Here is a 461373-nt window from a genome sequence, read left to right as displayed (position 1 = left end):
TCGCCGAGAGCTGCGGTTTCGGCGGCGCGGGCGGAGCCGATGGAAGGGTGGGTGCCGGGCTCGACAAAATCGCCGTCGGCGCGGCATCGGATGCGGCGAGCACGGGCTTCTGCGGACGCTCGTCGGCCGCGGTGCCATCCGCATCCTGACGGACGGCGGGCTCCGATGTCGCCTCCTGATCGGCCGCGCCGGCACGGGGCGCCGAAACGCTCGGGGTGGATTCGGCGGAGGAAGCTGCCGACTCATCGGGGGTTTCCGGCGCCGCGGAGCTCTGCGCGCGAGTACTGGTCGACCGCGACGTCGTCGCGCGAACGGTGGCGGGCGCATCCGTTTGCGTGCTGCCCTCGGCACCGTCAGTCGGCGTGTCGGCCGATTGTGCGGCAGCACGCCGCGCCGCAGCCGTCTTCGCGGCAGTCGTCTTCGCAGCAGTCGTCTTGGCGGCCGGTGTCTTGGCGGCCGTCGTCTTGGTGGTCGGCGTTTTGGCGGTTGCCGTCGTGGAGGCTGTCGCCCGGGGCTTTGTCGTGCGGGGGGTCGTCGTCTTGGACGCCGTGCGCTTGGGGGTCGTCGACGGTGTGCCCGTCGCTTCGTCGACCGACGTCGTCGAGTCGACGGTCGGCGCTGAGTCAGCCGCCGGCGTGCCCTCACCGGCCGGGGATGCTTTCGACGCGGCAGTCTTCGCGCCCGAGGTCTTGGTGGCGGAACTCTTGGCCGCCGTCGATCGCGTTCCCGCCGTGCGGGCGGTCGTCGTGCGGGCGGTGCTCGTCCGAGCAGCGGGCTTTCGCGCGGGCTTAGGGGCATCCGCGGTCGACTCGGCCTCCGGCGTGGCACCAGCGGGCGGAGATGCATCGTCCCCCGACGTCGAGGCATCGTCGGATGCGGCACTCGCGGGCGCCTTCTTGGCCGTCGTGCGCCGTGCCGCCGGCTTTTTCACCGCGGGCGCTGAGGGAGAGGAGGTCGATCCCGTCGACTCGCCCTCGCTCTGCCCGTCGGCAGCGGTGTCGGTGGCGGCGGCCTTCGACGCCGTGGCCTTCGTTGTCGCCCCCGCGGCCCGGGCGGGCGTCTTGCGCGGCGGTGTCTTCTTCGCCTCACCGGCACCAAACTCGCCATCGACACCTGTCGAACTAGCGGGGCGAGGGTCGATCGGCTCGTCGGGCACGGTTTCGGTGGGGTCTGGCTCGGCGGAAGTCACCGGTCAAACCTACCAAGAACGGGGGGCAACGGCGAGGTAACGCCTGTCGACGGAAGCGCCTGACTGGCTGGGAGAAACCCGAGTGCCGCATAACGAAATGAGCACGACTCGTCAAGACCCGTGACCCCCAAGAGGGTGCACCGCTATCGTGGAGCCTGGCATAACGAGGTGTCGTATCACTGACTTTCGGGTGAACAGCGAGAAATTCATCGCTCAGATTCCCCCGACGAAGAGTATTTTCGCCAGAGTCGTACCTCCGGGTCGCGGCTCACCCCCGATGTTGAGGAGTTCACCCGTGACCACCCAAGTAGTCATTCTCGCCGCAGGAATGGGCAGTCGTCTCGGCCGCTCGCTCCCCAAGCCGCTCACGCAGCTGAGCGACGGCCGCTCGATCATGCAGCAGCAGTTCGATAACATCCGTCACGCTTTCGGCAACGACGCCAAAGTGACGATCGTTGTCGGTTACAAGCTCGACCACATCATCGAGGCTTTCCCCGATGCGTCCTACGTCTTCAACGAGCAGTACGACCAAACGAACACGTCGAAGAGCCTCCTGCGCGCTCTCGCGGCTTCGGCTCCCGGCGGCGTGTTGTGGATGAACGGCGACGTCGTTTTCGACCCGACCGCCCTCGACCGTGCGGCCGCCATGATCAAGCGCGACCAGTCGTTCGTCACGGTCAACACCGCCAAGGTGTCCGACGAAGAGGTCAAGTACACGACGAGCGCCGAAGGCTACATCCGCGAGCTGTCGAAGACCGTCGTCGGCGGACTCGGCGAGGCCGTGGGCATCAACTACGTTTCGCGCGACGACAAGGCCAAGCTGCAGCGTCAGCTGGCCCGCGTCGACGACCAGGACTACTTCGAGCGCGGCATCGAGCTTGCCATCGAGCAGGACTCCATGCTCGTCGAGCCCGTCGACATCTCCGACCTGTACGCCGTCGAGGTCGACTTCGCCGAAGACCTCGAGCGCGCCAACCTCTTCGTCTGATCCACCGACCGCAGCCTCGCTGACCGCACAGATCACCGAGCCCCACCTTTCGACCAGCCCCGGTCGTGTCGGCCCAAACGCGTCGTCCTCTTCGGAGGCGGCGCGTTCGGCATTGGTCACGGCGCGCAGGCCACGGCGCACGTTGGGGCATACGTTTACGGATATGTTTGAGGCGTGAGTTCTCTGGCACCAGCGCGCCCCGCACGCTCCTCCTGGGGCCGATACCGTCATGCCCTGTGGCTGCTGGCGTCGCGCGACCTGAAGGTGCGCTACTCGACCAGCTTCCTCGGATACTTCTGGTCGATCCTCGACCCTCTGGTCATGGCTGCCATCTACTGGTTCGTCTTCACCCAGGTGTTCGATCGGCCGGTCGGCAGCACGCCCTACATCGTGTTCCTCCTCACGGCCCTGTTGCCGTGGACGTGGTTCAACACCACCATCAGCGAATGCACGCGCGCCTTCACCAAAGAGGCGAAGCTCATCCGCTCGACCACGATCCCGCGCACGATCTGGGTCAACCGCCTCGTGCTCTCCAAGGGCATCGAGTTCCTCGCATCCATCCCCGTCGTCGCTGCCTTCGCGATCTTCTCGGGCGCGCACCTCTCGATCAACGCGCTGCTCATCCCCGTGGCGATCGTGTTGCAGGCCATCCTCACCATGGGTGTCGGGCTCATCATCGCGCCGCTCGTCGTGTTCTTCCGTGATCTCGAGCGGGCCACCAAGCTCGCGCTGCGCTTCCTGTTCTACGCCTCCCCCATCATCTATGGCGTCACCGATCTGCCCGAGCAGCTGCATACGCTCGCGTACTTCAACCCGCTCAGCGGCATCTTCAGCCTGTACCGCTCGGCCTTCTTCCCCGATCAGCTCGACCTCGTCGGCGTCGCCATCGCCGCGGGCATGTCGCTCGTGATCTTCGGCATCGGCCTGTTCGTCTTCAAGCGGTCCGAGCGTTCCGTCCTGAAGGAGATCTGATGGTCGAGGCAATCGCGGTCACGGATGTCGGCATCCGGTTCCGTCGCAACCGGGGCGGGCGTCGCAGCTTCAAGGACCTCTTCGGCCGCAGCGAGCGTCGCGTGCGCCCCGGCGAGTTCTGGCCCCTGCGGGACGTCTCGTTCTCTGTGCAGGCGGGCGAGGCCATCGGCGTCGTCGGCCGCAACGGTCAGGGCAAGTCCACTCTGCTGAAGCTCGTCGCCGGCGTCGTTCTGCCCGACGAGGGCCGGGTGCAGGTCAACGGCGGCGTCGCCCCGCTCATCGAGATCACGGGTGGGTTCGTCAACGACCTTACGGTGCGTGACAACGTCTACCTCACGGCCGGGCTGCACGGCATGTCGAAGGCCGAGATCGATCGCCGGTTCAGCGACATCATCGACTTCGCCGAGATCGGTGACTTCATCCACACGCCCTACAAGCACCTCTCGAGCGGCATGAAGGTGCGCATCGCGTTCGCGGTCATCTCGCAGCTCGAGGAGCCCATCATCCTCGTCGACGAGGTGTTGGCGGTGGGCGACAAGTCATTCAAAGAGAAGTGTTACCGCCGCATCGACGAACTGCTCGCGGGCGGGCGCACCCTCTTCTTCGTGTCGCACAATGAGAAGGACCTGCGCCGCTTCTGCACACGCGGCCTCTACCTCGACCGAGGAAAGCTCGTTTTGGATGCTCCCATCACCGAGGTTCTCGACCGTTACAACGCCGACTACAACAGTCGCTGACCCGCGTCAACGGGCGTCCGCATCCGGCGCCCGCTCAGCGCCGAAGCGTAAGCTGAAGGCCGACGTGGAGGTTCACATGAGCAACGACCGTTTTTCCGATCAGCCCCTGATCATGGGCGGCCCGAACGATCAGGTCCAGCCCTCTCGCGACCCGGCCTGGGTGCGCAGCATCGACCGCGTCCTGGCCGTGCAGCGCCCCCTCATCGTGGCGTACATCCGCTCGCTGCGCCGCCGCTACCCGAGTGCCACGCCCGAGCAGCTGATCCGCGTGCTCGAGCGTCGCTACCTCACGGCCGTCACCTCCGGCGGGGCGGCCGTCGGCGCGACCGCCGTCGTCCCCGGCATCGGCACGAGCGTCACTCTCGCGCTCTCCGGCGTCGAGACCGCGGGATTCCTCGAGTCGACGGCGATCTTCGCGCAGTCGGTGGCCGAGGTGCACGGCATCGCCGTGAGCGACCCCGAGCGTGCGCGCGCCCTCGTTATGACCCTCATGCTGGGCAAAGCCGGCACCGACCTGCTGCAACAGTTCACCGGCCAGGCGTTCCACAACGGCCCGGCGCGCAAGGTCTACTGGGGCGAGATGATCACCTCGAGCATGCCGCAGATGGTCATGGGGCCCGTGACCGATCGTCTCAAGCGCACCTTCCTCAAACGCTTCGCCGTCAATCAGGGCACGTCCTTCGTGGGCAAAGCGCTGCCGTTCGGCATCGGGGCCGCGATCGGCGGCGTCGGCAACCACATGATGGGCCGGCAGGTGGTTCAGGCCGCGCGCACGAACTTCGGGCCGCCGCCCGTGGTGGTGCCGCTCGAGCTCGAGCCGATCCCCCGGGCCGAGGGTGAGCGCAAGCAGGGGGCGCTTGCCCGCCTCACGCGCAAGCGCTCGTCGGGCACGCACGAAGACTAGCCACGAGGCCGCTATGTCGTCACGACACCACTGCCTGGTCACGAGATCGCTGCCTCGCCGCGAGGCCGCTGGCTAGAGGCGAGCACGAGGACAGGTAGCGAGCCGAGGGCACGTAGCGAGGCCGAGGGCAAGTAGCGAGGCCGAGAACTAGCAGCGAGCCCGAGGGCTAGTCGTCGGAGTCGTCGCCGTCGCCTGAGCGATCGCTCGCCGCGCCGCGCGCTCCCGTCGACGCACCCAGCTGCCCGTCGCCGGCGTGCAGCGCGGCGTGCTCATCCCAGCGGTCCATGAGCTGCTGGATGGCCGCGTGGAAACGGTCCGTGGTGGCGCCGGGAGTGGTGTCGCCGAAGTAGCGCTCGACCCAGAACGCGAGTCGCTCGGCCGATGCCGGGTCAGCGCGCACCGTTTCGATGCGCGAGACGATCTGCGAAGCATCCGTCGCGGTCAGCCACTCGCAGGCCGACAGATAGCCGCCCTCGTCGATCTCGGCCTCGGGCGCCACGGGCCGGGTGATGAGCAGAGGTTTGCCGCTCGCCAGCCGGTCATAGACCATGGCCGAGATATCGACGATCGCGACGTCGGCCGCCGACAGCTGCCAGCCGAGCTCTGCGCCCTGATCGAAGATGTGCTGGGCCCGGGGGTCGCGCTGGTTGGCGGCGACGAGCAGGTCCTGGATCTCGCGATTGGCCTGACCGTAGGCGCGATCGACCACGCCACTGCGCGGGTGCGGACGGTAGATCACGCGGTGCGTTCCGGTCTCGAGCAGGCGGCGCACGAGCGTCACACCGTGCGACGCGATGGAGCCGTAGGCGGCAGCCGCCCGATCACCCTCCCAGGTGGGCGCATAGAGAACGACCGTGCGCTCATCGGGGGTGTAGGGCAGCGTGCCGGAGTAGTGGTCGGCCTGCGGGCGCCCGATCGGAATAGCGCGTCGGTCGAAGTCGTAATCCCACAGCACCTTCTTCAGACGCGCGATCGCGGCGTCACCGGCGACGAGGCTGTAATCGTAGGCCTTGAACTGGTTCGTGGTCATGTACATCTTGTCGCTTTCACCGTGGTTGATGAAAACGTGCCAGCGCTGCCCGTAACGGAACATCTGGAAGTTCTTCGCGTTCTGATTGACATACAAAACGATGCGGATGTCCTGATCCGCCAGCGTCTGCTCGAGGTCGACCACGCGGCGCACGTAGGCGACCGGCAGCGGCGACTCCTCGTAGAGCGCCGTCGCGGCCGTGGGAGCCCGGCTGAGCACGACGACGGGCCACGTCTTCGCCAGCTCGGCAAGCGGTTTGTACCACTGGCGAATCTGATAGAGATTGACGGCGCTATCGGCGAAGTAGACGGCGATCTTATAGCGGCCGGGCTCGAGCGGCGTCAGCTGCGACAAGCGTTGGGAGAGTTCTGCGCGGGCACGTCGGTTGGCCAACACGTCTCTCGCGAGGGCCACCGCACGTCGAGCGTCGTTCAGCAATGGCATCTCTCCAGGGTACCGAAGTTGCGCCGGGCCCGCCCCGAAAGAGGCGGCAGCGAGGTCACACCTAGATAACGGGTGGACGACCCGCCCGGGTCATCCGCAGCACCGTGCGCCACGAGAGGGCGCGGCGACCGCCGGGGTTCTGCCGCCAGCCCTCGGCCCAGCCACGGAACCACGCCCGCAGGTCGCCCGGCTTGCGCCACCAACGCAGAATCTGGATGCCCGTCCACACGCCCACATAGACGAGCGCGAGCGGCACCGGCAGGTTGCGCTTCGCGAGCCACACGCGGTTGCGGGCGTTGAGGCGGAAGTACTCGGTGTGCCGGGTCGGCTGCACGACGGGGTGGTTGGCCTCGAGGTCGCCCGCATACCAGGCGATCAAGCCCTGGTCCCACACGCGCCAGGCCAACTCGATGCCCTCGTGCGCGTAGAAGAACGGTGCGGCCCATCCCCCGGTGCGGTCGAAAACCGCACGCGGCAGGAACACGGCCGCTTCGAGGCACGAGAACATGACGCTCGGGTCGTGGGCGTCACCCTTGCGGGAGCGGGGAATCCAGCGCAACGGCGCGGGGATGCCCGTGGGATCGTCGAGGCGCGGCTGCACGAGCCCGATCTCGGGCCGCTCGGTGACGAGCCGCACGCAGGCGAGCAGGAAATCGTCGTCGGGCAGCGACGCGTCGTCGTCGAGGAAGAAGATGAAGTCGCCCGAGACGGCCCGGGCCCCCGCGTTGCGCCCGGCCGGGATGCCGACGTTCGAGGGCAGAGCGAGGGGTTGGGCACCCGCCGGCAGATCGGTCGGCGTCCACCCGTTGCCCACGACGACGATGTCGACCTCGACGTCACGCTGGCGTTGCACCGACAGGATGCCGCGGCGCAGGTCATCCGGCCGCGTGCCCTGCGTGAGCACGACCACGCCGATGCGCGGCAGCCGGCCGGCGGGTTGCGCGGCCCCATCGGAGGCCTGGTTGCGCGGCACCGTCAGGCCCGCACGCGGTTCGACGTGATGATGGCGAGGAAGTGCCCGAACAGCGTCAGGATTCCGAGACCGAGCAACAGCACGAGCACGCCGCGCATGGCCTGCAGATCGCCGATGAACAGGCCCACGACGGCGGCCGCGAAAATGACGAAGCTCAGCTCGACCGAGTGGAACAGGCGGTGGAACGGCACGAAACGGGCAACCCTGCGCGCCGTGGCGAGCAACCCGGTTCGCGGCGCGGATTCGGCACTCGTGTAGGTGAGCTTGGCGGCACCGTAATTGGCGCGGGCCACGCGCACCATGTCGTTGAGCGCCTTGTTCAAGATGATGACGAGCGCGAGCAGGGCTCCGAGCGTCGTCCAGAGGTAGCCCTCGGGAGCATCGAACGGGTAGCCGGCGGCCCGGATGGCGAGAGCCAGGGGAATCAGCGCCTCGGTCGAGTAGTGCCCCACGGCGTCGAGAAATGCTCCGGCGGGCGACGACGTCTTGCGCCACCGCGCGACCTCGCCGTCGCAGCAGTCGATGAGCATCTGCAGCTGGCCGAACAGCAGCGCGAGCAGGGGGCCGGCGAAACCGGGCACGAGCAGCGACGCCGCGACACACCACCCGGTGATGATCATGAGGCCCGTGACGCCGTTGGCCGAGATGCTCGTGCGCAGCAGCATCCAGGTGACGTAGGGCGAGAGGTTGCGCAGGTAGAGCGACGCCGTCCAGTGCTCGGCGTTGCGGCGGCCGCGCACCTCGGGCGGCTGCGCGACGGACTTCAGCTCGGCGATGGAACGCGGGCGGGCGCCCAGGTCAACCGGTCTCTCGGTCACGCGCGGCACCGCCTCTCTCGTTCGCTCGATCGGAGATGTTGCTGGCCAACGACAGATAGCCGAGCAGGAAGCCGATCCCCCAGCAGAAGTGTATACAGGGCAGCACGGCGAGGAACCACAGCATCGAGCGCGCGCCGTCGGGCCGGGCATAGACGAGGGCCGCCAGCACGACGAACGCGAGGTAGAGAGCCGGGATGGCGAAACCGAGTGTGGGCCACCAGACATCCGCCATGGCGCCCGTGACGAGCCCGACGAGGCCCAGGACGAGGCCGAGGAGGACACCCAGCACCATGACGGGCGGGGCGAAGTAGCGCAGGGAGCGACCGCCCGGGAAGCGCCGCGTGAGCTCGCCGCGCCACAGGCCCGTCGAGAGGAATTGGCGCGCCAGGCGCGAGAAGCTCGGCCGGGGGCGATAGGTGACGCGCAGAGCCGGGGTGAACCAGACGGTGCCGCCCGCCGCGCGCAGGCGGTGGTTGAGCTCCCAGTCCTGGCCGCGTTTGATGCGTTCGTCGAACATGCCGACGGCTTCGAGGGGCTCGCGCTGGAAGACCCCCAGGTAGACCGTGTCGGCCGGGCCTTCTGCTCCGCCCACGTGGTGGGGCGTTCCGCCGAGGCCGACCTTGGTGCCATAGGCGCGGGCGACGGCGCGTTCGAAAGCCGAGATGCCGCGTGCATCCATGATTCCGCCGACGTTGGCGGCCCCCGTGCGGGCGAGCGCCTCGACGGCGATGCGCGCGTAGTCGGGCGGCAGGACCGAGTGGGCGTCGACGCGGATGACCACAGGATAGGTGGTCGCACGGATGGCGATGTTCAGCCCGGCGGGTGTCGAACCCACTGGGTTGGGGATGACGCGCACGCGGGGATCGGTGCGCGACAGCTCTTCGACGAGCTCCGTCGTGCCGTCGATGCTGGGCCCGAGGGCGATGGCTACCTCGAAGGGCCCCTCATAATCTTGCGTGAGGAGCGAATCGACCGCCGCCCGCACGTGCGTGACGTCGTTGAGCACCGGCATCACATAGGAGACGCCCGTGGCAGGCGTCGGAGCGCCCGCTGCAGAACTGTGACTCATGCTCTCCCACTACTCGGCAGACGTCATCGGTTTGAGCCTAGCAGCCGTCTCCGCGCGAATGCCCGCACGCGTGGTGCGGGCATTCGGGCGGTCGAACGACGGAAGGGTCAGCCGATGGCCGGGACGTGAGAACTCGCGATCGCCTAGAGAACCAGCTCGCCGAGCGTGACGTCGACGGTGAAGTTCTTGCCGTCGCGCACGTAGGTGACCTCGGCCTTGCTGTTCGCGGCGAGGGCACGCACCTGAGCTGTCAGATCGTTGGCATCGGTGACGGGGTGACCGTTGAAGTTCGTGACGATATCGCCCGTCTTGAGGCCGCCCTTTTCGGCGGCGCCACCGGAGCTGATGTCGCCGAGCAGCGCACCCGCGACCGTGCTGCCGGACACCTGTGCCGCGTCGCGCACCGAAGCGCCGAGCAGGCCGTGGGTGGCCTTGCCGTCCTTGATGATCTCGTTGGCGATGCGCTCGGCCGTGTCGGACGGGATCGCGAAGCCGACGCCGATGCTGCCGGACTGGCTGTCGGACGATCCCGAGCCGGCCGAGGCGATGGCCACGTTGATGCCGATGAGCTTGCCGTCGCTGTCGAGCAGCGCACCACCCGAGTTGCCGGGGTTGATCGACGCGTCGGTCTGAATGACGGCGAGCGAGATGGATGACTGAGCCTGCGTCTGCGACTGCTCCTGGCCGGGCAGCTGGAAGCCGAACGGGTTGCTGGGCTTGTCGGTGTTGCTGTCGGAATCGCTGCCCGACTTGTCGGGCACGGCCGACGAGGCCACCGTGATGCTGCGGTTCAGCGCCGAGACGATGCCGTCGGTGACGGTTCCGGCCAGGCCGAGCGGTGCGCCGATGGCGATGGCCACGTCGCCGACATTCAGCTTGTTCGGGTCGCCGAACTCCATGGGCTCGAGACCCGAGGCATCGTCGAGCTTGATCACCGCGAGGTCGTAGACGGGGTCGGTGCCGACGATCTTTGCCGTGTAGATCTTGCCGTCGTTCGCCGTGACCTGGATGGTGGGCTTGGCGTTCTGGCCGTCGAGCGTGATGACGTGGTTGTTGGTGAGGACGTAGCCATCCTTGCTGAGGATGACTCCCGACCCCGTTCCCGCGCCGTCATCGCCCTGCACCGCGATGGTCACGACGCTGGGCGAGGCCTTCGCGGCGACGGCCGATGTGCGGGTAACGCTCGTGGTGTCGTTGATGGTGACCGACTGCGAGCCGTTCGACGAGCTGGCGACGGGTGTGCCCGGGCCGTCGATCAGGGCATAGGCACCGGCGCCGGCCGCGCCGCCGATGAGCGCGCCGATCGCGAGGGTCGCGACGAGGAGAGCGGCCGCGGGGCGACGCTTCGGGGTGGAGGACGGCTGCTGCTGCGAGGCGGCCGCCGGGCCGAAGGCACCACCGTTGCCGTTGCCGTTACCGTTACCGGCGTTGTGCGGGCCGTGACCGGCGGGGCCGCCGGCGTGCTGCGCGTGCGCACCGTGCTGGCCGGTGTCGCTCGTGGCCGGGTAGGCCGACGTCTGGGCGAAGGGGTTGGACGCACCCTGGCGGGGGGCACCATAGGCGGGGTACGGCGTCGTGGGCTGATTGGGCTGGCCGTTCTGCGGGGCACCGTATGCCGCGTTCGCACCATAGGCCGCCGTGGCACCCGTCGGGAACGAGGTCGGTCGCTCGGGGATGGGACCGTAGGCGCCCTGGCCGTGCTGCGGCTGCTGCGGCTGCGGCTGCTGTGCCGCGTAGCCGTGCTCGGTCGGGCGGTAGCCGTCGCGCGAGTCGTGCGAGTCGTGCGAGGACAGGGGGCCGGCCCCGAAGTTCTCGGTGGGAGTCGTGTTCGGGTTCGGCGAAGTCTGAGGCTGCTCGGCGTCGTTCGAGCGGTTGTCGTTCTCGGCTCCTGTGGCGCCGGTGGGGTTTTCGGTCATCGGTTGCTCCTTCCAAGCAGGATCAGGCTCTCGCTCGAACCTGTGCTTATTCAATGGACCGACTGGGAACTGCCCAACGTCTGGCTGGGATATCGCTTCAAGGCCGAATCCGGTTTCCCTCGGGCTCCAGTTTAGCGATGCCGTAGGTTTGCACCAGGATCGCGCGCGGGGCTTGACCGCTCGCGAGAGACGGATGAAAGGAAGAATCCTCGGCATGGATGCTTCAGCCCCCTGGCAGCGGACCGCTCGCGCAGCCGGCCTCCTCGGGCCCACCGGCCAGCTGTCTCCGACGATCTTCGCTGAGATGAGCGCGCTCGCCTCGGCCACCGGGGCGATCAACCTGGGGCAGGGCTTCCCCGACGAAGACGGCCCCGCCGACGTGCTCGAGGCGGCGCGTCGCGCGATCGCCGAGGGCGCGAACCAGTACCCGCCGGGCCGCGGCATCCCCGATCTGCGCGCGGCGATCGCCGAGCACCAGCAGCGGTTCTACGGCCTGACCGTCGACCCCGAGCGCGAGATCTGCGTCACGGCGGGCGCCACCGAGGCGTTGGCTGCGTCCATCCTCGCGTATTGCGGCCCCGGCGACGAGATCGTCGTGATCGAGCCTTATTACGATGCGTATGCCGCGCTGGCCGGGTTGTCGGGAGCACAGCTCGTTCCCGTTCCGCTGAGGTTCCCCGACTTCCAGCCGGATGAGGCCGACATCCGCGCCGCCGTCACCGACCGCACGCGACTGATCCTCGTGAACACGCCGCACAACCCGACCGGCACGGTGTTCGGGCCCGAGACCCTCGCCGTGATCCTCGAGGCGGCCGAGCGGGCTGACGCTCTCGTCGTGACGGACGAAGTGTATGAACACCTCACGTTCGGCTCGGCTCATGTCCCGCTCTCGACGCTCCCCGGCGCCGCCGAACGTGTCATCACGATCTCGTCAGCGGGCAAGACGTTCAGCACCACGGGGTGGAAGATCGGCTGGGTCACGGCGTCGGCCGGGCTGCTCGATCCGATCGTCACGGTGAAACAATTCCTCACCTATGTGAACGGGGCACCGTTCCAGCCCGCGATCGCGGCCGGGCTGCGGCTGCCCGGCACGTTCTTCGAGGGGGCCGCCGACGCGCTCGGCGAGAAACGCGACATCCTGTCGGCGGGACTCCGGGCGGCGGGTTTCGCCGTCTCGAATCCGGCCGGCTCCTATTTCGTCATCGCCGATGCCGCGCCGCTCGGTGTGACCGATGCGGCCGACCTGTGCCGCCGCCTGCCCGAGCTGGTCGGCGTCGTCGGCATCCCGGTCTCGGCGTTCGTGTCGGCCGATCATGCGGGCGACTACCGCTCCCTCATCCGCTTCGCGTTCTGCAAGAAACGGGATGTCCTCACCCAGGCTTCGGCACGCCTGGCGCAGCTCGGCACCGCGCTCGAGACGTGACCACGCCACACCGCTGACCGCGGCACCTACTCCCCCGGCACGACCCGGTAGCGACGCAGCTCGAGAGCAGGGTTGCGGCCGCGAACGGCTTCGAGTTCCGGGCGATCCAGCGTCGCGTCGGTGACACCCGCGTCATCGCCCGCTTGGGCCAGCACGACGCCCGCCGGGTCGACGAGCACGCTCAGCCCGACACCGGTGGGACGCGGGTGGTCGGCAGCCACCACGAAAGCCGTGTTCTCGATCGCCCGAGCGCGCAGCAGCGTCATCCACTGATCTTCTTTGCCCGGCCCCGGCACCCACTCGGCCGGGACGACGAGAACATCGACCCCGGCATCGATGAGACGGCGCGACACCTCGGGAAAGCGGATGTCGTAACAGGTCTGCAGCCCGACGCGAAAAGGCCCGACGCCGAAGGTCTGGGGGGCATCGAGGACCCCGGGTTCGACCCAGTCCGACTCTCGCTGCCCGAAGGCGTCATAGAGGTGCTGCTTGCGGTAGGTCGCGACGATATCGCCCGACGGATCGACGGCGACGAGCGTGTTCGAGAACCGCGCGCCATCTTCCCGCGCTTCCACGAGTCCCACGACGACGTGCACGCCCGAGCGCGCGGCGGCGGCCCGGACATCCCGCAGGAAGGGGCCGTCGAGGTCCTGCGCGGCCGCCACCATGCGCCCGTCGACGGGGTTGGCGAAGAAGCTGGAGTACTCGGGGAAGATCACGAGCTGAATTCCGGATGCCGCGGCCTCGGCGATCTGGGCACTCACCGCATCGGCGTTCCGCGCGGCATCGGCCGTCGGAGCGAACTGCACGGCTCGCACGCGGATGCTGGCACCAGCCGAGTCGCCGGCACCGGATGAAGCAGCCTCGGATGTCGGTGTCACGCGCGCGCTCTCGGTCATGCGCCCAGCCTAGTGAGCGGCCCGCGTGCAACCAATGATGAGTCGGTCGCGCTTCCCGGGCGGCTATTGCCGCAGGCCCGGTCGGCGATCAGGACGGGGCCGGGCCTCAGGCAGAAGGCTTCGGGATAGACAAACGGGCGAAGCCTGAACGCCCCGGGGACGACAAACGGGCGAGGCCCGAAGGCCCCGCCCGTGTGAAAGCGTGTCTCGCTGCGAGGCGCCGGAACTAGTCCCTGCGCTTCACGCTGTTGTCGTTGGACTGCATGTTCGTCTCGCGCGCCCCCGGCTCGGGGACGATCTGCAAACCCTGGCCGCTGTTGGCAGAGGCGGTCAGCAGCTCGAGCCACTCGCGATTGATCGTGGGCTGGCGGCCTCCCGAGTACTTGAAGTACAGCGGGATGCTCGGCTCGACCCAGATGGCACTGCGGCCATCGCCCACGCTCGGGTCGTCGCGCCAGGTGAAGAAGAAACTCTCACCCCGGCGGAGCTTAGCCCCCATCACGAGTTGCACGTGCGTGAGAAGACGGTCATCGAATTCGATCTCTATGCCCGCATTCGCGTAGATCAACGAGCCCAACGGTCCTCCTAGCGTGATTCCCAGCTAGGACAGGATACTAGACGCTCTTCTTGCCGGTGATGAAGCGCAGGAGGAAGACGATGAGCGCGATGATGAGGAGCGCGAGGCCGACCCAGATCAGGAAGTTGAGCGACGACGTGACGCCACCCGTGATCAGAAGGATGACGGCGACGATGGCGATGATGATAACCAGCAGGTTCATGGGGTTCTCCCTAGTTCGGCGGATGATGCTGTAGTAAGAGCCTAACGAGGCGGCGCGACATCCGAGCCAACCTCACAACGCATATTCGCGCGCTCGCGCGAAACGCGCGTGTTGCACGGCGCGGAAGCCACTGCAACCCCCTTGATGGGCCACTGGGCGCAGTCGTAACGTCGATGACGTCCAGTTCCACAAAGCTAGGAGGCCTCACTATGAGCGCAGGAGACAAGATCGGTAACGCCGCAGAAAACCTCGTCGGCAAGGCGAAGGAAGCTGCCGGCAAGGCCACCGACAACGAACGACTCGAAGCTGAAGGACACACCGACCAGGCCAAGGCCAACGCCAAAAAGGTCGGCGAAGACGTCAAGGACACCTTCAAGAGCTAGAACGAAGGATGTTGCGTCTCTGACGCCCGAGGAGGTTCCGCAGTGCGGGGCCTCCTCTGTCCGTTAACGACCAGTGACAGAACCCGCGGAGTTCGGCGCCATACCGACCTCCGCGATGCGTCAGCGGTTGTTGCGCGTGCGACCGAGGGCGCCGACCCGCGCGTCGAGCAGACGCAACGCCGCGAGAGTGACGGCGTCCCCGAAATCCGCGCTCGTGCGGTTGAGGGTCCTCTCGGCCACATGGTCGCTCCCGTTCGGCGAGTGCAGGGCGAAATAGACGATGACGCCCGCCTGACTCTCGGGCGGAACCGTGTCGTTGATCACCTGGAGCACATCGGTCGTCGTGTCGCCGAACTCGGTGATCGAAACAGGGGCCGTGACCGTTCGCGGCTCGGACGCGACGGCCGCGGGCTCGTCAGCGCGGGCGACGACCACGGCGAGCGTGAGGTTGGCGCCCGTGACCCGAGCCGTGGCACGGGCCATCTCCTGGGCCAACTGGGCATCGGCCGGTCGATCGGCGTCGAGCTGCAGCACGCGCATCGACTCATGTCCGGGTCGAGCGACGATATTGCCCGCGAACCACGCGCCTGTGGTGTCGGACTTCGCCAACTCATCCGAGATCGCGCCGCCATCTTCGGGCTCGGTGACCGCGATGCTGACCCGGCAACCGCGCGCGCGCTCAGAGATCGAGGCGGCGAGGGCGGCAACGGTGCGCCTCGCACTGTCCCCGTGGCGGTCGGGCACGGTATCGGCGAGCATGTTCTCATTGTCGCGCGGTGTCCCCCGAACGGGTAGGGATTGACAGGGATGCTCAGCTTCGCATCGCCGGGGCGGGCGGGGTTTTGCCCATGTCCGAGCCGACCGGTCGGCCGTAAACTCGGTGCAGACACCGCCGAGCATGAGGGGGCGCGACATGGCGCGACGCAAGGACTCCGGGCAGCCCGGCGAGGGCGCGAACGACCGCCCGGCCAACCCGTCGCGGAGATCGTTCCTGCGCGGGGCCGGCATCGCCGCAGCATCCACGGCCGCAGCGGGGGCGGCCGTCGGTGTCGGGGCCGCCGCCGTGAACGGGGTGCCCGCGACATCCGACCCACGATCATCGGTGAACCGCCCCGCATCCACGCCCGCGCCGACCCTGCCCCCGCGGCCAGGTGGCCCCGGCTTCGACCACCTCGTCGTCGTCATGTTCGAGAACCGCTCGTTCGACAACATCTTCGGGTATCTCTACGACGACCAGACGCTGCCGGAAGGACAGAAGTTCGACGGCCTCCACGGCGGCGACCACGCGAACACGGCGCCCGACGGCACGCGGGTGCCCGCGCATCCGTATACGGGCTCGACCGACCAGATCATGTCGAGCCCTCAGCCCGACCCGGGTGAGGAATACCCGCACGTCAACACGCAGTTGTTCGGCACCGTTGCCCCCGAGAGCAACCGCTCCCTCAAAGCGCAGCGGATGACGAAGCCCTTCAACGCTCCCGCCGACACGTCGCGGCCCACCATGTCGGGGTTCGTCGACGACTACGTCAACAACTACCTGTCCGATCACCAGGGCGAGCTCCCCTCCCCCGACCAGTACGGCGTCGTCATGGGCTCGTTCACGCCCGACATGCTGCCCGTCTTCTCGACCCTGGCGCGCGAATTCGCCGTCTACGACAATTGGCACTGCGCCGTGCCCTCGCAGACGTTCTGCAACCGATCGTTCTTCCATGCCTCCACCTCGCACGGCTTCGTCACGAACCACGGGGATGGCGGCTACGGCAAGTGGCTGCGCGAGGAGAACGCCGCGCCCACGATCTTCAACCGTCTGGGCGAAGCGGCCCTCACGTGGCGCGTCTACTACGACCGCCGCCAGGTGGTCTCGATGACGGGGCTCATCCACGGCCGCGCGCTCGAACCGTTCTGGAAGAGCAACTTCCGCACCATGGAGCAGTTCTACCGCGACGTCGAGACCGGCAACCTGCCCGACTACGCCTTCATCGAACCGCGCATGGTCTACGACCACAACGATATGCATCCGCCGGTGGGGCCGTTCACCGAGACCGACTACGACGGCCGCGTCGTCACGGGCGGGGCGATATCGGATGTCCGGGCCGGCGAGCGTCTGCTGCACCAGGTCTACTCGGCCGTGCGTGCCAGCGCGAGCGAAACGGGCTCGAACGCCCTCAATACGCTGCTGCTCGCCACCTTCGACGAACACGGCGGAACCTACGATCATGTTCCGCCTCCCGCTGCGACGCCGCCCGGCGGCGGCAAAGATGGCGACGCAGATGGCGGCACAGATGGCGACACAGTCGACCGCAGCGGCAGCGAGCGGGAACGTCGCCGCCCGAACGAGATGGACTTCACGTTCGACCGCCTGGGCGTGCGTGTGCCCGCCGTCGCCATCTCGGCCTACACGAAGAAAGGCAGCGTGATCAACGACCTCATGCATCACGGCTCGGTCATCAGCACGCTCGCGGGCGCGCACGGCCTCGAGCCGCTGACCGCGCGGGATGCCGGGGCGCCCACGTTGCAGAACGCCGTCATGCTCGAGGAGCCGCGCCAGGTGACGGACTGGCCACAGACGCACCCGCAATACGTTCCCGCCAATCCCGAGGCCGATCTGCCCGACGACTCGCCGTTCCCCTTCGGTCAGGAGGAACGGCCCCTCAGCGCGCCCGGTGTGGGTCTCGTCGGGATGCTGACCGCTCGGTTCGCGCCGGGCGAGAAGATTCCCGAAACGTACGCCGAGGCGCGCGCGACGCTCGACCGCCACGGGCGCGCCCTGTTCGGCACGACCGACTAGACGCGAGCGTTTCGGCGGCACCGGATGAGAAGACGCCGGGGCAAAGAAAAAGGCCCGGAATCCGGTGAAACTCACCGTGATTCCGGGCCTATCTGTTGCGGGGGCAGGATTTGAACCTACGACCTCTGGGTTATGAGCCCAGCGAGCTACCGAACTGCTCCACCCCGCGGCACAAGAATTGACTCTAGCACGGATATTGGAGCGCCGCCAATCCTGGGCGGTTCGGCATCCGAATTCGGGGGTGAATTCTGCCTCAGTTCTCGCGGCCGCTGCCCGGACGCGTCTGCCCCACCATGGGCTTCACGGCCGTGAGCGAGTGCGCGAGCGGCAGCCACCGGGTGTCGTCGGGCCAGCCGTACATGCCGTCGCCCTGCGCCTGCAGCCCCGGGTAAGCCTGCCACGGGACCTGGTAGTGCTCCTCATAGTGGTCGAGACGCAGCGTGGCGCCCGTGATGGCCTTCCAGAGGGCCGAAACGGGGTGCGACCACTCCCAGGTTCGCCCGTGCTCGATGCGGGCCTCCTGGTCGGCATAGTCGGACGGGTCGTCGATCACGAACGGCTCGGTCGCCCCATAGGGGTAGGCGAACCGGGGGAACCCGTTCTCGAGCCCCTCGAAAACGCCCGACACGGGATGTCCGTCGGCGAAGTAGAACAGCGCCCCGGGTTTGAGGAACCACTCGATGATGCTCGCCCACTCGGTGAGGTTGGGCAGCCACGTGATAGTGCCCCAGCTCGTGAAGACCAGGTCGAACGAGTCGGGTTCGGGCAGGGCGTGCCGCAGGTCGTAGACATCGGTGACGATGAAGCGTGCGCGGTCGGCGAGGCCGAGCTCGGCGGCCAGCTTGCGCGCCTCCTTGATGGCGGGGCGCGAGAAGTCGATGCCCACCACCTCGGCGCCGGCTTGGGCCAGCCGCAGCGTATCGGCCCCGAAGTGGCACTGCAGGTGCAGCACGCGCAAACCCGTGAGGTCGAACGTTCCGTCCTCTCCCCCGGGGAAGAGCTGCGCGAGTTCGGATTCCTCGATGGGCGTCAGCCGGCCGCGGCCCGCGCGGAGGGCTGTCAGATCGTAGAAGTCGCTGTCGAGGTGAACGGGAACGCGGTCATCCCAGTTGGCGCGGTTGTCGTCGAGCCAGGATGACGCGCCATCCTGTTGATCATGCTCGTGCTCGTCTGTGGTGTGTGACATCTGGCGGTTCCCTTCTTCGACGGTGCGAAGCCTCGGTGCGAGCCGGTGGTGGCCGGCCGTGTAGTGCGTGGTGCGTTAACGCACACGCACCGCCCCCAATGTACAAGCGGGGCGGTGCGGATGCGCGGGGTGTTTCACCGAGTGCGACTCGTGGTATTACTTGCCGCCGGTGAGCTCCAGCGCGCGGGCCACGGCCTCGGCGAGCTTGGCGTCAGCGGCGCCATAGGCGGTGAAGTCGCCCTTCGCGAGTGCGGCCTGCTTGTCGGCGATGGCCTGCTTGGCCTCGTTCAAGGCCTGCTGCAGCTGGGCGTCGGTGGCGGGATCACCCGTCGTGACACCCGTGCCACCGTCGGTGCCGGTGTCGGTGCCCGTATCCGTTCCGCCGTCGGTGCCCGTGTTCGGGTCGACGCTGGGCGTCTCGGGCGCGACGGTCGAGTCCGTGCCGGTATCACCGGCCTGCGCCCCCGAGTCTCCGCCGAAGAGCACGTCGAGTGCCTCGTCGAGCGTGTTCTCGAACGCGATCTGGTCACCGAAGGCGACGAGCACCTTCTGCAACAGCGGGTAGGCCGTCTCGGCCGTGGACTGCACGTAGACCGGTTGCACGTAGAGCAGACCGCCACCGACCGGCACCGTGAGCAGGTTGCCGTTGATGACCTTGGTCTGACCCTGCTTCAACAGGTTGATGGCCGACGAGACGCTCGGGTCGGAGTTGAAGTTGTTCTGCACCTGGCCGGGGCCGGGCACCGTGTCTTCCTTCGGCAACGTCAGCAGCCTGAGCTTGCCGTAGTCGTCGCCCTTCACACCCTTCTCGGCTCCCGCATCGGCGTCGGCCGCGAGGTAGCCCGTGAGGATCGAGCGCGAGGAGTCGCTCGTGCCTCGAGGGATGAACGAGGAGTACAGCGAGAACGCCGGAGCGTCTTGGCCGGGCATCTGCATCGTCAGGTAGTACGGCGGCTGCAGCGTGGTGTCGTTGGCCGTGGCCTGCGGGTCGGCCGGTGTGGCCCACGCGTCGGACCGCGAGTAGAACGGGCCGGCGTCGGTCACGTGGTACTGGCCGAGGATCTGGCGCTGCACCTTGAACAGGTCGGCCGGGTAACGCACGTGGCTCATCAGGTCTCCGGACATCTCGGAGATCGGCTTCACCGTGGACGGGTAGATCTTCTGCCAGGTGGCGAGCACCGGGTCTTTGTCGTCCCACGCGTAGAGCGTGACCTTACCGCTGTAGGCGTCGACCGTGGCCTTGACCGAGTTGCGGATGTAGTTGATGTTGTCGAGCGCGTACTGCTGCGTCTGCGTGGCCGAGTCGGCGATGGCGTTCGACAGCGACTGCGTCTTGGCGTAGGGGAAGTTCGCCGAGGTGGTGTAGCCGTCGACGATCCAGACGACCTTGCCGTCGACGACCGACGGGTAGGGGTCGGAGTCGAGCGTCAGGTAGGGAGCCGCCTTCTGCACGCGGTCCTTCGGGTTGCGGTCATAGAGAATCTGCGACTGGTTGTTCACGGCATCCGAGAGGAAGATCTGCTCGGACTGGAACTTGAGCGCGTAGATGAGCTTCTTGAACGCGTTGTCGAGCTTGGGGCCGCCGTCGCCGTCGAACGTGTTGTACGTCTCCTGCGCGTCGTCGGTGGCCGACGGGTAGTCGAGCTCGACCGGTTTGGTGGATGCCGGCGAACCGACGATCGAGTACTCGGGCGATTTCTCGCCGAAGTAGATGCGCGGCTGGAAGTCGCCCAGCTCACCCGAGGTGGGCACGCCCGACTCGAGGAACACGGGGAAACCGTCCGACGAGCGCTGGTTGCCGTAGGCGGCGACGAGGCCGTAGCCGTGCGTGTAGACGACCGTGTTGTTGTACCAGCTCTGGGCGTCTTCGAGGCCGGACTGGCTGAGCTCGCGCACGGCCACCACGGCATCTTGGGTCTTGCCGTCGATCGTGTAACGGTCGACGTCGAGCGCCTTGTTGAACTGGTAGTAGTTCTTGAACTGCTCGAGCTGCGAGACCGTCGGGCTGACGACCGCGGGGTCGATGATGCGGATGTTCGCGGTGGTCTCGGCGTCGGCGCGCAGGGCGCCGGGCTCGGCATCGGTCGTGGCGTTGTAGGGGATCTCTTCGACCGTGTCGACGCCGTAGGCCTCACGCGTGAGGTCGATGTTGCGCTGGATGTAGGGCGTCTCGAGCACACGCGCGTTCGGGTCGACCTGGAAGCGCTGCACGACCCACGGGTAGGCGGTGCCGATGAGCAGGCCCGAGATGAGCAGCAGCACGAGGCCGACGACGGGGAAGCGCCAGCGGCCGATGAAGGCCGTGACGAAGAAGAGCAGGGCGACGAGGATGGCGATGCCGGCCAGGATGATGCGGCCCGGGATCGTGGCGTTGACGTCGGTGTAGCTGGCACCCGTGATCAGGTCACCGGTCTGCGTGAGCGTGACGTACTGGTCGAGCCAGATGCTGACGGCCTGCAGGAGCAGGTAGACGCCCGCGAGGATGGCGATCTGGATGCGGGCGCTCTTCGAGATGCGCAACTCGCGACCGGCCACCCGGATGGAACCGTAGAGGTAGCTGACGGCCACGGTGGCGAGAACGGCGAGCAGGATGACGGCCGAGGCGAACGCGACGACGCCGCGGTAGAACGGCAGCTCGAACAGGTAGAACGAGGTGTCGAGGCCGAACTGCGGGTCGGTGGTGCCCGACGGCGTGCGGTTGAACCACATGAGCACGACCTGCCAGCGCGTGGCGGTGGCGAAGCCGGCGAAGAGGCCCAGGATGACCGGGATTCCCCAGGTGGCGAGGCGACGCAGCGGCTCGACGAGCTCCTGGTAGCGGTCGAGCTGGCTCGAGAGCTTGGCATACACCGGGCGCAGGCGGTAAGCCAGCTGGATCGAGATCCAGACGGGGACGGCCATGGCGATGAAACCCACCAGGAACATGCCCAGGGTGGCGAGCCATCCGGTGGTCAGGACGGTTGCGTAACCGAGCTGGTCATACCAGAGGAAGTCGGTGTATAAACCGGAGAAGATGAAGAAGGCGACCACGAGCGCGCCGACCACCGCGAGGGTGATGGCGAGGGGTGCTCGGGAGCGCTTCGGTTGGGTCGGCTGTGCTGCTGTCGTGGATGTCACGGTGTCGGCCTCTTTGCTGTCGGGGTCACCGAATCAGTCTACGTTCCGATCCTGGGAAGAGAGCCGCGCTCAGGGCGAACAGCCGAGGCTACTCGGTCGGGGCCGCTGCCGCCGTTTCACACGTCGGCAGGGCGTCGAGATCGCCCTTCTCGCGCACCGCATCGAGCACGGCCATCGAATCCTTGAGCGTCGAGACACTGAAGACGCGGATGCCGTCGGGCACATGTCCGACGACCTCGTCGCAATTGGCCGAGGGCGCCAGGAAGATCGTCGCGCCGTCGTCGCGCGCCGCGAACAGCTTCTGCCGGATGCCGCCGATGGCGCCGACCTCACCCGATTCGGTGATAGTGCCGGTGCCCGCGACATCCGCACCGCCGTTGAGCTCGCCCGGGGTGAGCTTGTCGATGATGCCGAGTGCGAACATCATGCCGGCACTCGGGCCGCCCACGTTGTCGAGCTGGATGGTGACATCGATCGGGAAATCGTAGACCATGCGCGTGCCGATGCCGATGACCGTCTGCGTGTCGCCCGCGGCATCCTTCTGCTCGATGGGCGTCACCTCGACCGTCATCGGGACTCCCCCGCGCACGATGTCGATGGAGGCCGCCTTGTCGGCGCCGTTGGCCGAGATGGCCGTGCGCACGGACTCGAGGTCGTCGACCGTCTCGCCGTTGACCGACACGAGATCGTCATCGACCTTCAACACGTTCTCGGCGGGCGAGCCCGTGGCGACCGAACCGACGGCCAGATGTTGGGGATAGGTGTAGCCGAGCTCGGAGAGGGCCGCAGCCACCGCATCCTGCTGCGAGTCGACCATGAGCGTGGCGTTCTGTTCGGAACGCTGTTCAGTGGTGACGCCGGGCGGGTAGACGGCCTCGAGGGGCACGACGGCGCGGCTCGGGTCGAACCACGACATGGCCACCTCGAACCAGCTCGGGCGCTGATCGGGCGTGCCGTTGACCTGCACCGTGAGCATGTCGAGGCTGCCGGCCGTGTCGTAGGTCTCGGCGCCCTGGATGTCGATCATGGGCACGTCTTTTTTGTCGTGCTGCACGGTGCCCAGGGTGTTGAAAACGGGGCCCGGCTGCTCGATCACCCACGGGCTCGGCCAGAGGGCCAGAACGCCCAAGAGGACGAAAGCGATGGCGAGCGACAGCCACCCCGCACTGCGGCGCCGCGACTGCGCGCTCCTCGCCGGGGAAACGGGGGAAGCGGGCTGGTCGTCGAAGAGCGTCACAGCGAGCAATCCTAGATGACGGCCCGATGGCCACCCCGGGAAACAGCCGTACGGCCGGATGTCGGCACACCCGTTGCCGACGCCCGACCTGTTCGCGGCGGGCGGACAGTGAGAGCGCCCATCCCACGGTCTGCACGCGGCGGCACGGGTTAACGTTGAGAACAGAGCAAACGTTGCCCTGCGGAAAGGTGGCCATCGTGTCAGACGACGAGTCCAAGAAGCCCGAAGACGAATTTCAGGAGATGCTTCGCGAACTCCTGTCCGGCAACGGGGCGATCGACCCCAGCCAGCTCGCGGGAGCCGCCGGACTGCCCAACGACCCGGCCGCGCTGCAGGCCCTCATCGGCCAGCTGCAGAACGCCATGCAGGCCACTCCGGGCGGCGGCATCAACTGGCAGACCGCCACCGATCAGGCCATCGCCATCGCGTCGGAGGGCAGCGTCGCAACGACCCCCGCCGAGCGCAACGCCCTCGAGCAGGCCTTCCACGTGGCCGCCCTGTGGCTCGACGAGGCGACCGTCGTGACGGCCCTCGCGCAGGAGCCCATCCTCATGACGCGCGCGCAGTGGGCCAAAGACACGATGCCCGTCTGGGCACAGATGGCCGAACCCGTGGCCACGAGCATCTCCGATGCGCTCACGCGGGTCATGACCGATCAGGCGCCCGAAGAGATGCGTTCGATGATGGCGGGCGCGAGCCAGATGATGCGCAACATCGGTGGTGCCCTCTTCGCCATGCAGCTCGGTCAGGTCGTGGGTCAGCTGTCGCGCGAGGTCGTCTCGGGTGGCGATATCGGCATTCCCCTGCTCGATGAGAACCGCGCGGCGCTCGTGCCGCAGAACGTCGCGTCGTTCGGCGAGGGTCTCGACCTCGGCGACGACCAGGTGCAGCTCTATCTCGCCGTGCGCGAATTGGCGCATGCACGCTTGTTCCGTCACGCCCGGTGGCTGCGGCTCGACCTGATCTCCTCGATCACGGAATTCGCCCGCGGCATCACGATCGACACCGAGCGTCTCGAAGATCTGGCGGAAGGCTTCGACCCGTCGAACCCCGAGGAACTTCGCCAGGCGATGGTCGATGGCTCACTCATCCCGCCGAAGAGCGAAGCGCAGCTGGCCACACTGGCGCGCCTTGAAACGACCCTCGCGCTCATCGAGGGGTGGGTGGATGTCGTAACCGCTCAAGCGACGACGCGGCTGCCGAAGGCCGACTCCGTGGCCGAGATGGTCCGCCGCCGCCGGGCGACCGGTGGGCCCGCCGAATCGGCGTTCGCCACACTGGTCGGGCTCGAGCTGCGGCCTCGCCGATTGCGCGAGGCCGCGGCGTTCTGGCAGAAGGTCAGTGACGCCGTGGGCACAGAGGCGCGAGACGCCCTGTGGGCGCATCCCGATCTCATCCCCTCGGGCAAGGACATCGACGATCCGTCGGCGCTGATCGCGCGGCTCGAGGCCGAGGCGCGCGGCGAGACCCCCGAACCCGATGAGTTCGATGCGGCACTCGAGCAGTTGTTGCAACAGGAAGATTCGCGGGAAGAAGATGCCGCTGCATCGGGTTCCGCATCGGCGTCCACGTCTGATGCAGAGCCGGATGCCGAGGGCGATTCCGATTCCGGTGAGGGACGTCGGGACGACCCGCCGCGCGTCTGATCGTGGCCCGGCGGCCCGGTCGAAACCGGTGAAAACAAAACCTGTGGATAACCGTCCGGGGGGATGATGATCGCGGCAGGCTGGGATCATGATCCTTCGAATCGATCCCCGTCATGTGATGGTGTGGACCTCGCCGCGCACCGTGCGATTCGGCATCGACCGCGCCGTTCTCACGCTCTCGGTCGACGCGGTGCGCGAGCGGTTACTGGCCGCCCTCCAGGCCGGCTGCACATATCGCGCCCTGTGTCGCATCGGGCGCATCGAGCCCGTCCCCGACCGCGAGGGCATCGATGAGGCGGCTGTCGAGCGGTTCGTTCGAGAGCTCCATCCGGTGCTGCTGGCGCCCGGCGCCCGCGAGCCGTTGGTGGCCTCAGACGGGCGATCGGGCGTCGCGGCCGAGCCCGTTCCAGCGCCCGTGCACGTCGTGCAGTGCACGACCTCGGGCTCGCAACAGACCGACGAGGCGGCACCGGCGCGCGCGATCGCCGAATTGTTGCGCGTGACCGGCCGACCCGTCCTGGCGGGGCGCGGGCTCCCTCCGTCGGCGGGAGAGACTCCGGCCTTCGCGGTTCTGCTCGCCGCGTGGAGCGTGCCGCCCGCAGCATTTCAGCGCTACACGAGCGACGGCGTGCCCCACCTGCCGATCGTGTTCGGCGACGAATCCGTGCGCGTCGGGCCCCTCGTTCGGCCGGGAACGAGTGCCTGCATGCGATGCCTGCACCTGGAGCGGCGTGACCACGACCCGGCGTGGCCCGTCATCGCCTCGCAGCTGGCCGGCATCCGCGCCCCTCAAGAGGGAGGCGCGCTCGCCTTCGATGCGGCGGGGCGGGCGGCCCGCGCGGCTCGCACCTGGCTCGACGAGGGCCGCGACCTGCTGCGCGGCGGGTCTGTCAGCCTGCAGCGGCGGGCGCGGAGCGAAAAGTGGATCTGGCACCGGCCGCACGCGGAATGCGGGTGCCGATCTCCGTGAGAAACCGTGAACGCTCGCGAGGCTGCGTCGAGCGGATGCCGCGTTCCGACCAGGAGAGGAACAACCTGCGGCGCGCCCGCGTGATGCCGACGTAGAGCAGACGACGCTCCTCGTCGATGGCCTCGAAGCCGCTGGCATAGCTGATCGGCACGAGGCCCTCCGACACACCGATGAGGAACACGGTGTCCCACTCGAGACCCTTCGCTGAATGCAACGTGGCGAGGGTGACGGCCGAGACGTTCGGTTCGTGCTGGCCCGCCTGACGTTCGAGGAGCTCATCCGAGAATTGGCGCAGAGTCGTTCCCGGGGCCGCCTGGTCGACGAGCCCCATGATGGCGTTGAGCGACTCCCAACGGTCGCGCACGGCGCCGGCGGCCTCGGGCGCGTGGTGCGACCATCCGAGGGAGCTGAGCACATCGCTGACCGACTTGAAGAGCGGCTCGCCCGTGATCGAGACGGATGCGCCGCGCAACGCCATGAGCGCCTGACGCACCTCCGGCAGATCGAAGAACCGCTTCGAGCCGCGCATCTTGGTCGACACTCCCACGTCGGCGAGCGCCGTCTCGATGGCGGCCGCCTGCACATTCACGCGATACAGAATCGCGATGTCCTCGGGTTTCGTGCCGCCCTCGATCGCCTCGAGCACCTGGGCGGCCACCGTGCGCGCCTCGGCATAATCGCTCGTGAAACCGGTGACGGTCGGCTCGATGGCACCCGCGCCGTCGTGCACGGCGTGCAGCGTGAGCGCACCGGCCCGACCGCGCATGAGCCGGTTGGCCGTGTCGACGACCTGCGGCGTCGAACGATAATTCTGCTCGAGCCTCACCACCGTGGCATCCGGGTGTTTGTGGCCGAAGTTCAAGAGGTAATCGCTCGACGCTCCCGCGAACGAGTAGATGGTCTGACTCGCGTCGCCGACCACACACAGATCGCGGCGATCGCCGAGCCACAGGTCGAGCAGCTGCTGCTGCAGCGGCGAGACGTCCTGATACTCATCGACGACGAAGAACCGGTACTGCTCGCGCACCTGCATGGCCACCGAGGGTTCCGACTCGATCATGCCGGCGCAGGCCAGGAGGACGTCCTCGAAATCGAGTTGGCGCCGCTCATCCTTGAGGGCCTCGTAGCCTGCCTGCAGGTCGAGCACCTTCTCGCGGTCGAGACGATCGGGAATCGGACGGTGCTTGGCGCCGTACTGCTCGATGCTGAGGCCCGACACCTTGCGCCATTCGATCTCGGCCGCGACATCCCTCAGGGTGGCCGTGTCGAGCTTCAGCGCCAATTTCTCGGCCGCGTGACCCAGCAAGCGTGCCTTGTTGTCGAGCAGGGCCGGAACCTGCCCGCCCACGACCTGCGGCCAGAAGAAGTTCAACTGGCTGAGCGCCGCGGCGTGGAACGTGCGGGCCGCAACCTGGCCGGCGCCCAGCTGCCGCAGACGCGTGCGCAGCTCGGCGGCCGCGCGGTTGGTGAAGGTGAGGGCCATGACCCGGTTGCCGGCATAGGTGCCCGTGGCGACGCCATACGCGATGCGATGCGTGATGGCACGGGTCTTGCCCGTTCCCGCCCCCGCGAGCACACAGACCGGACCCCGCAGAGCTTCGGCGGCGACGCGCTGATCGTCGTCGAGCCCGGCCAGCAGAGCCTGCGGTTCGGTCGGATCGATCGCGGTCATCGGGCGACGGGGTAGGGGTCTTCGGTTCGGTCGTCCAGTGTGGGGCCGCCGTCAGCGGCGAGCCACGCCTCGATGAGGGCGCGCGCGATCGACGTGCGGCCGGGCAGCAGGAGGCCGGAGTTCTGGTCGCGCAATTGGTCGCGCGTGAACCAGCGCAGGTCGAGGATCTCTTCGCCGTCCGGGCGGAGGGCCGCGGGATCGGTGCCGGAGGCGACGCGCGCCTCGAAACCGACCATGAGCGAGCGCGGGAACGGCCACGGCTGCGAACCGAGGTAGCGCGGATCGGTCACCGTGATACCCGACTCCTCCTCGACCTCGCGGATGACGGCCTGCTCGAACGATTCGCCCGCCTCGACGAAACCCGCGAGCAGCGAGTAACGATTGTTCTCCCAGAGGGCGTTCGAGCCGAGGAGCAGGCGGTCGGCGTCGTCGAGGACGAGCACGATGACAGCCGGGTCGGTGCGCGGGAAGAGTTCGTGACCGTTGTCGCAGCGCCGCGCCCACCCCGAGTGATCGTTGCGGGTGTCGGCACCGCATTTGGGGCAGAAGGCGTAGCCCGCGTGCCAGTTGACGAGGGCCATCGATTCGGTGAGCAGATCGGCGTCGCGCGCCGACAGGGCGTCGCCCGATGCGCGGAGGTCAAGCCACTCGGCGCCCTCCCGCTCGGGGGCGTCATCGGGTTCGACGGCCAGGAGAACGGTCGTTCCGGCGGGCGCGTCGGCGGCGTCCTGCAGCGTGTGGCCGAGGTATCCCAGCAGCTGATCGGTGTCGATGTCCGTGCCGGCCACGAGTCGCAGAGATGTGCCGCTCGCCAGGGCGCGACGCGAGCGGATGACGACGACGCGCGTCTCGGGCTCTGCGGCCATGTCGGCCAGGGCGTTCTCGGGCAGGCGCGCCGCATAGTTGCGGTTGATGCCGGTTCGAGAGAGCGGGAGATCGGTGAGGGACCGAAGAAGAGAACTCATGCACAACCAATCATCCGGGCGTGGCGGGAGGGCCGCCGACCGTTGCTCGACCTAACCTAGATCCATGGCCAGATCCCCTCTCACTCTAGCCGCGTTGGCAACAGCGGCGGTGCCGGACCTCGTGGTGACGGGCAGCGGTCCGCTCGGGCACGGCGCCGACGGCAACTACGACTCCGCACTGTTGCGCACGGACGACGATCGCGACGTGGTGGTGCGGGTTGCCGCCCACCAGCAGGCGCAGACGGAACAGTCCATCGAGCTTCTCGCTCTGCAGGCGATGACGGCGGGCATCCGCAGCCGCCTGCCCTTCGAGGTTCCCCAGGTGCTGGGTCAGACGCAGGCCTCCGGTGTGCGCGCGGTCGTGTATGACTTCCTTCCCGGCTACAGCGTCGCGGTCGACAAGATTCCCGCGGGTGACGGCGTGGCCACGTCGATGGGGGCGGCGTTGGCTGCCATCCATTCATTGCCTGGCGGGTTCGTGGCCGAGGTCGGGTTGCCGCATCTGTCGGCCGCCGAGGCCCGCGACGAGGCGCGCAATGTGATCGAGCGCGCTGCCTCGACGCGACTCCTGCCGGCGGCGGTGCGCACGCGCTGGTCGCAGGCGATCGACGACGACGATCTGTGGCAGTTCCAGCCGACCGTCGTCAATGGCAGCATCGATGCGGGTTCGTTCCTGTTCACCGACTACGAGGTCGGACCGGTCGTGTCCGGTGTCGTGGGCTGGGGTTCCCTCATGGTGGGCGACCCCGCGCGCGATCTGCACTGGTTGTCGGCGGCGGGCGAAGCGGGCGAGAGTGTCTTGGCCGCTTACCGCGCCAGCACGACACGTCATGCCGACGGTCACCTGCGCCAACGGTCGCTGCTGCACGCCGAGCTCGAGCTCGCCCGCTGGCTGTTGCACGGCGTCGACACGCACGATGAGGATGTCGTCGAGGAGGCCGTGGCGCTGCTCGACGGCCTGGTCGAGCACGTTCTGAACGATTCGATGAACCCGTTGTCGCACGACACGGGTGAGGTTCTCTCGCAGGAGGATGTGGAGGAGCTGCTGTCGCGCACTCCCCCGGCCGCGTCGTCGGGGAATCAGGGTTTCTCATTGGAGACCGACAGCTACGAGAACTTCGATCTGGATGCGCTCGAGCACGGCGATGGGCGCGGCTCGAGCCGCCGTTCTGACGACGAGTCGACCCCGGACGGATCCGGTTCAGCGGGCTCGGACGCCGACGGCGCCCAGGCGCGTTCCGACGATCGAGACGGTGACTCCGCCGACCCCTTCGCCGGCGATGACGATGACGACGAATCGTCGGACTCTTCTCGTGCCGAGCGTGACGCTCGGACGCTCCTCGCCTCGCGCGATCACACCGAGACGGGCCCCATCGAGACCGTGCGAAACGACGGCCGCGACGCGGACTCCGACCGTTAGGTCCGCAATACGGCTCCGGCCGCTAGGCCCGTGACACGGCTTCGACCCAGCGCCTCACGAGTTCCTCTTCGGAGTACAGCGTGCGCGGCCTGATGACGGTGTCTTCGGCGACGTAGTAGAACACCGCGTCGATGTCCTCGGCGGGGATGTCCTTCCAGCGGGCGTAGGCGACGCGGTAGAGGGCGAGCTGGTACTGCCGCTCCTCGAGTTCGTCGTCGCCGCGCGGGCTGCGGCCCGTCTTCCAGTCGACGATCTGGTAGCGACCGTCCATTTCGTACACGGCATCGAGCTTGCAGATCAGAACCTGCCCGCCCAGTGTGACGTCGATCTCGATCTCGACGTCGACAGGCTTCTTCTCGGCCCATTCGGATGCCTCGAAGGTCGCTTGCAGGGCGCGCAACGCCTCGAGCTCGGCCCCTTCGACGGGGTACTGCGTGGCGGTCAGGTCGTCACCGTCGAGTTCGAGCAGCGAGGCGTCGAGCACGTCTCCCGTTCCGGTCATGCCGGAGCGCTGCTCCACCCACGAGTGGAAGAGGGTGCCGAGACGCGTCTGTCGGTAGGGCTTCTCGGGGAGGGGCCGCCGGAGGCGCGTGGCCACCTCGGCCGGGTCGCTGACGAAGTCCTTGAATCGGGACGCGGGCACGCGCGCGGGCAGGGCGACGCGCTGGTCGCCGGTTCGTCGATCCTCGCGCTCGGCGAGGAGCAAAGCGATGTCGGCATCCCACCGGGTGGCTCGCCCGGGGTCGGCCTCGCGCACGGCGCGCGCTGCCTGGGTGACCCGATCTCGACGGGGCCCGAGCGGATCGAGCGGCCAGTCGACGCGGTGCTGAATGCCGGCGAGCGGGTTCTCGTCGAGTTCACTCTGCGCCGGCAGCCGGTCGCTCGTCGTGCCGCGGAGCCGTTCGAGCGCCTCTTCGGTCTCGCGCAGGTAGGTGCTGGCCTCGCGCGGCTTGCTTTGGGTCGCCCAGAACGACCCTCCGAGGTGCAGCGCATCCCGCGCTCGCGTGATCGCCACGTAGGCGAGCCGTCGCTGCTCCTCCGAGTTGCGCTGCTCGAGTTCCTCGCCGAACCGCGTATAGGCCTCGTCGAATTCGAGGTGCGTCTCGGCGCTGCGCCACTGCAGTTCGGGCAGCACGTCGCGGTCTCCGCGGAAGTCGAACGGCAACTCGCCGAAGGCGGTCCACCCGCGTTTGCTGCGCAGCTTTCCTGGCATCTCGTCGGCGACGAGCCGCGGAACGGCCACGCTGTCCCATTCGAGGCCCTTCGACCCATGGATGGTGAGGATCTGAACCGTTCCCGGCTCGGGTTCGTCACTGCGGGGCGCGAGTTTTTCCCGCTTCTCGGCCTCGTCGAGCCACGCGAGGAACGGCCCGAGCGTGCCGGACTCGTCGACGGCGAGGTAGGACTCGACCTGTTCCACGAACGCGTCGAGGCTCGCCTGGCCGAGGGTCGCGCTCTCGTTGGCGGCGATCTCGATATCGAGCAGCAGTTCTTGCACGACGAGGGAGACGAGGTCGAGCAGGTCGAGGCCCCCACGGCGGCGGATGCTGGCCAGTTGGGTGGCAGCCGCCCGCATGCGGCGTCGCCCCTCAGGGGTGATGCCGGCGAGGGCGCGGTGCGTGTCGGGGGCTTCGATGAGGAAGTCGATCGCTTCGACGAGGGAGCGGGCGTCATCGGGGTTGGTCGATTGGCGGAGGGCTTCGCGGGTGCTGTCATCGAGCAGCGCGTATCCCGTGTCGCGATCGCTCAGCCAGGCCGCGAGCCGGTTGAGGGCCGCGATGTCGCGCGGCCCGATCTGCCAGCGGGCGCCCGTGAGGAGCCGGATCAATTCGGAACCGGCGGTCGGATCGTGCAGCACCCGCAGGGCCGCGACGAGATCGACGATGACGGGCTGCTCGAGCAGTCCAGCGAGCCCGAGCACGTGATAGGGCACGTCGGCGGCATCGAGCGCATCCGTGAACGGGGCGATGTTCTTGACCGAACGGCACAGCATGGCGGCCGTTCGCTGTTTTCCGGAGGCGGTCGGTCGGCGCAGTTCGCGGTGGAACCACTCGGCCACCTCCCGCGCCTCGTCGTCGATGGTCTCGGTGAACGAGAGGTCGACCCGGCCGTCGGCCGCGGCCGGGCTGGCGCGCAACTCGGAGACGGGAACGGTTGGCAGCACGGGCAGGCGGCCTGCGACAGCGTTCGCGGCCGCGAGGATCTCGTGGGCGTTGCGCCAGCTGGTCGACAGCGAGTAGGTGGCGGAGGGGCTCGCGGGAGCGAAGTCGGCGAGAAAACGGGCGAGGTTCGAGGCGCTCGCACCGCGCCATCCGTAGATGGATTGGTTGGGGTCGCCCACCGCCATGACGGGGTGATCGGCGAAGAGGCCCGAGAGCAGATCGGTCTGCACGACCGAGGTGTCTTGGTATTCGTCGAGGATGACGACACGGAAACGTGAGCGGTAGTCGTCCCGCGCCCGCGGCACGCGTCGGCAGATCTCGAGGGCCAGCGCGACCTGGTCACTGAACTCCACGAAACCGCGGCGGCGCTTCTCGCGGGCAAATTCGTCGGCCAGCGAGAGCAGCACGGGCAAGGCGCTGAGGTCGCGCACGGTGTCGACGACCGTCTTCGAGGGTGTGCGTTTGCGCGACCCCCACGGCATCTCTTCGAGTTGCACGACGCGCTCGACCATGCGCAGGATGTCGTCGCCGCGGTCGGCCGCGTCGTTGTCGCTGAGTGAGCGGCTGAGCCAGACGACGGCCGACGTGATCTGGTCGATGCTCTTGTCGAGGGCCACGAGACGGTCGTCGTCGCTGCGGATGATGATGTCGCGCGCGAGTCGCCAGGCCGAAGCATCCGTGATGACGGTCGATTCGGGTTCGCGGCCGATGGAACGCCCGTACTCCCGGAAGATGCCGCTGGCAAAAGCGTTGTAGGTGGACACGGTCGGCGCCTCGAGGATGTCTCGGCTGCCCGTCTCGATCACGCGCCCGAGTTGTTCGATGCGCGTGAGGATGCGTTCTTGCAGCTCGCCCGCGGCCTTGCGCGTGAAGGTGAGCCCGAGGATCTGCGGCACCTCGACCAGCCGGTTGGCGAGCAGCCACACGATGCGGTTGGCCATGGTCTCGGTCTTGCCGCTCCCCGCTCCGGCGACCACCATGGCGGGTTGCAGCGGCGCCTCGATCACGAGGATCTGTTCGTCGGTGGGCCGCGGCAGTTCGAGCATCTCGGCGATCTCGACGGCCGAGTAGGAGCGGGGGCCGGTCTCGGCGGGCTCGCCGGCGCGATCATCGATCAATGTGTTCACGCCGACACCGCCCCGACGAGGTGGATGCGGTAGACGAATCCGGCTTTCGGGTCGCGCTCGTCGAGATCGCTGACACCCGGGAAGACGGCCGCGGCCATGCCGTGCCCGGCCCCGAGCACGCGCGTCTCGAATCCGGCCAGCTCCTCGTCGGTCAACGGCTTCTGCGTGAGCAGGCGGTAGGACTTGCCGCGCACGCCCTTCGAGACATACAGCAGCGCTCCCCCGGCCGAGACCTCGGTGCCTTCGACTCCGGGGATCGCGCCCCGACGTCCTGCGAGCTGGTATCCACCGAGCTGGGCGTTCTGATCGACGCTCGGCTGGCTGGGGGCATTCCGCCCGGTCTTCAGGTCGACGATGACGATTTCTCCTTCGGCTGTGCGTTCGACGCGGTCGATCTTGCCGCTCAAGGTGACCTGATCGATGGTCACCTCGAAAGCTCCCTCGGCGTTGACGAGAGTCGCCCCGCTCCGCAGGAAATCGGTGAGGTATTCGGAGAGCCCGTTCACGAGCGTGTCCACCGCGCGCCGCTGGCGTTCGGCGATCCAGGGGGCCTCGAACGTCAGCTCCGACCAGCGGTCGTCGACGTGCTCCCACAGCTTCTCGGGCGTGACATCGGAGGGTTCTCGGGCGTCGGCTGTGTTCTCGAGCGCCCCGTGCACGATCGTGCCGACGTTCGCGGCGATCCCCGACGGCATAGCGGCCATCTTGTCGATGAACCAGGCCAGCGGCGACTTCTCGAAGGTCTCCATCTGCGACGGCGACACCCGCACGCGCGCCTCGGCGTCGCTGAGGTCGATGAGCGGTTCGGTCGTCGTCGGCTCACCCAGCCCGTACCACTCGTCCGGCAAGGCCCCGGGGACTCCCGCGGCCGCCAACCGGGCGAGCGCCGCTGCAGCGTCAGCCGGAGCGTCGGCAGCGCCAGCGTCAACATCGGCTCCGGCATCGCGACCCGCATCAGCACCGGCATCAGCACCGGCAATCGCAGACACATCGCTCGTCTCGTTGCCGGCAGGCGCAACGACCTCTCGCCGCAGGTGCCCCACCATTCCGCGCAACGTCAGCGGATGTTCGGCGGCACCCGTCTCGACCGGCGGCACGCTCGGGAACCGCAGGAAGGGTGACGGATGCTCATCTTCACTGTCGACGGCGGCCAACACGACGAGGCTGCGAGCGCGCGACACGGCAAGTTCGAACAGCCGCAGTTCGTCGGACAGCACCGATGCCCGGGCATCGAGCTCTTCGACGGGCAGACCGGCGACACGCTGCGTGAACTCCTGCGGGTAGAGCAGCGTCCCGCGCACGCGGGGATTCGGCCAGACGCCGTCCTGCATACCGGCCACGACCACCACGTCGACCTCGGCCCCGACGACGGTGTTGGGTGTGCCCAGCCACACGGCCTCGCCCGCCGATGTGGGCGTCAGGCTGTCTTCGCGAATCGTCGCACTGCGCGCCTCGACGATGAAGTTGGATGCGGGAGCCCCCGGCGCCCGCTCGACGAAACGCTTCGCCGCCGTGAACAGGGCCATCACGCCGTCGAGCTGACGGTTGGCCTCGTCGGCGGCCAACCCGTGACCGAGGGCGGCGGATGCCCACGGCCCCGCGAGACCGCTGCGATCCCAGAGGTGCCACAGCACTTCTTCGATGCTGCCGCCGTCGGCGGCCAGTCGCGTCGCCTCGGCGAGCGTCGTCGCGAATCGGTGGGCGCGGCGGGCCGGCGTCGAGTCCACGCTCGCGAAGCCCACCCCGGTGAGCAGCGCCTCGTAGAGCAGCTGCGTGCCCTGCTTCGCGCCACCCCCCGCCAGCTCTTCGTGCCGCAAGGCCAGCCGCAGCCGACGGAGCGCCATACGGTCGAGCCCCGACAGTGGCCCCGTCAGCAGGTCGACGGCGGATGCTTCGGTGAGGGGCTCGGCACCGACCGCGACGGCGGCGGCCGTGAGGAGATGTCCGGCGGCGTGATGATCTTGCACGGCGCGCGAGCCGACCGAGCCTCGCGTGGGCACATCCGACAGCGCGAGCGAGCGCTCGATCGGAGCCAGGAGCGAACCCGACCTCACCACGACGGCCATCTTCGACCAGGGGACGCCGTGCAGCAGGTGTTGTTCGCGCAGCACGCGCCCGATGCGACGGTGCAGGCGTGCGGGCGTGTTCTCGCACACGAAGCGGATGCTCGAACCTTCGCCGGCATCCGCACCGGCACCGGCATCGGCATCGGCATCGGCATCGGCATCGGCATCGGCATCGGCCGAACCGTCTCCGCGACCCGCCGGATCGTCGGTTTCGGCAACAACCGCGGCTTTTCGGTGCTCGACAACACCGGAGGCCCCGATGCGTTGCGAGATCTCAGTGACGAGCCCGCGCACCTCGTCACCGTGTCGATGAACGGTGTCGAGGGTGATCGTCTGGGCCTCGACGCCCAGACGCCTCCCGAACTCGGCGAGCGCCAACGGGTCGGAGCCGCGGAACGTGGCCGCCGCGACATCCGGATCGCCGAACCCGACGACGGTGACGCCGCGCCCGGCGAGCGCCCGCAGGAACTCGAGGGTGGCGGCACCGTGCTCTTGCACGTCGTCGACGAGGAGGAGCTCGAGGGCGCCGAGCGGCGCACCGTCGGCGATGGAGCGCGTGGCTTCGGAGATCAGCTCGGCCGAGTCGAGGTAGGGGGATGGAAACCTGTCGATGACCGTCTCGTAGTCGACCATGAAGTCGGCGGTGGCCACCCATTCGGCACGGTCGTATCGCTCGCCCGCCGTGCGCAGGTCGCCCGGCCGCAGACCGGCCTCGGTGACGCGCATCATGAGTTCGCGCAGCTCGGTGCGGAAACCCGCGAGGGCCCGCACTTCGGCGTCGATCTGCTCGGGCCAGAGCGGCCCTCCCTCGATGCCGGCAGCACCCGCGAGCAACTCGCTGATGATGCTGTCTTGTTCGGCTCCCGTCAGCAAGCGTGGGGCGGGCTCGTCGCGCAACGTGGCCTGGGCCTGCACGACGCTGAACGCGACCGAGGTCACGGTGCGCGCGAGGGGGCCGTTGGTGGGTCGGTCGACGCGCAACGCCAGCCGATCGCGCAACCGGTTGGCCGCGACGCGACTGGGCGCGAGAACAAGAAGCGCACTCGGGTCGAGGCCCAGCCGGTGCACGCGGTCGACGGCGAACTGCACGAGCGTCGTCGTCTTGCCGCTGCCGGGGGCACCGATGACGATGGCGGAATCGCGGAGACCCAGCTCGAGCACCCGGCGCTGCGACGCGTCGAGCTGGGGCTCGCCATTCGCACCGAGCCGGGGCTCGCCATTCGCACCAAGCTGGGGCTCGCCACCCACCGCACCCGCACGTTCCCCCGCCACCACGGGCGCAAATCCTCGTATTGCCACGTCTGCAACGCTATCGCCCGCCACCGACATCGCCGGGGTGCCGCTCGGCCGTCCGCGTGTTCGCTGTCGGCGAGTGCCGCGGGTGCATCCCGCCCCCGGTGGTGCCGTAATCTGGGCACGTAGGCAATCGAAAGGCTCATCCTGTGGAAATCCGTATCGGTATCACCAACAGCCCCCGCGAAATCAGCTTCGAGACGACGCAGTCCGCGTCTGACGTGCAGGATGTCATCGCCCAGGCTCTCGAAGCCGGCAAGGCGTTCTTCTCCCTGACCGACAGCAAGGGCAAGGTCTACCTCGTCCCCACTGTCAACCTCGGCTATGTCGAGATCGGTTCAGAAGAGTCGCGCCGCATCGGCTTCGTCGGCTAGTCGTCATGGAACTCCTCTTCGTCGTGCTCGGCGGCCTCATCGTCGGCCTCATCGCCCGATACTCGTTGCCCCGGCGCAGCACCCACGGTGAAGCGCTCATTCCAGCGGTCGCGGCAATCGTCGCTGCCGTCGTCTGGGTCGCTCTCACGTGGGCCGGCTGGCCGTGGGATGGCGGATGGATCTGGGCGGTGTCGCTCGTCGCATCCGGCATCGTCGCGGTCGCCGTCGACATCCTGGTCGGCCGCCGTCGCGAAGAAGGCGACCGCCGCATGCTCGTCGAACTCGGCGGATAGCACCTCGCAGAGACACCAGAGATCGGCCCGTCAGCGCTCAGCGCGGCGGGCCGATCGTCGTCTCTCGCTCAGCAGTGAATGCCGCGCAGCGACCGCCAGCACCGTCGCGGCACACGCGTGAACCGATCCAAGCGGTCAGACCCTCAGCGGTCAGGCCCGGAGCGGTCAGGCCCTCAGCGGTCAGACTCAAAACGGTCAGACCCTAAGCGGTCAGGCCCAGGGCATCCATTCGGCGCGTGTGCGTAGCTATGAGCTCGGTGAAGACGGGCTCGACGCGCGCCTCTTCAGTGGCCGAGCCGGGGTTGATGCGCAGGGCGTGGTGCGCCAGCAGGAGCGTGTCGCCCACGAGGCGCCGGCCCCACATGGCGAGGAAATCGGCACGCTTCGGGTCGACGTCGATCGCGTCGGTGAGCAGGGCGACGAGGCCGTTGGCCCCCGAATCGCTGCCCAGCAGGCTGGCGATGCGTGGCCCGACATCGGACGGCAGCCCGTCGGTCAGCCCGATATAGAGGTCGTCGAGAAAACCCTGCGTGATGTACACCGACAACAGCGCCTCGTTCTTGGTCGCGCCCGCGGTGGACACGAGGAACTCGTCGACGGCGGGCGCGAACGGCGCCATGGCCTCGTCGGGCTTCTTCTCGCGACGCACGATCTCCGACACGATGCCCTCGTGTTTGGCGAGCGCGAAACCGGCGGCCTGGGCGATGATCTGTTTTGCAGCCAGATCGGATGTCGTCACGCTCAGCTCGCTCAGCACCTGGAAGAACCCGAGCTGCACGTAGGCGGCCTGACCGAGGTAGCTGTCCACGTCGGGCGTGAGGTCGGAGAAGTCGACTTTCTCGAAGCCCGTCGGGCGACGGCGAGCGGACGAGCGTGACTGCTCTATCACTCCGCGACGACGCCGTACCCAGGAAACCACGGGTCCAGCTTAGATGCTCCGCTAGGGTGAGAGTGTCCCGGCGACGGATCGGGACCCTACGCCCGAAGTGACTGTGACAGGCGTAGACCTACACATTCAAGACTGACAGGCGAATAATCGTGACTTTTTCCGATCTCGGTGTCGACCAAGACCTGGTCGACGCACTTGCATCCAAGGGCATCCTCGAGCCCTTCCCCATCCAGGAGCAGACCATCCCCCTCGGGCTGGCCGGCCAGGACATCATCGGCCAGGCCAAGACGGGAACGGGTAAGACCTTCGGTTTCGGTCTGCCGCTGATCCAGCGTCTCGGGCTCGACCCGGCCCCGGGCGTGCAGGCGCTCATCGTGGTGCCGACGCGTGAACTCGCCGTCCAGGTGACCGAGGACATCGAGCTCGCGGCATCCAACCGCAAGACCGCCATCGTCTCCATCTATGGCGGCAAGGCCTATGAGGGCCAGATCGAGCAGTTGCGGGCGGGCGCACAGATCGTCGTCGGAACCCCCGGCCGCCTCATCGACCTCAACAACCAGCGCCTGCTCGACCTGAGCAACGTGCGCGAGATGGTGCTCGACGAGGCCGACAAGATGCTCGACCTCGGCTTCCTCGCCGATATCGAGAAGCTCTTCTCGAAGACTCCCGAGAGCCGCCACACCATGCTCTTCTCGGCCACCATGCCGGGCCCGATCGTCGCCCTGGCGCGCCGCTTCATGACGAAGCCCATCCACATTCGCGCGACCGACCCCGACGAGGGTCTCACGCAGGCCAACATCAAGCACCTCATCTACCGCGCGCACTCGCTCGACAAGGACGAGGTCATCGCCCGCATCCTGCAGGCCGAGGGTCGCGGCAAGACCGTCGTGTTCACGCGCACCAAGCGCGCGGCAGCCAAGCTCGTCGAAGAGCTCAACGACCGGGGCTTCAACGCCGCGGCCGTGCACGGTGACCTCAACCAGGAGCAGCGCGAGCGAGCCATGGCCGCGTTCAAGGCCGGTAAGCGAGACATCCTCATTGCTACGGATGTCGCGGCGCGCGGTATCGACGTCGACGATGTCACCCACGTGATCAACCACACCATCCCCGAAGACGAAAAGACCTACCTGCACCGCGTGGGTCGCACGGGCCGCGCCGGCAAGACCGGTATCGCCGTCACCTTCGTCGACTGGGACGACCTGCACAAGTGGGCTCTCATCAACCGCGCACTCGAGTTCGGCCAGCCCGAGCCCACCGAGACTTACTCGTCGTCGCCGCACCTCTTCACCGACCTCGACATCCCGGCCGGCACCAAGGGCCGCCTGAAGCCCGCCGCCGAGGTGGCACGTCCCCCGCGTTCGGCCACGGCCTCGGGTCAGTCGGGTTCGGGTCGCGGCGGTTCCGAGCGTTCGGGTTCCGACCGTTCGGGTTCCGACCGTTCACGCGGTGGAGACTCCGCTCGCGGCGAGGGTGGCTCGAGCCGTCCGCCGCGCACGCGCAACCGCCGTCGGGGCGAAGGCACGGGCAGCGAGTCCGAGGCGACGACGTCGGGCGCCACGGCATCCACCACGTCGGATGTCGCGGCCACCGATGCGGCGGGCTCGACCTCGTCCGATCAGGCCCCCGTGGCCGCCGGCACGCACGACGGTCAGGGTGCCGAGCACCACGACGGAAACAGCGCGCCGCGCCGCCGCAACCGCTCGCGTCGCCGCGGCCCCAAGCCCGAATAACCCCGGTTCGGTCGGCGCCCTCCGCGCCGGCAAAACCTGAGAAGCGCTCGACGTCTGCGGATGTCGGGCGCTTCTCGCTTCTCCCATATCGAATCGACATGGCAGGGCCGCTCAGGAGGCCGCGCGGCCCCGGGCACGTCCAACCTCAAGCCGAGCACCACGCTCTCGCACCTCGCTCTCGCATCTCGAAGGCGAGCGAAGAACCGGCCGGGCCAGAGCGGCGCCGCTCTACGGCCGCACGGGCTCCCAGCCGGTCGCCTCGTCGGCGATGGCCTGAACGACCTCGGGGGCCGTCGTGTTCTCGCCCAGGCGGTTGGGCTTGCCCGAGCCGTGGTAATCGCTCGAACCCGTGATGCGCAGACCATACGTCTCGGCCAGCTCGTGCAGGCGCACGCGGCCGTCGGGCGTGTTTTCCCGGTGATCGATCTCGAGCCCGAACAGGCCGGCTTCGGCGAGCGCCGCCATGTACTCCTCGTCGAGCACGTTGTCGCGCCCGCGCGTGGCGGGGTGCGCGATCACGGGGATGCCGCCTGCCGCGCGCACGAGCCGCACGCCGTCGAGTGTCTCGGGGGCGTAATGCGGCAGGTAGTACCCGGTGGCCGGGTGCAGGATTCCCGCGAAGGCTTCGCTGCGTGTGGGCACGAACCCGCGGGCCACGAGGGCGTCGGCGATATGCGGCCGCCCGATGGTGGTGCCCGGGGTGGTCTGCTCGACGACATCCGCCCACGTGAGGTCGTAGTCGGCCGACAGCTTCTGCACGATGGTCTCGGCGCGCGTCAACCGGGACTGCCTGATGCGCGCGGTCTCTTCGACGAGGTCGCCGTTGGTGGGGTCGAAGAGGTAGGCGAGCAGGTGCACGCTCCGCCATCCGTGGCGCGTGCTCAGCTCCATGCCCGGGATGAGCGTGACGCCGTTCTCGACGGCCGCCTCGGATGCTTCGTGCCACCCCGCCGTGGAATCGTGATCGGTGAGCGCCACCGTGCCGAGACCGGCCTCACGAGCGGCCCGCACGAGCTGGCTGGGCGTCTCGGTGCCGTCGGAGACCCGCGAGTGGGTGTGCAGATCGGCGGGTGCGGGGAAACCGGCCTCTGCAGTCATCCCCCCAGTCTATTGCGCCGTGCGCGGAGGTTTCTCAGGAGCGGCTGGCTAGGGTGATGGCGATGTTCAAGTTCCTGGGTGCACTCGTCACCATCGCTGTCGCCGTCGGCCTGCTCGTGCTCGCGTGGCCGCAGTTCTTCGGGTTCCAGGACACGTTCCTGATCGCCCAGGCCGTGGCCTTGCGCGGGGCTCTCGTGGTTGCGGGGCTCGTCGCGCTCGTCCTGTGCCTGCTGCTGGCCCTGGCTCGGCCCCTGCGTGCCTTCGCGGGCACCCTCGCCGTGCTCTTCGCCCTGTTCACCGTCGCCAACGTCGCGATCATCGGGGTTCGCGGCATTACGGGCACCGAGGGCACGGCGGCGCCCGCGGCATCCGATGCGCCAGCCACCAATACCCCGGCCGATGCGAACGCCACCACCGCGAACGGGCAGGACATCACGGTGCTGTCATGGAACACCCTGGGCGACGCGCCGGGTTCCGACAGGATCGCCCAGCTCGCGATCGAGTCGCGCGCCAACGTCATCGTGTTGCCCGAGACCACCGAGGCGACGGGTGTCGAGGTGGCCCTGCAGATGCGCGCGGCCGGCCTGCCCATGTGGGTCAAGACCGTGGCGTTCGACCAGATCTCCCCCGCACGCTCGACCACCCTGCTCATCAGCCCGAGCCTCGGCGATTACGACACCGTCACGAGCAACGAGAATCGCGCCGAGAACACGGCCGTGCTGCCCACCGTCATCGCCACGCCCTCGGATGGTGTCGGCCCCACGATCGTGGCCGCCCACGCCGTCTCCCCTTCCCAGGCCCAGATGCAGAACTGGCGCACCGACCTGCAGTGGCTGGCGCGCCAGTGCGCGAGCGACGACGTCATCATGGCGGGCGACTTCAACGCCACGATCGACCACATGGCGGGCCTCGGCACGGGCGACGGCACGACTCTCGGCCAGTGCACGGATGCCGCCTCCGCAGCGGGTGCCGCCGGGCTCGGAACCTGGCCCACCGACGCCCCGGCCCTCCTCGGCTCCCCCATCGACCACGTCATGGCGGGCTCGAAGTGGACCGTCACGGGAATCCGCGTCGTGACCGACCTCGATGGCACGGGCAGCGACCACCGACCCGTCGTCGCGACGCTGTCCCCCGCCTCCTGAGAGTGCTGCTCAGGCATCCCCTCATCTCTGGTGCCTCGGGTGGTGGGAGAATGGACGGATGAGCCATTCGACTGACACCGCGCACGCCGACTCCGTGCACACCGAGACCGTGCACACCGAGACCGCCGATGAGCGCGTGAGCACCGAGCAGCCCGAGGGCACCGAGAATCGCTCCACGACGCCGTCGTCGAACCAGTTCCAGCAGTTCATCGGCTCGGAGTGGGCCGAGCGCGTCGACGAGCTTCCCGCTCCCCGCGAGCAGGCCCCCTTCGCGGCGCGCCGCCGTGCCACGCTCTCGGCGGCATTCCCCGGCCAGCGCCTCGTCGTGCCCGCCGGTTCGCCCAAGCAGCGCTCGAACGACACCGACTATCCCTTCCGCGCACACACGGTCTTCACCTATCTGACCGGATGGGGCAGCGACAGCGAGCCCGACGCCGTGCTCGTGTTCGAGCCCGCGGGCGACACCCACGAGGTCACGCTCTACTTCCGCGAGCGCGCCGACCGCACGAGCCCCGAGTTCTACGCCAACTCGGCTATCGGTGAATTCTGGATCGGTGCGCGGCCCTCGCTCGCCCAGGTCGCCGCCGATCTCGGCATCGAGACCGCGCACCTCGACGAGTTCCAGGCCACGGCCATCGACCGCACCGTCGAGGAGGACGCTGAGCTCACGCAGTTCGCGTCGGAGATGCGCCTCGTCAAGGACGCGTACGAGATCGAGCAGATGCGACAGGCCGTCGACGCCACGCAGCGCGGTTTCGACGACGTCATCGCCGACTTCGGCCGCATCACGCAGCACGAGCGCGGCGAGCGCCTGGTCGAGGGGGTCTTCTACACCCGGGCCCGCGCCGACGGCAACGCCGTGGGTTACGACACGATCGCGGCATCCGGGCCCCACGCCTGCATCCTGCACTGGACGCGCAATGACGGCCCCGTCACACCCGGCGACCTCATGCTGCTCGACGCGGGTGTCGAACTCGACAGCCTCTACACGGCCGACATCACGCGCACCCTGCCCGCCAACGGAACCTTCACCGACGTGCAGCGCGCGGTCTACGAGGCCGTGCGCGAGGCAGCGGATGCCGCGTTCCAGATCGTCAAGCCCGGCATCACGTTCCGCGACGTGCACGCCGAGGCCATGCGGGTCATCGCTCAGAAGACGGCCGAGTGGGGCTTCCTGCCCGTCAGCGCCGACGAGTCGATGCAGCCCGACAACCAGTACCACCGCCGCTACATGGTGCACGGTACCAGCCACCACCTCGGCATCGACGTGCACGACTGCGCGCAGGCCCGCCGCGAGATGTACCACGACGGCATCGTGAAAGAGGGCATGGTGTTCACGATCGAGCCCGGCCTCTACTTCCAGCCCGACGACCTGACCGTGGCACCCGAGTTCCGCGGCATCGGCGTGCGCATCGAGGACGACATCCTCGTGACCGCCGACGGCGCCGAGAACCTGTCGGCCGGCATCCCCCGCACGGCCGACGACGTCGAAGCGTGGATCGCGCGCCTCAACGGCTAGAACGCATCAACGCACAGATCGCATTAACGCCGAGAGGCCGACATCCGCAGTGGATGTCGGCCTCTCGGCGTGTGGGGCGCAGCTCGGGTTAGGAGGGCCCCTGGCCCGCCTGCCGGTCGCCAGACCCCTCGGGCTGGCTCAAGATGTTGCGCGCGCGGTTCGCCAGCTCGGGCGCCACGATCACGGTGTAGCTGGTGGCGAGCACCTGCATGACCGACGTGAAGTCGCGGCGACGGCGGTTGAGCGAATAGGTGACGATGGTGAACATCATGCCGAAGGCCGCACCGATGAGGATGGCCGCGCCGACGAACGCCAGGCTCGACGCCGGGTTGACGATCACGAGCAGCAGGCCGAAGAAGAGTCCGAGCCAGGCGCCGCTCAGGGCTCCGCCGCCGGCCGCGCGGCCATAGCTCAGCTTGCCCGTGACGCGCTCGACGCTCTTCAAACCGTCGCCCACGATCGACAGCTGTTTGACGGGGAAATCGGCGCCCGCGAGGCGATCGACCGCCTGCTGCGCGGCCTCGTAGGTCTCAAAGCTCGCCACGGTCTCGCCGCGGGGAATCTGCCCGTCGAATCCGGCTCGACCGCCGGCACGTCCTGGTTGTTGTGTGCTCACCCCCTCATCTTCTCAGACCCGTCTGTGCGGGGCATCCGGCCATGGGTGGGGCGACTAGATTAGAGGGGTGAGTACCACGAGGATTTTCGTCGCCCGCCTGGCCGGGTGCATCGTGTTCGACCCCGCGGGCGACCGCGTGGGCAAGGTTCGCGACGTCCTGGTGGTCTACCGAAAAAACGACCCGCCCCGCGTGGTCGGCCTGCTCGTCGAGATTCCGGGCAAGCGGCGCGTGTTCGTGTCCATCGGGCGCGTCACCTCCATCGCATCCGGTCAGATCATCACGACGGGCCTCATCAACGTGCGCCGTTTCGAGCAGCGGGGCGGCGAGGTGCGCGTGATCGCCGAACTGCTCGGCCGCAAGGTGCTCTTCACCGACAAGCCCGGCGAGGCGACCATCGAAGACGTCGCCATCGAAGAATCGGCGCCCGGCGAGTGGGCCGTGAGCCAGTACTTCGTGCGCCAGCCGAAGGCGTCGTCGTCGCCGTTCGCCAAGGGTGCCACCTCGTTCGTCACGTGGCGCGAGATCCGCGAGAAGCCGCAGGGCGGCGAGGCCCAGTCGGCCGAACAGCTCATCGCCACCTACAGCGACCTGAAGCCGGCCGACCTCGCCAACACGCTGCTCGACCTGCCGCGCGACCGCATGATCGAGGTCGCCGAGGAGCTCTCTGACGACCGCCTCGCCGACGCGCTCGAAGAGATGCCCGAAAAAGACCAGGTGCAGATCCTCGGCCAGCTCGACGACGACCGCGCCGCCGATGTGCTCGACCACATGCAGCCGGATGACGCGGCCGACCTCATCGCGCAACTCCCCGAAGAGCGCGGCGAACACCTGCTCGAGCTCATGGAGCCCGAAGAGGCCGAAGACGTGCGCATGCTCCTGAGCTTCGCGCCCGACACCGCCGGCGGTCTCATGACCACCGAGCCCATCATCCTGTCGGCCGACTCGACCGTGGCCGAGGCCCTCGCCATGATCCGTCGCGCCGACCTCGCCCCCGCGCTCGGCGCCGCCGTGTGCATCACACTGCCGCCGTATGAACCCCCGACCGGCCGTTTTCTCGGCATGGTGCACTTCCAGCGCATGCTGCGCTACCCGCCGCACGAGCGCCTCGGGTCGATCATGGACCAGAGCCTCGACCCGGCCACCCCCGAGACCTCGGCCGCCGAGGTGTCGCGCATCCTCGCGAGCTACGACCTCGTGTCGGTGCCCGTGGTCGACGAGAAACACCGCCTCGTCGGGGTGGTGACGATCGACGACGTGCTCGACTATCTGCTGCCGAACGACTGGCGTTCCCACGCCGACGACGATGGCCGCGCCCGCCGCACCCCCGCCGTGAGGAGGAACCTCCGTGGCTAAGATCCGCCGCACCGACAACAGCCGCCTCGACGCGCCCAAGGGCCTGCGCCCCTCGGTGCTGCCCGCCCGCAACCGCGAATCGCGCGACCGCTTCGGCCGCGCCACCGAGTGGGTCGCGCGCGCCATGGGCACGCCGTGGTTCCTGCTCATCCTCACGTTCTTCTGCCTCGTGTGGATCGGCTACAACACGTGGGGCCCCGAGAACTTCCGCTTCGACTCGGCGGCGCTCGGCTTCACCGCGTTGACCCTCATCCTGTCGCTGCAGGCGTCCTACGCCGCGCCCCTCATCCTGCTCGCGCAGAACCGTCAGGACGACCGCGACCGCGTGCAGATCGAGCAGGACCGCCAGCGCGCCGAGCGCAACCTCGCCGACACCGAATACCTCGCGCGCGAGGTCGTCGCGCTGCGCCTAGCGATGAAGGACATGGTGTCGAAGGAGTTCATCCGGCAGGAGCTGCGCTCGCTGCTCGAGGAGCTCGAGAAGGATCGACCGGAGCACGAACAGACGGGAACCGCCGGCGATGGCGGGCGCTGACCCGAGCGCCGCCCAGCCCGACGACGCGCTGCAGGACTCCCCCGTGGCGGCACTCATCCGCCGGGCACTCGACGGCGTCATCGACCCCGAGATTCGCAAACCCATCACCGAGCTCGACATGGTGGGCGACATCCTTGTGGGCGAGGCGGGCGAGGCCGATGTGGCGATCAAGCTCACGATCGTCGGATGCCCCGCCGCAACGGCCATCGAGCGCGACGTCACCGCGGCCGTCGCCGGCGTGCCCGGCGTCACCGAGGCCCGTATCGCCGTCGGAGTCATGACCCCCGCCGAGCGACGCGCCCTCACCGAGAAGTTGCGCGGAGACGGTGCCCGCCGCGAGATGCCCTTCGGCCCCGGCACCCTCACGCGCGTCATCGCCGTCACGAGCGGCAAGGGCGGCGTGGGCAAGTCGACGCTCACGGCCAACCTCGCGGCCGAGCTGGCGGCGCGGGGCCTGCGCGTGGGCGTGGTCGATGCCGATGTGCACGGTTTCAGCATCCCCGGTGTGCTCGGGCTCGTCGATGCCTCGGGCCGGGCACCGCGCCCCACGCGCGTCGACGACATGATCCTGCCGCCCGTCGCCCACGGCGTGAAGGTTATCTCGATCGGCATGTTCGTCGACGACACCCAGGCGGCCGTCGCGTGGCGCGGACCCATGCTGCACCGCACCATCGGCCAGTTCCTCACAGACGTCTACTTCGGCGATCTCGACGTGCTGCTGCTCGACCTACCTCCCGGCACGGGCGATGTCGCCATCTCGATCGGGCAGCTGCTGCCCAACGCCGAGGTGCTCGTCGTGACCACGCCCCAACCGGCCGCCGCGGATGTCGCGGAGCGCAGTGGCGTCGTCGCGCGCCAGACCGGCCAGCGCGTCGTCGGCGTCATCGAGAACATGTCGGGTCTGGCCCAGCCGGACGGCAGCGTGCTGCACCTCTTCGGCGAGGGCGGCGGCGCCCAGGTGGCCGAACGCCTCGGCGCATCGGTCGGCTCCCCCGTGCCGCTCCTGGCGCAGGTTCCGCTGAGCGTCGCGCTCCGCGAGGGTGGGGATGCCGGAGCCCCCGTCGTGCTCAGCGACCCGTCAGACCCGGCGAGCGTCGCCATCCGCGCCGCGGCGGATCAGCTGCTCGCGGTCGGCCGTGGCCTCGCGGGCCGCAAGCTCGGCTTCAGCACGCGATAGGTCCCCGGAGCGGGCCGCGCTGGCAGCGGCCTAGGTGGCCTCGCTGTCGAACGGTGGGGCTCCGACCGCTTCGCCACGCTGCAGGCGTCCGACGCGGTCACTGGCGGCTGCGAGCGCGGTGGCACGAGGGGCCGCAGAGGCGTTCATGGCCGGCGAGGTGGCGGCTCCGGCATCAGGTGCACTGAGCCGGGGTGGCGGTGCCGGGGTGTCTTCTTCGAGCAGGGCCTCGCGGATGATGCGCCGCGGGTCGTATTGCCGCGGGTCGAGCTTCTGCCAGTCGACGTCGTCGAACTCGGGGCCCATCTCGTCGCGCATGCGATCTTTCGCCCCGCGGGCCATATCGCGCACCGTGCGCACGAGCTTGGCGAACTGTGCGGCGTAGTGCGGCAACCGCTCGGGGCCCAGGATGAAGACGGCAATGACCCCGATGATGAGGAGCTTTTCGAAAGTCAGGCCGAACACAACATCAGACTACCGCGCCGCGCCTCACCGCCGGCCGCGAGTTCCCCCGATATCCTGACGTCAAACATCCCTGGGAGCAACCGTGTCAGAGCAAGATTCGAACTGGAAGTACGCCGACCAGATCGTCAACGAGGCCGAACCGATCGCGCGCGCCCGTCGGCACGCCCTCGAAATGGGAATCGAACCGATCTCGCCCGCCGTCGGTGCGCAGAGCGCCCTCATCGCGGCCGCCACGAACGCCCAGAACATCGTCGAGATCGGCACGGGCACCGGCGTGTCGGGCCTCTGGCTGCTGTCGGCGTCGCCGCGCGCCGTGCTGACCTCGATCGAGGCCGAGACCGAACTGCAATCGGTGGCCCGCCAGTCGTTCACCGACGCCGGCATCGCGCCTAACCGCGTGCGTCTCATCACGGGCCGCGCGCTCGATGTGCTGCCCCGCATGAACGAGAACTCCTATGACATCGTCTTCGTCGACGGCGACCCCGCCCAGGTGATCGAGAACGTCGAGCACGGCCTGCGTCTCGTGCGCCCCGGTGGAACGGTGCTCGTGCCGCGCGCCCTCTGGCGTGGACGCGTCTCCGACCCCGCCCAGCGTGACGAGGTCACCACGTCGTTCCGCACGCTCGTGCAGGAGATCGCCGCCTCCGACGCCGTCGTGGCCGCCCTCTCCCCCGTGGGCGACGGGCTGCTGCAGCTGACGACGCGCTACTGAACCCGACCGCACGGCGCCCTCGAGGCGTTTAACGAACGAAGGGCGAATGCTGATGCATCCGCCCTTCAATCGTTCGGGTTGATTAAGCTCCGGAAACTACTCCGGCCAGTGCGCCGTGCAACTCTTTCGCCTCGGCATCGTTCACCGAGACGACGAGTCGACCCCCACCTTCGAGCGGCACGCGCACAATGATGAGCCGACCCTCCTTAACAGCCTCCATTGGGCCGTCTCCGGTCCTTGGTTTCATCGCTGCCATGCGATCCCCTTTCGTGGCTAAGTACTCCCCATTATCCGCTGTCGAGCCGCCCTTTACGAAATCGCGCGACAGTAAACTACAGGTGTCGAGCGAGGGATGCTCGTTACGGCGGCGTCCAGTCGGCGCCGTTGACGCGCCAACACCACTCGAGCCAGACCCACTGGCCGGCCACGCTGAGGACGACGAGCGCCACCCGATAGACCTTGTTCTTGGGGATGGCGAGCGCACCCAGAAGGGGGAACATCGGCGCGAGCAGCCGGAACGTGCTCGACTGCGGGAAGAACACCGCGAGCAGGTAGAGCGCATAGCTCGCCAGCCACAACCGCAGGTCGACCCCGAGCCGCTTCACGAGCGGTGTGAACAGGATGAGCGCGAAGGCCAGCACGAGCGCGATCAGGAAGATCGTGCCGTAGACGGGCCCGAACCACCAGTGGAAGCCCTGGATCCACGGCGTGAAGGGCAGCAGCTCCTGATAGCCGATGTAGTCGGCGCGCCATGACAGCTCGGTCTGCGTATACGAATGGATGTCGCCCGTCGCGATTCCGGCAATGGCGGGCCAGGCGAACCCGGCCACGAGCGAAGCCAGGGTCGCCCCGACGGCCGCCGCGATCTGCCGGGGCGGAAACGGGTCGCGGCGACGCGTGAACCAGCGGTAGACGACGTGCAGCCCGAGGAACAGCGCGAACGCCAGCCCCGTCGGCCGCACGAACGACATCACGATCACGACCGGGATGAGCGCGACATACCGCCGCTCGAGGGTGAGGTAGAGGGCCAGCGCGATGAAGAAGAGCTGCATCGACTCGGCATAGCCCACCTGCAGCACGGGCGAGGCGGGTGCGACCGAGAAGAGCACGACAGCGAAGAGCGACGAACCGTGCCCCTGCACGCGGCGCATGAGCTTGTAGAACATGAGCGCCGCACCGAACCCGAAGGCGATGGCGATGACGAGGGATGCCGCGTTCCACTCGAGCCCGGTCACGGTCATGAGTCCGCGCACCGTGAAGGGGTACACCGGCATGAACGCCCACGCGTTCTGCTGCACGTGACCCTCGGCGCTCAGGGGCAGGACCGTCGGGTATCCCGAAAACGCGACGATGTTGTACCACCGGCTGTCCCACATGGTGGCGAAGGCGCCATAGTCGGGCGATGCGCCCGTCCACGCGTTCATGAGCTGCCCGCGGGCGAACCCCATCATGATGACGGTCGTGACGCCACGCGCGGCGGCGAAGATGAGAAGGACTTGCGCCCACCAGGGAAGGCGCGTCCAGCGTGCGATCACCGAACCGTCCCGGCATCGGCTTCGTCAGCCGCACCGACGGCCCGGGCCTCGCCGTCCGCCTGCAGCCACGACCGCAGCCCCACCTCGCAGTCGAGGATCTGCTGCACGGACACGCGCTCGTCATCGGCGTGAGCCTTCACCGGATCACCGGGGCCGTAGTTCACGGCGGGAACACCGAGGGCCGAGAACCGGGCCACGTCGGTCCACCCGTATTTGGGCTTCGGGGTGCCCCCGACGGCCTCGGCGAAGGCCCGCGCGAGCGGAGCGTCGAGCCCCGGCCGCGCCCCCTCGGCCCGGTCGACGACCGTGATGTCCCAGGCGCCGAACAGCTGCTCGAGGTGGGCGATCGCCTGATCGGCCGTCTTGTCGGGCGCGAAACGATAGTTGATGTGCACCATGCACTCGTCGGGGATGACGTTGCCGGCGATGCCGCCCGAGATGCCCACGGCGTTCAGGCCCTCGCGATAGATCAGCGAATCGACCTCCACCTGGGCGGCCTCGTAGCGCGACAACACGTCGAGCACGGGCCCGGCCGCGTGGATGGCGTTCGCCCCGACCCAGCTGCGGGCCGAATGCGCGCGGGTGCCAAACGTGCGCACCTCGATGCGGATGGTGCCATTGCATCCGCCCTCGATCTGGCTGTTGGAGGGCTCGCCCAGAATGGCGAAGTCGGCCTCGAAGAGATCGGGTCGCGCGGCGGCGAGGATGCCCAGGCCGTTGAGCTCGGAGGACACCTCCTCGTTCTCGTACCACATCCACGTGATGTCGACGCGGGGGTCGGTGAGTTCGACCGCGAGCTTCAGCTGCACGGCCACGCCCGACTTCATATCGACGGTGCCGCGGCCCCACAAATAGTCGACGCCGTCGATCTCTTCCCAGCGTGTCGGCAGATTGTCGTTGAGCGGAACCGTGTCGATGTGGCCCGCGATGACGACGCGCTCGGCGCGGCCCAACCGGGTGCGGGCGACGACGTTGTGACCGATGCGGATGACCTCGAGGTGCGGCAGCCCCGAGACGGCGGCCTCGATGGCATCCGCGAGGGCCCCCTCGTTGCCCGAGACCGACTCGATGTCGCAGATCTGCCGGGTGATCTCGGGGGTGGACTGGCTGAGGTCGAGCGAGGGCGTGGAGACGTCAGTCATGGCATCAGTTTAGGGCGAACCCGCACACCGATCCTGGGCGTCACACGCGAACCCGTGTCGGCACCATTCGCTAGCCTGGAGACATGACCAGCGCGCAGACCTCCCCCGCCGACGAGACCGCCCGACCGACATCCGCGTGGGGTTACGGCCTCGCCACCATCGCCGCCGACGGCACCGTGCTCGACACGTGGTTCCCCGAGCCGCAGCTCGGCCGCATTCCCGAGGGCCGGGAGCGCTGGATCGCCCCCGCCGAGATCGAGGCGCTGGCCGGCGACGACGAGCGCCGCAACGTGCGCGTCGACATCGTGACGGTCGAGATCGACCTCGATGCCGCCCCCGCCTCCACGCCCGACGCCTACCTGCGCCTGCACCTGCTCTCGCACACGCTCGTGGCGCCCAACACGCTGTCCCTCGACGGCATCTTCGGCCACCTGCCCATCGTCGTGTGGACGAACGCGGGCCCCGTGCACCCCGACGACTTCACGCGCCTGCGCCCGGCCCTGCAGCGCGCCGGCATCCACGCCACCGCGATCGACAAGTTCCCGCGCCTCATCGACTACGTCACGCCGCACGGCGTGCGCATCGCGGATGCCTCGCGCGTGCGTCTCGGCGCGCACCTCGCCCCCGGCACCACCGTCATGCACGAGGGTTTCGTCAACTTCAACGCCGGCACGCTCGGACAGTCCATGGTCGAGGGCCGCATCTCGCAGGGCGTGGTCGTGGGCAACGGGTCCGATATCGGCGGCGGCGCCTCCATCATGGGCACCCTCTCGGGCGGCGGCACGCAGCGCGTGTCGATCGGCGAGCGGGCGTTGCTCGGCGCCAACTCCGGCATCGGCATCTCGATCGGCGACGACAGTGTGGTCGAGGCGGGGCTCTATGTCACCGCCGGCACCAAGGTCGTCGTGCTCGACGGGCAGAAGACGGCCGACGGCACGCCGCGCACGGTGAAGGCCGTCGAGCTGTCGGGCGTGGCCGGGCTCCTGTTCCGCCGCAACTCGGTGACGGGCGCCGTCGAGGTGCTGCCGCGCACGGGTGCGGGCGTCGTGCTCAACGAGGCGCTGCACGCCTAACCGCTTCCGCAGCGAGCATCCCCCCAGACACACGAGAGCCCCGACCGGTCATCCGGTCGGGGCTCTCGTCGCGTTCGGGGCGTTCTACCGCTGCGGCAGGTCGCGCGCGCCCGAGCCGATGTATAGCTGCTGCGGGCGACCGATCTTCGTCTGCGGGTCGGTGTTCATCTCGCGCCAGTGCGCCACCCAGCCGGGCAGGCGGCCGATCGCGAAGAGCACCGTGAACATGCGCGTGGGGAAGCCCATGGCCTTGTAGATGACACCCGTGTAGAAGTCGACGTTGGGGTAGAGCTTGCGCTCCTTGAAGTAGTCGTCTTCGAGGGCGATCTGCTCGAGCTCTTTCGCGAGGTCGAGCAGCGGGTCGCTGATGCCGAGGGCCTGCAGCACCTCGTCGGCGCTCTCCTTGACGATCTTGGCGCGCGGGTCGTAGTTCTTGTAGACGCGGTGCCCGAAGCCCATGAGCTTCACGCCGTCTTCCTTGTTCTTGACGCGCTCGACGAAACGCTGAACGCTCTCACCCGAGTCGCGGATCTGCCCGAGCATCTGCAGCACGGCCTCGTTGGCGCCGCCGTGCAGCGGGCCCGACAGGGCGTTGATGCCCGCCGAGATGGACGCGTACAGGTTGGCACCCGTCGAGCCGACGAGACGCACGGTCGACGTGGACGCGTTCTGCTCGTGGTCGGCGTGCAGGATGAGCAGGCGGTCGAGCGCCTTCGAGAGCACGGGGTCGATCTCATACGGCTCGGCCATGGTGCCGAAGTTCAACTTGAGGAAGTTGTCGACGAAGTTGAGCGAGTTGTCGGGGTAGAGGAAAGCCTGGCCGAGCGACTTCTTGTGCGCGTAGGCCGCGATGATCGGCAGCTTGGCGAGCAGGCGGATGGTGGTCAGCTCGACCTGCTCGGGGTCGTTCGGGTTGGCACCGTTCTCGTAGAACGTCGACAGGGCCGACAGGGCGCTCGAGATGACCGACATCGGGTGCGCGGTGTGCGGCAGCGCCGAGAAGAACCGCTTGAGGTCCTCGTGCAGCAGCGTGTGGCGGCGGATCTTCTCGTCGAACTCGGCGAGCTGATCGGCGGTCGGAAGCTCACCGTAGATGAGCAACCACGAGACCTCGAGGTAGGTGGAGGACGAGGCGAGCTGCTCGATCGGGTACCCGCGGTAACGCAGGATGCCCTGCTCGCCGTCGATGTAGGTGATCTTCGACTTGGTGGCCGCGGTGTTGACGAACCCGTAGTCGAGAGCCGTGTAGCCCGTCTGCTTGGTGAGGCTCGAGACATCCAGGCTGGATGCGCCGTCTACCGACCGCACGAACGGGAACTCGGCCCGACCCCCCGGATAGGTGAGAAAGGCTTTCTCGGTCTCGTTCGGTGACTGCTGGTCGACGTCGCCCACGGCGCCTCCTTGACTTATGTGGCCTTCAGGATGCTGGCGGCGATCCGGTGGTGACCGTGCATCGCTGCCTTATACAGCCTAGACCGCCCGCGCCCCCACTGCGTCATCGTGCAACGATGCTGGGCATCGCCTGGAGGAAACCTCTAGGCGCTTGCGCTGAGCCGCTCTGCCGCCGCAGCGATGCGCTCGTCGGTGGCCGTGAGCGAGAGGCGCACGTGCTCCGGGTAGAACTCACCGTAGAAATGACCCGGTCCCGAAAGGATTCCGAGATCGGCCAGGCGTTCGATGCTCTGCCAGGCGTCGCGGCCTTCGGTGGCCCAGAGGTAGAGGCCGGCCTCGGAGCGATCGATGCGGAAGCCGGCGCGCTCGAGGGCGGGTCGCAGAATGTCGCGACGCACACGGTATCGCTCGCGCTGCTCGGCGACGTGCTCGTGATCGCCGAGCGCCGTCACCATGGCCTGCTGCAGGGGCGCGGGCAGCATGAGACCGGCGTGTTTGCGCACCGTGAGAAGGCGCGCGATGAGCGTGGCGCAGCCGGCCACGAAGGCGGCCCGATATCCGGCGAGGTTCGACTGCTTCGAGAGCGAGTAGACCGACAGCACGTTGCGGCGGTCGTCGCCGATCACGCGGGGGTCGAGAATCGAGGGGATGGCTTCGACATCCCACGGCGCGTCCCAGCCGAGCTCGGCATAGCACTCGTCGCTGACGATGGTGGCGCCCAGCTCGCGCGCACGCTCGACAGCCGCGCGCAGCTCGTCGACAGACAGCACGCGCCCGTCGGGGTTGCCGGGCGAGTTGAGCCACACGAGCTTGGTGTTCGCGGGCCACTCGGCGGGGTCGTCGGAGGGGAAGGCCTCGGCCCCGGCCAGCGCGGCACCGATGGCGTAGGTGGGGTAGGCGGCGCGGGGATGCACGATCACATCGCCTTCGCCCACCCCCAGCATGAACGGCAACAGCGCGACGAGCTCTTTCGAGCCGATCGTCGGGAGGACGTTGGCGGGTGTCAGCGTCGAGACCCCGCGACGCTCGGCATACCAGCCGACGATGGCGTCTTGCAGCGCCGGCGTTCCGGCCGTCGTGGGGTAGGCGTGTGCGTCGGTGGCGTCGGCCAGGGCCCGGCGAATGAGATCGGGGGTCGCATCCACCGGCGAACCGATGGAGAGATCGACGATGCCGTCGGAATGCTGTTTCGCCCGGGCCGCGAAGGGAGCCATCTGGTCCCACGGGTAGTCGGGCAGCGGCTGCAGCGCCATGGGTTAGGCCTGGGGAGGCAGCGCGGCGATCACGGGGTGGTCGTACTTGATGACGCCCACCTTGGCGGCTCCGCCGGGAGAACCGACCTCGTTGAAGAATTCGACGTTGGCCTTGTAGTAGTCGGCCCACTGGTCGGGCAGGTCGTCTTCGTAGTAGATGGCCTCGACGGGGCAGACCGGCTCGCACGCACCGCAGTCGACGCATTCGTCGGGGTGGATGTAGAGAGAGCGTTCACCCTCGTAGATGCAGTCGACGGGGCATTCATCGATGCACGCACGATCTTTTACATCCACACAGGGGAGGGCGATGACGTAGGTCACAGTACTGAGGGTCCCTTCGACGATGACTGGTTCAAGTCTAGGCGCTGTCGCGCGGGCCGAAAGCCGTCGGACGCGGCCCGGCGAGGTTCTGGCCGGGGATCTGGCTCGCGTTCTGGCCGAGGTGCTGAGCGGGGGTCGCGGTGGGGCGCCCGGCATTCTGGCCGAGGTTGCGCGGCCACGAGATGACGACGACCGCGATGAGGGCGGGAACGACCGACCAGACGATGCCCGTGAGGCCCTGCGGGATCAGCACCGAGCCGCCCGCGCTGCGGAAGGAGAACAGCACGATCATGCCGACGACGCCCACTGCCGACAGCACCGTGGCGACGCGATCCTCGAGCAGCAGGCGCACGCCCACGAAGAGCGCAGCCATGCCGATGAGCCCGAGCACGAGACCGACGGGCAACGCGGCCCCGAAGATGGTCACGGTGATCTGGTGCGCGACGGTGCCGACGGTGCCGAAGATGGCTCCGATGACGAGCGCGAGCACCCAGCCGAAGATGCGGCCGCCCGTGGTGACCTCGTCTCCGCTCTGCTCGACCGTGCCGGCATCCCCCATTTCGCGGGGGTTTCCGAACGCGAACCCCGCAGAATCGGGCGTCTGCGGCGAGGAAGAGGAGGGAGGAAAGGTCACCGGCCGATTGTAGCTGGACAGGATGGGAGTCCCGGGCTAGTGTTCAAGTCGGTAAGGCAAGGCTTACCTCTTCTCACTCCCCCGAGATCGGCCGCTTTCACCGGCGCAGCGTCGACCGTCTCCTGTCTCCACCGAAGGTACCGTGTTCGCGAACTATCTCATCGGGCTCCGCGAGGGCCTCGAAGCCGCACTCATCGTCGGCATCCTCATCGCTTATCTCGTCAAGATCGACCGCCGCGACCTGCTCCCCCGGGTCTGGATGGGCATCGGGCTGGCCGTGGCCGTCTCGCTCGGCGTGGGGGCAATCCTCACCTTCGGCGAATACGGGCTGTCGTTCCAAGCGCAGGAGATCATCGGCGGTGGCCTGTCGATCGTCGCCGTCGGGTTCGTCACCTGGATGGTCTTCTGGATGGGGCGCACCGCCAAGGACCTCAGCCGCAACCTGCGCTCGGGCATCGATCGCGCGGCCGAAGGAGCCGGCTGGGGCATTGTGCTCTTGGCGCTCCTGAGCGTCGGGCGCGAGGGCCTCGAGACGGCCCTGTTCGTCTGGTCGACGGTCGGGCCCAACGCCAGCGGCACCGAAGCTCTCGTGGGCGCTGTGCTCGGCATCCTCACCGCCATCGCGCTCGAGGTGCTGATCTACCGCGGGCTCATCAGCATCAACCTGTCGAAGTTCTTCACGTGGACCGGCTACGCGCTCATCGTCGTCGCCGCGGGCGTTCTGGCCTACGGCATCGGCGACCTGCAAGAGGCCGGGGTGCTGCCCGGGCATTCGGCCACGGCCTACGACATCTCGGCCGTCATCCCGCCCACCAGCTGGTACGGCGCGGTGCTCGGCGGCATCGTCAACTTCAACCCCGCGCCCACCGTGCTGCAGGTCGCGGGATGGCTGATCTACATGCTCGTGACCCTGCCGCTGTTCTGGCGGCTCACGCGCAAGAAACTCGGCCGCTCGGCCGCGGCACAGACATCCGCATCGGCGCCGTCTGCCACAGCCGCGTCTGCAGCCGCAGCAGCGTCGTCCCCGGCAACCGCCACCCCCTCGACATCCGGCCGCGCATCCGCATCGGCCAACACCCCCGCTCCAGGAGACATCGCATGAGAAAAACTCACCTCGCCCCCGCTGCCGTCGGAGGCGCCCTCACCCTTGCTGTGCTGCTCTCGGGCTGCGTGGCCAACAACCCCGCGTCGTCGGCGCTCACGGTCGACATCACGGATGACGGCTGCAACGTCTCGGCCGCCACCGCCGCCTCGGGCGCCGTGAAGTTCACCGCCAGCAACACGGGCACCCAGGTGAACGAGTTCTACATCCTGGCCGACGACAAGCTGCGCATCGTGGGCGAGAAGGAGAACATCACGCCCGGCGCGACCGTCGACTACGTGGCCCAGCTCTCCCCCGGCACCTACTACACCGAATGCAAGCTCGGCATGGTGGGCGCGGGCATCGGCACCTCGAAGTTCACCGTCACGGGCGACGAGGTGGCGCTCTCGGGCACCGACAAGGAACAGTCCGACACGGCCGTCACCAACTACGTCGCCTACATCAAAGAGCAGACGGATGGCCTCGTCACCAACGTCGCCGCCTTCACCGCGGCCTACGTCGCCGGCAACGACGACGAGGCGCGTGCCCTGTTCCCCACGGCCCGCACCAACTACGAGCGCATCGAGCCCACGGCCGAGGCGTTCGGCGACCTCGACCCCAAGATCGACTTCCGCGAGCCCATGGCCACGGAAGACGGCATCCCCTTCACCGGTTTCCACCGCATCGAGAAGGACCTCTGGGCCCCCGCGGGCTTCACGCCCAGCACGCCCGCCGAGCGCCAGGAGCTCGCCGACGGCCTGAACGCCAACGTCAAGCAGCTCTTCGACCTCGTGCGCGAGAAAGACTTCACGGTCTCGCTCTCGGACATCTCGAACGGCGCCATCGGCCTGCTAGAAGAGGTCGCCACCTCGAAGATCACGGGCGAAGAGGACGAGTTCAGCCACACCGACCTGTGGGACTTCCAGGCCAACGTCGAGGGCGCCTCGGTGGCCTACGGCAACGTGCGCGACATCGCCGTGTCGAAGGGTGACGATGGCAAGAAGCTCGTCGAGAAGATCGACAAGCAGTTCGACGCGCTGAACAAGCAGCTCGCCGCCTATGGCAGCCTCGACGCCGGCTTCGTCACCTACGACCAGCTGAGCACGCAGCAGGTGAAGGAGCTGTCCGACGGCATCAACGCGCTCTCCGAGCCGCTGTCGCAGCTCACCCACACGGTTCTCGGAATCGCCGAGTAATCTCGGGCGGGTCTCGTGGCGCCCAACGTTGCGAGACCCCCTCCCCCGTTCCACCCGGCCGGCCCTTCCCCAGCCCGCCTCCCCGAAAGAAGACGCCCGTGACGACCCCCGACGACCGGATGCCTGAGCAGCCCGACCAGCCGCACGCCTCCGTTCAGCCCGATCCTGCTTCGGACGGCCGTCCGAAGCGCACGCTCTCGCGACGCGGCCTCTTCGGGCTCGCCGGCGCGGCCGCGGGCGGACTCGTCGTGGGCGGCGCCGGAGCCACGGCCGTCGCCCAGGCGACCGCATCCGGCACATCCGGCGCAGCGGACTCCTACGCGTTCTTCGGCGCGAACCAGGCGGGCATCGTCACGCCCGCGCAAGACCGGCTGCACTTCGCGGCCTTCGACCTCAGTTCGACGGCGTCGCGCGAGGATGTCGTCGAGCTGCTGCAGGACTGGACGCTCGCCGCATCCCGCCTCACCCAGGGCCTCGACGTCAGCGAGGACGGAGCGGTCGGAGGCCCCTCCCTCGCGCCACCCGACGACACGGGCGAGGCGCTCGGGCTCCCCGCCGCTGGCCTCACCATCACGATCGGCTTCGGACCCACTCTCTTCACCTCGCGCGACGGCGTCGACCGCTTCGGCATCGCCGACAAGAGGCCCGCCGCCCTCGTCGACCTGCCGCACTTCTCGGGCGACACGCTCGACGACGCGCAGTCGGGCGGAGACCTCTGCATCCAGGCATGCGCCGACGACCCGCAGATCGCCGTCCACGCCATCCGCAACCTCTCACGCATCGCCTTCGGCCGCGCCTCGTTGCGCTGGTCGCAGCTCGGCTTCGGCCGCACCTCGTCGACCTCGACCGCGCAGGCCACCCCGCGCAACCTCTTCGGCTTCAAAGACGGCACGGCCAACATCAAGCTCGAGCAGCCCGAGATCGTCGACGACCAGGTCTGGGCACAGAAGACCGACGGCGCGAGCTGGATGGCGGGCGGCTCCTACCTCGTCAGCCGCAAGATCCGCATGCTCATCGAGAACTGGGACCGCGTGGCGCTCGGCGAGCAGGAGCGCGTCGTGGGCCGCGACAAGGGCGAGGGGGCACCGCTCTCGGGCGGCACCGAGTTCACCGAGATCGCGCTCGACAAGACCGGGGATGACGGTCGCTCCATCGATACGGCCGCTCACGTTCGCCTGGCACACCCCAGCCAGAACAAGGGCCAGCAACTGCTGCGCCGCGGGTACAACTTCGTCGACGGCAACGACGAGCTCGGGCGTCTCAACGCCGGACTCTTCTTCATCGCCTACCAGCGCGACCCGCGCACCCAGTTCATCCCCATCCAACGCCAGCTCTCGCAGAACGACCTCATGAACGAGTACATCAAACACGTCTCGTCGGGCATCTTCGCGGTGCCTCCGGGCGCGCGCAACGCCGACGACTACATCGGCTCGACGCTCTTCGGCTAGCGAGGCGAGCGGCTAAAACCCTCATCGCCCCGCGGGTCACCGTTCCACAGGTCGCCATCCCGCAGGTCACCTTCCCGCAGTTCCCACGGGGTGTCAGCGGCGGGCTCATACTCGTCGCGGCCGGCATCGGGGTCGTCGACCGGTTCGGCGCTGCGCCCGAACGCATCGATCTCTGCAGCGCGTCCCAGGCCCGCCAGCGCGGACGGCTTGCGTCCCGTCAGGCGAACCAGCGCGGCGCGAAAGCGCGTGATGAGCGGCGTGCGGTCGGATGCATCCACGGGGTCCGCCTTTCTCGTACAGGTCACGATAGCCGGGTCGAGGGCGCCCGTCGAGGCACGGAGAGCCACCCCGATCCGCTGGAGACATTGCGCACGCGTTAACGGCGGATGCCCCGGGCCGTGTGGCTCGGGGCATCCGATGTGGAGCGTTGCTCGTCGAGACGAGTGTTACTCGGACTGCTTCTTCAGACGCGAGGTGTTGCGCGCGCGGGCCTGAGCGTCGAGCTCGACCTTGCGGATGCGAACGGCCTCGGGCGTGACCTCGACGCACTCGTCTTCGCGAGCGAACTCGAGGCACTCTTCGAGCGACAGCTGACGCGACGGCGTCATCGACTCGAAGGTGTCCGACGTGGACTGACGCATGTTGGTCAGCTTCTTTTCCTTGGTGATGTTGACGTCCATGTCGTCGGCGCGCGAGTTCTCGCCGATGACCATGCCCTCGTAGACCTCTTCGGTCGGGTTGACGAAGAACGTCATGCGCTCCTGCAGGGCGATGATGGCGAACGGCGTGACGACACCTGAACGGTCGGCCACGATGGAGCCGTTGTTGCGGGTGACGATGGCGCCGGCCCACTCGTCGTAGCCGTGCGAGATGGCGTTGGCGATGCCCGTTCCGCGCGTGATCGTGAGGAATTCGGTGCGGAAACCGATGAGGCCACGCGACGGGACGATGAACTCCATGCGCACCCAACCGGTGCCGTGGTTGGCCATGTTCTCCATGCGACCCTTGCGGGCGGCAAGGAGCTGCGTGATGGCGCCGAGGTATTCTTCGGGGCTGTCGATCGTGAGGTGCTCGTAAGGCTCGTGCACCTTGCCGTCGACGCGCTTCGTGACCACCTGGGGCTTGCCCACGGTGAGCTCGTAGCCTTCGCGACGCATCTGCTCGACGAGGATGGCGAGGGCCAGCTCGCCGCGGCCCTGCACCTCCCACTTGTCGGGGAAGCCGATGTCGAGCACCTTGAGCGAGACGTTACCGACCAGCTCGCGGTCGAGGCGGTCCTTGACCATGCGGGCCGTGAGCTTGTGGCCCTTGACCTTGCCGACGAGCGGCGAGGAGTTGGTGCCGATGGTCATCGAGATGGCCGGGTCGTCGACCGTGATGGTCGGCAGGGGGCGCACGTCGTCGGGGTCGGCGAGGGTCTCACCGATGGTGATGTCGGGGAAACCGGCGACGGCGACGATGTCACCGGGGCCAGCCGACTCGGCCGGGTAGCGGTCGAGGGCCTTGGTGATCATGAGCTCGGTGACGCGCACGTTGTGCACGGAACCGTCGTGCTTCACCCAAGCGACCGTCTGGCCCTTCTTGATGTGACCCTGGAAGATGCGCAGCAGGGCGAGGCGGCCGAGGAACGGCGACGCGTCGAGGTTGGTGACGTGGGCCTGCAGCGGGTGCTCGTCGTCGTAGACGGGAGCGGGGATGTGCTCGAGGATGGCCTCGAACAGCGGCTCGAGGTCTTCGTTGTCGGGCAGCTCGCCGTTTTCGGGCTTGTTCTGGCTGGCGGCGCCGTTACGGCCCGACGCGTAGACGACGGGAACGTCGAGCACGGTGTCGAGGTCGAGGTCGGGCACGTCGTCGGCCATGTCGGAGGCGAGGCCGAGGAGCAGGTCCTGGCTCTCGGAGACGACCTCGTCGATGCGCGCATCGGGGCGGTCGGTCTTGTTGACCAGCAGGATGACGGGCAGCTTGGCCTCGAGCGCCTTGCGGAGCACGAAACGCGTCTGGGGCAGGGGGCCCTCGGACGCGTCGACCAGCAGCACGACGCCGTCGACCATGGAGAGGCCGCGCTCGACCTCACCACCGAAGTCGGCGTGGCCGGGGGTGTCGATCACGTTGATCGTGATGGGACCCTCGTTGGCGTGCTTGCCGTTGTAGGAGATCGCCGTGTTCTTGGCGAGGATGGTGATGCCCTTTTCGCGCTCCAACTCGTTGGAGTCCATGGCGCGCTCTTCGAGGTGCGCGTGCGCTTCGAAGGAGTTGGTCTGACGGAGCATGGCATCGACCAGGGTGGTCTTGCCGTGGTCGACGTGAGCCACGATGGCTACGTTGCGGAGGTCGTTGCGCGAGGCAAGCGCCATGAAGAGATTCCTTACCGGGTGTGTGCCGCGTGGATTCTCACACGACGAAAGTGGATGGTAGTGCCAGAAGTGGCCCAAAATACCATTCTACTGTACCCGTCCAAATTAACGGCTAGGTACGATGGCGTGACCGCAAGACGCCGAGCCGAGGACATCGTGACCCCTGCACAGAACCCCGACCATTCCGCCGACGAGGCGCCCGCCGCACGCCGATCTGATGACCGTTTTGTGCGCATTCGCACGCGTTCGTCGTGGTGGATCTGGGGTTTTCTCGCGATTCTGACGGTGTTCTTCCTGGGCGACGCCGTGGTGCGCGGCGCGTGGGGTTTCGTGCTGCTGGCGCTGCCCTGGATGGCCCTGGTGCTGTGGGGCACGTGGGTTGTTCTGGTGCGGCCGAGCGTGACCGTGCGGCCCGATCGGCTCGTGGTTCACAACGTGTTCCGCGTGCACGACATTCCCTGGGCCGCCGTGTCGCGCCTGACCGACCGCTTCCAGCTCGTCGTCGAACTCACGGATGGTCGCACCCTCGTCAGCTGGGGAGCGCCGACGGGTGGTCTCGGCAAGGCGTCCGTGTCGGGCGACGCCGCCGGCGTCACGATCGTGCGCGACAACGCCGAGGCCCCGCGCGACGGCCGCCGCACCATGGCCGATCGGCGTGGGCGTTCGGCCTCCACCCCCACCACGCAGTCGGTTGTCGACAAGGTGCGCCGCGCCTGGAGCACGAGCACCCCGAAGAAAGTCTCCCCCTCGTCGTCACAGGCTCAGGCGGCGTCACAGGTTCAGGCGGCGCCACAGGCGCACGTGGATGGCCTGGCTGTCAGTGTTTCGGTCGCGATTGTCATCTGGTGCGCTCTCACGGCCGGCGTGTCGACCTTCCTCCTGTCGTTCAACTGACGCGGGCGCGCCGTCGGCGCTAGCCGCCGGCGGTACCCGTTCAATGACACACCGTCGCGCGGCGGACGACACCGGTCGACCGACAACGGGCAGAACAGCACAAGGCCGGGCCGCGACGTGATGTCGCGGCCCGGCCTTGTCGTGTATCGATGCGGAGGCGGCACGCCGAGGCGCCGTGGACCGATCGAACGGGACTAGATACCGAGCTGGATGCCGGCTCCCGGAATGGCCTCGAGAAGCGCCTTGGTGTACTCCTGCTGCGGGTTCTCGAACACCTCGTCGGTGGTCGCGGCTTCGACGATCTTGCCGGACTGCATGACGGCCACGTTGTCTGCGATCACGCGCACGACCGCGAGGTCGTGGGTGATGAACAGATACGTGAGCTTCAGCTCTTCCTGCAACTCGGCGAGCAGCTGGAGGATCTGCGCCTGCACGAGCACGTCGAGCGCCGAGACGGCCTCGTCGAGGATGACGATGTCGGGCTTCAGGGCCAGTGCACGCGCGATGGCGATGCGCTGGCGCTGTCCGCCGGACAACTCGTTCGGGTAGCGCGAGACCACCATCTGCGGCAGCGACACCTGGTCGAGCAGCTCCTTCACGCGGGCGCGCTGCGTCTTGCGGTCGCCCACCTTGTGCACGCGCAGCGGCTCGGAGATGATGTTGCCGATCGACTGCAGCGGGTTGAGCGAGCCATACGGGTCTTGGAACACGGGTTGCATGCGGCGACGCAGCGCCAGCAGTTCGCGACCCTTGAGCCCGTTGATGGTGTCGCCGTCGATGACGATGTTGCCCGATGTGGCCTCTTCGAGCTTCAGCAGCATCTTGGCCACGGTCGACTTGCCCGAACCGGACTCGCCGACGAGCGCCGTGGTGGTGCCGCGCTCGACCGTGAAGCTGACCTTGTCGACCGCGGTGAAGTCGATCGACCGGCCGGAGCCCTGACGGATCTTGAACACCTTGGTGACGTCGTCGACCACGATCGCGTTGCCGCGGTGACCTTCGGCCTTCTGCGCCTCGGCCCGCGAAGCCGCCTGGGCGATGAGGTCGAGGTTGCTGTCGGCTTCGGGGCGGTGCTCGATGTCGACGAGGTCGGCACCGGTGGCCTGGATGCGGCGCGACGCCAGGCTGGGCGCTGCGGCCACCAGCCGCTGCGTGTAGGGGTGCAGCGGGTTCTGCAGGATCTCGACCGACGGACCCGACTCGACGACCTGACCCTTGTACATCACGACGAGCTGCTCGGCGCGCTCTGCAGCGAGCCCGAGGTCGTGCGTGATGAAGATCACGGCCGTGTTCGAGTCGCGCGTGAGCGTCTCGAGGTGGTCGAGGATGACGCGCTGCACCGTGACGTCGAGAGCCGAGGTGGGCTCGTCGGCGATCAGCAGCTTCGGGTTGGCCGCGAGGCCCATACCGATGAGCACGCGCTGGCGCATGCCGCCCGAGAACTGGTGCGGGTACTGCTTGAGGCGGCGCTCGGCATCCGAGAGTCCGGCCTCTTTCAGCACCTCGATGGCGCGCTTCTTGACGTCTTTGCGGCCCTTGGCGATGCCGTTGGCGCGAACCGCTTCTTCGACCTGGAAGCCGATGTTCCACACCGGGTTGAGGTTCGACATCGGGTCTTGCGGCACGAAACCGATCTGGCTTCCGCGGATGTCTTCCATCTTCTTCTCGGAGACCTTGGTGAGGTCGACACCGTCGAAGAAGATCTCGCCACCCGTGATCTTGCCGCTGCCGGGGAGCAGGTTGATGATGGCCGAGGCCGTCGTCGACTTGCCCGAGCCGGATTCGCCGACGATCGCGAGGGTCTGGCCCGCGTTGAGCGTGAGGTTCGCGCTGCGGACAGCCTTCACCTCACCGTCTTGCGTGCGGAACGAGACGTCGAGGTTCTTGATCTGGAGGAGTGGTTCGGTCATCGCAGTGCCCTCGCCTTCGGGTCGAGTGCGTCGCGGACGGTCTCACCGAGCATGATGAAGGCGAGAACTGTGAGCGACAGAGCGAGTGACGGGTAGATCAGCACCTGGGGAGCCTGGCGCAGAGTGGTCTGGGCCTGGCCGATGTCGTTGCCCCAGGACATGACGCTCGAGGGCAGTCCGACACCCAGGAAGGACAGCGTCGCCTCGGCGACGATGGCCGACGCCAGCGAGATCGTGGTGATGACGATGACGGGGGCGATCGAGTTGGGCAGCACGTGCTTCCACAGGATGTTGAAGCGCTTGACGCCGATGGCCGTTGCGGCCGTGACGTAGTCGGCGTTCTTCACCCGCAGGATCTCCGACCGGAGCACACGGGCCGTCGCCGGCCAGGCGAAGATTCCGATGGCGAGCGAGATCACCCACACGTTGCGGTTCGAGGAGAAGACCGACATGATCACGACGGCCGCGAGGATGTAAGGAATCGAGAAGAAGATGTCACCGGCGCGCGACAGGACGGCGTCGATCCATCCACCGTAGAAACCGGCGAACGCACCGAACAGGATGCCGAGCGTGAACACCAGCACGGTCACGATGATGCCGACCGAGAGCGACGTCGACGTGCCGTAGATGATGCGCGCGAAGACGTCGCAACCCTGGCGCGTGAAGCCCAGGATGTGACCCTCGCTCGGGCCCGCGTTGCTGTTCGACAGCTCGCAGTTGTCGTTCGGCGCGGTCTGCGTGAACAGACCGGGGAACAGAGCGACGACCACGACGAGCAGGATGATGACGGACGAGATCCAGAACATCGGGCGGCCCCGCAGATCGCGCCAGGCGTCGATCCAGAGGTTGGACGGCTTGCCGTCGGTTTTGACGGAGTCGATGGCGACGAGAGGGGTCTCCTCGAGCGGCGCGACGAAGTGCCCGGGTGAGGGCTTCTGTGTGCTATTTGGCATAACGGATCCTTGGGTCGAGCACTGCGTAGAGCAGATCGACTAAGAGGTTGACGACCAGGTAGATCAGGACCATGACGGTGACGAAGGACACGACGGTGGGTCCTTCACCCTTCAGGATGGCCTGGTAGAGCGTGCGACCGACACCGGGCACGTTGAAGATGCCCTCGGTCACGGTGGCGCCCACCAGCAGAACACCGAAGTCGGTACCCAGGTAGGTGACGACGGGGATCAGGGAGTTGCGCAGGATGTGCACGGGGACGATGCGCTTCGACGAGAGACCCTTGCTGTACGCGGTGCGCACGAAGTCGAGGTTCTTGGTCTCGATGACCGAGGAGCGCGTCAGGCGCACGATCTGCGCGAAGCTGATGCTCGCCAGCACGAGGGCCGGGAGTATCAGGTCTTGTATGGGTGCACCCGCGCCGACGGTCGGCCGGAACCATCCGAGCGCGATGCCCAGGAAGTACTGGCCCAGGAACGCCGTGACGAAGATCGGCAGCGAGATGAGGATCAGGCTGACGACGAGCGCGCTCGCGTCGAAAATGCCGCCCTTGCGGATTCCCGAGACGAGGCCGATCAGGATGCCGGCGATCATCTCGAACAGGAGGGCGAGGATGGCGAGGCGAATGGTGACCGGGAAGGTCTGCGCCAGGATCTCGGTGACCGGCTGACCGGAGTAAGAAACACCGAAGTCGAAGCGGAAGATGCCGCCGAGGTAGTAGAGGTACTGAACGAAGAACGGTTCGTTCAAGTGGTATTGCTCACGCAGCTGCTCGAGCAGCGCGGGGTTGGGGGTCTTGTCGCCGAAGAGCGCCAACAGCGGGTCTCCGGGCATGGCGAAGACCATGAAATAAATCAAGAACGTTGTTCCCAGCAAGACTGGGATCGCCTGCAGGAGGCGGAACAGGATATATCGGGCCATATCCTAGCTCGCCGTTCCTTGGTGCTTACTCATGTGAAGTTGAACCTATCTTTGAGGGCGATTGCGCCGCTGGTGGCGGACGCGTCGTGGGGCGGCAGCGGGTAAGCTGCCGCCCCACATCGCTAGCTGGTGGAACGTGACGGTCAAACCGTCAGACTACTACTAGCCCTTGGTCACGTCATAGTAGAGCGGAACGGAGTTCCAGCCGAACTTGACGTTGTCGACATCCTCGCCGTAGCCACCGTTGACGTTGGCGTACCAGAGGGGGATGACGGGCAGGTCTTCCATGAGGATCGCCTGAGCGTCCTGGAAGTCCTTGTTGGCGGCCTCTTCAGAGGTTTCGCCCTGGCCCTTCTTCAGCAGCGCGTCGAACTCGGGGTTCGAGTAGTCACCGTCGTTGGAGCCGGCGTTGGTTGCGTACAGCGGGCCGAGGAAGTTGAACAGACCCGGGTAGTCGGCCTGCCATCCGGTGCGGAACGCGGTCTTGATGGTGCGGTCGGTGATCGCGGTGCGGACCTCGGCGAAGGTCGGCGAGGGAGCGCCGGACGCGTCGATCTTGAGCGTGTTCTTCAGCTGGTTCGACACGGCGTCGACCCAACCCTGGTGTCCACCGTCAGCGTTGTACGCGATCTGGAAGGTGCCGGTCCACGGGGAGATGGCGTCGGCCTGGTCCCAGAGTTCCTTGGCCTTCTTGGCGTCGAACGTGAGGACCTCGTTGCCCTTGATGTCTTCAGAGAAGCCATCGATGACCGGGGACGTGAAGTCCTTGGCCGGGGTGCGGGTGTCCTGGAAGATGACCTTGGTGATCTCGTCGCGGTTGATGGCCATGGAGATGGCCTGGCGACGCAGCTTGCCCTCTTCACCCGAGAAGTGCTCGAGGCGCTCCGGGATGGCGAAGGACTGGAAGATGGCCGCAGCCTGGTTGACGGCACGGTCGCCCAGGTCGCTCTCGTAGGAACCGAAAGCGGAGTCCGGGATGGCGTCGAGGATGTCGAGGTTGCCGGCGATGAGGTCGGAGTACGCGGCGTCCTGCTGAGCGTAGAACGTGATGGTGAGACCACCGTTCTTCACCTCGCGTCCACCCTTGTAGTCGTCGTTCTTCACGAGGGCGATGGACTCGTCGTGCTTCCACGCGCCTTCGCCGTCGAGCTTGTACGGGCCGTTGCCGATCGGGTTCTGGCCGAAGGCGTCGATGTCTTCGAACGCAGCCTTGGGCAGCGGGTAGAAGGCCGAGTAGCCGAGGCGCAGCGGGAAGTCAGCCGTGGGCTGCTTCAGCGTGACCGTGAAGGTGGTGTCGTCGACGACCTTGAGGCCGGACAGCGTGGCGACGTTCTCGTCGTAGCTGAAGCCTTCGATGTCTTCGAAGAAGTAGCTCGAGAGCTGCTTGTTGTCGAGGGCGGCGCCGTAGTTCCAGGCGTCGACGAAGTTCTGGGCGGTGACGTCTTCACCGTTGGTGAAGGTGTTGCCTTCCTTCAACTTGATGGTGAAGGTCTGCGAGTCGTCGGTGTCGATCGACTCAGCCATGTCGTTGACCGGCTTGCCATCGGCGTCGTAGTAGACGAGGCCCGCGAAGATCGCGTCCAGGATCTTGCCGCCGCCAACTTCGTTGGTGTTGGTGGGGATGAGCGGGTTCTGGGGCTCGCTGCCGTTGGTGGTGATGATCGCGGATGCGTTGGCCGACGGCTTGCTGTCGGTTGCGCCTCCACCGGAGCAGCCGGTCAGGGTCAAAGCCCCTGCTGCGACCAGCGCCACGGCCGTCAGGCCGATGCGGTTGATTCTCAATGTTCCTCCTGTGCAATGGATGCAACGCCGGACAGAGTTATGCCCTGGCTGGCGTGCTGGATAAGAATGACGATAAGTAGCGGCTCTCGAATTTCCAAACGCAAGCTGCGAATCGTTACACACCGGAAACGCGATTGCCGGAATTTTGCACGTTGCGCACAAAATGTGCGGCGTACCGACATCCACCACACAGATAGAGCGGGGCTCGCAATGATGAACAGCGAAGCGAGGGAGAATCTGCCTCCCGTTCACCCCGCGGCTACCGGGCGACAGAGGCTTTTCGAGGGGCGTGCGGCCCTGCCCGGAGAGCGGGCGCGGGTGTGGTGGGAGATCGCGATCGTGCTGGGCTTGTCGCTCGGGGCATCCGCTGTGTATTCGATCGTGTCGCTGCTGTCGATCGTCACGGCCGGCAAGACGTTGGCGGGGTCGAGCACATCGCTCAACAGCAGTCAGTCGCCCCGAGAATGGCTCGACTTCACCTACCAATTCCTGTCGCTGTTCTTCGCGCTCGTGCCCGTGGCACTGGCGCTGTATCTGCTCTGGCGGCCCGGTCGCAGCGCTTTTCGGCGCGTGGGGCTCGACCTCACCCAGCCCGGGCGCGATCTCGGACGTGGCCTGCTGCTGCTCGCCGTGATCGGGGTGCCGGGCATCGCGTTCTATGCGGTGGGGCGGATGCTGGGGCTCACCGTGGCCGTGAACGCCGCACCCCTCGAGGGCTACTGGTGGACCATCCCGATGCTCATCTTCTCGGCCATTCGCGCCGGGTTGCAGGAGGAGGTCATCGTGGTGGCCTACCTGTTCGAAAAGCTGCGGCAGCTGGGGTGGAACACGTGGTCGATCATCCTGTCGACGAGCCTGTTGCGCGGCAGTTATCACCTGTATCAGGGCGTCGGGCCGTTCGTCGGCAACGTCGTGATGGGCGTCGTTTTCGGGTGGTGCTATCAGCGCTGGGGGCGTGTGATGCCGCTCGTGGTGGCGCACGCGATCATCGACATCGTGTCGTTCGTGGGGTATCCGTTGGCCGCGGCGTGGTGGCCAGGCATCTTCACCGTCGGGTCGTGACGGCGGGCTCGTCCGAGTGAGCGGATGAGCAGGAAACGGCGAAGGGCCGCTCATCCGTGGGGATGGGCGGCCCTTCGTGTCGCGGGGACGGGAACCGTTAGGCGAAGGCCTCGGGCGGCGGGCAGGCGCACACGAGGTTGCGGTCGCCGAATGCCTGGTCGATGCGTCGGACCGGCGGCCAGTACTTGCCGCGGATGAGCGTGGACACGGGGTAGACGGCATCCTCACGCGTGTAGGCGTGCTGCCACTCGCCCTCGATCACCGAACGCGCGGTGTGCGGGGCGTTGACGAGGGGGTTGTCGTCGGCCGGCCACTCCCCCGCGGCGACCTTGTCGGCCTCCTGCTTGATGGCGATCATGGCGTCGATGAAGCGGTCGATCTCGGCCAGGTCTTCGCTCTCAGTGGGCTCGACCATGAGCGTGCCCGCGACGGGGAACGACATGGTGGGCGCGTGGAAGCCGTAGTCGACGAGGCGCTTGGCCACGTCATCGTTGCTGATGCCCGTTGCCTCTTTGAGCGGACGCAGGTCGAGGATGCACTCGTGCGCCACGAGACCCGCGTCACCGGCGTAGAGCACCGGATAGTGCGGGGCCAGGCGCGCGGCGACGTAGTTGGCGGCGAGAACCGCGGCCCCCGTCGCCTGTGTCAGACCCTCGAGGCCCATCATGCGCACGTAGGCCCACGAGATCGGCAGGATGCTCGACGAACCGAACGGCGCGGCCGAGACCGCTCCCCCATCGTGTGTGTAGCCCGAGTGCTCGTTGCGCTGCGCGAACGGGTGGCCCGGCAGGAACGGCGCGAGGTGGGCCTTCGCCGCGACGGGCCCGACACCGGGGCCACCACCGCCGTGCGGGATGCAGAACGTCTTGTGCAGGTTGAGGTGCGAGACGTCTCCGCCGAACGATCCGAACTTGGCATAGCCGAGCAGGGCGTTGAGGTTGGCACCGTCGACGTAGACCTGACCGCCGGCGTCGTGCACGGCATCCGTGATCGCCTGGATCTCGTGCTCGTAGACGCCGTGGGTGGACGGGTAGGTGACCATGAGCGCGGCCAGCGTGTCGGCGTGCTCGGCGATCTTGGCGCGCAGGTCGTCGAGGTCGACATTGCCGAGCTCGTCGCACGCCACGACGACCACGCGCATGCCGGCGAGCACGGCCGAGGCCGCATTGGTGCCGTGCGCGCTCTGCGGGATGAGGCAGACCGTGCGGGCCTCGTCGCCGCGGGAGAGGTGGTAGCCGCGGATAGCGAGCAGGCCCGCCAATTCGCCCTGGCTGCCCGCGTTGGGCTGCAGCGAGACCGTGTCGTAGCCCGTGAGCTCGGCGAGCCAGTCTTCGAGCTGCGCGATGAGCTTGAGGCTGCCCTCGACCTGCGCCTCGGGGGCGAAGGGGTGCAGACCCGCGAACTCGGGCCAGGAGACGGCTTCCATCTCGGTGGCCGCGTTGAGCTTCATGGTGCAGGAGCCCAGCGGGATCATGCCGCGGTCGAGCGCATAGTCGCGGTCGGCCAGCGTCTTGAGGTAGCGCATCATGGCGGTCTCGGAGTGGTGCGCGTTGAAGACCTGGTGCGTGAGGAAGGGCGTGGCGCGGCGGAGGGCTTCGGGCACGCGGGCCGGGCGCGCGACGAATGCGAAGGACAACTCGCGCACGTCGCGCACGGCGCGGACCACGGCGAGCACGTCCTTGAGCGTGGTGGTCTCGTCGACCGAGACCTGCACGACGGTGTCGCCGGCCTTCCACAGGTTGATGCCGGCCGCTCGGGCTCGTTCGATGACCCCGTCGGCCCCGTTAGGAACGCGGATCTGAACCGTGTCGAAGAAGTCGGCGTGCACGGTCTCGAAGCCCTCGGCCTCGAGCAGCGTCGCGAGCGTGGCAGCCCACGTGCCGACCTCGTTGGCGATGCGCTTGATGCCATCCGGGCCGTGGTAGACCGCGTACATGCCGGCCATGACGGCCAGCAGAACCTGAGCGGTGCACACGTTGGACGTGGCCTTCTCGCGGCGGATGTGCTGCTCTCGCGCCTGCAGGCTGAGGCGGTAGGCGGGGTGGCCGTCGGCATCCTTCGAGACACCGACGAGGCGGCCGGGCAGCTGGCGCTCGAGGCCCGAGCGCACCGCGAGGTAACCGGCGTGGGGTCCGCCGAAGCCGAGCGGCACGCCGAAGCGCTGCGTGGTGCCCGCGGCGACGTCGGCGCCCATCTGACCGGGCGAGGTGATGAGGGCGAGGGCCAGCAGGTCGGCCGCAACGACCGTGAGGGCACCCGTGGCCTTGACGGCCGAGATGACCTCGGTCGGGTCCCAGATGAGACCGGAGGCCCCGGGGTACTGGATGAAGGCGCCGAACGCCTCGGGCAGGCTCTCGTCGCCCGCCGCGCGCTCGTCGGATGCCAACCACGCAGGGAAGTCGACCTCGACGATCTCGATGCCCGTCGCCTCGGCGCGGCTGTCGAGCAGCGCGCGTGTCTGGGGCAACGCATCCGCGTCGACCAGGAACACGTTGGAGCGGGACTTGGAGGCGCGGCGCGTGAGCAGCATGCCCTCGACCACGGCCGTTCCCTCGTCGAGCATGGACGCATTGGCCGTGTCGAGCCCCGTGAGGTCGGTGACCATGGTCTGGAAGTTGATGAGCGCCTCGAGCCGGCCCTGGCTGATCTCGGGCTGGTACGGCGTGTAGGCCGTATACCACGACGGGTTCTCGAGCACGTTGCGCTTGATCACGGCGGGCGTGATGGTGTCGTAGTAGCCCAGGCCGATCATCGAGCGCGCGACCTCGTTCTGGTCGGCCAGCGCGCGCAGTTCGGCGAGCGCCTCACGTTCGGAGGCTGGCTTGCCCAGGATGTCGTTGAGCGGGCGTTCGCCCTCGGGCACCTGGATGGAGGCGGGGACGGCCGCGCGCACGAGGGCGTCGACGCTGTCGTAACCGAGCGCGTCGAGCATGTGCTTCTGCTCGGCGGAACCCGTTCCGATGTGACGGGTGCTGAAACGCTCCGCCATTACTCGCCGACCAATGCGCGGTACTCGTCGTAGCCGAGCAGGCCGTCGGGCAGCGCCTCGAAGCGCACCTTGATGAGCCAGCCGTCGCCGTAGGGGTCGGTGTTGACGAGCTCGGGGGCGTCGACGACCTGGCCGTTGACCTCGGTGACGACACCGTCGACGGGCGCGAAGAGTTCGCCGACCGATTTGGTCGATTCGACCTCGCCGACGACCTTGCCGCTGGCCACGTCGCTGTCGACGTCGGGCAGGTCGACGAAGACGACGTCACCGAGCTTCTCGGCGGCGTAGTCGGTGATTCCCACGGTGGCGATGTCGCCCTCGACGAGAAGCCATTCGTGTTCGGGCGTGTACTTGAGGGCGGTCTTGTCGGCCATGGTCAGTTCTTCTTCCGTGAGTAAAAGGGCAGGTCGGTGACGGTGACGGGAATGCGGGTGCCGCGCACGTCGACGGCGAGTTGCGTGCCGGTGCGGGCCGATCGGGGGGCCACGTAGGCCATGGCGATGGGATGTCCGAGCGTCGGCGACAGGGCGCCCGACGTGATCTCGCCCACGGGTTCGGTGGGTTCGGCGCCATCCTCGGTCGCCTGAGCGAACACGGAGTAGCCGGCACGTGGGGCACGGCGACCCTCGGCGACGAGCCCGACGAGGACGTGGGCTTCGGCATCCGGGCCGTCTTCGCTGGCGGCGCGACCGACGAAGTCGCCGGGCTTGGAGAGGTCAACGACGCGACCGAGGCCGGCCTGCGCGGGGAACGCGCCCTCGCCGAGCTCGTGGCCGTAGAGGGGCATGCCGGCTTCGAGGCGCAGGGTGTCGCGGCTGGCGAGACCCGCGGGAACGAGGCCGAGCGGGGTGCCCGCGTCGGTGAGCGCCTGCCAGAGGGCGGGGGCGACATCCGGGGCGACGTAGATCTCGAAGCCGTCTTCGCCCGTGTAGCCCGTGCGCGCGATGAGCACGGGGTGCTGGTCGAAGGTGCCCGCGACGGAACGGTAGTAGCGCAGCTCGCCCAGGACGTCGAGCGAATCGCGGCCATCGCGGTCGCCGCCGTCGATCGCCAGGCCCTGAGTGACGCTCAGGATCTCGAGGGACTTCGGGCCCTGCACGGCGACGAGGGCCATCTGGTCGGACTCGTCGAAGGTCTCGACGTCGAACGGGGCCGTGCGCGACTGCAGCTCGCCGGCCACGCGGTGCGCGTTGGAGGCGTTGGCCACGACGAGGTAGCGGTCTTCGCCCGTGCGGTAGACGATGAGGTCGTCGATGACCCCGCCGTGGCGCGCGAGCAGGAGCGAGTATTTGGCCTGGCCGACGGCGATGCGAGACAGCGTGCCGGCGAGCGCGTAGTCGAGGGCCTCTCCGGCCTCGGGGCCGAGCACGAGGATCTCGCCCATGTGCGACAGGTCGAAGAGTCCGGCGGCCGTGCGCACGGCGTGGTGCTCGGCGAGGTCGCTCGAGTAGCGCACGGGCATCTGCCAGCCCGCGAAGTCGGTGAAGCTCGCGCCGAGTGCCTCGTGCACGGCGTGCAGCGGGCTGTAACGGATGCCGTCGGCGTGCGCGTCTTGCGCGGCCAGCTCGTCGATCGGCACAGCCGTCGGCACGTCGTCGGGCACGTTGCCGACATCGGTGCGCTCGCCCGTGGGCTGGGCGGCGGGGTTGTTGTCGTGGGACATCGGAGTTCTCCATTCACTGCATGCAGTGGCACGGCGCACGGGTGCGCGTTCTGCCCACACGCGTGTGCGGGCTGGGAACTCCCCCTCTGTCATGGGCCTGAGAGCTTCGCGCGACCAGCTCGTGGTCGCGCTTTCACCGTGGGCGAGGCGCGTGCGGTGACACCGGGGCGAATTCAGGGAAGAATCCGCGGGCGCGTCGCGCGTCCTGCTTTTCAGAGTGGCCAGTTCGATGCGGTACAGAACCTGAGAGATTGGCGGGGAGGCTTGCTCCTTCGGTGCTCGGCGAACCGAGCTCTCCCGCATCGCGTGTGCGGCCCACTATTCAATTGACGGCTCTCAGCCTAGCGGGTGGCTGCGCGGCGTGAGCGGGGGTTTCGAAACGTCTTCGAAATACGGTGCGTTTCGTGTTTGAGTCATCCTGACTATAAGATGGCTCCAGCGAGTTCGGGTCACGCTGACCTTTACTCGGATGCTCGAGCAACACCCCCTGACTGGAGCCCCATGTGCCCTGACGACCATGCCGTCACGCTGGCCGTGTCGACCGTGATCTGTGCGCTCCGGCCCGATCCCGAGACAGGGGTCGCGGGCGTGTGGATTCCGCTGGTCCGGCGCATTCGCGAGCCCTATCTGGGGCTGTGGGCATTGCCGGGCGGGCCGCTGCGGAAAAGCGAGCCGCTCGAAACATCCGCGAGCCGCACGCTGGCCGAGACCACGGGGCTGACGCCGCAATACCTCGAGCAGCTCTATGCCTTCGGCGATCCTGACCGCTCCCCCGGGCCGCGCGTCGTGTCGATCGTCTACTGGGCGCTCGTGAAGAACGACGAGGCCGAGCGCGCCGCCGAGAGCGAAAACGTGCGCTGGTTTGCGGCCGACCGGCTGCCCGAGCTGGCGTTCGACCACAACGAGATCGTCGAATACGCCCTGTGGCGCCTGCGCAACAAGATGGGTTACAGCCGCATCGCGCACGCTTTCGTCGGCGAGACCTTCACGATTGCTCAGCTACGCGAGGTGTATGAGGCCGTGCTCGGGAAGGCGCTCGACCCGGCGAACTTTAGGCGGCAGCTCGAGTCGTCGGGCACCATCGTGGCCACCGAACACCGGCTCACGGGCACGCGGCATCGGCCGCCGCGGCTGTATCGGTATGCGCCGCCGCCGACGTTTTCGCCGAGCACCGCCTCGGGTGCGGATGACGACTCCTCCGCCGCGAAGCTTTCCCCACGCGCGCAGCCCAGGCCCGCCTCGCCGTCGTCGCCGTCCTCGCCGCCCTCCCCTGCCCTCGCTCTTTCCCCCACGGAGACCCGCCCGGGTGTTCCGCCGCTCGAACCCGGAGATGCCTCGTGAACACCCCAGCGTCAACACTCGCCGCCTCTGTCGACTACACCATCCAGCTCATCGAGAAGGGCGCTCAGGACGGCGCCACGTGCACGCCCGACCTCGTGCAGGCGCCCTGGAACTTCGACGGCGGCGCGCCCTCCTACGGCCCCGGCGCGTCGATGGGCGACGTCATCCCCGTGAACACGCCGCGCCAGGGCCAGCTGCCGCAGGTCTACCGCGACGCCTCGCCCGCCGAACTGCACGCGCGCATCATGCGGGCCAAACAGATGCTGGGCGACAAACTCGTGATCCTCGGGCACTTCTACCAGCGGGACGAAGTCATCCAATATGCGGATTATGTGGGCGACTCGTTCCAGCTCGCCAACGCCGCCAAGGCGCGTCAGGATGCCGAGGCCATCGTCTTCTGCGGCGTGCACTTCATGGCCGAGACCGCCGACCTGCTCTCGCGGGAGAACCAGGCTGTCATCCTTCCGAACCTCGCGGCCGGCTGCTCGATGGCCGATATGGCGAACATCGACCAGGTCGAGGAGTGCTGGGAGCAGCTCATGGAGCTGTACGGCGAGGAGGTCGACGAGGATGGTCGGGCTCAGGTCATCCCGGTCACGTATATGAACTCGTCGGCCGCGCTCAAGGGATTCTGCGGGCGCAACGGCGGCATCGTGTGCACGTCGTCCAACGCTGAGACGGTGCTCGAGTGGGCGTTCGAGCGCGGCAAGCGCGTGCTGTTCTTCCCCGACCAGCACCTCGGGCGCAACACCGCCAAGGCCATGGGCGTTCCGCTGTCGCGCATGCCCATGTGGAACCCGAACCGTCCCCTCGGCGGCAACACGGCCGACGAGGTGCTCGACGCGCAAGTGCTGCTGTGGCACGGCTTCTGCTCGGTGCACAAGCGCTTCACGGTGGCTCAGATCGAGCAGGCGCGCGCCGACTACCCCGACGTGCGCGTGATCGTGCACCCCGAATGCCCCATGCCCGTCGTCGACGCGGCCGACGAGTACGGTTCGACCGACTACATCACCAAGGCCATCGCGGCGGCCCCCGCCGGCAGCACGTTCGCCATCGGCACCGAGATCAACCTCGTGCAGCGCCTTGCGGCCGAGTATCCGCAGCACACCATCTTCTGCCTCGACAGCGTCGTGTGCCCGTGCAGCACCATGTATCGCATTCACCCGGGATATATGGCCTGGGTGCTCGATGGGCTGCTCGACGGGCAGGTCATCAACCAGATCACGGTGTCGGATGATGTGGCCGTGCCGGCGCGTGTGGCGCTCGAGCGGATGTTGGCGGCGAAGCCTCCCGTTGCGGGTGGGGGTGGCGCTGTGGATGGTGCTGGTGCGGGTGCTGGTGCTGCGAGTAGCGCTGACGCCGCCGCGGCCGCTGTGGCTACTGCCGATTCGGATGTTGCGGCGCCCGAGGGTGCCGCGGACGTGACGAATCGGGGCTGATCGTGGACGGTGCAGAGCGCAGGCTCGTCGGCGACTCGGCGGGTGAGCGGCAGCGCGAGGTCATCGTCGTCGGGTCGGGCATCGCCGGGCTCGTGGCCGCGTTGAGCGCCGTGTCGGGGCCCGAGCCCGTGCGACCGAACGTCACCATCGTGACCAAGGGCGAGGTCGACGAGTCGAACACGCGCTATGCCCAGGGCGGCATCGCGGCGGCGTGGTTCCCGGATGATTCGGCTGCGGCTCATGCGGCCGACACGGTGCGCGCGGGGGCCGGTCTCGCGGATGCCGCGGCCGTCGATGTATTGACCGGCGAGGGCGCGAGTGCGATCGACGCGCTCATCGGCTGGGGTGTGCAGTTCGACCGCGGTGGCGAAGATCTCGGCGGCAGCGACCGCGTCATCAGCAAGGGTGAGGCACCGTATGCCCGCGGCCTCGAGGCGGCTCACTCGGCGGCCCGTGTGCTGCACGCCGGCGGCGATCGAACGGGTGCCGAGATCAAACGGGCGCTGGTTGCGGCTGTGCGCGCGGCCGGCATTCGCGTCATCGAAAACGCCGTCCTCGTGGATGTCGTCATGGACTCGAGTTCTGCGGCCGACTCGCGTATTGCCCGGGTCGCCGGGGTCTCGATCCTGCGCGACGCGACTCAACCACGTCGCGATGAAGGCTTGCTCGGATTCTTGTCGGCCGACGACGTCGTGATTGCGACGGGTGGGGCCGGTCAGCTGTTCGCCCACACGACCAACCCCGACGTCGCGACGGGCGACGGCGTGGCCGCAGCGTGGCGCGCGGGGGCCGAGGTGGCCGATCTCGAGTTCGTGCAATTTCATCCGACGACCCTCGATGCGCCCGGAAACTTCCTCATCTCTGAGGCGGTGCGCGGCGAAGGGGCCGTGCTGCTCGGCGCCGACGGCGACCGGTTCATGACGCGCGTGCACGACGACGCCGAGCTGGCGCCCCGCGACATCGTGGCCCGGGCGATCGCGGCCCAGATGGCCCGGCAGAGCGGCAAACCGGTTCTCCTCGACGCGACCGCCCTGGGCGCCGAGTTCCTCGCCCGACGCTTCCCCGGTATCGACCGTGCCACGCGCGCGCTCGGCGTCGATTGGGCTCGGCAGCCGCTGCCGATCACGCCGGCCGCGCACTACTCCATGGGCGGAATCGTCACCGACCTCGACGGGCGCACCAACGTGCCCGGGCTGTGGGCCGTCGGCGAGGCGGCCCGCACGGGGGTGCACGGCGCCAACCGTCTCGCCTCCAACTCGTTGCTCGAAGGCGCGGTGTTCGGCATGCGGGTGGGGCGGATGCTGAACGAACACGTTTCGGCATGCGTGTCCGCTCTGGGGGAGCCCGGAGCAGCGGCGCTTGCTGCCGGACAGCCCGCGCCGTTCGACCGGGCCGCGCTGCAACGGATCATGTGGGAGCGGGTCGGACTGCTGCGCGACGAAGCGGGTTTGCGCGCGGCATCCGCTGACCTCGATCGGATGATCGCACCTCCCGCCCTCGACCGACGCAGTGTCGAAGATCGCAACCTTCTCGACCTGGCTCGGCTCACCGTCGCTGGCGCGCTCGCCCGCACCGAGTCCCGAGGGGCGCATTCGCGGAGCGACATCCCCGAGACGCGGCCCGGGCTGGCTCGACCCCTCGTGTCGGCCGCGCGACCGCCCGCACCCGCCTCAGCGCCCGGCACATCCGTTGTTTCGACGGCGCTCGTCGGCGAACCTGCGCTGTCCGAGCCACACGATCAGAAGCCCGTCGCGCATTCCGAGCAGCACGAACACTCTGAGCCGCACGACCGCTCCGACCCGCGCGATACCTCCGACACAGAAAAGACCTCAGCATGCTGACCGCCCGCACCATCGACCGCGTCGTCCTCCTGGCCCTCGACGAGGATGCGCCCTTCGGCGACCTCACCTCCGAGGCGCTCATCCCGGCGAGCGCCACCGCGACCGCCGCCCTCGTCGCGCGAGAACCCGGGGTGTTCTCGGGCGGCGCCGTGTTCGAGGCTGCCTTCCGCCTCACCGACCCGGCCGTCACCGTGACCCTGCTCGCCGCCGACGGCGACCGCTTCGAGCCCGGGGACACGCTCGCCCGCGTGCAGGGCCCCGCGCGCGGCGTCTTGCAGGCCGAACGCATCGGCCTGAACTTCACGCAGCGGATGAGCGGCATCGCCACGCTGACCGCGCGGTTCGCCGACGCCATCCGCGGCACGGGTGCGCGCATCGTCGACACGCGCAAGACCACGCCCGGCCTGCGCGCCTTCGAACGCCACGCCGTGCGCTCGGGCGGCGGCCACAACCACCGGTTCTCTTTGTCGGACGCGGTCATGGCGAAGGACAACCACCTCGCCGTGCTCACGGCCGACGGAACTGGGCTCACCGAGGCGCTCGCCGGCGTGCGCGACCGGCTGCCGCACACCACGCACATCGAGGTGGAGGTCGACCGTCTCGACCAGATCGAGCCCGTGCTCGCGGCGGGCGTCGACACGATCATGCTCGACAACTTCACGCTCGACGACCTGCGCGAGGGCGTGCGCATGATCGCCGGCCGCGCGATCGTCGAGGCGAGCGGCAACGTCACCCTCGACACCGTGCGCGCGATCGCCGAAACGGGTGTCGACGTCATCTCGTCGGGCGCGCTCACCCACAGCGTGCGGTCACTCGACCTCGGGTTGGATGTCGAGCTGCACGTGGCCTCGGCGACTCCGACGTCCCCGACATCCCCCGCGCGTGCGGTAGCGCTGGCGGCTGAGGAAGCCTCGGCATCCTGACCATGCTCTACCTCGACAACGCCGCAACCACGCCCGTGCGGCGCGATGCGCTCGAAGCGATGTGGCCCTACCTGACGGCCGAGTTCGGCAACCCGTCGAGCCATCACACCGTCGGCGAGCGCGCCGCATCCGCCCTGGCCGATGCGCGGCGCACGGTGGCCGACTGGTGGGGCGTGCGGGCAAGCGAGGTCGTCTTCACCTCGGGCGGCACCGAGGCCGACAACCTCGCGGTCAAGGGCATCGTGCTCGCCCGTCAGCCGCGCGGCGCGCACATCGTCTCGACGCGCATCGAACATGAAGCCGTTCTCGAGTCCCTGCACTACCTCGAGCGCTTTCATGACGCCCACGTCACCTACGTCGACACCGACGAGACGGGCCTCGTCACGCCCGAGGCCCTCGCCGCCGTGCTGCGCGACGACACCACGCTGGTCAGCATCATGCTGGCCAACAACGAGATCGGCACGGTGCAGGATGTCGCGAGCCTCGCTCAGGTCGCGCACGGCGTCGGCGCAGCCTTCCACACCGACGCGGTGCAGGCCGCCGGATGGCTCGACCTCAACGTTGCATCGCTCGGCGTCGACGCCCTCAGCGTGTCGGGCCACAAGCTCGGTGCCCCCAAAGGCATCGGAGCCGCCTACGTGCGAGCCCGCGTGGGCGTCGAACCCGTCCTCCACGGCGGCGGCCAGGAGCGCGGCTGGCGCAGCGGCACCGAGAACGTGGCGGGAGCCGTGGGCATGGCAGCAGCGGTGCGGGCCGCCGAACACGAGCGGGTCTCAGCATCCGCTCGTGTCACCGCCGTGCGCGACCGCTTCATCGCCGAGGTCCTGCGTCAGGTGCCGGGCGCGCTGCTGACGGGCCACCCCACGCGGCGCCTGCCGACCATCGCATCCTTCTGCTTTCCCGGAACCTCGGGCGAGGCCGTGCTGCTCGAACTCGAACAACGCGGCGTCGTGTCATCCAGCGGTTCGGCCTGTGCCGCCGGCAGCGACGAACCCTCACATGTGCTGACCGCCATCGGCATCGACCCGGCCATCGCGCAGACCGCCGTTCGCTTCAGCCTCGCGAGCACCACCACCGACGAGAACATGGCGGATGTCGCAACCGCCCTCGCCGCCTCGGTCGCGACGGTCTCGGGCCTCGGCTCGGCCTGACGGGCACTCCTCCCCATCGAGCGCGGCACGCGGGGCCGATAACCTGAGCCCATGACGGACAGTTGGAACAACCAATACGAGGCTTTTTCCACATCCGCTGACCCGCTGATTCCGCGTCCACCTGCCCCGCCGACCGGCCCTGGCCTGACACCCCTGCCGCTGCATCGCTGGCGTCTCGTCAACCTGTACCTGCTCGGCATCCCGCTCATCGTGCCGGTCGCCCTCATCGCGTCCTTCGTGGCCGGTCGCCGGGCGGAAAATCGCGGACGCACGCCACTGCCGTTCGAAGTTTCGTTGCTGATCACCTCGATCCTCATCGTGCTGATCATCGTCATCCTCTACATCGACCAGGCGCGAGCGGCGCGACGGTGGCGTGTGCTGCGCGAGCATTTCTCTGATGCCCTGCTCATCGAGGTCGACGTCCCCAAACACACCCGCGCACACGTGAGGATGCTTCGAGCCGCCCACCACCGCATGCGATCACATGCCGTCCTCATGGTCGGCCCCCACGGCATCGGCATCTTCGGGGATACCGACCCGCTGCGTCCCGACCTCGCGCTGCGCTGGGACAACGTCGGACGCGTCGCCACCACCGCGAGCCCCCGCTCGGTCTGGATCATCATCGAGACGCGCAACCCCGCGAATCCGGCGGAGAACGGCGTGCTCGTCGACCTCAAGATGAGCCCGTTCCACGCGGCGACGCTCCTCTCGTATCTGAAGACGGAGCCGCAGCTCGCGCAGACGCTCGCTCAGGTAGCCTCCTGGCGCGACCGCCTCTACACGAACGCGTGAGTCCGCTGGCAACCCCTTTTCGCCGCCCAAGGCGATCGTTACGGTGGAACCATGACTGACGCACCGGAACACCACAACCCGAAAGACGCCGACCACGACCTCGAAGACGAGCTCGAGCTCGCTCCCGAGGAGAAGAGCGACTGGCTGCCCGAGGCCGAGCCCACCGACGGCCCCGCCCCCTCGGCCTGAGCTTCGCTCAGTGACGAAGAGGCCCGCCACCGCGAGCGCGGGGCGGGCCTCTTCGTCATGTATATGAGTTTGTTGTCAGGGTTCCACGAGCCTCGAGTCGGCTCTGACGCGGAAGTACTTCAGCCTTACGCCTGCCCTGACGCGAACGTGCGTATTATTTGCCGGCTTTCTAAGCGTCGCTGCCTCGACCGGCCCGAGGCGCGGCACTCGAAGTCCCCGTAGAGGCCCCACGATCACCCGTGCAGCGCTTCACCGTGACCGTGAACCACACGGCCACCAAGACCACGGTCAGGCCCAAAAGCCCGGCGGATATGAGGTACCCCATCGTTGCAACCATCGGACTAACCTAGAAGGACCCGCTGGACAGCGCAAGGCGACCCGTTCTCGCAACCGCCACCTGCACTCCTCCCTCCCCGTAGCTCACCCCGCCCCTCTCGCCCGGAAGCCTCATGACCTCCTCCCCCACCCCGACTCCCCCGACATCCCCATTCGACGAGCGCGTCGACGCGTTCTGGCGGGACTTCGACGAGACGCGCGGCGACGACCTGGTCGACGAGATGCAACTGATCGTCGACAAATCCGTCGGCGCCACGGCATCCGCTGCGCTCTATGAGCTGGCCTCGGTTCACGACGCGCTCGGGCAAGAAGATGACGCGATCCCCCTCTATGAGTCGGCGCTCGCCTCGGGCCTCGACGCCCAACGCCACCCGCAAGCCGTCGTGCAACTCGCGAGCACTTATCGCAACGTCGGCCGCCTGGATGATTCAGTCACCCTCCTCAAAACGCTCGACCTCTCCGACCCCGCCGTCACCGACATCGTGGGCATCGCGCCGGCCGCCTTCCTCGCGCTCTCGCTGCACGACGCCGGCCGCCCGACCGAAGCTCTCGCCCAGCTGCTCACGGCGGTCGCTCCGACCCTGCCGCTCTACACGCGCTCGGTCACGAACTACGCTGCGACCCTCGAGCCGCCGCGCAACGCCTAGCTCGCGCATCCGCTCGCCGCCAGCGTTTCGGGCGTGTTGCCCAGCCCACGCAGAACTCTCGCAGCCGCCGCTAACTCCGCGTTCACGCAACGTTTGGACAGCTATAGGTTGCTCCCCAGCCGCCTGCAACCTCTGCTTCCTATCGTTGTTCTCAGTTGAGACGGGATGATTCGCTCTCCCGGTCAGCTACACCACACCCAGCAAGTCCCCGTCGGCCCGAGGCCACGGGGACTTCGCCATTAACGGACAACCCGGCCCATCTTCTTCGCGCTGGCCGCACCCCGCTAGGCTGAAAGGCTGCGCTCCTGCAGCCTCCTCTGCCCGCAACGATCGAATGGATGCCGCGCAATGACGCCCGCCGACAGCACACCTCTCCCCGCTCCAGATCGCGCCGCCGCCGACGCCTTCTGGGCCGCCTATGCGACAGCCCACCCGGATGTCGTGCGCGTCGCCCCCGACTACACGGTCGAGTCGTTCGGCGACTCCCCGCGCCTCGCCGACGCCTTGCTGCGCGAGGTCACCCACGGGGCGAAACGCGCCACCGCCGAACTCGCCACCGCATTCCACGCCGACGGCGACCAGCTGCCGCGCATCGGCTCGCACTGGATCGCGTGCGATGGTCGCGGCCATCCCGCCATCATCATGCGCAGCACCGAACTGCGCCTTGCCACGTTCAACGAGGTCGACGAGGCCTTCGCCTACGACGAGGGCGAAGACGACCGCACCCTCGCCAGTTGGCGCCGCGAACACCGCCGCTACTGGGAGCGCACGTGCGCGGCCCGCGGCGTCGAGTGGTCGGAGGACGACGAGATCGTCCTCGAACGCTTCCGCGTCGTCTGGCCGCCGGAGTTCGCCGACTAGCGCGCGCTCGCCCGCCTCACGCCCCAGCGCATGAAAAAAGCGCTCCCTCTCACCGGGGGCGACTGAGAGGGAGCGCTGCGTCTAATCATCATCATTGTGGCGGCCCGCCGTCCCCCGGCCAACACCCCAGTGCGAGGGTCGAGTTTCTCCAGGCCTGAGTACTGACCCAGCGCCATCGTCCGAGGTGGTTAGGCTTGCTGAATGGCAACGGTTCTTCTCGTGCGGCACGGCCTCACCACAGCAAATGCCGCCGGGCTGCTGGCTGGGAGGGCCGCGGGCGTCGGTCTCGACCAGATCGGCCGCGACCAAGCCGCTCTGACCGGAACGCGGCTCGCGGCCGTTCCACTGGTCGCGGTGGTGGCAAGCCCTCTCGAGCGTTGTCAGCAGACTGCCGAGTACATCATCGAGCGTCAGGCGGGCACACCGCACACGTCGGTTGATCCCGATCTCACCGAGTGCGACTACGGGCAGTGGCAGGGCCGCACCCTCTCCGAGCTCGCGACCGAGGATCTGTGGCCGGTGGTGCAATCGCAACCATCGGCGGTCACTTTTCCCGGTGGTGAATCCATGGCCGCGATGCAGGCCCGGTCGGTGGCAGCCATCCGCCGACACGATGCAGCCGTCGAAGCCGAGCACGGGCCCGAGGCCGTCTGGGTCGCGGTCAGCCACGGCGACATCATCAAGTCGATTCTCGCCGACGCGCTCGGTATGCACCTCGACCTGTTCCAACGCATCAACGTGGGCCCGGCATCCGTATCAATCGTGCGCTACGGCGCCGGTCGGCCGAGCGTCCACGCGACCAACACAGAGGCGGGCGACCTGTCGTGGCTAGCGAAGGGCATCCGCTCCGGCGATGCACCGGTCGGTGGCGGCACCGGGCACAGCGCGCCGTCGACCAGAGACGCTTAGGCTACTGACATGCCTCTACGTGTTCACGAGTTCGATTGGCCCGACCGAGCCGTCATCGGCACCGTCGGCCCGCCCGGGGCCCGCACCTTCTACCTGCAGGTGCGCTCGGGGACGCGACTGATGTGCGTCGCCCTCGAGAAGCAGCAGTCGGCCCTGCTCGCGGACATGATCGACGAAATCCTCGACCAGCTCATCACCGTCGAGGGCAACCCGTTCAGCGTGCCCGCTGGCACTCCCCCGGAGCTCGTCGACAACGATCAGCTCGATCCCGTCGAGGAGCACTTCCGCACCGGCGCCATCAACCTCGGTTGGGACCCGACGACTGCCCAGGTCGTCATCGAGGCCTACCCTCTCGCCGACGACGATGCAGCGTTTGACGACGCCGTCCGGATGCTTGCCGAGGACAGCGCTCCCGAGGCCGAAATGCTCATGCTGCGCATGCCCGTGGGCACCGCCCGCGCATTCGCCAACCGCACCCGGGAGATCGTGGGAGCCGGGCGCCCGGCGTGCCCGATCTGCGGCTACCCGGTGGACCCCGACGGTCACATCTGCACGCGTCCCGAGGTCTGATGTCGACAACAGACCTGATGACCACCGAGCTGAAGGTCGTCGGCCGCATCAGGACGGCGTCCAACGCCACGTTCCTCGGAAGCATCGGCGACGTGAGCGTCGTCTACAAGCCGATAGCCGGGGAGAGTCCGCTATGGGACTTCCCCGACGGCTGCCTGGCGCACCGGGAGGTGGCCGCTTACCGGGTGTCGCAGGCCTTCGGCTGGGATATCGTGCCGCACACCTGGCTGCGCGACGGCCCCTTCGGCGAAGGCATGGTTCAGCTCTGGCAGGAAACGGATGCCGACCACACCGCCGTCGACCTCATCGGGGCTGAGCAGGAGCCGGAGTTCGGCTGGAAGCGCGTTCTGGAGGGGGTCGACGAGGACGACCAGCCGGTCACCCTCATTCATGAAGACACCGTGGCACTTCGGCGCATGGCCGTGTTCGACCTGGTGGTCAACAACGCCGACCGCAAGGGTGACCACATCCTTGCCCTGCCGGACGGCCACCGCCACGGCGTCGATCACGGGCTGACCTTCCACCGCGACTACAAGTTGCGCACGGTTCTCTGGGGATGGCTGGGAGACCCTCTCGCCGCCGACGAGCTCGAAGGCGTCGATCGCATCAGCGAAGGGCTACAGGGGGCCCTGGGAGACGACCTCGCGGACCTGCTCAGCGCCCCAGAGATCGCCGCGCTCGCCGCTCGATGCTCCGCGGTTCGCGCGGCCGGGCGGTTTCCTGCTCCCGTCGGTGGGATGCCGGCGGTTCCCTGGCCGCTGTTCTGACGTGGCTCGTCTCGCTTGCCGAGGCGAGCGTCGAACGCCCAGCCGCTAAACGTTGAAGCGGAACTCCACCACGTCGCCATCCTGCATGGTGTAGTCCTTGCCTTCCATGCGGGCTTTGCCCTTGGAGCGGGCCTCGGCGACTGAGCCGGTTTCGACGAGGTCGTCGAAGGAGATGACCTCGGCCTTGATGAAGCCCTTTTCAAAGTCAGTGTGGATGACGCCGGCGGCCTGAGGGGCCTTGGCGCCCTGCGGAATCGTCCAGGCGCGCGACTCTTTGGGGCCCGCCGTGAGGTAGGTCTGCAGGCCGAGCGTGGCGAAGCCGATGCGGGCGAGCTGGTCGAGGCCCGACTCGGTCTGGCCGGTGGACTCGAGCATTTCTGCGGCATCCGCCTCGTCGAGGTCGATGAGCTCGGATTCGAGTTTGGCGTCGAGGAAGACAGCCTTGGCGGGCGCGACCAGGGCGGCTAGTTCATCCAGCTTGGCGGCGTCTTGCAGGATGGGCTCGTCCACGTTGAAGACGTAGATGAAGGGCTTGGCCGTGAGGAGGCCGAGCTCACGCACGGGGGCCAGGTCGATGGTGGACGACGACAGGGGCTTGCCGGTGTCGAGGTATTCGCGAGCGGCCTTCGCCGTTTCGAGAACGATGGGCTCGAGCTTCTTGCCCTTGACCTCTTTTTCGAAGCGAGCCTCGGCCTTTTCGAGGGTCTGGAGGTCGGCGAGGACGAGCTCGGTGTTGATGGTCTCCATGTCGCTGGCCGGGTTGACCGCGCCGTCGACGTGCACGACGTCGCTGTCGCTGAAGCCGCGCACGACCTGGGCGATGGCGTCGGCCTCGCGGATGTTCGCGAGGAACTGGTTGCCCAGGCCCTCACCTTCGCTGGCGCCGCGCACGATGCCGGCGATGTCGACGAACGACACGGTCGCGGGCATGATGCGCTCGGAGCCGAAGATCTCGGCGAGCTTGTCGAGGCGCGGGTCGGGCAGGTTCACCACGCCGACGTTCGGCTCGATCGTGGCGAACGGGTAGTTCGCCGCGAGCACCGAGTTCTTGGTCAGCGCGTTGAAGAGGGTCGATTTGCCGACATTGGGAAGTCCGACGATTCCGATAGTGAGAGCCACGGGGGTCTATCGTACCGGTGATTGCCGCATGACGTCCGCCGCCGTCGCCCGACGCGCGCCCACCTCCCCGCCGATGTCGGTGGTCGCTGCGATGCTTCACCCATGGACCCCCTCATCGCACTCATCCTCGGCCTGCTCGCGGGCGCCGTTCTCGGTGTCGTGCTGGGTCTCGTGCTCGCCACGGTTCTGGGCCGCAGCGGCGGGCGTTTCGGGGCCGGCGGGCGCTACGGCTCGGCCAGCGACGGCAGCATCGAGGCGGATGCCGCAGCCTCCGTCCTCGAGGCCCGACACGCGGCTGAGATCCAGCGTGTGCTTACCGAGGAGTCCGAGCGGCGCGGCGCCTTGCGCGAGCAACTGGCGGCGGCGCAGGCAACGATGTCCGCGCTTGACGAGCAGTTGGGTGCGGCCCAGGAGCAGTATCGCGAGCTGGTCGAGCGCCACCGCGCCGAGCGGCTCGAGCAGGCCGAGAAGGAGCGCGCCGAGAGCCGCGTTCTGCAGGCCCTCGCGCCCGTCAACGAGACGCTTGCGGCCATGCAGCGCAAGGTTGCCGAGCTCGAAGAGCAGCGCAGCGCGCAGCACGGGCAGATCAGCGAGCAGCTGCGCTCGGCCACCGAGTCAGAGGAGCGCCTGCGGTCGACGGCCGAGACGCTCGCGTCGGCGTTGCGTGCCAACAACACGCGTGGGGTGTGGGGCGAGACGCAGCTGCGTCGCGTGGTCGAGGCCGCCGGGCTGATCGAGCGCGTCGACTTCGACCTGCAAGCCAACATCGTCACCGACGCCGGGGCCGGTCGGCCCGATATGGTCGTGCACCTTCCCGGTGGCAAGAACATCGCGGTCGACGCCAAAGTTCCGTTCACCGCCTACCTCGAAGCCACTAGCATTCGCGTGGATGCCTCGGCCGCCGAGCAGGCACGCCGCAACACGCTCCTCGCCGCCCACGTGAAGGCCGTGCGCGAGCACATCGTCGCGCTCGGCAGCAAGACCTATTGGCAGGGTCTGCCCTCCTCCCCCGAGCTCGTGATCGCGTTCATCCCGAGCGAGTCGCTCATCTCGTCGGCGCTCGAGAGCGACCCGTCGCTGTTGGAGTTTGCCTTCTCGAAGCGGGTGGCGTTGGCGTCCCCCGTCACGCTGTGGTCGGTGCTGAAGACCGTCGCGTTCAGCTGGCAGCAAGACGTGCTCACGGCCGAGGCGAAGCAGCTGTTCGACCTGTCGCGCGAACTGCATGGCCGGCTCGCAACGACCGCGACCCACATTGACAAGCTGGGGCGCTCGCTCGAACGCAGCGTGAAGGATTACAACGGGTTCGTCGGGTCGCTCGAACGTCAGGTGCTGCCGAGCGCGCGCAAGCTCTCGGCGCTCGACGAGACGAAGATCATCCCGCAGCTCACCGTCATCGACGAGCCGACGCGTAAGGCGACCGCGTATGAACTCATCGCCCAGAGCCCGGACGAGCCCACTCAAGGCTCGGAGGATTCGGAAGAGGATGATTCGAGCGCGGGTCATGCCGACGATGACGGGCGCATTCCGGAGGACGTTCGATCGCGTGCCGAAAGCACGACAAACGACGACACGTCTTCGCCGACAAGCAGGCTTGGCGACGAAGACGTGAAGACGCTGCCCTAACGGTTCAGCGGAAGGCGAATGTCGAAGCGCACGCCGCCACCCTTGACATCCACGATCTGCGCGGAGCCGCCGTGAGCCGACACGATCTCAGCGACGATGGAGAGACCCAGCCCCGAGCCGCCCTGGTCGCGGGAACGGGCGTCGTCGAGGCGCTCGAAGCGGTCCCAGATGCGAGACTTGTCCGCATCCGAGATATTGGCGCCGTCGTTTGCGACCGACACGACCGCGACGTTTCCCTGAACTGACGACGACAACCTGACCGTCAAACGGGCATGGCGTAGCGCGTTGTCGCCCAGGTTGCGGAGGACCCGCGCGATCAGTCGCGCATCCGCCGGCGCTTGAGCGGCAGAAACACCTCGCGCGTCGATGACGATCGAGGGCGACTCGACACCATCAGCATCAGCATCAGCATCAGCATCCGCATCCGCATCAGCGGAGGTTGCCGCGACGAGCGCGCGGAGGCGGGATGCCTCGGCGAGAACGAGGTCGTCGAGGTCCGTGGGCTGGGTTGAAAGCGCGAGGCCGTGCTCGTCGGCGCGAGCCAGCAGGAGGAGGCCCTCGACCAGGTCGGCCATACGCTGCGACTCCTCGGAGGTCGTGCGGGCGAACTCCTCGATCGGCACGCGGCCCGGGTAGCGCAACATGACCTCGGAGCTCTGGCGCAGCGACGCGATCGGTGAACGGAGCTCGTGCGAAGCATCCGAGACGAAACGGCGCTGGCGCGACTGTGCGTTGTCGAGACGCTCGAGCATGCGGTTCATGGTCACGGCCAGCGCGTCGATCTCGTCGCCCGTTCCCGGAACGCCCACGCGACGGCTCAGATCGGCGGCCGACACGCCCTCGGTTTCCCGGCGGATGCGGTCGACCGGGCGCAGGGCGCGGCCCACCACCACCCAGCAGGTCACCGCGACCAGCGCCACCAACAGCGGCAGAGCGGCGAGCAGCAAGAGCGCCGTTGTCGAAATTGCCTCGCGTCGCGCCTCATCGTCGACCCCGACGACCAAGACGCCGCCGTCGACCTCAGAGGACACGATGAACACCGGGTCGTCGTCCTCGGGCAAGATTGCCTCGCGGCCACCCTCGAACTCCGAGTCGGCGAGCGCCGGAACCTCGTCGGCGTCGTCGGATGCCGCGAGCACGCGACCGTCGTCGCCGACGAGTTGAGCGAAACCATCCGCGTCGTTCAGCGCCGACGGGCCCGAGACGTCGATCAGCGACTCGAAGCGGTCGAGTTGGGCTTCGGCGGCGACGGTCGCCTGGTCGAGCAACGTGGACTGCAGGACGACAGCGAAACCGACCGCGCCCGCGGAAACCGTGACGGCCACGACAACGCTCGCGATGACCGTGATGCGCGCCCGCACCGAACGCAGCCGACGCTTTCGCAGCTGCTTGGGCGTGTGGGCTCCAGCCCAGTTGCGCTCAGACATCCGCGACCAATCGGTAGCCCGCACCGCGCACCGTTTCGATCGACGCGCGACCGAAGGGACGGTCGACCTTGTTGCGCAGGGTGCGGATGTAGACCTCGACGATGTTGGGGTCGCCCTCGAAGTCGAAGTCCCAGACGCCGCCGAGGACATCCTTCTTCGAGCGAACCTCACCCGGCCGCGCCGCTAGGAACTGCAGCACGCTGAACTCGCGCGTCGTCAGCTCGATGGGCACGCCGCCGCGCGTGACACGCCGGGATGCCGGGTCGAGCGTGAGGTCGCCGATCGTCAAGAGGGTGGGCCGCTCTCCCCCACCGCGGCGGATCAACGCCCGCAGCCGAGCCAGGAGCACCTGGAACGAGAACGGTTTCGTGAGGTAGTCGTCAGCACCCGTGTCGAGCGCCTCGACCTGATCGAGGTCGCCATCCTTCGCCGTGAGCATGATGACGGGCGTCCAGTTCTCGTCGGCCCGCAGCTGCTCGCAGATGCGATAGCCGCTCATGCCGGGCAGCATGATGTCGAGCACGATGACCGCATAATCGTTCTCGCGCGCCAGCCACAGGCCGTCGACACCGTTCGTCGCGGTGTCCACGGCGAAACCCTCGGCCTCGAGCCCCGCCTCGATGGCACGCAACAGGTTCTTCTCGTCATCGACCACGAGAACGCGCATGTGTCACCTGCTTCGCATCAGAGGGGGTCATCGGGATGACTGGGGCCGGGGTTTCAGACTATTCGACGCACTCGCGCGCCAGAGGTTAGCGCTGCGTGCGCACGACGCCGAAGGACTCGTCGAGGTCGACATCCACCTCGGTGCCGTCCTCGAGGCGCACCTCGACCTCGAAGCGGTGGTCGGCGTCGTCGGAGCGCTCGGCGTCGACGACCGTTCCGCCCCCGGCAGCCTTGATGGCCGCCTCGGATGCCTGGGCGAGCTCGTCGCCGACCAGGTCATCCTTGTCGACCGATGCACCGGGCTGCCCCGAGGCGCCGTCGGTTGCGGCGTCGTCGGAGTCAGAGCCGCTCGACGTCGAGCCGGAGCCCGCGCCACCCGAGACGCGCGCGCGGTCGTCGTCGCCGTCGGCGCGCGACGAAAGAACCGTGAACGAGTCGTCGAGGACGACGTCGTAGGACACGCCATCCGACCCGAGCACATCGAGTTCGTAGCGGTTGTCGTCACGCTCGGCGTCGATGACCTTGCCGCCGCCGACCTCCTTCACGGCCGCCTTCGACGCGCGGTCGAGGTCGGCACCGGTCACGGCATCCGAACCCTCGAACCCGTCGGTGACCGCATAGGCGATGCCCGCGCCACCCAGCACGATTCCGGCCGTGATGGCCGAGGCGGTGATGATCTTGGTCTTCTTCTGCATGGGATGCTCCTTCATGGTTCGCTGCCCTGTTGCGGGCATGAACAGAGCATCTCGAACCGACGCTGAAGCCAACCTGAAGCGGCTAGAAATCAACCGGCGCCGGTTAACGCGAATGTCGCACCGGGCCGAAGCCAGAGGTGCGACATCCACTCAGTTCACAAGAACGTTTAGAGCCACTTCTCGACGAGGTGGTCGGCCACGACGCGACGAGCTGTGCCCGAACGCGAACGCAGCACGAGGCTCTCGGTGCGGATGATCGGGCCCTTGCGCTGCACACCCGCCACCAGTTCGCCGTTGGTCACACCGGTCGCCACGAAGTAGGTGTTGTCGCCACGCACGAGGTCGTCGCCCGTGAGGATGCGGTCGAGGTCGTGGCCGGCCGCGATGGCCTTCTCACGCTCGGCGTCGTCCTTCGGCATGAGCTTGCCCTGGATGAGGCCGCCCAGAGCCTTGACGGCGCAGGCCGTGATGATGCCCTCGGGGGTTCCGCCGATGCCCACGCACATGTCGATGCGGGACTCGTAGCGGGCCGCGTTGATGCCACCGGCGACGTCGCCGTCGAGCAGCAGTCGGGTTCCGGCGCCGGCCTCGCGGATCTCCTCGATGAGGTTGGCGTGGCGAGGGCGGTCGAGCACGGCAATGCGCATCTCTTCGACGCTCTTGCCCTTGGCCTTCGCCAGAGCGCGGATGTTGTCGCCGATGGGGCGCGAGATGTCGATGACGCCGTGGCCCTCGGGACCGGTCACGATCTTGTCCATGTAGAACACGGCCGACGGGTCGAACATGCTGCCCCGGTCGGAGACGGCGATGACCGAGAGCGCGTTCTGGCGGCCGGCGGCGGTGAGGCTCGTGCCGTCGATGGGGTCGACCGCGATGTCGCACGCGGGGCCCGAGCCGTTGCCCACCTGTTCGCCGTTGTAGAGCATGGGCGCGTGGTCCTTCTCGCCCTCGCCGATCACGACGACGCCCTCGAAGTTGACCGTTCCGAGGAACTTGCGCATGGCGTCGACCGCGGCACCGTCGGCGGCGTTCTTGTCGCCCCGGCCGATCCACGGCGTGGCACGGATGGCGGCCGCCTCGGTCGCTCGCACCAGCTCCATTGCGAGGTTGCGGTCGGGGTGCAGGTATTGGGTCTGTGTTTCTTGCGTCACGGGAATCCTCTGATTCGATCGATACATCGGCTGCATATTTATCAGGTGCTGGGGGCCCACTCCCAGCCTAGCCGCCGCCATTTCGCGAGCACCGGTCAGATCGGATGCCCCGCACGAACGTGCACTCGGCGTGCGCACTGCGCGACATCCCCCCGATCACTAAACTGGCTGCAGTAGTCCGATCTCGAAGGAGAAATCTATGCCCGTCGCCACCCCAGAGCAGTACGCCGAGATGCTCGACACCGCCAAGACGAAGGGCTTCGCCTTCCCGGCGGTCAACGTCTCGAGCTCGCAGACCATCAACTCCGTGCTGCAGGGCCTGAGCGAGGCCGGCTCCGACGGCATCATCCAGGTCACCACGGGCGGTGCTGACTATTTCGCCGGCCAGACCGTCAAGAACCGTGCGGCCGGCGCCATCGCCTTCGCCAAGTTCGCCACCGAGGTCGCCAAGAACTACCCGATCACGGTTGCGCTGCACACCGACCACTGCCCCAAGGATGCGCTCGACGGCTTCGTCATGCCCCTCATCGCCGCCAGCGAAGAAGAGGTCAAGGCCGGCCGCAACCCGATCTTCCAGTCGCACATGTGGGACGGTTCGGCCGTTCCCCTCGACGAGAACCTGCGCATCGCCGAAGACATGATCGCCCGCACCAAGGCCATCAACGCCATCCTCGAGGTCGAGATCGGCGTCGTCGGCGGCGAAGAAGACGGTGTCAGCCACGACATCAACGAGCACCTCTACACGACGCTCGACGACGCGATCGCCACCGTCGAGGCCCTGGGTCTCGGCGAGAAGGGCCGCTACATGGCCGCCCTCACGTTCGGCAACGTGCACGGCGTCTACAAGCCCGGCAACGTCAAGCTCAAGCCCGAGCTGCTGAAAGAGATCCAGGATGGCCTCGCCGCCAAGTACGGCCACGGCCCCAAGCCGCTCGACCTCGTGTTCCACGGCGGCTCCGGCTCCACCGACGACGAGATCGCCGAGGCCGTGCGCAACGGTGTCATCAAGATGAACATCGACACCGACACGCAGTACGCGTTCAGCCGCTCGATCGCCGACACCGTGCTGAAGAACTACGACGGCTTCCTCAAGGTCGACGGCGAAGTGGGCAACAAGAAGGTCTACGACCCGCGCTCGTGGGGCAAGATCGCCGAGACCGCGATGGCCGCCCGCGTCGTCGACGCCACGCGCCAGCTCGGTTCCGCCGGAAACGCCATCTCGCGCTAAACCCTCGGTCGGCCGCGTGCACTGCGCGGCCGACCCGCAACGACGAACGCCCCGTGGATGCATCCGCGGGGCGTTTATCGTTTGTACTGGAGTTATCGCGAATCAACCGCGCTGCATGACCGCATCCATGATGGTCGGGTCGGTGGCGAAGCCCGCGAAGATGACGACCGTTGCCACGACGACGAAGATGACGCCGCACAGCACCGGGATCCACCAGCTGAGCTTTCCTCGGCGGATGGCGCTCAACGACCAGAGCAACGCGACGACCCACATGAGGGCGTGGATGCCGGCCGTGATCCAGCCGAGCGTGATGAGCAGGTCGGTGGGCGGCGTGGCCGTGACGTTCATCTGCTCGAACGCCTGCTTGACCGAGACGGGGAGTGCCGAGATGCCGCTCACCGAGTTGAGCACCGCGAGCAGGCCGAAGGCCAGCAAGAGGTAGGTGATGAGACGATCGCGGCGGGCCGGGGCGACGCCGTCGGCCGAGCCGTCAGCCGTGGCGGCCGCGGACGAGCCGCCGCCGAAAGCGTTGGCGAAGAATCCACCAGGGGTCTGCTTGCCGCTGGCGGAGCCGGAGCCGGAGCGGGTTCCCGTGCCAGAGCCGTTACCCGTGCCGCTGTTTGATCCGCCGCCGGATTCCGCACCGCTCCCTCCGCGGCCAGAGGCACGCGACGGTTTCGATGAGCCCGAAACACCCGAGGACGCATCCTGACCCGTCGGCTGCGGCGTCGGCCGCTGCGCACCCGCAACTCGCTCGCCGTAGCTGGCGGGTGAGGATGCGGCGTGACCGTCGTGGTCGACGGGCGCTACGGGCGCGTCGGCATCGGCGACGACCGGAACGCCCTCTTCGGTGTCGAACGGCACGCGGATGGCGGCACGCTGCTCTTCGGGCGTCGCGTATTCGCCGAACGCCGGACGTCCGGGACGAACGGGCGCCGCAGCCGCCGAGCCGGAACCGGACGCCGCGCCAGAACCGGACGCCGTGCCGGACGCCGCGGCAGCAGCGGCCGCGTCGACGGACTCGCCGTACGTCCTCCCAGTCTCGGGCGCATCGTTCGGCACGCGCGAATCCGCACCCGTCTCGGGGGCGTCATCGTGCTGAGGCGAACCGCCGCCCGTCACCGGGTCGGTCGTAGAAGGAGGTGTGTCTGTCGTGTCGCGGTCGCCACTCACGAAGAGACCCGCCCGCCGAGCGCACGCGCTTCGCGCTGGCCCTTCAGGTTGGTGCGCAGCTCCTTGGGAAGCGAGAACATGAGGTCTTCTTCGGCCGTCTTAACCTGCTCGACGTCGAGGTAACCCGCCGTGGCGAGGTCTTCGAGCAGCTCTTGCACGAGTTCTTCGGGCACGGAGGCACCCGAGGTGACGCCGACGGTCTTCACGCCGTCGAACCACTCCTGCTTGACCTCGTGCGAGTAGTCGACGCGGTAGGCGGCCTTGGCGCCGTATTCGAGCGCGACCTCGACGAGGCGCACGCTGTTGGACGAGTTGGCCGAACCGACGACGATCACGAGGTCGGAGTCTTGCGCGACCTTCTTGATGGCCACCTGGCGGTTCTGCGTGGCGTAGCAGATGTCGTCGCTGGGCGGGTCTTGCAGGTTTGGGAAGCGCTCGCGCAGGCGGCGGACCGTCTCCATGGTCTCGTCGACCGAGAGCGTGGTCTGCGAGAGCCACACGACCTTGTCGGGGTCTTTGACGTGGATGTTGGGAACGTCGTCGGGGCTGTTGACGAGCGTGACGTGGTCGGGTGCCTCACCGGCGGTGCCCTCGACCTCTTCGTGGCCTTCGTGGCCGATCAGCAAGATCTCGAAGTCGTCGCGCGCGAACCGAACGGCCTCGCGGTGCACCTTGGTGACCAGCGGGCACGTGGCGTCGATAGCGAGCAGCCCGCGGTCTTGGGCCGCGTTGACCACGGCCGGAGACACGCCGTGGGCGCTGAACACGATGTGCGCGCCCGGCGGAACCTCGTCGACCTCATCGACGAAGATGGCGCCCTTGTTCTCGAGCTCGGACACCACGTGGATGTTGTGCACGATCTGTTTGCGCACGTAGACGGGCGAGCCGTACTGCTCGAGCGCCTTCTCGACGGCGATGACGGCGCGGTCGACGCCGGCACAGTAGCCGCGGGGGGCAGCGAGCAGAACCTTCTTCTCGCCCTGAACCGGGGTATTCTTGAGCCTCGCCCGTGCGCCTGGAATCCGGGGCATTGGCAGGCTGATCGTTGCGTCACTCACCCTTCGATTCTAGGCGCTGCCGCTGGGCGTGAGGTTAGAGGAGGAATGCATGGCTGCCGAACGCTCGACGACGGGTCGAAGCCCGAGCACGACGGGGCCGTCTTTCCGCGCAAACACGGGCTCTGGCGGGGGTGCCGACGAGGTTTCCGCCGCGCAGCGGGCCGGCGCTCAGGCATCCGCGAACCCTGCCGCACCGAGCGGGCCGTCGGCCGAACATCCCTGGCCGGTGTCGATGTTGGGCCAGAAACTGCGCGAATACATCGATCGCCTGGGCTCGGTCTGGGTCGAGGGCGAGATCACGCAGTGGGGCGTTTCGGGTGGAAACGTCTACGGAAAACTCAAAGACCTCGACGCCGACGCCACCATCTCGTTCACGGTGTGGTCGTCGGTGAAGTCGCGCATCCCGTCCGACCTGAAGCAGGGCGATCACGTGGTCGCCATGGTCAAGCCCAACTACTGGGTCAAGGGCGGCTCGCTCACCATGCAGGTCTTCGACATGAAACATGTCGGCCTGGGCGACCTGCTCGAACGCCTCGAACGCCTGCGCGCGCAGCTGAAAGCCGAGGGCCTCTTCGACGCGTCGCGCAAGAAGCCGCTCCCCTTCCTGCCCGGCTGCATCGGCCTCATCACGGGCAAAGATTCGGATGCCGAGAAAGACGTCCTGCGCAACGCCCAACTGCGCTGGCCCGCCGTGCGCTTCCGCGTGGTGCACGCCGCCGTGCAGGGAGAACGCACCGTGGCCGACGTGTCGTCCGCCATCCGCACGCTCGACGCCGACCCCGAGGTCGATGTCATCATCGTGGCGCGCGGTGGCGGCGACTTCCAGAATCTGCTGGGCTTCAGCGACGAACGCGTCGTGCGTGCGGCCGCCGACTGCACCACGCCACTCGTGAGTGCCATCGGCCACGAAGCCGACCGGCCCCTGCTCGACGATGTTGCCGATCTGCGCGCCTCGACCCCCACCGATGCCGCCAAACGCGTGGTTCCGGATGTCTCGGAGGAGCTCGCCCGCGTGCAACAGGCCCGCAGCCGCCTCACCGTGCGGCTCACCACCTATCTGCAGCACGAGATCCACCGCGTCGAGCAGCTGCGGTCGCGCCCCGCCCTCGCCTCCAGCGCCTGGATCGTCGATCAGCGCTCGCAAGACCTCACCCGTTACGTGGCGCGCGGCGCCGAGCTCGTCGACCGCGCCCTCGAGAAGGCCTCGACCGAGACCGCGCGCCTGCGCTCCGAACTGCGTGCTCTGTCGCCGCAGCGCACGCTCGACCGCGGCTATGCGATCGCGCAATTGCCGACGGGTCACGTTCTGCGCGACGCCGCCGACGCACCGGATGGCGTCGCCCTCACCCTGACGCTCGCGACGGGTTCCATCGGCGCCACGTCCTCCGGTTCGACGGGCGAGGCGGATGCTGCAGACCCGCGTCGCACCGACGTGTGACCCCGGCCATCCGCCCGCCCTCAGCCGAGTAGAATCGGGGGCATGGCCAGCACCCCCGACGTCGCAGAACTCAGCTATGAAGAGGCGCGCGACGAACTCGTCCGCGTCGTCTCCGAACTCGAACAGGGGTCGGCCACGCTCGAGCAGTCGCTGGCGCTCTGGGAGCGCGGCGAGGCCCTGGCCCGTCGCTGCGAAGACTGGCTGATCGGCGCCAAGGCCCGCCTCGACAAGGCGCGCGCGGCCCACGACGAGAACGCGGCGGCATCGGCCGAATGAGCACCAACCCGCCGAGCGACCCGAACGCCGGCACCAGCGGCGCCGACTCCCCCCGCACCGGAACACCCGGCGCGCCGAGGCCTCGCAGCGGCACGCCCGCCGACCAGCGCGACGAGCGCCGCCGCCAGCGCGTGGTGGCCGAGCTCGGTCGGCCCGAGACGCCCGAAGAGACGGCCGCCCGCAAAGCCGAAGACTCGCGCAAATACCGCATGCGCAAGACCGTGAACAACCTGGTCTTCTCGCTGCTCGTCACCGTCGCGGTCGTCGTGGTGATCGTGTTCGCGGTTCCGCGCAGCGATAAGCCGCTGCATCCCGATATCGATTACTCGCAGGTCGCACAGACGACGCAGCAATCGCAGACGCAGATCCTGGCCGACCCCGAGCTTCCCGACACGTGGAGCGCGAACTACGCCGAGATCCGCACGAGCAAGGCCGCGGGCGTGGCGTCGTGGAACATCGGCCTCATCGCGCCGGGCAACGACTTCATCGGCCTCACGCAGGGCTTCGACGCCAACCCCACCTGGGTCGGGCAGCAGCTCGAACAGTCGACGGCCACGGGCGTGACCACCATCGACGGCATCGAGTGGACCGTCTACGACAACCGCGGTTCGAGCGACGACCTCGGCAACCTCGAATACGCGCTGACCACCGAGGCGGGCGGCAGCACCTACATCATCTTCGGAACCGGCACCGATGCCGAGTTCGAGCGGGTGGCCTCGGGCATCACGTCCGACATCCAGGCCAACGCCGCGCGCGCCTCGGCCACGCCGACGCCGGCCGCCACCCCGGCCTCCTAACAAGAGCTTCTGTCACACCCCGCGTCTGTTCCCTCGAGAGAAAACGGAGTCCCGATGCCTACGAAACGCCCCGGAAAAGTCTGGTCAGAGATGGTGCGCGGAAACGAGCGCTTCGTCGCTGGTGAGCCGCTGCATCCTCGCCAAGACGTCGAGCACCGTGCCTCGCTTGCACACAGCCAGACGCCCAGCGCGGCGCTCTTCGGATGCTCGGACTCGCGTCTGGCCGCCGAGATCATCTTCGACAAGGGCCTCGGCGACCTGTTCGTCGTGCGCAACGCCGGCCAGGTCATCTCGGACTCGGTGCTCGGATCGCTCGAATACGCCGTGACGGTGCTGAATGTTCCGCTCATCGTGGTGCTCGGGCACGACGAGTGCGGGGCCGTGCGCGCCGCCATCGACTCGCAGGTGCCCGGCGCCGAACCGCTGCCGCCGCACATCGACGGCATCATCCAGCAGATCGTGCCCGCCGTGCGCCGCGTCACGGGCGGCGAACCCGCCGACGACCAGGTGAACGCGCTCGAGGTCGGCCGCGAGCACCTGCGCGACACCGTCGCCGAGATGCTCGAACGCTCCGAGATCATCAGCGACCACGTGGCGCGCGGCGTGCTCGCCATCGTCGGCGCGAACTACCGTCTGCTCGACGGCACGGCGAACGCCGATGTTATCGTGGGCAACGCTGACACTCACCAGCCATGAGCGACGAGAACAGGAACAACGTGGTCACCACCTCTCACACCGAATACCGCATCGAGCACGACACCATGGGCGAGGTGAGGGTTCCGGCCCACGCGCTCTACAGCGCCCAGACGCAGCGCGCCGTCGAGAACTTCCCGATCTCGGGTGCCGGCCTCGAGCCCGCCCAGATCGCCGCCCTCGCGCGCATCAAGAAGGCCGCCGCCACCGCCAACGCGCGCCTGGGCGTGCTCGACCAGGGCATTGCCGAAGCCATCGCCCGCGCGGCCGACGAGGTCATCGCCGGCAACCACGATGGCGAATTCCCCATCGACGTCTACCAGACGGGCAGCGGCACGTCGTCGAACATGAACATGAACGAGGTGCTCGCCTCGCTCGCGACGACGAGCCTCGGTCAGCCCGTTCACCCCAACGACCACGTCAACGCCTCGCAGTCCTCGAACGACGTCTTTCCGACCTCTGTGCACATCGCCGTGACCAGCGCTCTGATCGACGACCTCATCCCCGCGCTCGACCACCTGGCGGTCGCCTTCGAGAAGAAGGCCGAGCTGTGGAAGAACGTGGTCAAGGCCGGCCGCACGCACCTCATGGACGCGACCCCGGTCACGCTGGGGCAGGAGTTCGGCGGCTACGCCCGCCAGATCCGCCTGGGCATCGAGCGCGTTCGCACCGCACTCCCCCGCGTCGCCGAGGTTCCCCTCGGCGGCACCGCCGTCGGCACGGGCATCAACACGCCGCAGGGCTTCCCGCAGCTCGTCATCCAGCTGTTGCAGGAAGACACCGAGCTTCCCATCACCGAAGCCGTCGACCACTTCGAGGCTCAGGCCAACCGCGACGGACTCGTCGATGCCTCGGGCGCCCTGCGCGTCATCGCCGTCAGCCTCACCAAGATCTGCAACGACCTGCGCTGGATGGGCTCCGGCCCCAACACCGGCCTCGGCGAACTGCACATCCCCGACCTGCAGCCCGGATCGTCGATCATGCCCGGCAAGGTGAACCCCGTCATCCCCGAGGCCGTGCTCATGGTCGCCTCGCGTGTCATCGGCAACGACGCCACCATCGCGTGGTCGGGTGCATCGGGCGCCTTCGAGCTCAACGTCGCCATCCCCGTCATGGGCACGGCGCTGCTCGAGTCGATCCGCCTGCTGTCCAACGCCTCGCGCGTGCTGGCCGACAAGACCGTCGACGGGCTCGAGGTCAACGCCGAGCGCGCGACCGCGCTGGCCGGCTCGTCGCCCTCGATCGTGACGCCGCTCAACAAGATCATCGGCTACGAGGCCGCCGCCAAGATCGCCAAGCACGCCGTGGCCAAGAAGATCACGGTGCGCGAAGCCGTCGTCGACCTCGGCTACGTCGAGCGCGGCGAGATCACCGAAGAGCAGCTCGACGAGAAGCTCGACCTGCTGAGCATGACGCACCCCGGCTAGACCGGCTTCACACGACCGCCGCCTGCGCGGCACACCCTGCGAGGGCCTCGAGAGATCGGGGCCCTCGTTCGTTGCGGGCTGCGCCATCATGCCCCGCACCATCTTCCGGCGACCAGGGCAAGCCAGAAGCCGACGATCAGGGCAGGCCCGATCGGGATGCCCCGCCCCCGGTAGACAGCCCCGCCCCGCGAGCACGCGACATGCGCCAAACGCCCCAGACCGCCGAGAAACGCGCCGACGACACCCAGGCTCATCGCGACGAGGACGACCGCGAAACCGGCTGTCCCGGCGGCCGCACCGAGCAGGAAGGCGAGCTTGACGTCGCCGAACCCGAGGCCGCCGAACCACCAGGCCAGCGCGCACGACGCCCCGTAGACGAGCGAGCCGAGCAGGATCCAGACGAGCGCCTCCCCACCGGCGGCCAACCACGGCGCCGCCGATGTGATCACGGCGCCCGCGCCGTCGAAAACCGTCGGGGTCTCGCCACGTCCAGCCAGCTCCGCGCTCGAGTCGGTGGAGATGCCGACAACCGTCTCAGCTCTCCCCCTCGGCAGCGGCGCCGGGCTCCGAAGATCGTTGTCCGCGCTGCGAGCGGTGTCCAGGGCTCTGAGCGAACCCGCGAGGACGGCCCAGGCGGCGAGCGCTAGCCCGGGCATGGTGAACCGATTGGGGAGACGGTGGAACAGGACATCCGAATTCACGAGAGGGAGCGAGACCGCTGCGACGTAGGCGATGAGCACAACGCCGCTCGGGGCACCGCCAGCCGCGAACACAGCGCCCACAATCGCCACGGATGCGCCGGAGGACGGCAGCCAGACCTCTCGCGCGCGGGCGACCACACGTCGAAGCGCTCGAGAGTGGGGCGCGCGCGAGCGAGGCGGCTGCGGCAGGGCGGTGGTGGCGGACATCCCGCAACGGTATGAGCGGTCGCACTCGCCCGGCCGTTGTGCACAGGATGGCGTCGGAAACCGGCCTGTGGAGAACGAATCGCCGAGCGCGAAGCCTCGCGAAAACGTCCGGCCGACCCCCGCAGGAGCCGACCGGACGGATGAGGCGACGAGCGTAGGGCGACAATCGCAGGGCGCCAAGCGAGACGCGCAGATCGCCGAGCGCCAAACGCCAAGCGCCGACAAACTACGCCAGCTCGTTGCCCTCCAACATCTCGGTGACGAGCGCGGCGATGGCCGACCGCTCCGACCGGCTGAGCGTCACGTGCCCGAACAACCGGTTGCCCTTCAGCGCCTCGATGACCGAGGCCACGCCGTCGTGCCGCCCAACCCGCAGGTTGTCGCGCTGTGCCACGTCGTGCGTCAGCACCACGCGCGAGTTCTGCCCGATGCGGCTGAGCACCGTGAGCAGCACGTTGCGTTCGAGCGACTGCGCCTCGTCGACGATCACGAAGGCATCATGCAGCGAGCGACCGCGGATGTGCGTCAGCGGCAACACCTCGAGGATGCCTCGCTCCACGACCTCTTCGAGCACGTTGTTCGACACCACCGAACCGAGCGTGTCGAACACGGCCTGGCCCCACGGGTTCATCTTCTCGGCCGCGTCGCCCGGCAGGTAGCCGAGCTCCTGACCGCCCACCGCGTAGAGCGGGCGGAACACCATGATCTTCTTGTGCTGCTGTCGTTCGAGCACGGCCTCGAGGCCCGCGCACAGGGCGAGCGCCGACTTCCCCGTCCCCGCTCGACCTCCCAGGCTGACGATGCCGACCTCCGGGTCGAGCAGCAGGTCGATGGCGAGACGCTGTTCGGCCGAACGCCCGTGCAGGCCGAAGACGTCGCGGTCTCCGCGCACGAGCTTGAACTCGCGGCGTCCGGTCACGCGGCCGAGTGCCGAACCGCGCTCCGAGTGGATGACGAGCCCCGTGTTCACGGGCAGCTCCTCGACCTGCCGCGACAACCCCACCTCTGTTTCATAGAGGTCGCTCATCTCGTTGGCGCTGAGTGAGACATCCGCCATGCCCGTGTAGCCCGAGTCGACGGCCTGTTCGGCGCGATACTCCTCGGCGGCGAGCCCCACCGACGCGGCCTTCACGCGCAGCGGCAGGTCTTTCGAGACGACCGTGACGTCGAGCCCGTCGCCGCGCAGATTCATGGCGACGGCCAGGATGCGGGAGTCGTTGTCGTTCAGCTGCAACCCGCTCGGCAACACCTGCATGTTGGAGTGGTTCAGCTCGACGCGCAGGGTTCCACCCTCGTCGCTGACCGAGACCGGGAAGTCGAGGCGCTCGTGCTTCACGCGCAGCTCGTCGAGAATGCGCAGCGCCTGCCGGGCGAAGTAGCCGATCTCGGGGTCGTTGCGTTTGCCCTCGAGTTCGGAGACGACGATGACCGGGATGACGACGGCGTGTTCGGCGAACCGGAACAGCGCCTTGGGGTCGGACAGCAGGACCGACGTGTCGAGGACATACGTCTTTTCGGCGGTTTTGGCGCCGCGTTGACGCCTGCGCGAAGCGGTGGGGCTCTCCTGGCCCGCCGTCTCGGTGGTGCTCAGAATGTCTTGGGTTTCGTGCGCGGCCACAACCACTCCCACCCCGGGCGGCGAGCGCCCGGATCTCTTTTCGAGTCGGCCACGAAGCGGTTACGAGTCGAACTTATGTGGCCGTCTCGACCGGGCCCCATGCCCGATGAGTATGAAACTACGCGGTTGTAATTCGGTTGGCAAGACTCTGGCGTGGCAGCAGGTTTCCGTCAGATTAACGTTTGGCGACGGGGCATCCTGGATCAGTACGTGACGGCCGTTCCGAACGAGACGAACGCGTCGCGCAGCAGGGTCAGCGTCTCGTCGGTCGTTCCCGCGTGGCATGAGATGCGCACGCTGCCCTGACGGGCGGTCGCGGTCAGGCCATGGTTGTGCAGGCTGGCGGTCAGCGGGTTGAGCTGGTCGTCCTCCAGGTCGAGCACGACCATGCCGGCGCGCTCGTGTTCGGCACGCGAGGAGGCTACGGCCACACCGAATTCGTCGGCCAGGTCGATGACCTGCGCGGTGCGTTCCGCGACGAGGGCGCTCACCTGCGGCACACCCACGGCGGCGAGGTCTTCGAGCGCCGCCGCAAAGCGAGACTCGGCGACCTTGTCGGCGTTGGTGGTCTGGAAGGCGCGCGCCGCCGAAGCCGGTTCGGACACGGCATCCCACCCGCCGGCGGTCGGGTCGTCCTCCTCGATGCCCGTCCAACCCGAGAAGACGGGCACGAGCTCGTGGATGGCGCGATCGCTGAGAGCCAGGAAGCCCGTGCCCCAGCCGGCGCGCATCCACTTCTGGCCGCCCGTCGTCACGACATCCGCGACCTCGTAGGGTGCATCGACGACCCCGAACCCCTGGATGGCGTCGACGATAAGCAACCGGTCGTCGCCGATGACCTGACGGATGCCCTCGATGTCCGACAGGTAGCCGGTGCGCGAGTCGACAAGACTCACGGCCACGGCGACGGTCTGGTCGGTGAGCTGCTCGCGGATGCGCGCGGGCGTGACGCGGCCGCCGTCGGTCTCGAGCCACGTCGGTTCGAGCACGTGCATGTTCTCGGCGGCGCGCTGCACGGCGAACGTGAGGCTCGGGAATTCGTGTGGCGAGAGCAGGATGCCGCCCGTGAGACCGAACATGACGTGCATGAGGCCCGTCGAGGTGTTCGGCTGCGTGACGATGTTCGCGGCCGGGAAACCCGTCATGACCGAAACGGCCTCGTGAAAGCGGGCGCCGGCGTCGAGGAGCGGCTCGAGGCTGCCGTGCCGCGCGCGACCCAGCACCTCCGCCTGCAGCATCATTTCGGAGCGCACGGCCTCGGAGAGCGGCCCGATGCGGCCGTAGTCGAGGTAGCCGGGCTCTTCACCGAATCCGGCGAGGTAGTCGTCGATGCTGCTCACGCGCGTGCTCCTTGCTGTGGGTGTGAGTCAATCCTGCCGTAGCCGAGAGGATGCCTCGAACCGGGTAGCCGCCGGGCAGCCGCCGGGCAACCGCCGGGCACCCTCGGGACAGCCGCCGATCAGCCGCCGTAGCGCCGGTGACGCCGCGTGTAGTCGCGCACCGCCCGCAGGAAATCGACCTCGCGCAGGTCGGGCCCCAGCGCCTCGACGAAGTAGAACTCGCTGTGCGCGCTCTGCCACAGCATGAAGTCGCTCAGCCGCTGCTCGCCCGACGTGCGGATCACGAGGTCGGGGTCGGGCTGCCCACCCGTGTAGAGGTGCTCGCCGATCAGGTCGGGGGTCAGCAGCTCGGCGAGCTCCTCGAGCGCGCCACCCTGCAGGTGATGGTTCTCGACGATGCGGCGCATGGCGTCGACGATCTCGGTGCGGCCGCCATAGCCCACCGCGAGGTTGACGTGCAGGCCCTTCTTCTGGGCCGTGCGGCGTTCGGCGGCCTCGAGCGCGCCCACGAGCGGCTCGGGCAGGCCCGCGTTGGAGCCCACGTGTTTCACCCGCCAGTCGCGGTAGTGCGAGAGGTCTTCGGCGAGGTCGGCGATGATCTCGACGAGGGCGTTCAGTTCATCGCTCGAGCGGTTGGTGAGGTTGTCGCTCGACAGCAGGTAAAGCGTGACGACCTTGACGCCGATGTCGTCGCACCACTCGAGGAACTCGCGCATCTTGGCGGCACCCGCGCGATGCCCGTGCGCGGCGGTCTCATAGCCGAGCTGCTTCGCCCAGCGCCGGTTGCCGTCGATGATCATGGCGACGTGCTCGGGCGGCTGATGCCCGGCCAGATCCTTGCGCAGGCGCTTCTGATACAGGTTGTACAGGAGTCCCGGGCGGGGCCGATTCTCTCCAGTTTTCACATCGCTACGTTAGTGCACGATCCCGTGAGAGTCCGCTACCCGGAATACGACCTGTCGTAGTCTGACGGTATGTCTCAGGAGAACACCCCGCACCGCCCGCGATCCGAGCACACGGGCGACCCCATCGAAGACACGCGCGACCGTCTCGACCATCCCGTATCGGCCGCTGATCAGGCGGTCGCTCGTGATGAGGCCAGCGGCCCCGAGCTGCCCAACCTGCCCCTCATCGACGCGTCACCCGCCGACGCCGCCGAGGTCAAACCGACGTGGCGCGGATGGTTGCACGCGGGCATGCTGCCCGTCTCCCTTGTTGCGGGAATCGTTCTCGTCAGCGTGGCCCAGGGCGCGGCCGCCAAGTGGAGCTCGGCTGTGTTCGTGCTGTCCTCGCTGCTGCTCTTCGGCAACTCGGCGCTCTATCACCGCTTCAACTGGAAACCGCGCACCAAGATCATCCTGAAGCGCATCGATCACGCCAACATCTTCCTGCTGATCGCGGGCAGCTACACGCCCATCGCCGTGCTCGCGCTGCCGCCCGCCAAGGGCACGCTGCTGCTCAGCCTGGTCTGGGGCGGCACCGTGCTGGGAATCGCGTTCCGCGTGTTCTGGATCGGCGCGCCACGCTGGCTTTACGTGTTCCTCTACCTCGCGCTCGGGTGGGCCGCCGTCATGTATCTCGGCGACATCCTCGAGTCGAACGCCCTGACGATGGTCCTCGTCATCGTGGGCGGCCTGTTCTACACGGGCGGGGCGATCATGTATGCGATGAAGCGGCCGAATCCGTGGCCCGGGCACTTCGGCTTCCACGAGCTGTTCCACCTGTGCACCGTGCTGGCATTCATGTGCCACTGGGTGGCCATTCTGCTGCTCGTCATCGACCCGACCTACAACGCATAGCCCCCGGGCGGCGACTCAGCGGTTGCGCGGGTCGGTGAACCGGTCGTCGTCGGCGTCGCCGGTGGGGCGACCGCCGTTCTCGTCGCTGGCGTGCGACCGCTCGTCGGGCGCCACATAGGGCTGCCCGGTGCGCTCGGCCTCTTCGCGCGCGGCGACCTCGTCGGCCAGGCGCTCCGCGATCTCGCCGCGGTAGGTGGCACGGCGGATGCGGCGCACCATGTCCACGATCAGCAACACGACGACGACCACGACGAGGAACGGCACGAGGAATCCGAAGATGCCGGGCGTGACCTGGTCGGGGTCGACCTTGAGCGTCGGGGTCGGGCTGGGCGTGGGGCTCACGGCCGCATACGCGGCATCCCGGATCGCGGCGGTCAGGGCGTGGGTCATTCGGTGTCCTCGATTCCGGTGAACAGGTCGGTTTCGGAGTCGAGGGTGTCGACATCCGACCAGACGAGTTCGAAGTCTTCGTACGGCCAGGCGGCGCGCTGCAGGTCGTTCGACCAGAAGAAGAAGTTGCTGTCGGGCGAGACCTGGCAGGCGTGCGAGCGCAGGGCCTGGTCGCGCACCTCGAAGAAGTCGCCCGCGGGAACGTGCGTGGTCGACGTGTCGGGGCGGTCCTTCATCCACTCGAGCGTGCCCTGCAGTTCTTCGAGCAGGGGCGACTCGGGGTCGGAGCGGTGCAGCTCGTCGACGTTGGCCTTCATGCGCGGGTAGTTGAAGATGCGGTCGTAGTAGAGCTTCGTCACCTTCCACGGCTCGCCCAGCTCGGGGTAGAGCGTCGGGTCGGCGGCGGCCTCGATGGCGGCGACCGAGATCTGGTGGGTGCGAATGTGATCGGGATGCGGGTAGCCGCCGTTCTCGTCATAGGTCACGAGAACCTGCGGCTTGAACTCCCTGATGAGCTTGACGAGCGGCTGGCGCGATATCTCCAACGGGATGCTGGCGAACGAGTTCGCGGGCAGCGAGCCGTCTTCGCGGGCCATCCCGGAGTCGACGTAGCCCAGCCAGCGGTGTTGCGCGCCGAGGGCCTGCTGCGCGGCCGCCATCTCGAGGCGTCGCAGCCCCGGCAGGTCGCGTTCGGCCATGGCCTGGCGTTCGAGGTTCGGGTTGAGGATGTCTCCCGCCTCGCCTCCCGTGCAGCTAACGATCATCACCTCCCGCCCGAGCGAACGGTAGTAGGCCACGGTCGCGGCACCCTTCGACGATTCGTCGTCGGGGTGGGCGTGAACGGTCATCATTCGCAGGGTCACGAAGCGGTCTCAACTCTCAGCATTTGGCAATAGCCTTGTAGGACAAGCGTAATCGTTCCGCGTGTGGAGACTGATCCGATGTCACAAGTTGAGGGCCCGTCCGGCCGTCGTCCCGCTGAGGGGCGCCAGGTTTCGGGCAGCGGCATTCCGGTGACGAGTTCGCGCTCCTCCGACATCCCCGTCGACGCCGCCGGAAGCAGTTCGGTCAGAAGCGGTCTGGTCATCGAAGACGACGTCGCGGCCGAGGACGGTGCCGTCGGCGCCGAACGCCCCCGGCTGCCCGAACCCGTCGTCGCGGCCGGCAACGAACAGATCGCCGAGCGCTATGGCCGCGGTCGCCGCACCCGCTCGCGCGAGAAGACCGTGCTGGCGATCTTCGGCGGCCTCATCGTGGTCGTGTTCGCGGCCTGGGTGTTGTGGGCGGGGCTCGACGGCAACGCGCCGGCGCTCGAGGCCCGCGACATCGGGCACAAGGTGGTCGACGAGCATCAGGTGCAGGTCACGTTCGAGGTCACGGCCGAGCCGGGCACGCCCATCAACTGTGTCGCGCAGGCCCTGAACGAGGAGTTCGCGCCCGTGGGGTGGAAGGTGCTCGAGATCCCGGCGTCCGAGCAGCGCACGCGCCAGTTCACGACGGATGTCTTGACCACTGAACTCGGCAACACCGGGTTGATCTACCGTTGTTGGCTCGCCTAGACTGACCAGCTAATACGTTTTGACTTCCAGCGCCCCGGCTTTCGTCGGGGCGTTCGTTACTGTTAGGAGTTCCTCGTGGCCGATGAGACCGACGTCACCTTCCTCACCCAGGACGCGTTCGACCGCTTGCACGCCGAGCTCGACCGCCTGTCGACGACGGGCCGCGAAGAGATCGCCAAGCGCATCGAGGCGGCTCGCGAAGAGGGCGACCTGAAGGAGAACGGCGGCTACCACGCCGCCAAGGACGAGCAGGGCAAGCAGGAGGCGCGCATCCGCACCCTGACCGCGCTCCTGCGCGACGCCAAGGTGGGCGTCACCCCCGAATCGTCGGGTGTCGTCGAGCCCGGCACGGTCATCACGGCCAACGTGGCGGGCGGCAGCGAGGTCTTCCTGCTCGGCAACCGCGAGATCGCCGCCAACAGCGACCTCGACGTCTACAGCGAGAAGAGCCCTCTGGGCGAGGCCATCCTCGGCCTGAAGGTCGGCGAGAAGACGAGCTACACGGCCCCCAACGGCAAAGAGATCGCGGTCGAGATCGAGAAGGTCGAGACCTACGCCGGCCAGTAGGTGCCCGCAGCTCACCGTTACCCGCTTACATCACGCTCGAAGCCCCGGCCATCACCGGGGCTTCTTGCATGCGAGCGGGCACGACTCGGACAGCCTCTCAGCGCCTAGTCCTCGAGGATGTGGGGCTCGTAGCCCGCGGCCCGCAGCGTGTCGACGACATGCTGTCGGTGCTGCGGGTCGCGCGTTTCGACGCTCAGCTCGAGTTCGACCTGGCCGATCTGCAGGCCGTGGCCGTGCCGGGTGTGCAGCACCTCGATGACGTTGGCGTTCGCCGCGGCCACGAGCTCCGACGTGCGCGCCAGCTGGCCCGGGCGGTCGGGCAACGGGATGCGCAGCGTCAGGTAACGATCGGATGCCGCCAGCCCATGCGCGATCACGCGCTGCATCAGCAGCGGGTCGATGTTGCCGCCCGAGAGGATCAGCGCGGTGGGCCCCGACGCCGTCACCTTGCCCGCCAGCACGGCCGCGACACCCGCTGCACCGGCCGGCTCGACGACCATCTTCGCGCGCTCCAACAGCACCAGCAGGGCCTTGGCCATGTCGTCCTCGGTGACCGTGACGACCTCGTCGACATAGTCGCGGATGATCTCGAAGTTCAACGCTCCGGGCCGGCCGACGGCGATGCCATCCGCGATGGTCGGGTTGACCGTGATGGTGGTGGGCTCCCCCGAGGCGAGCGACGGCGGATAGGCGGCGGCGTTCTGGGCTTGCACACCGATGACGCGCACGACGCGACCATCCTTGGCCGCCCGCTGCTTGACCGCCGCGGCGACACCCGCGATGAGGCCGCCACCGCCGATCGGAACGACGACCGTCTCGAGGTCGGGCACGCTCTCATAGATCTCGAGGCCGAGCGTTCCCTGGCCGACGATGATGTCGGGGTGATCGAACGGCGGGATGAAGATGGCGCCCGTCTCTTCGGCGTAGGCGGCGGCCGCGCGCAGGGCCTCGTCCACGGCCGTGCCGCCCAGCACGACCTCGGCGCCGTAGTTCTTGGTGGCCTGCAGCTTCGGCAGCGGCACGCCCATGGGCATGAAGATGGTCGAGCGGATGCCGAGCTCACGCGCCGCGAACGCCACACCCTGGGCGTGGTTGCCGGCCGACGCCGCCACGACACCCCGTGCGCGTTCCTCGGCGGTGAGTTGCGACATCCGGTTGTAGGCGCCGCGGATCTTGTAGGAGCCCGTGCGCTGCAGGTTTTCGCACTTGAGGTAGACGGGCTGGCCGAGCAATTCGGCGAGATAGCGGGATGATTCGAGCGGCGTGTCCTGAGCAACCTTCGCCACGACGGCACGCGCCGCCTCGAACTGCTCGAGCGTGGCGATCAGACCGCGTTCAGACGCAGATCCGGTGTCGGCGGCAGCTTCGGAGAGCCCACCGCCCACCGATTCGGCCACGAGCTCGTCTTCGACATAGGTGCGGGAATCTTGCGTGTCACTCATTCGGGAGCCTGAGCGCCTTTCTTGCGAGCGGATGACCCGACGTGCGGGTTCCGCGGAACGGTTTGCCAGAGCGCAGAGCCCGGGACGACCTGGGGAGATAGCCCCGGCGTCTTCCAGACCCCGCTCGCGACGTAGCGCACCATCACGTTGATGACGGCGGCGATCGGAACCGCGAAGAGAGCGCCGGGGATGCCGGCTAGAAGGGTGCCGCCGGCCACGACGAGCACGACGGCGAGCGGGTGCACCTTGACGGCGCTGCCCATGAGCAGGGGTTGCAACACATGGCCCTCGACCTGCTGCACGAGCAGGACGATGCCGAGCATGATGAGCGCGATCACCCAGCCGTTGTAGACCAGGGCGATGAAGACCGCGACGGCGCCCGTGACGACGGCTCCGACGATGGGCACGAAGGCACCGAGGAACACGAGCACGGCGATGGGGGCCGCGAGCGGCACCCCGAGCGCGAAGGCACCGATGCCGATGCCGGCGGCGTCGATCGTGGCGACGAGAATCTGGGTGCGGGCGTAGTTGGTGAGCGTGAACCATCCGGCCTTGCCGGCACCGTCGACGGCGCTGCGCGCGCGGCGCGGCATAAGGCGCACGACCCACCGCCAGATTCCCCGGCCGTCGATCAGGATGAAGAGCAGGCAGAAGAGCGACAGGAACAGGCCCGTGGCCACGTGACCGAGGGTCGAACCGATCGAGAGCGCGCCGCTGACCAGCACTTGCGAGTCTTGTTGGATCGACCCGAAGAGGCCCTGGATCCACGCGTTGATGTCGGCCTCGGTGATGTGCAGCGGCGACTGCAGCAGCATCTCTTTGAGATCGTCGAAGGACTGCACCGTGCGATCGCGCACCTCACCGAATTGGCGGGAGATCTGCCAGATCGCCAGCGCGAGCAGCCCCGAGACAGCGACGAGCGCGCCCAGCATGGCGGCCGCGATGGCCAGACCGCGCGGCCACTTGTGTCGGTGCAGGAAGTTCACGAGCGGCGTGAGCAGAGCGGCCACGAGCACGCCGATGAGCAGCGGAATGACGATCAACCGCAGCTGGATGACCAGGAAGACGGCGAGCGCCGTGACCCCCGCGATGACCAGGATGCGCCAACCCCACGCCCCCGCGATGCGCATGCCGCGCGGCACCGCGTCCTCATCGACACCAGAGTCTTCGACCACGACGACGTGCTCGTCGGACGGGGTCTGGAACAGGCGCTGCCACCAACTGCTCTTCGTCGTGTCGCTCATCGCTCAAGTCTAGGAGTAGGGCCATACCGATGGGGCTATACCGGATGCCTCAGAACGGCCGCCGCGCGTGTCGGTGGCCGACGATACGCTGGCCCCCATGAGGGAACAGGGGCGCCCATGACCGAGACGGTGTCGATCGCGAGCGCGCGACGCATCGCGCTGGCCGCGCAGGGCTTCGGTCGCCCAGTGCCGGCGAGCGTCGGAACGCGCCAGCTGACGGGTGCCCTCGACCGGCTCGGCGTCTTACAGATCGACTCGGTCAACGTGTGGGAGCGCAGCCACTACCTGCCCGTCTTCGCGCGCCTGGGCGCCTACGACAAGTCGCTGCTCGACGCGATCACGCTCGCGCCCCGCGCCCGCTACCTCGAATACTGGGGCCACGAGGCCACGTTCATGCGGCGCGAGATGCTGCCCCTCTTCCAGTGGCGCATGGATCGTTACCGCGACCGCGCGCTGGCCGACTCCGACGGCTGGGTGCGCGAGAACCGCGCCACGCTCGATTGGCTCCTGGCCGAGATCGAGCGCGGCGGCCCGCGCGCGGCCAGCGACATCGAGCACGAGGACAACGTGCGCCAGGGGCCGTGGTGGGGGTGGTCCGACGTGAAGCGCGGGCTCGAGGTGTTGTTCCGCAGCGGCGAGCTCGTCTCCGCGGGCCGCAAGGGGTTCGAGCGGCGCTACGCCCTACCCGCCCAAGTCCTCCCGTCCGAGATCACGTCCCGTGTCGTGTCCAAACCGGATGCCATCCGCGAGCTCGTCGCCCACGCGGCCCGGGCCCACGGCATCGGCACACTCGACGACATCGCCGACTACTTCCGCCTGCCCTCGGCCGACACGCGCGAGGCCATCCGCGACCTGGTCGACGCGGGCGAGCTGCTGCCCGTCGCCGTCGAGGGGTGGACTCAGGGCGGCAAACCCCGTGCGGCGTGGCTGCACCGTGACGCCCGACGCCCGCGGCGCATGGATGTCGATGCCCTCCTCTCCCCCTTCGACCCCGTCGTCTGGGCCCGCAGTCGCGCCCTGCGGCTCTTCGACTTCCACTACCGCATCGAGATCTACACGCCCGAGCCGAAGCGCGTCCACGGCTACTACGTGCAGCCCGTGCTGATCGACGGCGTGCTCGCCGGCCGCGTCGACCTGAAGAACGACCGGCAGAGCAAGACGTTGCTCGTGCAATCGGCGTGGCGCGAGCCATCCGCACCGCCCGAGACCGCCGACAAGCTCGCCGCGTTGCTGCGGCGGGCCGCCGAGTGGCAGGGACTCGAGAAGATCTCGGTGCGCGAACGAGGAACCCTCAGCGGCGATCTGCGAGGCGCCCTCGGAGACGCGCTCAGCCACTAAAGCGTCTGTGCCGAGTGGCGGATGGGGAGAAGTGCCCATGACATCCGCGTGTTTTCGGGCTTCTTACCCTCTTTCAGGGGTGCGAAAACTGCTACGTTTGCCACGACGCACCGAACACTGAGGACGAGTGATTGCCATGGCAGACGAAGAGCGCCCCGACCAGCAGGGGCAGAACGAGAACACCCACCGGCCCGAGAACGGCGAACAGCACGCCGGCTCGACGCCGCCGCCGATCCCGCCGCAGGGGCAGCAGCCCTTCGTGCCGCCGGTCCCCGGCCAGCAGGGCCAGCAGGGCCAGCAGGGCTACGGTGCGCAGCAGCACGGCCAGCAGGCCTACGGTGCGAACCAGAACCAGCAGGGGCAGCCGCCGTACAGCGCAGGCCAGCAGGGCCAGCAGGGCCAGCCTCAGCCTCCTTACGGCGCGGGGCAGCCTGGCCAGCAGGGCCAGTCCGGCCAGGCGTCCTCCGGCGCAGGTCAGTCCGACCCCTCGCAGTCGCAGCCTCAGCCGCCCTACGGCGCCGGCCAGTCCGGTCAGCCTCAGCCGCCCTACGGAGCGGGTCAGCCGCAGCCGCCGTACGGCGCGCAGCCCGGACAGGGTCAGCCCGGTCAGCCCGGACAGCCTCCCTACGGCGCCGGCCAGCCGGGTCCGTACGCTGGTCAGCCTGGTCAGCCTGGTCAGCCCGGCTACGGCGCCGCCTACTTCCCGGCAGGTGGCCCCGGCCCCCAGAAGCCGCGCATGGATCCTAAGAAGAAGAAGCGCGTCATCCTGCTCAGCGTGATCGCTGCGGCCGTCGTGCTGCTGCTCGGCATCGGTGGCATCGTGACCGCGGTCATCGTGGGCGCGAACAACGGCCCCGAGGCGCTCGTGCGCAACTACCTCACCGCGATCAGCCAGGGTAAGGCCGAGGAAGCCAACAAGCTGGTCGACCCGGGTCTCGGCGAGGAAGAAACCGTTCTCCTCACCGACGACGTGTTGCGCGAATCGCCCGAGTTCATCTCGAAGCCCAAGGTGTCCCGCATCTCGTCGAGCCGCGACAGCGCCTACGCGTCGGTCACCTACGTGCTCGACGGCCGCACCTACGACGCCACGCTCGACCTGAGCAAGGACGACGGTAAGTGGACCATCGACAAGCCGTTGCTGTCGACGATCTACATGTACTCGTCGACCAACACGAAGGCCAGCGTCAACGGCACCACCGTGGACTTCACCGACAAGGGCAGCATCCAGGCCTACCCCGCCGTGTACGACATCGGCGCTCCCGAGGGCGACCTCTTCGAAGCCGAGGCCCAGACCTTCACGGCTGGCACCGGCGGCAAGGCGAACTACGAAGGCATCGAGCTCGGCCTCAAGCCGACGAAGGCCCTCACGGACGCCGTGCAGAAGGAAGTCAACGCGCACCTCGACGAATGCGTCGCCTCGACCGACACCAACCCCGAGGGCTGCGGACTGCGCATCCCCACCTACCTCGACTTCTCCTCGGTGTCGAGCGTCGCCTACAAGGTCAACACCTACCCGACCGTGACGGTCGACGAGAACGGACGCTACTTCGAGTCCGGCGAGGGTGACGTGGGGGCGACCGTCAACGGCACCAAGTTCGACGGTTCCGCCGGAACGGTCGAATACGGTTCCGACGACTGGGGTCCCTCCGGCAAGATCAACATCGACGCCGACCAGAAGGTCTCGCTCGAGTTCTACTAAACCGCCGGGCCGCTGAGAGGCGGCGCTGCGGGCAGGCACAAAGGGGCGGTTCGAACCGAGAGGTTCGGACCGCCCCTTTGTCGTCGGCGCGCAAGGCCCGGCGACGAACTGGCAGGTCTAGAAGCCGCCACCCATGGTGCGCAGACGCTCGACCCGATCGGGGATGGGCGGGTGCGTGGCAAAGAGGCGATCCATGACGCCGGGCTTCATGGGGTCGGCGATCCACAGGTGCGCCATCGAGCTGTTCTGCTTCTGCATGGGCCGACCGTAGGCGGCGAGTTTCTGCAGGGCGCTGGCCAGCGCTTCGGGGTGACGCGTCGTGAGAGCGCCCGTGGCGTCGGCCAGATATTCGCGCTGACGCGAGATCGCCAGCTGCACGACCGTGGCCACGAGGGGCGCCACGAGCATGGCGACGAGGCCGACGATCATGATGACCGGGTTGCCGCCGCCGTTGTTGTTGTTGCGGTTGCCGCCGAAGAAGGCCATGCGCAGGAACATATCCGAGATGAAGCCCACCGCGACGACGAGCCCGAAGACCACCATCGACACACGGATGTCGTAGTTGCGCACGTGACCCAGCTCGTGCGCCATGACGCCCTCGAGCTCGGGATCGGTCATGAGGTCGAGCAGGCCGGTGGTCGCCGCGACCGAGGCGTGCTGCGGGTCGCGACCCGTGGCGAAGGCGTTCGGCGCCGGGTCGTTGATGATGTAGACCTTGGGCATCGGGGTGCCCGTGGCGATCGATAGGTTCTCGACGATGCGGTAGAGCCGCGGGTTGTCGCGCTTCTCGATCTCTTGCGCGCCCGACACCGCGAGCGCCTGCTTCGCCGCGAAGAAGTACTGGAACAGCGCGTAGGCCGAGGCCCCGAGAATCGTGAAGATCACGATGGTCGGGCTGTTGTAGATATAGCCGGCGAGCCAGCCGAGCCCGCCGATGATCAGCAGGAAGAACACGATGATGAAGACCGTGTTCCGTTTATTTTTCGCAATAGCGCGGTACATCTAGACCTCGTCGATCAGGGCGGGCCGGATGCCGCGACTAGAACTGCACGCGCGGGGGCTCTGCGATGGCCGCGCTGTCGGTGACCTCGAAGAACTCGCGCTCAGAGAAGCCGAGGTTCTTGGCGAACAGGTTGTTGGGGAACACCTTGATCTTGGTGTTGAGCTCGCGCACGCCACCGTTGTAGAACCGGCGGGACGCCTGGATCTTGTCTTCGGTGTCGACCAGCTCTCCCTGCAACTGCAGGTAGTTCTGCGACGCCTGCAGCTGCGGGTAGGCCTCGGCCACGGCGAAGATCGACTTCAGGGCCTGCTGCATGTGGTTCTCCGCCACGGATGCTTCAGCGGGGCTGGCGGCGCCGAGCGTCTCTGCGCGGGCCTTCGTCACGTTCTCGAACACCGACTTCTCGTGGGCGGCATAGCCCTTCACGGCTTCGATGATGTTCGGGATGAGGTCGGCGCGGCGTTTCAGCTGAACCGTGATGTCGCTCCAGGCCTCGTCGACGCGAACGTTGAGGGTGACGAGGGAGTTGTAGGTGACCCAGAAGTAGATGCCGATCACAGCGACCAGGGCGACGACGATGAGTACCGGGATGAGCCATTCCATGGCCTGGGCTCCTAAAAGTTGTGAGGCAGAAAAAGGTGCGGGTGTGGCAATACTAATGGCCCCTGTCCGAGTGTCGGCTGTGTTTCGGCCAGGGCTCGGCTCGGCATCCGCTGAGACCGGAAGAGTGAGGAGAGCGCGGTCATGCGTCGGAGAAAGGCCGGGCGGGCTGGGAAATACGTCCAAACGCGGCGAGTGGGTTGCGGGAAACGCGGATGGCTGGGCTAAATGGTATGTAGTGGGGATTTCACGTATCAACCGAGCGGCACCGGCCCGGGCGCAGTCGTCTGAGGCGCGCTCGGCGATCCTGGGGCAGACGCCGGTTGCGACATCCTCTCGCTTTCGCGGCATTCTCGGCGTCGCACTCGCCGCGTTGATCGTGCTGACGGGCGCGTCGGTGTTTGCCGGAACCTCCGCGGCCTTCGCCGAGTCGACGCCCAGCCCCGCGCCTCCGGCGACGGCTCCCGCGCCGCTGCCGGCGCCCACCATCACGTCTCCCGCGCCGGGCACCTTCGTCAACGGCACGAGCGTGCGCGTGCAGGGCACCAAGGCGCCGGGCACGAGCATCCAGATTCTCGCGGGACCGGGGCAAGACAGCCTGTGCCAGGTGTCGGGCGATGCGGGGACGACCTTCGACTGCATCGTGCCGGTGTCGCAGAGTGGGCGTCAGTACGTGCTCACGGCCGTGCAGTACGGCGGCGGACAGACCGAGAACCAGCGCGCGTCGGTGACCATCCAGGCGCTCATGCCGCCCACCGTGAACCCGCAGAGCGGTACGACGCCCGGGCCCATCAGCGGAAAGGGCTACCCGGGCGCGACCGTGACGGTGGCCTCGAACGGAAACGTGTTCGCCACGACGACCGTCACGAACGCCGGCACGTGGGGCGCGACCATCCCCGACTCGACCCCGTCGGGCACCTATAACATTCAGGCGACGCAAGCCTTCACCCCGGGGGGTGCCGCGTCACGACCGAGCACGAGCGTGCCGATCCGGGTCGAGATCGAGAGCATCCCGGCGCCGACCATCACGTCGCCGACCAACGGGCAGAGCGTGTCGCCCGCGAACGCCACCTACTCGGGCACCGGCACAGACGGTCTCACCGTGATGGTCAATGCCGGCAACGAGCAGGGCGAGCGGCTCGTGTGCACCGCGACCGTCTCGGGCGGGCGCTGGAGCTGCTCGGGGGTGGGCATGCCGTCGGGTGCCGCCACACTGATCGCGCTGCAGACCGACGGTAAGAACCTGCCGGCCTCGAGCGTTCCCGTGAGCGTGAACTATGGCGCGGCATCCGGATCGGGTGGCACGCCGACGGCGCCGGGAACGCCCGGCAGCACGCCCCAGGCGCCGGGCACGAAGACTCCCGCGCCCACAGCAGCCCCCGCGCCCGGGTCGACCGCGACGCCCGCGCCCGCTCCGGCGACGCCCGGTCAGACGCCCAGCGAAGGAGCCACTCCCCCAGGCGGAGGCGGCGGCCTGCAGGAGAACGGCGGCACGTGGGCCGACAGCACGCCCTTCACCAACGCCCTGCAGCCCACATCCGGTGTGCTGTTCACGGCTGAGTGGTGGCGAGCCGTCGCGCTGGCCGCCGGAGCCATCGCGCTCCTGCTCGTGCCCGCGCGGTTGCTCGCGAACATCGTCGCCGCGCGCATTTCGCCCGTGCGGCGCCACGGCCACGGCATCTCACACTTCACGGGGCGCAACCGCTCGGCCGCCGAATTCGACCGTGCTCCCGAGCTGCCGAGCCCCGGCGTGTGGGTGACGGGTGCCTTCGGCATCGTCATGACGGCGATCCTGGTGATGCTGGCCAACCCGATCGAGGGCCAGCCCGGATATCTGCGGCTGCTGCTCGCCTCGGTGATTGCCCTGCTGCTCGTCAACGCGGCCGGAACCCTCGTGCCCGTCGTGCTCGCGCGGTGGTGGAAGGCCGGGCCCGCCACCATCAAACTCGCTCCGCGCTATCTGATCGCCGTCGCCGCGGCATCCGCCCTGTCTCGGCTGCTCGAACTGCAGCCCGCCATCCTGTTCGGGCTCGTCTTCACCGTCAGCCTCGTCAGCGTGATCGGTGCCGAGCTGCGCGGCAAAGTGGCCCTCGCCCGCATCGCCGCCGTGTTCTCGGTGGGCGTGGTCGGGTGGGTCGCTACCGGCTTAATCGGTCAGCCGTCGGGCTTCTGGGGCGCGCTCGGTTCTGAGATCGCCGGAATCACGGCCATGGCGGGCGTCGGATCGGCCGCCATCATGCTGATCCCGCTGGGGCAGCTGAGCGGGCGCGCGATCTACTCGTGGTCGAAACCGCTATGGATGGCTGTGACCCTCATGATGTTCACGGCGCTGTTCCTGCAGCTCGGGCCCGTGATCGACAGCTGGCAGGGTGGGGTGGCCGCATCGGTCGCCGTGTTGCTGGCCGTGGGATTCGGTGCGGTCTCGCTGTCGCTGTGGCTGTGGCGGCGCTACGTTCAGCCCGCGCTGCGCTGAGCGGCGACCGGGCACGGCACCTGAGTGCGCGCCGGGACGGCCCGCCGTGTGCGACACGAGCCACAGGCCGCAAGCCGCAAGCCGCGGACCGCGGACCGCGAACCGCGAAGTGAGTTCTAGCGGTCGCCGAAGACGACCGGCAGGCCGCTCTGGTGCCAGGCCGTGATGCCGCCGGAGATGTTGACGGCGTCGTAGCCCTGCTGCTCGAGGTAGTCGGTGACGCGCGCGCTGCGGCCGCCCGAGTGGCAGAGCACGTAGACCGTGGAGTCATCCGGAATCTTGTCGAGGTTCTCGGTGAGGGTGCTCATGGGCACGTGCGTGGTGCCGTCGACATGCGCCTCGGCCCACTCGTCGTCCTCGCGCACGTCGATGATGCGGGGGGTGTCGATGGCCTGCAGGTCGCTGGGGGTGATCTCCTTCATAGGTTCATCCTGTCACGCGATGTCGGTGGCTGCGGCGAGAATAGGGGGATGTTCCTCGTGCTCGATCGCCTGCCCGGCGGTTCGGCGCGCCTCACCGAGGTCGACGACGCGGGGGTCGTGCTCGACAGCATGACGCTCGGCGCCGACGAGGTTGCGCGCGAGGTCGACCGGCGGGAGCGCGTGGCGGACGCGGCCGCGGCGATCGGTGCGGATGCGGGAGCCGGTGCTGATACGAGTGCTGGTGCCGATACGAGTGCTGGTGCCGCCCAGAGCCGCGGCGCGAGCCCAGCCGCCGCCCGGCCGCGCTGGGTGTGGGACGACACCTCGGTTTGGTATGGCGAGCTGCTGCAACGGGGTGTGCTCGTCGAACGCGCCTGGGACCTGCGCCTGTGTCGCACCATCCTGCGCCGTGCGGTCTCGACGCGCGCGAGCCGTCTGCACGCGTCCCCCCTGGATGCGTGGGACGCCCCGCCCGCCTTCGTTCGACCTTCCCGCGGAGAAACGCTCTTCGACGGCCTGCTCGACGACGACGCTCCGGCCGATTCCGGGCTGTCGGCGCTCGACGAATTGCAGCGGCAGCTCGACGCGCTCGCGTCGTGTTCCGAGCCCGGTCGACTGCGGCTGCTGCTCGTCGCCGAGTCGACGGGCGCGCTGATCGCCGCCGAGATGCGGCACAGCGGGGTGCCGTGGCGGACTGATGTGCACGACCGGCAGCTGGCGGACATCCTGGGCCCCCGCCCCACCCACAACGGGCGGCCCGAGAAGCTCGAACGCCTGGCCGACGAGATCCGCGTTCTGCTCGGTGCGCCGCAGCTGAACCCCGATTCGCAGCCCGAGCTGTTGCGGGCGCTCCGGCAGGCGGGCCTCGGCGTGACGTCGACGAGCAAATGGGAGCTGGGCGAGCTCAAGCATCCGGTGATCGAGCCCCTGCTGCGATACAAGAAGATGTCCCGGCTGTTGGGCGCCAACGGCTGGGCCTGGATGGATGCGTGGGTGCGCGACGGCCGGTTCCACCCCGACTATGTGGTGGGCGGTGTCGTGACGGGACGGTGGGCCACCTCGGGAGGCGGCGCGCTGCAACTCCCCGCGCAGATCCGTTCGGCCGTGCAAGCCGACGACGGCTGGAAACTGGTCGTCGCCGACGCCGCCCAGCTCGAACCGCGCATCATCGCCGCCATGTCGCGCGACACCGCGATGGCCGACGCCGGCCGCGAGCGCGACCTCTACCAGGGCCTCGTCGACGCGGGTGTCGTCGACACCCGACCGCACGCCAAGCTCGCTATGCTGGGCGCCCTCTATGGCGCGACCTCGGGCGAGAGCGCGCGACTCATGCCGCGTCTGCTGAAGGCCTACCCGAAAGCCACGGGGCTCGTCGAGGCTGCCGCGCGAGCCGGCGAGGCGGGCGAGCAGGTGAGCACGTGGCTGGGGCGCAGTTCGCCCCTGCCGTCGGATGAGTGGCGCGAGGTGACCCGGCTCATCGGGCAGGAGGGCACCTCCCCCGCCGATGAGAAGCGCGCCCGCCAGGTGGCTCGCGACTGGGGTCGCTTCACACGCAACTTCGTGGCGCAGGGCACCGCGGCCGAGTGGGCGATGTGCTGGATGGCAGGGCTGCGGTTGCGCCTGCGCTCCCTGCGCACGGCCGAAGGAACGCCGCAGCTCGTGTTCTTCCTGCACGACGAGGTGATGGTGCACGCGCCCGCCGCGGTGGCCGACGACGTCGCATCGGCCGTGCGCGAATCGGCCGCCGAGGCCGGTCGCCTGCTGTTCGGCGGGTTCCCCATCGACTTCGCACTCGAGGTGGCGATCGCCGACAACTACGCCGAGGCGAAGTGACGGCTGCGCACACGCCCATCCTGGCGGCCGCTAGCGCGTACTAACCCAGTGTCGGAAGCGATGCAAGACCCCCGTTTGGCGAGATAATCTCACCTATGGTCTCGTCATGGGCATTTCGAAGAAGACCACCACCCTCGCCACCGTCGCCGCCGCAGCCGTCGTGGTGGGGCTGACCGCCCTCCCGGCAGATGCGGCCACGACCACGCGGTGGGCCGACTTCACGGATCTCACCGGCCCGGCCGGCGCTCAGACCGGAGCCCTGAGCCTCGGCATCGGGGCGTTCCCGAACGCGACCATCGCGACGGACGCAGGCACCCGGAACGCGGGAGTCGTGTCGGGTGCCACCACCTGGCTCTCGCCGACGACCCCCGTGGGGTCAAAATACGGAACGTCGCGAAACCAGGAGTACCTCAACCTTCCCGCCACGACATCCAATGGCCCGTCGACCACCACGTACACCTTCGACACCGCGACGCCGACGGCCGGCTGGGCGCTCGTCCTCGGCGATATCGACGCCGACGCCGTGCGCGTGAGTGCCACGACCGCCACCGGTGCCACCGTGTCGGCTGCCCAACTGAACTACCGAGGCGGCTTCAACTACTGCGCCAACAACGGCACAGGCGAGCCGTCCTGCACCGGCTCGGCGACCGATGTGCCCACGTGGGACCCGGCGACCGCGACCCTTACCGGCAACGACGGCGCCGCAGACACCTCGGGCGCGGCCGGATGGTTCGAGCCCACGGCGGCCATCAAGACGCTGACCTTCTCGTTCACGAGCCGAAGCGGTTTGCCGATCTTCCAGACCTGGTTCACCGGCCTCGCCCGGGACATCAGCGGGTCGGTCACGTCGACCGCTGACGGTGGCTCGGCCTACGCGGGGGCGACGCTGACCCTGACCGATGCAAACGGTGACGCCGTCGCGACCACGACATCCGACGCGTCGGGGGCCTACGCGTTCCCCGGCTACACCGCGGCCCCCGGTTACACCGTCGCCGTGGAGGTGCCCACCGGTTCGACCCCGAACGGATCGTCGAGTCGCGGTGTCGATCTCACCACGCAGGATGCCGCCAACGTGAACTTCGAGCTCGCACCCCCGGTCGTCGCCCCGTCGGGAACGATCGCCGGTTCCGTGCTCGACGAGGACGGCGCGCCCGTGCCCGACGTCACCATCGACCTCGACGGAGCCCTCGCCGACGTCACGACGACGACCGATGATGACGGCACCTACGACTTCGCCGGCCTCGATGTCGGCGATTACACGGTAACCGCGACGGCACCGGATGACTTCGAATTCGACGGTCCGGCGGCGCAGACGGTGAGCGTCGACAACGCCGGAGCGGCGGTCACTGTGCCCGCCTTCCGACTCGCGGCCGTCATCGCCGAGCCCACGCCTACGCCTACGCCTACGCCCGATCCCACCGCGACCCCCGCGCCGACAACGGTGCCGAGTCCGTCCGACGCCCCCACTGCTGCGCCGGCTCCCGGGACCGTCGGTGGCCGACCGGGATCCGGCTCGTTGCCGGCGACGGGTGCTGAGACCCTCCCCGGTCTGACGATCACCGCCAGCCTCCTCCTCGGACTCGGCGCCCTGGTCGCCCTGGGCTCGGGCTCCGCGGCAGCTCGACGCCGCCGCGTCCACGCTCGCACCGAACGCTAGACCGGCAGACGGAACGCGGCGCCACCCACCCTGTGGTGCCGCGTTCCGTCCCTCCGGGGCCGGCCGTCTCCGCCCCGAACCGGGGGTATGCGAAAGACGCCGCATGCTGTTGTCTGATGATGTGTCCGATTCGACGCCGCCAGCTGTTGCGAAACGTTATCGGAGCCCCCAGGCACGGCCGACGGTGACCGACATCTACTCCTCCGATTCCGGATGGACGAGAGCACCGGGCGCTCCGCGTTTAACCCTCTCCCTCGCCGCCGAGTTGCGCGCACAGGGCGTGACCATGGTGCGCACCCGGTGGCGGTTCACGACCAAGGAGTTCACGATCGCGTCGCTGATCCCGCCGGACTAGCCCGGCAGGCGGCCGAGGCCGTCGACGACCGGGATGGCGGCGAGCAGACGCTGCGTGTAGGCATCCTGAGGGTTGGTCCACACGCGATCGACGGGCCCGCGCTCGACGATCTTGCCCGCGCTCATGACGGCGACATCGTCGGCGATCACGCGCACCACCGACAGGTCGTGGCTGATGAACAGCAGCGCCGCGCCCGTCTCGACCGCCAGCTTGCGCATGAGTTTCGCGACGCGCGCCTGCAGCGAGGCGTCGAGCGAGGCGATGGGCTCGTCGCCGATCAACAGTTCGGGCCCGGCCGCGATGGCCCGCGCGATGGCGATGCGCTGACGCTGACCACCCGAGAACTGGTGCGGATAGCGGTCGCGGCTCGAGGCATCCAGTTCGACGTGTTCGAGCAACTGCGCCACATTCCAGGCGTCACGATCGGGGTTCACGCGCAGACCGTCCTCGATCTGGCTGCCGATGGTGCGGCGGGGGTTGAGCGACGCGAACGGGTTCTGGAACACCATCTGGATGCGCATGAGCGCGGGGTCGCGTTTGCGCAGGCCGAGCTTGCCGATGCGCTGACCGTTGAAGCTGATCGAACCGGCCGACGTGGGTTCGAGACCGCAGACCGCGCGCGCCAACGTGGACTTGCCGCATCCGGATTCACCGACCAGGCCGAGCACCTGGCGGGGTTCGAGGTCGAAGCTCACCCCGTCGACGGCGTTGAGGGTGCCGCGGCCGGGCAGCTTGTAGGTGACGCGCACGTCGTCGAGCGAGAGCAGAGTCATGACAGACCGCCTTCGGTAGGTGCTGCATCCGACGCATTCGCCGCAGAAGACGTATCGGGCGAATGGGCCGCATCGGGCGCATCGGCAGCGTCGGGCAGGGCCTCGATGAGCGCTCGGGTATAGGGATGCTGCGGATCGGTGATGACCTGGAACCGTGAGCCGTGCTCGACGATCTCCCCCATGCGCATGACCGCGATCGTGTCGGCCAGCGCCGACATCACGCCGAGGTCGTGCGTGACGAGGATGATCGCGATGCCCAGTTCGTCGCACAGCGTGCGCAGCAGCCGCAGGATTCCGGCCTGAACAGTGACGTCGAGCGCCGTCGTGGGCTCGTCGGCGATCAGCACCGACGGCTCGCACATGAGCGCCGACGCGATGGCGATGCGCTGCAACTGCCCACCCGAGAACTGGTGCGGGTACTTGCGCAGCGCAGCTTCGGGGCTCGGCACGGCCACGAGACCGAGCATCTCGAGCGCCCGCTGCTTCGCGACCTTCTTCGACGCGCCGGTGTGGTGCCGATAGTGGTCGATGAGCTGCGCCTCGATCGTGAGCATGGGGTGCAGGCTCGCGGTCGGGTCTTGGAAGATCATGGCGATCTTGGCGCCGCGGTATTCGTTCATGGCGCGCTGCTTGAGCTGCGTCAATTCGACGTCCTCGAAGCGGATGCTGCCACCCACGTTCGCGCCCGCGGGCAGCAGCCCGCACACGGCGAGCCCCGTCATGGTCTTGCCCGACCCCGATTCGCCCGCGAGCCCCGTGATCTGGCCGGCCGGCACCTCGAGGTCGATGCCGCGCAGGATCTGCTTCTCGGCATCCCCCCGCCCGAAGCTGAGGGTCAGTCCTTGAATGGTGATTCCGGATGCGCTCACAGCGCCCTCCCCTGAACGGCTTCCTGCGAGCGCGGGTCGAGCGCGTCCCGCAACGCGTCGCCCAAGAAGTTGAAGGCGAGCACGACGGTGAGAATGGCGAGGCCCGGGAAAGCGGCGATCCACCACGAGGAGAAGTTCTGCACGCCATCCGACACCATGGCGCCCCAGTCGGGCGTGGGCGGCACGGCGCCGAGCCCCAGGAAGGAGAGGCCGGAGAGCAGCAGGATCGCCGTGCCCACGTCGAGCGTGGCGAGAACGACCACGGGTGACACGACGTTCGGCAGGATGTCCTTGCTGAGCGACGTGAACGGGCCGTTGCCCAGCAGGCGCCCGGCCACCACGTATTCGGCGTTGCGCGCACCCAGCACGAGTGAGCGCGTGACGCGGGCATAGGCCGGCCACGACACGATGAGCATGGCTATGACGGCATTGGTCAGGCTGGGCCCGAGCGATGCGGCGATGACCATGGCCAGGATGATGGTCGGGAACGCGAACACCAGGTCGGCGATGCGCATGATGGTCTCGTCGAGCGCCTTGCCGAAGTAGCCGGCGATGGCGCCCAAGACCGAGCCGATGAGCATGGCGAAGATCACGAGCATGAGGGCGAGCGGGATCGACACCTGCGCGCCGCTGATGACGCGCGACAGGACGTCGCGCCCCACCTGGTCGGTGCCGAACCAGTGCGCGGCGCTCGGTGCCTGTAGCCGGTCGAAGTCCTGCGCCAGGGGGTCGAACGGGCGGATGAGGGGTGCGAACACGGCGACCAGCAGCCAGAAGGCCACGATGACGCCGCCCGTGATGGCGAGCGGCGTGCGCAGCTGCTTCGAGATGCGCAGACGCGAGCGGCGCTTGGTCTGAACGGCCAGGACGTCGGTCATGCCACCCTCACTCTCGGGTCGATGAAGCCGTAGAGCACGTCGACCAGGAAGTTGAGGCCGATGTAGACGAAGCCCACGACGAGGCCCACGCCCATGATGGCGGGAAGGTCGAGCTTGGTGGCGGCCGAGTAGGCGTACTCGCCGAGGCCGTGCCACGAGTAGACCTTCTCGACGAGCACGGTGCCCGACAGCAGCGAGCCGAAGGCGACACCCAGCACCGTGATGATGGGCACGAGGGCGCCGCGCAGCACATAGCGCGTGACGACGACGCGGCCGGGCAGCCCCTTGGCGCGGGCGGCGCGCACGAAGTCGAGGTCGAGCACCTCGAGGATGGCCGAGCGGGCGAACCGCGTGAGCAGGCCGATCGTGTACAGCGCCAGAACCGAGGCGGGCAGGATGAGGTGAGCCACGGCATCCAGGAACGTGTCGACCTGCCCGGCGAGCAACGAATCGACCGTGAACAGCCCCGTCACCGTGGGCGGCGGGATGGCCGCGGGCGACAGGCGGCCCGAACCCGGGAACCAGTGCAGCTGCGAGAAGAAGACGAAGTAGACCACGAGCGCGAGCCAGAACGACGGCACCGAGATGCCGATGAGGCTCACGACGCGGATCATCTGGTCGGTGATGGTGCGACGCTTCAGGGCCGCCCACATGCCGAGGCCCACGCCGATGACGATCGAGATGACGATGGCGGTGAGCGCGAGTTCGGCGGTGGCGGGGAAAGCGCGGCCGAGTTCATCCGCAACGGCACCGCGCGTCTGCTGCGACGTGCCGAGGTCGCCGTGCAGCAGGTTGGTGACATACGTCACGTATTGCACGGGCAGGGGCTTGTCGAGGCCGGCGTTCTCGCGAAACTGCGCGACGATCGCCGGGTCGGCCGCGGCCTGCTCGCCGAGCGCCGCCTGGACGGGGTCGGCGGGGACGAGGTTCGTGAGCGTGAACGTGACGAGCGTGACCCCGAACATCAGCAGGACCGTGAGGCCCAGGCGGATGCCGAGGTAGCGCGCGAGCGGGTGCAGACCCGCTCGCGCGCTCTTCGTCGGTGCGGTTTTACTGGATTCCGGCAAGATCGACGGTCCAGGTGGGGTTGAGCGGCACCGTCTTGATCGAGGTCGCCGTGACCACGTTCTGGGCGGGCTGCAGCAGCGGGATGAACGGGCCGGACGCGTTCTGGGCCTTCTGCAGGTCCTGGTACGCGGTGGCGCGGGCGTCGGTGTCGGTCGCGGCGATCGCGGCGGCGGCCAGGTCGCTCACGGTCGGGTCGGCACCGGCAGCCCAGCCGGCACGCAGGCCGACGAGTTCACCGGGCGTGAAAGCCAGGTAGTTCGACGGGTCCGGGAAGTCCGGGCCCCAGTACCAGAGGCCGACGGTCTCCTTGCCGTCGCGGTAGGAGTCGAGCTCCGTGGCGACGGGTGCGGGTGCGAGCGTGACGGTGATGCCGACGCTCTTCAGCTGCGCCTGCACCGATTCGGCGATGCTCTGCAGCGACAGGCCCTGCACCGTGATGTCGTTCGGGAAGTTCAGCGTGACGGCCTCGCCGGCGTAACCGGATTCGGCCAGAGCAGCCTTGGCGGCATCGGCGTCGAACTGGTTGCCGTCCTTCGCGTCGAGCGCACCGTTGAAGATCGAGGGGATGAATCCGCCGGGGCGCACCGAACCCTCGCCCGAGAGGTCGACGATCTTGTCGTAGTCGATGCCGAGCTTGACGGCCTCGAGGAACTTGGGGTTGCTCGTGATCTTCGAGACGGACGGGTCCTGGTTCAGCAGCAGGAAGATCATGTAGCGCGAGGGGTTCGCGATGATCGAGACCTTCGAGTCGTCGAGCTCGGCCACCTGGTCGGGGTTCAGGTCGAGGGCGACCTGCGAGTCACCGGCCTCGACGTTGAGCTTCTGCGTGGGGCCCTGCACGTTGCGCAGAACGACGCGCTCGTAGGCCGGCTTCGTTCCGGTGTATTCGGGGTTCGCCGTGAAGACCACCTGCGAGGCGGCGTCGAAGGACTCCAGCTTGTAGGGGCCCGAACCGGCCGACTCCTTGTTGAGGAACGCTTCGGCGTCGTCGTCGGCCGCGGTGCTGCCGCCGTTCTTCTCCACGATCTCCTGGTTGACCACGCCGAGGGCGGGGTTCGGCAGGATGAACGGGAGCGCCGGGTTGGGCGTCGCCGACGTCAGGGTCAGCGTCGTGTCGGAAGTCTTCTCGATCGTGATGCCGTCGAGTAGGAACGAGGGGTTGCCCTTCACGCCCTGCACGCGCTGCAGCGAGAACACGGCGTCGTCGACGGTCACGTCGGTGCCGTCGGAGAACTTCTTGCCGTCCTTCATGGTCAGGGTGAGCACCGTGTTGTCGGCGTTCATCTCGTAGCTGGCGAGACCGTCGACGGGCTTCGTCACGTCGTCACCGTCGAAGGTGAGGAGCGTCTCGTAGAGCGCCTTCGCGACGATCGAGCCCGTGGTCTCGTATTCGCGGTTGGGGTCGGCGGTCTTCAGGTCGAACGACGCGTCGACGACGAGGGATTTTCCACTGGCGGCGTTATCGGTGCCGCCCGCGGAGCAGGCTGTGAGGGCGAGAGCGGCGGCGACGACGAGGCCGACCGCTGCGGTGCCGCGTCGGGTAGCGCGGCGGGAGATTGGTGACAAGGTGGTGCTCCTTATCTGGTTGGAAGGATAGGCCTGAAAGTAGTGTGTTCGCCGATCATTCGTCAATTACAGATTGCAACGTACGGAAAAAATGTCTCGAAATTCGTGCGGCGATGCCATAACCTCTCAAACACTCACCCCGAGCACCCTCCCGTCTGGACAAATGGAGAAGACGATGCAATTGGATGACACGCACGTTCGGATGCTGGAGCTGCTGCGCGAGGACGGCCGCATGTCCGTCGCGGCCCTCGCCGAACACCTGGGCATCTCGCGCTCGAACGCCTATGCCCGGTATGAGGCGTTGCTGCGCTCGGGCGTCGTGAAGGGCGTGCACGCCGAGGTGGAGCCATCCGCCGTCGGCCTCGGGGTTGCGGCCATGGTGTTCATCACGCTGCGGCAGAGCCAGTGGGCTGATTTCCGCGCGCGGTTGTCGTCGGTGCAGGAGCTCGAGTACTTCGCCGTGACGACGGGCGAGCACGACGGCATGATGCTCGTGCGGGCGCCCGATGTGGCCGCCATCCACGAGCTGGTCGCCACGCAGTTGGCGCAGTGGCCGTCGATCAAGGCGACGACGACCGTGTTCGTCATGGACGAGGAGCGGGCGCAGGTGTCGCTGCGCATGGCGCGGTCGAGCCGCACGTCGGTCGAGGATTCGGGTGAGCGGTTCGGCATGACCCGGTTCGTGCGCACGAGCGACGAGCGTGCGCAGCGGGTGCCTGAGCGGGCGCCGCGCGTGCCGGAACGCCGAGGGCGGTAGCTCGGTTCGGCTAGACCGTGACCTCGCGGCACACGCTCACGTGGAGCTGGCCGTCCGGCGTGCGGAACTCCTCGGTGAGCAACAGCGTGCCGTCGGTGTCCCGCGAGATGACGGATGTCGCGGCACCCGTCGTGGTGTTGTCGTCGTGGCCGCGGTGCACGAAGTTCACGTCGATGCGGGCGTCGCGGCGCACCCCGCAGAACCGTCCGACCGTCACGGTGTCGCCGATGTACTCCCCCCACAGCACCCCGGACTTCTCGTGATAGACGAAGCGCGTCGGTGCGCTGGCATCCACCGCGCTGGCGGTCGACGAGACCATGTCGAAAACGCGGTGGTCGAGGTCGATCGCGAGGGTGTCGGTGGTGTCGGGGAGGTTCGTTCCTGTCATGACGCTCATTGTGGAGATCGGCTCGAAGGGCTGTCAACCGCGCCGCGATCCGTCCGCCGATCGGATGGCCGGGGTCACGCGTCTGGGACGAATTTCCGAGAATCGGGCGCGGCCGCGGATGAATCGCCGATCGCGTTAGCGACGACTTGACGACTGTGCTGCCCGGATGTCTTACTGGCAGCATGTCTGCCGAACCGTTCGCGTTTCGCGATCCCCGCACCCAGCCGTTGCCCGATACCGACGCGTTCCGTTCCTACATGGCGGCGGATTGGGGGCCGGTCGATCGCCACGTCGATCTGGTCGAGGGGGCCGCGGAGTCGGCGGCGGGCCACCGCGCCGCGCTGAGCGCGCAGTTCGCGGGGCGCACGCTCGTTGTGACGTCCGGCCGGTCGGCCGTGCGGGCGAACGACACCGAGTACCCGTTCCGCGCCGACAGCGACTTCGTGTGGCTGACCGCGTGCCAGGCCGAGGGCGCCGTGCTGGTCATGACGCCGGCAGGCACCGGGCACGACGCGACGCTTTTCATTCCCGAGCCCGCCCCGCCGGGCGACGAGGTGTTCTACGGCGACGCTCTGCGCGGCGAACTGTGGATCGGGCCCGTCGCGGGTCTCGCCGACTGGTCCGCGGCGCTCGGCATCGAGGTGCGCTCGCTCGACCTGCTCGACCAGGCTCTCGACGCTCTTCCCGCCGATGCTCTCGGCGCCGGTGCGCCCGAGCCCCGAACGGCGACGCGCGTGCGGGAGTCCGGCGAGCTGCTGATGGCCCTCTCCGCCGCGAAACTCGTGAAGGACGACTGGGAGGTGGGTCAGCTGCGTGCGGCCGTCGATGCCACCGTCGAAGGCTTCCGGTCAGTCATCCGTGAACTTCCCTCCGCTCTCTCCTTCGGCGGCGAACGCTGGCTGCAGTCCACCTTCGAGCGCCACGCCCGCACCTTCGGCAACGGCGTCGGCTATTCGACCATCATCGGCAGCGGCCCGCACGCCCCCACCCTGCACTGGACGCGCTGCGACGGGCCGGTGCTCCCCGACCACGTCATCCTCATCGATGCGGGCGTCGAAGCCCGCACGCTGTACACGGCAGATGTCACGCGCTCGTTCCCCGCCGGCGGCACGTTCTCACCGGCCCAGCGCCTCGTTCACGACCACGTGGAGCGCGCCCACCGCGCCGCCATGGCCCAGGTCGCCCCGGGCAAGACGTTCCTCGATATGCGCAATACCGCCTACGAGTCCATCGCCACGTCGCTACACGAGCTCGGCATCCTCACCGTCTCGGTCGACGAGGCCATGTCCCCCGGAGGCCAGCAGCACCGCCGTTACCTGCCGAGCGGCACGGGACACCACCTGGGCCTCGACGTGCACGACTGCGCGAAGATCGGCGACGAGCGCTACCTCCATGAACCGCTGCGGCCGGGTGCCGTGCTCACGGTCGAGCCGGGCCTCTACTTCCACGCCAACGACCTCACGGTGCCGCCGGAGCTGCGCGGCATCGGCGTGCGCCTCGAGGACGACCTGCTCGTCACGGCGACCGGCCAGGACATCCTCTCGAGCGCCCTCCCCATCGACGCCTCGGGCATCGAAACCTGGATGCGCGGCTGAGCAGCGCGTGACCGTCGATCGGACGCCGGCGACACACAGAGCGAGCAACCGGGTGCTGACCCGCATGCGAGGACGGGCTTGGACTGACCCTACGGTGGTGCCCCCACAGGGACTCGAACCCTGACTGAAGCGATTTTAAGTCGCCTGCCTCTGCCGATTGGGCTATGGGGGCTGGTGTGCGAAGAGCCCGCCCGGATGCCGGGACGGGCTCTTCGACGTACTGCTGAGGTTACTTGGTCTCGGCCGGGGTGGTGGTGCCCGTCGGGACGTCGGCCGGGGTGGGGTCTTCCACCGGGGCGTCGGCCTTCTTGGCGGGAGCCTTCTTCGCCGGCGCCATCTTGGCGGGAGCCTTTACGGGCTCGGCCGAGGTGCCGGCCGTGTCGGTGCTCGACTGCGAGGGGGCCTCGGAGTCGGACGGGGCCGTGTTGGCGGCACCCGAGGCGGCGTCGGTGGACGGCGAGGACGAGTAGGAGGCCGGGATGGGCTTCTGAGCCGGCTCGGCCGGGGCCGCCGCGGCGGGCTTCGGACGCGAGGCGAACTGCTCGAACACGGCGCGCGGCGTCTGCACGGCGGAGATGCCGGCGATGTCGCGACCGAGGAAGAAGTTGCCGACCCATCCGCCGATGACGCGCAGCTTGCGCTCCCAGCTGGGCATGGCCAGACCGTGGTAGCCACGGTGTGCGAGCCAGGCGGGAACACCCTTGATGGCGATCTTGCCGGACTGGAAGACTCCCACGCCGATGCCGAGGCCCGCGACGGCGCCCAGGTTCTTGTGCGAGTACTTCTGGGGCTGTTCGCCGCGCAGGTCGGCGACGACGTTCTTCGCGAGCAGCTTGCCCTGACGGACGGCGTGCTGGGCGTTGGGCACGCAGAAACCGCCGACGCCTCCACCCGTGATGTCGGGGACGGCTGCGACGTCACCGGCGGTCCAGGCGTTCGGGATGAACTCCTCGTCGGTGCCGATGCGCAGGTCGGCGCGGGCCACGAGGCGGCCGCGCTCTTCGATCGGAAGGTCGGTGTTGCGCACGATCTGGGGGTTGGCCATGACGCCGGCGGTCCAGACGATGAGATCGGACTCGAACGACTCGCCCGTGGACAGCTCGATGGTGCCGTCGACGGCGCTCTTCAGCTGCGTGTCGAGGTGCACGTTGGCACCGCGCTCAGCGAGGTTCTTGAGCACCCAGTGGCTGGTCTTCAGCGAGACCTCGGGCATGATGCGGCCCATGGCTTCGATGAGGTGGAAGTGCGTGTCTTCGAAGTCGATCTGCGGGTAGTACTCGATGAGCGCCGACGCGAACGAACGCAGTTCGGCGAACACCTCGATACCGGCGAAGCCACCGCCGACGACGACGAACGTGAGCAGGCGGTCGCGCTCGGGGCCCGCGGGAAGCTGAGCGGCCTTGTCGAAGTTGTCGAGCACGCGGTCGCGGATGGCGACGGCCTCTTCAATGGTCTTGAGGCCGATGGCCTCGTCGGCGACACCCGGGATCGGGAAGGTGCGCGAGACGGCACCGGCCGTGACGATGACCTGGTCGTATTCGAAGTCGTAGGCCTCGCCGAGGGGCGGCTGGATGGTCGCCTTCTTCTCGGCGTGGTTCACGTAGGTGACCTTGGCCGTGATGACCTTGGTGTGGTTGAGGTGGCGTCGGTGGGACACGACCGCGTGGCGGGGCTCGATCGAGCCGGAGGCGACCTCCGGCAGGAACGGCTGGTAGGTCATGTAAGGAAGCGGGTCGACCATGGTTACTTCGGCTTCACCCTTGCGCAGGTGCTTCTCGAGCTTCCAGGCAGTGTAGAAGCCGGCGTAGCCTCCGCCGACAATCAGGATTTTGGGCACGTTGGAAAAATCTCCTACCTCGGTCAGTATGCACACAGGCTACTCCCTGTGAGCCACCCGTCTGAAATGCCGGGTGACGCCGATGGCCCCGAGCATTACGAGAGTACCAGTTCCGAGCAGGACGGCTAGCGGAATGCTCACGTACAGCAGGGTCTCGCTGGTGGGCAGGAACGGGTTCGGGCGCGCGGCAGCATCGGCGGGTGGCAGAGGCGTCGGCGTGGACGTGTCGGTCGGCACGGGCACCGAGGTGGCGGATGCGCGGCGGTGCACCGTGATCCACTCCTGCAGCTGCTCGGCGGGGCCCGCGCCCGAGAAGGCGGGGACGTCGGCGGTGACGGCGGCTCGAGCATCCACGAGGCCGTAGCCGTAGATGGGGCTCGGGATGGCGGCGCCCTGACCCGGTGCCGGGGTGGCGGTCTTGACGACGCGGTCGATCACGGCACCCGCGTCGAGGTCGGGGTACTTCGCCTTCACGAGCGCGACGATGCCGGCCACGATGGGCGAGGCCCCGGATGTTCCGGACCATCCCACGTAGCTGCCGTCGGGCGAGACACCCACGAGTTCTTCGCTGGGGGCGGCGACCGAGATGGTGATGCCCTGGCTGGAGGCGTCGAAGCTGGCGGTCTTGTCGCGTTTCACGCCGCCGACGACGAGAACCCCCGGGATGGTGGCGGGGGCGCCGACCTCTTCGGTGCCGCTCCCCCGGTTGCCGGCCGCGGCGACGACCACGACGTTGTGCTCGAAGGCGTATTTGAACGCATCGTCCCAGCTTTCGGGCCAGTCGAGCGTGTTGGTGGTGAGGGACATGTTGATCACGTCGGCGCCGTTGTCGACGGCCCAGCGGATGCCGGAGGCGATCTGGTCTTCGAACGGCACCGTCGACCCGCTCGTGCGGAAGCCGACCGACACCGACAGCAGCGTGGCGTCGGGGGCGGCCCCGAGCACGCCGTTGTCGCCGCCGGCTCCGCGCCCGGCCGCGAGCGAACCGACCCAGCTGCCGTGCTCTTTCTCGTCTTTCTGGCCGAGGGGCGTGCGTCCGTCGGGGCTGCCGACACCCGAGGCGTCGTAGCCGGCGGCGACGGCACCGTTGAATTCGGCGGGGCCGGACGAGATGCCGGTGTCGATGACGGCGATGGTGACGCCCGCGCCGCGCGTGGTGTTCCAGGCGTCGCGGATGCCGTAGTCGGAGAGCCAGTATTCGGCGTCACGGACGGCGTCGGCGTGTGCCGGCGTGACCCCGCCGAAGACCGTGGCGAGGCCGATGAGTGTGGCGATCGTTGCGGAGGCGGCTCGGGGAGCCCGCCCGCGCGATGTCTGCGTTCCGCCGGCAGCGCCCGTCCCCCGGCTGCTGCTCTTCCGTCCCCAGGTCATCGTCTACTCGCGACCGGTTGTGTCGCCGGGAGCGGCGGTGGCTGTGGCGGGAGCGGGTGCCGTTGCCGATGCGGGCACCTCGAGGGGCTCGTCGCTGACGTCGTCGCCGAGGTCGTAGACGTCGCACTGGCAGACGTGCGGGCTCCACGTGCTGCGTTCGAGCGCGAGGTCACCGATCGGGTTGATGCCGGGGCCCGCGGCGAGGGAGTGCCCGGCCAGCGCGTGCAGGCACTTCACGCGCACGGGCATGCCGCCCGCCGAGATGCCGTGGATCTCGTCGACGGCGCCGATGCTCTCGCGGTCGGCGAGGTAGGCCTCGTGTGCGGCGCGGTAACGCTGCTGCAGGTCGTCGTCGCCGGCGAGTTGCTCGTTGTATTCGTTCATCACCTGGGTGGCCTCGAGCGCCGAGATGGCGGCGGTGGCGGCCGGGTGGGTGAGGTAGTAGAAGGTGGGGAACGGCGTGCCGTCTTTCAGGCGCGGGGCCGTGGACACCACGGTGGGTGCGCCGCAGACGCAGCGCGCGGCGATACCGACGACGTCGCGCGCGGGCCGCCCGAGTTGGGCGGAGACGGTGCGGATGTCTCGCGTGCTGACCGGTCCGAAGGGCGGGGTGCTCATATGTCCATTATCGGGTCTAGGGGGTGGGTGCGGGGCTGGAGCCGCCGGTGCCGGGCGTGGTGCCCGTGCCGCCCGTGCTGCCGGGGCCGGGTGTGACGTCGGCGAGACCGGAGCTCATGACCGATCCGAGGAGCGCCTGACCCCAGTCGATGTCTGTTTCGGTGAGGGTGTCGCTGACGGGGGTGTCGGTGTCGCCGAGGAGGGCGGGGTCGACGTCGTCGATGACGATGAAGCTGATTTCGCCGGGGTTGGCGTAGAAGAGGCGGTCGCGCGCCTGGGTGGTGACGTAGGTGCTGTCGTTCCAGCGCTGGCGTTCGGCGGTGAGCTGCTCGATTTGGTCGGCGCGGTCGTCGACGGTTTGCTGCAGCGCGGCGATCTGCTGCCGTTGTTCGATGTAGGCCTTGAGGTTGGGCGCCAAGACGACGACGCCCAGCACGATGACGGCGAGCATGAGCACGGTGAATCCCGAGAAGCGGATGCCGCGCAGCCAGTTGCCGCGCTCGGTCTCGGCTTGTGCGCGGCTCTCGTCGCCGGCGCGGTCGAAACGGCTGCCCGCGCTCGGGGCCGCCGGGCGCGCTTTCGGCGCCGGCCGGTTGGTGACGGGCTTTTTCGGCACGGGCCGTCCTCCTGACGCAGAAAGCTCCGGGTGTCGCTGACGCGAAGCACCCGGAGCTTTCAGAGGTGCTTGTTACGCCTGGAAACGCGGGAAGGCGGAGCGGCCGGCGTATACGCCAGAGTCGCCCAGCTCTTCTTCGATCCTCAGCAACTGATTGTACTTCGCGACGCGCTCGGAGCGGGCAGGCGCACCGGTCTTGATCTGGCCGGCGTTGGTGGCGACGGCGAGGTCGGCGATGGTGGTGTCTTCGGTCTCTCCCGAACGGTGCGACAGGATCGCGGTGTAGGAGGAGCGCTGCGCGAGCGACACGGCGTCGAGCGTCTCGGTGAGCGTGCCGATCTGGTTGACCTTGACGAGCAGCGAGTTGGCTGCACCACGGCGGATGCCGTCGGCCAGACGCGTCGGGTTGGTGACGAACAGGTCGTCGCCGACGATCTGCACCTTCTTGCCCAGTTCGGGCGTGAGGTGGGCGTAGCCTTCCCAGTCGTCTTCGGCCAGCGGGTCTTCGATGGTGACCAGCGGGTAGTTGGCGACGAGCTCGGCGTAGTAGGAGGTCATCTCCTGGCTCGAGAGCTGCTTGCCCTCGAACTGGTACGCACCGTTCTTGTAGAACTCGCTCGAGGCCACGTCGAGGCCGAGGGCGATGTCGGTGCCGGGCGTGAAGCCGGCCTTCTGGATGGCTTCGACGATGAGGTCGAGCGCGGCGCGGTTGTTGGCGAGGTCGGGCGCAAAGCCACCCTCGTCGCCGAGGCCGGTTGCGAAGCCCTGGGCCTTGAGCAGGCTCTTGAGGGAGTGGTAGGTCTCGACGCCCCAACGGACGGCTTCGGAGAACGACTCTGCGCCGATGGGCAGAACCATGAACTCCTGGATGTCGACGCCGGTGTCGGCGTGCGCGCCACCGTTGATGATGTTCATGAGGGGAACGGGCAGCACGTGCGCGTTCGGGCCACCGACGTAGCGGTAGAGCGGGAGGTCGGCCGAGTCGGCCGCGGCCTTGGCCACCGCGAGGCTCACGCCGAGGATGGCGTTGGCGCCCAGGCGGCTCTTGTTCTCGGTGCCGTCGAGCTCGATCATGGTCTGGTCGACGAGGCGCTGGTCGTCGGCCTCGAGTTCTTCGACCGCCGGGGCGATCTCGTCGAGGACGGCGTCGACGGCCTTGAGCACACCCTTGCCCTGGTAACGGTCGTTGTCGCCGTCGCGCAGCTCGTAGGCTTCGAATGCGCCGGTGGAGGCGCCGGAGGGGACGGCAGCGCGGCTGACCGTGCCGTCATCGAGCAGAACCTCGACCTCGACGGTCGGGTTGCCACGGGAGTCCAGGATTTCGCGAGCGCCTACTGCCTCGATGAGTGCCACTTGATGTGCTCCTTGCTGGGAAAGTGTTCGTTTCGTGGGCCGCGAAGGCCCGGGGCCAGTCTAGCGACACGGTGTGTGAGGGCATCCGTGTGTGTCGACCTGTTGATGAATGTTCAGCTGGATGACCTGTGCAGAACGATCTGCCGGGCCGCCTCGGGTGTCAACCGAGGGGCTTGAACTCGAGCTGGTCGGCCGAGGACGTCTCGCGACCGACGAACGCGAATGCCCCGAAACCGGCGGCTTCGACGCGATCGAGGGTGGCCTTGAGGTTCTTGGTGCGGCGTTCGAGGCGCACGCGCTTGCCCGCCGCCACGAGCTCGGTCTTGAGCAGAGCCAGCTGCGCGGGCTGAGCGTCGGCGTCGTGCACCAGCACCACCTGGTCGGCAGCACCCGATGCGTCGGCTTCGATGAGGTCGACGATGCGCTCGAAGCCGATGGAGAAGCCCGCGGCCGGCACGTCTTGGCCGAGGAAGCGGCCGATCATGCCGTCATAGCGACCGCCGCCGCCGAGCGAGTAGCCGAAATCGGGGTGCTCGATCTCGAAGATCGTGCCCGTGTAGTAGCCCATGCCGCGCACGAGGAACGGATCGAAGACGAGGACCGCCGCCGGGTCGGCCTGCTGCACGGCCGCACCGATGTCTGCGAGCGACTGCAGCGCCTCGGGCGCGACACCCGCGGGCACCTCGCGCTGGATCGACTCGAGCCCGAAGGGGTGGATGGTGTCGTCGACACCCTCACCGACCCGCGCCGTGAGGTAGGCGCCGAACGCCTGCACGGCATCGGTCGACGAGCTGCGCTCGCCCAACTCGGCGACGACACCCTCTGCGCCGATCTTGTCGAGCTTGTCGATGGTGATGAGCACCTGGGCGTGCTCGCCGGCCGCGAACCCGAACGACTCGAGAAGGCCGAGCAGCACGCGACGGTCGTTGATGCGCACACGCGTGCCCGAGAGCCCGAGCGTGCGCAAAGCGGCGGCCGTGGCCGTGATGAGCTCGACCTCGGCCAACGGCCCGGCCTCGCCGATGATGTCGATGTCGCACTGCACGAACTGGCGGTAACGCCCCTTCTGCGGGCGCTCGGCGCGCCAGACCGGCGCGATCTGAATCGACCGGAAGACGGGCGGCAACTCGGCGCGGTGAGTGGCGTAGAAGCGGGCAAGGGGAACCGTGAGGTCGAACCGCAGCCCGAGGTCGGTGAGCCCCGACTGATCGCCGGAATCGGCCGCGTGGGCCAGCGCCGTGGCGTCGAGCCCGCGCTTTAGCACCGAGAAGGCGAGCTTCTCGTTGTCCCCACCCAGACCCGAATGCAGCCGCTCGAAGTCCTCGACGACGGGGGTCTCGATCTCGTCGAAACCGTGGGCCGAATAGACCGAGCGGATCACGCCGAGCGCGTGCTCACGACGCGCCTTCTCGGCGGGGAGGAAATCGCGCATGCCGCGCGGCGGGTTCACGGATGTTGCCATGCACACGATTCTTCCACGGGGCGCGTGTGGCCCCCGCATCCACCCGCCCGCTGTGGAGAAGAACGGGGTTCGCCGCCTGTGGAGAGCCGTCACGACCCTGACACACGCAGCGACTATGCTCGGCCTGACCGATGACGGCAGGGGGAAGAGTGAGCATCGAAGTCGATACCGGGCGTGGCCCGACATCCGACGACACGTCACCGCACGGGGGCATCATCGTGAGAGACGTGAAGCGATCGTTCGGCGCCGTGCACGCCGTTCGCGACGCATCGTTCGAGGCCCACCCCGGCTCGGTGACCGCGCTCATCGGACCCAACGGCTCGGGCAAGACGACCCTCATGCTCATGCTCGCGAGCCTGCTCGCACCCCAGCAGGGCAGCATCCGCGTGGCCGGTTTCGACCCGGTGGCGCAACCCCGCGAGGTGCGGCGGCGACTCGGGTGGATGCCTGACGCGCTCGGCTCCTGGGGCGCCCTCACCGTGCGCCAGGCGTTGACCACGACGGCCGCGCTCTATGGCATGCCGCGGGACGAAGCTTCCAGCCGGGCCGACGAGCTACTGCACATCGTCGACCTGGTTCCGCTGGCGAGCCAAGCCAGCCGCGCCCTCTCGCGCGGGCAGAAGCAGCGGTTGTCACTCGCGCGCGCCATCGTGCACGACCCCTCGGTGCTCGTGCTCGACGAGCCGGCCTCCGGTCTCGATCCGGGAGCCCGGGCCTCGCTGCGCGAACTCGTGCGCCAGTTCGCGGGGCAGGGCAAGACCGTGCTGGTGTCGTCGCACGTGCTCGCCGAACTCGACGAGATGGCCGACGCCGCCGTCTACATCGAGCAGGGCGCCACCGTCAGCGCCGAGCGCGTTGCCCGCGCCCGATCCGGCCTGCGCGATTGGCGCATTCGCGCGACCTCGGCGGGCACGCCACTCGGGCACGCGCTGCTCGCACTCGGGCTGCCGGCATCCCATATCTCGGCCGACAACCTCGGCACGCTCGTGAAAGTCGGCGGCGACGAACAGGCCGCGCGCCTGCTCACCGACCTGGTGGGCCGCGGCGTCTCGATCAGCGCCTTCGCCCCCGCCGTGGGCGAACTCGAACACACCTTCCTCGATATCACCGACCGCGGAGGCCGACGATGACCGCCACCGAACCGCAGCCCGGCCGCTTCGTGCCGCACACTCCCCCGCCCAGCGGCGATGCGCCGCGCGCCCGCGGCCTGAGCTGGTTCGGCGGCGTCGGCGTCATCATCGGCCTCGAATTGCGTCAGCGCGTGCGCGGCGTCTCGTTCTATGTGCTGCTCGGCCTCTTCGTCGTTCTCATGCTGCTCGTCAGCGTGCCGCTCGGCATCCTGACCGGCAGCGGTGATTCGTTCGGCGGCGGTGGCGGCTCCTACTACTCCGTCATCATCTACTTCGTGCTGTTGCTCGGCACGCTCATCGTGCCCGCGCTCTCGGGTAACGCCGTCAACGGCGATCGGGATGCCGGAACCCTCGCCACCACGCAGGTGACTCTTGTCGGCGCGGGCCAGATCGTCGTCGGCAAATTCGTGGCGGCCTGGATAACCGCCCTCGCCTTCCTCGTGGTCTCGGTGCCGTTCCTCCTGATCGCATTCGTCACGGGCGACCTGTCCGCGCGCACGATCGTCGTCTCGCTCGCGGTGCTCGCCCTCGAGCTCGCCGTGGTCGCCGCCATCGGTGTCGGGCTGTCGGCCGTTCTGACGCGGCCGCTGTTCTCGGTCACGGTGACCTATCTCGTCATCGCCGCGCTCTCGGTGGGCACCCTCATCGCTTTCGCGCTCGGTGGCGTGTCCACCCAGAGCGTGCAGAAGCAGACCTACTACTCGCTCGACTACAGCGACGAAAACCTCGACCCCGACACCGGCGACATCATCAACACCGTCTGTCTCCCGCCCGAGGTGTCTGAGATCGACGTGCCGAGATTCGACCGCTATTGGGCCATCCTCGCCGCGAACCCCTACATCGTCTTGGCCGATGCCGCGGCCGGCGACTTCGACGGCAACGGTCAGCCCCGCGATCTCTTCTCGGGTCTCGCGATCGGCGTCCGTTCGGCCCAGATCGCGCCCGAGAGTGAGGTCGTGACGAACGATTGCACGCGGGCCAGCGGCGAGTTCTACGAGAACGGGCCTACGCCGGAACAGACCTTCAACTCGACCGTGCCGTCCTGGTTCGTCGGCCTGGCGCTGCACGTGCTGCTCGGCGGTGGCCTCCTACTGTGGGGCATCGCGCGCACCCGCACGCCCGCGCACCGACTGCCGCGCGGAAGCCGGATCGCCTAGCGGGCTTCGTTCGACCGCACGTCTTCCTCGAGTTCGCGGATCGCGAGGCGCAAGGCACGTTCGGCGTCCAGGCCGTTTCGGTGAGCCTGGTCGACCTGACGGAGGAGCTGACGCCCGAGCACGAGCTCAGCATCCTCGCCAGAGGCAGCGGACCCGGCGGACTCGACGGATTCGGCGGACTCGGCGGGCTCGGCAGGCTCGGCAGGCTCAGCGGACTCAGCCTCGAACGAACCCGAGCGCGGCTCGACCCCCACCTTGGCCGCCCGCGACAGCACCTTGTCGGCGAGGGCGAGCGCCGGCATCCCCCGCGGAATGCCGTCGAGCACACTCGTGCGCGTGGACTTCTCGGCGGCCTTCGCCCGGAACCACAGCGTCATCACTTCTTCGGGCGTCGTGGCAACCTCGTCGCCGAACACATGCGGATGCCGCGGCACCATCTTGTCGAGCACGGCCTGCGCCACGTCGTCCAGGTCGAACGGTTCGGTGCCCGCGCGCGAGGCGATCTCGGCGTGGAACAGCACTTGCCACAACACGTCCCCCAGCTCTTCGACGAGCTCTGCTCGCGTGCCGGTCTCGATCGCCTCGACGAGTTCGTAGCTCTCCTCGATGAGGTACGGCACGAGCGCGTCGTGGTCGATGGCCTGCGTCCACACACAGCGGTCGCGAATCTGTGCCATGGCGTCGACGAGACGCTCCATCGGGGTGTTGCCGGCGGGCTGAGATGCCATGGTTCTCCTCGGATCGGGATGACGGGGCGCTCCGGCATCCAGCCTAATCAGGCGATAAGCTAGATGCTGGTGTGCCGGGAAGTCTGGTCGGCAGGAGCGCGTCTCCTTCAGTCGATCGTCGAACCCGTCTTCCGGGAAATCGGAGAAACATGAGCATCATTCGTTCCGAGCGCTACGCCGCCTTCTTCCTCCTCGCCGCGGCCGCGCTGGGCCTCATCCTGGCGAACACCGCCGTCGGCCCCGCGATCATGGGCCTGCAAGACGCCCATCTCGCGATCCCCGGCACCCCGCTCGACCTCTCGGTCGGGCACTGGATCAGCGACGGCCTGCTGGCGATCTTCTTCTTCGTCGCCGCCATCGAGCTGAAGCACGAACTCGTGGCCGGCGAACTCAACACGGTGGCAAAAGCCATCCGCCCCGCCATCGCGGCCCTCGGTGGCGTCATCGTGCCGAGCGCCATCTATCTCATCGTCACGACCGGTTCGGGCTACGAGGGTGGATGGCCGATCCCCACCGCCACCGATATCGCCTTCGCCCTCGGGGTGCTGGCCGTCTTCGGCCGCAGCCTGCCCGGACGCCTGCGCATCTTCCTGCTCGCCCTGGCGATCCTCGACGACATCATCGCGATCGTCATCATTGCTGTGTTCTTCACCGAATCGCCGAACCTGATTCTGCTGGCAGCGGCCGTCGTCGGCGTCGTGCTCTTCGGCGCGCTGAGCCGTCAGCTGCACACCCGCGCGCGCCCGTTCGTCATGGCCGCCATGCTGGTCATCGGCGTGCTGACCTGGAGCGTCGTCCTGCTCTCCGGCGTGCACGCGACCATCGCGGGCGTGGCACTCGGCCTGGCCATGGCGCTGAAACCGGCCATGCGCACCCGGCACGCGCTCGAGCCCGTCACCAACGGATTCGTGCTGCCGATCTTCGCGTTCTCGGCGGCCCTCGTCGCGATCCCCCAGGTGGGTGTTTCCGAACTGGCCGCGCCGTTCTGGGCCACCCTCATCGCTCTGCCGGTCGGCAAGATGATCGGCATCGGCCTGGGCGGATGGATCGCGAGCTTCTTCGGACCGAAGGGCCAGCGCCCGCATCTGACGCCGCTGTCGCTTCTCGCCGCGGGGTCGCTCGGCGGCATCGGCTTCACCGTCTCGCTGCTCATGAACGAGCTGGCGTTCGCGCGCCAACCCGAGATCGCGGATGAGGGCACGCTCGCCGTGCTGCTCGGCTCGACGATCTCGATCCTGCTGTCCGCGATCTTCGTCAGCTTGCTCGCACGCCAGCACCGTCGCCAGAAGGCCGCTTCGGCGGTCATCCACGCAACCTAGCCAACAGCTGGTCACCCGGCCTGTGGGCGCCAGCCGACGTCGTGAGGCGCTCGGCGCTCAGCCGGGCGCGTCAGCCCGCGTTCTGCGTGGCCGCCTCGGTTTCCTTGCTGTCGGGGAAGATCGCGCCCAGGAATTGCGTCACCCAGTCGATCAGGTCAGCGTCGGGCAACGGCTGGTCGCCGACGCGCGGCATCGGCACGACGAGCGCATTGGCCTGGGCGAGGTATTTCGCGCCCGGGTACATGCGCCGCAGGCGCGCCTGAATCGAGTCGGGCAGGTCGGCCGGCGCCACGCGCACGTTCGACCCCATGGCGACCAGGTCGCTGAGCCCCGCCCGTTGCGCGCGTTGACGCAGGCGCGACACCTTGATCAGGTTCTGAACCGCGAGGGGCGGCTCGCCGTAACGGTCGGTGAGTTCTTCGATGACGAGCTGGATCTGGTCGTCCTTGGCCGCGGGGCCCGAGGCCGCCGACAGCTTCTGGTAGGCCTCGAGACGCAGGCGCTCGCTGTCGACATAGTCCTCGGGAATGTGCGCGTCGACGGGCAGCTCGAGCCGCAGCTCGGTCTGCCCCTCGGCCACGTCGCCGCGGAAGGTTGAAACAGCCTCACCGATCATGCGCAGGTAGAGGTCGAAACCGACGCCCGCGATGTGGCCGGCCTGTTCGCCGCCCAGAAGGTTTCCGGCGCCACGGATCTCGAGGTCCTTCAGAGCCACCTGCATACCGCTGCCGAGCTCGTTGTTGGCCGCGATGGTCGACAACCGGTCGTGCGCGGTCTCGGAGAGCGGCTTGTTCTCGTCGTAGAGGAAATAGGCGTAGGCACGCTCGCGCCCGCGGCCGACACGGCCGCGCAGCTGGTGCAGCTGGCTCAGGCCATACTTGTCGGCGCGGTCGATGATGATGGTGTTGGCGTTGGAGATGTCGAGGCCGGTCTCGATGATGGTCGTGCAGACCAGCACGTCGAACTTGCGCTCCCAGAAGTCCACGACGACCTGCTCGAGCGCGGCTTCGCCCAGCTGACCGTGCGCGATGGCGATGCGTGCCTCGGGCACGAGTTCGGCGATCTGCGCCGCGATGCGGTTGATCGACGAGACGCGGTTGTGCACGAAGAACACCTGACCCTCGCGCAGCAGCTCGCGGCGGATGGCGGCGGCCACCTGCTTGTCGTTGTAGGGCCCGACGAAGCTCAGGATCGGGTGCCGCTCCTCGGGCGGCGTGGCCAGAGTGGACATCTCGCGGATGCCCGTGACGGCCATCTCGAGCGTGCGCGGAATGGGCGTGGCACTCATGGCGAGGATATCGACGTTGGTCTTCAGCTTTTTGAGCTTGTCTTTGTGCTCGACGCCGAAACGCTGCTCCTCGTCGATGATGACGAGTCCCAGGTCTTTGAAGAGCACGTTGTCGGTGAGCAACCGGTGCGTGCCGATGACCATGTCGACCTCGCCGCGCGTGATGCCGGCAAGCGTCTCGCGCGCCTCTTTGTCGGTCTGGAACCGGCTGAGCGCGCGCAGGTGCACGGGGAACCCGGCGAAACGCTCCTGGAAGGTCTCGAAGTGCTGCTTGACGAGCAGCGTGGTCGGCACGAGCATGGCGACCTGCTTGCCATCCTGGATGGCCTTGAACGCGGCACGCACGGCCACCTCGGTCTTGCCGAAGCCGACGTCACCCGAGAGCAGGCGATCCATGGGGATGGGCCGTTCCATGTCGGCCTTGACCTCGTCGATCGTGGTGAGCTGATCGGGCGTCTCGGCGAACGGGAAGGCCTCTTCGAGCTCGCGCTGCCACGGGGTGTCGGGCGGGAACGAGTGCCCCTTGCTCGCCATCCGGGCCGAATAGAGCTTCACCAGCTCGACGGCGATATCGCGCACGGCACGACGGGCCTTGCCCTTCGCCTGCGACCAGTCCGAGCCGCCCATCTTGCTGAGCTGCGGCGCCTCACCGCCCACGTATCGCGTGAGGAGATCGAGCTGATCCGTGGGCACGAGCAGCTTGTCGCCCGGGTATCCGCGCTTCGAGGGCGCGTATTCGAGCACGAGGTACTCGCGCATGGTCTTGACGGCGTTGCGGCCGCCGGACGACACCTGGCGCTGCGACAGCTCGAGGAACTTGCCGATGCCGTGCGTCTGGTGCACGACGTAGTCGCCGGCCTTGAGCTGCATCGGGTCGACGACGTTCTTGCGCCTCGAGGCGAGCTTCTTGACGACGCGGGAGTCGTAACCGGCCGTGCGCCCATAGAACTCGGTCTCACTGACCACCGCGAACTTGATCTCGGGCACCTCGAAGCCGTGCTCGGCGTCGGCTTGCAGCAGGTAGGCGACCCCGGTCTCGGGCTCGGCGGGCAGCTCGTCGACGGGGCGGGCGGCCACTTCGCGCTCGGCGAGCACGTCGGCGGCGCGCTCGACGAGGCCGGTGCCGCGCGCCGTCACGGCCACGGTCCAGCCCTCGGCCAGGCGCGTCTTCACGTGTTCGATGGCGCCCTCGACGTTGCCCTGGAAGCTCGGCACGGCCTCGGCGTCGATGCGCACGGCCAGCAGTTCATCCATCTCGAGCTCTTCGGGCAGCACGTCGGTGGGGCCCTGCTGGAACGGGCTGAAGGTCCACCACGGGTGGCGACTCTTCGACCCGGATGCTTCACGGTCGCGCTTCTCGGCGTCGTGCACCGCATCGCGCAGCTCGCCGAGCGGGATGAATTCACCCGACGCCAGGTCGATGGGAGCGTTGGCGCCCACCGTGGCGGCACTCCACGCGGCGGCCAGGAACTCTCGGTTGGTCTCGGCCAGGCTGATGGCACGCGTGGCCACCCGCTCGGGCGCCATGACCGCAACGGCCGCACCCTCGGGCAGGTAGTGCGCGATGGTGACCAGGCGGTCGAGCAACGCGGGCGCCAGCGATTCCATCCCCTCGACCGGGATGCCCTCGCCGATCTTCTCGAGCATGCTCGACAGGCTGGGGAACTCGTGTTGCATCTCGCGGGCACGCTGACGCACCGATTCGCTGAGCAGCATCTCGCGGCTGGGCGGCAGCTCGACCGACCCCACGTCTTCGGGCAGCGAGCGCTGGTCGGCGACCGAGAACTTGCGGATCTGCTCGACCTCGTCGCCGAAGAAATCGATGCGATAGGGATGCTCGGCCACGGGCGGGAACACGTCGAGGATGCCGCCGCGCACCGCGAATTCTCCGCGGCGCGACACCATGTCGACGCGCGTGTAGGCGAGGTCGACGAGGCGCAGCGTGAGCTGCCCGAGGTCGTTGCCGCGGCCACCCGTCGTCAGGGTGATCGGATCGAAATCGGTGAGGTTGTCGGCGAGCGGCTGCAGCGCGGCGCGCACCGAGGCAACCACGACGAGAGGCGCTTCTCCCGACCACTCCTTCATGCGCCGCAGCGCCTGGATGCGCTTGCCGACGATCTCGGCGCTCGGGCTGAGACGCTCGTGCGGCAGGGTCTCCCACGACGGGAACTCGACCACCTGGGTGCCCGGCTGGATGCTCTGCAGCGCGCCGCGCAGCCCCTCGGTGTCGCGGCCCGTGGGCGCGATGACGAGAGCGGCCGCGGGGAGGCCCGCCTGTTGACGCTGTTCGAGCAGGCCCGCCAGGAGGGGCACGCGCAGACCGTCGACCACCGAGAAATCGGTGTCACGGTTGGCATGCGCCAGGGCGTCGTCGAACGTGGAGGCGCGCGAAAGCGCTCGAGTAATGCCCTGCAAAGTCACTCGCCAAGTCTATGGCCGACCACCGACACTCGGGCCGGAGTTCGCGTCAGGCGGATGGCGAGCCGGCTCTCGGCGCTCGGCGCTCAGGCCTTGGGGCTGTGGAACTTCTGCTGCGCCGACGCGAGCCCGTCGGTGATGATCGCCTCGACAGCATCCGCGCCGTCGGCGATGAGGTTCGGCAGCGTCTGCTTCTCGGTGCCCGAGAAATCCTTCAACACGAAGTCGGCGGCCGGCTGACGACCGGGCGGCCGCCCGATGCCCACCCGCACGCGCGTGAAGTCGGCACCACCCGTCGCGGCCAGGATGTCGCGGATGCCGTTGTGCCCGCCGTGCCCGCCGCCCGACTTGAGCCGGATCTCGTCGAACGGGATGTCGAGCTCGTCGTGCACCACGATGAGGCGGTCTGGCTGCAGCGAATAGAACTTGAGCAGCGCGGCCGTCGGCCCGCCCGACAGGTTCATGAACGAGTTCGGTTTGCCGAGCACGAGCTTCGGTCCGCCGAACCCCAGCCGCCCCTCGGCGACCCGGTTGTTGCTCTTGTGGGCGCCGAAACGGGCCGACATGCGCTCGGCCAACTCATCGAGCACCATCTGCCCGACGTTGTGGCGGTTGCCCGCATATTGCGCGCCCGGGTTGCCCAATCCGACGACGATCCAGGTGTTCTCGGCCATGGGTTCCTCCCGCTCGGGCGCTCGACGTTCTCCGCGCAACCATCTGCCGACACCCGCGAAATCAACCACCCCACGATGCTAGCGGGTGCGACGAAGGGGCGGATGTTCAAGCATCCGCCCCTTCATGTGTGCGCTGTTGCGCGAGCCGCCGTGAATCTGTGGCGGCGGTGAAACGTGCTTATTCGGCAGCAGCCTCGGTGGACTCGCCCTCTTCGCCCTCTTCACCCTCGGCTAGCGTGGCGGCCGGCACCATGATGCCGACAACGAGCAGCTCGGGGTCGCTGATGAGCGTGGCACCGGCGGGCAGCGGAACGTCCTTCGCGAAGACGTGCTGGCCCTCTTCGAGGCCCTCGACCGAGAGCTCGAAGCCCTCGGGGATGTGGGTGGCCTCGACGCTCACGAGGAGCGTGGTGGTCTCGAGCGAGGCGATCGTGCCGGGGTAGGACTCGCCCTCGACGCGGATCGGGACCTCGACCTCGACCTTTTCGCCCTGGCGGACGACGATGAGGTCGAGGTGCTCGATGACCTGGCGAACCGGGTCCTTCTGAACGTCTTTCACCAGCGTGAGCTGCGTGGTGCCGTCGATGTCGAGGGCCAGAACGGCGTTCGACTTGCGGATGATGAGCGCGACCTGGTGGCCGGGCAGCGACACGTGCTGCGGCTCGCCACCGTGGCCGTAGATGACGGCGGGGATCTTGCCCAGCGCGCGCAGCTTGCGGGCAGCGCCCTTGCCGAAGGACTCGCGCAGTTCTGCGACGACCTTGTTTTCGTCAGCCATGATTTCTCCTCCGGGGCTCGTGGCCCCGATCGTGTGCCCAACGGATGCCGGAGCACACCGTTGCAGCGTGGAGCCGCCCGCCCGGTGGGCCGACGACAGATCTGTGGTTTTCAACTCGAACGCATGTCAGCGTGAGGAAAAGCTCTGGAACGCTTGCCCACCGCGTCGATCACGGATGCCGGAGCATCCCTCGCCGAAGTTCAGGTGCCTACTCTACCGCACGTGGGCACCCCCGGCCCAGCACCCTGAGCCACCGCTACATATTCCGGCCACCGGAGGCGCGTTTTGCTAGCGTTGATCGGAGCGCTCCACACCCGCGAACCCCCGGGCTCGCATCCGATTTAGAGGAGAAGTTCAATGGCGGATTCCACCGCAACAGGCGACACCACCGCACAGGCCAACATCGGCGTCATCGGTCTCGCCGTCATGGGCAGCAACCTGGCCCGCAACCTCGCCAGCCGCGAGGGCAACACGGTCGCCGTGTACAACCGGTCGGCCGAGAAGACCCACACGCTGACCTCCGAACACCCCGAGGCCAACTTCGTCGCCTCCGAGACCATCGAAGACTTCGCGAAGAGCCTGCAGACGCCGCGCACGGCCATCATCATGGTCAAGGCGGGCGCCGGCACCGACGCCGTCATCGACCAGCTCACGAAGGTCTTCGAGCCCGGCGACATCATCGTCGACGGCGGCAACGCGCTCTTCACCGACACCATCCGCCGCGAGAAGGCCGTCAAGGAGACGGGCATCCACTTCGTGGGCGCCGGCATCTCGGGCGGCGAAGAGGGAGCCCTCAAGGGCCCGAGCATCATGCCCGGCGGTTCGGCCGAGTCCTACGAGACCCTCGGCCCCATCCTGTCGTCGATCGCGGCCGTGGCCGAGGGTGAGCCCTGCGTCACGCACGTCGGCACCGACGGCGCCGGCCACTTCGTCAAGATGATCCACAACGGCATCGAATACGCCGACATGCAGCTCATCGCCGAGGCCTATGACCTGCTGCGCAAGGTGGGCGGGCTCGAGCCGGCCGAGATCGCCGATGTGTTCACCGAGTGGAACCAGGGCGAACTCGAGTCCTACCTCATCGAGATCACCGCCGAGGTGCTGCGTCAGACCGACGCCAAGACGGGCAAGCCCATCGTCGACATCATCGTCGACGAGGCCGGCTCGAAGGGCACCGGCGTCTGGACGGTTCAGAACGCACTCGACCTGGGTGTTCCCGTCTCGGGCATCGCCGAGGCCGTCTTCGCGCGCAGCCTGTCGTCACACCGCGAACAGCGCGACGTGTCGACCAACCTGCCCGGCCCGTCCAACCCCTGGACTGTCTCGGAGGACGACAAGAAGGGCTTCATCGAGGACGTGCGCCTGGCGCTCTACGCCTCGAAGATCGTCGCCTACTCGCAGGGCTTCGACGCCATCAACGCGGGTGCCGAGAAGTACGACTGGAACATCGACAAGGGTGCGATCTCGAAGATCTGGCGCGGTGGATGCATCATCCGCGCGCAGTTCCTCAACCGCATCGCCGACGCCTACGACGAGCAGCCCGCCCTCGAAGCCCTGCTCACCGCGCCGTACTTCACCGAGGCGCTCGTGCGCGCGCAGGAGTCTTGGCGCCGCGTCGTCGCCGGTGCCGCCGGTGCGGGAATCCCCGCCCCCGCGTTCTCGTCGTCGCTGTCGTACTACGACGGGCTGCGCGCCGAGCGCCTGCCCGCCTCGCTCGTGCAGGGTCAGCGCGACTTCTTCGGAGCGCACACCTACAAGCGCGTCGACACCGAGGGCACGTTCCACACGCTGTGGTCGGGCGACCGCAGCGAGATCGAAGCGGTCGACACGCACTAGCTCGTCGACACGGCTCGACTCATCTCGCGAGCCCCCACGCAGTCATCTGCCGCGAAGCGCCGGCCCTCAGGGGTCGGCGCTTCGCGCGTTCTCGGGGTATGCGCGGCGACCACATGGGCGCAGGCGCGGCCGCAACGTTCGGCCACAAGGATGCGCCGCCGGGCAGGGACGCGAGGTGAACCCGCTCATTGGGCGTGAACGGCGAGCCGCGACGCGACCGCCTCGAGCCCGGTCACGAGCCCGTGCACGACGTCGTTCGTCGCCCGCCGCGACGGAAGCGTGACGCCGACGGCGCAGGGGCTCGCTCCCCCGGGCACGCGCACGGCGAGGCAGGCCACGCCGACGACGCTCTCCTCGAGATCGATGGCGAAGCCGCGTTGCGCGGTGGCCCGCACATCGTCACGAAGCGCCTCGATCGTGGCGTGGGAGCGGTTGGTGCGCAACGGCAGACCGCCGCGTGCCTCGGCCGACGCCAGCCGCTCCTCGAGCACACCGCTCGGCAACCCCGCGAGCATCGCTTTGCCGACAGCCGTCGAGGAGGCCGAGGTGCGCTCACCGACGGCGGCGCTGACCCGCACCGTCTCGGAGCCGCGCCGCTCGGTGAGGTAGAGGACATCCGCCCCGTCGAGGGCCGCCAAGCGCACGTATTCGTGCCGGAGCGGCGAGGTCGATCGCACGATGGGGAGGAAATGACTGACCACGGGAAGTCGATCGAGGCTGGAATGCCCGAGCTCGATGAGACGCAGACCGAGGGCCCAACCGGCGTGCGTGCGGCGCACGAGCCCGGCGCTCGAGAGTGATGTCAGCAGGTTGCTGACGGATGATTTGGCCAGATCGGTGGCGTCGGCGAGCTGCGTGACGGTGGCCACACCGCCGAGCCCGTCGATGGCCTCGAGCATGAGCACCATGCGGTGGATGGCGGGCACGGGCGCCACCCGGGTCTTCTCGTTGGTTCGCACCCGCATCACCTCCTGTGATGCAAATAAACCTCAAGAAGCGTGCCAAAGCAAGAGCGCTGTTCGACCTGTGGAACGATCGCCGAAATCATCCCTGTGGAGAACAAAAAACGAAGCCCCGCCTCCGAAAAACGGGGCGGGGCTTCGAGAAAGAGGCAGCTGGGCGATCAGGCCGCGCCGTCGAACATCGACGTGACCGAACCTTCTTCGAACACGGCCTGGATGGCCTGCGCGATGAGCGGAGCGATCGGCAAGATGGTGAGCTTCTCGAAGCGCTTCTCCTCGGGAATCGGCAGCGTATCGGTGACGACGACCGAGTCGATGGCCTCGCTCTGCAGCAGCTCGACGGCCGGGTCGCTGAACACGGCGTGCGTGGCGGCGACGACGACGCCCAGGGCGCCGGCCTTCTTGAGCGCTTCGGCGGCCTTCACGATCGTGCGGCCCGTGTCGATCAGGTCGTCGACGAGCAGGCACACGCGGCCCGACACATCGCCGACGATCTCGTGCACCGACACCTGGTTGGGAACCAGCGGGTCGCGGCGCTTGTGGATGATGGCGAGCGGCGCGCCCAGCTTGTCGCTCCAGATGTCGGCGACGCGCACGCGACCCATGTCGGGCGACACCACGGTGAGCGTGTCGGTGGCCATCTTGGCGCGGAAGTGCTCGAGCAGCACGGGCATGGCGAAGAGGTGGTCGACGGGGCCGTCGAAGAAGCCCTGGATCTGGGCGGCGTGCAGGTCGACCGACATGATGCGGTCGGCGCCGGCGGCCTTGAACAGGTCGGCGACGAGGCGGGCCGAGATGGGCTCGCGGCCGCGACCCTTCTTGTCTTGGCGTGCGTAGGGGTAGAACGGCGCGACGACGGTGATGCGCTTGGCCGAGGCGCGCTTGAGGGCGTCGACCATGATGAGCTGCTCCATGAGCCACTCGTTGATGGGCGCCGTGTGCGACTGGATGACGAAGGCATCAGACCCGCGCACGCTCTCATCGAATCGCGCATAGATCTCGCCGTTGGCGAAGGTGCGCGAATCGGTGGGAACGAGCTCGGACCCGAGCTCTGAGGCGATCTGCTCCGCCAGCTCAGGGTGCGCACGCCCCGAGATCAAGACGAGGCGTTTCTGGCCGGTGATTTTGATGCCGGACACGAACCCTGCTTCCTGCCGGGCGACCCGGCATCTTGCCTCTCGGCGGTGTATCTCTGATTAACCTTCGGTGGTGTTGGCCGAGGTTTCCGAAGCCTCCCGGGGAGAGGCGGCTTCGGCGGCTTGTGCTGCCTCGCTTCCTGGGCGGTGGGTCGAGACCCACCCCTCGAGGTTGCGCTGCGGGGCGACGTTGATGGCGAGGGACCCGGCCGGCACGCTCTTGCGAACCACCGTGCCCGCGCCCGTGTACGCTCCGTCGCCAATTCTAATCGGTGCGACGAAGACGTTGTGCGATCCTGTTCGAACGTGCGAACCGATCTCGGAGGCGTGCTTGTTGACGCCGTCGTAGTTCGCGAAGATCGTGCCGGCGCCGATGTTCGAGCCCTCGCCGACCGTGGCGTCGCCCACGTAGGAGAGGTGAGGAACCTTGCTGCCGTCGCCGATCGACGAGTTCTTCGTCTCGACGAAGGTGCCGATCTTGCCGTCGACGCCGAGGCGCGTATTGGGCCGCAGGTAGGCGAAGGGGCCGACACTCGCGCCCGCGCCGATGACGGCGAGCGTGGCATCCGTGCGTTTGACCGTGGCGTGCTCGCCGATCTCGCAGTCGAGGATGGTGCTGTCGGGGCCGACGGTCGCGCCCTCGGCGATGACGGTCGCGCCGAGGATCTGCGTTCCGGGGAGGATCGTGACGTCGGGGGCCAGCTTGGCCTGCACATCGATCCAGGTGGAGGACGGGTCTTGGATGGTGACGCCGGCCAGCTGCCAGCGGCGCAGAACGATCTGGTTGAGGCGCCAGGCGGCGGTCGAGAGCTGCACACGGTCGTTGATGCCCTCGGCGATCCAGGCATCCGACACGGGAACGGCGATGACGTCGTCGCCCGAGGTGCGCATGAGGTGGATGACATCGGTCAGGTACTTCTCGCCCTGCGCGTTGTCGACGCCGAGCTTGCCGAGCTGCTCGCGCAAAGCGGGGGCGCGGAACAGGTAGACGCCCGCGTTGATCTCGGTGGCGGCCAGCTGCTCGGGTGTGGCGTCCTTCTGCTCGACGATCTGATCGAGGGCGTCGTCGGCCGTGCGGATGATGCGGCCATAGCCCGTGGCATCGGCCAGGATCGCCGACAGGATGGTGGCCGAAACGGGCTGGCGGCGGTGGTGCTCGATCAGGTTGCCGAGCGTGTCGGCGTTGAGCAGCGGAACGTCGCCGTTGATGACGAGCACATCGCCGTCGAAGTCGGCGGGCAGGGCCTCGACCGCGAGTTCGACCGCGCGGCCCGTGCCGGGGATGTCGTCCTGGTCGACGATGACGGTGCCGGGCAGGTCACGCTCGATGACCTCTACGAGGCGCTCACGTTCGTGGCGCACCACGGCGAGCACGTGCGCGGCATCGAGCGCACCGGCGGTGGCCAGCACGTGCGACACGACGGGGACGCCGCCCAGCGGGTGCAGAAGCTTGGGGGTGCGGGATTTCATGCGCGTGCCCTGGCCGGCGGCCAGAACGATGATTGCGAGAGTTGAGTCCGTCATCACATTCCCTTGAGTCGGGGCCGGGCTGGAACGCCCACTGAACCGTATCGAGGCTACCGGACTCGTGCCCGCAAGAATTCTCGCGAGTGCGCTCCGCCTCCAGGACTCGAACCTAGACCTAACAGCTCCAAAGGCTGCCGTGCTGCCATTACACCAAGGCGGACCGTGCGCGTGCGCACCAGACAAGTCTGCCAGATGCGGCGGCCCCGGTGCGCCCGAGTGTCGGAGGTTCGCACGCGGACGGCATTCGGAGGGGTTGCCGGGCTGCGTGCACCGGTGTCCCGCCATAATGGACGAATGGATGCCCCGCACGACGAAGTCGACCGGATCGTCGAGGACTGGCGGCGCGAACGCCCCGACCTCGACTTCTCGCCGCTCGAAGTGTTGAGCCGCGTGGGCCGGCTCGCGAAACACCTCGACCGGGCCCGGCGCACGGCGTTCACGCGGTCGGAGCTCGAGGCATCCGAATTCGACGTGTTGGCGGCCCTGCGCCGCGCGGGCGAGCCGTTCGCCGCGTCGCCCAAATACCTGTTGCAGCAGACGCTCGTGTCGTCGGGCACCATGACGAACCGCATCGACCGGCTCGTGGGGCGGGGGCTCGTCGAGCGCCGCACCGATCCGCACGACGGCCGCGGCATCCTGGTCGTCATGACGCCCGCGGGCCTGACCCGCGTGGATGCCGCCATCACCCGTCTCGTCGACGCGGAGGCCGAGCTGCTCGGCGCCCTCTCCCCCGCCGACCGCCGCCGCCTCTCGGCGCTCTTGCGCACCCTCAGCCTCGACTTCGACGAGCTGGCGCCCTAGCTCAGAGTCGTCGGGCGACTGAAGACGGTTTCGACGCCCGGTGAGTAGAGGACCGAGTCGGGCGGGGTGCCGGCGAGCGAGGCGAAGCCGGCGGCCGCGAGGAGGGTGTCGTCGAGGTGGAGAAGCTCGGCGCGTTGCAGGGGCCAGGGGCCGTGGTGGTTCGACCCGAACCAGGTGCGGCCGAGGTGCGTCTCGTGGAAGGCCCAGCGCGCGGTGAGGAACTCGGCGATCGGGTCGCCCGCGACGGCACCGGGCAGGGCGCGCGCGATGAGGTGGGTGGAGGCGCCGGGCACGTGGCCGGGGTTGCGTTTGTCGCCGAGGAGACGGTCGGCGAGGTGGCGGCGCGAACGGTAGGCAAAGAGCTCGCCCCGGTCGTCGGAGCGGCGACCCATCGACATCCGGGCCCAGCGATAGGGCAGGCCGAACGCGGCACGGGCCGTGAGCACGCTGACGAGCCGCGACGCGTCGAGGGAGGCGAAGACGACGGCGCGACGGCCCTGGTCGTCGATCGAATAGAGCCGCACGTTGATCTCGGGGAACGTGCCGAAGTAGGGAATGGGAGGCAGGCCGAAGAAGGCGCTGTCCGAGAGGCGGAAGGCGATGAGGCCCACCCAGCTCGAGCCGTCGATGACGTCGGGGCGCGTGCCGGGCGGCAGGAGAGGCGCGACCTCGGCGGGGTCGACCCGCCAGTGCAGGAACGTGAGGTCGCTCCAGCGTTGCGCGATGACGGCGCGGCCGGGAAGCTCGGGGGCGTCTGGCCAGGTTGCAGTCGCGGGTTCGCTCATAGGCTCAGCCTAGGACGCGCCGGAACGCCACCGAGAGGGGGTTGCGGGGTCGACGCGCCTGCCGCGCGAGCGGCCTGCAGCAGCGCGCCAGACGACAACGCCTGGCCGACAGCGCCCACGACGACAACGCCCGAGTCCGCAACGCCGGGAACGACGAAGCGGATGCCGCGGCCGGGGTTCGGCTCGCGCCATCCGCTCGGGTCGGGCGATCAGCGGCGCAGGGCCTTGCGCGCCAGCCAGTTGCCGAAGAACTGCACGAGCTGCACCATGACGATGATGATGATCGTGACGACGATGGTGACTTCCCAGTTGAAGCGGCCGTAGCCGTAGACGATGGCGAAGTCGCCCAGGCCGCGGCCGCCGATCGAACCGGCGATGGCCGACATGTCGACGATGGCGATGAACACGAAGGTGTAACCGAGGATGAGGGGTCCGAGCGCCTCGGGCACGAGCAGCGTCGTGATGATGCGCCACGGGCTGGCGCCGACGGCACGGGCGGCCTCGATGGTTCCCGGGTCGATGGACACGAGGTTCTGTTCGACGATGCGGGCGATGCCGAACGTGGCGCCGACGATCATGGTGAAGATCGCGGCGGTCGTGCCGATGGTCACGCCGATGACGGCCATGGTGACGGGCTGCAGGGCCGCGATCAAGATGATGAACGGGATGGGCCGCACGATGTTGACGAGCACGTTGAGGATGGCGTTGACCGCCGTGTTCTGCAGGATGCCGCCGCGCCTGGTCGTGTAGAGCAGGATGCCGAACACGAGGCCGAGGAACCCGGCCACGAGCAGCGTCACGGCGACCATGTAGAGGGTCAGCCACAGGTTCTCGAGCAGCAGGGGGCCGAGCTGGCCCCAATCGGTGGTGGCGGTGCGGATCATGCGGCCACCTCCTCGACCGTGGTGAGGGCTCTCAGGTCGGTCACGAGGCGCTCGACATCCGCATCCGAGCCCGAGAGCTCGAGCGTGAGCGAGCCGAACGATTTCGACTGGATGGCGCTGATGCCGCCGTAGACAATTTCGAAGCGCACGCCGTAACGCTCGTGTGCGTGGGAAAGGACCTCGCCGACGCGCGCCGACTCGTGCACCTCGACGTTGATGATGCGGCCCGTGTGGCTGCTGCGCAGGCGCTGGATGTCGTCGGTGGCGGGCTGATTGCGGATGACCGTGCTGATGAACTTCTTGGCCGTGTCGGTCTGCGGGTCGGAGAAGATGTCGAACACCTTGCCCTCTTCGACGATCTTGCCGTCGGCGAGCACGGCCACGCGGTCGGCGATGGAGCGCACGACATCCATCTCGTGCGTGATGACGATGATCGTGACGCCCAGCTCGGCGTTGACCTTCTTGAGCAGCCGCAGCACCTCCTGCGTGGTCTCGGGGTCGAGCGCGGAGGTCGACTCGTCGGCCAGCAGCAGCTTGGGCGAGGTGGCGAGGGCACGGGCGATGCCGACGCGCTGCTTCTGGCCACCCGAGAGCTGCTCGGGGTAGTCGTAGGCGCGGTGCAGCAACCCGACGAAGTCGAGCAGTTCGGCCACGCGCTTGTCGCGGTCGGCCTTCGACCAGCCGGCGACGCGCAGCGGATAGGCCACGTTGCCCGCGATGGTGCGCGACCGGAACAGGTTGAACTGCTGGAAGATCATGCCGATGCCGAGCCGCAGCGGCCGGATCTCGCGTTCCTTCAGCGACGAGATCTCGTGCCCGTCGACGACGACCCGGCCGCTCGTGACGCGCTCGAGCCCGTTGATGAGGCGCACGAGCGTGGACTTGCCCGCCCCCGAGTGGCCGATGATGCCGTAGATCTCGCCCGCTTCGACGGCGAGCGAGACACCGTCGACGGCGTTCGTTTTCTCTTTCTGGCCATACGTCTTGACGACGTTCTCCAGTTCGACGAGAGGGGGCATATTCGTCCTTCGGTTGATGCGGGGTGTGCTGCGGTGTCGGCGGGTGGCCGGCGGATGTCGCGGGCGGGGTGTGCTCGCGGTCGTGCGGGTGGTCGAGGCTGCTCGCACCGACGGGGTCGGGTGGCCGCGGCATCCGCTGGCCGCCCGACCCCGAGGGTCACGAGCGAGACGTCATGGTTATTCGGACGCCTTCAGCTGCTCTTCGATCTTCTTCAGCTCGGCGCGCAGCTCTTCGGGGGTCCAGCCGTCGACGAGCACGGCGCTGCCCTTCGACGCGGCGAGCACCTGGTCGGTGACCGTCTTGTCGTGCCAGAGTTCGGCCACCTTGAGGTAGGCGGGGTTGTCGGCGTCGGCTCCGCGGGCCACGATCACGTTGATGTAGGGCGTGGCACCCGGGTCCTTGGGGTCGTCCTTGAAGATGGCCTTGTTGGGGTCGAGGCCGGCGTCGGCGACGTAGTTGTTGTTGATGATCGAGCCGTCGACCGAGTCGAGCGACAGGGCGGTCTGTGCCGCATCCACCGTGACGACCGTGACCTTGGACTTCGCGGCGTCGATGTCGGCGGGGGTCGGCGTGGCCTTGTCACCGGTCAGAGTGATGAGGCCGGCCTTCTCGAGCACGAAGAGGCCGCGGGCCTGGTTGGAGGGGTCGTTCGGGATGGCGATCTGGCCGCCCTCGGGGATGTCCTTCACGTCGGTCCACTTCTTGGAGTAAAGGCCGAGGGGCACGATGACGGTCGAGGCGATCGGCACGAGGTCGTCACCCGTCTCGACGTTGTTCTGCGCGAGGAAGCGCAGGTGCTGGAACGAGTTGAGGTCGGTCTGCTTCTGCACGAGCGCCGGGTTGGGCTGCTGGTAGTCGCTGAAGTTGGTCACCTCGAGCGTGATGTTCTCTTTCGCGGCGAGCTTGGTGAGCGTGGCCCAGTAGTCCTGCGACGAGTCGGTGACACCGATCGAGACGGTGGTGGGGGCGGACGACGAACCCGAGCCCGAACCGGCGCCGTTGGCCTCGGTGGATGCCGGGGCCTGCAGGTTGACGATCACGAGCACGACGGCCACGATGACCGCGATGAGGCCGACGGCGCCGCCGACGATCCAGCCGGTCTTCGACTTCTTGCGCTGGGGAAGCTGGGGGGCGTTGTTCGCGCCTGCGCCGGTGCCGCCGGCGGGGATGTTGGTGCCTGACATGGTGCCTCTTTCGTTCTATGCCGTGGAGAAGTGTGGAAAAAATGAGGGGTGCTCGGGTGCGTGGTCACCCGGGCCGAAAGCCGTGTGAGGCCGCCCCGTCGAGCGGCCGAGACCCCAATATGGCAAGCCCCGGTCGGGTTGGCGAATTCGTGTTCCGCTCTGTGTCGTCATGTTTCGTTTCATGACAGAAGCGCCGAAACGGATGCCGGGAGCCCCCGCTGTTCGCGGCACCCCGCTCCCCCGCCTACGCTGGACGGGTGGCACATCTTCTCGGGGCCGAGTCCCTGCATCTCGAATTCCCCACCCGCGTCGTCTTCGACAACATCACCCTCGGAGTCAACGAGGGCGATCGCATCGGCATCGTCGGGCGCAACGGTGACGGCAAATCCAGCCTCCTGGCCATGCTCGCGGGCCGTCTCGAACCCAACGACGGCCGCGTCACCCTGCGCCGCGGCGTGACCGTCGGCGTGCTCGACCAGGCCGACACGCTGGGCGACGTCGGAACCGTCGGTGAAGCCATCGTGGGCGATATCGACGAACACGTCTGGGCCGGTGACTACCGCGTGCGCGACGTGATCGACGGGCTCGTCGCCGATCTCGCCTGGGACGCCCCCGTGGCCTCCCTCTCGGGTGGTCAGCGTCGACGCGTGTCGCTCGCCAAACTGCTCGTGGGCGACTGGGACATCCTGTTCCTCGACGAGCCCACCAACCACCTCGACGTCGAGGCGATCGGATGGCTGGCGGCGCACCTGCGCAAGCGCTGGTCTCCGACATCCGGCGGACTGCTCACCGTGACGCACGACCGGTGGTTCCTCGACGAGATCTCGACCGACACGTGGGAGGTGCACGACGGCATCGTCGAACCCTTCGAGGGCGGGTATGCGGCGTATATCTTGCAGCGCGTCGAACGCGACCGGATGGCTGCGGCCTCCGAGTCGAAGCGACAGAACCTCATGCGCAAGGAGCTCGCCTGGCTGCGTCGCGGAGCCCCGGCCCGCACCGCCAAACCCAAGTTCCGCATCGAGGCCGCCACGCAGCTCATCGAGAACGAGCCGCCGCCCCGCAACAAGGTCGAGCTCAGCCAGATGGCCTCGGCCCGGCTGGGCAAGGACGTCGTCGACCTGCTCGACGTCTCGGTCAAATACGACGACAAGCTCATTTTCTCGGATGTCGAGTGGCGTATCGCACCCGGTGAGCGCACAGGCATCCTGGGCGTCAACGGTGCCGGCAAGTCGACGCTGCTCGCGCTCATCACGGGCGAACTCGAGCCCACCACGGGGCGCGTCAAGCGTGGCAAGACCGTCAAGGTGGCAACGCTCACGCAGCAGCTGTCCGAGCTGAAGGACATCGGCCACGAACGCGTCAGCGATGTCATCGGGCGCTACCGCACGAGCTATGTCGCCGGCGGCAAAGAGATGACGCCCGGTCAGTTGCTCGAGCGCCTCGGATTCACGAGCGCGCAGCTGTCGACACCCGTCAAAGACCTGTCGGGTGGACAGAAGCGACGCCTGCAATTGCTGCTCATCCTGCTCGACGAGCCCAACGTGCTCGTGCTCGACGAGCCCTCGAACGACCTCGACACCGACATGCTCGCGGCCATGGAGGATCTGCTCGACTCGTGGCCCGGCACGCTCATCGTCGTGTCGCACGACCGCTACCTCATGGAGCGCGTGACCGACCAGCAGTACGCGTTGATCGGCAAGCAGCTGCGGCACCTGCCGGGCGGCATCGAGCAGTACCTCGAATTACGCAAGATCGAGCAGAAGCACACGGGGCCCCTCGGCGACTCCCCCGCGGATGCTGCGGGCTCGGGCTCGGGTTCGGCGGGCTCCGGATCCTCTGGCTCGGGCTCCGGCGGCAACACCACGCGCGGCGGACTGTCGATCGGCGGCGCCGAGCAGCGCAAGCTCCAGAAGGAGATCCAGGCGATCGAGCGCAAGCTGCAGAAGCTCGGCGGCGAGATCAGCACTGCCCACGAGAAGCTGGCCACGCACGATCAGAACGACTACGACGGCATCATGGCGCTGAACGCGAAGGCCCAGGCCGCGCAGGCCGAGACGGAGCAGCTGGAGCTGCGCTGGCTAGAGCTGAACGAGATTCTCGGCTAGGCGTTCCGGGCCAGCTCGGCAACGCCGGTCGGCCTCTCAGCCCGGCGGCGCGTCAGTCGTTGACGAGACGGGCGCCGTGCACCGGGCCCGTCACGCGCAGCGCCGTGACCCCTGACGCGCTCAGCGCGATCTGCAATTCGAGCGCCGAGTCGAGGTCGGCGGCCAGGAACGCCACGGTGGGGCCGGAACCCGACACCATGCACGACAGCGCGCCGCTCTGCTCGCCCAACTCCATGACGCCCGAGAGCTCGGGGCGCAGGTGCAGGGCGGGGGCCTGCAGGTCGTTGTGCATCGAGGCGGCGAGCCTGTGCGCATCCCCCGCTCGCAGCGCCTGCAGCACGTCGGCGTCGACAACGGGCTGGGTGACGGCCGGCGAGATGTCGAGCGCGTGGCGGGCGCGGTGGGCGTCGAGCTCACGATAGGTGGCGGGCGTGGACATGCCGAAGCCGGCGAGGGCGAGCACCCACTGGAACTGCCCGGTCGCGAGCGCCGGGCTGAGCTCATCGCCCCGGCCCGTGCCGATGGCGGTGCCGCCCGTGAGCGCGAAGGGAACGTCGGCGCCCAACTCGGCGGCGAGGCCGAGCAGCTGGTCGCGGGTGAGCCCGGTCTGCCAGAGATCGTCGACCGCGAGGAGGGTGGCCGCGGCATCCGCAGAACCACCACCCATGCCGCCCGCGACGGGCACGTTCTTCTCGATGGCGAGGCTGACGCCGCCGCGGTAACCGGTGTCTCGCGCGATGAGCTGCGCGGCCCGGATGGCGAGGTTGGAGGCGTCGGTCGGAACGTCGCTCGTGTCGATCGGACCCGTGAAGGACACCTCGAACGTGTCGGAATGGCTCGCTCGCACGTCTTCATAGACCGAGACCGCTTGATAGGCCGTGGCGACCTCGTGGTAGCCGTCGTCCATCACGGCGCCGACAGCCAGGAAGACGTTGATCTTGCCGGGTGCCCGAGCGTGTGACGTGTTCGAGGGCGTCTCGCGGGTCATACATCCAACCTAGCTCAGCGGGCGCGGGTCGAATGCCGCTCACGTTTGCGCGGGAGTCGCGGGACTAGTTGATGCAGGCCGTCTCTCCGAAGTTCTTCGGGGTGTCGGTGCTGGTCGGCGTCGGCGTGGGTGCCGCCTCGACGGGAGCCTCGGTGGCGGGCGGCGGCGCGGCATTCGGATCGGTCGGCGCCTGGTTGTCGGTGCCGATCGTGAGGGTGACACCCGTGGCCGTGGTCGACGAGATGACCGACGCGTTCGGGTAGTAGGCGGCGAGGGCCTTCGCCTGCGCCTCCTGCCCCGCGGGATAACTGATCGTCGTCTTGGCGATCGTGGCACCCGAGGTGGGCGGCTTCGTCTGGAAGCCGAAAGCGGCCAGGGCGTCGGTGTTCGCCTGCGCCACACCGCCGATCGCCGCACCGTTCACGACGGTCACGGTCGTCTCGGCGGGGGTTGCCGCGGTGGCAGCGCCATAGGCGGTCGGGGTTCCCACCACCTGCGCGATGAACTCGGGCATGGCAGCCTGGTCGATCTCGACGATCGAGAGCTTCTGCCCCCGCACCGTGATGGTGGGGGTGCCCGTGATCGGCACGGTCGCCGAGACGATGTTGTCGGCGCGCAGGTTGCGCACCTGGCCGGCGAGTTCGAGCAGGTTGAGCCCGGGGTCGGTTTCGATCGACGACGAGACCGCGTCGAGTACGTTCTGCAACTTCACCGGATTGAGCAGGGTGCCGGCCGAGAGCATCTTGCGGGCCTCGACCGAGAGGAAGTACTGCTGGCGCACCTGTCGGTCGAGATCGCCGTTCGGCAGGCCGTGACGCTGGCGAACGAAGGCGAGGGCTTGTTTCGCATCGAGCGTCGAGACTCCGGCCGGCAGATCGATGGTGGAGTACGGGTCTTTCACCGGGTTGATGAGGCACACGTCGACGGGGCCCAGGGCATCGACCACGTTGTAGAAGCCGAGCAGGGAGACCCGCACGAAGTGGTCGATAGTCAGCCCGGTCATGTTCTGGATGGTCTGGATGAGCAGCTGCGCGCCCGCCGAATCGTCGCCGTTCTGGGCGCCCAGAGTGAAGGCGGCGTTGAGCTTGTTCATGCCGTAGCCCGGAATCTCGACCCAGGAGTCACGCGGGAAGGACACCATGGTGACCTTGCTGCCGTCGGCCGGGATGTGCATGACGATCATGGTGTCGGTGTTGACGCCGCCGCCGTCGTCTTCGGTGCCCAGTTTGTCGAGTTCGGCCTGCGTGGCACCGGCCGGGCGATGGTCGTCGCCCACGAGCAGGATGTTTTGGTCCTGACCGTCGACGTCGTCGTCGGCGCTGTCGGTGGACTGCGGGATCGCATCGATGTGCGTGATTCCCGAGACGAAGCGCTGGTAGTTGTAGAACGCGTAGCCGCCGCCGATGAGGAGCACGGCGACGAGGCTGAACCCGACCCATCGGGCGATGAGTGCGCCGGGTCCGCGTTTGCGGCGATGGGCGACCGGTTTCAGGTCGAGGATGCTCGGCTGATCGCTCATCGGATGCTGCCTCCGGGCGTCATTCGGGCGCGGGTCACGCGCGAAGGCGCGGTGACGAGGCGGGAAAAGGGCGAGGAAAGCACACTCCAGGGTAGGGGATGAGTACTGGACGCGTGCTGGAGAGGTCATGCGAAAACGCCGAGCGAAGTCATCCGCGCACCTCGGTCTCCACAGGAGCGATGCGTAATAGTTGTCCACATTCGAGCGGATGTCTGGGTGCCCGCCGCTTCACCTGGCAAGAATGAGGGCAGCACAGAAACGGAGCACCATGACGGACAACATCGCCTTCAATCTCTTCGAGATGAACTGCGTCGGCCATATCTCGCACGGTTTGTGGCGGCATCCCGACAACAATCGGCATCGATTCAACGACCTCGACTTCTGGGTCGAAGAGGCGAAGCTGCTCGAAGAGGGTTTGTTCGAGGCGGTGTTCCTGGCCGATGTGATCGGCACCTACGACGGCTACCGCGACGGGCCAGAGACGGCGCTGAAGGAGGCCGTGCAGATTCCGAACAACGATCCCCTGCTCGTCATCCCCGCCATGGCCGCCGCGACGAAGAACCTGGGTTTCGCGGCCACCTTCTCGACGACGTATGAGCCGCCGTTCGCATTCGCCCGGCGCGCATCGACGCTCGACCACCTCACCAAGGGCCGGTTCGGCTGGAACGTGGTCACGAGCTACCTGCCTAACGCCGCGCGCAACTTCGGTCACGACGACGAGGTCGCCCACGGCGATCGCTACGCCATCGCCGACGAATACCTCGACGTGCTCTACAAGCTGTGGGAGGGATCGTGGGATGACGACGCGGTCGTGCAAGACCGCGAGAATCGCATCTACACAGATCCGTCGAAGGTGCGTTACATCGATCACGTCGGCGAACACTTCCGCGTGAAGGGGCCGCATCTGAGTGAGCCGTCCCGGCAGCGCACCCCCGTCATCTTCCAGGCCGGGTCGAGCGACTCGGGCCGGGCGTTCGCGGCCAAGCATGCCGAGGGTGTCTTCGTGGGCGGCAACTCGCTCGAGGTGTATCGCGACAACATCGCCGACATCCGCCGCCGCGCGGTCGAGAACGGTCGCGGTGCCGATCATGTGAAGACCTTCGCGTCGGCCGTCGTCATCGTCGATCGCGACCGCGACGCGGCCCTGGCGAAGGCCGAAGAATACAAGCGATACTCGAGTGACGAGGGCTACCTCACGCACTCGGGTGGAGGCGGCATCGACCTGGCCGCCTACCCCAAAGACGCACTCATCAGCGATATCCTCGCCGCCGAGGCGAAGGCCGGGCGCGACAACGCCGGGGCGAACCGCCGGCATTACCCGCCCGGGGCGACGGTGGCCGACGCCCTCGAGGCCGTGACGCGCTTCGACCGCCCGCCGTTCTTCGCCGTCGGCACGCCCGTCGAGGTGGCCGATTCGATCGAGCGCTGGGTCGACGAGACGGGTCTCGACGGCTTCAACCTGCGCCAGTTCCTCACCCCTGGCACGGCGCGCGACTTCATCGAATACGTCGTGCCCGAGCTGCAGAAACGCGGGCGCTACCGCACGTCCTACGAGGCACCGACGCTGCGCGAGCGCCTGTTCGGCGCCGGCAACGCGCGGTTGTTCCCCGAGCACCCCGGCGCGCGCTACCGCGGCGGCGCACACCTGCACGACTAAACCGCTCGCACTCTCCACAACGACCGCGGCATCATCCGTCCCGGTCTCACCGCTCGAACGCGAACGGCTTCGAGCGGTGTCCGCCGACCCGTCCGGGCTCCGGCGCACCGCCAACGATTGGATCAGCATGACCACCGACACGATCGAAAAGCCCGAGTCGACGTCGACTCTGTCCACGCCTCCCACCTACGCCGACCTGGCGGCGCGGTTCCGGCCCGTGTTCGACCGCATCCGCGACACCGCGGTCGAACGCGAGACCGACCGACGGCTCGCGCACGACGAGGTGTCGTGGCTGCGCGAGGCCGGCTTCGGGCGGGTGCGTGTGCCCGTCGAATACGGCGGGCTCGGAGCATCGCTCAGTCAGCTGGTCGAGCTCCTCGTCGAGCTGGGCGAGGCCGATGCCAACCTCCCGCAGCTCTGGCGCGGCCACCACGCCTTCGTCGAATCGCGTCTCAACTCGCCCGAACGCCTCGACCAGAAGAAGTGGTTCGACCTCATCGTCGGCGGCGCCGTCATCGGCAATGCGCAGGCCGAGCGCGGGCCCGAGACCGCCTCCTCGGCTCTCCTCGAAGAGACGCCCGACGGCTGGCGTCTCACGGGCGAGAAGTACTACAGCACGGGCAGCATCTATGCCGACTGGATCTGGACGGGCGCCGTCTACGGTGGCTCCCAGGCCGGATTGGCCGTTCGCGCCGACCAGCCCGCCGTCACGCGCCTCGATGATTGGGACGGCTTCGGGCAGCGCCTCACCGGCTCGGGCACGACGCGGTTCGAACGCGCCGTGATCGAACCCGAGCACATCGTCTTCGCCAACTTCGACGACGAGCGCACGCAGGCCAACATCACGAGCTTCTACCAGACCGTGCTCCTGGCCGCCCTCGCGGGCACGGGCCGCGCGGTTCTGCGCGATGCCGTCGACTTCGTCCGCGGGCGCACCCGCACGTTCGGGGTGCTCGGCGCCTCGCGCCCCGCCGACGACCCGCTCGTGCAGCGCGTCATCGGCACACTGAGCTCCCTGTCAGCCACGGCAGACGCCCTCGTCAGAGACGTGGCCCGCGCCCTCGAGTCGAACTTCGACCGTTTCCACGCGGGCGAATGGAGCCAGGACGACTACGACGAAACGCTCATCACGGTGTTCCGCGCCCAGCAGCAGGTCATCGCCACGGTGCTCGAGGCGACAACGCTCCTCTTCGAAGTGGGAGGTGCCTCGGCCACCTCGAGCGCGCGGCAACTCGACCGGCACTGGCGCAACGCTCGCACCCTGTCCAGCCACAATCCCGCCATCCTGCGCGAGCGCGCCATCGGCGACTACCTCCTGAACGGCACCCGCCCGGTCAGCGCGTGGTCGAAACGCGCTGAGAAAGCTGGCACCTCGGCCGAGGGGTAGTTCGGGGCGCGTCGGGCAGACCAGATGCGCGTGCAGGCGCGAGCGCGAGCACGGGCCGGGCACGGTCACGGGCACGGTCACGGGCAGGAAAGCGTCCGGGATCAGACGCGGGCACGTGCCGCCCTCGGCTATTCGGCGGCGCGGGCGATCGCGAGGAAGTCGTGCACGGTGAGCTGTTCGCCGCGCGCGGTCGGCTCGATGCCTGCGCGCACCATCTGCTCAGAGGCGGCCTGCGAGCTGCCCAGCAACTGACCCAAGGCCTGACGCAGCATCTTGCGGCGCTGCTGGAACGCAGCGTCGATGATGCCGAACGTAGCAACGCGCTCCTCCTCGGTGCCGAGCGGCACCTCGCGCTTATCGAAGCCCACGAGCACGCTGTCGACATTCGGCACCGGCCAGAACACCTGGCGGCTCACATTGCCGGCCAAACGCCACTTGCCATACCACGCCGCCTTCGCGCTCGGCGAGCCGTACACCTTCGAACCCGGGTCGGCGGCCAGACGGTGACCGACCTCTGCCTGCACCATCACCACACCCGACTGCAACGAGGGGATGTGCTCCAAAAAGTGCAGCAACACGGGCACCGACACGTTATAGGGCAGGTTCGCCACCAGCCGCGTCGGTGCATCGGGAAGCTCCGTGATGCGCAGGGCATCCTCGGCAATCACCGTCAAAGGCGCACCCGGATGCATCAGCTCAACGGTCTTCGGCAACTGCGTCGCCAACCGTGTGTCGATCTCCACGGCCACGACCGACGCGCCCACCTCGAGCAGACCGAGCGTCAGCGAACCGAGGCCCGGGCCGATCTCGACGACGCTATCGCCCGACTCGACCGCGGCGACCTTCACGATGCGACGCACGGTATTCGCGTCGATGACGAAGTTCTGGCCCAACTTTTTGGTGGGCTGCACGTCGAGGAGTTCGGCGAGGTCGCGGATCTCTGCGGGGCCGAGAAGGCTCATCGGGATGTCATCCAGTCGGTTCGAGTGAGGCGGCCGGGAGAGCCCGACAGTCGATTCTACGGGCCTACGACTGAGGTGGCTGGTCGGCGAACGGGTTGCTCTGCGACGTCACCGGCTCGTCATCCCAGCGCCCATAGACCGACTCGGTGTTCGAGTTGATCTGCGACGCCAACATCGTCACGTCGGTTCCGAGATGCGACGCCATGAAACGCAGCGTGTGCGGCAGCAGGTAAGGCGCGTTCGGGCGACCGCGGTAAGGCACGGGCGTGAGGAACGGGGCATCCGTCTCGACCAAGAGCAACGAACGCGGCGCGCGCTCGAGGGCCTCGCGCAACGTGACCGCGTTCTTGAACGTGACCGTGCCCGCGAACGACATGTACCACCCGTTCTGCGTGCAGATCTCGGCCAGCTCCTCGCCGCCCGAGAAGCAGTGGAAAACCGTGCGCTCCGGGGCGCCGACGCGCCTCAGCGTGGCCACCACGTCGTCGTGCGCGTCGCGATCGTGAATCTGCAACGCCAGGTTATTCTTCTTCGCGATCTCGATGTGCGCCTCGAAAGCGCGCAACTGCGCGGCCCGCCCGGCCGGATCGGTCGTGCGGAAATAGTCGAGCCCGGTCTCGCCGACGGCACGCACGCGCGGACGCGTCGCCAACGCCGCGATCGCCTCGAGGGCCGCATCGAGCTCGCCGCGCTGCTCGAGCACGGCCGTCTCGTTCGGGTGAACCGCAACCGCCGCCAACATTCGCGGCTCGACGGCCGCCATCTCGGCACCCCACGTGCTCGTCGCCACATCGGTGCCCACCTGCACGATGCCGCGGATGCCCACGGCCGACGCTCGGTCGAGCTGCTCGCGGTAGGTCAGCGGTTCGACGCCGTCCGCGATCTCGAGATGCGTGTGATTGTCGTACACCCCGACGACGAGCGATTCGGGGGCAGGCGGATAAGACAGGTCTTTCCGCTCACCCTGGTCGCGCTGTCTGACGTGCTGAGGCTCAGTCATACACCGACGCTACCGCACCCCCACGGGGGCCGGTCAGGGTTGACGAATCACAGCGCCGAATCTATGCAGCGGGGCGACGGGCCTAGGCGACAGGGGTCTCGATGCGCGGGAACAACGGCTCGAGACCATTGACGCTCGTGCCCGCCGTCAGCTGACCCCACGTGGCCGCCTCGCGCACCGGCTGAGCCGACAGCTCGCCCAGCACGTCGCGGTGGCCGAGCGCCGTCCACAGCTTCTCGGTGGCCTTCGGCATGATCGGGTGCAGCAGCACCGCGAGCGCGCGCAAACCCTCGGCCGCCGTGTAGAGCACGGTGCCCAGGCGCTCACGGTTGGCCTCGTCCTTCGACAACTGCCACGGAGCCATATCGGTGATGTACCCGTTCAGCTCGTCGACGATCGTCCAGATGGCCGACAGGGAGTCGTGGATCGCGAGACGCTCGACGGCCGCATTGGCCGCCGCCGCGGCATCCGCCACAACCTTCTGAACGGCGAGATCGGCCTCGGAGGCCGGGCCCTGGGGCGGCACGACACCCTCGAAGTAGCGCTCGATCATGGCGACGACGCGCGACGCCAGGTTGCCGAAACCGTTGGCCAGCTCGGACTGGTAGCGGGCCGAGAGGTCCTCCCAGCTGAACGAGCCGTCTTGGCCGAACGTGATGGCGCGCATGAAGTAGTAGCGGAACGCATCCGACCCGAACGTGTCGGTGATCTCGGTGGGCGCGATGCCCGTGAGCTTCGACTTGCTCATCTTCTCGCCGCCCACGAGCAGCCAGCCGTGGCCGTAGACCTGGCGCGGCACATCGAGCCCCGCCGCCATGAGCATGGCCGGCCAGATGACCGAGTGGAAACGCAGGATGTCTTTGCCGACGATGTGCGTGGCGGGCCAGCGGCGGTCGAAGTTAGCGTCGTCCTGCCCGTAACCCACGGCCGTGACGTAGTTGAGCAGCGCGTCGAACCACACATAGACGACGTGCGACTCATCCCACGGAACCTTGACGCCCCAGTCGAAGGTCGACCGCGAGATCGACAGGTCGCTGAGGCCCTGGCGGATGAACTGCAGCATCTCGTTGCGCGCCGAATCGGGCTGCACGAAGGTGGGGTTGGACTCGTAGAGCTCGATCAGACGCTCTTGGAAATCGCTCATGCGGAAGAAGTAGTTCTTCTCCTGCAGGCGCTCGACGGGAATCGAGTGGATGGCGCACACCTTCTCGCCCTCGTACTGCCCCGTGCCGTCGGCCAGCTCATTGGGGAGCTTGTACTCCTCACACCCGACGCAGTAGAAACCCTCGTATTCGCCGGCGTAGATGAAGCCGTCGTCGTACAGCTTCTGCAAGAAGTCCTGCACGGCCTTCTCGTGCCGCGGGTCGGTGGTGCGGATGAAGTCGTCGTTGGCCACGTCGATCGTCTCGATCAGCGGCTTCCAGCTCTGCTCGACCAACCTGTCGGCCCACTCCTGCGGCGTGACGCCGTTGGCCGTGGCCGTGCGCAGGATCTTCTGACCGTGCTCGTCGGTGCCCGTGAGCATCCACGTGTCGTCGCCCGCCTGGCGGTGCCAGCGCGCCAAGAAGTCGGTCGCGACCTCGGTGTAGGCGTGGCCGATGTGGGGCGCATCGTTCACATAGAAGATGGGCGTGGTGACGTAGAAGGACTTGCCGCTGGACATGCTTCCCATTCTAGGGTTTCGGGGCGGCGGGCTTTTCGATGGCGGCTTGATAGAGGTCGCGCTTCGACATGCCGGTGGCCTCGGCGACCTCGGCGGCCGCCTCCTTCACGCGCATGCCCCCCGCAACGAGCGCACGCACCTGCCGAATACCCTCCTCCGCGTCGACGATGCGCTCGGGGGCGCCCTCGACGACCACGCAGATCTCGCCGCGCACGCCTGGGTCGGCCCAGAGCGCCAGTTCGTGCGCCGTTCCCCGCTTGACCTCTTCGAACATTTTCGTCAGCTCGCGGCACACGACCACGCGGCGGGTGGGACCGAAGGCCGCCTCCCCCGCCATATCGTGCAGCGATGCGGCGAGCCGGTTGGGCGACTCGAAGAACACCATGGTGCGGCGTTCGTCGGCGAGCGCGTGCAGGGTCTGGCGCCGCTCGGACGGTTTGCGCGGCAGGAACCCCTCGAAGCTGAAACGGTCGGTGGGCAGCCCCGCGACGGCGAGCGCCGTGATGACGGCCGACGGACCGGGCAGCGCCGTCACCGTGACGCCCGCGAGCGCGGCGGCCTCGACGAGGTGGAAACCGGGGTCGGACACCGTGGGCATGCCGGCATCGCTCAGTACGAGCACGTCTTCGGTCTGCGCGATGGCGACCAGCTCGCCCGCCCGATCGCGCTCGTTGTGGTCGTGCAGGGCGATCAGCCGCGGACGGTTTTCGATCCTCAGGCCGGCCAGCAGCCGCACGGTCGTGCGCGTGTCCTCGGCGGCGACCACGGTGGCGTTCTCGAGCGCCTCGACGAGTCTGCGCGACGCGTCGCCGAGGTTTCCGATGGGCGTGGCCGCGAGAATGATCATGGGGCCAGTCTTCCATCACTTCGCCAGCGACTCGCTGTGGCACCATTGCAGAGTGCAGCCCGAGAACCGTGAGCCCCTCGCCGATGTCGTCTTCGGCGCGTCCGCATCCGGTCAGCCCGCCGCGTCAGCGCAACCGGGCGGCGCAAATGAGCCGGATGCCGCGGCCACACCCTCCGCGACAGCATCCGTGACCACGACCGACGCCTCACAGCCCGGCCGACACGCCGATTCGAGTGATGCGGCCGGCACTCGCTCGTCGGGGGCGCGCGCCACCTGGGATCGCATCCTCACCGGCAACCGCGACGGCTCGCCCGCGAAGCCCCAGCCCAGCGAGAGCCTGCTGCCCGAACAGCGCGGCAGCCGCCTCGACGACTGGTTCGGCCGCGTCATCAACTCCCCCCGACGCCTGCAGCTCTGGTACTGGGGCGCCCCCGCGCTCGTCACGCTGCTCGCCGCGGTGCTGCGGCTGTGGAATCTCGGCTACCCGCACTCGCTCATCTTCGATGAGACGTTCTATGTGAAGGACGCGTACACGCTCCTAAACAACGGCTACGAGTCATCCTGGCCGACCGGCGCCGACGAGAAGTTCGCGGCGGGCGACACCGACATCTTCCTCGACTCCCCCTCTTATGTGGTGCATCCGCCGCTCGGCAAGTGGCTCATCGCGGCCGGCCTCGGCGTGTTCGGCGCCGGCGACGCTTTCGGGTGGCGCGTCTCGACGGCCGTCATCGGCATCCTCGCGGTCGTGCTGATCATGCTCATCGCGCGCAAACTCTTCGGCAGCACGCTGCTGGCGGTCATGGCCGGGTTCCTGCTCGCGATCGACGGCCACGCCATCGTCATGTCGCGCGTCGCCATCCTCGACAACTCGGTCATGTTCTTCGCGCTCGTGGGCTTCGGCGCGGTCCTGCTCGACCGCGACGATACGAATACGCGCATCGCCGTGAAGCTGCGCGCCCTGCAGGAGAAGGGCACGATGCCCGACTGGGGGCCCGTGCTCTGGTGGCGCCCGTGGCTGCTCGTCGCCGGGATCGCTTTCGGTGCGACGTGTGCCGTGAAGTGGTCTGGCCTCTACTTCCTGGCCTTCTTCGGCATCTATGTCATCGTCGTGGATGCCCTCAACCGCCGCCGGCTCGGAATCCCCTTCTGGCTGAGCGCCGCCGTTCTCAAACAGGGTCCCATCGCCTTCCTCCTGATGGTACCGGTGGCGTTCGTCGTCTACCTCTCGTCGTGGACCGGATGGCTTGTCACCTCGGGCGGCTACTACCGCGACTTCGCCGACCAACCGGGCAACGCCTGGACGGGCACGTTCGCGTGGGTGCCGCACGCGTTGCAATCGCTGCTGCACTATCACGAGAGCGCCTACTCCTACCATGTGGGTCTGCACGAGCCACACCCCTACATGGCCAACCCGCTGGGCTGGCTGCTGCTGCTGCGCCCGACGAGCATGTACTACCAGGCAGTCCCCAACGGCGACTGCTTCTCGGACAACTGCGTGGGCGCCATCACGTCGATCGCCAACCCGCTCATCTGGTGGGCGGCCACCGCGGCGATCCTCTATCTGGTCTATCGCCTCGCCCGCTACCGCGAGTGGCGCGTGGGCCTCATCCTCATGGGCATGGCGGCTGGCTACCTGCCCTGGCTGCTCTACTTGGGCCGCACGGTGTTCCAGTTCTACACGATCGCCTTCGAGCCCTACATGATCCTCGGCTTGGTGTTCGTGCTCGGCCTCATTCTGGGCAAACGAACGGATGAGCGCTACCGACGCACGCGGGGCATCGGCATCGTGGGCGTGTTCCTCGCGGTGGCGACGCTCCTCAGCGCCTTCTGGTATCCGCTGTGGACGGGCACGACCGTGCCGTATTGGTTCTGGTTGATCCACGAGTGGATCCCGTCGTGGATCTAGTCCGGCCGTGAGCGTCGCCGGCCCGTCGCCCGTGACGCCGCCCGCAACGTCGTTCGTCTCGTCGCTCGTGGCATCGACGCGGCGCAACCTGCCGGGTCTCGCGGTCGCAGGCGCGGCCGTGCTGGTGGCATGGGCGGTGCACGCGGTGCTGCCGGCCGTGCCTCTCCTGACCGCGTGCGTGCTGCTCGGCATCCTGATCGGCCAGCTGCCCGCGACGAGGCGGCTGCTCACGGGGGCCGCCAAACCCGGCCTGTCGTTCGCCGCGAAGCGTCTCATGCGCATCGGCGTGGTGTTGCTCGGTCTGAAACTCAGCCTGGTCGACGTGTTCTCGCTCGGCTGGGTGACGCTCGTGTCGACCATCCTGATCGTGTTCGTCACGTTCGGCGCCACGCTGTGGTTCGGTCGGCTGCTGAAGCTGCCGGGCCACGAGCCGCTGCTCGTCGCGACCGGGTTTTCGATCTGCGGCGCCAGCGCGATCGGCGCCATGGGTGGTGTGGTGCGCGCCGACGAGAAGGAGCAGGCCACGCCGGTCGCGCTCGTAACATTGTGCGGAACCCTCGCCATCTTCGTGCTGCCGGCGCTGTGGCATCCGCTCGGTCTCGACGCCACGCAGTTCGGGCACTGGACCGGGGCCAGCGTGCACGATGTCGGGCAGGTCGTCGCCACCGCGCAGATCGCCGGGCCGTCGGCGCTCGCCGTCGCACTCGTCGTGAAGCTCACGCGCGTGCTCATGCTGGCGCCGATCGTGGGTGTCGCCGGTGTGATCGTCAGCCGACGGGATGCCGCGAGCGCCCGCCCGGCCACGAAGCGCCCGCCCCTCATCCCCCTGTTCGTCGCGGGTTTCGTCGCGGCCGTGCTCGTGCGCACGCTCATCGATGTGCCCGCGCCCGTTCTCGCGGCGGCCGACACTCTGCAGACCGTGCTGCTCGGTCTCGCCCTCGTGGCGCTCGGTGCGGCCATCCGTGTCGCATCGCTCGTGCGCACGGGATGGCGCGCCCTCATCGTGGGGCTCGGCTCCTGGGTTCTGATAGCCGCTCTCGCCTTCGGGGCCGTGCAACTCGGCTGAGCTCCGTGCCCGGATTGCGCACGAACCCGGCCTCCGACGCCGAATAACAACCTCTCGGCAACCGTTCGTTCACGATCGGTTTGCTGCGGCTACCTACCGTGAAGGCACGGGCCCGGCGCCATCGCGCCTCCACGCCCGCTCCCCCCTTGCACAGCCGATACGGAGTTTCTTCTTCAATGAGCATTTCTTCAGTCCAAGCGGGGTCTCCCCGCACGCGACGAGTAACGCGATTCTCGATCGCAACACTCGGCACCCTCGGCCTCCTGGCCGGGTCGGTGGCCGTCGCCACGAGCGCCGCGCCCGCCGAAGCAGCAGTCACCTTCCCCACCACCTACCTCAGCACCGCCAACAGCACCTGGACCTACTCGGACAACAACACCGACCCGGCCGCCGGCAACGCCGACCGCCTGGTGTGGACGAAGCCCGCGTTCGACGACGCCGCCTGGAAGAGCGCCAAGGGTGCCTTCGGTGCGAAGAACGGCACCAAGAACATCGGCGCCGGCCTCACCATCAACACGCTGCTGAACCAGTACGCCAACGGAACGTCGAACCCGACCGTGAAGACCTACCACTTCCGCTCGGACTTCACGGTTTCGAGCGAGCAGCTCGCCGCCCTCACGGGCCTGCAGGGCACGATCGTCTACGACGACGCCGTGCAGATCTTCGTAAACGGCACGCCCGTCGCCGGCTTCGTCGACGACAAGGTCAAGGCGGCCCCCGAAGCGCAGCGCAACCTGATGTACGCGGGTAACTCGGGCGGCGACCCCGCGTCGTCCACGTTCACCGTTCCCGCCTCTGCCCTGAAGTCCGGCGAGAACACCATCGCCGTCGCGCTCTACCAGGACCGCGAGACATCCTCGGACATCTTCCTCGACGTTCCGTCGCTCGCACCCGTCTCGGCCAACGCCGAAGCCGTGCTCTCGGACATCGTCATGACGGTCGGTGCCGACGAGACCTCGCGCCGCCTCGCCTGGTACTCCAACCTCGACACCGCGCAGGTCGCCCAGGTGGCCAAGAAGTCGGATATGACGGGCACCGCGTTCCCCGCCGCATCCGCCACCACCGTGCAGGCCGCGGGTGGCAAGACCACGAGCGGCGAATACAACCGTTTCGCTCAGTTCGACACACTCTCCGAGAAGACCGAGTTCGTCTACCGCGTCGGTAGCGAACAAAACGGATGGTCGCCCACCTACGACTTCCGCACCGCCGCCGCCTCGGGCGACTACAGCTTCTTCTTCGTCGGAGACCCGCAGATCGGCGCCTCGGGCAACGTGGCGAACGACCAGGCCGGCTGGACCGACACCCTGAAGGTCGCCCAGGAGACCCGCCCCGACGCCGAGATGCTGTTCTCGGCCGGCGACCAGGTCGAGAGCGCCGGCAACGAGGCGCACTACCAGGCGTTCCTCGCCCCCGACGCCCTGCGCGAGCTGCCCCTCGTGCCCGTCAACGGCAACCACGACGTGGGCTCGAAGGCCTACGAGCAGCACTACAACGTGCCGAACTTCGACCCCACCTCCGGCGCAGCCGGTTCCGCGTCCTCGTCGGGCGGCGACTACTGGTTCATGTACAAGGACGTTCTGTACATGGTGCTGAACTCCAACAGCCAGGACACCGCCAGCCACAAGGCGTTCCTCGAGAAGGTCGTCGCCGAACAGGGCGCCAAGGCCAAGTGGAAGGTGCTCGCGTTCCACCACTCGATCTACTCCGTCGCCTCCCACGTCGACGACGCCGACATCGAGGCACGCCGCGCCGTGCTTCCGCAGATCATCTCGGGCCTCGACATCGACCTCGTGCTCATGGGCCACGACCACAACTACACCCGCACCTACCTGATCAAGGACGGCGTGGTCGCCAACCCCGACGAGGCCGCTGCCCAGGGCACCGTCGAAGCCAAGGACGGTGAGGTGCTCTACGTGACCGCCAACTCCGCCAGCGGTTCGAAGTACTACAACACCAACGAGACCTACCCGCACCCGTGGGCATCCGTCATCAACCAGGAGAAGGTGCGCAACTACTCCACCATCGACGTGACCGACGAGTCGATCACCGTCACCACCATGCGCAGCCAGCAGTCGGGCGCCGACAAGCCCGTGAACAGCGTCGTCGACAAGGTCACCCTCGAGCGTGCGGATGTCACACCGCCCGTTCTGACGGTGCCCGCGGCCTCGTCCATCCAGACCGGTTCGACCTTCGACCCCGCCACGGGCGTCACCGCCACCGACGAGAAGGATGGCGACCTCACGTCGGCCGTCACCGTCTCGGGCACCGTCGACACCGCCACCGAGGGCACCTACACGCTCACCTACAGCGTGACGGATGCCGCCGGCAACACCGCGACGGCAACCCGCCAGGTCACCGTGGCCGACGGCGCGTTCACGCAGCGCGGCCTGCCCACCATCACGGGTGACGCCCGCGTCGGCGAGACCCTCACGGCTTCGGCCGGCGAGTGGACCCCTGCCCCGACGGGTGTGGCCTACCAGTGGCTGCGCGCCGGTCAGCCGATCGACGGCGCCACCTCGGCCACCTACACCCCGGTTGCCGCGGATCTCGCCTCGGCACTCTCGGTGCGCGTGACCGTCTCGGCAGCGAACTACGCCGACGCCGTGGCCTCCTCCGCCGCCGTCGCCGTGGCACCCGCTATCGAGCCGACGCCCGCGCCGACCCCGGCGCCCACGACGGCTCCGACCGACGCACCGACCGCTGCTCCGACGGCCGCGCCCACCGCGCAGCCGACCGGCGCTCCGGCCGCCGACCCGACGGCCACCCCGCTGCCGGGTGCGTCGAACGGCGCGCTGCCCTCGACCGGTAGCGAGACCGCCGCGGGCCTCAGCTTGTTGGCCGTGTTGCTTCTCGTCGCCGGCGGATCGTTCGTCGCCCTGCGCCGCACGCGTCGCCACAGCTAGTCCCCCGGGCGGTGGCCCGGCTCGGTTTTCACCGGCCGAGTCACCGCCCGCCTGCACCACGCACAACGCACAACGCAACACGCTTCACGCTTCACGCTTCACGCTTCATCCGCACCATGCGCGGTGTCGCCGGCCGACACGACCGGGGCACCGCGCCGCACTCGTTCTGAGGAAACCATGTCGACGTCTCCCCGCCCCTTCACGCTTACCCTCGCCGGGACAATCGGCCTCGCCGGACTCCTCTTAGCGGCGACGACGGCCTGCACCAGCGCCGGACCCACGGACGGCGGCCCGCACGCATCCAGCTCTCTGAGCACCGAGGACACCGCCGACGCGTCGGCCACCCGGCCCTCCCCCGGCGCGACATTGCCGCCGGTCGCCGCGCCGCCCGCATCCGCCGACCGCCTCGCCAGTTTCACCGTGCGCATCGTCGCCGCCGACGACGCCCTCTCGGCATCCGGAACCGCGGCGGCCATCGCCTTCGCCGAACAGAACGGCGCGGATGTCGAAGCCTCCGTCTCGGCCGCGGGCGACGACGACGCCTTCGCCGCCCACCTCGAGGAAGCCGTCGCCGCGGCACCGAGCGTGATCCTCACGGTCGGCCCGAACGCCGTCGACTTGGTCGACTCCGCCTCGGCCAACAACATCGGCCAGCTCTTCCTGCTCGTCGGAGCCCAACTGCCCGAACCGACCGCCAATGTCACGGCCGCGGTATGGCCGGGTGCCGACTCTCGGGGCACGGTGTCGATGGCCGAGACATCCCCCGAAGCCTTCTCGGCTCACGTCGACGCGGGACTCGAAGCCGGTTTTGCAGCCATCCTCGCCGATGAGACGGGCTACGTCTACGAAGTTCCCGTGCAGTAGGACCTCCGGCCCGCGGTCGCCTCTGTCAGACAATTCAGGAGCGCTCGGCTACAACGGGTTGCCCAACACGCGCCGGCTACATCAAGCGGCGCACACCGTGCTGCGAGCGCTCGGCGTCACGGTCGAGAAGGTCCTGCCGCAGCTGCGGGTCGTCGTGGAGCGCCTGCTCGGTGCGACCCGCGCGGCCGGTGCGCCTTCGCAGCCAGACGCCCACTCCGATGAGCAGGATGAATCCCACCAGGGCGAGCACGCCGGTCACGATCAATTCGATGGTCATTGTGCCTCCTCCCCACCCAGCCTAGACAGCGCCGCTTCTCCTGAGAAGGGGCCGGACGCGAGGATCCCCCGCAGCGTCAGCCGAGCTTGACGGCCGTCCCGTAGGCGACGACCTCCTGAGCGTTCTGGCCGACCTCACTGGCATCGAAACGCATGGCGACGACGGCATCCGCGCCGACGGCCTCGGCGGCCTCGATCAGGCGCTGCTTGGCCTCCTCGCGGCTCTGCATGAGCTGCTTGGTCAAGCCGCCCAGCTCGCCACCCACGAAGGCCTTGAGGTTGGCGCCGAATTGCACGCCCGCGTTGCGCGAGCGCACCGTGAGGCCCGTGACCTCTCCGATCACCTCGGTGATCTGGCGGCCGGGGACATCGTTCATCGTAGAAATCAACATGACGGCAGTCTTGCAGCCCCATGCGCAGCGATCGAGGGAGCTACATCCCTCTCGACTCTGCGGGCAGGATCTCGGTCAGCAGCTGCTCGATACGGCCCTTGATGTCGTCGCGGATCGGCCGGACCGACTCGATGCCCTGGCCCGCCGGGTCGTCGAGCTGCCAGTCTTCGTAGCGCTTGCCGGGGAAGATCGGGCACGCGTCACCGCAGCCCATCGTGATGACCACGTCGGCCTGTTTGACGGCATCCACCGTGAGGATCTTGGGCACGTTGCCCGCGATGTCGATGCCCTCTTCGGCCATGGCCTCGATGGCGACCGGGTTGATCTCGTTCTTCGGCTCGCTGCCGGCGCTGAACACGTCGACGCGGTCCCCCGCGAGGGCGCTCAGGTAGCCGGCCGCCATCTGCGAGCGGCCGGCGTTGTGCACGCACACGAAGAGCACGGCGGGTTTGTCGGTCATCTGCTCGCCTTACTCGTCGTCCGAGGCATCCTCGTCGTTGTCGAGCGCCTCTTCGTCGGGCCCCATTAGCAGGAACAGGCCCGCGTAGGGTTCGAGGCGCACGCCGAAGGTCTGCAGGTCGTCGACGCGGCCGATCTCGAGACCGGATGCCGCGTCGATCACGGCACGGCGCGGGATGAGTTCGCTCGACCGCACGCTGCCCTCGATGGGCTGGTCGGTGAAGTTCAGCACGGTGACCTGCAGGGGCGCGTCCTCCCAGTCGGCCTTGCCGCCGTCGAGGCGGTGCACCATGACGAGCATGCCGGGGTGCGAGACATCCGGAACGTCGACCTGCGTGCCGATCGCGATGTCGTTGGCGTCGCGGATGGCGAGCAACTCTTTCAGCTGCGAGGCGAACGAGTCGGGGCGCTGCAGCTGCTCGGGCAAGGTGCCGTAGAGCGAGCGCCCGCGGGGCATGCCGGATGCCGACGCCACCGCCTCTTCGTCGAAGCCCATCAGGTCGTGGGCGGCGCGTTCGATCCAGCGCGTGTCACCCTCGGCGATGAGCTCGGAGACCTGTTCGGAGGGCAGCGGCAGGGCGCCCACGAGGTCCCAGGCGGAGAGCGCGAAGACGCCCGGCTGCCACGCGTTGAAGCGCGCGAGCAGCAGGTGGGCGCGGGCGATCATGTCGACGTCGTCCTCGCGGATCTTGTCGAGCTCGTTGAAGCCCTGGGCGGCCGCTATGACGGAGGCCGTGGTGCAGGCGATGCCGTTGGTCGTGAACACGCGGTTGTAGGGCGCGTTCTCGCCCGTGAGGCGTTCGATCATGTCGGCGCGGATGGTTTCGGCGAGGTCGCCGCCCGCCATCTGCTGGTCACGGAACGTGTACTCGTCGGCGCAGTGCAGCGTGGCCCAGTGCACGAGCTCGTAGGTGAGCTCGTCGTGGTTCTGCAGCGCGTGCACGAGCTGAACGGGCTGCACATCGGTCTCGAGCGACGTGCGCAGCGTGAGCCGCAGGAACTCGGTGTCGCCCATGGCCAGCGCGTGCTGGTAGGCGGGCCGGTTGATGAAGTCGTAGGACAGGTCGGCGCCCACACGGCCGGTGTTACGGATGTCTTCGACCGTGAGGTTGAGCTCCTGGAATGTGAAGCCGCCCACCTTGCGCACCATGCTGGCGATGAGGTGGTTCGCGGCCTCGGACAACGGGTGCCCCTCCGACCACGCGGGCATTCCCTCGGCGCTCTTCTCCACGCCGAGGAAACCGTTGGCGTCGAGGCGCAGCGCGCTCGAGCCGAGGTCGCCGAGCGAGTGCAGGGCATCGCCGATGACGAGGCGCATGCCCGCGAAGGTGGGGTCGAGCCAGTTGATCGAGGGCTGACCCTGCTTGAAGTAGTGCAGGTAGACCCAGCGGCGCGTGCGACCGTCGACGCCCAGCACGGGTGCCGTGGCGCTCCAGTTGGTCTCCTTCACGCCGGGCGCATAGAAGATGACGCGCTGCAGGGCGCCGATGATGTAGCCCTGGTCGGCCAGGCTCTGCTCGGCCGTGGCGTCGAGGTTCACGGCATCCCGACCCTCGGGCACGTCGGGCAGCAGAGGCCAGTCCGCCTCAGGGATTTCGATCATGTGATAGATGCCGGGGAAGTCTTTGTAGGCCATCTCGGCGAGGCGGAAGTCGGCGCCCTTGCCCGTGTGACCGGGCACGATGTCGTCGATGACGCTGCCCGAGTACTGGTCGGCCACGTCGCACAGCGAACGGAACTCGTCTTCGGTGCCGAACGCCGGGTCGATCTGCGTGGAGATGCGGTCGAAGTGACCGTCGACGCTGGCCGTCTGCCGCCATCCGGTCAGGCCGCCGGCACGCTTGACGGGGCCCGTGTGCACGGCGTCGATACCGATGCGCTCGAACGCGCGCCACAGGTCTTCGTCGCCGAGGGCGCCGAGGTAGGACTGCCCGGGGCGCGTGATGAGCGAGATCGGGTAGGCGGTGAACCACACCGAGGCCGACTGGATGGCGCGGCGCGCGTCAGGCCGGGCATACGGGTTGCGCCACATGCTGGGCTGACCGGAGTGCTGACGGCTGAGGACGTCGGCGTCGCCGAGCATCGACTGGCGCACCAACCAGGCCACATAAGCCGGGTTCGAGCCGTCGGGTTCGCGGGGGTCGAGCTTCGACCGTGTGATGCCCGAGGTGCGCAGGTGGGCGCTCGGCCGCAAGCGCTTCGGACGGGCCGGATAACGCTCCTCGTCGTACGAAATCTCTGCCGCTTCCGGCACCGTGTCGGGTGTCGTCTCGGGGGTGACGTCAGTGCTGTCGTACTCGGGGGTTTCCGTCATGGTCTTAGTAGATCACGCCCGGGAGAACGCCCGCACCCCCTACCGGCCGCTGCCGCCGATGTGGTGGAATGCGGCGGCAGCGGCCGGGGTGAGATGCACGTCCTCAGCCAGCCTCTTCGACGTGCGCGAGCGCTAGTGGCCGTCGACCATTTTGAGGCCGACGACGCAGCCGACGAGGCCGAGGATGAGGAGGATCTTGATGACCGAGACGGATTCGCCGCCGAAGACCATGGCGTAGACGACCGTGAGGCTGGCGCCGATTCCGACCCAGACGGCGTAGGCCGTGCCGACGGAGATGTCGCGCATGGCGAAGGCGAGGCCGCCCATGCTGGCGATGAGGGCGACGCCGAAGATGATGGTCGGCCAGAGCTTCGTGAAGCCCTCCGACTTGCCGAGGGCCGTGGCCCAGACGGCCTCGAGGATGCCCGACACGATGAGGATGATCCAAGACATGACTGTTACTCACTTTCGTGGTCAGTCTTGTCGCGTTCCGGGTACTGCGCCCTCGTCCGGATGCCGCTCTCGCTGCGGCACTCCCCCAGTATGCCAGGCGTGCCTGATCACGCACTGTGCAGATGGACCTAAGTCCTTGTCAGCGTGCATATCCGTCACTATGTTTTGGCCATGAACAAGACAGCGAAAATTGCCGGTTCGGGCGTCGCAGCACTGTTTCTCGCCCTCTCCCTGAGCATCGCCTCTCCCGCGACGGCCGTTTCGGCCGCCCCCGCCTCTGTCGCTCACGCCGCTCCCGGCGTTGTGAAGACGGCCCTCTCTCCGACCTGCGTCGACGTGACGAAAGAGGGGCGCTCCAAAGGCTTCCCCTACGTCGACGTGAAAAACAAGTGCTCCTCGACGCAGCGGGTGAAAGTGTTGTGGGCATCGGCGCCCGACAGCTCGTGCAACACGCTGAAGCCCGGCCAGTCGTTCCGGGATTCGACCGGGGTCTTCGGGGTCTTCGACGGCCTCCGCAAGTGCTGACCTCACCCATTCTGTAACCGCCCACCTGGCGGGGATGTCTGTGTCCGCACGTTACGCGCGCGGCCCCGGTGTCAGACCCCTCGACTAATCTGGGGCGTATGGCAGATCGCGAATACGGCTTCCGCACGCGTGCGATTCACGCGGGCAACATCCCCGACCAGGTGACGGGCGCGCGAGCGCTGCCCATCTACCAGTCGACGGCTTTCGTGTTCGACGACACGGCCGACGCCGCCGCGCGCTTCGCGCTGCAGAAATACGGCAACATCTACTCGCGGCTCTCCAACCCCACGGTGGCGAGCTTCGAAGAGCGGGTGGCCAGTCTCGAGGGTGGGCTCGGCGCTGTGGCCACCGCATCCGGTCTTGCCGCTCAGTACATCGTGTTCGCGTCGCTCGCGGGTGCCGGCGACCACATCGTCGCGTCAGCGAACCTCTACGGCGGCTCGATCACGCAGTTGGATGTCACGCTGCGCCGTTTCGGGGTCGAGACCACGTTCGTGGGCTCCTCGAACGCCGAGGACTACGCCGCCGCCATCACGCCCCGCACCAAGGTGCTCTTCGCCGAGACCGTGGCCAACCCGTCGGGTGAGATCGCCGATATCGAGGCGCTCGCCGATGTGGCACACGCCCATGGCATCCCGCTCGTCATCGACTCGACCATTGCCACGCCTTATCTCAACCGCCCGATCGAGTGGGGTGCCGACATCGTCACGCACTCGGCCACAAAGTTCTTGGGTGGGCACGGCACCACGGTGGGCGGGCTGGTCGTCGAGAGCGGCCGGTTCGACTACTCGGCCGACAAGTTCCCCCTCTTCCACGAGCCCGTCGCCAGCTATGGCGGCCTGACGTGGGCCGGCAACTTCGGCGAATATGCCTTCCTCACGCGCCTGCGCGCCGAACAGCTGCGCGACATGGGACCCGTTTTGTCGGCCCAGTCCGCCTTCCAGCTGGCGCAGGGTGTCGAGACGCTGCCCTACCGGATCGACGCGCACGTGGCGAACGCCCGAGCCGTGGCCGAATGGCTCGACGCCGACCCGCGCATCGAGGCCGTCAACTGGGCGGGACTGCCCGCGCATCCGCACCACGAGCGCGCCAACAAATACCTGCCGAAGGGGCCGGGCTCGGTCTTCAGCTTCGAGGTCAAGGGCGGTCGACCGGTCGGGCAGAAGCTCATCGAGTCGGTCAACCTGGCCAGCCACCTCGCCAATATCGGCGACGCCAAGACGCTCATCATCCACCCGGCGTCCACCACGCACGCGCAGCTGACCGAACAGCAGCTGCTCGAGGCTGGCGTGCGACCCGGCGTCGTGCGCTTGAGCGTGGGCATCGAAGACCCCGACGACATCATCTACGACCTCGACCAGGCACTCGCCCAGGCAGTGGAGGCATGAGCATGAGCACCGCAACCAGCACCGCCGAGAGCACATCGGCCGGCATCGACGGCAGCGCCGCGGCATCCACCGGGGGCGACACCGTCAACGCCGTGCTCGCCAACGGGCTCAGCTGCCAGCTGCCCGCCGACTCGCCTCTAGCGCGCCTGCTGAAGTCGCAGCGCACCTGGGAGGGGCCCGACGCCAAGAAGCGGCTCGGCATCCTGCGTCGCGCGAAGTCCATCGCGATCGTCGGCGCCTCGTCGAACCCGTCGCGGTCGAGCTACTTCGTCGGCACCTACCTGTTGCAGTCGACCGATTACCGCGTCTACTTCGTCAACCCGAACGCCACCGAGATCCTCGGCCAGAAGGCCTACCCCGACCTCGCATCGCTGCCCGAGGTGCCCGACATCGTCGACGTCTTCCGCAAGGCCAGCGACATTCCGTCGGTCGTCGACGAGGTCGCCGCGGTCGGCTCGCCCGTCATGTGGGTGCAACTCGGCATCTGGAACGAGGATGCGGCGCGCGACGCCGAAGCTCGCGGCATCGAAGTGGTCATGGACCGCTGCGTGAAGATCGAACACGCGCGATTCCACGGCGGCCTGCACCTCATGGGCTTCGACACCGGGCAGATCACGGCTCGCAAGACGATCCGCTAGCGGGACCCCGCCGGCCGATGATAACGGCAGGTTCAGTGGGAATCGAGCCCCTGGATTGCCGGGACACTCGCGCGTAGATTCGTAGGATGAGCCAAAGAATTCTGATCCTCGGCGGCGGATACGCCGGCCTTTACGCTGCGAAAAGCCTGCAGAACCAGAGCGATGCGCTCCTCGAGATCACCGTCGTCGACGCCAACCCCTACATGACCTACCAGCCGCTGCTGCCCGAAGTGGCCGGCGGACACGTCAACCCCGCCGACGTCACCATCGACCTGCGGCGCACCCTGCGCCACTGCACCGTGCTGCGCGGCACCGTCACCGACCTCGACGTCGAACAGAAGACCGCGAACATCGACCTGCTCAACGATCAAGAAATCTCGATCGACTACGACCAGGTCATCCTGGCGCTCGGCGCCGTCACGCGCGTGTTCCCCACGCCCGGGCTGATAGAGAACGCCGTCGGCTTCAAGACCGTCGAAGAAGCCGTCTACACCCACAACCGGGTGCTCGAACAAGTAGCGCGGGCCGCCGAGACCACCGACGAGGCCGAAAAGCGTAAGGCGCTCACGTTCGTGTTCGTGGGCGGCGGCTATACCGGAGTCGAGGCGCTCAGCGAACTGTCCGACCTGTCGAAGAACGCCGTGCGCAATCATCCATCGCTCGACGAATCAGACCTGCACTGGGTGCTCATCGAAGCGCTCGACCGCGTGGCGCCCGAGGTCGGCCCCGAACTCTCGAAGTGGACGCTGCAGGCGCTGCGCGACCGGGGCATCGACATCCGCCTCGAGACCACCATCGAGTCGTGCGAAAACGGCGACGTCACCCTGAAGGGCGGCGACGTCATCCCGGCCAACACCATCGTGTGGACCGCCGGTGTGCAGCCCAACCCGCTCTACAAGAGCACCAACGTGCCGCTCGGGCCCAAAGGCCACGTCATCGCCAACGCGCACCTGCAGGTCATGCGCGAAGACGGCTCGATCGTCGACGGAGCATGGGCGCTCGGCGACAACGCCCAGGTGCCCGACCTCACGGCCGCCAAGCAGCCCGCCTACTACCCGCCGAACGCGCAGAACGCCATGCGACAGGCGCCCGTCGCTGCCAAGAACGTGGTGTCGAGCATCCTGTCGCGGCCCCTCATCGAATACCGCCACGAATCGCTCGGCACGATCGCCAGCTACGGCATCGGGCACGGCGCCGCCAACGTCAAGGGCATCAAGCTGAAGAACCTTCCGGCCTGGATGATGCACCGCGCCTACCATGGGGCCGTCATCCCGACCTTCAACCGCAAGATCCGGGTGTTCATCGGCTGGTTCACCGAGGCCGTGACCTCGCGCGAGACGACGGCGCTGACCGCACTCGAGACGCCGCGCAAGGCATTCACGGCGGCGTTCGGAAAATCGCGCGCGAAGAATTAGAAGGACGACAGGCAGATCGGGTTCGCCCGGAACGAGGCATCGCACAGCGGGCGCTTCGTTCCGGGCGATGCTCATACCGGGCTTGGTATGAGCGGGCGTCGCGCGAGAAGCAGTGAGTTTTTTTACCGCCAGGCTCAGGCGGGCAGCGACGATTCGATGAGCGAGACGATCTCGGGGGCGTCGGGCTCGACCGTGGGGCGGAAGCGGTGCACGCGGCCGTCGGGCGTGATGACGAACTTCTCGAAGTTCCACTTCACGCGGCCCGCCTTGCCGTCGGCATCCTCGGCCTTCGTCAGCTCCTGGTAGAGAGGGTGAGCCGAGCGGCCGTTCACTTTCACCTTCTCGAACATGGGAAACGTGACGCCCCAGGTCATCGAGCAGTACTCCTTGATCTTGTCCTCGTCGCTGAGCTCCTGCAGGAACTGGTTGCTCGGAAAACCGAGCACCGTGAAGCCGCGGTCGCCGTAGGTCTTCTGCAGCTGCTCGAGCTTCTCGTATTGCGGGGCGAGGCCGCACCGTGAGGCCACGTTGACGATGAGCTTCACGGGCGCATAGTCGGCGAGGGTTGCGGCATCCCCGTCGATGGTGGTGATTTCGATGGTGTCGAGCGCGTCGGTCACGGTGTCTTCTCTCTGGTCGAGTCACGCGGTGAGCGTTGTTCGACTCTAACCCCGCGTGTTGGATGTCGGAGCCCACGTGGGTGTATAGTCGACACATCTGAGGTAAAAACGCAGGGTCTGGCCACTGGCCACCTGCGCCGGCACGCGGTATCGAGTGATCCGCCACTTCTTCGCCCAGAAGGAGTGTGCCCACATGTCATCCGAACTCTCACCCGTCGCCTCTCGCCCCGACGGGCCAGCGGCGCCACACACTACGCCGGGGTCGCCGAGCAACACGCCGGGGTCGCTGCGCGAGGCGTGGGTCGCGATCGCCGGGCTGTCCGCCGTGTTCCTGTTCGAGATGCTCGACAACTCGATCTTGAACGTCGCCCTGCCGACGATCGGGCGCGAGTTGCACGCCTCGACCAGCGCGCTGCAGCTCGTGACCAGTTCGTACGCCATCGTCTTCGGCGGCCTGATGCTCGCGCTTAGCGCCCTCGCCGATAGGGTGGGCCGCCGCCGCATCATGCTCATCGGGCTGGTGCTGTTGGCGCTGGCGAGCCTGGCCACCGCCGTGGTGACGACGCCCGAAGAGCTGATCGCCGTGCGCGCCGTGATGGGGGTCGCTGCGGCCATGACCACCCCGGGCTCACTCGCGCTGGCGTTCCGGCTGTTCGAGGACGACACGTTGCGGGTGCGGGCGACGACCGTGATCTCGACGGTCGGGCTCGTCGGGCTGTCCATCGGACCCACGGTCGGCGGCCTCGTGCTGGCGGTCGCACCGTGGCAGGTGCTGCTGCTGATCAATGTGCCGATCGCGGCGCTGGCGTTCATCGGCATCCGGCGCGGAGTTGCCGTGGACGATCCCGAAGGGTTGCACCGTGATCCCGTCGATATCGCGGGCGGCATTCTCGGCACGGTCACGATTGTGGCCACGCTCCTCGCTCCCACGCTCTTCGTCGAGGCTGGGTCGGGTTCGGGTGCGGGTGCGGGTTCGGGTTCCGGTTCGAGCCTGGAAATTGGATCCTGGGCTCCGTGGCTCGCCGTCGCGGCGGCGGTCGTCGCCGGCGCACTCTTCGTGTGGCGCGAACGCACGGCCCGGCATCCATTGCTCGACCTGCGGCTGGTCGCACTCCCCCTCGTCTCGAGCGGCCTGGCCTTCAAGGCCGCGTCGGGGCTCGCGACCGCCGGGCTCGGCTATCTCATCACCCTGCAACTGCAACTCGCGTGGGGATGGTCGCCCGCCCAGGCGGCGCTCGGCATGCTGCCCCAGGTGGTCGTGCTGCTCGGCGGCGGCGTGCTCATCGGGCCCGTCGTGAAACGCGTCGGCCTGGAGAACGCGGCCTGGATGAGCGCGACCGCCGTCGTGGCGGGCCTGGCCGTTTTCGCGACCCTCGGCCGGTTCGGTTACGGCTGGGTGCTGCTGGCGCTCGTGCTCGTCGCGGCCGGGATGCGGGTGGTCGGCGTCGTCGCGGGCACGAACGTGATGCGAGGCCTCCCCTCCACCCGCACGACGATCGGGGCCGCGCTGGTCGACACGGCGAGCGAGGTGGCTACGGCCGTGGGAATTGCGGTGGCCGGAACCATCCTCGCGGCCCTGTTCACAGGTTCGATCACGGCCGGCGGATGGTCGGCTGCCCAGGGTGTCGAGTTCGCGAACGCCGTCGAAATCGGCGGAGGTGTGCTGACGGTTCTGGCGGGGGCTCTGGTGGTCGTCGGGATGGTGCGGGCCCGGAGAGCCTGACGCGCGCGGGTGTTCGGGGGCTGCCTGGAACGGATTCCAGCCCCCGGCTCCCAACCCCTCGGCCTCTCCTGTTGATAAGTCAGCGCACGCTGTATAGTCAGTGCATGCTGACCAGTGCCCCTCGCCTCGATGTTCTCGGCCGACTCGGGCGTGCGCTCGCCGACCCGACCCGCTCACGCATCCTCATGGCCCTGCTCGAGCAGCCCGGCTACCCCGCCCAGCTCGCCCGCGATCTCGACCTCACGCGGTCGAACGTGTCCAACCACCTGAGCTGCCTGCGCGGGTGCGGCATCGTCGTGGCGCTGCCCGAGGGACGGCAGACACGATACGAGATCGCAGACCCTCACCTGACCCGCGCGCTCGAGGCCCTCGTCGATGTCGTTCTGGCCGTCGACGACGGGCGCGACTGCGAAGACGACGCGTGCAACGTTCCGCTGTGCTGCGGCACCGGAGTCGACGAGGGGGCTCGGCCGTGAGCGCGGTGCTCGAGACCTCGCGCCGCGACATCCTGCGCCGCCGCATCCGCCGGATCGTGGCCGCAACCATCGCCTATAACGTGGTCGAAGCGATCATCGCACTCGCCGCGGGGTCGGTGGCGTCATCCGCTGCTCTGATCGGTTTCGGGCTGGACTCGATCGTCGAGGTGCTGTCGGCGGCGGCCGTGGCGTGGCAATTCGCGGCGCCCGACCCCGAGCGGCGCGAAAAGACGGCCCTGCGCGTCATCGCCGTGTCGTTCTTCGGGCTCGCGGCCTATGTGAGCGTCGACGCGGTCCTCTCGCTGGTCGGGATGCGCGAGGCCGATCACAGCCCGGTCGGCATCGTTCTCGCGGCCGTCAGCCTCGTCATCATGCCCGGCCTCAGCTGGCTCGAACGCCGCACCGGACGCGAGCTCGGCTCGGCATCCGCGATCGCCGATTCGAAACAAACCCTCATCTGCAGCTACCTGTCCGCGGCACTGCTCGTGGGGCTGCTGCTGAACGCGCTCCTCGGGTGGGCCTGGGCCGACTCGGTGGCCGCCCTCGTCATCGCCGTCTTCGCCGTGCGCGAGGGGCTCGAGGCGTGGAAGGGCGAGAGTTGCACCGTGCCCGTCTCGGCGCTCACGGGTGAACGTGAGGTCGAGGCCTGCGAGTGTTGCGCGCCGACCCACTGATCAGCTCGTTGAGAGCCGCCTAGCCTCAGCGGTCTAACTCCAGCCGCCGAGGTAGCCGGCCACACGCACGTGGGCGGCAATGGGGTGGATGTCGCAAGCCTCGACCAGCAGATCCCGCACGTGTGCGTCGGCACCCCAGCGCTCGAGGCGCCGAACGGACCGCTCAGAGATGACGCGAACCGTCGAACCGAGATGGACGGCCAGGATGCCCGGGGTCGATGCCTCTCGAAGTCCGCCGAGGAGGTCTAACGAACCGTCGCTCGCCCGCGTCTGCTCGGCGGGCGCTTCGTCATCGGAGAAATTATCTCGATCCGCGGACTCGCCGTGCCCAGCAGCATGGGCTTCCTCGGCGGAGTCGCCGGGCCTAGCCGACTCGACGCGCACGCACTCGTTCAGTTCAACGCGCAAGCGACCGATCGGTGCCTCGCCCGGCGCAACGACGCGCGGGTCGCCGGCGAAGACGCTTGACACCTCTGCGGGCACGACGACCCGAGCCTGCGGCAGCACAGCGAGAACGCTGTCCACACACACGAAAGCAGCGGCGGCGCTCGGAGCACTGCGCAGAACGACGACCACATCCGGAACGGCGGTCAGTAGGGCGCGCGGGCGCGACCCGTCCACCGCGATCACTCTGCTCAAGAGCATAGCCTCGGCGTTCTCGGCATCGCGTCGGCGCCGGTCGTTCTCATCGCGGCCCGCCCAGTCGGCGCCGTCGTGCCAGGCCACGGCGTCGGGTTCGTGCGCGAAGATGCCGCCCGCCAGCCAGGCGCGGTGCGCCCACTCCCAGTCCTCGCCGCCGTAGTGCGAGAAGGTCTCATCGAATCCGCCCGTCTCGGCGAAGAACCACGCCGTGCACGCGAAGACGGCGCCGATGATGTGACGGTAGGAGCGATCATCCGCGTCGAGGAGGTTGCGGGTGCGGCGGTATTCGTCGCGCAGCCACGCGGGTTCGGGCACCTCGCGGGCGGGCCCGGCCTGTTCGACGGGCTCCGAAACGGGGGTGTCGCCGAAGTCGGCGTGCAGGCGGTGGCCGGCGACGACGGTTTCGGGCAGCAGGGACGGGAGTCGCACCATCCGTTCGAGGTAGTGCGGTTCGGGCGAGGTGTCGGCGTCGAGGAAGCAGAGGATGTCGCCGGATGCGTGGGCGGCACCGAGGTTGCGGGCGGCGGCGGCCCTGAAACCCTGGTCCTCTTGCACGAGCAGGGTCACGCCCTCGGGAACGACGGGCGGCACGGGCGACCCGTCGTCGACGACGATGATCTCGACGAGCTCGGGGGCGAGCGTGTGGCGCGCGAGGGCGGCGAGCGTTCGGTCGAGTTCACGCTGCTGGTCGAAGTGCACGACGATCACCGAGACCGTGCGGGCGGGTGGTTCGACCCCGTCGACGAGGTCCCATCCGTTGCCCGGAACCGTGCGGCCGAAGGGCGGCGGCGTGGCAGCGGCGGAGCTCACAGAGCGGCCCACCACTCGGCATACGAGCGAGCCGTGTCACTGACGGTCGGCGACGACGCCGTGCCCGGTTCGACCCAGGTGGCATCGGGGTCGAACCGCAGCCCCGCTATGGCGGCGGCGAGCACCTGCGGATCGCCGTCGTCGAAGAGGGTGAGGGTGCCGGGACGCAGCTGCAACATCTCGGCGAAATACGGCGAGCGGATGGTGAGGGGGCGTCGACCGGCGCTGATCCAGTCGGTGAGCGAACCCGACGCCGAGACGTGTTGATGCGCGATCACGGGCACGGCGACGGCCCGCACCAGGGCATCCCGGTCGTCGACGCTCAGAAAACCGGTGCTGCGAAAGCGCACCCCCAAGGATGCGGCGTGCTCGGCCAGCTCGGCGAGTTCACGTTCGTGCCCGGGCGAGGCGCCGCCGAGCGACACAACTCCGGGGCGCCTCTCCTCGGGCAACAGCGCGACCGCGTCGACGACCTCGCGGTGCCCCTTGCCGGGGTAGAAGAACCCGAGAACCGCGACCTCGTCGAGCGGCTGCCAGGCGTTCGGGCGGGGCGCCGGGGGCTGAGCGGGCAACGGGATGACGTGAGCCACAACGGCCTCACCGAGCGCCTGCTCGAGCAGCCGCCGCTCGTGCTCGCTGTTGCAGACGACCCCGGATGCCGCGGCCACGACCCGTCGATAGGACGCCGTGCGGCGAGCGAAACCTCGCTCGCCGTCGGAGGGCTGCGGCACGTCGTGCAGGGTGACCGTGACGGGGCCCGACGCCGCGAGCCGCTCGATGCGCTGCGCGGCGTCCTCGGCGTCGACGCCCCAGAGTCGATCGGTGAAGTGCAGGTGCCGAGCGGCCGAGCCGTCGTCGGTTTCGGGCGCGAGTTCGACCGGCACCCCGAGGGCGTCCGCGATCGTGCGGGCATACTGGTCGACCCCGTGGAGCGCGTCGCCGCGGTGCAGGAGGGCGGGCGTACCGCTCACAGGAGGCCCAGCGTGGTGAGTGCGGGCGCGTGCCGCGTGAGCCCGGACGTGACCGCGTCGGGGTGCTCGGCATACCAAGCGAGGTGGGCTTCGCGCAGCGTGACGGGGTCGATGTCGAGGCCGCCGACGGTCCACGTGGGTCGGGCTTCGGCATCCAGGCCCCAGGCGTCGATGACGGCTTGGTCGCGCGGTGCGTGGATGTTGTTGAGCAGCTCGCGCGTGAGGGGGACGGGCACGTCGGCGAGGCCGAGACGCGCGCGCACCCGTTCGGCGAGCGCGGTCCAGACCGTGTTGCCCGGGTGATTGATGGTGCGCATGAGCGAGAAGTCGGGCTCGAGGAAGAGGTCGGAGACGACGACGGTTTCGTGCGCCTTCTCGCGGGACCGCAGCTGGCGGGTCGATTCGTCGGCGATCGCACGGATCTGGGTCGCCGTGACGCTGCTGCGGTCACTGTGTGCGCCGCCGCTGTCGCCCGTGGTGGCGCCGTGACTGGAGTCGTCCTCAACGCTGCCGGCCGAGGAATCGACGAGGCCCGCCCGCCGCGCAGCCTCGGCCACGAGCCGCAGGTCGTGATAGGGCACGATGGGCGGCACGAGCGAGGTGTCGGAGGGCGGCCGGATGATCGCCTGGAACGGGTACAACCCGGCGAAACGGATGACCGGAACCGTCGTCGTCTTCGCCCCCGCGGGCAGCAGCGCCCGCATCTGCTCCGAGCCGAGCGGCAGTCCGCGGTAGTCGTTGCGGATGGGCTGCGTGACGAACACGTCGGTGCGCGCCAGGATGCGCGCGAGGAGGGGCATGTCGTCGGCCTCGAGTTCGTGCACGGGCGGGACGCGGAGGAACCGGACATCCTCGTCGCCGAGTGCCACGCGCAGCGATTCGGCCTGGCAGTTGCCCATGATGACGCCACGGGGACGCCCGTCGGTGGAGCTGGACGCCTCATGCGACTCGGCGCCGAAGAAGTCGGCGTAGTGGGTGCGGTAGCCCTCGTCGTGGGACATCAGACCTGATCTCTCGTATCGAACGGCACGAAGTGTTCACCGCAAGGGGTACACCGCCGAGCCCGGAATGTCGGGGGTGAGCGTTACTCTGAATGGTATCCCGCTCACGTCTCTGGCCAGGAGTCCGCATCACCCATAACGCCCGCATTCGCACGCCCCTGCGCGTCGCGTCGGTTCCCGGCGCACACCCCTATATGGAGAGCCTTTTTCGCGCGCTCCCCGAGGTGATCCGACTCGCCGACCCCATCCCCGATCCGTCGTTCCCGACGCGCTGGTGGCCGCCCGCGATGATCGACGCGGAATGGGTGCACCGACACCGGGACGACTTCGACGTAATGCATGTGCACTTCGGCCTCGAATCGCTGCCCGCCGGCCGCCTGCTCGGCGCGCTCGACGCCCTCGACGCGGTCGGGCGCCCGCTCGTCTTCACGGTGCACGACCTCGAGAACCCCAACCTCGACGTGCAGACGGCGCATCTGCGCGACCTCGACGAGATCATCCCGCGGGCCGACGCCATCCTCACCCTGACGGGCACGGCCGCCGCCGAGATCACGCAGCGCTGGGGCCGCACGGCCCTCGTCGCCCCGCACCCCGCGATCACCTCCGTCGGCGCATCGACCCCGCGCGGCCGCCTCTCCGCCGAGCGCATCGTCGGCATGCACCTGCGCGATGTGCGCCCCAACATCGACGCCATCGGCGCCGCCCGCAGCCTGCTCGGCGCCCTCGACCTCCTGGCCGCCAATGGCACGCCCGTGCGCGGCCGCATCACGGTGCACGACCGTGTGCGCGATGCGCGTGCCCGCGATGCCGTGCTGGCGCTCGTCACCGACCGCGCCGATGTCGACGTCGAGGTGGTCTCGCGGCCGAGCGATCAGGCCCTCGAGGCCGAGCTCGCCGGCCTCGATGTCGAGATCCTCCCCTACCGTCACGGCACGCACTCGGGGTGGGTCGAGCTCTGTTACGACCTGGCCGTGCCCGTTGTGGGCACGTCGGCCGGGCACATGTCCGACCAGCATCCGGATGACTTCGAGTCCTACTCGCTGGGCGACAGCGCCTCACTCGCCTCGGCCATCGACCGCTCCCTCGCGTCGGGCACCCGCCCGGGCACGGCCGAGCGCGGTCGGGCGATCGTCGCACACGCCGCCCACCGCCGCAGGCAGCGCCAGCACGTGGCCGACGTGCACCTGGGTGTGTACCTGTCGGCGATCGCGGCGCGCCAATCGGTGGGCGACACGGGGTTCGCGGCGCTCGACGGCGACCAGCAAACCGCCTGACCTCGGCGCAACTCTGTGCGGTTCCGCACGGTCGAACCGCCCGTTAGTTGTGCGAGATGGCACAGTCTTGCGTCCCCCGGGCACGCCCCGTTTCAGCTGCAAGCCCCCGCGTATAGTGGCAGCGGTACCAGGTAAGGAGCCCCATGGCGGTGTACGTTTCGGCGTTCGATCTCTTCTCGATCGGAATCGGCCCCTCGTCGTCACACACGGTCGGCCCCATGCGAGCGGCCCTCGTTTTCGCCCAGCGCCTCTACGCCGCCGGGCTGCTCGAGAGCGTCGACCGCGTCACCTGCTCCCTCTACGGTTCGCTCGGCTCGACCGGAATCGGCCACGGCACCCCGGATGCCGTCGTCGCGGGCCTCGCCGGTTTCGCCCCCGAGACCTGTGACCCGGATGACGTCCGCGGTGCGTGGACCGCGCTCGGCGACGGCGGCCAGACCGTGCTCGTGGCGGGCGAGCGACCGGTCACGATGATCATGGGCGACGTGTCGTTCGAACCGCGGACGCGTCTGCCCGGACATCCCAACGCCCTGGCCTTTCACGCCTGGCACGAGGGCGACGCGCTGCCCCTCGTGAGCGAAACCTACTTCTCGGTCGGCGGCGGCTTCATTCACCGCGAGGGCGAAGACGGCGCGGATGCTGCAGAGCCCGTCTACCCGCACCCCTATCGCACGGCCACCGAACTCTTACAGATCACCCGGGACACCGGCCTGAGCATCTGTCAGATCGCGCGCGCCAACGAGGAAGCCATCCGCCCGCGCGCCGAGGTGGATGCCGGACTCGACGCCATCTGGTCGGCCATGGCATCGTGCGTGGCCCACGGGCTCGAGACCGAGGGCGTGCTGCCCGGAGGCCTCAACGTCAAACGCCGAGCCAACCTCGTGAAGAAGCGCCTGGATGCCGTGACCAACCCGGCCGAGCGCGACCTCGCGACCGAGTGGCTGCAGGCCTTCGCCCTCGCGGTGAACGAGGAGAACGCCTCGGGCGGGCGGGTCGTCACCGCTCCGACGAACGGGGCCGCCGGAATCATCCCCGCCGTCGCCAGCTACTACCTGCGTTTCGTGCCGGGCGCCTCGGCCGACGGCATCCGCCGCTTCCTGCTGACGGCCACGGCCATCGGCTCGCTGTTCAAGGCCAACGCGTCGATCTCGGGCGCCGAGGGCGGCTGCCAGGCCGAGGTCGGTTCGGCGTGCGCGATGGCCGCGGGAGCACTGTGCGCCGTGCTCGGCGGAACCCCCGCGCAGGTCGAGAACGCCGCCGAGATCGCCATGGAACATCACCTCGGCCTCACGTGCGACCCGGTCGCGGGCCTCGTGCAGATCCCCTGCATCGAGCGCAACGCCATCGCCTCGTCGACCGCCGTCAGTGCCGCGCGCCTCTCCCTGCACGGCGACGGCACGCACCTCGTCTCGCTCGACATGGTCATCGAAACCATGCGCCAGACGGGCATCGACATGTCCACGCGCTACAAGGAGACCAGCGAAGGCGGGCTCGCGGTCAACGTCACCGAGTGCTGACGCGGCGGGTGGCGAGCGGGTCGAGCCCGAGCGCTGTGAGCGTGCGCGAGGCGTGTGCCGCGGCATCCGCTCGGCTCGGGGATGCTTCGAGCCCCAGCAGTCGGCGACGGTGCGGCTCTCCCAGCAGCGCGCCGTAGAGCAGTTCGGCGAGGGGGGCGTCACGCGTGAACCCCTCGAGGTCGGCGATCGATCGGCGGGGCGCGCGGTCGTAGAAGCGGGCCGCGAGGTCGGGAAAATGCGGCGCCTGGGCCACCACGAGGCGGTGCAGCGCGATCGCGTCGTCGCCGTGCAGCCGGAAGACGAGGTCGGTCGACGCGTCGAGGAGCGTGGCAGGCGCCGGCTGCCCGGCCTCGCCCACAGCAGCGGCCGTATCGTGAGCGGCGTTGAGGCGGGTCTCGATGGCAGCTTCGGCGTGCGCACTCGGAACGGCCGTCTCGGCATCGTGCAGCCGGTCGACGGCGGCCTCGAAGACCCCGGCCTTGTCGCCGAAATAGGTGTAGACGGTGCGTTTGGCGACGGCCGCGGCGGCCGCGATGGCGTCGATCGTGGTGGCGTCGAAACCGAGGCGCGTGAATTGCTCGATGCCCGCGTCGATGATCGCGTCGCGCCGAGCGCTGCGTTCCTCGGCCGTCGGACGGCCCCGTTTGGCGGTCATCGCCCGTCCTTCCCATCGAATCACTTAATGCTACTCTAGCGTTTCATTCGAGCGAAGGACCCGCCATGACACTCATCCACATCGCCATCTCCGACGACTGGGAGGCCTGCCGCCCGTTCGGCGAATATGAGGTCGCGACGCGCGGCATCCCCCTCGTCGACGGCGACTTCGTGCGGGCGACGACCCCGGGCGGTACACAACGGGTGCTCGACGACGTGTTCGGCGACCTCGGCCTGCCCCTCGTGGCCATCGTCATCGACGAGGCCGAACTCCGGAACACCGGCCTGCGCGTCGACATCACGGGCGACGCGGCGAGCATCTGGGGGCCACTCCCCCAGGACGGCCCCGCTATCGTGGCCGAGACACCCATCGAGCGCCGCGACGGCCGCTGGCTCGCGCCCGACTTGCACGCCGACCAGACGAACCGAGGTTAGCGGCCCGAGCCGAAGCTAGCAGTCCGAGCCGAAGCTAGCAGTCCGAGCCGAGGCTAGCTGCCCGACCCCTCGGCCAGCTCCTCGGCCGTGTGCACGGGAAGCCGGCACACGAAGTCCTGACAGAGGTAGGCCGTGGCCCGCGACTCCAGTGCCGTGCGGCCGGCGAAGAGTTCGAGTCCGATCTGGCCCAGCTCGATGGCGGCCGACTGACTCACCGCGACGCTGAGGCTCGTGGGCAGGGTGGCGAGGGCGTCGAGGAACGGCGAGGCGTCGGCCGCGGCATCCGGAACCACCACCACCAGCTGCACGAGCGGTCGCCGCAGTCGCTCGGCGAGCGCCAACGTCGCCCCGAACGACACCGGGTTGGCGAGGGCCAGCGGCGCGACCCGGCGCACGGTGCGCTCGGCTGCCTGCCGGTAGCGCTCCCCCGCCCCCAGTTCGTAGAGCCGCCAGCAGGCCTGAGCGATCGATGTGGGCCCCGACGGGTAGGCGCCCTCGGAGGGGTCACCCGCCACCGCGAGGCCGTGCGCGCCGAGCAGCGGGTCGCCGCCCTCGGGCAGCACGAATGGGTCGTCGACGTCGGCGGGCAGGGTGGCATCGACCAGCCTCTGGGCCGCGATGAAATACACCGCCTGGCCGGTGGCGATGCCGAGCTCGAGCAGGCCGCCGGCGAGCATCCCATAGTCTTCGAGCGAGGCTGCTGCGTCGGATTTCTGCTCGGCCACCGAGGCGCGCACGAGCTTGCCGTTCGGTTGCACATGGTTCTCGAGCAGGTAGTCGGCGGCCCAGCGCGCCGACTCGATCCATTCGGGATGCCCGAGCAAACGCCCGGCGCGGGCCAAGGCCCCGATCGCCAAACCGTTCCAGCCCGTGAGCACCTTCTCGTCGAGTGCCGGCGCGGACTGGCTGGCCCGCTCGGCGGCGTCGAGACCGTAGTAACCGCCTTCGACGCGCTGGCCGTCGATCACGCTCTCCGAGTCCTGCGCGCTCGCGAAGCCGCCGGTCGGCAGCTGCATGACCTGCAGCAGGAACGCGCCGATGCCCTCGGCGGCCTCGCGCGCCCAGCCGGTGCCGGTCTCGGTGCCAGGTTCGGTGCCAGTCTCGGCGCCGCGCGTCGCGTAGATGTCGAGCAACAGCGCGTTGTCGTAGAGCATGCGCTCGTAATGCGGATCGGACCAGTCGCGCTGCGTCGCGTAGCGGAAGAACCCGCCCTCGACGTCATCGCGCAGGGGCGAGGATGCCATGGTGCGCAGCATCCGATCGGCGAGGTCTCGGCCGTCGGCGCGTTCGACGAGAAACCCGACGACGGGTGCGACGGGGAACTTGGCCTGCGTGCCCAGCCCGCCGAACTGCGGGTCTTCGTGGGCCGCCAGCGCGCGCACGGCCCGGGCGAGATCGTCGTCGCCGAGAGCGCGCAACGAAGCGTCGCTCGAGGCATCCCCCGCCGGCAGCCGCACGGCGCCCTCCGTGCGCGAGTCGTCCGTGTGAGCGTCGCTCGCGTTCGCCGCGGTACCCGCCCCCTCGCCGGCCTCCGTGCCCTTGGCCGCATCAGCCGCCGCCATCTGCTCGGCGGGCATATCGGATGCCGCCTGGATCGCCTCGGTCAGCTGCCGGGCCGTCTCCTCCACACCGTCGCGCCGCTCGGTCCAGGCCTCGGTCACGGCCTGTAGCACCTGCGAGAACGACGGGTGTCCCTCGATGGGCACGGGCGGGTAGTAGGTGCCGGCGAAGAAGGGTCCGCCGTCGGGGGTGACGAAGACCGAGAGCGGCCAGCCGAGGTTGGGGGTGAACGCGCCCGCAGCGGCCAGATAGCTGGCGTCTACATCCGGATGCTCTTCCCGGTCGACCTTCACGGCCACGAAGTTCTGGTCGAGATAGGCCGCGACGCCCTCATCCGAGAACGACTCGCGCGCCATGACGTGGCACCAGTGGCAGGTCGAATAGCCGATGGACACGAACAGCGGCACATCGCGACGCTTGGCCTCGGCAAAGGCCTCTTCCCCCCACGGATACCAGTTCACCGGGTTCTCGGCGTGCTGGCGCAGGTACGGGCTGATGGCGGTCGCGAGCCTGTTCGTCATACTCCCAGGGTAGGGACGGCCACCTGTCGAGCCAAGGGACTTGCGTCGATCGAGTGAGCTTCCTTCACGGCTGGCCGCGCCGGCCGCGCGTCGAGGTGGATGCCCGCCAACATGCACCGCACCGACCCGCCCGCGAGCTCGATCGTGGGCACATCGAGCGGCACCACGCGGCAGCTGCGTTCGATCACGGCGAGCTGGTCCGGCCGCAGGCTGCGGTGTGCACGGGACGACAGGGCCAGGATGCGTTCACCCGCCGCGGTGCGCAGCTCCATGGCGTTGCCCGCGAAGTCGCGCACCTGCTCGAAGTCGAGGGCTATGACATCCCGCCCGTGTGAGGCGATGCGCTCGGAGACCTCGGCCCGGCGCGCAGCCGACGTGATGAGGTCGAGGCCGATGAGCGCGAAATCGGTGGCGATGCACATCATGACGTTGGTGTGATAGATCGGCACACCCTCGGGGTCGGCCGCGTCGAAGACCATGGGTTCGTAGCCGAAGTCGGCGCAGAACCGTTCGAGCGCGATCGGGTCGGCGCGGTGGGACCGGGCCACGTAGGCGACGCGCGCGGCGTGGTCGAGCACCATGGCACCCGTTCCCTCGAGGAAGGTGTCGTCGTATTCGAGACCCGAATAATCGATAACGTTCTGCACGCGGTAGTCGCGCTTCAGCATCTCGATCACGTCGCCCCGCCGCTCGCCGCGCCGGTTGGGCGCGTACATGGGGAAGAGCCCGACGTGCCCGCCCGCGTGCGTCGACAGCCAGTTGTTCGGGAACACACTGTCGGGGCGGTCGGGCTGCGGGTCGTCGAACAGGTGCACGCGCACGCCCGCCGCCTCGAGGATTCCGGCGGCGCGCGTCACCTCGTCGTGCGCCGTGCTGGCGACGAGCGGTTCGGCCGCCTCGGGCACCCCGCCCGCCACCTGGAAAACGTTGTCGGCGGCGGTCAGCGGGTTGGGTGTGAAGTGGTGCGGGCGTATCATGACGACCGCCCGCGGGGCCTGGACGCTCACCGTGTCGGGCCGTTTCAGCCGACGGGCGAGAGCTGGCCGACGAGCCCGAACAGGTCCTTCGGGTCTTCGGGCGACGCGACGAGGTCGATCTCCTCGAAGAACTCGGTGCCGTCGACGGCGTCGCGCAGGTAGCGCAGAGCCGAGAAGTCCTCGATGGCGAAGCCCACCGAGTCGAAAATGGTGATCTGCTCGGGCGACGTGCGGCCGGGGTGCTCACCCGTGACGACGCGCCAGAACTCGGTCACCGGGAACGCGGGCGACATCTGCTGGATCTCGCCCTCGATGCGCGTCTGCGCCTCGAACTCGATGAACACGTCGCCGCGCTCGAGAATCGCCGGGTCGAGTTCGGTCTTGCCGGGACAGTCGCCGCCGATCGCATTGAGGTGCACGCCGGGCGCGACGAGGTCACTGGTCAGCACGGTCGCGAGGGCCTTGTCGGCCGTGCACGTCGTGATCACGTCGGCGCCATCGACCGCGTCGGCGGCACTCGCGGCGATGACGACGTCGAAGCCCAGGGGGGTCAGGTTGCGGGCGACCTTCTCCATGGCGGCGGGGTCGGTGTCCCACAGGCGCACCTGCTCGATGCCGAGGGCTGCTCGCATCCCGAGTGCTTGGAATTCGGCCTGGCTGCCCGCGCCGATGAGGGCGAGGGTGCGCGAGTCGGGGCGTGCGAGATATTTGGCGAAGAAGCCGGATGTCGCGGCCGTGCGCAGCGCGGTGAGCAACGTCATCTCGGCCAGGAACGTCGGGTATCCGTTGTGCACATCGGCCAGAACACCGAAGGCGGTCACCGTCTGGAAGCCACGCGCGGGGTTCGAGGGGTGACCGTTGACGTACTTGAACGCGTAGGTCTCGCCGTCGCTCGTGGGCATGAGCTCGATCACGCCGAAGGGCGTGTGGCTGGCGACGCGCGGCGACTTGTCGAAGCTGTTCCAGCGGGCGAAGTCGGCCTCGACGTACTCGATCATTCCTCGGATGATGCGCTCGGGGCCGGTGGTCGACACCCACCGCACCATGTTCTTCACGTCGACGAATCGGGTCATCGGGGTTCCCTTCTCACGGCGGGGCCGGAGAACCCCGTCCCCTCGACGCTATTCCTAGGCGATATGCACGCTCAATATGCTGAGTGCAGTACATCTGCGCTATCGCTGCGCACAATGCTCACTGCCGACATACACTGTGACAATGGCCCAGCTGGATGACCTCGACCGCCGCCTCCTCGCCGAACTCCGCGCCGACGGCCGCGCGCCCGTGGCCGAGCTCGCGCGCACCCTGCACGTGGCCCGCGCAACGGTGACCAGCCGGCTCGATCGGCTCATCGCATCCGGAACCGTCGTCGGATTCACCGTGCGCGTGCGCGACGAGGTCGAGGCGGGCAGCGTGCAGGCCGTGGCCTTCATCGAGGTGGAGGGCCGCTCGACCGACCACGTCATCCGAGAGCTGCGCGGCTTTCCCGAGATCAGCTCGCTGCACACGACGAACGGCGGCTGGGACCTCGTGGCCGAATTGCGCGCCGAGACACTGCTCGACTTCGACCGCGTGCTGGGCGCCATCCGCCGCATCGAGGGCGTCATCAACAGCGAGACGAGCCTGCTGCTGAGCTCGGTGCTGCGCTGAGGTTGCTTTCGCGGGCGTGCTAGAAGACGCGCTTCGACACGTCGACCGGGGTCGCCGCAGCGAGCGTCGACGAGACCTTGTCAGCGGGAGTGACGCCGGGCACCGAGGACATCAGCTCGGAATCGGGCGTGGCCGGGTCGGCGAGGTACATGCGCGTGTATGTGGCCGACTCCGGTTCGAAGCGCCAGCTGTCGGCGATCGAGCCGGCGTCGACCGTGTCGAAACCGAGCTCGTCCATAATGCGAGCCGCCTCGACCTTCGCGTCAGCGTCATCTGACGCGATCGGCAAAGCTGAGCGATCTGCCGTTCCCTTCGCCCGAGCGAGGAGCGGGATGTGGTGGGCGAGGATGTTGTTGAACGCCTTCACGTAGCGCGCCTCCCCCAGCCATCCCCGCACGAGCTCACTCGTCGTCACGTCTCCAAGGTCGAGTTCGGCGATCCGGCCGTCCCGCGAGGGGTAGTAGTTGCTGGTGTCGAGGACGATCTTGCCCCTGAGCACACCGTCGGCGAGGCCCTGCACCGCGGGCAGCGGGATCGACAGAACGACGGCGTCACCGACACGGGCGGCCTCATCGACCTCGGCGGCGCGGGCGAGCGGGCCGAGCTCGGAGATGAGGTCTGCGAGCGATTCGGGGCCCCGTGAGTTCGCGATGACGACGTTCATGCCCGCCGCGACGGCGAGGCGCGCCACAGCCGATCCGATGTTGCCGCTTCCGATGATGGCCAGTGTGGACATGCGATCTTCCTTCTCCGTGGTGTGCGCGTTGTGCGTGGGGTGCCCGAGGCATCCTGCTCAGTGCCGGTGGCGCCGTGTCTGGTGGACAACATCCGCCTGATCAGGCAGGATGTACATGACACCGCGTACATCAACCATAACCCATGTACACGACAGTGTGTACATGCATCTGGATGCTCGAGAAGGGAGCGTTGATGGCCAGCCGCCTGTCGAACCCGCTCACGATCCCCGCCGAAGACGAGTTCGACCTCTTCGACGTCATGCGGGCACTGAGCGACCCGGTGCGACGCGCCCTCGTCCACAACATCGCTTCCACACCCGGGACGGCGTGCAGCACGTCCGATTTCGGGGTGTCGAAGTCCGCCCTCACCCGGCATTGGCGCGTCCTGAGGGAAGCCGGCATCATCCGCCAGGAGGTCGACGGCACACGCCACCGCAACTGGCTGCGCGACGAAGAGCTCGAGCGCCGTTTCCCCGGCTTACTCACCCTCGTCCTGCACGAACACGAGGCCCAAGCGGATCGACCGAGCTAGCCGAGTGTCGGTTGGCATCGCATGCGGGCAGTCCTACCCATGTGCTCGGCGCGCGGGCCGCACTACGTTTGACGCAGTAGCCGCGAGCACGAGGAGCCGACAGTGACGAAGAACCGATCGGCCACCGGCACCCTGGGCTGGGTGGCAGTCTGCCTCGGCATCATCGGGATGCTCGGGGCCCTCGCCATCCTGGCCGCTCCCGGTTTGAGCACGGCCGCGCCGGTCGCCTTCGGCGAGCGCCTCACGGTCGACGTGTCGGCCGGCGATCACGCCGTGTATGTCACACCATCCGATGAGTGGGACTCGATCACCTGCACCGGCCGGGTCGGCGACGACGAACTCGGTCTGCGGCCGAGCATGATTCAGCAAGACCTCTGGATTCCTGCCCGGTGGGACGCCCAGGGCAGCTTCGACGCCCGGGCCGCCGGCACCGTCGTCCTCACATGCGACGGTCCCGTCGAGAGCGCGACCTTCACGATCGGCCCCGTCCTGTCGTTTGAGCATCTCGCGGCGGCAACCCTGATCGGCATCGCCTCCCTCATGGTGGCCCTGACGGGTATCGCACTCGCATTCAGCGCCTCCGTAACGCGTCGACGCGCGCGCACGATAAACGGGGGTGGGCCATGTTCATAAGGCGCGGAAAAACCACCGACGGCTGGGCGATCATCGGCTTCGGAATCTTCGCCATCATCGTTTCCGCCACGTGGTACGCCGGATGGTGGGGGTCTCCGCCCTCGGGCAGCCGCTCGCAGCTCTTTGCCTATCTCGGCCTTCCACTCGGCATCATCGCGATCATCGCCGGCATCGTGAGCCTCTACCGCGACGGTCGCCGTGCTCAAGAACTGCGCGAGCGGGAGGACGAGGATGAGCGGCCATCCGGAGCGGACGGCGGGTCCTGAGAACCGGACCGGCCTAACACCCTGACGCCCGCGCGCACGACCTTCGGCGCGCTCATACTTCTTTTTCCGACATGTGTCCGAAAAATGCTAGCCTCGACGTGTGACCCCCAGAGTCGAGGACCCGCGCCCCGCGCGCACGCGTGCCGCCATCATCGGTGCCGTCGAGACGCTGTCCGCGGCGGGCGATGAGATCACGGTTGCCGCGATCGTGGCCGAGGCAGGCATCAGCCGGTCGACGTTCTACACACAGTTCCGCGACCTCGATGCCCTCGCCGTCGACATCCTCACCGCCGCGTTCACCGAGATCGAGGCGCTCGACCTGCGGTTGCGTCAGTCCACCAGCCCTCTCGAGACCGCCCGGGCCACCACCGCTCACCTCGTCGCCGAATTCGACCGCAGGCGCAGCCTCTATGCCGGCGTCCTCGGCAGTCGCACGACCACCGAGGCGCACCGTGCCGTTCACGACGCGTTCGCGGAACAGGCGCTCGACACCATGCGTGCGACCGTTCCCGAGCACCTCGACCCGCGCGTGACCGCCGACTACGTGGCCGGCGGATCGATGGCCGTGATCACCGCCTGGCTTCTCAGCGACGACCCCCTCCCCGCCTCACGCGTGCAGGACCATCTCCTGGCGCTCCTCCCACCCTGGTTGATCAACGACGAAAGGAACCACACCCCATCATGACTCGCACCTACATCGTGACCGGTTCAGCATCCGGCATCGGAAAGACCACCGCGGCAAAACTCCGCGCCGACGGCCACACCGTCATCGGCGTCGACCTGAAAGACGCCGACATCAACGTCGACCTCACGACGGCAGAGGGCCGCACGGCACTCGTCGAGCAGGCCACCGACCTGAGCGGAGGCGTCGTCGACGGAGTTCTCGCGATCGCCGGGCTCGTCGTGCCCGCCCCGGTGACCGTCGCGGTGAACCACTTCGGGGCCGTCGCGACGCTCGAAGGACTGCGCCCGCTGCTGGCGAAATCGGATGCTCCCCGCGCCGCCGTGGTCGCCTCCCTCGCCGCGCTCGAAGAGGTCGACGACCGGCTTCTCTCGCTCATCGAATCGGGCGACGAAGAGGCCGCGCTCACCCACGCCGGGAGCCTCGGCGCGACAACGAACGCCGCCGGGTCATCCGTGCTCTACACGACCTCGAAGCTGTCGGTCGCTCGCTGGATGCGCCGCACCGCCCCGACGGCCGAGTGGGCGAAGGCCGGAATCGCGTTGAACGCCGTCGCTCCCGGAGTCATCCTCACCCCCATGACGGCCGCCGCACTCGAGACCGAAGAGGGTCGAGCCGCCATGGATGCCGGGGCACCCGCACCCTTCGGTGGTCCCGCCGCCGACCCGATCGCCGTCGCCAACCTCCTCGCCTGGCTCACCAGCGAGGAGAACCTCTACGTGACCGGACAGGTCATCTTCATCGACGGCGGTGCCGAAAGCATCCGTCGCCCGGAGACCGTCTAGCCATATCGGTGGACGTCAGGAGGCGGTGAGCTGTGACCCGTCTGCGTTCGCTCGGAAGAAGGTGCTGCCGTAGTCGTCGCCGAGACTGAACCCGATCGTGGGCGCAGCGACCGACTGTCCGAACGTGGGGCTGTCGATATTGCCGTCGGAGCCGCGGGCGATGCGCACGGTGGAATCGGTGATGGGAAGGTCGACTTGCGCCGACGCCTCCTCGAGGAGGGGCCAGAGTCGATCAAGGGAGACGGCGGACCAGGCGAACTGCTCGGCGGCGCTGTCGGGTTGAGACGGCGCTCCCCCACCGTGCATCACCTCGCCGTCGCGGTACGTCCACTGGTCGGTCTTCGTGTCACCGGGGCGCAACGGCGCATCGACCACGACGAAGTCCTCGGCCACGATCACCCGCACCACCCGATCGTGCCCGATCTCCGCCTCGAGTGCCTCACGGGCGTCGGCGAGAGCATCGGGCCGACGGAGGTCGGGGCGTAGGCGACCGTCTTGCAGGGCAAGGATGCCCTGCTCAATCGAGTGATGATAGGGCACGATCACGATGGCCGCCGCCACCACGGCGGCCGCCACGAACACTGCTATGCGCAGACCCCGGCCGCGTTTTCCGACCCCGAGCAGGGGCGCCTGTCGCTTCCCGTTGACGATGCGCACATGTTTTTCGGGCAGGATGAACGGCGCGGTTGCGCGGCTCGGCACGCTCAGGCGTGCGCGTTCCGCAGGGCTGAGGTCACCGCCGTCGATGAACGCCACCTCGGGGCCACCGTCGAGGAGGATCGCCACCTCGCGTTCGGAACCGGCCTGGAACATGGGGATCGCCGTGAGCGGCACGATCGTGCGCCCCGTGGTCGAGTAGGCCGCACCGCTCAGCGGCTGCACGGTGAGGTCGAGCTCGCAGAGCGGCTGGTCGTTGATCTGAGTGCCGGTCTGGCGCAGGGCGTCGATGCGTGCAATGCCGAGGCGCCGCGCATCCCGTGCCTGTTGAACAGCGGCCGGGGAAGCGCCGATCATGCGACCCGTCGACCGGGCGATGAGGATCAGCACCGATGTGAGGATGAGCACGGGCAGGGCGACAAGGGCGATGGTTTGGCCCACGCTGGACGGCCCGACAAGAGCGAGCACCACGCCCCCGAGGAGCGCGCCGAGGGCCGCGGATGCGATCACACGAATCATATTCCGACCCTATTGCGCCACGGCGCGCGACTTCCATTCGCCATGCCAGCCACTCAGCCGCACCGCGGTCTGATCCCCCGCTACCGGGCGGCGACGGGGTCTGGGTGCTTGTCAGCGGTGAGGGCGAGCGCGCGCCAGCCGGCTGAGAAGTTTTGCGGCAGATCGTCGTAGCTCGGCCAGTTCGGCAGGCGGGCGGCGAGGTGGAACCCGCAGTCCCGCCAGGTTGCGTCCTTTCGGCGAAAACGCGTCACCGAGTAGATGAGCGGGCGGCGGGGCATCGATATCGACGCCGGCACCATGTGCGCGCTCAGGCGACTCAGCACGGCGACAGGCGGCAGCTCAGGGCCCGACCAGTTCAGCCATTCGAGACTCGGTGCGTCGCCGTAGCGCGAATGTCGAATCCCCGCCACGCGGAAGAGGACCAGCCGGCCGTCCGGGGTGGTGTAGCTGAGGATATCCCCGGCTGTCAGCTCGGTTTCGACGTGGCGCCAGGGGCGACGCAGGCGCTTCGGGGCCGGTTGCGGTCCCGTGAGCTGGGCCCGCAACTTCTGCAGGGCCGCCCGACGACGAGCGAGCTCGGTGGTTCCCGCCTCGACCCAGACGTCGAGACCGTCGCCGCGATCGATGGCGGTCAGCGCAGCATCACGCGCGTCGTCATCCAAACGCCCCACCTGCGATTGCGCAGCGGCCAGGGCGATCCAGAACTCCCCCGCCGAGTCATCACGCGCGAGGAGATACGAGAACTGTTCGAGGACGCGTTCCCGGGCCTCATCATCCGGAAGGTCGTCTTCGAGCGCTTCCCGATACGCGCTCCGGATATCGGCTGCCGTGTCGTTGGCGAAAACACCCGCACCCCATGCACCCATGGCGAGATTATGTCATTTCGGTCGGCGCCAGGACGTGCTGAGCAGCGCCAGCCCCACCACGCAGAACGAGAACCCGATGAACGCCAGGAAGCCCGTGCTGCCGTTCAGAATGATGAGCGCCCCTCCGGCGACGAGGCAACACACGCCGATACCAAGCTTCTGGGCTCGCCGCACGCGCGTTCGATCGGGGCGAGGAACACCGGGCTCTTCATAGTCGATGCGACGTCCCAGCCCAGTGGCGGGCTCCACGGGCACATCGCCGATGACGGCATCGAGGTTGGAGCCGAAGTAGTCGATCCACGAGCCGACACCCACCTCGGGGCAGGCCGCGTGAAGCTGCTTCTCGAAGACCGAATAGTCGGCCGGGTCGCGCTGGTACATGATCGCGCTCGGGCTGATGTTGCGCTGCACCCAGCCGTTGGGCCAGAAGGCGTCGTAGTAACAGACGCGCCGGGGCCGCCGCAGAATGAGCGACGGGCGGACGGATGCGATCGCGCGGATCGCCAGGGGCCGCGGCGAGGTCATCCCCACATCTTCGCAGAACAGTCAGCGGGTCTTATATCCCGAGTAGATCTACCAGGCGCCGACGTAGCTCGAGACGGGCTCGTCGAGCGATGCGCGCCGGGCGATGACGGGCAGCCCGCGCGTGACGGCCAATTGGATGCGCTGGATGAGCGCCTCGGAACGGATCTCGTAGCCGTCGAAGTCCGAGTTCGACGCATAGACCCCGATGGGCAGCGTGAGCGCCTGGAAGAAACCGAACAGCGGGCGGAACGAGTGCTCGAGGATGAGGGCGTGCCGCTCTCCCCCGCCCGTTGCGGCCAGCAGCACGGGCGTGTCGACGAGCGCGTACTGGTCGACGAAGTCGAAGAGGTGCTTGAAGAGGCCCGTGAACGAGCCGCGGTAGACGGGGCTGGCGACCACGAGCAGGTCAGCCTGTTCGATGCGAACGAGTTCCTGCTCGACGCTGTCGGGCAGTTGGCCGCGGTTCAGGGCGCCCGCGAACTCGGGGCCGATTTTCGAGATCTCGATGAGGTGCACGTCGATGTCGATGCGCTCACCGAGCTCGGCGACGATGCGGCGAATGAGCGCCGTCGTCTTACTGGGCTCGTGCAGGCTTCCCGACACGGCAACGACTCGCAGGCGGGACGACACGTTTTCAGACATGTCTCGACGCTAGACCCGCCTGCCCGTCACCGCACGGCGGGCCGCAACACGGCGTAAAGAGCGCTCCGGTCGGAGGGCCTAGCGGCGCGCTCGGCCGCCAATCGGAGTTTGGCTCGGAGTCGGTGCGGCCCGACTGCTTGTCGCACGGCTCGAGCCGAGCAGCTGACCCGTTAAGCGGGCTGCTCGACCAGGTCGAGGTTCTTCTCGCCCGCGCGAATCGGCGTCGTCAGGCGGTTGCCGGCGGGCGGCAGCGGGCACACATAGAAGTCGCTGAACGCGCAGGGTGGCAGGTAGAGCCGGTTGAAGTCCACGCGCACGCGGCCGTCGGCGCCCGGAGCGTCGATGCGCAGGAAGCGGAAGCGGTAGGTCTCGGAACCGCTTGTCCCGTCGGCCAGCACGGCACTGAAACCGCGGGGGCCGCCCGTGACCGTGAGTGACACGGCCTCACCGTTCAGGTCGAACGACACGGTGCCGGCGGGGTGCTCCTCGGCCACGTGACCGTCGATGGCTTCGTTCCGGAAGCGGTGGTCGGCGTCGGCGGGCGTGAAGTCCGCCTCGAACACCCAGTTCTCGTCGGGTTCGAAAGCGAGGATGTCGCGCACAGCGCTGCGCGTCGGGGCATCCGGGTCGATCAGGCGCAGGGCCAGCACGCCGTCGCGTTCGAAGTAGCGCAGCCGCTTGTCGCCCCAGGCGATCTCCTGGCCGGAGCGCAGCGTCACGCCGTCGCCGCCCACGGTCGCATACGACTCGCCGTCTTGCAGCACGGCCGAGCCGGTCAGTTCGTCGGCCACGCCGCGCACGCCGTCGCGCGTCGCCGACCACACGCCGGGAACGCCGTCATACGGGGTCGGCTCGTTCGTGAGCCAGTGCGTGGCCGCGAGCGAGGCGAGGCCGAGCGGCGACAGCGTGGCGCGCAGACGAGCCTGGTGCCAGGCCGCCCAGCTGCGTCGGAACGCGTCATCCGTTGCCTCGCCCAGGAAGCTCTCGGTCTGTTCGATGCTGTCGCTCATTGCTGGCTCCTCAAATCTTCGTGCCGATCGGATCATTGCGCCGGCCGCACATCTCCTCGCCGGTTTGCGCCGACCTCTTCATTCAACCCGATCCCGCGGGCGATTATGCCCCGGATGTCGGCGCCCGTCCGGAACCGGTCAGGATGTCGTGAGCACGACCTTGCCGCGCACGTGCCCACCCTCGAGCAGACGGTAGGCCTCGCGCACGTCGTCGAGCGGGAACGCCCGCGCGATCGGCAGCACGAACGATCCGTCGGCCAGGCGTTCGGCGATCTCGACGAGGTCGTCGGGCCGGGCATCGGCACCGCCAACGCCCTGCGCGCCGATGCGGGCGGCGTGCCCACGGTCGGCGATGGTGTTGATGCGAGCCGGGTCGACGCCGAGCGCGAGCCCGGCATCCTGCGTCTCGGCGCCTGCATTGTCGAGCACGGCATCGACACCCTGCGGCGCCAGCTCGCGCACGCGCTCGACGAGCCCCTCGCCGTAGGCCACCGGGACGACGCCGATGGTGCGCAGGAACTCGTGGTTCGACGGGCTCGCCGTACCGATGACCGTGGCACCTCGCAGCCGAGCGACCTGGCAGGCCAGGATGCCGACGCCGCCGGCCGCAGCCGACACGAGCACCGTCTCACCGCTCGACACTCCGACCGCCCGAACGGATGCCTGGGCGGTGCGACCGGCGATCGCGAGCGTTCCCGCGACCTCGTCGGGCAGTGCGTCAGGCGTCGCGTGCAACTCGTGCTCGGGCCCCACGATCACGTAGTCGGCCTGCGCATAGAACCGGCGGGCGCCGAACACACGCTGCCCGCCCGTCCACTGCGTCACACCCTCGCCGACCGCATCCACGACACCGGCGAAGTCGTTTCCATTGCCCGACGGCAGCATCACGCCGAAGGCGGCCGCGGCGGGCCCACCCTCGCGCAACTTGAAGTCCACGGGATTGAGACCGGCGGCGGTCACCCGCACGCGCACCTCGCCGGCGGCAGGCCCGGGCTTCTCGACCTCGATCACCTCGAGGCGGTCGACGTCTCCATACTCGGTGAACTGAACGAAACGGGGCATGAGATTCCTTTCACGTACATGGCGGTTGTGTCGCGGGTCGAAGGTCGAGGTTCGCGGTTCGCGGTTCGCCGGTTCGCGCATCGTGCGGGAGCCGAGAACGCCGCCTGAAACAAGCGAGGGCCGAAACATCCGGTCTGGATGCCTCGGCCCTCGGGAGGCAACCCTCACGGGCCGCCGGATGAAACTAGTTGACCTCGTTGGGGTGCGCGCCCACGCGGCCGTCACGCTCGAGCGCGTCGATCGCCGAAACCTCTTCGGGCGTCAGCTCGAAGTCGAAGATCTCGAAGTTCTGCTGGATGCGCTCGCGGCTGTTCGACTTGGGGAACACGATGTTGTCGTTCTGGATGTGCCAGCGCAGCACCACCTGGGCGGGCGACTTGCCGTGCGCCTCGGCGGCCGCGACGACGGCGTCCTCTTCGAACAGGGGGTACTTGCCCTGGCCGAGCGGACCCCAGGCCTCGATCTCGATGCCGTGCTGGCGTGCGAACTGCGTGAGCTCGAGCGACTGCAGGGCGGGGTGCAGCTCGATCTGGTTGACGGCCGGAACGGTGCCACCGAGGTCGAGGATGTGTTGCAGGTGCTCGACGAGGAAGTTCGAGACGCCGATGGCGCGGGTCTTGCCGCTGGCCAGGATCTCTTCCATGGCCTTCCAGGTCTCGACGTAGAGACCCTTCTCGGGCGTGGGCCAGTGGATCAGGTAGAGGTCGACGTAGTCGAGGCCGAGCTTCTCGAGGCTCGTGTCGATGGCGGCGTGCGCCGACTCGGTGCCCTGGTCGCTGTTCCACAGCTTGGTGGTGATGAAGAGTTCGTCGCGCGGGATGCCGCTCTTCGCGATCGCGCGGCCGACACCCTCCTCGTTGCCATAGATGGCGGCGGTGTCGATGTGACGGTAGCCCACCTCGAGAGCGTCGGCGACGATGCGCTCGGTCTCGTCGGGGTCGACCTGGAAGACGCCGAACCCGAGCTGGGGAATGGTGGCTCCCGTGTTGAGCGTGAGCGTGGGGACAGTGGTCGATTCAGTCATGTTTCAAGCTAAGCACTCGCCCCGCCGATTGATTCCGCGGATGTCTGAGAACCCGTCTTTTCTCGCTGTCAGCGAAAAGCGGCGGCCTCCCTTGACAGGGCCTCAGGCGTGCGGCCCGAGCATTGCTCGCAGCGTTTCCATGTAGTCCTCGAACGCGCGCCGGCCCGTCTTGCTGAGCGCCAGGTAGGTCACGGGCGTGCGGCCGTGGTGGGTCTTCTCGACCGTCACATACTGGGCGTCTTCGAGCTTGCGCAGGTGGGTGGAGAGGTTGCCGGCGGTCATGTCGAGCAACTCCTGCAGGCGCGGGAACGACATGCTGCTGTCGGCGTCGAGGGCCGCGAGCGTGGACGTGATGCGCAACCGGGCCTGGGCGTGGATGACCGGATCGAGGTCGTCCATCAGTTGACCGCCGCCCGAGCATCCGTGCGGCTGTAGCGGGCCACACGACGGCGCTGGCGCAGCACGAGCCAGACGCCGTAGACGAGGAACGCCCCGCCGCCCAGCAGACCCATGACGAGGTAGTTGGTGGGGGCGCCGAAGAAGGGTGCGCCGATGCCGACGACGATGATCCAGATGCCGACGCCGAGCATGGGCTTGTCGTTCCAGAGCGCCGCGCCGGCCAGATAGAGGATTCCCACGACGAGAGAATAACCCGCCGGATAGAAGAGCGCCGCGAGCTCGGGCGACATGCCGTTGGCGAGCAGGGCACCGCCGAAGAAGGGGACGGCCATGCACGCGATGGCCCAGGAGATGCCGTAGACCGTGCCCTGGAACGCGACCGCACCGCGCATGCCACGGCCGGTGCGCGACCCGACGACGGCCGAGACGATGATGCCCGCGACCATGAGCACCGTGAAGACGATGCCAGCCGGCACGATGGGCGTGCGGAACCAGGGGTTGCCCTCGGTGGCGGACCACAGGGTGAGGAAGCCGACGAACCAGGCCACACCCCACGTGAGCACGATGATGGTGGTCGGGCGGTCGAAGACGCGGGTCATCTTCTCGTTCTGCTGCTGGCTGAGGCGCAGCATTTCACGAATGTCGGCGGGCGCGTCGTCGGCGGAGGCGGCCGGTGTGTGGTTTGTCATGTCTACTTTGTATCGCAAACCACTTTGTTAAGTCAACAGCTTTGATTCCCGCCGTCCCGCAGCCCGGCCGCCCACTCCCCCGCCCGGCGCATAGAATGGAAGGCTATGTCTTCCACGATCACGTACCCGCCCGAGCTGCCCGTCAGCCAGATGCGCGAAGACATCCAGCGCGCCATCCGCGACAACCAGGTCATCATCATCGCGGGTGCCACGGGGTCGGGAAAGACCACGCAGCTGCCCAAGATGTGCCTCGAGCTGGGCCGCGAGAACATCGCGCACACGCAGCCGCGCCGTCTCGCCGCCCGCACCATCGCCGAGCGCATCGCCGACGAGATGGGTCAGGAGGTCGGCGAACTCGTCGGCTATCAGGTGCGCTTCACCGACAAGGTGTCGAAGAACACGCGCATCAAGCTCATGACCGACGGCATTCTGCTCAACGAGATCCACCGCGATCGCACGCTGTCGAAATACGACACCATCATCATCGACGAGGCCCACGAACGCAGCCTCAACATCGACTTCCTGCTCGGTTATCTCAAGCAACTGCTGCCCCAGCGCCCCGACCTCAAGCTCATCATCACGTCGGCCACCATCGACCCCGAGTCCTTCTCCAAGCATTTCGGCGGCGCCCCCATCGTCGAGGTGTCGGGCCGCACCTACCCGGTCGAGATCCGCTATCGCCCGCTGGTCGCCGACGCGGATGCCGCAACCGACGACTCCTCATCGTCCGACGGTGAGGGCGGCACACTCGACCCCGCGGATGCCTCCGCCACCGACGACCGCAACTACATCGACGGCATCGCCGACGCCCTCGACGAACTCTCGCTCGAAGCATCCGGAGACGTGCTCGTCTTTCTGTCGGGCGAGGCCGAGATCCGCGACGCCGCCGACGCGCTGAATGCGAAGTACAACGGCTCGCGCGTGGGGGCCACGGGTACGACCGAGATCCTGCCCCTCTATGGGCGCCTGTCGACGGCCGACCAGCAGAAGGTGTTCCAGCCGTCGAAGCGCGTCGGCGTGCGGCGCCGTGTCGTGCTCGCCACCAACGTGGCCGAGACGAGCATCACGGTGCCCGGCATCAAATACGTGATCGACGCGGGCACGGCGCGCATCTCGCGCTACAGCGTGCGGTCGAAGGTGCAGCGCCTGCCCATCGAGGCCATCTCGCAGGCGTCGGCGAATCAGCGCTCGGGGCGGTCGGGGCGCACGAGCGACGGCATCGCCATCCGGCTCTACAGCGAGTTGGACTTCGAGAAGCGGCCCGAGTTCACCGAGCCCGAGATCCTGCGCACCAACCTGGCGGCCGTCATCCTGCAGATGGTGTCGCTCAACCTGGGCGACCTCGAGGCGTTCCCGTTCCTGCAGCCGCCGGACTCGCGCGGCGTGAAGGATGGCGTCGATCTGTTGCTCGAGCTCGGGGCGCTGCAGAAGCCCGGCGAGGACGACCGGTCGCGACGACGCGGCGCGGGGTCGTCCGCACGCGGCGCTGGCCGCACAGCCGATGGCGACGCAGACGCCGAACGCAGCGACGACACCGCCACCGCCGCCACAGAGAAGACGGCCGCGGCCGAGACCCGATCCGGGTCCGCCAGCGGCACGCGCGCGCACCGCCTGACGCGCGTGGGCCGCGACCTGGCCCGCCTGCCGATCGACCCGCGTTTCGCGCGCATGATCGTCGAGTCGAAGAAGCACAACACGTCGCGCGAGGTCATCGCGATCGTCGCGGCGCTCACGATTCAAGACCCGCGCGAACGCCCGCTCGAGAAGCGCCAGCAGGCCGACGAGCAGCACGCGCGGTTCGTCGACAAGACGAGTGACTTCCTCAGCTTGCTCAACCTCTGGAACTACCTCGAGGAGCAGCAGGCCGAGCTCTCGTCGAGCGCGTTCCGGCGGCTCTGCAAGGCCGAGTTCCTCAACTACATGCGTGTGCGCGAGTGGCAGGACGTGTATCGGCAGCTGCGCCAGTTGGCCAAGCCGATCGGTCTCGACATCCACGAACCGGCCGTCAACCCGGATGGCATCCACCGCTCGTTGCTCGCCGGCCTGCTGTCGCATATCGGCCTGAAAGACCAGACCGTCGCGGCGCCCGTGAAGGGTCGCGGGGCAAAACCCTTGCCCGGCCAGAAATCCGGTGCCGCGCGCAAGGGCGAGTACATCGGCGCCCGCCACACCCGTTTCACCCTGTTCCCCGGCTCAGCTCTCGCGAAGAAGCAGCCCGCCGCCGTGATGAGCGCCGAGCTCGTCGAGACCAGCCGCCTGTTCGCGCGCACCAACGCCGTCATCGACCCGGCCTGGGCCGAACCCATCGCGGGCGACCTGTGCAAGCACAGCTACGGCGAGCCGCATTGGGAGAAGAAGCAGGGCTCGGTCGTGGCATTCGAGAAAGTCACGCTCTACGGCGTGCCCATCATCCCGCGGCGGCGCATGCAGTACTCGCGCGTCGACCCCGAGCATTCCCGCGAACTGTTCATCCGGCACGCGCTTGTCGAGGGCGAGTGGGAATCGCCGCAACAGTTCGACCGCGCGAACCGCCAGCTGCGCAAGGAACTGTCGCAGCTCGAGGAGCGCACGCGTCGCCGCGACATCCTGTTCGACGACGAGGCCGTCTTCGAGTTCTATGACGCGCGCATCCCCGCCGATGTGTTCAGCACACGCAGCTTCGAGGGATGGTGGCGGCAGGCCAAGCGCACCACTCCCGACCTGCTCACCATGCGCCGCGAAGACCTGCTGCCCGACGACGCCCCCGATGTGGACGAGTCACTCTTCCCGCCCGAGTGGCGCCAGGGCGACCAGCGGCTCAAGCTGAGCTACCGTTTCGAACCCGGAACCGAGGACGACGGCGTCACCGTCACCGTTCCCATCGCACTGCTGCCGCGCCTCTCCCCCGCCGGTTTCGACTGGCAGGTGCCGGGGCTACGCCACGACCTCGTCACGGCCATGATCAAATCGCTGCCCAAGCACATCCGCAAGAACGTGGTGCCGGCCGCCGACTGGGCGACGCGCCTCATGAACGAGCTGCCCGAGGCGCCGCCGACGCCCGTGGCGACCGACGCCGACACGCTCGCGGCGCGGCTCACCGACTCGATCAAACGCCTCTCCTACATGGAGGTCGGCGCGGGCGACTTCGAGCTCGAGCGGGTGCCCGACCACCTCAAGGTCACCTTCAAGGTGGTCGACGAGCGCGGACGGCGGATCGCCTCGGGCAAGGATCTGCGCGAGCTGCAGCGACAATTGGCGCACCGCAGCCGCGCGTCGGTGGCCAAGGCCGCCGAGGCCACGCCCAACGCTCTCGAACGCTCGGGCCTCACGAAGTGGGATCTCGACGAGCTGCCGCGCTTCGTCGACGTCAACCTGGGCGGCAATGTGATCCGCGGCTACCCCGCGCTCGTCGACGACGGCGACAGCGTATCCATCCGCATTCTCGCGACGCCCGAAGAACAGGCCAAAGCGCTGCCCGCCGGCGTGCGCCGCCTGCTGCTGCTCTCGGTCGCCTCCCCCGCGGCCTATGTGCAGCAGCACCTCACGAGCGCCGAGAAGCTGACGCTCGCCACGAGCCCCTACACGACCACGGCCGCGCTCTTCGACGACTGCCTCGCCGCCGCCGTCGACGATGTGCTGTTCCGCATGAAGCCCGACGGCGCCGTTCACCTGCGCGCCGAATTCGAGGCCGTGCGCGACCGCGTGTCCGCCTCGGTCATGGACCTCATGTTCGAGATCGTCGCCCTCGTGGCCCGCATCCTCACGGCCGCACGCAACGTCGACAAGGCGATCAAGGATGCCACGAGCATGACGCTCATCACGGCGCTCAGCGATGCCCGCGACCAACGCAACGGCCTCGTGTTCCCCGGTTTCGTGTCGGCGACGGGCCTCGAATACCTGCGCCACCTGCCGCGCTACCTCGCGGGCATCGCCTACCGCGTCGACCGGTTGCCCGACAACCCCAACCGCGACCGCGTGTGGATGACCGAGGTGCAAACCGCCACGCAACGCTTCACGGAGGCCGGCGGCCGCATCCCCCTGGCCCCGCACAGCCCACCCAACCTGGCGCGCGCCCGCTGGATGCTCGAAGAGCTGCGCATCAGCCTGTTCGCCCAGCAGCTCGGCACGGCGCAGAGCGTTTCGCTGCAGCGCATCTCTAAGGTGCTCGCCGGCGGCAAATAGCTCTCGTGCAACTCCCTGTCGAACTGTATAGTCGTAGCTAAACGGCGGGAGGTCGAATGTCTACGATTCGCGACAGCAGAATCCGCCAAGGTGTCGGCATGAGGGAGCTCGGTCGGCGGCTCGGCGTGACGGGGGCGGCGATTTCACAGATGGAAGCATCTGAAGATCGCGGCACGATCATGCTCTCCACACTCCGTCGCGCTCATCAAGCACTCGACCAGATCGTGATGGTCGAGGCCGCGCCGGCGTCGACCGAGCGCAGGGTGAGCGCCACCCGGCGCGAAGAGCGGGTATCGCGCGAGCTGCACCGAACACTCGCGAAGAAACTCATCGACAACCCGCGCCCCATCCTTGCTCTCGCACCGACAAACATCGAGCGGATGTCAGCGGTCGTGCACGGGTCTCGCGCTCACGCTTGGCTCGACGACTGGCGCGGGCTCGTCTCCGACGAACGTAACGTTCCACGCATCCTTCAGCTCATCGTCGACGATTCGGAGTACGCCAGCGACATGCGACAGAACTCGCCTTTTGCTGGCGCTCTCACCACGGAAGAGCGCCTCGAGGCCATCCGGCGAGCGAAAGCGACAGCAGAATGAGGCGCGCCGATCTTGAAGAAGCAATCCGCGCCGCCACCGAGATCATTCGGCAGGACGAGGTTCTCATCATTGGAAGCCAGTCGATCCTGGGTTCATACTCGGAGAACGACCTCCCTGTCGCAGCGACTCTCTCGGCCGAGGTCGATATCGTTCCCCTGAAGGACGATTCAGTGAGTCTGGTCGCAGACATGCTCGACGGGGCGGCAGGAGAATGGTCCCCGTTTCATGAAGCCCACGGCTTCTACATCCAGGGCGTGGGGCGCGAAACTGCCGACCTTCCCTCCGGGTGGGAAGAACGCTTGGTGAGAGTGCCCGTCATAGGCGTCGGCGTGGGCGACTCAGAAGGTGGCCACCCCACAGGCATCTCAGAGCGCACCGGTCTCTGCCTAGACCCACACGACCTCTGCATCGCGAAACTCAGCGCCTTCCGCGAAAAGGATCTCGCCTTCGTGTCGAGCCTGATCGACGTTTCGTACGTTGACCCCCGATTGTTGAAGGATCGGCTCGCGCAGACGGACCTGCATCCTCAAAAGGTTGAGGTCATCTCAAATTGGTTGGACATATTTATCCGTCCGAACCCGTGAAGGCTCGAAGAGCTGCGCATCAGCCTGTTCGCGCAGCAGCTCGGCACGGCGCAGAGCGTCTCGCCACAGCGCATCTCGAAGGTCCTCGCCGGCGGCAAGTAGCTCACGGGTGGCGCCGGGAATTCGACACGTGACGACCGGGTTACCCCTGGGGATGACTTCTTCAGCGACCACTTCCCCGTCCCTGTCCTCCCCCGCCGTCCTCGACGGCACCGGCCGCACGGCGCTCGTCGTCGGCGCGACCGGCATCAGCGGCTCGGCGACCGTCGACCTGCTCGCCGCCAACGGGTGGACCGTGCTGGCCCTCTCCCGCCGCCCCGGCATCGCGCGCGACAACGTGCGCTGGGTCTCGGTCGACCTGCAGAACGCCGACGACCTCGCACGAACGTTGGCCGCAGAAAACCCCAGCCACGTGTACATCACGGCGTGGTCGCGTCAGGCCACCGAGGAAGAGAACATCCGCGTCAATGGCGGGATGGTGCGCGATCTGCTCGCAGCCCTCAACCACGCACCCCTCGAGCATGTCGCCCTCATGACGGGCCTGAAGCATTATCTCGGGTCGTTCGACGCCTACGGTCAGGGCGAGATCCCCGAGACGCCGTTCCGCGAGGAGGAGCCGCGCCGGGCCGAGCAGAACTTCTACTATGCGCAGGAGGACGAGGTGTTCGCCGCCGCTGCGCGACGCGGGTTCACCTGGTCGACCCACCGCTCGCACACCGTCGTCGGCCATGCCGTCGGCAACGCCATGAACATGGGCCTGACGCTCGCCGTCTATGCCACGATCTGCCGCGTTCTCGAGCGCCCCTTCATCTTCCCGGGCAGCGAGACCCAGTGGAACGGCCTCACCGACATGACCGACGCCACCGTGCTCGCCGAGCAGATGGTCTGGGCGTCGACGCACGAGGCCGGCCGCAACGAGCCCTTCAACGTGGTCAACGGCGACGTCTTCCGGTGGCGCTGGATGTGGCAGCGACTGGCCGACTACTTCGGTGTCGTGCCGGTGGGCCCGGGCGCCGAACCGCAGCCGCTCGAGCAGCAGATGGCGGGCATCGAGTCGACCTGGTCGACCATCGCGCGCGACCACGACCTCGCCGAAGCGGATGTCTCGCGCCTCGCCTCCTGGTGGCACACCGACGCCGACCTCGGTCGCACCATGGAGGTCGTCACTGACATGTCGAAGAGCCGCCTCGCCGGTTTCACCACCCACCACCGCACGGTCGACTCGTTCACGGCCCTCTTCGACCAGTACCGCGCCGAAAAGCTCATCCCCCAGCGAGCACGGCTCGGCGCCAGATCAGGGCTCCCGCTCTGCGCGAGCAGTCCAACTGTGCGTCGTTGTCCCGGCACTGACGTGATGGGCTGACCCTGTCCGATACCTCGAAGTACCTCTCTCGCGGCCAGGCCTCCAAAGCAGGCCGCCCGCGGAGGGTTCTTTACGCGTGTCGAATGCCCTGGCCGGCCAACACAGCTCGGTAGCCTTCGCGGTAGGTCGGGTAGGCGAACTCGAAGCCCGTCGAGCGCAGCAGAGCGTTCGAGAGCCGCTTGTCGCCACCGGCCTGCCGCCCGTCGACGTCTCCGAACTCGGGCTCGGGCGACCCGGTCTCGCGCGCGATGAACTTCAGCACGTCGTCCAATCGTGTCGGCTCGTCGTCGGTACCGAGGTACAGGGGTTTTGGATGCTCCAGCCCCGCGATGTGCACGAGTGCAGCGGCCGCGTCATCCCGGTGAATGCGGTTCGTGTGGGGTGACATGGCGGGTGAGCGGACACGTGTCGCCGTGCCCCCGCGCACCTGCTCGATCAACCGCTCGCGCCCCGGACCGTAGATGCCCGACAACCGCAGGAGCGTCGCTTCGGGTTTGCGATCGCGCAGCAACTCTTCGGCCTCGAGCAGAACGTCGGCGGTCGGCGTCCCTCCCCGAGCCGGAGTCTCCTCGGTGACGACGCTCCCGTCGGTCACGTCGTACACGGCGGTCGATGACACGACGATGAGCCGCGGGTCGGCGCGTGACGCGTCGATACCGTCGAGCACGCGCCTCAGGCCATCCACATAGGTAGCGCGGTACTCCTCCACGGTGCGGCGACCGGCCGCCAACGGCACGATCACAACCGAGGCATCCTCATCGATCACGGGCGTCTCGGCGCGCAGATCCGACTGACGCCCTTCGATCTCAGCCGGCAGCACCTCCGGCCGGCGCCGCAGCCCGACAACTCGCTCCCCGAGCGCCGCGAACCGCAGCCCCGCCTCGGTGCCTAGGTCGCCGCATCCCGCAATGATCACGCTCATCCGGCAATCCTACGTTCCGACCCTGACCGCAACGCCCGACCCTCAGAGCCGTGGGCACGCAGAGCGCTGCCCGCACGACGAAGCGCCCCGACTCCCCAGTAAGGGATGCGGGGCGCTTCGTTTGCGAGGAAGTCGAGCGGCTGGGCCTAGAAGTCCCAGTCCTCGTCTTCGGTGTTGACGGCCTTGCCGATGACGTACGACGAGCCAGACCCGCTGAAGAAGTCGTGGTTCTCGTCGGCGTTGGGGGAGAGCGCCGACAGGATGGCCGGGCTCACGTCGGTGACGGTCTTGGGGAACATGGGCTCGTAGCCGAGGTTCATGAGCGCCTTGTTGGCGTTGTAGTGCAGGAACTTCTTGACGTCTTCGGTGAGACCGACCTGGTCGTAAAGGTCTTGCGTGTACTGAACCTCGTTGTCGTAGAGCTCGAACAGGAGGTTGAACGTGTAGTCCTTGATCTCCTGGCGGCGCTCCTCGGTCTCTTTCTCGAGACCTTTCTGGAACTTGTAGCCGATGTAGTACCCGTGCACGGCCTCGTCGCGGATGATGAGGCGGATGAGGTCGGCCGTGTTGGTGAGCTTGGCGCGGCTCGACCAGTACATGGGCAGGTAGAAGCCCGAGTAGAAGAGGAACGACTCGAGCAGCGTGGAGGCGACCTTGCGCTTCAGCGGGTCGTCGCCGCGGTAGTAGTTCATCACGATCTCTGCTTTTTTCTGCAGGTTCGGGTTCTCTACCGACCAGCGGAACGCGTCGTCGATCTCGGGGGTCGACGCGAGTGTCGAGAAGATCGAGGAGTAGCTCTTGGCGTGCACCGATTCCATGAACGCGATGTTCGTGTAGACGGCCTCTTCGTGCGGCGTGATGGCGTCGGGGATGAGCGACACCGCGCCGACGGTGCCCTGGATCGTGTCGAGCAGGGTGAGCCCCGTGAACACGCGCATGGTCAGCTGCTGCTCCTCGGGCGTCAGCGTGTTCCACGACTGCACGTCGTTCGACAGCGGCACCTTCTCGGGCAGCCAGAAGTTGTTGACCAAACGGTTCCACACTTCGACGTCTTTCTCGTCTTGGATGCGGTTCCAGTTGATCGCGTTGACCTGGCTCACCAGCGGGATGCGCCCCTGGTGTGCGGGGTCGTTCGCCGCGGCGTTGACCTTGTCGGTGATGGTCATGTCGTCTCAGTCCTCGGTTGTGGTTCTCGGATGCTTCGCAGCTCGGATGCTTCTACGGGGGGCGTGTCGGCGGCCGGCTACAGCATGCAGCTGACGCAGCCGTCGACCTCGGTGCCTTCGAGGGCGAGCTGGCGCAGACGGATGTAGTAGATCGTCTTGATGCCCTTTCGCCATGCGTAGATCTGCGCCTTGTTGATGTCGCGTGTGGTGGCGGTGTCTTTGAAGAACAGCGTGAGCGAGAGGCCCTGGTCGACGTGCTGCGTTGCCGCGGCGTAGGTGTCGATGATCTTCTCGGCGCCGATCTCGTAGGCGTCCTGGTAGTAGTCCAGGTTGTCGTTGGTCATGAACGGCGCGGGGTAGTAGACGCGGCCGAGCTTGCCTTCCTTGCGGATCTCGATCTTCGAGGCGATCGGGTGGATCGACGAGGTCGAGTTGTTGATGTAGGAGATCGAACCGGTGGGCGGCACGGCCTGCAGGTTCTGGTTGTAGATGCCGTACTGCTGGATGGACGCTTTCAGCGCCTTCCAGTCGTCCTGCGTGGGGATGTGCACGTTCGACGTGGTGAACAGCTCGGCCACGCGGGCCGTTGCGGGCACCCAGGCCTGGTCGGTGTACTTGTCGAAGAACTCGCCCGAGGCGTAGGTGGAGTCGTCGAAGCCGTCGAACTTCTCGCCGCGCTCGATCGAGATGTTGTTCGAGGCACGCAGGGCGTGGAACAGCACCGTGTAGAAGTAGATGTTCGTGAAGTCGATGCCCTCTTCGCTGCCGTAGTAGACGCGCTCGCGGGCGAGGTAGCCGTGCAGGTTCATCTGGCCGAGGCCGATGGCGTGCGACTTGTCGTTGCCGTCTTCGATCGAGCGCACCGAGCGGATGTGGCTCTGGTTGCTGACCGAGGTGAGGCCGCGGATGGCGGTCTCGACGGTGGCGCCGAAGTCGGGCGAGTCCATGGTGAGGGCGATGTTCAGCGAACCGAGGTTGCAGCTGATGTCCTTGCCGATCTGGTCGTACGACAGGTCGTCGTTGTACGTGGTCGGCGTGTTCACCTGCAGGATCTCGGAGCACAGGTTGGACATGTTGATGCGGCCCTTGATGGGGTTGGCCGCGTTGACGGTGTCTTCGTACATGATGTACGGGTAGCCGGACTCGAACTGGATCTCGGCGAGCGTCTGGAAGAAGTCGCGGGCCTTGATCTTGGTCTTCTTGATGGCCGGGTTGTCGACCATCTCGCGGTACTTCTCGGTGACCGAGATGTCGGCGAAGGGCACGCCGTAGACGCGCTCGACGTCGTAGGGCGAGAAGAGGTACATGTCCTCGTCCTTCTTCGCCAGCTCGAACGTGATGTCGGGCACGACGACGCCGAGGGACAGCGTCTTGATGCGGATCTTCTCGTCGGCGTTCTCGCGCTTGGTGTCGAGGAAGCGCAGGATGTCGGGGTGGTGCGCCTGCAGGTAGACGGCACCGGCGCCCTGACGGGCACCCAACTGGTTGGCGTAGCTGAAGGAGTCTTCGAGCAGCTTCATGACGGGGATGATGCCGGATGACTGGTTCTCGATCTGCTTGATCGGCGCGCCGGCCTCGCGGATGTTGGAGAGCAGCAGGGCCACGCCGCCACCACGCTTCGAGAGCTGCAGGGCGGAGTTGATGCCGCGGGCGATCGATTCCATGTTGTCTTCGATGCGCAGCAGGAAGCAGGAGACGAGCTCGCCGCGCTGGGCCTTGCCTGTGTTGAGGAACGTGGGCGTGGCGGGCTGGAAGCGGCCGGCGATGATCTCTTCGACCAGGCCGATGGCGAGCTTCTCGTCACCCTGGGCCAGGCCGAGGGCCGTCATGACGACGCGGTCTTCGAAGCGCTCGAGGTAACGCTTTCCGTCGAACGTCTTGAGCGTGTAGGACGTGTAGTACTTGAACGCGCCGAGGAAGGTCTGGAAGCGGAACTTCTTCGAGTAGGCGAGGTCGTTGAGCTTCGTGATGAACTCGAACGAGTACTGGTCGAGCACGGCCTGCTCGTAGTACTCCTTCTCGACCAGGTAGTCGAGGCGCTCTTTGAGCGAGTGGAAGAAGACGGTGTTCTGGTTGACGTGCTGCAGGAAGTACTCGCGCGCGGCTTCACGGTCTTTGTCGAACTGGATCTCACCGTTGGGGCCGTAGAGGTTGAGCATCGCGTTGAGCGAGTGGTAATCGAGCGCCTGGGGCGCCGCCACCTCGGTCAGTGTGTTTGCCAAAATGATTCCAATCCGTCATGGACCACGCTCACGTCGTCCGGGGTTCCGAATACTTCGAACTTGTACAGGGTGGGAACCTTGCACTTGCTCGAGATGATGTCTCCGGCGATGCCATACGCTTCGCCGAAATTGGTGTTCCCCGCGGCGATGACACCGCGGATGAGGTTTCTGTTGTTCGCGTCGTTGAGAAAACGGATGACTTGTTTGGGCACGGCGCCGCCTTCGCCTCCTCCCCCATAGGTGGGGGTGAGGAGGACGAAAGGCTCCTCGGCCGTGATCGCCGGGTCGCGTGCATAGAGGGGAATTCGAGTCGCCTCGACACCGAGCTTCTGGACGAAGCGGTGCGTGTTGCCCGAAATGCTCGAGAAGTAGATCAGTTTGGTCAACGGACCGATGCCCCCTCGGGACTGCGCTGCGGATGAGCGCGGTGCGTGGTGTTGCTGACGTGCGTGGTGCTGCGGTGGCGCGTGTGGGCGCCGAGTGTTGCGAGCGCCGGATCAGGCGAGGCGGTCGGCCAGCTCGGAGATCTTGTCGGGGCGGAAGCCGGACCAGTGGTCTTCGTCGGTGATGACGACGGGGGCCTGCAGGTAGCCGAGGGCCTTGACCTGCTCGAGAGCGTTTTCGTCGGCCGACAGGTCGAGGACTTCGTACTCGATGCCCTTGCTGTCGAGCGCACGGTAGGTAGCGGTGCACTGGACGCAGGAGGGCTTGGTGTAAACCGTGATAGTCATCGCCGGATGGCCTTTCATTCTGAGAAATCTGATACCGCGAAAAAAGACTCCGCTTTGTTCACGGTGGCGGGTGTGGAACGGTGACGCAGCGGAGCGTGTGAAGCAGTAACTCAATACTACATATAGTGTGCGATGACGGCTACACCCCCAGGGGTAGTAGTTACATCTGTGTAGTTATCCACGGGAGTTTCCACCGAAAAGCGGTAGTTATCCACCGGTTATCCACCGAAAGTGCACAGGTTCTCACGGCCCGACAACGCCGGAATACCGGCCTTCTCCCGGTGTCGGCGGGCGATCTCTCCACAGATTTCACGTTACGACCGACCACCGACATTTCCACCTCCCGAGACACCCGCACGGCGTGTCGCGGGCCTTCTAGACTGGACCCCATGAGCAGTTACTCGAGCCTTCTGAAAACACCCGGCGTGGCTCGGATCATCGCGGCTCAGCTCGTGGCACGTTTCCCCTTCGGAATGCTGTCGCTCGCCATCCTGCTGCACGTCGAACGCCAGACTGGCAGCTACGGTGCGGCCGGCGCCGTACTCGCGGCCGCCAGCATCGGCCAGGCCATCGCGGGCCCCCTCACGAGCCGCTGGATGGGCCAGTGGGGCATGCGACGCGTGCTCTGGCTCACGCTCGCGGTGTGCGTCGTCACGGTCTCGATCATCGCCGTCGTGCCCATGGGCGTCGTCTTCTATATGGTGCTCGCGTTCATCGCCGGGCTGAGCACACCGCCCATCCAACCCGCCGTTCGCACCATCTACCCCAAGATGGTCAACTCCACCCAGCTCACTCCCCTCTTCTCCCTGGATGCCTCGGCGCAAGAGATCATCTGGGTGCTCGGCCCCGTCATCACCACGTTCACGTCCACGCAGGTGTCGACGGTCGCGGGCCTGGTGCTCGCCGTGGCGCTCATGATCGGCGGCGGCACCTGGTTCATCTCGAGCCCCGAGGTCGGCCGTGTGCGCATCCCCCGCAGCCGCCGCAAGCTCGGCGTCGTGCTGAAGAAGCCGGCCGTGCTGCTCGCCACCGTCGTGGGCTTCCTGCTCATCGGCGCATGCTCGGCGCTCGAGGCGGGCGTGGTGGCCGTGTTCGGGCACTCGGGCCTCGAGGCCGGTGTCGTGCTGGCCATCTTCGCGCTCGGCAGCCTGCTGGGCGGCCTGCTGCTCGGCCACATCCCGATCGGCCCGTGGGCCCTCGCCCGTCGCATGCTCATCGTCGCCGTCGGCATGACCGTGGCCTTCGCCATCCCCGGTTTCTTCCCCAACGTCATCTGGCTCTCGGTCACCCTGTTCGTGGCGGGCATCGGCATCGCGCCGGCCCTCGCCGTGCTGTTCGCCATCGTGTCGTCGTCGGTCAAGTTCAGCGACACGGCAGAGGCCTACGGATGGGTGGGCACCGGCCAGCTCATCGGTGCGGCCATCGGGTCGGCCGCGGCGGGTGTGCTCATCGACGCGAACGGGGCCGTCGGGGCATTCTGGGCGGCATCCGTTTTGGCCATCGTCGGATTCGTCGTGCCCCTGCTGGGCCGCCGCTGGCACCCCGACCTGCGCGGGCGCGACGCGAGCCCCATTCCCGACACCGAGCCCATCCAGGTGCAGCCGTCTTAGCGGCGACTCCGCGCACGACGACACGAATTGAGGCAGGCATGACCTCCGAGGCCGCGACCCCGAACCCGCTCGACGACGAGCTACTCGAGCGCATCCGCGCACGGGCGGTCGTGCACGATGCCGAGAACACGTTCTTCGACGACGACCTGGCCGAGCTGCAGGCATCCGGATACCTGCGGGCTTTCGTGCCGACCGAATTCGGGGGCCTCGGGCTCGGCCTGCCCCAGATCGCGGTGCTGCAGGCGCGCCTGGCCGGGGCCGCACCCGCCACCGCGCTGGCCATCAACATGCACCTGGTCTGGACCGGGGTGGCGAAGCTGCTGCACGACCGCGGCGACGACTCGCTCGAATTCGTGTTGCGCGGCGCGGCCGACGGCGAGGTCTACGCTTTCGGCGTGAGCGAGGCCGGCAACGACCTGGTGCTCTTCGGCAGCGACACCGAGGCGCGCCCCGACGGCGAGGGCGGCTACTCGTTCCACGGCACCAAGATCTTCACGTCGCTCTCCCCCGCCTGGACGACGCTCGGCACCATGGGCCTCGACACGATCTCGCCCGACGCCCCGAAGGTGGTCTACGGTTTCGTCGGCCGCGAGGGAACCTCGTCGAAGGATGACTGGAACACGCTCGGCATGCGGGCCAGCCAGAGCCGCACCACCATTCTCGACGGGGCACACGCATCCGCCGACCGCGTGGTGCGCCGCCTCGATCCCGGGCCCAACCCCGACCCGATCGTCTTCGGCATCTTCGCGAACTTCGAGATCCTCATCGCCTCGGTCTATACGGGCATCGGTCAGCGCGCGCTCGACCTCGCCGTCGAGACCGTGAAGAAGCGCACCTCGAAGAAGACGGGTGCCGCCTATGCCGCCGACCCCGACATCCGCTGGCAGATCGCCTCCGCATTCATCGCCCAAGACGGGATCCCCCCGCAGATCGACGCGCTGGCTCGGGACGTCGAGGGTCAGGCCCCGCATGGTGCGGCGTGGTTCCCCAAACTGGTCGGCCTCAAGGTGCGCGCCACAGAGAATGCGCGCGTCGTCGTCGATCACGCTATCCGCGTCTCGGGCGGATCCAGCTACTTCGCGAGCTCTGAGCTCAGCCGACTGTACCGGGACGTGCTGGCGGGCATGTTCCACCCCTCCGACGCCGAATCGACGCACTCGACCGTGGCGTCGGGTCTGCTCGGGCCCGCGTAATTCCATCCGGAGTGCACCGCTGGGTGGCCGGCGAGTCTCACGGGACGCTCGGCGCACGGGCCGAGCGGTGCGCGTCTGGCTTTGGCTTCCGCCAAGTGATATGTTGATGTTCTGACGCGGTGCTCGCCGCTGTCGCGAGCCCGCAAAGGAACCCCATGTCAGCAGCACATCCTTCTCGTCGGAGCAGTCAGCGCATCGCACGGTTCGCGGCCGCCGCCAGCCTGGTCTGCGTCGTCGGCGCAGCCGGTACGGCAAGCGCGTTTGCCGCCAGCCCGCAGCGCGCCTCGGAGGTCGCGCTAACGGCTTCGTCATCCGCGGAAAGCCCGAACGTCTCCGCGTCTCCCCTCGCGGCGGCCGACGCGGCGGCGTGGGCACCCGTCGACGGCGAGGCCATGAACTATGCGGTCAACGGTGAAGTGGGTGCGGCGGGAGTCGGCGCCGCGGCCGAAGCGATCGCTGCCGCGGGCGGACGGGTGTTGGTCGCCTACCCCGAAATCGGCGTCACGATCGCGCAGACCACCCGAGCCGCGTTCGCCACCGAGGTCGCCGCCGCATCCGGCATCGTCTCTGCCGGGCCGACCCGCACGCTTGCCGTCACCGATGGCGCGACGCCGCCGGCGCCGATGCCGCTCGCCGAAACGCTCCCCTCATCGTCCGATCCCGACCTTCCCCAGGAGGGCGACGCGTGGGATGTCGCGGGCGCGCGCACGGCCGCCGCTCACTCGGTGACCACTGGGTCCGCCGACGTCGTGGTCGGCATTGCCGATAGCGGCATCGACGACACACACCCCGATCTGGTGGGGCGCGTCGACCCGGCGCGTTCCGTGGGCTGCTCGGTCAACGGCATCGCGAATACCGATCGCGCCGCGTGGCTTCCCGACTCGAGCCCACACGGAACGCATGTCGCCGGCACGGTGGGTGCCGCTCGAAACGATTCCGGCATCGTCGGAGTTGCTCCGTCCACCACTCTCGCCGCAATCAAGGTCGGCGACGCGGCGGGGCGCATCTACCCCGAATACGTCATCTGCGGGATCATGTGGGCTGCCGAAACCGGCATCGATATCGTGAATCACAGCTACTTCGTCGACCCCTGGCTCGGCTGGTGCCCTGACGAGGCCTCACAGGCAGCCGGGCTCGAGGCCACCCGCCGCGCGTTCGCTTATGCGACGAGTAAGGACGTGTTGTCGGTCGCGGCCTCTGGCAATAACGGCATCGACTTCGACGCGCGCAAGATCGACACCTCGAGTCCGGACGAAAGCACACCGGCGAGCCGACCGGTCTCCGGAGCCTGTACCAATATTCCTGCCGGCCTGCCGGGGATCCTCGGCGTCGGAGCCTCCGAGCTCGAGGCCTCGTCGGGCGAAACCCGCTACGCGACCCTGTCTAATTACGGCGCCGACACCCTCGACATCGTCGCCCCCGGCATCTCGATCTGGTCGTCGACGCCGCCGATGAACGGGGCCTTGTTCGCGCCGTTCCCGGGCACGTCGATGGCATCGCCGCATGTGGCCGGGGCAGCCGCGCTCGTGAAGGCGAAACATCCGAATGCCACGCCCGCCGAGATCACGACAATCCTGACCGATGCGGCGCGCGCGGGCACCTGCCCGTCCGGCGTCAGCGACTGCCCCGACCTGGACAAGAGGCGAATGGGGGCCGGGCATCTGGATATCGCCGCGAGCCTCGGGGTCGTCACCCCCGACTCAGTGCCGACTATCGGCATCACGTCGCGCAAGATGTCGACCACGGAGGATTTTCCGGTCGTCGCAACCGGATTCCGGCCGGGTGAACCTGTCGATATTCGCCTGACACAGGGCGCTGTGGTGCAAGATCTGACCTCGGCAACCGCGGATGCTCGGGGCGAGGTACACGCGTCGGTACGACCCACGGCGACTCCGGGATCCGAGCCGGTCACCCTCTCCGCCGTCGGCCGGACATCGGCTTCTGTAGCGTCCACTCCCGTGCTCGTCACCGTCGGTGTCGCACCCCCGACCATCGCCTCTCCGGCAGCCGGGGCGCAGCTACCCGTCGGTGTCGTCACGATCAGCGGCACCGCCACGCCGGGTGCCGCCGTGGCGGTCTCCCTGACCAAACCCAGCTGGGACCCCAACGTCGATGGCGCCCTGCCGAAGCCGCCCGCGGCCGCACCGGGCGAACCAGTGCCCTTCGACCCCAGCACCGGCATCAGTAATGCCCGCACGGTCGCCGATGCGACGGGCGCGTGGTCGGTGAGATTCGCCGTGCCCGCCAACGCCTACAATGTGTCTGCGCGCCAGCGGGTCGACGGAGTCGCCTCTCCGGCAAGCGCGGCGATCGCATTCGACGCGGTGACCGCAGTGCCGACGTCCACGCCGACACCAACCTCGACCGCGTCTCCCACTCCGACGCCGACGCCGACCGCGACCCCGGAACCGAGCCCGCAACCCACGGCCGGAACGGGTGGCAGCCTACCGGGCGACGCCGACGCCGCGGCGACCGGCTCACCGGCGCCGATGGGCACCCCGGGCGCCGGCGCGAGCACGAGCGCGAGCGGCTCCAGCTCCAGCTCCAGCTCACCGTCCACCCAGGGCGCCGGGCCGGCGACAGGCGTCTCGGACTCCGCCCTCGCCGCGTCCGGAGCGGCGGGCGACACCGTCCTGGCGGTCCTGACGGCTTCCGGCCTGCTCCTTACCGGCATCGCCGCCTGTGCCGGCACGCGACGCGCAAGCTCGCGCGGTCGAGCGTGATCTCAGACGCGTTCCGAGACGGCCGGCGACACGCCCTGCGCGCCTGACGCGGCTTCCGATCCGAGCATCGCCTCGGGTCGGAGGTCGAGGCGGCGCAACAACTGCGCGTTGACCGCGACGACGACCGTGGACAGCGACATCAGAACGGCGCCCACCTCCATGGGCAGCACGAACCCGACGGGCGCGAGCACACCGGCCGCGAGCGGCACCGACAGCAGGTTGTAGCCGGCCGCCCACCACAGGTTCTGCTGCATCTTGCGGTAGGCGCGACGAGACATCTCGATCGCGCCGACGACGGCCCGCGGGTCGCTCGAGGCGAGCACGAGGCCGGCACTCGCGATCGCGACATCCGTGCCCGCGCCAATCGCGAGACCCACGTCGGCCTGGGCGAGGGCGGGGGCATCGTTCACGCCGTCACCCACCATGGCCACGCGACGGCCATCGGCCTGGAGCGTCGCGACGATCGAACCCTTGTCGGCCGGAAGCACCCCGGCGAAGACCTCGTCGATGCCCAGCCGGGCGGCGACGGACCGGGCAACGGGCTCGGCGTCGCCCGTGATCATGGCGACGCGGATGCCTCGAGTGTGAAGTTCGTCGACCGCCTGACGCGACTCGGGCCGCACCTCGTCCGCGAGAGCCACGACCCCGAGCAACTCACCGTCTCGGAGCACACTCAACACGGTGGAAGCCCGAGCATCGTCGCCGGCGCCCTGGTGTCGGTCCTGGCCCCCGCCCGCACCTACCGTCGCGGAGCGGGCGGGTTCGAGGCCGGCGCGACGCAGCATCTCCGGCCCGCCCACGCTGATGGCCTGAGCGCCGACGCGTGCCGACACCCCCACGCCGTTCTCCGATTCGAACCCGGTCGACGCCGGCACGGAGAGCCCCCGCTCGACCGCGGCACGCACGAGGGCACGCCCGAGCGGATGTTCGCTGTCCTGCTCGGCGGCCGCGGCAGCGCTCAGCAGCTCGTCGTCCGCCACGCCGTCGACGGGCACGAGATCGACGAGGACCGGGCGACCTACCGTGAGCGTTCCGGTCTTGTCGAACAGAACGGTGTCGACCGTGCGCATCGCTTCGAGCGCCATCCGGTTGGTGACGAGGATGCCAGCGCGCGCCGCGCGTTCGGTGGCGATCGACACGACGAGGGGGATGGCCAAACCGAGGGCGTGCGGGCAGGCGATGACGAGCACGGTCACGGTGCGCGTGACGACATCCTCGGGCGTGCCGAAAATGGACCACGCGACGACCGTGAGAACGGCCGCGCCCAGCGCATACCAGAACAGCAGGGCCGCAGCCCGGTCGGCGAGCGCCTGTGCCCGCGACTTCGAGGACTGCGCCTTCTCGACGAGGCGACGGATGCCGGCGAGCGCGGTCTCCTCCCCCACCGCCGTCACGGTCACGCGCACGCTGCCATCGGCGGCCACCGTTCCGGCTACGACCGTGTCCCCGGCCTCGTGCAGGACGGTCGCGGACTCGCCCGTGATCATCGACTCGTCGAAGGATGCCGAACCCTGAACGATGCGTCCGTCGGCCGGCACCCGACCTCCCGGCCGGATCACAACCGTGTCGCCGGCCTCGAGTTCGGCCGGCGAAACCGTCTCGACACCGTCTTCGGTGACGCGTTCAGCCGTGTCGGGCAGTAGCGAGGCCAGGGAGTCGAGCGCGCTGGCCGACTGCGCGAGCGACCCCATCTCGATCCAGTGCCCGAGCAGCATGATCACGATGAGGAGGGCGAGCTCCCACCAGAAGTCGAGCTCATGACTCAGGATGCCGAGCGTCGCGCCCCACGACGAGACGAACGCCACCGTGATGGCGAGCGCGATGAGCAGCATCATGCCGGGTTGGCGCGACCGGATCTCCGACCAACCGCCCTGCAGGAAGGGGATGCCGCCCCAGAAGAACATGACCGTTCCGAGCACCGGGGAAATCCAGGCGACGACCGGGTTCTCGGGGAGCGTGTAGCCCACCAGTGAGGCGAACATGGTGTTCGCGAGCACGACCGGAACCGCGATCGCCAGCATGATCCAGAACAGGCGACGGAACTGGGCAACATGATCGCCGTGGCCGCCGTGGCCGTGATGGCCCGCGTGGGCGTCATGGCCAGCATGGGCGTCATGGCCAGCGTGGCTCTCATGGCCGTCGTCGCTGGCATGGGACTCGTGGGCACCATGGCCTGCGTGGCCCATGTGGGTGTCGTGACCTGGACCTGCGTGGCCCATGTGGGTGTCGTGACCTGGACCTGCGTGGCCCTGATCCGGTGCGGAATGCTCGTCGTGGTTCTGGTGAGTCATAGCCCCACGGTATACCCCCCTGGGGTACTAGCTCAACCCCTAGCCGCGGTTATTGCCCAGCTCGAACGCCTTGAGCAGCTCGGCGACGGCGGCTTCGCGAGCATCCCCACCCTCTTCGAACATCTCGGTGACGTGGGTGCGCAAATGGTTCTCGATGAGCAACTTGTTGAGCGAGCCGAGCGACTTCTGAATGGCCAACGACTGCGTGATGATGTCCATGCAGTAGTCCTCGTTGTCGACCATTTTCTCGATGCCGCGCATCTGGCCTTCGAGGATCTTGATGCGGTGCAGGGCGCGTTTCTTGATGTCGGCAATCACGCGCCCAGACTACCCCTGGCGGGTATCGGCGTTCTCAGGATGATGCGCGACAGTAGTGACAGCACGGTGACAACGCCGCTGCGGCGGAGGTAGACTTACTAGATCGTCTACCTGACGTCACGCTTCACGAAAGGACCACCATGAGCGCTCTTTACACCGCATCGGCCACCTCCACGGGCGACGCCCGCAGCGGAGGAAACACCCGCTCGAGCGACGGCATCCTGAACATCGACATGGCGATCCCCACCGAAATGGGCGGCTCGGGCAAGGGCTCGAACCCCGAGCAGCTGTTCGCCGCGGGCTACGCCACGTGCTTCCACTCCGCCGTGAAGCTCGTCGCCGGTCAGATGAAGGCCCCCATCACCGACTCGGCCGTCACCGCCGATGTCAACCTGTTCCCGACCGACGAAGGCGGCTTCCTGCTGGGCGTCGCCCTGCACGTGGAGCTCGGCAACGTCGACCAGCAGACCGCAGACGCCATCGTCGAGAAGGCCCACCAGGTCTGCCCGTACTCGAACGCCACGCGCGGCAACATCGAGGTCACGGTAGACGTCGAGGTCGGTTAACCCCCTCTTCGCCCTGGTGGGAGACGTACTCTCAGCAGCTTTTGAGGTCGCGGCCCCGCGGTGTGAAAACGCCGTGGGGCCGCGGGTCTATCTGCCGGAGGACCGCTCTTTCGGGCAAGATGGAACATCGACACGCCGATATCTGAATCTGACGTGGTATCAGTTTGCAATTCTGAGTTAGCATATGAGAATTCTGCAATCGTTTTCTCCCCGAAGGAGCCACCGTGCCGGTCCCCACCACTCCCCAAGCCGTCGCTCCTGTTTCCCGCCTCCTGCGCGACCAGGTTTTCACCCGCGTCCTCGAGGCCATCCGTGCCGGCGACTACAAACCCGGTGACACCCTGGCGGACGAGGATCTCGAGTCGTGGCTCGGCGTCTCACGCACACCGATCCGGCAGGCACTGGCGCGTCTCGTCTCGGTGGGGCTCGTCGAGATGGAACCAAACCGCTACACGCGCGTCGCCTCGATCGACGCCCGCGAATTCATGAACTCGACGGGCGCTCTCGTCGCACTCTGGAAGCTGGCGGCCGAGTCGACCATGGGCAAGCTGTCTTCCTCTGACACGAAGAAGCTCAAGGGTTTGTTCGATCAGGCGGTGCAGGCCCTGAAATCGGCGAAATCGGTCGGGGAGGTCATCGAAAAGACCCTCGAGCCGCTCGCCTTCCTCGCCGACAAATCGGGCAACAGCGAGCTCAAGCGCATCCACGACGATGTGATCATCCGCGAAGAATTCCAGGTGCGCGGCATCTCCGACCGGCTGTCGACCAAGAGTTACCGCAAGCACCTCACGGCCATTCGCGACGCCTATCTCGACGCACACGCGGCAGGCGTCGCATCGGCACTCGACGATCTGCTCGCGTCCTCCCTCGAGCGCGGCCAGGAATATCTCGACGAACTCGACGAGCCGGCCTCCACTCATGTGGCGTCGCGTCGGCGCCTGCTGCAAGACGACGTCTACGAGCGCATCGCGCGGGCCATCGTCGACGGCACGCTCTTGCCCGGCGAGGTCCTGCGTGACGACGAGCTGACGGCCTGGCTGCAAGTCTCCCGCACACCCTTGCGCCAGGCCCTCGATCGGTTGGCCGACAACGGTCTCGTCGAGACCGCCCCCAACCGCTACACGCGGGTAGCCGTGCCGACTCCCGAGCGATTCCGCGCCCAGTGCGAGGTGTTGGGGTCGCTGTCGGCGTACTCTGCCGAGCGCGGCGCCGCAAACCTTCCCGCCGAAGACCTCAGCCGCCTGACCGAGGTCGTGAAGACCTTGCAGAAGAAGCACACCGACTCCGATGCTGCCGCTTTCGCCGACCGCCTCTCGCTCACGTCGGATGTCGTGACGATGTTCCCCCGTGCGTTCGGAGACCGACGACTCGCGACCCTTCTCGCCGATATGACCCTCGGCATCAACCAGTTCCTCGTCGCGCACCACAGCGAGCTCAACCCGGCGCGCCAGGCCGAGCTCTACCCCGCGTTCCTCGAGGCGGCGAAGAAGCGTGACGGCGATCGTCTCGCCTCGCTCTCACGGGATCTGTGGCGCAGCGGGGTCGAGACGACCCTGTCGCAGCTTCCCGGGGCCGCGCAGGTCTCGGCCTGATCCGAGAAGTCCGACCGCCGGGCGCGGCCGCCCATCATCCGGTGGCGCGGCCACGCCCGAGCGCCTGACGACCCGTCCCCACCAGGTGCCGCGCACCACTGCGGGCGTCGGCCACTCGGGCGATCTCGACATCCAGCGCCCGCCACGCGAGCTGGAAACCTTCGCCGGCGATGAGCGCGTCGTTGTCACGGATGCCGTCGCCCAAGATGACGAAACCATCGAGGCTGTTACCGAACCCGATCTCCTCGGCGAACGGCCTGATGAAGAATGCCATCTGCAACCGCACGTCCGAGATGAGCGTGCGGAGGAGAGGGTTGCGGCATCGCACCTCCAGGCTGTCGAGGAATGCCAGCCATTCCGGGATCAGTGCCGGAGACGCGGTCCTCGAGCTCTCGAGGACGCACAGAACCGCGACCGTGTGCTCGAGGAACTCGGATCGCGCGTCGGAATCGCCGAGGCATTGATCGAGGACCGCGCAGTACAGGACTCCCGCCGTTTCGAAGACCCGGCGCAGCGAGGCCGAGCACACGCCCGCGATGACCACTCTGCCCTCGGACCCCTCCGAGGCGATGCCGAGCCGGATGAGGACATCATCCACGCGGGGCGCCTGCGACATGGGCAGGCCCAATTCCCGACCGATCGCGCCCGTGTCGAACGAGCGGCCCGGCGGCAGGGAGTCGAGCGCGACAGAGGCTCCGTCGTGGTTCGGCCGGACTTCTCGGCGCAGATAGTCGACGATGTCCCGATGCGTTCGCGGAGCGATGGTCAGCACGTGTGTCCCTTCTGATGCACGGCAGAGCCGAGCGGTGGAGCGTGAAGGCGAAATGCTCCCGCTGGCGATCGGGGTCTGGTGCACTTCGTCGTCGGTCTGGGAAGGCCTGGGGCCGTGCGCATCGTCCTCGTCGCTCACGACTCAGGCGGCACACGAGGGGTGCCGCGGCGCGCATGACTGCGCGAACCGACCCCCCAGTTCATCGGACGTAAGAAACGTGTCTGAAAGGATGATATATCGATACGGCCATGCACACAACTATGTATATGAACAACCCCTGTTTGGGAAAAGTTTCGCGAGGTATGTTGGTCAGTTGGAGGAAACAATGTCATCTGAAGCAAAACTCGCCCACCTGCACAACGGCCCGCTCGACGGGCAGACCATCCCGCTGGAGAACGGTGCCGACGACGAGCTCGTCCTGCCCTACAGCGAGGGTCAGCTCGTGTATCGCCTGGCCGAAGCTCCCGCCGATGAAGAAGGCCCCGCGACGGCGCATTACCACTACGCCGAGACCACCGAGGTGCTCCTACAGGGCGACGACCAGCCGCGAGACGACGCGCGCTGAAACCAGCCACCGACAGCCCCGTTCCCACCCAGGGAACGGGGCTGTTTCTCGTGGTGACCGCGATGCGTACGAACGTGTTCGCGACAGGGGCCACGTGACCGATAGCCGGCACCGTGGGGGCGCCGGCAGTTCCTCAGGACGCTTTCGACGCGGACTTTCGCGCAGAGGGGGACTTCTTGGCGGAGGATGACTCCTTCGCGCTAGACGCCTTCGCGCTAGACGCCTTCGACGGCGCCTTCTTGGCCGGGGGCTTCTTCGACGACGTCTCCGACGAGGACGCCGAGGCTCTCGATGTCCGGCGTCGCGTCGATGCAGGCTTCGAGCCCTGCACGTCCTCCGATTCCTGCGAGTCCTCGTCCTCGTCCCCGTCATCCGTGTCGCCACTCTTCGAGCCCGAGGATGCCTTACTCGAACCCGCCTTCTTGGCCGAACGCGAGCGGTCGACGCTACGCCGCAGCGCCTCCATCAGGTCGATGACTTCGCCGCCCGTGTCGTCGTCAGACGACGTGTCATCGACATCCGTCTCCTGCACATCGGTGCCGCTCTCGGCCTTGCGGGCAATGAGCTCGCGCAGCTGCACCTGATACTCGTCGACGAACTCCTGGGGCTCGAAGTCACCCGAGAACGACTCGACGAGCTGCTGCGACAGCGCCAACTCCTTGTCCGAGATCTTGACGGATGCCTTGAGCTTGTCGAACTCGGCATCCCTCACCTCGTCACTCCACAGCAACGTCTGCAGCACGAGCACATCGTCGCGCACGCGCAAGGCCGCGAGGTGGGTCTTCTGCCGCATGGCGAATCGCACGATGGCCATGCGGTCGGTGGCCTCGAGGGTACGCCGCAGCAGCACGTAGGACTTGGGTGACGTGCTGTCGGGTTCGAGGTAGTAGCTGCGGTCGAACATGAGGGGGTCGACCTGTTCGCTCGGCACGAATTCGACGACCTCGATCTCGCGGTCGCGTTCGGCTGGCAGTGTCTTGAGATCGTCGTCGGTGAGCATCACTCGTGTGCCCCCCTCTTCGTACGCCTTGTCGATGTCGCGGAACTGCACGACCTCGTTGCACACCTCGCAGCGACGCTCATAGTGGATGCGGCCGCCATCCTTCTCGTGCACCTGATGCAGAGGGACGTCATGGCCTTCGGTGGCGCTGTACAACTTCACGGGTACGTTGACGAGCCCGAAGCTCAGCGATCCCTTCCAGATGGCGCGCATGTCCACTCCGATCCTTGGCGGCGTTGTCGAGTATCCAGTACATACCCGAACGGGCGTCAAGGGGTAACGATCGGGCAGGGGTTGCGGTAGACAAGGGGCCATGGCAGCAGCATCCGACAAGCAGATCGTGACGGTGGATGGCCACCGCTTGCAGGTGACGAACCTCGGCAAGGTGCTCTATCCCGAGACCGGCACGACCAAGGCCGACGTGCTCGACTACTACACGCGCGTGGCGCCGCTCATGCTGCCGCACAGCGCGTGGCGGCCCGCGACCCGCAAGCGCTGGGTTCACGGCGTCGGCACCGAGGATGCCCCGGGCCAGATGTTCTTTCAGAAGGATCTCGGCGATGGCACCCCCGAGTGGGTCAAGCGCTTCGAGATCGAGCACAGCGACCACACCAACACATATCCCGTGGTGAACGACCGCGCGACCCTCGCGTGGCTCGCGCAGATCGCGGCGCTCGAGATCCACGTTCCGCAGTGGCGGTTCGGGCCGCGGGGGGCGCGCAAGAACCCCGACCGCATGGTGTTCGACCTCGACCCGGGTGAGGGCGTCGGCCTGCCCGAGTGCGTCGAGGCCGCGCGACTATGCCGAGAGATCCTCGATGACATGGGGATGCCGGTGTTCCCCGTCACGAGCGGGAGCAAAGGCATCCATCTGTATGCGTCGCTCAACGGCAAGCAGACGTCCGACCAGGTGTCGCAGGTTGCGCACGAGCTGGCGCGCGCCCTCGAGGCCGACCACCCCGACCTGGTCGTGAGCGATATGAAGAAGACGCTGCGGGTGGGCAAGGTGCTGCTCGACTGGAGCCAGAACAACGGCGCGAAGACGACGATTGCTCCGTATTCGCTGCGTGGCCGGTCGCGACCGACCGTGGCCGTGCCGCGCACGTGGGAGGAGCTGGAATCGCCCGATCTGAGGCACCTCGAATACGACGAGGTGCTCGAGCGCATCGCGTCGGAGGGCGACCCGATGGCCGAGATCGACAGCGACCTGGTCGGCGAGTTCGGGGACGGTGGCGGACTCGGTATCGGCGACGAGGGAGGTGCGAGCCCGTCTGACACCGAGTCGCGGCACGGGAGCTCGAAGCGCACATCCGACGCAAGCTCTGACAAACTCGAGACCTCGCGCGACCGCCTCCATATCTATCGCTCGAAACGGGATGCCGCGATCACGAGCGAACCCGTGCCCGCTGAGAGCCCGGTCGATCGCGAGGGCAACAGCTTCGTCATCCAGGAGCACCATGCGTCCAGGCTGCACTGGGATTTCCGCCTCGAACACGCGGGCGTGCTCGTGAGTTGGGCCCTGCCGAAGGGGGTTCCGACCGACACGAAGGGCAACCACCTGGCCGTGCAGACGGAGGACCACCCGCTCGAGTACGGGTCGTTCGAGGGCAGCATTCCCGCGGGCGAATACGGCGCGGGCGAGGTGACGATCTGGGATGCCGGCACCTACGAGCTCGAGAAGTGGCGCAAGGACGAGGTGATCGCGCGCCTCACGGGGCGACCGGACGGCGGCCTCGGCGGCACCGTGAAGCTCGCGCTGATCCGCACGTCGGCTGGGCCGGGTGGCGAGGACGGCGGCGACGAGAACAGTGGCACCATTCCGAAGAGTTCGTGGCTCATCCACCGCATGAAGGACACGGGCGCGCACGCGGAACATCATGCTGACAAAGACGCAGCTGGCGCATCACGGTCGAAGGCGGACGGCGCGAACGCGGGCGGCGCGAAGGCGGGCGGTGCGAAGGCGGGCAGCGACTCGGATGACTCGGCGCCCGACGCCCCGGCATCCGCCCCGGGCACCTACAAGCCCATGCTCGCGACTGCCGGCACACGCACGGATCTGCGCTCGAGCAAGGAGTGGTCGCTCGAGATGAAGTGGGATGGCATCCGAGCGATCGTCACGGTCGACGACGGCGCGGTGACGATCACGAGTCGCAACGGGCACGACATCACGAAGCGGTATCCCGAACTGCTCGATGCGGCCGAGGGTGTGCACGCCACATCCGCCGTGCTCGATGGGGAGATCGTGGCGCTCGATGGGTCGGGGGTGCCCAGCTTCGGGTTGCTGCAGCAGCGCATGAACCTCGACAAGGCCGCCGAGATCGAGCGAGCCTCGACGAAGACGCCCGCAACGCTCATGTTGTTCGACGTGCTCGAGGTGAACGGGGTGTCGATCGTCGATCAGCCGTACCGCGAGCGACGTGACCTACTCGAGCGGCTGATTGCCGACGACCAGCGCGGCCGCGTGCGTGTGCCGCCCGCGTTCGACGGCGAGATCGATGACGCCGTCGAGACCAGCCGCCGACTCAAGCTCGAGGGTGTCGTCGCAAAGATCGTCGACTCCCGCTACGACCCGGGTCGGCGTTCCGACAACTGGGTGAAGCTGAAGCACCAGAAGACGCAGGAGGTCGTTGTGGGCGGCTGGCGGCCGGGCAACGGCGGCCGCAGTGGTCAGATCGGGTCACTGCTCGTTGGCATCCCGGGCGAGGATGGTTTGACCTACGTCGGCCGGGTCGGCACGGGTTTCAGCCAGGCCGATCTCGCGGCCATCGGCAAGCGCCTCGACCCGCTCGAGCGCAAAACGTCACCCTTCATCGAGGTGCCCGCGGATGTCATGCGCGACGCCCACTGGGTCACGCCGAAGGTCGTGGGCGAGGTCACCTTCGGCGATTGGACCGACTCGGGCCACCTGCGGCATCCGTCGTGGCGCGGCGTGCGTGTCGACAAGACGCCCGAGGATGTCGTGCGCGAACCGAACCCCGACATCGACGGCGGCTAACGGTCCACGGCTCACGGCCCGCGGCTCACGGCTCACGGCTTGTCGCCCGCGTCTGACTGCTAACTGCTAGCTGCGAACTGCGAACTGCGAACGGAATCCGATCTGGTCGCTCCCACCCAGACAGACCCCGCGGAAACGATCTCCGCGGGGTCCGTGCGTTCTGCTCTGTTGGCTAGAGAACAGCCGGGTTCGGCGCCGACGGGTTGTCGGGGGCGTTGCCCTCACCCGCCAGGCCGGCCGGGGTTTCGGCGGTCGCCGGGGCCTGGCCCGCGGCATCCGCACCGGCACCCGTGATGTTCACCATCCAGTTGACGTTGTACTTGTCGCGCAGCATGCCGAAGCTGTCGCCCCACGGCGACTTCGCCAGCGGCTCGACGATGGTGCCGTCTTCGGCGAGACCGTTGTAGTAACTCGTCAGCAGATCTTCATCGTCGCCGCTGAGCGCGATCGAGATGCTATCGCCGGGGTTGAAGTCCATCTTCGTGGGAGTGTCGGCGCCCATGAGCACGAGGCCGTTGGGCGCGATGAGCTGGGCGTGCATGATCTTGAGCTTCTCGACCGGGTCGTTGCTCATCTCGAACTCCTCGAAGGTGCTCATGGTCAAATCACCGCCGAACACGCGCTGGTAGAAGCTCATGCCCTCGCGGGCGTCGTCTCGAAAGTGGAGGTAGGGGGTTATCTGACTGGTCATGCTGCACGCTCCTGATCGGTATCTCGGTGACACGTCGACGCGTCGACACACGTCGGTTTCGCGGACTGCTTCGAGTATGCTCGCCGAACCCGCCCGGCGGGAGGGGTTGTCTCTCGGAAGATCGGCTCGTCAGAGCACGCGTGTCTCGCGGTCCATCCCTCAGATTCTGATCTGCGCTCCGGCGGCACGCGGCAGGCAATTCGGAGGAAAGTCACGTACTTTCGTCGGACCGGCACACCCCGACAGCGTCGTTCCCCGGCGCCGCACCGCTCTCGGAGAGGTAGACATGTCCCCGTCCTCACGTTTGGCTTCTGCGTCTCTCGGCGTGTCGCTCGTGGCCGCCCTCGTCGGATGCTCGGCAGCCGGCCCCGGCGGCAGCGAGACGCCCTCGCGCACCACGGCCACGTCCGCTCCCCCGGCGGGTGCGACATCCACGCCATCGCCCACCCCCGCGGATGATGGCGCCACCGCCCCCACGGGAACGCCCCGGGTCATCGCCACGGGCCTCGACCTGCCGTGGTCGCTCGTGCGCCTCGAATCGGGAGCCACCCTCGTCTCCGAACGAGACACCGCCCTGGTGAAAGAAGTCTCGACCGCCGGCGACGTGCGCACGGTCGGCGAGGTACCCGGCGTCGCACCGGGCGGCGAGGGCGGCCTGCTCGGCCTCGCGGTCTCCCCCGACGACCCGACGTCGCTGTATGCCTACACCTCCACGCCCTCCGACAACCGCGTGCTGCGCATCGACCTCACGGGAGACGCGGGCGGCTACGGCTTGGGCGACGTCGAAACGGTGATCGACGGCATCCCCCGCGCCGGCAACCACAACGGAGGCCGCCTCGCCTTCGGCCCCGACAACATGCTCTATGTCACGACCGGCGACGCGGGCAACACCGCCAACTCGCAGAACCCCGACTCGCTCGGCGGAAAGATCCTGCGCCTCGACCCCTCGGGCGCCATCCCCGCCGACAACCCGTTCCCCGGCTCCCCCGTCTTCACGCTCGGCCACCGCAACCCGCAGGGCATCGCGTGGGATGCGGCCGGCAACATGTTCGCGTCGGAGTTCGGCCAGAACACCTGGGACGAGTTCAACCAGATCACGGCCGGCTCGAACTATGGATGGCCCACTGCCGAGGGCATCGCGGGCAACCCCGACTTCGTCGACCCCCTCGTGCAGTGGTCGCCCCGCGACGCGAGCCCCAGCGGCCTCTCCTACGCCGACGGCATGTTCTTCCTGGCTGCGCTGCGCGGCGAACGCCTCTGTACCCTCGACACCACACCCCTCGACCCTTCGGCCGTGCCGCCCACCGCCTCCTACTTCGAGGGCGACTACGGCCGCTTGCGCGACGTCGTCCGCGGCCCGGGCGACACCCTGTGGCTGCTCACCAACAACACGGGCCGCTCCCCCCGCCCCGGCGACGACCAGATCCTCGAGGTCGACCTCGGCTGAGGTGAAGGCACGCGGGTGCGTTGATCGCGCGTCAGCGGCCTGCGTGATGGGGAGCCCGTCGCGCGCGCAGTTCCGGTCGTGGGTCAGGCGTCAGGCGTCAGGCGTCAGGCGTCAGGCGTCAGCCAATCAGTGACTCGAAGAGTCCGGTTGGGAGAGCGATCCAGCCCTCGCGCGTCGCACGCTCTGCAACGTCGGCGGGCGGCGGGATGTAGAGACCCCGAGCGGCCGCCCGGGTGACGAGCGCCGCTATGACGGCGTCGAATGCGTCGCCCGAGGCGACCATCAGTTCGGCGTGCGCCTCAGCCAGGTCGAACCACGGAGCACGAACACGGAGCACCGTGAGCAACTCACGTCGTCGATTCGGGTCTCGCCGATACCCCGTCGTGTCGAAGCCCCAGAGCCGCAGGCTTGCCCCGGGATACACCTCGGCGATATCGCCCGCCCCAGCGCGATCGGTATCGACACCCGCTTCGGCCAGGCGCCGCAGGAGACCCGCGCAGCGCATGGCGGTCAGCCCGAGTCGATCCGTCGAGACGCTCAACGGCCAGCGTTTCGTCACTTCGCGGGCGAAGCGGTCGGTCTCGCGATAGGCGAGGGTGCGCCGCCAGGCCATCCCGCCCTCGACACTCGGGTCGCTCACCGTCAGATCAGCGTGGCCGGAGACGAACGCGACGAATTCGTCGGGCCATCCGAACGCGCAATCAATGCCGAGCTTCGCGATGTCACCCGCGCTGGCGACCGCGACGATTGCGGCATCGTCGACCCCGAGCCGGAGGTCGATGAGACGGGCACGGCCATCAGCCCACTCGATGACAGCGAGGGCGGTGCCGGCGCTCTCGGCGGCGAGGTCGATTCCGGCGGTCAGCACTCTGACACCCTAGCTCGACTCGCTGCGTGGCTCAGCTCCGCTCCGTCGGCGCTCGGGCGGGCGGCTCTCACGCCCAGCAGCCCCAATGAAAAAGCCCCTCCGCGCGAACGGAGGGGCTTTTCGTGGCTTTTGGTGGACCTAGGGGGATTCGAACCCCCGACCTCTTCATTGCGAACGAAGCGCGCTACCAACTGCGCCATAGGCCCAAAGCTCTACGAGACTATCACGCCTCGAGAGTGGGTTAGCTCGCCGCGCGACGTGCGCGCAGCATGGCGGCGACGTCGGGTCCGGCGATCTCTGAGTCGTCGATGATGCCCATTCCGGCGAACCGTGAATCAACCTCACGAGCACCGTTTGATGCGGATGTTGCGGCGACCCGTTCCTGGCTGGAAACCGCGGCACGAGCGCCCGTCTCGGCCTGCGAACCAGCCTCGGCAGAAGCGGCGGCGTCGACCGTCGAACGTGCGGCGATCGTTGGAATCTGCGGCGCCAGCTGAGCGGCACGCTCCGCCATAACCTGCGCGATAGCGGCGCGTCGCAGCGCAGCCTGGGCGTCGGCCTTGGCCATCGCCTCGGCGGCCGCGGAACCCTGCGACTGGTAAAGGGGCTTGGGCAGGGGCTGCGGGGTCCAGGCGACGGGGGTCTCGGCGACCGGGGCATCCTCGAACTGCACGGGCTCGAAAGCCTGGGCGGCGGACTGGGCAGAGGCGGGAACGGCGACGGGCACGGCGATGGTGCGAACCCGCGACATCCGACCGAGGAGAAGAACGGCGACGAGGGCGACGACCGAACCGGAGGCCAGCAGGGCGACCGAGCCGCCCGCGGCGACCTGGAACCCGCCGACGCCAGCAGCGACGACCGCGGCGAAAAGAATGAGGGTGGTGGTCAGGCGAGCGCGGCGACGGGCACGGCGCATGTGCGCGGCGGCCGACGAGGTCGCCTGTTTGTGGGCGGCGAGGGCTTCGCGGCGGGCGCGTTCGGCCTGCTCGGCCTGCACGCGGCGCAGAACCTTCTGCTGCTCGGCGACCTCACGGGCGGTGGCTTCGACGCGGACCTCTTCGGGGGTCTCCGACGTCTCTGCCAGGATGCGCAGCGTCTGCTGCAGGCGCACGGCGTTGCGCTCGGTGGCCATGTACTCGTTGCGACGCACCCACGTGGGCATGAGGTAGATCACCCATAGCGCCGCGGCGATCGCGAGAACCACCCCGCCGCTCAGAAACCCAGTACCCATGCGTACACGGTATGAGCGGGCGCCGACGATTCGTCGCATTGCGCCGGTGTGTCACGCCAAGTCGGGCCAGATTGCCGGTCAGCGAGTCAGGGGCGCGACGGGATGAGCGGTGTCATCGACGCGCGGCGGTCGGCATCCGAGATCAGCGTGGCCCCGGGCGGCACCTCGCCGGCCCGCCACCGCCGCAGCACACCCTGCGGGATCTCGTCGCGCACGAGCGCAAAGCTGAAGTGGTCTCGCCAATCGCCGTTGATGTGGATGAATCGACGCCGCAGCCCTTCATAGCGGAACCCGAGCTTCTCGACCACGCGCAACGACGGCCCGTTCTCGGGGCGGATGCAGATCTCCATGCGGTGCAAGCCCAGCTGCTGGAAGCAATAGTCGGTCGCCAGGGCCACGGAGGCGGGCGTCACACCCTTGCCCGCGAAACCCTGTCCCACCCAATAGCCGAGCGTGGCCGACGACAGCGACCCGTAGATGATGCCCGACACGTTGAGCTGCCCGGCCATCTCGCCGTCGTACTCCATGACGAACGGCAACCCGTTGCCCGAGCGCGCGTTGGCCTGCAGGGCGCGGATGCTCGAGCGCAGGTCGAACGCCACCGGCCCGTTGGGGCTCGTGGCCTCCCACTGCTGCAGCCAACCTCGGTTTTCGAGCAGCAGACGTTCCATGGGCTTGGCGTCGCGCACGCGGATCGGCCGGATGCTGACGTGCCCGTCACTCAGCGTGGGGATGGGGAGTGGCACGACGGCCCCCTTCTGACGAGGAGTGTGGAGAGGTGCGAACGGCCCGCCGGTGCAACCACGTCAGACGGGTCGAGCACCGGCGGGCCGGAACGGATGAATCGGAGCTTAGCTCAGCTTCGAGACGAACTCGGTGAGCCACGGCTTGAGGTCGGGGCCGAGGTCTTCGCGGTCGGAGGCGAGCTGCACGATGGCCTTGATGTAGTCGAGGCGGTCGCCCGTGTCGTAGCGACGGCCCTTGAAGACCACGCCGTAGACACCGCCGGCGATCTCGTCGTCGGCCGCGAGCACCTGCAGGGCGTCGGTCAGCTGAATCTCGCCACCCTTGCCGGGCTTCGTTTCTTCGAGGATGTCGAACACCTCGGGCTTCAACACGTAACGCCCGATGATGGCGAGGTTGGAGGGCGCGTCTTCTTTGGCGGGCTTCTCGACGAGACCCTTCACCTTGACGACACCGTCTTCATCGGTGGGCTCGACATCGGCGGCACCGTAGAGGTGGATGCTGTCGGGGTCGACCTCCATGAGGGCGATGATCGTGGCGTCGCGCTTCTCCTGCTGGTGCAGCATGACGCTGAGCAGCTCGTCGCGCGCGTCGATCAGGTCGTCGCCGAGCAGAACCGCGAAGGGCTCGTCGCCGATGTGCTTGCGGCCGCGCAGCACCGCGTGGCCGAGGCCGTGCGGGTCGCCCTGGCGCAGGAAGTAGATGTCGGCCAGATCGCTCGAGGCCATCACACGGTCGAGGCGATCCTGGTCGCCCTTCTTCTCGAGGTTCTGCTCGAGCTCGGTGACGCGGTCGAAGTGGTTGGCGAGGGCGTTCTTGTTGCGCCCGATGATCATGAGCACGTCTTTCAGACCGGCGTTGACGGCCTCTTCGACGACGTACTGGATGGCCGGCTTGTCGACCACCGGCAACATCTCTTTGGGCATCGCTTTTGTTGCGGGCAAGAATCGCGTTCCGAGGCCAGCGGCGGGAATGACGACCTTCGTGACAGGCTTAGACATAGGCAACACCCTAGCGGCCCCCGATGACTTTTTAGAGGGCATTGCGCCGGGGCGCGACATCCGTAATGCCGCATCATCTGTGAGAGCGGCTTACACTTATCGGCATGGCAACCGAGGTGGACCACCAAAAACGCGCGCTCAGAGCCGAACTGCGTGAGAGGCGGCAGAACCTCACCCAGACCGAGAAGGACAACGCGACGATCGGCGTGACCGAGCACTTGCAATCGCTCGTGACGGCCCTCGATGCCCGCTCGGTGGCGTGCTACCTGTCGACGCAGACCGAGCCCGATACGCGACCTTTCCTCAACTGGGCGCTCGAGCAAGGCATCCGCGTGTTGTTCCCCGTGAGCCGCGACGACGGCCTGCTCGACTGGACGGTCGGCGAGACGGGTGACGAGACGCAGGGCCTCTTCGGCATGCCCGAGCCCGTCGGCGAGCTGCTCGGCCCCATCGCCATCAACCAGGTCGACCTCATCATCGTGCCCGCGGCCGCCATCGACCAGGGCGGCATGCGCATGGGCTGGGGCCGCGGCTACTTCGACAAGACGCTCGGATCGATGGAGAAATGCCCGCCCGTCTACGCGGTCGTCTATGACGCCGAGCTGCTCACCGACCTGCCGCGTGAGGTGCACGACCAGCCCGTCAACGGCGTCGTCACGCCCTCGCGTATCCTGGACTTTTAGGCACCGTAGCCTGCCCTTCTGTCGCCGGCCGGTTTCGCCGGCACCCGCGCCAAAGAGAGCACATGCCCACTTACTCCTATAAATGCACCGAATGCGGCAACGCCTTCGACATTCAGCAGGCCTTCACCGACGATTCGCTGACCGAGTGCCCCGTGTGCGGCGGCAAGCTGCGCAAGATCTTCGCGGCCGTCGGCGTCACGTTCAACGGGTCGGGGTTCTACCGCACCGACTCGCGCGCGGGTTCGGGCAAGTCGTCGTCGATCCCCAAATCGGATGCCTCGGGCTCGTCGTCCTCGTCCGACTCCAAGTCGTCGGGCTCGGGCTCCTCCGGTTCCGGCTCCTCGGGCTCCGGAACATCCGGATCGGGTTCGTCCGGTTCGGGCGCCGGTTCCTCGGGTTCGGGCTCCTCCGGTTCAGGCAGCTCGTCGTCCGGCAGCGGTTCGTCCGGCTCGTCGTCGTCCTAGTTCGACCGCTCCTGCTCGCCGGTTCGGCGCTCCCGCGGGGAGGCGCCCGTCGAACATGCTCGACAGGCGGGCGATTCGCAAGCGCTGGCGACCAACGGGTGCGCCACCCTACGATCGAGTGACGCCCAAACGGAAAGGTCCCTCATGTTCAAAGGTTTCAAGGAGTTCATCCTTCGCGGCAACGTGATGGATCTCGCGGTCGCCGTCGTCATCGGCGCGGCGTTCTCGGCCATCGTCACCGCCCTGGTCAACGCGGTCTTCAACCCGCTGCTCGGCGCGCTGTTCAACGCCGAGAGCCTCGCGCAAGCCCTCCCGCTGACCATCCCGACGACCTCGGGCGGCTCGGCAACCCTGTACTTCGGAGCCGTCATCGGCGCCGTCATCCAGTTCCTGCTCGTGGCCGCCGTCGTGTACTTCGTGCTCGTCGTGCCCATGAACAAGCTGAAAGAAGCCGCGTTCGCGAAGAAAAAGTCGGGCGAGGTCGACGAGAAGGCGACCCCGACCGAGCTCGAGATGCTGACCGACATCCGGGACCTGCTTGCGCGCCAGCAGGGGGCTGACACGTACACCGACAACAAGGGCGAAGATCCCCGCGCCCACAACTAGGGCTCGATGTCATCTCCCTCTGACCGGCGCGCAGCCGGACGTGCGCGAGCGCGTGCCCTCTTCGTCGACCTGACCCCGCTGCGCCGTTCGCCCGCCTTCGCACGGCTCTGGCTCGGAACGTCGATCGCCGCCATCGGCACGCAGATGACGACCGTCGCCGTCGGGCTCGAGATCTATGACATCACGGCGTCGACGTTCGCCGTGGCGCTCGTCGGTGTCATCGCCCTCGTGCCCATGATCATCGCGGGGCTCTATGGCGGCATGCTCGCCGACGCCTTCGATCGGCGGGCCGTCGCTCTCGTCTCGGCCGTGCTGGCGTGGGCCTCGATCGCCGCCATCGCCCTGCACGCCTGGCTCGGGCTCGACAACGTCGGGCTGCTCTATGTGCTCGTGACGGTCAACGCCGTCGCCGGAACGGTCGTGAGCGCCAGCCGCTCGGCCATCATCCCGCGGCTCATCGGCACCGACCTGCTGCCCGCCGCCGGCGCTCTGAGCGGCATCGGAACGGGTTTCGCCGTCACGCTCGGGCCGGCCGTCGCCGGTGTGCTCGTGGCGGCCGTCGGCTTCGCGCCCACTTACTCGGTCGACGTGGTGCTGTTCAGCTTCGCGTTCCTCGGCATCGTCGCGCTGCCCAAGATGGCGCCCGAACACGATGCCCTGCGGCCCGGCCTGCGCAGCCTCGTCGAGGGCGCACGGTTCCTGCGCCGCTCCCCCACTATCACCATGACGTTCGTGCTCGACATCATCGCCATGACGTTCGGGCAGCCGCGCGTTCTCTTCCCCGCCATCGGCGCGCTCGTCATCGGCGGCGGCGCCATCACGGTCGGCGTGCTGACTTCGGCTTATGCGGCCGGGGCCCTGCTGTCGAGCATCTTCTCGGGGCCGCTCGGGCGCGTGCGACGGCAGGGCGTCGCGGTCGGCTGGGCCATCACGGCCTACGGCGCGGCCATCATGGGCTTCGGTGTCGTCATCGCGGTGGCGCATCTGCTGGGCGGGCGCATGCAGGATGCGATGAGCCCCGACATCCTGCCACCCCTGGCCCTCGCCGCCCTGTTCCTGGCCCTGGCGGGTGGAGCCGACAACGTGAGCGCGGTGTTCCGCAGCACGATCTTGCAGGCCGCGGCGCCCGACGGCATGCGCGGGCGACTGCAGGGGATCTTCATCGTCGTGGTCACGGGCGGGCCACGACTCGGCGACCTCTACGCCGGTGTCGTGGTGGCCGCGGGCATCGCGTGGCCGCCGCTGCTCGGCGGGGCGCTCATCATCGTGCTCGTGGCCGTGCTCCTGCGGGCGGTGCCGTCGTTCCGGCAGTACGACGCGCGCATCCCCACGGGTCAGCTGCACGACAAGGGCTGAGCGAGCGGCTAACCCCAGTGCGGCGGCTTGTCGCGGCGCAGCTGCTCGTCGTTGCCCGAGGGCGCGGCACCGGGCCGGGCGCCGGTCTCGGCATCCTCTTCGAGGCGGGATGTCGTGTCGTGCGGCGTGGGGTCGGCGGCCTCGTTACCCGGGCGCACCACGCGGCGCGAACCGGCCACGCGGCGCACGCTCGACTCGGCGGCGCGCGCGGGAACGAGGGGCTCGTCGCCCGCTGAACTCACGGCCGGGCCGCCGCTCAGTGACGACCCGACGAGACCACGGCAATGGGGCCCGTGGCGAGATCGTCGGGGTTGGAAGCATCCGGTTCGGAGACCGCACCCAGCATGGACATGACCTTGCGGGCCACGCCCTCCGGGTCGCTGAACAGGTCGAAGCTGTGCACGCGCAGGTAGTGCCAGCCGAGGCGGCGCAGCACGTCGGGGCGCAGGCGCAACGATTCGCGCAGGGAGTCGGCGGCCACCTCGGGGTCGGACTCGATGGCCACGGCCTTGTTGCCGTAGGAGGCCACGAGCGCGAGCTTGCCGCGGTAGCCGATCTCGACCTGCAGGCCGTTGCGGTAGAGGCGCTCGGCGAGGTCGAGCAGCATGGGCTCGGCACCATCCGTCACGGGCGGGGCCGGGCGGTGGATGTCGGGCTCACGCAGGATCTCGGCGAGGGCCGCGATGCCGTGCTGCATGCGATCGGCGTCGAGGTCTTCGGGGCGGATGCACGAGACGATGACCATGGATCGCCGGGCGCGGGTCATACCCACCGCGAGCAGGCGGTCGCCGCCGGGGCGACCGAGGGCGCCGAAGTTCGAGAGCACGCGGCCGTGCGGCGTCACACCGTAACCGAGCGAGAAGATGACGCGGTCTCGGCTCTCGGCGACGGACTGCTCGAGCGTCAGAACCGTGAACGGCTCGGCGCGCTCCTTGAGAATGAAGCCCGCGATGTCGCTGCGCTTGGCGAAGGCCGACAGCACGGCCTGGTGCACGCGCACGGCGTGCTTGTCGCTCGCCGTGATGACCATGAGGGATTCGCGGGGACGCTCGGTGGCGTGTTCGAGCACGAGGTTGACCACGCGCTCGACCTCGGCGTCGACGCTCTCCACGCCGCCCGTCTCGGGGTCGGGCATGCCGTGGCCGCGAGGTACGTAGTCGAGCGTCAGGCTGCCGTGGCCGAGGAACGAACCGGCCCAGGGCAGCGACTCGATCTCGCCGCCATAGAAGCGGTGGTTCACGAGCTGTGCCAGGTCCTCGCCGCCCGCGCGGTAGCTGCGCGTGAGCGTGAGGGTGGGCAGGAGGCCCGAGAGCTTGGCGAGGGCCGATTCGGGGTGCAGCGCGTCGGCCATGACGCCGATGCTGCGCCCGGGGGCCGACGCGGATGCCGCATCCGCACCGGTGCCCGTGACGATCGTGTTGGGCACGGTCGAGGAGGATACGGCGACGGGGCGGGGCGCCTCGGGCGCACGGTTGGCGGCGTCGAAGCGCGGGGCTTCGGGAGCGGAGGAAGGACCGGTCGAACCCGCGTTCGAGGCAGGAGTGGCCGAGCCGGCACCGTCAGCGACGCCAGAAGCATCGGTCGTCGCGTCAGCGTTCGACGTCGAGCCCGCGTCTGCCGTCGTCCCGGATGCCGGAGCGCCCGAGTCTGCGGACGTGCCCGTCGAGCCGGCGGGACGCCCGGCCGTCGCGGAACCGCCGCTCAGGCGCTCCTCGGTGCGAATGGCGTCGGCGCGCGCCGCATTGGCGGGAGCCGTAACGGGCGTGGGGTTGGGGTCGACGCGCGCAGCGTCGGGAGCACCGGTCAGCGGATCGCGTCGCACCGAACCGAAGGCGCCGAACGCAGCCGCCGCTCCGGTCTTGGCGGGAGCCGAGGAATCGGACGCGGTCGAACCCGCTCCGGAAGCACCGGCAGAACCCGAACCCGAACCGGTGCCCGGACGGCCGACGCCGAAGGCGCCCAGCGCCCCCTGCCCGTCGGTCACGGCGATCTCGAAGGGCGTCGGCGACTGCGTCACGGGGTCGCCCACGGCGATCACCTGACGGGCGCGGCGAATGGCGGCGGCGTTCTCGGCCAGGGTCGTGGCTCCGGCATCCACCAGGAAGACGGTGTCGAAGCGCACGGACGACGGAATCTGCGAAACCTCGTAGGGCGACACCATCCACACGGGTGCCAGCACGCGCGACAGATGCGGTGCCTGCTGCTCGAGCATGGTGGGGGTCACGCGTTCCTGCTTGAGCAGGCGGCGCAGGGCGTTGGCTTCGTCGTTCCAGTCGACCAGGCCGATCTTCCAGTTGTCCGAGAGCAGCGAGGCGAGCAGGGCACCGGATGCCGAGGCGTGCGCTTCGTCGACGAGGCGGAAGTCGCCCTCGAGCCGATCGATGACGCTCGTGTTGGCCCCGAGCAGCGCGCGGTCGGTCGCGAGCACGTGTTCGAGCACGGACTGCCACCAGGCGAGTTCGAGTTCGTCGGCCACGCGCGACTCGGGCACGTGGCGCACCGACAGGTCGGTGATGAGCGGGTTGAGGCCCTTTTCGCGCAGCTCCTGAATCAGGGCCGTGCGCTCCTGCAGGTTCTCCATGACCTCGGAGTCGGCGGAGAGACCCGACATCAGGCGCACGAGCGACTTGATGGGCAGGGTCTTCAGACGGTCGTTACCGTCGGCACGCTTGAGCGGAACGTCGAGGCGCGCGAGATCTTCGACGACGCGCTGGTAGGCCACCTGCACGTCGGCGATGCCGAGCGGAACCTCGGGGGTCACGCCGGCAGCGACATAGCGCTGCCACAGCGTGCGCTGCTGCTGGATGTTGCGCAGCGATTCGTTCAGATCGGCGATGTGCACACCGGGGCGCACGTATTCGCGGGCCAGCTTCTTGAGGCGGCGGCGGTTGGCGCTCGTCATGGCGGGCGCGTCGCGGCGCGACGAAGTGGCGGCGATGAGTTCGCCGAGCGAGCGGTCGAACACGGCCGGCTGGAATTTGTCGAGCGTTTCGCGGATGTCGAGCAGCAGTCGCAGATAGGTGCCCAGTTCTTCGATCGAGTCGAAGGGGCGCATGCGCGTCTGGCCGATGAGTTCGTAGCCGCGTTCGAGCAGGCGCGGCAGTTCGGCGCGGTGCAGGTTCTTGGCGAGCTCGTGCGTGGCCTTGGCGTCGCGCGTGCTGCTGAAGGAGGCGCCGTACCAGGGCGAGTCGCCCGGGCCGTACTGGAATTCGCCCAGGGCGGCGGCGTGCGCCAGCTTCTGCGCGACCTCGGCGCGGCCGGTGGCGAGCTTCTCGAGCGAGATCAGGTCGAGGCGCGCCGTGGTTCCGGGCGGCTCGGCCAGATTGCCGAGGCGTGTGAGCGCTTCGAGGGCGTCGAGCACGGAGACACCGAGGGCGGGGTTGGTGTGGCCGAGGGCGCCGCGATAATCGAGCAGCACCTTGCGCAGGCGCACGAGCGCGTCGTCGACGTCGGCGACGCGCGGGGCGACGGCCTTCTCGTTGCGCGTGATGGCCTGGATGAGGTCGCGGCGGATGGATCGCGGGTGCACGGTCAGGCCGGGCAGGCCCACCTTCTGGAAGCGGTGGCGGATGCCGTCGAGGCTCGAGCGGCGGGCGCTCACCACGAGCACGCGCTTGTGCTGCGAGACGAGCGAGCCGATGGCGTTGACGACGGTCTGGGTGCCACCCGTGCCGGGCAGCGTCTGCACGACGATCGAGTGGCCGTTCGTGATCTGCGCGATCACGTTCTCCTGCTCGGTGTCGGCGTCGAGCAACAGGGTATCGGTCGACGGCGGCCGGTCGTCCTGGCCGACGGCGTCGACGGGGCTGAAGAGTCCCTCGACCAGGCGGCGAGCGCCGGGGTTGCCCGCGAGGGCGTCGAGGATGGGGTGGTCGAGGTCGTCGGCGTCGCGCGCGAGGGCGGTTCCGACATCCGCGAAGCTCGAGACCACGAGGCGCGGCTGCACGCTGAACCAGTCGAGGTGCGTGGTGAGGCCGCGCAGGCGGTCGATCACGGGCTGGGGTTTGAAGACGCCGTTGGTGGTGGCGAGGGCTTCGAAGGCGGCGGCGTCGAGCGTGATGCCGAACTGCTCCTTCAGCGCCCGCGCGAGCTCGGGGTTGAGCACGGTGGAACCCGTGAGCTTGAGTTCGAAGTCGCGGCCGTAGCGGCGGATCGCGAGCGGCCGCAGCAGCACCGGAGCCGAGTATTCTTCGCCGTCGCGGCGCCATTCGGCGAGACCCACGGCGAGGTGGATGGAGTCGATGCCGCGCACGGTGCGCAGTTCGACACCCTTGGCGGCGATGACCTCGGCGGCGCTCTTCGCGCGGCGCAGGGCCAGATCATCCCGAATCAGGTTCGAGAGCAGCGTCGACTTGCCCGAGATGAACTGGGGCAGACCACCCGGATGCGTCGAGCTCAGCTCGATGCGCGTGCGCGGTGCGTCGACGAAATGCAGCAGGGGTGAGCGCCCGCCGACCTGCGCGAGTTGCTCGCGCCACAGCCGCCGTTGCTCATCGGCTACGTTGCCAACGGGGTAGTCGGGGCTTCCCGCCGACAAGCCTCCCGGAGACGTCGCCGTGAGGCCGCCGCCGCGTTTGGCGTCGGCCGATACCTCGGACAGTCCGTCCGCTTCTAGTTTCCTGTCAAGCCGCCACACACCGTCACCTTAGACGCTGATTCGGCCGTCGCCCGGTAGGCGGGGCGGGTTTTCGCCAGCGTGGCGGGTTTTTGGGGGTCTGCGGCTGCGAGAATGAACACATGCTGGGAAACATCGGGAAGACGGTCGCGTCGCGCCTCAGCGACGAGTCGTCGACCTGGTTGTCCCGGCTGCTGCGCTCCATGTGGAATCTGTTGACGCCGGCCCTCACGGTCGACCGTCTGCTGCTCGCCGCCAAATGCGCCGTCGCCGCCACCGTGGCCTGGTTCCTGGGCTCGAAACTGCCGGGCGAGACGGGCGACTACGCCTACTACGCACCGCTCGGCGCCCTGATCAGCATGATGCCCACGCTCATGGGCTCGCTGCGGTTGAGTCTGCAGACCGTGGCCGGGCTGGCCCTCGGCATCGGGCTCGCGTTCATCACCATCCAGTTCGGGGCGTCCGGGTGGATCACCGTTCCCATTTCGACCGGCGTCGGCGTGCTCGTGGGCGGCCTGCGCGGGCTCGGGCCCGGCCGTGACTACGTTCCCATCGCGGCGCTCTTCGTGCTGGTCATCGGCGGCGCAAATGCTGAGGACTTCTCGATCGGGTACATCGCGCAGATGGCGCTCGGCATGGGCGTCGGCATCGCCATCAACCTCATCGTCGTGCCACCCCTGCACACGTCGCAGGCGGCCGCGCGCGTCTCCTCACTGCGCCGCATGATCGCCGACGATCTCGAGGCCATCGGGTCGGTCATGCACGAGAAGTGGCCGCCCGGGCACACCGAGTGGCAGCGACAGGGCCTGGCCTTCCGCAACTCGGCCGACAGTGCCGAAGAAGCGCTGGATGATGCGAGCGAATCGCGCCGCATCAACCCCCGTTCGCGCTGGAACCACCGCGACATGGCCACGGATTACGACGACCTCACCACCCTGCGCCGCCTGAGCGCCAGCACGGTCGACATCAGCGACGTGCTGCAGACCGCCATCTGGGGCGCGCAGGACGAACGCGATGTGCACGCCAGCCTGCCCGCGCCCGTGCGCGAACCCATCGGCGACTGCCTGACCGCGTTCGCGGTGCTCATCCGCGCCTGGGACGACAAGAAAGACGAGGAGCAGGCCGAGAAGGAGGCCCTCGCGGCGCTCGATGCGCTGCGCACGGCCGCACGCTCGGTGCCCGACGACGACGAGGGCGACTCGGATGCGGTCGACGCGCTCGTGTTCACGCTGCGGCGCATGATCTCGCTCATCATGAAGCGGCTGCCGATGCACCGCGACACCGAGGCGGCGAAGATCGATGCCGAGACGGCGGCGGCTCATGCCGAGGCCGCGGCCGAGGAGCGCGCGGGCGACGACGAGGCGCGGTCGACGGCGGATGTCGCGCAGGACGCGATCGATCGCGCGGTTGCCGAGGCTGAGGCGGAGGCGGCGGCTGAGTCGCAGTCGGGGGCGGGGACGGAGCCCGGGTCCGAGGCGGGATCCAGAAAACGTCGCCCCTCCAACGGGTGACACCAAAGCGTCACCTCTCGTTCTCTTGGAGTTCTCAGGGGATGCATAGCGTCGAAGCATCCCTTGTTTTCTCTCCCGAAGGTGAACTGTGTCCCCCTCCGCATTCTCGCGCTCCACGCGCACCCTCTTACCGCCGCTGGCGCTCGCGCTGACGGCTGCCGTCGGCATCGGCGCCGCGCCACTGCCGGCCGTCGCGGCATCCGCATCCTCCGTCTCGGCCTCAGCCTCGACCTCGGCGTTCGGAACGGCGTCCTCCGCGTCCGTCGGCATCGACGCGCTGCCCGCGTCGGCGTCTTCTGCCTCGACGGCTCCCGCCTCCTCCGCGGCCGCCCGAGCAGCCCTGGCCGCCGCTGCTTCGGCGTCACCCCTCGTCGTCACCGAGATCGTCGGCGACAACGTGGGCTACGACGAGTTCGAGTACTTCGAGGTGACCAACGTCTCCGACGCCCCCGTGACGGTGGGCGGTGAGGGCGGCTACTCCTTCGCCTACAGCTTCACCAACGCCGCCGATGTGGCGCGCGACAAGCCGCTCGTCGTCGAGACCCCGACCGTCGTGCCGGCCGGCGGCACCGTCGTGTTCTGGCTGAGCTACACGGCCACCAACGTCGACTCCTTCGCCCGCACGGTCGAGGACTTCCGCGCCCACTTCGGCACGGCCGTCGATTACCCCGTCGTGCGCGTCACCGGCCAGGCCGGTATCGCCAACGGCGGCGAGCGCGGCGTGCGCGTGCTGTCGGGCGGTTCGCCCGTGAGCTGGTCGTGGGCGCCCAAGGGTTCGATGGCCGCCGGGCTCGGCGTGAACTTCGCGCTGCCGGCCGACCCGACCGTTGCCGCGATGGACGTGCTCGAGACATCCGTGGCCCCGACGCCCGGAAGCGTGAAGCCCGAGGCTGTCGGTGGCACACCGAACCCCGAGCCGACGCCTGCGCCGACCGCGACCCCTGAGCCGACCGCGACGCCGACGCCGACCGCCGCGCCCACCGCGACCCCGACGGCCACCCCGACGGCAACCCCGCAGCCGACGGCCACCCCCACCGCGACGCCCGCACCCACGCCGGCGCCCACCGCGACCCCCGGCCCCGCGCCCACTCCCCTGCCCGACCCGTCGCTCGTCACAGCGCCGCTCCAGATCACCGAGCTGCTGCCCGACTCCGCCAACGTGGGCGGCGGCGACGGCTACGAGTTCATCGAGGTCTACAACGCCACCTCCGAGCCGGTGAACTTCGCCGACTACGAGATCAACTACCTCTACCCCGTCGACACGACGTCGAACAGCAATGCGGTGCGCTGGCCCAGCATCCCGAACAACCCCACCATCGAGCCGGGTAAGACGCTCGTGCTCTGGGTGAAGAACTCGGGCAACCAGGCTCTGACGGCGGCTGACTTCAACGCCAAATTCGGCACAAACCTCGAGGCCGGCTCATCACTCGTCGAGATCCAGAGCGCGGGCATGGCCAACGGCTCGGCCCGCGGCATCCAGATCGTCACGCAGACGGGCATCGGCATCAACCGCGCCTACTACAACATGAACGCCAACGTGAAAGATGTCGCGGCCGACCGCGGCATCCAGTACGCCGTGCAGCCCACCGACACCACCCTGCAGCGCCTCGTGGGCCAGGCCGCCGCGAACCCCGGCCGCGTCTCGGCCGACCAGGTTCCCGCGGGCCTCATGATCCAGCCCGTGGATGCCGCAGCCCCCGTGATCGCCGACGCCACCCCCGCGAGCATCGACCCGAAGGTCGACTTCGTGATCGACCTCGGCATCACCGACGCGCAGCAGGTGCGCACCGCGACCCTGACCCTGCGTAACGACATCGACGCCGACACCCGCACCGTGAACCTCACGGTGGGCGCCGACGGCCGCTTCCGCCACACGGTCGCCGCCGCCGACCTCACGGGCAAGGCCTGGTACGAGTACACGGTCACCGCGACCGACGGCCGCAACAGCGTCACCACCGAGCCGCGCCGCCTCGCCGTCGACGGTGTCGACACCGCGCCGCTGCGCCTCAACGTCGACGAGGGCGAATTCCTCGGCAGCACGTCGACCATCTCGGCGGCCACGCGCACGTTCCCGAGCGTCATCGACCTCGGCATCGACGGCAAACCGGTGGCGACCTCACCCTCGCTGCCCGACCAGCCGGTCTTCGCGTTCGAGGCCACGCAGGTGAACACGTTCTTCCGCAACGGTGTGCGCATCGGCGACGACGTGCTGCGCATCTTCGACGACGGCATCTTCGAGGGCTGGGACACCATCTCCACCCCCGTGCCCCTCACCTACGTGGTGCAGGGCGACGAACTCGTCGTGAGCGTGTGGGCCGGCACCAAGGCCGCGCCCGAGATCGACCTCAACGAGAACAACGACGACTTCCAGATCCGCGGCCTGCGTCTCGTGCTGCCCGACGGCCGCACGCTGCAGCCGTCGAACTACACCGACCCCGCCAAGGTGCTCGACATGGGCGACTCCACCGGCAAGCTCGACTTCTTCGAGGCGCGATTCGCGCTGCCGGCCGACGCCTTCACGGCCGCGGCCTACAACTGGGACACCACTGCGACCACCGACGGTGCCCACACGGTGCGCGCGGCATCCGGAACCGATGTGCTCGAGCGCGGCGTGCGCGTCGACAACACCGTGCCCGACATCCGCTCGACCATCGTCGACGGCAGCCCCTACCAGGGCGAGATCGTCATCAACGGCGAGATCACGGATGCCGGATCGGGCGTCGCCGACACGCGTGCAACGCTCGACGGCCAACCCATCACGCTGCCGCACACCACGTCGTCGCTCGACCTCGCCGCCGGTGAACACGCCCTCATGATCGAGGCGACGGATGCCGTGGGCAACGTCGGCCGCTACGAGGCGTCGTTCACCACCTTCGAGGAGCAGCCCACGGGCGGCCTCGTCGCCCCCGAAGACGGAGCCGTGCTCACCGCCGACGACGTCACCCTGCAGGCCCAGGTCACCGACCCGACGGGAGACCGCCTCAACGTGGACTTCCTCGAGGGCACGCGCCTCACCCCGACCGACGCGGCCGTCAAGAGCTACGCCGGCACCACGGGAACGGCCTCGGATGTCGCACGCACCGAACGCGAGCCGCTGACGGCAGACGAACTCAAGAACCTGGTCGGCACGGATGGCCTCACCGCCGACGTGTCCTCCGACGCCGAGTTCCCCTACCAGCTGTTCGACGTGACCGTGCCCGCCGCAGCCGGAACCGACGCCACCGCGCGCGTCGACTGGCAGGGCAGCGCCAACCCGGGCGCGCAGGTCATCCTCTACGCCCTCAACACCAAGACGGGTGCCTGGGAAGAGATCGACCGTCACCTGACGACGCAGGCCGAAGCGGATGCCGCAGCAGCAGCCGCAGCGACGCCGACGGGCCAGGCCGGTGCCGCCGCCGCATCCGATGTGCTCGCGCCCTTCACCCTGACCGCCGACGTTCCCGTCGCCGACCACCTCACGGGCCAACAGCTCACCGTGCTCGTGCAGCACTCGGAGGGCTTCGCGGGCGAGAACCGCTCGACGCGCGACACCCCCGTCACGCCGAACAACCCGGCCGACACCCCGCGCAGCGACTACGACTTCACGTTCGCGTGGGAGTCGGACACGCAGTACTACAACGCGCAGTTCTATGAAAACCAGCTCAACATCCACAAGTTCCTGCTCGACCAGCGCGACGAGCTGAACTTGCAGTACCTGTTCCACACGGGCGACATCGTCGACGACTCGACGCAGCAGTACCAGTGGGACAACGCCAACAAGGCCTACTCGATGCTCGACGACGCGGCCCTGCCCTACGGTGTCCTCGCCGGCAACCACGACGTCGACCAGAAGAGCAACGACTACACCCAGTACTCGGCCAACTTCGGCGAGAAGCGTTTCGCGAACAACCCCTGGTACGGCGGCGGTTACAAAGACAACCGCGGCCACTACGACCTCATCTCGGCCGGCGGCATCGACTTCATCAACGTCTACATGGGCTGGGCGCCCGCCGACGAAGAGATCGCCTGGCTGAACGAGGTGCTCGCCCGCTACCCCGAGCGTGTCGCCGTGCTCAACCTGCACGAGTTCATGCTCACCACGGGTGGCCTCGGACCGGTGCCGCAGCGCATCCAGGACGAGGTCGTGGCCACGAACCCCAACGTCAAGATGGTGTTCTCGGGCCACTACCACGACGCGTTCACGCGCACCGACCAGTTCGACGACACGGGCGACGGCGTCGCCGACCGCACCGTCTACTCGATGCTGTTCGACTACCAGGGTCTGCCCGAGGGCGGCCAGGGCTTCCTGCGCCTGCTGCACTTCGACAACGAGCAGGGTCGCATGATCGTGCGCACCTACTCGCCCACGCTCGACCAGTACGACTCGGCCGACCCCACGCTCGAAGTTCAGCACCAGGACTTCGAGGTTCCCTACACGGCTCTCGGCATCAAGCCCGCTGTGAAGCAGTTGTCGACCGACTCGTTCCGGGCCGACATCCTCACCACGCACAAGATCGCCTCGTTCACGGATGTCGCGAGCGGCTCGATTCTCAGTGCGCCGTGGACGAACCCCGAGCCGGGCCTGCGGGGCTGGTACGTGCGCACGGCCGACCCGTTCGGCGCTGTCGACGCCTCCGAGGTGCGCATGCTGACGATCCTGCCGGCGGTCATCACCGAGCCTGTGCCGAACCCGAACCCGGGTGGCGGTAACGGCGGCGGCTCGGGCCCCGGCACGGGCGGCGACCCGGCCGGCAACGGTTCGGGCGCGCTGCCCGGCGGCTCGGGCTCCGGCTCGGGTAACGGTTCGGGCTCCGGCCCGCGCAACCCGGACGGCTCCCTCGCCAACTCGGGTTCGGGCATCGAACCGGGCGCGCTTTCGGCCCTGATCGCGGCTTCGCTCGCGGCCATGGCCCTCGGCGGCCTCACGTTCCTGCGCCGCCGCAAGCGCGGAGCGACCCAGGCCGACTAACCGGTCTCACACGAACGACGGGCGGTGCCATCCGGCATCGCCCGTCGTTTCGTTTCTCGGTCGTTCTAGTTCGAGAGGTACACAGCCCCGACGGCAACATAGCTGCCCGCGATCAGCACGGCGAACAGCACCAGCCACACCCCCGACGGAACACCGGTACTGCGCGCCAACAGGTACGCATCCGACGACGCCAACCGCTCCCGGTGCCGCACATGCACGGCCGCCACGGTCACCCACCCGCGCACGGCCCCGATCAGCAGCGCCACCCCGACGATCACGAGCGCATACGCCTGCACGGTCGGCGTCCCCCACACCCACAGCGCCGCACTCACCGCGATGGATGCCAGCACCACAACCACCCCGAACACGTTCCGCACCACAACCAACGTCACGACCAGCACCACGCCACCCACGAACAGCGCGGTCGCCTGCCATCCGGTCAGCACGCTGCACACGAGCGCGGCCCCCACGATCGCCGGCGCCGGATATCCCATCACGCCGCTCAGCACCGTGCTGAACCCGGGCCGCCCCATGCTGCGCGTATCGCCCGAATGATCCCCCCGAATGCGGATGCCGCTCACGAACCGCCCCGTCACCACCGCGGCCACGGCATGCCCCAGCTCGTGCACCAGCGTGGTGAACAGCCCGAACCACCGCCACGTCACGCGCGGCACGCTCAACACCAGCGCCGCCACGACGACGGCCACCACCACCCCGGCCGACACGTCGACGCGCTCCCCCGTCGCCAACAGCGCACCCCAGTCCACGACAAGCTCATCCATCGCGCCAGCATCGCAGACGAACCTATGGAGCCGTCGCACGAGGGTCCAACAGAGGGGAAGGCTTACGTCTCGATCGAACGTAAAACGTGTGGTGCCCCTGGAGGGACTCGAACCCCCAACCCTTTCCTTAGGACGGAACTGCTCTTCCATTGAGCTACAGAGGCTGACCGCATCCACTTTACCGTGTGCGGTTCGGGCGCGAGCGGCACCCCGTAGGGAGCGAGCACCGCGCAGGACGAACGGCGAGACCTAAGCCGCCCGCTGCCCCAGGTACTGCTCCCAGTGCGGCAGCGGACGCTCAACGCCGCGCACCGCCCAGGTCGGGCCGACGGGCACGCGCGGGATGGTGCGCAGCGTCCAGCCCATCTCGGCGGGCGTGCGGTCACTCTTGGCGTTGTTGCATCGCAGGCAGCAGGCGACGAGATTTTCCCAGCTGTCCGCTCCCCCGCGCGACTTCGGCAGCACGTGGTCGATGGTGGTGGCGTTCTTGGCGCAGTAGGCGCATTTCTGGCCGTCGCGGCGCAGCACCCCACGGCGTGTCACGGGCACGCGGCGGGAGTGAGGAATGCGCACATAATGCGTGAGCAGGATGACCGACGGGCGGTCGAGCGCCATGGTGGCGCCGTAGACGGGGTGGCCGGCATCGATCTCGACGATCGTGGCCTTCTTGTTCATCACCAGCACGAGCGCTCGTTTGAACGAGACGATGGCCAGCGGTTCGTATCCTGCGTTCAGCACCAGGGTGCGCATGGGGTTCCTCTCAACAGTCGTGACGGCTTCACGTTGTTTCGACAGCGTGACCGCGGCGGAGAGAGTCAGGCCCAGGGACGAAAAAAGGCACCGTCTGAGACGATGCCTTCACACTCCCGCAGCGCACGTGTGCACACTGCTGGTGGTGCTCGTAAAACTGGAATGCCGCAGCGCGAAACGACCAGAGGTATCCGTGGTGTGGATACGCGGTTGTTCGCACATGAGCTGCCTGCCCCTTTTTCGCTTGGGTCAAGACAATAATGTAACCCACGAATGCCCGACCGTGGTCGAAATATCGACCGAGAAACTCATGTGTAACGAAGAGTTCACGCGCCGGGCGGCCCCATCCTGCCCGGCGCACGACCTCACACGCACGAACCGCCCGCCGAGGAGGTGTCGGCGGGCGGTTCGAGGTGCTGGATGCTCGAGGCATCCTCATCGGTCTTGTTAGCCGGTGAAGCGCACGTAGGTGTAGTTGCCGTACATCGGGCCGATGCGGAGCGGCGTGCCCGGCTGCGAGGCGTGCAGGATCATGCCGTTGCCGGCGTAGAAGCCGATGTGTCCGGGCTTGACCAGCAGGTCGCCGGGAACAGCCTCGGCGGCCGAGATGACCGTGCCGCGGGCACCCTGAGCGGTGGACGAGTGCGGCAGCGAAATGCCGAACTGCGCGTAAACGTAGAGCACGAAGCCCGAGCAGTCGAAGCCGGCAGGCGTGGCGCCACCGAAGACATAAGGAACGCCCTGGTACTTCAGCGCGGCGGCGAAGACATCGGCCTGCGAGGGCAGACCGGCACGCGGGGCCGCTGCGAGCAACTCGGCCGCGGTCTTCTGCGTGCTGGCGGTCTGCACATAGCTGGCCGTCGTGGCCGTGCGCTGGGCGGCAACCGCGGTGGCGGCGCGTGCCGTAGCGAGCTCGGCGGAGGTCGTGGCCGTATAGCCGTCACGCGCGACGGGCGCAATGGCCGCCTCGTCGTCGACGGTCATTTTCTGGGCGCCGGTCTCTTTCGCGACCTGCACGCCCGAGGCGGCCGTCTGGTCGTCGGTGCCACCGGGCGTCATGGCATAGGCCGGGATCGCGATGGTGGCGAAGAGGCCGGGAACCACGAGCGCCATGACGGCCGTGGACCGGAAGCTGCGCCATCCCTTGCTCGGCGCCTTCTTGGCGGCCGGCTTCGTGAAAGCGGGCGACACGGCCGAGGGGGCTGCGGCCTGAGTGGCGACCGCGGCGGTCTTGACCCTCACGCGGGTCGAGGGGGTGAGGCTCGAGGCGGCGGGGGTCTTGGCACCGATGCTGCTCGTGGCGGCGGGGGTGCGGGCTGGCTGCACGGCCTGTGCGGCGGCGGCAGCAGCTGCTTCGCGGATGCTTCGGCGGGTCGGAGTCGCCGAAGGGGTGGTGCTTTCGGGGGTGGTGCTGGGGTTCGGGTTGGTGGAGCTGTTGGGCGAGTCTGGCGACTCGGGGGTGACGTTTTCGGCCAAAGTTTTTACCTCCGGCGCCTCTCCAGCCCGGGCATGGGACTGGCTCATCCACAACAAGAATCATTGGGGATCTGCCGTAAGGAGATGAGCGGGGAAGGCGCCTCACGACAGGTCCTGCGACCGGTTTGCGGCCATCGGACTTGTTCGACCATACGCGAGGGCAGGGGCTTTGTCACATATATCCGGGTCTTTTTTAACGAATTGGTAACGGAAAATAGCCCCCTCTTCGGGGCCTATCATTGACGCCCCTCTTGCGCATGGTCGGACAACAAGAACGCCGCGTCGCCCGTCATAACGGGCAACGCGGCGAAAGGAGACCGGCTTAGACGGAGGCGACGTAAATGTGTGTCGCGACCTCGTGAGGAAGTTCTAAACCATCCCCAAAACCTTCAACCTGGACTAGAACGTAGGTGCCCGCAGCCGAGAACGTTGCCTCGTTGCCGGGCAGCACACCCGACTGCTTGAGCTGCAGCAACAGCTCGGGCTCGAACTGCACGGGCTCACCCAACCGACGGATGGTGGCGGCCACGGGTTCGGCCGACGACCGCACCAGCTCGACGATGCTCGTGACACCCGCACCGAACGCGCCGGCCGGGTCGTCGCCCAATTCGTCGAGACCGGGGATGGGCGTGCCATAGGGCGACTCGGTGGGGTGGTTGAGCATGGCCAGCAGCTTGCGCTCGACCTGCTCGCTCATGACGTGCTCCCAGCGACAGGCCTCTTCGTGCACGTACTCCCACTCGAGCCCGATCACGTCGCTCAAGAGACGCTCGGCGAGACGGTGCTTGCGCATGACGTGAACGGCCTTGCGGCGGCCATCCGTGGTCAATTCGAGGTGGCGGTCACCCGAGACGACCACGAGGCCGTCGCGCTCCATGCGGCCGACGGTCTGCGAGACGGTGGGGCCCGAGTGGCCGAGGCGCTCGGAAATTCGCGCACGAAGGGGAACGATGTTCTCTTCTTCGAGTTCGAGGATGGTGCGGAGGTACATCTCCGTCGTGTCAATTAGATCGGTCATCGACGTCTCCCTGGGGTTCTGCGCGGTTCGACCAGCCTACTGTGACCGGCCGACATAGAACGAAGCGGAACAACCCGCGCCTCTACAATCAACGTATGGCTGACTTGCACATTCCCGCTGACCTCCTGCCCGCCGACGGACGCTTCGGATGCGGTCCCTCCAAGGTTCGTCCCGAGCAGATCCAGGCACTCGCCGCCGCCGGAGAAACGCTCCTCGGCACGTCCCACCGCCAGGCCCCCGTCAAGAACCTGGTCGGCAGCGTGCGCGAAGGCCTCTCCTCCCTCTTCCGCCTGCCCGACGGTTATGAAATCGTCCTCGGCAACGGTGGTTCGACAGCGTTTTGGGATGCCGCATCCTTCGGTCTCATCGAACGCCGTGCCGAGAACCTCTCGTTCGGAGAATTCGGTTCCAAATTCGCCAAGGCTGCCGGCGCGCCGTGGCTCGAGGCCCCCGTCGTGAAGACCGCCGCGGGTGGATCGCGCAGCGAGGTCGAGATCGTCGAGGGTGTCGACGTGTACGCCTGGCCGCACAACGAGACCTCCACGGGCGTCATGGCCCCCGTGAAGCGCGTGCACGGCGACGAGGGCGCGCTCACCGTCATCGACGCCACGAGCGCCGCGGGTGGCATCGACATCGACGCCGCCGAAACCGACGTCTACTACTTCGCGCCGCAGAAGAACTTCGCCTCCGACGGCGGCCTGTGGTTCGCCCTCTTCTCCCCCGCCGCCCTCGAGCGCGTCGAGAAGATCGCCGCGAGCGACCGCTACATCCCCGAGTTCCTCAGCCTGAAGAACGCGGTCGACAACTCGCGCCTCAACCAGACCCTCAACACGCCCGCCATCGCCACGCTCGTCATGCTCGACAGCCAGCTGCAGTGGATGAACGGCAACGGCGGCTTGTCGTGGGCGTCGGCGCGCACGACCGAGTCCTCGAACGTGCTCTACGACTGGGCCGAGCGCACCTCGTACACGACCCCGTTCGTCGAGAACCCCGAGCACCGCTCGCAGGTCGTCGTCACCATCGACTTCGACGACGCCATCGACGCCGCCCAGGTGGCCAAGGTTCTGCGCGCCAACGGAATCGTCGACACCGAGCCCTACCGCAAGCTGGGCCGCAACCAGCTGCGCGTGGCCACGTTCACGGCCATCGACCCCGACGATGTGCGCCAGCTGGTGCGCAGCATCGAGCACGTGGTCGGCGCGCTCTAGGTTTCCCACGACACAGAAGAGGGGCGGATGACTTCGGTCACCCGCCCCTCTTCTCATATCGTCTTCTCAGCCCGACGTCCGCGACCTACTTGCGGCGGGGGCGTCGACGCCACAGGCGGCGGCGACGCGGCTTCTCGTCCCCAGACTCGCCGTCGGCGCCGGACGAGTCGTTCGCGCCGCTCGCGTCGTCGGTGTCATCCTCCGAGTCGTCGTCGTCATCGTCAGAGTCGTCATCGCCGCGTGACGCACCGTCGTCAGACTCGTCATCATCGTCAGACTCGTCATCATCATCTGACTCGTCGTCATCCGACTCGTCGTCATCATCCGATTCGTCGTCATCGTCATCGTCATCGTCGTCGTCGTCGTCCGACTCATCGTCGTCATCGTCATCCGAGTCGTCCTCGGATTCCTCGGCGTCATCGATATCCACGCCGTCGATGTCGTCGTCGTGATCGTCGAGATCGCTCTCGTCTTCGTCATCGAACTCGTCGTCGTCAGCGGCAGCGGCGAGCGCGGCCTCGGCCTCGAGCTGGGCGGCCCGGTAGTCGGCCAGTCGATCCGACCACGGCACCCACTCGGGAGCGATGAGCGCGAGCTCGCCCGGCATCAATTCGACCTCGAGCACGGTGGGCGCCGTCTCGTCGTCGACGCGCGCGATCGTGGCGCTCCAGAACCAGCCGGGGTAGCCGGCCTGCAGGTTCTCGAACAGGAGCGACAGCACGTGCTCGCCCTCGACGATGTGTCCGGCGGGCTCACCGATCGTCTCCGCGGGCGTCACCTCGGCGAGCGCCGTGCGCGCCAGATCGACGGAGGCCAACAGAACCTCATCGGGAATAGCCGGCACAGCCTCGACGGGCTGAGCATCCGCGTCGGCGTCAGCATCCGCGCCAGAGTCAGCATCCGTCGCAGCGTCTGAAGCGTCGGAGCCGCCCTCCACGGAATCCACATCAGAACCCTCGGCGCCAGCACCGTCAGCCTGCCCCACGGGCTCGCTCACAGCATCCGACACGCCGTCTGCACCGGTCTCGGCCAAACCCGCGCGCTCATCGTGCTCACCCGCGGCGAGGCCATCATCATCGCGCGGCTCAGGCATCGAGTTCATCCGCGACCCGTCGCAACACCTGGGCGACTTTGTGGCTGTGGGCACTGTCGGGGTAGCGGCCCTTGCGCAGGTTGCCGCCGATGCCGTCGAGCACCTTGACCAGGTCTTCGACGATGATCGCCATGTCGTCGGCCGGTTTGCGCTTCGCCTTGGCGAGGCTGGGCGGGGCGTCGAGAACGCGCACGGAGAGCGCCTGAGCGCCGCGTTTGCCGTCGGCGACGCCGAAATCGAGGCGGGTTCCTGCCTTCACCTGCGTGACACCGGCGGGAAGCGCCGACGCGTGCAGGAACACTTCCTGACCGTCATCGCTCGCGATGAAGCCGAAGCCTTTTTCCTCGTCGTAGAACTTGACCTTGCCGGTTGGCATTGAAACCTCGCTGCTGTTGGTGCACGCCACCCGGGTGTGGCGTGAGACGCATTGACCTGACTTCCGGGCTCGTCAGGACGGTGGGCTCGTGCCCACCATCCATCAGTTTAACTGTTTGTCACCCGGGAGCCGATATCCTGGTCAGGTGACCGATCAAACATCTTCCGGCGTAACGAGGTTCGAGCGTGTGCTCGCCGTGATGCTGGTCGCAATAGTCTTCCTGTCCATTCTCAGCTTCGTCGCCATCATCGTGGGCACTGCCACGGGCCTCGAGCGCGGCGATTTCCAGAACGGCCTGTGGCCCGTCATCAGCTTCTTGCCGCTCATCGGTCTGCCGATCGCGTTCCTCATGGTCCTCACGCTGCTGATCGTCGGTTTCACCCGTCGTGGCCGCGAGAACCGCGCCTCCGCGGCATCCGCGCCCGCAGCCTCCACCGCACGGCGAACGCCGGGCGGCACCACGCGTCCCCGGTCGAGTCGATAAGGGCCCGGTCGTCTCCGTGACTGACACTCTCGCGCTTGCAACGTCGCTCCGCGCCTGGCCCGACGAGGCCATCCGCACGCTGCTCACCGCGCGCTCCATCTCCCCCGATGCGCGCATCTCCGATCTCTTCGACCTCGCCGACCTGCTCTTCGATCCCGAGCGCGTGCAGCAGGCCCTCAGCCACCTCGATCGCCGCACCCTGGCTCTCGCATCCGGCGCCCCGGTCGACCCCTCCGATGACGCGGATGTCGCACGCCAGCGTCACCTCGTCACCCTCGCCCTCGGCACGGGCGCGCCCCGGGCGGTCGACCCGCTCGACATCGACCCGGCCACCTACCGCACCTTCACCGCGGTCTCGGACGTGCTCGCAGGCTGGCCTGAGCGTGGCCTGCCCGACGCCGAGGCTCTCGCAGACGAACCGGCTCCCGCCATCGAGGGGTTCACCGCAACCGGTCCCGCCTCGCCCGGCACGGCGAACGGTCTCGCCGGGTCACACTCCCCGGCCGACGGCGTCCCCGCCGAGCAGCACCACGGCGGTCATGCGGGCGTCCCCTCCGGCGCACGCAGCACCCAGACCATCCCCGTCACGGCGCCCGAGTCGCTCGCCTCCGAGCGCGCCTTCGAGGCCCTGTCGGCCGTCGCCGAGATGATCATCGAGCTCACGCAGATGCCCGCGCGCGAGCTGGGTCGCGGTGGCCTCGGCCAGCCCGACACCAAGCGCATGGCCGAGTCGATGCACGTCGAGCCCACGGCCGTCACCACGTACTTCGACCTCGCGCGCCGCGCCGGTTTCGTCACGCTCGAGTCGACCGGTTGGCTGTCCACGCCCGACGGCGAGCGCTGGTTGCGCGGCAGCATCGTCGACCGCTGGTCCCTGCTCGCGAGCACGTGGCTCGAGTCGGTGCCCACCGAGGTGCGCGCGGCTCTCGCACCGCTGGCACAGAGCTCGTGGGGCCAGGCCCTCACGTCCTACGCCGCGTGGCTTTACCCGGCCGGCAGCGGCTGGATCACAACGCAACTTGCGCGTGTCACCGCGCAGGCCGAGGCCCTCGGCATCACTACGACGGGCCACCCGACATCCGTCGGCGTCACCGTGCTCGAGCAGGGTGCGGATGCCGCAGCCGCCCTCCTCGCCGACAGCCTCCCGCACCAGGTCGACAACGTCTACATCCAGCACGACCTCAGCATCGTCAGCCCGGGCCCTCTCAACCCCACGGCCGACCTGCGCCTCCGCGGAATCGCCGGCCTCGAAGCCCGTGCGCAGGCCGCGAGCTACCGCCTGAGCGCCGAGTCCGTGACGAAGGCGCTGTCCTCGGGTGAGACCGCTGACAGCATCCTCGAGTTCTTGTCCAAGATCTCGCTGACCGGCATCCCGCAGCCTGTCGACTACCTCGTGCGCGAGAGCGCCAAGCGCTTCGGACGCGTGCGCGTGGGCTCTCTGCCCGAATCAGAATCCGGGTCCGCCTCCGGCTCTGCCGAATCGCCGGCCGGCGCGCGCACCTACGTGCGTTCCGACGACGAGCACCTGATCAGCCAGATCTCGGTCGACCACTCCCTCACGGCAGTCGCCCTGCAGCAGTCCGGCCGCAACCGCCTCGTCAGCCGTTTCGCCGACGACGTGGTGTTCTGGGCGCTCGTCGACGCCCGGTACCCGGTGGCCGCCGAGACCATCGACGGTGAGATCCGCACGCCGCGCCGCCGAGCTCTGCGCGCCCGGCCGACGCCGGCGCCGCCCGCCGACTTCTCCCCGCTGATCGCACGCCTGCGCGAGAACACGGCCGTCGAGGGCGATGCCTCCGACGAGGCCTGGTTGGCGAGACAGCTCGACGCCGCCATCAAGGCAAAGCAGACCGTGCTCGTGCTGGTCTCGCTCCCGGGTGGGGTGGAACGCGAGTTCCTGCTCGAGCCGACGGCCGTCGCCGCCGGACGCCTGCGCGGACGCGATCGTGCCGCCGACATCGAGCGCACGCTGCCGATCAAGAACATCACGCGCCTGAAGCCTGCCTGATCGGGGCTGGCGGCCCGCGTCATCCGTTGTCAGAAAGCGCGACTAAACTGAGCAGTTATGTCTGACGGACCACTGATCGTCCAAAGCGACCGCACCGTGCTGCTCGAGGTCGCGCACCCTCTCGCGGAGGAAGCGCGGCACGATCTCGCCGTCTTCGCCGAGCTCGAACGAGCCCCCGAGCACATCCACACCTACCGCATCACGCGTCTCGGGCTGTGGAACGCGCGCGCCGCCGGCCACGAGGCCGAGGACATGATCGGCACCCTCGAGAAGTACTCGAAGTTCGCCATCCCCCAGACCGTCACCATCGACATCGCCGAGACGGTCTCGCGTTACGGCCGCCTCAACATCGAGCGGGATGACGAGGGCGCCCTCATTCTGCGTTCGCTCGACGAGGCCGTCATCGCCGAGGTCGCCAACGCCAAACGCATCGCGCCCCTCCTCATCGGAAACCCGGCCCCCGGCGTCTTCCTCGTCGAGCCCTGGGCCCGCGGCCAGCTCAAACAAGAACTCGTGAAACTCGGATGGCCCGCCGAAGACCTCGCGGGTTACACCCCGGGCACCCCTCACGTCATCGACCTGAAGGAAGACGGCTGGGCCCTGCGGGACTACCAGAACAAGGCCGTGCAGAACTTCTTCGACGGCGGCTCGGGTGTCGTCGTGTTGCCCTGTGGCGCCGGCAAGACGCTCGTCGGCGCGGGCGCAATGGCCACGGCCAAGACCAACACGCTCATCCTCGTGACCAACACCGTCTCGGCCCGCCAGTGGCGCGACGAGCTCCTCAAGCGCACCACGCTGACGGCCGACGAGATCGGCGAGTACTCGGGCGAGGTCAAAGAGGTCAAGCCCGTCACCATCGCCACCTACCAGATCCTCACGGCGCGCCGAAAAGGCGAATACACGCACCTGGCCCTGCTCGACGCCATGGACTGGGGCCTCGTGGTCTACGACGAGGTGCACCTGCTGCCCGCGCCCGTCTTCAAGCTCACGGCCGAGCTGCAAGCGCGTCGCCGCCTCGGCCTCACCGCCACGCTCGTGCGCGAGGACGGCCGCGAGGGCGATGTATTCAGCCTCATCGGCCCGAAGCGTTTCGACGCGCCGTGGAAAGAGATCGAGGCCCAGGGCTACATCTCCCCCGCCACCTGTTACGAGGTGCGCATCGACCTGCCGCAGTCCGAACGCCTTACCTACGCGGCCGCGGCCGACGACGAGCGCTACCGCCTCGCCGCCACGGCTCCCGCCAAGTTGGATGTCGTGCGCGAGCTCGTGAAGAAGCACAAGGGTGAGCGCATCCTCGTCATCGGCCAATATCTCGACCAGATCGACGAACTCGCCACCGCCCTCGGCGCCCCGCAGCTCACCGGCTCGACGCCCGTCGACGAACGCGAGCGACTCTTCCAGGCGTTCCGCGTCGGCGAAGAGCAAGTGCTCGTCGTGTCGAAAGTCGCGAACTTCTCGGTCGACCTACCCGAGGCCACCGTCGCCATCCAGGTGTCGGGATCGTTCGGTTCGCGCCAGGAAGAGGCCCAGCGCCTCGGCCGTCTGCTGCGTCCCAAGGAGTCCGGCCTGGCCGCCAACTTCTACACGCTCGTTGCCCGCGACACGGTCGATCAGGACTTCGCGCAAAACCGTCAGCGGTTCCTCGCCGAACAGGGCTACAGCTACACGATCCTCGACGCCGACAGCATCGCGGCGTAAGCAGGGGCAGGGCGCTCGGATGTCATCGAGCCGGCGCCCTGCGCACCTCCCCAGCGCTCCCAGACAACGTGCAGACAACACGCAGATACTAGGGGCATGACCGGACCACGCATCCTTATCGTCGACGACGAACCCAACATCCGCGACCTCCTCACCACGAGCCTGCGCTTCGCCGGTTTCGCGGTGCGCGCGGTCGGCAACGGCGCTCAGGCCATCTCGGCCGTCCTCGAAGAAGAGCCCGACCTGATCATCCTCGACGTGATGCTGCCCGATATGAACGGCTTCGGTGTCACCAAGCGTCTGCGCTCCTCGGGCTACACGGCCCCCATCCTCTTCCTCACGGCCAAGGACGACACCGAAGACAAGATCACGGGTCTCACGGTGGGCGGCGACGACTACGTCACCAAGCCCTTCAGCCTCGACGAGATCGTGGCCCGCATCAAGGCCATCCTGCGACGCACCATGCACGCCGACGAAGACGCGGTCATCCGCGCCGGCGAGCTCACCATGGACCAGGACACGCACGAGGTGCTCGTGGGCGAGACGGCCATCGAGCTCAGCCCCACCGAGTTCAAGCTGCTGCGCTACCTCATGCTCAACCCCAACCGCGTGCTCAGCAAAGCCCAGATCCTCGACCACGTGTGGGAGTACGATTTCAACGGTGACGCGGGAATCGTCGAAAGCTACATCTCTTACCTGCGCCGCAAGCTCGACCAGTTCTCGTCAGAACCCCTCATACAGACCAAGCGTGGCTTCGGCTACATGTTGAAGACCGGTAAGGCCTGATCCGCACCCAATGAACGATTCCCTCTCCGAGTGGTGGAATTCGATTTCGCTGCGCACCAAGATCACCGGTGTCACCGTTATCGTCCTCGCCATGGGGTTGCTGCTCGCGGGAGTCGGCACGGTCGCCATCCTCAAGCCGGCGCTGACCAACCAGGTCAACGCCAAGCTGCAGGCGCAGGCACAGAACGAATACATCGCGGGGCTCGTCGACAACGACGTGGTGCTCGACGGGTCGAACTCCGACTTCTATGTCGCGTTCTACAACCCGACCGGCGAATACGTGGGCAACACGTGGCGCAGCAAGCCGTCGAGCACCCTTCCCGTGCCGCCGGCCATCTTCACCCTCGAACAGGCGGCCGGGCGCGACCTGGTGCCGTTCGAGTTGCACAACGCCAACGGGGCGATCACCTATTCGGCGGTGGCTGCCCCCATCCGTTGGGACGACGGGCGCAGCACGGGCGTCGCCGTCGTGGCCATGTCGATGCGCGAAACCGACAATGTCGTTGCCACCTACCTCACGATCTTCTTCGGCCTGGGCCTCGGGGTCATCATTCTCGGGGCCGTGCTGACACGTTTGCTCGTGACATCCACGTTCCAGCCGTTGCGGGATGTCGAGAGCACCGCCGCCGCCATCGCCAAGGGTGACTTCAGCCAACGCCTCAGCGTCTCGACCCCCAACACTGAGGTCGGCCGCCTGAACCGCTCGCTCAACACCATGTTGAACCGCATCGACCAGGCGTTCTCCGACCGCAGCAAGACCATCAGCCAGATGCGCCGCTTCGTGGGTGACGCCAGCCACGAGCTGCGCACGCCCCTCGTCACCGTGCGGGGCTACGCCGAGCTCTACCGCATGGGCGCCCTGCAGACCCCCGACGACGTCGCCCAGGCCATGGAACGCATCGAGAAAGAAGCCATCCGCATGGGTGGCCTCGTCGAAGACCTGCTCGAGCTCGCGCGCCTCGACGAGACGAAGCCGCTCATGCGCACGGTCGTCGACCTCACCCCGATCGCCCGCGACGCCGCCATGGATGCATCCGCCGCGTCGCAAGATCGCACGGTCACCGTCGTCGCCGACAACCCGCCTCAGACCGCGCTGCGCGCCACCCCGGCCACGTCTTCCGGCCCGGCTCTCGGTGCCGCTGCGGGCGCACTCGCCTCCGCCGGTGCCAGCGCGGGTGCGGGCACCGACCCTCAGGCCGCTGCCGCTGCGGCTGCGCGCACCGGAGACACGGCACCCGATGCTTCTGGCGCGCCGACCAGTGCGTCCACTGACGGCCAGACGTCCCCTCTCGTGCGGCGCTCGCGCGCGGATGGCACCGGACCGGCCGCGGCGACGGGCCCCATCGCCTACGCCGGCGCAACGCTCGCACGCCTCCGGTCACGTCGCCCCCGCTCCGGAGCGCCCGGCGTCGGCCGCGACACCGACGAACACGACATCATCGACCTGGCTGCGTCTGAGGGACTCGACGGTGTGCGCCCCGAGACGCCCGCGCTCGTCTACGCCGAGGAGAACAAGATCCGACAGGTGGTGACGAACCTCATCGGCAACGCGCTGCGGTTCACGCCGCCCGGAAGCCCGATCGAGATCGGCGTCTCGGCCAACCCCGCCACGGGCACCGCGACCATCGCGGTCATTGACCACGGCGAGGGCGTTCCCCCGCAGATCCGCGAGAAGATCTTCGAGCGCTTCTGGCGCGCCGACAGCTCTCGCACGCGCGAGACCGGCGGCAGCGGCCTCGGGCTGGCCATCGTGTCGTCGATCATCCGGGCCCACGAGGGCACTGTGACGGTCGACGAGACCCCGGGCGGCGGAGCGACGTTCCGTGTCACCCTGCCGCTCCTCGACGCCCAGCGCGCCGCTGAGCTCGCTCCGCGCGGCGGCGACGCCTCCCCCGCCACCCGCTAGCTCGCACGCCACCCGCTCGCGCGAGCAACAGCGGCCGCGGCTGCCGCTGCGGCTGCCCCTACGACTGCGACTGCAATTGCGGGTGCGGCTGGGACTAGGGCCCCACCCGCACCTGCACCTGCACCTGCACCTGCACCTGCACCTGCACCTGCGGCCACGGCTACTACTCCGGCTGCGCCTACCGCCACGGCTGCAGCTCCAGGGCTGCGACCACGACTACGACTACGACCACGACTTCGCAAACGTGCTCACGCGCACGTACTCGCCGTGCGGTTCAACGGCGAGAGGCGCCCTCCCAAAGGAGGACGCCTCTCGTGTGTGCAGGACTTAGAAGTCCATGCCACCGGTGGGGTCGGCCGGGGCCGGAGCGTTGCGCTCGGGCTTGTCGGCGACGACGGCCTCGGTGGTGAGGAACAGACCGGCGATGGAGGCGGCGTTCAGCAGAGCCGAACGGGTCACCTTCACCGGGTCGTTGATGCCGGCGGCCAGCATGTCGACGTACTCGCCGGTCGCGGCGTTGAGGCCGTGTCCGACGGGCAGGTTGCGAACCTTCTCGGCCACGACGCCGGGCTCGAGGCCCGCGTTGAGGGCGATCTGCTTCAGCGGGGCGTCGATGGCGACGCGCACGATGTTGGCACCGGTCGCCTCGTCACCCGTGAGGTCGAGCTTGTCGAAAGCGGTCTTGCCGGCCTGAATCAGGGCGACACCACCACCGGCGACGATGCCCTCTTCGACGGCTGCCTTCGCGTTGCGAACGGCGTCTTCGATGCGGTGCTTGCGCTCCTTGAGCTCGACCTCGGTCGCGGCACCGGCCTTGATGACCGCAACACCGCCGGCCAGCTTGGCCAGGCGCTCCTGCAGCTTCTCGCGGTCGTAGTCGCTGTCGGTGTTCTCGATCTCTTTACGGATCTGAGCAACGCGACCGGCGATCTGCTCGGCGTCGCCGGCACCCTCGACGATGGTGGTCTCGTCCTTGGTGATGACGACCTTGCGAGCGCGACCCAGCAGGTCGAGCGTCACGTTCTCGAGCTTGAGGCCGACCTCTTCGCTGATGACCTGACCACCGGTGAGGATGGCGATGTCCTGCAGCTGGGCCTTGCGACGGTCACCGAAGCCGGGAGCCTTGACGGCAACCGACTTGAAGATGCCGCGGATCTTGTTGACGACGAGCGTCGCGAGAGCTTCGCCGTCGACGTCCTCGGCGATGATGAGGAGCTGCTTGCCCGACTGGATGACCTGGTCGACGATCGGCAGAAGGTCCTTGATGTTCGAGATCTTCGAGTTCGCGATCAGGATGTAGGGGTCTTCGAAGACCGCTTCCTGACGGTCGGCGTCGGTCACGAAGTAGGCCGACAGGTAACCCTTGTCGAAGCGCATACCCTCGGTGAGCTCGAGCTCGGTGCCGAACGTGTTCGACTCCTCGACGGTGACGACACCTTCCTTACCGACCTTGTCGATCGCCTCGGCGATGATCGCACCGATCTGGGGGTCGGCGGCCGAGATGGATGCCGTGGCGGCGATCTCTTCCTTGGTCTCGATCTCCTTGGCAGCGGAGATGAGCTCGGCCGAGACGGCGGCGACGGCCTTCTCGATGCCCTTCTTCAGGCTGATGGGGTCGGCACCGGCGGCCACGTTGCGAAGTCCTTCGCGAACGAGGGCCTGAGCCAGGACGACGGACGTCGTGGTGCCGTCACCGGCAACGTCGTCGGTCTTCTTGGCGACCTCTTTGACCAGCTCGGCGCCGATCTTCTCGTACGGGTCGTCGAGTTCGATCTCCTTGGCGATGGACACGCCGTCGTTGGTGATCGTGGGGGCGCCCCACTTCTTCTCGAGTACGACGTTGCGGCCGCGGGGCCCGAGGGTGACTCGGACGGCGTCGGCCAGCGTGTTCAAGCCACGCTCGAGGCCGCGGCGGGCCTCTTCGTCAAAAGCAATGATCTTAGCCATTGTGTTTTTCGTCCCTCCCGGACGTCATGAACGTATTTAGCACTCAGGTTGATCGAGTGCTAACACGATTCTGGCACTCTCCCCCACCGAGTGCAAGCCGCGTGACCGGGAATGAAGAACGCCGCCCGCGATGCGCGAGCGGCGTTCTCGATTGATCGTTGATGCGGTCTCAGGCGAGGCGCACCGACTCCGCCTGCGGGCCCTTTGCCCCGGTGCCGACCTCGAACACGACGGCCTGGCCCTCTTCGAGAACCTTGTAGCCGGACATGTCGATCGCCGAATAGTGGACGAAGACGTCCTGTCCCTCTCCGTCGACGGTGATGAAGCCGAAACCTTTTTCAGCGTTGAACCATTTCACGGTCCCGTTCGCCATGAGTAACTCCCAGTTGCTGTGTTATTGCCGCACCAACCTTGTGCCTGTGCGGGGTCTACTGCATATGTGAGGATGCAGCCATCGTGCATATCGAGGCCGATCCGGATGGAGCGTACTGACCGCAAAATGTGTGACCAATTCCAGATAGTAATGAAATGGACCGCCAGGTCAACGGGTAAATGACCCGATATCGCGATTGCGTACAACAATTCAACGAGAATTAAACATTGCCGAAATATGCGGGCAGTTTCAGGCCCGATGACGACGTGTGTCCGCGAGATTCTGCCGGCGTCGTCACGCCACGTTCAACGGCAACGACGAAGCCGGCGACCGAGCCCTACGGGGCCGTGGTCGTGGGCGTGTAGTCGGTGCCGAGCACGATCGTGATGGTGGTGGCCTCACCGTCGGCTCCGGCATCCGGCGCCTCGGTCTCGGTCAGCAACTGGATGGTCGCGCCACCGAGCGCCTGAGCGAGCCCGCGGGCCACACCTTCCTGAGCGGCATCCCGGTAGTAGACGATGGTGGTCTCGACGTCGGTCGAGGTGGAGTTGCTCGGCGTGATGCTCTGCTCCCAGCCCGCGGCGTTGAGCTGCGAGATGGCCGTGGCGGCGAGACCGGCCGTCTTCGTGCCGTTGAGCACGACGATCTCGGCGTTCGGGTCGATGGTGGGCGCGGCGGTCGGCACCTCGCTGGCGGGTGCGGTGCCCGAGGCGACGGGCGTATCGGTGAACTGCACGCGGTCACTCAGCACGTTGATGGCTACGGCACCGATGGCCACGAGGAGGAGCGTGATGACGGCGGCGACCACGAACCCGATCCAGCCGCGGCGCTTCGCGGGCGCACGGTGCGCACCGACGCGTTTGAGGTCGCGCGGTGCTTCGTCGAACCGGTCTTTCGGGTAGCTCTGTCCCATGGCTTAGTCGTTGGTCCTCTGGGTCGGGTCAGGGGCGTCGCACCGGGCGACATCCGCTCGTCTCACAGGCTGCGCCGGGCACGTGCGTCGCGACGGGCGAGGCGTCGGTCGTGCAGGCGGCGGAGTCGGTTGACGAGCAACGGATCGTAGGCGACCGCCAGGGGGGATTCCAGCAGTGCGCCCAGCAACTGATAGTAGCGGGCCGGGCTCAGCGAGAAGGTGTTGCGAATGGCCTCGTCCTTGACGGACTGCTCGCGCCACGTGCGGTTCTCGAAATCGAGGATGGCTGCCGAGAGTTCGTCGAGTCGGTCTGTGGTGGTGCGAGCATCGTTTTGAGCTTGTGTCGACATCAGGCGGGCCTCCTCACGAGCGCCATACTATCCAGCGCCACCTGAGCGCCCGCTCACCGCTCGCGGCGTTTGTCGAAACGAGCGCTCAGAGAAACCGCAGCCACTGGCCGTGTGGTCCGGCCACGGCGAGGGGTTCGCCATCGAGGGCCACGATGAAACGACCCGGTTCGGATGCCGCAGCCCCTGCCCCCTCGATCCGCGCGAGTCGCTCGGCCACCGCCGGCAGCACGCGCTCCCCCTCGTTCGAGATCCACCGCACGCCCAGCCGCCGCACCTCCCGGGCGAACTCCTCGCGCCGCGCCGGGGGCAGGTACGCGAGCACCCCTGCCGTGACGACGACCGGGGTCGCGCCGGCCGGCACCTGCGCGACGAGGGCCGCGAGATCATCCACGGCGTCACCCGTGACGAGGAGCGGCGGGTCGCGGCGCACGATCTCGAGCGCCGCCTCGATCCGCGAGCGCCGCTCAGTTTCTTCGGGCCACAGGAGCGTCAGGAACCAGCGGATGTCTTCGGCGTCCCGCACGTCGATCGGCGCGAGATCGATACCGGCACGCCACGCGATGCGCGGCATGCGTGTCGGCAGCACAAGCGACGCTCGGGTCGCTTCAGCCGAGCCCTGCGCCGCATCCCGACCTGCAGGCACCGTCGTCTCGCTGGCATCCCTGGTGTGCTCGTCCCGATCAGCCGAGTCGAGTGCCGCGTCGTTTCGGCCCGCCGAGTCCGTGACCACCGTCTCCAGCACGACCGAACTGAGCCCGTCTTCCGGGTCGAGACGCCAGACACCGTCATCCGGGTTGAGCTTCTGAGCGCCGGTTTCCGCGTCGAGACGCCCGATGCCGTCATCCGGGTCGAGCATCTGAGCGCCGGGTTCCGCGTCGAGGCTCCGGACGCTGCTCGAGTTGGTCAATCGGAAGCTGTAGCGGTCCGGGTAGAGACACAGCCCGGCCGACGCCCCCACATCGATCAGAGCGAGCGGCCCCTCGGCCTCGTCGATCTGCGCCAACACCGGCAGGATGCTCGCGGTGCGGCCCGGCTCGTTCGTCTGAGTAGACCGGAGGCGCATCTCTTCTGCCACCCTCGACCAGTTCGAGACGACGAATCCGCGAAAGGCCGCGTAGGACGTGCCACCGTTGTCAGCGTCCGCACCCGCCGCAACCCGTGTTCCCACGTCGGCTCCGACCTCGCCGCCCCAGCTCGCCCCGGCCGTGGCACCGATCGTGGCTCCCGCGCTAGCCCTCTCCCGCGAGCTCACCGTCTCGCGCGGGCTCGGCACCTCCCGCGGGCTCGCCACCTCACCCATCCCATCGTCGGCCCCACACCACCGGGCGCTCGCGAACAGCAGATTGGGTTGACGCTTCTCGGGCGGCAACTCGCCCAGCAACTCGAGCACCTCATCGTCGGCCGCCACGCCCTCGGCCCAGGCGACGTAGAGCGGCGAGCGCCCCGCCGCCTCCTGCCGCGCGAAACGCTCGTACCAGGCGCGTGTTCGATCCATCCCGGCATCATGTCACGCGGGAACAATATTCAGCTCCGCCCGGTTTAATAGAGTGATCTGTCTATGACCGCAGGAGGCACCATGACTTACGAAGTAAACAAGAGCGACGCCGAGTGGCGCGAGAACCTTCCCGCCGACCAGTACGCCGTCCTCCGCGAAGCGGCCACCGAACGCCCGTGGACGGGTGAACTCCTCGACGAGGCCCGCTCCGGTCTCTACACCTGTGCGGCGTGCGGCAACGAGCTCTTCAAGAGTGGAACGAAGTTCGACTCCGGCTGCGGCTGGCCCTCCTTCTACGAGTCGGTCGACCCCGAGGCCGTCCAGCTCATCGAAGACAAAAGCCTCGGAATGGTGCGCACCGAGGTGCGTTGCGCCAAGTGCGGCTCGCACCTCGGCCACGTGTTCGACGACGGTTTCGGCACCCCCACGGGCGACCGTTACTGCATGAACTCGCTCGCCCTCGGCTTCACCCCGAGCGAATAAGTGACCGACCTCGTCGAGATCGTCGCGGGTCGGCGCTCCTGGTCCAAAGTGACCTCGGATGCTCCCACCCACGCCGAGCTCCTCCCCCTGGTGCAGGCTGCCGGCCGCGTGGCCGACCACTCCTCGCTCCGCCCCTGGCGCCTGATCGAGTTGCGCGGCGACGCCCGACTCGAACTGGCCCGGGCTCTGGGCAAGGCCGAGGGTTCGAGCAAGCCCTCGAGCAAACCGTTGAAGGCTCCACTCATCCTCGCCATCGTGGCGAACGTGAAGAAGAGCAAGGTTCAGCCCTGGGAGCAGGAGGCCACGGCCGCAGGCGTCGCACACATGATGAGCCTGCTTCTGCACGACGCCGGCTGGGGCGTGTTCTGGCGCACGAGCCACTACACACGCGCTAAGTCGGTGCGCAAGATGCACAAGCTGGAGAAGAACGAAGAGCTGCTCGGATGGCTGTATGTCGGCGGTCTCCCCGCTAACGCCCGGCCCGGCCGCCGCAAGCTCATCGACCCCGAGCAGTTCCTGCAGCCGCTGCATCCCCACGCTCTGGCCGGTGTGACAGCCAGCTCGGATGCCGACAGCGAGGACGAGTTCCACCCGGTGCCGGTTGCGCCGGCCGGCGAGAAGTCGAAGAAGACCAAGAAAGACAAGAAAAGCAAGAAGGACAAGAAGAGCAAGGAAGCCACATCGAGTAAGAACTCGAACGAGGCCGTGGCGCTCTAGCCACACCGTCGGCAGCTCGCACAGAGGGGCGCTCCATCACGGAGCGCCCCTCTGTGCGTGTCGCTATTACCGGGTGCGACACTTTCGGCGTGCGCAGTTACCAGGCGCGGCGCGTCCCGCGTGCGCGGCTAGCGGGTGCGGCGCTTCCAGCGTGCGCTCGCGATGACGACGGCGCACAATGCGAGAGCCGTCGAGCCGAAGGTCGCGAAGCCCAGGTGGGTGGCGTCGCTCGGGAAGATCACGTCGATCGCGATCGCGGCGAGAAGCTGACCGGCCACCGAGGCGAGCCCCAGCACGAGCACGCCCGTGTGTTGCACGAGCCAGGCGAGCGTCCCGATGAAGACGCAGCCGATCGCACCGCCGATGTAGAGCCACCATTCGGTCGGCAGCGACGAGGGCCAACCGACGAAGGACGAGTGGATGAGCATGGCCACGACGAGTGCCGCGGTGCCGACGACGAAGTTTCCGAACGTGGCCGCGAGCGTGCTCTGGGCGGCAACCTTCACGCGGCCGTTGACGGCCTGCTGCCAGCTGAGTCCGAGACCGGCGATGAGCGGGAGGATGAGCACCCACACGGGCACGGGTCCGCCGAGCTGTCCCGACACCGACCAGCCGACGGCGATGAGGGCGAGGATGGCCCCCGCGGCGCGCGGCACGGTGATGCGCACGACGCCTGTCGGGCCGAAACCGGCACGGTCGAGCAGGAGGCCGCTGACCGTCTGACCGGCGATGACCGCGACGCTGAAGAGGGCGACGCCGACGAGGGCAGCCGTGAGGCCCTGAGAGAGAACGAGTAAGGCGCCCGCGAGTCCGCCGAGAACGGTCCACCACGGCATGGTGCCGCTGCGCAGCATGCCCCAGACACGAGCGACACCGGCGCGGCCCGATCGCATGACGAGCAGGCAGACCATCAGGATGACGAGGCCGCTGCCGAACGAGATCGACGCCGCCACGAAACCGTCGCCCGCGCGCGCCGACAACTCGCCGTTGATGCGGGCCTGAGCCGCGATGCCGCCGCCTACGACAACGGCGATGAGAATGGCCAGGCCAGCCGGCAGCGGCTTCTTCGCGGCCGGAGCATCGCCCACGGCGGTCTCGGCTGCGGGAGCGGTTGCGGGGCTGGTGGCGGAAGTCGTGGCGGAATCCGTGGCGGACCGGTCCGCGTCCCCTGCTGCTGCGGAATTGTTGTCTGTCATACGTATCTGTCCCTTACGTCTTGTTCGCGCCGAGCGCGAGCGCACCGGCATCCGAGGACAACCGCGCACTAAGCCGAATAATGCCCGCGGCACTCCACCTGCCCGGCCGTCTGTCACCGGCCCGCACGTACTCAGCCCACACATGCAAAGACCCGCCGGTCACGGGGACCGACGGGTGTCTGCATTCTGTTGCTACATCTGAGCTGCCTGTCAGATTCGAACTGACGACCTGCTGTTTACAAGACAGCTGCGCTACCAGACTGCGCCAAGGCAGCAGCTTTGAAGCATCCCAACCTTATCGGATGGGGGCCGACCAGACCACTCGGTCGCCCGAGCGGCCCGGCCGAAACGCGCGCCTACGGGGCGGGAGTCGGAGCGGGAGTCTCGCTCGGGGCGGGAGTCTCGCTCGGCTCGGCCGTCTCGCCCGAGGTGGGCGTGGGGCTCGACGTGGAGTAGGTCTCGGAGGCCGTCGACAGCACGAACGCCTGGAACTCCTTGGCATCGGTGATCGAGCCCGTGTACTGCTTGTCATTCACCAGGATGGTGGGGGTGGCCTGCAGCTTCTCGAGCGACGAGTTGGGGATGGGCTCGCCGAGCGCGCGGTCGGTGGCGTTCTGCACCCACGACTTGTAGGTGAAGTCGTCGATGCACGAGTCGATCTTCTTGGCCTCGGATGTGCCGGTGTCGGCGACGAGCTTCTTGATCTGCTCGTTCGTCAGACCGGCCGTGCCCTCTTCGGGCTGGTTAGCGAAGAGCGCGTTGTTCAGCGCGGGCCAGTCGTTGGGCGAGTAGTTCGCGACGCAGGCGGCCGCGTTGGCGCTGCGCAGTGAGTATTGCGTGCCGGCCGACTTGCTCGTGAGGAAGGCGATGGGGTGGTACTCGACCGTGACCGTGCCGGACTCGGCCCAGCTCGTGAGCTGCTCGGCATTGGTGTCTTCGAACTGGCCGCAGAAGGGGCACAGGTAGTCGAGATAGATGCGGATGTTGGGCACATTCGGGTCGGTCTTCGTGGCCTGCGGCTCGGCGCCGGCGGCCAAAGCGTCGGAGGGCACGACCTTCATGTCCTGCCCGAACACGATGCCGTCGCTCGCCATGTTGGCGGGGCCGGGGGATGCCGGACGGATCGCCGTGGCGATAATGACGGCCACTCCCGCGACGATGGCGAGAACGACCACGACGAGTCCACCCTGCAGGAGGACGCGGTTGCGGCGGTCCTTCTTGCGCTGGGCCTCGCGCTGGACCTTTGCCTTCTCGCGCGCCGCTTCGCGTCGCTCGTTCTTGGAGGGACGGTGCCCGGGACCACCGATGCTCATGGATCCTCGCTCTATCGTGTTGGGGAGTCGCGTCGGCTCACGGGAAGAGCCAAACCTCACCGAGGCTACCTCTCCCATCTGGGAATCGTCCAAACGATGGCTGAATGTGGGAGCTGGATGACCGGCCACGGGGTGACCCCCGAACGTGGCATAATGAGCCCATCGGTGTCGCGCTTCGGCGTGCGCCGCGACAACACAACGATGTGTTCACCCGAACGGCCCCGGTCGCGCGGGTGTGACATCGACATCCATCACAACGGATCGTCCGGCACGTACCTGCCGGTGAAGGAGAAAATAATGGCGTCAGTAACGTATGACAACGCAACCCGTCTGTACCCCGGTGGCACGCGCCCCGCGGTCGACAAGCTGAACCTCGAGGTCGCCGACGGCGAATTCCTCGTTCTGGTCGGCCCCTCCGGTTGTGGAAAGTCGACGTCTCTTCGCATGCTCGCCGGCCTCGAAGAGGTCAACTCGGGCAGCATCCGCATCGGCGACCGCGATGTCACCGATGTTCCCCCGAAAGACCGTGACATCGCCATGGTCTTCCAGAACTACGCGCTCTACCCGCACATGACGGTCGCCGAGAACATGGGCTTCGCGCTCAAGATCGCCGGCGTCGGCAAGGATGAGCGCGCCACCCGCGTGCTCGAGGCCGCCAAGCTCCTCGACCTCGAGGAATACCTCAACCGCAAGCCGAAGGCCCTCTCGGGTGGTCAGCGTCAGCGTGTTGCCATGGGTCGCGCCATCGTGCGTCAGCCCCAGGTGTTCCTCATGGACGAGCCGCTGTCCAACCTCGACGCCAAGCTCCGCGTCCAGACGCGCACCCAGATCGCGTCGCTCCAGCGCCGCCTCGGGGTCACCACGGTCTACGTCACGCACGACCAGACCGAGGCCCTCACCATGGGTGACCGCATCGCCGTGCTGAAGGACGGTCTGCTGCAGCAGGTCGGAACTCCGCGCGACCTCTACGAGAAGCCCGAAAACGTCTTCGTCGCCGGCTTCATCGGCTCCCCCGCCATGAACCTCATCCAGGCCGACCTGGCCGAGGGCGGCATCGTCTTCGGTTCCTCCGTCGTCCCGGTCGACCGCGAGATCCTCTCGGCCACCTCGGCCAAGGAGGTCACCGTGGGCGTGCGCCCCGAAGACATCCAGGTCTCGACCGAGCCGGGCGTGGGCCTTCAGGTCACGGTCGACCTCGTCGAAGAACTCGGCGCCGACGGCTACCTCTACGGTCACGCCGACATCAACGGCAAGCGCACCGACCTCGTCGCCCGCGTCGACGGTCGCCTGCACCCCTCGGCCGGCGACACGGTCGGCCTCGTTCCGACGCCGAACCACCTGCACACGTTCGACATCGAGTCGGGCGAGCGCCTCAACAAGGCCGTCGTAGCCTAACGACGATCAGACGCCGGCCGGGTCCGCACAGCGTGCGACACCCGGCCGGCGCTATCGTTTAACGATCATGAGCGGTTCACTGAATATCACGGCGGCCACCGTCGACCCTGCCCTGCTAGACCTGCCCTGGAACCTGCCGCTCGACACCTGGCCGTCCGAGAACATCGCGTCGCTGCCCAAGGGCATCTCGCGCCACCTCGTGCGCTTCGCCAACCTGTCGGGCTACGTCATCGCCGTGAAAGAAACGACGAGCGAGATGGCCCGCGGCGAATACGACATGCTGCGCACCCTGCAGCGGCTCGACATCCCGTGCGTCGACCCCGTCGCGGTCATCACCAACCGCACAACCGACGACGGCGACCCCCTGCCCTCGGTGCTCGTCACGCGTCACCTCAAGTTCTCGCTGCCCTATCGCGCCCTGTTCTCGCAGCAGCTGCGGCCCGACACGGCCACGCGCCTCGTCGACGCCCTCGCCGTGCTGCTCGTGCGGCTGCACGTCATCGGCTTCTTCTGGGGCGACGTCTCGCTCTCGAACACGCTCTTCCGCCGCGACGCCGGGGCCTTCGCCGCCTACCTCGTCGACGCCGAGACGGGCAAGCTGTTCGACGGCGGGCTGTCCAACGGCCAGCGCGAGAACGACCTCGAGGTCGCGCGCGTCAACATCGCGGGCGAGCTCATGGACCTCGAGGCCGGCGGCCGCGTCGACGACGAGCTCGACCCGATCACGGTGTCGAACGGCATCGTCGCCGCCTATCGCTCGCTGTGGAAAGAGCTCACGGGGAGCGAGCAGTTCGAGAGTTCCGAGCGCTGGCGCATCAACGAGCGCGTCGCGCGTCTCAACGAGCTGGGCTTCGACATCGAAGAGCTGGCCATCAAGGCGAGCGCCGAGGGCACCCAGATCCGCATCCAGCCGAAGGTCGTCGACGCGGGTCACCACCAGCGGCGCCTGCTGCGACTCACGGGTCTCGACACGCAAGAGAACCAGGCTCGCCGTCTGCTCAATGACCTCGACTCCTACATGGCCACCATGCCCAACCCGAACATCGACGAAGAGATGGCCGCGCACGAGTGGCTCATCCGCGTGTTCGAACCCGTGGTCAAGTCCATCCCCCGCGATCTGCGCGGCAAGCTCGAGCCCGCCGAAGTGTTCCACCAGTTGCTCGAGCACCGGTGGTACCTCTCCGAGCAGCAGGGGCGCGACATCCCGCTCGCCGAGGCGCTGACGTCTTACATCACGAACGTGCTGCGGCACCGGCGCGACGAGGCCACGGTCATCGAGCCGCCCACGGGCACCATCACGTTGCCGGTGGATGTCGTGGAGGACGACGCTTCCTCCGACGACGGCGTCGACTGGCGCGAACTGGTCTGAGCTGACTGGACTGAGCGGGCCGATCTACCGGTCACGAAAAAGGCCGGCACGGGATGTCTCAGACATCCGTGCCGGCCTTTCGCTGTCGGTGAGGGTTAGCGGGTTCCCGCCGCGGCGCGCAGCTTCGAGATCTCGTAGAGCGTGACGCTCGCGGCGATGCCGGCGTTGAGCGACTCGGTGTCGGCGCCGATCGGGATCGACACCACCGCGTCGCAGTTCTCGGTGACGAGACGCGAGAGACCCTTGCCTTCGCTGCCGACGACGATGAGCAGCGGGCGATCGGCGAGAGCCAGGCCGGGCAGCGACACGTCGCCGTCTCCGTCGAGGCCGATCACGAAGACGCCCTGCTGCTTGAACGCCTTGATGGTGGCGGTCAGGTTGCCGGCCATGGCGACGGGCAGGCGTGCGGCGGCACCCGCCGACGTCTTCCACGCTGAAGCGGTCAGGCCCACCGAGCGACGCTGCGGCAGGATGATGCCGTGCCCGCCGAAGGCCGCGGTCGAGCGGATGATGGCGCCGAGGTTGCGCGGGTCGGTGATGCCGTCGAGCGCGACGAACAGCGGCGTCTGCGCGCGGCTGATGGTCTTCTCGAGCAGCTCCATCGGGTGCGCGTACTCGTAGGGCGGCACCTTGAGCGCCAGGCCCTGGTGCACCGAGTCGAAACCGCCCAGGCGGTCGAGCTCGGGCTTCATCACCTCGAGAATGGGGATGCCGCGGCCTGTGGCCATGGCCAGGACCTCTTTCACGCGGTCATCGAATTCGATGCGCGTGGCGACGTAGAGCGTGGTCGCGGGAATCTTGGCGCGCAGCGCCTCGAGCACCGAGTTGCGGCCCGTCACGATCTCGCTGTCGTCGGCCTGCTTCTGCTTGCGCGGCTTCTGGCCACCGGCGGTCGTCGGGCGGCCGCCGCCCTTCTTGGCCTGGGCCTCCTGCAGTCGCTGCTGGGCGATCTTGCGCTTGCCTGCGACGTGGTAGGTGCGGTCCTCGGCCTTGGGGGTGGGGCCGCGGCCTTCGAGCGCCTGTCGGCCGTTGCCGCCGGTGCCCTTGACGGCACCCTTCTTCATCTTGCGGACCGCGCCGGGGCGGCCTTGTTTGCTAGCCATCGATACTCCAATGTGCACCCGTGGGGGTGTCTTCTACGGTGATTCCCGCCGCGGCGAGGTCATCTCGGATTCGGTCGGCGGCGGCGAAATCGCGCCCCGCTCGTGCGTGTTCGCGGGCATCGATCAGGCGGGTGACGAGAGCGGCCAGCACATCGTGCGAGTCGTTCTCACCAGCCTGTTCCCATTCGGGGGCGAGGGGGTTGATGCCCAGGACGTTACTCATGGCCCAGACCTGGCCGCGCGCTTCGGCAGCCACGCGCAGGTCGTCGTCATCGATCGCGGCGTTGCCCGATCGAATGGTGTCGTGCAGAACGGCGAGCGCCTGGGGAACGCCGAGGTCGTCATCCATGGCCTCGCGGAACTCGTCGGGGATGCTCTCGGCACCCGTTCCGGCGAAACGCGTGCCGGCGAGCCGGCGGTCGGCGCGGCGCAGGAAGCTCTCGATGCGCTCGAGCGCGGCCTCGGCCTCGGTGAGCGCGTTGTCGTGGTAGTCGATGGTCGAGCGATAGTGCGCCTGGCCGAGGTAGTAGCGCACCACGATGGGCCGCGCCTGCGCCAGCAGGTCGGCCGCGTAGACCGAGTTGCCGAGCGACTTGGACATCTTCTGCCCGTTCACGTTGACGAGGCCGTTGTGCACCCAGTAGTTGGCGAAGCCGTGGCCGGCCGCGGTCGACTGGGCGAGCTCGTTCTCGTGGTGCGGGAAGCGCAGGTCGAGCCCGCCGCCGTGGATGTCGAAGTTCTCGCCCAGGTAACGACTGGCCATGGCCGAGCATTCGATGTGCCATCCGGGTCGACCGTCGCCCCAGGGGGACGGCCACGATGCGCTCTCGGCCTCGGAGTCTTTGTGCCCCTTCCACAGGGCGAAGTCACGGGGGTCGCGTTTGCCGCGCGGGTCGGCGTCGGCGGCCTGCTCCATGTTGTCGATGCTCTGGCGCGTGAGTTCGCCGTAGGAGGGCCAGCTGCGCACGTCGAAGTAGACGTCGGCCGAGCCATCCGTCGCGGGGTAGGCGTGGCCGTTGTCGATGAGTCGCTGGATGATGGCGTGCATCTGCTGGATGCTGGCGGTGGCGCGCGGCTCATAGGTGGGAGCGAGCACACCCAACGCGCGGTAGCCGGCGGCGAACTCGAGCTCCATGCGATAGGCGAGCGCCCACCACGGCTCGTGCTCGGTGGCGTTCTGCAGGACCTTGTCGTCGATGTCGGTGACGTTGCGCACGAGCGTGACGTCGTAGCCCGAGAAGTTCAGCCAACGACGCAGCTGGTCGTAGACGAGCGCGGAACGCAGGTGCCCGATGTGCGGCGAGGACTGCACCGTGGGCCCGCACACGTACAGACCCACCTTGCCGTCGACGATCGGCGTGAAGTCTCGAAGCGCCTGAGCCTTCGTGTCATAGAGTCGCATTCCCACTCCCTCAGACTACTGGTCGCGTCGAAGACGAGGCCCGGATGTCGGCGAGCAATGCCGTGGCGATCGCGGCCACGCCTTCACCCCGCCCGGTGAAGCCCAGGCCGTCGGTGGTCGTGGCGGACAGCGACACGGGTGCGCCCACCAGGGCGGACAGCAGCTCTTCGGCTTCGGCGCGGCGCGGCGAGAACCGGGGGCGGTTGCCGACGACCTGCGCCGTCACGCTCTCGATGCGGTAGCCCGCTTCGCGCACGCGCTCGACGGCCGCTTCGAGGAACACGCTGCCGTGCGCCCCGTCGAATCGCGGGTCGTCGGTGCCAAACATGCCCCCGATATCGCCGAGCCCCGCAGCGCTGAGCACGGCGTCGACGATGGCGTGGGCGACCGCGTCGCCGTCGCTGTGGCCCGAGAGACCGGGTTCGCCCGGCCAGTGCAGGCCCGCGAGCCAGAGCGGCTGGTCGTCGTCGAAGGCGTGCACGTCGATGCCGAGGCCCGAGCGCAGGGCGGGGACGGTGCGAGTGGGCGCGAGCGCGGCGGCGGCTCGCTCGGCGAGCAGGCGTTCGGCGCGCTGCAGATCCCAGGGGGTCGTGATCTTGAAGGCGAGCGGGTCGCCCGCGACGACGATCGAGGAGAACCCGTGGGCAGCGCAGAGTGCGGCGTCGTCGGTATGGTCGTCTCCCCCGGCGGCGTAGGCGGCCAGGATCTGCTCACGCGGGAATCCCTGGGGCGTCTGCACGGCCCGCAGCGCCGACCGATCGACGGTGCCCGTGATGGTGTCGCCGGCGTCGACGCTCTTGATCGTGTCGGCCACGGCCAGGCCGGGCACGACTCCCTCGCCGGTCTGCTCCACGATCTCGGCCACACGCTCGAGATGATCGGATGTCGCGAGCGCCCGTGCGGCATCGTGCACCAACACGGTCCGCACCGAGTCGAGCAGCAGCCCGAGCCCGGCGTGCACCGACTCCTGGCGGGTCGCCCCACCCGAGACGACGCTCACGTAATCGCGGGCGGCCCCGGCGGCGCGGAAGGCGATCTCTTCGGCCTCGGGAACGAGCGCGGCGGGAGCCACGACGATCACCTGGGCCGCTTCGTGCATGCCGAACACGCCGTCCAGGCAGTGCTCGAGGATGCTGCGGCCGGCCAGCTCGACGAACGCCTTGGGGCGCTCGGCACCCAGTCGCTGTCCGCTGCCCGCGGCGACGACGATGATCGCGCGAGCGGGAGCCGAGTCGGGAACGGCCGGTGATCCGGGTTCGGCGACCGTCGGTTCGGGCTCGGACGGTAGCTCGGATGCGGGATTCATGGGCCGATTCTAGGGGTGTGCACGACGAATGCCCGCCCCGTCTCCGGAGCGGGCATTCGTTCGAGGGTTAGGACGCGAGGACCTCGTCGAGGACGGTGGAAGCCGCCTCTTCGCTGGACTTCTCGGCGAGCGCGAGCTCGGAGATGAGAATCTGTCGCGCCTTTGCGAGCATGCGCTTCTCACCGGCCGAGAGGCCGCGGTCCTGGTCGCGACGCCACAGGTCGCGGACGACCTCGGAAACCTTGATGACATCGCCGGAGGCGAGCTTCTCGAGGTTGGCCTTGTAGCGGCGGCTCCAGTTGGTGGGCTCTTCGGTGAACGGCGCACGCAGAACCTCGAACACCTTGTCGAGACCCTCTTTGCCGATCACGTCGCGAACGCCGACGAGGTCGACGTTCTCTGCCGGGACCTCGATCACGAGATCACCCTGGGTGACGCGCAGCTTCAGATAAAGCTTCTCTTCCCCCTTGATGACCCTGGTCTTCACTTCGGAAATCGTTGCGGCCCCGTGGTGGGGGTAAACGACGGTTTCGCCAACCTCAAAAAGCATGGATATGTATCCCTTCAGCAACACCCAGGATACCACAGGGCCGCATACACTAAGGTTCGCCTAACCGCCGACTTCGACACGTCGCCACTAGGCTAAACTCGTGAATTGTTCTGCACTCGTGCGTCCCGCGCGCGACTGCCACCCGAGGCTCCGTGGAGGGTTTTTGTGAAGTCGCGTCTCGTCGCATCCGCTGTTCTGGCGGCCACCGTCGTCCTCGGCACGGCGGGTTGCAACCTCGTCGCACCGCAGGCCACCACCGAGATCCAAGATGTCACCGACGGTGTCAGCGGGTCGGTCGGCGATCTGCGCATCCGCAACGCCTTCGTCGTCTCCGACGATGGCAAGGTCGGCAACCTCATCGTCTCGGTCGTCAACCCGGGCGACGGCCCGCACGCCCTCGACATCCAGTTCGGCAAGGGTGCCGGCCGCGTGTCGGGCACCGTGACGGTCGACGGCAACTCGAGCCCCACCTTCGGCGACGAGCAGACCATCACGCTCACGGGCCTCGACGTGGCCCCCGGCGGCCTCGTGCCGATCTTCTTCCAGTACGGCACCGAGACGGGCCTCGAGCTGCTGGTTCCGGTGCTCGACTCCGAGCTGCCCGAATACCAGGACTACGCGCCCTCGAGCAGCATCGAGAACGACCGCCGCTCGGTCATCATCTCCTAGCCGCACACGTTCGACACACGAAGAAGCCCCCGCTCACTGAGCGGGGGCTTCTTCGTTGGCCGTGACGGGCGGCGTGGCTACGCCTCGAAGCGGTAGCCAAGCCCCCGCACGGTCACGAGCATGCGCGGCTCCGACGGGTTCTCCTCGATGCGCGAACGGATGCGCTTGATGTGCACGTCGAGCGTCTTTGTGTCGCCGAAGTAGTCGCTGCCCCAGACGCGGTCGATGAGCTGGCCACGGGTCAACACGCGCCCGGCATTGCGCAGCAGCAGTTCGAGCAACTCGAATTCCTTCAGCGGCATGCCGATCTCCGAGCCGCGCACGGCAACCGTGTGGCGGTCGACATCCATGCGCACTCCCCCGGCCTCGAGGATGGCGTCATCCTCTTCGGGGTCGGTCTGGCGACGGCGCAGCACGGCACGGATGCGGGCCAGCAACTCGCGGCTGGAATAGGGCTTGGTGACGTAATCGTCCGCCCCCAGCTCGAGGCCGACGACGATATCGACCTCGGAGTCCTTCGCGGTGAGCATGATGATGGGCGCCGTCGAGACGTTGCGGATCTGGCGGCACACCTCGGTGCCCGGAATGCCCGGCAGCATCAGGTCGAGCAGCACCAGGTCGGCCTCTTCGGCCAGGAAGGCTTGCACGGCGCTCGGTCCGTCTTCGGCGATCTGCACCTCGTAGCCCTCGCGTTCGAGCAGGTAGGCCAACGGTTCACTGAGGGCGGCTTCGTCCTCGACGAGGAGGATGCGGGTCATCGCGTTTCCTTTCGGATGTCGCCAGAAAGTTCCGGCACAGGTGTCACCTTCGACGCTTCGGGTAAACGGATGGTGAACGTGGAGCCGTGATCGACCTGCGACCAGACGCGCACATCGCCGCCGTGGTTCTGCACCGTGTGTTTGACGATGGCGAGCCCGAGGCCCGTTCCGCCCGTGTGACGGGAGCGCGCCTCATCCACGCGGAAGAAGCGCTCGAAGACCCGCTCGCGGTCCTCTTCGGGGATGCCGACGCCTTGGTCGGTGACCGAGACCTCGACGGCGTCATCCGCGTGACGCAGGCCAACACCCACGCGCGAACCGGCGGGCGAATAGTGGATGGCGTTGGAGATGAGGTTGTGCACCGCGACCACGAGCAGTGCCTCGTCGCCATAGACGTAGGCGTCTTTGGCGCTCTTCGCGACGAGCGTGACACCCGTCGCGTCGGCGGCCACGCGGTTGCGGTCGACGGCGGCGGCCACGACGCGCTCGAGGTCGACGAGGGTGGGCTGGTGCAGGGCATCCGCCGACTGCAGCCGAGAGAGGTCGATGATCTCGGCGGTGATCTTGGAGAGACGCTGCGCCTCGGCGCTCAGCCGGGCCGCGAACTTGCGCACCTGCACGGGATCGTCGGAGGCCGGCTCCAACGCCTCGGCCAGCAGACTCACGGCCCCGATCGGCGTCTTCAGCTCGTGAGAGATGTTCGCGATGAAGTCGCGGCGCACCTCGTCGAGGCGCACGGCCTCGGTGTGGTCCTCGGCGAGGAGCACGATGTAGCGGGTGCCGAGACGCGCACCGCGCACCTGCAGGTGGCGCACGGCATCCCCGAACCGGCCCTTGCTGACATCGACATCGGCGACCGCGGGTTCACCCGTTCCGCGCACCCGCGTGGCCAATTCGTCGAGCTCGGGATGCGCGAGCCGCCCGTCCCACACCAACCCGAGCGCCAGGGCACCCGGCGACGCCTTCACGACATTGCCGGACGGATCGAGCACGATGCCGGCACTCTCGAGCACGTCGAGCACCTGGCTCACGCCATCCGGAACCGTGGGGGCCACGACGTCGGCGACCTGCCGCCCACGCTGCGCCGCATAGTGAATCAGGTACATCAACCCGGCTCCGATGGCGAGGCCGAGCGCCAGCGAGACGAGCACCAACCAGTGGGACTCCATAGGACTAGATTAGAGGCACGCCATCCGGCCGGGCATTCCCGAGCAGCCTGGAGGGCGGTCCCGACCAGGGCATTTGGGGCGCCGTTCAGGCAGGCGGCACCAAACGTTAACCTTGGACCGGCACGCTGATGACAAAACGGTGTCATCGCAGAAAAAGGAGTTGCCATGCGCGAAGTCTTCCAACTGGAACTGGAAGAGGTGCAGGACCGGCTCGTCGCGATCTCAGAACTGGTCAGCATCTCGATCGATAACGCCACGCAGGCGTTCAATAACTCGAACGTGGCTCTCGCCGAGCGCGTCATCGAAGACGATCACCGCATCGACGAGCTGGCCATCGCCCTCGACGAGCTGGCGATCAACATCTTGGCGCGGCAGCAGCCCGTGGCCCGCGACCTGCGCATCGTCGTGAGCGCCCTGCGCATCAGCGCCTCGCTCGAGCGCATGGGTGACATGGCCGAGCACATCGCTCAGCTCGCCCGCTACCGCTTCCCTGAGAAGGCCGTGCCCAAGGGCCTGCGGTCCACGTTCGCCGAGATGGGTCGCCTCGATGTCGAGATCGCCCGCAAGCTGACCGACCTGCTGCGCACGGAAGATGTGAAGCTGGCCGAGGAGATCCGCAACGAAGACGACAAGGTCGACGAGCTGCACGTCAGCGTCTTCGACAAGGTCCTCGGCGAGACCTGGAAGGGTGAGCCCGTCGCCACCGTCGACGCCACCCTCGCCTCGCGTTACCACGAGCGTTTCGCCGACCACGCCGTGTCGATCGCCAAGAAGGTGCAATACCTGGCGACCGGCGACTGGCAGCAGCCGCTCGAGGCGTAAGCACCTCACGCTCACCGACGAAGGCCCCCCGGATTTCTCCGAGGGGCCTTCGTCATGCGTGCTGTGTGCCTGCGAACTACTTCTTGTTGCCCTGCGCGGCCACGGCGGCGGCACCGGCGGCGGCGGCCTCGGGGTCGAGGTAGGCGGCCGGCTCTACGGGGCGGAAGTCGGCGTCGAGCTTGTAGACGAGCGGGATACCCGTCGGGATGTTGAGCTCGGCGATGTCCTCGTCGGAGATGCCATCGAGGTGCTTCACGAGGGCGCGCAGCGAGTTGCCGTGCGCCGTGACCAGGACGGTCTTACCCGCGGCCAGGTCACCCGTGATGTCGGAGTGCCAGTAGGGCAGCATGCGGTCGATGACGTCTTTCAGGCATTCGGTGGCGGGGATGTCACCGTCGATGCCCACGTAGCGGGGGTCGTTGGCCTGCGAGTACTGGTCGTCGGCGTCGATGGGGGGCGGCGGCACGTCGAACGAGCGGCGCCAGGTCTGGAACTGCTCGGGGCCGTACTCGGCGAGCGTCTGCGCCTTGTCTTTGCCCTGCAGCGCGCCGTAGTGGCGCTCGTTGAGGCGCCAGGTGCGCTTCACGGGGATCCACAGGCGGTCGGCCGTGTCGAGGGCCAGGTCGGCGGTCTGGATGGCGCGGCTCAGCACCGAGGTGTAGAGGATGTCGGGGGTGAGACCCGATTCCTTCAGCAGCTCGCCCGCGCGCTTGGCTTCGGCGACACCCTGTTCGCTCAGGCGCACGTCGACCCAACCGGTGAACAGGTTCTTCTGGTTCCAGTCACTGTTTCCGTGACGGAGGAGGATGAGAGTGTAAGGCTCGGACATGCCTCCACTCTACCGGCGGCGACCCTTTCCGCGGCCCCGGGCGGCCGAGCCTTTGTGGGGCCTGTTTCCGCCGAGCGGCGCGTTCTTCTTCGAGGCGGCGCGCTTGCGATTGTTCTCGGCGGCCTTCTTCTCGGCGGCCTTGCGATCGGATTCCTTCTTGCCGGCGGCCTTGCGGGCGCTGGCCTCGCGGTCGGCATCTGACATCCCGTCGCGCGAGCTGTGGGCGGTGCGGCCGCGCACGATTCCCACGAAGGTCTGAATCTCGTCGCTCGCCCGTGAGCGCGGCCAGGCCAGCGCGATGGTGGTGGATGCTGCGCCGTCGAGCGGCACGGCGGCGACGTCCTTGCGGGCAAACAGTCGGGCTACCGATTGCGGCAGGACGGCGTACCCGCTGCCGGCGGCGACGACCTCCACGACATCCGAGTAGTGAGAGCCGGGCTCACGCTCGGGCATGTCCTCGGGGTAGTCGAGATCGGCCACGAGGGTCTCGTCGGCCAGGTCGTCCAGGCTGAGACGGGCGGCCTCGGCGAAGGCGTGCTCCTTGGGGAGGACCACGAACGGGAGCTCCTCGTAGAGCGAGATGAGGTGGAACGCATCGGGGTCGTCGATCGGCAGACGCAGCAGCACGACATCCGCACCGCCGTCTTGCCCCACGATCTCGGTCTGCTGCGCCTCGTCGACACGCACCAACTCGAGGGGCACGTTCGTGTGCCGCTCGTTCCAGACCCTGACCCACTTGGTGGGGGTCACGCCCGGCACATAGGCCACCCGAAAACGGATGTCTGCGCCAGCGGCTGGTGTCTCGCTACCTTCGGCCTGCGGCTGCATGGTTCGCCCTCCTGATGAGTGCTCCACTTTACCCAGGTTGGGGCGACGCGCCCGGCAGAGTAGCCTGGAGCCGTGAGTAGCGACAAAGAACAGACCATGAAACCGTCGACGGCGGCTAAGAAGCTCGGCATCTATCTGCCGGCCGCGCCCGAAGACTTCCGTGAGGGTCTGGTCACGCGCGCCCAGCTGAACGACCTGATCGAGAACCCGCCCGAGTGGCTCGTGCAGCTGCGCCTCATGGGGCCGCACCCGCGTGACATCGTCGCCCGCAAGCTGGGCATCTCGATCTCGGGCCTCGCGCGCTCGGGCACCGATGACGTGCTCACCACCGAGGACATCCAGGAGATGCTGCAGTCGCCGCCCGAGTGGCTGGTGCGCGAGCGCCAGGTGCAGGCCGACGTGCGCGCCGAGAACAAGCGCGTCAAAGACCGCGACGCCGAGCGCGCCGCCCGTCACGCCGCCGAATAGTCGGCCCTAGCCCCACACGGTGAGCGTCATGCCCATCGGCACCATCACCCGAGGAACGACGAACACCAATCGGCTTCGTCGTGTCGACCGGTACTTACAGGTCGCCCCCGCCTTGCGCGACGCCACCGACCCGCTCGTCGTCGACCTCGGCTACGGGCACAGCGCGAGCACGAGCCTCGAGTTGCAGCATCGCCTGCGCCGGGTGCGCCCCGACGTCGAGGTGCTGGGGCTCGAGATCGACCCGGCGCGTGTCGCCCTGGCGACCCGTCAGCTCGAGGCCGTGCAGCGGGGTGAGAGCCACTTTCGGCCAGACGCGGCCGTGTCTTTTGCGCGGGGTGGCTTCGAGGTTCCGACCCCCGCCGGGCGTCGGCCCGCGATCATCCGTGCGTTCAATGTGCTGCGGCAATACGACGAAGGTCAGGTTGCGGATGCCTGGGCGCTCATGACGTCTCGCCTGCAACCCGGCGGGCTGCTGGTCGAGGGCACGTGCGACGAGATCGGCCGTATCTCGAGCTGGGTGGATGTCGGAGCCGACGGCCCTCTGGCGTTCACGATCTCGCTGCGGCTGCGCGGGCTCGAGCGACCCTCGGTGGTGGCCGAGCGTCTGCCGAAGGCGCTCATCCACCGCAATGTCGAGGGCGAGCGCGTGCATGATCTGCTCCTCGACCTCGATCGGTTCTGGCAGTACAACGCCGCGCTCGATGTGCATAGCCCCGTGCAACGCTGGGTGGCCACCGTTTCGGGGCTGCGGAATGCCGGCTGGCCCGTGCTCGGGCGTGCCAGGCGCTGGCGGCTCGGCGAGGTCACGGTTCCGTGGTCGGCAGTCGCACCGCGCGACTGAATGTCGACTGCGCGCGTTCTCGGATGGGCTCAGAGCGGCGGAAGCAACTCGCGCGCCTCGGTCACCGGAACGCCTGAAGCCGCGAGCAGGTCGACGACCAGCGGGCGCAGCAGCAGGACCATGTTCTGCTCGGTGACGGGCGCCCCGGGCATGGCCTCGGCCGGGTCGAGGTGTCGGGCGAGCTGCCGGAAGGTCTGTTGCGCGACAGGAAGCTGCGAGATGTCGTCGATCGACTGCCCGAGCACCGCCACGCCGACGAGCACGCGCGAGAGCAAGTCGGCAAGGGCCGGTCGAGGTTCGCCGTCGACGATGAGGTAGTCGATGCGCCGCGTGACGACGCGCAGGTTGCGGGTGGCGAGGTCCATGCCGGACTGCAGCGTGCGCTGGCTCTCGAGCTGCCCGAGGTAGCGGCGCAGGAACGGCGAGATGCGCGCGATGGCGATGGCGGATTCGAGCGAACCGCGCCAATCGTCGACGACCGGCTGCGTGGCTCGCGCCCGCGCCAGGGCTCGATCGGCTTCACCCTGGTCGGCCAGGTGCAGCACCGACACGAGGCTCGTGAGCACTCCCCCGAATTCGTGGAACAGGCGGCGCGCGTCGCGCCGTGCGACGCGTCGCGGGTCACGCGGGATGAGTGCCGTGGCGAGCAGGGCGACGGCGCCACCGATGAGGCCGTCGACCGTGCGAATGAAGGGGCCGCCGGGCGGTGCCGCGATCAACATGACGAGCACGGCCTGCACGCCCGCGGCGATGGCGAAGGCGGCCGAGCCGGAGAGGAATCGGGCCACCATGAGGCTGAGGAACAGGGCGACGCCGAGCTGCCAGAGACCCTGCCCGAAGCCCAGGAGCAGGAGCTCGGCGAGCGCGATGCCGACCGACATGCCGACGGCGGTTTCGAGCACGCGGATGGGGCGGGCATCCCGCACGAAGCCGAGGCTCGACACCGTGACGGTGACGGCGAGAAGCGGAACCGGATGACCCAGGCCGTAGTGGGCGATGGCGTAGGCCGCGACGGCCGCGACCGTGATCTGCAGGCCGGCGGGAAGCGAGGAGACGAGGCGCTGCCACGCCAGGTCGAGACGCACGTGGCGATTCACGTACCGTGCCCAGCGCCCGGGCGCCGGCGGCTGCCCGCTCATCGACGACCGCTCAGCGCTTGACGGCGCCGAGCCTCGGCAGCCGCGGGATATCTGCGACGGCTCCGGCGTCAGAGGGGACGATCACTTCTTGTGCGGCCGCGATGCTCGTGTCGTCGGCGAACACGACGAGCGGGGCATCCGGTTTCACACCGCGTTTGATGACGGCGAGCGCGACCGGGCCGAGCTCGTAGTGCATGGTCGATGACGTGATCGCGCCCACGTCGAGCCACTCGCCCTGGCGCTCGGCCCGCACGATGGAACCGGGCGCGGGGAGCACGGATTCGGACCCGTCGAGGTGCAGCAGCACGAGGCGACGCGGCGGGTGCCCGAGGTTGTGCACCTTGGCGACCGTCTCTTGCCCGCGGTAGCAGCCCTTGCTGAGGTGCACGGCCGAGCGTAGCCAGTCGAGCTCGTGCGGGATGCTGCGCTCGTCGACCTCGCTCGCGAAACGCGGACGCCAGGCGACGATGCGCAGCGCCTCGGCGGCGAGGCTGCCGGCGGCGGGGAAACGTGTGGCGATCTCGGGGAGCTCGGCACGCGGGACGAGCACCTCGGCCCAGGGAAGATGTTCGCCCGGGTGGTCGCCCTGGGCGTATTGGTGGCCGCCGCGTGTCACGCCCGTCCACGGGTCGCGCCACACGAGGGGGACACCATTGGGGTCGGCGATAGGCAGGCTGGAGTCGTTGCCAACACTGGCCCGGTCGTTGTCTTCGGCGACGTTATTGTCTGAGGCGATGTCATTGTCGCCGCCCTCGGCGCTGACCGCGAGGAAACGGTCGCCGACGACGCCGATCGTCGCGAATTCGGCCGTGCGGTCTTCGGGCTCGACGCGCAGCATGAAGCGCATGCGTGTGAGCCACGCGAGCACCGGTTCGGCTTCGGACGCTTCGACGAGCAGCCAGGCCGTGACACCGTCGTCGATCAGCTTGGCGGCGTGCTCGACGCGTCCGTTCTGGTCGAGGAACAGCGTTTCGGTGGCTTCGCCGGGGGCGAGCCGCGTGAGGTCTTGGCTCGTGATCGAGTTGAGCCAGGACAGGCGGTCGGGGCCCGTGACGGAGAGCACGCCGCGCGACGACAGGTCGACGATGGCATTGCCGGCCTCGAGCGTGCGCTGCTCGATGGTGGGATTGCCGTAGTGCGAGGGAACGCCCTGGTCGCCCGCGCCCTCGAGGAGGACGGCCGCGTTGAGCGCGAAGAACGGGGAGCTGCGGTCGGGCTCGGCGGGCTGTGGCTCCACCGGCGAGAGATCGTCGGACATCGGGTTTAGTCGACTTTGCCGAGTCGACCGGACGCGTGCGTGCGCAGGTCTTGTCCGAGCGCCGCGATGTCCCAGGCCCAGAGCAGGTGGTTGTCGACGAGACCGTAGAGACGGGTCGCCGCCGCGTACTCCTTGGCACCGGCCGTGCGCATCACGGCATCCGTCGACAGGTCGACCCGGGGGCCCTTGACCTGACCGAGATAGAGCTCGGAGACACCACCGGGGTGCACCACCGAGACCTGCAGGTCGAAACCGCCGTCATCGTTGCGCAGGGATTCGACGGACTCGGCGTCGGCGAAGGGGCGCGGACCGGTGCCCGGCAACATGGCCGGCCCGGGATCGCCCTCACCCAGCGCGCGATTGAGGCGCCAATAACCCGATTCGGCCACGAGGGGCGTGCGCTCGTCGTCGAGCAACCAGGTATAGGAGTTGTAGTTCAGGTAGGGAAGGCCGTCGTGGCTGAAGCTCACGCGCTGACCGAATTCTCGGCTCACCGATTCTTCGCCGACCTTGTAGTCGATGACGCCGGTGCCCTCCCAGACTCCGATCAACCACGACAAAGGAACGAGCTCGGCCGGAAGGTCGGTGGGGATTTCGATCATGTGCGGAGGGCTCCGATCAGCGCTGGCCGCGGAAGAGGTTGTAGAGCACCACGACCGAAACCCAGCCGATGGCGAGGCTGGCGAGACCGAGGAGACCCACGTAGAAGAGTTCGAGTGCGAGCATGCGATAAGTCTAGCCGAGGCATCCGACATGGCCAGAGAGCACGGCCAGAAACACCCGACGCGGGGGCTAGATGTAAAGGAGCGTGAAAATGCCCGCCGCGATCGACAGGATGATGAGAGCCCCGGCAACGCTGGCCGACACCCGCGCGATGAAACCGGTCTTCTCGGTCGTGCCCAGCTGGATGCAGAAGGTGAGCAGCGCGCAGGCGGCGAGCGCCAACGCCAACCACGAGAACCGCAGGGCCGGGTCGACGAGGACTCCGACCACGATCGCCAAGACGACGGCGGCGACCCACACGCTGACGATTCCACGCCAGGCGCGTTTCGGGGTGAGGGTCATGTCGCTCATGCATCCATCTTGCCGGAGTCCCGCTCCGGTTGCAGCCGAACCGACCCGGGAAAGCCCTTCGCGGCGCTCTGCGGATGAGCAAAAGGCCTGAGCGGCCCTCGGATCGGTGCGCCCCGCGCGTGTCGCTAAGATACATACAGCTATCACTGGAGGAACCCGCGTGGCGCAACTGTTGATCCTGACCTCTCAGGTCAACCACGACGTATTGCCGTCGTTGGGGCTTCTGAGTCACCGAGTGCGCCAAATACCCGCCGAACCGGCACAGCTGGTGAATGCGCCCAACGCTGACATCATCATGGTCGATGCGCGCCGTGACCTCGCCGGCGCCAAGTCGCTGTGCAAGATCCTGACGACGACCGGCATCGGTGTTCCCCTCCTCCTCATCCTCACCGAGGGCGGGCTCACGGCCGTCAGCGCCGACTGGGGTGCGGATGACGTCATCCTCGACTCTGCCGGCCCCGCCGAGGTCGATGCGCGCATCCGTCTGGCCATCGGGCGGCAGGCGCAGGAGCACACCGCCACCAAGATCCAGACCTCCGGTGTCGTCATCGACGAGGCCAGCTACTCGGCCAAGGTGCAGGGCAAACCGCTCGACCTCACGTTCAAAGAGTTCGAGTTGCTGCGATTCTTCGCCACGCACCCGTCTCGGGTGTTCACGCGCGAGCAGCTGCTCAGCGAGGTGTGGGGGTACGACTACTTCGGCGGCACACGCACGGTCGACGTGCACGTGCGACGCCTGCGCGCCAAGCTCGGCGATCTCGAGCAGCTGATCGGCACCGTGCGCAACGTCGGCTACCGCTTCAACGTGTACGAGGAAGACGATGCGCCGACTGACGCTGCGCGTTCATAACCTGACCGACCCCGATGTGGCCGACGTGTTCTGGCGCATGGTGCGCCGGGCCGAGGCCGTCGACGGGCAGCCGCCGTTCAACGATCAGGCCCTGGTCGACGTGCGGGCGGGCAGTCGCACCCTGATCGCACTCGTCGAGCCGAACGACGATGAACCCGGCGACACCATCATCGGCGCCGCCATCCTGGGGCAGGGCGAGCTCGATCTCGTGCTCGATCCCGAGTGGCGGGGCGTCGGCTTCGGCGGCGCGGCCCTGACAGGACTCTTGGGGAGCGCCTCGCCGCACCTCACCGCGTGGTCGCATGGCGATCATCCGGCCGCGCGCGCTCTGGCGGAGTCGCATGGGTTCAATCGCGTGCGCACCCTGCTGCAGTTGCGCATGCCGCTCGGTGATGGGGGTGCTGCCGCTCCTGACTCTGCATCCGCATCCGCATCCGCATCCGCATCCGATAGTGTCACTATCCGCTCGTTCGACGCCGACACGGATGCCGAAGCATGGGTCGCCCTCAATGCACGGATTTTCGCCCACCATCCCGAGCAGGGAAAGATGACGGTGGCCGACCTCGCGGCGCGCCAAGGCGAGGACTGGTTCGACGCCGGCGATTTCCTGCTTGCCGTCGACGAAGGTGGCGAACTGATCGGCTACAACTGGCTCAAGGTCGAGGATGACCTGGGCGAGATCTATGTGCTGGGCGTCTCGCCCGACGCTGCCGGCCGTGGCCTCGGGCGCACGCTGACGAATGCGGGGCTGGCCCGCCTGCGCGACCGCGGGGTGTCGACGGCCGCGCTCTACGTCGAAGCCGACAACGAGCCCGCCGTGCGCCTCTACCGCTCGGTCGGATTCGCCGACCACACCATCGACGTCCAATACCGTCGCAAAAGTTCTCCACAGACGACTTCTGCACAGGTTTAATCGTCCGTTCACCGACACCGTCGCGAGCCGGGTGCGCGCGGTGCAATGATGTTCAGATGGCAGCAATAGACGTAGTGAACGACGCGGGTCTCGGCGACGACGACGACTTCGACGAGGCAATCGAGACCGACGACCCGGCGCTGCCCGAGGGCCGCTACCTCGACCGCGAGATCAGCTGGCTCGCGTTCAACCAGCGCGTGCTCGAGCTGGCCGAAGACGAGACCATCCCGGTGCTCGAGCGCACCAACTTCCTCGCCATCTTCGCCACCAACCTCGACGAGTTCTTCATGGTGCGCGTGGCCGGGCTCAAGCGCCGCATCCTCACGGGGCTGGCCGTCGCCAGCAACGTCGGGCGCGCGCCATCCGACATCCTGAGCGATATCTCGGGCACCGCTCACGACCTGCAAAACCGGCACGCCGCCGCGTGGGAGAACCTCGTGCGCCCTGCCCTGGCCGAGGCCGGCATCACGATCGTCGACTGGTCGAGCCTCGACGAGGGTGACCGCTCCCGCCTCACCGAGTACTTCCAGCAGCAGGTGTTCCCCGTGCTCATGCCGCTCGCGGTCGACCCGGCGCACCCGTTCCCCTATATCTCCGGCCTGTCGCTCAACCTGTCGGTGCGCGTGCGCAACTCGCGTTCCGGTCGCCAAGAGTTCGCGCGCCTCAAGGTGCCGCAGATGCTGCCGCGCTTCGTGCCCGTCGAGCTCGTGGCCGGTTCGGGCGCCATCCGCTTCATCGCCCTCGAAGACCTGATCGCCAACCACCTGGGCGACCTGTTCCCCGGCATGGAGGTGCTCGAGCACCACGTGTTCCGCGTCACCCGCAACGAAGACGTCGAGATCGAAGAAGACGAGAGCGAAAACCTCATCCAGGCGCTCGAGAAAGAGCTGCTGCGCCGCCGCTTCGGCCCGCCCATCCGCCTCGAGATCACCGAAGACATGGATGATGTCACGCTCGGCCTACTCGTCCGCGAACTCGACATCACCGAACAAGAGGTCTACCGCCTGCCGGCGCCCCTCGACCTCGGCGGACTGTTCTCGTTCTCCGACCTCGACCGCCCGCAGTTGCGCTACCCCAAGCGGCTCCCCACCACCGCCCTGCAGTTGCAGCCGTCCGAACCCAACGGCAAGGCCGATATCTTCCAGGCCGTGTCCGAGCGCGATGTGCTCGTTCACCACCCCTACGAGTCCTTTGCCACGAGCGTGCAGGCGTTCCTCGAGCAGGCGGCCGCCGACCCCAACGTTCTGGCCATCAAGCAGACGCTCTACCGCACCTCGGGCGACTCCCCCATCGTCGAGGCCCTCATCGACGCGGCCGAAGCCGGCAAGCAGGTTTTGGCACTCGTCGAGATCAAGGCCCGATTCGACGAGCAGGCGAACATCTCGTGGGCTCGCAAGCTCGAGAAGGCCGGCGTACACGTGGTCTACGGGCTCGTCGGGTTGAAGACGCACTGCAAGCTCGCACTCGTCATCCGCCAGGAGAACGGGCGCCTGCGGCACTACAGCCACATCGGCACGGGAAACTACAACCCGAAGACCAGCCGCATCTATGAAGACCTCGGCCTGTTCACCGCCGACGATCAGGTGGGCAAAGACCTCACGCGACTGTTCAACGAGCTCAGCGGCTATGCCATCGAGAAGAAGTTCAAGCGCCTCCTCGTGGCACCCCTGCACCTGCGCAAGGGCCTGCTCAAGCGCATCGAGCAGGAGCGTCGCAACGCCGAGGCCGGCAAGCCCAGCGGCATCCGCATCAAAATGAACTCGATCGTCGACGAGGCCATCATCGACGGCCTCTACCGCGCCAGCCAGGCCGGTGTGCCGATCGACATCTGGGTGCGCGGCATCTGCAGCCTCAAGCCGGGGCAGGCCGGGCTCAGCGAGACCATCCGCGTGCGATCGATCCTCGGCCGCTACCTTGAGCACTCGCGCATCTTCTCGTTCCACAACGACGGAGACCCGCAGGTGTTCATCGGCAGCGCCGACATGATGCACCGCAACCTCGACCGACGCGTCGAAGCCCTCGTGCGCCTCACCGACCCGGGCCATCTCGCCGAGATCGAGCAGCTCTTCGATATGGCCGTCGATGACAAGACGTCGTCGTGGCATCTCGAATCCGAGGGAACATGGACGCGACACAGCGTCGATGAGGCGGGCCAACCGCTCACCGACCTGCAGGATTGGCTCATGGTGAAAACGAGCCGCAAGCGCCGCGCCCGGGTTCGACGATGACGGGCGCCGTCTACGCCGCCGGTGCCGTGTGCTGGCGATACGTCGACGGCAAACCGATGATCCTGCTGATCCACCGCACCGCTTACGCCGATGTGACCCTGCCGAAGGGCAAGGTCGACCCCGGCGAGTCTCTGCCCGAGACCGCCGTGCGCGAGATCGAAGAAGAGACCGGTCTCGCCGTGCACCTCGGGGTGCCCCTCGGCATCACGCGGTACGCGCTGCGCAGCGGCCGAGAGAAGGTCGTGCACTATTGGGCCGCGCAGGTGTCGGACGACGCCATCCGCCGGTCCACCTTCGCACCCAACCACGAAATCGCCGCGCTCGAATGGGTCACGCTCAAGAAGGCCAAGAGCTACCTCACCTACGAGCACGACAGCGAGATCGTGCGCACGTTCGAGAGCCTGCTCGACGACGGCGTCTCCGAAACCTTCGCGCTCATCGCGCTGCGCCACGGCAAAGCCGAACCGCTCGCGGCCAGCGACGGCGGCGACGAAGACCGGCGCCTCACGCCGCGCGGCCTCAAGCAGGCCGCATCCATCGTGGGGCCGTTGCGCGCCTTCGGGGTGCGGCGCATCATCACGAGCACGGCCGTGCGCTGCGCGACGACGGTCGCACCGCTCGCCGCCGCCACGGGCATCGCGCCGAAACGCACCGAGCTGATCAGTCAACGCGCGCACGAAGAGGGAACGGGCGACGTGCGCCACGTGGTCGGCAAACGCGTCCGCAGCGGCAAGACGGCCGTGTTATGCAGCCACGGACCCGTGTTGCCCGAGATCATCCGTGAGATCGCGTTGGCCACGGGAAGCATCCCCGGTTCCTATCTGAGCGAGGCGGCCGCGCTCGAGACCGCCGCCTTCTCTGTCGTGCACCTGAGCGCCACCAACCCGGCGTCCGGCATCGTCACGATCGAAACGCACGTTCCGCGCGTCTGAGTTCGCGGCCTCGTTCTCGGCGCGAACCCGAAAACCCCGGAAACACGCGGATCGTCGCGTTCGGCCAGGCACGAAGTTGACCGGTCGTTTACCGTCCGTTTACCGGGCTGAGGGAGTCTCGTTAAAGCAGCCGCTTAGCGTGACCATCGAGCCTGCACCGGCTCGTCCTCACACATAACGAATGGAATCTACGTGAAGCTCTCGAAGCTCGGACGCATCGCGGCCGTCGCCGCGGTCGCCACCATCGCTCTCACCTCGTGCGCCTCGAACGAAGGCGGCACCGCGCCGGACTCCTCCAGCAGCGCCTCCAGCCTCTCCGGCGAACTCGTCGGCATCGGCGCCAGCAGCCAGGGCAGCGCCCAGGAAGCTTGGATCGCCGGATTCCAGAAAGCCAACCCCGAAGTCACGGTCAACTACGACCCCCAGGGCTCCGGCGCCGGCCGCGAAAGCTTCATCAGCGGCGCATCCGCCTTCGCCGGTTCCGACTCCGCCCTGAGTGACGACGAACTCGCCGGCACCTTCGCCGGTTGCGCGACGGACAGCAAGGCCATCGACATCCCCGTCTACATCTCCCCCATCGCCGTGATCTTCAACGTCGAGGGCGTCGACGAGCTCAACCTCGACTCGGCCACGCTCGCCAAGATCTTCAAGGGCGACATCACCACCTGGAACGACCCGGCCATCGTCGCGCTGAACCCCGACGCGAAGCTGCCCGCCGGCAACATCACGGCCGTCCACCGCTCGGACGACTCGGGCACCACCAAGAACTTCGCCGACTACCTCAACAAGACGGCTCCCGACGTGTGGACCGAGAAGCCGGCCGACCCGTTCCCCTACAACACGGGTGAAGGCGCACAGGGCACCACCGGTGTCGTCGACGCCGTCAAGAACGGTTCGGGCACCATCGGTTACGCCGACGCCTCGCGCGCCGGTGACCTCGGTGTCGCCAAGATCAAGGTCGGCGAAGAGTTCGTCGGCTACACGGCCGATGCCGCTGCCGCCGTCGTCGCCGAGTCGCCCGCCGTCGAAGGCCGCGCCGACAACGACATCGCGATCGCCCTCGACCGCAAGACCACCGACCCGACCCACTACCCGCTGGTTCTCGTCTCCTACGCCATCGCTTGCGACAGCTACGAAGACGCCGACCAGTCCGCACTCGTGAAGGCCTACCTCGGCTACATCACGAGCGAAGAGGGCCAGAAGGTCGCCGCCGACTCCGCCGGCTCGGCTCCCCTGTCCTCCGACCTGACCGAGAAGGTCACCTCGGCCATCGACAGCATCAAGTAACACCCCCTGTGCTCCCCTCGCCTGCCACACCGGCACGCGGGGGGAGCACACAGGCGTTTCCGGCGCCGAACGCTCCACCGCAGCATCCGCACCACCTGAATCACCCGCTCCATCCGCTCCACCCGCTCTCTCCGATACACCGCACGATCCCCGCATCGCCCACCCGACACCTACGTGAGGTCACCTGCAGATGACGACACCGACGCTCGACCGGAAGAAGGACGCACCCGTCGTGCGCACCGGTGACCGCCTCTTCCGCGGCAGCACGCTGACCGCCGGCATCCTCATCCTCGTCACCCTCGCCGCCGTCGCCATCTTCCTCGTCGCCGAGTCCATCCCGGCGTTCACCGAGGACCCGGCCAAGATCAAGGGCTCACCGTCGAGCTTCTGGGCCTACGTCGGACCGCTCGTCTTCGGCACCATCTGGGTCGCCTTCATCGCGCTGCTGATCGCCGTGCCGCTCTCGATCGGCGTCGCCCTCTTCATCACGCACTACGCGCCCCGCCGCCTGGCCCAGACCCTCGGCTACGTCGTCGACCTGCTCGCGGCCGTGCCCAGCGTGGTCTACGGCCTGTGGGGCATCTCGGTGCTCGCGCCGGCCGTGCAGCCCATCTACTCCTGGCTCACCGACAACTTCGGCTGGCTGCCCTTCTTCGCCGCCCCCGTCTCGGGCACCGGCCGCACCGTTCTGACCGTCGGTATCGTGCTCGCCGTCATGGTGCTCCCCATCATCACCGCGCTCTCCCGCGAGATCTTCCTGCAGACCCCCAAGCTGCACGAAGAGGCCGCGCTGGCCCTCGGCGCCACCCGCTGGGAGATGATCCGTATCGCCGTGCTGCCCTTCGGCCGCCCCGGCATCGTCTCGGCCTCGATGCTCGGCCTCGGACGCGCCCTCGGCGAGACCATGGCCGTCGCCATGATCCTCTCCCCCGGTGCCTTCATCACCTGGGCGCTCACGCAGTCGCAGAACACCAACACGATCGCCGCCAACATCGCGCTCAACTTCCCCGAGTCGCACGGCCTCGACGTCAGCGTCTTGATCGCGACCGGCCTCATCCTCTTCGTCATCACCTTCGGCGTGAACTTCATCGCACGCGCCATCGTCGACCGCCGCAAGGCCTTCTCGGGAGCGAACTAATGGTTGCCACCACCGGAACGTCACTTCCCTCCACCCTGACGGCGGGCAAACTGCCGAAGATGGTGCCGCTGTACGTGCTCCTCGGAGCCCTCGCCGTGGTCACCCTCGTCTTCGTGCTCATGGGCGCCCCGAACGTCGCCGGGATTCTCGTGGTCGGCGTCATCGTCTACGGCGTCGCCCTCTACGTGCTCTCCCTCGCCATCGAAGGATCGCGTAAGGCGAAAGACCGCCTCGTCACGATTCTCGTCGTCTCGGCGTTCCTCCTGGCGCTCATCCCGCTGATCTCCGTGGCCGTCACGACCGCCATCAACGGTGCCGCCCGCTTCGACGTGCCGTTCTTCACCGAATCGATGCGCAACGTCGTCGGCGCCGGCGGTGGCGCCCTGCACGCCATCACGGGCACGCTGCTCATCACACTCGCCACGGCGATCATCTCGATCCCCATCGGCATCCTGACGGCCATCTACCTGGTCGAATACGGGCGCGGCGCGCTCGCCCGCGGCATCACGTTCCTCGTGGACGTCATGACCGGCATCCCCTCGATCGTCGCCGGTCTGTTCGCCTACGCGCTGCTCTCGCTGTTCCTCGGCCCCGGCATCCGCCTCGGCATCGGTGGCGCCATCGCGCTGTCGGTCCTCATGATCCCCGTGGTCGTGCGCTCCACCGAAGAAATGCTGAAACTCGTCCCCAACGAGCTGCGCGAGGCCTCGCTGGCCCTCGGTGTGCCGAAGTACCTCACCATCATCAAGGTCGTGCTGCCGACATCCATGGCCGGAATCATCACCGGCTCGATGATCGCCGTGGCCCGCGTCATCGGCGAGACGGCGCCCCTTCTGCTCATCGCCGGTTACACGCAGAGCATGAACTACGACCTGTTCAGCGGCCGCATGATGACGCTCCCCGTGTTCGTGTACAACCAGTACGCGATCCAGGGCGTCGACTCGCAGGCCTACACCGACCGCGCCTGGACCGGTGCACTCGCCCTCATCCTCATCGTCATGGCGCTGAACCTCATCGCGCGCCTCGTGGCCAAGATCTTCTCGCCGAAGATCGCCCGCTAGCCGGCCACCCCACCATCCCGCAATCCACACACTCCTCGAACCGAACCCGAAGAAACGAGCCCCGTGTCTAAGCGCATCGAAGTCAAAGACCTCAACGTCTACTACTCCAACTTCCTCGCCGTCGAAGGCGTGGGCCTGACCATCGAACCGCGCACCGTCACGGCATTCATCGGCCCGTCCGGATGCGGCAAGTCCACGTTCCTGCGCACGCTCAACCGCATGCACGAGGTCATCCCGGGCGCCCGCGTCGAGGGCGAAGTGCTCATCGACGGCGACAACCTCTACGGACCGGGCGTCGACCCCGTGCTCGTGCGCCGCCAGGTGGGCATGGTGTTCCAGCGCCCCAACCCGTTCCCCACGATGTCCATTCGCGACAACGTGCTCGCCGGCGTGAAGCTCAACAACCGCAAGATGTCGCGCTCCGACGCCGACGACGTGGTAGAGCGTTCGCTGCAGGGCGCCAACCTGTGGAACGAGGTCAAGGACCGCCTCGAGAAGCCCGGCTCCGGCCTCTCGGGCGGACAGCAGCAGCGTCTCTGCATCGCCCGCGCCATCGCCGTGCAGCCCGACGTGCTGCTCATGGACGAGCCCTGCTCGGCTCTCGACCCGATCTCGACGCTCGCCATCGAGGACCTCATCGAGCAGCTCAAGAACGAGTACACGATTGTCATCGTGACCCACAACATGCAGCAGGCCTCGCGCGTCTCGGACCGCACGGCCTTCTTCAACATCGCCGGAACGGGCAAGCCCGGCAAGCTCATCGAATACGACGACACCAACACCATCTTCACGCAGCCGTCCGTGCAGGCGACCGAAGACTACGTGTCGGGTCGCTTCGGATAAATCTTCGGCTCGCGCTGAGCGGATGCCGTCGTCCCCCTCGTGAGGGCGGCGGCATTCGTCGTTCGTGGCCGTGCCGACAGGGCGCCACCGAGCACGCCGCTCGTGCCCCGCGCCGTTCGGCAAGAAGGGATGCGCAGCCGTGAACGAGAAATGCCGCCTCCCGGGGGGGGGAAGCGGCATTCTCAGAGCGTAAGTTTGCGCGCTCGTGCTCTCGTGCGGCGCCAGCTCGCGGTGGCAACTAGGCCGTGGGGATCGCGATCACGGGTTGGGTGGTCGGCTGCTTCGAGCCGCCCGCCGGTTCGACCGTCACGCCGACCGTTGCGCCGGCGGTCATCTCGCCGTCGAGCACCGAGTAGGTGTGGCCGGAGTCGGGGATGGTGAAGAGACCGGCCGATATCGGCGAACCCTCGCCGTCGATGTACCAGAGCTCGTAGACCTTGTCGTCAGGCAACTGCTCGAGTCCGTTGACGAGCAACACCGACTGGCCGATGTTCTCGGACCAGACGAGCGTGGCGGTCGACGACTCGCCACCGTCGTCATTGGCCGTCAACGGCACCGTCGAGCGCTGCACGTCGGGCTGGGCGTTGATAGATGCGAGCGCCAGCGCCTGCTGCACCTGGTTCCCGTTGTTTAGCATGCCCGTGAGGGAGCTGGCGCCGAGGAAGACGGCGACGACGGCGGCCGCTGCCGCGAGGAACGCGACGGGCTTCTGGAACCAGCGCGCCTGCGCCTTCGACTGTGCGGACGAGGCGGGCCGTGCGGCGGTGGGACGCGACGCGGTCGAGCCCGATGCCCCCGACTGCCCGGCGGCCTGAGCGGACGTCGAGCGACCCTCCGGGGCAGACTGCGGCGAACCGGCAGCGTGCAGCGGACGGACGGGAGCGATTGCGGCATTGTCGGGGGCCGAGTCGGTGGCTGCGGCATCCGATGCCTGGACGACCTGCGGAGTCACAGCCGAGCCGTCGCTCTCGCGTTTCTGCGCCGACGAGGAGACCTGCTGGGCAGAACCGTCGGCCGGCGCGTCTTCGGGAGCGATGGCGGGGAGCTGCGGCGTGACGGCGATGAGCGCCATCAGATTGGACTTGAGCGCCGGCGTCGGCTGCACCTCGAGGGAGGCGAGACCCAGGCGGGCCGCGGTGTCTTCGAGTTGCGTGGCCTCGGTGCGCGCTTCTTCGCGCTGGGCGAGGTACTCCTCGTAGCGGTGTGCGTCATCGGCGTTCAGCGCGCCGAGGGCGTAGGCCCCCGCCAGGAGGGAAAGGTCGTTGTCGTTGTCGGTCATGAGGCCACCCCCAATTCATCTCGTAGTCGGATCATCCCGTCACGCAGACGGGTCTTGACGGTGCCGAGCGGCACGCTGAGGATCTCAGCCACTTCGCTCTGGCTGTATCCCCCGTAGTACGCCAGCGTGACCGCTTGACGTTGGAGTTCGGTGAGACGGGTCAAAGCCGTCTTCACTTTTGCATGTTCGATACTGATCTCCGCCTGTTCGGCGACCTGGTCGTACGCGGTGTCGATGTCGCGGATGCCGATCTTCACGTCTCGATCGCGCCCGGCCTGTGAGGCTCGAACCCGGTCGATGGCGCGGCGGTGAGCAATCGTCATCATCCAGGATGTCGCAGCACCCCGGCCTTCTTCGTACCGCGTCGCCGTCTGCCAGATCTCCAAGAAAACTTCTTGGGCAACCTCTTCGGATTGGGCGCTGTCGATGAGCACGCGCCGGATCAAACCCAGAACGCGCGGAGCGAGCATGTCGTACAGCTCGGAGAACGCGGCTTGATCGCCGCGCGCCACCCGAGCAAGCAGCTCTTCCGCGGAAGAACGTGAGACGAGATCGAAACTCTCGTCAGACTCTGAAGGTGGGGCCACAGTGTCTAGCATCTCAGGTCCATCCTCCTTCCGCACATCGACAGGCGGTGGGGAGCAGCTCCGCCAGGTACCGCTCCCCACCTTGGGGGGTGAGGGACAATCACCCCCGATGCTGTCGCGCTGAGAACGAATCCTCAGGCGACTCCCTCCGTGACGTCGGCCAGCGACGGTGGAACACCGTTCACGCGGCGCGCACACGGATGGGGGCTCGTGACCGATCGACGGAGCGCGACGCGGGCTGCGTCGGTCACTCGCTTTACGTGCTTCGATCGGGTCATGCAAGGGGTTCGGCGCACGGCGCGGATCGGATTGGTCGGATCTGGGAAATATCCGAGATCGGCTGGCAATCAGCCGGGCGACCTGCCACGCGGCACCGTCAGAGGCGAACGGATGCCTGCAGAGACGAGAAATGCCGGGCCGCAGAACGCCTCTCGGCGCGAGGCCGCTCAGAGCGGCGAATATTGGAGCCCGGGGTTACTGCGGCCCGGCGAGAAACAACTCTAACAAAATCCGGCGGGGCCGGAGCGGTGTTCGCGGTGAGCGAGTGCCACGCCGTGGACGCTTGACAGTCGCGCGGCGCGGAGGGTGCCTCCGTCAGTCGAGCGACTCGGAACGCCACAGCTTCGCACCGCTCGCAAGGTCTGTGGCGAGATGGGAGAGGCGCGACGCACGGGTGGTGAGAACCGTCGCGCGCTCGGGCTCGGTGGGCTCGGAATCATCCGCGACGCTTGCGCAGCCGGCCGAGGACACCCGACAGAATGCGGCGGCCCGTTCGAGCGCGACGGCGAAATCGCCCGTGTAGACGCCGCGCAGGATCTCGTCGGCCAGGACCGTGATCTCGTCGGGACCCGTGGGCATGGACGCGCCGGCGACGACCGGGTCGATCGAATCGATGACCTCGGTGCCCCGCTGGAAGAAGAAGCTCGACGACGTGGGGTCTTGTCGGATCATGAGGCGCAGCAGATAGATGCGCCACAGCACGCCCGGCAGCGTGCGCGGAAGCGCGCGGGACCAGAGCTCGGCGATGGCATCGATACCGTGCTGGTCGGTGTAGGCGATGAGGCGTTCGACCGTCTCACCGTCGGGGTCGGCGCGCACCCGAGCCAGCAGGGCGTGGGCGGTTTCGTGGGCGACACGGCTCGTCACGGCGGGATCGACGCCGCCCTGCATCCCCTCGAACACGAAGCCCGGCACCTTCACGGGCTTGTGGAATTCCTCTGACATGGTTCTCCCCTCGTGTTCGAAGCACTCCCTGGAACACGGTAAGTTATTACGTGTTGGGCCTGTAGCTCAGTTGGTAGAGCATCGGACTTTTAATCCGCGGGTCGTGGGTTCGAGCCCCACCGGGCCCACCACGAAAACAGCCGGTCGAGAATGAATATTCCGAACCGGCTTTTTTCATGCCCGCTGTGCTGCGGCGCCCGCGACAGGTGGGGGTGTGTGGGCAGGGGGCGCTGTGTCAGTACGACGTGGTCATGTACTTGTCGAAGCACTCGTCGCTGCAGCAGAGCATGCCGCGTCGGGGGACACGCTTGCGGCAGCGGGCACACTTCATGCCGGCATCATGGCGCAGCCAGGACGCTATTCTCTGGATCGAGGGCGTGGGCATGACATCAGTTTATGTCCTCCTTTTGGTGGACAAGGGGGGTATCCCCTCCAAATGGGGGTTTACCCCAGTTCTGGGGAACGCGGGGACCTGCCCCAGTATGGATGACGCGCGAGACTCTCGGCAGGGTCTTCCACCCGATCCCTACATCGACTCGAGGCCGTCTTCGTCGTAGAACTGGCGTTCGCCGCCCGATCGGTCGAGGTAAGCGACCGCGCGCGGGCGGGCGAGAGCGTCAGCTCGACGGTTGAGACTGGAGATGGCTGCCGACGTATCCGGATCTTCGATGTCGGAGGTTTCGGGCATGCTGACCAGTTCGCTGGCCGGCCCGATGACCAGTTGCACGGGCACCATGTCGCCACGATCACCGACAGCCGGTATTTCGACGGTTTCCGCTTTCTGTTTCAGGCCCAGCGCGGCCACGAAACGAAGAAGCGCGTCCGCGACGCCGTCTGTCGTCAGGAATGAGACACCTGCATACGAGACTCGTTTCATGTCCCCAGTGTCTGTGGCGCTCCTGCGAGGGACAAGGGGTTGCGATCCCAGAGGGCCAGGAGTACCGGGGGTCTCAGTAGGAGTACGGAGAGATACCGAGATCGGGCGGGCCGTGGCGTGCGACCTGCGGCGGAGATGACGAAGGAGGAGACCCGTAGGTCTCCTCCTTCGTGCGCGGGCTGTGTTGTCGCGGCCCGCGTTGGCGTGTGGGTGCCTCTAGCGCGCGGAACGGCTGTTGAGGAAGTGCACCGGGATGGCGATCGCGAGCGAGACGGCGACGATGCCGGCGAAGAAGACGAGGCCCTGGAAGCTGGTGAGGGTGATGGCGAGACCGAACAGGTACATGCCACCGACGAAGAGGATGATTGCGAGAACGAAAGCCATGCAAGCATTCTAGCCGTGCCGGCGGGGTGTCGATACGCTCGGCCGGCGTCGGTTCATTGGAAATTTCGCGACCGCGTGCGCGCCTTCAGGCTGAGGCTTTCGAGCTCGTCGGCGACGAGGTTGATGATGCCGTCGTCGGAGCGCTCGAGGATTCCACGCACGATCATGGCGGGTGCTTCGCGCGCGACCCGCAGGTAGCGTCGCCATACGCCGACACTGCAAATCACGTTCATCAGCCCCGTCTCGTCTTCGAGATTGACGAAGGTGATGCCGGATGCCGTGGCGGGACGTTGCCGGTGCGTGACGACCCCGGCCACCCGCACGCGTCTGCCGCTCTCGGCGCTGCGCAGTTCTTCGGCCGAGAGGATGCCCTGCTGCCGGAGGTCGTCGCGCAGGTGACGCACGGGATGGTCGTCGGGCGACACTCCCGTCGACCACAGGTCGGAGATGACCTCCTCTTCGGCAGTGAGCAGGTCGAAGAGTGGGGGTTGCACGTCGACGAGGCTGCCCGCGAGCTGGTTGGGGCGTTCTTGAGAGGCCTGTTCGGCTTTCCACAGAGCCTCGCGACGTTCCAAGCCCAGCGACCGGAACGCACCCGCCGCGGAGAGGGCTTCGAGCTGCGGCGCCGTGAGCCCCACTCGGCGTGCCAGATCGTGCATGTCTGTGTAGGGCCCGCCGCGTCGGCGTTCTTCAACGATCTGAGTGGCTTTGTTCAGACCGATCTTGGTGACGCTCGCAAGTCCCTCGCGCACGGCGTAGCGGCCGTCGCGGCGGTGCACGGTTGCATCGAACGGAATCGAACGGTCGAAGGGGGGAACGGGTGGTTGTTGAGCCTCGCAGCAGGCGTCGAGCCCCGTCGCTCCCGCCGGCCGGTCGTCGTCGGGGTCGAGCGGTTCGAGCGTGGCGTGCGCCTCTGACCGTTGGATGTCGGGGCGGTGCGTGATCACACCGTGACGACGGGCATCGGCCACGAGGGTCTGCGGCGAGTAGAAGCCCATGGGTTGAGCCCGTAACAGGGCGGCGAGGAACGCCGCCGGGTAGTGCAACCGCATCCAGGCGCTGGCGTAGACGATGAGGCCGAAGCTGATGGAGTGGCTCTCGGCGAAACCGAAGTTGGCGAAGGCTTGAATCTTGCCGTAGACGATGTCGGCGTCCTCCCCCACGATGCCGTTGCCTGCCATTCCGACGTAGAGCTTGGTCTTGAGTGACTCGATCTTCTCTTCGCCGCGTTTGGAACCCATGGCCCGCCGCAGCAGATCGGCGTCTTCGCCCGTGCATCCACCGACCACCATGGCCATCTGCATGAGCTGCTCTTGGAAGAGGGGAACGCCGAGGGTGCGTTCGAGCACGGGCTCGAGGGCGGGGTGCAGGTAGGTGATGTCTTCGGCCCCCGTGCGCCGACGGATGTAGGGGTGCACCGCGCCGCCCTGGATGGGGCCGGGCCGCACCATGGCGATCTGGATCACCAGATCGTAGAAGCGCCGCGGAAGCATGCGCGGCAGCATGCCCATCTGCGCGCGCGATTCGACCTGGAAGACGCCCACCGAGTCGGCGTAGCAGAGCTGGTCATAGACGGCGGCCTCTTCTTTGGGCAGGGTGGCCAAGGTCCAGCGTTCGCCGCAGAACTCGTCGGCCAGGTCGAAGGCGTATTGCATGGCGGCGAGGATGCCGAGGCCGAGCAGGTCGAATTTGACGAGACCCATCCACGCGCAGTCGTCTTTATCCCACTGCAGCACCGTGCGGCCGTCCATGCGGCCGTGTTCGATGGGGCTGACCTCGCCGACGGGCCGGTCGGTGAGCACCATGCCGCCGGAGTGGATGCCGAGGTGGCGGGGGAAACGCAGCACCTGTTGCGCCAGATCGACGACCGCGTCGGGGATGTCGTGGTCTTCGCTCGAGGCGACGGCACCCCAGCGCTCGACCTGTTTCGACCAGGCGTCTTGCTGCCCGGGGCTGTGGCCGAGCGCCTTGGCCATGTCGCGCACCGCGAACTTGGGGCGGTAGGTGATGACATTGGCCACCTGCGCCGCGTTGAAACGGCCGTATCGCTCGTAGACGTGCTGGATGACTTCTTCCCGACGATCGGAGTCGAAATCGACGTCGATATCGGGCTCTTCGTCGCGCATGCTCGAGAGGAATCGCTCGAAGGGCAGGCCGTAGTAGATGGAGTCGACGGCCGTGATGCCGAGCAGATAGCAGACGGCCGAATTGGCCGCCGAGCCCCGCCCCTGGCAGAGGATGCCGCGGTTGCGCGCGAAGTGCACGAGCTCGTGCACGATGAGGAAGTAGCCCGGGAAGTCTTTCTGTTCGATCACCTCGAGTTCGCGTTCGATGCGCGTGCGCACCTCGGGCGTGAGGGTGCCGTAGAGCTTGTCCGCGCCCTCCCACGTGAGGGCGCGCAGCCAGCTCATGGGTGTGTGGCCGGGCGGCACGTCTTGTTTGGGCAGCCCGGGGCTGACGCTCTTCAGGCGGAAGCCGAGTTCGTCGGCGTAGCTCACGGTGCGGGCGACGGCGTCGGGGTAGCGGGCGAAGAGGCGCGACATCTCGCAGCCGGAGCGGAGGTGGGCACGACCCGTTGCGGGCAGCCATCCATCGAGCTGGTCGAGGCTGCGTCGTGCGCGCACGGCGGCGAGCGCCTCGGCCAGACGGTGTTGCTCGGGGGCCGCATAGTGCACATTGCCCGTGACGATCGTGGGCAGGTGGAGTTCGCCGGCCAGCACGGCGAGCGCAGCGTTGGCGGCACTGTCGGTGGGGTGTCCGTGGTCGGTGAGTTCGACGACCACGTTGTCGGGGCCGAAACGGTCGACGAGCCGCCGCAGTTCGAGCCGTGCGGCATCGGCGCCGGAGCGTTGCAGGGCCGAGCGGACGGTGCCCTTGCGGCATCCGGTGAGCACGAGCCAGGAGCCCTCTGCCGCGTCGGCGAGATCGTCGAGTCGATAGCGCGGGCTGCCCTTCTCGGCGCCGTCGGCGAGCTGCGCCGTGGTGATGGCGCGGGAGAGCCGGTGGTAGCCCTCTTGTCGGCGGGCCAGCACGAGCAGGTGGTGGCCCTCGGGATCGGGTTCGCCGTTTTGCGGGGCCGTGAGTTCGAGCGAGAGCTCGGCGCCGAAGATGGTGCCGAGACCCGGGTGCGCCTCGGCGGCTTCGGCGAGACGCACGGCGCCGTAGAGGCCGTCGTGGTCGGTGAGCGCAATGGCGTGGAGCCCGAGCCGCACGGCCTCTTCGACGAGGGCTTCGGGCCCGGAGGCACCGTCGAGGAAGCTGAAGTTCGAGTGCGCGTGCAGTTCGGCATAGGGCACGACGGGTGCGCGCCGCGAGGCGTCGAAGGGTGGGATGCCGGCCGCATCGGGCGTGTAGGGCTGCCGTTTGCGCGACCATCCCGGGCTGTCGCCACCGTCGGCACCGAGGGGCACCGGGTCGGGGCGGCTGAGGTCGGTGAGTTTCTTCTCGAACTCGGACCAGGGAATCGGGGGGTTATGCCATCCCATCCGGGACTCCTTTCTGTGGGGCTGCGTGCGGGGTTCGGCGTGCGGCGTGCGGCGTGCGGGTCAGTCGTAGAGCGCCTCGGCCCACCACTCGTGTTCGGCGAGGATGAGCAGCCAGGCTCTGCCGAGTGCGTCGACGAGTTGGAACCGGTTGATGCTGCGGGCGCCGTCCTCCCACCAGCGTTCGGACAGCGGCCACGGCCCCGACCAGGAGCGGACGGGATGCTCACCGCTGCCACCCGATCGCTCGCCGATGCCCGCCGCGAAAACCACCGGCTCCCCCGTGAGGATGCCGCGGCCATCGACATCGACGAGACGCCCGCCCGCGTCTCTCACGAGCACGGGGACCGGGGCCTCGAAGACGGTCGACGGCAGCGGGCCCGGCACACTGCCCGGCCACGGCAGCTGCCGACGCCGGGCCAGCTCTTTCTCGCCACCCGGGGGCAGGTCGCCCCACGGCACGAGAACCGACCGGGAGCTGAGCAGACGCCCGCCCGTGAGCACCGCCGTGACGACGCCCTCGTGCCCCAGCATGCTCTGCACCCGCGAGAAGCCGTGGTGGATGCTTTCATCGGGGCCGCCGCCCCACAACCCGTCTTCGTGGTTGAGCGCGCGGTCGACGCTCTCGGGCGACACCGAGACGCTGACGACGGGGGCTGCGAGACCCGCGTCGATGCCGTGCCCACCCTGCAACTGCCAGCGCACGCGGTCGAGGACATCGGATGCCGTGAACCAGCGGGGATGCAGCCACGTGCGGCCCGTGCGGCGCCCGTCATCGGTGTGCACCTCGACCCGGATGGCGGTGGCGACGAGCCGGGCCTCGGCGATGGTCGCGACGAACCGCTCGGCCGTCTGCCGGAATCCGAAGGCCACCTGGTCGACGCGGTCGAGCGGAGTCTCGAACTCGACGCGGCAGTCGAGCTGCGGCGGGGGCACACGCGCCGTGACGTCTCGCCCGTCGAGCCCCGCCGCCAGCCGGTGGCAGAATGCCCCGTCTTCACCGAATCGATCGCGCACGCTGACCGGGTCGAGGGCCGCGAATTGTGCGAGCGTGTGCACCCCGAGCTGATGCAGCAGCGGATTGAGCTCGGCCCGCCCGAGGAGCTCGACGGGCAAACCGGCCAAGAATTCTGCCGACCGGCCGGCGGGCACGACGCGCACCATCTCGGTGCCCGGCACGCGCGCCGCCTGTTCGGCCGCGAAGATGCCGTCGGCGATGCCGATGCGCGCATCGTGGATGCCGAACCGCGCGAGGGTGTCGATGAGCAGCTCACCGGCGCTCTGCTCACCCCCGTAATAGCGGCTGGGACCCTGCGCACGAATGGCACACATCCCCGCGCGCAGGACCTGGATGCCCGGCACGACCTCTTCGAGCGCGAGGATGATGGGCTCGAACGCGCGCGCATCGACAGCCGGATCGTAGGCCTCGACGATCAGCTCGGAGCACCGCGATTGCGCCTCGCGCACGCGGAGCCCCCGGCGCACGCCGGCGGCTCGCGCCGGCAGCGAGCACGCGAACACCTCACCACGCTCGACCAGGGCGATGGTGCTGCCCTCGCTCGACAGCGCCCCCGCGCCCATCTCGCGGCACCACGCGGCGATGGGCCAATCGGGACACCAGACGATGAGCGTTCGCGTGGGGGTGGCCCCACTCACGGCTGTCATGAGACGAGCGCGCGCAGCGGCGCGACCTCGGGCTCGCGCACATCGTGCGCCGCGGGCGACTGCTCACGCAATGGCACCGACGCGGGCGACTGCTCGCGCAATGGCACCGACGCGGGCGACTGCCAGGCCGCGGGCACGCGTTCGGCACGACGCAGGCGCCCGTCGGCATCGGGCAGGAACAGCGAGGCCGAACGCGGCCGACCGGCGCCCGCGCGGGCGTTGACCGTGACCGTGACCCGGCGCGCCTGCAGATGGCCGCTGCCGGCATCGAGCCCCACCCACTCGCTGCCCGAGACGCGCAAGGTGGCCTCGGATTGCGGCCAGTCGCCGAGGGCGATGAGGGTGGACCCCTTGCCCCGGAGGCGAGCCCCCAAACGTGACACCTCGGCAGGAGCGACCCGGGCCGGCGGAACGGCGACCACGACGCCCACCACATCGGCGACGGCCGCGGTGACGGTGAGCCACTGATCACCGGGATCGGGCACGAACACGAGCCGCTCGAGGTCGACACCCGCCGCGGCCGCGGCCTCGACGCCGAACGAGGGCATGCCGACGACAGCGCACCACACACCGGCCGCGCTCGGCGCCGCCATCATAGCCGTGGCGAGTGCCACCGAATCAGGAACCGAGTAGGCACTGCCCGCCCGGAGCGGGCCACCCAGGAGGCTGGCGATCTCGGGCGCTGTCGGTAGTCCGTGCGAATCTACTCGTGTTCGTTGCATGCCCCGGATGCGCGCCTGAAGCTCGGCCACCTTTTCGGCGGCCGAACCGGATGACGCGACGGCAGGGCTCATGGGTTAAATGTTCGAACATGTGTTCGAAGAAGTCAACGTGAGAGCAAAAAGTTTTACCGTTTACGGCGTGTCGCGTCGAGGCACGACGGTGGCGCCCGAAAAATCCTGAGCGCCAGCAAGTTCACCGCCCGTGCGGGGTGGCGCTGCCGACGAAAAATGGGCGCCGGTTATTCGGCCGGCCACCAATAGATCGACCCACCATCACGACCCTGGAAGCCGAAGGAGCACTGGTAGACCTCGACGATGGTCTGCGACTCGAGCACGACGCGGTTGCCCTTGGGCGGCTGGCTCTCACCCGGGACGCAGGACGGGTCGACGATCGTGTCTCCGTGCCACGTGGCCACATGCACGCGCGGGTTGGCCAGCACGCGGATGTCGCGCGCATTGTCAGGCAGCTGCTCGGGGAGTTTGCCCGATTCGATGAACGCCGTGGCCTGCGCCTTCGACGTGAAGTACTCGAATGTGCTCTCGCTCGAGCATCCGATCACGGACACACCGATAATCGCGCCAACGACGGCCGCCGACACGGCCTTTCTTACCCGACTCATACGCTCCCTCTCCCCAGTGACAGTGTGGCAGAACGCGCCCGAGAGCCGCGGAAAACGGGGCAATCGAGACCTACCCGTTGCCTCAGGGGGCTTTTTGCGACAGTCGCAGAAACGCGCCGCCGCCGTCTCATCGCCATGGCCCGGCGTCGGTGGTCGGCGCTAGGCTGGAACGCGTGAGCGTACCCCACCTGAATGGCGTCCATCTGGTCGGTTCCATCAACCTGCCAGACGCCCAGACGACCTTCCGCACCGTGGCCGAGAGGCTAGGTGCTCATGCCGCGCGTCTGCCCGACGGCGAGGTCGGCGAGCGCTTCCACTGGATCCTGTTCCAGGGCGCCAAATTCGAACAAACGTCCGGTTTGCACCGGGTGGGCGCCGAGCCCTTCCTGGTGGCCGGGTTCGATCTGCGCCCCGTCGACATCGACGAGGGTGTCGACCCCGATGACATCGAGTTCGGCCCACTGGGGTATGCCGACGCCGCGATCGCCAGCTATTCGGCGTTCACGGCCCTTCGTGAGAGCGGCGAGATCGGGCCCGGCATCAGGTTCCAGGTGAGCCTGCCGACACCGCTCGCCCCGCTCACGACGTTCGCCGTGCCATCCGCTCAGCCCGCCCTCTACCCCGCCTACGAGGCAGCGCTCGCGCGCGAGATCGAGCAGATCACGGCGGCGATTCCCGCCGAAGACCTCGCCATCCAGCTCGACCTCGCCACCGAGTTCGCCTTCATCGAGCAGGTCAGCCTGGGCGGGGGGCCACTCACGCCCTGGTTCGCCGAGGCGGGTGCCGACGCCGACAGCATCATCGCCGGCTGCGTGGTCGCCGCGTCGCGCGTCGCCAACCTGGTTCCGGCTGGCGTGCAGCTGGGCTTCCACCTCTGCTATGGCGATGTGGCCGAAAAACACTTCGTCGAGCCATCCGACACCGCCAACCTGGTTGCCGTCGCCAACGGGCTCACCACCGGCGTGACCCGCCGCATCGACTGGCTGCACCTGCCCGTGCCTATCGAACGCGACGACAGCGACTACTTCGTGCCGCTGGCGGCGCTGAACCTGCGCGTCGAGACCGACCTTTTCCTGGGTGTCGTGCACCACGAAGACGGCGTGGCCGGCGCCCGCCGACGACTCGAAGCCGCCGAGCCCGCGCTCACCACGGCGGGAATCCGCCACGTGGGCATCGCCACCGAATGTGGCTTCGGTCGCGGGCCCGAAGAGCGCACGGTTCCGCTGCTCGACCTGCACGCCGAGATCCTCTCGACACTCGGCGCGAAGAACTAGGCTCTGCCGCAGCCGCAGCCGCAGCCGCAGCCGCAGCGGCCGACGCGGCGTCGCTCGCGCGACATGCGCGCGACCACTCTCTCAGCCGCGCACCGAAGCGACACCGCGACAGCTTCCACAGAGGCGCGCGATCCAGGCGGCAACTCCCGGACCGCGCGCTCAGTCTGCGACGACTCAGACCGCCGCGAAACCGTCGGCGCGCACGCCCCACGTGGCCTGGAACGTCTCGCCGGGGGCGAGGTAACGCACGTCACGACCCGAGTTGAAGGCATCCGTGGGTGCCGTCATGGGCTCGATCGCCACGGCGGTCGACTGACCCGGGTACTTCTTGGTCGTGAAGACCTGCCAATAGGGGAAATTCTCGTCACCCCACACCGTGACGACCCGGCCGTCGTCGGCCGCCACCGTGTGCTCGGTGACACCATTCTCGAAGATCGCCTGACCGAAACCGTCGTCCAACACCAGGCCACCGAGACGGCGACCCCCGCGCAGATCGTATTCGGTGCCCTCGACGGGGACCTCGCCGGTCGGCAGCAGACGCTCGTCCACCGTGAAACGCGTCTCGCAATTGAGCGTGACGGTCAGATCATCCGGGTCGACGTCGCCGATCGTGACGTAGGGGTGCGTGCCGATGCCCGTGGGAGCCGTGCCCGTGCCCACGTTCTCGATGGTGTGCGTGACCTCGAGGCCCGCGTCGACCAGGCGATAACGCACCGACGTGTCGAGCAGGAACGGGTAGCCGTGCTGCGGGTAGACCGTGGCCGACAGCGTAACCGAGTCGTCGGTCTGCTCGGCGACGTCATAGGCCGTGAAACGGAGCAGGCCGTGGATGGCGTTCTGCTTGTCGGGCTCGGTGAGATCGAGCTGCATCTCTTCGCCCTCGAGGTCGTATTTGCCGTCGCGGATGCGGTTGGGCCACGGCACGAGCACGATGCCGCTGCCGTAGGGGCGCTGCACACCCTCGTCATAGGGCGGCACGATGTCGATGCCGTTGACGCTCAGGCGACGGATGCCGGCACCCACCTGGGTGATCACGGCGGAGACCGTGCCGGCCGAGGCCTGGCGGGTCAGAACGTATTGGTCGCCGGTGACGGCGCGCGAGTGGGTCATCTTCGTTCCTCTCGGGGGTGTGTATCGAGCGTAGCGGGTGGATGCGGCGGCGCGAATTAGTGCGTGATCACGCGCACGCCGCGCGCCGCGATCTGGTCGACCAGCGCAGCATCGGCCTGGTCGTCGGTCACGAGCAGGTCGACATCGTCGAGCGTGGCGATGCGGCCGAGGTGCACCTGGCCGAGCTTCGCCGCGTCGGCGACGATGACCACGCGCTCGGCCGCGCCCATCATGAGGCGTTTGACCTCGGCCTCGGGCAGATTGATGTTCGTGATGCCGCGTTCACCGTCGACGCCGTTGCAGCCGATGAAGGCGAGGTCGGCGTGCAGCTGATCGAGCATGGGCGCGGCAAATGGCGCCACGAGCGAGTGCTGGCGGGGCCGCAGCGTGCCACCCGTGACGATGACCGTGAAACGCGGGATATGCGGTTCGAGGGCCAGCGCGACGGTGAGGCTGTTGGTGATGACGGTGAGATCCGTGAGGTCTGCTCGGGCGGCGAGTGCCCGGGCGACCGCGAGGCCGGTGGTGCCGACATCCACGATCACGGTGTTGCCCGAGCGCACGAGCGCGGCCGCATTGCGCCCGACCCGCTCTTTGCCCGCGGCGGATGAATTGAGTGCTTCTTCGAATTGCCACTCACGTTCGGGCCGAGGCGCCAGGTCGTTCGGCGGCATCGCTCCCCCGTGCACGCGGCGGGCGCGGGCGGTGTCGACGAGCGCGTCGAGATCGGCGCGGGCCGTGACGCCCGATATGCCGAAACGGTCGGCCAGCTCGGCCACGCGCACGAAACCGCGTTCGGCGATGAGCTCGGCGATCGCGTTGCGGCGCAGCTCGGCTGGCAGGGTCTCCGACATAGGGCAATCTTCACTTACTTCGCTTTACTTTTCAATATGAAAGAGCTAGATTTCAGGGCATGAGCACCACATCGACGACCGATGACACTGCCGGCGGCCCCGGCATCCCCCGCGCGTTCGTGAGCGATCCGAGCATCCGCGTGCACGGCGACACCCTCGCCGACGGCCGCGAACTGATCTACTTCGACGACGCCGACACCACACTCGGCACCGAGCGCAAGGCCGACGCCCGCGCGCTCGACCCGCGCCCCGCCACCGCGAGCATGCGCCAAGACCCGCTCACGGGCGAATGGGTCTCGATCGCGGCGGCCCGCCAGAACCGGGTGTTCCTGCCGCCCGCCGAGCTCGATCCGCTCGCACCCGCCTCGGCCACCAACCCGTCCGAGATCCCCGATATCTATGACGTCGCCGTCTTCGAGAACCGCTCGCCCTCCTTCGGCCCGCTCCTCGAAGACGACAACGCCCCCCGCGGCGGCGACGACCTCACCCGCATCGAGCTCGGCCGCACCCGCACGTCGGTCGGCCGCTGCGAGGTCGTCTGCTTCAGCCCCGCATCGACCGGTTCGTTCGGCAGTCTCAACCGCAGCCGCGCCCGCACCGTGATCGAGGCCTGGGCCCAGCGCACGGATGCCCTGAGCCACAAGCCCGGCATCGCGCAGGTGTTCCCCTTCGAGAACCGTGGCGTCGAGATCGGCGTCACCCTGCACCACCCGCACGGCCAGATCTACTCCTACCCCTACGTCACGCCGCGCACCACGCGTCTGCTCGAATCGATCGAGAGCTACGGGCCGACCCTGTTTGCCGACATCCTCGAGCGTGAACAGAACGACGAGCGCGTCATCCTGCGCGGCGAACACTGGACCGCCTACGTGCCGTTCGCCGCGCGCTGGCCCATCGAGGTGCACATGCTGCCGCACCGGCACGTGCCCGATTTCGCCGGAACGACCCTCGAGGAGCGCGACGAGCTCGCCGGGCTCTACCTGCGCCTGCTGCGCGGCATCGACGCGCTCTACGACACCCCCACGCCCTACATCGCGGCCTGGCACCAGGCGCCCGTGAACGTGGGTCGGGATGACATCCGCCTCATGTTGCAGATCACCTCGCCGCGCCGCGCCGCCGACAAGCTGAAGTATCTCGCCGGATCGGAGGCCGCCATGGGCGCCTGGATCGGCGACGTCCCGCCCGAACAATCCGCCCAGCGTCTGCGTGACGCCGTGGCGAAGGCCGACCAGGAGAACCCCGTATGACCGCCGACTCTGCAGCCACGCCCGCCTCGAACTCCCCCAGCGGCTCGGCCGGCGAGGGCGCGCACCGCTCCGACCTGCAGCACGCCGCCCTGTCGCGTTTCGCCGAGGTTTACGCCCACGACCCGCAGGGCCTGTGGTCGGCACCCGGCCGCGTCAACCTGATCGGCGAGCACACCGACTACAACGACGGTTTCGTGTTCCCCTTCGCCATCAACTACCGCACCGTGGTTGCGCTGCGTTCGCGCGACGACCAGCTCGTGCGCGTCGCCAGCGCCTTCGCCCCGGGCGAGGTCGTTGAGGCCTCGCTGACTGACCTCGAGCCTACGAACCTCCACGGCTGGTCGGCCTACCCGCTCGGCGTGGTCTGGGCACTCGGCCAGTTCGGCGCCCCGCTCGGCGAGCTGCGCGGTGTCGACCTCTTCATCGACTCGGATGTTCCGGTCGGCGCGGGTCTCTCGTCATCCGCCGCCATCGAATGCGCCGTCGCCGCCGCCCTCACCGACGTGTGGCACCTCGATTTCGACCGGCAGACCCTCGCCAAGGTGGGCCAGCTGGCCGAGAACAAGGCCGTCGGCGCGCCCACCGGCATCATGGACCAGTCCGCGTCGATGCTCGGCCGCCCCGACCACGGCGTGTTCCTCGACTGCCGCTCGCTCGACGCCGAGGTCATCGAACTGGGCTTCGACGCCGCCGACCTCGAGCTGCTCGTCATGGACACGCGCGTCAGCCACTCCCACGCGACCGGCGGCTATGCGGCCCGTCGCGCGTCGTGCGAGGCCGGCGCGAAGGCCATGGATGTCTCTTCCCTGCGCGACCTCAGCGTGCACGACCTGCCGCGCGCCGAGGAGGTGCTCGACGACGAGACGTTCCGCCGCGTGCGCCACATCCTTACCGAGAACCAGCGTGTGCTCGACACCGTGCGCACCTTGCGCGAGCACGGGCCCACGGCCATCGGCGAGCTGCTCGACGCGTCGCACGTGTCCATGCGTGACGACTTCGAGATCTCGGTGCCCGAGCTCGATCTGGCCGTCGAGGTGTCCCGCCGTGCGGGTGCCATCGGTTCGCGCATGACGGGCGGCGGCTTCGGCGGCGCGGCTATCGCGCTCGTGCCCCGCGCACGCCTCGCCGAGGTCGCGTCGGCCGTGACGGCCGCCTTCGCCGAGGCATCCTTCACCGCCCCCGTCATCTTCCCGGTGACGGCAGCCGGCGGAGCAACGCGCGAGCGCTGACGACCGACGGTGCGGCGGGAAGGGTTTCGCATGGCTGAACCGATATACGACTTTCCGCCGGGAATCGGCAACCCCGCGCGCAACGCGCTCCACAACGCGGGCTATCGACGCCTCGCCGATCTCGTCGGCGTCCCCACGAGCGACCTCGCCGCCCTGCACGGCGTCGGGCCGAAAGCGCTGCGCCTCCTCACCGAGGCACTGTCGACCGATTAGCTGGGGAACGTCTCGGCCTCACTGCCTGCGGGGCAACCAGTGAGGCCCGCACCGTCAACGTGCTCAGTTCGACACGCCGCAATTGCCCCAAACCTTTGACCGAGTTTCGCGACACCCAAGCAACGCAAATCGCCGCCCCTCAGCGTGATCGCGGCTTGTAGGCGTCGTTAACGTGAGTCCCGCTCACCAAACTCCCGCAACGTACAACTAACTCGGAATTTCCGACGGTGGCTATTCGACATGCTGATCTCCCGAATCAAAGGAGATCACGATGAGAATCGCAACAACTACCGTGGTGGCAATGAGCCTGATCGGATCAATGAGTATCGCAACCCCCGCTGCGGGAGCTGAACCGAGTACTGACAAGGATCCGGCAAGTGCCATAACTTCCGCGGCCCCCGAGACCCTCTCCAACCTGGCGCCCCTTGAAAGCGATGGGAGCACCGAGGTGAATGCCTCGAGCCCGTCGGGTGACTGGGAAGTGTCGCTGCCGCAACACCCCGAGTCCGGCATCACCGTGGCTGGCCTTGTCGATAACCACAATGTCGAGATTGCGCTTCCCGATGTTTCAAGCTCAGACGATTCCGTGCTCAGTTCGGCAAACGTGATCAGCTACGACAACGCGAATTCGTTCAGCACTACACCATTGCCCAAGGATGATGGCTCCCTGCAAATAATCACGACAATAAAGTCCGCTGACGCTCCTCGCAAATTCTCGTACCAACTCGGCCTGCCTGTCGGGATGTCACTCCACGTGGATTCTGAGTCTGGCAGCGTGACCGCCCTCGATGCCTCGGGGTCCTTTGCATTTGGTATCGCCGCGCCGTGGGCCATCGATGCGGCTGGGTCCGAAATTCCAACTCACTATGAGGTAGATGGAATGACTCTCACCCAGATCGTTGAACACGACAGAGCCGATGCGTTTCCGATCGTTGCGGACCCCTGGATGGGCGCAGCCCTCGTTGCATCCTCTAACTGGACCAAGCACGCTCAAGGCTGGAGATTGAACGTCCAGCCGACGACGTGGGCCCGGGCTAACAATGCCGCTGTGGCACCGGCGTTCTACACCGAGGTAGGCCGAGCTGGCTGGACAGAATTAAGAGGGAAGCAAAGTGCAGCGAAGCGCGCCATCATGGGTAACGGAATGAAGGACCAATGGGTCTGTCATCAAGGCTTCGCTCCGCACGACGCAACGTGGAACCTAGAGAGCTGGTCGCCCAATGTCGGTTTCATCCGAACCGTCGCGGCCCGGTGCAACCCGTAAGTGAGCGAGGTCTCAATGAATCTCCGAACGATAGTCACCGCGCGCACGACGCTCGGTAGGCGCATCTCGCGGGTCCTGGCTGTTGCCGCCCTGATCGCCGCCCTCATGGGCGCATGGACCTGGTCTCTTGCCGGCTCGCTGATCGATTTTCTCCGAAACGGAGACCCGCAGGCGGAAGCCCAGTTGCGCGCACTCGATCAGTGGTCAGCCGCGTTCTTCGTCATCGCAGTGCTGTGCGCGGCCGCCGCGGTCACATTCCATGTCGCCGGGCGCCCCAGCGCAGACACGCGCTCCGGCACGTAAGCACGAAGAAGGCCCGGACACAGGATGTCCGGGCCTTTCGCGTGCGGCTGCGAGCCGCAGTTCAAGAGCTTCAGCGGCGCGCGTTGCGCTCCGCGGCCTGAACCACGTTGGAGACGAGCAGGGCACGCGTCATAGGGCCGACGCCGCCCGGGTTGGGCGAGAGGTGCCCCGCGACATCCCAGACGCCCGGGTCGATGTCGCCGGCCAGCTTGGCCTTACCGCTTTCGGTGGTGCCCACGCGGGTGACGCCCACGTCGAGCACGGCGGCGCCCGGCTTCACCCAGTCGGGCTTCACGAGGTGCGGCACGCCCACGGCGGCCACGACGACGTCGGCTCGGCGCACCTCGGCGGCCAGGTCGACCGTGCGGGAGTGCGTGAGCGTGACGGTGGCGTCGACACCCTTGCGCGTGAGCAGCAGCCCGAGTGGGCGCCCGACGGTGAGCCCGCGACCCACCACCGTGACGTGCTTGCCCGCGAGCGGCACGTCGTAGCGTTTCAGCAGCTCGACGATTCCGGCAGGCGTGCACGGCAGCGGCGAGGTCAGCTCGCCCTCGACGCCCAGCACGAGGCGCCCCAGGTTGGTCGGGTGCAGGCCGTCGGCGTCCTTGTCGGGGTCGATGAGCTCGAGCATCTCGTTCTCGTCGATGCCCGCGGGCAACGGCAGCTGCACGATGTAGCCCGTCACCTCGGGGGCCGCATTGAGGTCGGCGATGGCGGCGCGGATGTCGGCTGCCGACGCGGTGCCCGGCAGATCGACGCGCACCGACTCGATGCCCACTTCGGCACAGTCGCGGTGTTTGCCGGCGACATAGGAGCGCGAGCCCGGGTCGTCGCCGACGAGCAGCGTGCCGAGCCCGGCGAGCTTGCCCGACGCCCGCAGCACGTCGATGCGCTCGCGCAACTCGGATTTGATGGCCGTTGCGGTGGCGACGCCATCCAGTGTGATCGCGGTCACGGCGGCGCCTACTGCTCGAGGCCGGGGTAGAGCGAGAACGCGTCGGTCAGCGTCTTGACGCGCGCGCGCAGGGACGAGAGGTCGGCGTCGGGGCGCAGGGCCGCGGCGATGACATCCGACACCTCGGTGAACTCGGCGTCGCCGAAACCGCGCGTGGCGAGGGCGGGCGTGCCGATGCGCAGGCCCGATGTGACCATGGGCGGGCGCGGGTCGAAGGGAACCGAGTTGCGGTTGACCGTGATGCCCACCTCGTGGAGGGCGTCTTCGGCCTGCTTGCCGTCGAGCGGCGAGGTGCGCAGGTCGGCGAGCACGAGGTGCACGTCGGTGCCCCCCGTCAGCACGTCGACGCCGGCTTCGCGCGAGTCGTCGGCGGTGAGGCGGTCGGCCAGGATGGCGGCGCCGCGCAGGGTGCGCTCCTGGCGGTCGACGAACTCGGGCTGCGCCGCGAGCAGGAACGACGTGGCCTTGGCCGCGATCACGTGCATGAGCGGGCCGCCCTGCTGGCCGGGGAACACGTTGCTGTTGAGCTTCTTGGCGATGTCGGCGTCGTTCGACAGGATGAAGCCCGAACGCGGGCCGCCGATGGTCTTGTGCACGGTGGAGGACACGACGTCGGCGAAGGGCACGGGCGACGGGTGCAGGCCCGCGGCGACGATGCCGGCGAAGTGCGCCATGTCGACCCAGAGCTTGGCGCCCACCTCGTCGGCGATGGCGCGGAAGGCCGCGAAGTCGAGCTGACGCGGGTAGGCCGACCAGCCGGCGATGATGACCTGCGGCTTGTGCTCGAGCGCCTTCTCACGGACGACGTTCATGTCGACGAGGAAGGTCTCGGGGTCGACGCCGTAGGAGACGGCGTTGTAGAGCTTGCCCGAGAAGTTGAGCTTCATGCCGTGGGTGAGGTGGCCACCGTGCGACAGCTCGAGGCCGAGGATGGTGTCGCCCGGCGTGGCGATGGCGCTCAGCACGGCGGCGTTGGCCGACGCACCCGAGTGCGGCTGCACGTTGGCGAAGTTAGCGCCGAACAGGCTCTTGGCGCGCTCGATGGCGAGGCTCTCGGCGATGTCGACGTATTCGCAGCCGCCGTAGTAACGACGACCGGGGTAGCCCTCGGCGTACTTGTTGGTGAGAACCGAGCCCTGGGCCTGCAGGATGGCGCGGGGAACGAAGTTCTCGCTCGCGATCATCTCGAGGTAGTCGCGCTGGCGACCCAGTTCGAGCTCGAGGACTTCGGCGATCTGAGGATCGACCTCGGCCAGGGGGGCGTTGAAGGTGGAAGACAAAACTGGCTCCTTTTAGACACAGTTGACGGAACAATCGGTTCTCGTATCGGCCCAGGCGTGCGGCCGAATCCGTGTCAGTCGCTCCCCGATGGTAACCATCTCGGGCGGATGCGCCAGCTGCTCACGATCCGTCACTACGCCAGTTGCGACCGGTCCAGCATAGCAGCGGCGGCCCGGTCGAACGCTAGTGTTGCCAGCGTGAACGCCTTGCCCACGATCATCCATTCGGCCACCCTCATCGACCACTCGCGCCGGGTCTCCGACGCCTGGGTGTGCCTCGACGGCGGCCTCGTCACGCACGCCGGGCGGGGTGATGGATGGCGTGAGCTCAGCGCCGCGCCCACGGCCGATGTCGTCGACGCCAGCCGCCTCGTTCTCACCCCCGGCTTCATCGACCTGCACGGTCACGGCGGCAACGGCGCAGCCTTCGACGACGGTGCGGATGCCATCTCCCGCGCCCTCCTCGTGCACCGCCGTTCGGGCACGACCCGTTCGGTGCTGTCCCTCGTCACGGCCTCGATCGAGGACCTCGCCGCCCGCGTGGCCGAGATCGCGCGGCTCACCGCCTCCGACCCGTCGATTCTGGGTTCGCACCTCGAGGGCCCGTTTCTCGACCCGGGGCACAAGGGTGCACACACCGAGTCCCTGCTGCGACCCGCGGATGCCTCGAGCATCGAGCATCTGATCGAGGCGGCAGCCGGCACCCTGCGTCAGGTGACCATCGCCCCCGAGCGTCCGGGCGCACACGACGCCATCGCCCGGTTCACGGAGTCGGGCGCGCGCGTGGCCGTGGGGCACACCGACGCGGACTACGACCAGACCCGGGCGGCATTCGACGCGGGGGCCAGCATCCTGACCCACACGTTCAACGCCATGCACGGTTTGCAGCACCGCTCCCCCGGGCCCGTCGCGGCGGCGTTCGACGACGAGCGCGTGACGCTCGAGCTCATCGCCGACGGGGTGCACGTGCATCCGCGCATGTTGCGCCTGGCGTTCGCCGAGGCGCCCGGGCGGGTGGCGCTCGTGACCGACGCGATGGCGGCGGCGGGTGCGGCCGACGGGCGGTATTCGCTCGGCGGCCTGGCCGTGGATGTGCGGGAGGGCATTGCGCGCCTCGCGGACGGCGGATCGATCGCCGGATCGACGCTGACACAGGACGAGGCGCTGCGCGTCATGACGCGCGACGCGGGTGTGCCGCTCGAGGTCGCCGTGGAGGCGCTGACGGCAACGCCGGCTCGCGCCCTGGGCCGAGAGAACGATCTCGGGCACCTCGGCGTCGGGTTCGCGGCCGACGCCGTGCTCCTCGACGAGTCGCTGCAGGTTGCGGCCGTCTGGGTCGCCGGCACCCGCGTCTGAGCTGACACGGATCGGCGGGTTCGAGAAAGGTCGGTTCGAACGACTAGGTCGATTCGAACGGCCGGGCGGGCTACGGCTGCTGCAGGTCTTCCCGGTTGAGCAGATCGTCGCGGATGAGCAGGTCGTGCCGCACGTGGTGTGTGCGGTAGGCCGCCCGCGCCACCATGTGGGCCGAGATGGGCGCCGTCAGCGACTGGAACAGGATGATGGCGATGGCGAGCGTGATGTTGCCGACCGTGGGCGTCGAGACCGCGACATCCGCGGTGATGGCGAGCAGGCCGAGAACCTGAGGCTTCGTGGCCGCGTGGAGACGGGAAAGCACATCGGGGAAACGCAGGAGGCCCACGCCGGCCGCGAAGCACATGACGGCACCGACCATGACCAGCAGCACCGTGAAGGTGTCGCGGATAGGGTCGCCACTGAATTCGGGGATGCGCGGCGTGATCTCGGGCGCCATGCTCGTGGCGGCCGTCGCGGCGGCGGCGGCGGCGGCAGAGGAGACCAGAGCTGCGCCGATCATGCGTCGTCCTGCTTCGCCATAAAGCGGGCCACGCTGATCGACCCGAGCACCGCGAACATCGCCAGGGCCAGCAACACGGGCAGGTTGTCGGCGTGATGGTTGAGCGCCATCTCGGCGCCCAGCGCGCACATCACGGTGGCGACGAGCACATCCGAGGCGATCACCCGGTCGAGCAGGCTGGGCCCCTTGATGATGCGGTAGACGGCGGCGAGCGCGCCGGCCCCGAAGAGCACGGTGATCACGATGACAACGGCGAGCATCAGCTGTTCCCTTCTGTCGCACGGGCGGTCGGCGTCGCACCCGCGTCGCGCGCACACACGCGGTCGACGTCGTCGCGCGACCCGAAGGCCATGACGAGCCGCCGCTCGGTGCCGAGCGCCTCACGGAGGACGCGGTCGACATCCGCCTCGTCGTGCGTGTCGAGCGAGTGCAGGTAGAGCACCGAGTTGGCGCGGTCGAGGTCGACCACGATCGACCCTGGCACGAGCGAGATGGCCTCGGCTGTGGCCGACATGATGAGGTCGGATCGCGTGGAGAGCGGCACCTCGATGATGGCGTTGCTGGGCGAATAGGTGGGTTTCGTCACGAGCCACGTGATCTGCGCCGAGGCGCGCACGATGTCGACGACGAGCCGGCCGAAGAAGTAGGCGGCCCAGAGCACATTCACGCGGCCCGAGAGTTGCACGGCGGGCAGGTAGAACACGAGGGAGACGAGCACGGCGAGCACGACGCCCGTGACGATGGTGAGGACATCCGCCTTGCCCCAGAGCAGGCACCACAGCACGACGAGGCCGAGCAACAGCGTGATCTGGCTGACGATCGAGCGTGTGGGGCCGGAGTTCGATCCGGTGTTCGAGGCGCTCATTCCACACCTCCCGGGAACACGGCGTCGACGTAGTTCGAGTGGTTCTCGTTGGCCACGGCCGCGCGGTTGGCGAGGTCGAAGAGCGGGCCGGCGAAGACCGTGAGCGACAGGCTCAGCAGCACCATGCCTGTGGTGGCGGCGATCATGAGGCGCGGCGTGTGCTTGCGATCGATCTCGCCGGCGTCGTCGGGGTTCTCGGCGAGCGACTGGATGAGGGGCGACTCGTAGTTCTTGACCTCGTCTTTGCGGCGCCAGAAGCCCATGTTCCACACGCGCATGAGCGCGTAGAGCGTGAGCAGCGACGTGGCCGCGCCGGCACCGATCAGAATCCAGGCCAGCGGGTCGTTCAGCTGCACGCCCGCCTGGAAGAGCCCCACCTTGCCGAGGAAGCCCGAGAACGGCGGAATGCCGCCCAGGTTCATGGCGCCGATGAAGAAGAGAATGGCCACGAACGGGGATGCCCTGAGCATGCCGCCCAGCCGCGAGATCGACGCCGTTCCACCGATGCGCTCGACGAGCCCGATGGCGAGGAACAACGTGGTCTGCACGATGATGTGATGCACCACGTAGTAGATCGTGGCCGTCATGCCGAGCTCGGACCCGACGGCGATGCCGAAGATCATGTAGCCGATGTGGCTGACGAGCGTGAACGACAGCAGACGCTTGATATCGGCCTGCGCGAGTGCGCCGAAGATGCCGATGAGCAGCGTGAAGAACGCCACGATCATCAATGGCACGGCGAGTGGCACATCCGTGAAGAGCACGGTGTCGGTGCGGATGATCGCGTAGACACCCACCTTGGTGAGCAAACCCGCGAACACGGCGGTGACGGGCGCGGGGGCCGTGGGGTAGGAGTCCGGCAGCCAGAACGACACCGGGAACACGGCGGCCTTGACGGCGAACCCGAGCAGCAGCGCGCAGCACAGGATGAGCTGCACATCGGGCGGCAGGTCGCGCACGCGTTCGGCGATGAGGGCGATCGTGACCGTACCGGTTGCGCCGTAGATGAGCGCGATGGAGGCCAGGAACAGCAGCGACGACATCAGGCTGATCACGATGTAGGTGACGCCGGCTCGGATGCGGGCGCCCGTTCCCCCGAGCGTCAGCAGCACATAGCTCGCCGCCAGCAGCATCTCGAAGCCCACGTACATGTTGAACAGGTCGCCCGCCACGAAGGCGTCGAACAGTCCGGCCGCCAGCACGAGGTAGGTCGGGTGGAAGATCGACACGGGCGTCTCGTCGTGGTTGTCGGCCACGCCTTGCCCGATCGAGAAGATGAGCACGCCGAGCAGCATGAGCGCCGAGACCAGCAGCATGATGGCCGAGAGGCGGTCGACGACGAGCACGATGCCCCACGGCGGCTGCCAGGCTCCCACGTTGACCACGACGGTGCCGTGCGTGTCGACCCAGACGAGCAGCACGGCGCTGATGATCGTGACGGCCGTGAGGGCGAGCGAGCTGATGGCGATCTGGATGCGCGGCCGGTGGCCGAAGATGAGGGCGATCGCGGCACCCAGCAGCGGGATGGTGACGACGAGAGGGACCAGGGCGTTCATCGGCGCTCCTTCTCTCGTGCCTCGGGATCGTCCTCGATGGGACCGGAATCGCTGTCGGTGTCGCCGTGTTCGTTCGACGCGTCGAGCACCTGTTGAATGGCGAGATCGTCCTCGTCGACGGCTGCGAAGGCCGCCTCGGTCGAGGCCTCGGTCTCGCCCGCGTGTTCGTCGGTGAGCGTGTCGCCCTCGTCACCCAGCTGGGCCAACCACCAGGAGCGGTAGACGAGCGCCAGGATGAAGGCGACGACACCGAAGTTGATCACGATGGCCGTCAGCATGAGCACCTGCGGCACGGGGTCGACCATGTTCTCGTCAGCGGCGGTGCCCGTGACGATGGGCGCGCTGCCGCTCGGGCCGCTCATCAAGAAGATGAGGATGTTCGTTGCGTTACCGACCAGCAGGAAGCCGATCAAGAGTCGCGTCAGGCTGCGTTCGAGCATGACGTAGATGCCCGTGCCGTACATGACGGCCATCAGGACGACAAGGGTGAGCGAAGCGGTCACGGGCGCACCTCCGCGGGCGTGAAGTCGTCGTCGGTGCCGGCCTCGAGGTCGGTGTCCTCCTGCTGGCGGTCGACCTCGGCGCCCAGCGAGCGCAGGATGTCGAGCGTCAGGCCGATGACCACGAGGTAGACGCCCACGTCGAAGATCGACGAGGTTCCGATCGAGAGATGGCCGAGCACGGGCACATCCGCTTCGAGGTAGGCCGATTGCAGGATCTCGCCGCCGAAGAAGAGCGAGCCGATGGCCGTGCCCACGGCGAGCAGCACGCCCACGCCGAGCACCTTGCCCGGGTCGATGGGAGCGGCCTCACCGAGTTCGTATCGTCCACCCGCGAGATAGCGGAACACGAGCGCCAGACCGGCGAGCAGACCGCCCGCGAATCCGCCGCCCGGCGAGTTGTGGCCGACGAAGAGCAGGAACACGCTGACGACGATGGCGGGGTGGAAGAGCAACCGCACGAGCACCTCGAGCAGCACCGAGCGGTTCTCGCTCGACACTTTGAGGCCGCCCAGCAGCCACGACTGGCGGTGCACGCTCTCGGGATGCTCGGTGGTCTGCGGGTCGTCGATCACGTTGCGGCGGTTGTCGGCACGGCGCTGGTTGCGCGAACCGCTGAGCCGCGGCAGGGCCTTGGCGCGGCCCGACACGAACAGCAGGCTCGCGATGCCCGTGGCCACGACGACCAGCACCGAGAGCTCGCCCATGGTGTCCCACGCGCGGATGTCGACGAGCATGACGTTCACGATGTTGCGGCCATGACCCTCTTCATAGGCCAGGCGCGGCAGCTCGGCGGCGATGGATGGCGCCTGCCTGGCGCCCAGCGCGATCAGGCCGATCGTGCCCATCACGAGTCCGACGAGCACACCGATGATCAGGCGCCGCGTGCGCTGCTCGGGCTTGTTGTGTTGCGCGATCTTGACGGGCAGGCGGCGCAGCACGAGCACGAAGACGACGACCGTGATGGTTTCGACGAGCGCCTGCGTGAGCGCCAGGTCGGGAGCGCCGTGCAGGGCGAACAGTCCGACCATGCCGAAACCGGTCACACCGGCGAGCAGCACGGCCGTCATGCGCTGTTTGGCGAGCGCGGCGGCGATGGCGGCGATGCCCATGACCACGGCGACGACGAGCTGCGCGGGCGAGTCGAACCAGCGGATGCCGGAGGGCCACGTGCGCCCGAGCGTGGCCGTCAGGCCGAGCGCCAGCACGAAGACCACGAGGATGGTCGAGAGGTACTGCGAGAGACCGCCGCGCTGCGCGAAGATCGTGATCTTGGCCGACAACCGGTCGACACCCTGCGTCGCGGCCCAGTAGCCGCGGCTGGCGTCGACGAGCGGCGGCACCTTCTCCTGCAAGCGAGCAACACCCCGGCGCCGCCAGAACAAGAGGCCGCCGAGCACGAGCACGGCCGCGCTGATGAAGAGGGCGGGCTCAAGTCCGTGCCAGAGCGCCAGGTGGTAGTGGCCCTCGCCCGGAACGGTGTCGGCATAGAGCGCGAGCAGCGGGTCGAGCAGGGGGACGGCGATGCCGAGGACGACGGTTGCGAGCGCGAGGAAGGCGGGCGCGAACTGGATGCCCCAGCCATCCGTGTGCAATTCGGTGGGGACGATCTTCTTGCGGTTGCCGAACGCGCCCCAGAGGAAGCGTGCGCTGTAGGCCACCGTGAGCACCGAGCCGACGGCCGTGCCGACGAGCGCCACCCAGCCCCAGAAGTCGCCCTCGATGGCGGCCTCGACGAAGGCCCCGAAGACCGCCTCTTTGGCGACGAAGCCGAGGAGCGGCGGGATGCCCGCCATCGACGCGACGGCGATGGCCGTGATGACGAAGAGCGACGGCGTGCTGCGCCACAGCCCCGAGAGTTTGCGCCAGTCGCGCGTGCCCGCCTGGTGGTCGATGATGCCGACGACGAGGAAGAGTGTGGCCTTGTAGAGCGCGTGGGCGAGCAGGAGCGCAGCGGCGGCCAGCGCGGCATCTCGAGAGCCGAAGCCCGTGATCACCATGAGGAAACCGAGCTGCGAGACCGTGCCGTAGGCGAGCACGAGTTTGAGGTCGTATTGCCGCAGGCTGCGCCAGGCGCCCACGATCATGGTCCACACGCCGAGGCCCACGAGCAGAGCCTGCCAGCCCGGGATGTCGGCATAGCCCGGCGCGAGACGTGCGACCAGATAGATGCCGGCCTTCACCATGGCGGCCGCGTGCAGGTAGGCGCTGACGGGTGTGGGGGCGGCCATGGCCGCGGGCAACCAGAAGTGGAACGGCACGATAGCCGACTTCGACAGCGCGCCCACCAGAATGAGCAGGATGGCGACCGTGGGCCCGGCACCCTGCGGCGCCTCTGAAACGATGCTGGCGATCGACGTCGTCCCGGCGAAGGACGAGATCATGACCACGCCGACGAGCATGACGAGCCCGCCGAATGTCGTGACGAGCAGGGCCTGCAACGCCGCACCGCGCGACTCTTTGCGCCCCGTGTAATGCCCGATGAGCAGGTAGGACAGGATGCTCGTGATCTCCCAGTACATGAACATCACGATGATGTCGTCGCTCGTCACGAGGCCGTACATGGTGCCCGCGAAGGCCAGCAGCAGGCCCGCGAAACGACCGAGGCCAGGCTCATCGGCGTCGAAGTAGCGCGCGCAATAAACGAGCACGAGGGCGCCGACACCCGTGACGACGAGGGCCAAGAGCCAGCCGAGCGCATCGATGCGGGATGTCAGGGCGATGCCGAGCTGCGGAATCCACTCGATCTTCTCCTCGATCACCCCGCCTGAGGCGATGGTGGGAGTCTGCGCGAGCGTGATGCCGAACACGGCGGCCGGCAGCAGCGCGATGACGTAGAAGACGCGGGTCGAGAGCCAGCGGGTGAGGAGCGGAGACGCGACAGACACCGCTGCAAACAGGGCGAGGATGAGTGTCATGCAGGTCTCCTGGTCGAGGCGGCCGCTGGCTTACAAACTTATCAGGAATTCGGTTACCTCTTATACGGGGCTTGCGTGCGGGGTCGCCTGTCTGCATGTCGCACACGGTCAGCAAATCTGGATACAGAAATGTCAGCATTGTATGTATTCTGTCGATCGCTCATCAGAGGAGGCTCATATGCCACGGCATCGACCCACGTCCGCAGACAGTTCAACCGACTCGGCCCGACAGGCCGCCGCACCGACGCCCGGTGCCGCTCCGGCGCGGCCCGGCGCTTCCCTGCCCGAGCCCGATGACACGGGCACGCTCATCGTCGATTCGGCCCGGGCGGCGCTCGACACCCTGCCCGAGGCCTGGCGCCGCTGTCTGGGCGACCTCCGAGCCGCCCACGACACATCCGCGCACACGCGACACGCCGAGGCGAAGAAGTCCCGAACGGAGGGATCACGCGGGCACCCATCGACGCTGGCGGAACGGCACGATCCCCGGCTGCGTCACCTGGCGGCGACCGCGCTCGACGCCTCCTGGCGCCACGAGCTCGCGCTGCGCATCGACACGCTCTCGCCGCACCGGGTGGTCGTCGACCGCGGCGACGACTACCAGGCCGGCCGACTGGGCGATCGCGCCCGACAACGCGCGGCCCAACACATCGAGGCGTGCGCGCTCTGCACATATGTCCTCCCGCTCTTCGCCTCGAGCGACGCCATCGTCGATGCGGCCAACGCCTGGGTGCCCGAGCGGCATCGGCGCACGACGCCGGTGCACTACTACCGCAGCGGCCCCGGCGCGGTATCAGGTGGCGTCGGTCTGGGCACAGCGGTTGCCGTCGGTTCCGCGGCCGTGGCGTCGTCCGCGTCGGCTGCAACAGCCGCCTCGGCCGTTTCGACATCGACGGCCGCGGCGAGTTCCCCCTTCGCCTCTGTCTCGACTGTCGTGGGAACGCTGACGGCGTCGCTGCGTCGCACCCGTTCCGCTTTCACACGGGGAACGGCCATCGCCGCGACCGCCACGATCTGCATCGTCAGCGTCGGGATCGGCACCTCGATCGCCCTGTCGGCCGCGCAATCGAAGAATGGTTTTCCCATGGTGCTGGCGGCGGGACAAGCCGCGCAGGAGGCGAGCGCGTCTCCACACCCCGAGGTGCCGGCCGAACCGCGCACCGAGGCACCCACCGCACCCGCGGCCCCGCCCGGCGTCCCCGCCGAACCGGGCGACGAGCAGAAGACACCCGTGTCGGTCGAGGCGGTTCCGCCCGCGCCCGCCGAGCCCGAAGTCCCCCGCACGCCGCACCGCGACCCGATGCCCCGCGGCACCGGCCCGGCCCAGCGGCCGAGCGCGTCGAACCCCGCCGGCGCCCCGCCGGTCGACGCCACCACCCCGTCCGTCGCACCGTCGTCGGCCGGCGAGAGCGTTCCGTCCACCACGTCGCCCGCCGTCGGTCCGGCCGCCGGCGCATCGACGGATGCGTCGACTACTGGATCGGCAAACGCGTCGACCAGCTCGAACGCGAACGCAGCGTCGGCGGGCAATGGGAGCCCGGAGGAAGGAAGCACGGGCGGTTCGGGCGCGGGCGGCGAAAGCTCTGGCAACGGAAGCTCAAGCGGCGCAGAAACCGGCAGCAACTCCGACACGAGCGATGACAGCGGTGACAGCGGCGCCGATGGCACGGAAACGAGCGCGGCCGATGGCCTCGGAACCAGCGGTGCCGACGGCTCCGGAAACAGTGGCGCCGACGGCGGCGCCCCGGCACCCACACCGTCCCGTCCCGGGCCGACTGACCCGAACGGATCTCGGCCCGACGGATCTGGGCCGGACGGATCTGCACCGGACGGATCCGCACAGGGCTCCGCCGAGCCCGTCACGGGAAGCCCCGCAGCGCCCGCGGTTCCCGGCATACCCGCCGTTCCGGTGGATGCCGAACCGTCGACCGGGACCGAAGCGCCTGCGGCTCCCACGCGGCCCGCGCCGGGCACGTCCCCCGCGGCCTCTGCGCCAGCCCAGCCGGTCACACCGGCCGCACCCGCTCAGCCGGCCGCCGCTCCTGTGCCCGCCCCCGCGCCGGCACCGAAGCCCGTCGACCACCCCCGGCCGGCACCCGTTGCGCCGACAACCGCGCCGCCCCCCGCCCTCCCCGCCGTCGAAACCCCGCCGGGAGGCGTTGCCCCGACGGACGGCGTCGGCCTTCCCGATGCGCCGACCAGGCCGGCCCCCGCCCGTCCGCAGGGTTAGCGCCGGTCGACGTCATCTACCGCGTGGGCGCCACGCCCGAGCGTCGTCGCACGGCGAGTTCGTATCGCCGTGCGACGACGACCAACACCCCACCGATCACGAGCAAGACGACGTAGAAGTACGGCAACGATTCGATTCCGACGCCGTCGAGCAGCAGGCCGCCGACGAATGCGCCGCCGCCGATGCCCACGTTGAACGCCGTCGTGTAGAAGGCGCTGGCGGTGTCGCGGATGCGCGCGCTGGCCGAATGCAACATGCGCGTCTGCATGAGCGGCGCGATGGCGCCGTAGGCGATGCCCCAGACCAGGAAAACGATGAGCGCCGCCCAGAACCATCCGGCGACGAGCGCGAGCGCCGTGACGAACACGATCGACAGACCGATGCAGATGAGCAGGCCTCGTGTCGTGCGCTTGGCGAAGACCGTGCCGGCGAGCACCAGGCCGAGCGCACCCGTGATGCCGAATCCGAACAACGCCAGGCTGATCTGGGCCTCGGGAACCCCGATGACATCCGTCAGGTAGGGCGCGATGTAGGTGTAGAAGCTGTAGTGGCCGATCATGACGATAGCGACCGTGATGCAGACGAGCGCGACCGAGAAGACGGTGGGGTCGACAGGGCGACGGGTGCCCGCGCGGCCCGACGCGGCGGACGAACCGGATGCTCGAGCATCCGCTGCGGTGTCATCGGCATGTGCGTCGAGCTCGCGTTCGACGGGCGGCAGGAACTTGTAGACCACGACGGCGCCGACGAGCAGCAGCACCGCGATGCCCACGAACGAGAGGCGCCACCCGACCGCGTGGCCGGCCGCCGTTCCGAGCGGAACGCCCAGCACGAACGCGAGGGTTCCTCCGGCGAGGGTGATCGAGACGGCCCGGCCGATGAGCTCCTTCGGCACGAGGTGCGCGGCATAGGCGCCCACCATCGACCAGAAGAGTCCGTGCCCGATGCCGCCCAACACGCGCGTCGACAACACGAGCGGATAGGTGGGAGCAAGAGCGGTCAGCACGTTGGCGACCGCGAGCAGCACGAGCACCGACATGATGAGGGTCTTGCGCGGGATGCGCACCGTGAGGGCCGTCAGAGGCGCCGAGGTGAGCACGACCGTGAACGCGAAGGCGCTCACGAGGAAGCCGACCTGCGATTCGGTCACACCGAGCGAGGCGCTCATATCGGGCAACAGGCCCGTGGGGATCATCTCGCTCGTCACCGACAGGAAGACGGCCGCCGACAGGGCGATCAGGCCCACCCAGGGGAAGCGCGCGCCGGCGGGCGGCGACGAGGTCACGGGCCCGGTGACGATCGGCAAGGAGCCTGTCGGGGTGTCAGACCCGCGATCAGGCAGGGGAATAGGGGAAGTAGTCATCAGTGTGTCCGACGATGGCGTTCACTCCGGCACTGGCTGGCCGTCACGCTGTGGGTGACCCCTGGCCGCGGGAGTTCGTCTGCGCGCTCATGTGCGCGCCCAGGGCCGGGCGAACCGCCACGGCCAGCACCCATTCTACGGGCGGGCGGCGGGTGACGCCAGAAGGGGTTCGCGGATGCCGTGAGCCGCCGTCACAGTGACCGCCACGGTTCGGGCGCCCCGGTGTCCTATCCTGGGCGAATGACTTCCGACGCCACCGCCTCCGCGCCCCACAACCACTGGGTACTCACGTTCGTCTGCCCCGACGCGCCGGGCATCGTGCACGCCATCTCGGGGGCCATCGTCGAGGCATCCGGAAACATCACCGAGAGCCAGCAATTCTCGAGCGCCGACACGGGCCGCTTCTTCATGCGCCTGCAGGTGCAGGCCCCCACCGACCAGCAGCAGTTCGAGGCCGCCATCACGCCCGTCGCCGAGCGCTTCGAGCTCGACTGGCAGCTCGACCGCGTGGGTCGCCCGCTGCGCACGCTCGTGCTCGCCTCGACGGCCGCGCACTGCGTCAACGACCTGCTGTTCCGTCAGCGCGCCGGCCAGCTGCCCGTCGAGATCCCGCTCGTGCTGTCGAACCACGGGTCGCTGCGCGAACTCGCCGCGTTCTACGGCGTGCCGTTCGAGTCGCAATCGGTCACGGATGCCGCGAGCAAGGCCCTCTTCGAACGCCGCATCCTCGAGGCCGTCGAGGAGCACGACATCGAACTCGTCGTGCTCGCCCGCTACATGCAGATCCTGTCGCCCGAACTCTGCGAGAAGCTCGCGGGCCGGGCCATCAACATCCACCACTCGTTCCTGCCCGGTTTCAAGGGCGCCAACCCCTACCGCCAGGCGCACGCCCGCGGCGTGAAGCTCATCGGCGCCACGGCGCACTTCGTGACGAGCGACCTCGACGAGGGGCCCATCATCGAGCAGAACGTGGTGCGCGTCGACCACGCGCAGAGCCCCGCCGAACTCGTCGCCATCGGGCAGGACGAGGAGAGCCGCACGCTCACGCAGGCCGTGAAGTGGTTCGCCGAGGACCGTGTGCTGCTCGACGGCGCCCGCACCATCATCTTCCGCTAGCGCGCCTAAGATTGACGGGTGCAGAACCAACGAACCACCCCCGCAATCGGCGTCCTCGCCATCATCCGTTTCGTGCTCGAGATCACGGCATTCGTCGTGCTCGCGGTGTGGGGTTTCGTCACATGGCCGTTCCCGTGGAACATCCTCGTCGGTGTGCTCGCACCCGTTCTCGCCATCGTGCTGTGGGCCCTGTTCCTGTCGCCCAAGGCCGTGCTGCGGGTCGACCCGTTCGGCAAGGCGCTCATCGAGATGCTCATCATGTTCTCGGCGGCCTTCGCGTTCCTGCAGCTGGGTCTCTGGCCCGTCGCGATCGTCTTCGCCGTGCTCGCCGTCGTCACGGGTGTGCTCAACGGGCGTAAAGAGCTGTCCGCATGACCTCGGCGCGGGTGCTCGAGCGCCTGACGGCCGCGCTCGGCGACCGGGTGGTCACGAGCCCCGACGCGCTCGACGAGGCCCGCGCCGATAAATCCGGCCACCGCTCCGACGCGCCGCCCCTCGCCGTCGTCGAGGCCGCGAGCATCGACGACGTGCAGCAGACCCTGCGCATCGCCACCGAGACCGGCACGCCCGTGGTTCCGCGCGGCGCGGGCACGGGGCTCGCGGGCGGCGCCATCGCCTCGGGCGGCGAGATCGCGCTGTCGCTGCGCTCGATGGACCGCGTGCTCGAGATCGACGAGAACGATCTGATCGCGGTCGTCGAGCCCGGCATTCTCAACGGCGAGTTCGGCCGCATCCTGGCCGAGCGGGGCCTGTGGTTCGCACCCGACCCCGCGTCGAAAGAGATCTCCACCGTCGGCGGCAACATCGCGACCAACGCGGGCGGCCTGCTCTGCGCCAAATACGGTGTCACGCGCGACGCCGTGCTGGCGCTCAAGATCGTGCTCGCCGACGGCACGCTCATGTCGCTCGGGCACCGCAGCGTCAAGGGCGTCACCGGCCTCGACCTGACGGCGCTGCTCGTCGGTTCCGAAGGCATCCTGGGCGTCATCGTCGAGGCCACCGTGCGCGTGCGCCGCGCCGTTCCCGGTGTCGTCACGACGCTCGCGGCCACCTTCCCTCACGTCACGGATGCCGCGGCGGCCTGTTCCGCCATCACGGCCGCCGGCATCCAGCCCGCCGTCATGGAGTTGCTCGAACCCACGGCACTGGCCGCCATCCACGACTACCTGGGGCTCGAGGCCCCCACGCCGGGTCGCACGCAGATCATGGTGCAGACCGACGGACCGCTCTCGGCCGACGATGCGCGCGCTTGCCTCGCGATCATCGAGGCCAACGGTGGGGTCGGCGAGGTCGCGGCGAACGAGGCCGACGGCGAGCGCCTGCTCTCCATCCGGCGCGCCATGCATCCCGCCATGGAGAAGCTCGGACACCCGTTGATCGAAGACGTGTCGGTTCCGCGCAGCGCGCTCGTGCCCATGTTCGAGGCCATCCAGGAGGTCGAGCGCGAGTTCGGCATCAGCATCCCCACCGTGGCGCACGCGGGCGACGGCAACCTGCACCCCAACTTCGTCTACCAGGGCGACGAGGTGCCCGAGGTCATCTGGCAGGCCGCCGACGCGCTGTTCCTGGCGGCGATCCGGCTGGGCGGCACGCTCACGGGCGAGCACGGCATCGGCATCCTGAAGCGGCGCTGGCTCGAGGACGAGTTGGGCGCCGAGCAAGTCGACCTGCAACGCCGCATCAAGGCGACGTTCGACCCGCAGGGGTTGCTCAACCCGGGCAAGGTCTTCGACCCGATCGTGTGAGGCGCCGCCGGTTCAGTCGGCGTCGGGCACGCGCTGCCACACGGGTTTGTTCGCAAACGTGTGCCGGTAATAGTCGGTGAGCGTGAGAGCGGATGCCGCGGCCTCATCGAGCACGACAACCGCCCGCGGGTGGAACTGCAGCACCGAACCCGGGCACATCGCGCTCACGGGCCCCTCGACCATGGCGGCCACGGCGCGCGCCTTCGCCTCGCCCTGCGCGACCAGCACGGCCTCGCGGGATTCGAGGATGGTGCCGAGCCCCTGTGTGAGGCAATGCGTCGGCACGTCCGCCGGGTCGTCGAAGAACCGGGCGTTGTCGGCGCGGGTCTGGGGCGCGAGCGTTTTCAACCGCGTGCGCGAGGCGAACGACGAGGTCGGCTCGTTGAAACCGATGTGCCCGTTCGACCCGATGCCGAGAATCTGCAGGTCGATGCCGCCCGCGTCGGCGATGGCGCGCTCATAATCCTGGGCGGCCTGTTCGAGGTCGGCCGCCCGGCCGTCGGGCACGCGCACGTTCTCGGGTCGCAAGCCGAGCGGCTCGACCACCTGTGAGCGGATGACGCGGGCATAGCTCTCGGGATGCGTGTCGCTGATGCCCACATACTCGTCGAGCGCGAAACCCCGCACGCCCGAGAGGTCGAGCCCGCGCGCGACGGCGCCGGCCAGTTCGGCGTAGATCGCCGTGGGAGACGACCCGGTGGCGAGACCCCACACGAGCGCCGGACGGGCGCGCGCCCGGGCTTCGACGAGGCGCGCGGCATACCGGCCGACGTCGGCAGGGGTGGGGAGGATGACGATTTCCACGGTGATACTCCAGCGGTGAGGGGTCGGGGCGGTGAAGACGGGTGGGGCGGGGTAGGCGGGCGGGGCGGCCGGCGTGATGTCGCTAGGCGACCGTCGCCACGCTCTCGTCCGGGATGCTTGCGTCGGGAATGCTCGCATCCGGCATTCCGACGAGGGCCGCCCCGACCGCCGCCGCGGGGAACGCATCGGGGATGAAGCGCATGCGGGAGGCCAGCTCGAGCGAGGCGAGGAACGGCGAGCGCTCCCCCCATCCGGCGAACACCTCGACCACGTCGTCGCGCAGTCGATCGCCGAGCGCCGTCAGGCCACCCCCGACCACGACATCCTCGACGTCGACCGTGAGCACGAGCACGCGCACGGCGTTGGCCACACCCTGCGCCACGCTGTGACGCACCCGGCGGGCGTCGGCACTGCCCTGGTCGGCGCGATCGAAGAGGTCGAGCGGCGGGATCGGATGCGACGTGGGCCATTGCCGGGCGATCGCCGACCCCGAGGCGACGGTTTCGAGGCATCCACGCTGACCGCATTTGCAGAGCACACCCGCGGGATCGACCACGATGTGCCCGATCTCGCCCGCCGTGCCGCGGGAGCCCCGCCAGAGCCGGCCCCCAATGACGATGCCGGCGGCGAGTCCCGTGCCCAGGTTGAGGTAGGCCATGGACTGCGCCGAGTCGTCGTCGCGCGTGGCGATGCCGCGGGGCACGCTATCGCGGCTCAGCAGGTGGAAGGCGCCGAGGGCTGCGGCCTTCACATCGTTCTCGACGCTGACGGGCGCACCGACGATGGCCGAGAGTTCGCGCCCGAGTTCGAGTTCTTCCACATCGAGGTTCACGGCGTGCTGCACGCGGCCGGCCAGCCGGTCGACCTGACCCGGGATGCCGACACCGATCGACGCCACCTCGTGCGGCGCCATGCCCGCCAGGGCCGCCAGCTCGGTGACCCCCCGCACGGCCGTGGCGACGACCTGCTCGGGGCCGCGGCCGGTGGCGAAGCGCCGGCGTTCGATCACCGTGCCCGCTTCGTCGATGACGACCGCGTCGGTTTTGGTGCCGCCGATATCGAGGCCGATTCTCATGTCTGCTCCCCCACGATCAGGTCGAGCAGCGCGTCGCCGGCGAGGCGCGAGGCACCCCAGGTGGCGACGTCGGCGTAGCTCAGGGTCGGGTCGGGCCAGCCCATGTCGATGACCACGACGTCGTCCCCGCGCTCGGCGCGCAGCGCGTCGATGGCGGCCACCGCGGCGGCGCGACGATGGATGTCTTTGCCGACGACGAGCACCGGGCCCGCGTCGATTCCGCTCGCGTCGAAGGAGCCCTGCTCGGGAATGGTCGCGGAGGGTACGTCGGAGAATCGCTGCAGCCGCTGCGCGCGTTCGGAGCCTGCGAAGCCTGCGGAGCCTGCGATGGCGGCGTCGGCGGCCGCGAAGGGCCCCCAGGGCGATGCTCCCACGGCGATGTTGGCGACGCTCTCGACCGTGACGACCGTCAACGGTTCCCCCCGCCGCGTGCGGGCGAGCACGCCGTCGGCCCGATCGTTGACGTCGAAGACCGAGCGCACGCGGGCCCGCTCCCCCGACGTGCCCAGCTCCGCTCGGGAGGAATCGCGCGCGGTCTCCGGCGAGGACACGGTCAGCGCCGCCGCGTCAGACCTCCCACCGCCGGAACCCGCCGAATCCGAAGCCTCCGCCGCGGAAACCCGAGCCTCAGCGGTCCGCTCGGCCAGCCAGGCCACGCGAGTGGATGCCTCGGCCACCCGCTCAGCCGACAGCCGGCCCTCTTCCACCGCACGCAACACGTGCTCGAGGATCTCGCCGATCTCGGCATCCGAGTTGTCGGTGCCGATGCACAGCAGGTCGCAGCCGGCCCCCAGCGCACGCACGGCCGCCTCGGGGATGCCGATCTCGCCCGACGAACCCACCATGTCGAGCGCGTCGGACACGATGACGCCCGTGAATCCGAGTTCGCCGCGCAAGATTCCCTCGAGAATCGGCGCGGAAAATGTCGCCTGGTTCGCCTCGTCGATGGCTGGCACGAGGATGTGCGAGGTCATGACGGTGAGCGTGCCCGCCTCGACGGCCGCACGGAACGGCTCCAATTCGCGCGAGCGCAGTGTCGCGGCATCCACGTCGATCACGGGGAGCGCGAGGTGCGAGTCGGAGGACGTGTCGCCGTGGCCCGGGAAATGTTTGGCGCAGGCCGCGACGCCGGCCGCCTGCACGCCGCGGGTCCAGGCGGCCGAATGCCGGGCCACGAGAGCCTCGTCGGCGCCGAAGCTGCGCACGCCGATGACGGGGTTGAGCGGGTTGGAGTTGACGTCGACATCCGGCGCGAAGGTGAGGGTGCATCCCGTTTCGGCGAGCTCCTCCCCCACGCGGTGCGCGACCGCGAAGGTGTAGTCCAGGTCATCCAACCGCCCGAGAATGGCGTTGCCGGGGTAGGGCGAACCCTCGAGGTGGTGCACCCGCGTGACGTCGCCGCCCTCCTCGTCGATCGCGATGACGACCTGCGAGTTGGCGCGCGCGAGGGATGCCGTGAGCTCGGCCAGCTGCGCCCGCGAGGCCACGTTCGGCCCGAACAGGCAGACCGCCCCGAGCCCCTGCTCGAGCCGCGCCTCGACCCAGGCGGGCGCGGTGGTGCCCACGAAACCCGGCATGAGGGTCGAGAGGATCTGCCGCGACAGCTCGGCTGCCGACGGAGAAGGACTCGACGGAGAAGGACTCGACGGAGAAGGACTCGACGCAGAGGGGTTCGACGCGACGCCGATCCCCGAGGTGACGACGCCGCTCATCCCTTCACCGCCCCCGACACGAGGCCACCCGTCATGCGCCCCTGCACGATCAGGAAGAAGATCATCACCGGGATGGCAAGCAGCGTCGACCCGGCCATGATCGCGGCCCAGTCGGTGGCCTGCGTGGCCTGCTGGAACGTGCGCAGCCAGATCGGCAGGGTGAAGGCATCCGGTCGCTGCATGATGATGTTGGCCATGGTGAATTCGTTCCAGGCCTGGATGAACGCGAAGATGCCGGTCGAGACCAGCCCCGGCGCGAGCAGCGGGAAGGTGATGCGCCAGAAGGCCTGGCTGCGGCTGCATCCGTCGATCATGGCGGCCTCTTCGAGGTCGGCCGGAACGCCCGCGACGAAACCGCGCAGGGTCCAGATGGTGAATGGCAGCACACCCGAGAGGTAGACGATCGTCAGGCCGATGATGGTGTTGAGCGCCTGCCAGCTGTCGATCATGCCGAAGATGGTGAACATCATGGCCTCGCCGGGGATCATCTGCACGATGAGGATCGCGATGACGAATTGGCGGCGGCCCTTGAAGCGGAATCGCGAGACCGCGAGCGCGCCGAGGAACGCGAAGACCAGGCAGATGGCGAGGGTCAGCAGTGTGACGGCGATCGACACCATGAATGATGTCGGAAAGTTGCCGCGGTCGGGGCGGGCCGGTTCGAACAACACCGTGAGGTAGGCCCGGATGGTGGGCTCACCCGGGAAGAAGCTCGGGGTCGGCGAGACGATGTCGCGGTTCGGTTTGAGGCTCGTCGACACCATCCAATAGACGGGGAAGACCGAGCAGACGAACACGATGACGGCCGTGATCGACAGCACCGTCTTGGTGAGGCGAGCTCGGGCGCGGTAGCCGTTGTTGCTGCGGTTGATGGGCTTGTGCGGCACCGTGCGGGTGCTGGTGCTCACGGCGGGGACGGCGTCTTCGATCGGTTCGGCGTCGCCCGTGATCGACGAGTTCAGGCTCATACTTCTTCCTCTTTCACGGTCTTGCGCACGTAGTAGATCGAGATCAGCAGCATCATGGCGACCATGATGAACGAGACGGCGCCGGCCACCCCGAGGTTGCTGTTGCCGAGGTGATAGATGTAGGTGCCGAAGACGTCGGTCTGCGACGAGATGCCGCCCATGCCCTGCAGGGCATACACCTGGGTGAAGACGCGCAGATCCCAGATCACCTGCAGAATCGTGGTGACCAGCAGGATGCTCTTGAGATAGGGCATCACGATGAGGAAGAAGCGCTTCGGGCCACCGGCTCCGTCGAGCTGCGCGGCCTCGAGCACCTCTTCGGGCACCTGCGTCAGGCCGGCGTAGACCACGAAGGCAACGAACGGGATGGACTGCCACGTGATGATGACGGTCAGCACGGCGAAGAACGACATCGGGTCGATCAGCCACGAATGCCCGGTGAAGGCATCCGATTGGGTGAGCCAGTTGAGCACGTAGTTGAGCAGGCCGTATTTCGTGTCGACGATCCAGCCCCACACGATGGTGGCGCTGAGCGGCGGCATGGCCCAGGCGAGCAGCAGCCCCACCGACATGAGCAGGCGGAAGAACTTGTTGAGCTTCGTCATCATGACGGCGAGCAGGATGCCGATGCCCATCGTGAGCACGACGAGAACCGCCGCGAGCCCGAAGCTGCGGCCGGCCACGGCCCAGAACTCGGCGTCGCCGAGCGTCGACATGTAGTTGTCGAGGCCGATCCACTCGGGCGGGGCGCCGAAGATCTGAGCCTTGCCGTACTTCTGGAACGAGTTGATGGCGAGGCGCACGAGCGGGTAGCCCACCATGATGCCCAGGATGATGATCGACGGGGCGAGCAGCAGCCAGGGGGCCGTGGGAAAGCGCCGGCGCTTCGAGCCGGCGGGCAGATCGGATGGTTCGGCGCGGCGACGTTTCGGAGCGCGGTTGCCGGCTCCTGGATCGGCGTCGGGGGCGGGTGGCGCGGTGACGAGCGAGGTTGTCATGGGTTACTCCCGAGCGAGTGGTGCGAAATCGGTGCGCGGTGCGAGGGGGTGGGCAGAGGCATCCGCCCACCCCCTGCTCGCTTAGGAGTTGAGGATCTCTTCGATCTTGGCGTCGAGTTCCTTGGCGATCTGATCGACGTCGCCGCCCTGGGCGATCTTCACGAACGAGTCCTGCAGCACGTTCGAGGCCTCCACGTCGGCCCACTTGGGCGCGGCGGGGGTGAGCTTCGAGGCGGCGGCGGCCTCAGCGGCGGCCTTGGTCACCGCGTCGTCGGGCAGAGCGGATGCGGCGGACACGAGTCCCGGGATGAGCCCGTTCTCGGCCATGATCTTCTGGTACTCCGGCGACACGAGGATCTTGAGCGCGTCGTAGGCCAGATCCTGGTGCTTGGCCTTCGTGGGGATGGCGATGTTCGAGCCACCGGCGAAGGCGGCCGCGGCCTTGCCCTCGGTCATGCCGGGCAGGGCGAACGCCGTGGCGTCCTTGCCGAACGTGTCGGGGCAACCGGGTGCGGTCGGGTCGTCGGCGGCCGTCGCGAGCGAGCCCGCGAACCAGCTGGGCGCCGACAGGTAGCCGACCTTGCCCTCGCAGAACGGGACCTGCGCGTTGGTCTCGTCGCCGTCCTTCGGAGCGGCGCTGGCCTTCTCATAGACGGTCTGCATCTGGGTCAGGCCCTTGATGCCGCCCGCGGAGGAGAAGCCGGCTTTCCAGGTGTCGCCGTCCTGCTCGGCGACGAAGCCGCCGTTCTCCCACACGTAGGGAAGCACGTTGTACCAGTCGCGGCCGGGAGCGTAGATGCCCGAGACGGTCGAGTCGGCGCTGTGCATCGCCTCGCCGTTGGCCACGTACTCGTCGAGCGTCGTCGGCACGCCGGCCGATGCGATCTGGGGCGTGTAGAACACCACGCGGGCGCCCGAGTAGTAGGGGGCGGCGAAGAACTTCTTGTCGTACGTGCCGGCCTCGACGAAGCCGGGCAGCAGGTCGTCGCCGCCGAGGTCGTCGAACTTGTCGGTCAGGTCGGTGAACGCACCGGCCGAGGTGAAGGCGGCGGCCTGCGTGTTTCCGATCTCCACGACGTCGGGGGCATCGGATCCGCTGAGGGCCGTCGTGTACTTGTCGACGAGGCCCGTCCACTGCTGTTCCTCGATGACGAGCGTCGAACCGGGGTTCTCCTTCTCGAATGTCTTCTTCAGGTAATCGCGCGCGGCGTCGGGGGTGTCGGTTCCGACGAGCCAGACGCGGACCTCCGCCGAGCTGTCCGATGTCGATCCACCGCCGGAGCCGGCACAACCGGCGAGGGCGATCACGGCAACCGTTCCGAGTGCCGCGAGGCTGAGTTTCCTCATCTGAATGTTCCTTTCTAGGGCTTTTCAGTTTTTCTAGGGCTGAATGAGTGGGGTTGAGAGCTATGAAACGCCGAGCTGGCCCGAGAGAACCATGACGGCCGCCCCGCGCAGGACGATGTCCTGTCCGAGGGTGGTGAGCCGAAGCGTCAGATCGCCGTGGAATTCGGCCATCGTCCGGTTTCGGAGGGTCTCGACGGTGGCCTGGGCCAACGCTCCGTCGAGAAGTTCTTCGGGCCCCGAGAGCACGATCTGCGACAGATCGAGTGCTCCGACCACGGGGGCGAGCGCGATGCCGAGGCGTTCGCCGGCGTCGCGCAGCAGCTGGTCGATGCGCAGGGCGGCCGTGTCGTCGTCGGTCGCGTCGGCGCGGATGGCCTGGATCTCGGCTTCGAGGCGCGGAATGGCCACCCACGCTTCGAGGCAGGCCGTCTTTCCGCAGGCGCACAGCGGACCACCGTCGGTGCCGACCGTGACGTGACCGATCTCACCGGCCGCGAATCGACTGCCGTAGATGGCGATGCCGCCGAGCAGCAGTCCCGCGCCGACACCGTGGCCGATGCGCACGAGCATGAGGTCGCTCTCGGCGTGCCCGAATCCGTGTTCGGCGAGCACCGCCGCGTTGGCGTCGTTCGAGACGATGACGGGGCACCCGGATGCGTCGGCCACCCGCCGCTGCAACTCGAGGTCGTGCCAGCCGAGGTTCGGTGCGCTGTGCACGATGCCCGCGAGGTCGACGACGCCCGGCGACGCGATGCCGATGCCGAGCACGGGCCGGGTGGATGCCTGCAGCAGGCGTTCGGTCAGGGCGAGCACTTTCGCGACCGCGGGTTCGCCGGTCGCACCCTCGAGCGCCACGTCGATGCGTTCGAGGATCTCCCCGTCGAGGTTCATGACGGCCCCGTGAAAGTCGGAGTAGTCGGACAGGTCGAGCCCGATGATCTGGTGCGCTTCGCGATCGATGTCGATCAGCATGGCGGGTTTACCCGGGCGCACCCCTTCGCGCTGCCCGCGCTCCACGACGAGGCCGTCGGCGATGAGTTCGGCGACGAGGTCCGAGACGGTGACGCGGGTGAGACCCGTTTCGCGCGAGACGTCCGCCCGACTCATCGCGCCGGCCCCGTAGAGGGTCTGCAGAACGAGGGCCCGGTTGTGGTTGCGGGCGTGTTCGGGGAGCACTTTGGCGCTCGGCCGGAGCCGCCGACCGGGCAGATAAGCCGTGGTCTGGGCGGTATTCGGGTGCGCGGCGTCCAGGGTGGAAGAGCCGCGCTGCACTTCCGATGCAGTCATGTTTGTTAGTAAAGCTTACGAACTAATCCATGGCAAGTAATTCGTTCGAGATATCCCGCCTGTTTACCAGACCGTTACATTTTGTGAGGGCGGTTAACAAACGCGAAATGTGGTCACCCGTGCGGGTGCTCCGCCCAGAGGCTTCGCACGGCTTCGAGTTCGTCCCGGCGGCTGATGCCGAGCTTGCGGAACGCACGGTTGACGTGATTTTCGACGGTGCGCACGGACACGCTCAGTCGGGTGGCGATGGTCTGGTTCGGGGTGCCTCCCGCGGCGAGGGCGGTGATTTCGCGCTCGCGCTGCGTGAGTGTCGGGCGTGATGCTTGGGCCTGCACGTGCGCCATCACCTCTGCGTCGAGGGTGCCACCGAGTGACTGGGCGAGCCGCTCGGCCCGGTCGGCGTCGTCGGGCCGGCCGTCCCTTCGGTAGGCGTCGGCGGCGCGGAGGTAGGCGCCCGCGGCATGCACGACCTGGTTGGCGGCGCGCAACCGGTCGCCGGCACTTTCGATCCAGTCCGCTTCTGCGCCCTCGACGCCTCGTAAGTAATCGAGCAGTGGCTCGAAGAGGTTGCCCTCGAGCGCGGCAAAGGGGGGAAGCGACACGATGTCGGGCATGCTCTCGAGAGCCATCACCTCGGTGATCGCGGCCTGCACGGCGAACCCGCGGCGAGCGAATTCCGTGTGGGCGTCGGTCAACAGTCGGCGGGCGGCCTGTTCGTCGCCCCGGGCGTGGGCGATGTGGGCCTCGGCAAAGGGCACCGCCGCGAGCGGAAGCGACGATACCTGCGGCAACCATCGGCGGGCCTGCGCGGCGAGGCTGTCGGCTACGTCGATCTCTCCGCGACGCGCCGCGACGATCGCCCCGAGAACAAGGATTCCTCCATAGATCTCGCGTGACGAGAGTGTCGGCTCGCCCAGCGCGAGAGCGGCGCCGATGGCGTCGTCTGCTTCGGTGTTGCGACCGGTGTGCACGAGGGCCAGCGCGCAGACGTATGACTGATCGCGCAGCGCTTCCGCATCGAGAGCGGCGAGTGCCTCGTCCCGCCACTCCGTGGACCGACTCAAGGCCTCGTCGATGCGCCCCGCCCCGAACAGGGCGAGGGCGGTCACGCGCTGACGCCGTCTGCGCCAGTACAGGTTCTCGTGGGCCGTCCGACCGGTCGCGTCGAGAAGCGCCACGGCGCGGATGAACCATCCCTTCGCCTGAAACACATCGGCGAGCGCGATCGATGCTTCATCGGCTGCCGGCCCGCGCCCGGTGAGAGCGGCATTCTCGGCCGCGACTCCGTCGATCACTGCCTGCAGACGCTGCTCGCTCTCGGGCGAGAATCCCTGCGCCCGTATCTCTGCCTCGAGACCGACGGCCTCGACGGCGCAGCTCAGACCGGGCAGATGTGCGCGAGCATGATCGATCACGTGCGACAACCCGACCGGGAGCTCGGGCTGCGCCTCCCATCCGTCTTTCCGTGGGGGCGTGTCCGCCCGCTCGTGCGACCCCGCCTGCACCAGTGCTCGGGATCTCGCCGCCGCCTCAGCGACGATGGCTCGATTCGCGCGCTGGCCGAGCAACGCCAGGCTCGCACCCGGTTCATCCTCGGCATAGACGGTGGCATCGAGGATCTCTTGCGCACGACGATCGGCATCGGGGCCGGCGTCATGCGCGAGAGCGTCGACGGCGGTGACAGCCGTCATCACACCAGGATGATCGCGCCACGCCTCGAGCGCTCGGGACACCTCGGAGCGCCGATGTTCGGTCACGAGCCGCGCGACCGCGGGATTGCGCACGGCTTCCCACTCGAGGGATGCCGGCCTCGAGCCCAGCGTGGCCGACATGATTGACGGGCTCAACGGGCTCGACGGGATCGACGGGGCTGATGATCGACGCCCCTGCGCCGTAGCCGTAGCCGTAGCCGTAGCGGCAGCCCCCTCCCACGCCTCGGCGCCTCCCTGATCGATCGCGACGCGCTCGGCGAGGCGCACGCGTCGCGCGCTGATGGGTTGGTGGCGGTAGTACTCGGCGATCAGGGGCGGATTGACGGCGACCATCACCCTCGCCCCGTTCTGGAAGACGGTGACGAGGCCGCGGGCCTCCAGCTCTTCGAGGACGGTCGACCCGATCAAACGCGTGCATCGTTCGATCGTGACGATGCCGGCCACGGCGAGGACCTCGAGCCCCTCGCGGAGCGGTGCGGTGAGCGGGTAGAGAATCTCGGTCAGATGGGGTGCGAGCGCGGGATGCCAGAGATCATCCCCGGCATGCCAGGTGCCGGCACTCTCGCTGAGAATGCCGTGCTGCCGCCCCGCTCGGGCCACCGCGACGACCAACCGCGGGAGCCCGCCCGACTTCGAGAACACCCGCCCGGCCGTGTGCGCGTCGACCCCACCGCCGAGGACGTCTTCGAGCAGGGCGCGCACTTCTTCGTAGCGCAGGGGCGGAAGGACCACACGGACGACCCGACGCTCGAGCACGTGCACGGCCCCCGAACCCTCGGGGGCATGAGCGTCGAGAGCGTAGAGGACGGGCACATCGGTGAGTCGTTGCACCACGGAGATGACACCCCAGCTCTCGGCGTCGACGGCGGCCGCGTCATCGACCAGGATGAGGGTGGGCCGCGCCAACACCCGCCCCGCCAACGCGTCGATTCGAGCCGAAATGGGGCTTTCGACCCCGAGGCTCGGCCTGACCCCTGCCACGTCGAGAGCTTCGAGGGCGTGCGTGCGAAGGGCGAACTCGCCCGACACCGAGAGCGTGTCGAACCCCTCCTGCCGCACGGCCCGCTCCGCTCCCCGCAGCAGGGCACTGCGCCCGCTCCCCCACGCGCCGCGCACCTCGACCGAGACGCCCTCCCGCACGTGCGAGAGCACGGCAGCCAACTCGCGGCGCCTGACACTCATCTCACTCGCCTTCCCCACGCATACCCCTTGACTCAACACTCCAATATATCGATACGCCATTGCCGGCCGGAAACTTTCAGTGACCCGTCGACCCACTACTCACGCACGACCATCTCGACACTCAGGCGAGACCAGGAACTACTCACTGACAGCGCCGCTCTGCACGGATCACCCCTTCGACTACTCAAAGTTCGAACCGTGCTACTCAAATACCCAGATCAGAGGCTATATATGCTCTCGTCCTGCCTACCATTATGAGGCACGGCTCCGTCGAAGATTTCGACCGGTCGAACTGACACACATCACATCGATCGAGAGCCGACACCCCGCTCACTGAAAGGCACAACGATGATTCGAGTCGAACGTCTTCGCTCCGACGGCTCTCCCGAGCGCGGCGACCTCGTCGCCACCGACACCGGGGTGGTGTACATCTTCCCCGCCGAGGTGCCGGCCTCCGAGCGGCGCACGGGTCGCGGCTGGTATCAACACCGCGTGGGCTACATCGTCTACGAATGCGACCTGAGCTGGACCGTGCGCAACATCGGCAACCGCATCATCCACGACTTGATCGACGACCGTCTCGACGCGCTCGCGACCATTGCAGCCTCCGAGGGGTTTCGCATCACGGCCCTCGGGCGCCCCGATCGCCTTGTCGACATGAAACTGCCCGTCACACTCATCGTTCACGAGCGCCCGCGCCGTTTCGCCACCCTGTCCACCACCTCGGGCAAGGTGTTCCTCTTCCCCGAGCGCGTCCCCGCCAAACAGCGTCGCGTGGGCGCCGGGTCTGGCGAGCTGTTCCTCGGCCGCGTGCGCCGCACGGTGCGTGGGTGGGACATCGAACTCGAGTCTGGCGAGCGTGGCGAGACCGAGCGCGAGTCACGGGTCGACGCGGTGCATGATCTCGTCCAGTTGTGCGCGTCCATGCGGGAGCCCGCGTCGTCGCCGGAGCCCGCCGCCGCTCCATCGCCGAAACCCGAGACCGCCTGTGTCAGCCTCGACACGCAGCCCGAGGCGACGCCCATGCCCGACATGCCCCGTCGCGGGAACGACTCCACGCGGGTCGTTGCCCCTCTCGCGTATCGAGCCGCCGCGCGATCCACGCGTCCCCTGCAGAGCATGTATGCCTGACGCAGGCCCGTAACCGCCCCCTGATAAGGTCAACTCGTCCACAACACAGAATCGAGGGGCCCGTGTTACGAGCACGCACCAAGACCATTTCCATCATCGGATCGTTCGCCGTCGCCGGCCTCCTCCTCACCGGTTGCGCCGGCGGACAGAGCAAGGCCGACGCGTGCAACGAGCTCAACAAGAGCGTCGAGTCGCTGCAGGATGAGTTGACGTCCAGCGTCAGCAACCTGTCGTCCGACCCCTCGGCCGCCTCCGACGCCATCGACAAGCTCGCGAAGTCGTTCTCCGAGAGCACCGGCAAGGTCACCAACGACGAGGTCAAGCCCGCCGCCGACAAGGCGAACAAGGCCATCACGTCCATGGCCGACGAGTTCGGCAAGTACGCCGACGACCCCACAGCGGCCGACCCCACCGCGCTGTCCGAGAGCGCCACCGACGTGCAGACCACGTTCTCCGACCTGGCAACGCTCTGCAACTAATCCTCGAAACCCGGCGAGCGCACCGGGACTGACGACGAAAAGGGCCCCGATCCGAGGATCGGGGCCCTTTTCGTGTCGCCGGCGACTATTCGCCGATGCGCGCCTTCAGGTTGTCGGCCAGAGTCGCGAGGAACTCTTCAGTCGTCTGGTAAGCCTGGTCGGGGCTGACGAGCAGCGCCAGGTCCTTCGTCATCTTGCCCGATTCGACGGTCTTGATGACGACGTCCTCGAGCGTCGACGCGAAGTCGATGAGCTCCTGGTTGCCGTCGAGCTTGCCGCGGTGCTGCAGGCCGCGCGTCCACGCGTAGATCGACGCGATCGGGTTGGTCGACGTGGGCTTGCCCTGCTGGTGCTGACGGTAGTGGCGCGTGACCGTGCCGTGAGCCGCCTCGGCCTCGACGACCTTGCCGTCGGGCGTGGCGAGCACGCTCGTCATGAGACCCAGCGAGCCGAAGCCCTGCGCCACGGTGTCGGACTGCACGTCGCCGTCGTAGTTCTTGGTGGCCCAGACGTAGCCGCCCTCCCACTTCATGGCCGAGGCGACCATGTCGTCGATGAGGCGGTGCTCGTAGGTGAGGCCCGCGGCGTCGAACTGCTCCTTGAACTCGGCCTCGAAGATCTCCTGGAAGATGTCCTTGAAGCGACCGTCGTAGGCCTTGAGGATGGTGTTCTTGGTCGACAGGTAGACCGGGTAGTTGCGGCTGAGGCCGTAGTTGAGCGAAGCGCGCGCGAAGTCGCGGATCGACGCGTCGAGGTTGTACATGCCCATGGCCACACCCGACGACGGAGCCTCGAAGACCTCGAACTGCTGCGGCTCGGAGCCGTCCTTCGGGGTGAACGTCATGGTGAGCGTGCCGGGGCCGTCGAACAGGAAGTCGGTGGCACGGTACTGGTCGCCGAACGCGTGGCGGCCGACGATGATGGGCTTGTTCCAGCCCGGCACGAGGCGCGGGATGTTCGAGATGATGATGGGCTCGCGGAAGATCACGCCGCCCAGGATGTTGCGGATGGTGCCGTTCGGCGAACGCCACATCTTCTTCAGGCCGAACTCTTCGACGCGTGCCTCGTCGGGCGTGATCGTGGCGCACTTGACGCCGACACCGTGCTTCTGGATGGCGTGCGCAGCATCGACAGTGATCTGGTCGTCCGTCTCATCGCGCTTCTCGATACCGAGGTCGTAGTATTCGAGGTTGATGTCGAGGTAGGGGTGAATGAGGGTGTCTTTGATGGCCTGCCAGATGATCCGTGTCATCTCGTCGCCGTCGAGCTCGACGACCGTGCCTTCAACCTTGATCTTTGACAATGCATACTCCTTGGCTTTCGGCCGGGAAAATGGCCACGGCCAGCTTACCGTCTCGTCGAGAAGTATCTCGACGTCGAGAGAGTTTGGCGCGGGCATCCATCGGTTGACTCATCCCTGAGGATGAACGTTGGGCGTCACACTACCGGCGGGCGAGCATGGCCCGGTACCCTAGGTCTATGTCTGAATTGCGACTGGAAGAGCTGTCCGCGTCGACCATCGTGGCGGTCAACGCCCTCACGCTCAAGCCCGGGCAGGAGCAGTTCGTCGCTCCCGTGTCCTACGCCGTGGCGGCCGCCGTGCTCGACCCGGCCACGAGCTGGCAGCGCGTCGTGCTCGACGGCGACGAGGTCGTCGGTTTCGTGCAGGGCAACTTCGACGAGCACGCCCACCAAGACGAGTTCCGCAGCATCCTGTGGCGCATCAACGTCGACGCCGACGACCAGGGCCGCGGCATCGGCACCTTCGCGGTCGAGGCGCTCCTCACCGAGGCTACGCAGCGCGGTTTCGACCACGTCAACGTCATCTACGAGCCCGGCGAAGACGGCCCCGAGGCCTTCTTCCTGCGCGTCGGCTTCGAGCCGACGGGCGAAACGCAGTACGGCGAAGTCATCGGAAGCCGCGCGCTCTAACCCTCCGCGTCGAGGTGCTCCCGCTCGGGTCACCTCCGCCGACGTCGGCTTCCGCGCGAGTCGCCTCACACGAGTGAGCTCTCCCGATGAGTCCGTCCGTCCCGAGCCCGCGGCATCGTCGCCGGTCGAGACCCTATCCCTGTCGAACGGCGAGCCCATGTCCGAGATCGAGAACCCCTCCGACCCCGAGGCGTTCGTCGAGGCCGTGCTCAGCGTCGTCGACGGCATCCCGGCCGGCCGGGTCATGAGCTACGGGCAGGTGGCCGCCACCCTGGGATCGCGTTCGGCGCGGGGCGTCGGCCGCATCATGGCTCTCCACGGGTCGGATGTCGCGTGGTGGCGCGTCGTGCAGGCGTCGGGTTTCCCACCCGCCGGTCACGACGCTCGCGCGCACGAACACTACGTGGCCGAGGGCACACCCCTCGTCGAGAGCTCGCGCGAACCGGGTTTCCGTGTGGCGCGCTCAGGGTTCGTCGGTCACGAAGACCGATAGGGCGCCTGCCGCGGCCGAGCAGCAGGTCATCCTGAAGTCCGAGCTGCCGGGTACGCGCGGCGGATGGCAGGGCGCGGCGCCCGCGATTGACTGGTTCTACCGTCGACCGAGGAAAAACCCATGCCCCATCGCAGCCGCAGCATTTCGAGCAACCGCCACCCCTCCCGCATCCGCGCCGCCCGCGCCCGCCGCCTCGGTCGCCTGACCGCCGCCACCGCGACCGCCGGCATCGCAGTCGTCGCCCTGACGGGCTGCGGCACCCTCGACGCCTTCGCCACCCTCGGCAACCCCGTCGGGCGCGGCCTCTACGAGACCGCCGCGACGTTCGAGAAGACCGAGACCGCGAAGACCCTCTCCTCCGACTGGCTGCCCGACGATGCCGCGCGCGTGCGCCTCACCTATCGCCACGATGGTTCGGCAGCGCTCCTCATGTTCACGACGGCCCAGAGCCTCGACCAGCTGTGCAGCCCCGCGAACACCGTTCCTGTGCCGGCGCTCGAGGACTCGTGGTGGCCGCAGACGTTGCCCGAGACCGCCTACCTCTGCGGCGACCGCTGGACGGCCTTCGCCGACGGCGGAACGGTCTACGCCTTCACCGGCACCGACACCTCGGCGGGAGCATCCCTGACGTCCGGTGGCGGCGAGGCCCAGACCACGCGCTCTCCCGGTTACTAATCCGGCCGCCTCACTCTCGCCGCACACGCACACACAGAAGCGGTTCGCCAACCCGATGGTCGGCGAACCGCTTCTCTCGTTTTCGGACGAACCCGGTGCTAGACCAACGAGTCACGCCAGGCGGCGTGCAGCTGCGAGAACCGGCCCGTGCCGGCGATCAGATCACCGGGCGTGCCGTCCTCGACGATGCGTCCGTGTTCCATGACGAGCACGCGGTCGGCGATCGCGACCGTCGAGAGGCGGTGCGCGATGATGACGGCCGTGCGGTCGGCCAGCAACGTCTGCAGGGCCTCCTGCACGAGCCGCTCCGACGGGATGTCGAGCGACGCCGTGGCCTCGTCGAGGATCAGCACCTGGGGGTCGGCCAGGAACGCGCGCGCGAACGAGATCAGCTGACGCTGCCCCGCCGAGACGCGCCCGCCGCGCTTGTTCACGTCGGTGTCGTAGCCGTTCGGCAGCGAGCGGATGAACTCGTCGGCGCCGACCGCCCGGGCCGCGCGCTCGATCTCCTCGCGCGAGGCATCCGGTTTGCCGATGGCGATGTTGTCGGCCACCGAACCCGAGAAGAGGTACGCCTCCTGCGTGACCATGACGATGGCTCGTCGCAGGTCTTTGGGGTGCAGCATCCGGAGGTCGACGTCGTCGAGGGTCACGCGCCCGGCCGACGGGTCGTAGAAGCGCGAGATCAGCTTGGCGAGCGTCGACTTGCCCGCACCCGTCGAACCCACGAGCGCGATCGTCTGACCGGCCGGCAGGTCGAGCGTGAAGTCGGGCAGCACGACCGTGTCTTCGTTGTAGGCGAAGCGCACATCCTCGAAACGCACGTGACCCCGGGCCGACCAGAGGTCGACGGGTTTCTCGGGGTCGGGCACGGTCGGCTTCTCCTCGAGCACACCCGAGATCTTCTCGAGCGCGGCCGACGCCGACTGGTAGGAGTTGTAGAACATCGCCATGTCTTCCATGGGGTCGAAGAACCGCCGCGCATAGAGCACGGCCGCGAGCAGCGCACCGATCGCGAGCTGACCGTCGACCACGCGGAACCCACCCACGAGCAACACGGCCGCGACGGTCACGTTGCCGATGAGGATGAGACCCGGGTCGAACACGCCGAAGAGCTGGATGACGCGCGCGTTCACATCGCGATAGTCCTCGACGAGCCCGCCGAATTCCTTCTCGTTGCGGCGCTCCTTGCGGAAGGCCTTCACGGCGCGGATGCCCGTCATGGTCTCGACGAACTGCACGATGAGCTTGGCCGAGGCCACGCGCGACTGCCGGAACAGCTTCTGCGAGCGCACCTGGAACCAGCGCGTGAGGATGAACAGCGGCACGAGCGCGCCGAGCAGCACGAGACCGCTCGTCCAGTCCAGCAGGAACAGCGCGATACCCGTGAACAGGCTATAGAGGATGCCCGAGACGAGTTGATTGATGCCCGAGTCGAGTAGCTCCCGGATGGAGTCCAGGTCGCTCGTCTGGCGCGAGATGATGCGGCCGGAGGTGTAGCTCTCGTGGAACTCGAGGCTCAGCTTCTGCGTCTGCAGGAACACGCGTTTGCGCAGGTCGATCAGGATGGCCTGGCTGACGCGCGCCGCGAGCACCGTGTACCACGCCATGAGCAGCGCGCCGATGACGCCCGTGACGAGGTAGGCGGCAACCGTGAGGATGGCGGGCATCCAGTCTTGGTCGAGCACGGCGGGCAACGCGCGGTCGATGCCGAAAGCGATCAGCGCGGGACCCGCCACCTGAGCGGCGGTCGAGATCGCGACCACCACCATCGTGAGAGCCACTTGAGCTTTCAGTGGCGACAGCAGCGAGCCGAGCAGGCGCGTCGACCGTCGCCGGATGGACTTCGATTCGGCGCGCGTGAAATCGTCACGCTCTTCGCCGGTCACGCCCGAGACAGATGTCTGGCTCATCGGTTGACCTCCATTCCGGTATTGCTTCTGTCGTCGCGGTCGCGATCGGGGTGCGTGTCGTCGAGCCCCTGCCGCACCGCCTCGGTGATCTGGATGTCGCGCTCGGCGTCACCCTCGGTGCGCGTGTCGTCGGCGTCTGCGTTCGGCTCCGCCGCCCCCACGCGACGGCGCTCGGCCGCCTCGCGCTTCTCTTCGTCCTCGAGGCTCGAAATGACGAAACGGTAGTGCTCGTTGGTGGCCAGCAGCTCGGAGTGTGTGCCGACGGCCACGATGCGTCCCTCCTGCATGAGCGCCACGCGGTCGGCGAGCGTCACGGTCGAGGGACGGTGGGCCACGATGAGCGCGGTCGTGGACGAGAGAACGCGGCGGAGCGCCGCCTCGACGAGCGCCTCGGTGTCGACATCCAACGCCGAGAGGGGGTCGTCGAGCACGAGGATCGACGGCGAGGCCGCCACCGCGCGGGCCAGGGCCAGACGCTGACGCTGGCCGCCCGAGAGGCTGAGACCCTCCTCACCCACGGTCGTGTCGACGCCGTCGGGCAGGTTGTGCACGAACGCCGCCTGCGCGATGTCGAGCGCCTCGGCCAAGACACGATCGGCCTCGGGCGAACGCGGGTCGAGGTCGGCCCGGCCGAGCAGCACGTTCTCGCGCACGGTCGCCGAGAACAGCGTCGCATCCTCGAAGGCCATGGCGATGTGGGTGCGCAACTCTTCGCGGGTCAGATCGCGCACGTCCACGCCATCCACGCGCACGGCTCCCCCGGTGACGTCGTAGAGACGCGTCGTCAGGGCCGTGAGCGTCGACTTGCCACAGCCGGTCAACCCGACGAGTGCCATGGTCTCGCCGGGCGTGATGGTGAGGTCGACGCCGTCGATGAGGTCGCCGAAACGTTCGGGCGAGTCCTGGTAGCGGAAGTGCACGTTGTCGAAGCGCAGCTCGCCACGCGGCTCGGCCACGGTGAGGGGATGCTCGGGGTCGGTGATCGCGTTCGGCGAATCCATGACCTCGAAGAACCGGTCGGTGGCGGTGCGCGTGTCGAACGTCATCGACAGCAGGAAGCCGATGGACTCGATCGGGAAGCGCAGCACGGTGGCCGTGGCGAAGAACGCGAACAGCTGTCCGACGGTGATCTGATCAGTGGAAGCCAGCCAGATGCCACCCAGCAGACACAGCGCGAACGCGACATCCGGAAGCAGCAGCAGCCACAGCCAGATGCCCGCGATGGCCTTGGCCTTGGCGATCTCGGTGCCCCGCAGGTCTTCGGCCTGGGCCTCGAAGTTCTTCAGCGCATAGCGCCCACGGCCGAAGGCCTTCAACACACGGATGCCGTGCACGCTCTCCTCGACGGCCGTGGCCAGATCGCCCGCCTGGTCTTGGCTGCGGCGCGCGATCTCGGAGTACTTCTTCTCGAAGACGAACCCGTAGATCCAGATCGGCACGGCCATGACCAGGAAGATGAGGCCCAGCAGCCAGTTCCAGTAGAACAGCACGGCGGCGCCGATGAGGATCGTGACGGTGTTGACCACGAGCAGCACGATGCCGAACGACAACCAGCGGCGGATGAGGCCGAGGTCGCTCACGGCACGCGACAGCAGCTGCCCCGACTGCCAGCGGTCGTGGAACGAAACCGGCAGGTCTTGCAGCTTGGCGTAGAGCGCGTTACGCATCTTGGCCTCGACGTGCGTGCCCGGCGTGAGCACGAACCAGCGCCGCAGCGCGATCATGACGGCCTCGACCACGCCGAGCGCCAGCACGAGCAACACGGCGGGCCAGATCTGGGCCGAATCACCGGTCGACAGCGGGCCGTCGACGAGGCGCTCCAGGATGAGCGGGATGCCGAGGGCCACGACCCCAGCGATGAGGGCGGCCACCATTCCCAGCACGATGCGGGGCACGGCGGACTTCACGTAGGGGTACATGCGCCAGAGCGCCTGCGCCGTGTTCAGGTCGGATTTATGTGAGGGCGGACGTTGGTCGTTCGCGTTTCGAGACATTCGTTGTCAACTCTTCTTTGCGTGGTGCGGGTGCCGCTCTCGGGCGGCGAGGCGTGTCGGCGCGGGCGAGACGGATGCTGGCGCCCCGTGAGTCTGTAACCCCGGGGCCCGGCGCAATAGTTCTCGTGCGGCGACGGATGTGGATGGGTGAGCGCGCGGGGCGCTGGGGGCGCGGTCGGCGACGCCGAACGAACCGGACCCCGATGAAGCGGCGGCCGGTGTGCGGGCGGTGAGCGGACCGGGTTTAGTCGGCGGTCACCGGGTTGTGGGCGGTCGCACGGGCCGTGGCGGGCTTCGTGCGCGGCTGCTCAGCCACGAGGAACGCCGAGACCGCATTGTGCGCGGCGCTGAAGCCGGCTCCGTGAATGCGTGTGATCGTCATGACGCTCCTCCTGGTTTCGTATTCGTCGTCAGTGCCCGCGACGTTGCCGAGCCCCTGATGAGGGGCCTGACGCAGCCGTGGACAGCCCTACAGAATATGAGGAAAGCGGAGCCCGGGGCAAGCGATTCGCCAGAATCGCCCGCAAATGGTTCGTGAACAGCCCGTGAACGGGTCAGCGCACGCGCACCGACAGGCACGTGACGCAACCCTCGCGCTTCTCGAATTCGCTGATGTCGACGCGCACGACCGTGAATCCGAGGTCCTCGATCAACGCGGCCGTCTGCGGCGCGGCGGCCGACAGGAGCACGGTGTCGTCGGAGAGGACGACGACGGCCGACCCCTCGGGCTCGGGCACGGCGCGGAAACGGTCGAAGAGGCGCACGTCGTCGACGAGCGGTTCGTAGCCGATGACGGTGCCGTCGGGCAGAGCCGTGACGGCCGTCTTCAGGTGCAACACCTTCGTGACGGGAACGGCGACGACGACATAGCCCAGCGGGGCGAGCAGCCCGCGCAGCTGGCGCACACCCTCGGCGTTGGTGCGGTCGGAGCGCCCGACATACACGGTGTCGCCGACGGTGAGGATGTCGCCACCCTCGAGTGTTCCGGGCGCCTCGATGCGCTGCACCCGCAGGCCGAAGTCGCGCAGATTGGCCTCGATGCCCTCGACCTCGGGCGCGCGGGACTCGAGCGCGGGGCGCGTGATGACCGCCAGGTCGCCGAAGAGCGCGACGACGTCCTCGACGAACACCGAGTCGGGCAGGCCGTCGGCGAACGGCAGCTCGGAGGTGGACCAGCCGTTGGCCTCGAACGCCTTGACGTAGGCATCCCACTGCTCGTCGACCTTGTCGCTGTCGACCGGGACGCGCTCGAGGTGGGTGACCACGCCGTCGTCATACGTGGATGCCGGCATGCGCACGATCGCGATGCGCCGGTCGTTCGCCCGGGCCGACGCCCCGCGCCGCAGCACGGCGTTGTAGACGAGGCGCCCGAGCGTGGCCGCGAACACGATGTAGAGCAGGATGAAGACGGTGTTGACGCCCAGCAGGGTGCCGAAGAGGTAGGCCACGACGCTGCCGTCGAGCACCTGGCCGCCCTGCAGAATGGGGATCAGGAGGCCGATGATGCCCGCGACGATGCCGGCCACGAGGCCCGCGGGAACAGCCGTGAACCAGACACGCAGCCCGCCGGCGAGCGCGAGCGCGAAGATGATGACGAAGCCGATGAGGCTCGCGATCGAGAAGTAGCTGTTGGCCGAGCCGATGATGGCCGAGGTGAACTGGTTCGAGAAGAAGAACGCGAACACCGTGGCGACATGGACGCCCACCGCAACCGTGAGAGCGGCCAACAGAGATGCGACGAGCCGGCGGCCCCAGGTAACAGACATGACTCACACCCTAGGGGTGATGTCTATGACGAAACTGTGGACCGCCGGCTCGGCGGACTGCTCGGGCGTGGCGCGGCCGCGATCACGCCGCCGCGACACCCTCCGACTCAGTGGAAGAAGTGACGCTCACCCGTGAAGTACATGGTGATGCCCGCGGCCTCGGCCGCCTGGATGACCTCTTCGTCGCGCACCGAACCACCGGGCTGCACGACGGCCTTCACACCGGCATCCAGCAGCACCTGCAGGCCGTCGGCGAAGGGGAAGAACGCATCGGATGCCGCCACCGAACCGGCCGCGCGGTCACCCGCCCGCGTCACCGCGAGCTGGCACGAGTCGACGCGGTTGACCTGGCCCATGCCCACACCCACGGACGCGCCGTTGTGCGCCAGCAGGATGCCGTTGGACTTGACGGCCCGGCAGGCCTTCCACGCGAACACGAGGTCGACGATCGTCTCTTCGTCGGCGGGCTCACCCGTGGCGAGGGTCCACGATGCGGCCGTGACCGCGGGGTCGACGGGTGCGAATCGGTCGGTGTCCTGCACGAGCAGGCCGCCCGAGATCTGGCGCACCTCGGTGTCTTCGCGCTCGAAGCCGTCGGGCAGCTGCAGCAGGCGCAGGTTCTTCTTGGTTTTCAGCACGTCGAGCGCGGCGTCTTCGAAGCCCGGGGCGACGAGCACCTCGGTGAAGATCTCTTTCACGGTCTCGGCCATCTTGAGCGTGACGATGCGGTTGGCCGCGATCACGCCGCCGAACGCCGACACGGGGTCGCATTCGTGCGCGCGCTGGTGCGCCGAGGCGATGGCGTCGGGCGCCTTGGGCTTCGCGACCGCGATGCCGCACGGGTTGGCGTGCTTGATGATGGCGACGGCCGGGTAGATGAAGTCGTAGGCGGCGCGCACGGCGGCATCGGCGTCGACGAAGTTGTTGTAGCTCATCTCCTTGCCGTGCAGCTGCGTGGCCTGCGCGATGCCGTGGCCGTCGGGGCGCGCGTAGAGGGCGGCCTTCTGGTGCGAGTTCTCGCCATAACGCAGCGTCTGCTGCAGCTCGCCGCCGAGCGTGACGGTCGCGGCGAAGGCGTCAGCGGATGCGGGGGCTGCCGCATCCGTGCCTCCCGCGTTCGAGGAACCGTCGTTCGACGAGCCGTCGTTGTCGACGAACCAGGCAGCGACGGCCGTGTCGTAGGAGGCCGTGTGCTGGAATGCCTCGCGCGCCAGGGTGCGGCGCTGCGCGAGCGACGTGCCCCCGGCCGCGACGGCGTCGATGATCGAGGGGTAGGCGTCGGGCGACACGACGATCGCCACGTTGGCGTGGTTCTTGGCCGAGGCGCGCACCATGGCGGGGCCGCCGATGTCGATCTGCTCGATGACGTCGTCGCCCTGGGCGCCCGAGGCGACGGTCTCGACGAACGGGTACAGGTTGACGACCACGAGCTGGAACGGGGAGATGCCGAGCTCGGCCAGCTGCTCTTCGTGGGATTCGAGGCGCAGGTCGGCGAGGAGCCCGGAGTGCACGGCGGGGTGCAGCGTCTTGACACGCCCGTCGAGCGACTCAGGGAAACCCGTCACCTGGGCCACGTCGGTGACCGCGAAACCGGCGTCGCGGATGGTCTGGGCCGTGCTTCCGGTCGACACGATCTCGACGCCGGCACCCGCGAGGGCCTCGGCGAGCGTCAGCAGGTCGCGTTTGTCGCTGACCGAGAGGAGGGCGCGGGTGATGGGGACGATGTCGCGTTCGCGGTACAGGCTCTTGTCGTGGCTCGGGCCGGACATGGGATCTGATCTCCTCGGTTGGGGTGTGCCGGCCGCAGGTCGCGGCCCGTGGGGTTAGAGGGCGGCGAGGTCGACGTCGCCGGTGGCGATGCTGCGCACCGTGTCGACGAGCAGGCGGCGCTCGACCGGTTTGATGCGCTCGTGCAGCGTGTGCTCGGTGTCGTCGGGCAGCACGGGGACGCGCTCCTGCACGATGATGGGGCCGTCGTCGACGCCGTTCGCGACGACGATGATGCTCGCACCCGTCTGGGTCACACCGGCCGCGAGGGCGTCACGCACGCCGTGGGCACCCGGGAACTCGGGCAGGTAGGCGGGGTGCGTGTTGATGAGGTGCGGCGCGAGGGCGTCGACGACCCCGGCCGGCAGCAGACGCATGAGGCCCGACAGCACGACGAGGTCGGGATGCCAGACGCGGATCTGCTCGAGCAAGGCCTCGCCCCATTCGGCGCGCGAGTCGAACGACGAATACGGCACCGTGAAGGTGGGGATGCCGAAGGCCTCAGCGTGTGCCAGGCCGTCGGCCTCGCGATCGGCACCGACGGCGATCACGCGAGCGGGGAACGCGTCATCGCTCGACGCCTCGAGGAGGGCACGAAGATTGGAACCGGTGCCGGAGATGAGCACAACCACGGAGAGCACCCGAACAGCCTACCGTTTTGAGGCAGAACCCGATTCCCGCTCACTGAGGCGCGAGCGACCGGATGCGGCAGACGCCGATCCGGTGTCGGGGTGGTCGTCGGAGTGCCCGCTTGCGAGCATGCCGATCAGGGCCGCGACCGTCACCTCGATGAAGACGAAGAGCGCGACCCAGAGCGGGTTAGGCCCGACCTCGGCCAGGCGTCCCGGGCCGATCGCTCCGCCCGACAGGGATGCGAGCACGGCGAAGATGAGCGCGGAGATCAGCCCGATGGCGACGGCTCCGGCGGCAAGGGTGCGGTTGGCGTGGGCGGGGGTGGCGGCATCCGTCAAGCGTTCGCGCACGAGCATGGCAGCGAAGAAGCCGGCCAGCAGAGGCACCAGGATGCCCACGAAGCCGAACAGAAGGTCCGCGGTCGGCACGGCGCCGAGGATCGGGAAGGCGGGGAGCGGGCCGACGACCGTGTTGACGGGTGAGACGCTCGTGCCGGCGCCGAGCGCGAACCCGGGGCCGACAAGCCACGAGGCCACCCAGATGACGAGGTTGGGCATGAACGCCAGCTGGCCGAGGGTGACCGCGATGCCGCCCGTCACGCCCAGCTGCGTGCTCTCGTAGAGCGTGGTGATGGTGCCGAAGTTGGCGAAGATCGTGAGCGCGAGCAGCACGCTGGCCACGGCGAGGATGGCGGCGACCACGGCGGTGGCGCCCGTGAAGCCAGCGCGCAGGATGGCCAGTTGGGTGTCGCTGAAGCGGTCGGCGATGCGTTCGCCGAGACCGGCCGACGCGCTCCGCTTCGCGGCGCCCGAACGCGCTCCGGACGCCCGGGGAGAAACGGTCGAGCCGGACGCGCTCGAAGGGGCAGACGCGACCCGGTGGCGGATGACGCCGATCGCGAGCCCCACCGCGATGACGAGCGGCGGCAACACGATGCCCTGCAGGATCGACGGGCGCAGCTGTTCGGAGAGCGCCGAGAACGTGAGCAGCGCCGACAGCACGAGCGCGGCCACGAGCGAACCCGCGACACCCGACTGCCAGTAGCGGGTCTCGGCCGCGCGCCGCCCGATGCGCACGGCCGCGAGCACCGAGAAGAGAGCGAATGCGAGGGGCGCGATGGTCACGAAGAAGGGCTGGGCGGCCTGTGCCACGCCGACCTGGGCGATGGTCGCGGCATCCGCCGTCGCTCGGATGTCGACGCCGTTGCCGGCCAACCAGATGTCCACGGCGGCGCGCCAGAACACGAGCCAGTCGGTCGCAAAGCCGTCCTGGATGGCCCAGAGCAGGGACAGGGGTACGAGCGGGATCGCCACGCCGATGGCGATGGCGATGAGGGTCTCGAGGGCGGCGAGAGTGGCAGTCTGTGAGCGGTTCATCCGACTTGGAGCCTACCCTCAGCCCGCTTCCTCGACGGGCTGCCCGGCCGGGGTGTTGTGGGCCGGGCGCTGAAGCACCTCGAGCACGAACAGCAGCACGAGGGCCCCGACCGCGATCCAGGCCATGTCCGCCACATCGATCGGTCGAACCAGGAGAACGATCCCGGCCGCAACCAGGAGCACGACCAGGCGGAGCAGACCGATGACACGGGCCAGACGTGTTCCGAAGGCACCCGTGGTGACGCCGTGCGCCTCGCCGAACCCGCGCACCGCGGATGCCGCGTCCCGCGCGACCGAACGCAACGCCCGAGGAGCCCGGCCGGGGCCCGCAAGCCACACGGCCACCGCGCTGGCGACACCGATCACGACGACACTGCCGACGAGCGCGAACAAGCCCGCCGTCGCGTGGTCGAAGACGACCTCGAGCGCGTCCCCCGGGAAGCCGTCGGCGCGGGCCGTGCGGCGCAGGAGCGGCCGCGCGATAGCGAGTGCAACGCCGAGCGCCAGGGCCGTGGCGGCAATGGCGATGGCCGCGGCGATCACGGCGCGACGCTTGTTGCGTGCCAACAGGACTCCCCCGGCGGCAGCCACCAGCGCGATCGCGGGCAGCCACGGGCCCACCGCGACGACGAGCGTATAGATCGTCTGCACGCCCGCGGCCTGTGACGTGTCGGCGATCACGATCGTGCGTTCGATGGATGGAATCCGCTCGGCCAGCGCGAAACCGTCGGCGACCAGGGCGTCCTTCACCCGGTCGACGATCGGCCCGAGCTGCACGCCGATGTCGCCCTGCGGGTCGGCCCCGATCTCGATCACGGCATCCGGGTCGCCCTCGAGACTCAGAGTCAGTTGACGGTGGGTTCGCGTGAGGGCTTCGTTCCACACGGTCGAAAAAGCATCCGAGCGGACGACCCTCTCGACCACACCGTCGATCGCCGAGGTCACGCCGGCTGCCGCCGGGTCGCGTAGCAAATCGAGCGCGGCAGCGGCCTTCGGCGGCACGCCCAGACTCTCGATCCCGTCGAAGAGATCGTCGGTGAGGGCCTCGACGTCGAGCGCCTCGCTGATCGCCGCTTCGGTTTCGCGGATCACGGCATCCTGCACGGCCGGTTCGTCAACAAGGGGACCAAAGGTCTCGACGAAAGACTGCGTGTCGGTGAGCTCGGTGACCGCCCAGCTCGCGGCGATGCTCACGGGCGCGAGCACAGCGGCCACGATAATGAGCAGGGCCGAGACGAGCATAAAGAAAAGCCGCGCGGCTCGACCCGTTTTCGGCGTGTCGGCTTCGGCCGCCGCCACGCGTTCACGTTCCCGAAGCCACGCGTTCTCGGCTTCGAGACGGGCAATCCGCACACTTTGGGCGCTTTCCGACTCCGTCATCATGCTGCCCTTCTCGATCGGGCACGCGGTCCGCTACCGAGCGCTGAGCACACGGTAGCGCTTCGACGACTCAGCCCGCTGGCGTCCGTTCGATCGAATCGGCCACGCGGATGCCCACGGCCGGCAGCAGCACGCCGTCGATGATGGAGAGGAGGAACGGGCGGTCGACGGGCTTTTGAAGCACGAGCACGCGATAGGCCGTCATGGCCGGGGTGATCAGGGCGAGCGTCTCGAGGTCGCAGTCGCTCGAGATCTCACCGCGCTCGATGGCGCGCAGCAGCAGCGTCTTGTTGGCCTCGGCGCGCGGCCGGATGATGGCCTGCTCGATCGCCTGCGCGAGCTCGGGCGACTTCGAGAGCATCGACGAGAGCCCCGCCATGATCTGCAGCTTCTTCTCGGCCTCTTCGATTGTGCGGGGTTTGATCAGACCCACCAGGTCTCCGCGCAGCGTCCCCGTGTCGGGCAGGTGCTCGAGGTCGGCGCGTTTCATGCAGGCCACGGCGTCGATCACGAGTTCGTTCTTCGAGGCCCAGCGGCGGTAGAGCGTGGCCTTGCCGGCTTTGGCGCGGGCCGCCACCATTTCGACGGTCATGCCGTCGTACCCACATTCGGCGAGCACCTCGAGGGCCGCATCGAGGATCTCGGGGTCGCGGGAGTGATCGCGCTTGCGCCCCAGTTTGGGGGATTCGACCTGCGTCATTGCGGCGATCTCCTCGCGTTTTCGGGCCTTCATGGGTTCACCCCATGTTAGCGAAGGGTTGAATATAGAACTGATCGTATCCGAAACTGGCCGGTTCCGTATATAGTTCTCGACATGCCACAGACTTCCTCCGCTTCACCCGTTGCCGCAGCAGCCGCTGCCGCAACGTCGTCCCGCCGCTGGTGGACGCTGACCGCCGTCGCCATCGCCCAGCTCATGGTCGTGCTCGACGCCACCGTCGTGAACATCGCTCTGCCCGCCGCGCAGGCCGACCTCGGCTTCTCCAATGGCGACCGTCAGTGGGTCATCACCGCGTACTCCCTCGCCTTCGGCAGCCTGTTGCTGCTGGGCGGCCGCCTCTCCGACCTCATCGGTCGCAAGCGCGCCTTCATCATCGGCCTCATCGGTTTCGCCCTCGCCTCCGCGCTGGGTGGCGCCGCCGACAGCTTCGGCCTCCTGGTCGCCGCACGCGCCCTGCAGGGTGCCTTCGGTGCGCTGCTCGCCCCCACGGCCCTCGCTGTGCTCACCACCACGTTCACGATTCCCAAGGAGCGCGCCCGGGCATTCGGTGTCTTCGGTGCCATTGCCGGTGCTGGTGGCGCGGTCGGCCTGCTGCTCGGTGGGTTCCTCACAGAGAGGCTCGACTGGCGCTGGAACCTCTACATCAACGTCTTCATCGCGATCATCGCCATCATCGGTGCGGTCATCTTCGTCTCCTCGCCGAAGCGCGAGGGCCCGCGGCCGAAGCTCGACGTTCCGGGGACCATCCTCGTGTCTGGTGCCCTCTTCACGCTCGTCTACGGCTTCTCGAATGCCGAGACCGACGGCTGGGACTCCCCGGCCACCTGGGGCATGCTCGCCGCGAGCGTCGTGCTGCTCGTCGCCTTCGTGTTCTGGCAGCGTCGCGCCGCGCATCCGCTCTTGCCGCTGTCGATCGTGCTCGATCGCAACCGCGGCGCCGCCTACGCGTCGGTGCTCATCGCCGGTGCGGGCATGTTCGGCATCTTCCTGTTCGTCACCTACTACCTGCAGGCGTCGCTCGGCTACTCCCCCATTCAGACCGGCCTCTCGTTCCTTCCCATGATCGGCATGCTCGTGCTCGCCGCCCAGCTGTCGACCAACATCTTCGTGCCGCGCTTCGGGCCCAAGGTGATGGTGCCGTTCGGCATGCTCCTCGGCGTGACGGGGATGCTGCTGCTCACGCGCCTCACCCTCGACAGCACCTATGCGGCCGATGTCCTCCCCGCGCTCATGGTGCTCGGTTTCGCGATGGGTTCGATCATGCCGGCGTCCATGCAGACCGCCACCCTCGGAGTCGACCGCCAGTTCGCGGGCGTCGCCTCGGCCATGGTGAACACGAGCCAGCAGGTCGGAGGGTCGATCGGCACGGCGCTGCTCAACACGCTCGCGGCAACGGCGGCCACCGACTTCGTGGCCTCGAACCTGCCCGCCTCGCCCGAGGTTCTCGCCGACGCGGCCGTGCACAGCTACTCCACGGCCTACTTCTGGGGCGCGGGTTTCTTCCTCGTCGGAGCCATCCTGTCGGCCCTGCTGTTCCGCCGCCGCGGCCACGGCGTCTCGCTGCACAACCCGGAGGGCAGCGCTCCGGCGGCTGCCGAGCCGGTCGTCGCGCACTAGCAGGTCGAGTCACGCAGAACGTCAGGTGTCGGTCGCGGATCTTCCGCACCGGCGCCCGGCGCTCTGTATCTTCTCCCGCCTCCGCCGACCTGTCAGCTCAAGGTCTCTTCGGCCCAGAGCGGCAGAAGTGGCAGGCGGACGGGCTCAGACCAGCGTCCGAAGTCGCCGCACATCCTCGTGAAAACCCGCCACGTCGCCCTCAAGAGTCGAGCGCAGCACGGCTGGGTCGACGAAGGCGTACGCATGAGCGATCCTGTTGCGCATCCCCCGCACGGCTCGCCAGGTGCGCTCGTCGATGACCGTCATCCGCAGAGCTTCTGAGATCTGCCCGACACACTCGATGGATGCCGAGAGACGAAGAGCGGCGGCATCCAGAACCACTTGGTCGTGAGCTTCTGTGAGCATCAGGTGCTCGTGGAGCACTCGCAGATGCGTGAGCGCGTCCTCGAGATGATCGGCATCGGACCTCTTCACAGCACGACCGCCGACGCGAGCAGAGCCTCGAGCGCCTCGGCCTTCACCTGGTGCTCGGGAACGATATCGACCGGCACGCCGAGCAGGTCGCTCAGGTCGTCTCCCAGGCGCGCGATCGCTAACATGCCGGTTCCGGCGCGCATGTCCACGAGAAGATCGAGGTCACTGCCCTCGGTGTCTTCACCGCGCGCAACGGAACCGAAGACCCGCAGCCGGCGGGCATCGTGCTCGCGCGCGATGCGAACGATGTCGTCGCGATGCTCGAGGACATGTCGCCCGATCGGGCCCTGGCCCAGCGACGTGCGGCGCATTGTTCCGAGCATCTGGGACACCGCGGGCTGACTCACACCGAGAATGGATGCGATCTCGCGCTGCGATAGTCCCCAGGTCGAGGCGCGCAGCACGGCGAACCTCAGGTCGGCTGATGCATCGGCCCGGCGCTTGGCCGCCGACGCCAGCTCGACTCGAAGCCCCTCTTCAATGGCCTTCTTCATACTCACCTCGTATAAGGAACCTTATCGCTTCTCGCGCGCTCTAACCAGGGCGCGGCGCCAACAAACCTTCCTCCACACACGACAGAAGGCCCGCACCGGCGAACCGGGCGGGCCTTCTGTCGTGTGTGCGCTGGGCGCGAGTTAGAGCGACGCGATGATGTCGCGCATGAGGTTGGCGGTCTCGGACGGCGTCTTGCCGACCTTGACGCCCGCAGCCTCGAGGGCTTCCTTCTTGGCCTGAGCCGTTCCGGCCGAGCCCGACACGATGGCGCCGGCGTGGCCCATGGTCTTGCCCTCGGGGGCGGTGAAGCCCGCGACGTAGCCGACGACCGGCTTCGTGACGTTGGCCTTGATGAAGTCGGCGGCACGCTCTTCGGCGTCTCCACCGATCTCACCGATCATGACGATGGCCTTGGTCTCGGGGTCGGCCTCGAACGCGGCGAGCGCGTCGATGTGCGTCGTGCCGATGATGGGGTCGCCGCCGATGCCGATGGCCGTCGAGAAACCGATCTCGCGCAGCTCGTACATCATCTGGTAGGTCAGGGTGCCCGACTTCGAGACGAGGCCGATGGGGCCCTTGCCCGTGATGTTCGCGGGGGTGATGCCCACGAGCGACTCACCGGGCGTGATGATGCCGGGGCAGTTCGGGCCGATGATGCGCGTCTTCGAACCCTTCTCCTTGGCGTAGGCCCAGAATTCGGCCGAGTCGCCGATGGGAACACCCTCGGTGATGATGACGAGCAGCGGGATCTCGGCGTCGATGGCCTCGATGACCGCATCCTTCGTGAAGGCGGGCGGCACGAAGGCGATCGACACGTCGGCGCCGGTCTTCTCGATGGCCTCGGCCACGGTGCCGAACACGGGCAGCTCGACGCCACCCTCGTGCGTGACGGTGGTGCCGGCCTTGCGCGCGTTGACGCCGCCGACGACCTGGGTGCCGGCCTTCAGCATGAGGGCGGTGTGCTTGGTGCCCTCGCCGCCGGTGATGCCCTGGACGATGACCTTCGAATCCTTGTTGAGGAAGATTGACATGCTTTTTTCCTTAGTCCTTTCCGCGCTTTAGCGGGAAGCCAGTTCGGCGGCCTTGTCGGCGCCCTCGTCCATGGTGGCGGCGAGGGTGATGAGGGGGTGGTTCGCGGCCTGCAGAATGGCGCGGCCCTCGTCGACCTTGTTGCCGTCGAGTCGCACGACGAGCGGCTTGGTGGCGGTGTCGCCCAGGATGCCGAGGGCGTCGACGATTCCGTTGGCCACGGCGTCGCATGCCGTGATGCCGCCGAAGACGTTGACGAACACGCTCCTGACCTGCGAGTCACCCAGGATGACGTCGAGGCCGGCGGCCATGACGGCTGCCGATGCTCCGCCGCCGATGTCGAGGAAGTTGGCGGGTTTGACGCCACCGTGTGCCTCGCCGGCGTAGGCGACGACGTCGAGCGTGGACATGACGAGTCCGGCACCGTTTCCGATGATTCCGACTTCGCCGTCGAGCTTGACGTAGTTGAGGTCGTTCTCCTTGGCCTTCAACTCGAGCGGGTCTTCGGCCGCCGTGTCTTCGAGGGCTGCGTGGTCGGCGTGACGGAACGAGGCGTTCTCGTCGAGCGAGACCTTGCCGTCGAGCGCGATGATGTCGCCCTCTTCGGTGAGTACGAGCGGGTTGACCTCGACGAGCGTCGCGTCTTCGCCGGTGTAGACGGCGTAGAGCTTGACGAAGACGTCGGCCACCTTGTCGACCAGCTCGGCCGGGAAGTTCGCGGCTTCGGCGATCTCGCGGGCCTTGGCGATGTCGATGCCGGCGATCGGGTCGACCTCGATGCGCGCGAGCGCCTCGGGCTTCTCGACGGCGAGCACCTCGATCTCCATGCCGCCCTCGACGCTCGTGAGCGACAGGTAGGAGCGGTTGGCGCGGTCGAGCAGCACCGAGAAGTAGAACTCCTGGGCGATGCGGGCGCCGCCCGCGACCATGACGCGCTTGACGACGTGGCCCTTGATGTCGAGGCCGAGAATGGCTTTCGCCGCTTCCTCTGCCTCATCGGGCGTCTTCGCCACCTTGACGCCGCCGGCCTTGCCGCGGCCTCCGGTCTTCACCTGGGCCTTGACGACGACGACACCGCCCAACTTCTCGGCGGCGGCGCGCACCTCCTCGGGCGTCTCGGCGACGATACCGGGTAGCACCGGCACCTCGTACTTCTCGAATAGGTCTCGTGCCTGGTACTCGTAAAGATCCACGTTCGGTTCCTAACCCCGCCTCTATCTGTGTGAGTGTGTGCGGCGTTCTCCGGCCGAGGTTTGCTCGACGTCGAGAGAAATTGCCTTCCCCGACTCTACTCCCGTGCGGCGGTCGGGTTGTGGCACGGCCCTCCAAGCTGGCCGCGATAGGGTGCACGCCATGACCGATCTGGGGGATGTCGCGCGCGAGGGTGTGCTCATCGCGGGCGGCGGTCGCGCCATCCTGTTGCAGATCGCCGACCCCCGCATCGGCGTCGCGGTCGCCGCGCACTCCAACTTCAGCGAGCGACCGCTCGACCGCCTGAACGGGACCCTGTCGTTCGTCTACGCGCAGGTGTTCGGCACCGAAGCCGAGCGGCGCGAGACGGCGCGGCGGGTCAATCAGGCGCACGGGCCCGTGCATAGCGATCCACGCCCCACTCGCGGGTCTCGCGAGGCCGAGACGTCCGGTGGCGACGGGCCGCCTGCGTCGTCGATCGGCGCCGGCAACCCCCACCCGGTCGCCTACGACGCCTTCGATGCCGATGCGCAACTGTGGGTGGCCGCCACGCTCTACGACACCGCCATCCGCATATTTGAGCGCATCTTCGGCCGTCTCTCGCCCGCCGACGCCGAGCGCGTCTATCAGGGCTACGCCGTTCTCGGCACGGCGCTGCAGGTTCCCGAGGGCGCGTGGCCGGCCGATCGCGCGGCCTTCGAGGCCTATTGGGCCAAACGGATGGCCGAGCTCCGGGTCACTCCCGAGGCCCGACGCGTCGCCGCCGACCTGCTGCACCCGCGCCGGGGCCCCCTCTGGTTGAAGGCGGGCATGCCCCTGGCGCGCCTCATAACGGTCGGACTGCTCGACGATCGCCTGCGGGAGGCCTTCGGTTTCCGCTGGACACCGGGCCGCCAACGGCGCTTCGACGCGGCGATGCGGATGACCCGGGCGATCTGGCCACGCCTGCCCCGAGTCATCCGCACCGCCCCGCGCGATCTCTATCTGCGCCGGTTGAGGGTCAGCCGTTCCGCAGCAGTTTGAGCTTGACCAGCAGGTCGGGGCCCGTGCGGTCGAGCGTGCGGCCGCCGACGCGGATGCCGACGAACATGAGCACGAGTCCGAGGACTACACCCACCGCGAGCGTCGCATAACCGAAGACGATGTCCCCCGTGACGAACGCGATGATCGTGAGAACGATCTCGGGCAGGGTGAAGAGCAGCAGCATCCCCATCACGGCGAAGGAGATGCCCGCCTGGCCGATGCTGCCGCCCGCATTCGACTTGAACGGCGAGTCGCCCGCGGCCGGAACGGTGATGACGAATCGCGCCGACGACACGCTGACGACCGCCATGCCGGAGAACAGCAGGCCGAGGCTGAGGCCGAGGATGGCGGGTAGGAACGCCCACTCCCCCGAGATCGCCACCGAGCCGACGGCGCCCAGAACGGTGGCCGGCAGGCCGAACGACAGGAGCGCGGCAACCCGGCCCCACCGGTCGTCGATGCCGCGCACGCCGTTGGCGAGGTGGGTCGCGAAGGCCGTGCCGTCGTAGGAGATGTCGGCGAAGATGACGAGTGCCAGCGAGAACGCGATGAACGGGCCCGTCAGGTAGAGCAGGATGTAGTTCTCGTTGAACGTGGACACAACCCAGAATACGGCGAAGAGGATCGGCACCGAGATCAGCTGGCGCAGGTAGCGCGGGTCACGCACCCAGTAGGTGAGCGACCGGGCCATGACGGCACCCCGCGGGGTAGCGGGGAACACGCCGAATAGGCCCACTTTGCCGGCACCCCGCAGCTTGTTGGCCTGCTGCGGCGGGTTGACCAGTGCGCTCGCGAAGGCGCGATACCAGATCACGATGACGATGGCGAGGAAGGCGAGCGCGATCACGAATTTGGCGAGCGCGGGCAGCCAGTCGCCCGCGGCGATATCGGCGGGGACGGCCCAGGGGGCTCCGAGCGGCGTCCAGCCGAGCACGCGGGCCACACGCGGGAAGGTGTCCGCGTCGAGACTCGACAGGCCGCCCGTGACACCGATGATGATCGGGCCGGCGAGGATGAGCGGAATGAGCACGATCGTGCCGGAAACCTCGCGGAAGCGGCGCTTCGAGGCGAGTCCCGATCCGAGTGCGGCCACCGCGCGCGAGAGGAGCACACACGTGACGGCGCCGACCAGGCCGCAGACGATCGCGGCGACCGCGGCCGCCGGGTAGCGGATCCAGCTGATGGTGATGGCGAGCGCCGCCACGGTGGTGACGAGGCCGGGCACGCCCAGGATGCCGGAGAGGCCGAGCCCCAACAGCAGCTTGGGCAGCGGGATCGGGAATTGCACGAGTCGCGCCGGTTCGAGGGTCTGCTCGATGCCCGAGAAGACGAGCGGGATGATGACCCAACCGAGCACGAGCGCCGACCCGGCGATGATGAGCACCTGCGTGGTGACGTCGAGGGGCGCGAAGCTCAGCGCGATCAGGCCCGCGACGATGCCGAAGAGCAGGCCGAGCCCGTAAAGCGCGCCGATGACGACGGCGACGATCTGCCAGGGGCTGCGCGACAGCGTGTTCTTGAGGACGAGGAAACGCAGTTTTACGAGAGTCGCAACCATTCCGGGCCCTCCGCGTGGTGTCGGCCGCCGACGAGTTCGACGAACTTGTCTTCGAGCGTGGATTCGCCGCGCACCTCGTCGACGGTTCCGGCCACGAGCACGCGCCCGGCGGCGATGACGGCCACGTGGTCGCACATGCGCTGCACGAGGTCCATCGAGTGGCTCGACACGATGACCGTGCCGCCGTTCTGCACGTACCCCTTCAAGATGTCGCGGATGTTGGCGGCCGAGACGGGGTCGACCGATTCGAACGGCTCGTCGAGCACGAGCACGCGCGGTGCGTGCACGAGGGCGGATGCGAGGGCGATCTTCTTCGTCATACCGGCCGAGTAGTCGACCACGAGCGTGCCGCCGGCCTTGTCGAGGTCGAGCAGCGCCAGCAGGTCGCGCGTGCGCTGGGCGACCGTGTCGCGGTCGAGCCCGGAGAGGAGCCCGTTGTAGGTGACGAGCTGCTCGCCCGTGAGCCGATCGAAGAGCTTGACGCCGTCGGCGAGGATGCCGAGCAGGCGCTTGGCCTCGATGGGGTGCTGCCACATGTCGACGCCGTGCACGAACGCCTGCCCGTAGTCGGGGCGCAGCAGGCCGGTGGCCATGCTGAGGGTCGTGGTCTTGCCGGCGCCGTTCGGGCCGACGAGGCCGTAGAACGACCCGGTGGGCACGGTGAGGCTGATGCCGTTGACGGCGATTTTCTCGCCGAACTTCTTGGCGAGCCCGGTGACCTGCAGGGCAGGAGTGTTGGGGTCGACCGAATGGTCGGGTGCGGGTGGACGGTTGCTGGCGTTCGTCATGAGAACCCCTCGGATCGTCGGCGGATGGTCGGCGAGGGTTCACGACGCTGTGACACGCCACCCCCGGTCGCCCCCGAGCCTACAAGAGGCGTGCGTCGCCGCGACAGGCGCAACCTCCCGCCGCGCTTGCCCGCCACAACCGACCGGCGCGCTAGATCTTTTCGATCGGCGCGATCTTGATCAGCAGCTTCTTGGCCCCGGCCGAGTCGAAGGCCACGTGGGCGATGCGTTTGGCGCCGATGCCCGTGACCTGCTGCACGCGTCCCTCGCCGAAGTCGGTGTGCCGGATGCGGTCGCCGCTCTGCAGCTTGAGGTCGCCGTTGTCGCGCACCTGGTTGGTGACCCGGTTGGGCCAATCCTTCTTCTCGGTGAGCGCTTTGCCGTTGAACGACCCCTGCAGCCCGGGTGCGGAGTCGTCGCCCCAGCGGGACTTCTGCGCGTTGAGCGCGCGCGACTGGGTGCCGCCGCGGGAGTTCGCCATTCCCGGTGACTGACGCCACTCGATGAGCTCGGCGGGGATTTCTTGCAGGTAGCGGCTGGGCATGGCCACCGACGTCTCGCCGTATTGCGCGCGCGTCATGGCGAGCGAGATGTGCAGCTTCTTGCGGGCGCGCGTGATGCCGACGTAGAACAGCCGACGCTCTTCGGACGGACCCCCGGGTTCGCCGGCCGACATGCGGTGCGGCAGCAGGTCTTCTTCGACGCCCGTGAGGAACACGGCGTCGTATTCGAGCCCCTTGGCGGTGTGCAGCGTCATGAGCGAGACGGTGCCGGAGCTGTCGTCGAGGTCGTCGGCGGCGGCCACGAGCGATACCTCGGTGAGGAAGTCGACGAGGTTGCCGTCGGGGTTGTTGCGCTCGAAGTCTTTCGTCACGGCGATGAGCTCTTCGACGTTCTCGGCGCGCGCCTCGTCTTGCGGGTCGCGGCTGGAGCGCAGCGTCTCGACGAGGCCCGACTTGGTGATGAGCAGCGTGATGACGTCGGACACCTTGCCTTCGGCCACGAGCGCGCTTGCTTCGTCGAGCAGCTCGGACAGGCCGGTGATGGCGCGCGTGACCTTGGGGCCGAGGCCGAGCGAGGCCGCGTCGCGCAGCGCCTCGCGGAACGAGATGTCGTTGGCCTCGGCGAACGAGGCGAGCTGCGTCTCGGTGGCGGGCCCGATGCCGCGCTTCGGCGTGTTGAGGATGCGGCGCATGGCCAGCGTGTCGAGCGGGTTGGCGACGGCCGCGAGATAGGCCATGGCGTCTTTGATCTCGGCACGCTCATAGAACTTGGTGCCGCCCATGATGCGGTAGGGCAGGGCCGAGCGGATGAAGATCTCTTCGAGCGCTCGCGTCTGCGCGTTGGTGCGGTAGAAGACCGCGATCTCGGAGTAGGCCATGCCCGCCGCGTGCAGCTTCTCGATCTCGTCGGCCACGAACTGAGCCTCGTCGTGCCCCGAATAGCCCGTGAAGCCGATGATCTTGTCGCCGTCGCCGCCGGCCGACCACAGCTTCTTGTCCTTGCGGTCGAAGTTGTTGGCGATGACGGCGTTGGCGGCCGACAGGATGTTCTGCGTCGAGCGGTAGTTCTGCTCGAGTAGCACCACCTTGGCGCCCGGGAAGTCACGCTCGAACTCGGTGATGTTGCGGATGTCGGCCCCACGGAATGCGTAGATCGACTGGTCGGAGTCGCCCACGACGGTCAGCGACGCACCGGGGATCTTTCCCTCGTCGTCGCGCAGGTTGCGCACGTGGTCGCCCGAGGCCTCGAGCTCGTTCACCATGTCGGTGGGCACGGCCCGCGTGAGCTCGCGGATGAGCGAGTACTGAGCGTGGTTCGTGTCCTGGTATTCGTCGACCAGCACGTGCCGGAACCGCCGCTGATACTTGGCAGCCACATGCGGGAACGCGCGGAAGAGGTAGACCGTCTGCCCGATGAGGTCGTCGAAGTCGAAGGCGTTCGCCGCCGTGAGCGCACGCGTGTAGGCACGGAAGATGGCGAGGAACATGGCCTCTTGCGGGTCGGACGTGTTGACCATGCGCGCGAAGCTGTCCACATCGGCCAGCTCGTTCTTGAGCTTCGAGATGCGCGCGGATGCATTGGCCGGCGTGAACCCGAACGTGTCGGCCTCGAGCTCCTTGATGATGCGCTTGAGCAGCACGCGCGAGTCGGCGGAGTCGTAGATCGTGAAGCTCTGGGTGAACCCGAAGTTCTCGGCCTCTTTGCGCAGGATGCGCACGCACGCCGAGTGGAACGTGGAGATCCACATGCCGTCGGCACCCTGGCCGAGCAACGCACCGACGCGCTCCCGCATCTCGGCGGCGGCCTTGTTGGTGAAGGTGATGGCGAGAATCTGGCTCGGCCACGCCTCGCGACTCTCGATCAGGCTGGCCACGCGGCGCGTGAGCACGCTGGTCTTGCCCGAGCCGGCGCCCGCGACGATGAGCAAGGCCGGGCCGCGATATTCGACGGCCTCACGCTGCTGCGGGTTCAACCCGTCGAGCAGACGCGACGCGCCACCCCAGCCCGGGCCACCCGAACCAGCACCTGCGCTCGCACCGCCGCCACCGGGCCATCCGTTCGCGCCGTCGCGAGACCCGTTGCTGTAAACGCCGTCGCCCGAGGGGATCTCGGCGACGGGCCACCCGTCGAGGATGATGGGGGTCGCCGAATCGCGGTCGGAGGGGTTCTCAGTCGTCATGTCCCCCCAAGTCTAAGCGGCACCACCGACACTCTCCCGGCCGAGATCAGGGTGGTCGACGAAGACGCCGTCGACGCCGGTTTCGAGCACCGCCTGGAACTCGCCACGCCAATCGCCGAACGCATCCTTGGCGCCCTCCAGCCGGAACGCCGGGGTGAGGAAACGGTTCTCGGGCCGCAGCGTCCACGTGAAGACATCCAGGCCGGAATGGTGGGCGAGATTGACCAGGGCGGCCCCATCGGCGCGCTGCTCTTCCGAACCGTCGGCGCCCAGCAGCAGGCTCTTGTCCACGCTGATGCCCCGCACCCACGCGCTCGTCCCGAAGGCGGCGAGGCTTTCGGATGTCAGCTGCTCGGCGTAGCTCGGCGCATCAGACCCCTCGGCGGCCACCCGGTCGAAGGCCGCGCCCGCCTTCTCGACGAGGTAGACGCCGCGCCCGCCGAGGCCGCGATCGTGCAGCTGGCGCAACACCGTCTCCTCGAACGATTCGACGACGAGATGATCGGCCGGAAACGACGCCAGCGCATCGGCGACCAGCTCGTCGAGCGGCAGGCCGATGGATGCGAAATGGGTGGCGTGTTTGACCTCGGCCACCAGCCCGAGTTGCCGGCCGCGGCGTTCGGAGGCGGCATCCACGATCTCGAGCAGGTCCTCGAGGCGCAGCAGCGGTTCGGTGCCGTCGAACGCGGCGCTCCGGGGGCGCACCCGGGGCAGGCGTTCACGCGCACGCAGGGTCTGCAGCTCGACCCAATCGAAGTCCTCGGTGAAGAAACCCGTGTGCTCGCGGCCATCCACCGTGGTCGTGCGCCGGCGGTCGGCGAATTCCGGATGCTCCGCCACATCGGTCGTGCCCGAGATCTCGTTCTCGTGCCGCACCACGAGCACACCGTCGCGCGTGGCCACGAGGTCGGGCTCGACAGCATCCGCCCCCATCTCGAACGCGAGTTCGTAGGACGAGCGCGTGTGCTCGGGCCGATAGCCCGGGGCGCCACGATGCCCGATGACGAGGGGTTCGCTGCGGCCGTGCTTCTCGCGTTCAGTCATGCCGTCCAGCTAACCATCGTCGCCCGAGCGCTTGCCGCACAGCTGCGCACGTCTCGAGCGACTCGCCCGCGCCACTCGTCCCAGACATCTCACTGCCTCCTGCATGCCCCGGGAGGCCCCGGTGCCCCCGGAATAAGGGACAGTTCTCAGCGTTCTCTACTACTGTTGAATGAATCTCTCGCACCACGAGAAACCCCACACGCATCGCTCCAACGACGAAGGACAACCAGAAATGGCTGCATCGAACAACCCGGCTTTCAATAACCGAGCGTTCCAGGGCGCAAACGGGCAGACGCTCGCCGTGCCTCCTGTCTCCGCCGACCAGCTGCAAGACATGTACAACCAGCCCGCCGCTGGTTCCGTGCAGACCGACCGCATGTCGGTCGAAGACACCGTGATGAAGAGCATCATCGCTTTCGGCGTGCTCCTCGTGGGCGCTGCGGCCGGCTGGCTGCTCGTCTCGGTAGCGCCGTCCGCTATGAGCGTCGTCATGCTCGCCGGCATCGTCGGCTTCGTGCTCGCGCTTGTGAACATCTTCAAGAAAGAGCCGTCGCCGCCCCTGATCATGGCCTACGCCGCTGTGCAGGGCGTCTTTGTCGGAGCCATCTCGCTCGCGTTCGAGACCATGTACCCCGGCGTCGTGGGCCAGGCCGTGCTCGCCACGTTGGCCGTCGTCGGCGTCACGCTCGCCCTCTTCGCCAGCGGCAAGGTGCGTGCCTCGAAGCGCGCCACCAAGATCTTCATGATCGGTATGGTCGGTTACCTCGTTTACTCGCTCATCAACGTCGGCCTCATGGCCTTCGGCGTCATTGACACCGGCTTCGGATTGGACTCGCGAGAGGTCTTCGGCATCCCCCTGGGTCTCATCCTCGGCGTCTTCGTCGTCCTCCTCGGCGCCTACTCGCTCGTGCTCGACTTCGACGCCATCCAGCAGGGTGTGCGCAACCGCGCCCCCCGCAAGTACGGCTGGACCGGCGTGTTCGGCATCATGCTGACGGTCATCTGGCTCTACCTGCAGATCCTGCGCATGCTGGCCATCGCCCGCGACTAGTCGCCGCGCTGCCGGCTCCGCCGAGCCGCACGAACAACGAAGAAGGGCCGTTCCCACAGGAACGGCCCTTCTTCTGTGCACGGCGTCAGGCGCCCGCACTCACTCCCATTCGATGGTGCCCGGCGGCTTCGACGTGACGTCGAGCACGACGCGGTTCACACCGTCGACCTCGTTGGTGATGCGGTTGGAGATGCGGGCGAGCAGATCGTAGGGCAGGCGCGTCCAGTCGGCCGTCATGGCGTCCTCGCTCGACACGGGGCGCAGCACGATCGGGTGACCATAGGTGCGGCCGTCGCCCTGCACGCCCACCGAGCGCACGTCGGCGAGCAGCACGACCGGGCACTGCCAGATCTCACGGTCGAGACCGGCCGCCGTGAGCTCTTCGCGCACGATGGAGTCGGCTTTCTTGAGCAGCTCGAGGCGCTCGGCCGTGACCTCGCCGACGATGCGGATGCCGAGACCGGGGCCGGGGAACGGCTGGCGCTGCACGATGACGTCGGGCAGACCGAGCTCGGAACCGATCGCGCGCACCTCGTCTTTGAACAGGGTGCGCAGCGGCTCGACGAGCTCGAACTGCAGGTCTTCGGGCAGGCCGCCGACGTTGTGGTGGCTCTTGATGTTGGCCGTGCCCGTGCCGCCGCCGGACTCGACGACGTCGGGGTAGAGCGTGCCCTGCACGAGGAAGCGGATGGGCTCGCCATCGGCCTGCGCCTCGCGCACCAGATCGGCCTCGGCCTGTTCGAAGCTGCGGATGAACTCGCGCCCGATGATCTTGCGCTTCTGCTCGGGGTCGGTGACCCCGGCGAGGGCCGTGAGGAACTGCTCGCGGGCGTCGACCGTGACGAGGCGCACACCCGTGGAGGCCACATAGTCCTCTTCGACCTGACGGCGCTCGTCTTGGCGCAGCAGGCCGTGGTCGACGAAGACGCAGACCAGCTGGTCGCCGACGGCCTTGTGCACGAGCGCGGCCGCGACCGCGGAGTCGACGCCGCCGGAGAGACCGCAGATGACGCGGGCCGAACCCACCTGGGCGCGGATGTTGTCGACCTGCTCGGCGATGACGTTGCCCGGGTTCCAATCGGCGGGGATGCCGGCGGCCCGGTGCAGGAAGTTCTCGAGCACGGCCTGGCCGTGGGCCGAGTGCTTGACCTCGGGGTGCCACTGCACGCCGTAGAGCTTGCGCTCGTCGTTGCCGAAGGCGGCCACCGCGGTGGAACCGGTGGAGGCGAGCACCTCAAAGCCCTCGGGCGCCTTGGAAACCTGGTCTCCGTGGCTCATCCACACCGTCTGATCGGTGGGCTGCCCGGCCAGCAGGGTGCCGCCGTCGCCCGTGATCGTGGCGCCGGTCGAACCGTATTCGCGCAGGCCCGAGTGGGCGACCTCGCCACCGAGCGACTGGGCCATGACCTGGAAGCCGTAGCAGATCCCCATAGTTGGCACGCCGAGGTCGAAGATCTTGCTGTCGAGCGCCGGGGCGCCCTCTTCGTAGACGCTGGAGGGGCCGCCCGACAGCACGATGCCGGTGGGGTTCTTGGCCGCCACCTCTTCGGCCGTGATGGAGTGCGGGACGATCTCGGAATAGACGCCGGCCTCGCGCACGCGTCGCGCGATCAGCTGCGCGTATTGCGCACCGAAATCGACGACGAGGACGGGTCGTTGGCTCGTGGCCTTCTCGCTAATGGGAAACCTCCGTGGGGGTGTTGGCGCGCTCGGCGCGGGAAGCAAGATAGGCCTTCACTTCGCGGCCGACTTTGGCCTCGAGGAAGAAGGAGAGGAACGGGACGATTCCACCCAGGGCGATCAGGATGAAGCGGCTGAACGGCCAGCGCATGAGCGACCACAGGCGGAAGTCGCTGAAGAGGTAGACCACATAGAACCAGCCGTGTGCGATGAGGATGCCGGTCGACAGGTTCACGCCCGTGACGGTGTCGACGGGCACGAGGCCGAGGAAACCGGACCCGCCGCCCAGCTCGATCTCGAAGCCCATGGCGTATTTCAGCAGCATCTCGGTGCAGAGCAGCAGCAACATGACACCGGTGATGACCGACGCGATCTGGTAGAAGCGCAGAGCGCCACGGATGCGCGGCAGATCACTCTGTCGAGGTTCTAGGGGCATGGCCCTAGTCTACGCGAACGGGTTCGGGGCCAGGTCCCGAGGCCAGGAGCTTCTCCTCGTATTCGCGCTCCCAGGTGTCACGCACGAGGCGGTACCAGAGGAACACGGCGAACCCCGCGAAAACGACCCATTCGACGGCATAGAAGATGTTGAGCCAGTTGACCGTCGTCTCGGGCACGGGCGGGGGCGCGTCGATGGCCTCGAGCCCGTCGACCTGTCCCACCTCGGCGGGGTCGCCGGCGATCACGTAGCCGCCGTAGACGTCGTGGCCGGTCATGTCCTGCCAACGGTTGATGAGCGCAGAAACGGCCATGGTGTTGAGCACGTTGGGGTCGCCGTCCTCGGCGGTCTCGGGCGCCTGGCCCGGGATGAGTCGCCCGGTGACGGTGACATCGTCGGATGCCGCGGGCTGGGCGTTGAGCTGGGCGGCGGCGTCCTTGGCGACCTCTTCGCTCTCGGTCCATCCGACGGCCACGGCGATCGCGGCCCCTTCGGGACCGGTCGTGCCCTCGGAGCCGGCCTTCTGCTCGAAGTGCGCCGCAACCCAGTAACCCGCGCGGCCGTCTTGCACGCGCTCGGTGATGACGCTGAAGTCGCCCGGAACGTAGCGCCCCTCGGCCGTGACGGTCTGGCCGATCGAGGTGTCGTACATGGGTTTGCCGGGCGTCTGGGCCTGCCCGATGGGGCGGGCGATCTCGCTCACCTCGGCGGTATCGGCCGCGGGGACGACGGCGCGCTCGAGCTGCCAGTGGCCCAGCCACGCGAAGGCTCCGGCGATGGCGATCGCGAGCAGCAACATGGCGATCCAGCGCGGCCGCACCATGACGCGCACGATGGTGCGGTCGGGCTTCGGCCGCTCATCGGGGGCCACGGCCGCGGCGTTCTCGTTAGTAATCGTCTTCTCGCTTTCGGGGGCGCTCGTCGTCTGATTGGCGCATGGCCTGCTCGATCAGACGCTCGATGTTATCCGGCTCGCCTGGGCCGGTGCCGAGAGCGGGCCTCGGCTTCGGGCCGCCCTCGCGCGGGGGTACGGGCCGCTCGGGGGCCGAGTGGCTGTAGGGGTCGGGGTCGACGATGGCGGCGCGGCCGGCGTCGTGGCCCGCCTCGAATCCGGCCTCGAAACCCGCGGCGTGGCCCTCGCGGCGCCCGGCGGCATGACCTTCGTCCCGGCCCGCGGCGTGACCTTCGTCGTGACCGGCCGCACGGCCCTCGTCGTGGCCGGCGCGGCGAGCTGCTTCGCGGGCGACAGCCGCATCGTCGGCGGCGGCACGGGCCGCGTCATCCGCTTCGAGGTCGCGACTGCCCCCGGAGTTGCTTCCGCTGCGGGGGCGCGCGAGCTCGGCATCCATCGGGTCGATGTCGGGCTCCTCGAGCGGGTCGCCGAAGGGTTCGCGCGGACGTCGAGCGCGCTGCTCGTCCGAGCCGCTGCCGAAGGCGTCGGCCAGGGCGGCGTCGATTGCCGTGTCGTCGTCGGCGGTGGCGGTTGCTGCGGCATCCGTTCGGGTGCCGGCGGGCACCTGACCACGCGCAGAACGATCCCGCGACGTGCCGTCCGCAGCAGAGGGTGCGGTCGCCGCGGCCACGAGGCGTTCGGCCTCGTCGAGCACGGGGTCGGCCGAGCGCGCCGTCTTCTCGCGCCGCGCGGCCTTCTGCTTGGGGCTGCGCAGGATGACTCGACCGATCTGCTCGGACCGCGACGCGATCACGGGCCCGATGACGGCCATGATCAGCACGTAGAGTCCGGCGAAGGGCGAGATGCGTGGATCGAGCCCCGCGCTCACCGCCAGGGTCGCCAGGATGAGCGCGAACTCGCCACGGTTCTGCAGGATGACGGTCGTGTTGATGCCCGCCTGGGGCCCGAGTCCGTTGAGCCAGGCCACGAACTGCCCCGCGATGATGTTGAGCAGGATGGTCATGCCGACGGCGGCCAGCACGGGCACGAGCACGCTGCCGAACTCGGACGCGTTGAGCGCCAGACCGAAGTTGAGGAAGAAGAAGGCGCCGAAGACATCCCGCAACGGCACGGCGACGCTCTCGATGCGGTTGCGGTAGCGCGTGGCGCCGAGCACGAGGCCGATCAGGAAGGCGCCGATGGCGTCGGTGACGCCGAGGAATTCGCCGATGCCGCCGAAGAGCACCGCCAGGCCGAAGAACAGGATGGTGAAGAGCTCGTCGTCTTTCGTGCGGAACAACCGCGATACGAGTTTGCCGCCGTAGCGCGCGATCGCGAACATGGCGATGATGAACGCGAAGGCGATGACGAGCTTGCCGATCACCGGCCACAGCTCGGTCTCGCCCGAGAGCACGACGCCCACGATGGCCAGGTAGATGGCGATGAAGATGTCCTCAACCACCGTGACGCCCAGGATCATCGGGGTCTCACGGTTGGTGAGGCGGTTCAGCTCGATGAGCAGTTTGGTGACGATGGCGCTCGACGAGGTGGCCGTGATGCCCGCGATGATCAGGGCTTCTTTGGCGCCCCATCCGACGATGAAGCCGAAGGCGATGCCCGCCGCCATATTGAAGGCGATGTAGGTTCCGCCCGAGATGAGCAGTTTGCCGGCGTTCTCGACGAACTCGTCCTGGTCGAACTCGAGGCCGAGGTTGAACAGCAGCAGGATGAGGCCGAACACCGCGATGAGCTCGATGTAGGACCCGTCGAACGAGATAGGGAACCATCCGCTGTTCGGGCTCGCGAGCAAACCCACCATCATGTAGATGGGGATGGCCGGAAGGCCGATCAGTTTTCCGAGGCGTCCGAGCACATACGCGATGACGAGGAGGACGCCGAGGATGATGAGGTCTTCGCCGAGGTGCATGGGCTAACCCCCGGGCGGAGAGTCGACGCCGGCCTTGGTTTTCGAGCCGGTGCGGAAGAACATGAATGCTTTTGCCACTTTTTCGGGCGAGCCGGCGACCACGAGCGTGTCTCCGGGGAAGACGCGGAAGTCGGGCGACGGCGCCGGGTTGGCGGATTCGCCGCGCACGACGGCGACGACCGTGAGGCCCACGATGCCGCGCTCGGCCGGGTTGCCGAGCGGCTGGCCGGCGATGTAGTCCTCGTAGTCCACGCGGAACCAGTCGATCGACAGGCCGGGGATCTGGTCGAGGGCCGTGAGCGACTCGGTGATCTGGGTGCCGCCGAGCAGCTCGGCGAGCGTGTGCGCCTCGTCTTCGGAGAGACGCAGCGACACCTTGGTGGCGTCGGAACCGTCTTCGTCGTCGCTGAACGTGATCAGGTCGCTGTGACCCGAGCGGTGCGCGATGACGCCGACCTTGCCGCCGTCGTCGGTGACGAACGTGTGAAGAACGCCCACACCGGGAAGTTTGACCCGCCGAACATCAGCCATGCCGGAACTCCTTGTACTTGTGGCTCGCACCGATTCAACGACCGATGGCGCGCTTGTATTCCTCAGTCTATCGAGCGGGGCGCGCGGCCCGACCGGGAACCGAGGATGGCGACCGCGGCCGTCAGCGCGACCACCGGGACGGCGAAGCCGACTCAGCCCTGCGTGACCGCGAGCGTCTGCCGCGCAATCTCGAGCTCCTCGTTCGTCGGCACCACGAGAACCGTGATCTCGGAGTCGTCGGTCGAGATGCGGCGGATGCCCCGCTCCCGCGACTCGTTGCGCGAGGCGTCGATGCAGATGCCGAGGCGCTCCATGCCCGCCAACGCCCCCGCCCGCACGGCCGCCACGTTCTCTCCGACGCCCGCCGTGAACACGATGACGTCGAGTCGCCCGAGTTCGGCGTAGTAGGCGCCGACGTAACGCTTGATGCGGTGCAGGTAGACGTCGAGCGCCTCGATGGCTCCGGCATCCCCTTCGCCCGCGCGCTCCTGCAGGTCGCGCATGTCTCCGCGACCCGAGAGGCCGAGCAGACCGGACTTGCGGTTGAGCAGCTCGTCGAGCGCCGCGAAGTCGTAGCCGGCCTTGCGGTTGAGGTGCAGCAGCACGGCGGGGTCGATGTCGCCCGAACGCGTGCCCATGACGAGGCCCTCGAGCGGCGTCATGCCCATCGAGGTGTCGACCGAGCGGCCGCCCTCGATGGCGGTCGCCGAGGCGCCGTTGCCGAGGTGCAGCACGATCTGGTTGAGCTCGCCGAGCTCGCGGCCGAGGAACTCGGCCGCCGCCTCGGAGACGAATTTGTGCGAGGTGCCGTGGAAGCCGTAGCGGCGGATGCGGTGCTGGTCGGCGACCTTCTGGTCGATGGCGTAGCGATAGGCCGCGGGCGGCAGCGTCTGGTGGAACGCGGTGTCGAAGACGGCCACGTGCGGCACGTCGGGGAACGCCTTCTGGGCCGCCTCGATGCCCTGCAGGTTGGCCGGGTTGTGCAGCGGTGCCAGGTCGGCGAGGTCGTCGATGTTGATCTTGACCAGGTCGGTGACGACGGTTGCCTCGTAGAAGCGTTTGCCGCCGTGCACCACGCGGTGGCCCACGGCGATGGGAGGCTGCTCGGTGAGCGACGGGCCGGTCTCGTCGAACGCCTTGAGCATGAGCTGGAACCCCGCGGCGTGGTCGGCGACCGGCTCGGTCACGCGGACCTCGTCGTGGCCGGGCCGGCGGTGCACCGCGACGCCCTCGGACTCGCCGATGCGCTCGACCAGGCCGGAGGCGAGGGTTTCTTCCGACTCGCTGTCGATCAGCTGGTACTTGAACGACGACGAACCCGAGTTGACGACCAGGATGCCGCTCATGCCGTTGCCGCCTGGATCGCGGTGATGGCCACGGTGTTGACGATGTCTTGCACGAGAGCTCCCCTGGACAGGTCGTTGATGGGTTTGTTGAGGCCCTGCAGCACGGGGCCGATGGCGACGGCACCGGCCGAACGCTGCACGGCCTTGTAGGTGTTGTTGCCCGTGTTGAGGTCGGGGAAGATGAACACCGTCGCCTGGCCGGCGACCTTCGACCCGGGCATCTTGGCGGCAGCGACGGCCTGATCGGCGGCTGCGTCGTACTGGATGGGGCCCTCGACGAGCAGCTCGGGGCGGCGCTCGCGCACGAAGGCGGTCGCGGCGCGCACCTTCTCGACATCCGCTCCCTGGCCCGATTCGCCCGTGGAATAGGACAGCATGGCCACGCGCGGCTCGATGCCGAACTGTTCGGCGGTGGCGGCCGACGAGATCGCGATGTCGGCGAGCTGCTCGGCCGTCGGGTCGGGGATGACGGCGCAGTCGCCGTAGACGAGCACGCGGTCGGCGAGCGCCATCAGGAAGACACTCGAGACCACCCCGACATCCGGTTTCGTCTTGATAATTTCGAAACCGGGTCGGATGGTGTGAGCCGTCGTGTGCGCCGCACCCGAGACCATGCCGTCCGCCAACCCCAGGTGCACCATCATGGTGCCGAAGTAGGAGACGTCGGTGATGGTGTCGCGCGCGAGCTCGACCGTGACGCCCTTGTGGGCACGCAGGCGCGCGTATTCTTCGGCGAACCGCAGGCGCAGCACGTCGTCGAACGGCGAGAGGATCTGGGCCTTGGAGAGGTCGAGGCCGAGGTCGAGCGCGCGTGAACGCACCTCGATCTCTTCGCCCAGGATGGTGAGCTCGGCCACGTCGCGCGCCAGCAACGTGTGGGCGGCGCGCAGCACGCGGTCGTCGGACCCTTCCGGAAGCACGATGTGGCGGCGGTTCTGGCGGGCCCGCTCGAGCAGCGTGTACTCGAACATGAGCGGCGTGACCACGTTGGTGCGGCTGACGTGCAGCAGCTCGAGCAGCTGCTCGGCGTCGACGCTGTTCTCGAAGAGCGCGAGGGCGGTGTCGTATTTGCGCTGCGAGTCGGCGGCGAGGCGCCCGCGGGTCTGCGTGATGCGCACGGCCGTGTCATAGCTGCCGAGCGCGGTGCGGATGATGGGGACGGCCGGCGTGAGGCCATCGAGCAGCGTGGTGATGGAGTCGGCGAGCTCGAACCCGCCGTTCAGCACGATGCCGGCGACCGACGGGAAGGTGCCGGATGCCTGGGCTAGCAGCACGGCGAGCAAGACCTCGGACCGGTCACCCGGGATGACGACGACGGCGCCGTCGGTGAGGCGCGGCAACACGTTCTCCATCGACATGGCGGCGACGACCACGCCGAGCGCCTCGCGGCTGAGGAGCGACGGGTCACCCGACATGAGCGTGCCGTCGACCGATTCGAGGATCGACTGCATGCTGGGGGCGATGAGGAAGAGGTCTTCGGGGATGGCCCAGACCGGGATCGTGGTGGCGCTGTCGCCCGCGGTGTGGGACGAGCTGGAACCGGTGTCGCCGTGCGCGCCGCTGCCACCGGGCAGGACCGAGCGGATGGCCGCGACGATCTCGTCGAGCGAGTCGGGGTCGGCACGGTTGGCCACCACGGCCAGGAGTTGCGCGTGCTCGCTCTGCAGTTCGGCGAGTGCGAGTTCGGTGATCTGGCGCATGTCGTCGGCGCCGCGCGGCTCGGACCCGCCGAGCTGCTCGCCCATGCCCTGACCGACGCGCCCACCCAGGACGAGCACGACGGGGGCACCGAGGTTGGCGGCGATGCGCGCGTTGTAGCCCAGCTCGGTGGGGCTGCCGACATCCGTGTAATCGGAACCGAGGATGACGACCGCGTCGCTCTCGGCCTCGACCCGTTTGAAGCGCTGCACGATGCGGGCGAGCGCGGCATCGGGATCGGTGTGGACCTCGTCGTAGGTGACGCCGACGGCATCTGCGGCGCTCTGCGAAACGGCATCGTGCGCCAGCAGCATGTCGAGCACGTAGTCACCCTCGGCGCCGGTGCGGGCCACGGGCCGGAACACGCCGACGCGCGGAGTTTCGTGACTGAGGGTGTCGAGCACCCCCAATGCCACGGTCGACTTGCCGGAGTGTCCTTCTGCAGAGGTGATGTAGATGCTGTGTGCCACGGTTTCCAGCCTATTGCGGCGAACCTTGGCGGCACCTCGATGCGGGGCGAATGCACACCTGTGCAGGGCAAAGAAAATGACCCCTCGCGCACCCGCCAGAGCCCGGTTACCCTTGCTACGTTTCCGTCCTGGGGGAATTGGCCTGGATGGCGCCACGCGAGGAGCCGAGAACCAGTGTAACCCACGCGCGAGCCCGGATGCGGTCACGGGCACCCTCCGCGACCGGGTAGGATACTTGAGGTCGTGTTGCCGCCGAGCACACATCTGGAGGATTCGCCTAGTGGCCTATGGCGCACGCTTGGAAAGCGTGTTGGGTGAAAGCCCTCGGGGGTTCGAATCCCCCATCCTCCGCCAAATGGAAAAGGCTCGCCCCTTTAGGGCGAGCCTTTCTCCTTTTTTGGCAAACAAACACAGCGATTCGAGGAGGAGGGCTGGGGAACCCAGCCCGACGGGGTCCACCATCCTCCGCACAGCATGCGCAGCCCGCTCCGCGGGCTTCCCCTTTTATGGGCATGCTCTTCACCCGCCACTTCCCCACACTCCGGCATCCTGACACCCCGACACACCCCACTCCCCCATCCCCAAAACGCACCCCCACCAGCGATTTAACACGACCGTCACACCCCACGCCCCACTCACTCGCCTACATACGGCTAGGCTTTCCTCGGTCGTAACGGGTCGTTTATCGAACGCACCCGAGCAAGCCTTCCTGGGGGGAACACGGTGACCGATGTGTTGACGGTCAAACCGCGACGCGCGTTGTTAGGGCAGGGCCTTCTGGCCGCTGCGATGATCGTCGTGCCCATTTTCGGCGTCCTCCTGTGGCTGAGCCGGGATTCGGCGGCCTTCCCCTATGTCGTCGGTCTGCTCGTCGTCACGGTGCTCGCGGCCGCGGTCTGGGCGGCCCTCTTCCTGAGCGTCGAGGTGCGCGTCTCTGGTGATGAGATCGTGCGCCGCACCATCTGGGGCCGCCGCGTCACCATCCCCGTCTCGGGTGTGAGCCGGTCTCTCGTGCTCGATCTGCACCGCACCATGGCCACGCAGGCCCATCCGCAGCTGTTCGTGCTGGACGACGACGAGCGGGCGCTGGTGCGACTGCGCGGCGAATACTGGGGGCGGCACGACATGGAGCTGCTGGTGGGGCGTTTGCGGGCGCCCGTGCAGAGGCTGCAGCATCCGGTCACTCTGGGTGAGCTGCAGGTGACGAACCCGCACATGTTGTATTGGTTCGAGCGAAAGCCAACACTGCGCTCCGAATAGGAGATATCGCTCGGTCGGCGGCAGACGCATGGGTTACTTTTAACGGATGACCGACAATCAGCTGGGCCGATCCGGGTATTGGTACGACCGTGCCGACGACACCGCGACGGCCGTGACGAGTGTCGACGTGCTGAACCTGTTCCGGCAATACCGCGCTGCCGAGACGCAGATGCGCCGCGACACGCGCGACTCGATGGGCATGGGCGAGACCGACCTGCTGGCCCTGCGCTACCTGCTGCGCTCGGCGAAGGCGGGCGAAACGATGACGCCCGGCAAGCTCGCACAGCTGCTGAAGATCTCGACGGCATCCACGACCATTTTGCTCGACCGGCTGGAGAAGAGCGGCCACGTGCGTCGGGCGCCGCATCCCACCGACCGGCGTTCGTCGATCGTGACGGCCACCGATGGCAGCGACGACGAAGTGCGCGCCACCCTCGGACGCATGCACCAGAACATGGTCGCCGCGGCCGACAGCCTGAGCGCCGATGAGATCCGCACGATCAGTCAATTCTTGAAGCGCATGATCTTTGCCGTCGAGAGCGCGCACGATCACTCCCCCGCCGACGCTGAAGCGCAGGCCGAGGCCGCCGTCGCACCCGCGCTCACCCTGCCCGCCGCCGCAACCGCCTAGAGGTCGAGGCCGCGCACCGAGCCGTTGGGGTTGCTGGTCAGCAGGGGCGTGAACCCGAGTCGTTCGTAGAAGACGCCGGCGCCCGTGTTGGCGGGGTCGAGCGCGAGGTACACGGCTGGCACGCGCCGCTCGCGCAGGCGGTCGAATGTCTGCCCCATGAGTCGACGTCCGAGGCCTCGGCCCTGAGCCTCCGGCAGGAGGTCGATGTGCAGATGCGCGGGATAACGATCGACATCGGCGAGCAGCATCCGCTCGGGGTCGTCGGCGGATGTCACGAGCGCGGCGTCGCTCGGAACGACCGGATCGGGCCGCACGCTCGGCCACCAGGTGCCGCTGAACCACTGCGCGAACGCGCGGGTATCGGCCGTGGCGAGCACATAGCCGACCGCGCGCCGGCCGTTGTCGACGACGAGCGCGAGCGACGGATCGTGGCGCGCATAGGGCGTGGCATAGACATCCGCGAGCAGGGTGGGCGATGCGTAGAGGTGTGAGGCATCCTCACCAGCGGCGCCCGTGCGCAGGCAGATGTCGACGAGATCGGCCTCGTCGGCGGGTTCGAACGGTCGGATGATGAGGGACCCGGTCACGGCAGGACCGTCGCCCGCAACTGCGCGTTGTGGAACACCCCGTGGGGATCGAAACGGTCGACGAGGTCGCGGAAATCGGGCAGCCGCGGGTAGAGCTCGGCGTAACGGTCAGCACCGATCGTCGACACCTTCCCCCAGTGCGGGCGCGCCTCGAACGGCTCCAAGGCGGCCTCGAGGGTGGGGAGGAGGGCGAGGACCTCCGTCGTGCGCGGATGCCAGGTGAAGTGCAGGGCCACGACATCCTCGCCGGAGGCGGGGCTCAGCCAGAGGTCGTCGGCCGCGACCGTGCGCACCTCGGCCACCTGCAGGAGCGGCGCGATGCGGCCCGCGAGCGAACGGATGGCGCGCAACGCGTCGACCGCATGGCGCCTCGGCACCAAGTATTCGGACTGGATCTCGGCCCCCGAGGACGGGGTGTGATCGAGCCGGAAGTGGGGAAGGCGGTCGAGCCACGCGCCGGGCTCGCCGAGCTGCGTCGTACACGCGAACGCGGGGTTGCCGGGCACGGGATGGCGCGGGCCCGAGGCGGGAACGGCACCGAAGACGGTGGCCGGAGCATCCGCATCACGGTCGGGTCGGCGCTTGTGCCACACCTGATCGATCACGTCGGGGTTCTTCCAGGTGGTGAACAGGCTGACGCTGGTGGCGCCCGACGTGATCGCGTCGAGGTTCTCGAGCGCAACGTCGACCGGGACGCCCTCATAGACGCGCTGCTCGACCTGATAGGTGGGTTCGAGATCGAGCGTGACCCGCGTGACGATGCCGAGCGCGCCGAGTGAGACCACGGCTCCCGCGAAATCGTCGTCACCGCGCACGAGCCGGCGCAGGTCGCCGTCGGCCGTCATGAGCTCGAGGCCCGAGACCGTGGCGGCGAGGCTCTGCGCGGCATCACCCGACCCGTGGGTGCCCGTGGCGATGGCGCCGCCCACGGAGATGTGTGGCAGCGACGCCATGGCCGGAAGCGCGAATCCCTCGGCCTCGAGGCGATGGCTGAGCTCGCCGTAGCGCACTCCCGCGGGCACGTGCACGCGCAATGCATCGTGATCGATGAGGATGTCGCCCGACAGCGACGCCGTCGAGATCAGCGTGCCCTCGGTGTCACACAGGGCGTTGAATGAATGCCGCGACCCGATCGCGCGCGCATGATCGGCCGTCGTCACCTCGGCGCGCAGCTCTCCGATCGTCGTCGGCGCAGCCAGACGCCCCGCGGTATAGCGGTGGTTGCCCGCCCAGTTGAGGCCCGCGTCGATCGTCATCGGGCCGTCGAACCGGTCGTCGGGTCGGAGGCGGGGGCGCCGGCATCCGATGGGCCACCCGACGATGCCCGGGGTATGGGTTCACCGCGCAAACGCGTGGCGAAGGGTGCCCAGACGATGAGGGCCACGCCCACGCCGATCAGCAGGCCACCGAGCGTGTCGCTCAACCAGTGGGCCCCGAGATAGGTGCGCGACAGCAGCATGAGCACGGTGTAGAAGAGCCCCGCGATCCACACCCAGACCTTCGGGAAGATGATTCCGAGCGCCACGGCGAGGGTGGCCGCATTGGCCGTATGCCCCGAGGGGAATGAACCATAATCCGAGGTGACCAACATGTCCTCGGGGCGCGGCCGGCCGACGACGTTCTTGATCAGCTGCACGGCGCCGGCGCTCAGAACCGTCGAGATCGTGAAGAAGATGGCCGCCCAGGGACGGCGGATGATCAGCAGAACGGCGATGATCGCGAGGGGGACGACGTAGATGCCCACGACGCCGCCGCCCAGGAAATCCATCCCGTGGGCGAAGAAGTCGAGAACCGGCCCGCGGTTCTCGATCATCTCGTCGAGGAACTCCGTGTCGAACCCGAACGGCAGGTCGCCGTTGCGCGACAGCACGAGCGGCACGATGAGCCCGGCGATGAGAAGGGCGAGCGCGCCGCTGATGATCGGCCACCGCCTCGAGAGGTGGCGCTCGGTCGGCGTGGCGTTCGATTCGCCGATTCTGGCGGCAATGTCTCGGGGCATAGGGACTATCCTGCCCGCGCCCGGCCGCGATAGCCAACGCGTCGACCGGTAAACGGTCGGGGTTGACGAACGCCCCGACATCAGGATCGGTGTCGGGGCGAACGCCGTGCGACGACGAGACGCGGTCGAAGCGCGCTAGTTCGCCAGCGCCGGAACCGTGCGCGGGCGCACGATCAGCCACAGCGACAGCACGGAGATGACCGCCGTGCCCGCCATGACGATGCCCATGGGTGCGGCCGTGCCGATGCCCAAGACACCGACGAGCGGCGAGATGATGCCCGCCAACCCGAAGTTCATCGCGCCCAGCAGAGACGCCGCCGTGCCCGCCTCGTGGCCGTGGTTCACGAGGGCCAGAACCTGAACGGCCGGGAAACCGAAACCACACGCCATGATGAAGAAGAAGAGCGGGATCAGAATGCCGAGGAGGCCCGCATCCGTGCCCGCCAGCGCCACGATGGTGAGAGCCGCGACGAGCTGCACGGCCGTCGTGACTGACAGAATCCACTGCGCGCCGTAGTGGCGCATGAGCCGCGACGAGACCTGCACGCCGATGACGATGCCGATCGAGTTGACCGCGAAGAGGAAACCGTATTGCTGAGCATCCAGCCCGTAGACCTGCTGGAAGAGGAACGAGGACGACGACAGGTAGGCGAAGAGGCCCGAGAAGCTCATGCCGCCGATGAGCGCGACCCCGACGAAGACACGGTCGCTGAAGACCGACTTGTAGCGCTGACGCACGGTCGAGTGCCCGGCGCCCACACGGCGCTCCTGGGGCAACGTCTCGACGATGAAGAACGAGACGGCGACGAGCACGAGGATGCCGTAGGCCGCCAGCACCACGAAGATGCCGCGCCAATCGACCACCCGCAGCAGCTGCGAGCCGATGACGGGAGCGAGGATCGGGGCGAGGCCGTTGACGAGCGCCAGCCGCGAGAGCATGCGCACGAGCGGTTTGCCACCGAACAGGTCGCGCACCATGGCCATCGCCACGACGCCGCCGGCCGCCGCGCCCATGCCCTGCAGCACACGGAAGACGCTGAGCCACACGATGTCGGGCGCGAACGCCGCGCCCACGCTCGCCGCGATGTGCACCGACGTCGCAATGATGAGCGGCAGTCGTCGGCCCACCTTGTCGCTCCACGGCCCCATGAACAGCTGGCCCACCGCGAAACCGACCGTCGTGCCCGTGAGCGTCAGCTGGATGAGCGCGGCCTGCACGTCGAGTTCGCGCTCGAGCACCGGGAACGCGGGCAGATAGAGGTCGATCGTGAAGGGCCCGAGCGCGGTGAGCGCACCGAGGATGAGGACGTAGACGAGTCGTTGGCGGCGCGTGAGCGCGTCACCGGGGTGCAGAACAGTGGTCACAGAGCAGTTTTCCTCGCGGGGTCGAATCGATTCGAGACAGTCGACAACTCTAACAGCGCGAGGTCTGGTCGATATTCCGATCGCGGCCGAAAGAGACGACGAATGGATGAACGGGGGCACAGGCGAGGCCCCGGCGAGCGTGAACTCGCCGGGGCCTCGGGGTGCGGAGGCCCGACGCATCCGCACCCCGCTGGGGAATCCCTGTTACTTCTGTCTGTCAGCTGCCGTCACGAGCGGCTCCCTTCCGCCCGCGCAGGCCGGGGATGCGGCGCCGGAGCGCCGTTCCGAGCCCGAGGGCCAGGAGGAGGATCGATGCGGCCAGGGTGCTCGAGGCATCCTGGGCGCCCGTGTTCGAGAGCGAACCGGAACCGTGCGAGCCGGAGCCGTTCGCGCTGCCGGAACCACCGGAAGTGGCGGAACCGTTCGAAGCTCCCGAGTTCGTGCCCGAGCCGCCATTCGACGAACCCGCTGGCGCAGGGGCATCGGCCGTCGTGCGGCTCGTATCAGTAGCGTCGGGTTTGCCGTCGCCATCCGAATCCGTATCGAGATAGTCCGGGATGCCATCGCCATCCGTGTTGGTCGGCGACCCGGGAATGGGGCCGGCCTCTTCACGGTCGGGCACGCCGTCGCCGTCGGAGTCGGTGTCCTGATAGTCCGGCTTGCCGTCCTTGTCGGTATCGACCGGCTTCGTCGGGTCAGAGCCCACCTCGATCTCGTCCGGGATGCCGTCGCCGTCCGAATCCGTATCGACCAGGTCGGGCTTGCCATCCTTGTCGGTGTCGACCGGCTTCGTCGGATCAGAGCCCACCTCGATGACATCGAGGATTCCATCGCCGTCACCATCACCCTGCGCGTCGAGCGGCGTCGGATCGACGACATCCGGGATGCCGTCGCCGTCGGCGTCCGTGTCGAGATAGTTCGGCACACCATCGGCGTCGGTGTCGAGCGGATGCGTGACGTCAGCTCCGATTTCGAGAGCATCGAGAATGTTGTCCCCGTCGGAATCGACGTCTTGATAGTCCGGCTTGCCGTCGGAGTCCGTGTCGGCCGGCCTGGTCGGGTCGCTGCCCGCCTCAGCGCGGTCGGGAATCTTGTCGCCATCCGCATCCGTGTCCCGGTAGTCGGGGGTGCCGTCAGCGTCGGTGTCGACGGGTTTCGTCGGGTCGCTGCCCGCTTCGACCGCGTCCGGGATACCGTCGCCATCCGCATCGGTGTCCGCCAGGTCGGGGGTGCCGTCATTGTCGGTATCGACAGGTTTCGTCGGGTCGCTGCCCGCTTCGACCGCGTCCGGAATGCCGTCGCCATCCGCGTCGAGGTCCCGGTAGTCCGGGGTTCCGTCGCCGTCGGCATCGGTAGGTTTCGTCGGATCGGCGCCCGCCTCGACGGCATCGGGCACGCCGTCGCCGTCCGCATCGGTGTCGATCAGGTCGGGTTTGCCGTCCTTGTCGGTGTCGACCGGGCTGGTCGGGTCGCTCCCGACCTCGACGGCGTCGGGGATGCCGTCCCCGTCTCCGTCGCCATTCGCATCGAACGGGGTCGGATCGACCGCATCAGGGATGCCATCGCCATCCGAATCCGCGTCGAGATAGTCCGGTGTCCCATCGCCATCGGTGTCGACGGGGTGTGCCGGATCGGCCCCGACCTCGGTGGCGTCGGGGATGCCGTCGCCATCGGAGTCGACATCCTGGTAGTCCGGCGTGCCGTCGGTGTCGGTGTCGATGGGCTTGGTCGGGTCGCTGCCCGCCTCGGCACTATCGAGGATGTTGTCGCCATCCGCATCCGTGTCTCTGAGGTCGGGGGTGCCGTCCGCATCGGTGTCGACCGGGTTGGCCGGGTCGCTGCCCACCTCGACGGCGTCGGGAATGCCGTCACCGTCGCCATCGCCATTCGCGGCGGTCGGGGTCGGGTCGAGCGAATCAGGAATGCCGTCGCCATCGGAGTCGGCATCCAGGTGATCGGGCGTTCCGTCGCCATCGGAGTCGACGGGATTCGCGGGATCGGAACCCACCTCGGTGGCGTCGGGGATGCCATCGCCGTCGGAATCGACATCCTGGTAGTCGGGCGTGCCGTCGGTGTCGGTGTCGACCGGCTTCGTCGGGTCGCTGCCCGCTTCGCTCGAGTCGGGCAGGCCATCGCCGTCGGCGTCGACATCCCGATAATCGGGGGTTCCATCACCGTCGGTGTCGACGGGGCTCGTCGGATCGGCGCCCGCCTCGACCGCATCGGGAACACCGTCGCCGTCCGCATCCGTGTCGGTCAGATCGGGTTTGCCGTCCTGATCCGTGTCGACCGGCTTCGTCGGGTCGCCGCCTACCTCGACGGAGTCGGGGATGCCGTCTCCGTCGCCGTCGCCGTTCGGGTCGAAGGGGGTCGGGTCGACGGCGTCGGGGATACCATCGCCGTCGGAGTCGGCGTCGAGATAGTCGGGCGTTCCGTCGCCATCGGTGTCGACGGGATTCGCGGGATCGGAACCCACCTCGGTCGCGTCGGGGATGCCGTCGCCATCGGAATCGGCATCTTGGAAGTCGGGCGCCCCGTCCGAGTCGGTGTCGACCGGGTTCGTCGGGTCGCTGCCCGCCTCGGCGCCGTCGAGGATGTTGTCGCCATCGGCGTCGGTGTCTTGGTAGTCCGGCACACCGTCGCTGTCGGTGTCGACAGGGTTCGTCGGATCGGCGCCCGCTTCGACGGCGTCCGGAACACCGTCACCGTCAGCATCCGTATCTCGGAGGTCGGGCGTACCGTCCTTGTCGGTGTCGACCGGGTTCGTCGGGTCGCTGCCCGCCTCGACCGTGTCGGGGATGCCGTCACCGTCACCGTCACCGTCGGCGTCGATGGGGGTCGGGTCGATCGCATCTGGAATGCCGTCGCCATCGGAGTCGGCGTCGAGATAGTCCGGGGTGCCGTCGCCATCGGTGTCGACGGGATTCGCGGGATCGGAGCCCACCTCGGTCGCGTCGGGGATGCCGTCGCCATCGGAGTCGGCATCCTGATAGTCCGGCGTGCCGTCCGTGTCGGTGTCGACCGGGTTCGTGGGGTCGCTGCCGGCCTCGGCGTTGTCGGGAACCGTGTCGCCATCGGCATCCGTGTCTTGATAGTCCGGCACGCCGTCGCCGTCGGTATCGACGGGCTTCGTCGGATCGGCGCCCGCCTCGACCGCATCGGGGACACCATCGCCGTCGGCATCCGTGTCGGTCAGGTCGGGGGTGCCGTCACCGTCGGTGTCGACCGGGCTGGTCGGGTCGCTTCCGACCTCGACGGCGTCGGGGACCCCATCGCCGTCGCCGTCGCCGTTCGGGTCGAGCGGGGTCGGATCGACCGCGTCCGGGATACCATCGGCGTCCGAATCGGCGTCCAGGTAATCCGGGGTGCCGTCGCCATCAGTGTCGAGCGGCTGAGACGGGTCAGGCCCCACCTCGGTCGCGTCGGGGATGCCATCACCATCGGAGTCGGCATCCTGATAGTCCGGCGTGCCGTCCGTGTCGGTGTCGACCGGCTTCGTGGGGTCGCTGCCGGCCTCGGCGTTGTCGGGAACCGTGTCGCCATCGGCATCCGTGTCTTGATAGTCCGGAACACCGTCGCCGTCGGTATCGACCGGCTTCGTCGGATCGGCGCCCGCCTCGACCGTGTCGGGGACACCATCGCCATCGGCATCCGTGTCTCTGAGGTCGGGGGTGCCGTCACCGTCGGTGTCGACAGGTTTGGTCGGGTCGCTGCCCACCTCGACCGAGTCGGGGATGCCGTCACCGTCACCGTCACCGCTCGCGGAGGTCGGGGTCGGGTCGACCGCATCCGGGATGCCATCACCATCCGAGTCGCTGTCGAGATGATCCGGGATGCCGTCGCCGTCGGTGTCGAGCGGGTTCGTCGGGTCGGCTCCCACCTCGGTCGCATCGGGGATGCCATCGCTATCGGAGTCTGCATCCTGATAGTCGGGCGTGCCATCCGCGTCCGTATCGACGGGACTCGTCGGGTCCGAGCCCGCCTCACCACTGTCGGGAACGGCATCACCGTCGGCGTCCGTGTCCTGGTAATCCGGGGTGCCATCACCATCCGTGTCGACCGGCTTCGTCGGGTCCGAGCCCGCCTCCACAGCGTCGGGGATGCCGTCGCCATCCGCGTCGGTGTCCTTCGCGTCAGGCACACCGTCGGCGTCCGAGTCGACGGGCTTTGTCGGGTCAGGCCCGATCTCGACCGCGTCAGGCACGCCATCGCCGTCGGCGTCGCCGTTCGGCACCGTGGGGGTCGGGTCGGTCGCATCGGGGATGCCATCGCCGTCCGAGTCGGTGTCCCGATAGTCGGGCGTGCCGTCCGCGTCGGTGTCGCGGGGATTGGCGGGGTCGCTTCCGGCCTCGTCGCTGTCGGGCAGACCGTCTCCGTCCGAGTCCGTGTCGAGCGAGTCGGGCGTGCCATCCCCATCGGTGTCGACCGGCTTCGTCGGGTCGGCCCCGACTTCTACGCGGTCCGGGATGCCGTCCTTGTCGGCATCGCCATTGGCGTCGGTCGGCGACGGGTCGATCCCGTCGGGGATGCCATCGCCATCGGAATCCGTGTCCTGATAGTCGGGCGTACCATCCTTGTCGGTGTCGCGGGGGTTGGCGGGGTCGCTTCCGGCCTCGTCGCTGTCGGGCAGACCGTCTCCGTCCGAGTCCGTGTCGAGCGCGTCGGGCGTGCCATCCCCATCGGTGTCGACCGGCTTCGTCGGGTCGGCCCCGACTTCTACGCGGTCCGGGATGCCGTCCTTGTCGGCATCGCCATTGGCGTCGGTCGGCGACGGGTCGATCCCGTCGGGGATGCCATCGCCATCGGAATCCGCGTCCCGATAGTCGGGCGTGCCGTCTGCGTCAGTGTCGACGGGGTTGGTGGGGTCGCTTCCGGCCTCGTCACTGTCGGGCAGGCCGTCACCGTCGGTATCGGCATCGAGATAGTCCGGCGTGCCGTCTGCGTCCGTATCGACCGGGTTCGCCGGGTCGGCACCGACCTCGACAGAGTCGGGGATGCCATCGCCATCGGAGTCGGTGTCACGGAAGTTCGGGATGCCGTCCTTGTCGGCATCACCGGTGCCGTCCGCACCGTCCTGAATGCCGTCACCGTCGGCGTCAGCGTCCAGATGGTCGGGGGTGCCGTCGCCGTCCGTGTCGAGTGGTGCGGTGGGGTCAGGACCGACGTCGACCTTGTCGGGAACGCCATCGCCATCCGAATCGGTGTCGATCAGGTCGGGGGTGCCGTCGCCGTCGGTGTCGACCGGCTTCGTGGGGTCCGCCCCCGCCTCGTTGGCGTCGGGGATGCCGTCGCCGTCCGAGTCGGTGTCGCGGAAGTTGGGGACCCCGTCGCCGTCGGTGTCGGCGGCGCCTTCGATATTGTCGGGAACCCCGTCGTTGTCGGAGTCGTCGTCTTTGAAGTCCCCGACCCCGTCGCCGTCGGTATCGCCACAAACAGTGAATCGGATGCCGTCGAGGTAGTTACCCTCACGGTTGTTGCCATCTGACGTGGATACGGCTTCGAATCCGAAGCGGGTGACCGTCTGTCCGGCCGGCACCTGATAGGTGTATCGGTACTCCGACCAGGCCGCAGAGCCCGTCGAGTAATTCGCCGACGGCTGCAGGGCCGCCCCCGGCGCGCCTGCGAGTACGCGCATCGTGTCCGTTCCACCGCGACCGCGGTGTCCGAATGTGAACACATACGTCTCACCGGGCACGGTGTCCACGTCCTGATACAACCGCGAGGCTTCATAGGCGTTGAGCTCAGCATGCTGCCGGCCGGCAAGCGACGGGACGGCCGCTGTTCCATTGCGGATTTCGATCTGGTTATCCGAGGCCGTCGTGTCCCACCCGGGTACAGCGCCGGCGTCGTAGGTGCGCCAGGTCGCTCCGGCCGGCAATACCGGACTTTCGAAACTGCCGTTGGAGAGCGCACTGCCCGTCGCAGAGTCGCACTCTGCCGCATTGCTGATGCCGTCGCCGTCCAGGTCATCGGGGCCGGGCGCAGCCTGGGCGACTCCGCCGCTCAGGATGAACGAGGCCGCAACGGTGGACGTCGTCACCCACAGGCCGAGTGCGGTTCGGGTTCGAGTGCGCTTACGGGGCTGGCCGAGGTGTCGACCGAGCGAACCCTCCCAGCGTTGGATTGGAGGCATCTCTGTCACTTTCGTTCGTAACCGAATCTGAGACTCCCAAGGGAGGCGGCGAACCGTCGCCATCACAGTGACATATCAGCACTCTGATCTCATTGGCTGAATACTGACACAGACCTCCCAGCCCTACAAGAGGAAACCCGAAGCTTTGCGTTTTGCATCGACGGCGTGTCGCTGGTTTCCGAAGATTCGCGGCAGCGGTAACTCCAGCAACGACAGCAACGACAGCCTCCCGAGACGCGTGCGGGCTCGGTCTGCGAAGGGGCCGCGCGCCCTACCAGGTCTACCGCCGGGTGCCACGCCCCGGCAACGGGCGCGACGTCGAGCTGGAGCCTGCCAATTTCACCCATGAGGGCGTGTCTGCAATGTCGCCTCCTCGCGACACCACGCACACCCAAGGGGGCGCGGACGCACGAGTGCCCTCGGTGAGCGTGAGCTCAACGAGGGCACAGCGAAGCCCGGTGAGCGTCTACGACTCACCGGGCCTCGGGGTGCGGATGCCCGATGCATCCGCACCCCGCTGGGGGTATCCCTGCTACTTCCGTCTGTCAGCTGCCGTCACGAGCGGCTCCCTTCCGCCCGCGCAGTCCGGGGATGCGGCGCCGGAGCGCCGTTCCGAGCCCGAGGGCCAGGAGGAGGATCGACGCGGCCAGGGTGCTCGAGGCATCCGGGGCGCCCGTGTTCGAGAGCGAACCGGAACCGTGCGAGCCGGAGCCGTTCGCGCTGCCGGAACCACCGGAAGTGGCGGAACTCGCGGAACCACCGGTGGCACCAGAGTCAGCAGAGCCGCCCGAACCGCCCGAACCGCCCGAACCCGAGCCGCCATTCGATGAACCGGCGGGCGCGGGCGCGTCCGCGGTCGTGCGGGTGGGATCGGTTCCATCCGGGTTGCCGTCACCATCGGAATCGGCGTCCTGGTAGTCGGGCTTGCCGTCCGTGTCAGTGTCGACGGGTTTGGTCGGGTCGCTGCCCGCCTCCTCGCTGTCGGGGACCGTGTCGCCGTCGGCGTCCGTGTCCTGGTAGTCGGGCTTGCCGTCCGTGTCGGTGTCGACGGGTTTGGTCGGGTCGCTGCCAGCCTCGACCGAATCGGGGATGCCATCACCATCCGCATCCGTATCGATCAGGTCCGGCTTCCCATCCTTATCAGTATCGACAGGCTTCGTCGGATCGCTGCCCACCTCGACAGAATCAGGAATGCCGTCGCCATCACCGTCTCCGCCCGCGTCGGTCGGGGTCGGATCAACAGCATCCGGAATACCATCACCATCCGCATCGGGATCGATGTGATCGGGGATGCCATCACCATCCGTGTCAGCCGGCTTCGACGGGTCAGAACCCACCTCGGTCGCATCAGGGATGCCATCACCATCGGAATCCGCGTCCTGGAAGTCCGGCTTCCCATCCGTGTCCGTGTCGACAGGCTTCGTCGGATCAGAACCCGCCTCAGCAGAATCAGGGATCTTGTCCCCATCAGCATCCGTGTCCTGATAATCGGGCACACCATCGGTGTCCGTATCGACAGGCTTCGTCGGATCAGAACCCGCCTCCACCGAATCAGGGATGCCATCACCATCCGCATCCGTATCGATCAGGTCCGGCTTCCCATCCTTATCAGTATCGACAGGCTTCGTCGGATCAGAGCCCGCTTCCACGGAATCAGGAATGCCGTCGCCATCGGAGTCAGGGTCCTTCGCGTCGGGCGCGCCGTCACCGTCCGAGTCCACCGGGTTGGCCGGGTCGGGACCGATCTCGGTCGCGTCGGGCACACCGTCGCCGTCACCGTCGCCGTTCGGCACAGTCGGCGTCGGGTCGGTCGCGTCGGGGATACCGTCGCCATCTGAATCGGCATCCTGATAGTCCGGCTTACCATCCTTGTCGGTGTCGACCGGGTTCTTCGGATCGCTCCCCGCCTCCGTCTTGTCGGGAATCCCGTCACCGTCCGAATCCTCATCGAGGACATCGGGCGTGCCGTCGCTGTCGGTATCCACAGCCTTCGTCGGGTCGGTGCCCACCTCGACTCGGTCGGGGATGCCGTCCTTGTCCGCATCGCCATCCGCATCGGTCGGCGACGGGTCGATACCGTCCGGGATACCGTCGCCATCTGAATCGGCATCCTGATAGTCCGGCTTACCATCCTTGTCGGTGTCGACCGGGTTCTTCGGATCGCTCCCCGCCTCCGTCTTGTCGGGAATCCCGTCACCGTCCGAATCCTCATCGAGAACATCGGGCGTGCCGTCGCTGTCGGTATCCACAGCCTTCGTCGGGTCGGTGCCCACCTCGACTCGGTCGGGGATGCCGTCCTTGTCCGCATCGCCATCCGCATCGGTCGGCGACGGGTCGATACCGTCCGGGATACCGTCGCCATCTGAATCGGCATCCTGATAGTCCGGCTTACCATCCTTGTCGGTGTCGACCGGGTTTTTCGGATCGCTCCCCGCCTCGTCCTTGTCGGGCCGCCCATCACCATCGGAGTCGGGGTCCAGATAGTCGGGCGTGCCGTCACCGTCGGTATCGACCGGCTTCACGGGGTCGCTCCCCACTTCTACCGAATCGGGGATCCCATCGGCATCAGAGTCCTCGTCGCGGAAGTTCGGTGTGCCGTCTTTATCAGCGTCGTCGGTGCCGTCGACGCCATCCGGAATGCTGTCCCCGTCCGCATCGGGATCGAGGTGATCGGGAGCCCCATCACCATCGGTATCCAGAGTCTTCGTAGGATCAGGTCCGACATCAACCGCGTCCGGCACACCGTCACCGTCCGAATCGCGGTCCAAGAAGTCTGGCGTGCCGTCACCGTCGGTGTCGGCCGGCTTTGCGGGGTCGGTACCTACCTCGACGGAGTCGAGGATCCCATCCCCGTCGGAGTCTTTATCGCGGAAGTTGGGCGTCCCATCGTTGTCGGTATCGAGCTCTCCCTCGTTCGCATCGGGAATCGAATCGCCATCGGAATCGAGATCGTAGACATCGGCCACACTGTCCCCGTCCGTGTCACCGCAGGCGGTGAATGACACGGCATCGAGGAGGTTGCCGTTGCTCACATTGCCCCCTGCCGTCGACACCGCCTCGAACCCGAAACGAGTCAGGGTCTGCCCGGCAGGCACGACATAGGTGATCGTGTGCTTCGACCACCCGGCCGTACCCGTCGTGAAACGGCCGGTCTCGGTGAGGCTCCCCGGCGCGCCCGACATGAGACGAAGGGTATCCGCACCGAGCCGACCACGGTGTGAGAACGTGTAAACGTACGTTTCCCCGGGAATCGACGACACATCTTGGTACAGCTGGCCCGGAGCCGACGCATTCAGTTCGGCCCATTGCCGCCCCTCCGCTGGTGCCCACGGGAACTGGCCATCGCTCGGCGACTGTCGTTGCAGCTCGATGAGGCCCGTGGCTTCTGTCGTGTACCAGCCGGGCACGACGCCCTCGTTGAAGCTCTCGGCAAAACGGGTCGCCCGGATCGAGGGTGTCTCGAAGCCCCCGTTCAGGATCGAGTTGCCACGAGCGTTGTCACATTCGGCGGCATTACTGATGCCGTCCCCGTCCAGGTCGTTTGGTCCGACCGCGGCTTGCGCGGCTCCGCTCCCGAGGACGACCGAAGCGGCGACCGTGGTCGTCGTCACCCACAAACCCAGAGCAGTCCGCGTTCGTGATCGGGTTCGAAAATCGGGCAAGGGTCGACCGGGGGAACCTTCCCGGGTGTTCATTGAGCGCATCTCTGTCGCTTTCGTTAGGAACTGGATCTGAGGACCCCTCGTGGGGCCGCAGCGACTGATCGCCATCACAGTGACATATCAACACTCTGACCTCATTGGCAGCATACTGACACAGAGCTCCCTGCTCTACAAGAGCGAATCGGAAGGTTACAGACGAGCTGACGCCGTAGGCCTGACGACGCCGCGTGTAAGCGGGCGGGAATCAGGTGCACGTAATGACCGACACCGGTCCGGGTGCGACGATGCGGCTCGACCCCGTCAATGACTGGTCGGTGGCGACCGGTGGGCTACAGCAGGGATGCCGCGTGAAGACGCGAACGCAAGACCCGTCCGAGGGAAGATGCGTTGGAGACAGTGCTCAACTCGATGGCGCCGAGGATCGATCCGGAGCCGACAATCAGAAGGCGATGTGCGCTCTCGGCGATATCGGCGGGCCGGGCCGACACCACCAGCACAGCGGCACCACGCGCCGCCAGTTCTCGAACAGCGCTCAATCGTGCCGCCCGGTCGGTAACGAACGGTTCATCGAGGATCACGGTTGCGGGCCCGGTGTCGGACCATGAGCGCAGGACATCGGTGAACGCGGATGGGTCTTCGCCGCCCCGCAGGACCGCTGCGAAGGGACGGCGCGACGGCCGATAGGCGCGACGGCCATCGATGACGCCCGCAGATGCGAGCCGCTTCAGAGAAGCCCCCGACACACTCGTCGGGATGCCACCCAGAACGCCCACGTCGTACGCGAGGGGCCGCTCACTCCCGTAGTTGATCCCCGCGGAAATCGCTTCGGAGACAGGGAGCGCGCCCACATCGATCGAAGTCCCGGAAGGCCGGGGGCGCAGAGTGACGCTCCCCTCGGCGGCAGGGCCCATCGAGCTACCGAAAAGACTAAGTGCCAGCTCGCGCGATCCGAGCCCCGTCAGAGCAAGGACTTCGCCGGCGTGAACCTCGAAGCTCACTCGATCGGCAATGGCGTGCGGAGCACCGGGCAGGGCTGGAACCGTCCACGCGCTGACCGACAATAGCGGAGGGACCCGTAGGGATGCGGGAGCACCCTTGGGCGTATTCGGCACCTCTGCGCCAGGCTCGGACGTCGGGCGCGTCCCGGGCGATACGTTTGCACTGGGTGCAGGCCGTGTGGCGAGAAGCGCGACGACGCTGTCGTACGCGGCCGGCCCGGGCCCGCAGGTGCCCTGCACACGAGCGACACCCGATTCGAGCGCGACGACCGTGATCGTCGTCGCAGCGGAGAGGAACGCGCCGACGGCGGCACCGGCGACGATGACGCGCACCCCGGCCGACGTGAGCTGCATGGACGCACGCACGATCGCGTCGCCCGCGACGTCGAGCCGGTCGGCGTTGATGGCGCAGGTCGTCGCCCCCTGAACGGTGACCCGCGCCACGGCGAAGAGCAGGCGATCCTGCGGCCGCACGGCCGGGGGCCCGTCGGGAACGAGGTCGAGGCCGAAGCGCCGGAACGCCTCGGCGGCCTCGCGCCGCATGCGGCCACGATCGACCAGGCCGAAGCGGCGGGGTTCGTGACCCAGGAAGAGGTTCTCGGCGGCATCCTGATACGGGCTGAGCGCCAGATCGCCGTCGATGACCGCCTCGACCGGAACCTGGAGGCGGACCAGCAGGTCGGCGACGTCGTCCACATCGGTGTCGGTCGCGATGACGTGCAGACCCGGGCCATCGAAGGCAGCCGCAGTCTCAGACATCCGCCCCGCCTTTCGCTTAAAGCCATCGGCGGAGGTCTCCGCCCTAGAAAAGAGAGGCCTCCGCCGATGGGTGTTACCAGATTACCGTGGCCCGCAGGCCGTCGAGCTTAGCGGCCGCCCGAGCGACGCTTGTTGTAGACGTCGAAGGCGACGGCGAGAAGAAGCACGAGGCCCTTCACGGCCTGCTGCCACTCGATGCCGATACCCATGATCGACATACCGTTGTTCAGCACACCGATGATCAGACCACCGATGATGGCTCCACCGATCGTTCCGACACCACCCTGCACCGCGGCGCCACCGATGAAGGCGGCGGAGATGGCCTCGAGCTCGAAGCCGTCACCGGCCTTCGGGCCGGCCAGGTTGAGGCGGGCGGTGAAGATCAGGCCGGCAAGAGCGGCCAGGATACCCATGTTGACGAACAGGAAGAAGTCGACCTTGCGGGTCTTGATACCCGAGAGCTCGGCGGCGTGACGGTTTCCACCGATCGCGTAGATGTGGCGACCGAACACGCTGCGGTTCATGATGACGCCGTAGATCATGACGAGAACGGCGAGGATGATGAGCGTGACGGGGATGCCCTTGTAGGCCGCGAGGGCGTAGGCGAAGAAGCCGATGGCCGCGATGATCAGCACGAGCTTGATGGTGAACCACACGATGGGTTCGACATCCTGGCCGTACTTCTGGCGACCGCTGCGCGTGCGCACCTGGCTGATGACGAGGGCGATGATGGCGATGACGGCCACACCGAGCGTCAGCGGGTCGAGCTCGAACTCGCCGAACACGCCGTCGAGGAAGCCGTTACCGAGGGCACGGTACTCGGCGGGGAACGAACCGATGTTGGCGTTGCCGAGCACGACGAGCGCGAGACCGCGGAAGATGAGCATGCCGGCCAACGTCACGATGAACGCTGGGATGCCCACATACGCGATCCAGAAGCCCTGCCAGACACCCACGGCCGCACCGATGGCGAGCGAGAGGATGACCGAGAGCCACCAGGGCAGCCCCATGTTCACGGCGAAGACACCCGAGACGGCGCCGACGAACGCCGCGACCGAACCGACCGACAGGTCGATGTGGCCGGCGATGATGACCATGACCATACCGATGGCCAGAACGAGGATGTATCCGTTCTGCACGATCAGGTTGGAGATGTTCTGCGGGCGCAGCAGGATGCCGTCGGTCAGGAACGAGAACAGCACGACGACCGCGATCAACGCGATGAAGATGCCGTTCTTGCCCAGGTCGCTGAGCACGTGAGTGAGCCAGCTGGTGAATTTGTTCTCGGTCGGGTTGACCAGAGCGCCGGCGGCGACGTTGTCCGTCGGCTTGGTTTCGAGATCAGACATTGTGATTCCCTGTTGTCGGTGCCGGGCGCCTTAGCGCGGCTTTTCCATGGTCATGAGTTTGAGAAGTGCTTCGGGGTTGGCTTCCTCGATGGGGAGTTCTCCCGTGATGCGGCCTTCCGAGAGTGCATAGATGCGGTCGCAGATGCCGATCAGCTCGGGCAGCTCCGACGAGATCACGATGACGCCCTTGCCGGCGGCGGCCAGCTTGTTGATGATCGTGTAGATCTCGTATTTCGCACCCACGTCGATACCGCGCGTGGGCTCGTCGAGGATGAGCACGTCGGGGTCGGAGTAGATCCACTTCGACAGCACGACTTTCTGCTGGTTTCCACCCGAGAGCTTGCCCGTCTTGACGAGCACGTTCGGCGCCTTGATGTTCATCGACTTGCGGAACCCGTCGGCGACGGCGTACTCCTCGTTGTCGTTGACGAGGCCGCCCTTCTCCAGCTTGTTCAGCGAGGCGAGGGCGATGTTGCGCTTGATGTCCTCGATCAGGTTGAGGCCGTAGTACTTGCGGTCCTCGGTGGCGTAGGCGAGGCCGTTCTTGATGGCCTCCGACACCGTGCGGGTCTTGATCTCCTGGCCGCGCTTGAACACCTTGCCGGTGATGCGCGTTCCGTAGGACTGGCCGAAGAGGCTCATCGCGAATTCGGTGCGCCCGGCGCCCATGAGCCCCGCGATGCCGACGATCTCGCCGGCCTTCACGTTGAGGTTCACGGCATCCACGACCACGCGGGACGGGTCCTGCGGGTGGTGGGCGGTCCATTCCTCGACGCGCAGGATCTCTTCGCCGATGGACGGCGTGTGATCGGGGTAGCGGTGTTCGAGGTCGCGGCCGACCATGTCCTTGATGATGCGCTCTTCGGTGACGTCGGTCGACCGGATGGTCTCGATCGTCTTTCCGTCGCGGATGATCGTGACCGAGTCGGCGACCTTCTTGATCTCGTTCAGCTTGTGGCTGATGATGATCGACGTGATGCCCTGCTCCTTGAGGTGCAGGATGAGGTTCAGCAGGTGATCGCTGTCGTCGTCGTTCAGGGCGGCGGTGGGCTCGTCGAGGATGAGGAGCTTCACGCGCTTGGAGAGCGCCTTTGCGATCTCGACGAGCTGCTGCTTGCCCACACCGATGTCGAGGATCTTGGTGGTGGGGTTCTCACGCAGGCCGACGCGGGCGAGCAGCGTCTGGGCCTCGTGGTTGGTCTTGTTCCAGTCGATCAGGCCGAACTTGTCGCGCTGCTCGTTGTTGAGGAAGATGTTCTCGGCAATCGACAGGTAGGGGCTGAGCGCCAACTCCTGGTGGATGATGACGATGCCCTCGGCCTCGGAGTCGCGGATGTCTTTGAACGACATGACCTTGTCTTCGAAAACGATGTCGCCCTCGTACGTGCCGTGGGGGTACACACCCGAGAGCACCTTCATGAGGGTCGACTTGCCGGCGCCGTTTTCGCCGCAGATGGCGTGCACTTCACCGCGCGCCACATCGAGGGTGACATCCGAGAGCGCTTTCACACCCGGGAACGTCTTCGTGATCCCCCGCATTTCGAGGATGTTCGTTGTCATGACGACACCTTTACCATTCCGCGTTTTCCTGATCGTTAAGTAGTGGGTGGCGGGGGCCGGCCGACGCGTGCGCCGACCGACCCTCACCGGGTGGTGCTGTGGGCTCAGGGCCCGATGGTGCTGAGAGCGAGAGCTCCGCGCGAGGCGGAATTAGCCCTTGATCTCGTCTTCGGTCCAGTAGCCGCTGTCGACCAGAACTTCCTTGATGTTGTCCTTGACGACGATCTGCGACTCGAGCAGGTAGGACGGGACGACCTTCTTGCCGTTGTCGTAGTCCTTGTCGTTGTTCGTCTCGGGCTTGTCACCCTCGAGGACGGCCTTGGCCATGTTGACGGCTTCCTTGGCCAGGTTGCGCGTGTCCTTGAAGATGGTGGCGTACTGCTCGCCGGACTCGATGGCCTTAACCGAGTCGAGCTCAGCGTCCTGACCCGAGATGACGGGCCATTCGTCGCCCGTGGAGTAGCCGGCGTCGGTCAGAGCCGAGATGATGCCTCGCGAGATGCCGTCGTACGGGGACAGGATGGCCTGCACCTTGTCGCCACCCGAGTAGGTCGACGTGAGGATGTTCTCCATGCGCTTCTGAGCGGTCTCGCCGTCCCAGCGCAGCGTTGCCGCCTGCTGGAAGTCGGTCTGGCCGGAGCCGACCTTGAGAACGCCCTTGTCGATGAACGGCTTCAAGGTGTCCTGAGCGCCATCCCAGAAGAACGTGGCGTTGTTGTCGTCGGGCGAACCGGCGAACATCTCGATGTTGAACGGGCCGGCGGGGGCGCCGTCGATGGCCTTGCCATCGAGGTCGACGAGGCCGAGGCCGTTCAGAACCGACGTGGCCTGCTGAACGCCGACCTTGTAGTTGTCGAACGAGGCGTAGTAGTCCACGTTCTCGGTGTCGCGGATAAGGCGGTCGTAGGCGATGACGGGGATGTCGGCGTCAGCGGCCTCCTGCAGAACGCTCGTGAGCGTGGTGCCATCGATCGAGGCGACGATCAGGGCCTTGGCGCCCTTGGTGATCATGTTCTCGAGCTGCGAAACCTGGGTGGGGATGTCGTCCTCGGCGTACTGCAGGTCGACCTTGTAGCCGGCGTCTTCGAGCTGCTTCTTGACGGCGTCGCCGTCCTGGATCCAACGCTCGGAGGACTTGGTCGGCATCGCAACGCCGACGAGGCCGCCGTCGCCTTCGCCGCCGCCGCCGCCGGAGCCGCCGGACGAGCACGCTGCCAGGGAGAAGACCATTGCACCTGCGGCGATGGTCGAGAGAATCACACGCTTCTTCACTGTGTTTCCTTTCAAGGGGTTGGACGTCACTGTCTCGTGGTGCTGGGGGGTTCCGATCACGTCCATGTCGATCGGTTCCCGGTATTCAGTTGTTGGTTCGTCGGTGATGCTGTTCTTTGGGGTATTCAGAGACCCTGCGCCAGGCGGTAGTAAGCCTGGTTCCAGCGCACTTCTCTCTGAAATTCGGGGAGCGAGGTCGACTCGTCGATGATGAGGAGCTCGGTCTTCGCCATCTCGGCGAAGTCGCGGAACACCTCGATCCCGACGGCGGTCGACATCACAGTGTGGTGGGCAGCGCCGGCCGTGAGCCAGGCTGCTGCGGACGTGGAGAAATCGGGGCGGGGCTTCCACACCGCGCGACCCACGGGCAGCTTCGGGAGCGCCTCGGCGGGTTCGATGACATCCACGACGTTCGCCGTGAGGCGGAACCGGTCGCGCATATCGCTCAGGGCGACGACGACGGCCGTGCCCGGGTCGGTGTTGAAGACCAGGCGCACCGGGTCCTCCTTGCCACCGATGCCGAGCGGGTGAACCTCGAGCGTGGGCGTCGAGGTGGTCAGGGACGGCGAGACCTCGAGCATGTGCGCGCCGAGGATCTGCTCGTTGCCGGGTTCGAGGTGGTAGGTGTAGTCCTCCATGAGGCTCGCACCACCGGGCAGGCCGGCACCCATCACGTTGGCCGTGCGCACGAGGATGGCGGTCTTCCAGTCGCCCTCGGCACCGAAACCGTAGCCCTCGGCCATGAGTCGCTGAACGGCGAGACCGGGCAGCTGACGCAGGGCGCCGAGGTCTTCGAAGCTCGTGGTGAAGGCGTGGAAACCGCCCGCCTCGAGGAACGTGCGCAGGCCGATCTCGATGGCGGCGCCGTAGCGCAGCGACTCGTGGCGTTCGGCACCCTTGCGCAGCTCGGGGACGACGTCGTAGAGCTCTTCGTATTCGGCCACGAGCGCGTCGATGTCGGCATCCGAGGCGGCGTGCACGGCCTCGGCGAGCTCGTTGACACCCCACGTATTGACCTGAACACCGAAACGGATCTCGGCCTCGGTCTTGTCACCCTCGGTGACGGCCACGTAGCGCATGTTGTCGCCGAAGCGGGCGAGCTTCATCGTGTTCGTCGCGGCCCAACCGGCGGCCGCACGCATCCAGGTGCCGACCTGCTCCTGCACGACGGGGTTCGACACGTGGCCGACGACCGTTTTGCGCGAGATGCCGAGGCGCGTCTGGATGTAGCCGAACTCGCGGTCGCCGTGGGCGGCCTGGTTGAGGTTCATGAAGTCGAAGTCGATCTCGGACCAGGGAAGCTCCACATTGGCCTGCGTGTGCAGGTGCAGCAGCGGCTTCTGCAGCGCGTCGAGACCCGAGATCCACATCTTGGCGGGGCTGAACGTGTGCATCCAGGCGATGAGGCCGATGACCGTGTCGTCGGAGTTGGCGTCGAGGGCCGCGCGGCGGATGGACTCGGAATCCTTCAGCACGTCCTTCCAGACGATCTTCACGGGCACGGATGCCGCGGCACCGAGTTCACGCGCGATGACCTGGGACTGCTCGGCGACCTGACGCAGGGTCTCCTCGCCGTAGAGGTTCTGGCTTCCCGTGAGGAACCAGACTTCGTAGGCGTCGAGGGTGGTGGTGAGTTTCGGCATCAGTTGATCTGTCCTTGAGGCTGCTGTCCGTAGACGTTCTGGTAACGGTCGAAGAGGGAGTCGATGGCATCCGTGGGGATGGCGGTGGGCTCACCGAGCTGGCGGGCGAGGTGCACGCTGCGCGCGACATCCTCGACCATGACGGCGGCCTTGACGGCATCCTTCGCGTCGCGCCCGATGGTGAACGGGCCGTGGTTGGCCATGAGCACAGCGCGGCTGCGGTGACCCGTGAGGGTCTCGACGATGCCGCGGCCGATGGAGTCGTCACCGATGATGGCGAACGGGCCCACGGGGATCTCGCCGCCGAACTCGTCGGCCATGGCCGTGATGACGCACGGGATGGGTTCGCGGCGTGCGGCCCAGGCCACGGCGTAGGTGGAGTGCGTGTGCACGACTCCCCCGATCTCGGGCATGTGGCGGTAGACGTAGGCGTGCGCGGCCGTGTCGCTCGAGGGCGAGCGGTCGGAGCCGGGCGTGCCGGGGATGACGTCGCCGTTCAGGTCGCACAGGATCATGTTCTCGGGCGCCAGGTCGTCGTAGCTCACGCCGGACGGCTTGATGACGAAGAGGTCGGCTCCGGGCACGCGGCCCGAGACGTTGCCGCCGGTCCACACGATCAGGTTGTAGCGGACCAGTTCGTTGTGCAGGCGGGCGACGTCGGCGCGCACGCGGGCGATCTGGACCTCGAGTTCGGGGCCGTAGGTGCTCATGCGTTCACCCCGGCGTTCTCGTCGAGGGCGGATGCTTCGGTGTCGAAGGCGTCGGCGGTCGAGGCGGAGGTGCCCGCGTCGACGGCGGCTGCGGCATCCTGGGCCGTCTGCGGCGCGTCGGTCTCACCGAGCACAGCGCGGCGGATGGCCTTCAGGCGATGCATGACATCGTTGCCGCCGCGACCGAAGTAGTCGTAGAGCGTGGAGTATTCGGCGAACAGCGCGTCGTAGGCGTCGGCGCGCTCGGCATCGGGCGTGTAGACGGCGCGGTCGACCTTGCCCATGGCCTGGCTGGCGGCCGTGATGTCGGCGTAGGCACCGGCGGCGACGGCCGCGTGGATGGCCGAACCGAGCGCGGGGCCCTGGTCGCTCGCGATGATCGAGATGGGCATGCGCAGGATGTCGGAGTAGGTCTGCATGAGGAACGCGTTCTTCAGCAGGCCGCCGGCGACGATGAACTCGGTGACGGGCACGCCCGAGGCGTTGAACGTCTCGACGATGACACGCGTGCCGAAGGCCGTGGCCTCGAACAGCGCGCGGTAGATCTCTTCGGGGCGGGTCGTGAGCGTGGTGCCGAGCACGACGCCCGAGAGCTCGTGGTCGACGAGCACCGAGCGGTTGCCCGACTGCCAGTCGAGCGCGACGAGGCCATGTCCGCCCACCGGCTGGTGCTCGATGAGGGTGGTCAGGTACTGGTGGATGCTGAGGCCACGCGCCTCGGCTTCGGCGTAGTAGGAGCCGGGGACCTGGTTCTTCACGTACCACGCGAAGATGTCGCCGACACCGGACTGGCCGGCCTCGTAGCCGTAGAGCCCTGAGACGATGCCGCCGTCGACGACGCCGCACATGCCGGGCACGACGGCCAGGGTGTCGGAGTTCATGACGTGGCAGGTGGAGGTGCCCATGATGGCGACCATCTGGCCGGGGTTCGTGGCCTGGGCCGCGGGGGCCGACACGTGCGCGTCGACGTTTCCGACGGCCACGGCGATGCCCTCGGGCAGGCCGGTCCAGGAGGCGGCTTCGGCGCTCAGGCGGCCGGCGGCGTCACCCAGCTGACCGATGGTGTGCGCCACCTTGGTCTCGGCGAAGTCCGCGAAGTCGGGGTTGAGCGCGCCGAGGAACTCCTGCGACGGGTATTCGCCGTCCTGCAGGATGCCCTTGTAGCCGGCGGTGCAGGCGTTGCGCACGTATTCGCCCGTGAGCTGCCAGACGATCCAGTCGGCCGCCTCGACCCAGTGGTCCATGCGGTTGTAGAGCTCGGGGTCTTCTTCGAGCAGCTGCAGGCCTTTGGCGAATTCCCACTCGCTCGAGATGAGGCCGCCGTAGCGGGGCAACCATTCTTCGCCGCGTTTGGCAGCGAGCTCGTTGATGCGGTCGGCCTGCGGCTGCGCGGAGTGGTGCTTCCACAGCTTCACGTAGGCGTGCGGGCGGTCGGCGTACTCGGGAAGCTCGTTGAGCGGCGTGCCGTCGGCCAGGGTCGGAACCATGGTGCAGGCCGTGAAGTCGGTGCCGATGCCGATGACCTGCGACGGGTCGATGCCCGCCTTCTGCACAGCCTCGGGGACGGCGGTCTTCAGCACGTCCACGTAGTCGGAGGGCACCTGCAATGCCCAGTCCGGCGAGAGCGTCTTGCCGGATGCCGCGAGCGTCGTGTCCATCACGGCGTGCGGGTAGTCGAGTGCTGCGGAGGCCAATTCGGTGCCGTCCGAGACGCGCACGACGACCGCGCGGCCCGAGAGGGTGCCGTAGTCGACGCCGATGACGTACTGCTCCGCCGGATCGCCCGCGGGCGTGGCGGCTGCCGTCGGCTGGCCATGGTCGGTGTTGCTCACTGAGACTCCTTTGTCGTGTCAGGTTCAGCGCCTCAGCCGATTGCAGGTCGGGGAGGATGTGCTGGGATGTGACCGGTCACATCGTTGACAAACACTACCCCCAATCTCGAAACAATTGTCAATTCGGCAATGTCTCGATTCGATAAACGCTCACCCCCATTCGGGAGCAGCACCGACGGGGATGCCGTCACACCGGTGTCACATCCCTGTCACACGGGTGTCACACCGCCCCTCCTGGCGTTCTTCGACCCTCGGCGAGGGGCTAGAAGCTCGGGCCCGCCGTCGACCCGCGCACCACGAGCTCGGCCGTGATGCCCTCGATGTTGACGACCTCGGGTTCGGAGATGTTGCCGAGCAGCTGCGCCACGCAGCGGCGGCCCAGCTCGGTGAAGTCCTGCCGCACGGTCGTGAGAGGTGGCCAGAAGTGCGCAGCCTCGGGGATGTCGTCGAAGCCGACGATGCTCACATCGCGCGGGCAGTCGAGCCCCTCGTCCCGGATCGCGTGGATCAGCCCGAGGGCCATCTGATCGTTCGACGAGAAGATCGCCGTGAAGTCGCGGAAACGCAGCAGCTCGCGGCCTGCCCGGTAGCCGAAGTCGGCCGACCAGTCGCCGAGAATCGGGGCGGTGGTCGGGATGTCCTGAGCGCTCATCTCCTCGAGGAAACCGGCCATGCGCTCTTCGGCCTCGATCCAGTCCTGCGGGCCGGCCAGGTGGTAGATCATGCGGTGGCCGCGTTCGATCAGGTGGCGCGTGGCGAGACGCGCGCCACCCCGCTGGTCGACCGAGACGGTGTGCGGCGAATCCGACGACGACTGCATGGTCACGTAGGGAACCGAGACCTGCAGCTCGGAGATGACGTCGAACACGCGTTTCTGCGGGGCGATCACCACGATGCCCTCGACCGATTGAGAGACGAGGTGGTTCAGGGCATCCTGAATGCCGGATGTCTCGGTGTTATGCATATTGGCCGTGCTGACGTAATAGCCAGCCTCACGTGCGGCGTCTTGGATGGCACCGATGCTCGAGGCCGGCCCGTAATGCGAGGCGCTCGTGGCGGCGAGGATGCCGATGGTGCGCGACTTCGACGTCACGAGCGTGCGAGCCGCACGGTTGGGCCGATACTGCAGCTGCTCCATCACCTGGAGCACGCGCTCCTTGGTGGCCTCGCGGATACTGGGGTGATCGTTGAGCACGCGGGACACCGTCTGGTGCGAGACCCCCGCCGCTTTGGCGACGTCGCGGATGTTGGGCGCGCGAGGCGGGCTCGCGGAATCCGCAGCCCCCGACAGCTCTGTCATGTTCGAACCTCGCACGATATGTGCACGGTCACATCGGCCGCACCCCCCAATTATGCCCCGGGCAGAGGACCCCGCTGCGTCAGGGTTTGGGTTTCGGTTCAGGACGAAGGGCGGCGAAGCCACATACGAACGCGGCCATCAGCAATAAGACGTCCGAGAGCACAAAGCTCCCCCTGAGCGAAAGTACAAGCCAATAACACGCAAAGTAGGCGAGCCCCATGAAAACGAGGCGCGGAATTCGTCTCGACATGGCTCAACCCAGCAAACTCGCGACAGCGAGAGTACCGACTGACGTGACGACCCCGCAGGTCATGGAATTGCGTGAACACCACTTTTGGAGTGCCGTGTACCCCTGTCCGACGACTCCCCAAATGTTAGGCCCCGAGCGGCTTTGAGCCGCGAACACGACTTTGCCGTTGATGTAGAGGCGGTAGTACTGGCCGCATGTGGAGGGATTTCTCCCCGTCCAGTCATATGACTTCGTCATTCCACCCGAGTAGGTGCACGTTGCCCGCGTGTATCCCGATGCCATGCGCGTAGTTGGGGCCGGGGATGTCGCAGGCGTCAGGAGCCGGTAAGAACCGTCGCGCTCGACTTCTTCCAGCGTCAATGGCTGAAGGATCACCGGGGATGAGCGATCGCTGGCCTGGGCGTGAGGGACTGTCACTGGGTTCACTACGGTCACGGCAATGACGGCCGCAGAAAGGAGAATGCGTGTAGAAAGAAGTTGAACGGTCATGGAAACCTCGCTGATTCGGGGAGCGCCGGAGTCGTTCCTAAAACAGTGATATGCCCGCACCCTGACGACCACTTCAGGCTCGGTTCCGTTGAGGTGCTAAACAACTCGGGCACAACCGTTTTCCACGCAAAATGGCCGATGTGGAACCTTGTGGCAGCCACTTCAGGCGTCGATGGCGCGCCACTTCGCCCGTCCCACGGGGAGACACGCCGCGGTTTTCAAGAGCGCTCACGCGGAACCACCGTGACCGGATGCAGATATTCTGATTTTCGACCGGCGAACATCGCCCTTGAGCCGATAACGACTTGGGGAAGCGTCCGTACTATCACGCGAGGAGGAGTCGTTGAGTGAAACAAAAGGCCGCCCACACAGGGCTAGCTGGGCCTATTTCCTGATTCTCGCCCTTGCGTTTGGCGCACTCGCCATTTGGAATGGCTCGACGGGGTCAGTCGGTGTTGGCATCGCATTCGCCGTCCTTGGCGTTGCTCTCGCGAGTTTCGCTCTGCTCAGGAGACGTGACGAGCGACGCAGCGACCGCTGACCGCGCAGCCGACGCTCAGTCGGGGATGCGGTTGGTGGCGGCGAGCTCCGAGTACCAGAGGGCGGAGTCCTTGGGGGTGCGCTCGAGCGTGTCGTAGTCGACGCGCACGATGCCGAAGCGCTTCGAGTAGCCGTAGGCCCACTCGAAGTTGTCCATGAGCGACCAGACCTGGTAGCCGCGCAGGTCGACACCGCGAGACAGGGCCTTGTGTGCGGCCGTGATGTGGCGGCGCAGGTAGTCGGTGCGGTCGGCGTCGGGCACGCGGCCATCCACGACCTGGTCGTCGAAGGCGGCGCCGTTCTCGGTGATCATGAGCGGCAGGTTCGGGTAGGCCGTCGACACACTGACGAGCAGCTCTTCGAGGCCCGAGGGGTCGATGTTCCAGCCCATCTCGGTGTGCGGGCCGGGCTGCTCGAGGAATTCGATGTCGGATGCCGCGGGCCAGGGCGAGACGGACGCTTCACCGTGCCCGTCGGCGCTCTGCTTGGGGCTCACGCCATCCCACACCCGCACGAGGTTGGTGGAGTAGTAGTTGACGCCCAGCAGGTCGAGGGGCTGCTTGATGAGGTCGAGGTCGCCGTCGTGCACGAAGGACCAGTCGGTGACCTCGCTCGTGTCGGCGATGACATCCGCGGGGTATTCGCCGTCGAGGAGCGGGCCGAGGAAGACACGGTTGCCGAGGCCGTCGATGCGGCGAACGGCTTCGGCGCCGGTCTCGCCCTCCGGACGCAGGACGTGCAGGTTGAGCGTGATGGAGAACTGAGGATCGTTGGTGACGACCTCTTTCAGCGCGGTGACCGCGAGGCCGTGCGCGAGGTTGAGGTGGTGCACGGCCGCGAGCGAGGCGGCGTAGTCGTTGAGGCCGGGTGCGTGTACGCCCGAGGCGTAGCCCAGGTAGGCCGAGCACCAGGGCTCGTTGAGCGTGGTCCACGTGCCGATGCGGTCGCCGAAGGCCTGGCCCACGATGCGGGCGTAGTCGGCGAAGGCGTAGGACGTGGCACGGTTGGCCCAGCCGCCCTCGTCTTCGAGGGCCTGCGGCAGGTCCCAGTGGTAGAGCGTGACGATGGGGGTGATGCCGCGCTCGATGAGGCCGTCGATGAGGCGCGTGTAGAACGCGATGCCCTCGGGGTTGGCGGGGCCACGACCGGTGGGCTGGATGCGCGGCCACGAGATCGAGAAGCGGTAGGCCTGCAGGTTGAGCGACTTCATCAGGTCGAGGTCGGCGTCGAGGCGGTGGTAGTGGTCGTCGGCCTGGTCGCCGGTGTCTCCGTTGTGCACCTTGCCGGGTGTGTGGCTGAACGTGTCCCAGATGGAGGGGCCGCGGCCGCCTTCGTTCACGGCGCCTTCGATCTGGTAGGACGCCGTGGCGGAGCCGAAGACGAAGTCGGCCGGGAACTGGAGCCCGGCGTTGCGATAGTCGTCGCGGTAGTCGGTGGTTGCCACATCAGTCATCGGAGGTGCCTTTCTGTTCGTCGACGGCGGCGGTGCCGTCGGCGCGGGCATGTGCAGCCCGCTGGTCCATTATTGCAGGGATGAGAGCGCGATCACTGCCGCCCGCCCGAGCCTCGGCGCGGCGAGCGAACCCGGCGGGATCGGCGATCACGGCCGAGAAGGGCAATTCGGCCGCCCCGATGAGCAGGAGATCACTGCCGAGTTCGGCCGACACGATGCTGACGCCTTCCCACGACGCGGCGAGCGTCTGGGCGCCGACCTGGCGCTCGAGATGAGCGGGATCGCATTCGGCGAGCGCGGCCAAGAACCCGCCCAGCACCACGCGTTCGGGGTTCAACACGTTGATGGCGTTGCGCAGGGCGACCGACAGGATGTCGAGCTCGCGGCGGATCTCGGCGTGCACCCGCGCATCGTCCGACGCCCGCAGCGCGCTCGCGAACTCTTCGGGATCCGCGCCGTCGAGACCCAGCATCGCGAGCAGACGCGCGCGGCTGACCTCCTCCTCGAGGGTGCCGCCCGTGGTCGGCGACGATGGGCCGTGCGGCGCCGTCACGAGGTTGTGCCCGAATTCGCCCGCGAACCCATTGAGGCCGCCGAGAGGTGCGCCGTTGGCCACCACTCCCCCGCCGATTCCCGAGGCGCCACCATTGAGGTAGATGAAGTCGTCGTGGCCGCGGCCCGCGCCGAAGAGTTGTTCGGCTTGCGCGCCCAGGCTGGCGTCGTTGGCAGCGTAGGCCGCCAGACCGGTCGCCTCGGCCATCCGCTCGGCGACGGGGGCGTCGCGCCACCCGAGGTGCGGCGCCAATCGCACGAGCCCGTCGCGCGACCGGACGAGACCCGGCACCGCGACCCCCACCCCGGCGATCTGCCAATCGGGGGCTTCGGGATGCTCGCGGCGCAGCGTGTCGATCGACTCGGCGGCTAGGCGCACGGCGTCGTCGACCGACGGCACGCGGGAGACCTCGCGGCGCACCCGTGAGACGACCTCGCCATTCATGCGCACGAGGCCGACGGTGATGGCGTCGAGCTCGGGGTTGACCGCGAACGCGACGCACGCGGCATCCGCTCGCACGACGGGTGAGGGGCGGCCCACCTGGCCCTGCGTGCCGGGCACGGATTCGGAGACGAGACCCGCCGCCGAGAGTTCGGCGACGAGCGCGGCGATGGTGGAGCGGTTGAGGCCCGTGTGCCGCGTGAGCTCGGACCGCGACGACGGACCCAGGCGGTGCACGAGCGACAGCACCCGGGACAGGTTGTTCCGGCGCACGGACTCGAGCGTGTTGCCGCGGCCCGGTGCGTGCGGGTCGTTCGGCGCCGCGTTCATGCGCGCCCCGGACCGGGCGGCAGACGGCGAACGGATGTCGTGATCATTAGGTGGAACCCTATCGAACGGGTTGCCGCGGCATCCGATCGGTTATATGTTGTAACTACCAACAAATCACCAACGACGTTGACAGAAGGAATTCGCATGTCACTCACGCCCACCCGCGACGACAAATTCTCATTCGGCCTCTGGACCATCGGATACAACGGTGCCGATCCCTTCGGCGGCCCCACCCGGCCCCCGCTCGATGTGGTGCACGGCGTTGAGAAACTCTCGGAACTCGGCGCCTACGGCCTCACCTTCCACGATGACGACCTGTTCGCCTTCGGCTCGACGGATGCCGAGCGCCAGACGCAGATCGACCGTCTGAAGGGCGCGCTCGACGACACCGGCATCATCGTGCCCATGGTCACCACGAACCTGTTCTCGGCCCCCGTCTTCAAAGACGGCGGCTTCACGTCGAACGACCGTGCCGTGCGACGCTTCGCACTGCGCAAGGTGCTGCGCAACATCGACCTCGCCGCCGAGCTCGGGGCCAAGACGTTCGTCATGTGGGGCGGGCGCGAGGGTGCCGAATACGATTCGGCCAAGGACATCCGTCAGGCGCTCGAGCGCTACCGCGAGGCCGTCAACCTGCTGGGCGACTACGTGACCGACAAGGGTTATGACATTCGCTTCGCGATCGAGCCGAAGCCCAACGAGCCCCGCGGCGACATCCTGCTGCCGACGCTCGGCCACGCGCTGGCGTTCATCGAGACACTCGAGCGGCCCGAGCTCGTGGGCGTGAACCCCGAGGTCGGCCACGAGCAGATGGCGGGCCTGAACTTCGCCGCCGGCATCGCGCAGGCGCTCTACCAGGGCAAGCTCTATCACATCGACCTCAACGGGCAGCGCGGCATCAAGTACGACCAGGACCTCGTGTTCGGTCACGGCGACCTGCAGAACGCCTTCGCGCTCGTCGACCTGCTGGAGAACGGCGGCCCGAACGGCGGGCCCGCCTATGACGGACCGCGTCACTTCGACTACAAGCCGAGCCGCACCGAAGACGAGACGGGTGTCTGGGAGTCGGCCGCGGCCAACATGCGCACCTACCTGCTGCTGAAGGAGCGCGCGGCCTCGTTCCGCGCCGACCCCGAGGTGCAGGAGGCCCTCGCGGCCGCCCGCGTGCCCGAGTTGAGCGTCAACACGCTGAACGACGGCGAAAGCTACGACGACCTGCTGGCCGACCGCAGCGCCTACGAGGAGTTCAACAGCGACGAGTACTTCGGCGGCAAGGGCTTCGGCTTCGTGAAGCTGCAGCAGCTTGCTCTGGAGCACCTTTTGGGCGCGCGCTAGGCGCGCTCAAAAGGGGCTAAAGGCGGCAGCCTTATGGCGCGGGCGCTTCGCACCCGCGAAATGCGCGGGCGCTTCGCACCCGCGAAAGGCGGTAGCCCTAGGGCGGAAGAGCGATTCAGCTCTTCCGCCCGTCCCGCGGCAGCCTGTGAACCGCAACCGCCAAGTCCCGCCTCGAAAAACCAGCCACTTGCCTTCCCCACCCCAAACACCCTGTAATCCCAAACCCCGCACCCCCCACCCCCGAAAGGCCCCGACCAATGCCGCTCGTAGCCGGAGTCGACTCCTCCACCCAGTCCTGCAAGATCGTCATCCGCGACGCGGACACGGGCGAGGTCATCCGCCGCGGCCGAGCCACGCACCCCGTGGGAACCGAGGTCGACCCGGCAGCCTGGTGGGAGGCCCTGAACGACGCCATCGCTGACGCCGGCGGCCTCGGCGATGTGGCCGCGATCTCGATCGCGGGCCAGCAGCACGGGATGGTGGTGCTCGACGCCGAGGGCCGAGTCATCCGCCCCGCCCTGTTGTGGAATGACACTCGCAGCGCGCAGGCCGCCGCCGATCTCGCGACCGAGGTCGGCGCCGCCGAATACGCCGCCCAGACGGGCCTCGTCCCCGTCGCCTCGTTCACCGCCTCGAAGCTGCGCTGGTTGCGCGACGCCGAGCCCGAGAACGCCGCCCGGGTCGCCGCGGTGGCACTTCCCCACGATTGGCTGACGTGGCGCCTGCTCGGCTTCGGCCCGGCCGACGACAGCGCGCTCGGCCCCGTGCTCGACGCCCTGACGACCGACCGTTCCGACGCGTCCGGCACGGCCTATTGGTCGGCCATCACCGAGGACTATGACCGAGGTTTGCTCGAGCGGGCCCTCGGACACGACGCCATCCTGCCGCGCGTGCTGCGCCCCGACGAGCGCGCGGGCACCACGCCCGACGGCCTCATCGTCGGTCCGGGCGCGGGCGACAACGCGGGAGCCGCGCTCGGTCTCGACGCCGGCGCGGGCGACGTGGTCGTATCGATCGGCACCTCGGGCACCGTTTTCGCCGTCACCGACACCGTGTCGACCGACGCCTCGGGCACGGTGGCCGGTTTCGCCGACGCATCCGGCCGCTACCTCCCGCTCGTCGCGACCCTCAACGCCGCGCGCATTCTCGATGCCGTGGCCGGGCTGTTGGGCGTCGACCACGACGAACTCGGGCGGCTCGCGCTCGACGCCGAGCCCGGTTCATCCGGCCTTGTGTTGCAGCCCTATTTCGAGGGTGAGCGCACCCCCAACCGACCGGATGCCACGGCCACCCTCTTCGGCCTGACCCTGTCGAGCACCACACGCCCGACGCTCGCCCGCGCGGCCATCGAGGGTCTGCTGTGCGGTCTCGCCGACGGACTCGACGCCGTGCGCGCCCAGGGCGTCGAGGTGTCGCGCGTGCTCGTCATCGGCGGCGCGGCGCTCAACCCGGCCGTTCAGGCCATCGCGGCCGAGGTGTTCGCCGAACCGGTCGTCATTCCTCAGCCGGGCGAATATGTGGCGGATGGCGCGGCCGTGCAGGCGGCCTGGGCCCTGACGGGCTCGCGCCCCTCGTGGCCTGTGGCCACCCTCGCGACTCCCGCCCCGAACGCGCAGCCCATCATCCGCGAGCAGTACGCGGCACGCCGGGACGGCTGATCGGCTCGACAGCCCCGACCGGCCCGGTCGACCTCACAGGTGGCTCGGTCAGCCTGGCGGGTGGCTCGGTCGGCCTGGCGGGTGGCTCGGTCGGCCTGGCGGGTGGCTCGGTCGGCCTGGCAAGAGGCTCGGTCGGCCCGGCAGGCCCGATGTCGATCTAACCTGCCGCCGAGTGGCGTCGCGCCAGTTCGGCCCCGGCGCGACGCGCGTACTCGAGCGGTCCGGCCAGCGCGGCCTCGACGCTGCCCGCGAGCTCGACCAACGAGACGGCATCGTCGAAGAGGCCGCTCGGGTCATCCGCGATCATGCCCGCGACAAGAAGGTTTTGCGCACCATCGGGGGCGAGGTTGACCACGTAGGACGGCACCTTGCCGGCCGCCGACTGCGCGTCATAGCGGCCCTCGCCCGTGATGACGACATCGGCGGATGCGGTGGCCGCCGGCAGCCCGATGGCCTCACCCACGGCAACCGAACCGGCCGCCATCGTCGCCCCCCAGAGCAACAGCCCGAAACCCGTCCCACCGGCGGCACCCGAGCCGGGCTCTTCGGCGAGACGATCGACAGCCGAGGCGTCGAGAGCGCCGAGCTCGCCTCGGGCAGCTGACGACCGGGCCGCTTCGACGAGGCGCCCGAGCGCGGCATCCAAGACCGCGATATCGGGAACCGTCGCACCCTTCTGCGGCCCGAAGACGGCGGCCGCGCCTGATAGGCCGCGGAGAGGGTTCGTGACATCGGACAGGATGGCGACACCACGCGGTGGAAGCGCCCGCACGTCACGGAGGTCGAGCGTGTCGAGAGTGTCGAGCCCGCGCGCGCCCGAGGCGATCGGCGCGCCGTCGTGGGTGAGGAGCCGCGCGCCGAGGGCGCTCAGCATGCCCGCGCCGCCGTCGGTCGACGAGCTGCCGCCGAGGCCCACGAGCACGCGCTCGGCACCCGCATCGAGCGCGTGCGCGATCACCTCGCCGAAGCCGTGCGTGTGCGCATCGTGCGGCCGCAGCGGGTCGAGCAGCGTGATGCCGCTCGCCGACGCCAACTCGACGACCGCAGTGCCGTCGGGCAGCAGCAGCCAGTCGGTGTCGACGAGCTCGTCGTCGGGGCCCGAGACCTGAACGGTGTGCCGGACGGCGGCGGGAACGGCGGCCGCGAAGGCCTCCACCGTTCCCTCGCCGCCGTCGGCCATGGGCAGCAGGACGAGCTCGTCGCCCGGCCGCACCTCGTGCCATCCCGCCGCAATTTCCTCGGCGACCTCGGTAGCCGTGGCCGTGCCCTTGAACGAATCGGGCGCGATCACGACCCTCACCCCCTGCGGCTGGAGTTCTAAGGCCTGCTGGGGATCTGAGTGCTGCTGCGGTTCTGACGCCATCGTCATTCTCCTGTCGAGCCCGCGGTTAGAGGGCCGCGAGCGCCTGCTTCACATCGGCGAGCAGGTCGTCGATGTCTTCGAGGCCGACCGAGAGTCGCACCACGTTCTCGGGCACGGCCAGCTCGGTGCCCTTGACCGACGCGTGCGTCATCTCGGACGGGTAGTTGACGAGCGATTCGACGCCCCCGAGCGACTCGGCGAGCTGGAACACCGAGGTGCTCTCGGCGAATTTGCGCGCCGCCGCTTCGCCGCCGCGCAGGCCGAGCGAGATCATGCCGCCGAAGGCGACCATCTGGCTGGCGGCCAGCTCGTGACCCGGGTGTGATTCGAGGCCCGGGTAGTACACGGTCTCGACAGCATCGTGCGTCGTCAGGTACTCGGCCAGGCGCTGCGCGTTCTCGGAGTGGCGCTGCATGCGCACCTGCAGGGTCTTGATGCCGCGCGTGGTCAGCCACGCGTCGAGCGGGCCCGAGACGGCTCCCGCGGCGAACTGCAGGAAACCGATCTTCTCGGCCAGCTCGGCGTCGGCGAAGACGAGCGCCCCGCCCACGACATCCGAGTGCCCGCCCAGGTATTTGGTGGTCGAGTGCACGACCACGTCGGCCCCGAGCGAGAGCGGCTGCTGCAGCGCCGGCGACGCGAACGTGTTGTCGACGACGACAGTCAGCCCGGCCTCGTGCCCGGCGTCGGCCAGGGCGCGGATGTCGGTGATCTTCATGAGCGGGTTGGACGGCGTCTCGACCCACAGCACGCGCGTCGAATCGGCCCGGATCGCGCCCGTCACGGCGTCGAGGTCGCTCAGGTCGACGACCGTGTGCTCGATGCCCCACGCGCCGAAGACGCGCGCGATGAGCCGGTAGGTGCCGCCGTAGGCGTCATTGCCGAGCACGACGTGGTCGCCGGGCTTCAGGATGCCGCGCAACAGCGCATCTTCGGCCGCGAGACCGGATGCGAACGACAGGGCGCGCACGCCTCCCTCGAGCGCGGCGAGCTGCTCCTCGAGGCCTGTGCGGGTGGGGTTGCCGCCGCGGCTGTACTCGTAGCCGCCACGCAGCCCGCCGATGCCGTCTTGCACGAACGTGGAGGTCAGGTAAAGCGGCGGGATGACGGCGCCCGTGGTGGGGTCGAAGTCTTGGCCGGCGTGGATGGCGCGCGTGGCGAAACCGTGGTCGTCGGTGGAAGTCATGCTGTTCTCCTCGAAATCAGGGGGCGCTACTCGCTGAGAAACGCGAGCAGGTCGTGCCGGGTGATGACGGCGGCGGGTTTGCCGTCGGCGCTCACGAGGAGCGCATCGGAATCTTTCAGGGCGGCGCGGGCGGCGGCGAACGACTCGTTCACGCCGATGAGCGGCAGGGCCGAACCCACGACCGAGCCCACCGAGTCGGTCATCTGCGCGTCGCCGGCGAAGACCTTCTCGAGCAGTCCGGCCTCGGACAGGGCGCCCACGACCTCGCCCATGACGACGGGCGGTTCGGCGCTCAGCACGGGCAGCTGCGAGATGCCGTACTCGGCCATGATCTGGATGGCGTCACGCACCGTGTCGCTCGGGTGCGCGTGCACGAGCGCGGGCAGGTCACCCGTCTTGGCGCGCACGACGTCGCCGACCGTGCGCTCGTCGGCCACATCGCTGAAGCCGTAGGACTGCAGCCACTTGTCGTTGAAGATCTTGCCGATGTAGCCGCGACCCGAGTCGGGCAGCAGCACGACCACGACGGCGGATGCGGGCAGGTCGCGGGCGGCCTCGAGGGCGGCGACCACGGCCATGCCGCTCGATCCGCCGACGAGCAGCCCCTCTTCGCGGGCGAGGCGGCGCGTCATGGCGAAGGACTGGGCGTCGCTCACGGCGATGACACGGTCGACCACGGTGGGGTCGTAGGCGGCGGGCCAGAAGTCCTCGCCGACGCCCTCGACCAGGTAGGGGCGCCCGGTGCCACCCGAGTAGACGGAGCCCTCGGGGTCGGCGCCGATGATCTCGACGTCGGTGCCCGCGACCTCGCGCAGGTAGCGGCCGGTGCCGGAGATGGTGCCGCCGGTGCCGACGCCCGCGACGAAGTGGGTGACGCGGCCATCCGTGTCTCGCCAGATCTCGGGACCGGTCGACTCGTAGTGGCTGAGCGGGCCGTTGGGGTTGGCGTATTGGTTGGGCTTGAAGGCGCCGGGGATCTCGCGGGCGAGGCGGTCGGAGACGCTGTAATAGGAGTCGGGATCGTCGGGCGCCACCGAGGTGGGCGTGACGATGACCTCGGCGCCGTAGGCCTTCAGCACGTTGCGCTTGTCTTCGCCGACCTTGTCGGGGCACACGAACACGCACTTATAGCCGCGCTGCTGGGCGACGAGGGCGAGGCCCACGCCCGTGTTGCCGCTCGTGGGCTCGACGATGGTGCCGCCCGGTTTCAGCAGGCCGTCGCGTTCGGCGGCGTCGATGATGCGCGTCGCGATGCGGTCTTTGGCGGACCCGCCGGGGTTCACGTATTCGATTTTGGCGAGCACGGTGGCGGCGATGCCCTCGGTGACCTTGTTCAGTTTGACCAGGGGGGTGTTTCCCACCAGGCCCAGGACGGTTTCTGCGTACTTCACGTCTGTCCTCACGATGTCGACGGGCCCGTTGTTCGGCACCCGGTGATCCATCGAGCCTAACCGCTTCTCCCGGGTTGTTACGGGCCGTGCCATCCCTTGCATCGTCTGCGCCTCCGCCGTAATGTTCGTTGAGACGAACTTTTACTTCCGTGTATACGTATGACATGATGAAAAGGATGCCGTGAGCCCGAGCACCCCCGCCACCCCGGCCCCTGCCACCCCGCGTCGGGCGCCCGACGTCGTGGGCCGCCGCATCCTGCCCCTGCTCGGCCCCGCGCTCGTCGCGGGCGTCGCCTACCTCGACCCGGGCAACGTCGCCAGCAACATGACGGCGGGCGCGCTCTTCGGCTACCTGCTGGTGTGGGTCGTGCTGCTCGCCAACACGATGGCGTGGCTCATCCAATATCTGTCGGCCAAACTGGGCATCGTCACGGGCAAGAGCCTGCCCGAGCTGCTCGGCGAGCGCATGAAACGGCCGTGGGCGCGCCGGGCCTATTGGGCGCAGGCCGAGCTCATCGCCATGGCCACCGACCTGGCCGAGGTCATCGGTGGCGCCATCGCCCTCAACCTGCTGTTCGGCCTCCCTCTTCTCTGGGGCGGCGTGATCACGGGCGCCGTTTCGCTCGTCGTGCTCGCCATCTCGCAGCGGCGCGGCGCCCGGGCCTTCGAACGCGTCATCACATCGTTCCTCGCCATCATCGTGGTGGGGTTCTGCTTCGGCATCGTCATCAGCCCGCCGGATGCCGCGGCCACCCTCGCGGGCGTCGTGCCGCGTTTCGAGGGCACCTCGTCGGTGCTGCTCGCCGCCTCCATCCTGGGCGCCACGATCATGCCGCACGCCATCTATGCGCACTCGGCACTCAGCCGCGACCGATTCGGGCTGGTGCGGGCGGGCGCCCGGCGACGACTCGTTCTGCGCGCCACCCGCGTCGACGTCACGATCGCGCTCGCCATCGCGGGCACGGTCAACCTCGTCATGCTTCTCGTCGCCGCGTCGACGCTGCAGGGCGTCGAGGGCACCGACACGTTGCAGGGAGCCCACGACGCGATCGGCGAGGCGATCGGCCCGGTCGCCGCCACGCTCTTCGCCATCGGCCTGCTCGCGTCGGGGCTGGCGTCGTCGTCGGTGGGCGCCTATGCCGGGTCCGAGATCATGGGCGGTCTGCTGCGCATCCGTGTGCCCCTGCTCTGGCGGCGCGTGATCACGCTCATCCCGGCTCTCCTCGTGCTGGGCTCGGGCATCGACCCGACCTGGGCGCTCGTGCTGAGCCAGGTGCTGCTGAGCTTCGGCATCCCGTTCGCGCTCATCCCGCTCGTGGCGCTGACCGCCAAACGTGAGGTGATGGGGGATGACGCCAACCGCCGCTTCACGACCGTGCTCGCCGTCGCGGCCGCCGTCTTCCTCGTGGTCTTGAACGTCGCCCTCATCGCGCTCACCGTGACGGGCGCGTAAGACCGCGTCGCTCGACACGCCGCGTTTCGGGGCGAAACGGTTACATTTGGCTGAGAATCATCTGCGGAAGGGCGACTCGGGGAAGAGCTGTCCACTGCCTCAGGTTTGACTTGATGCAATCGCATAGATCCGAGAGGCCCCCGTGACCCCCCAGAACCCCCCGACCGGCCCGTCCGGCGCCGGCCGCCCGAGCGGCAACCCCCAGAAGCAGCAGACCGTGAAGCAGCAGCGCGCCCAGCAGCGCGAGGCCAAGGTCGAGGCGTTCAAGAAGGAACGGGCCCGCAAGGCGCGCAACAAGAAGATCGGCATCGTGTCGGCCATCGTCGGCGGTGTCGCGATCATCGCGCTCGTCGTGTTCGCGGTCTCGACCACCATCCCCCGTTTCGCCACCTACGCGGGCGGCGGAAAGGGCGACACCAGCATCGAGGGCCTCGAGACCTTCACCAACACCAACAACCACACCGAAGACACGGTCGACTACGCGCAGACTCCCCCGGCCGGCGGCGACCACAACGCCATCTGGCTGAACTGCGGCATCTACACCGAGCCCGTCCCCAACGAGAACGCCGTGCACGTGCTCGAACACGGCGCCATCTGGGTGACCTACGACCCGTCGATGTCGGACGAAGACCTCGCGACGCTCAAGTCGAAGCTGCCGGCATCCTATGTCCTGCTGTCGCCCTTCGAGGGCCTCGACAGCGAGTTCGTGCTGAGCGCCTGGGATGCCCAGTTGAAGCTCGACGACGTGAACGACGCGCGCATCGCCGACTTCTTCACCGGCTACTGGAAGGGCGGCACCGCTCCCGAGATCGGCGCCCCGTGCTCCGGCGGGATCGACGCCCCCGGCAAGGTCTGATGACCGACACCCCCGACGCACGATCGGATGCCCCGCTGCCGCACGCCGCGGCCCGGGGCATCCGTCGGCGCACCGACGCTCGAGGCACGACCGACACCGAACCGACCGACGCCGAACTCGAGGCTTTCGAGGCCGCGCAACGCGCCCCGAAACCGCGCCTCCCCCGCTGGATGCTCGTGGTGGCCAGCATCCTCGTCATCGTCGTCGTCGGGATCGTCGCGTTCTCGGTGGGCCGCCTCTCGACCCTCGCCGACCCGACGCCCACCCAGAACTCGGCCGAAGCCGGATTCTCGCGGGACATGCAGCTGCACCACGACCAGGGCGTCGAACTCGCGTTCCTCATTCGCGACCGCTCTACCTCTGACGACATCCGCACGCTCGCCTATGACATCGCGTTCACGCAGGCCAACCAGTCGGGCCAGATGCTCGGCTGGCTGCAGAGCTGGGGTCTTCCGGCCGCCGCCAGTGAGCCATCCATGACGTGGATGACGCGCCCCACGCTCGAGGGAGCCAGCCACGCCCACGGCGGCACCTCGACCGATGCGGCCGCCCACGAACCCGGCGCCCCCATGCCCGGCCTCGCGACCCCGGCGCAGATCCAGCAGCTCACCGATGCGACGGGCACCGACGCCGAGAAGATCTTCCTGACGCTCATGATCGCGCACCACAAGGGCGCCATCGAGATGGCCGACGCGGTGCTCGAGCGCAGCATCAACACGGCCGTCACGAAGTTCGCTCGCGGCGTCGTCAACTCCCAGGAGTCCGAAATCGGCCTCATGGAGGACCTCCTCGCCAAGCGCGGCGGCGCGTAGCGAAATATCGCACATCGAATTCCGATACATTAACGGCCTCAGTCCATTAATGAGGAGAAACGATGTCGAAGCTGGTCTTCTGGAGTGTGTACATTGCACTTCTCGTGCTGACTCAGGTGCTCGCAGCACAGGTGGGCACTGGCGCCGATTGGTTGGTGCCCTTCCTCCTGACGGCACTCTTTCTCAGCAACGCGCCCGCCGCCGCACGGATGGCCGGGGTGGAGGATCCCTGGGGCGACAACAAGCGCACCTAGGTATTGGCCTCGCCTCAACGATCTCTTGCCTATTCGGGCGGGGTGGCGTCGGGGTATTTGGCGGCGATGGCGTCCCAGCCGCCGGTCTGCGCGAGCGGGTCCATCCAGGTGATCTCCCAATTGTGGCCGTCGGGGTCGGCGAAGGCGCGGGAGCGCATCCAGCCGTAGTCCTGGGACTGGCCCTCGGTGGCGCCGGCGGCGACCGCTTTGTCGACGACGGTGTCCACTTCTGCGGGCTCATCCACGCCGAGCGCGTTGATGACGGACGACGTCTTGCTCGGGTCGGCGATGGGCTTCGACATGAAACGCGCCCACATGCCGTGCGTGAGCAGCATGATGTAGATGCTGTCGCTCAGCTTGACGGAGGCGGCGTTCTCGTCGGTGAAGTTGGGGTCGAGCTCGAACCCGGCGGAGGTCCAGAAGCCCGACGAGCGGGTGAGGTCGCTCACGGGCAGATTGATGAAGACGTTGGACAACATTCGTGCCTCTCTGCGGCGCGAGTCTCGCGCGCAGCACCAGCTTCCTCGCGGGCTGCAGGTGCCGTCAAGAAACGCATCCGTTTCGCGGCGCGTCGGTGCGGGACGACTATTTCGGAGTCACCCGGTCGAGCACGCCGTAGACGATGATGCGCTCGGCGGTGGAGCGCAGCGGGTTGCAGGCCACGAACGTGATCGTGCCCGTGGTCGCGGGCGACTCGGAGCGGGGTGTCGGCCAGGTGACATCGATGGCGCTGGCCGAGACGTACTCGAGTGAGCGGAACTTGTAAACGATGTTGCTCGTGGCGGTCTCGACGAGGATCTCGTCGCCGACGACCAGCTCGTTGATGCGCAGCAGCGGCGCGTGATGCGACGTGCGGTGCCCCGCCAGCGCGAAGTTGCCGACCTCGCCGGCGGCCGCGGTGCCCGGAAAATGGCCGATGCGCGTGTTCAAGACGGTGCGTTCGCTGACACCCTCGCCGATCTCCTGGGCGTAGTCGCCGCCGAGGCGCGGAATGCGCAGGATGCCGATCGACCCGTTGCCGATGGCGGCGGTTTCGACGGCAGTCGTTTCGATGGCACCGACCGGGGCGGCGACAGTGAGCGGCACGACGGCGGCGGTCACGGCGAGCACGCCCAGGGCGAGCACCGCGCGTGCGGAACGGCGTGTGGCACGCATCCGATCACTCCCCCTCTGTCGTCTCAAGTGTAGGCAGCGCGCGGGGGCCGCGTCACGACATTTGTTGACGATAGAGCGATTCGTAGGTGCCGCCGGCGGCGATGAGCTCTGCGTGCGTGCCCTGTTCGACGATGTGACCGCCGTCGAGCACGAAGATGACGTCGGCGTTGACGATGGTCGAGAGGCGGTGCGCGATCGACACGGTGGTGCGGCCGTGCGCGGCGGCGTCGAGGGCCGTCTGCACGACGCGTTCCGAGATCGAGTCGAGCGCGCTCGTGGCCTCGTCGAGGATGAGCACCGCGGGGTCTTTCAGCAGAACGCGCGCGATGGCGATGCGCTGCTTCTCGCCGCCTGACAGGCGGTAGCCGCGCTCCCCGACGATGGTGTCGAACCGGTCGGGGAAACGAGCGATCGTCTCATAGATGTTGGCCGCGCGGGTGGCCGCCTCGAGCTCCTCGAGCGTGGCCTCCGGTTTGGCGTAGCGCAGATTGTCCGCGATCGAGGCATGGAAGAGATACGTCTCCTGGCTGACGACGCCGATGCGCGAGACGAGCGACTGCTGCGTCAGGTCACGCACATCCGTGTCACCGAAGAGGATGCGGCCATCCGACGCCTCTTGGAAGCGCGGGATGAGGTAGGAGATCGTCGTCTTGCCCGCGCCCGAGGGCCCCACGAATGCGGCGAACTGGCCGGGCTCGATGCTGAACGACACCCGGTCGAGCGTGGGCGCCGTCTCGGGCCCCGCATCGGGGTAGCGGAACGTGACGTCGTCGAAGCGGATCGCCGGATGCCGCACCTGCAGGTCGATGGCCCCGGGCTTGTCGGCGATCGACGGCTTCAGGTCGAGGTATTCGAAGATGCGGGCGAACAGCGCGCCCGAGGTCTGCAGGTCGAGGGCCACGCGCATGAGCCCGATGAGCGGGAACAGCAGTCGCGACTGCACGGTCGTGAACGCCACGATGGCGCCCGCCGTGATGTCGGTCGAACCACCCGTGACGAGCCATCCGGCCACCAGATAGACGATGGCGGGAATGGAGGAGAGGAAGATGCTCACGAGCGCGAAGAACCACTGCCCGCTCATGGCCTGCTGCACCTGCAGGCCGATCTGCGTGCGGTTCTCGCGGTCGTAGCGGTCGACCTCGGCCTGCTGGCGGTTGAAGCTTTTCGCGAGCAGCACCCCCGACACGCTCAGGGCCTCCTGCGTGATGGCCGTCATATCGCTCAGCGATTCCTGCGTCTTCGTCGCGATGCGCGCGCGCACCTGTCCCACCCGGCGCTGCGCGATGACGAGGAACGGCATGAGCACGAGTGCCACGATGGTGAGCTGCCAATTGATGATGAGCATGGCCACGAGGGCGGCGATCACGTTGACGGTGTTGCCGAGCACGCTCTGAATGGTGTTGGTGAGCACGCTGGCCACGCCGCCCACATCGTTTTGCAGGCGCGATTGGATGACGCCGGTCTTCGTGCGCGTGAAGAACCCGAGTTCCATCGACTGCAGTTTGGTGAAGAGCGTCACGCGCAGGTCGCCCATGACCGTGTTGCCGACCGTGGCCGTGAGGTAGGTCTGCCAGACGCCCACGAGTGCCGCGACGATGTAGATCACGATCATGAGGCCGACGATTTCGGCAAGCGCTGTCAGGTTGGGGCCGCCGTCGGGCGGAAAGAGCCCCACGTCGAAGGCCTGCTCGACGAGCAGCGGCGGGATCACCGTGAGGGCCGCACCGACGAGCACGAGCGCGACCGTGAGCGTGATGCGCGTGCGGTGCGGGGCGAACAGCTCCATGATGCGCCGAAAGAGATTCGGGATGCGGGGTGCCTCGGCGTTTGCGGCGCGCTGGGCCTCTTCGTCGGCCCCGCCGACACGCCTGCCACCCGGGCCCCCACGCATACTCATCCCCTCACCTTACGCCGCGAAAACACCGGTCCCGTGCGGTCGGCGGGCCCTCGCGACAGGCGCCGGTGCACGCTATAAGAGGGCTCGTGCGGGCCGCGCTGCGCGACGCATCGCGAGGCACGCTGTGAGCCACATTGCGAGACTCATCATGAGCGCTGCGACACGGAAACGGCGAACCGCCCCGAGCGAGTGCCTGAGGCATCCGTTCGGGGCGGTTCGTGACGAAGGAAGGTTCGGGTCAGCCCTTCGTCGAACCGGCCAGCAGACCGCGCACGAAGTAGCGCTGCAGGCTGAAGAACACGATGAGCGGAACGACGAGCGAGACGAACGCGGCGGCCGTGAGTCGCTGCCAGTCTTGCCCTCGGGTTCCCGACAGCTCGGCCAGGCGTTGCGTCAGCGGGGCCACGTCTTGCGTGCCTCCCGAGAAGATCAACGCCACCAAGAGGTCGTTCCAGACCCACAGGAACTGGAAGATCGCGAACGACGCGATGGCCGGCAGGGCCAACGGCAACACGATGCGGAAGAAGATCTGGCTGTGCGTGGCACCGTCGACGCGCGCGGCCTCGATGACCTCGCCCGGGATCTCGGCGATGAAGTTGTGCAGCAGGAAGATCGCCAGCGGCAGCGCGAAGATCGTGTGCGCCACCCACACGGGCAGGTAGTTCTGCTCGGGGATCATCGGGATCGCGTCGTGCAGACCCGCCTGGATGGGCCGCAGCACCGCGGTGAACATCTGCAGCAGGGGCAGCAGAGCCATCTGGATGGGGATGATCTGCAGCGCGAACACGAGGATGAACAGCGCGTTCGAACCCTTGAACTTGATCCAGGCGAACGCGTAGGCCGCCATGCACGCGATCACGAGTGGGAACACGGTGGCCGGGATGGCGATGGCCAGCGAGTTGACGAAGTAGGCGCCCAGCTGCGGCGACGACTGCGAGGCCGAGAACAGCACCTCCGAGTAGTTGTCGAACGTGAAGCCCGGGTTCTGGAAGATCGTCCACCAGCCGTTCGACTGGATCTCTTCGGCCGGTCGGAACGACGAGACGAAGAGGCCGAAGGTGGGGATGGTCCAGACGATCGCGATGATCAGGGCGACGACCGTGGCGCTGCGCGACGTGAGACGCTTCTTGACGCGGCCGGCCTTGGTGGGCTGCTCTTCGAGCTCTTCGCCACGACGCAGGCGGCGGGCCGTCTTCTCGTCGGTGGCCACTTCGATCGGGGTCGGTGTGACGCTCATCGGATCTCCCTCTGCTTCCGCATCGTGCGCACGTTGTAGATGACGATCGGCATGACGAGCAGGAACAGGATGAGCGCGAGTGCGGCGCCACGTCCCTGCTCACCGGCGCGGAACGCCTGGGTGTACATCTCGTTGGCCACCACACTGGTGTTGAAGTTTCCGCCCGTCATCGTGCGGACGATGTCGAAGACCTTCAGGGTGGCGATGGAGATGGTGGTCACGACGACGACGAGCGAGCCGCGGATGCCGGGCAGAACCACGTTGCGGAACCGCTGCCATCCGTTGGTGCCGTCGAGCTGCGCGGCCTCGAGCTGCTCCACGGGAACGGCCTTGATGGCTGCCGACAGGATCACCATGGCGAAACCGGTTTGGATCCAGATCATGACGACGATCAGCAGGAACGTGTTGATGGGCGACGACTGCAGCCACTGCACGGGGGCCCCGCCGAACCAGACGACGATCTGGTTGAGCAGACCGATCTGTTCGCGGCCTTCGCCGCGGTAGTCGTAGACGAAGCGCCAGATGATTCCGGCGCCGACGAACGAGATGGCCATGGGCATGAAGACCAGTGCCTTGTAGATCTTCTCGCCGCGGGCCTTGTCGATGAAGTAGGCGTAGGCCAGACCGATGGATGTCGCGAGCAGCGGCACCAGGATGACCCAGATGACCGTGTTGCCGAGCGTGACGAGCGTCGAGGGCTGCGTGAACATCCAGACGAAGTTGTCGAGGGTCCACTCGCCCGAGTTGTTCTGGAACGCGAGGAGGCTCGTGCGGAACGCGGGGTAGATCAGTCCGGCGATGATGAGGACGGCGGTGGGGAGGAGGAATCCGGCCAACTGCCAGTAGTCGCGGCCGCGCTTCGGGGCGCGGTCGAGGAAGAACAGGAGAAGACCGATCACGGCGGCGAAGATGGCGAGGCCACCCACCACTTGGAGGATCTTTCCGATGAGATCAGCACTGGTCATAGCTCAGCACCCTTCATTCGTCGGTGAATTGAACGGAGTGGGCCCGCCTCTCGGCGAGCCCACCCCGGGTGTTCGGGTGTTGTTAGCTGGAGGGCCAGCTGTTTTCGATGAAGTCGACCGTGGTCTTGGTGTCCTGGCCACCGACCCAGGCGACGATGCCCTTCCAGAAGGAGTCGGTGCCGACGGCACCGGGCATCAGGTCAGAACCGTCGAAGCGGAACGTGGTGTTCTCGTCCTGGAGGAGCTTGACGCTGTCCTGCAGCAACTCGCTCGAGGCGACCGAGGCGTCGAGGCCCTTGTTGGCGCTGATGACACCGCCGAGCTTCACGCGGTTGTTGGCCCAGGTGTCGCTCGAGAGGTAGGCGCGCACGGCGTCGATCTCTTTGCTCTCCTTGAAGGCTCCGACGAACTCGCCACCACCGGTGACGACCTTGTCGTCGCTGGCTTCGGTGCCGGGCAGGAGGAAGGCGTAGACGTCGCCGTCAGAGGAGACCTTGGTGCCTTCGGGCCAGAAGCCCTCGTAGAACGAGGCCTGGTGGTGCAGCGAGCAGGTTCCGTCGAGGATCGGCAGGCCGGCGTCGCCGAACTCGGTCGAGATGACCGAGGCCACGTCGCCGAGGCCACCGTTCACGTAGTCGGGGTTCTTGATGATCTCGCCGACCGAGTCGAAGGCCTCGACGATGGCGGGGTCGTTGAAGGGGATCTCGTGCTTGACCCACTTGTCGTAGGTATCGGGGCCGGCCTGGCGCAGGACGTAGTCCTCGATCCAGTCCGTTCCCGGCCAACCGGTGGCGTCACCGGAACCGAGTCCGACGCACCAGGGCTTGTGGTCGCCCTCGTCGGCGATCTTCTTCGTCAGCGTGTTGAGCTCGTCGAGCGTCTTCGGGATCTCGTAGCCCTTGTCCTTGAACTCCGTCGGGGAGTACCAGACGTAGCCCTTGATGCTGGCCATGAGGGGCGCGGCGTAGAACGTGCCGTCGCTGCCGGTGCCGTAGCCCTTCCAGTCTTCAGACCAGAACTCGTCGACGTTTGCTTCTACCTCTTTCGTGGCGGGCTTCAGGAAGCCGCCGTCGACGAGGCGGTTGAACAGACCGGGCTGCGGGATGATGCCCAGGTCGGGCGCGTTGCCGGCCTCGGCGAGCACCGAGATCTGCGATTCGAACTCTTTGGTGCCCTGGTAGTTGACCGTGATGCCGGTGCAGGTCTGGAAGTCTTTCCAGGATTCGACGAGGCGGTCGGCCTCGGCGTCTTGGATCGTGCCGCCGATCGACACCTCGGGGCTGCCCTCGAAGGTGCCGTAGGCATCGTAGGCCGAGCAGTCGGTGTTCTCTTTGTCGCCAGCTGCGATGTCACCGGTACAACCGGTGAGGGCCAGGCCGACGATTCCAGCGGCTGCGAGCGGAAGAAGTGCTCGGCGATAGCGCTTGGGACTCATCTCATATCTCCTCATTGAGTGTGGTGCATTCGGGATTGCTGCAGGGTGAAATCCGCGATCGCAGTTCGTTGGAACGAGCCGCATCATTGCGTGCCGCACCCCCGGAAGGATGTCGGCGATTTCGTCGTGCGTAGCTGCCGTCTGGAACAGGTCGGGCCCTGTTAGGGAACCGGTTCCATGCGTCAAGCTACGGCATCGTCGGGGGTATTACAAGCACAGATTGGTAACGAATACGGCGATGATCGCGCTCTCACGATTTCTTGCCCTAGCGTACACGATGGGCGGCAGGCATCCGCAAGTCGGGAATTTGTGTAACCGGTTCCACGGGTCGAATTTTGCCGCTACGCTAACCCAGGACACCCAATGGAGGGAGGCGACATGGCCGGTGCAATCGCGGATGTCGCCGCACTCGCGGGCGTGTCGAAGGCCACGGCGTCCAGGGCGCTGTCAGGAAAAGGTTACGTTTCCCCCGAGACGCGCCAGCGTGTCGTGCAGGCTGCCAGCACCATCGGATATGTCGCTTCCCCCAACGCTGCGAGCCTCGTCACGGGGCACACCAAGAACGTGGGCGTCGTCATCCCCTATATCGGCCGATGGTTCTTCGGGCAGATCCTCGAGGGCATCGAGCAGCAGCTGCTGGCGCGCGGCTACGATATGACGCTCTACACGCTCGAGCCGTTCAGTCCGGCGCGCGACCGCGTCTTCGACTTCTTCCTGGCGCGCAAACGGTTCGACGGCGTCATCGCCGTGAACATCCAGCCGGCGGGCGACGAGCTCGAGCGCTTGCATCGACTCGGCATCCCGCTCGTCGGAATCGGAGGACCCCTCGAAGGCATTCCCACGATCGCCATCGACGATGAGCGCGTCGCGGCCCTGGCCACCGAGCACCTGATCCGGCTCGGGCACCAGCGCATCGCGCACATCGGCGGCAGCCTGGCCGAACAGCTCGACTTCTCGGTGCACGGCGAGCGCCTGGCCGGGTATCGCGCGGCTCTGGCCGATGCGGGTCTGGCCGAAGCCGACCAGTTCGTGCCCACGCAGCTCAGCGTGCCGGGCGGCTACGAGGCGGCCGTGCAGCTGTTGAGCGACCCGGCGAACCGCCCGACCGCCATCTTCGCGGCCAGCGACGAGGTCGCCATCGGCACCATCATCGCGGCGCGGCGTATGGGCATCGCGGTGCCGACCGACCTCTCGGTCATCGGCATCGACGGGCACGATTACGCCGAGCTGTTCTCGCTGACGACCGTGGAACAGCATCCGCGCGAGCAGGGTGTGATCGCTGCCGACATGATTCTCGCGGGCATCGACGGCGAGACGGCCGAACCGGGCGTGCGCGATCTGCCGACGCGGCTCGTGATGCGTTCGAGCACGGGACGGCCCACTCCGGCCTAGAGTTCGACTGGTCGAATTCGCCTCTTGTCTGCGCCTTCGCTTTACGGATATCGTCAGCCGCAGAAGCGCAGTCCTCCTGGTAGGGCAGTAGTGGGGGGAACATTCGCGCTGAGGACAGCCCGCTCATCGGGGCGGCTTCGACGAACTGGGGACACAGTGACCGATCGGAAAGCATTCGCGGGAAAGATTGAGCTCGACGTCAGGGATTCGACATCCGATTGGGATGCGTTCCTGCCAGAGAAGGCGCCGGCCGGTGCGCCGAACGTGCTGGTGGTGTTATACGACGACACGGGGCAGGCCGCATGGTCGCCCTACGGCGGCCGCATCAACATGCCCACCATGCAGAGGCTCGCCGATCGCGGCCTCACCTACAGCCAATGGCACACCACGGCGCTCTGCTCACCGACGCGTTCGACCTTCCTGACGGGGCGCAACCACCACTCCAACGGCTTCGCGACCATCTCCGAATCGTCGACGGGGTTTCCCGGCTACAACTCGCACATTCCGCCCGAAAACGTGCCAATGGCCCACCTGCTGAGGGATGCCGGCTGGGCCACGTTCTGGGTCGGCAAGAACCACAACGTGCCCATCGACGAGTGGACGGCGGGTTCATCGAAGAAGAACTGGCCGCTCGCGCAGGGCTACGACCGCTTCTACGGCTTCATCGGCGGCGAGACCAACAACTGGTACCCGTCGCTCGCCGAGGACAACCACTACATCGACCAGCCATCGCTGCCCGAGGACGGCTACCACCTGTCGAAAGACTTGGCCGATCAGGCACTCAAGATGATCCGCGACGTCAAGCAGACCGACCCCGAGAAGCCCTGGTATCTGTGGTTCTGCCCGGGCGCCAACCACGCCCCGCACCACGCGCCCGAGGAGTACATCGCCAAATACAAGGGCGTTTTCGACGACGGCTACGAGGCCTACCGCGAGTGGGTGCTCGCGCGCATGATCGAGAAGGGCGTCCTTCCCGAGTGCACCGAGCTGACCCCGCTCAACCCCATGCCGGAAGGCACCTACACGGCCACCGACTACGTGCGACCGTGGGCAGAACTCAACGCCGAGGAGCGCGCCATGTTCTCGCGCATGGCAGAGGTCTTCGCGGGCTTCTCCGAGTACACCGACGCTCAGGTCGGGCGCATCGTCGACTACCTCGAGGAGTCCGGTCAGCTCGACAACACCCTCGTCATCTACTGCGCCGACAACGGCGCATCGGGCGAGGGATCGCCGAACGGCTCGGTCAACGAGGGCAAGATCTTCGGCGGCTACCCCGACGACGAGGAAGACAACCTGCGCCTCGTCGACAAGCTCGGCAGCCCCGACACCTACAACCACTACCCCACCGGATGGGCCGCGGCCTTCTCGACGCCGTATCGCATGTTCAAGCGGTACACGTATCAGGGCGGCATCTGCGACCCGATGGTCATCTCGTGGCCGGCGGGCATCGCCTCGCGGGGCGAGGTGCGCGACCAGTATCACCACTCCACCGACATCGTGGCCACCATCCTCGATGTCTGCGGCCTCGAGCTGCCCGATCAGTACAACGGTGTCGAGCAGAGGCCCCTCGACGGCGTCTCGATGCGCTACAGCTTCGACGCCCCCGCCAACGGACCGACGGAGAAGAAGACCCAGTACTACGAGATGCTCGGCAGCCGCGGCATCTGGCACGAGGGGTGGAAGGCCGTCGCCGAGCATGGCCCGATGGGAGGTTTCGGCGGCTTCGACACCGATGTGTGGCAGCTCTTCCACAGCGATGTCGATCGGGCCGAAGCGCACGATCTGGCGGCCGAGCATCCCGAGAAGCTCGAAGAGCTGAAGGCGCTCTGGATGTCGGAGGCCGAGGCAAACCATGTGCTGCCGCTCAACGATTTGCAGATCATCGGAAACGTGAAGGACTTCGAAACCTTCATCAAGATGGAGTTCCATCTGCCGGTGTCGCCGACCGGCCAGTACACGTACTACCCGGGCACATCCGAGATTCCCGAGCGGTCGGCCGCCAACACCCATGGCGTCTCCTACAAGGTTCTCGCCGAAGTAGACCTCACACCCGAATCCGAGGGTGTGATCTTCGCGCACGGCTCACGATTCGGCGGGCACTCGCTCTTCATCAAGGACGGGCAGGTGGTGTATGTCTACAACTTCCTCGGCGTCCCGCCGATCTACCGGGTGACGGCACCGGCACCCACCTCGGGCAAGCACATCATCGGCGTCGAATTCACGAAGACGGGCATGGGCGAACACCGGGAAGGCGTCGGCCCGCTGGCGCTGCACATCGACGAGGAGAAGGTCGCCGAAACGGAGATCCGCACGGTTCTCGGTCACTTCTCACTGTGCGGCGAGGGCCTCTGCATCGGCTACGACTCTGGCGATGCCGTCGCGGCCGACTATGCCGGAAGCCGCTTCGACTTCACCGGCGGCGAGATCGCGAAGGTCGTCTTCGACATCGCTGACGACGCCTACATCGACCTCGAGACGCACCTCGCGGCCGCGATGTCGCGTGACTGAATGAGGGCGACTGTTCCGATCAGACCGGCCCCGCAGGGGCCGGTCTGGTTCGCGCCCACCCTGCGCGGGTATCGATCTGCCTGGCTCGGTCGCGACGTGCTGGCCGGACTCACCGCCGGGGCCGTCGTCATCCCCCAGGCCATGGCATACGCCACGATCGCGAATCTGCCCGTGCAAGCGGGGCTCTACACATGCATCGTGCCGTTGCTCGTCTACGCCCTCTTGGGCGGGTCGCGCGCCATGAGCGTGACGACCACCTCGACCATCGCCACGCTCACCGCCACCACACTCGTCACCGCGGGCGTCGCGGCCAACGCCGACGACATCCCATCAGACCTCATCACCCTCACTCTGCTCGTCGGTCTGATCTTGCTCGCAGCACGCCTCCTGCGCCTCGGGGCGATCGTCGAGATCATCAATCGGCCCACACTCATCGGCATCCAGATCGGCGTCGGCGCCACCGTCGCGGTGGGCCAGCTGCCCAAACTCCTCGGTGAGACGGGGCAACCGACCGGCAGCGGATTCCTTCGCTCGCTCGGCGCCGTCGCGGCGGCCATCCCCGAGGCCAACGGCGCGACGATCACCCTCTCCGCGGCGTCGATCGCCGCGTTGTTCCTGCTCAAGCGTTTCGCTCCCCGCATCCCCGGCCCCCTCGTGGTCGTCGCCGGCGGCATCGTGCTCTCGGCGGTGGGAGTCTGCACGGCCGCCGGCATCGCGCTCATTCCCGCGGTGCAGCGCGGCCTGCCCCTTCCCGCACTCCCCGCACTAAATGACATCCCCGCGCTCCTGCCGGGGGCGTTCGCCATCGCGGTCATGGCGTTCCTCGAATCCACCGCGGTGGCCCGGGGAATCCGTGAACCCGGCGAACAGGCCATCGACAGCAACCGAGAACTGCTCGCCACATCGTCCGCCAACCTCGTCGGCTCCTTCTTCCAGGCACTCCCCGCCGCGGGCGGTTTCTCGCAGAGCGCGGTGAACAAGAACGCCGGCGCCCGCAGCCAGGTGGCCGGGCTCGTCACGGTCGCACTCGCGGTGCTGTGTGGCGTCTTCCTCGGCCCGGTGCTGTCGCTGTTGCCCCAGGCCACCCTCGCCGCCCTCGTTTTCGTAGCCGTCTTCGGCCTCATCGACGTTCGCGCCCTCCTGCGCCTGCGGCACATCCGCCGCGCCGATTTCTGGATCGCCCTGACAGTGACGGCCGTCGGGCTGACGGCCGGCCTCCTCACCGCCGTGGCCGTCGGAGTCGTCGTCACGCTCGTCATGGTGCTGCGCGCGTTGAACCGGCCGCGCATCCGCACCGCCGAGCTCGACGATCGTCTCGAGATCACGCTGCTCGCGCCGCTCTACACGGCGAATGTCCTGGGCACGGAACAGGCCATCATCCACGCGGTCGACGAGCACCCCGATCACCGCATCGTCATCCTCGATATGACGCGCATCGAAGAAACCTCGACGACCGTGCTGGATGCCTTCGCCGACCTCGACCGCGAACTAGCGGGCACCGGCCGCGCCCTGCACCTGGCGGCGCTCCCCCGGGCGGCGGCGGCGACGGCCGAGGGCACCGACTGGTTCCGCGCGGCGCGGGCCGAGGGCCGAGTGCACGACAGCGTCGACGACGCCCGGCAGGCGACGACATGAGCACTGTTCAGATTCCCGGCGGGTCGTTCCTGATGGGCTCGACCACGTTCTACCCCGACGAAGGTCCCGTGCACGAGCGCCACGTCGACGCATTCGAGCTCGATGCGACGCCCGTGACGAATCGCGAGTTCGCCGCGTTCGTGCGGGAGACCTCGTATGTGACCGTTGCCGAGGAGCCCCTCGACGGCGAGGAGTTCACCGGGCTGAGCGCCGAAGACCGCGCGCCCGGGGCGATGGTCTTCCGTCCCACGCTCGGGCCGGTCGACCTGCGCGATTGGCGTCAGTGGTGGACCTGGGTGCCGGGCGCCCGCTGGAGCGAACCCTTCGGACCTGGCAGCAGCATCGCCGACCGCCTCGATCACCCCGTCGTGCAGGTCGCCTATCGCGACGCCTCCGCGTATGCGGCCTGGCGCGGCAAACGCTTGCCGACCGAAGCCGAGTGGGAGTTCGCCGCCCGGGGTGGCCTCGCCGCCACGACCTTCGCGTGGGGAGACGAGGCCCGACCGCACGAAGAGCTGATGGCCAACCACTGGCAGGGCAACTTCCCCTATCGCAACACGGGGGCGGCCGGATGGGTCGGCACCTCGCCCGTCGGCACGTTCCCTCCGAACGGGTACGGCCTCTACGACGTCACGGGCAATGTGTGGGAATGGACGAGCACACCCTATGCACCCCGCCACCTGCCGCCCGGGGTCGCGGGCCCGCCGCCCGGCGCGCGGCCGAATCTGCTGGGGGCGCCGGCTGTGGCCGAGTCCCGGAGGGTATTGAAGGGCGGATCGCACCTCTGCGCCCCCGAGTACTGTCTGCGCTACCGCCCCGCCGCGCGTTCGCCGCAATCGGAGGACACCGCGATGACCCACATCGGCTTCCGCTGCGCGGTGTGAGCTGCGCGGTCCGATTCATCACCGGCCACTCGCCACTCGCCACCGGCCACCGGCCACCTAACGCCGAACGCCGAACGAACGAACGAACGAACGCGCCACCCCGGTATCCCGGAGCGGCGCGTTCGCGCGATTCAGGCTGTCATTACTCCACGAAGCGCGTGCGACGCGATCGCTGGAGGAGCAACAAGCATGCCCCGATCAGCAGGACGAGTCCTGAGGCGAATAGTCCGCCCAGCGGCTCGACACCCGTCTGGGCCAGGTCGGATGCGCCAGGCTGACCGATCGGCGTTGCACCGCCCGGTGCATTCGGACCGGCGGGAACCGGCGCGGGCGTCGCCGAGGGGTCGCCGGGCGTTCCGGGAGTCGGCGCGGGCGTCGGCGCCGGGTCGACCGGTGCCGCGGCGATGGCGAAGGCCACCGTCACGGGGTCGGAAGCCCGCGTGCCGAGTGCCTGCACGGCCTCGTAGGAATAGGAACCCGAGCCGGTCAACGGCGTGGGGAACGAGTACGACCAGGTGCCGTCCTCTGCCACGACGGTCGCGGCATCCAGGGCCAGGACGCGGGCGTTCGACTCGGCGCGAGCGGTCATCGGCTGGGCATCGGTGACGCCGCCGTCGATGCGCACCTCGGCACCGGGCAGGCCCGTTCCCGAGAGCGTGGTGACTCGCGAGCCGGCCGCAAGGGTGCCGCTCGGGGCATCCGTGACGGCGAACCCGGTGAGGTCGGCGCGCGAGGTCAGCCAGTCGGCCGGGCCCGTCGCGTGGTCGATGATGCGGGTTTCGCCCACGCAGCCGTTCCAGCCGTTGCGCGCGGCGTCGTCGACCCAGTCCGAGCCGATGATCCAGGGCATGTCGGGGTTGGCCGAGACGCCGGCCGCGTCGACCGCGTTACGCAGCACGGGCGCACCGTCGACGTACATGGTGATGGTGCCCTTCTCTGCGTCGTTCACGACGGCCACGTGGGACCAAGAGTCGACCATGATCTCGCCCGACCAGTTGGTGCGGTCGCCCTTGGTGGGATCACCCGGAACGGTGGTCCACTGGAATTCGCGCAGGTTCGAGATGCCGAGGGCCGTGGGCGAAGCCGTCCAGTCCCACTGCGTCTTGGCGAAACCGTCGATCTTCGAGCGGTTGCCCGTGTGCGTCAGGAACTTCGACCACCCGTTGGCGGCCGGCGTCCACTCGGGGCTCATCTTCACGAACGTCTCGATCGTGTAGCCCTTCGAGAGGTCGGCGTTGTTGACCGGGGCATCCTTGTCGGTGGTGAGGTAGCTGTAGCGGCTGCCCGACGAGTTCGTGAAGCACGCACCCGCCTGATCGGCCGAATAGCCGTGCACGTTGTCAGATTCGATGGTGACGTCCGAGAGCTCGGTGCCCACCGAGTTGGTGGCGGCGGGGTCGGCGCGGTGCAGGTCGTTCGACCCGTCGCCCGCGACATCCGGAATCGTCACATCGGTGCCCACGACGCCGTCGAGGCCGTTGAACTGCCAGTGCGCGAGCGTGCCCGGAACCTCGGGGTAGTCGGCCGGCGAGCCCGGGAACTCGGTCGTGATGGGGTCGGGTCCGACGAAACCGTCGAGCAGGATGTCGCGCGCCTTCTGGCCGAGCGACGGGGTGTCGGCGGGGCCGGCCGCGAACGTCGGGTTGAAGCCCTTGAAGCGCTCGGAGAAGTCGATGGGCAGGCTGAACTGCTGCTGCGAACCCTCGAGCAGCGGCTGGTCATAGCTCGTGAGCGTCTCCTGCGGTTTCCAGGTGACCCACGGCGAGGCCGTCTGCACGTTGATCACGTCGTTCGTCAGGTCGAACTCGTAGAGGCCGAGGTAGCCGTCGCCGCCCTCATAGGCCATCTGGTAGTCGATGACGACCGAGGTGACCGTGTGACCGAAGTCGTTGGTCTTGTCCAGGCGCGACGAGCCGTGGAAGTGGCCGTTCAGCGTCAGGAAGATCTGGTCGTGGTTCTTGATGAGCTTGTCCCACAGGCGCAGGCCGTAGTCGGTCTCGCGCGGCGTCTCGCCATCGGGTTCGATGTTGATCACCTGGTGCGTGGTCAGGATGACGGGCACGGTGGGATGCTGCGCCATCACGTCGGCGGCCCACGCGAGCGTCGCATCCGAGGCACGCCACGACAGCGCGAGCACCATGTACTGCTGGCCGTCGGCCTCGAAGATGTGGAACTGGTTGAAGCCGGTGGGGTCGCTGCCCTGGAACGTCGATACGTTCTGCGCGCGGTTGGGGCCGAACCATTTCAGGAACGGCTCGTTGGCGAGATCGTACTGGTCGTCGTAGAGGTTGTCGTTGCTGTCGCGCACGTCGTGGTTGCCGGCGAGGATCGAGTAGGGCAGCTTCGCCTCGTCGAGGTTCTTCATGGCGTTGTCGGCGGCGATCCACTCGTTGTTCACGCCCACGCGGTCGACGACGTCGCCGAGGTGGGTGACGAACGGGATCTGCAGCGCGTCGGCGTTCTTCGCGAGCCAGTCTGTCTGCACCGAGAACGGGTCCTGGCCGTAGCGCGGGATGAACTGGTCGGCCGAGTAGCGCGAGTAGAACTGTGTGTCGGGCAGAACGGCCAGCGTGAAGCGCGACGCGTCGGTGGTCGCACCGGGGGCGGGCGCGGCTGCGGCGGCTGCGGCGGGGGATGCCGCGGCGGTCGTTTCGGCGGGGAGGGTGGCGGGCGTCGGGGCGGCGGAGGCGGGAGCGGCAGCGATGAGGCCGGCCCCCAGACATCCGACCAACGCCGCCGCGGGGAATGCGGAGAGGAGTCGAGAAGTTTTCACGCTCGCCAGCCTCGGGGAACGCGGCGACCGGGCGCTGGCCTGTCGGCCAACTGGCCCCCATCTGGGGGTGAACAACGGGTGTCCGCGTGAGTGGGAGCGGCTCGGCCGTTCCCGACTACGGGGAGCCACGAGTCGCCATGACGACCGGTGGCCGCAGACCGCCGGTAGCCGACCGCTCATGGGGGTCGCGCCGAGTCGGCCGCCGTGAGGAGGGCTCGCCTACTGCGGCTGCGTAAACAGCCCCGAGGGGTCGTATTTCTTGCGCGCCGCCTGCAACCGCTCCTTGTTCGCGCCGAAGTAGGCGGTGTCGGGATCGGTGATCGAGGCATCCGAATAGTTCACGTAAGCGCCGTCGCCCCAGTGCGGCTGCATCGCCTGCCGGAACCCACGCGCGTAGGCGTCGAACGGCGCGGGATCGGCGCCGTTCTCGAACGTGGCCGTGTATTGAACGGTGGCCAAGGCATCCCGCCACGGGAACGCGGTATCGTCGGCGCCGAGCTTCGCGACCTGCCCGCCGAGCGCATCGATCGACACGCCGCCCTCGATCATGCCGCCCACCTGGCCCGCCGCCGTGGCCTGGCCGATGAGCGCCTGAATCCCGGCCGCGTCGAGCGGCGCCTGCGCGATATGCGACGTCGCCCCGAACGATTCGCGTTTCAGGCTGCCGCCCGGGCCCGTGTTGCACTGCGCGACCGCGATGTTCGAGCATCCGGCGTAGATGGCCATGGCCTGCCCGTAGTCGTGCGTCGACGACGTGTTGGTGCTGGGCTTCACGGCGTTCGTGAGCCCCGCGAGCTGGGCCGCGAGCTGCCCGGGTGCGCCCAACCAGGTGCCCGACATCGTGATCGCCGGGCCGGTCGGATGCTTCACGGGCCCTCCCAGCAACTTCAACGTCGACCAGAGGCCCGGGTCGGTCTGGGGCATCCAGCTCTGCCACGCCTCGACCACGGCGGCGGCCTGCGCGAACGGCCAGGACAGGAAGAACATGGTGACGGTGGGGGCCGCCTGCGTCTGGAACGTGAACGATGTCACCACGCCCAGGTGCCCGCCACCGCCGCCGCGCAATGCCCAGAACAGCTCGGGTTCGTTGGTTGCCGACGCCGTGACGACTTTTCCGTCGGCCGTGACAATCTCGATGGCCGTGACCTGGTCGCACGTCAGGCCGAAGGTGCGCGTGAGCACTCCGACACCGCCGCCCAGGGTGAGCCCGGCGACACCGACGGTGGCACACGACCCGGCCCCGATAGCCCGACCCTCGGCCGAGAGCGCGGCATACACGGACGCGAGCGCCGCACCGGCCCCGATGGTCGCCGTCCCGTCGCTTGCGACCGTCACCTGGTTGAGCGGGCGCACGTCGACCACGAGCGACGGCGGCACATCGGTTCCGCTCGCGCCGCCCGCCGAGTATCCGGGATAGCTGTGACCGCCCGACCGGATGGCGAGGGGCACGGCATGCGCGGTCGCGAACGTGATCGCGGCCGCCACATCATCCGCGCTCGATGCCTCGAGAATGGCGAGCGGCTGGGCGTCGTCGAACCGCGGGTTCTCGACCAGCTTGAGCTGCGCGTAATCGGCATCCGCGGGCAACACGAGCGCGCCCTTCAGCTGCGCGGCGAACGCCTGCCAATCGGCCGCCGTCGCGGTCTTCACGGACGTCGGCGTGCCCGCGGCGGTGGGGCTCGCGGTGGGCGTCGCGGGCGCAGTGCACCCCGAGAGCATCAGCGTCGCGCCGGCGAGCAGAATCGCCTGGCGCCTCGTCAGTTCGGCCATGACCGGAGCCTACTGCGCGAGCGCCGTCCGCGGCAGGACCTCTCCCCCATCCGCGGCGGCGGGTCCCGAAGAGACCGCTATAGTCGTCTCAGTGACACGGGGTGCCCGCACGACTGCGGGCTGAGAACACACCCGTCGAACCTGATCTAGTTAGAACTAGCGAAGGGATGTCCGCGGATGAGTATTCGCCCAGGCACCAGCACGACCCTGCCCACCGACCCCGGCCCGCTGTCGCCGGGCGCGCACCTCGAGCGGATGCGTTCGACCGCTCCGCTCGTGCAGTGCATCACCAATCACGTCGTGACCAACATCACGGCGAACGTGCTGCTCGCCCAGGGCGCCTCCCCCGCGATGGTCGATATCCCGGTGGAAGCCGGCGTCTTCGCGCGCATCGCGTCGGGTCTGCTCATCAACCTAGGCACCCCGACTTCCGAGCAACGGGATGCCGCGCGCGAGGCCGCGGTCGATGCATCCGCGGCCGGCACACCGTGGGTGCTCGACCCCGTCGCCATCGGAGCGCTGCCCGTGCGCACCGAGCTGGCCCACGAGCTCGTGGCCCTGCGGCCGAGCGTGATTCGTGGCAACCCGTCTGAGATCTTGGCCCTGGCGGGTGCGGGCGCGGGTGGTCGCGGCGTCGACTCGGTGGCCGGCACCGACGACGCCCTCGACGCGGCACGGATGCTCGCGCGCACGCACGGCAGCGTCGTGGCCGTCTCGGGCGCGGTCGACCTCGTGACCGACGGCGATCGCATCGCCCGTCTGGCGAACGGAACCGAGTTGCTCACGCTCATCACGGGCGGCGGATGCGCGCTCGGCGCGACCATCGCCGCCTACCTCTCCGTGGCCCACGATGGCGACCTCTTCGAGGCCACCGTTGCCGCGGTGACGAACTACACGGTCGCTGCCGAAGTCGCGGCCGACGCGACCCGGGGTGCGGGGCCCGGCTCCTTCGCGGTCGCCTTCATCGACGCTCTCCACGCCCGCGACGCCGCAACCGTCGCCGACCGCGCGGTGCGTTCGTGACCGCGCGTCACGCCCTCGACCTCTCCCTCTACCTCGTCACCGACACCGCCCTGTGCGGCGAGCGTGGTGTCGCGGCGACGGTCGAGGCCGCTGTGCGGGGTGGAGCCACGACGGTGCAGGTGCGCGCGAAGGACAGCAGCGCGGCCGAAGCCCTGCAGCTTCTGCTAGCCGTCGCCGAGGCGTGCGACAGCCGCGCCCAGGTGCTCATGAACGATCGCGTCGACGTGTTCCTCGCGGCGCGCGCCCGGGGTGCCGCGGTTCACGGCGTGCACGTGGGCCAGAGCGACCTGCCCGCCGTCGATGTGCGCGCGATCGTGGGAGAGGCGGCGATCGTCGGGCTCACCGCATCCTCACTCGTCGAGGTCGAGGCCGCGAACGCGTTACCCGATGGCGTCGTCGACTACCTGGGCATCGGGGTCATCAGGGCGACCACCACGAAGCCCGACCACCCCGAGCCCATCGGCGTGCACGGTTTCGGCGAGCGCCGCACCCTGAGCCGTTTCCCGGCTGTCGCGATCGGCGGCATCGGCTTCGACGACCTCCGCCCGTTGCGGGATGCGGGGGCCGACGGCGTCGCGGTCGTCTCGGCTCTGTGTGCGTCATCCGACCCAGAGCGTTCTGCCCGCGAGCTTCGAGCGGAGTGGGAGCGATGAGCATCCCTCGCGTGCTGAGCATCGCGGGCACCGATCCGACCGGTGGTGCGGGCATCCAGGCCGACCTCAAGAGCATCGCGGCCAACGGCGGCTACGGCATGGCCGTCGTCACGGCGCTCGTCGCCCAGAACACCTGCGGCGTGCGCTCGGTCCACACCCCGCCCGCGGCGTTCCTCGGCGAACAGCTCGACGCGGTCAGCGACGACGTCGAGATCGACGCGGTCAAGATCGGCATGTTGGGCGACGAGACGACGGTCGCGGTGGTCGACGAGTGGCTCGCCCGCATCCGCCCGCCCCTCGTCGTGCTCGACCCCGTGATGGTGGCGACGAGCGGCGACCGTCTGCTCGATGCCCGCGCCGAGGATGCCGTGCGCCGACTCATCGAGCGCTGCGACCTCGTCACCCCGAACCTCAGCGAACTAGGCGTGCTGGTGCGCGAACCGACCGCGGCGACCTGGGCGGAGGCACTCGACCAGGGCCGCCGCCTCTCCGAGAGTTCCGGCGCGATCGTGCTCGCCAAAGGCGGGCATCTGGCCGGCGACGACTGCCCCGACGCCCTCGTCGACGTCGCATCGCGCGGGCGCATCACCGGCGGGCTCGCCGAGGTTCCCGGCATCCGCGCGGCCACACGCAACACCCACGGCACGGGATGCTCGCTCTCCTCGGCCCTCGCCACCCAGCGTGCCCGCACCGATGACTGGGTCGCCGCCCTCGTCGCGTCGAAGGCCTGGCTGCTCGACAGCCTCCGCTCCGCCGACGACCTCCGCGTGGGCCGCGGCAACGGCCCCATCAGCCACTTCCACTCCCTCTGGGCGGATGCCGCAGCGACGTCCTCCGGCGCTGCGCGCTAACGGCTGACCGCCACACCAGACACGCACCCTGTCCTAGCGAACCCGAAAGAACCTCATGCTCCTCTCCGAACAGATCGTCCTCGTCACGGGCGCCGGTCGCGGCCTCGGCCACTCCATCGCCCGCGCGTTCGCCCGCGAAGGCGCCCGCGTCGTCGTCAACTACCGCTCCTCGCGTGCCCGCGCCGAAGCCCTCGCCGACACGCTCAACGCCGGCTCGCTCAACTCCGGCTCGAGCATCCCGCGTGCCGTCGCGCTGCAAGCCGACGTGACCTCCCCCGAGGAGGTGGCCGCGCTCTTCGCAGCAGCGCACGCCCACTTCGGCCACCCCATCACCACCGTGGTCAACAACGCCCTCGCCGACTTCTCCTTCAACGGCGACGCCCGCGCATCGGCCGACACCATCGGCTGGGATGCTTTCGCCGCCCAGTTCGAGGGCACGGTCCGAGCCACCCTCAACACGACGCAGGCTGCCCTGCCCGCAATGCGCGCGGCGGGCTTCGGCCGCATCATCACCATCGGCACGAACCTGTTCCAGAACCCGGTCGTGCCCTATCACGACTACACGGCCGCGAAGGCGGCGGTCCTCTCCCTCACGCGCACGCTCGCGGCCGACCTCGGCCCGCACGGCATCACCGTCAACATGGCGTCGGGCGGTCTCCTCCGCACCACCGACGCGAGCGCCGCCACCCCCGAGGCCGTCTTCGACGCCATCGCCGCCGCCACCCCGCTCGGCCGCGTCGTCACCCCGGACGAGTTCGCCGACGCCGTCCTCTTCTTCGCGAGCCCCCTCTCCCGCTCGGTCACGGGCCAGAACCTCGTCGTCGACGGCGGCCTCGTCAAAGACTGATGTCGAACCATCGGCGCGCACATCTCACGAAGTAGGAATCGAAACCTGGGCGCGCCATTCTGTCGAGGCCGAGAGATCGGTCGTCAGCAACCCGGTGACGCCCAGGTCGGCAAACGACGCGGACGGCACAAACCGCCGAAGGTAGTCACCCGCCGCGGTCACGCAAAACAGCAACGCCTGCAAGTCATCGACGCCGAAAGTCGTCAGCGTCTCGACGATACCGCCGTCCTCGCCGATGAACCGATACGCGAACGCAGGCGCATCATCGTCACCACGAAGGATCTCTAGCGTCAACGCGCCACTATCGGTCGCGAACTCACGTCGTGCAATGACCGACGAACCGCGCTCATCCATTCGCGCCAGCCAAACACGCGCCGTAGCGCACCATGTTCGCCGCGTGGCATACGGCGGCCGCCCGCGCGGGACGCAGGCCTCGACACCATCGAGCACCGGCCGTCATCTCCCGGTCACACTGCCGCTTCGTATGCATCCTCGCGATGTGGCCAGCGTGGGCGGCGACCCCGGCCATGGCGAGAGCGGGCCGAGCAGGGATGCTGGTTTCCGTGAGAGAGGCCGCCGATTGTCCGAACGCCACGCTCGACCCTGTCATAGTCAGTGCGGCAACAAGCGGAAGAGTGGCTAGGTTTCGAGAAAGTTTCATCTGCAACGCTCCTTGTGTCGAAGCCAACATATCGGCATCCGCGAATGCTGTCAGTCCGCCTTTCGGAGGACGGGGCACGGGGCAGGGCCCCACATGCGGGTCCAACGACGAGAAATGCGGTGCCACCCACGCAGGGATGGCACCGCATTAAAGTCACTCAATCCGTCAGCTCTCGCCGATGGCGATGGCCTCGGCTTCTTCGAGCTCCGACTCGATGGGCGCGTTCACGCGCGCGAGCGCTTTGCGGCCGAGCAGCACGATCAGCATGGCCACGAGGGCCGAGCCGGCGGCGGCGTAGTACGGCACCGACGGCGTGAAGATCTTGGCCAGCTCGGAGGCGACGGGCGGCGCGACGGCTCCGCCGAGGAACCGCACGGCCGAGTACGACGACGACGCCACCGAGCGGGGCAGGTCGGTCGCCTCCATGACGCATTCGGTGAGCACGGTGTTCATGATGCCGAGGATGAGTCCGCCGACGATCACGCACACGATCAGTCCCGCCTTGACGTCGATCAGTAGACCGGCGGCGATGAGGTCGAGCGAGAGCAGGATGAGCGTCATCCAGAGCACGCGGGTGCGCGGCATCCGGGCGGTGAGAACGGGGGCGACGAGCACGCTCGTCACGGCCAGGCCGATGCCCCAGCCGAAGAACACGAAGCCCAGCTGCAGGGCGGGCAGCTCGAGCGGGAACGGCGTGTACGCCAGCAGCACGAAGAACGCGATGTTGTAGAACAGCGCGGTGGCGGCGAGCACGGCCAGCGCGGGGCGGCCGAGCGCCTTGAACGGGGCCGACAGCCTGATGGGCGTGGGCTTCGTCTCTTCTTTGCCCAGCAGCACGACGATGGCGATGAAACCGACGGCCATGAGCACGGCGGTGCCGAAGAACGGTCCGCGCCAGCTCCATGAGCCGAGCAGCCCGCCGAGCAGCGGCCCGATGGCGATACCGAGACCAAGCGCCGCCTCATAGAGGATGATGGCGGTCGATGTTCCCCCGGATGCCGCACCCACGATCGTGGCCAGCGCGGTGGAGATGAACAGCGCGTTGCCGAGACCCCAGCCGGCGCGGAAGCCGATCACGGATTCGACGTTGCCCGACAGGCCGGCCGCCAGGGCGAACGCGACGATCAGCGCGAGACCGATGAGCAGCGTGCGCTTGGCGCCGATGCGGCTCGACAGCCAGCTGGTGAAGAACATGGCCACACCGGTGACGACGAGGTAGCTGGTGAACAGCATCTCGGCCTCGGTGGGCGTGGCCTGCAGGTCGGCCGCGATGGCCGGCAGGATGGGGTCGACGAGGCCGATGCCCATGAACGCGATGACGCTCGCGAAGGCGACGGCCCACACCGAGCGGGGCTGCTTGAGGACGGCGCCGAGGCCGGCGCTCTGGTGGCCCGCCATCAGGCGTCGTCCCGTTTGGAGAGGAGTGTGCCCACGGCGACGCGCTGTTGCAGAATGCGGGTGGCCTCGGTCAGGTGCTCGAGTTCATCGGCTGCGAGGTCGGAGAAGTGCGGCACGAGCGCTTCGGCGAGGGTGTCGCGCCAGTCGTGCAGCGCCTTCTCCCCCTTGGGCGTGATGGCGATCTGCCACGCGCGCCCGTCATCGACGTCGACGATGCGTTTGACCCAGTCGACCTGGTCGAGGTTGCGGATGATCTTCGTCATCGTGGGCTGCGACACCCGGCTCTGGCGGGCGAGCTCTCCGAGACGCACGGGGCCGAGCGAGACGAGCGTCGAGAGCGTGCGCCACACGGCGGGCGATTCTGCGCTCTCGGTGGACTGGGCGGCGAGGCGGGTGAGGCGGTTGGCGACGGTCACGAGATCGCCGAGGAGGAGGGGTAGCTGTTCGGCGGAGACTCCCGGCTCTGCCTTCTGATCTACGGTAAGCATTACTCGATTATATACATAGCTTGGCTATGCATTATGCCGCTTCTCTGTCGGCGAACCCTCGGGCTCATGCATCCGGAAACGCCGACAGGCGCCACCCCGTGTGGGATGACGCCTGTCGAACTGAGACGAGCGGGTGACCGGAGCCACCCGACCGAACCCGAGTAAGAGGCCCTCTCGGGCCCTGATTACTTGAGGGTAACGGTTGCGCCGGCCTCTTCGAGCGAAGCCTTTGCCTTCTCGGCAGCTTCCTTGGTCGCGCCTTCGAGGACAGCCTTGGGGGCTCCGTCGACGACGGCCTTGGCCTCGCCGAGGCCGAGGCTGGTGAGCTCGCGCACAACCTTGATGACCTGGATCTTCTTGTCGCCGACCGACTCGAGAACGACGTCGAAGGAGTCCTTCTCTTCGACCTCTTCAGCAGCGGCGCCGGCAGCAGCCGGACCAGCAACGGCGACGGGGGCAGCCGCGGTGACCTCGAAGGTCTCCTCGAATGCCTTGACGAACTCGGAGAGCTCGATGAGGGTCAGGCCCTTGAACTGCTCGAGCAGCTCTTCAGTTGACAGCTTTGCCATGATATTTCTCCCTTTGTCTTTTATGTACTCAACCGCGTGTCTAGGCGAAACCTAGGACGCGGACTCCTGCTTCTCACGCAGCGCGTCGACCGTGCGAACGGCCTTCGACAGCGGTGCGTTGAACAGATATGCGGCTCCGAACAGCGAGGCCTTGAAGGCGCCGGCAAGCTTGCCGAGCAGAACTTCGCGGGACTCGAGGTCGGCGAGCTTGCCTACCTCTGCGGCGGACAGCGGGTTACCGTCGAAGTAACCGCCCTTGACCACCAGGAGAGGGTTTGCCTTGGCAAAGTCGCGCAGACCCTTCGCAACGGCGACCGGGTCACCGTGAACGAATGCGATGGCGGACGGACCGGCGAGCTCGTCGTCGAACGACGAGATGCCAGCGTTGTTCGCCGCAATCTTGGTCAGCGTGTTCTTCACCACGGCAAAGGTTGCGTCCTCACTGATGGACTTGCGCAGCGTCTTGAGCTGAGCAACAGTGAGACCGCGGTACTCGGTCAGCAGAACGGCAGTCGAGCTCTGGAATTTCTCCGTGAGTTCGGCAACCGAGGCTTCCTTGTTCGCCATGGCCACTCCTTATGTATTAGTTCCGTAACGCGGTGAGCGTTACGTGACCAGGCCACCGGCAACTCTGTTGGAGTCACACCCGCACATGAAAAAAGCTCCGGCGCAAGCGCTCGGAGCAGAATGACGATCTCGGGAAAAACCCGAACCATCGAAAACTTCGAATCACCTGCGCGGGCGTTCTCGTGAGAGAGCCTTAGTTCGTCGTGCATTGCTGCACTCAGATAACCAGCGGTCTTTGGTCCTGGATCAGAGTACGCGAGGGGATGCCGCGGCGCAAGTCCGGCCGCGACATCCGTTCGGCGAGCCCGGCCGGTGAACCGGGTCGAGCGAGGGATGCCCGGCGCGACACGCTCTGGCGCCCGCCCCGCGCCGTCGCGCACGAGGTCGTCAGGCGAGCGGCAGCGTGACGCGGAACACCGTGCAACCCGGGCGGCTCTCGGCCGTCACCGTTCCGCCGTGCGCCTGCACGACGCCGTGCACGATGGCGAGGCCGAGGCCCGTCGACCCCGTGGCCCGCGACCGCGAGTCGTCGCCGCGCGTGAAGCGTTCGAACAGGCGGGGCGTCAGCTCGGGGTCGATGCCCGGGCCGTCGTCCGAGATCTCGATGACGGCCGTGGATGCCTCGCCGAGCGCCAACGATGCCGTCACCGTCGTGCCGGCCGGCGTGTGCACACGCGCGTTGCCCAACAGGTTCGCCACGACCTGGTGCAGGCGCGGGGCATCCCCCACCACGGTGATGGGCTCGTCGGGGATGTCGAGCTCGAACACGTGGTCGGGCGCGGCGGCGTGCGCGTCATTGACGGTGTGGATGAGCAGGTCGGTCAGGTCGACGGGTGCACGGTCGAGCTCGCGTCCCTCGTCGAGGCGGGCAAGCAGCAGCAGGTCCTCGACGATGGTGGTCATGCGGCCGGACTCCGACTGGATGCGGCCGAGCGAGTAGTTGACGTCGTCGGGCAGGGCGTCGCTGTGCCGGGTGGCGAGCTCGGAGTATCCGCGAATGGAGGCGAGCGGCGTGCGGAGTTCGTGCGAAGCATCCGACACGAATTGCCGCACCTTGCTCTCGGAGGCCTGACGGGCGGTGAGCGCCGAACCGACGTGCCCGAGCATCCGGTTGATGGAGGAACCGACGCGGCCCACCTCGGTGCGGGGGTCGGCATCGGCGTCGGCCACGCGCACGCCCAGCGCGACCTCGCCCCGGTCGAGCGGCATCTGCGACACGGCCGCGGCGGTGGCGGCGACCCGGTCGAGCGGGCGCAACGACAGGCGCACGATCAGCCAGGCCACGAGCCCGGCCAGCGCGGCGCCGAAGAGGGAGATGAGCAGCACGATGAGCACCTGTTGCGAGACCGTGGCGTCGACCTCGTCGAGGGGCAGGCCGAAGATGTAGTCGCCGTAGGGCGTGGGCACCACGACCATGCGGTAGTCGCCGAACTCGCCGCCGAGGCTGACGGTGCGCGGGCGCTCGATCTGGATGACGCCGTCGTAACCGGGCGTGCCGGTCGACGCCGCATCGACCTCGGCGGCATAGGCGGCGAGCGCCCGGCCTTGGGCGGCCGGCAGCGTGTAGGCCGCGCCGTGCGCCACGTAGCCGGCGTCGATGAGCGAGCCGTTGCGGTAGATGGCGCCGATGAAACCCTGCGAATAGCCGGGGCGCTGGATGAAACCGGGGGGCGTGGAGTAGGTATCGGAGTTCGTCGAGCCCGTTCCGGGTTCGGAGCCGGACGATGTCGCACCGCCGCGGCTCACGACCTCGCGCAGCTGGTTGTCGACGCCCGCGATCAGAAGGGACTGGGTCGAGAGCACGGTGGCGAAGCCCACGATCAAGCTGGCGATGGCGAGCAGCGCGATGACCGCGACCGTGAGCTGGCGGCGCAGGGTCCAGGGCAGGCCGAGTGCGCGGCGCCAGAAAGCGGGGCGCGTAGCCGTCGCCTCGCCGGGTTCGCCCGACGGCGCCCGTCGCGCAGACGCATCGGCCGTCGTGGGCGCGTCAGGGCGAGGCGGGGGCGGCGACGCGGGCGTCGCGGGGGGCGTTGTCACGCGCCATCCGCCGGTTTGATCATGTAGCCGACGCCGCGGATGGTGTGGATCATGGCGGGGCGCCCGGCGTCGATCTTCTTACGCAGATAGGAGATGTAGATCTCGACGACGCTGGCCTTGCCGCCGAAGTCGTAGCTCCACACCCGGTCGAGGATCTGGCTCTTCGAGAGCACGCGGCGCGGGTTGCGCATCAGGTAGCGCAGCAGCTCGAACTCGGTGGCCGTCAGCTCGATGGCGGTGCCGTCGCGGTAGACCTCGTGGCTGTCCTCGTTGAGGGTGAGGTCGCCGACCTGCACGGTGGGGCCGTCGTTGTCCACGGCGAGAAGGGTCGACCGGCGGATCAGGCCGCGCAGGCGCGCGACGAGTTCCTCGAGGCTGAACGGCTTGGTGACATAGTCGTCGCCGCCCGCGGTGAGCCCCGCGATGCGGTCGTCGAGGGAGTCCTTGGCCGTGAGGAAGAGCACGGGCATGTCGTCGCCGTTGGCGCGCAGGCGACTGAGGATCTGCAGGCCATCGAGGTCGGGCAGCATGATGTCGAGCACGACGGCGTCGGGGCGGAAATCGCGCGCGGCGGCGAGCGCGGCCTGACCGGTGGCGGCGGTGCGCACCTCCCAGCCCTCGTAGCGCAGGGCCATCTTGAGCAGATCGGTGAGGGTGGCCTCGTCGTCGACGACGAGCACGCGCACGGGTGACCCGTCGGCGCGGGTGAGGGCGGTGCGGTGGGCGCTCGAAGCGAAGGGTGTGTTACTCACATTTCTCAGTATGGACATGTTCCTATGAGCGGTCTATGAACCAACCGGATGCTCGCCCACATAGAAAGTGCATAGGGATCGGCGTGGTCGGCCATAGGCAGCCTCCCTACCTTCTGGACTGCGGCACCTCGGCCGCCCCTACGTCAGAAGGAACCCTCATGTTCGGCACCTATCTTCGGCGCGAGCTGATCGGCAGAAGAAAACAGACCATCATCATCGCCATCGGCATGGCCCTCGCGATCGCGCTCGTGATCATCGTCAACTCGGTCTCGGCCGGGGTGAGGAACGCTCAGACGACGGTGTTGCAATCCGTCTACGGCGTGGGCACCGACATCACCGTGAGCCAGGCCGCGACTCCCCCGACCGAGGGCGGCACCGACGGGCCCGGCCAGCGCTTCGACTTCGGGGCGGATGCGGGGGCCACCACCGACGGATCGACGACGGTCGCGACATCCCGCCTCGAGGCCGGCCGCGGCACCACCACCTTCGCCGCCTCGGACCTCGACAAGGTCACCGCCCTGCAGGGGGTCTCCGGTGCCGCCGGAACCCTCGCGCTGACGAACACGACGTTCGACGGCGAGCTGCCCGACTTCTCGCAGATGCAGGCGCCCGGCGCGACCGGCTCCGACTCGGGAACGGGCACCGACTCAGGCACAGGCACCGACACGGGCACGGCCCCGCAGGGCGGCGCGGATGGTGCGGGCGGCAGCTCGTTCAACGTGGACTCGTTCACGGTGCTCGGCCTCGACCCCGCAGCAGACGCCGTCGGCCCCCTCTCGGCCGTGACCCTGACGGACGGACGTGGGCTCGAAGCATCCGACACGGGAACCGACAACGCCGTGCTCGACGCGACCTACGCCACGGCCAACGACCTCGCCACGGGTGACACGTTCGACATCGGCGGCACCACGTTCACGGTCGTGGGCATCGTCGGGGCCACGGGCTCGGACGCCGAGACCGCCTCGAACGTCTACATCCCGCTCGACCGCGCGCAGGCCATCTCGGGCCTGACCGACCAGATCTCGACCATCTCGGTGCAGGCATCGTCGTCGACCGAGATCGCCGCGGTGAAGGCCGCGATCGAAAAGGACCTGCCCGACGCGACGGTCTCAACGCAGGAAGACCTCGCCTCGAGCGTGTCGGGCTCCCTGTCGTCGGCCTCGGGCCTGGTCTCGAGCCTCGGCACCTGGCTGTCGATCATCGTGTTGGCCGCGGCGTTCCTCATCGCCATCCTCTTCACCATCTCGGGGGTCTCTCGCCGCACGCGCGAATTCGGCACGCTCAAGGCCATCGGATGGTCCAACCGCCGCATCGTGGGCCAGGTCGCGGGTGAATCGGTCGTGCAGTCGCTCATCGGCGGAGCCGTCGGTGTGGCCGTCGGACTCCTCGGCGTGGTCGTCGTGAACCTCTTCGCCCCCACGCTCACGGCTTCGGCCAGCGCGTCGGCCGGCGGCGGCATGCCCGGTGGCGCACCCGGTGCGGCGGGTTCGGGCGGCGGTTCGGGCGCGGGCGACGCGGCCGCGAACCTGCCCGCCGGCGGTTTTGGCGGCGGCCAGGCCGCGGCATCCACCACCGATGTCGTGTTGAACGCGCCCGTCACGCCCCTCATCATCGTGATCGCCGTGGCCCTGGCAGTGGTCGGTGGCCTACTCGCCGGCGCGATCGGCGGATGGCGCGCCTCACGCCTGCGCCCCGCCGAGGCCCTGCGCTCGGTCGGTTAGGCCGCACGCCCCTCCCTCTTATGACTTCTCCGAAACGAACCCCCCAGGAGCATCCGATGTACACCCTCACCTCCCTGAC

The 461373-nt window shown here is 68.0% G+C and carries 393 protein-coding genes, 8 tRNA genes, 1 other RNA gene, 3 pseudogenes and 4 riboswitches (2 of these 409 only partly in view); of the genes and pseudogenes, 163 read left to right on the top strand and 242 right to left on the bottom strand.

Translation table 11 applies throughout. From position 1 onward, the window contains the following. Positions 1 to 1189, bottom strand: the start of a protein-coding gene (locus ACUWEX_RS05875; RefSeq protein ID WP_445997402.1) for an ATP-binding cassette domain-containing protein. The gene continues 1733 nt to the left of window position 1, outside the view; 1189 of the gene's 2922 nt are visible here — the first part of the coding sequence; its start codon is at positions 1187 to 1189; its stop codon lies off the left edge, out of view. A 295-nt stretch (positions 1190 to 1484) separates the two neighbouring features. Between ACUWEX_RS05875 and ACUWEX_RS05870 the strand changes: the two genes are divergently transcribed. The 4 genes from ACUWEX_RS05870 (at position 1485) to ACUWEX_RS05855 (ending at position 4790) form a co-directional block, all read left to right on the top strand. Continuing rightward, positions 1485 to 2177 (top strand): phosphocholine cytidylyltransferase family protein, encoded by a 693-nt coding sequence (locus ACUWEX_RS05870; protein ID WP_079727255.1) that lies wholly within the window; start codon positions 1485 to 1487, stop codon positions 2175 to 2177. 183 nt (positions 2178 to 2360) lie between these two features. Next, the gene (locus ACUWEX_RS05865; protein WP_200811522.1) at positions 2361 to 3149 is read left to right on the top strand and encodes an ABC transporter permease; all 789 of its coding nucleotides are present in this window, start codon (positions 2361 to 2363) and stop codon (positions 3147 to 3149) included. Then, on the top strand, positions 3149 to 3886 hold the full coding sequence (locus ACUWEX_RS05860; RefSeq protein ID WP_079727253.1) for an ABC transporter ATP-binding protein: 738 nt from the start codon (positions 3149 to 3151) through the stop codon (positions 3884 to 3886). The genes ACUWEX_RS05865 and ACUWEX_RS05860 overlap by 1 nt, the downstream gene beginning before the upstream one ends. A gap of 76 nt (positions 3887 to 3962) precedes the next feature. Further along, positions 3963 to 4790 carry a hypothetical protein gene (locus tag ACUWEX_RS05855; protein WP_407668730.1) on the top strand — a complete coding sequence of 276 codons (828 nt, stop codon included), beginning with the start codon at positions 3963 to 3965 and terminating at the stop codon, positions 4788 to 4790. 166 nt (positions 4791 to 4956) lie between these two features. Here ACUWEX_RS05855 and ACUWEX_RS05850 read toward each other — a convergent pair whose 3' ends face one another. The 5 genes from ACUWEX_RS05850 to ACUWEX_RS05830 all read right to left on the bottom strand — a co-directional run bounded on the left by ACUWEX_RS05850 (position 4957) and on the right by ACUWEX_RS05830 (position 11040). Then, positions 4957 to 6264, bottom strand: coding sequence for a CDP-glycerol glycerophosphotransferase family protein (locus ACUWEX_RS05850; protein ID WP_445997401.1), 1308 nt, complete (start codon positions 6262 to 6264; stop codon positions 4957 to 4959). A 61-nt stretch (positions 6265 to 6325) separates the two neighbouring features. Further along, a complete protein-coding gene (locus ACUWEX_RS05845) occupies positions 6326 to 7237 on the bottom strand; it encodes a glycosyltransferase family 2 protein (protein WP_445997400.1) in 912 nt (303 codons plus the stop codon). A 2-nt stretch (positions 7238 to 7239) separates the two neighbouring features. Continuing rightward, positions 7240 to 8055, bottom strand: a complete 816-nt coding sequence (locus ACUWEX_RS05840) for a CDP-alcohol phosphatidyltransferase family protein (RefSeq protein WP_079727251.1) — start codon at positions 8053 to 8055, stop codon at positions 7240 to 7242. Then, complete coding sequence (locus ACUWEX_RS05835; RefSeq protein WP_445997399.1) at positions 8036 to 9124, bottom strand: glycosyltransferase family 2 protein; 1089 nt, start codon at positions 9122 to 9124, stop codon at positions 8036 to 8038. The genes ACUWEX_RS05840 and ACUWEX_RS05835 overlap by 20 nt, the downstream gene beginning before the upstream one ends. A gap of 143 nt (positions 9125 to 9267) precedes the next feature. Then, complete coding sequence (locus tag ACUWEX_RS05830) at positions 9268 to 11040, bottom strand: S1C family serine protease (RefSeq protein ID WP_445997398.1); 1773 nt, start codon at positions 11038 to 11040, stop codon at positions 9268 to 9270. A 214-nt stretch (positions 11041 to 11254) separates the two neighbouring features. On the opposite strand from ACUWEX_RS05830, the gene ACUWEX_RS05825 reads away from it, so the two are divergent. Continuing rightward, a complete protein-coding gene (locus ACUWEX_RS05825; protein WP_445997397.1) occupies positions 11255 to 12463 on the top strand; it encodes an aminotransferase class I/II-fold pyridoxal phosphate-dependent enzyme in 1209 nt (402 codons plus the stop codon). Positions 12464 to 12489: 26 nt separating this feature from the next. Here the strand turns inward: ACUWEX_RS05825 and ACUWEX_RS05820 are convergent, their stop codons facing one another. From ACUWEX_RS05820 to ACUWEX_RS05810, 3 genes are all read right to left on the bottom strand, one after another. Then, positions 12490 to 13362, bottom strand: a complete 873-nt coding sequence (locus tag ACUWEX_RS05820; RefSeq protein WP_445997396.1) for a carbon-nitrogen hydrolase family protein — start codon at positions 13360 to 13362, stop codon at positions 12490 to 12492. A gap of 226 nt (positions 13363 to 13588) precedes the next feature. Then, entirely contained in the window at positions 13589 to 13930 is a 342-nt protein-coding gene (locus ACUWEX_RS05815) for a DUF7882 family protein (protein ID WP_445997609.1), read from the bottom strand. A gap of 46 nt (positions 13931 to 13976) precedes the next feature. After that, positions 13977 to 14141 carry a hypothetical protein gene (locus ACUWEX_RS05810; RefSeq protein WP_179100204.1) on the bottom strand — a complete coding sequence of 55 codons (165 nt, stop codon included), beginning with the start codon at positions 14139 to 14141 and terminating at the stop codon, positions 13977 to 13979. A 209-nt stretch (positions 14142 to 14350) separates the two neighbouring features. Between ACUWEX_RS05810 and ACUWEX_RS05805 the strand changes: the two genes are divergently transcribed. After that, a complete protein-coding gene (locus tag ACUWEX_RS05805; RefSeq protein ID WP_077053544.1) occupies positions 14351 to 14524 on the top strand; it encodes a CsbD family protein in 174 nt (57 codons plus the stop codon). A gap of 120 nt (positions 14525 to 14644) precedes the next feature. On the opposite strand, the gene ACUWEX_RS05800 is transcribed toward ACUWEX_RS05805, so the two are convergent. Beyond that, the gene (locus tag ACUWEX_RS05800) at positions 14645 to 15283 is read right to left on the bottom strand and encodes a hypothetical protein (protein WP_079727245.1); all 639 of its coding nucleotides are present in this window, start codon (positions 15281 to 15283) and stop codon (positions 14645 to 14647) included. Between the two features lie 154 nt (positions 15284 to 15437). On the opposite strand from ACUWEX_RS05800, the gene ACUWEX_RS05795 reads away from it, so the two are divergent. After that, positions 15438 to 17312, top strand: a complete 1875-nt coding sequence (locus ACUWEX_RS05795) for an alkaline phosphatase family protein (protein ID WP_445997395.1) — start codon at positions 15438 to 15440, stop codon at positions 17310 to 17312. A gap of 95 nt (positions 17313 to 17407) precedes the next feature. Here ACUWEX_RS05795 and ACUWEX_RS05790 read toward each other — a convergent pair. The 4 genes from ACUWEX_RS05790 to ACUWEX_RS05775 form a co-directional block, all read right to left on the bottom strand. Next, positions 17408 to 17481, bottom strand: a tRNA-Met gene (locus tag ACUWEX_RS05790). Between the two features lie 84 nt (positions 17482 to 17565). Next, positions 17566 to 18498 carry a class I SAM-dependent methyltransferase gene (locus tag ACUWEX_RS05785; protein WP_445997394.1) on the bottom strand — a complete coding sequence of 311 codons (933 nt, stop codon included), beginning with the start codon at positions 18496 to 18498 and terminating at the stop codon, positions 17566 to 17568. Positions 18499 to 18654: 156 nt separating this feature from the next. Beyond that, a complete protein-coding gene (locus tag ACUWEX_RS05780) occupies positions 18655 to 21615 on the bottom strand; it encodes a UPF0182 family membrane protein (protein WP_234990980.1) in 2961 nt (986 codons plus the stop codon). Between the two features lie 88 nt (positions 21616 to 21703). Then, positions 21704 to 22852: a YlbL family protein gene (locus ACUWEX_RS05775; RefSeq protein WP_079727241.1), complete on the bottom strand. Its 1149-nt coding sequence runs from the start codon at positions 22850 to 22852 to the stop codon at positions 21704 to 21706. Between the two features lie 197 nt (positions 22853 to 23049). On the opposite strand from ACUWEX_RS05775, the gene ACUWEX_RS05770 reads away from it, so the two are divergent. Next, positions 23050 to 24498 (top strand): zinc-dependent metalloprotease, encoded by a 1449-nt coding sequence (locus ACUWEX_RS05770; RefSeq protein ID WP_445997393.1) that lies wholly within the window; start codon positions 23050 to 23052, stop codon positions 24496 to 24498. A gap of 88 nt (positions 24499 to 24586) precedes the next feature. Continuing rightward, the gene (locus tag ACUWEX_RS05765) at positions 24587 to 25468 is read left to right on the top strand and encodes a hypothetical protein (RefSeq protein WP_445997392.1); all 882 of its coding nucleotides are present in this window, start codon (positions 24587 to 24589) and stop codon (positions 25466 to 25468) included. On the opposite strand, the gene ACUWEX_RS05760 is transcribed toward ACUWEX_RS05765, so the two are convergent. After that, the gene (locus ACUWEX_RS05760; RefSeq protein WP_445997391.1) at positions 25389 to 27140 is read right to left on the bottom strand and encodes an ATP-dependent helicase; all 1752 of its coding nucleotides are present in this window, start codon (positions 27138 to 27140) and stop codon (positions 25389 to 25391) included. The genes ACUWEX_RS05765 and ACUWEX_RS05760 overlap by 80 nt on opposite strands. After that, the gene (nudC, locus tag ACUWEX_RS05755; protein ID WP_445997390.1) at positions 27137 to 28105 is read right to left on the bottom strand and encodes an NAD(+) diphosphatase; all 969 of its coding nucleotides are present in this window, start codon (positions 28103 to 28105) and stop codon (positions 27137 to 27139) included. Before nudC ends, ACUWEX_RS05760 begins: the two co-directional genes overlap by 4 nt. A gap of 64 nt (positions 28106 to 28169) precedes the next feature. Between nudC and ACUWEX_RS05750 the strand changes: the two genes are divergently transcribed. Further along, positions 28170 to 29525 (top strand): phosphotransferase, encoded by a 1356-nt coding sequence (locus ACUWEX_RS05750; RefSeq protein ID WP_445997389.1) that lies wholly within the window; start codon positions 28170 to 28172, stop codon positions 29523 to 29525. 22 nt (positions 29526 to 29547) lie between these two features. On the opposite strand, the gene ACUWEX_RS05745 is transcribed toward ACUWEX_RS05750, so the two are convergent. Both ACUWEX_RS05745 and ACUWEX_RS05740 read right to left on the bottom strand, forming a co-directional pair. Further along, positions 29548 to 32814, bottom strand: coding sequence for a UvrD-helicase domain-containing protein (locus ACUWEX_RS05745; protein ID WP_445997388.1), 3267 nt, complete (start codon positions 32812 to 32814; stop codon positions 29548 to 29550). Further along, positions 32811 to 36179: a PD-(D/E)XK nuclease family protein gene (locus tag ACUWEX_RS05740; RefSeq protein ID WP_445997387.1), complete on the bottom strand. Its 3369-nt coding sequence runs from the start codon at positions 36177 to 36179 to the stop codon at positions 32811 to 32813. The genes ACUWEX_RS05745 and ACUWEX_RS05740 overlap by 4 nt, the downstream gene beginning before the upstream one ends. Positions 36180 to 36322: 143 nt before the next feature. Here ACUWEX_RS05740 and ACUWEX_RS05735 point away from each other — a divergent pair, with 143 nt between their 5' ends. Both ACUWEX_RS05735 and ACUWEX_RS05730 read left to right on the top strand, forming a co-directional pair. Next, on the top strand, positions 36323 to 36547 hold the full coding sequence (locus ACUWEX_RS05735; protein WP_077053555.1) for a DUF3107 domain-containing protein: 225 nt from the start codon (positions 36323 to 36325) through the stop codon (positions 36545 to 36547). 5 nt (positions 36548 to 36552) lie between these two features. Next, a complete protein-coding gene (locus ACUWEX_RS05730) occupies positions 36553 to 36840 on the top strand; it encodes a hypothetical protein (RefSeq protein WP_445997386.1) in 288 nt (95 codons plus the stop codon). Between the two features lie 202 nt (positions 36841 to 37042). On the opposite strand, the gene ACUWEX_RS05725 is transcribed toward ACUWEX_RS05730, so the two are convergent. Then, entirely contained in the window at positions 37043 to 37729 is a 687-nt protein-coding gene (locus ACUWEX_RS05725; RefSeq protein WP_445997385.1) for a ferritin-like fold-containing protein, read from the bottom strand. Between the two features lie 146 nt (positions 37730 to 37875). On the opposite strand from ACUWEX_RS05725, the gene ACUWEX_RS05720 reads away from it, so the two are divergent. Further along, a complete protein-coding gene (locus tag ACUWEX_RS05720) occupies positions 37876 to 39459 on the top strand; it encodes a DEAD/DEAH box helicase (RefSeq protein WP_445997608.1) in 1584 nt (527 codons plus the stop codon). 228 nt (positions 39460 to 39687) lie between these two features. Here ACUWEX_RS05720 and ACUWEX_RS05715 read toward each other — a convergent pair whose 3' ends face one another. After that, complete coding sequence (locus ACUWEX_RS05715; protein ID WP_445997384.1) at positions 39688 to 40557, bottom strand: PHP domain-containing protein; 870 nt, start codon at positions 40555 to 40557, stop codon at positions 39688 to 39690. 62 nt (positions 40558 to 40619) lie between these two features. On the opposite strand from ACUWEX_RS05715, the gene ACUWEX_RS05710 reads away from it, so the two are divergent. Together ACUWEX_RS05710 and ACUWEX_RS05705 are read left to right on the top strand one after the other, a co-directional pair. Further along, entirely contained in the window at positions 40620 to 41699 is a 1080-nt protein-coding gene (locus ACUWEX_RS05710) for an endonuclease/exonuclease/phosphatase family protein (RefSeq protein WP_445997383.1), read from the top strand. A 58-nt stretch (positions 41700 to 41757) separates the two neighbouring features. Continuing rightward, on the top strand, positions 41758 to 43218 hold the full coding sequence (locus ACUWEX_RS05705; RefSeq protein WP_445997382.1) for an aminopeptidase P family protein: 1461 nt from the start codon (positions 41758 to 41760) through the stop codon (positions 43216 to 43218). A gap of 88 nt (positions 43219 to 43306) precedes the next feature. Here the strand turns inward: ACUWEX_RS05705 and ACUWEX_RS05700 are convergent, their stop codons facing one another. Further along, entirely contained in the window at positions 43307 to 43834 is a 528-nt protein-coding gene (locus tag ACUWEX_RS05700) for a general stress protein (RefSeq protein ID WP_445997381.1), read from the bottom strand. Positions 43835 to 43901: 67 nt separating this feature from the next. On the opposite strand from ACUWEX_RS05700, the gene ACUWEX_RS05695 reads away from it, so the two are divergent. From ACUWEX_RS05695 to ACUWEX_RS05685, 3 genes are read left to right on the top strand one after another with little or no spacing between them, the layout of a single operon-like run. Then, positions 43902 to 45188 (top strand): magnesium transporter MgtE N-terminal domain-containing protein, encoded by a 1287-nt coding sequence (locus ACUWEX_RS05695; RefSeq protein WP_079727229.1) that lies wholly within the window; start codon positions 43902 to 43904, stop codon positions 45186 to 45188. 1 nt (position 45189) lies between these two features. After that, entirely contained in the window at positions 45190 to 45723 is a 534-nt protein-coding gene (locus ACUWEX_RS05690; protein ID WP_445997607.1) for a DUF1003 domain-containing protein, read from the top strand. Next, entirely contained in the window at positions 45710 to 46900 is a 1191-nt protein-coding gene (locus ACUWEX_RS05685; RefSeq protein WP_445997380.1) for an Mrp/NBP35 family ATP-binding protein, read from the top strand. The genes ACUWEX_RS05690 and ACUWEX_RS05685 overlap by 14 nt, the downstream gene beginning before the upstream one ends. A 30-nt stretch (positions 46901 to 46930) precedes the next feature. Here the strand turns inward: ACUWEX_RS05685 and ACUWEX_RS05680 are convergent, their stop codons facing one another. Beyond that, positions 46931 to 47362, bottom strand: a complete 432-nt coding sequence (locus ACUWEX_RS05680) for a Sec-independent protein translocase TatB (protein WP_445997379.1) — start codon at positions 47360 to 47362, stop codon at positions 46931 to 46933. Between the two features lie 82 nt (positions 47363 to 47444). On the opposite strand from ACUWEX_RS05680, the gene ACUWEX_RS05675 reads away from it, so the two are divergent. After that, positions 47445 to 48074, top strand: coding sequence for an O-methyltransferase (locus ACUWEX_RS05675; protein WP_077053564.1), 630 nt, complete (start codon positions 47445 to 47447; stop codon positions 48072 to 48074). Positions 48075 to 48156: 82 nt separating this feature from the next. Here ACUWEX_RS05675 and ACUWEX_RS05670 read toward each other — a convergent pair whose 3' ends face one another. The 3 genes from ACUWEX_RS05670 to dapE all read right to left on the bottom strand — a co-directional run bounded on the left by ACUWEX_RS05670 (position 48157) and on the right by dapE (position 50751). Beyond that, on the bottom strand, positions 48157 to 48330 hold the full coding sequence (locus ACUWEX_RS05670; RefSeq protein WP_079727226.1) for a DUF3117 domain-containing protein: 174 nt from the start codon (positions 48328 to 48330) through the stop codon (positions 48157 to 48159). A 103-nt stretch (positions 48331 to 48433) separates the two neighbouring features. Beyond that, on the bottom strand, positions 48434 to 49609 hold the full coding sequence (locus ACUWEX_RS05665; protein ID WP_445997378.1) for a hypothetical protein: 1176 nt from the start codon (positions 49607 to 49609) through the stop codon (positions 48434 to 48436). Continuing rightward, on the bottom strand, positions 49606 to 50751 hold the full coding sequence (gene dapE / locus ACUWEX_RS05660) for a succinyl-diaminopimelate desuccinylase (protein ID WP_445997377.1): 1146 nt from the start codon (positions 50749 to 50751) through the stop codon (positions 49606 to 49608). Before dapE ends, ACUWEX_RS05665 begins: the two co-directional genes overlap by 4 nt. Before the next feature lie 83 nt (positions 50752 to 50834). Between dapE and dapD the strand changes: the two genes are divergently transcribed. Next, on the top strand, positions 50835 to 51824 hold the full coding sequence (gene dapD, locus ACUWEX_RS05655) for a 2,3,4,5-tetrahydropyridine-2,6-dicarboxylate N-succinyltransferase (RefSeq protein WP_079727225.1): 990 nt from the start codon (positions 50835 to 50837) through the stop codon (positions 51822 to 51824). Between the two features lie 84 nt (positions 51825 to 51908). On the opposite strand, the gene ACUWEX_RS05650 is transcribed toward dapD, so the two are convergent. The 4 genes from ACUWEX_RS05650 to ACUWEX_RS05635 all read right to left on the bottom strand — a co-directional run bounded on the left by ACUWEX_RS05650 (position 51909) and on the right by ACUWEX_RS05635 (position 55424). Further along, positions 51909 to 53216, bottom strand: a complete 1308-nt coding sequence (locus tag ACUWEX_RS05650) for a citrate synthase (RefSeq protein ID WP_143785336.1) — start codon at positions 53214 to 53216, stop codon at positions 51909 to 51911. Positions 53217 to 53359: 143 nt separating this feature from the next. Further along, on the bottom strand, positions 53360 to 54469 hold the full coding sequence (gene dapC / locus ACUWEX_RS05645) for a succinyldiaminopimelate transaminase (RefSeq protein ID WP_079727223.1): 1110 nt from the start codon (positions 54467 to 54469) through the stop codon (positions 53360 to 53362). A 3-nt stretch (positions 54470 to 54472) separates the two neighbouring features. Beyond that, a complete protein-coding gene (gene fdxA / locus ACUWEX_RS05640) occupies positions 54473 to 54790 on the bottom strand; it encodes a ferredoxin (RefSeq protein ID WP_077053570.1) in 318 nt (105 codons plus the stop codon). Positions 54791 to 54827: 37 nt separating this feature from the next. Further along, positions 54828 to 55424: a hypothetical protein gene (locus tag ACUWEX_RS05635; RefSeq protein WP_445997376.1), complete on the bottom strand. Its 597-nt coding sequence runs from the start codon at positions 55422 to 55424 to the stop codon at positions 54828 to 54830. A gap of 142 nt (positions 55425 to 55566) precedes the next feature. Here ACUWEX_RS05635 and efeU point away from each other — a divergent pair, with 142 nt between their 5' ends. The 3 genes from efeU to efeB all read left to right on the top strand — a co-directional run bounded on the left by efeU (position 55567) and on the right by efeB (position 59149). Next, positions 55567 to 56526 carry an iron uptake transporter permease EfeU gene (efeU, locus tag ACUWEX_RS05630; protein ID WP_445997375.1) on the top strand — a complete coding sequence of 320 codons (960 nt, stop codon included), beginning with the start codon at positions 55567 to 55569 and terminating at the stop codon, positions 56524 to 56526. Further along, complete coding sequence (gene efeO, locus ACUWEX_RS05625; RefSeq protein WP_445997374.1) at positions 56523 to 57701, top strand: iron uptake system protein EfeO; 1179 nt, start codon at positions 56523 to 56525, stop codon at positions 57699 to 57701. The genes efeU and efeO overlap by 4 nt, the downstream gene beginning before the upstream one ends. A 119-nt stretch (positions 57702 to 57820) precedes the next feature. After that, entirely contained in the window at positions 57821 to 59149 is a 1329-nt protein-coding gene (gene efeB / locus ACUWEX_RS05620) for an iron uptake transporter deferrochelatase/peroxidase subunit (protein ID WP_445997606.1), read from the top strand. Here the strand turns inward: efeB and ACUWEX_RS05615 are convergent. Together ACUWEX_RS05615 and typA are read right to left on the bottom strand one after the other, a co-directional pair. Next, complete coding sequence (locus ACUWEX_RS05615; protein ID WP_445997373.1) at positions 59146 to 59427, bottom strand: hypothetical protein; 282 nt, start codon at positions 59425 to 59427, stop codon at positions 59146 to 59148. The two genes, efeB and ACUWEX_RS05615, sit on opposite strands and share 4 nt — an antisense overlap. Before the next feature lie 168 nt (positions 59428 to 59595). Then, on the bottom strand, positions 59596 to 61503 hold the full coding sequence (typA, locus tag ACUWEX_RS05610) for a translational GTPase TypA (protein ID WP_079727219.1): 1908 nt from the start codon (positions 61501 to 61503) through the stop codon (positions 59596 to 59598). 126 nt (positions 61504 to 61629) lie between these two features. On the opposite strand from typA, the gene ACUWEX_RS05605 reads away from it, so the two are divergent. Beyond that, positions 61630 to 62397, top strand: a complete 768-nt coding sequence (locus ACUWEX_RS05605; RefSeq protein ID WP_445997372.1) for a PH domain-containing protein — start codon at positions 61630 to 61632, stop codon at positions 62395 to 62397. A 194-nt stretch (positions 62398 to 62591) separates the two neighbouring features. Here the strand turns inward: ACUWEX_RS05605 and ACUWEX_RS05600 are convergent, their stop codons facing one another. From ACUWEX_RS05600 to ACUWEX_RS05585, 4 genes are all read right to left on the bottom strand, one after another. Then, entirely contained in the window at positions 62592 to 64307 is a 1716-nt protein-coding gene (locus tag ACUWEX_RS05600; protein ID WP_079727217.1) for a dipeptide ABC transporter ATP-binding protein, read from the bottom strand. Then, positions 64304 to 65260 carry an ABC transporter permease gene (locus ACUWEX_RS05595; RefSeq protein WP_079727216.1) on the bottom strand — a complete coding sequence of 319 codons (957 nt, stop codon included), beginning with the start codon at positions 65258 to 65260 and terminating at the stop codon, positions 64304 to 64306. Before ACUWEX_RS05595 ends, ACUWEX_RS05600 begins: the two co-directional genes overlap by 4 nt. After that, positions 65250 to 66179: an ABC transporter permease gene (locus ACUWEX_RS05590; RefSeq protein WP_077053577.1), complete on the bottom strand. Its 930-nt coding sequence runs from the start codon at positions 66177 to 66179 to the stop codon at positions 65250 to 65252. Before ACUWEX_RS05590 ends, ACUWEX_RS05595 begins: the two co-directional genes overlap by 11 nt. Positions 66180 to 66341: 162 nt before the next feature. Then, the gene (locus tag ACUWEX_RS05585; RefSeq protein ID WP_445997371.1) at positions 66342 to 67961 is read right to left on the bottom strand and encodes a peptide ABC transporter substrate-binding protein; all 1620 of its coding nucleotides are present in this window, start codon (positions 67959 to 67961) and stop codon (positions 66342 to 66344) included. Positions 67962 to 68279: 318 nt separating this feature from the next. On the opposite strand from ACUWEX_RS05585, the gene ACUWEX_RS05580 reads away from it, so the two are divergent. After that, complete coding sequence (locus ACUWEX_RS05580) at positions 68280 to 69023, top strand: CPBP family intramembrane glutamic endopeptidase (RefSeq protein WP_327196279.1); 744 nt, start codon at positions 68280 to 68282, stop codon at positions 69021 to 69023. 97 nt (positions 69024 to 69120) lie between these two features. On the opposite strand, the gene gcvP is transcribed toward ACUWEX_RS05580, so the two are convergent. Genes gcvP through gcvT form a run of 3 tightly spaced genes read right to left on the bottom strand, consistent with a single transcriptional unit; the run spans position 69121 to position 73675 of the window. After that, positions 69121 to 72012, bottom strand: coding sequence for an aminomethyl-transferring glycine dehydrogenase (gene gcvP, locus ACUWEX_RS05575; RefSeq protein ID WP_445997370.1), 2892 nt, complete (start codon positions 72010 to 72012; stop codon positions 69121 to 69123). After that, positions 72012 to 72386, bottom strand: coding sequence for a glycine cleavage system protein GcvH (gene gcvH, locus ACUWEX_RS05570; RefSeq protein ID WP_445997369.1), 375 nt, complete (start codon positions 72384 to 72386; stop codon positions 72012 to 72014). Before gcvH ends, gcvP begins: the two co-directional genes overlap by 1 nt. Positions 72387 to 72388: 2 nt before the next feature. After that, the gene (gcvT, locus tag ACUWEX_RS05565; RefSeq protein WP_445997368.1) at positions 72389 to 73675 is read right to left on the bottom strand and encodes a glycine cleavage system aminomethyltransferase GcvT; all 1287 of its coding nucleotides are present in this window, start codon (positions 73673 to 73675) and stop codon (positions 72389 to 72391) included. 222 nt (positions 73676 to 73897) lie between these two features. Then, a riboswitch (glycine riboswitch) is annotated at positions 73898 to 73985 on the bottom strand. A 191-nt stretch (positions 73986 to 74176) separates the two neighbouring features. Between gcvT and ACUWEX_RS05560 the strand changes: the two genes are divergently transcribed. From ACUWEX_RS05560 to ACUWEX_RS05505, 12 genes are all read left to right on the top strand, one after another. Continuing rightward, positions 74177 to 75016, top strand: coding sequence for an NUDIX hydrolase (locus tag ACUWEX_RS05560; RefSeq protein ID WP_445997367.1), 840 nt, complete (start codon positions 74177 to 74179; stop codon positions 75014 to 75016). Next, positions 75013 to 76455, top strand: a complete 1443-nt coding sequence (nadA, locus tag ACUWEX_RS05555) for a quinolinate synthase NadA (RefSeq protein WP_445997366.1) — start codon at positions 75013 to 75015, stop codon at positions 76453 to 76455. The genes ACUWEX_RS05560 and nadA overlap by 4 nt, the downstream gene beginning before the upstream one ends. A 2-nt stretch (positions 76456 to 76457) precedes the next feature. Beyond that, entirely contained in the window at positions 76458 to 78296 is a 1839-nt protein-coding gene (nadB, locus tag ACUWEX_RS05550; RefSeq protein WP_445997365.1) for an L-aspartate oxidase, read from the top strand. Continuing rightward, positions 78290 to 79219 (top strand): carboxylating nicotinate-nucleotide diphosphorylase, encoded by a 930-nt coding sequence (nadC, locus tag ACUWEX_RS05545; RefSeq protein WP_445997364.1) that lies wholly within the window; start codon positions 78290 to 78292, stop codon positions 79217 to 79219. The genes nadB and nadC overlap by 7 nt, the downstream gene beginning before the upstream one ends. Before the next feature lie 2 nt (positions 79220 to 79221). Continuing rightward, a complete protein-coding gene (locus ACUWEX_RS05540; protein WP_445997363.1) occupies positions 79222 to 80370 on the top strand; it encodes a cysteine desulfurase family protein in 1149 nt (382 codons plus the stop codon). A gap of 51 nt (positions 80371 to 80421) precedes the next feature. Continuing rightward, positions 80422 to 81162, top strand: coding sequence for a hypothetical protein (locus tag ACUWEX_RS05535; protein WP_445997362.1), 741 nt, complete (start codon positions 80422 to 80424; stop codon positions 81160 to 81162). A 51-nt stretch (positions 81163 to 81213) separates the two neighbouring features. After that, positions 81214 to 81351 (top strand): hypothetical protein, encoded by a 138-nt coding sequence (locus ACUWEX_RS05530; protein WP_200811487.1) that lies wholly within the window; start codon positions 81214 to 81216, stop codon positions 81349 to 81351. A gap of 449 nt (positions 81352 to 81800) precedes the next feature. Continuing rightward, positions 81801 to 82334: a tetratricopeptide repeat protein gene (locus ACUWEX_RS05525; protein WP_445997361.1), complete on the top strand. Its 534-nt coding sequence runs from the start codon at positions 81801 to 81803 to the stop codon at positions 82332 to 82334. A 348-nt stretch (positions 82335 to 82682) separates the two neighbouring features. Then, positions 82683 to 83195: an ASCH domain-containing protein gene (locus tag ACUWEX_RS05520; protein ID WP_445997360.1), complete on the top strand. Its 513-nt coding sequence runs from the start codon at positions 82683 to 82685 to the stop codon at positions 83193 to 83195. Between the two features lie 201 nt (positions 83196 to 83396). Next, positions 83397 to 84104, top strand: coding sequence for an MSMEG_4193 family putative phosphomutase (locus ACUWEX_RS05515; RefSeq protein ID WP_445997359.1), 708 nt, complete (start codon positions 83397 to 83399; stop codon positions 84102 to 84104). Positions 84105 to 84113: 9 nt separating this feature from the next. Then, positions 84114 to 84674 (top strand): DUF3090 domain-containing protein, encoded by a 561-nt coding sequence (locus ACUWEX_RS05510; protein ID WP_445997358.1) that lies wholly within the window; start codon positions 84114 to 84116, stop codon positions 84672 to 84674. Continuing rightward, positions 84674 to 85441: an SCO1664 family protein gene (locus tag ACUWEX_RS05505; RefSeq protein ID WP_445997357.1), complete on the top strand. Its 768-nt coding sequence runs from the start codon at positions 84674 to 84676 to the stop codon at positions 85439 to 85441. The genes ACUWEX_RS05510 and ACUWEX_RS05505 overlap by 1 nt, the downstream gene beginning before the upstream one ends. A 45-nt stretch (positions 85442 to 85486) precedes the next feature. Here the strand turns inward: ACUWEX_RS05505 and ychF are convergent, their stop codons facing one another. Next, positions 85487 to 86560: a redox-regulated ATPase YchF gene (gene ychF, locus ACUWEX_RS05500; RefSeq protein WP_077053592.1), complete on the bottom strand. Its 1074-nt coding sequence runs from the start codon at positions 86558 to 86560 to the stop codon at positions 85487 to 85489. Between the two features lie 102 nt (positions 86561 to 86662). Between ychF and rmuC the strand changes: the two genes are divergently transcribed. Beyond that, a complete protein-coding gene (gene rmuC, locus ACUWEX_RS05495) occupies positions 86663 to 88183 on the top strand; it encodes a DNA recombination protein RmuC (protein ID WP_445997356.1) in 1521 nt (506 codons plus the stop codon). On the opposite strand, the gene ACUWEX_RS05490 is transcribed toward rmuC, so the two are convergent. The 4 genes from ACUWEX_RS05490 to glpX all read right to left on the bottom strand — a co-directional run bounded on the left by ACUWEX_RS05490 (position 88180) and on the right by glpX (position 92158). Continuing rightward, positions 88180 to 89610 carry an ATP-binding protein gene (locus ACUWEX_RS05490; protein WP_445997355.1) on the bottom strand — a complete coding sequence of 477 codons (1431 nt, stop codon included), beginning with the start codon at positions 89608 to 89610 and terminating at the stop codon, positions 88180 to 88182. The genes rmuC and ACUWEX_RS05490 overlap by 4 nt on opposite strands. Further along, positions 89603 to 90277, bottom strand: coding sequence for a response regulator transcription factor (locus ACUWEX_RS05485; RefSeq protein ID WP_079727196.1), 675 nt, complete (start codon positions 90275 to 90277; stop codon positions 89603 to 89605). The genes ACUWEX_RS05490 and ACUWEX_RS05485 overlap by 8 nt, the downstream gene beginning before the upstream one ends. 85 nt (positions 90278 to 90362) lie before the next feature. Further along, positions 90363 to 90971, bottom strand: a complete 609-nt coding sequence (locus ACUWEX_RS05480; protein ID WP_445997354.1) for a PepSY domain-containing protein — start codon at positions 90969 to 90971, stop codon at positions 90363 to 90365. Positions 90972 to 91138: 167 nt separating this feature from the next. After that, positions 91139 to 92158, bottom strand: coding sequence for a class II fructose-bisphosphatase (glpX, locus tag ACUWEX_RS05475; protein ID WP_445997353.1), 1020 nt, complete (start codon positions 92156 to 92158; stop codon positions 91139 to 91141). 163 nt (positions 92159 to 92321) lie between these two features. Between glpX and fbaA the strand changes: the two genes are divergently transcribed. After that, complete coding sequence (gene fbaA, locus ACUWEX_RS05470) at positions 92322 to 93350, top strand: class II fructose-bisphosphate aldolase (protein ID WP_079727194.1); 1029 nt, start codon at positions 92322 to 92324, stop codon at positions 93348 to 93350. 102 nt (positions 93351 to 93452) lie between these two features. On the opposite strand, the gene ACUWEX_RS05465 is transcribed toward fbaA, so the two are convergent. Both ACUWEX_RS05465 and ACUWEX_RS05460 read right to left on the bottom strand, forming a co-directional pair. Beyond that, the gene (locus tag ACUWEX_RS05465; RefSeq protein WP_445997352.1) at positions 93453 to 94523 is read right to left on the bottom strand and encodes a DUF6264 family protein; all 1071 of its coding nucleotides are present in this window, start codon (positions 94521 to 94523) and stop codon (positions 93453 to 93455) included. After that, a complete protein-coding gene (locus ACUWEX_RS05460) occupies positions 94520 to 95554 on the bottom strand; it encodes a 4-hydroxy-3-methylbut-2-enyl diphosphate reductase (RefSeq protein ID WP_077053598.1) in 1035 nt (344 codons plus the stop codon). The genes ACUWEX_RS05465 and ACUWEX_RS05460 overlap by 4 nt, the downstream gene beginning before the upstream one ends. A 259-nt stretch (positions 95555 to 95813) precedes the next feature. Here ACUWEX_RS05460 and xseA point away from each other — a divergent pair, with 259 nt between their 5' ends. Genes xseA through ACUWEX_RS05435 form a run of 5 tightly spaced genes read left to right on the top strand, consistent with a single transcriptional unit; the run spans position 95814 to position 100212 of the window. Then, on the top strand, positions 95814 to 97019 hold the full coding sequence (gene xseA / locus ACUWEX_RS05455; protein ID WP_234991063.1) for an exodeoxyribonuclease VII large subunit: 1206 nt from the start codon (positions 95814 to 95816) through the stop codon (positions 97017 to 97019). Between the two features lie 42 nt (positions 97020 to 97061). Further along, positions 97062 to 97295, top strand: a complete 234-nt coding sequence (locus ACUWEX_RS05450) for an exodeoxyribonuclease VII small subunit (protein ID WP_077053599.1) — start codon at positions 97062 to 97064, stop codon at positions 97293 to 97295. Continuing rightward, on the top strand, positions 97292 to 98092 hold the full coding sequence (locus tag ACUWEX_RS05445) for a DUF4245 domain-containing protein (RefSeq protein ID WP_445997351.1): 801 nt from the start codon (positions 97292 to 97294) through the stop codon (positions 98090 to 98092). The genes ACUWEX_RS05450 and ACUWEX_RS05445 overlap by 4 nt, the downstream gene beginning before the upstream one ends. A 54-nt stretch (positions 98093 to 98146) precedes the next feature. After that, the gene (locus tag ACUWEX_RS05440; protein WP_079727190.1) at positions 98147 to 98788 is read left to right on the top strand and encodes a carbonic anhydrase; all 642 of its coding nucleotides are present in this window, start codon (positions 98147 to 98149) and stop codon (positions 98786 to 98788) included. Continuing rightward, positions 98785 to 100212, top strand: coding sequence for a class II fumarate hydratase (locus ACUWEX_RS05435; protein WP_079727189.1), 1428 nt, complete (start codon positions 98785 to 98787; stop codon positions 100210 to 100212). Before ACUWEX_RS05440 ends, ACUWEX_RS05435 begins: the two co-directional genes overlap by 4 nt. An 86-nt stretch (positions 100213 to 100298) precedes the next feature. Here the strand turns inward: ACUWEX_RS05435 and ACUWEX_RS05430 are convergent, their stop codons facing one another. The 4 genes from ACUWEX_RS05430 to ACUWEX_RS05415 form a co-directional block, all read right to left on the bottom strand. After that, complete coding sequence (locus tag ACUWEX_RS05430) at positions 100299 to 101120, bottom strand: hypothetical protein (RefSeq protein ID WP_445997350.1); 822 nt, start codon at positions 101118 to 101120, stop codon at positions 100299 to 100301. A 226-nt stretch (positions 101121 to 101346) separates the two neighbouring features. Next, complete coding sequence (locus ACUWEX_RS05425; RefSeq protein ID WP_445997605.1) at positions 101347 to 102711, bottom strand: PhoH family protein; 1365 nt, start codon at positions 102709 to 102711, stop codon at positions 101347 to 101349. Between the two features lie 230 nt (positions 102712 to 102941). Then, a complete protein-coding gene (locus tag ACUWEX_RS05420; RefSeq protein WP_445997349.1) occupies positions 102942 to 104078 on the bottom strand; it encodes an aminotransferase class V-fold PLP-dependent enzyme in 1137 nt (378 codons plus the stop codon). Positions 104079 to 104197: 119 nt separating this feature from the next. Next, positions 104198 to 104983, bottom strand: a complete 786-nt coding sequence (locus tag ACUWEX_RS05415) for an isoprenyl transferase (RefSeq protein WP_079727183.1) — start codon at positions 104981 to 104983, stop codon at positions 104198 to 104200. 69 nt (positions 104984 to 105052) lie between these two features. On the opposite strand from ACUWEX_RS05415, the gene trhA reads away from it, so the two are divergent. Beyond that, a complete protein-coding gene (trhA, locus tag ACUWEX_RS05410) occupies positions 105053 to 105877 on the top strand; it encodes a PAQR family membrane homeostasis protein TrhA (protein ID WP_445997348.1) in 825 nt (274 codons plus the stop codon). Positions 105878 to 105892: 15 nt separating this feature from the next. Here trhA and ACUWEX_RS05405 read toward each other — a convergent pair whose 3' ends face one another. Further along, positions 105893 to 106267: a hypothetical protein gene (locus ACUWEX_RS05405; RefSeq protein ID WP_445997347.1), complete on the bottom strand. Its 375-nt coding sequence runs from the start codon at positions 106265 to 106267 to the stop codon at positions 105893 to 105895. After that, positions 106264 to 107130, bottom strand: coding sequence for a mycothiol conjugate amidase Mca (mca, locus tag ACUWEX_RS05400; RefSeq protein WP_407668729.1), 867 nt, complete (start codon positions 107128 to 107130; stop codon positions 106264 to 106266). Before mca ends, ACUWEX_RS05405 begins: the two co-directional genes overlap by 4 nt. A gap of 78 nt (positions 107131 to 107208) precedes the next feature. Here mca and ACUWEX_RS05395 point away from each other — a divergent pair, with 78 nt between their 5' ends. Together ACUWEX_RS05395 and greA are read left to right on the top strand one after the other, a co-directional pair. Further along, positions 107209 to 107826 carry a DUF4307 domain-containing protein gene (locus ACUWEX_RS05395; RefSeq protein ID WP_445997346.1) on the top strand — a complete coding sequence of 206 codons (618 nt, stop codon included), beginning with the start codon at positions 107209 to 107211 and terminating at the stop codon, positions 107824 to 107826. Between the two features lie 75 nt (positions 107827 to 107901). After that, positions 107902 to 108393: a transcription elongation factor GreA gene (gene greA, locus ACUWEX_RS05390; RefSeq protein ID WP_079727179.1), complete on the top strand. Its 492-nt coding sequence runs from the start codon at positions 107902 to 107904 to the stop codon at positions 108391 to 108393. Between the two features lie 104 nt (positions 108394 to 108497). Here greA and ilvA read toward each other — a convergent pair whose 3' ends face one another. After that, a complete protein-coding gene (gene ilvA / locus ACUWEX_RS05385; protein WP_079727178.1) occupies positions 108498 to 109835 on the bottom strand; it encodes a threonine ammonia-lyase in 1338 nt (445 codons plus the stop codon). Then, on the bottom strand, positions 109832 to 111079 hold the full coding sequence (locus ACUWEX_RS05380) for an AI-2E family transporter (RefSeq protein WP_079727177.1): 1248 nt from the start codon (positions 111077 to 111079) through the stop codon (positions 109832 to 109834). Before ACUWEX_RS05380 ends, ilvA begins: the two co-directional genes overlap by 4 nt. Before the next feature lie 117 nt (positions 111080 to 111196). On the opposite strand from ACUWEX_RS05380, the gene ACUWEX_RS05375 reads away from it, so the two are divergent. Both ACUWEX_RS05375 and ACUWEX_RS05370 read left to right on the top strand, forming a co-directional pair. Next, on the top strand, positions 111197 to 112417 hold the full coding sequence (locus ACUWEX_RS05375; RefSeq protein ID WP_445997345.1) for a winged helix-turn-helix domain-containing protein: 1221 nt from the start codon (positions 111197 to 111199) through the stop codon (positions 112415 to 112417). A gap of 136 nt (positions 112418 to 112553) precedes the next feature. Then, complete coding sequence (locus tag ACUWEX_RS05370; RefSeq protein ID WP_445997344.1) at positions 112554 to 114116, top strand: hypothetical protein; 1563 nt, start codon at positions 112554 to 112556, stop codon at positions 114114 to 114116. Positions 114117 to 114233: 117 nt separating this feature from the next. On the opposite strand, the gene ACUWEX_RS05365 is transcribed toward ACUWEX_RS05370, so the two are convergent. Continuing rightward, on the bottom strand, positions 114234 to 115118 hold the full coding sequence (locus ACUWEX_RS05365; RefSeq protein ID WP_445997343.1) for a M48 family metalloprotease: 885 nt from the start codon (positions 115116 to 115118) through the stop codon (positions 114234 to 114236). 37 nt (positions 115119 to 115155) lie between these two features. Continuing rightward, positions 115156 to 115722, bottom strand: a complete 567-nt coding sequence (locus ACUWEX_RS05360; RefSeq protein WP_077053616.1) for a LemA family protein — start codon at positions 115720 to 115722, stop codon at positions 115156 to 115158. 235 nt (positions 115723 to 115957) lie between these two features. Between ACUWEX_RS05360 and ACUWEX_RS05355 the strand changes: the two genes are divergently transcribed. Next, complete coding sequence (locus ACUWEX_RS05355) at positions 115958 to 118192, top strand: hypothetical protein (RefSeq protein ID WP_445997342.1); 2235 nt, start codon at positions 115958 to 115960, stop codon at positions 118190 to 118192. Between the two features lie 116 nt (positions 118193 to 118308). Here the strand turns inward: ACUWEX_RS05355 and ACUWEX_RS05350 are convergent, their stop codons facing one another. Further along, positions 118309 to 118614, bottom strand: a complete 306-nt coding sequence (locus ACUWEX_RS05350; protein ID WP_079727172.1) for a rhodanese-like domain-containing protein — start codon at positions 118612 to 118614, stop codon at positions 118309 to 118311. A gap of 48 nt (positions 118615 to 118662) precedes the next feature. Between ACUWEX_RS05350 and ACUWEX_RS05345 the strand changes: the two genes are divergently transcribed. The 3 genes from ACUWEX_RS05345 (at position 118663) to ACUWEX_RS05335 (ending at position 122459) form a co-directional block, all read left to right on the top strand. Further along, the gene (locus tag ACUWEX_RS05345; protein WP_445997341.1) at positions 118663 to 120447 is read left to right on the top strand and encodes a bifunctional 3'-5' exonuclease/DNA polymerase; all 1785 of its coding nucleotides are present in this window, start codon (positions 118663 to 118665) and stop codon (positions 120445 to 120447) included. A 106-nt stretch (positions 120448 to 120553) separates the two neighbouring features. Beyond that, positions 120554 to 122104: a carboxypeptidase regulatory-like domain-containing protein gene (locus ACUWEX_RS05340; protein WP_445997340.1), complete on the top strand. Its 1551-nt coding sequence runs from the start codon at positions 120554 to 120556 to the stop codon at positions 122102 to 122104. A gap of 184 nt (positions 122105 to 122288) precedes the next feature. After that, the gene (locus ACUWEX_RS05335; RefSeq protein WP_445997339.1) at positions 122289 to 122459 is read left to right on the top strand and encodes a hypothetical protein; all 171 of its coding nucleotides are present in this window, start codon (positions 122289 to 122291) and stop codon (positions 122457 to 122459) included. On the opposite strand, the gene ACUWEX_RS05330 is transcribed toward ACUWEX_RS05335, so the two are convergent. From ACUWEX_RS05330 to ACUWEX_RS05310, 5 genes are read right to left on the bottom strand one after another with little or no spacing between them, the layout of a single operon-like run. After that, positions 122456 to 123232, bottom strand: coding sequence for an ABC transporter ATP-binding protein (locus ACUWEX_RS05330; protein ID WP_079727170.1), 777 nt, complete (start codon positions 123230 to 123232; stop codon positions 122456 to 122458). The genes ACUWEX_RS05335 and ACUWEX_RS05330 overlap by 4 nt on opposite strands. Beyond that, a complete protein-coding gene (locus tag ACUWEX_RS05325; RefSeq protein WP_445997338.1) occupies positions 123229 to 124101 on the bottom strand; it encodes an ABC transporter ATP-binding protein in 873 nt (290 codons plus the stop codon). The genes ACUWEX_RS05330 and ACUWEX_RS05325 overlap by 4 nt, the downstream gene beginning before the upstream one ends. Beyond that, positions 124098 to 124979: an ABC transporter permease gene (locus tag ACUWEX_RS05320; RefSeq protein WP_077053622.1), complete on the bottom strand. Its 882-nt coding sequence runs from the start codon at positions 124977 to 124979 to the stop codon at positions 124098 to 124100. The genes ACUWEX_RS05325 and ACUWEX_RS05320 overlap by 4 nt, the downstream gene beginning before the upstream one ends. After that, positions 124976 to 126046 (bottom strand): ABC transporter permease, encoded by a 1071-nt coding sequence (locus ACUWEX_RS05315; RefSeq protein ID WP_445997337.1) that lies wholly within the window; start codon positions 126044 to 126046, stop codon positions 124976 to 124978. Before ACUWEX_RS05315 ends, ACUWEX_RS05320 begins: the two co-directional genes overlap by 4 nt. After that, the gene (locus ACUWEX_RS05310) at positions 126030 to 127613 is read right to left on the bottom strand and encodes an ABC transporter substrate-binding protein (RefSeq protein WP_445997336.1); all 1584 of its coding nucleotides are present in this window, start codon (positions 127611 to 127613) and stop codon (positions 126030 to 126032) included. The genes ACUWEX_RS05315 and ACUWEX_RS05310 overlap by 17 nt, the downstream gene beginning before the upstream one ends. A 175-nt stretch (positions 127614 to 127788) precedes the next feature. Here ACUWEX_RS05310 and ACUWEX_RS05305 point away from each other — a divergent pair, with 175 nt between their 5' ends. Further along, the gene (locus ACUWEX_RS05305) at positions 127789 to 128370 is read left to right on the top strand and encodes an Lrp/AsnC family transcriptional regulator (RefSeq protein WP_445997335.1); all 582 of its coding nucleotides are present in this window, start codon (positions 127789 to 127791) and stop codon (positions 128368 to 128370) included. A 10-nt stretch (positions 128371 to 128380) separates the two neighbouring features. Here ACUWEX_RS05305 and ACUWEX_RS05300 read toward each other — a convergent pair whose 3' ends face one another. Further along, entirely contained in the window at positions 128381 to 128758 is a 378-nt protein-coding gene (locus ACUWEX_RS05300) for a hypothetical protein (RefSeq protein ID WP_079727165.1), read from the bottom strand. A gap of 182 nt (positions 128759 to 128940) precedes the next feature. Between ACUWEX_RS05300 and ACUWEX_RS05295 the strand changes: the two genes are divergently transcribed. Next, positions 128941 to 130353: an aminopeptidase P family protein gene (locus tag ACUWEX_RS05295; protein ID WP_445997334.1), complete on the top strand. Its 1413-nt coding sequence runs from the start codon at positions 128941 to 128943 to the stop codon at positions 130351 to 130353. A 95-nt stretch (positions 130354 to 130448) separates the two neighbouring features. Here the strand turns inward: ACUWEX_RS05295 and ACUWEX_RS05290 are convergent. The 7 genes from ACUWEX_RS05290 to hisS form a co-directional block, all read right to left on the bottom strand. After that, positions 130449 to 130525: transfer RNA gene (locus ACUWEX_RS05290), tRNA-Leu, on the bottom strand. 57 nt (positions 130526 to 130582) lie between these two features. After that, positions 130583 to 132190, bottom strand: coding sequence for an NAD(P)/FAD-dependent oxidoreductase (locus ACUWEX_RS05285; RefSeq protein WP_445997333.1), 1608 nt, complete (start codon positions 132188 to 132190; stop codon positions 130583 to 130585). Positions 132191 to 132229: 39 nt separating this feature from the next. Then, positions 132230 to 133561: a S8 family serine peptidase gene (locus tag ACUWEX_RS05280; protein ID WP_445997332.1), complete on the bottom strand. Its 1332-nt coding sequence runs from the start codon at positions 133559 to 133561 to the stop codon at positions 132230 to 132232. Between the two features lie 3 nt (positions 133562 to 133564). After that, positions 133565 to 134179 (bottom strand): DUF501 domain-containing protein, encoded by a 615-nt coding sequence (locus ACUWEX_RS05275; RefSeq protein ID WP_445997331.1) that lies wholly within the window; start codon positions 134177 to 134179, stop codon positions 133565 to 133567. Positions 134180 to 134195: 16 nt separating this feature from the next. After that, positions 134196 to 134795: an FtsB family cell division protein gene (locus ACUWEX_RS05270; protein ID WP_143785331.1), complete on the bottom strand. Its 600-nt coding sequence runs from the start codon at positions 134793 to 134795 to the stop codon at positions 134196 to 134198. A gap of 72 nt (positions 134796 to 134867) precedes the next feature. Continuing rightward, positions 134868 to 136148 (bottom strand): phosphopyruvate hydratase, encoded by a 1281-nt coding sequence (gene eno, locus ACUWEX_RS05265; RefSeq protein WP_079727160.1) that lies wholly within the window; start codon positions 136146 to 136148, stop codon positions 134868 to 134870. 160 nt (positions 136149 to 136308) lie between these two features. Continuing rightward, entirely contained in the window at positions 136309 to 137610 is a 1302-nt protein-coding gene (gene hisS, locus ACUWEX_RS05260; RefSeq protein WP_079727159.1) for a histidine--tRNA ligase, read from the bottom strand. 149 nt (positions 137611 to 137759) lie between these two features. Here hisS and ACUWEX_RS05255 point away from each other — a divergent pair, with 149 nt between their 5' ends. Together ACUWEX_RS05255 and ACUWEX_RS05250 are read left to right on the top strand one after the other, a co-directional pair. Beyond that, positions 137760 to 138740, top strand: coding sequence for an ABC transporter ATP-binding protein (locus ACUWEX_RS05255; protein ID WP_445997330.1), 981 nt, complete (start codon positions 137760 to 137762; stop codon positions 138738 to 138740). Beyond that, entirely contained in the window at positions 138737 to 139897 is a 1161-nt protein-coding gene (locus ACUWEX_RS05250) for an ABC transporter permease (protein WP_445997329.1), read from the top strand. Before ACUWEX_RS05255 ends, ACUWEX_RS05250 begins: the two co-directional genes overlap by 4 nt. On the opposite strand, the gene ACUWEX_RS05245 is transcribed toward ACUWEX_RS05250, so the two are convergent. After that, positions 139894 to 140625 (bottom strand): MazG family protein, encoded by a 732-nt coding sequence (locus ACUWEX_RS05245; protein WP_445997328.1) that lies wholly within the window; start codon positions 140623 to 140625, stop codon positions 139894 to 139896. The genes ACUWEX_RS05250 and ACUWEX_RS05245 overlap by 4 nt on opposite strands. Positions 140626 to 140774: 149 nt before the next feature. On the opposite strand from ACUWEX_RS05245, the gene ACUWEX_RS05240 reads away from it, so the two are divergent. After that, entirely contained in the window at positions 140775 to 141944 is a 1170-nt protein-coding gene (locus tag ACUWEX_RS05240) for a Na+/H+ antiporter NhaA (RefSeq protein WP_445997327.1), read from the top strand. Between the two features lie 70 nt (positions 141945 to 142014). Here ACUWEX_RS05240 and mfd read toward each other — a convergent pair whose 3' ends face one another. From mfd to ACUWEX_RS05225, 3 genes are all read right to left on the bottom strand, one after another. Further along, positions 142015 to 145653, bottom strand: coding sequence for a transcription-repair coupling factor (gene mfd / locus ACUWEX_RS05235; protein ID WP_445997326.1), 3639 nt, complete (start codon positions 145651 to 145653; stop codon positions 142015 to 142017). Between the two features lie 83 nt (positions 145654 to 145736). Further along, positions 145737 to 146324, bottom strand: a complete 588-nt coding sequence (pth, locus tag ACUWEX_RS05230; protein WP_079727154.1) for an aminoacyl-tRNA hydrolase — start codon at positions 146322 to 146324, stop codon at positions 145737 to 145739. Between the two features lie 178 nt (positions 146325 to 146502). Further along, positions 146503 to 147102 carry a 50S ribosomal protein L25/general stress protein Ctc gene (locus ACUWEX_RS05225; protein WP_079727153.1) on the bottom strand — a complete coding sequence of 200 codons (600 nt, stop codon included), beginning with the start codon at positions 147100 to 147102 and terminating at the stop codon, positions 146503 to 146505. A 357-nt stretch (positions 147103 to 147459) separates the two neighbouring features. Between ACUWEX_RS05225 and gndA the strand changes: the two genes are divergently transcribed. After that, a complete protein-coding gene (gene gndA / locus ACUWEX_RS05220; RefSeq protein WP_079727152.1) occupies positions 147460 to 148938 on the top strand; it encodes an NADP-dependent phosphogluconate dehydrogenase in 1479 nt (492 codons plus the stop codon). A 185-nt stretch (positions 148939 to 149123) separates the two neighbouring features. Here gndA and ACUWEX_RS05215 read toward each other — a convergent pair whose 3' ends face one another. From ACUWEX_RS05215 to ACUWEX_RS05200, 4 genes are all read right to left on the bottom strand, one after another. After that, positions 149124 to 149897, bottom strand: coding sequence for an IclR family transcriptional regulator (locus tag ACUWEX_RS05215; RefSeq protein WP_159449489.1), 774 nt, complete (start codon positions 149895 to 149897; stop codon positions 149124 to 149126). A gap of 164 nt (positions 149898 to 150061) precedes the next feature. Next, a complete protein-coding gene (locus ACUWEX_RS05210; protein WP_079727150.1) occupies positions 150062 to 151039 on the bottom strand; it encodes a ribose-phosphate diphosphokinase in 978 nt (325 codons plus the stop codon). 57 nt (positions 151040 to 151096) lie between these two features. Next, positions 151097 to 152560 carry a bifunctional UDP-N-acetylglucosamine diphosphorylase/glucosamine-1-phosphate N-acetyltransferase GlmU gene (glmU, locus tag ACUWEX_RS05205; RefSeq protein WP_445997325.1) on the bottom strand — a complete coding sequence of 488 codons (1464 nt, stop codon included), beginning with the start codon at positions 152558 to 152560 and terminating at the stop codon, positions 151097 to 151099. A 91-nt stretch (positions 152561 to 152651) separates the two neighbouring features. Next, positions 152652 to 152723 (bottom strand) — tRNA-Gln (locus ACUWEX_RS05200). A 134-nt stretch (positions 152724 to 152857) separates the two neighbouring features. Between ACUWEX_RS05200 and ACUWEX_RS05195 the strand changes: the two genes are divergently transcribed. Then, positions 152858 to 153364, top strand: coding sequence for a MarR family winged helix-turn-helix transcriptional regulator (locus tag ACUWEX_RS05195; protein WP_079727148.1), 507 nt, complete (start codon positions 152858 to 152860; stop codon positions 153362 to 153364). On the opposite strand, the gene ACUWEX_RS05190 is transcribed toward ACUWEX_RS05195, so the two are convergent. The 4 genes from ACUWEX_RS05190 to ACUWEX_RS05175 all read right to left on the bottom strand — a co-directional run bounded on the left by ACUWEX_RS05190 (position 153361) and on the right by ACUWEX_RS05175 (position 157237). Next, entirely contained in the window at positions 153361 to 154149 is a 789-nt protein-coding gene (locus ACUWEX_RS05190) for a YqjF family protein (protein WP_445997324.1), read from the bottom strand. The two genes, ACUWEX_RS05195 and ACUWEX_RS05190, sit on opposite strands and share 4 nt — an antisense overlap. Positions 154150 to 154358: 209 nt before the next feature. Beyond that, positions 154359 to 155033, bottom strand: coding sequence for a methionine ABC transporter permease (locus tag ACUWEX_RS05185; protein WP_077053641.1), 675 nt, complete (start codon positions 155031 to 155033; stop codon positions 154359 to 154361). Further along, on the bottom strand, positions 155030 to 156052 hold the full coding sequence (locus ACUWEX_RS05180) for a methionine ABC transporter ATP-binding protein (protein WP_079727145.1): 1023 nt from the start codon (positions 156050 to 156052) through the stop codon (positions 155030 to 155032). Before ACUWEX_RS05180 ends, ACUWEX_RS05185 begins: the two co-directional genes overlap by 4 nt. 177 nt (positions 156053 to 156229) lie before the next feature. After that, positions 156230 to 157237 carry a MetQ/NlpA family ABC transporter substrate-binding protein gene (locus ACUWEX_RS05175; protein ID WP_445997323.1) on the bottom strand — a complete coding sequence of 336 codons (1008 nt, stop codon included), beginning with the start codon at positions 157235 to 157237 and terminating at the stop codon, positions 156230 to 156232. Between the two features lie 257 nt (positions 157238 to 157494). Here ACUWEX_RS05175 and ACUWEX_RS05170 point away from each other — a divergent pair, with 257 nt between their 5' ends. Then, a complete protein-coding gene (locus tag ACUWEX_RS05170; protein WP_445997322.1) occupies positions 157495 to 159345 on the top strand; it encodes an ABC-F family ATP-binding cassette domain-containing protein in 1851 nt (616 codons plus the stop codon). Between the two features lie 52 nt (positions 159346 to 159397). Here the strand turns inward: ACUWEX_RS05170 and ACUWEX_RS05165 are convergent, their stop codons facing one another. Further along, complete coding sequence (locus ACUWEX_RS05165; protein WP_445997321.1) at positions 159398 to 160333, bottom strand: 4-(cytidine 5'-diphospho)-2-C-methyl-D-erythritol kinase; 936 nt, start codon at positions 160331 to 160333, stop codon at positions 159398 to 159400. 64 nt (positions 160334 to 160397) lie between these two features. Further along, entirely contained in the window at positions 160398 to 161852 is a 1455-nt protein-coding gene (locus ACUWEX_RS05160) for an LCP family protein (protein WP_238592087.1), read from the bottom strand. A 268-nt stretch (positions 161853 to 162120) separates the two neighbouring features. Here ACUWEX_RS05160 and ACUWEX_RS05155 point away from each other — a divergent pair, with 268 nt between their 5' ends. Then, on the top strand, positions 162121 to 163509 hold the full coding sequence (locus ACUWEX_RS05155) for an LLM class flavin-dependent oxidoreductase (RefSeq protein ID WP_445997320.1): 1389 nt from the start codon (positions 162121 to 162123) through the stop codon (positions 163507 to 163509). Positions 163510 to 163636: 127 nt separating this feature from the next. Further along, positions 163637 to 164896 carry an acyl-CoA dehydrogenase family protein gene (locus ACUWEX_RS05150; protein ID WP_445997319.1) on the top strand — a complete coding sequence of 420 codons (1260 nt, stop codon included), beginning with the start codon at positions 163637 to 163639 and terminating at the stop codon, positions 164894 to 164896. A gap of 128 nt (positions 164897 to 165024) precedes the next feature. Here ACUWEX_RS05150 and rsmA read toward each other — a convergent pair whose 3' ends face one another. From rsmA to rsmI, 4 genes are all read right to left on the bottom strand, one after another. After that, complete coding sequence (rsmA, locus tag ACUWEX_RS05145; protein WP_445997318.1) at positions 165025 to 165858, bottom strand: 16S rRNA (adenine(1518)-N(6)/adenine(1519)-N(6))-dimethyltransferase RsmA; 834 nt, start codon at positions 165856 to 165858, stop codon at positions 165025 to 165027. Positions 165859 to 165922: 64 nt separating this feature from the next. Then, a complete protein-coding gene (locus ACUWEX_RS05140) occupies positions 165923 to 166858 on the bottom strand; it encodes a TatD family hydrolase (protein WP_445997317.1) in 936 nt (311 codons plus the stop codon). 82 nt (positions 166859 to 166940) lie between these two features. After that, entirely contained in the window at positions 166941 to 168521 is a 1581-nt protein-coding gene (metG, locus tag ACUWEX_RS05135; RefSeq protein WP_445997316.1) for a methionine--tRNA ligase, read from the bottom strand. Positions 168522 to 168531: 10 nt separating this feature from the next. Continuing rightward, positions 168532 to 169368 (bottom strand): 16S rRNA (cytidine(1402)-2'-O)-methyltransferase, encoded by an 837-nt coding sequence (gene rsmI, locus ACUWEX_RS05130; RefSeq protein WP_445997315.1) that lies wholly within the window; start codon positions 169366 to 169368, stop codon positions 168532 to 168534. Positions 169369 to 169420: 52 nt separating this feature from the next. Between rsmI and ACUWEX_RS05125 the strand changes: the two genes are divergently transcribed. The 4 genes from ACUWEX_RS05125 to ACUWEX_RS05110 all read left to right on the top strand — a co-directional run bounded on the left by ACUWEX_RS05125 (position 169421) and on the right by ACUWEX_RS05110 (position 176107). Continuing rightward, positions 169421 to 171274 (top strand): dolichyl-phosphate-mannose--protein mannosyltransferase, encoded by a 1854-nt coding sequence (locus ACUWEX_RS05125; protein WP_445997314.1) that lies wholly within the window; start codon positions 169421 to 169423, stop codon positions 171272 to 171274. A 31-nt stretch (positions 171275 to 171305) separates the two neighbouring features. After that, complete coding sequence (locus ACUWEX_RS05120) at positions 171306 to 172340, top strand: YeiH family protein (protein WP_445997604.1); 1035 nt, start codon at positions 171306 to 171308, stop codon at positions 172338 to 172340. A 176-nt stretch (positions 172341 to 172516) separates the two neighbouring features. Next, positions 172517 to 175243, top strand: coding sequence for an immunoglobulin-like domain-containing protein (locus tag ACUWEX_RS05115; protein ID WP_445997313.1), 2727 nt, complete (start codon positions 172517 to 172519; stop codon positions 175241 to 175243). A gap of 177 nt (positions 175244 to 175420) precedes the next feature. After that, positions 175421 to 176107, top strand: a complete 687-nt coding sequence (locus ACUWEX_RS05110; protein ID WP_445997312.1) for a hypothetical protein — start codon at positions 175421 to 175423, stop codon at positions 176105 to 176107. A gap of 76 nt (positions 176108 to 176183) precedes the next feature. On the opposite strand, the gene ACUWEX_RS05105 is transcribed toward ACUWEX_RS05110, so the two are convergent. The 5 genes from ACUWEX_RS05105 to ACUWEX_RS05085 form a co-directional block, all read right to left on the bottom strand. Continuing rightward, positions 176184 to 176384, bottom strand: a complete 201-nt coding sequence (locus ACUWEX_RS05105; protein WP_079727133.1) for a hypothetical protein — start codon at positions 176382 to 176384, stop codon at positions 176184 to 176186. A 76-nt stretch (positions 176385 to 176460) separates the two neighbouring features. After that, positions 176461 to 176775 carry a YbjQ family protein gene (locus ACUWEX_RS05100; protein ID WP_445997311.1) on the bottom strand — a complete coding sequence of 105 codons (315 nt, stop codon included), beginning with the start codon at positions 176773 to 176775 and terminating at the stop codon, positions 176461 to 176463. A gap of 40 nt (positions 176776 to 176815) precedes the next feature. After that, positions 176816 to 177235 (bottom strand): arsenate reductase ArsC, encoded by a 420-nt coding sequence (locus ACUWEX_RS05095; protein ID WP_445997310.1) that lies wholly within the window; start codon positions 177233 to 177235, stop codon positions 176816 to 176818. Positions 177236 to 177244: 9 nt separating this feature from the next. Beyond that, the gene (gene treS / locus ACUWEX_RS05090) at positions 177245 to 179548 is read right to left on the bottom strand and encodes a maltose alpha-D-glucosyltransferase (RefSeq protein ID WP_445997309.1); all 2304 of its coding nucleotides are present in this window, start codon (positions 179546 to 179548) and stop codon (positions 177245 to 177247) included. Positions 179549 to 179680: 132 nt separating this feature from the next. Further along, complete coding sequence (locus tag ACUWEX_RS05085) at positions 179681 to 180001, bottom strand: DMT family transporter (protein ID WP_079727129.1); 321 nt, start codon at positions 179999 to 180001, stop codon at positions 179681 to 179683. 17 nt (positions 180002 to 180018) lie between these two features. After that, positions 180019 to 180085, bottom strand: a riboswitch (guanidine-III (ykkC-III) riboswitch). Between the two features lie 87 nt (positions 180086 to 180172). Here ACUWEX_RS05085 and ACUWEX_RS05080 point away from each other — a divergent pair. The 4 genes from ACUWEX_RS05080 to ACUWEX_RS05065 all read left to right on the top strand — a co-directional run bounded on the left by ACUWEX_RS05080 (position 180173) and on the right by ACUWEX_RS05065 (position 183967). After that, a complete protein-coding gene (locus tag ACUWEX_RS05080; RefSeq protein ID WP_079727128.1) occupies positions 180173 to 180526 on the top strand; it encodes a hypothetical protein in 354 nt (117 codons plus the stop codon). Between the two features lie 98 nt (positions 180527 to 180624). Next, complete coding sequence (locus ACUWEX_RS05075) at positions 180625 to 181914, top strand: O-acetylhomoserine aminocarboxypropyltransferase/cysteine synthase family protein (protein WP_079727127.1); 1290 nt, start codon at positions 180625 to 180627, stop codon at positions 181912 to 181914. Positions 181915 to 182060: 146 nt separating this feature from the next. Further along, entirely contained in the window at positions 182061 to 182552 is a 492-nt protein-coding gene (locus ACUWEX_RS05070) for a CoA-binding protein (RefSeq protein WP_445997603.1), read from the top strand. Positions 182553 to 182638: 86 nt separating this feature from the next. Next, positions 182639 to 183967 (top strand): NAD(P)/FAD-dependent oxidoreductase, encoded by a 1329-nt coding sequence (locus ACUWEX_RS05065; protein WP_445997308.1) that lies wholly within the window; start codon positions 182639 to 182641, stop codon positions 183965 to 183967. Positions 183968 to 184101: 134 nt separating this feature from the next. On the opposite strand, the gene ACUWEX_RS05060 is transcribed toward ACUWEX_RS05065, so the two are convergent. Continuing rightward, positions 184102 to 184587 carry a glutathione peroxidase gene (locus tag ACUWEX_RS05060; RefSeq protein ID WP_079727121.1) on the bottom strand — a complete coding sequence of 162 codons (486 nt, stop codon included), beginning with the start codon at positions 184585 to 184587 and terminating at the stop codon, positions 184102 to 184104. A 193-nt stretch (positions 184588 to 184780) separates the two neighbouring features. Between ACUWEX_RS05060 and ACUWEX_RS05055 the strand changes: the two genes are divergently transcribed. The 3 genes from ACUWEX_RS05055 (at position 184781) to ACUWEX_RS05045 (ending at position 187460) form a co-directional block, all read left to right on the top strand. Next, positions 184781 to 186310, top strand: a complete 1530-nt coding sequence (locus ACUWEX_RS05055; RefSeq protein WP_445997307.1) for an MFS transporter — start codon at positions 184781 to 184783, stop codon at positions 186308 to 186310. A gap of 104 nt (positions 186311 to 186414) precedes the next feature. Further along, positions 186415 to 186786: a Cd(II)/Pb(II)-sensing metalloregulatory transcriptional regulator CmtR gene (cmtR, locus tag ACUWEX_RS05050; RefSeq protein WP_445997306.1), complete on the top strand. Its 372-nt coding sequence runs from the start codon at positions 186415 to 186417 to the stop codon at positions 186784 to 186786. Between the two features lie 5 nt (positions 186787 to 186791). Continuing rightward, positions 186792 to 187460, top strand: coding sequence for a cation transporter (locus tag ACUWEX_RS05045; RefSeq protein WP_445997602.1), 669 nt, complete (start codon positions 186792 to 186794; stop codon positions 187458 to 187460). Positions 187461 to 187493: 33 nt separating this feature from the next. On the opposite strand, the gene ACUWEX_RS05040 is transcribed toward ACUWEX_RS05045, so the two are convergent. The 3 genes from ACUWEX_RS05040 to ACUWEX_RS05030 are packed head-to-tail and all read right to left on the bottom strand — an operon-like array spanning position 187494 to position 190884. Beyond that, entirely contained in the window at positions 187494 to 188912 is a 1419-nt protein-coding gene (locus tag ACUWEX_RS05040) for a glycosyltransferase family 2 protein (protein ID WP_445997305.1), read from the bottom strand. Then, a complete protein-coding gene (locus tag ACUWEX_RS05035; RefSeq protein WP_445997304.1) occupies positions 188909 to 189883 on the bottom strand; it encodes a hypothetical protein in 975 nt (324 codons plus the stop codon). Before ACUWEX_RS05035 ends, ACUWEX_RS05040 begins: the two co-directional genes overlap by 4 nt. After that, complete coding sequence (locus tag ACUWEX_RS05030) at positions 189880 to 190884, bottom strand: WcbI family polysaccharide biosynthesis putative acetyltransferase (RefSeq protein WP_445997303.1); 1005 nt, start codon at positions 190882 to 190884, stop codon at positions 189880 to 189882. Before ACUWEX_RS05030 ends, ACUWEX_RS05035 begins: the two co-directional genes overlap by 4 nt. A gap of 92 nt (positions 190885 to 190976) precedes the next feature. On the opposite strand from ACUWEX_RS05030, the gene ACUWEX_RS05025 reads away from it, so the two are divergent. Continuing rightward, positions 190977 to 192158 carry a glycosyltransferase gene (locus tag ACUWEX_RS05025; RefSeq protein WP_445997302.1) on the top strand — a complete coding sequence of 394 codons (1182 nt, stop codon included), beginning with the start codon at positions 190977 to 190979 and terminating at the stop codon, positions 192156 to 192158. A 143-nt stretch (positions 192159 to 192301) separates the two neighbouring features. Next, positions 192302 to 193675 (top strand): L-serine ammonia-lyase, encoded by a 1374-nt coding sequence (locus ACUWEX_RS05020; RefSeq protein ID WP_445997301.1) that lies wholly within the window; start codon positions 192302 to 192304, stop codon positions 193673 to 193675. Here the strand turns inward: ACUWEX_RS05020 and ACUWEX_RS05015 are convergent. Then, positions 193662 to 194330: a TetR family transcriptional regulator gene (locus ACUWEX_RS05015; protein ID WP_445997300.1), complete on the bottom strand. Its 669-nt coding sequence runs from the start codon at positions 194328 to 194330 to the stop codon at positions 193662 to 193664. The genes ACUWEX_RS05020 and ACUWEX_RS05015 overlap by 14 nt on opposite strands. Positions 194331 to 194395: 65 nt before the next feature. Here ACUWEX_RS05015 and ACUWEX_RS05010 point away from each other — a divergent pair, with 65 nt between their 5' ends. Beyond that, the gene (locus ACUWEX_RS05010) at positions 194396 to 194764 is read left to right on the top strand and encodes a hypothetical protein (RefSeq protein WP_445997299.1); all 369 of its coding nucleotides are present in this window, start codon (positions 194396 to 194398) and stop codon (positions 194762 to 194764) included. A 53-nt stretch (positions 194765 to 194817) separates the two neighbouring features. On the opposite strand, the gene ACUWEX_RS05005 is transcribed toward ACUWEX_RS05010, so the two are convergent. Genes ACUWEX_RS05005 through ACUWEX_RS04995 form a run of 3 tightly spaced genes read right to left on the bottom strand, consistent with a single transcriptional unit; the run spans position 194818 to position 198895 of the window. Beyond that, positions 194818 to 196845, bottom strand: a complete 2028-nt coding sequence (locus ACUWEX_RS05005) for a thioredoxin domain-containing protein (RefSeq protein WP_445997298.1) — start codon at positions 196843 to 196845, stop codon at positions 194818 to 194820. Then, on the bottom strand, positions 196842 to 197852 hold the full coding sequence (gene ctlX, locus ACUWEX_RS05000) for a citrulline utilization hydrolase CtlX (protein ID WP_445997297.1): 1011 nt from the start codon (positions 197850 to 197852) through the stop codon (positions 196842 to 196844). The genes ACUWEX_RS05005 and ctlX overlap by 4 nt, the downstream gene beginning before the upstream one ends. A gap of 14 nt (positions 197853 to 197866) precedes the next feature. Next, complete coding sequence (locus ACUWEX_RS04995; RefSeq protein ID WP_445997296.1) at positions 197867 to 198895, bottom strand: ornithine cyclodeaminase; 1029 nt, start codon at positions 198893 to 198895, stop codon at positions 197867 to 197869. A 142-nt stretch (positions 198896 to 199037) separates the two neighbouring features. Here ACUWEX_RS04995 and ACUWEX_RS04990 point away from each other — a divergent pair, with 142 nt between their 5' ends. Further along, positions 199038 to 199469, top strand: a complete 432-nt coding sequence (locus ACUWEX_RS04990; protein ID WP_077053663.1) for an Lrp/AsnC family transcriptional regulator — start codon at positions 199038 to 199040, stop codon at positions 199467 to 199469. Positions 199470 to 199488: 19 nt separating this feature from the next. Here the strand turns inward: ACUWEX_RS04990 and ACUWEX_RS04985 are convergent. After that, a pseudogene (locus ACUWEX_RS04985) lies at positions 199489 to 200217 on the bottom strand (NADPH-dependent F420 reductase); the annotation flags it as partial. A 131-nt stretch (positions 200218 to 200348) separates the two neighbouring features. Between ACUWEX_RS04985 and ACUWEX_RS04980 the strand changes: the two are divergent. The 5 genes from ACUWEX_RS04980 (at position 200349) to ACUWEX_RS04960 (ending at position 203104) form a co-directional block, all read left to right on the top strand. Continuing rightward, a complete protein-coding gene (locus tag ACUWEX_RS04980) occupies positions 200349 to 200738 on the top strand; it encodes an ArsR/SmtB family transcription factor (RefSeq protein WP_445997295.1) in 390 nt (129 codons plus the stop codon). A 102-nt stretch (positions 200739 to 200840) separates the two neighbouring features. Next, positions 200841 to 201371, top strand: a complete 531-nt coding sequence (locus ACUWEX_RS04975; RefSeq protein ID WP_445997294.1) for a hypothetical protein — start codon at positions 200841 to 200843, stop codon at positions 201369 to 201371. Then, the gene (locus ACUWEX_RS04970) at positions 201362 to 201637 is read left to right on the top strand and encodes a hypothetical protein (RefSeq protein ID WP_445997293.1); all 276 of its coding nucleotides are present in this window, start codon (positions 201362 to 201364) and stop codon (positions 201635 to 201637) included. Before ACUWEX_RS04975 ends, ACUWEX_RS04970 begins: the two co-directional genes overlap by 10 nt. A 100-nt stretch (positions 201638 to 201737) precedes the next feature. After that, a complete protein-coding gene (locus tag ACUWEX_RS04965; protein ID WP_079727107.1) occupies positions 201738 to 202322 on the top strand; it encodes a TetR/AcrR family transcriptional regulator in 585 nt (194 codons plus the stop codon). Beyond that, positions 202319 to 203104 (top strand): SDR family oxidoreductase, encoded by a 786-nt coding sequence (locus tag ACUWEX_RS04960; protein ID WP_079727106.1) that lies wholly within the window; start codon positions 202319 to 202321, stop codon positions 203102 to 203104. The genes ACUWEX_RS04965 and ACUWEX_RS04960 overlap by 4 nt, the downstream gene beginning before the upstream one ends. Positions 203105 to 203119: 15 nt before the next feature. Here the strand turns inward: ACUWEX_RS04960 and ACUWEX_RS04955 are convergent, their stop codons facing one another. The 9 genes from ACUWEX_RS04955 to ACUWEX_RS04915 form a co-directional block, all read right to left on the bottom strand. Then, on the bottom strand, positions 203120 to 204280 hold the full coding sequence (locus ACUWEX_RS04955; protein ID WP_445997292.1) for a hypothetical protein: 1161 nt from the start codon (positions 204278 to 204280) through the stop codon (positions 203120 to 203122). Positions 204281 to 204360: 80 nt separating this feature from the next. Beyond that, the gene (locus ACUWEX_RS04950; RefSeq protein WP_079727104.1) at positions 204361 to 205146 is read right to left on the bottom strand and encodes a hypothetical protein; all 786 of its coding nucleotides are present in this window, start codon (positions 205144 to 205146) and stop codon (positions 204361 to 204363) included. Between the two features lie 12 nt (positions 205147 to 205158). Further along, the gene (locus tag ACUWEX_RS04945) at positions 205159 to 205671 is read right to left on the bottom strand and encodes a hypothetical protein (RefSeq protein WP_079727103.1); all 513 of its coding nucleotides are present in this window, start codon (positions 205669 to 205671) and stop codon (positions 205159 to 205161) included. 48 nt (positions 205672 to 205719) lie between these two features. Next, positions 205720 to 206313 carry an FMN reductase gene (gene msuE, locus ACUWEX_RS04940; RefSeq protein WP_234990966.1) on the bottom strand — a complete coding sequence of 198 codons (594 nt, stop codon included), beginning with the start codon at positions 206311 to 206313 and terminating at the stop codon, positions 205720 to 205722. 170 nt (positions 206314 to 206483) lie between these two features. Continuing rightward, positions 206484 to 207323, bottom strand: a complete 840-nt coding sequence (locus ACUWEX_RS04935) for a DUF1684 domain-containing protein (RefSeq protein WP_445997291.1) — start codon at positions 207321 to 207323, stop codon at positions 206484 to 206486. Positions 207324 to 207461: 138 nt separating this feature from the next. After that, positions 207462 to 208385 (bottom strand): NADP-dependent oxidoreductase, encoded by a 924-nt coding sequence (locus ACUWEX_RS04930; RefSeq protein WP_445997290.1) that lies wholly within the window; start codon positions 208383 to 208385, stop codon positions 207462 to 207464. Positions 208386 to 208569: 184 nt separating this feature from the next. Then, a complete protein-coding gene (locus ACUWEX_RS04925; protein WP_079727099.1) occupies positions 208570 to 209409 on the bottom strand; it encodes an aldo/keto reductase in 840 nt (279 codons plus the stop codon). Between the two features lie 102 nt (positions 209410 to 209511). Then, positions 209512 to 209808 carry a transcriptional regulator gene (locus tag ACUWEX_RS04920; RefSeq protein WP_077053675.1) on the bottom strand — a complete coding sequence of 99 codons (297 nt, stop codon included), beginning with the start codon at positions 209806 to 209808 and terminating at the stop codon, positions 209512 to 209514. Next, the gene (locus ACUWEX_RS04915; protein WP_445997289.1) at positions 209808 to 210497 is read right to left on the bottom strand and encodes a hypothetical protein; all 690 of its coding nucleotides are present in this window, start codon (positions 210495 to 210497) and stop codon (positions 209808 to 209810) included. Before ACUWEX_RS04915 ends, ACUWEX_RS04920 begins: the two co-directional genes overlap by 1 nt. Positions 210498 to 210602: 105 nt before the next feature. Here ACUWEX_RS04915 and hrpA point away from each other — a divergent pair, with 105 nt between their 5' ends. From hrpA to ACUWEX_RS04890, 5 genes and pseudogenes are all read left to right on the top strand, one after another. Then, a complete protein-coding gene (gene hrpA / locus ACUWEX_RS04910) occupies positions 210603 to 214658 on the top strand; it encodes an ATP-dependent RNA helicase HrpA (RefSeq protein WP_445997288.1) in 4056 nt (1351 codons plus the stop codon). A gap of 125 nt (positions 214659 to 214783) precedes the next feature. Further along, positions 214784 to 215254, top strand: coding sequence for a hypothetical protein (locus ACUWEX_RS04905; RefSeq protein ID WP_445997287.1), 471 nt, complete (start codon positions 214784 to 214786; stop codon positions 215252 to 215254). Next, positions 215251 to 215838, top strand: coding sequence for a DUF6036 family nucleotidyltransferase (locus ACUWEX_RS04900; protein WP_445997286.1), 588 nt, complete (start codon positions 215251 to 215253; stop codon positions 215836 to 215838). Before ACUWEX_RS04905 ends, ACUWEX_RS04900 begins: the two co-directional genes overlap by 4 nt. A 3-nt stretch (positions 215839 to 215841) precedes the next feature. Then, a pseudogene (locus tag ACUWEX_RS04895) lies at positions 215842 to 215940 on the top strand (DUF3418 domain-containing protein); the annotation flags it as partial. Between the two features lie 52 nt (positions 215941 to 215992). After that, positions 215993 to 217201 (top strand): SDR family oxidoreductase, encoded by a 1209-nt coding sequence (locus ACUWEX_RS04890; RefSeq protein ID WP_445997285.1) that lies wholly within the window; start codon positions 215993 to 215995, stop codon positions 217199 to 217201. Between the two features lie 70 nt (positions 217202 to 217271). Here the strand turns inward: ACUWEX_RS04890 and ACUWEX_RS04885 are convergent, their stop codons facing one another. The 5 genes from ACUWEX_RS04885 to nrdH all read right to left on the bottom strand — a co-directional run bounded on the left by ACUWEX_RS04885 (position 217272) and on the right by nrdH (position 222242). After that, complete coding sequence (locus ACUWEX_RS04885; protein ID WP_445997284.1) at positions 217272 to 218123, bottom strand: NAD-dependent epimerase/dehydratase family protein; 852 nt, start codon at positions 218121 to 218123, stop codon at positions 217272 to 217274. Positions 218124 to 218269: 146 nt separating this feature from the next. Further along, the gene (gene nrdF, locus ACUWEX_RS04880) at positions 218270 to 219289 is read right to left on the bottom strand and encodes a class 1b ribonucleoside-diphosphate reductase subunit beta (RefSeq protein ID WP_079727092.1); all 1020 of its coding nucleotides are present in this window, start codon (positions 219287 to 219289) and stop codon (positions 218270 to 218272) included. Between the two features lie 77 nt (positions 219290 to 219366). After that, positions 219367 to 221511, bottom strand: a complete 2145-nt coding sequence (nrdE, locus tag ACUWEX_RS04875) for a class 1b ribonucleoside-diphosphate reductase subunit alpha (RefSeq protein WP_079727091.1) — start codon at positions 221509 to 221511, stop codon at positions 219367 to 219369. Next, the gene (gene nrdI / locus ACUWEX_RS04870) at positions 221496 to 221897 is read right to left on the bottom strand and encodes a class Ib ribonucleoside-diphosphate reductase assembly flavoprotein NrdI (protein ID WP_077053682.1); all 402 of its coding nucleotides are present in this window, start codon (positions 221895 to 221897) and stop codon (positions 221496 to 221498) included. Before nrdI ends, nrdE begins: the two co-directional genes overlap by 16 nt. Positions 221898 to 222008: 111 nt before the next feature. Continuing rightward, complete coding sequence (gene nrdH, locus ACUWEX_RS04865; protein WP_077053683.1) at positions 222009 to 222242, bottom strand: glutaredoxin-like protein NrdH; 234 nt, start codon at positions 222240 to 222242, stop codon at positions 222009 to 222011. Positions 222243 to 222631: 389 nt separating this feature from the next. Between nrdH and ACUWEX_RS04860 the strand changes: the two genes are divergently transcribed. The 3 genes from ACUWEX_RS04860 to ACUWEX_RS04850 all read left to right on the top strand — a co-directional run bounded on the left by ACUWEX_RS04860 (position 222632) and on the right by ACUWEX_RS04850 (position 227768). Continuing rightward, positions 222632 to 223852, top strand: coding sequence for an MFS transporter (locus tag ACUWEX_RS04860; protein ID WP_079727089.1), 1221 nt, complete (start codon positions 222632 to 222634; stop codon positions 223850 to 223852). 38 nt (positions 223853 to 223890) lie between these two features. Continuing rightward, entirely contained in the window at positions 223891 to 225045 is a 1155-nt protein-coding gene (locus ACUWEX_RS04855; protein WP_445997283.1) for an acyl-CoA dehydrogenase family protein, read from the top strand. 155 nt (positions 225046 to 225200) lie between these two features. Beyond that, complete coding sequence (locus ACUWEX_RS04850) at positions 225201 to 227768, top strand: S8 family serine peptidase (protein WP_445997282.1); 2568 nt, start codon at positions 225201 to 225203, stop codon at positions 227766 to 227768. Positions 227769 to 227770: 2 nt separating this feature from the next. On the opposite strand, the gene ACUWEX_RS04845 is transcribed toward ACUWEX_RS04850, so the two are convergent. Then, entirely contained in the window at positions 227771 to 230059 is a 2289-nt protein-coding gene (locus ACUWEX_RS04845; RefSeq protein ID WP_445997281.1) for a heavy metal translocating P-type ATPase, read from the bottom strand. A 39-nt stretch (positions 230060 to 230098) separates the two neighbouring features. Next, complete coding sequence (locus tag ACUWEX_RS04840) at positions 230099 to 230377, bottom strand: metal-sensitive transcriptional regulator (RefSeq protein WP_077053688.1); 279 nt, start codon at positions 230375 to 230377, stop codon at positions 230099 to 230101. A 140-nt stretch (positions 230378 to 230517) separates the two neighbouring features. On the opposite strand from ACUWEX_RS04840, the gene ACUWEX_RS04835 reads away from it, so the two are divergent. After that, positions 230518 to 230943 carry an organic hydroperoxide resistance protein gene (locus ACUWEX_RS04835; protein WP_445997280.1) on the top strand — a complete coding sequence of 142 codons (426 nt, stop codon included), beginning with the start codon at positions 230518 to 230520 and terminating at the stop codon, positions 230941 to 230943. Between the two features lie 224 nt (positions 230944 to 231167). Further along, complete coding sequence (locus ACUWEX_RS04830; protein ID WP_445997279.1) at positions 231168 to 232535, top strand: GntR family transcriptional regulator; 1368 nt, start codon at positions 231168 to 231170, stop codon at positions 232533 to 232535. A 34-nt stretch (positions 232536 to 232569) separates the two neighbouring features. On the opposite strand, the gene ACUWEX_RS04825 is transcribed toward ACUWEX_RS04830, so the two are convergent. Continuing rightward, complete coding sequence (locus ACUWEX_RS04825) at positions 232570 to 233307, bottom strand: hypothetical protein (RefSeq protein ID WP_445997278.1); 738 nt, start codon at positions 233305 to 233307, stop codon at positions 232570 to 232572. Between the two features lie 325 nt (positions 233308 to 233632). Between ACUWEX_RS04825 and ACUWEX_RS04820 the strand changes: the two genes are divergently transcribed. Beyond that, on the top strand, positions 233633 to 233872 hold the full coding sequence (locus ACUWEX_RS04820; protein ID WP_445997277.1) for a response regulator: 240 nt from the start codon (positions 233633 to 233635) through the stop codon (positions 233870 to 233872). A 133-nt stretch (positions 233873 to 234005) separates the two neighbouring features. Here the strand turns inward: ACUWEX_RS04820 and ku are convergent, their stop codons facing one another. Continuing rightward, positions 234006 to 235085 carry a non-homologous end joining protein Ku gene (gene ku, locus ACUWEX_RS04815; protein WP_445997276.1) on the bottom strand — a complete coding sequence of 360 codons (1080 nt, stop codon included), beginning with the start codon at positions 235083 to 235085 and terminating at the stop codon, positions 234006 to 234008. Between the two features lie 100 nt (positions 235086 to 235185). On the opposite strand from ku, the gene ACUWEX_RS04810 reads away from it, so the two are divergent. Continuing rightward, the gene (locus ACUWEX_RS04810; RefSeq protein WP_445997275.1) at positions 235186 to 237867 is read left to right on the top strand and encodes an ATP-dependent DNA ligase; all 2682 of its coding nucleotides are present in this window, start codon (positions 235186 to 235188) and stop codon (positions 237865 to 237867) included. A 172-nt stretch (positions 237868 to 238039) separates the two neighbouring features. Here ACUWEX_RS04810 and ACUWEX_RS04805 read toward each other — a convergent pair whose 3' ends face one another. After that, the gene (locus ACUWEX_RS04805; RefSeq protein WP_445997274.1) at positions 238040 to 238558 is read right to left on the bottom strand and encodes a VOC family protein; all 519 of its coding nucleotides are present in this window, start codon (positions 238556 to 238558) and stop codon (positions 238040 to 238042) included. A gap of 286 nt (positions 238559 to 238844) precedes the next feature. Here ACUWEX_RS04805 and ACUWEX_RS04800 point away from each other — a divergent pair, with 286 nt between their 5' ends. After that, positions 238845 to 240005 (top strand): PQQ-dependent sugar dehydrogenase, encoded by a 1161-nt coding sequence (locus ACUWEX_RS04800; RefSeq protein ID WP_445997273.1) that lies wholly within the window; start codon positions 238845 to 238847, stop codon positions 240003 to 240005. 118 nt (positions 240006 to 240123) lie between these two features. On the opposite strand, the gene ACUWEX_RS04795 is transcribed toward ACUWEX_RS04800, so the two are convergent. The 5 genes from ACUWEX_RS04795 to galU all read right to left on the bottom strand — a co-directional run bounded on the left by ACUWEX_RS04795 (position 240124) and on the right by galU (position 243849). Then, positions 240124 to 240873, bottom strand: a complete 750-nt coding sequence (locus ACUWEX_RS04795) for a DUF429 domain-containing protein (protein WP_445997272.1) — start codon at positions 240871 to 240873, stop codon at positions 240124 to 240126. Positions 240874 to 241003: 130 nt separating this feature from the next. Next, positions 241004 to 241079: transfer RNA gene (locus ACUWEX_RS04790), tRNA-Ala, on the bottom strand. A 35-nt stretch (positions 241080 to 241114) separates the two neighbouring features. Further along, positions 241115 to 242104, bottom strand: a complete 990-nt coding sequence (locus ACUWEX_RS04785; protein WP_445997271.1) for a hypothetical protein — start codon at positions 242102 to 242104, stop codon at positions 241115 to 241117. An 86-nt stretch (positions 242105 to 242190) separates the two neighbouring features. Continuing rightward, entirely contained in the window at positions 242191 to 242850 is a 660-nt protein-coding gene (locus tag ACUWEX_RS04780; RefSeq protein ID WP_445997270.1) for a GNAT family N-acetyltransferase, read from the bottom strand. A 105-nt stretch (positions 242851 to 242955) separates the two neighbouring features. Next, positions 242956 to 243849, bottom strand: a complete 894-nt coding sequence (galU, locus tag ACUWEX_RS04775; RefSeq protein ID WP_079727075.1) for a UTP--glucose-1-phosphate uridylyltransferase GalU — start codon at positions 243847 to 243849, stop codon at positions 242956 to 242958. 104 nt (positions 243850 to 243953) lie between these two features. On the opposite strand from galU, the gene ACUWEX_RS04770 reads away from it, so the two are divergent. The 4 genes from ACUWEX_RS04770 to ACUWEX_RS04755 all read left to right on the top strand — a co-directional run bounded on the left by ACUWEX_RS04770 (position 243954) and on the right by ACUWEX_RS04755 (position 246958). Then, a complete protein-coding gene (locus tag ACUWEX_RS04770; RefSeq protein ID WP_079727074.1) occupies positions 243954 to 244532 on the top strand; it encodes a 5-formyltetrahydrofolate cyclo-ligase in 579 nt (192 codons plus the stop codon). Between the two features lie 62 nt (positions 244533 to 244594). Beyond that, the gene (locus ACUWEX_RS04765; protein WP_445997269.1) at positions 244595 to 244996 is read left to right on the top strand and encodes an FmdB family zinc ribbon protein; all 402 of its coding nucleotides are present in this window, start codon (positions 244595 to 244597) and stop codon (positions 244994 to 244996) included. A 144-nt stretch (positions 244997 to 245140) separates the two neighbouring features. Next, the gene (gene mscL, locus ACUWEX_RS04760; protein ID WP_445997268.1) at positions 245141 to 245602 is read left to right on the top strand and encodes a large conductance mechanosensitive channel protein MscL; all 462 of its coding nucleotides are present in this window, start codon (positions 245141 to 245143) and stop codon (positions 245600 to 245602) included. Between the two features lie 6 nt (positions 245603 to 245608). Continuing rightward, positions 245609 to 246958 (top strand): MFS transporter, encoded by a 1350-nt coding sequence (locus tag ACUWEX_RS04755; protein WP_445997267.1) that lies wholly within the window; start codon positions 245609 to 245611, stop codon positions 246956 to 246958. 8 nt (positions 246959 to 246966) lie between these two features. Here the strand turns inward: ACUWEX_RS04755 and ACUWEX_RS04750 are convergent, their stop codons facing one another. Together ACUWEX_RS04750 and ACUWEX_RS04745 are read right to left on the bottom strand one after the other, a co-directional pair. Then, on the bottom strand, positions 246967 to 247200 hold the full coding sequence (locus ACUWEX_RS04750) for a hypothetical protein (RefSeq protein ID WP_079727070.1): 234 nt from the start codon (positions 247198 to 247200) through the stop codon (positions 246967 to 246969). Positions 247201 to 247214: 14 nt separating this feature from the next. Then, positions 247215 to 251594 carry a hypothetical protein gene (locus ACUWEX_RS04745; protein ID WP_445997266.1) on the bottom strand — a complete coding sequence of 1460 codons (4380 nt, stop codon included), beginning with the start codon at positions 251592 to 251594 and terminating at the stop codon, positions 247215 to 247217. Positions 251595 to 251695: 101 nt separating this feature from the next. Between ACUWEX_RS04745 and ACUWEX_RS04740 the strand changes: the two genes are divergently transcribed. Both ACUWEX_RS04740 and ACUWEX_RS04735 read left to right on the top strand, forming a co-directional pair. Continuing rightward, positions 251696 to 253084 (top strand): FUSC family protein, encoded by a 1389-nt coding sequence (locus ACUWEX_RS04740; protein WP_445997265.1) that lies wholly within the window; start codon positions 251696 to 251698, stop codon positions 253082 to 253084. An 88-nt stretch (positions 253085 to 253172) separates the two neighbouring features. Continuing rightward, the gene (locus tag ACUWEX_RS04735; protein ID WP_445997264.1) at positions 253173 to 258032 is read left to right on the top strand and encodes a lamin tail domain-containing protein; all 4860 of its coding nucleotides are present in this window, start codon (positions 253173 to 253175) and stop codon (positions 258030 to 258032) included. 65 nt (positions 258033 to 258097) lie between these two features. Here ACUWEX_RS04735 and ACUWEX_RS04730 read toward each other — a convergent pair whose 3' ends face one another. From ACUWEX_RS04730 to ACUWEX_RS04710, 5 genes are all read right to left on the bottom strand, one after another. Beyond that, positions 258098 to 258814 (bottom strand): M50 family metallopeptidase, encoded by a 717-nt coding sequence (locus tag ACUWEX_RS04730; RefSeq protein ID WP_445997263.1) that lies wholly within the window; start codon positions 258812 to 258814, stop codon positions 258098 to 258100. 89 nt (positions 258815 to 258903) lie between these two features. Next, a tRNA-Arg gene (locus ACUWEX_RS04725) sits at positions 258904 to 258978 on the bottom strand. A gap of 85 nt (positions 258979 to 259063) precedes the next feature. After that, positions 259064 to 259564 (bottom strand): HNH endonuclease, encoded by a 501-nt coding sequence (locus tag ACUWEX_RS04720; protein ID WP_077053709.1) that lies wholly within the window; start codon positions 259562 to 259564, stop codon positions 259064 to 259066. Between the two features lie 447 nt (positions 259565 to 260011). Next, positions 260012 to 261040 (bottom strand): C40 family peptidase, encoded by a 1029-nt coding sequence (locus tag ACUWEX_RS04715; RefSeq protein WP_445997262.1) that lies wholly within the window; start codon positions 261038 to 261040, stop codon positions 260012 to 260014. A gap of 322 nt (positions 261041 to 261362) precedes the next feature. Further along, positions 261363 to 262058 carry a metal-dependent transcriptional regulator gene (locus ACUWEX_RS04710; RefSeq protein WP_077053711.1) on the bottom strand — a complete coding sequence of 232 codons (696 nt, stop codon included), beginning with the start codon at positions 262056 to 262058 and terminating at the stop codon, positions 261363 to 261365. A 95-nt stretch (positions 262059 to 262153) separates the two neighbouring features. Between ACUWEX_RS04710 and serC the strand changes: the two genes are divergently transcribed. Continuing rightward, the gene (serC, locus tag ACUWEX_RS04705) at positions 262154 to 263266 is read left to right on the top strand and encodes a phosphoserine transaminase (protein ID WP_445997261.1); all 1113 of its coding nucleotides are present in this window, start codon (positions 262154 to 262156) and stop codon (positions 263264 to 263266) included. A gap of 85 nt (positions 263267 to 263351) precedes the next feature. On the opposite strand, the gene ACUWEX_RS04700 is transcribed toward serC, so the two are convergent. Continuing rightward, positions 263352 to 264359 carry a DUF3027 domain-containing protein gene (locus ACUWEX_RS04700; RefSeq protein WP_445997260.1) on the bottom strand — a complete coding sequence of 336 codons (1008 nt, stop codon included), beginning with the start codon at positions 264357 to 264359 and terminating at the stop codon, positions 263352 to 263354. Next, positions 264352 to 264735, bottom strand: a complete 384-nt coding sequence (locus tag ACUWEX_RS04695; RefSeq protein WP_079727062.1) for a cold-shock protein — start codon at positions 264733 to 264735, stop codon at positions 264352 to 264354. Before ACUWEX_RS04695 ends, ACUWEX_RS04700 begins: the two co-directional genes overlap by 8 nt. Before the next feature lie 145 nt (positions 264736 to 264880). On the opposite strand from ACUWEX_RS04695, the gene ACUWEX_RS04690 reads away from it, so the two are divergent. The 5 genes from ACUWEX_RS04690 to ACUWEX_RS04670 all read left to right on the top strand — a co-directional run bounded on the left by ACUWEX_RS04690 (position 264881) and on the right by ACUWEX_RS04670 (position 271617). Beyond that, positions 264881 to 265219 (top strand): multidrug ABC transporter ATPase, encoded by a 339-nt coding sequence (locus tag ACUWEX_RS04690; RefSeq protein WP_143785323.1) that lies wholly within the window; start codon positions 264881 to 264883, stop codon positions 265217 to 265219. 16 nt (positions 265220 to 265235) lie between these two features. Further along, positions 265236 to 267227 (top strand): helicase-associated domain-containing protein, encoded by a 1992-nt coding sequence (locus tag ACUWEX_RS04685; protein ID WP_079727060.1) that lies wholly within the window; start codon positions 265236 to 265238, stop codon positions 267225 to 267227. A 57-nt stretch (positions 267228 to 267284) separates the two neighbouring features. Further along, positions 267285 to 268925, top strand: a complete 1641-nt coding sequence (locus ACUWEX_RS04680) for a DNA repair helicase XPB (protein ID WP_077053717.1) — start codon at positions 267285 to 267287, stop codon at positions 268923 to 268925. A gap of 96 nt (positions 268926 to 269021) precedes the next feature. Next, positions 269022 to 269711, top strand: coding sequence for a response regulator transcription factor (locus ACUWEX_RS04675; protein ID WP_077053718.1), 690 nt, complete (start codon positions 269022 to 269024; stop codon positions 269709 to 269711). 10 nt (positions 269712 to 269721) lie between these two features. Beyond that, positions 269722 to 271617, top strand: a complete 1896-nt coding sequence (locus ACUWEX_RS04670) for a sensor histidine kinase (RefSeq protein WP_445997259.1) — start codon at positions 269722 to 269724, stop codon at positions 271615 to 271617. 327 nt (positions 271618 to 271944) lie between these two features. Here ACUWEX_RS04670 and groL read toward each other — a convergent pair whose 3' ends face one another. From groL to ACUWEX_RS04645, 5 genes are all read right to left on the bottom strand, one after another. Beyond that, on the bottom strand, positions 271945 to 273564 hold the full coding sequence (gene groL / locus ACUWEX_RS04665) for a chaperonin GroEL (protein ID WP_079727057.1): 1620 nt from the start codon (positions 273562 to 273564) through the stop codon (positions 271945 to 271947). A gap of 169 nt (positions 273565 to 273733) precedes the next feature. Continuing rightward, positions 273734 to 273937: a cold-shock protein gene (locus ACUWEX_RS04660; protein WP_077053721.1), complete on the bottom strand. Its 204-nt coding sequence runs from the start codon at positions 273935 to 273937 to the stop codon at positions 273734 to 273736. A gap of 337 nt (positions 273938 to 274274) precedes the next feature. Continuing rightward, complete coding sequence (locus ACUWEX_RS04655; RefSeq protein ID WP_079727056.1) at positions 274275 to 274850, bottom strand: LytR C-terminal domain-containing protein; 576 nt, start codon at positions 274848 to 274850, stop codon at positions 274275 to 274277. A gap of 62 nt (positions 274851 to 274912) precedes the next feature. Continuing rightward, positions 274913 to 275200: a DUF3263 domain-containing protein gene (locus ACUWEX_RS04650; RefSeq protein ID WP_445997258.1), complete on the bottom strand. Its 288-nt coding sequence runs from the start codon at positions 275198 to 275200 to the stop codon at positions 274913 to 274915. Between the two features lie 85 nt (positions 275201 to 275285). After that, the gene (locus ACUWEX_RS04645) at positions 275286 to 276695 is read right to left on the bottom strand and encodes a DUF2332 family protein (protein WP_445997257.1); all 1410 of its coding nucleotides are present in this window, start codon (positions 276693 to 276695) and stop codon (positions 275286 to 275288) included. Between the two features lie 81 nt (positions 276696 to 276776). Here ACUWEX_RS04645 and msrB point away from each other — a divergent pair, with 81 nt between their 5' ends. After that, positions 276777 to 277178: a peptide-methionine (R)-S-oxide reductase MsrB gene (msrB, locus tag ACUWEX_RS04640; protein ID WP_077053725.1), complete on the top strand. Its 402-nt coding sequence runs from the start codon at positions 276777 to 276779 to the stop codon at positions 277176 to 277178. After that, positions 277179 to 277697 (top strand): annotated as a pseudogene (locus ACUWEX_RS04635) (nitroreductase family protein); the annotation flags it as partial. Between the two features lie 326 nt (positions 277698 to 278023). On the opposite strand, the gene ACUWEX_RS04630 reads toward ACUWEX_RS04635, so the two are convergent. The 3 genes from ACUWEX_RS04630 to ACUWEX_RS04620 all read right to left on the bottom strand — a co-directional run bounded on the left by ACUWEX_RS04630 (position 278024) and on the right by ACUWEX_RS04620 (position 280404). Continuing rightward, the gene (locus ACUWEX_RS04630) at positions 278024 to 279091 is read right to left on the bottom strand and encodes a DMT family transporter (protein ID WP_445997256.1); all 1068 of its coding nucleotides are present in this window, start codon (positions 279089 to 279091) and stop codon (positions 278024 to 278026) included. A 201-nt stretch (positions 279092 to 279292) separates the two neighbouring features. After that, a tRNA-Thr gene (locus ACUWEX_RS04625) sits at positions 279293 to 279366 on the bottom strand. A gap of 81 nt (positions 279367 to 279447) precedes the next feature. After that, entirely contained in the window at positions 279448 to 280404 is a 957-nt protein-coding gene (locus tag ACUWEX_RS04620; RefSeq protein WP_079727052.1) for a DsbA family protein, read from the bottom strand. Between the two features lie 297 nt (positions 280405 to 280701). Between ACUWEX_RS04620 and ACUWEX_RS04615 the strand changes: the two genes are divergently transcribed. Both ACUWEX_RS04615 and ACUWEX_RS04610 read left to right on the top strand, forming a co-directional pair. Beyond that, positions 280702 to 281799 (top strand): ABC transporter ATP-binding protein, encoded by a 1098-nt coding sequence (locus ACUWEX_RS04615; RefSeq protein WP_077054022.1) that lies wholly within the window; start codon positions 280702 to 280704, stop codon positions 281797 to 281799. 67 nt (positions 281800 to 281866) lie between these two features. Next, positions 281867 to 283168 (top strand): DUF4032 domain-containing protein, encoded by a 1302-nt coding sequence (locus ACUWEX_RS04610; RefSeq protein WP_445997255.1) that lies wholly within the window; start codon positions 281867 to 281869, stop codon positions 283166 to 283168. 95 nt (positions 283169 to 283263) lie between these two features. On the opposite strand, the gene rlmB is transcribed toward ACUWEX_RS04610, so the two are convergent. The 4 genes from rlmB to ACUWEX_RS04590 form a co-directional block, all read right to left on the bottom strand. Then, entirely contained in the window at positions 283264 to 284271 is a 1008-nt protein-coding gene (gene rlmB, locus ACUWEX_RS04605) for a 23S rRNA (guanosine(2251)-2'-O)-methyltransferase RlmB (RefSeq protein WP_445997254.1), read from the bottom strand. After that, positions 284264 to 285679 (bottom strand): cysteine--tRNA ligase, encoded by a 1416-nt coding sequence (cysS, locus tag ACUWEX_RS04600; protein ID WP_079727049.1) that lies wholly within the window; start codon positions 285677 to 285679, stop codon positions 284264 to 284266. Before cysS ends, rlmB begins: the two co-directional genes overlap by 8 nt. Before the next feature lie 4 nt (positions 285680 to 285683). Next, positions 285684 to 286979 (bottom strand): 2-C-methyl-D-erythritol 4-phosphate cytidylyltransferase, encoded by a 1296-nt coding sequence (ispD, locus tag ACUWEX_RS04595; RefSeq protein WP_445997253.1) that lies wholly within the window; start codon positions 286977 to 286979, stop codon positions 285684 to 285686. A gap of 67 nt (positions 286980 to 287046) precedes the next feature. Then, positions 287047 to 287529 (bottom strand): CarD family transcriptional regulator, encoded by a 483-nt coding sequence (locus ACUWEX_RS04590; RefSeq protein ID WP_077053731.1) that lies wholly within the window; start codon positions 287527 to 287529, stop codon positions 287047 to 287049. A 165-nt stretch (positions 287530 to 287694) separates the two neighbouring features. On the opposite strand from ACUWEX_RS04590, the gene ACUWEX_RS04585 reads away from it, so the two are divergent. Continuing rightward, positions 287695 to 288198, top strand: coding sequence for a hypothetical protein (locus ACUWEX_RS04585; RefSeq protein WP_445997252.1), 504 nt, complete (start codon positions 287695 to 287697; stop codon positions 288196 to 288198). 77 nt (positions 288199 to 288275) lie between these two features. On the opposite strand, the gene ACUWEX_RS04580 is transcribed toward ACUWEX_RS04585, so the two are convergent. Together ACUWEX_RS04580 and ACUWEX_RS04575 are read right to left on the bottom strand one after the other, a co-directional pair. Beyond that, positions 288276 to 288956, bottom strand: coding sequence for a response regulator transcription factor (locus ACUWEX_RS04580; RefSeq protein ID WP_079727046.1), 681 nt, complete (start codon positions 288954 to 288956; stop codon positions 288276 to 288278). Beyond that, a complete protein-coding gene (locus ACUWEX_RS04575) occupies positions 288953 to 290125 on the bottom strand; it encodes a sensor histidine kinase (protein ID WP_079727045.1) in 1173 nt (390 codons plus the stop codon). The genes ACUWEX_RS04580 and ACUWEX_RS04575 overlap by 4 nt, the downstream gene beginning before the upstream one ends. Before the next feature lie 165 nt (positions 290126 to 290290). On the opposite strand from ACUWEX_RS04575, the gene phoU reads away from it, so the two are divergent. Beyond that, complete coding sequence (phoU, locus tag ACUWEX_RS04570) at positions 290291 to 290947, top strand: phosphate signaling complex protein PhoU (RefSeq protein ID WP_077053735.1); 657 nt, start codon at positions 290291 to 290293, stop codon at positions 290945 to 290947. Positions 290948 to 291023: 76 nt separating this feature from the next. Here the strand turns inward: phoU and ACUWEX_RS04565 are convergent, their stop codons facing one another. Beyond that, entirely contained in the window at positions 291024 to 291776 is a 753-nt protein-coding gene (locus tag ACUWEX_RS04565) for a phosphoglyceromutase (RefSeq protein WP_079727044.1), read from the bottom strand. Between the two features lie 9 nt (positions 291777 to 291785). Beyond that, the gene (locus ACUWEX_RS04560; protein WP_445997251.1) at positions 291786 to 292526 is read right to left on the bottom strand and encodes a LysR family substrate-binding domain-containing protein; all 741 of its coding nucleotides are present in this window, start codon (positions 292524 to 292526) and stop codon (positions 291786 to 291788) included. Between the two features lie 150 nt (positions 292527 to 292676). Here ACUWEX_RS04560 and ACUWEX_RS04555 point away from each other — a divergent pair, with 150 nt between their 5' ends. Together ACUWEX_RS04555 and ACUWEX_RS04550 are read left to right on the top strand one after the other, a co-directional pair. Further along, positions 292677 to 293072, top strand: a complete 396-nt coding sequence (locus ACUWEX_RS04555; RefSeq protein ID WP_445997250.1) for a DUF5997 family protein — start codon at positions 292677 to 292679, stop codon at positions 293070 to 293072. Between the two features lie 28 nt (positions 293073 to 293100). Further along, positions 293101 to 293913 (top strand): class I SAM-dependent methyltransferase, encoded by an 813-nt coding sequence (locus ACUWEX_RS04550; protein WP_445997601.1) that lies wholly within the window; start codon positions 293101 to 293103, stop codon positions 293911 to 293913. Between the two features lie 29 nt (positions 293914 to 293942). On the opposite strand, the gene ACUWEX_RS04545 is transcribed toward ACUWEX_RS04550, so the two are convergent. The 4 genes from ACUWEX_RS04545 to ACUWEX_RS04530 all read right to left on the bottom strand — a co-directional run bounded on the left by ACUWEX_RS04545 (position 293943) and on the right by ACUWEX_RS04530 (position 297384). After that, positions 293943 to 294998 (bottom strand): FUSC family protein, encoded by a 1056-nt coding sequence (locus tag ACUWEX_RS04545; protein WP_234990963.1) that lies wholly within the window; start codon positions 294996 to 294998, stop codon positions 293943 to 293945. Between the two features lie 64 nt (positions 294999 to 295062). Next, the gene (gene ygfZ / locus ACUWEX_RS04540; RefSeq protein ID WP_445997249.1) at positions 295063 to 296310 is read right to left on the bottom strand and encodes a CAF17-like 4Fe-4S cluster assembly/insertion protein YgfZ; all 1248 of its coding nucleotides are present in this window, start codon (positions 296308 to 296310) and stop codon (positions 295063 to 295065) included. Between the two features lie 5 nt (positions 296311 to 296315). Then, positions 296316 to 296912 (bottom strand): FABP family protein, encoded by a 597-nt coding sequence (locus ACUWEX_RS04535; RefSeq protein ID WP_079727040.1) that lies wholly within the window; start codon positions 296910 to 296912, stop codon positions 296316 to 296318. A gap of 190 nt (positions 296913 to 297102) precedes the next feature. Further along, a complete protein-coding gene (locus ACUWEX_RS04530; protein WP_079727039.1) occupies positions 297103 to 297384 on the bottom strand; it encodes a hypothetical protein in 282 nt (93 codons plus the stop codon). Between the two features lie 160 nt (positions 297385 to 297544). Between ACUWEX_RS04530 and ACUWEX_RS04525 the strand changes: the two genes are divergently transcribed. From ACUWEX_RS04525 to pstB, 8 genes are all read left to right on the top strand, one after another. Then, entirely contained in the window at positions 297545 to 298234 is a 690-nt protein-coding gene (locus ACUWEX_RS04525; RefSeq protein ID WP_077054025.1) for a winged helix-turn-helix transcriptional regulator, read from the top strand. Then, on the top strand, positions 298206 to 299147 hold the full coding sequence (gene mshD, locus ACUWEX_RS04520) for a mycothiol synthase (RefSeq protein WP_445997248.1): 942 nt from the start codon (positions 298206 to 298208) through the stop codon (positions 299145 to 299147). Before ACUWEX_RS04525 ends, mshD begins: the two co-directional genes overlap by 29 nt. Positions 299148 to 299203: 56 nt before the next feature. Beyond that, positions 299204 to 301375: an RNA degradosome polyphosphate kinase gene (locus tag ACUWEX_RS04515; protein ID WP_079727037.1), complete on the top strand. Its 2172-nt coding sequence runs from the start codon at positions 299204 to 299206 to the stop codon at positions 301373 to 301375. After that, a complete protein-coding gene (locus ACUWEX_RS04510) occupies positions 301372 to 302307 on the top strand; it encodes an NUDIX hydrolase (protein WP_445997247.1) in 936 nt (311 codons plus the stop codon). Before ACUWEX_RS04515 ends, ACUWEX_RS04510 begins: the two co-directional genes overlap by 4 nt. A 192-nt stretch (positions 302308 to 302499) precedes the next feature. Beyond that, positions 302500 to 303594, top strand: a complete 1095-nt coding sequence (gene pstS / locus ACUWEX_RS04505; protein WP_079727035.1) for a phosphate ABC transporter substrate-binding protein PstS — start codon at positions 302500 to 302502, stop codon at positions 303592 to 303594. 190 nt (positions 303595 to 303784) lie between these two features. Next, positions 303785 to 304732 (top strand): phosphate ABC transporter permease subunit PstC, encoded by a 948-nt coding sequence (pstC, locus tag ACUWEX_RS04500; RefSeq protein WP_079727034.1) that lies wholly within the window; start codon positions 303785 to 303787, stop codon positions 304730 to 304732. Next, positions 304732 to 305793, top strand: a complete 1062-nt coding sequence (gene pstA, locus ACUWEX_RS04495) for a phosphate ABC transporter permease PstA (RefSeq protein ID WP_079727033.1) — start codon at positions 304732 to 304734, stop codon at positions 305791 to 305793. Before pstC ends, pstA begins: the two co-directional genes overlap by 1 nt. Positions 305794 to 305856: 63 nt before the next feature. Next, positions 305857 to 306636: a phosphate ABC transporter ATP-binding protein PstB gene (gene pstB, locus ACUWEX_RS04490; RefSeq protein ID WP_077053749.1), complete on the top strand. Its 780-nt coding sequence runs from the start codon at positions 305857 to 305859 to the stop codon at positions 306634 to 306636. A gap of 238 nt (positions 306637 to 306874) precedes the next feature. On the opposite strand, the gene ACUWEX_RS04485 is transcribed toward pstB, so the two are convergent. The 3 genes from ACUWEX_RS04485 to ACUWEX_RS04475 form a co-directional block, all read right to left on the bottom strand. Further along, positions 306875 to 307915, bottom strand: coding sequence for an anti-sigma factor (locus ACUWEX_RS04485; protein WP_079727032.1), 1041 nt, complete (start codon positions 307913 to 307915; stop codon positions 306875 to 306877). Continuing rightward, positions 307912 to 308514, bottom strand: a complete 603-nt coding sequence (gene sigK, locus ACUWEX_RS04480; RefSeq protein ID WP_445997246.1) for an ECF RNA polymerase sigma factor SigK — start codon at positions 308512 to 308514, stop codon at positions 307912 to 307914. Before sigK ends, ACUWEX_RS04485 begins: the two co-directional genes overlap by 4 nt. 582 nt (positions 308515 to 309096) lie before the next feature. Then, positions 309097 to 309726 carry a DNA-directed RNA polymerase subunit beta gene (locus ACUWEX_RS04475; protein ID WP_079727030.1) on the bottom strand — a complete coding sequence of 210 codons (630 nt, stop codon included), beginning with the start codon at positions 309724 to 309726 and terminating at the stop codon, positions 309097 to 309099. A gap of 55 nt (positions 309727 to 309781) precedes the next feature. Here ACUWEX_RS04475 and ACUWEX_RS04470 point away from each other — a divergent pair. Then, positions 309782 to 309857, top strand: a tRNA-Lys gene (locus ACUWEX_RS04470). Positions 309858 to 310252: 395 nt separating this feature from the next. On the opposite strand, the gene ACUWEX_RS04465 is transcribed toward ACUWEX_RS04470, so the two are convergent. From ACUWEX_RS04465 to ACUWEX_RS04440, 6 genes are all read right to left on the bottom strand, one after another. Beyond that, positions 310253 to 310603 (bottom strand): hypothetical protein, encoded by a 351-nt coding sequence (locus tag ACUWEX_RS04465; protein WP_445997245.1) that lies wholly within the window; start codon positions 310601 to 310603, stop codon positions 310253 to 310255. A 216-nt stretch (positions 310604 to 310819) separates the two neighbouring features. Beyond that, positions 310820 to 310987, bottom strand: a complete 168-nt coding sequence (locus ACUWEX_RS04460; protein WP_200811484.1) for a hypothetical protein — start codon at positions 310985 to 310987, stop codon at positions 310820 to 310822. Between the two features lie 53 nt (positions 310988 to 311040). Continuing rightward, positions 311041 to 314472, bottom strand: coding sequence for an error-prone DNA polymerase (locus tag ACUWEX_RS04455; RefSeq protein ID WP_445997244.1), 3432 nt, complete (start codon positions 314470 to 314472; stop codon positions 311041 to 311043). 60 nt (positions 314473 to 314532) lie between these two features. Beyond that, positions 314533 to 316134: a DNA polymerase Y family protein gene (locus ACUWEX_RS04450; protein ID WP_079727027.1), complete on the bottom strand. Its 1602-nt coding sequence runs from the start codon at positions 316132 to 316134 to the stop codon at positions 314533 to 314535. Further along, on the bottom strand, positions 316131 to 316928 hold the full coding sequence (locus ACUWEX_RS04445; protein ID WP_445997243.1) for a hypothetical protein: 798 nt from the start codon (positions 316926 to 316928) through the stop codon (positions 316131 to 316133). The genes ACUWEX_RS04450 and ACUWEX_RS04445 overlap by 4 nt, the downstream gene beginning before the upstream one ends. 167 nt (positions 316929 to 317095) lie before the next feature. Then, the gene (locus ACUWEX_RS04440; RefSeq protein WP_445997242.1) at positions 317096 to 317476 is read right to left on the bottom strand and encodes a hypothetical protein; all 381 of its coding nucleotides are present in this window, start codon (positions 317474 to 317476) and stop codon (positions 317096 to 317098) included. Between the two features lie 173 nt (positions 317477 to 317649). Between ACUWEX_RS04440 and ACUWEX_RS04435 the strand changes: the two genes are divergently transcribed. Beyond that, the gene (locus ACUWEX_RS04435) at positions 317650 to 318750 is read left to right on the top strand and encodes a hypothetical protein (protein WP_079727025.1); all 1101 of its coding nucleotides are present in this window, start codon (positions 317650 to 317652) and stop codon (positions 318748 to 318750) included. A gap of 174 nt (positions 318751 to 318924) precedes the next feature. On the opposite strand, the gene ACUWEX_RS04430 is transcribed toward ACUWEX_RS04435, so the two are convergent. Together ACUWEX_RS04430 and ACUWEX_RS04425 are read right to left on the bottom strand one after the other, a co-directional pair. Further along, positions 318925 to 319860, bottom strand: coding sequence for an aldose 1-epimerase family protein (locus ACUWEX_RS04430; protein ID WP_445997241.1), 936 nt, complete (start codon positions 319858 to 319860; stop codon positions 318925 to 318927). A gap of 56 nt (positions 319861 to 319916) precedes the next feature. Beyond that, the gene (locus tag ACUWEX_RS04425) at positions 319917 to 320714 is read right to left on the bottom strand and encodes a DeoR/GlpR family DNA-binding transcription regulator (protein ID WP_079727023.1); all 798 of its coding nucleotides are present in this window, start codon (positions 320712 to 320714) and stop codon (positions 319917 to 319919) included. A 59-nt stretch (positions 320715 to 320773) separates the two neighbouring features. Between ACUWEX_RS04425 and galT the strand changes: the two genes are divergently transcribed. The 5 genes from galT (at position 320774) to ACUWEX_RS04400 (ending at position 324970) form a co-directional block, all read left to right on the top strand. Then, positions 320774 to 321961, top strand: coding sequence for a galactose-1-phosphate uridylyltransferase (gene galT / locus ACUWEX_RS04420; protein WP_079727022.1), 1188 nt, complete (start codon positions 320774 to 320776; stop codon positions 321959 to 321961). Next, complete coding sequence (gene galK / locus ACUWEX_RS04415) at positions 321958 to 323190, top strand: galactokinase (protein WP_445997240.1); 1233 nt, start codon at positions 321958 to 321960, stop codon at positions 323188 to 323190. The genes galT and galK overlap by 4 nt, the downstream gene beginning before the upstream one ends. A gap of 30 nt (positions 323191 to 323220) precedes the next feature. Continuing rightward, positions 323221 to 323403, top strand: coding sequence for a helix-hairpin-helix domain-containing protein (locus tag ACUWEX_RS04410; RefSeq protein ID WP_445997239.1), 183 nt, complete (start codon positions 323221 to 323223; stop codon positions 323401 to 323403). 271 nt (positions 323404 to 323674) lie between these two features. Further along, the gene (locus ACUWEX_RS04405) at positions 323675 to 324667 is read left to right on the top strand and encodes a DUF2599 domain-containing protein (RefSeq protein WP_445997238.1); all 993 of its coding nucleotides are present in this window, start codon (positions 323675 to 323677) and stop codon (positions 324665 to 324667) included. Positions 324668 to 324682: 15 nt separating this feature from the next. Next, positions 324683 to 324970, top strand: a complete 288-nt coding sequence (locus ACUWEX_RS04400; RefSeq protein ID WP_445997237.1) for a hypothetical protein — start codon at positions 324683 to 324685, stop codon at positions 324968 to 324970. Between the two features lie 70 nt (positions 324971 to 325040). Here ACUWEX_RS04400 and ACUWEX_RS04395 read toward each other — a convergent pair whose 3' ends face one another. Further along, the gene (locus ACUWEX_RS04395) at positions 325041 to 325925 is read right to left on the bottom strand and encodes a bifunctional methylenetetrahydrofolate dehydrogenase/methenyltetrahydrofolate cyclohydrolase (RefSeq protein WP_079727020.1); all 885 of its coding nucleotides are present in this window, start codon (positions 325923 to 325925) and stop codon (positions 325041 to 325043) included. An 8-nt stretch (positions 325926 to 325933) separates the two neighbouring features. Then, positions 325934 to 327205, bottom strand: coding sequence for a serine hydroxymethyltransferase (glyA, locus tag ACUWEX_RS04390; RefSeq protein ID WP_445997236.1), 1272 nt, complete (start codon positions 327203 to 327205; stop codon positions 325934 to 325936). Positions 327206 to 327247: 42 nt separating this feature from the next. Then, positions 327248 to 327362, bottom strand: a riboswitch (ZMP/ZTP riboswitch). A 50-nt stretch (positions 327363 to 327412) separates the two neighbouring features. Between glyA and nagA the strand changes: the two genes are divergently transcribed. Then, the gene (nagA, locus tag ACUWEX_RS04385; protein WP_445997600.1) at positions 327413 to 328561 is read left to right on the top strand and encodes an N-acetylglucosamine-6-phosphate deacetylase; all 1149 of its coding nucleotides are present in this window, start codon (positions 327413 to 327415) and stop codon (positions 328559 to 328561) included. A gap of 70 nt (positions 328562 to 328631) precedes the next feature. Here nagA and mnhG read toward each other — a convergent pair whose 3' ends face one another. The 6 genes from mnhG to ACUWEX_RS04355 are packed head-to-tail and all read right to left on the bottom strand — an operon-like array spanning position 328632 to position 334920. Next, on the bottom strand, positions 328632 to 329081 hold the full coding sequence (mnhG, locus tag ACUWEX_RS04380) for a monovalent cation/H(+) antiporter subunit G (RefSeq protein WP_445997235.1): 450 nt from the start codon (positions 329079 to 329081) through the stop codon (positions 328632 to 328634). After that, complete coding sequence (locus tag ACUWEX_RS04375) at positions 329078 to 329341, bottom strand: monovalent cation/H+ antiporter complex subunit F (RefSeq protein WP_077053763.1); 264 nt, start codon at positions 329339 to 329341, stop codon at positions 329078 to 329080. Before ACUWEX_RS04375 ends, mnhG begins: the two co-directional genes overlap by 4 nt. Next, a complete protein-coding gene (locus ACUWEX_RS04370; RefSeq protein ID WP_079727016.1) occupies positions 329341 to 329946 on the bottom strand; it encodes a Na+/H+ antiporter subunit E in 606 nt (201 codons plus the stop codon). The genes ACUWEX_RS04375 and ACUWEX_RS04370 overlap by 1 nt, the downstream gene beginning before the upstream one ends. After that, on the bottom strand, positions 329943 to 331502 hold the full coding sequence (locus ACUWEX_RS04365) for a Na+/H+ antiporter subunit D (protein WP_445997234.1): 1560 nt from the start codon (positions 331500 to 331502) through the stop codon (positions 329943 to 329945). The genes ACUWEX_RS04370 and ACUWEX_RS04365 overlap by 4 nt, the downstream gene beginning before the upstream one ends. Beyond that, positions 331499 to 332005, bottom strand: a complete 507-nt coding sequence (locus ACUWEX_RS04360) for a sodium:proton antiporter (protein ID WP_079727014.1) — start codon at positions 332003 to 332005, stop codon at positions 331499 to 331501. The genes ACUWEX_RS04365 and ACUWEX_RS04360 overlap by 4 nt, the downstream gene beginning before the upstream one ends. Then, positions 332002 to 334920 (bottom strand): Na+/H+ antiporter subunit A, encoded by a 2919-nt coding sequence (locus tag ACUWEX_RS04355; protein ID WP_079727013.1) that lies wholly within the window; start codon positions 334918 to 334920, stop codon positions 332002 to 332004. Before ACUWEX_RS04355 ends, ACUWEX_RS04360 begins: the two co-directional genes overlap by 4 nt. A 178-nt stretch (positions 334921 to 335098) precedes the next feature. Here ACUWEX_RS04355 and ACUWEX_RS04350 point away from each other — a divergent pair, with 178 nt between their 5' ends. Next, entirely contained in the window at positions 335099 to 337150 is a 2052-nt protein-coding gene (locus ACUWEX_RS04350; RefSeq protein ID WP_445997233.1) for a hypothetical protein, read from the top strand. Between the two features lie 16 nt (positions 337151 to 337166). Here the strand turns inward: ACUWEX_RS04350 and ACUWEX_RS04345 are convergent, their stop codons facing one another. Further along, entirely contained in the window at positions 337167 to 338513 is a 1347-nt protein-coding gene (locus tag ACUWEX_RS04345) for an MFS transporter (RefSeq protein WP_445997232.1), read from the bottom strand. Between the two features lie 240 nt (positions 338514 to 338753). Between ACUWEX_RS04345 and purU the strand changes: the two genes are divergently transcribed. The 3 genes from purU to ACUWEX_RS04330 are packed head-to-tail and all read left to right on the top strand — an operon-like array spanning position 338754 to position 341374. Continuing rightward, positions 338754 to 339629: a formyltetrahydrofolate deformylase gene (gene purU, locus ACUWEX_RS04340; protein ID WP_079727008.1), complete on the top strand. Its 876-nt coding sequence runs from the start codon at positions 338754 to 338756 to the stop codon at positions 339627 to 339629. Between the two features lie 18 nt (positions 339630 to 339647). Then, positions 339648 to 340004: a YrdB family protein gene (locus ACUWEX_RS04335; protein WP_079727007.1), complete on the top strand. Its 357-nt coding sequence runs from the start codon at positions 339648 to 339650 to the stop codon at positions 340002 to 340004. Continuing rightward, positions 340001 to 341374: an FAD-binding oxidoreductase gene (locus tag ACUWEX_RS04330; protein WP_445997231.1), complete on the top strand. Its 1374-nt coding sequence runs from the start codon at positions 340001 to 340003 to the stop codon at positions 341372 to 341374. Before ACUWEX_RS04335 ends, ACUWEX_RS04330 begins: the two co-directional genes overlap by 4 nt. Before the next feature lie 12 nt (positions 341375 to 341386). Here the strand turns inward: ACUWEX_RS04330 and nagB are convergent, their stop codons facing one another. The 8 genes from nagB to ACUWEX_RS04290 form a co-directional block, all read right to left on the bottom strand. Continuing rightward, entirely contained in the window at positions 341387 to 342178 is a 792-nt protein-coding gene (gene nagB, locus ACUWEX_RS04325) for a glucosamine-6-phosphate deaminase (RefSeq protein WP_445997230.1), read from the bottom strand. An 82-nt stretch (positions 342179 to 342260) separates the two neighbouring features. Further along, a complete protein-coding gene (locus tag ACUWEX_RS04320; RefSeq protein WP_445997229.1) occupies positions 342261 to 343253 on the bottom strand; it encodes an ROK family protein in 993 nt (330 codons plus the stop codon). Beyond that, positions 343250 to 344965, bottom strand: coding sequence for a glycoside hydrolase family 3 protein (locus ACUWEX_RS04315; RefSeq protein ID WP_445997228.1), 1716 nt, complete (start codon positions 344963 to 344965; stop codon positions 343250 to 343252). The genes ACUWEX_RS04320 and ACUWEX_RS04315 overlap by 4 nt, the downstream gene beginning before the upstream one ends. Next, positions 344962 to 345933, bottom strand: coding sequence for a carbohydrate ABC transporter permease (locus tag ACUWEX_RS04310; protein ID WP_079727002.1), 972 nt, complete (start codon positions 345931 to 345933; stop codon positions 344962 to 344964). Before ACUWEX_RS04310 ends, ACUWEX_RS04315 begins: the two co-directional genes overlap by 4 nt. Continuing rightward, on the bottom strand, positions 345930 to 346931 hold the full coding sequence (locus tag ACUWEX_RS04305) for a carbohydrate ABC transporter permease (protein WP_445997227.1): 1002 nt from the start codon (positions 346929 to 346931) through the stop codon (positions 345930 to 345932). Before ACUWEX_RS04305 ends, ACUWEX_RS04310 begins: the two co-directional genes overlap by 4 nt. An 81-nt stretch (positions 346932 to 347012) precedes the next feature. Further along, on the bottom strand, positions 347013 to 348278 hold the full coding sequence (locus ACUWEX_RS04300; protein ID WP_079727000.1) for an extracellular solute-binding protein: 1266 nt from the start codon (positions 348276 to 348278) through the stop codon (positions 347013 to 347015). Positions 348279 to 348338: 60 nt separating this feature from the next. After that, positions 348339 to 349565: an ROK family transcriptional regulator gene (locus tag ACUWEX_RS04295; RefSeq protein ID WP_079726999.1), complete on the bottom strand. Its 1227-nt coding sequence runs from the start codon at positions 349563 to 349565 to the stop codon at positions 348339 to 348341. 113 nt (positions 349566 to 349678) lie between these two features. Then, a complete protein-coding gene (locus ACUWEX_RS04290) occupies positions 349679 to 352459 on the bottom strand; it encodes a helix-turn-helix transcriptional regulator (protein WP_445997226.1) in 2781 nt (926 codons plus the stop codon). 348 nt (positions 352460 to 352807) lie between these two features. On the opposite strand from ACUWEX_RS04290, the gene ACUWEX_RS04285 reads away from it, so the two are divergent. Then, positions 352808 to 353590, top strand: coding sequence for a hypothetical protein (locus tag ACUWEX_RS04285; RefSeq protein WP_445997225.1), 783 nt, complete (start codon positions 352808 to 352810; stop codon positions 353588 to 353590). A gap of 62 nt (positions 353591 to 353652) precedes the next feature. After that, positions 353653 to 354069: a hypothetical protein gene (locus ACUWEX_RS04280; RefSeq protein ID WP_079726996.1), complete on the top strand. Its 417-nt coding sequence runs from the start codon at positions 353653 to 353655 to the stop codon at positions 354067 to 354069. Positions 354070 to 354154: 85 nt separating this feature from the next. Here ACUWEX_RS04280 and ACUWEX_RS04275 read toward each other — a convergent pair whose 3' ends face one another. Then, positions 354155 to 355372, bottom strand: a complete 1218-nt coding sequence (locus ACUWEX_RS04275) for an NADP-dependent isocitrate dehydrogenase (protein WP_077053780.1) — start codon at positions 355370 to 355372, stop codon at positions 354155 to 354157. 176 nt (positions 355373 to 355548) lie between these two features. Here ACUWEX_RS04275 and ACUWEX_RS04270 point away from each other — a divergent pair, with 176 nt between their 5' ends. From ACUWEX_RS04270 to ACUWEX_RS04260, 3 genes are all read left to right on the top strand, one after another. Next, on the top strand, positions 355549 to 356001 hold the full coding sequence (locus ACUWEX_RS04270) for a GNAT family N-acetyltransferase (protein ID WP_079726995.1): 453 nt from the start codon (positions 355549 to 355551) through the stop codon (positions 355999 to 356001). Between the two features lie 73 nt (positions 356002 to 356074). After that, positions 356075 to 356494, top strand: coding sequence for an MGMT family protein (locus ACUWEX_RS04265; RefSeq protein WP_234990961.1), 420 nt, complete (start codon positions 356075 to 356077; stop codon positions 356492 to 356494). A 120-nt stretch (positions 356495 to 356614) separates the two neighbouring features. Further along, positions 356615 to 357169, top strand: coding sequence for a hypothetical protein (locus ACUWEX_RS04260; protein ID WP_079726993.1), 555 nt, complete (start codon positions 356615 to 356617; stop codon positions 357167 to 357169). Between the two features lie 98 nt (positions 357170 to 357267). Here ACUWEX_RS04260 and ACUWEX_RS04255 read toward each other — a convergent pair whose 3' ends face one another. From ACUWEX_RS04255 to ACUWEX_RS04215, 9 genes are all read right to left on the bottom strand, one after another. After that, entirely contained in the window at positions 357268 to 359082 is a 1815-nt protein-coding gene (locus ACUWEX_RS04255) for an ABC transporter ATP-binding protein (protein ID WP_445997224.1), read from the bottom strand. Then, complete coding sequence (locus ACUWEX_RS04250; protein ID WP_445997223.1) at positions 359079 to 361076, bottom strand: ABC transporter ATP-binding protein; 1998 nt, start codon at positions 361074 to 361076, stop codon at positions 359079 to 359081. Before ACUWEX_RS04250 ends, ACUWEX_RS04255 begins: the two co-directional genes overlap by 4 nt. Before the next feature lie 244 nt (positions 361077 to 361320). Further along, positions 361321 to 361458 (bottom strand): hypothetical protein, encoded by a 138-nt coding sequence (locus tag ACUWEX_RS04245; RefSeq protein ID WP_445997222.1) that lies wholly within the window; start codon positions 361456 to 361458, stop codon positions 361321 to 361323. A 172-nt stretch (positions 361459 to 361630) separates the two neighbouring features. Beyond that, on the bottom strand, positions 361631 to 362842 hold the full coding sequence (gene ddaH, locus ACUWEX_RS04240) for a dimethylargininase (protein ID WP_445997221.1): 1212 nt from the start codon (positions 362840 to 362842) through the stop codon (positions 361631 to 361633). Positions 362843 to 362949: 107 nt separating this feature from the next. Then, positions 362950 to 364611, bottom strand: coding sequence for a bifunctional phosphoribosylaminoimidazolecarboxamide formyltransferase/IMP cyclohydrolase (purH, locus tag ACUWEX_RS04235; RefSeq protein ID WP_079726989.1), 1662 nt, complete (start codon positions 364609 to 364611; stop codon positions 362950 to 362952). Positions 364612 to 364665: 54 nt separating this feature from the next. Beyond that, positions 364666 to 365250 carry a phosphoribosylglycinamide formyltransferase gene (gene purN, locus ACUWEX_RS04230; RefSeq protein ID WP_079726988.1) on the bottom strand — a complete coding sequence of 195 codons (585 nt, stop codon included), beginning with the start codon at positions 365248 to 365250 and terminating at the stop codon, positions 364666 to 364668. 9 nt (positions 365251 to 365259) lie between these two features. Further along, positions 365260 to 366618 carry a cell division protein PerM gene (locus ACUWEX_RS04225; RefSeq protein WP_079726987.1) on the bottom strand — a complete coding sequence of 453 codons (1359 nt, stop codon included), beginning with the start codon at positions 366616 to 366618 and terminating at the stop codon, positions 365260 to 365262. An 18-nt stretch (positions 366619 to 366636) separates the two neighbouring features. Beyond that, positions 366637 to 367971, bottom strand: coding sequence for a hypothetical protein (locus ACUWEX_RS04220; protein WP_445997220.1), 1335 nt, complete (start codon positions 367969 to 367971; stop codon positions 366637 to 366639). A gap of 97 nt (positions 367972 to 368068) precedes the next feature. Further along, a complete protein-coding gene (locus tag ACUWEX_RS04215) occupies positions 368069 to 368731 on the bottom strand; it encodes a TetR/AcrR family transcriptional regulator (protein WP_445997219.1) in 663 nt (220 codons plus the stop codon). Positions 368732 to 368812: 81 nt separating this feature from the next. Between ACUWEX_RS04215 and ACUWEX_RS04210 the strand changes: the two genes are divergently transcribed. After that, the gene (locus tag ACUWEX_RS04210; RefSeq protein ID WP_445997218.1) at positions 368813 to 370336 is read left to right on the top strand and encodes an MFS transporter; all 1524 of its coding nucleotides are present in this window, start codon (positions 368813 to 368815) and stop codon (positions 370334 to 370336) included. 144 nt (positions 370337 to 370480) lie between these two features. On the opposite strand, the gene ACUWEX_RS04205 is transcribed toward ACUWEX_RS04210, so the two are convergent. The 4 genes from ACUWEX_RS04205 to sucC all read right to left on the bottom strand — a co-directional run bounded on the left by ACUWEX_RS04205 (position 370481) and on the right by sucC (position 373527). After that, a complete protein-coding gene (locus ACUWEX_RS04205; RefSeq protein ID WP_445997217.1) occupies positions 370481 to 370810 on the bottom strand; it encodes a HepT-like ribonuclease domain-containing protein in 330 nt (109 codons plus the stop codon). Next, positions 370807 to 371304, bottom strand: coding sequence for a nucleotidyltransferase domain-containing protein (locus ACUWEX_RS04200; RefSeq protein ID WP_445997216.1), 498 nt, complete (start codon positions 371302 to 371304; stop codon positions 370807 to 370809). The genes ACUWEX_RS04205 and ACUWEX_RS04200 overlap by 4 nt, the downstream gene beginning before the upstream one ends. A 141-nt stretch (positions 371305 to 371445) precedes the next feature. Then, on the bottom strand, positions 371446 to 372336 hold the full coding sequence (gene sucD / locus ACUWEX_RS04195) for a succinate--CoA ligase subunit alpha (protein ID WP_077053792.1): 891 nt from the start codon (positions 372334 to 372336) through the stop codon (positions 371446 to 371448). 27 nt (positions 372337 to 372363) lie between these two features. Next, entirely contained in the window at positions 372364 to 373527 is a 1164-nt protein-coding gene (gene sucC, locus ACUWEX_RS04190) for an ADP-forming succinate--CoA ligase subunit beta (protein WP_445997215.1), read from the bottom strand. Positions 373528 to 373687: 160 nt separating this feature from the next. On the opposite strand from sucC, the gene ACUWEX_RS04185 reads away from it, so the two are divergent. Next, positions 373688 to 374548, top strand: a complete 861-nt coding sequence (locus ACUWEX_RS04185; RefSeq protein ID WP_445997214.1) for an oxygenase MpaB family protein — start codon at positions 373688 to 373690, stop codon at positions 374546 to 374548. Here ACUWEX_RS04185 and ACUWEX_RS04180 read toward each other — a convergent pair. The 4 genes from ACUWEX_RS04180 to ACUWEX_RS04165 all read right to left on the bottom strand — a co-directional run bounded on the left by ACUWEX_RS04180 (position 374526) and on the right by ACUWEX_RS04165 (position 380621). Then, positions 374526 to 376106, bottom strand: coding sequence for a transporter (locus ACUWEX_RS04180; protein ID WP_445997213.1), 1581 nt, complete (start codon positions 376104 to 376106; stop codon positions 374526 to 374528). The genes ACUWEX_RS04185 and ACUWEX_RS04180 overlap by 23 nt on opposite strands. Next, on the bottom strand, positions 376088 to 376894 hold the full coding sequence (locus ACUWEX_RS04175) for an ABC transporter ATP-binding protein (RefSeq protein WP_079726978.1): 807 nt from the start codon (positions 376892 to 376894) through the stop codon (positions 376088 to 376090). Before ACUWEX_RS04175 ends, ACUWEX_RS04180 begins: the two co-directional genes overlap by 19 nt. A 151-nt stretch (positions 376895 to 377045) precedes the next feature. Beyond that, a complete protein-coding gene (locus tag ACUWEX_RS04170; RefSeq protein ID WP_445997212.1) occupies positions 377046 to 379577 on the bottom strand; it encodes an ATP-dependent helicase in 2532 nt (843 codons plus the stop codon). Between the two features lie 12 nt (positions 379578 to 379589). Beyond that, complete coding sequence (locus ACUWEX_RS04165) at positions 379590 to 380621, bottom strand: glycerophosphodiester phosphodiesterase family protein (RefSeq protein WP_445997211.1); 1032 nt, start codon at positions 380619 to 380621, stop codon at positions 379590 to 379592. A 232-nt stretch (positions 380622 to 380853) separates the two neighbouring features. Here ACUWEX_RS04165 and ACUWEX_RS04160 point away from each other — a divergent pair, with 232 nt between their 5' ends. Further along, the gene (locus tag ACUWEX_RS04160; RefSeq protein WP_445997210.1) at positions 380854 to 381672 is read left to right on the top strand and encodes a Bax inhibitor-1/YccA family protein; all 819 of its coding nucleotides are present in this window, start codon (positions 380854 to 380856) and stop codon (positions 381670 to 381672) included. A gap of 99 nt (positions 381673 to 381771) precedes the next feature. Here the strand turns inward: ACUWEX_RS04160 and guaA are convergent, their stop codons facing one another. The 8 genes from guaA to ffs all read right to left on the bottom strand — a co-directional run bounded on the left by guaA (position 381772) and on the right by ffs (position 390821). Continuing rightward, positions 381772 to 383352 (bottom strand): glutamine-hydrolyzing GMP synthase, encoded by a 1581-nt coding sequence (guaA, locus tag ACUWEX_RS04155; RefSeq protein WP_079727909.1) that lies wholly within the window; start codon positions 383350 to 383352, stop codon positions 381772 to 381774. After that, entirely contained in the window at positions 383348 to 383788 is a 441-nt protein-coding gene (locus ACUWEX_RS04150) for a DUF3817 domain-containing protein (RefSeq protein ID WP_079726974.1), read from the bottom strand. The genes guaA and ACUWEX_RS04150 overlap by 5 nt, the downstream gene beginning before the upstream one ends. 4 nt (positions 383789 to 383792) lie before the next feature. Then, positions 383793 to 384659, bottom strand: coding sequence for an SURF1 family protein (locus tag ACUWEX_RS04145; RefSeq protein WP_445997209.1), 867 nt, complete (start codon positions 384657 to 384659; stop codon positions 383793 to 383795). 16 nt (positions 384660 to 384675) lie between these two features. After that, positions 384676 to 386607, bottom strand: coding sequence for a cation:proton antiporter domain-containing protein (locus ACUWEX_RS04140; protein WP_445997208.1), 1932 nt, complete (start codon positions 386605 to 386607; stop codon positions 384676 to 384678). Between the two features lie 3 nt (positions 386608 to 386610). Continuing rightward, positions 386611 to 387138: a cation:proton antiporter regulatory subunit gene (locus ACUWEX_RS04135; protein ID WP_077053802.1), complete on the bottom strand. Its 528-nt coding sequence runs from the start codon at positions 387136 to 387138 to the stop codon at positions 386611 to 386613. A 152-nt stretch (positions 387139 to 387290) separates the two neighbouring features. After that, on the bottom strand, positions 387291 to 388484 hold the full coding sequence (locus tag ACUWEX_RS04130; RefSeq protein WP_445997207.1) for an acetate/propionate family kinase: 1194 nt from the start codon (positions 388482 to 388484) through the stop codon (positions 387291 to 387293). Then, positions 388481 to 390652: a phosphate acetyltransferase gene (gene pta, locus ACUWEX_RS04125; RefSeq protein WP_445997206.1), complete on the bottom strand. Its 2172-nt coding sequence runs from the start codon at positions 390650 to 390652 to the stop codon at positions 388481 to 388483. Before pta ends, ACUWEX_RS04130 begins: the two co-directional genes overlap by 4 nt. A 72-nt stretch (positions 390653 to 390724) precedes the next feature. Beyond that, an RNA gene (ffs, locus tag ACUWEX_RS04120) (signal recognition particle sRNA small type) lies at positions 390725 to 390821 on the bottom strand. Positions 390822 to 390918: 97 nt separating this feature from the next. Between ffs and ACUWEX_RS04115 the strand changes: the two genes are divergently transcribed. The 3 genes from ACUWEX_RS04115 to ACUWEX_RS04105 all read left to right on the top strand — a co-directional run bounded on the left by ACUWEX_RS04115 (position 390919) and on the right by ACUWEX_RS04105 (position 392543). Next, a tRNA-Ser gene (locus tag ACUWEX_RS04115) sits at positions 390919 to 391006 on the top strand. Positions 391007 to 391375: 369 nt separating this feature from the next. Beyond that, entirely contained in the window at positions 391376 to 391912 is a 537-nt protein-coding gene (locus tag ACUWEX_RS04110) for a hypothetical protein (protein WP_445997205.1), read from the top strand. Between the two features lie 46 nt (positions 391913 to 391958). Then, the gene (locus ACUWEX_RS04105; RefSeq protein ID WP_445997204.1) at positions 391959 to 392543 is read left to right on the top strand and encodes a MarR family winged helix-turn-helix transcriptional regulator; all 585 of its coding nucleotides are present in this window, start codon (positions 391959 to 391961) and stop codon (positions 392541 to 392543) included. Here ACUWEX_RS04105 and ACUWEX_RS04100 read toward each other — a convergent pair. From ACUWEX_RS04100 to ACUWEX_RS04025, 16 genes are all read right to left on the bottom strand, one after another. Continuing rightward, positions 392540 to 393130 (bottom strand): GNAT family N-acetyltransferase, encoded by a 591-nt coding sequence (locus ACUWEX_RS04100; RefSeq protein ID WP_445997203.1) that lies wholly within the window; start codon positions 393128 to 393130, stop codon positions 392540 to 392542. The genes ACUWEX_RS04105 and ACUWEX_RS04100 overlap by 4 nt on opposite strands. Next, positions 393127 to 394386: an FAD-binding protein gene (locus tag ACUWEX_RS04095; protein ID WP_445997202.1), complete on the bottom strand. Its 1260-nt coding sequence runs from the start codon at positions 394384 to 394386 to the stop codon at positions 393127 to 393129. Before ACUWEX_RS04095 ends, ACUWEX_RS04100 begins: the two co-directional genes overlap by 4 nt. Continuing rightward, on the bottom strand, positions 394383 to 395129 hold the full coding sequence (locus tag ACUWEX_RS04090) for a phosphatase PAP2 family protein (RefSeq protein ID WP_445997201.1): 747 nt from the start codon (positions 395127 to 395129) through the stop codon (positions 394383 to 394385). The genes ACUWEX_RS04095 and ACUWEX_RS04090 overlap by 4 nt, the downstream gene beginning before the upstream one ends. A 135-nt stretch (positions 395130 to 395264) precedes the next feature. Continuing rightward, positions 395265 to 396494 carry a multidrug effflux MFS transporter gene (locus ACUWEX_RS04085; RefSeq protein WP_079726965.1) on the bottom strand — a complete coding sequence of 410 codons (1230 nt, stop codon included), beginning with the start codon at positions 396492 to 396494 and terminating at the stop codon, positions 395265 to 395267. A gap of 217 nt (positions 396495 to 396711) precedes the next feature. Then, positions 396712 to 402627 (bottom strand): thrombospondin type 3 repeat-containing protein, encoded by a 5916-nt coding sequence (locus tag ACUWEX_RS04080; protein ID WP_445997200.1) that lies wholly within the window; start codon positions 402625 to 402627, stop codon positions 396712 to 396714. A 545-nt stretch (positions 402628 to 403172) separates the two neighbouring features. After that, positions 403173 to 406238, bottom strand: a complete 3066-nt coding sequence (locus tag ACUWEX_RS04075; protein WP_445997199.1) for a thrombospondin type 3 repeat-containing protein — start codon at positions 406236 to 406238, stop codon at positions 403173 to 403175. 380 nt (positions 406239 to 406618) lie between these two features. Then, positions 406619 to 408046 (bottom strand): hypothetical protein, encoded by a 1428-nt coding sequence (locus ACUWEX_RS04070; protein WP_445997198.1) that lies wholly within the window; start codon positions 408044 to 408046, stop codon positions 406619 to 406621. A gap of 107 nt (positions 408047 to 408153) precedes the next feature. Next, the gene (mmsB, locus tag ACUWEX_RS04065; protein WP_077053813.1) at positions 408154 to 409395 is read right to left on the bottom strand and encodes a multiple monosaccharide ABC transporter permease; all 1242 of its coding nucleotides are present in this window, start codon (positions 409393 to 409395) and stop codon (positions 408154 to 408156) included. A 30-nt stretch (positions 409396 to 409425) separates the two neighbouring features. Further along, positions 409426 to 410955, bottom strand: coding sequence for a multiple monosaccharide ABC transporter ATP-binding protein (mmsA, locus tag ACUWEX_RS04060; protein WP_079726961.1), 1530 nt, complete (start codon positions 410953 to 410955; stop codon positions 409426 to 409428). A 150-nt stretch (positions 410956 to 411105) separates the two neighbouring features. Next, positions 411106 to 412185 (bottom strand): multiple monosaccharide ABC transporter substrate-binding protein, encoded by a 1080-nt coding sequence (chvE, locus tag ACUWEX_RS04055; protein WP_200811515.1) that lies wholly within the window; start codon positions 412183 to 412185, stop codon positions 411106 to 411108. 167 nt (positions 412186 to 412352) lie between these two features. Beyond that, complete coding sequence (gene araA / locus ACUWEX_RS04050) at positions 412353 to 413870, bottom strand: L-arabinose isomerase (protein ID WP_445997197.1); 1518 nt, start codon at positions 413868 to 413870, stop codon at positions 412353 to 412355. Beyond that, a complete protein-coding gene (locus ACUWEX_RS04045) occupies positions 413870 to 414580 on the bottom strand; it encodes an L-ribulose-5-phosphate 4-epimerase (protein ID WP_445997196.1) in 711 nt (236 codons plus the stop codon). The genes araA and ACUWEX_RS04045 overlap by 1 nt, the downstream gene beginning before the upstream one ends. Continuing rightward, positions 414577 to 416412 (bottom strand): ribulokinase, encoded by a 1836-nt coding sequence (gene araB / locus ACUWEX_RS04040; protein ID WP_445997195.1) that lies wholly within the window; start codon positions 416410 to 416412, stop codon positions 414577 to 414579. Before araB ends, ACUWEX_RS04045 begins: the two co-directional genes overlap by 4 nt. A gap of 262 nt (positions 416413 to 416674) precedes the next feature. Further along, a complete protein-coding gene (locus ACUWEX_RS04035; RefSeq protein ID WP_079727907.1) occupies positions 416675 to 417712 on the bottom strand; it encodes a LacI family DNA-binding transcriptional regulator in 1038 nt (345 codons plus the stop codon). Positions 417713 to 419007: 1295 nt separating this feature from the next. Further along, a complete protein-coding gene (locus tag ACUWEX_RS04030) occupies positions 419008 to 420444 on the bottom strand; it encodes a GH1 family beta-glucosidase (protein WP_445997194.1) in 1437 nt (478 codons plus the stop codon). Next, on the bottom strand, positions 420437 to 421768 hold the full coding sequence (locus tag ACUWEX_RS04025) for an ROK family transcriptional regulator (RefSeq protein ID WP_445997193.1): 1332 nt from the start codon (positions 421766 to 421768) through the stop codon (positions 420437 to 420439). The genes ACUWEX_RS04030 and ACUWEX_RS04025 overlap by 8 nt, the downstream gene beginning before the upstream one ends. A gap of 144 nt (positions 421769 to 421912) precedes the next feature. Here ACUWEX_RS04025 and xylA point away from each other — a divergent pair, with 144 nt between their 5' ends. Both xylA and xylB read left to right on the top strand, forming a co-directional pair. Further along, positions 421913 to 423103 carry a xylose isomerase gene (gene xylA, locus ACUWEX_RS04020; RefSeq protein ID WP_079726954.1) on the top strand — a complete coding sequence of 397 codons (1191 nt, stop codon included), beginning with the start codon at positions 421913 to 421915 and terminating at the stop codon, positions 423101 to 423103. Positions 423104 to 423360: 257 nt separating this feature from the next. Then, positions 423361 to 424761, top strand: coding sequence for a xylulokinase (gene xylB, locus ACUWEX_RS04015; protein ID WP_445997192.1), 1401 nt, complete (start codon positions 423361 to 423363; stop codon positions 424759 to 424761). Between the two features lie 157 nt (positions 424762 to 424918). Here xylB and ACUWEX_RS04010 read toward each other — a convergent pair whose 3' ends face one another. From ACUWEX_RS04010 to ACUWEX_RS04000, 3 genes are read right to left on the bottom strand one after another with little or no spacing between them, the layout of a single operon-like run. Beyond that, entirely contained in the window at positions 424919 to 426124 is a 1206-nt protein-coding gene (locus ACUWEX_RS04010; protein ID WP_445997191.1) for a glycerate kinase, read from the bottom strand. 25 nt (positions 426125 to 426149) lie between these two features. Then, a complete protein-coding gene (locus ACUWEX_RS04005) occupies positions 426150 to 427310 on the bottom strand; it encodes a cystathionine gamma-synthase (RefSeq protein ID WP_445997190.1) in 1161 nt (386 codons plus the stop codon). Between the two features lie 26 nt (positions 427311 to 427336). Continuing rightward, on the bottom strand, positions 427337 to 428701 hold the full coding sequence (locus ACUWEX_RS04000; protein WP_079727906.1) for a cystathionine beta-synthase: 1365 nt from the start codon (positions 428699 to 428701) through the stop codon (positions 427337 to 427339). Between the two features lie 181 nt (positions 428702 to 428882). On the opposite strand from ACUWEX_RS04000, the gene ACUWEX_RS03995 reads away from it, so the two are divergent. The 4 genes from ACUWEX_RS03995 to ACUWEX_RS03980 all read left to right on the top strand — a co-directional run bounded on the left by ACUWEX_RS03995 (position 428883) and on the right by ACUWEX_RS03980 (position 432076). Next, the gene (locus tag ACUWEX_RS03995) at positions 428883 to 430154 is read left to right on the top strand and encodes an Nramp family divalent metal transporter (RefSeq protein ID WP_445997189.1); all 1272 of its coding nucleotides are present in this window, start codon (positions 428883 to 428885) and stop codon (positions 430152 to 430154) included. Between the two features lie 142 nt (positions 430155 to 430296). Continuing rightward, positions 430297 to 431010: a DUF3105 domain-containing protein gene (locus ACUWEX_RS03990; protein WP_445997188.1), complete on the top strand. Its 714-nt coding sequence runs from the start codon at positions 430297 to 430299 to the stop codon at positions 431008 to 431010. Then, the gene (locus ACUWEX_RS03985; protein ID WP_445997187.1) at positions 431010 to 431822 is read left to right on the top strand and encodes a DUF305 domain-containing protein; all 813 of its coding nucleotides are present in this window, start codon (positions 431010 to 431012) and stop codon (positions 431820 to 431822) included. Before ACUWEX_RS03990 ends, ACUWEX_RS03985 begins: the two co-directional genes overlap by 1 nt. 62 nt (positions 431823 to 431884) lie before the next feature. Beyond that, the gene (locus ACUWEX_RS03980; protein ID WP_445997186.1) at positions 431885 to 432076 is read left to right on the top strand and encodes a hypothetical protein; all 192 of its coding nucleotides are present in this window, start codon (positions 431885 to 431887) and stop codon (positions 432074 to 432076) included. A 29-nt stretch (positions 432077 to 432105) separates the two neighbouring features. Here the strand turns inward: ACUWEX_RS03980 and ACUWEX_RS03975 are convergent, their stop codons facing one another. The 6 genes from ACUWEX_RS03975 to ACUWEX_RS03950 all read right to left on the bottom strand — a co-directional run bounded on the left by ACUWEX_RS03975 (position 432106) and on the right by ACUWEX_RS03950 (position 438765). Further along, positions 432106 to 432555: a VOC family protein gene (locus ACUWEX_RS03975; protein ID WP_079726947.1), complete on the bottom strand. Its 450-nt coding sequence runs from the start codon at positions 432553 to 432555 to the stop codon at positions 432106 to 432108. A 106-nt stretch (positions 432556 to 432661) separates the two neighbouring features. Continuing rightward, the gene (locus tag ACUWEX_RS03970) at positions 432662 to 433231 is read right to left on the bottom strand and encodes a sortase domain-containing protein (RefSeq protein ID WP_445997185.1); all 570 of its coding nucleotides are present in this window, start codon (positions 433229 to 433231) and stop codon (positions 432662 to 432664) included. Between the two features lie 52 nt (positions 433232 to 433283). Beyond that, complete coding sequence (locus tag ACUWEX_RS03965; RefSeq protein WP_445997184.1) at positions 433284 to 435128, bottom strand: ABC transporter ATP-binding protein; 1845 nt, start codon at positions 435126 to 435128, stop codon at positions 433284 to 433286. Between the two features lie 238 nt (positions 435129 to 435366). After that, on the bottom strand, positions 435367 to 436365 hold the full coding sequence (locus ACUWEX_RS03960; protein WP_077053831.1) for a carbohydrate ABC transporter permease: 999 nt from the start codon (positions 436363 to 436365) through the stop codon (positions 435367 to 435369). After that, positions 436362 to 437330 (bottom strand): carbohydrate ABC transporter permease, encoded by a 969-nt coding sequence (locus ACUWEX_RS03955; protein ID WP_077053832.1) that lies wholly within the window; start codon positions 437328 to 437330, stop codon positions 436362 to 436364. Before ACUWEX_RS03955 ends, ACUWEX_RS03960 begins: the two co-directional genes overlap by 4 nt. An 82-nt stretch (positions 437331 to 437412) precedes the next feature. Beyond that, positions 437413 to 438765 carry an ABC transporter substrate-binding protein gene (locus ACUWEX_RS03950; RefSeq protein WP_079726943.1) on the bottom strand — a complete coding sequence of 451 codons (1353 nt, stop codon included), beginning with the start codon at positions 438763 to 438765 and terminating at the stop codon, positions 437413 to 437415. Positions 438766 to 439143: 378 nt separating this feature from the next. On the opposite strand from ACUWEX_RS03950, the gene ACUWEX_RS03945 reads away from it, so the two are divergent. The 4 genes from ACUWEX_RS03945 (at position 439144) to ACUWEX_RS03930 (ending at position 445184) form a co-directional block, all read left to right on the top strand. Then, on the top strand, positions 439144 to 440157 hold the full coding sequence (locus ACUWEX_RS03945) for a LacI family DNA-binding transcriptional regulator (protein WP_445997183.1): 1014 nt from the start codon (positions 439144 to 439146) through the stop codon (positions 440155 to 440157). 156 nt (positions 440158 to 440313) lie between these two features. After that, a complete protein-coding gene (locus ACUWEX_RS03940) occupies positions 440314 to 442665 on the top strand; it encodes an arylsulfatase (RefSeq protein ID WP_445997182.1) in 2352 nt (783 codons plus the stop codon). After that, the gene (locus ACUWEX_RS03935; RefSeq protein ID WP_445997181.1) at positions 442666 to 444300 is read left to right on the top strand and encodes a SulP family inorganic anion transporter; all 1635 of its coding nucleotides are present in this window, start codon (positions 442666 to 442668) and stop codon (positions 444298 to 444300) included. Continuing rightward, positions 444297 to 445184 (top strand): formylglycine-generating enzyme family protein, encoded by an 888-nt coding sequence (locus ACUWEX_RS03930; protein WP_445997180.1) that lies wholly within the window; start codon positions 444297 to 444299, stop codon positions 445182 to 445184. The genes ACUWEX_RS03935 and ACUWEX_RS03930 overlap by 4 nt, the downstream gene beginning before the upstream one ends. Before the next feature lie 142 nt (positions 445185 to 445326). Here the strand turns inward: ACUWEX_RS03930 and ACUWEX_RS03925 are convergent, their stop codons facing one another. Both ACUWEX_RS03925 and ACUWEX_RS03920 read right to left on the bottom strand, forming a co-directional pair. After that, complete coding sequence (locus tag ACUWEX_RS03925; RefSeq protein WP_445997179.1) at positions 445327 to 447957, bottom strand: LamG-like jellyroll fold domain-containing protein; 2631 nt, start codon at positions 447955 to 447957, stop codon at positions 445327 to 445329. 219 nt (positions 447958 to 448176) lie between these two features. Continuing rightward, entirely contained in the window at positions 448177 to 449727 is a 1551-nt protein-coding gene (locus tag ACUWEX_RS03920; RefSeq protein ID WP_445997178.1) for an FAD-binding oxidoreductase, read from the bottom strand. A gap of 87 nt (positions 449728 to 449814) precedes the next feature. After that, positions 449815 to 449912: riboswitch (TPP riboswitch) on the top strand. Between ACUWEX_RS03920 and thiM the strand changes: the two genes are divergently transcribed. The 4 genes from thiM (at position 449905) to ACUWEX_RS03900 (ending at position 453101) form a co-directional block, all read left to right on the top strand. After that, entirely contained in the window at positions 449905 to 450750 is an 846-nt protein-coding gene (gene thiM, locus ACUWEX_RS03915; protein WP_445997177.1) for a hydroxyethylthiazole kinase, read from the top strand. Its footprint overlaps the riboswitch before it by 8 nt. Then, positions 450747 to 451403, top strand: coding sequence for a thiamine phosphate synthase (gene thiE, locus ACUWEX_RS03910; RefSeq protein WP_445997176.1), 657 nt, complete (start codon positions 450747 to 450749; stop codon positions 451401 to 451403). The genes thiM and thiE overlap by 4 nt, the downstream gene beginning before the upstream one ends. Beyond that, positions 451400 to 452254, top strand: a complete 855-nt coding sequence (gene thiD, locus ACUWEX_RS03905) for a bifunctional hydroxymethylpyrimidine kinase/phosphomethylpyrimidine kinase (RefSeq protein WP_445997175.1) — start codon at positions 451400 to 451402, stop codon at positions 452252 to 452254. The genes thiE and thiD overlap by 4 nt, the downstream gene beginning before the upstream one ends. Positions 452255 to 452309: 55 nt before the next feature. Next, positions 452310 to 453101 carry a 3-oxoacyl-ACP reductase gene (locus ACUWEX_RS03900; RefSeq protein ID WP_445997174.1) on the top strand — a complete coding sequence of 264 codons (792 nt, stop codon included), beginning with the start codon at positions 452310 to 452312 and terminating at the stop codon, positions 453099 to 453101. Positions 453102 to 453125: 24 nt separating this feature from the next. On the opposite strand, the gene ACUWEX_RS03895 is transcribed toward ACUWEX_RS03900, so the two are convergent. The 7 genes from ACUWEX_RS03895 to ACUWEX_RS03865 all read right to left on the bottom strand — a co-directional run bounded on the left by ACUWEX_RS03895 (position 453126) and on the right by ACUWEX_RS03865 (position 459591). After that, positions 453126 to 453455, bottom strand: a complete 330-nt coding sequence (locus ACUWEX_RS03895) for a hypothetical protein (protein WP_445997173.1) — start codon at positions 453453 to 453455, stop codon at positions 453126 to 453128. 472 nt (positions 453456 to 453927) lie between these two features. Next, a complete protein-coding gene (locus ACUWEX_RS03890) occupies positions 453928 to 455160 on the bottom strand; it encodes an MFS transporter (RefSeq protein ID WP_445997172.1) in 1233 nt (410 codons plus the stop codon). Next, on the bottom strand, positions 455160 to 455648 hold the full coding sequence (locus ACUWEX_RS03885; RefSeq protein ID WP_445997171.1) for a MarR family winged helix-turn-helix transcriptional regulator: 489 nt from the start codon (positions 455646 to 455648) through the stop codon (positions 455160 to 455162). Before ACUWEX_RS03885 ends, ACUWEX_RS03890 begins: the two co-directional genes overlap by 1 nt. A 185-nt stretch (positions 455649 to 455833) precedes the next feature. Then, positions 455834 to 456217: a 50S ribosomal protein L7/L12 gene (gene rplL / locus ACUWEX_RS03880; RefSeq protein WP_077053843.1), complete on the bottom strand. Its 384-nt coding sequence runs from the start codon at positions 456215 to 456217 to the stop codon at positions 455834 to 455836. Positions 456218 to 456268: 51 nt separating this feature from the next. After that, positions 456269 to 456784 (bottom strand): 50S ribosomal protein L10, encoded by a 516-nt coding sequence (rplJ, locus tag ACUWEX_RS03875; RefSeq protein WP_077053844.1) that lies wholly within the window; start codon positions 456782 to 456784, stop codon positions 456269 to 456271. 387 nt (positions 456785 to 457171) lie between these two features. Then, entirely contained in the window at positions 457172 to 458821 is a 1650-nt protein-coding gene (locus tag ACUWEX_RS03870) for a sensor histidine kinase (protein WP_445997170.1), read from the bottom strand. Continuing rightward, positions 458818 to 459591, bottom strand: coding sequence for a response regulator transcription factor (locus ACUWEX_RS03865; RefSeq protein WP_079726933.1), 774 nt, complete (start codon positions 459589 to 459591; stop codon positions 458818 to 458820). Before ACUWEX_RS03865 ends, ACUWEX_RS03870 begins: the two co-directional genes overlap by 4 nt. Before the next feature lie 140 nt (positions 459592 to 459731). On the opposite strand from ACUWEX_RS03865, the gene ACUWEX_RS03860 reads away from it, so the two are divergent. Both ACUWEX_RS03860 and ACUWEX_RS03855 read left to right on the top strand, forming a co-directional pair. Further along, entirely contained in the window at positions 459732 to 461294 is a 1563-nt protein-coding gene (locus ACUWEX_RS03860; RefSeq protein WP_079726932.1) for an ABC transporter permease, read from the top strand. A 56-nt stretch (positions 461295 to 461350) separates the two neighbouring features. Continuing rightward, on the top strand, positions 461351 to 461373 hold the 5' end (the start) of the coding sequence (locus ACUWEX_RS03855; protein WP_079726931.1) for an ABC transporter ATP-binding protein. 649 nt of this gene lie beyond the right edge of the window; only the first 23 of its 672 coding nucleotides appear in the window; its start codon is at positions 461351 to 461353; the stop codon falls past the right edge of the window.

It is taken from the genome of Okibacterium fritillariae, assembly GCF_052783725.1.
This window is presented reverse-complemented; position numbering and strand designations above follow the sequence as displayed.

Coding starts and splice junctions, on each gene's coding strand:
- ACUWEX_RS05860 (WP_079727253.1), top strand. CDS start 3,149: ATGGTCGAGGCAATCGCGGTCACGGATGTCGGCATCCGGTTCCGTCGC.
- ACUWEX_RS05855 (WP_407668730.1), top strand. CDS start 3,963: ATGAGCAACGACCGTTTTTCCGATCAGCCCCTGATCATGGGCGGCCCG.
- ACUWEX_RS05850 (WP_445997401.1), bottom strand. CDS start 6,264: ATGCCATTGCTGAACGACGCTCGACGTGCGGTGGCCCTCGCGAGAGAC.
- ACUWEX_RS05835 (WP_445997399.1), bottom strand. CDS start 9,124: ATGAGTCACAGTTCTGCAGCGGGCGCTCCGACGCCTGCCACGGGCGTC.
- ACUWEX_RS05830 (WP_445997398.1), bottom strand. CDS start 11,040: ATGACCGAAAACCCCACCGGCGCCACAGGAGCCGAGAACGACAACCGC.
- ACUWEX_RS05825 (WP_445997397.1), top strand. CDS start 11,255: ATGGATGCTTCAGCCCCCTGGCAGCGGACCGCTCGCGCAGCCGGCCTC.
- ACUWEX_RS05820 (WP_445997396.1), bottom strand. CDS start 13,362: ATGACCGAGAGCGCGCGCGTGACACCGACATCCGAGGCTGCTTCATCC.
- ACUWEX_RS05810 (WP_179100204.1), bottom strand. CDS start 14,141: ATGAACCTGCTGGTTATCATCATCGCCATCGTCGCCGTCATCCTTCTG.
- ACUWEX_RS05805 (WP_077053544.1), top strand. CDS start 14,351: ATGAGCGCAGGAGACAAGATCGGTAACGCCGCAGAAAACCTCGTCGGC.
- ACUWEX_RS05800 (WP_079727245.1), bottom strand. CDS start 15,283: ATGCTCGCCGATACCGTGCCCGACCGCCACGGGGACAGTGCGAGGCGC.
- ACUWEX_RS05795 (WP_445997395.1), top strand. CDS start 15,438: ATGGCGCGACGCAAGGACTCCGGGCAGCCCGGCGAGGGCGCGAACGAC.
- ACUWEX_RS05785 (WP_445997394.1), bottom strand. CDS start 18,498: ATGTCACACACCACAGACGAGCACGAGCATGATCAACAGGATGGCGCG.
- ACUWEX_RS05765 (WP_445997392.1), top strand. CDS start 24,587: ATGATCCTTCGAATCGATCCCCGTCATGTGATGGTGTGGACCTCGCCG.
- ACUWEX_RS05760 (WP_445997391.1), bottom strand. CDS start 27,140: ATGACCGCGATCGATCCGACCGAACCGCAGGCTCTGCTGGCCGGGCTC.
- nudC (WP_445997390.1), bottom strand. CDS start 28,105: ATGAGTTCTCTTCTTCGGTCCCTCACCGATCTCCCGCTCTCTCGAACC.
- ACUWEX_RS05750 (WP_445997389.1), top strand. CDS start 28,170: ATGGCCAGATCCCCTCTCACTCTAGCCGCGTTGGCAACAGCGGCGGTG.
- ACUWEX_RS05730 (WP_445997386.1), top strand. CDS start 36,553: ATGGAACTCCTCTTCGTCGTGCTCGGCGGCCTCATCGTCGGCCTCATC.
- ACUWEX_RS05715 (WP_445997384.1), bottom strand. CDS start 40,557: ATGACTGCAGAGGCCGGTTTCCCCGCACCCGCCGATCTGCACACCCAC.
- ACUWEX_RS05710 (WP_445997383.1), top strand. CDS start 40,620: ATGTTCAAGTTCCTGGGTGCACTCGTCACCATCGCTGTCGCCGTCGGC.
- ACUWEX_RS05705 (WP_445997382.1), top strand. CDS start 41,758: ATGAGCCATTCGACTGACACCGCGCACGCCGACTCCGTGCACACCGAG.
- ACUWEX_RS05685 (WP_445997380.1), top strand. CDS start 45,710: ATGGCGGGCGCTGACCCGAGCGCCGCCCAGCCCGACGACGCGCTGCAG.
- ACUWEX_RS05670 (WP_079727226.1), bottom strand. CDS start 48,330: ATGGCAGCGATGAAACCAAGGACCGGAGACGGCCCAATGGAGGCTGTT.
- dapE (WP_445997377.1), bottom strand. CDS start 50,751: ATGACTGACGTCTCCACGCCCTCGCTCGACCTCAGCCAGTCCACCCCC.
- dapD (WP_079727225.1), top strand. CDS start 50,835: ATGACCAGCGCGCAGACCTCCCCCGCCGACGAGACCGCCCGACCGACA.
- dapC (WP_079727223.1), bottom strand. CDS start 54,469: ATGGCGCTGCAGCCGCTGCCCGACTACCCGTGGGACCAGATGGCTCCC.
- efeO (WP_445997374.1), top strand. CDS start 56,523: ATGAGAAAAACTCACCTCGCCCCCGCTGCCGTCGGAGGCGCCCTCACC.
- efeB (WP_445997606.1), top strand. CDS start 57,821: ATGCCTGAGCAGCCCGACCAGCCGCACGCCTCCGTTCAGCCCGATCCT.
- typA (WP_079727219.1), bottom strand. CDS start 61,503: ATGGCGCTTGCCTCGCGCAACGACCTCCGCAACGTAGCCATCGTGGCT.
- ACUWEX_RS05600 (WP_079727217.1), bottom strand. CDS start 64,307: ATGACCGAACCACTCCTCCAGATCAAGAACCTCGACGTCTCGTTCCGC.
- ACUWEX_RS05595 (WP_079727216.1), bottom strand. CDS start 65,260: ATGCCAAATAGCACACAGAAGCCCTCACCCGGGCACTTCGTCGCGCCG.
- ACUWEX_RS05590 (WP_077053577.1), bottom strand. CDS start 66,179: ATGGCCCGATATATCCTGTTCCGCCTCCTGCAGGCGATCCCAGTCTTG.
- gcvP (WP_445997370.1), bottom strand. CDS start 72,012: ATGGCGGAGCGTTTCAGCACCCGTCACATCGGAACGGGTTCCGCCGAG.
- gcvH (WP_445997369.1), bottom strand. CDS start 72,386: ATGGCCGACAAGACCGCCCTCAAGTACACGCCCGAACACGAATGGCTT.
- gcvT (WP_445997368.1), bottom strand. CDS start 73,675: ATGTCCCACGACAACAACCCCGCCGCCCAGCCCACGGGCGAGCGCACC.
- ACUWEX_RS05560 (WP_445997367.1), top strand. CDS start 74,177: ATGTGCCCTGACGACCATGCCGTCACGCTGGCCGTGTCGACCGTGATC.
- nadC (WP_445997364.1), top strand. CDS start 78,290: ATGCTGACCGCCCGCACCATCGACCGCGTCGTCCTCCTGGCCCTCGAC.
- ACUWEX_RS05540 (WP_445997363.1), top strand. CDS start 79,222: ATGCTCTACCTCGACAACGCCGCAACCACGCCCGTGCGGCGCGATGCG.
- ACUWEX_RS05535 (WP_445997362.1), top strand. CDS start 80,422: ATGACGGACAGTTGGAACAACCAATACGAGGCTTTTTCCACATCCGCT.
- ACUWEX_RS05530 (WP_200811487.1), top strand. CDS start 81,214: ATGACTGACGCACCGGAACACCACAACCCGAAAGACGCCGACCACGAC.
- ACUWEX_RS05525 (WP_445997361.1), top strand. CDS start 81,801: ATGACCTCCTCCCCCACCCCGACTCCCCCGACATCCCCATTCGACGAG.
- ACUWEX_RS05520 (WP_445997360.1), top strand. CDS start 82,683: ATGACGCCCGCCGACAGCACACCTCTCCCCGCTCCAGATCGCGCCGCC.
- ACUWEX_RS05515 (WP_445997359.1), top strand. CDS start 83,397: ATGGCAACGGTTCTTCTCGTGCGGCACGGCCTCACCACAGCAAATGCC.
- ACUWEX_RS05510 (WP_445997358.1), top strand. CDS start 84,114: ATGCCTCTACGTGTTCACGAGTTCGATTGGCCCGACCGAGCCGTCATC.
- ACUWEX_RS05505 (WP_445997357.1), top strand. CDS start 84,674: ATGTCGACAACAGACCTGATGACCACCGAGCTGAAGGTCGTCGGCCGC.
- rmuC (WP_445997356.1), top strand. CDS start 86,663: ATGGACCCCCTCATCGCACTCATCCTCGGCCTGCTCGCGGGCGCCGTT.
- ACUWEX_RS05490 (WP_445997355.1), bottom strand. CDS start 89,610: ATGTCTGAGCGCAACTGGGCTGGAGCCCACACGCCCAAGCAGCTGCGA.
- ACUWEX_RS05485 (WP_079727196.1), bottom strand. CDS start 90,277: ATGCGCGTTCTCGTGGTCGATGACGAGAAGAACCTGTTGCGTGCCATC.
- ACUWEX_RS05480 (WP_445997354.1), bottom strand. CDS start 90,971: ATGCAGAAGAAGACCAAGATCATCACCGCCTCGGCCATCACGGCCGGA.
- glpX (WP_445997353.1), bottom strand. CDS start 92,158: ATGCAGCCGATGTATCGATCGAATCAGAGGATTCCCGTGACGCAAGAA.
- fbaA (WP_079727194.1), top strand. CDS start 92,322: ATGCCCGTCGCCACCCCAGAGCAGTACGCCGAGATGCTCGACACCGCC.
- ACUWEX_RS05460 (WP_077053598.1), bottom strand. CDS start 95,554: ATGCCCCGGATTCCAGGCGCACGGGCGAGGCTCAAGAATACCCCGGTT.
- xseA (WP_234991063.1), top strand. CDS start 95,814: ATGTTGGGCCAGAAACTGCGCGAATACATCGATCGCCTGGGCTCGGTC.
- ACUWEX_RS05450 (WP_077053599.1), top strand. CDS start 97,062: ATGGCCAGCACCCCCGACGTCGCAGAACTCAGCTATGAAGAGGCGCGC.
- ACUWEX_RS05445 (WP_445997351.1), top strand. CDS start 97,292: ATGAGCACCAACCCGCCGAGCGACCCGAACGCCGGCACCAGCGGCGCC.
- ACUWEX_RS05440 (WP_079727190.1), top strand. CDS start 98,147: ATGCCTACGAAACGCCCCGGAAAAGTCTGGTCAGAGATGGTGCGCGGA.
- ACUWEX_RS05435 (WP_079727189.1), top strand. CDS start 98,785: ATGAGCGACGAGAACAGGAACAACGTGGTCACCACCTCTCACACCGAA.
- ACUWEX_RS05430 (WP_445997350.1), bottom strand. CDS start 101,120: ATGTCCGCCACCACCGCCCTGCCGCAGCCGCCTCGCTCGCGCGCGCCC.
- trhA (WP_445997348.1), top strand. CDS start 105,053: ATGTCTCAGGAGAACACCCCGCACCGCCCGCGATCCGAGCACACGGGC.
- ACUWEX_RS05405 (WP_445997347.1), bottom strand. CDS start 106,267: ATGACCCACGCCCTGACCGCCGCGATCCGGGATGCCGCGTATGCGGCC.
- ACUWEX_RS05395 (WP_445997346.1), top strand. CDS start 107,209: ATGTCACAAGTTGAGGGCCCGTCCGGCCGTCGTCCCGCTGAGGGGCGC.
- ilvA (WP_079727178.1), bottom strand. CDS start 109,835: ATGAGTGACACGCAAGATTCCCGCACCTATGTCGAAGACGAGCTCGTG.
- ACUWEX_RS05380 (WP_079727177.1), bottom strand. CDS start 111,079: ATGAGCGACACGACGAAGAGCAGTTGGTGGCAGCGCCTGTTCCAGACC.
- ACUWEX_RS05375 (WP_445997345.1), top strand. CDS start 111,197: ATGACCGAGACGGTGTCGATCGCGAGCGCGCGACGCATCGCGCTGGCC.
- ACUWEX_RS05370 (WP_445997344.1), top strand. CDS start 112,554: ATGGCAGACGAAGAGCGCCCCGACCAGCAGGGGCAGAACGAGAACACC.
- ACUWEX_RS05365 (WP_445997343.1), bottom strand. CDS start 115,118: ATGTACCGCGCTATTGCGAAAAATAAACGGAACACGGTCTTCATCATC.
- ACUWEX_RS05360 (WP_077053616.1), bottom strand. CDS start 115,722: ATGGAATGGCTCATCCCGGTACTCATCGTCGTCGCCCTGGTCGCTGTG.
- ACUWEX_RS05350 (WP_079727172.1), bottom strand. CDS start 118,614: ATGAAGGAGATCACCCCCAGCGACCTGCAGGCCATCGACACCCCCCGC.
- ACUWEX_RS05345 (WP_445997341.1), top strand. CDS start 118,663: ATGTTCCTCGTGCTCGATCGCCTGCCCGGCGGTTCGGCGCGCCTCACC.
- ACUWEX_RS05340 (WP_445997340.1), top strand. CDS start 120,554: ATGGGCATTTCGAAGAAGACCACCACCCTCGCCACCGTCGCCGCCGCA.
- ACUWEX_RS05330 (WP_079727170.1), bottom strand. CDS start 123,232: ATGACTCTGCTCTCGCTCGACGACGTGCGCGTCACCTACAAGCTGCCC.
- ACUWEX_RS05320 (WP_077053622.1), bottom strand. CDS start 124,979: ATGACCGACGTCCTGGCCGTTCAGACCAAGCGCCGCTCGCGTCTGCGC.
- ACUWEX_RS05305 (WP_445997335.1), top strand. CDS start 127,789: ATGCAATTGGATGACACGCACGTTCGGATGCTGGAGCTGCTGCGCGAG.
- ACUWEX_RS05300 (WP_079727165.1), bottom strand. CDS start 128,758: ATGACAGGAACGAACCTCCCCGACACCACCGACACCCTCGCGATCGAC.
- ACUWEX_RS05295 (WP_445997334.1), top strand. CDS start 128,941: ATGTCTGCCGAACCGTTCGCGTTTCGCGATCCCCGCACCCAGCCGTTG.
- ACUWEX_RS05280 (WP_445997332.1), bottom strand. CDS start 133,561: ATGACCTGGGGACGGAAGAGCAGCAGCCGGGGGACGGGCGCTGCCGGC.
- ACUWEX_RS05275 (WP_445997331.1), bottom strand. CDS start 134,179: ATGAGCACCCCGCCCTTCGGACCGGTCAGCACGCGAGACATCCGCACC.
- hisS (WP_079727159.1), bottom strand. CDS start 137,610: ATGGCAACATCCGTGAACCCGCCGCGCGGCATGCGCGATTTCCTCCCC.
- ACUWEX_RS05250 (WP_445997329.1), top strand. CDS start 138,737: ATGACCGCCACCGAACCGCAGCCCGGCCGCTTCGTGCCGCACACTCCC.
- ACUWEX_RS05245 (WP_445997328.1), bottom strand. CDS start 140,625: ATGGCATCTCAGCCCGCCGGCAACACCCCGATGGAGCGTCTCGTCGAC.
- ACUWEX_RS05240 (WP_445997327.1), top strand. CDS start 140,775: ATGAGCATCATTCGTTCCGAGCGCTACGCCGCCTTCTTCCTCCTCGCC.
- pth (WP_079727154.1), bottom strand. CDS start 146,324: ATGGCCGAGAACACCTGGATCGTCGTCGGATTGGGCAACCCGGGCGCG.
- ACUWEX_RS05225 (WP_079727153.1), bottom strand. CDS start 147,102: ATGGCTGACGAAAACAAGGTCGTCGCAGAACTGCGCGAGTCCTTCGGC.
- gndA (WP_079727152.1), top strand. CDS start 147,460: ATGGCGGATTCCACCGCAACAGGCGACACCACCGCACAGGCCAACATC.
- glmU (WP_445997325.1), bottom strand. CDS start 152,560: ATGACGGACTCAACTCTCGCAATCATCGTTCTGGCCGCCGGCCAGGGC.
- ACUWEX_RS05195 (WP_079727148.1), top strand. CDS start 152,858: ATGGATGCCCCGCACGACGAAGTCGACCGGATCGTCGAGGACTGGCGG.
- ACUWEX_RS05190 (WP_445997324.1), bottom strand. CDS start 154,149: ATGAGCGAACCCGCGACTGCAACCTGGCCAGACGCCCCCGAGCTTCCC.
- ACUWEX_RS05185 (WP_077053641.1), bottom strand. CDS start 155,033: ATGATCCGCACCGCCACCACCGATTGGGGCCAGCTCGGCCCCCTGCTG.
- ACUWEX_RS05180 (WP_079727145.1), bottom strand. CDS start 156,052: ATGCCCCCTCTCGTCGAACTGGAGAACGTCGTCAAGACGTATGGCCAG.
- ACUWEX_RS05175 (WP_445997323.1), bottom strand. CDS start 157,237: ATGTCAGGCACCAACATCCCCGCCGGCGGCACCGGCGCAGGCGCGAAC.
- ACUWEX_RS05165 (WP_445997321.1), bottom strand. CDS start 160,333: ATGACCCGCGAGACGCCCTCGAACACGTCACACGCTCGGGCACCCGGC.
- ACUWEX_RS05160 (WP_238592087.1), bottom strand. CDS start 161,852: ATGAGCGATCAGCCGAGCATCCTCGACCTGAAACCGGTCGCCCATCGC.
- ACUWEX_RS05155 (WP_445997320.1), top strand. CDS start 162,121: ATGACGGACAACATCGCCTTCAATCTCTTCGAGATGAACTGCGTCGGC.
- ACUWEX_RS05150 (WP_445997319.1), top strand. CDS start 163,637: ATGACCACCGACACGATCGAAAAGCCCGAGTCGACGTCGACTCTGTCC.
- rsmA (WP_445997318.1), bottom strand. CDS start 165,858: ATGAGCCTTCTCGGCCCCGCAGAGATCCGCGACCTCGCCGAACTCCTC.
- ACUWEX_RS05140 (WP_445997317.1), bottom strand. CDS start 166,858: ATGACTGAGCCTCAGCACGTCAGACAGCGCGACCAGGGTGAGCGGAAA.
- metG (WP_445997316.1), bottom strand. CDS start 168,521: ATGTCCAGCGGCAAGTCCTTCTACGTCACCACGCCCATCTTCTATGTG.
- rsmI (WP_445997315.1), bottom strand. CDS start 169,368: ATGATCATTCTCGCGGCCACGCCCATCGGAAACCTCGGCGACGCGTCG.
- ACUWEX_RS05115 (WP_445997313.1), top strand. CDS start 172,517: ATGAGCATTTCTTCAGTCCAAGCGGGGTCTCCCCGCACGCGACGAGTA.
- ACUWEX_RS05110 (WP_445997312.1), top strand. CDS start 175,421: ATGTCGACGTCTCCCCGCCCCTTCACGCTTACCCTCGCCGGGACAATC.
- ACUWEX_RS05105 (WP_079727133.1), bottom strand. CDS start 176,384: ATGACCATCGAATTGATCGTGACCGGCGTGCTCGCCCTGGTGGGATTC.
- ACUWEX_RS05100 (WP_445997311.1), bottom strand. CDS start 176,775: ATGTTGATTTCTACGATGAACGATGTCCCCGGCCGCCAGATCACCGAG.
- ACUWEX_RS05095 (WP_445997310.1), bottom strand. CDS start 177,235: ATGACCGACAAACCCGCCGTGCTCTTCGTGTGCGTGCACAACGCCGGC.
- treS (WP_445997309.1), bottom strand. CDS start 179,548: ATGACGGAAACCCCCGAGTACGACAGCACTGACGTCACCCCCGAGACG.
- ACUWEX_RS05085 (WP_079727129.1), bottom strand. CDS start 180,001: ATGTCTTGGATCATCCTCATCGTGTCGGGCATCCTCGAGGCCGTCTGG.
- ACUWEX_RS05080 (WP_079727128.1), top strand. CDS start 180,173: ATGAACAAGACAGCGAAAATTGCCGGTTCGGGCGTCGCAGCACTGTTT.
- ACUWEX_RS05075 (WP_079727127.1), top strand. CDS start 180,625: ATGGCAGATCGCGAATACGGCTTCCGCACGCGTGCGATTCACGCGGGC.
- ACUWEX_RS05065 (WP_445997308.1), top strand. CDS start 182,639: ATGAGCCAAAGAATTCTGATCCTCGGCGGCGGATACGCCGGCCTTTAC.
- ACUWEX_RS05055 (WP_445997307.1), top strand. CDS start 184,781: ATGTCATCCGAACTCTCACCCGTCGCCTCTCGCCCCGACGGGCCAGCG.
- cmtR (WP_445997306.1), top strand. CDS start 186,415: ATGCTGACCAGTGCCCCTCGCCTCGATGTTCTCGGCCGACTCGGGCGT.
- ACUWEX_RS05030 (WP_445997303.1), bottom strand. CDS start 190,884: ATGTCCCACGACGAGGGCTACCGCACCCACTACGCCGACTTCTTCGGC.
- ACUWEX_RS05025 (WP_445997302.1), top strand. CDS start 190,977: ATGGTATCCCGCTCACGTCTCTGGCCAGGAGTCCGCATCACCCATAAC.
- ACUWEX_RS05020 (WP_445997301.1), top strand. CDS start 192,302: ATGGCGGTGTACGTTTCGGCGTTCGATCTCTTCTCGATCGGAATCGGC.
- ACUWEX_RS05015 (WP_445997300.1), bottom strand. CDS start 194,330: ATGACCGCCAAACGGGGCCGTCCGACGGCCGAGGAACGCAGCGCTCGG.
- ACUWEX_RS05010 (WP_445997299.1), top strand. CDS start 194,396: ATGACACTCATCCACATCGCCATCTCCGACGACTGGGAGGCCTGCCGC.
- ACUWEX_RS05005 (WP_445997298.1), bottom strand. CDS start 196,845: ATGACGAACAGGCTCGCGACCGCCATCAGCCCGTACCTGCGCCAGCAC.
- ACUWEX_RS04995 (WP_445997296.1), bottom strand. CDS start 198,895: ATGACCCGATTCGTCGACGTGAAGAACATGGTGCGGTGGGTGTCGACC.
- ACUWEX_RS04990 (WP_077053663.1), top strand. CDS start 199,038: ATGGCCCAGCTGGATGACCTCGACCGCCGCCTCCTCGCCGAACTCCGC.
- ACUWEX_RS04980 (WP_445997295.1), top strand. CDS start 200,349: ATGTACACGACAGTGTGTACATGCATCTGGATGCTCGAGAAGGGAGCG.
- ACUWEX_RS04970 (WP_445997293.1), top strand. CDS start 201,362: ATGTTCATAAGGCGCGGAAAAACCACCGACGGCTGGGCGATCATCGGC.
- ACUWEX_RS04960 (WP_079727106.1), top strand. CDS start 202,319: ATGACTCGCACCTACATCGTGACCGGTTCAGCATCCGGCATCGGAAAG.
- ACUWEX_RS04955 (WP_445997292.1), bottom strand. CDS start 204,280: ATGATTCGTGTGATCGCATCCGCGGCCCTCGGCGCGCTCCTCGGGGGC.
- ACUWEX_RS04950 (WP_079727104.1), bottom strand. CDS start 205,146: ATGGGTGCATGGGGTGCGGGTGTTTTCGCCAACGACACGGCAGCCGAT.
- ACUWEX_RS04945 (WP_079727103.1), bottom strand. CDS start 205,671: ATGACCTCGCCGCGGCCCCTGGCGATCCGCGCGATCGCATCCGTCCGC.
- msuE (WP_234990966.1), bottom strand. CDS start 206,313: ATGTCTGAAAACGTGTCGTCCCGCCTGCGAGTCGTTGCCGTGTCGGGA.
- ACUWEX_RS04935 (WP_445997291.1), bottom strand. CDS start 207,323: ATGAGCGACAGCATCGAACAGACCGAGAGCTTCCTGGGCGAGGCAACG.
- ACUWEX_RS04930 (WP_445997290.1), bottom strand. CDS start 208,385: ATGCCCCGTTTCGTTCAGTTCACCGAGTATGGAGACGTCGACCGCCTC.
- ACUWEX_RS04925 (WP_079727099.1), bottom strand. CDS start 209,409: ATGACTGAATCGACCACTGTCCCCACGCTCACGCTCAACACGGGAGCC.
- ACUWEX_RS04920 (WP_077053675.1), bottom strand. CDS start 209,808: ATGGACGACCTCGATCCGGTCATCCACGCCCAGGCCCGGTTGCGCATC.
- ACUWEX_RS04915 (WP_445997289.1), bottom strand. CDS start 210,497: ATGACAAACCACACACCGGCCGCCTCCGCCGACGACGCGCCCGCCGAC.
- hrpA (WP_445997288.1), top strand. CDS start 210,603: ATGTCTTCCACGATCACGTACCCGCCCGAGCTGCCCGTCAGCCAGATG.
- ACUWEX_RS04900 (WP_445997286.1), top strand. CDS start 215,251: ATGAGGCGCGCCGATCTTGAAGAAGCAATCCGCGCCGCCACCGAGATC.
- ACUWEX_RS04890 (WP_445997285.1), top strand. CDS start 215,993: ATGACTTCTTCAGCGACCACTTCCCCGTCCCTGTCCTCCCCCGCCGTC.
- ACUWEX_RS04885 (WP_445997284.1), bottom strand. CDS start 218,123: ATGAGCGTGATCATTGCGGGATGCGGCGACCTAGGCACCGAGGCGGGG.
- nrdF (WP_079727092.1), bottom strand. CDS start 219,289: ATGACCATCACCGACAAGGTCAACGCCGCGGCGAACGACCCCGCACAC.
- nrdH (WP_077053683.1), bottom strand. CDS start 222,242: ATGACTATCACGGTTTACACCAAGCCCTCCTGCGTCCAGTGCACCGCT.
- ACUWEX_RS04860 (WP_079727089.1), top strand. CDS start 222,632: ATGAGCAGTTACTCGAGCCTTCTGAAAACACCCGGCGTGGCTCGGATC.
- ACUWEX_RS04855 (WP_445997283.1), top strand. CDS start 223,891: ATGACCTCCGAGGCCGCGACCCCGAACCCGCTCGACGACGAGCTACTC.
- ACUWEX_RS04850 (WP_445997282.1), top strand. CDS start 225,201: ATGTCAGCAGCACATCCTTCTCGTCGGAGCAGTCAGCGCATCGCACGG.
- ACUWEX_RS04845 (WP_445997281.1), bottom strand. CDS start 230,059: ATGACTCACCAGAACCACGACGAGCATTCCGCACCGGATCAGGGCCAC.
- ACUWEX_RS04835 (WP_445997280.1), top strand. CDS start 230,518: ATGAGCGCTCTTTACACCGCATCGGCCACCTCCACGGGCGACGCCCGC.
- ACUWEX_RS04820 (WP_445997277.1), top strand. CDS start 233,633: ATGTCATCTGAAGCAAAACTCGCCCACCTGCACAACGGCCCGCTCGAC.
- ku (WP_445997276.1), bottom strand. CDS start 235,085: ATGCGCGCCATCTGGAAGGGATCGCTGAGCTTCGGGCTCGTCAACGTA.
- ACUWEX_RS04810 (WP_445997275.1), top strand. CDS start 235,186: ATGGCAGCAGCATCCGACAAGCAGATCGTGACGGTGGATGGCCACCGC.
- ACUWEX_RS04805 (WP_445997274.1), bottom strand. CDS start 238,558: ATGACCAGTCAGATAACCCCCTACCTCCACTTTCGAGACGACGCCCGC.
- ACUWEX_RS04800 (WP_445997273.1), top strand. CDS start 238,845: ATGTCCCCGTCCTCACGTTTGGCTTCTGCGTCTCTCGGCGTGTCGCTC.
- ACUWEX_RS04785 (WP_445997271.1), bottom strand. CDS start 242,104: ATGGGTACTGGGTTTCTGAGCGGCGGGGTGGTTCTCGCGATCGCCGCG.
- galU (WP_079727075.1), bottom strand. CDS start 243,849: ATGTCTAAGCCTGTCACGAAGGTCGTCATTCCCGCCGCTGGCCTCGGA.
- ACUWEX_RS04770 (WP_079727074.1), top strand. CDS start 243,954: ATGGCAACCGAGGTGGACCACCAAAAACGCGCGCTCAGAGCCGAACTG.
- ACUWEX_RS04765 (WP_445997269.1), top strand. CDS start 244,595: ATGCCCACTTACTCCTATAAATGCACCGAATGCGGCAACGCCTTCGAC.
- mscL (WP_445997268.1), top strand. CDS start 245,141: ATGTTCAAAGGTTTCAAGGAGTTCATCCTTCGCGGCAACGTGATGGAT.
- ACUWEX_RS04755 (WP_445997267.1), top strand. CDS start 245,609: ATGTCATCTCCCTCTGACCGGCGCGCAGCCGGACGTGCGCGAGCGCGT.
- ACUWEX_RS04740 (WP_445997265.1), top strand. CDS start 251,696: ATGCTGGGAAACATCGGGAAGACGGTCGCGTCGCGCCTCAGCGACGAG.
- ACUWEX_RS04730 (WP_445997263.1), bottom strand. CDS start 258,814: ATGGATGAGCTTGTCGTGGACTGGGGTGCGCTGTTGGCGACGGGGGAG.
- ACUWEX_RS04720 (WP_077053709.1), bottom strand. CDS start 259,564: ATGCGCACCCTGGTGCTGAACGCAGGATACGAACCGCTGGCCATCGTC.
- ACUWEX_RS04710 (WP_077053711.1), bottom strand. CDS start 262,058: ATGACCGATCTAATTGACACGACGGAGATGTACCTCCGCACCATCCTC.
- serC (WP_445997261.1), top strand. CDS start 262,154: ATGGCTGACTTGCACATTCCCGCTGACCTCCTGCCCGCCGACGGACGC.
- ACUWEX_RS04700 (WP_445997260.1), bottom strand. CDS start 264,359: ATGCCTGAGCCGCGCGATGATGATGGCCTCGCCGCGGGTGAGCACGAT.
- ACUWEX_RS04695 (WP_079727062.1), bottom strand. CDS start 264,735: ATGCCAACCGGCAAGGTCAAGTTCTACGACGAGGAAAAAGGCTTCGGC.
- ACUWEX_RS04680 (WP_077053717.1), top strand. CDS start 267,285: ATGTCTGACGGACCACTGATCGTCCAAAGCGACCGCACCGTGCTGCTC.
- ACUWEX_RS04675 (WP_077053718.1), top strand. CDS start 269,022: ATGACCGGACCACGCATCCTTATCGTCGACGACGAACCCAACATCCGC.
- ACUWEX_RS04670 (WP_445997259.1), top strand. CDS start 269,722: ATGAACGATTCCCTCTCCGAGTGGTGGAATTCGATTTCGCTGCGCACC.
- groL (WP_079727057.1), bottom strand. CDS start 273,564: ATGGCTAAGATCATTGCTTTTGACGAAGAGGCCCGCCGCGGCCTCGAG.
- ACUWEX_RS04660 (WP_077053721.1), bottom strand. CDS start 273,937: ATGGCGAACGGGACCGTGAAATGGTTCAACGCTGAAAAAGGTTTCGGC.
- ACUWEX_RS04655 (WP_079727056.1), bottom strand. CDS start 274,850: ATGGGACAGAGCTACCCGAAAGACCGGTTCGACGAAGCACCGCGCGAC.
- ACUWEX_RS04650 (WP_445997258.1), bottom strand. CDS start 275,200: ATGTCGACACAAGCTCAAAACGATGCTCGCACCACCACAGACCGACTC.
- ACUWEX_RS04645 (WP_445997257.1), bottom strand. CDS start 276,695: ATGGATCGAACACGCGCCTGGTACGAGCGTTTCGCGCGGCAGGAGGCG.
- msrB (WP_077053725.1), top strand. CDS start 276,777: ATGACTTACGAAGTAAACAAGAGCGACGCCGAGTGGCGCGAGAACCTT.
- ACUWEX_RS04630 (WP_445997256.1), bottom strand. CDS start 279,091: ATGACAGACAACAATTCCGCAGCAGCAGGGGACGCGGACCGGTCCGCC.
- ACUWEX_RS04620 (WP_079727052.1), bottom strand. CDS start 280,404: ATGAGCATCGGTGGTCCCGGGCACCGTCCCTCCAAGAACGAGCGACGC.
- ACUWEX_RS04615 (WP_077054022.1), top strand. CDS start 280,702: ATGGCGTCAGTAACGTATGACAACGCAACCCGTCTGTACCCCGGTGGC.
- ACUWEX_RS04610 (WP_445997255.1), top strand. CDS start 281,867: ATGAGCGGTTCACTGAATATCACGGCGGCCACCGTCGACCCTGCCCTG.
- rlmB (WP_445997254.1), bottom strand. CDS start 284,271: ATGGCTAGCAAACAAGGCCGCCCCGGCGCGGTCCGCAAGATGAAGAAG.
- ispD (WP_445997253.1), bottom strand. CDS start 286,979: ATGAATCCCGCATCCGAGCTACCGTCCGAGCCCGAACCGACGGTCGCC.
- ACUWEX_RS04590 (WP_077053731.1), bottom strand. CDS start 287,529: ATGCTTTTTGAGGTTGGCGAAACCGTCGTTTACCCCCACCACGGGGCC.
- ACUWEX_RS04580 (WP_079727046.1), bottom strand. CDS start 288,956: ATGACCCGCATCCTCCTCGTCGAGGACGAAGCCGCCCTCAGTGAACCG.
- ACUWEX_RS04575 (WP_079727045.1), bottom strand. CDS start 290,125: ATGGAGTCCCACTGGTTGGTGCTCGTCTCGCTGGCGCTCGGCCTCGCC.
- phoU (WP_077053735.1), top strand. CDS start 290,291: ATGCGCGAAGTCTTCCAACTGGAACTGGAAGAGGTGCAGGACCGGCTC.
- ACUWEX_RS04565 (WP_079727044.1), bottom strand. CDS start 291,776: ATGTCCGAGCCTTACACTCTCATCCTCCTCCGTCACGGAAACAGTGAC.
- ACUWEX_RS04550 (WP_445997601.1), top strand. CDS start 293,101: ATGCCCATCGGCACCATCACCCGAGGAACGACGAACACCAATCGGCTT.
- ygfZ (WP_445997249.1), bottom strand. CDS start 296,310: ATGTCCGACGATCTCTCGCCGGTGGAGCCACAGCCCGCCGAGCCCGAC.
- ACUWEX_RS04535 (WP_079727040.1), bottom strand. CDS start 296,912: ATGATCGAAATCCCCACCGACCTTCCGGCCGAGCTCGTTCCTTTGTCG.
- ACUWEX_RS04530 (WP_079727039.1), bottom strand. CDS start 297,384: ATGAGCGACATGACCCTCACCCCGAAACGCGCCTGGCGTGGAATCGTC.
- mshD (WP_445997248.1), top strand. CDS start 298,206: ATGCGCCGACTGACGCTGCGCGTTCATAACCTGACCGACCCCGATGTG.
- ACUWEX_RS04515 (WP_079727037.1), top strand. CDS start 299,204: ATGGCAGCAATAGACGTAGTGAACGACGCGGGTCTCGGCGACGACGAC.
- ACUWEX_RS04510 (WP_445997247.1), top strand. CDS start 301,372: ATGACGGGCGCCGTCTACGCCGCCGGTGCCGTGTGCTGGCGATACGTC.
- pstC (WP_079727034.1), top strand. CDS start 303,785: ATGACGACACCGACGCTCGACCGGAAGAAGGACGCACCCGTCGTGCGC.
- pstA (WP_079727033.1), top strand. CDS start 304,732: ATGGTTGCCACCACCGGAACGTCACTTCCCTCCACCCTGACGGCGGGC.
- ACUWEX_RS04485 (WP_079727032.1), bottom strand. CDS start 307,915: ATGACCGACAACGACAACGACCTTTCCCTCCTGGCGGGGGCCTACGCC.
- sigK (WP_445997246.1), bottom strand. CDS start 308,514: ATGCTAGACACTGTGGCCCCACCTTCAGAGTCTGACGAGAGTTTCGAT.
- ACUWEX_RS04475 (WP_079727030.1), bottom strand. CDS start 309,726: ATGTCAGAGGAATTCCACAAGCCCGTGAAGGTGCCGGGCTTCGTGTTC.
- ACUWEX_RS04465 (WP_445997245.1), bottom strand. CDS start 310,603: ATGAAACGAGTCTCGTATGCAGGTGTCTCATTCCTGACGACAGACGGC.
- ACUWEX_RS04460 (WP_200811484.1), bottom strand. CDS start 310,987: ATGGCTTTCGTTCTCGCAATCATCCTCTTCGTCGGTGGCATGTACCTG.
- ACUWEX_RS04455 (WP_445997244.1), bottom strand. CDS start 314,472: ATGGGATGGCATAACCCCCCGATTCCCTGGTCCGAGTTCGAGAAGAAA.
- ACUWEX_RS04450 (WP_079727027.1), bottom strand. CDS start 316,134: ATGACAGCCGTGAGTGGGGCCACCCCCACGCGAACGCTCATCGTCTGG.
- ACUWEX_RS04445 (WP_445997243.1), bottom strand. CDS start 316,928: ATGAGCCCTGCCGTCGCGTCATCCGGTTCGGCCGCCGAAAAGGTGGCC.
- ACUWEX_RS04440 (WP_445997242.1), bottom strand. CDS start 317,476: ATGAGTCGGGTAAGAAAGGCCGTGTCGGCGGCCGTCGTTGGCGCGATT.
- ACUWEX_RS04430 (WP_445997241.1), bottom strand. CDS start 319,860: ATGACCCACTCGCGCGCCGTCACCGGCGACCAATACGTTCTGACCCGC.
- ACUWEX_RS04425 (WP_079727023.1), bottom strand. CDS start 320,714: ATGTCGGAGACCCTGCCAGCCGAGCTGCGCCGCAACGCGATCGCCGAG.
- galT (WP_079727022.1), top strand. CDS start 320,774: ATGAGCACCACATCGACGACCGATGACACTGCCGGCGGCCCCGGCATC.
- galK (WP_445997240.1), top strand. CDS start 321,958: ATGACCGCCGACTCTGCAGCCACGCCCGCCTCGAACTCCCCCAGCGGC.
- ACUWEX_RS04410 (WP_445997239.1), top strand. CDS start 323,221: ATGGCTGAACCGATATACGACTTTCCGCCGGGAATCGGCAACCCCGCG.
- ACUWEX_RS04405 (WP_445997238.1), top strand. CDS start 323,675: ATGAGAATCGCAACAACTACCGTGGTGGCAATGAGCCTGATCGGATCA.
- ACUWEX_RS04400 (WP_445997237.1), top strand. CDS start 324,683: ATGAATCTCCGAACGATAGTCACCGCGCGCACGACGCTCGGTAGGCGC.
- mnhG (WP_445997235.1), bottom strand. CDS start 329,081: ATGATCGGCGCAGCTCTGGTCTCCTCTGCCGCCGCCGCCGCCGCCGCG.
- ACUWEX_RS04375 (WP_077053763.1), bottom strand. CDS start 329,341: ATGCTCGCCGTTGTCATCGTGATCACCGTGCTCTTCGGGGCCGGCGCG.
- ACUWEX_RS04370 (WP_079727016.1), bottom strand. CDS start 329,946: ATGAGCGCCTCGAACACCGGATCGAACTCCGGCCCCACACGCTCGATC.
- ACUWEX_RS04365 (WP_445997234.1), bottom strand. CDS start 331,502: ATGAACGCCCTGGTCCCTCTCGTCGTCACCATCCCGCTGCTGGGTGCC.
- ACUWEX_RS04355 (WP_079727013.1), bottom strand. CDS start 334,920: ATGACACTCATCCTCGCCCTGTTTGCAGCGGTGTCTGTCGCGTCTCCG.
- ACUWEX_RS04350 (WP_445997233.1), top strand. CDS start 335,099: ATGCCACGGCATCGACCCACGTCCGCAGACAGTTCAACCGACTCGGCC.
- ACUWEX_RS04345 (WP_445997232.1), bottom strand. CDS start 338,513: ATGACTACTTCCCCTATTCCCCTGCCTGATCGCGGGTCTGACACCCCG.
- purU (WP_079727008.1), top strand. CDS start 338,754: ATGACTTCCGACGCCACCGCCTCCGCGCCCCACAACCACTGGGTACTC.
- ACUWEX_RS04330 (WP_445997231.1), top strand. CDS start 340,001: ATGACCTCGGCGCGGGTGCTCGAGCGCCTGACGGCCGCGCTCGGCGAC.
- ACUWEX_RS04320 (WP_445997229.1), bottom strand. CDS start 343,253: ATGAGAATCGGCCTCGATATCGGCGGCACCAAAACCGACGCGGTCGTC.
- ACUWEX_RS04315 (WP_445997228.1), bottom strand. CDS start 344,965: ATGAGCGGCGTCGTCACCTCGGGGATCGGCGTCGCGTCGAACCCCTCT.
- ACUWEX_RS04310 (WP_079727002.1), bottom strand. CDS start 345,933: ATGAGCCTGAACTCGTCGATCACGGGCGACGCCGAACCGATCGAAGAC.
- ACUWEX_RS04305 (WP_445997227.1), bottom strand. CDS start 346,931: ATGACAACCTCGCTCGTCACCGCGCCACCCGCCCCCGACGCCGATCCA.
- ACUWEX_RS04300 (WP_079727000.1), bottom strand. CDS start 348,278: ATGAGGAAACTCAGCCTCGCGGCACTCGGAACGGTTGCCGTGATCGCC.
- ACUWEX_RS04295 (WP_079726999.1), bottom strand. CDS start 349,565: ATGACTGCATCGGAAGTGCAGCGCGGCTCTTCCACCCTGGACGCCGCG.
- ACUWEX_RS04290 (WP_445997226.1), bottom strand. CDS start 352,459: ATGAGTGTCAGGCGCCGCGAGTTGGCTGCCGTGCTCTCGCACGTGCGG.
- ACUWEX_RS04285 (WP_445997225.1), top strand. CDS start 352,808: ATGATTCGAGTCGAACGTCTTCGCTCCGACGGCTCTCCCGAGCGCGGC.
- ACUWEX_RS04270 (WP_079726995.1), top strand. CDS start 355,549: ATGTCTGAATTGCGACTGGAAGAGCTGTCCGCGTCGACCATCGTGGCG.
- ACUWEX_RS04260 (WP_079726993.1), top strand. CDS start 356,615: ATGCCCCATCGCAGCCGCAGCATTTCGAGCAACCGCCACCCCTCCCGC.
- ACUWEX_RS04255 (WP_445997224.1), bottom strand. CDS start 359,082: ATGAGCCAGACATCTGTCTCGGGCGTGACCGGCGAAGAGCGTGACGAT.
- ACUWEX_RS04250 (WP_445997223.1), bottom strand. CDS start 361,076: ATGTCTCGAAACGCGAACGACCAACGTCCGCCCTCACATAAATCCGAC.
- ACUWEX_RS04245 (WP_445997222.1), bottom strand. CDS start 361,458: ATGACGATCACACGCATTCACGGAGCCGGCTTCAGCGCCGCGCACAAT.
- ddaH (WP_445997221.1), bottom strand. CDS start 362,842: ATGTCTGTTACCTGGGGCCGCCGGCTCGTCGCATCTCTGTTGGCCGCT.
- purH (WP_079726989.1), bottom strand. CDS start 364,611: ATGTCCGGCCCGAGCCACGACAAGAGCCTGTACCGCGAACGCGACATC.
- ACUWEX_RS04225 (WP_079726987.1), bottom strand. CDS start 366,618: ATGAACCGCTCACAGACTGCCACTCTCGCCGCCCTCGAGACCCTCATC.
- ACUWEX_RS04215 (WP_445997219.1), bottom strand. CDS start 368,731: ATGAAGGCCCGAAAACGCGAGGAGATCGCCGCAATGACGCAGGTCGAA.
- ACUWEX_RS04210 (WP_445997218.1), top strand. CDS start 368,813: ATGCCACAGACTTCCTCCGCTTCACCCGTTGCCGCAGCAGCCGCTGCC.
- ACUWEX_RS04200 (WP_445997216.1), bottom strand. CDS start 371,304: ATGAAGAAGGCCATTGAAGAGGGGCTTCGAGTCGAGCTGGCGTCGGCG.
- sucD (WP_077053792.1), bottom strand. CDS start 372,336: ATGTCAATCTTCCTCAACAAGGATTCGAAGGTCATCGTCCAGGGCATC.
- ACUWEX_RS04185 (WP_445997214.1), top strand. CDS start 373,688: ATGACCGATCTGGGGGATGTCGCGCGCGAGGGTGTGCTCATCGCGGGC.
- ACUWEX_RS04180 (WP_445997213.1), bottom strand. CDS start 376,106: ATGGTTGCGACTCTCGTAAAACTGCGTTTCCTCGTCCTCAAGAACACG.
- ACUWEX_RS04175 (WP_079726978.1), bottom strand. CDS start 376,894: ATGACGAACGCCAGCAACCGTCCACCCGCACCCGACCATTCGGTCGAC.
- ACUWEX_RS04170 (WP_445997212.1), bottom strand. CDS start 379,577: ATGACGACTGAGAACCCCTCCGACCGCGATTCGGCGACCCCCATCATC.
- ACUWEX_RS04165 (WP_445997211.1), bottom strand. CDS start 380,621: ATGACTGAACGCGAGAAGCACGGCCGCAGCGAACCCCTCGTCATCGGG.
- ACUWEX_RS04160 (WP_445997210.1), top strand. CDS start 380,854: ATGGCTGCATCGAACAACCCGGCTTTCAATAACCGAGCGTTCCAGGGC.
- ACUWEX_RS04150 (WP_079726974.1), bottom strand. CDS start 383,788: ATGCCCCTAGAACCTCGACAGAGTGATCTGCCGCGCATCCGTGGCGCT.
- ACUWEX_RS04140 (WP_445997208.1), bottom strand. CDS start 386,607: ATGCACCTCGGCGAAGACCTCATCATCCTCGGCGTCCTCCTCGTCATC.
- ACUWEX_RS04135 (WP_077053802.1), bottom strand. CDS start 387,138: ATGGCTGATGTTCGGCGGGTCAAACTTCCCGGTGTGGGCGTTCTTCAC.
- ACUWEX_RS04130 (WP_445997207.1), bottom strand. CDS start 388,484: ATGAGCGGCATCCTGGTCGTCAACTCGGGTTCGTCGTCGTTCAAGTAC.
- ACUWEX_RS04105 (WP_445997204.1), top strand. CDS start 391,959: ATGACCGACAATCAGCTGGGCCGATCCGGGTATTGGTACGACCGTGCC.
- ACUWEX_RS04095 (WP_445997202.1), bottom strand. CDS start 394,386: ATGACGATCGACGCGGGCCTCAACTGGGCGGGCAACCACCGCTATACC.
- ACUWEX_RS04090 (WP_445997201.1), bottom strand. CDS start 395,129: ATGCCCCGAGACATTGCCGCCAGAATCGGCGAATCGAACGCCACGCCG.
- ACUWEX_RS04080 (WP_445997200.1), bottom strand. CDS start 402,627: ATGCCTCCAATCCAACGCTGGGAGGGTTCGCTCGGTCGACACCTCGGC.
- ACUWEX_RS04070 (WP_445997198.1), bottom strand. CDS start 408,046: ATGTCTGAGACTGCGGCTGCCTTCGATGGCCCGGGTCTGCACGTCATC.
- mmsB (WP_077053813.1), bottom strand. CDS start 409,395: ATGTCTGATCTCGAAACCAAGCCGACGGACAACGTCGCCGCCGGCGCT.
- mmsA (WP_079726961.1), bottom strand. CDS start 410,955: ATGACAACGAACATCCTCGAAATGCGGGGGATCACGAAGACGTTCCCG.
- chvE (WP_200811515.1), bottom strand. CDS start 412,185: ATGGTCTTCTCCCTGGCAGCGTGCTCGTCCGGCGGCTCCGGCGGCGGC.
- araA (WP_445997197.1), bottom strand. CDS start 413,870: ATGCCGAAACTCACCACCACCCTCGACGCCTACGAAGTCTGGTTCCTC.
- ACUWEX_RS04045 (WP_445997196.1), bottom strand. CDS start 414,580: ATGAGCACCTACGGCCCCGAACTCGAGGTCCAGATCGCCCGCGTGCGC.
- ACUWEX_RS04035 (WP_079727907.1), bottom strand. CDS start 417,712: ATGACAGAGCTGTCGGGGGCTGCGGATTCCGCGAGCCCGCCTCGCGCG.
- ACUWEX_RS04030 (WP_445997194.1), bottom strand. CDS start 420,444: ATGACTGATGTGGCAACCACCGACTACCGCGACGACTATCGCAACGCC.
- ACUWEX_RS04025 (WP_445997193.1), bottom strand. CDS start 421,768: ATGAACGCGGCGCCGAACGACCCGCACGCACCGGGCCGCGGCAACACG.
- xylA (WP_079726954.1), top strand. CDS start 421,913: ATGTCACTCACGCCCACCCGCGACGACAAATTCTCATTCGGCCTCTGG.
- xylB (WP_445997192.1), top strand. CDS start 423,361: ATGCCGCTCGTAGCCGGAGTCGACTCCTCCACCCAGTCCTGCAAGATC.
- ACUWEX_RS04010 (WP_445997191.1), bottom strand. CDS start 426,124: ATGGCGTCAGAACCGCAGCAGCACTCAGATCCCCAGCAGGCCTTAGAA.
- ACUWEX_RS04005 (WP_445997190.1), bottom strand. CDS start 427,310: ATGACTTCCACCGACGACCACGGTTTCGCCACGCGCGCCATCCACGCC.
- ACUWEX_RS03985 (WP_445997187.1), top strand. CDS start 431,010: ATGACCGACACCCCCGACGCACGATCGGATGCCCCGCTGCCGCACGCC.
- ACUWEX_RS03980 (WP_445997186.1), top strand. CDS start 431,885: ATGTCGAAGCTGGTCTTCTGGAGTGTGTACATTGCACTTCTCGTGCTG.
- ACUWEX_RS03975 (WP_079726947.1), bottom strand. CDS start 432,555: ATGTTGTCCAACGTCTTCATCAATCTGCCCGTGAGCGACCTCACCCGC.
- ACUWEX_RS03970 (WP_445997185.1), bottom strand. CDS start 433,231: ATGCGTGCCACACGCCGTTCCGCACGCGCGGTGCTCGCCCTGGGCGTG.
- ACUWEX_RS03965 (WP_445997184.1), bottom strand. CDS start 435,128: ATGAGTATGCGTGGGGGCCCGGGTGGCAGGCGTGTCGGCGGGGCCGAC.
- ACUWEX_RS03960 (WP_077053831.1), bottom strand. CDS start 436,365: ATGAGCGTCACACCGACCCCGATCGAAGTGGCCACCGACGAGAAGACG.
- ACUWEX_RS03955 (WP_077053832.1), bottom strand. CDS start 437,330: ATGACCAGTGCTGATCTCATCGGAAAGATCCTCCAAGTGGTGGGTGGC.
- ACUWEX_RS03950 (WP_079726943.1), bottom strand. CDS start 438,765: ATGAGTCCCAAGCGCTATCGCCGAGCACTTCTTCCGCTCGCAGCCGCT.
- ACUWEX_RS03945 (WP_445997183.1), top strand. CDS start 439,144: ATGGCCGGTGCAATCGCGGATGTCGCCGCACTCGCGGGCGTGTCGAAG.
- ACUWEX_RS03935 (WP_445997181.1), top strand. CDS start 442,666: ATGAGGGCGACTGTTCCGATCAGACCGGCCCCGCAGGGGCCGGTCTGG.
- ACUWEX_RS03930 (WP_445997180.1), top strand. CDS start 444,297: ATGAGCACTGTTCAGATTCCCGGCGGGTCGTTCCTGATGGGCTCGACC.
- ACUWEX_RS03920 (WP_445997178.1), bottom strand. CDS start 449,727: ATGGCCGAACTGACGAGGCGCCAGGCGATTCTGCTCGCCGGCGCGACG.
- thiM (WP_445997177.1), top strand. CDS start 449,905: ATGAGTATTCGCCCAGGCACCAGCACGACCCTGCCCACCGACCCCGGC.
- thiD (WP_445997175.1), top strand. CDS start 451,400: ATGAGCATCCCTCGCGTGCTGAGCATCGCGGGCACCGATCCGACCGGT.
- ACUWEX_RS03900 (WP_445997174.1), top strand. CDS start 452,310: ATGCTCCTCTCCGAACAGATCGTCCTCGTCACGGGCGCCGGTCGCGGC.
- ACUWEX_RS03895 (WP_445997173.1), bottom strand. CDS start 453,455: ATGGATGAGCGCGGTTCGTCGGTCATTGCACGACGTGAGTTCGCGACC.
- ACUWEX_RS03890 (WP_445997172.1), bottom strand. CDS start 455,160: ATGGCGGGCCACCAGAGCGCCGGCCTCGGCGCCGTCCTCAAGCAGCCC.
- ACUWEX_RS03885 (WP_445997171.1), bottom strand. CDS start 455,648: ATGCTTACCGTAGATCAGAAGGCAGAGCCGGGAGTCTCCGCCGAACAG.
- rplL (WP_077053843.1), bottom strand. CDS start 456,217: ATGGCAAAGCTGTCAACTGAAGAGCTGCTCGAGCAGTTCAAGGGCCTG.
- rplJ (WP_077053844.1), bottom strand. CDS start 456,784: ATGGCGAACAAGGAAGCCTCGGTTGCCGAACTCACGGAGAAATTCCAG.
- ACUWEX_RS03865 (WP_079726933.1), bottom strand. CDS start 459,591: ATGTCCATACTGAGAAATGTGAGTAACACACCCTTCGCTTCGAGCGCC.
- ACUWEX_RS03860 (WP_079726932.1), top strand. CDS start 459,732: ATGTTCGGCACCTATCTTCGGCGCGAGCTGATCGGCAGAAGAAAACAG.